Source organism: Kitasatospora sp. NBC_01266, from assembly GCF_036242395.1.
In the GTDB taxonomy this organism is placed as follows: Bacteria; Actinomycetota; Actinomycetes; order Streptomycetales; family Streptomycetaceae; genus Kitasatospora.
In genome coordinates, this window is record NZ_CP108458.1 from 5,833,040 (window position 1) to 6,294,412 (window position 461,373).

Genomic DNA, 461,373 nt, shown 5'->3' on the forward strand with positions numbered 1-461,373 from the left:
GAGCCGCGGACGGGTCGCTCCGCCGGTGGGTCGTTCCGCCGGTGGGCCGCTCCGTCGGCGGGTCACCCCGTCGGCGGGTTCTCCTCGTCCGGGCCGTCCGCCGCGCGCCGGATCGGCCAGTGGCGGCGCAGCGCGTCCAGCGCGGCGGTGATCGCCGGGCGGCGGGAGGCCTGGGTGCGCCAGAGCGTGAAGACCCGGCGGGCCGGCTCCGGCAGCACCGGGCGGGCGACCACTGCGGGAGGCAGCGCACCGCGTCCGAGCCGGGGGACCAGACCGACCCCGAGACCTGCCGCGATCAGCGCGATCTGGGTCTCGAACTCGCCCACCTGGTAGAGCACATCGGGCTCCTCGCCGACCTCGCGCATGGTGCGCACCAGCCAGTCGTGGCAGATGTTGCCCGGTGGCACGCTGGTCCAGCGCTGCCCACGCAGCTCGGCCACCGGGACCACCGGGAGCGCCGCCAGCGGGTGCTCCGCGCGCAGCACCAGGTCGACCGGGTCCAGCCCCAGGTTCAGCCGGGACAGGCCCTCGGGGATCGGCAGCGGGACCGAGGCCCAGTCCTGCACCAGGCCCAGGTCCACCTCGCCGCGCGCCACCAGTTCGGTGGCCAGGTAGGGATCGGTCTCCAGGACCCGGACCTCCAGCTCCGGGCAGGTCTGCCGCAGCTCGGCCAGTACCCCCGGGAGCAGTCCACGGGCACCGGTGGCGAACGCGGCCACCCGCAACCGGCCGACCGCCTGGCCGCGTTGGTGCTCCAGGGTCACCTCGGCCTGCTCGACCAGCGCGAGCAACCGCTGCGCGGTGGCGGCCAGCTCCTGCGCCGCGTCGGTCAGCACCACGCCACGGCCCTGCCGCTCCAGCAGCACCGTGCGGGTCTCCCGCTCCAGTTTGGAGATCTGCTGGGAGATCGCCGAGGAGGTGAAGCCGAGCGAGGCCGCGGCCTTGCCGACCGAGCCGTACACCGCGACCGCGTGCAGCGCGCGCAACCGTCCCAGATCAAGCATGGGTCCGATTATGGGCCACTGGTTAGCAGGGGTGAAGGGTGGGGTTCAGCATTCTTCGCTGGTGCTGAACAGTGCCGGCAGGACATCCTCGGGGCATGTCAGCCGCACCTCGTCCGGCCGGTCTCCCCGGCGCCATGAGTCCTCGTCACATCGCCCTGGCCGTGCTGGTCGCCGCCGTCTGGGGGGTGAACTTCGTGGTGATCGACGTCGGTCTGAAGAACTTCCCGCCGCTGCTCTTCTGCGCGCTGCGGTTCGCCGTGGTGGCGGTGCCGGCGGTCTTCTTCGTCCGGCCGCCCAGGGTGGCCTGGCGCTGGGTGGTGGCGGGCGGCTTCGTGCTCGGAGTGCTGAAGTTCGGCTCGCTCTTCCTCGGCATGCACGCGGGGATGCCGGCCGGACTCTCCTCGCTGGTGCTGCAGAGCCAGGCGGTCTTCACCGCGCTCTTCGCGGCGGTGCTGCTGCGGGAGCGGCTGGGCCCGCAGCGGATCGCCGGGCTGACGCTGGCCGGTGCGGGCATCGCGCTCGTCGCCCTGGACAACGGGCTCGGCGGGCCGGCCAAGGCCTTCGCGCTGGTCATCGCGGCGGCGGTGTTCTGGGGGCTGTCCAATGTGCTGACCCGCAAGGCGGCGCCGCCGGACCTGTTGAGCTGGATGGTCTGGCTCAGCGCGGTGCCGCCACTGCCGCTGCTCGCGCTCTCGCTGCTGGTCGAGGGCCCGCACGCCGATCTGCACGCGCTGGTCTCGATCACCCCGGTAGGCCTGGGCGCGGTCGCCTACGTGGCTCTGCTCTCCACCCTGTTCGGCTTCGGGGCCTGGGGTTTCCTGCTGCGCGAGTACGACGCGGCCGCGGTCGCTCCCTACTCGCTGCTGGTCCCGGTCTTCGGGATGACGTCGGCCTGGCTGCTGCTCGGCGAGGCGATCACCCCACTCGCGGGTGGCGCGGCGCTGCTGGTGATCGCCGGGATCGGCCTCAGTGCGCTGCGGCCGCAGTACCTGGCCCGGGTGCGGCGCGGCCTGGGCCTGGCGCGCCGGCCCGCACCGGCTGGCGGAGCTCCGACGGCTGCCCGTGCGCCGCTTCCGCGGCCCTGAGTACACGGAGCATCACCGCGACGTCCGCCGGGTCGGTGCCACCGAAGTACTCCTCGGCGACCTCCTGGCGGACCAGTGCGAACCGCTCGACCGCGGCCCGGCCGGCCTCGGTCAGCACCAGGCCCACCGAGCGCCGGTCCACCGGATCGGGCACCCGCTCGACCAGGGCGCCCTGCTCCAGTGCGTCCACCACCGTGGTGGCCGAGCGCGGAGCCACGTTCAGCCGGTCGGCCAGCTCGCTCAGCCGCATCGCGCGCCCGGGCGCCCCGCCGTGCTCGGTGTGTGCGAGTACCCGCAGGGCGCGGCCCTGTCCCGGGGTCAGGCCGTAGGGCTCGAGGCGGTCCATGGTGCGGTGCCGGATCCGCTTCATCGCCCGGGTCAGTTCGTCGGCCAGCTCGGCCGCCCCGTCGGACGCGGCGGCGCCGGAGGCGGTGGGTTCGGTGGACGAGCTGGTCATGCGGGGGCTCCTCGGCGCGGCAAGTGGGCCCAGGGTAACGTCCGGCGCCGGTAGCGAGCCAGCCACACGATGAGCCAGGCTCAGTATCTCCGACCGCCATCTCCGGTGGCAGCCGTTCCTCGCGGCCGCGCGTCGTCGTGCGGCAGCCCTCTGGCCAGCGTCCAGAGCACCAGGGCGGACAGGCACCAGCCGGCCAGTACGTCCAGGAACCAGTGGTAGACGCACCAGATCAGGCCGAGCCCGACCCCCAGCCCGAGCAGGACGGTCGAGGCGTGGAGCACGCGGCGGGCCGGCCCGGACAGGGTGCGGCCGAGCAGCAGGGCCCCGACCCCGTAGCTGACGCAGGCCGTGGTGGTGTGCCCGGACGGGTACCAGCCCCAGGCGCCCGGCCCGACCGGTTGGCCGAGCGGGCCGCCGCGCGCGAAGTAGGCCTTGGCCGGCACCACCAGCAGCGGGATCAACAGGGCCGCGCACGGGGCCAGCAGCAGCGGCAGCCACCAGCGTCGCAGCCCCGCGCGGCGGGACCGCCAGGCGGCCAGCGCGCCGGCGCCGAGCAGTACCGGAATCGCCGGCACCGTGCTGCCCAGGTCGGAGAAGAGGTGGCCGAGCCAGTCCAGCAGACCGCTGTGCAGCGTCTCCCGCAGGTCCCCGACCCGGTGGCGCACCCAGCGGTCCAGGCCGAGCAGCGGCCCCGCGACCGCGACCTGCCAGGAGACCAGAGCCAGTACCAGGGCGAGCGGCAGCGGCGTCAGCAGGCTGTCGCGGATGGTCGCCAGCGGATGGGCCAGGGCAGGCAGGAGCCGCCCCGGAGCGGGGGGGAGAGCTCCGGGGCGGCCTGGGTGATCGCCGCTCCGTGCGCCCCGGGGGGTGTGGGCCGGACGGCCGGTCGATCGGTCCTGTGGCGGCGCCGTCGAGGGCGCCTGGTTGTCCTCGCTGATCGGTTGGTTCACCGTTGGTTGAGGCTCGCTGTCCATCTGTCACGACAGTACGTCAAGCGGATTCCCGGCGGGCCCGGCGTGGCCGGGTTCGCACAGCATCTTCACCGGAAGCAGTGCAACCTCCACGGCCGGTGAAGCGTCCTTCGCGGAACCGGCGGTGCGCCCGGTCCAGGAACGGACCGGGCGCACCGTGGGCGGGAGTTGACGCGTGATCAGGTGGCCGGGCGGGTGGCCCGGCGGTGGCTCGGGTGTTGCCCGGCGGCGGTTCAGGCGCCGGCGGTCGTGCCCTGCAGGGCGAAGGCGCCCTCGATGATGTCCAGGCCCTCGGTCAGCAGGTGCTCCGGGATCACCAGCGGCGGCAGGAAGCGCAGCACGTTGCCGTAGGTGCCGGCGGTCAGCACGACCAGGCCCTCGGCGTGGCAGGCCTTCGCCACGGCGGCGGTGACCTCCGGGTTGGGCTCCTTGGAGCCCGGCTTGACCAGCTCGATGGCGATCATGGCGCCGCGGCCGCGGATCTCGCCGATCACGTCGAACTTCTCCGCCATGGCGCGCAGGCGGCCCAGCATGACCTCGCCGATCCGCTGCGCCTTGGCGTTCAGGTCCAGCGTCTTCATGGTCTCGATCGCGCCCAGCGCGGCCGCGCAGGCCACCGGGTTGCCGCCGTAGGTGCCGCCCAGGCCGCCGGCGTGCGCGGCGTCCATGATCTCGGCCCGCCCGGTCACCGCGGCCAGCGGCAGACCGCCGGCGATGCCCTTGGCGGTGGTGATCAGGTCCGGGACGATGCCCTCGTCCTCGCAGGCGAACCACTGGCCGGTGCGGCAGAAGCCGGTCTGGATCTCGTCCGCGACGAAGACGATCCCGTTGGCCTTCGCGTACTCCACGATGGCCGGCAGGAAGCCCTTGGCCGGCTCGATGAAGCCGCCCTCGCCCTGGATCGGCTCGATGATGATCGCCGCGACGTTCTCGGCGCCGATCTGCTTGTTGATCATGTCGATCGCCTGCGCGGCGGCCTCGGCGGCGCAGTTCTCCGCACCCGTCAGCCAGCGGTACGGGTAGGCGACCGGCACCCGGTAGATCTCCGGCGCGAACGGGCCGAAGCCCTGCTTGTACGGCATGTTCTTCGCGGTCAGACCCATGGTCAGGTTGGTCCGGCCGTGGTAGCCGTGGTCGAACACCACGACAGCGGTGCGCTTGGTGTACGCGCGAGCGATCTTGACCGCGTTCTCCACCGCCTCGGCACCCGAGTTGAACAGCGCGGTGCGCTTGTCGTGGTCGCCCGGGGTGAGCTCGTTGAGCTGCTCGGCGACGGCGACGTAGCCCTCGTACGGGGTCACCATGAAGCAGGTGTGGGTGAACGCGGCCAGCTGCTCGCTCGCCTTGGCCACCACGGCCTCGGCGCTGTTGCCGACGTTGACCACGGCGATGCCCGAGCCGAAGTCGATCAGGCTGTTGCCGTCCACGTCCTCCAGCACCCCGCCGCCGGCCCGCGACACGTACACGGGCAGGGTGGTCCCGACGCCCGCCGCCACCGCGCCCAGCTTGCGGGCCTGCAGCTCCTGCGACTTCGGGCCGGGGATCGCGGTGACCAGACGGCGCTCCTGCGGGAGCAGCGGTGCGGCGCTCATAGGGTTTTTCTCCAGTCGGCTCGGCTTGTTCCGGTCGCGCTGACGCGTCGTTCCCGGTGCTGGCAGGCTACGGCCGCCGCCCCGGCCCCGGCATGCGCCAGTGGGGCGCACTGCGCCGTCCGACTTGTCCTGCCCGGCCACCACCACCCACCCGGCGGACGAACAGCGGCCCCGGCCGCCCCCTCCACTACATTGAGCGCGGGGTGTCGCCCACCGGGCGGCATGGGTAACACTCAGCCGGGCAGGTCGGGGCAAGGGAGCGGGGCCGCAATGGGACTGGACGGCGGACAGGGCGGGCGAACGGAGCTGGTGCCGGACCCCCCGGCGGTCGCCGGCCAGATGCCGGCCCAACTGCCGCGCACCACGGGCCCGGGCCCTGGGTTCCCGCTGGCGAACTGGGTCGCCCAGAGTCGGCCGGAGGCGGAGGCGGGGGTGTACCGGCTGGGGTACCGGCCGGTTGATACGACGACCGTGGACGCGACGGTGCCCGCCTGGCCGCTGTTTGTCCGTGCCTTGCTGAATCTGCTCGCGGCTGGTCTGACCTACAGGTACGGCACCGTGCTGGTGCTCTACGCGGTGAAGCTGACCATCTGGCCACCGAACCCGACGGACGCTCAGATCATCTTCGGTGACTATCTGACCCGCGTTGTTGTGGTGGCTTTCTCCATCGCGCTGTTCGGCCGCATGGGCCGTTGGAAGGAGGTCTACCGCCGCTACTTGACGCCCGCTGCGGTGAAGGAACTCGGTGCGCTGCTGCGAGCCCGGGCGATCACAACGGAGGACGGTACGCCGGTTCCGTCGGCCACCGAGGGAGCGGGCGTCCTCGACCCCTGGGCCGAGTTGCGCCAGGCCGGGCTCGGGCAGGCGCTCGCGGCCGTTGAGGAGGACACCCGGGCCGGGCGCGTCAGCGATGTCGACTACGTGCGCATCCACCGGGTCTGGCGGGAGGTGCTCGGCGAGCCCGGGTTGGTCGGGGCGTTCGGGGAGCAGGTGGCGGTGCGGGGGGCGGCGGCGTGTGCGCATCCGTCCGAGGCGCGGGATCTGCCGGGGCGGGTGGCGGAGCACGATCTGCTGCTGGGGCAGGTGCGGTTGGGGACGGCGCAGGAGGTGCCGAAGAACCCGGCGGCGCACCGGGGAGCCGGGTTCGCGCTGGACCGGGAGGTGCTGGCCACCTCGCTGCTGGCGGTGGGGCCGGCGGGGACGGGCAAGTCGGCGCGGCTGGCCCGGCCGGTGGCGGAGGCGCTCTGCCTGCAGGCGCTGGCGCGGTCGGCCTGCGTGGTGGTGGTGGGGGCGGCCGAGGCCGAGTTGGGGGCGGACGCGGGGTACGACGTGGTGATCGCGCCGGGTGATCCGGCCTCGGCGTACGGGCTGGACCTGTACGGGGCGGCGGCCGACCAGGACGCGGCGGCGGCCCGGCTGGCGGACGCGCTGCTGCCGGACGAGCTGTCCTCGAGGGCGCAGAGCGCGCGGATGGCGCTGCAGCAGGTGGTGGGGCCGTTCCACGCGGGCTACGGGCGCTACCCGGGGGTGCGGGAGCTGCGCGCGCTGCTCGGCGGGGACGAGGGGAGCTGGGAGCGGCTGGTCGAGCGGCTGGGTGCCGAGGGGCTGCTGGACCTGCACGAGGCGGACGTGCAGCAGCGGCGCACCCGGCAAGGGCAGGCCGACGATCCGGGGGCGCTGCTGGCCGACCGGCTGGCGCTGCTGGACCGGCCGGCCTTCGCCGGCTGCTTCGAGCCGACGGGGCCCGGCGCCAAGCCGGCCTTCGCGATGCGGGCGCTGGAGCATCCGCTGCGGGTGCGGGTGAAGCTGCCCGAGCGCGGGCACCCGGAGGCGGCCCGGATCCTGTCCCGGCTGGTGGTGGGCCAGTTCCTGCAGGCCGCGGCGGCCCGGGAGGACCGTTCGCTGTTCGCGGGCCTGGTGGTGGACGACGCCTCGGCGGCGCTGGACGCCGGGACCGTGCAGGGGCTGCGCCGGCTGCCGGGGGCGAACGCGGGCGCGGTGCTGCTGCTGCGCAGCCTGGTGGACCTGCCGGAGGCGCTGCGGGTGCCGCTGTTCGGCGCGGTGGGCTGCCGGATGGCCTTCCCGGGGATCGCGCCCTGGGACGGCAAGCTGTTCTCCGAGGCCTGGGGCACGGTGCTGGTGCGCGAGCGGGCGGTGACGCTGGCCCCGGACACCTCGGGCGGCATGCTGCGCAAGACCGGGCGGCTGGCCCGCAAGGCGCTGTCGGGGACCACGGCGCAGACCGAGAGCGTGACCACCCGGGAGGTGGAGCGGCAGCGCTGGTCGCCTTCCGAGCTGGCGCACGCGCTGCCGGCCGGGCACGCGGTGGTCTCGCTGACGGCGGTGGGCGGGGAGCAGGTGCCGCCCCTGCTGGTCGACCTGCGCAGTTGACCTGCCCAGCTGACCGGTCCAGCTGACCGGCTCAGCTGACCGGTCCGGCCGATCGGCGGGGAGCAGACGGCGATCTGACGGACCGTTGGTGTTCGACCGGCTTTCGGTTAGTTACGCGGCGGTGGATTCGGTGTCGCGGCTTGTCCGCAGCGTCCATAATGAGAGGCGAACCCTCACCCCCGCCGCCCGGCCGCAACGAGGCCGTCGGGTCGTCCCACCGAAGGTGCCATGCCCCCCACTCTCGCCTCCGTCGTGCGCAACGCCTCGCTCCACCTCACGGTCCTCGCCGGAGCCGACCACCTGGAGCGCCCGGTCCGCTGGGTGCACACCAGTGAGCTGGACGACCCCACGCCCTTCCTCGAAGGCGGCGAGCTGCTGCTCACCACCGGGATCAAGCTGGGCGCCGGTACCAAGGGCCTGCAGTCCTACGTCCACCGGCTGGCCGACGCCGGCGTGGTGGGCCTGGGGCTGGGGGTCGGCCTGTCGCACACCGAGGTGCCGCAGGCACTGGTGGAAGCCGCCGCCCAGCGCGGCCTGCCGCTGCTGCGGGTGCCCGAGCCGACCCCGTTCATCGCGATCAGCAAGGTCGTCTCGGCCGCGCTGGCGGCCGAGCAGTACGAGGCGGTGACCACCAGCTTCGAGGCGCAGGAGGAGCTGACCCGGGCCGCGCTGGGCCAGAACGGGACGGCGGCCGTGGTGCGCCGACTGGCGGCCCGGCTGGGCGGCTGGGCGGCGCTCTACGACAGCTCGGGCGCGCTCTCGGTGGTGGCCCCGGACTGGGCGGCCCGCCGGGCGGCCCGGCTGGCCGCCGAGGTGGACCGGCTGCGCCGACGTCCGGCCCCGGCCAGCGCCGCGCTCCAGGGCCGGGCGCCCGGGTTCGACACGGCCGACGAGGACTTCGTGGTGGTCCAGTCGCTGGGCGCCGACCGCCGGCCCCGCGGCTTCCTCGCGGTGGGTACCGAGGACCGGATCAGCCCGACCGAGCGCTACGTGCTGAACGCGGCGGTCGCCCTGCTCACCCTCACCCTGGAGCGCTCGCGCGAGCTGCGGCACGCCGAGGAGCGGATGGGTGCCGCGCTGCTGCGCCTGGTGCTGGCCGGGCAGGTGGCGACGGCCCGCCAGGTCGCCACCGGGCTCTTCGGCGGCCTGCCCGAGGGGACCATACGCGTCCTGGTGGCGGGTGCCGCCCCGGGCGGGGAGAAGGCGGAGGGCGAGGCCCCGGTGCACGACCTGACCGAGCTGGCCGAGCGCGCCGAACAGGCCGGCGGTCGGGCCGGCGAGAAGCTGCTGGTCGCCCGCGAGTCGGCCGGCAAGGACGGCAAGGACAGTAAGGACGGCAAGGACGGAGCCGCGCACCCCGAGCGGCTGGTGCTGCTGGCCGTGGACGGCGGCGCGGTGCACCGGGCCTGCCTGGGCGCGGTCGAGGAGCACGAGGGGTTGGCGCTCGGCATCTCGGCGCCGGCCGCGGTCGAGGAGGCCGGTGGCGCCTACGCCCAGGCCGAGCGGGCGCTGGCGGTGGCCCTGCGCGGCGGCCGCCGCTCGGTGGGCCACGAGGAGGTCGGCGCCGGCTCGCTGCTGCCGCTGCTCGGCGAGGACGCGGTGGCGGCCTTCGCCGAGGGGCTGCTGCGCCCGCTGCGCGACCACGACCGCACCGCCCGCGGCGACCTGGTGGCCTCGCTGCGCGCCTGGCTCTCCCGGCATGGCCAGTGGGACGCGGCCGCCGCCGACCTCGGCGTGCACCGGCACACCCTGCGCTATCGGATGCGCCGGGTCGAGGAGCTGCTCGGCCGTTCGCTGGACGACACCGACGTGCGGATGGAGCTCTGGCTGGCCCTGCGCTCGGGCGAGGAGTCGGCCCCGCTGTAGTGGGCCCCGCGGTAGCCGACCCGCCCGTGGCCGGCCACCCGGTAATCGGCCACTTTGTCAGGCGGGACGCGGGCCACCGCGCCACCTTGGCCAACCCCTTTCGTACGGCCGTGCCCCTACCGTTGGTGGGGAACACCACTGCGACGAGAGGGCCGGTACCACCGTGACCACGACCCACGCATTCTGGCTGGCCGGCCGTCAGGAGACCGGCGAGTCCAGCTTCGAGGTCCGCCACCCCTTTGACGACAGCCTGGTCGGCACGGTCAGCGTGCCCACCGACGCCCAGGTGGACGAGGCCGTCGACGCCGCCGTCGCCGCCCTGCCGGTCTTCGCGGCCACCCCCGCGCACGTGCGTGCCGCGGCGCTGGACCACGTGGCCCGCCGGCTGACCGAGCGCGCCGAGGAGATCGCCCGGCTGATCACCGCCGAGAACGGCAAGCCGATCAAGTGGGCCCGCGGCGAGGTCGGCCGCGCCGCCTCGGTCTTCCGCTGGGCGGCCGAGGAGGCCCGCCGGACCAACGGCGAGACGATGCGCCTGGACACCGACCCGGGCGGCGTGGGCCGCTTCGCGGTGGTGCGGCGCTTCCCCCGGGGCGTGGTGCTGGGCATCGCCCCGTTCAACTTCCCGCTCAACCTGGTGGCGCACAAGGTCGCCCCGGCGATCGCGGTCGGTGCCCCGATCATCCTCAAGCCGGCCCCGGCCACCCCGCTCTCCGCCCTGCTGCTGGGCGAGCTGCTGGCCGAGACCGAGCTGCCGGCCGGCGCCTGGAGCGTGCTGCCGGTGGCGAACGCCAAGATGCCCGCGCTGGTCCAGGACGGGCGGCTGCCGGTGATCTCCTTCACCGGTTCGGACAAGGTCGGCTACCAGATCATGGACTCGGTGCCGCGCAAGCACGTCACCCTGGAGCTCGGCGGCAACGCCGCCGCCGTGGTGCTGGCCGACTGGTCCTCGGAGGCCGACCTGGAGTGGGCCGCCACCCGGATCGCGACGTTCGCCAACTACCAGGGCGGCCAGTCCTGCATCTCGGTGCAGCGGGTGATCGCGGACGCCGCGGTGTACGACGCGCTGGCCGAGAAGGTGCTGGCCAAGGTCCAGGCCCAGGTCACCGGCGATCCGGCCGAGGACGCCACCGACGTCGGCCCGCTGGTGGACGAGAACGCCGCCAAGCGGGTCGAGGAGTGGGTGGCGGACGCCGTCGCCAAGGGCGCCAAGGTGCTCACCGGCGGCACCCGGCAGGGCGCCAGCTACGCCCCGACCGTGCTGGCCGAGCTGCCCGCCGACGCGATCCTGGCCACCGCCGAGGCCTTCGGTCCGGTGCTCTCGCTGCACCGGGTCGACTCCGCCGAGGAGGCCTTCGCCGCCGTCAACGACTCCGCGTTCGGCCTGCAGGCCGGCGTCTTCACGCACGATGTGCAGCTCGCCTTCCGGGCGCACCGCGAGCTGCAGGTCGGCGGTGTGATCATCGGCGACGCGCCGTCGTACCGTGCCGACCAGATGCCCTACGGCGGGGTCAAGGACTCCGGCGTGGGCCGTGAGGGCGTCAAGTACGCGATGGACGACTTCACCTACGAGAAGGTCATGGTGCTCACCGGCCTGGACCTCTGAGCCCGCCGCGGTCCGGCCCGGCGGCCCCCGACTCCCCTGCGGAGCCGGGGGCCGCCGCCTTTACCGGCGAGAAGTCCGGATAGCGGTGGGCCCGGTCCCCGCGGCACGCCACAATGGAGCCCATGAACTCGCTCGCCCACCCGCAGCTGCGCTTCACTCCGGTCGTCGACGACCCGTCAGGTCCTCGGGAACTGGTCATCCTCGGCTCGACCGGCTCGATCGGCACCCAGGCCATCGACATCGTGCTCCGCAACCCGGACCGGTTCCGGGTCGTCGCGCTCTCGGCGGGCGGTGGGCAGGTCGAGCTGCTGGCCGAGCAGGCCTTCCGGCTCGGCGTGCACACCGTGGCGGTGGCCCGTGCCGAGGCCGAGGCGCCGCTGCGTGCCGCGCTCGCCGCCCAGGCCGTCGGCCGTCCGCTGCCCACCGTGCTGGCCGGCCCGGACGCCGCCACCGAGCTGGCCCAGCTGCCGTGCCACTCGGTGCTCAACGGCATCACCGGCTCGATCGGCCTGGCCCCGACTCTGGCCGCGCTGCGTGCCGGGCGGGTGCTGGTGCTGGCGAACAAGGAGTCGCTGATCGTCGGCGGCCCGCTGGTGAAGGCGGTGGCCGCGCCGGGGCAGATCGTGCCGGTGGACTCCGAGCACGCCGCGCTCTTCCAGGCGCTGAGCGCCGGCACCGCGCGCGAGGTGCGCCGCCTGGTGGTCACCGCGAGCGGCGGTCCGTTCCGCGGCCGCCGCCGGGACGAGCTGGCCGGCGTCACCCCGAAGGACGCGCTGGCCCACCCGACCTGGGCGATGGGCCCGGTGGTGACGATCAACTCGGCCACCCTGGTCAACAAGGGCCTGGAGGTGATCGAGGCCCACCTGCTCTACGACATCCCGTTCGAGCGGATCGAGGTCGTGGTCCATCCGCAGTCGGTGGTCCACTCGATGGTGGAGTTCACGGACGGTTCGACCCTCGCCCAGGCCAGCCCGCCGGACATGCGGATGCCGATCTCGCTCGGTCTGGGCTGGCCCGACCGGGTGCCGGACGCGGCCCCCGGCTGCGACTGGACCAAGGCCGCCGCTTGGGAGTTCTTCCCGCTGGACGACGAGGCCTTCCCGGCCGTCGCGCTCGCCCGCGAGGTGGGTACGCTCGGCGGCACGGCACCGGCCGTCTTCAACGCGGCCAACGAGGAGTGCGTGGACGCCTTCCTGAACGGGAGCCTGGCCTTCACCGGCATCGTCGACACGGTCGCCAAGGTGGTCGCCGAGCACGGCACCCCGGTACCGGGAACTTCTCTGACCATCGAGGACGTACTGGATGCGGAGGGCTGGGCCCGGGCCCGGGCCCGCGAGCTGGCGGCGGGCTGAGGCCTCGGCGTCACGCGATGCGGCGACCGGGTGTAGGTATGGGGGTACCCCCGGCCGGAGGCCGGGGCCGATGGGGAGCGATATGACGGAGGACCAGCGGTGACTGCAGTGATGACGGTGCTGGGCATCGTGGTCTTTTTCGTCGGGCTGCTGATCTCGATCGCCTGGCACGAACTGGGCCACCTCTCGACCGCCAAGCTCTTCAAGATCCGGGTGCCGCAGTACATGGTCGGCTTCGGCCCGACCATCTGGTCCCGGAAGAAGGGCGAGACCGAGTACGGGTTCAAGGCGATCCCGTTCGGCGGCTACATCCGGATGATCGGGATGTTCCCGCCGGGCGAGGACGGGCGGATCACCAAGCGCAGCAGCTCGCCCTGGCGCTCGATGATCGAGGACGCCCGCGAGGCCTCCTACGAGGAGCTGCAGGCCGGCGACGAGGACCGGCTCTTCTACACCCGCAAGCCCTGGCAGCGGATCATCGTGATGTTCGCCGGGCCGTTCATGAACCTGATCCTGGCCTTCGCGCTCTTCCTGGTCACCATGATGGGCTTCGGGGTGCCCAAGTCGCTGCCGATCGTCAGCTCGGTCTCCCAGTGCGTGGTCCCGGCGACCCAGACGAACGACACCTGCGCCCCGGGCGCGACGCCCTCCCCGGCCGCGGCGGCCGGACTGAAGGCGGGCGACCACATCGTCTCCTTCGACGGCAACGCGATCCGCAACTACCAGCAGCTCTCCAACAACATCCGCGACTCCTACGGCAAGACCGTGCCGATCACGGTCGACCGCAAGGGGCAGCAGCTCACCCTCACCGCGCAGATCACCAAGAACCAGCTGGCCAAGCTGGACAAGTACGGCGACCCGATCCCCGGCGCCGCGCCGGTGACGGCCGGGTTCCTCGGGATCAGCCCGACCACCGGGGTGGTCCAGCTGGGCTTCGGGGAGAGCCTGAGCCAGATGTCCAACATGGCCGACACCGGTGTCCACTCGCTGGTCGCGCTGCCCGGCAAGATCCCGGGCCTGTGGGACTCGGTGGTCAAGGGCGCCCCCCGCCAGGCCGACTCCCCGGTCGGCATGGTCGGCGCGGCCCGGGTCGGCGGCGAGGTCTTCGCGCTGCACATGCCCGCCTCGCAGCGGATCGCCACCATGATCAACCTGCTGGCGGGGATCAACCTCTCGCTCTTCCTCTTCAACATGCTGCCGCTGCTGCCGCTGGACGGCGGACACGTGGCCGGGGCGGTCTGGGAGTCGATCCGGCGGCAGGCCGCCAAGCTCTTCAAGCGTCCCGACCCGGGCCCGTTCGACGTGGCCAAGCTGATGCCGCTGGCCTACGTGGTGGCCAGCATCTTCATCGGCTTCACCCTGCTGGTGCTGGTCGCCGACGTGATCAACCCGGTCAAGATCAGCTAGCCGCTGCTCAGGGGGCGTGCGTGCGCGCCCCCCGGGGTGCCGTACCGTTGGACGCCGGGTGCGCGATCACCGCGCGCCCGGCGTCCGTCACCTCTACTCCGGGGAACCCTGCGCACATGACCGCGATCTCGCTCGGTATTCCGTCCCTGCCGCTGAAGCCGCTGGCCAAGCGGCGCCACTCGCGTCAGATCATGGTCGGCAACGTTCCGGTGGGTGGTGACGCGCCGGTGTCGGTGCAGTCGATGACCACCACGCTGACCTCGGATGTGAACGCGACGCTGCAGCAGATCGCGCAGCTGACCGCTTCGGGGTGTCAGATCGTGCGGGTGGCGGTGCCTTCGCAGGATGACGCGGACGCGTTGCCGATCATCGCGAGGAAGTCGCAGATCCCGGTGATCGCGGACATCCACTTCCAGCCGAAGTACGTGTTCGCGGCGATCGACGCCGGCTGTGCGGCGGTGCGGGTCAACCCGGGCAACATCAAGGCGTTCGACGACAAGGTCGGTGAGATCGCGAAGGCGGCCTCGCAGGCGGGTGTGCCGATCCGGATCGGGGTGAACGCCGGGTCGCTGGACAAGCGGCTGCTGGAGAAGTACGGCAAGGCCACTCCTGAGGCGCTGGTCGAGTCGGCGCTGTGGGAGTGCTCGCTGTTCGAGGAGCACGGTTTCCGGGACATCAAGATCTCGGTCAAGCACAACGACCCGGTCGTGATGATCAACGCCTACCGGCAGCTGGCGGCGGCCTGCGACTATCCGCTGCACCTGGGGGTGACGGAGGCGGGGCCGGCGTTCCAGGGGACGATCAAGTCGGCGGTGGCGTTCGGTGCGCTGCTGGCGGAGGGGATCGGGGACACGATCCGGGTGTCGCTGTCGGCGCCGCCGGTGGAGGAGATCAAGGTCGGGATCCAGATCCTGGAGTCGTTGAACCTGCGTCAGCGCGGGTTGGAGATCGTCTCGTGTCCGTCCTGCGGTCGGGCCCAGGTGGATGTGTACAAGCTGGCGGAGGAGGTCACCGCGGGCCTGGAGGGCATGGAGGTGCCGCTGCGGGTCGCGGTGATGGGTTGTGTGGTGAACGGTCCGGGTGAGGCGCGTGAGGCGGACCTGGGGGTGGCCTCGGGCAACGGCAAGGGGCAGATCTTCGTCAAGGGCGAGGTGATCAAGACCGTCCCCGAGTCGAAGATCGTCGAGACCCTGATCGAAGAGGCCCTCAAGCTGGCCGAGCAGATGCAGTCCGAGGGCGTCGAGTCCGGCACCCCGACCGTGATCGCCGCCGACTGACGGTGGATGAGGCGCTGTGCTCGATCGAGGTGTGATGCTCCCCGGTGCCAAGCAGGCTGCCCGCGTCCATGGGGGTCCCGCCGGCCGGAGGCCGGGGGAGGCGACCCGGGTGCTGGACGGCCCGGATCTCGCCGACACCTTGGCGGTGCTGCACCGGGACCCGGTCGCCAACGCCTTCGTCGCCACCCGGGTCGAGGCGGTCGGCCTCGACCCGTGGCGGCTCGGCGGTGAGATGTGGGGCTGGTTCGACCAGGACGGCCGGCTGGAGTCGCTCTGCTACGCCGGCGCCAACCTGGTGCCGATCAACGCCGGTCCGCAGGCCGTGGTCGCCTTCGCCGAGCGGGCCCGGCGCCAGGGGCGGCGCTGCTCCTCGATCGTCGGCCCCGCCGACTCCACCGCCGCGCTCTGGGCGCTGCTGCAGCGCAGTTGGGGGCCGGCCCGCGAGGTCCGCGGCCACCAGCCGCTGATGGCCGCCACCGAGCCCGCCACCGAGGTGGCCCCCGACCCGCTGGTCCGCCGGGTCCGCCGGGACGAGATCGACCTGCTGATGCCGGCCTGCGTGGCGATGTTCACCGAGGAGGTCGGCATCTCCCCGCTGGCCGGCGACGGCGGACTGCTCTACCAGGCCCGGGTGGCCGAACTGGTGGGTGGCGGCCGGTCGTTCGCCCGGATCTCGGAGCAGGGCGAGGTCGTCTTCAAGGCCGAGATCGGTGCGGTCACCCAGGGCGCCTGCCAGATCCAGGGCGTCTGGGTGGCCCCCGCCCACCGCGGCCGCCGGATCTCCGAGAGCGGGATGGCGGCTGTCCTGGAGATCGCGCTGCGCGAGGTCGCCCCGGTGGTCAGCCTCTACGTGAACGACTACAACCTGCCCGCCCGCGCCGCCTACCACCGGGTCGGCTTCCGCGAGGTGGGCGCCTTCATGTCGGTGCTCTTCTAGGCTTTTCCAGGTCGCTGATTTTCCGGGCGGTGCAGGAGTAACGTCCCGGGCATGGAGCAGCAGTTGACCGAGGTGACCGTCCAGCCGATCGACCTGGCGGCCTGGGCGCCGTACGCGCTGGAGGTGCAGTCGGCGGCCTTCGGGCTCTCGCCCGAGGAGGTCGCGGTACGGCTGCACATCGTGGGGCGGCACGCGCTGCAGCCGGGGGTGATCGCGCTGGGCGCGCTCTGCGCGGGTCGGCTGGTCGGCTTCGGCTACGGCATGCCGAACCAGCGCGAGCACTGGTGGAGCACGGTGATCGAGCCGCATCTGGAGGCGCGCGGGCACGGCGACTGGCTGGACGGCGTGTTCGCCGTCACCGAGTTGCACGTGCTGCCGCAGTTCCAGGGCCGGGGCCTGGGCAGCACCCTGATCCGCACCCTGTGCGAGCGGTCCGGGCTGCCCCGCAGCATCCTCTCCGCGATCGACGCCGAGACCCCGGCCCGCCGCCTCTACCGCTCGCTCGGCTACCGCGACCTGGCCCGCCCGGTGCGCTTCCCGAACACCGACCGCCCCTACGCGGTGATGGGCGCCCGGCTGCCGCTGCTCGACCGTACCGGTGGCGGCTCCTACAGCCGGCCGGCGAACTCCAGGTAGCGCTCGGCGCCGGCCCGGTCGCCGCCGGCCAGGGCCGCCAGTCCGGCCGCCACGCTGCGGAACAGCGTCCAGCCGCGCAGCCGGTCCAGGTCCACCTCCAGGGCCTCGGACAGCTGGTGCAGGCGGCGGCGCACCGCGCCCTCGGGGCCGGCCGCGGCGGCCAGTGTCTCCTTGCGGTCCTGGACCAGCCAGGCCAGGTCGAAGGCGCGCTCGCCGACCAGCGGCTGCGGGTCGATGGCCAGCCACGGTGCGCGGTCGGCGGCCATCACATTGCCGTGGTGGAAGTCGCCGTGCAGCAGGAAGGCCTCCTCGCCGGAGGCCAGCAAGTCCTCGGCGGTGCGCAGCGCGGCGTCCACCAGCGGTCGGGCGTCCAGCCGTTCGGCCGCCGCCGGGTGCTCCCGCAGCCAGTCGGCGCGGACCGCGACGTGCTCGGCCACCGAGCTGAACGCGTGGCCGTCGGCGGGCCTGGTCCACAGCCGCCGCAGCAGGCCGCAGGCCTCCAGCATCGCCTTGGCCTCGACCAGCGAGCGCAGCGGGATGTCCCCGTGCAGGCGCTCCAGCAGCAGGAAGCCCTCGGCGGGGTCGGCGTCCAGCAGCAGCACGGCGCCGCGCCCGGCCCAGTGGCTCAGCGCGGCGTGCTCCTGGGCGGTCTCCGGGGTGACCAGGCCCGCCTTCAGCACGGCGGGGGTGTTGTCCGCCCGCCGCACGTAGCCGATCACGCTGAGTCGGCCGCCCGGCTCGGCGATCCGGTCCAGGGTGAGGTCCCACCGGGTCAGCTGGTGGGCCACCCGGTCCGGCAGCTCGTCCAGCCAGCGGGCGCCGGCCTCGCCCTGGCGGGCCAGCACGTTCTCGCGCAGTCGATCCGGGACGGTGAACTGCCCTGCTGCTGCCGACATGCCGGTCCTCCGTCCGGTGCGCCCCCTGCTGCTTCCCGTCCATTGTCGGCCATCGAGCGCCGGCTGGACGGCAGGCCGCACTGGTCAGGGGCTGGCCGGGGCGCTCGCGGCGGCCGGTGCGGGCATCCCGGGCAGCGCGCCCGGGGCACCGCCCCAGTGGTAGGCCTGCAGCGTGCAGGCCCGCAGCGCGGTGGCGCCGGCCAGCCGCAGCGAGCCGGCGGCGGCTGCCACCAGATCGGCGTAGAGGGCGGTCAGCCGGGTCTCGACGGTGGCGGCCAGCTTGGCGGCCGTGGCGGCGTCCGGCACGGCGAACGGCAGCTGGTAGCCGGGGGCGGCGGCGAGGGGGGTGGCGCCCGCGCCGGCCAGCAGCCGCTGCCAGGTGTCCCGGCGGGCCTGGTGGGCCGCGTAGCAGGCGCGCGCGTCGTCGCGCTTGGGACCGACGGGTATCAGCGCGCCGATCACCCCGAAGGCGTAGACCGCGGCGTGCTCACCGGCCAGCGCCGCCTGCAGCGCGCTGACGGCCTCGGCCGGCAGGCCGCCTGACAGGGTGCCACTCGCGGCGGGGGAGGGGGTGGCTGACGGTGCGTCGGCCTGAGTCGCCGCCAGCGGGGCCTGGTTGCCGAGTTCGAGGGTGTGCAGCGCGCCCGCCGCCGAGACCGAGGCCAGCAGCTTGGCCAACTCGGGGGAGGCGGCGGCCAGGTCGGCGAGCCGGGCCTGCGCGGTGCTCCACTCGGCCGCCGCCAGGGTCGCCGGGCTCGCCGCCGCGCCGGCGGCGGAGTTCGCCGAGGGGCTTGCCGAGGCAGTGGCGCCGGCCGAGGCGGCGGCGCTGGTGCGCGGTGAGGCGGCACCGGCCGGCAGCCCGGTCGCCAGGGCCGCGCGCTGCGTCCGCAGGTCGGCCCGGAGCGCGTCGAGCTGGGCGTTCGGCGCGCCCCCGCCCTGGGCCGTCGCGTACTGGGCGATCAGCGCGTCGGTGGCGGCCACCGCCCGGGTGCGCAGCGGCAGGTCGGGGTCGGCCTTCCTGGCCGCGCCACCGCCCGAACCGCTCCCGGCGTCGGACTTCGCCCCGGAGGAGGTGCAGGCGGCCAGGAGTCCGGCGGCGGCCATCGCTCCGGCGGCCAGGAAGGTCCGCCGGCTGGGGGACTGCATCGACGCGCTCCATGAGGTCGTGCGGAAGCGGCCGAACGGCCCCCCGCTGCTATGGCTGACTGCGGGCCGCACCCCAGTGTTCACGGCATTCACAGAGTGAAAGAGTTGTGCCCGCCCGCTTGGACCGTACCGTCCGTGACCGACGCTGCCACGGGCGGGGCCGGTTCCGCGAAGCGCCCGGTTCGGCAGCCGCCGCCGGGTGGGCGGCGGAGGCGGAATCGGCGGTTCGGGGGTCGACCCGATAGGCTTTGGGTCGAGTTACGACCTTCTGACAACAGCAGACGCGGCCGAGGAGTCACCCGGATGAGCACCACCCCCACCGATCGGTTGCGTGCCCTGTTGGAGCCGCTGGCCGAGCGCGCGGGCCTGGATCTTGAGGATCTCAAGGTGAGCCAGGCCGGCAGCCGCCGCCAGGTGCAGATCGATGTGGACGCGGACGGCGGCGTGGACCTCGACGCGATCGCCGAGTTCAGCCGCGAGGTCGGCCAGGCCCTGGACGCGAGCGACCTGATGGGTGACGTCGCGTATGTCCTGGAGGTCGGCTCCCCGGGCGTGGACCGCCCGCTGACCGAGCCCCGGCACTGGCGCCGCAACGCCGGCCGGCTGGTGAAGGTGCAGCTCACCGAGGGTGGCGAGCTGGTCGCCCGGATCCTGTCCAGCGACGAGGACGGCGCGCTGGTCGAGGTGCAGCCGGTCAAGGGACGCGGCCGGGCCAAGGAGCGCGCCCTGACCTTCGCCGAGGTCGCGAAGGCGCGGATCCAGGTGGAGTTCAACCGCAAGGAGGACGAGCAGCTGCTCGCCGATGACGCGGGGTCCGACGACACGGACGACGCCACCGATGGTGACGACAACGACGAAGCCGCAGACGAGCAGTGAGCAAGAAGAGAAGAGCAGAGGAGGCGTAGCCGTGGACATCGACATGAGTGCCCTGCGTGGGCTGGTGACCGAGAAGAACATCCCGTTCGACCTGCTGGTCGAGTCGATCGAGTCGGCGCTCCTCATCGCGTACCACCGGACCGAGGGCTCGCGCCGTCGGGCCCGCGTCGAGCTGAACCGCAAGACCGGCCATGTGACCGTGTGGGCGCTTGAGGACGCGAGCGAGCTCGAGGAGGGCGTGGAGCCCAAGGAGTTCGACGACACCCCGAGCGGTTTCGGCCGGATCGCCGCCAGCACCGCCAAGCAGGTCATCCTGCAGCGGCTGCGCGACGCCGCCGACGACCAGACCTTCGGCGAGTACGCGGGCAAGGAGGGCGACATCGTCACCGGTGTCGTCCAGCAGGGCAACGACCCGAAGAACGTGCTGGTGGACATCGGCAAGCTGGAGGCCATCCTGCCCCCGCAGGAGCAGGTCCCCGGTGAGGAGTACAAGCACGGCACCCGGCTGCGCAGCTACGTGGTCGCGGTCCGCCGCGGCGTGCGCGGCGCCTCGGTGACGCTCTCGCGCACCCACCCCAACCTGGTGCGCAAGCTCTTCGCGCTGGAGGTCCCGGAGATCGCCGACGGTTCGGTGGAGATCGCCGCGATCGCCCGCGAGGCCGGCCACCGCACCAAGATCGCCGTCTACTCGCGCCGGGCCGGCCTGAACGCCAAGGGCGCCTGCATCGGCCCGATGGGCGGCCGGGTGCGCAACGTGATGGCGGAGCTGCACGGCGAGAAGATCGACATCGTCGACTGGTCGGAGGACCCGGCCGAGATGGTGGCCAGCGCGCTGTCCCCCGCTCGGGTGACGAAGGTCGAGATCGTGGACTACGCCCAGCGCTCCGCCCGGGTGATCGTGCCCGACTACCAGCTGTCGCTGGCGATCGGCAAGGAGGGGCAGAACGCCCGTCTGGCCGCCCGCCTGACCGGGTGGCGGATCGACATCCGCCCGGACACCGAGGCCCCGGAGGGCGGCCCCGACAGGGAATCCCGCGTCGAGTAGTGGTGTTGTCGTCCAGGAGCAGCGGCCCCGGCCTGATCACCGGGGCCGCGGTCAGTCCCTGCGGAGGGGTAGACTTGATGGTGTCCGGCCGGACGCATGTCCGCGCATGCCCTGAACGCACTTGCGTGGGCTGTCGCAAGCGAGCGGCCAAACACGAGCTGTTGCGGGTCACGGCGGTCGAGGGCGTCTGCGTCCCCGATCCTCGCGGCTCGCTGCCTGGCCGGGGCGCGTACCTGCACCCCGAGTCGGCCTGCCTCGACCTGGCGGTCCGTCGCCGGGCGTTTCCGAGGGCCTTCCGGCTCCAGGGCACGCTCGACACGGAGTCACTGCGCCAGCGGGTCGAGGCTTGGGCACAGAGCGCCCCGGCGTCCTGACCCCAGCGGTCTGAGCTGGGTCTCGGGTTCGCCCGCAGGGCACGACCCCCGCCGGTGCGGGGGAGAACCACCGCACAGAGCACGGCGCGCGCACTCCGGTGCGGCACGCCACCAGTCAGGTACCTCGCGAGATGGAAGTAGGTCGAGATTGCGATGAGCACTCGATGAGTACGCGATGAGTACGCCCATGAAGTAGCGACGGTCCGGCGGAGACGACCCCGGACTTATAGACAGGAGCGAAGTGGCTAAGGTCCGGGTATATGAACTCGCCAAGGAGCTTGGCTTGGAGAGCAAGGCCGTGATGGCCAAGCTCACCGAGCTCGGTGAGTTCGTCCGTTCGGCGTCCTCGACGATCGAGGCGCCGGTCGTGCGCAAGTTGACTGATGCTCTGGGAGCGACCCCGCCCGCTGGCGGCGGTGCTGCCAAGCCTGGCCCGCGGAAGCCCGCGGCGCCCACCCCCACCGGCGCTGCCGGTGCTGCCGCACCCAAGCCGGGTGCCCCCACGCCGGGTCCGCGTCCCACCGCGACCCCCGGCCCCCGTCCGACCCCGGCCGCCGCGCCGGCTCCCGCCGCCGCGGCTCCGGCTGCTCCGGCGGCCCCCGCCGCGCCGCGTCCGGCCGGTGCCCCGACCCCGGGCCCGCGCCCGGCGGCGCGTCCCGCGGCTCCGGCCGCTCCGGCCGCCGAGTTCTCCTCCCCGGCCCCGGCCAGTGAGGCTCCGGCTCGTCCGGCCACCCCGGCCCCGGCCCAGGCCCCGGCTTCCGCGCCGCGTCCGGCAGCCGCTCCGGCCGCCGGCAGCGGTGCCCGTCCGGGCCCGCGTCCGGCCGGTCCGCGTCCGGGCAACAACCCCTTCACCTCGGGCAGCGCCACCGGTATGGCCCGCCCCGGCGACCGCCGTTCCGGTGGTCCCGGTGACCGTCCGCAGCGTCCCGCCGGTGGCCCCGGCGAGCGTCCGCGTCCCGGTGGCGACCGTCCGCAGCGTCCCGCCGGTGCGCCGGGTGACCGTCCGCAGCGTCCCGGTGGCCCCGGCGACCGTCCGCAGCGTCCGGGTGCCCCTGGCGACCGTCCGCAGCGTCCCGGTGGTCCCGGCGACCGTCCGCGTCCCGCCGGTGCCCCGGGTGCCGGTGCGCCGCGTCCCGACGGGATGCCCCGTCCGGCCGGCCCGCGTCCCGGTGGGCCGAGCCCGTCCGGCATGCCCCGTCCGAACCCCGGCATGATGCCGCAGCGTCCCGGCCCGGGTACCGGTCCGCGTCCCGGCCCCGGTGGCCGTGGTCCGGGTGGCCCCGGTGGCCGTCCGGGTGGTCCGGGTGCCGGTGGTGGCGCTCGTCCCGGCTTCCAGGGCCGTCCGGCCGGTCCGGGCTCGCGTCCGGCCGGTGGCGGCGGCTTCGGCGGCCCCCGTCCGGGTGGCGGTGCCGGTGGCGGCGGTGGCTTCGGTGGCGGCGGCGCCCGTCCCGGTGGCTTCGGCGGCCGTCCTGGCGGCCCGGGTGCCCGTGGTGGCACGCAGGGTGCCTTCGGTCGTGGCCCGGGCGGTCGCCCGGCCCGTGGCCGCAAGTCGAAGCGTCAGCGTCGCCAGGAGTACGAGGCCATGCAGGCCCCGTCCGTCGGCGGTGTGATGCTGCCTCGCGGCAACGGGCAGACCGTCCGCCTGTCGCGTGGTGCCTCGCTGATGGACTTCGCGGAGAAGATCAACGCCAACCCGGCCGCGCTCGTCTCGGTGATGTTCAACCTCGGTGAGATGGTCACCGCGACCCAGTCGGTCGCCGACGCGACCCTCGAGCTGCTGGCCGGCGAGATGGGCTTCGTGCTCGAGATCGTCAGCCGTGACGACGAGGACCGCGAGCTGCTGGAGTCGTTCGACATCGACTTCGGTGCCGACGAGGGCGACGAGGACGAGCTCATGCCTCGCCCGCCGGTCGTCACCGTCATGGGTCACGTCGACCACGGTAAGACCCGCCTGCTCGACGCGATCCGCAAGAGCAACGTGGTCGCGGGCGAGGCCGGTGGCATCACCCAGCACATCGGTGCCTACCAGGTCACCGCCGAGGTCAACGGCGAGGACCGGAAGATCACCTTCCTCGACACCCCGGGTCACGAGGCGTTCTCCGCCATGCGTGCCCGTGGTGCCAAGTCCACCGACATCGCGATCCTGGTGGTCGCGGCCAACGACGGTGTCATGCCGCAGACGGTCGAGGCGCTCAACCACGCCAAGGCCGCCGGTGTGCCGATCGTGGTCGCGGTCAACAAGATCGACGTCGAGGGTGCGGACCCGGTCAAGGTCCGCGGTCAGCTGACCGAGTTCGGTCTGGTGGCCGAGGAGTACGGCGGCGACACCATGTTCGTCGACATCTCCGCCCGCCAGGGCCTGCACATCGACCAGCTGCTGGAGGCCGTGGTCCTGACCGCGGACGCCTCGCTGGACCTGCGGGCCAACCCGGAGCAGGACGCGCAGGGTATCGCCATCGAGGCGCACCTGGACAAGGGCCGCGGCGCCATGGCGACCGTCCTGGTCCAGCGCGGTACGCTCCGCGTCGGCGACTCGATCGCGGTGGGTGACGCGCACGGCCGCGTCCGCGCCATGCTCGACGAGAACGGCAAGAACGTCGACGAGGCGGGCCCGTCCCGTCCGGTCCTGCTGCTCGGTCTGACCTCGGTGCCGCGCGCCGGCGACAGCTTCATCGTTGTCGACGACGACCGCACCGCGCGCCAGATCGCCGAGAAGCGTTCGGCCCGTGACCGCAACGCCATGTTCGCCAAGCGTCCGATGCGGATCTCGCTGGAGAACCTGGACCAGGCGATCGCGGCCGGCGGCATCCAGCAGCTGAACCTGATCATCAAGGGCGACGTCTCCGGTTCGGTGGAAGCCCTCGAGGACGCGCTGGTCAAGCTGGACGTCGGCGACGAGGTCGAGCTGCGCATCCTGCACCGCGGTGTGGGTGCCATCACCGAGTCCGACGTGGACCTGGCGATGGGCTCGGACGCGATCATCATCGGCTTCAACGTCCGCGCCGAGGGCCGTGCTCGCACGGCGGCCGAGCGCGAGGGCGTCGACGTCCGGTACTACTCGGTCATCTACCAGGCGATCGAGGAGATCGAGGCGGCGCTCAAGGGCCTGCTCAAGCCGGAGTACGAGGAGGTGCGCCTCGGCTCCGCGGAGATCCGCGAGGTCTTCCGCAGCTCCAAGTTCGGCAACATCGCGGGTGTCATCGTCCGCGAGGGCCTGCTGCGCCGCAACGCCAAGGCCCGCCTCATCCGCGACGGCAAGGTCGTGGCGGAGACCCTCACCATCGAGGGCCTGCGTCGCTTCAAGGACGACGCGACCGAGGTCCGCGAGGGCTTCGAGGCCGGTGTCACCCTGGGGTCGTTCAACGACATCAAGGTGGACGACGTCATCGAGACCTTCGAGATGCGCGAGAAGCCGCGCTCGTAGCAGCTCTCTCCACCCGGGGCCGGCCGACGGGAATTTCCCGTCGACCGGCCCCGGTCTCGCTGTGTAAGGTCCTGCGCTACGAGCCCCGTTCGGGGCGCCCTACGAGGCCTTCAGGTCGGCGAGACCTGTCATACATGTTCGTGGGAACACTCACCTTCGACCTGCTGCTGGGCGATGTCCATTCGCTCAAGGAGAAGCGTTCGATCGTGCGGCCCATCGTGGCCGAACTGCAGCGCAAGTACAGCGTCTGTGCTGCGGAAGTCGGAAACCAGGAGCTGCACCGGCGGGCCGAGATCGGCCTGGCGGTGGTCTCCGGTGAGCACCGTTTCGTCACCGAGATCCTGGACAGCTGCGAGCGGTTGGTCGCCGGCCGCCCCGAAGTGCAGCTGCTCTCCGCCCGGCGGCGGTACTACGGCGACGACGATGATTGAGGTCGGGATGTGCGGGCGGCCACCCGGGAACGGGCTGTCGCCACCGTCACACCGACGAGGACCGATAGCGCTCACAAGGCTGAGCGCGGGCCGGTACGTTGGGGCGTGGGCCCCGATGGGCGCTGCGGCGTCCGGCGTACCGTGCCCACTGCACGAGGAGGCAACGTGACCGACACCGCAAGGGCGCGCAAGCTCGCCGATCGAATCCAGGTGATCGTCGCCCAGACCCTGGAACGGCGGATCAAGGACCCGCGCCTGGGCTTCGTGACCATCACCGACACCCGCGTCACCGGCGACCTGCGGGAGGCCACCGTCTTCTACACGGTCTTCGGCGACGACACCGAGCGGGAGGCGACCGCGGCCGCGCTGGAGAGCGCCAAGGGGGTGCTCCGCTCGGAGGTCGGCAAGCAGACCGGGGTGCGCTTCACCCCGTCGCTGACCTTCGTCGCCGACGCGCTGCCGGACACCGCGAAGACCATCGACGACCTGCTCGAGCGGGTCCGGGTCTCGGACGCGGCGGTACGCACCGCGGCGACCGGGGCGCAGTACGCGGGGGAGGCCGACCCCTACAAGGTGCCGGCCGCCGAGCGCGACGACGACGCGGACGAGGACGAGTAGTCATGGCAAGTGAGCCGGCGGCGGCCGGTTCGGCGAGGGCGTCGGTCACCAACTCGGTGACCGACGCCCTCGCGGTGCTTCCGGGGCAGCGCGAGGAGTCACCGGGCGGTTTCGCGGGGGAGCGGGGCGCGCGGGCCGAGGGCTCGTCGGCGCCGGACACGCAGGCCGGGTTCGAGGCGCAGTGGCAGCGGATCGTGGCCGAGATCGGGCGCTGCCCGGCGATCGACCTGATCTGCCACATCGCTCCGGACGGTGACGCGCTCGGCTCGGCGCTGGCGGTCGGGCTGGCGCTGCGCTCGCTCGGGCACCAGGTGCGGGTCTCCTTCGGGGACGACCCGCAGATCGTTCCGGACTCGCTCTCCTTCCTGCCGGGGCAGGAGCTGATCGTGCCCGCCGCCGAGCTGCCGGACCGGCCGGAGCTGGTGATCTGCTTCGACGTCGCCTCCGAGGGGCGGCTCGGCCTGCTGCGGGAGAAGGCCTTCGCGGCGCGGGCGCTGGTGGTGCTGGACCACCACGCCTCCAACCCGGGCTTCGGGACGCACCGGATCATCGACCCGGGCGTGCCGGCCACCGCCGTGCTGGTGGACGAGCTGCTGCGGCGGCTGCGGGTGCCGATCGACCGGGACATCGCCACCTGCCTGTACACCGGGGTGGCGAGCGACACCGGGTCGTTCAAGTACGCCGGCACCACGCCGGCCACCCATGAGCTGGCCGGTCGGCTGCTGGCCACCGGGATCCGGCACGACCTGATCTCCCGTCAGCTCTGGGACACCACCTCCTTCGGCTACCTGAAGGTGCTGGGTGCCGCGCTGGACCGGGCGGTGTACGAGCCCGCGGCGGCGGGTGGCCGGGGGCTGGTGTGGACCTGGGTGCCCTACCAGGACCTGGTGCTGTTCAGCGTGACGATGGAGGAGCTCGAAGGCCTGATCGACGTGCTGCGCAAGCCCGCCGAGGCCGAGGTGGCCCTGGTGCTCAAGCAGGACCCGGACGGCACGCTGCGCGGGTCCTGCCGGTCCAAGGGCGCGGTCGATCTCGCGGTCGTCTGCACGAAGCTGGGCGGGGGCGGGCACACCTTCCAGGCCGGCTTCTCGGCGCGGGAGGACGTGCCGAGCGCGATGGCGCGGTTCCGGGCCGCGCTGGCGGATTGACCGCAGGGCTTGCAACGTCTGCAAGCCCTGTTTCCAAGGTTTGCAAACATTGCAGAGAAAGAACTGATGAAGCGCAAAGGCACTGGCCCTGACGGTCTGGTCATCGTGGACAAGCCCGAGGGCATCACCTCCCACGGCGTGGTCGCCCGGCTGCGGCGGCTGGCCGGGACCAGGAAGGTCGGCCACGCCGGCACCCTGGACCCGATGGCCACCGGGGTCCTGGTGATCGGCGTCGAGCGGGCCACCCGGCTGCTCGGGCACCTGATGCTCACCGCCAAGACCTACGAGGCGACCATCCGGCTCGGCCAGACCACGATCACCGATGACCGGGAGGGCGAGGTCACCGCCTCGACGCCGGCCGACGCGGTGCCGCGGGCGGCGATCGACGAGCAGATCGCGGTGCTGACCGGCGAGATCATGCAGCAGCCCTCCAAGGTCAGCGCGATCAAGATCGACGGCAAGCGCTCCTACCACCGGGTCCGCGAGGGCGAGGACTTCGAGCTGCCGGCCCGGCCGACCACGGTGCACTCCTTCACCGTGCACGAGCTGCGGCAGGCGGTGGCCGAGGACGGCACGCCGGTGATCGACCTGGACGTCACCGTGGAGTGCTCCTCCGGCACCTACATCCGCGCGCTCGCCCGCGACCTGGGCGGCGCACTGGGCGTCGGCGGTCACCTGACGGCGCTGCGCCGGACCAGGGTCGGACCGTACGGGGTGGAATCCGCCTACACCCTGGAGCAGTTGGAGGAGCAGTTGACGGTGCTGCCGATCGGCGAGGCCGCCGCGGCGGCGTTCCCGCGCTGGGACATCGGGGCGGACGACGCGCGACTGCTCTCCACCGGGGCCCGGTTGACGGCACCCGGCCTCGGCGTGGACGGGCCGATCGCGGTCTTCGGGCCCGGCGAGCAGTTCCTCGCGCTGGTGGAGGAGAAGGGCGGCCAGGCGCGACCGGTGGCGGTCTTCGTGGGCTAGCGGCTGCGGCGTTGCCCAGGGGCGGCGCGGAAAGTCGGCTGGGTCGACTTTCCGCGCCGCCTTTTCGGTGGGTGCTGCGGGGTGGGGCGGCTCGGATCCTCACCCGGATGGACGAGCGCGCGAAGTGAAGGCCCGTGGTGAACGGGGCGGTCGGGGTCGCCCGGGGCGTGGCGCGGGCAAGCTCCTCGCGGCAGGCACGGCAGCGGTGACGGGCCCGACGGGTGTCCACCGGGCCGCCGGGGAGGGCAGCACGGATGGCTGGTGACCTGGAGGGCAGCGACCCGGCGGACCCGTACGGGGCGCTGGTCGGGATCAGTACGAGCACCGGGCGCACGCTCGGACACGGCTTCCGGGCCGATGCGGACGGCACGGTGCTCACCGCCGACGAGGTGGTGGCCGAGGCCGCCGAGCGGGGCGACGGACTCCGGGTGCGCGCGGCCGGGGAGTCCCACCCGCTCGCTCCCGGCGCGCTGACCCGCTGCCCCGAACTCGGGCTGGCCTGGCTGACCGTGGACCGGGCGGCGGTCGCCGGCGCACCGCTGCCGGTGGCCGAAGCGGCCCCGCTGCCGGGACAGGACGTGCTGCTGCCCGGCGTGGGCCGCGGCGGCCTGATCGGCGCCGGCACCGCGCTGGCCGGCGGCCTCGGCCAGGCGCGGCTGCTGTCGGGCGTACTGCTGCTCGACCTGCCGCCGGGCACCGAACCGGTGGCTGGACTGCCGGTGCTCGACCCGGCGACCGGCGTGGTGCTCGGCCTGCTGGCCCCCGCCCTGCGCGGGCTGCCGGACGGCCTGACCGGCGCGATCCCGCTGTCCGCCGCCCGGTCGGCGGGCCCGGCGGAACTCGCCGAGCTGCTGGCCCGCAACGCGGTCGCCGCGCCCGCCTACGGGCCGGCGCTCAACCTGGGCGGGGTGCTCCGGCTGGCGGACCGTCAGCTGGCCGCGGCGGGCGCGGGACCGGGACGGATCGCGGGGCTGGCCGCCGATCGGGTGGAGCGGGCGGACGGCCTGTCCGGCGAGGAACCCGGCGTGCCGCTGACCGTTCTGGTCGGCGAGCCGGGCAGCGGGCGGACCACCGAGCTGGCGGCCCTCGCGGTGCGTCGCAGCACCGGTGCCAGGGCGCTGCCGACCCTCTGGCTGCGCGGCGCGGACCTGCGGGCGCCGGACCGCTGCCTGCGCGCGGTGCTGGCCAGGACGCTGGCGCGGCTCGCCGCCGGGGCCGACGAGGCGGCGGTCGCCCAGGTCTGCGCGGCGCGCGACCGGCCGCTGCTGGTGGTGCTGGACGCACCCGAGGAGGCCCCCGGTCTGCTCGGCACCGCCTGGTGGACGGCGACGCTGGCCTGGTTGGCCGCGGCGCGGGTCCGGCTGCTGGTGGCCTGCCGCCCGGAGAGCTGGGAGCAGTACTCAGCCTCGCTCGATCCGGCGCTGCTGCGGCTGCACCGGCTGAGCCCGCTCGGCGGCTCGGCCCTGGAACTGGCCGCCCGGCAGTACGGGGTGACGGCGGGGCAGCAGCAGCTGCGTCCGCTGCTGCTGCGGCTGGCGGGGGAGCTGCGGGCCGCCGGCCTCGATCCGACGGGGGCCGAGGCGGGCGAGCTCTGCCAGGGGTGGCTCGACCTGCGCTGCCTGCGGATCGCCGAACGGCTGGCCAGGGAAGGCCTGCGCCCCGCCTCGCACCGCAAGGGCGGCACGGTCCCGCCGGTGCCCGTGATCGCGCCGGGCCGGGTGCGCCGACTGGCCGTGACGGTGGCCGGCCGGGTGCACGAAGCGGCCCGCCGGATGCTCGGGCCGGGACAGGGCGGGCTGGGGCGGGCGGTGTTCGAGGAGCTGTTCCCGGCCGACGGCGGCTGGGCGGCGGCGGTGCTCGCGGAGGGGCTCTTCGTGCCGGCGGGCGAGGGCTACCGGCTGGCGCACGAGGAGGTCGCGGACTGGCTGCAGGGGCAGCACCTCGACCTGGACGCGACCCTGCGCCTGCTGGTGGAGCAGGACCGCCCCGTCGCCCGGTGCGTGGTGCCCCGGCACCGGGTGGGCGCGGTGGAGGCGGCGCTGCGCTCGCTCGCCCGGGCGCGCGGGGCGGCGGGGCTCGATCCCTGGCTGCACCGGCTCTGGCGACCGCTCGCGGAACGGGACACCGAGCCGGGCGAGGCGGCGGATGAGGCAGCGGGCGAGCCAGCGGACGGGGAGGCCCGCTGGTGGGCGGCCCGGCTGCTGGCCGCGGGGCTGCGGGCCGGCCAGGACCCGCAGGCCCACGGTGACCTGCTGGAGCTGATGGCGGAGCGACTCGCGGCGGCACCCGCCCGCTGCGCATCGGGCACTGGGCCGGTGGCGCGGTTCGGCCCCGGGTTCTGGGCCGAACTCGCGCTGCCCGCCGAGCGCTGCTGGGCCCTGCTGCGGCTGCTGGTCCGGGCGGACGGCCCCGAGCAGGGCTTCCTGGCCCTGGCGGCGGCCCGGCTCACCGCCACCGGGGTGACGGCCTTCCCATCGCTCTGCCGCTGGTTCGAGGACGGCCGGGCGCTGCCCGCCCGCCCCGGCGCGACCGTCGCCGACCTCGCGCACGACCTGCTCTTCGCCCACCGGGCGCTGGGCGTCGACGAACTGACCGAGGCGCTGGTGGACACCGCGCACCCGAGAGCCGACGCGCTGCTGACCGTGCTCGCGGTCGAGGAGCCCTCCGCGCTCTGCCGCGCGGTGGACCGGTGGAGCCACGACGCCCGCCCGGAGCGCCATGTGGCCGCCGCCGTGCACGCGCTGCGCACCGCGCCGTACGCCACCGGCGCCGGGCGCGAGCTGCTGCGCCACACCGCGCTGACGCTGCTCGCCCGGGAGGGCGAACCGGGCCTGCACGGGGCCGCGCTCGCGCTGCTGGTCCGCGATCCGGCCACCCGGGCCCGGCACCTGACCGGCGCGCTGGCGGCGTACGCGGCCGACGACCCGTTCATCGGCCCGGAGGTGCTGGGCCCGGCGCTGACCACCGACACCGGCGCGGTGCTGGCCGCTTTCGAGGCCCGCCTGGCGCGGCCCGGACCCGGCGCCGCCGCCGTGCTGCGGGTGCTCGCGGACGCCCCGGCCGGGACCGGCGGGTCCGGGGCGCCGGGCTCGCTGCCCGATCCGGCCACCCGGCTGGCCGGGCGACTGCTGCGGGACCGTCCGGAGCGGGCCGAGCTGGTCGCCGAGTACCTGAACCGGCGGCTGACCCTCGGCACGGCGGGCCGGGGCGACCTGACCGCCCTGCTCGGGGCACCGCCCGGTGAGCGTGCGGCGCCGGTCCGGCGCGCCTTCGCGCTGGTCCTCGCCTCGCCGCAGGACGACCCGGGGCCGACCCGGGCGCTGCGCCGCGAGTTCCTGGACCGGCTGCTGGCCACCGAACGGGAGCCGGACGTGCTGGCGCCGGCCCTGGAGCGGCTGGCCAACGGCACCGCCCGCCAGGACCCGGGGTGGACCCGCGCGGTGGTGTGCCGGATCGCGCTCGCCTGGGAGCGGGGCGAGGGCGGGCCGGAGCGCTGGGACGCGCTGCTGGTGCGCTGCGCGGGCCGCGCCGCCGACTTCGCGCAGCTGCTCGCCGAGTGGCCCGCCGATGACCGCCCGCCCGCCGGCGGGCCGCTGCTGGCCCGGATGCGCGCGCTGCTGGCGCAGGGCCGGGACCCGCAGTACGCGGCGGCCGAGGCCGAGCGCACGCCGGTGCGGGCGGTCACCGCCGTGCTGCCGCGCGCAGCGGGTGTTCCGGTGCCCGGGCGCGGAGCGGCGCATGGCACGCTATAGGGGATCGAGTTCGAGCATGTGAGCAGTGGCGGAAGAAGAGGAGCGGTCAGGGTGCAGCGCTGGCGTGGCCTGGAGGAGATTCCCGGCGACTGGGGACGCAGCGTCGTCACCATCGGTTCCTTCGACGGTGTGCACCTCGGGCACCAGCTGATCATCAACCGGGCGGTCCTCCGGGCCCGTGAACTGGGCGTCAAGGCCGTGGTGGTGACCTTCGACCCGCACCCGAGCGAGGTGGTCCGCCCCGGCAGCCACCCGCCGCTGCTGGCCCCGCACCCGCGCCGGGCCGAGCTGATGGCGACGCTCGGCGTGGATGCCGTGCTGGTGCTGCCGTTCACCGCCGAGTTCTCCAAGGAGTCGCCGCAGACCTTCGTCCAGCAGGTGCTGGTGGACGCGCTGCACGCGCGGCTGGTGATCGAGGGGCCGAACTTCCGGTTCGGGCACAAGGCGGCGGGCGATGTCGCGCTGCTGGCCGAGCTGGGCCGGGCCGCCGACTTCGAGGTCGAGGTGGTCGACCTCCAGGTGCGCGGCGCGGCGGGTGGCGGCGAGCCGTTCTCCTCCACGCTGGTGCGCCGCCTGGTCGCCACCGGTGACATGGCCGGAGCCGGTGAGGTGCTCGGCCGTCCGCACCGGGTCGAGGGGACGGTGGTGCGCGGTGCGCAGCGCGGTCGCGACCTGGGCTACCCGACCGCGAACGTGGACACCGTGCCGCACAGCGCGGTCCCGGCCGACGGGGTGTACGCGGGGTGGCTGACGGCGAGTGGCGAGCAGATGCCGGCCGCGATCTCGGTCGGCACCAACCCGACCTTCGACGGCACCGCCCGCACCGTGGAGGCCTACGCGATCGACCGGGTCGGCCTGGACCTGTACGGGCTGCACGTGGCGGTCGACTTCCTCGCCTTCCTGCGCGGCATGGAGAAGTTCGACACCATCGAGGCGCTGCTCGACCGGATGGCCGCCGACGTCAAGCAGGCCCGCGAGCTGACCGCGAACGGCTGACGGCCGGACGACTGACGCGGCGCCCGCCCCGAGAAGCATCGGGGCGGGCGCCGCGTCAGTTGCTCAGCTCTGGGCGGGCGGCGGCGGGTAGCCGTAACCGCCGGGCTGCTGCGGGGGCTGCTGCTGCGCGGGGCCCGGCTGCTGCGGCGCGCCGGACGGCGGGTAGCCGTAGCCCGGCGGCGGTGCGGTGGGCTGCTGGCCGGGCTGCGGTGCCCAGGGCTGGGCGGGCTGCGGCGCGCCCCACGGCCGGCCGCCGTCCTGCTGCGGGGGGTAGCCCTGGCCCTCCGGACCCGGCTGTCCCCACGGCTGCTGCGGCTGCGGCTGGCCCGGTCCGGGCTGACCGGGCCACTGCTGCTGCGGCGGCACGCCCGGCTGCGGCTGGGCCTGCTGCTGCCAGCTGTTGCTCTGCGCGGCCTGCTGGGCCCGGACGATGTCCTCGCCGACCAGGGTGGCCAGGTCGAAGTAGGCCTCGCGGACCTTGGGCCGCATCATCTCCAGGTTGACCTCGGCGCCGGCCGCCAGGCTCTCGTCGAACGGCACCACGATGACGCCCCGGCAGCGGGTCTCGAAGTGCGCGACGATGTCCTCGATCCGGATCATCTTGCTGGTCTCGCGCACCCCGGAGACCACCGTGATGCTGCGCTGCACCAGGTCCGCGTAGCCGTGCGCGGAGAGCCAGTCCAGGGTGGTGCTGGCGCTGCTGGCGCCGTCCACGCTCGGGGTGGCGACGATGATCAGCTGGTCGGCCAGGTCGAGCACTCCGCGCATCGCGCTGTAGAGCAGGCCGGTGCCCGAGTCGGTCAGGATGATCGGGTACTGGCGGCCCAGCACGTCGATCACCTGGCGGTAGTCCGAGTCGTTGAAGGTGGTGGAGACCGCCGGGTCGACGTCGTTCGCCAGGATCTCCAGGCCGGAGTTCTGGTCCTGCGAGGTGAACTGGCGGATGTCCATGTAGCTGCGCAGGTGCGGGATGGCCGTCACCAGATCGCGGATGGTCGCGCCGGTCTGGCGCTTGATCCGGCGCCCCAGGGTGCCCGCGTCCGGGTTGGCGTCGATCGCGATCACCTTGTCCTGGCGCTCGCTGGCCAGGGTGGCCCCGAGCGAGGTGGTGGTCGTGGTCTTGCCGACACCGCCCTTGAGGCTGATCACCGCGATCCGGTAGCAGCTCATCACCGGGGTGCGGATGATCGCCAGCTTGCGCTCGCGCTCGGCCTGCGCGGCCTTGCCGCCGAACCTCAGCCGCGGCGCCTGGCGCTGCTGCTTGGGCTGGCTGCGCAGCAGCCGGTCGGAGGAGAGCTCCACGGCGGCGGTGTAGCCGAGCGGGGCGCCGTGCGCGGTCGGCTGCTGGGCGCCCTGCTGCTGGAACGCGGCGGGCGCCTGCGGGACGGCCTGCTGGTGCGGGTAGGCCATCGGTGCCGGGTAGGGCTGCTGCTGCACGGGGCCCGGCTGCTGCGGGGGGAACGGCTCCGGTCGGCCGGTGCCGGGCATCGGCCAGCCACCCTGGCGCGGGTCGACCGGGCCGGGCTGCGGGACGGCTCTCTGCGGCGGGCCCGGCTGGGGGACGGCCGGCGGCTGCGCCCACGGCGTGCCGGGGCCGGGCAGCGGTTGGGTGGGCGCCATCGGGCCGCCCTGCTGCTGGGGCAGCGGGCCGGGCTGCTGCGGTCCGGGCTGCTGCGGGCCGGGTTGCAGCGGGCCGGGTTGCTGCGGGCCGGGCTGGACCTGGGGCGGGTACGCGTCGGCCGGGTAGGCGCTGTTGGGGAAGCCGTAGCCGTAGCCCGGCTGCTGGGGGCCGGGCTGCGGCGCGGCGGCCTGGTAGCCGTACTGCTCGGCACCCGGCCAGCCGGGGGGCGGACCAGGCTGCGCGGGCGGTCCCGGCTGGGCCTGCGGTCCGGGCTGCGCGGGCGGCAGCGGCTGATGAACGGCCGGTGCGGGCTGTACGGCCGGCGTGGGCAGGCCGGTCTGGGCGAACGCGGCCGGCTCGGCGGCGAACGGCGGGTTCGCCGGGTTCGCCGGGTTCGGCAGGCTCGGCGCGAGGGGTGCGGCCGGTGCCGGCTCGGCGGCCGGCGTCGGCGCGGGAACCGGCGGGCTCGGCTGCGGCGCCACGGGCTCGGCCTCGGCCTCGGCGGCGACCGGCTCGGCGGGCGGTGTCACAGCGGCTGGCGCCGGGACGGGCTCCGGAGCGGGCGCGGGTGCGGGCGCGGGCACCGCGGCGGCCACCGGGCCGTCGGCGGGCGCGGCCGGGTCGCCCTGGGTGTACCAGGACGGGGGAGTGTAGTCGGGGGCGTCGGACCAGTCGTCGTCGTCCTCCGCCGCGTTGTCGCCGACGTAGACGCCGTCCCGATCGCTGCTCACCTTGGGCTCCCTCGTGTTCGCTGCCGCTCGTCGCGGTGCGGTCAGGCACAAGACTAGAACCTGTGCCTCGCCGGGTTGAGTGCCCCGTCGGTTCTGGCTCGACCTGACGGTCACTCGGACGACGGCGGACCGGGAGAGTCCGACCTGCCGCGGCTGTCACCCGCACCGGTGACAGCGTCCACGGATCAAGCGTCCACGGATCAGTCGACCCGGCGGGCCGGACCGAGCAACTGGTACTCGGCCCCGCCCGGTTCGGTGCGTACGTACTGCCGGTGGATCCGGGTGGCCCACAGCGTGTGGTCGTCGCCGAGGGTCGGCAGCGCGGCCACCTCCGGCCCGCCCAGTGACAGTACCCGTCCGATCAGCTCCGCCTCCTGCGGCGAGACCCGCTGCACGCCGACCAGGTCGGCCGCGTTCAGCACCCGGGCCGCGTTGGGGCCGAGGAAGGGGAGCAGGGTCAGGGTGGACTGCCACGGGGTGGCCGAGAGCCGGCTGCGCGGCGGGCGCGGGCCGAGGTCGCGCACCACCAGGACCGGGGCCGAGACCGAGGCGCCCTGCGCGCCGAGCCGTCCGATCGGATGGACCGTCACGCACGGCTGGCCGCCGCCCGCGGCCTGCGCCAGCGGCGCCCAGAGCTGCGGGCGGGCGGTCTCCACCGCCACCCGGGCCCCGGTCGCCGCCGCCCGCAGCGCGATCAGCTGCGCCGTCCAGACACCGCCGACCAGCACCACGTCATAGGTGCTGGGCCGGAACAGGCCCAGCACCGCGGTCTGCCGCTGCGCGTCCTCGCCGATCACCACGCCGTCGTCACCGACCGGCACGCACAGCGCGCCCAGCTCCTCGGGGCCGAGCACGTGCTGCTCGCGGCGCGGGCCGCGCAGGCCGAAGCCGGCCCGGATCCGCTCCAGCGGGCCGACCCGCTCGTCGGCGGGCTGCGGTCGGCTGTGACCGGAGTAGGTCTGGTAGGCCATCAGGCACATCCCCCCAGCGGCAGGGTGGCGAGCAGGCCGGGCGCCTGCTCCTGGTCCAGCCGGGACAGGCCCAGGCCCGCGCCCTGCGCGCGCTGCTCCAGCTGCCGGCCGTGCTGGGCCACGTCGGCCTCGCTGCGCGCGACCACCCGCACGTGCCCGGTGATCGCCACCGAGTCGCCGGTGCCGGGGCGGGCGGTCAGGCTGAACGCGCTGGCCAGGGCCGGGGTGCCGGTGACCAGGTTGACCAGCTCGGCGGCCGGCACGCCGGGGCCGGTCGGGCCGGAACGGCTCAGCTGGGGCCACTTGGCGATCCAGTAGGTGCAGTGGAAGCGGTCGTCGATCCGCCAGAACCGGGCGCTCTCCTGGGTCCTGCGGGTGCCGCTGCCGCCGCTGCCGGTGCCCTGCCGGCCGGCCGTGGCCAGCGGGTTGGCGCAGGTGGCGATGGACAGCGCGGCGATCAGCTCCCGCTCGTCGAGCGCGGTGGCGCTGAAGCCGGCCCCGTTGAGCCGCCCGGCGAGCTGGTCGGTGACCCGCTGCAGTGCCTTGCGGGCACCCTCCTCGCCGCCGCCGCGAGCCAGCACGGCGGTGGCCGCGCGCTCCGGGTCGAGTTTGAGGGCGACCCAGGTCAGCCGCAGGGCCGGGGTGCTGGGCCCGTCCCGCAGCTCCTGGTAGGCCCGGGTGGCCAGCGCGTTGTCGGGCAGGTGGGGGGCGGGGGCGGGCTGGGTGTGCTGGACCAGCTGCACGGACTCCAGTGCGATGTCGTCCACCCGCAGGGCCGAGCAGACCAGCTCCAGCGGCAGTGGCAGCGCGGTGCGGGTCGGGCGCAGCGGCTGGTCCTTGGCCTGCACCAGCAGCACCGAGGTGAGGAAGGTGCCGTCCCCGATCATGCCGGTCTCGCGGCGGACCGGGCGGCCGACGCCCAGGTCGGCCTCGGTGGCGTGGGTGCAGGTGCGCAGCGCCGGTTCCAGCTCCAGCGCGGGCGCCAGGCCGGGGTCGGTGCCCGGCGGCGGCGTGCTGCCGGCCGCCTCGCGGCGCCGGCGACGGGCCGCCGAGCGGATCCGCAGCGCCTCGGGCAGGCTGCGCCCGCGCACCGGCACCAGGGCCAGCACCAGCAGCAGCACGGCGGGTACCGCGAACACCGCGGCGACCACGCGGTTGACCGTCCAGCCGACGGCGACCAGCGCCAGCGCCACCTCGACCAGCACCAGTTGCTGCAGGCGCAGCCGTCCGCCGAGCAGTCCGGGGCGCGGGTGGACCTTCACGGGTACGGCCGCCGGGCCGCCGTCCTGGTCCTGGACTCCCTTGGTCCGCAGGGCAGTTGTGCCGTGCGGGTCCGTTCCGCCGCCCGCTGCCGCCCTGCGTCGCCGTTGCGCCCTCTGGCTTGGCATTCCCCCGGGTGGCCCTCTCTGATTGGCTGTCACGGCCCGGCTGGCCGGGTGCCGAACAGTACCCGTACCGTAATCACCGTCTGCCGCATCGTAGAGGGTCGGCAGGGGCCGGAGGCGAGTGGGCGGCCGGGAGAACGGGGAGGGTCAACCAGCATGGCATCACGCAGGGATGAGCTGAACGCCTACACCTTCGCGCGCAAGCGCATGGTGGGCGCCTTCCTGCAGCCGGTCGGTGGCGGCAGTGACGAGGACGCGCCGCGTCCGATCCGCGCGCTGGTGCCCTCGCTGGTGGTGGCCGCGGTGCTGGTGGCCGGGTTCGGTGCCTGGGGGCTGATCAAGCCGACCGCTCCGCAGGGTTGGGACAGCGGCGACAACATCATCCTCGGCAAGGAGTCGACCACCCGCTACGTCGTGCTGACCAGCGCGGACGGCACCAAGATGCTGCACCCGGTGCTCAACATGGCCTCGGCGAAGCTGGTGCTGCCGGTCAACTCCAAGGTGGTGATCGTCGACGACTCGGCGATCGACAGCTACCAGGCGCACGGCCCGACCATCGGTATCCCGTACGCGCCGGACAAGTTGCCGAGCGCCACCGACGCGGGCACGGCGAAGAAGTGGTCGGTCTGCGACCGGCCGGGTTCCGACGCCGACCACCCCGACCAGGCGGTCTTCGTGGCGGCCGGTGCGGACGCGGCCACCCTGGCCCGGCCGGACCGCAGGCTCGGCGACGGGCAGTCGCTCTGGGTGCAGGGCGTGCGGCAGAACGGCGTGCCGGGCGCCCAGTACCTGGTCGACCCGCAGGGCCGCGCGCACCCGATCGGCACGCCCGGGATGTCCGACAACGACCTGACGGCGCTGCGGATCGCGCTCTTCGGCAACGGCGCCCAGCCCGAGCACGTCAGCGACGAGTGGCTGGCCACCCTCGCCCAGGGCAGCCCGATCGGGTTCCCGCAGGTGCCGGGGATGACCGGCGCGCCGACCCGCTCCGACGTCCAGCTCTCCGACCCGAACCAGCGGTTCGTCGGTCGGCTGGTCACCGCCAGCGGCACCTACTACGTGGTCGGCCAGAGCCAGTTGTACAAGGTGACGCCGTTCCAGGCCGAGCTGCTGCGGCAGGCCCCGATCACCGCCAACGCCTACCAGCAGGGCAACCCCGGCTACTCCGAGATCACCCCGGCCGACAACGCCCGCTACTACAACACCGTGACCCCGCTGGCCGATGACGCCGACTGGCCCACCGCCAAGCCCGGCTCCTCGGTCAACGGCGGCGGCCCCGGCCCGAACCCGCCGCGCCAGGTGGTCTGTTCGACCTTCGAGGGGGTGTCGGGCAGCGGCATCACGCAGAGCGTCTGGGCCGGCCCCGACTACCCCGCCGCCTTCCCGCCCGGTTCGGCCAGCGCCTATGTCAGCCCCGGGCACGGACTGTTCTACCGCGCGATGGACAACACGGCGGACGGTTCCGGCAGCGACTACCTGATCACCGAGACCGGGCTGCGCTACTCGGTGCCGGCCAGCAGCGAGGGCGCCGTGGCCGGCGCCTCGCCGAGCCCGTCCGCCGACCCGTCGGCGAGCCCGGCGCCGCCTCAGCAGCAGGTCAACCAGGCCCAGGACAGGCTGGGTTACCAGAGCACCACGCCGGTGCTGGTGCCCAAGGCCTGGTCGGATCTGGTCCCGGCCGGCCCGGAGCTGAACACCAACGCGGCCACCCAGGTGCAGAACTCCTGATCACCGGTCCCTGATCAGTAGTCAACAGCGCTCTCCGCCAAGGCCCGCACCGCCCGTTCGCACCCCCCTCACGGGCGGGTGACCGGACGGCTCCCGGTGTTGGGAGTGTCGGTGCTCGCGACTACAGTGCTGCCCAGGCATCACACCGTGATGTCATCCGGGTGAGCTGGGTGACCATCCGCCCGGAATTCAGTCTGTCTCATGGGGGACGGTGGAACATGGCTGGTCAGTTCACGACGACCGCTGAGGAGATGCGGGCCTTCTCCGGCAAGATGGTCGACGTCAACGGGCAGATCAAGGGTGAGCTGGCCAAGCTCGACTCGCTGGTCGGTTCGATCGCCGGCGGCTGGCAGGGCGCGGCGGCGACGGCGTACCACGAGCTGCAGGCCCGGTGGAACGAGGACGCGGCCGCGCTGAACCAGGTGCTGGACGAGATCCGCCAGGCGATCGACGCCACCACCGCGAAGTACGCCCAGACCGAAGAGGACCAGCGTTCCTCGATCGGCGGAGTGCACGGCGGCTGAGTGCCGGTCCGCAGCCGCGGGGCAGCGGAGACCGCACGGGGCAGTCTCGGACCGGGGTGCCCCGATCCACCCCTTCCTGACGAGGAGCCACCATGTCCGACGGATCCATCAAGGTCACTTTCGCCACCATCCAGGACGCGGGCTCCGAGGTCCGCGCCACCGCCGGCCGCATCCAGCAGCACCTGGACGACCTCAGGGCCGAGGTGCAGCGCATCGCCGCCTCGTGGACCGGTGTGGCGCAGCAGGGCTACCAGGCCCGCCAGGCCGTCTGGGACCAGAAGGCCGCCGACCTGCACAACACGCTGAACCAGATCGCGGCCGCGCTGGACAACGCGCACGAGAGCTACACCACGACCGAGAGCGCCAACGCCGCGATCTGGCACCACTGATCCACCCCGCCGCCCCGTCCAGGGCACCGGGTGAACCGCGTCGGCGGGGCGGGCGCCGTGGGGCGCCCGCCCCGCCGCAGGTCCGGATAGCACAGGCGAGTCGAGAGGTGCCAGGTGGCGTTGGGGCGAAGGCTGAGCCGGATCGCGTCGGTCGGCGCGGTGCTCGGGGTGCTGGCCGCCACGGCCGCCGGGCCCGCGGTGGCGGATCCGCCCGCCGTGCACCGGTCGCCGCTGAGCATCGCCGCGGCCGGCGACTGCCAGTTCCCGGCCAAGGACGTCGCGGCCACCCCGTGGGCGCTGCAGCGGGTACTGCTCGACCAGTTGTGGCAGAACAGCGGCAGGGGCGCCGGGGTGCTGGTCGCGGTGATCGACACCGGGGTGGACGACCAGAACCCGCAGCTGGCCGGCAAGGTGCAGGACGGCGGCACGCTGCTGCTGGATCCGAACACCGGTCAGCCGGTCGGACCCGCCACCCAGGACACGGTCGGCCACGGCACCAAGGTGGCCGGCATCATCGCCGCCTCGCCGCGCGCCGGAGTCGGCTTCGTCGGCCTGGCGCCGAACGCCCGGATCCTGTCGATCCGGCAGAACGACGACGCCGGCAGCGGCAACGTCCTCACCATGGCCCGCGCGGTCGACGACGCGGTCGCCGACGGCGCGAAGGTGATCAACATTTCGCAGGACGTCCGGGGGACGGATCCCGATGGCGGCTTCACCGACAGCGGCACGCTGAAGAGCTCGATCGACAACGCCGAGGCGCACAACGTGGTGGTGGTCGCGGCCTCCGGCAACGACGGCCTGGAGGGCCCCACCTACCCCGCCGCCTACCCCACCGTGCTCGCGGTGGGCGCCTCCGACCGCAACAACGAGCGCGCCGCGTTCTCCGAGTACGGCGACTTCGTCAAGGTCGCCGCCCCCGGTGTCGACATGCTCTCCACCGTCCCCGGTGGCGGCCAGTGCGTGGACAACGGCACCAGCTTCGCCGCACCGTACGTGGCCGCGGTGGCCGCGCTGCTCTGCGGCGAGCACCCGGGCTGGACGGCCCAGCAGATCCGCACCCGGATCGAGCAGACCGCGCAGCGTACCGGGCGCGGCCCCGACGAGTACCTCGGCTGGGGCGTGGTCGACCCGGTCAAGGCGGTCGACGACACCGACCCGCCGGCCGACACCCCGACCCCGGACCCGGCGGTCAAGCTGGCCGGCGTGCCGATCCTGCCGCAGCCGCTCGGCCTCGGCGAGACCCAGGCCGAGCGCGACCGGCGCACCGCCACCTACGTGCTGGGCGCGACGGCGCTGGCGGTCGCGCTGCTCTTCGGCGGGTCCGTGGTGCTGCGCGACCACCGGCGCCGCGAGCCGGGCTGACGGCCCGCCGAGGAGCACCGGGACCGGCTCGGCCCCCTGTAACATCCCGCGCCGACTGCCGCGTCATCACAGTGACAGGGTGGTGTCGATCGGGGGGTAGCGGTGTTCTGGAGCGGAGCGGCACGGGAGGCCCGGGAGGCCGAGTACCTGGAGTTCGCGACCGCGCGGGCCGGCCACCTCTACCGTTCGGCCTGCCTGCTGACCGGCGGGGACACGTACCTCGCCGAGGACCTGGTGCAGGAGACCCTGGGCCGGATGTACCAGCTGTGGCGGCGCGGCTCCTGGTCCGCGGGGGTGGCCAGGATCGACAACCCGGCGGCCTACGCGCACACGGTGCTGGTCCGGGCCTACCTGACCCACCAGCGCAGGCGCAGCAGCACCGAGCGGCCCACCGGCGAGCTGCCGGACATGGCGGCCCGCGAGGGCGACCCGGAGCTGCGGCTGACCCTGCTGGACGCGCTGGCCCGGCTCTCCCCGCGTGATCGCGCGGTGCTCACCCTGCGGTACTGGGAGGACCGCAGTGTCGAGGAGACCGCCGAGGCGATGCGCGCCAGCTCCGCGGCGGTGCGCACGCAGAGCTCCCGGGCGCTGACCCGGTTGCGCGCGCTGCTCGGCGACGGGCTCGCCGAGCACACCCTGTCCTGAACTCATGGCTGAGACCTCGACCGGAGAGACGGTGATCGGGCATGCCCGCAGCTGAGCCGCACGGCGGACTCCCGCACGACGGACCACCCAACGACACGCTGATCGACGCCCTCGGCCTGGTCGGCGAGGTCTTCCACACCGAGCCAGGACCGCTGGTGGCCGGCGGCCTGTCCCGCGGGCGAAGGCTGCGTCGTCGGCGGGCCACCGCGCTGGCCGGCGGCGCGAGTGCGCTGCTGCTGGTCGGGGCGGCCGGGGTCGGCCTCACGCTGGGCGGACCGGCGCACTCGGCCGCCGTGGTCACCACGACGGCGTCCGACTCGCCGGGCCCCTCGGCGAGCACCGGTGCCACGGCCCCGCCGAGCACCTTGGCCCCGCCGGTCACCGGGGACCGGATGGTGGCGCTGCTGAAGTCGCTGCTGCCGCCGGGCCAGGTCGTCTCGACGAACGGCCGGGGTACGGCCGCCGACAGCAGCGGGATCACGGGCTCACCGCTGGCCGACGTGGTCTACGACGACGGCCACGGCAAGGCGCTGGTCACGGTCGCGGTCAGCCGCCCGTACCCCGGGCAGGCCGTCACCGGCTGCCCGGACAAGACCCTGGTGACCTACGACAGCTGCACCACCGGCCGGCAGCCGGACAACTCGGTGCTGACCCTGCTGCAGGGCTACGAGTACCCGGACAAGCGGCTGCCGACCAAGATGTGGAGCGCCTACCTGGTCCGCCCGGACGGCGGCATGGTCGAGGCCGACGAGTGGAACGCGCCCGCCGACAAGGGCAGCGCGGTCAGCCGGCCCAACCCGCCGCTGACCCTGGCCCAGCTGACCGCGATCGTCACCGATGCCGGCGGCTGGGACCCGGTGCTGGCCGCCATCGCCCCGCAGGGCCCCGCGGGCTCGACCTCGCAGCGGCCCCCCACCATGCAGAGCATGACCAAGGACGAGATGCTCGGCACCCTGCTGGCGCTGCTCCCGAACGGGCTGCAGCCGAGCGGCGGCGACGGGCAGCAGGGCTATGTGCACCTGACCCTGAACGACGGCAAGGGCGCGAGCCTGGTCCAGGTCAACGTGCAGCAGTGGAGCCGGGGCATGGAACTGCCCGGCAGCGTCACCACGCTGCCGGACGGCACCGAGCTGGTGCTGGACCCGCACGCGGACGCCGGTGGCACCGGCGTCCTGGAGTGGAGCGCCGACGTGCTGCGTCCGGACGGCACCCGGGTGGTGGTCTCGGCCACCGACAGCTCCCGGCCGTCCGGCGGCGTCGACCGCACCGCTCCGGCGCTCACCATGGACCAGCTCCAGGCGATCGCGCTGAGCCCGCGGTGGCAGCTGCACCCGGTGCAGGAGTAGGGCTGGCTGTCCTGACCCGTGACGCACGAAGCGGCCCGGACACCCCCCCAGCAGGGTGTCCGGGCCGCTTCGCGGGGGCGTTCGGGTCAGAGCTGCTCGTCCTCCGGCAGGGTGATCACCCAGTGCGACTCCTGCCGCGGGCGCAGGTAGCAGAGCCAGTAGAGCGAGGCCGCCACGGTGATCCCGCCGGTCCAGATCAGCGCCTTGGTGTCCAGCTGGGTCAGCGTGTACACCAGCACGAGCACCAGCAGCGCGGGCAGCACCGGCCACAGCGGCTGGCGCCAGGCGGGGGTGTGCTTGTGGGAGCCGCGGCGGGAGAGCAGGGCGGCGACCGCGACCAGCAGGTAGAGGGCGGCGACCGCGACACCGGTGATGTTGCTCAGCGTCTCGCCGGGGACGAAGCAGAGCGCCGCGCCGGGGACGCCGACGGCCAGCGTGGAGACCCACGGGGCGTTGAACCGGTTCAGGGTGCCGAAGGCCTTGTTGACCGGCGCGGGCCAGGCCTTGTCGCGACCGGAGGCGAAGAGCACCCGGGAGTTCTGGATCACCATCACGATGCCGGCGTTGATGATCGCCAGCGCGATGCAGAGGCTGATGAAGGTGCCCAGCGCCGAGTCGCTCCAGCCGGCCACCATGCCGGAGATGTCGCCGCCGGTCAGGGTGGCCAGGTCCGGGGCGCCCAGGGTGATCGCCACCACCGGGACCATGATGACCACCGCGGACAGGCCCAGCGTCCACAGCACGGTGCGGGCCACGTTGCGGCGCGGGTTCTCCAGCTCCTCGGAGAGGTAGATCGCGGTGCTGAAGCCCTGGGTGACGAAGAGCGCGGTGCCCATCGCGGCCATCATCGCGCCCAGGCCCACCGCGCTGGTCGCACCGTGGCCGTCGGCCACCACGCCGTGGAAGAGGCTGCTCGCCCCGCGCTGGCTGTGCGCGAAGCCCAGGACCGAGACCACGCCCGCCGCGATCACCTCCAGGACCAGGAAGATGCCGGTGATCCAGGCGTTGGCGCGCAGGTCGAGCAGACCGGCGACGGTGGCGGCCAGCATCACCGCGGCGCCCGCCACCGGCCCGCTGACGTGCACGATCGGGGCCAGGTAGGCGGCGGTGCCGACGGCGATCACCGAGGGGACGATCATCACGACGATCAGCGACTGGATGAAGACCAGCCAGCCGGCGAACCGGCCGGCCAGGGTGCCGACCATCGCGTACTCGCCGCCGGCGCTGGGGATCAGGGTGCCGAGCTCGGAGTAGCAGAAGGCGACGGCGACGCAGATGACCGCGCCGATGCCGATGGTCAGCGCGGTCGCCGTGCCGAGCGCGTTGAACAGCAGCGGCACGATGACGAAGAGCGAGGAGGCCGGGGTGACGCAGGAGAGCGTGAGCAGCGTTCCGCCCACGACGCCCAGCGAGCGCTGGAGCTTGCGCGGGGCGTCGGCGGTACTGACCGTCACCGTGGGGGAGGTGGCGGGTGGGCGAAGCGTGTCGGTCATGTGCGGGTCCGATCCGGCTCAGCGCTGTGATGCGCGGTGCTGTGCGGTGCTGGGGTGGGGAGCGGTATCGCCTCCGCGAGGGTCGCCTGGGTCCGGTTCTGGTCGTCGCTCCCGGATCGCCATGGTGCGGGGGCGTAAAGCTTGCGTCAATGGCGGTTGACCTTCGGAATCCGTCGCGATACCGGGGCGCAAGCTTCTGATCTGATGATCACTTTGCGTCGCGGGGATTGATGTCCGACTTGTTAACTTTGGCCAACGGGTCATGAATCAAAGGTGAACTAGCTTCTCCTTGCGTGAATCCAAGGCTGATTCGCCCGATGATGACCGCTGCGCCAGGCGGGCCAGGACGCCTCACCGGCCCCGTCCGCCGCACCCGTCGCGCCACGAGAACCGCAGCCCCGTGGCCAAAAAACCTTCATAACTTTCCAGCAGCTGGACGGGTATGCAGCCGAAAGGGCCGGGCGCGACCACCCGCACCCGGCCCTTTCGTCACACAGGGTGACCGCTAACGCTGCGGCAGCCAGCCCGTCTGGACCATCTGCCCGCCGGTGATCCGCCGCGACACGAAGAGCCCGCGGCCCGGCGGGAGCGGCTGCGGCTTGACCGCGCCGAGCAGCACCCCCTCGTCCCTCTTGCCGGAGAGCAGCACGCCCTGCCCGCCCAGCTCGCGCATCCGCTGCATCACCGGCTCGAAGAGCGAGCGCCCCGCGCCACCCGCGCTGCGCGCGATGATCACCCGCAGGCCGATGTCCCGGGCGAACGGCAGGAACTCGGCCAGCGGCGCCATCGGGTTGCCGGAGGAGGTGGCGACCAGCTCGTAGTCGTCCACGATCACGAACATGTCCTTGCCGCTGTACCAGCTGCGGCCGCGCAGCTGCTCGGCCGTCACGTCCGGACCGGGCAGCCGGCGGGCGCAGGCACCGCGCAGCATGTCCACGATCGTGCTCATCGCGGGCTGCGCCGCGGCGTACTCCACCAGGTACTCCGGCGGCACCGCGCCGAGCAGCGCGCGCCGGTAGTCGCCGACCACGATGCCGGCCTGCTCGGAGGTGTACCGCTCGGTGATCTGCTTGACCAGCATCCGCAGCAGCGCCGACTTCCCGGACTCGCTCTCCCCGAAGACGATGAAGAGCGGGTCGGTCTCGAAGTTGACGAAGACCGGCGCCATCTCGGCCTCGTCCACCCCGAAGGCGACCCCGCGCTCGGGCAGCTCGGAGCCCTTGGGCAGCGAGTGGCCGTCCAGCACCGCCGGCAGCATCCGGACCCGCGGTGCGCGCGGGCCGCTCCAGGCGGCGTCGACCGCCTCCACCAGTCCGGCCACCCCCGTCACCAGGTCGTCCACCGCCGAGGAGCCGTCCAGTCGCGGCAGCCCGGCCAGGAAGTGCAGCTTGGCGCCGGTCAGGCCGCGGCCCGCCGCGCCGACCGGCACGTTCTGCGCCGCCCTGCGGTCGACCTCGGACTCCATCACGTCACCCAGGCGCAGCTCGGTGCGGGTCTGCAGTGCGTCCTTCAGCGCCGGGCGGACCTCGGCGTAGCGGGCGGCGGTCAGGACCACGTGCACGCCGTAGCCCAGACCGCGCGCCACGATGTCGGTGACCACCGGTTCCAGCGCCTCGAAATCCTGCCGCAGGGTCAGCCAGCCGTCGATCACCAGGAAGACGTCGCCGAACTGCTCGTCCGGCAGCTGACCGGCGGCCCGGCGGGTGCGGTAGGTGCTGATCGAGTCGATGCCGGTGGCGCGGAACAGCTCCTCGCGCCGGTGCAGCACCCCGTGCACCTCGCTGACCATCCGGCGCACCTTGTCCACGTCCAGGCGCCCGGCGACCCCGCCGACGTGCGGCAGGTCCTGCAGCGACTGGAAGCCGCCGCCGCCGAAGTCCAGCAGGTAGAACTGCGCCTCCACCGGGGTGTGGGTGAGCGCGAAGCCCGCCACCATGGTGCGGATCACCGTCGACTTGCCGGAGCGCGGGCCGCCGACCACCAGGCCGTGGCCCGCCGCGCCCGAGTAGTCCTGGTAGAGCACGTCGCGGCGCTGGTCGCGCGGCCGGTCCACGATGCCGACCGGCACCACCAGGCGGCCCAGCGCCCCGAACTCCGGCGAGGTCAGGCCGCGTTCGGGGGTCGGCTGGAGCGGCGGCATCAGCTGGTCCATGCTCGGCGCCTCGTCCAGCGGCGGCAGCCAGACCTGGTGGGCCGGCGGGCCCTGGCCGACCATCCGCTGCACGATCACGTCCAGCACGGTGTCCACCAGCGCGTCGTCCAGCAGCTCAGGCTCCGGCTCGAGGTCCTGCGCCACCGGCTCGGTGACCGGTACCTCGGCGGCGGTGAACAGCACCGGCCGCACGGTGGAGATCCGGCCGCGGGCGCGCTGCTGGCCCGGCGCCCGGTAGGGCCCCGAGACGTAGGCCGCCTTGAAGCGGTCCATCACCTCGGTGCCGAACTTCAGATAGCCGACCCCGGGCACCGGCGGCAGGTGGTAGGCGTCCGGGACGCCGATCGCGGCCCGCGACTCGGCGGCCGAGAAGGTGCGCAGACCGATCCGGTAGGAGAGGAAGGTGTCCAGGCCGCGCAGCTTGCCCTCCTCGAGCCGCTGCGAGGCGAGCAGCAGGTGCACCCCCAGGGAGCGGCCGATCCGGCCGATCTGGATGAACATGTCGATGAAGTCGGGCTTGGCGGTGAGCAGTTCGGAGAACTCGTCGATGATCAGGACCAGCGAGGGCAGCGGGTCCAGCGCCGCACCGGCGGCCCGGGCGCGCTCGTACTCGTTGAGGTTGGCGTAGTTGCCGGCCGACCGCAGCAGCTCCTGGCGGCGGTTCAGCTCGCCCTCGATCGCGTCGCGCATGCGGTCGACCAGGGTGAGCTCGCCCTCCAGGTTGGTGATCACCGCGGAGGTGTGCGGCAGGTCCGCCATCCCCGCGAAGGTGGCGCCGCCCTTGAAGTCGGCGAGCACGAAGTTGAGCGTCTCCGAGGAGTGCGTCATCGCCAGGCCCAGCACCAGCGTGCGCAGCAGCTCCGACTTGCCCGAACCGGTCGCGCCGACGCACAGGCCGTGCGGGCCCATGCCCTCCAGCGCCGCCTCCTTGATGTCCAGCTGGACCAGCTCGCCGTTGGCCCCGACCCCGATCGGCACCCGCAGCCGCTCGTGCTGGGCCCGCGGACGCCAGGTGCGCGCGACGTCCACCGAGCCGGCGTCGCCCACGCCCATCAGATCGGTGAAGTCCAGATTGGAGAGCAGCGGCTCGTCGTCGCCGCCGGCCGAGATCCGGTACGGCGCCAGCTGGCGGGCCAGCGCCTCGCACTGCCAGGCGGAGAGCTGGTCGGGCCGGCCCGAGTAGGACGCGCCCGAGGGCGACTCCAGCAGCAGCTCGCGCTGCCCGACGGTGACCACCAGGTGCCCGGTCGGCTCGTCCAGGTCACCCGGGACCACCTCGATCACGGTCACCCCGTGCACGCCGTCGGCCGAGGCCAGCAGCGAGTCCTGGGGTACGGCCGCGCCGTCCAGGACCACCACCAGGTGCGGCTGGTCCGGCTGCGGCACGGCCTCGCGGGTGAACCGCTGACGGCCGGCCAGCTCGTCCGCCAGCAGCAGTTCGAGCTCGCCGAGGCCCGAGGCGATCAGCCGGCGCGAGCCGGCGCCGTCGTGCTGCTTGCCGTGCTGGTTGTGCGGGAGCCACTTGACCCACTCCCACTCCTCCAGCGCGCCGGGCGCCGCGGCCACCGCGACCACCAGGTCGTCGGGGGAGTGCAGGGTGGTCAACTGGGCGACCATCGCCCGGACGTTGCCGTACACCGCGTCCGGGTCGCCGCAGACCGTGATGTGGTAGAAGGCGCGCAACGAGACCGCCAGCGGCAGGTCCTGAAGGGTGCCGTGGGACTGCAGGAAGTTGCGCATCGCGTCCGCCGCCAGCGGCTCCAGCTCCTCCATCGGCGCGGTCCGCGGCGCCACCAGGGGTGTGGCCAGCTGCTGCGCGCCGCGCCCGAGGCGGATCTGCGCGAAGTCCGGGTCGCTCGGGCGGCGCTCCCAGAGCCGGCGCCCCTCGGCCACGATCGACCAGAGCTGGTCCGGCTCGGGGTGCAGGTACAGCTGCGCGCCGCGCTGCCGCTCGGCGGTGCGCCGCACCTGACGGCGCATCTGCTGCAGGTACTTCAGATAGTCGCGCCGCTCGTCGGCCAGGCCCGCGCCGCCGCCCCTGCGGGTCCGGACCACCTGCGCCACGCCCATGCCGGCCGTGGAGCACATCATCAGCAGGCCCATGATCTTCATCACCGGCGCGGTGCCCGGCATGAAGAAGAACGCGGCCGAGCCGCCCATGCCGAGCAGCGGCAGCAGGCTCATCATCCAGTCGTCGCCACCGCCGCGGGGCAACTCGGGCGGGGTGACCAGCTCCACCGGCTCGTCCGGCACCACCGGTGGATACGCCCGGGGCGGACGCTTGACCGTCACGACACTCATCTACTAACGCACCAGCCCTCACGCGACTCGTCAGGCCCCGCAGGAGGCACCCCGGTGACTGCCCTGCCCCCGCCGCGGACCGCGGGCGCACCGCGGCGATCCCGCCCGCCCCCGCCACGCCCCCTGCGCCGGGGCCGATCCTACCGAGACCGGTCACCCGGTGTGCAGGGACGGGAACGCACCGGTCCGACGGCCGGGCGATAGGGTGACGCAGCGCCAACTCCGGTGGACGCGGCGCACGGACGGCGCGACGCGTGCCGGCCGGGACGAGCGATCAAGGGGGAGCGCCGGTGGGCTCGAACGCAGCGACCGGATTCTGCCGGGTCACCGTGGTGGCGCCGGACAGCCGCATCGATGTGGCCCTGCCGGAGGACGTGCCACTCGCGGACGTCTACCCCGAGGTACTGCGACTCTCCGGCCAGACCCAGGCCGAGGGCGCCGCCACCGGCTTCCACCTGGTCCGCCGCGACGGCACCGTGCTGGACAGCGGCCTGCCGCTCAATGCCCAACAGGTGCGCGACGGCGACCTGTTGAGCCTGCGTCCGTTCGCCGAGTCGCTGCCCCCGGCCGTCTACGACGACGTCGCCGACGCGATCGCCAGCGCGGTCGGGGCCGACCGCCGGTTCTGGAGCCCGGACCTGATGCGGGCCTTCGGCCTGATCGGCGCGGCCCTGCTGCTCGTGCTGCTCGGCTTCGCGCTCTGGTTCTCCGACCTGCGCCACGACATGCACGGCCTGCCCGGCATGCTCTGCGGCGTCACCGCCGTGCTGCTGGTCGCCTTCGCCGGCGTGCGGGCCCGGGTCTACCGGGACGACACCGCCGCCCTCACCCTGGGCATCGGCGCCCTGCCGCACGCGCTGATCGCGGGCACCGGCATCCTGGCCGTCGCCCACCCGTACGACGGTCCCGGCCGGCTGCAGTTCCTGGTCGGCTGCGCCACCACGCTGGTGGTCTCGGTGCTGCTGGTGGTGCTGCTGCCGACGAGGGACTCGGTCTTCGTGGCCGCCGCCGTGCTCTCGGCCGGCGGCACGCTGGCCACCTTCGCCGCCGTGCTGCTGCCGGGCACCCCGGCCGACCACATCGCCGCGGTGGCCGGGGTCGCCGCGCTCGCCGCGATCGGCTTCCTGCCGGCGCTCTCGGCCCGCTTCGCCCGCCTGCCGGTCGGCTTCAGCGCCCCCGGCCAGGCCCGCACCCGCGGCAGCCGGGCGATCGAGGAGAGCCGCCGGGCCGAGGCCGTGCCGTACCAGCGGATCGCCCACCAGGCCCGCCGCGGCCACGAGGTGCTGGTCGGCCTGGTCGGCGGCTGCGCCGCGGTGATCGTCGGCGCCTGCACCGTGCTCGGCTTCACCGACCGGATGTTCCCGCAGCTGCTCGCGCTGGCGCTGGGCATCTCGACCATGCTGCGGGCCCGGCTGTTCCGCTACACCGCGCAGGTCTTCAGCCTGACCATCGCCGGCCTGCTGGGTCTGGGCCTGCTGATCCTGGGCCTGTCGCTGCACACCCCGGTCTTCATCATCAGGGCCGGCGGCGACAGCACCGCCGTCGACCTGCGCACCCTGTGGCTGGGCGGCTCGATCGCGGTGGGCGCCGCGCTGCTGATCGCGATCGCCCTGGTGGTGCCGCGGCTCGGCGTCTCGCCGTTCTGGGGCCGGATCCTGGACGTGGTGGACAGCCTGCTGCTGATGGCGCTGGTCCCGCTGGCCCTCGCGGTGCTGGACATCTACTCGCTGGTCCGCGGCGTCACCGGCTGAGGCCGGGTCCGGGGGCCGAGCGGCCGACTGGTACCCTGGGGATTCCGAGTCTCAGAAGATCCTGTGCCGCATACCGGGATCGCTCGGTCACCCCAAGAGGAGTTGCAGTGGCTCTCGCCCCTGACGTCAAGAAGCAGATCATCGCCGAGTACGGCCAGAAGGAGGGCGACACCGGCTCCCCCGAGGTGCAGGTGGCCATGCTCTCCCGCCGTATCTCGGACCTGACCGAGCACCTCAAGTTCCACAAGCACGACCACCACAGCCGTCGTGGCCTGCTGATCCTGGTCGGCCAGCGTCGCCGCCTGCTGCAGTACCTGGCCAAGAAGGACATCGAGCGCTTCCGTACGCTCGTCGACCGCCTGGGCATCCGCCGCGGTGCCGCCGGCGGCGCCCGCTAAGACCGCCGCCCGGGGCGGCTCCCCACCAAGGGGAGCCGCCCCTCGCGCGTACCGGCCCCCGGGAGGGGGAATCCGGAAAGAATTCCGAGCTGCAGAATTTACGGTCGGCCTCCCGAGGCGGCCGAGATTCGCACCGTAGGGTTGTGGGCATGCCGGGTGGTGGCGCGAGTTCGCGCTCCACGAGAGCAGCACAACCCCCTGCGGGCCGCAGGCTTCAAACGGAAGCCGCCCGCATCCAGGAGAGCGTCCAGACGCCCGCCGCCGAAAGGCCAGGCCGCCGAGAGGCGCCGGTCCTCGGTAGTGGCCGCCGGGAGTCCCGCGCACGACGCGGGAAGAGCCCGGGGGCTTCGATCGAAGACCGGCCCGGCAGGTCAGGGCCACACCGGCAGGCAAGCGCGGGGGCGCTCTCCGGGAGACGTACGAAAGAGGAGATCTTCCAGGTGGAAGAGAACGTGTTCTACGCCGAGGCCGTGATCGACAACGGTTCCTTCGGCACCCGTACCATCCGCTTCGAGACCGGCCGCCTGGCCCGTCAGGCCGCCGGCTCCGCCGTGGCCTACCTGGACGACGACACCATGGTGCTGTCGGCCACCAGCGCCTCCAAGCAGCCGAAGGAGCACTTCGACTTCTTCCCGCTGACGGTGGACGTCGAGGAGCGGATGTACGCCGCGGGCCGGATCCCCGGCTCGTTCTTCCGTCGTGAGGGCCGCCCCTCCGAGGACGCCATCCTGACCTGCCGCCTGATCGACCGCCCGCTGCGCCCGTCCTTCGTCAAGGGCCTGCGCAACGAGGTCCAGGTCGTCGTCACGGTGATGGCGCTCAACCCCGACCACCTGTACGACGTGGTCGCGATCAACGCCGCCTCCGCCTCCACCCAGCTGGCCGGCCTGCCGTTCTCCGGCCCGATCGGCGGCGTCCGCGTCGCGCTGATCAAGGGTCAGTGGGTGGCCTTCCCGACCCACTCCGAGCTCGAGGACGCCGTCTTCGACATGGTCGTGGCCGGCCGGGTGCTGGCCGACGGCGACGTCGCGATCATGATGGTCGAGGCCGAGGCCACCGACAAGACCATCAAGCTGGTCGCGGGCGGCGCCGAGGCGCCCTCCGAGGAGATCGTGGCCGGCGGTCTGGACGCCGCCAAGCCGTTCATCAAGGTGCTCTGCGAGGCCCAGGCCCGCCTGGCCGCCCAGGCCGCCAAGCCCACCGGCGAGTTCCCGGTCTTCCTGGAGTACCAGGACGACGTGCTGGCCGCGCTGACCACCGCCGTCAAGGACGAGCTGGCCAAGGCGCTCACCATCGCCGGCAAGCAGGAGCGCCAGAACGAGCTGGACCGGGTCAAGGCGGTCGCCGCCGAGAAGCTGCTCCCGGAGTTCGAGGGCCGCGAGAAGGAGATCAGCGCCGCCTACAACGCGCTGACCAAGAAGATCGTGCGCGAGCGCGTCATCAAGGACAAGGTCCGGATCGACGGCCGCGGTGTCACCGACATCCGCACCCTGGCCGCCGAGGTCGAGGCGATCCCGCGGGTGCACGGCTCGGCCCTGTTCGAGCGTGGCGAGACCCAGATCCTGGGCGTCACCACCCTCAACATGCTCCGCATGGAGCAGCAGCTCGACACGCTCTCCCCGGAGACGCGTCGCCGCTACATGCACAACTACAACTTCCCGCCGTACTCGGTCGGCGAGACCGGCCGCGTGGGCTCGCCCAAGCGCCGCGAGATCGGCCACGGCGCGCTGGCCGAGCGGGCGCTGATCCCGGTCCTGCCGACCCGCGAGGAGTTCCCCTACGCGATCCGCCAGGTCTCCGAGGCGCTGGGCTCCAACGGCTCCACCTCGATGGGCTCGGTCTGCGCCTCCACCATGTCGCTGCTGAACGCCGGTGTGCCGCTGAAGGCCGCCGTCGCCGGTATCGCCATGGGCCTGATCTCGCAGGAGATCGACGGTGAGACCCACTACGTCGCGCTGACCGACATCCTGGGTGCCGAGGACGCGTACGGCGACATGGACTTCAAGGTCGCCGGTACCCGCAACTTCATCACCGCCCTGCAGCTGGACACCAAGCTCAACGGCATCCCGGCCTCGGTGCTGGCCGCCGCGCTGAAGCAGGCCAAGGACGCGCGTCTGCACATCCTGGACGTGATGAACGAGGCGATCGACGCGCCCGACGAGATGTCGCCGAACGCGCCGCGCATCATCACCATCAAGATCCCGGTGGACAAGATCGGTGAGGTCATCGGCCCGAAGGGCAAGATGATCAACCAGATCCAGGAGGACACCGGCGCGGACATCACCATCGAGGACGACGGCACCATCTACATCGGTGCGGTCGACGGTCCCTCGGCGGAGGCTGCCCGCACGACGATCAACCAGATCGCCAACCCGACCATGCCGGAGGTCGGCGAGCGCTACCTGGGCACCGTGGTGAAGACCACGACGTTCGGCGCGTTCGTTTCGCTGATGCCGGGCAAGGACGGCCTGCTGCACATCTCGCAGATCCGCAAGCTGGCCGGTGGCAAGCGCGTGGAGAACGTCGAGGACGTGCTGGCCGTCGGCGCCAAGGTGCAGGTCGAGATCGCCGAGATCGACCCGCGCGGCAAGCTCTCGCTGATCCCGGTCGTCGAGGGCGAGGAGGGCGGCGAGACCGCCGCCGCCGAGTGATCACCACTCACTAGCTGGACCCGCGGCCCGTACGCCCTCGCGGCGTACGGGCCGCACCCTGTTGTCTCCTGAGTGAAAGAAGGACGGCCCGTGGCTCAGGCTTCGGCGGCCAAGCAGCGCCCCGGCACCACCCGCACCCTGCTCAAGGGCGTGGACGGCGCCGGAACCGTGCGTCGCACCGTGCTCCCCGGCGGCCTGCGGGTCGTCACCGAGACCCTGCCGACGGTCCGCTCGGCGACCTTCGGGATCTGGGTCGGCGTCGGCTCCCGGGACGAGACGCCGGTGCTGAACGGCGCCACCCACTACCTGGAGCACCTGCTCTTCAAGGGCACCGAGCGGCGCAGCGCGCTGGAGATCTCGGCCGCGCTGGACGCGGTCGGCGGTGAGATGAACGCCTTCACCGCCAAGGAGAACACCTGCTACTACGCGCGGGTGCTGGACACCGACCTGCCGCTGGCCATCGACGTGGTCTGCGACATGCTCACCGGCTCGCTGATCCGCCCCGAGGACGTGGAGGCCGAACGCGGCGTCATCCTCGAGGAGATGGCGATGGCCGAGGACGACCCGGGCGACGTGGTGCACGACCTGTTCGCCAAGGCGATCTACGGCGACGCCCCGCTCGGCCGTCCGATCCTCGGCACCCAGGAGACCGTCAAGGGGCTGACCCGCGACCAGATCGCCGGCTTCTTCAGGCGCCGCTACAAGCCCGAGCACCTGGTGATCGCGGCGGCCGGGAACCTGGACCACAAGGCCGTGGTCAGGCAGGTCGAGCAGGCCTTCGCCGGCCTGCTCGCCAAGTCCGAGGCGGTCCCCGCCGAGGCCCGCCGCGGCCTGCGCGCGGTGCGCACCGCCGGCCGCCTGGAGGTGCTGAACCGCCCCACCGAGCAGGCCCACCTGGTGCTCGGCGTCCCCGGGCTGCCCCGGCACGACGAGCGGCGCTGGGCGCTCGGGGTGCTCAACGCCGCGCTCGGCGGCGGGATGAGCTCGCGGCTCTTCCAGGAGGTGCGGGAGAAGCGCGGCCTGGCCTACTCGGTCTACTCGTACTCCTCCTCCTACGCCGACAGCGGCCTCTTCGGCATCTACGCCGGCTGCCAGCCCAAGCGGGTGGAAGAGGTGCTGCGGATCTGCCGTGAGGAGCTGGAGAAGGTGATCGCCGAGGGCATCACCGAGGAGGAGCTGAGCCGCGCGATCGGCCAGATCTCCGGCTCCACCGTGCTCGGCATGGAGGACACCGGCTCGCTGATGAACCGGATCGGCAAGGCCGAACTCGCCTACGGCCACCACCTCTCGGTGGATGACATGCTGGCGAAGATCGCGAGCGTCACGCTGGAGGACGTCCAGGCGGTGGCCCGCGACGTGCTCGGCGCGCACCGGCCTTCGCTGGCCCTGATCGGGCCGATCACCGACAAGCGGGCGGCCAAGCTCGCGGACCTTATCTGACGACTGCCGCAGCTGGGCTGAAGGGACACCCCATGACTCTCCGAGTGGCCGTCATCGGCGCCACCGGCCGGATCGGCTCCGAGGCCGTCAAGGCCGTCGAAGCCGCCGAGGACCTGGAACTGGTCGCCACCCTCGGCCGGGACTCCGACCTGAAGACCCTGGTCGACTCCGGCACCCAGGTCGCCGTCGAGCTGACCCACCCCGACGCGGTGATGCGCAACCTTGACTTCTGCCTGCACAACGGCATCCACGTGGTCACCGGCACCACCGGCTGGGACGAGGCCAGGCTCGCCGAGGTCGACCACTGGCTGGCCCCCAAGCCGGAGCTCGGCCTGCTGATCGCGCCGAACTTCTCCATCGGCGCGGTGCTCACCATGCGGTTCGCCCAGCAGGCGGCCAGGTACTTCGAGTCGGTCGAGGTGGTCGAGCTGCACCACGACCGCAAGGCCGACGCCCCCTCCGGCACCGCCGCCCGCACCGCCCAGCTGATCGCCGCCGCCCGCGACGCGGCCGGCCGGCCCCGCCAGTCGGACCCCACCACGCACGGCCTGCCGGGCGCGCGCGGCGCCGACGTCGACGGGGTGCCGGTGCACTCGGTGCGGATGCGCGGCCTGCTGGCGCACCAGGAGGTGCTCTTCGGCGACACCGGCGAGACCCTGACGATCCGTCATGACTCGCTGCACCACAGCTGCTTCATGCCGGGCATCCTGCTCGGGGTGCGCCGCGTGGTGGACACGCCGGGGCTGACCTTCGGCCTCGAACACTTCCTCGACCTGTGAGCCGGGTGAGTGCCAGATGACCTCCCGCACCGGCTTCTTCCTCCTCGCCGCAACCCTCTTCTTCGTCGCCCTGGTCTGCATGGGCGAGGGAGTCCAGCTGATCGCCACCGGCAAGCCGTTCGGCATCGGCATCGGGATCTGCGCTTTCATCATCCCGGGCATCGGGGTCTGGTTCCTGCGCCAGACCATCCGCTTCGGCCGCACCACCGAGGCGATGTCCCGCGAGCTGGCGGCCGAGGGCGGGCTGCCGGTGGACGAGCTGCGCCGCACCTCGGGCGGCCGGATCGACCGCGCCTCGGCCGACGAGGTGTTCGCCCGGCGCAAGGCCGAGGCGGAGGCCGCCCCGCAGGACTGGCGGGTCTGGTTCCGGCTGGCCGTCGCCTACGCGGACGCCGGTGACACCCCCAGGGCCCGTACGACCATGCACCATGCGATCAAGTTGAGGAGCAACCCGTGACCGACGAAGCAGCGGCCACCCCCACCTTCCGCAGCGATGTCACTGTGGAGCTGGTCCGCAGCGCCGCCGCCGACTCCGATGTGGTCTGGGCCGCCCGGGTCTCGACCGCCGGCGAGCAGTCGCTGGAGGCGGTCCGGCAGGACCCGGAGAAGTCCAAGGGCCTGATCAACTTCCTGATGCGCGACCGGCACGGCACGCCCTTCGAGCACAACTCGATGACCTTCTTCATCAGCGCGCCGATCTTCGTCTTCCGCGAGTTCCACCGCCACCGCAGCGGCTGGTCCTACAACGAGGAGAGCGGTCGCTACCGCGAGCTGCAGCCGGTCTTCTACGTGCCGGGCCAGGAGCGCAAGCTGGTCCAGCAGGGCCGCCCCGGCAAGTACGAGTTCGTCGAGGGCACGCCCGAGCAGCACAAGCTCACGTCCGAGGCGATGCGATGGTCCTACCAGCAGTCGTACACGGCATACCAGGAGATGCTTGCCGAAGGCGTCGCCCGCGAGGTGGCCCGCGCGGTGCTGCCGGTGGGCCTGTTCTCCTCCATGTACGCGACCTGCAACGCGCGTTCGCTGATGCACTTCCTCTCGCTGCGGACCAAGGACGAGCGGGCCACGGTGCCCAGCTTCCCGCAGCGGGAGATCGAGATGGTGGCCGAGCTGATGGAGGCCCAGTGGGCGCAGCTGATGCCGCTCACCCATGCGGCCTTCAACGCCCACGGCCGGGTCGCGCCCTGACCTGGCGCGATAGGCATATGGACGCATTGGCCCGGCATGTCTGGATTGCGACCGATTCGGGCGCTCCCTAGGCTCAGGGCACGGATTCCGGTGCTGCTTGAACCCCCGAGCAAGCAGCACCGGAATCCTATGGTTTGTCCGGATCCTGGCCGGCCTTCAAGGCCTCCGTTGTCCGAACCATGGACCGGAGTCACGGCCTCCTCATCGGCTACGAGTATTTTTGGACCCATGGCTCCGACCTCCACACCCCGTGCACCCTTCGGCCGGGTCCTCACCGCGATGGTGACCCCGTTCACCGCCGACGGCGGGCTCGACCTCGACGGCGCCCAGCGCCTGGCCGCCCACCTGGTGGACTCCGGCAACGACGGCCTGGTCCTCAACGGCACCACCGGCGAGTCGCCGACCACCAGTGACGCCGAGAAGGCGCAGCTGCTGCGGGCCGTGCTCGAGGCGGTCGGCGAGCGCGCCCAGGTGATCGCGGGCGTCGGCACCAACGACACCGCGCACAGCCTGGAGCTGGCCCGGCAGGCCGAGGCCGCCGGCGCCCACGGGCTGCTGGTGGTCACCCCGTACTACAGCAAGCCCCCGCAGGAGGGCCTCTACCGGCACAACGTCGCCATCGCCGACGCCACCGAGCTGCCGGTGATGCTGTACGACATCCCCGGGCGCAGCGGCGTCGCGCTGAGCCACGAGACGCTGGTCCGCCTGGGCGAGCACCCGCGGATCGTCGCCAACAAGGACGCCAAGGGCGACCTCGGCGCCGCCGCCTGGGCGATCGCCCGCAGCGACCTCGCCTGGTACTCCGGTGACGACATCCTCAACCTGCCGCTGCTCTCGGTCGGAGCCGTCGGTGTGGTGAGCGTGGTCGGCCACGTGGTCGCCGACCGGCTGCGCGCCATGATCGAGGCCTTCGGGGCCGGCCGGGTCGCCGAGGCCACCGGGATCCACCAGGGCCTGCTCCCGGTCTTCAGCGGTATGTTCCGCACCCAGGGCGTGATCCTCACCAAGGCCGCGCTCACCCTGCAGGGCCTGCCCGCAGGCCCGCTGCGGCTGCCGCTGGTCGACGCCACGCCCGAGGAGATCACGCGATTGAAGGAGGATCTCGCCGCCGGCGGGGTACACCTGTAACCAGAAGACGTGCGCGCCTTCCGGATCGCCGGACCCCGATGCCGCACCCGGGGATCCGCCGCTGGACCGGAGACGACAGGCGCGAGGCACAGCAAGCCAGCCGCTCGGTGACGGGCGGACCGACCTGATAGGTACCTAGCGAAAGTCGCGCGCCATATGTCAGCGGGAGAACTCCCGGGCATATGGCGCGCGGCGCGAAGGAGAGTCTTTTGAGCCACCCTCACCCTGACCTCGGCGCGCCCCCGGCGCTCGCGCCGAACGCGATCCGGATCACCCCGCTCGGCGGCCTCGGGGAGATCGGGCGCAACATGACGGTGCTGGAGCATGCCGGGCGGCTGCTCATCATCGACTGCGGCGTCCTGTTCCCCGAGGACGAGCAGCCGGGCATCGACCTGATCCTGCCGGACTTCTCCTCGATCCGGGACCGCCTCGACAAGATCGATGGCATCGTCCTGACCCACGGTCACGAGGACCACATCGGCGCCGTCCCGTACCTGCTGCGGGAGAACCCCGACATCCCGCTGATCGGCTCGAAGCTGACGCTGGCGCTGATCGAGGCCAAGCTCGCCGAGCACCGCATCCGGCCGTACGTGCTGGAGGTCGCCGAGGGGGAGCGCGAGCAGATCGGCCCCTTCAACTGCGAGTTCATCGCGGTGAACCACTCCATCCCGGACGCGCTCGCCGTTGCCGTCCGCACCCCCGCCGGCATGGTCGTCGCCACCGGTGACTTCAAGATGGACCAGCTGCCGCTGGACGGCCGGCTCACCGACCTGCCCGCCTTCGCCAAGCTGGCCGAAGAGGGCATGGACCTGCTGCTGGTGGACTCCACCAACGCCGAGGTCCCCGGCTTCATCCCGCACGAGCGGGACATCTCCGCCGCGCTGCGCAACGTCTTCGCCAACGCGGACAAGCGGATCATCGTCGCCTCCTTCGCCAGCCACGTGCACCGGATCCAGCAGGTGCTGGACGCCGCGCACGAGTACAAGCGCAAGGTCGCCTTCGTCGGCCGCTCGATGGTGCGCAACATGGGCATCGCGCGCGACCTGGGCTACCTCAAGGTGCCGGGCAACCTGATCGTGGACGTGAAGCAGCTGGACGACCTGCCGGACAAGGAGGTCGTGCTGGTCTGCACCGGTTCGCAGGGCGAGCCGATGGCCGCCCTCTCCCGGATGGCCAACCGCGACCACCAGATCCGGATCGTCGAGGGCGACACCGTGATCATGGCCTCCTCGCTGATCCCCGGCAACGAGACCGCGATCTACCGGGTGATCAACGGCCTGACCCGCTGGGGCGCCAACGTGGTGCACAAGGGCAACGCCAAGGTGCACGTCTCGGGCCACGCCTCCTCGGGCGAACTGCTGTACTTCTTCAACATCTGCAAGCCGAAGAACCTGATGCCGGTGCACGGCGAGTGGCGCCACCTGCGCGCCTGCGCCGACCTCGGGATCAAGACCGGTGTCCCGAAGAACCGCACCGTGATCGCCGAGGACGGCGTGGTGGTCGACCTGGTCGACGGCGTCGCCAAGATCGTCGGCAAGGTGCAGGCCGGCTACGTCTACGTCGACGGCAGCTCGGTCGGTGATGTCACCGAGTCCTCGCTGAAGGACCGCCGGATCCTCGGCGAGGAGGGCTTCATCTCGGTCTTCGTGGTGGTGGACTCCAGCAGCGGCAAGATCGTCAGCGGCCCCACCATCCAGGCCCGCGGCTCGGGCATCGACGACGGTGCCTTCAGCCCGGTGGTCCAGAAGCTGGAGGAGGCGCTGCGCAAGTCCGCCGACAACGGCGTGCTGGAGGTGCGCCAGGTCCAGCAGCTGGTGCGCCGCATCATCGGCAAGTGGGTGGCGGACAACTACCGCCGCCGGCCGATGATCCTGCCGGTCGTGGTCGAGGTCTGACGCACCGCGCGGTCGCCACCGGCCCCGGACAGCTCAGCTGTCCGGGGCCGGTTTGACTCTCGGGGCCTGGCTGCGTAATGTTCTCCGAGTTGCCCCGGCCGCAGAGCGGCTCGGAGGCGAAACCCCCCTGGAACACCTGAGCGATGTTTCCGCATGCCCTTTTCGAAGGAAATTGCGAAACAGAAACTCTGATAGAGTCTGGGACAGCGGAAAGCCGAAAGGCCGGAAGCAAAACCGTGGAAAGCGAAGCGGAAAAGGCACTGAGCCGGATCTGATAAGCTGGAAACACGAAAGAACGAAGCGCCCGGAGAGCTTGCGAGAGCGGCTTGAAGGAAGCGTCCGTTCCTTGAGAACTCAACAGCGTGCCAAAAGTCAACGCCAGATATGTTGACATCCCCGGCCTCGATCGTTTGATCGGGGTTGGAGATTCCTTTTGAAGTAAAACACTAGCGAGGACGCAGTGCACGAGGTCACCCTATTCCGGTGGTTGTCGTGCCGCTCAACGCGGGTGTCGACCCGATTACGGGAAAACATTCACGGAGAGTTTGATCCTGGCTCAGGACGAACGCTGGCGGCGTGCTTAACACATGCAAGTCGAACGGTGAAGCCCTTCGGGGTGGATCAGTGGCGAACGGGTGAGTAACACGTGGGCAATCTGCCCTGCACTCTGGGACAAGCCCTGGAAACGGGGTCTAATACCGGATATGACCTTCCTCCGCATGGGGGTTGGTGTAAAGCTCCGGCGGTGCAGGATGAGCCCGCGGCCTATCAGCTTGTTGGTGGGGTAATGGCCTACCAAGGCGACGACGGGTAGCCGGCCTGAGAGGGCGACCGGCCACACTGGGACTGAGACACGGCCCAGACTCCTACGGGAGGCAGCAGTGGGGAATATTGCACAATGGGCGAAAGCCTGATGCAGCGACGCCGCGTGAGGGATGACGGCCTTCGGGTTGTAAACCTCTTTCAGCAGGGAAGAAGCGCAAGTGACGGTACCTGCAGAAGAAGCACCGGCTAACTACGTGCCAGCAGCCGCGGTAATACGTAGGGTGCGAGCGTTGTCCGGAATTATTGGGCGTAAAGAGCTCGTAGGCGGCCTGTCGCGTCGGATGTGAAAGCCCGGGGCTTAACCCCGGGTCTGCATTCGATACGGGCAGGCTAGAGTGTGGTAGGGGAGATCGGAATTCCTGGTGTAGCGGTGAAATGCGCAGATATCAGGAGGAACACCGGTGGCGAAGGCGGATCTCTGGGCCATTACTGACGCTGAGGAGCGAAAGCGTGGGGAGCGAACAGGATTAGATACCCTGGTAGTCCACGCCGTAAACGTTGGGAACTAGGTGTTGGCGACATTCCACGTCGTCGGTGCCGCAGCTAACGCATTAAGTTCCCCGCCTGGGGAGTACGGCCGCAAGGCTAAAACTCAAAGGAATTGACGGGGGCCCGCACAAGCAGCGGAGCATGTGGCTTAATTCGACGCAACGCGAAGAACCTTACCAAGGCTTGACATATACCGGAAACGTTCAGAGATGGGCGCCCCCTTGTGGTCGGTATACAGGTGGTGCATGGTTGTCGTCAGCTCGTGTCGTGAGATGTTGGGTTAAGTCCCGCAACGAGCGCAACCCTTGTTCTGTGTTGCCAGCATGCCTTTCGGGGTGATGGGGACTCACAGGAGACTGCCGGGGTCAACTCGGAGGAAGGTGGGGACGACGTCAAATCATCATGCCCCTTATGTCTTGGGCTGCACACGTGCTACAATGGTCGGTACAAAGGGCTGCGATACCGTGAGGTGGAGCGAATCCCAAAAAGCCGGCCTCAGTTCGGATTGGGGTCTGCAACTCGACCCCATGAAGTTGGAGTTGCTAGTAATCGCAGATCAGCATGCTGCGGTGAATACGTTCCCGGGCCTTGTACACACCGCCCGTCACGTCACGAAAGTCGGTAACACCCGAAGCCGGTGGCCTAACCCTTGGGAGGGAGCCGTCGAAGGTGGGACCAGCGATTGGGACGAAGTCGTAACAAGGTAGCCGTACCGGAAGGTGCGGCTGGATCACCTCCTTTCTAAGGAGCACATGGCCGGTTGCGAGCGAATGTCTCGCACGGTTGCTCATGGGTGGAACGTTGACTATTCGGCACACAGGGTTGGTTGTCTCCTAGTACTGCTTCGGCGTGGAACGGTTTCGGTTGATCTGGTGTGTCGGGCACGTTGTTGGGTCCTGAGGGAACGAGTAATCGTTGTCTCAGTGCCGGTCCCATGCGAGGCATCCTTTGGGGTGTTGAGGGTGGGTGTCTGGTCGTTGTTTGAGAACTGCACAGTGGACGCGAGCATCTGTGGCCAAGTTTTTAAGGGCGCACGGTGGATGCCTTGGCACCAGGAACCGATGAAGGACGTGGGAGGCCGCGATAGGCCCCGGGGAGCTGTCAACCGAGCTTTGATCCGGGGGTGTCCGAATGGGGAAACCCGGCAGTCGTCATGGGCTGTCACCCATACCTGAACACATAGGGTATGTGGAGGGAACGCGGGGAAGTGAAACATCTCAGTACCCGCAGGAAGAGAAAACAACCGTGATTCCGGGAGTAGTGGCGAGCGAAACCGGATGAGGCTAAACCGGAGTGGTGTGAGACCCGGCAGGGGTTGCCATTTCGGGGTCGTGGGAAAGTTCTTCAGTCGTCTGCCGGCGGCTGGGTGAGTCAGAAACCGTTGGTGTAGTCGAAGGACATGCGAAAGGTCCGGCGTAGAGGGTAAGACCCCCGTAGACGAAACATCAGCGGCTCACTTGAGCTTCTCCCAAGTAGCACGGAGCCCGAGAAATTCCGTGTGAATCTGGCGGGACCACCCGCTAAGCCTAAATATTCCCTGGTGACCGATAGCGGATAGTACCGTGAGGGAATGGTGAAAAGTACCGCGGGAGCGGAGTGAAATAGTACCTGAAACCGTGTGCCTACAAGCCGTGGGAGCGTCGTTCGTCAGTTTACTGGCGGGCCGTGACTGCGTGCCTTTTGAAGAATGAGCCTGCGAGTTTGCGGTGTGTAGCGAGGTTAACCCGTGTGGGGTAGCCGTAGCGAAAGCGAGTCCGAATAGGGCGTTTGAGTTGCATGCCCAAGACCCGAAGCGGAGTGATCTAGCCATGGGCAGGTTGAAGCGCGGGTAAGACCGCGTGGAGGACCGAACCCACCAGGGTTGAAAACCTGGGGGATGACCTGTGGTTAGGGGTGAAAGGCCAATCAAACTCCGTGATAGCTGGTTCTCCCCGAAATGCATTTAGGTGCAGCGTCACGTGTTTCTTGCCGGAGGTAGAGCACTGGATAGGCGATGGGCCTCACCGGGTTACTGACCTTAGCCAAACTCCGAATGCCGGTAAGTGAGAGCGTGGCAGTGAGACTGTGGGGGATAAGCTCCATGGTCGAGAGGGAAACAGCCCAGAACACCGACTAAGGTCCCTAAGCGTGTGCTAAGTGGGAAAGGATGTGGAGTCGCAGAGACAACCAGGAGGTTGGCTTAGAAGCAGCCACCCTTGAAAGAGTGCGTAATAGCTCACTGGTCAAGTGATTCCGCGCCGACAATGTAGCGGGGCTCAAGCACACCACCGAAGTCGTGTCATTCACAGAATACGTCCAACGACGCTGTGGATGGGTAGGGGAGCGTCGTGTTCCGGGTGAAGCGGCCGAGGAATCGAGTCGTGGACGGGATACGAGTGAGAATGCAGGCATGAGTAGCGATACAAGAGTGGGAAACTCTTGCGCCGATTGACCAAGGGTTCCTGGGTCAAGCTGATCTGCCCAGGGTAAGTCGGGACCTAAGGCGAGGCCGACAGGCGTAGTCGATGGACAACGGGTTGATATTCCCGTACCCGCTTTGAAGCGCCAACGTCGAACCTCTGAATGCTAAAGCCGTGAAGCCGGCCCGGAGTCTTCGGACAAAGGGACGTGGTGGAGCCGCTGATCCAACAGGGTAGTAGGTGAGCGATGGGGTGACGCAGGAAGGTAGTCCAGCCCGGGCGGTGGTAGTCCCGGGGTAAGGGTGTAGGCCGAGTGATAGGCAAATCCGTCACTCATTAAGGCTGAGACCTGATGCCGAGCCGATTGTGGTGAAGTGGATGATCCTATGCTGTCGAGAAAAGCCTCTAGCGAGTTTCATGGCGGCCCGTACCCCAAACCGACTCAGGTGGTCAGGTAGAGAATACCGAGGCGTTCGGGTGAACTATGGTTAAGGAACTCGGCAAAATGCCCCCGTAACTTCGGGAGAAGGGGGCCATTCCTGGTGATGAGACTTGCTCTCTGAGCTGGGGGTGGCCGCAGAGACCAGCGAGAAGCGACTGTTTACTAAAAACACAGGTCCGTGCGAAGCCGTAAGGCGATGTATACGGACTGACGCCTGCCCGGTGCTGGAACGTTAAGGGGACCGGTTAGCTCTGATTCGTCAGGGCGAAGCTGAGAACTTAAGCGCCAGTAAACGGCGGTGGTAACTATAACCATCCTAAGGTAGCGAAATTCCTTGTCGGGTAAGTTCCGACCTGCACGAATGGCGTAACGACTTCTCGACTGTCTCAACCATAGGCCCGGTGAAATTGCATTACGAGTAAAGATGCTCGTTTCGCGCAGCAGGACGGAAAGACCCCGGGACCTTTACTATAGCTTGATATTGGTGTTCGGTTCGGCTTGTGTAGGATAGGTGGGAGACTTTGAAGCAGCAACGCCAGTTGTTGTGGAGTCGTCGTTGAAATACCACTCTGGTCGTGCTGGATGTCTAACCTGGGTCCGTGATCCGGATCAGGGACAGTGTCTGGTGGGTAGTTTAACTGGGGCGGTTGCCTCCTAAAGAGTAACGGAGGCGCCCAAAGGTTCCCTCAGCCTGGTTGGCAATCAGGTGTTGAGTGTAAGTGCACAAGGGAGCTTGACTGTGAGACCGACGGGTCGAGCAGGTGCGAAAGCAGGGACTAGTGATCCGGCGGTGGCTTGTGGAAGCGCCGTCGCTCAACGGATAAAAGGTACCCCGGGGATAACAGGCTGATCTTCCCCAAGAGTCCATATCGACGGGATGGTTTGGCACCTCGATGTCGGCTCGTCGCATCCTGGGGCTGGAGTAGGTCCCAAGGGTTGGGCTGTTCGCCCATTAAAGCGGTACGCGAGCTGGGTTTAGAACGTCGTGAGACAGTTCGGTCCCTATCCGCTGTGCGCGTAGGAGTGTTGAGAAGGGCTGTCCCTAGTACGAGAGGACCGGGACGGACGAACCTCTGGTGTGCCAGTTGTCCTGCCAAGGGCATGGCTGGTTGGCTACGTTCGGGAGGGATAACCGCTGAAAGCATCTAAGCGGGAAGCCTGCTTCGAGATGAGCACTCCCACCTCCTTGAGAGGGTAAGGCTCCCAGTAGACGACTGGGTTGATAGGCCGGATGTGGAAGCCTCGTAAGGGGTGGAGCTGACCGGTACTAATAGGCCGAGGGCTTGTCCTCAGTTGCTCGCGTCCACTGTGTTGTTCTGAAACAACGACCCCACGCCAGGTCACGGTGTGGTGCGGTTGACAGTTTCATAGTGTTTCGGTGGTCATAGCGTGAGGGAAACGCCCGGTTACATTCCGAACCCGGAAGCTAAGCCTCATAGCGCCGATGGTACTGCAGGGGGGACCCTGTGGGAGAGTAGGACGCCGCCGAACAATTCTTCTAGAAAAGCCCCCCATCCGGGAACGGATGGGGGGCTTTTCTGCGTTTCCGGCCTTTTTCAGAGCTGCCGCTTGAAGCCGATATGCGACCCGGTGAATCCGAGCCGCTCGTAGAAGCGGTGCGCGTCGGTGCGGCTCTGGTCCGAGGTGAGTTGCACCAGGTCCGCGCCGAGTTCGCGGGAGCGGTCGATCGCCCATTCCATCAGCACCGTGCCGAGGCCGTTGCCGCGCTCGTCGGCGTGCACTCGCACGGCCTCCACGATGGCGCGGGTGGTGCCGCTCCTGGAGAGGCCGGGGATCACGCTGAGCTGCAGGGTGCCGACCACCCGGCCCGCGCGGACGGCGACGGTCGGGTGCTGGTTGGGGTCGGCGGCGACGCGTTCCCAAGCGGCGTAGTAAGGGGTCAGGTCGTCCGGGCTCTCCCGGGTGGCGGCTATCGAGTCGGCGGCGAGCATGGCCACGATGGCGGGAATGTCCTCCGGGGTGGCCGGGCGGATCACAAGGTCGTTCATGTCGCTCACCCTAGTGACGCCGGTCGACCCGGCGTCCGGCCGGCTCACGCGTCAGCGGTCGTGCCCTTGATGATCGAGAAGACCGCGCCGTGCGGGTCGGCGAGCTGCGCGAACCGGCCCACGCCGGGTTCGTCCACCGGGGCGCCCCGCACGCTGCCGCCCAGTTCCTGGGCCCGGGCGAGGGTGGCGTCGACGTCGGCCACCTCGAAGTAGGGGAGCCAGTAGGAGACGCCGCCCGCCGCCTTGTCCTCGGGCAGCAGGCGCGCGATGCCACCCTGACTGGCGTCGGTGCCGCCGCCGGTGGGGCTGACCACGGTGTAGGTGAAGTCGCCGAACGGGACGTCCTGCGCCATCCAGTGCAGGACGGTGGTGTAGAAGGCCTTGGCTGCTTTCGGGTCGCTGGTGTGCAGCTCGGTCCAGCAGAGCGTGCCGACCGCCGTCACGGCGTCCAGGCCGACGGTCTCGCCGGGCTGCCAGACGGCGAACCGGGCGCCGGTCGGGTCGGTGAAGCCGGCCATCCGACCGTCGGTGAAGACGTCGAACGGACCGAACCTGACCGCGCCCCCGGCCTGTTGGACGAGTTCGCAGGTCCGGTCGGTGTCCTCGCTCTTGAAGTAGAGCGTCCAGGCCGAGGCGGCGCCCTCCTCGGTGAGCGGGCCCAGCGCGGCGACGGTCCTGCCGTCCAGCTGGAAGAAGCCGTAGCCGCCGGAGTCCGGGCCGGCCGAGCTGAACGTCCAGCCGAACAGCGTGCCGTAGAAGGCCTGGGCGCCATCGGTGTCGGGACTGCCCAGATCGAGCCAGTTCGGCGCGCCGGGTACGTAGGTGGTGGTCAGCATGGTGTCTTCCGCTTCGTTGCGGTCCGGAGTACCGGTAGGCGTCCGGGCATGACGGATGAGTCCTCCTCTGCCATCGTCGGCCTTCCGGCCAGGCGGGACAATCGCGCACCGCGGTGTCGGCCCGGCGCGGTACCGTGCATCACGCATGGTTCAGCGGCGGTGTTGAGGGGGTCCCCGGATGGCCGGGCAGCGGTCCCAGACGGCTCAGGTGCCCGAGCAGCGGCAGCTCGCCGAGGTCGAGGGCGTGCTGGAGCGGATCACCTACGCCAACGAGGAGACCGGCTACACGGTCGCCAGGGTCGACACCGGGCGCGGTGCCAACGACCTGCTGACGGTGGTCGGCGCGCTGCTCGGCGCGCAGGTGGGGGAGTCGCTGCGGCTGCACGGCCGGTGGGGCTCGCACCCGCAGTACGGGCGCCAGTTCACCGTGGAGAACTACACCACGGTGCTGCCGGCCACCGTGCAGGGCATCCAGCGCTACCTGGGTTCGGGCCTGATCAAGGGGATCGGCCCGCGCTTCGCCGAGCGGATCGTCGAGCACTTCGGCGTCGACACGCTGACCGTGATCGAGCAGCAGCCCGGCCGGCTGGTCGAGGTTCCGGGGCTGGGGCCGAAGCGGACCAAGATGATCGCCGCGGCCTGGGAGGAGCAGAAGGCGATCAAGGAGGTGATGGTCTTCCTCCAGGGGGTGGGCGTCTCCACCTCGCTCGCCGTGCGGATCTACAAGAAGTACGGCGACAGCTCGATCGGCGTGGTGAAGAACGAGCCCTACCGGCTGGCCGCCGACGTCTGGGGCATCGGCTTCCTGACCGCCGACCGGATCGCGCAGGCGGTCGGCATCCCGCACGACAGCCCGGAGCGGGTGAAGGCGGGCCTGCAGTACGCGCTCTCGCAGAGCAGCGACCAGGGACACTGCTACCTGCCCGAGGAGCGGTTGATCGCCGATGGGGTGAAGCTCCTCCAGGTGGACGTCGGCCTGGTGATCGAGTCGCTGGCCGAGCTGGTCGCCGAGGAGGGCGTGGTTCGCGAGAGCCTGCCGGGCGACGGTGGTGAGCCGGTCACCGCGGTCTACCTGGTGCCGTTCCACCGCGCCGAGATCTCGCTGTCGAACCAGTTGCTGCGGCTGCTGCGCGCGCCGGACGACCGGATGCCCGGCTTCGCGGACGTGGACTGGCCGAAGGCGCTGGCCTGGCTGGGGCGGCGGACCGGGGCCGAGCTGGCGCCGGAGCAGGAGCAGTCGGTCCGGCTCGCGCTGACCGAGAAGGTCGCGGTGCTGACCGGTGGTCCGGGCTGCGGCAAGTCCTTCACCGTCAAGTCGATCGTCACGCTCGCGCTGGCCAAGCGGGCGAAGGTGCTGCTGGCCGCGCCGACCGGGCGGGCGGCCAAGCGGCTGGCGGAGCTGACGGGACATCAGGCCTCGACCGTGCACCGGCTGCTGGAGCTGCGGCCGGGCGGGGACGCGGCCTACGACCGGGACCGGCCGCTGGACGCCGACCTGGTGGTGGTCGACGAGGCCTCGATGCTGGACCTGATCCTGGCGAACAAGCTGGTCAAGGCGGTGGCGCCGGGTGCGCACCTGCTCTTCGTGGGGGACGTGGACCAGCTGCCCTCGGTCGGGGCCGGCGAGGTGCTGCGCGACCTGCTCGCCGAGGGCGGGCCGATCCCGTCGGTCCGGCTGACCCGGATCTTCCGTCAGGCCCAGCAGTCCGGTGTGGTGGTGAACGCGCACCGGATCAACGAGGGTCAGCCGCCGCTCACCGACGGGCTGCCCGACTTCTTCCTCTTCGTGGAGGACGACACCGAGCGCGCGGCGGGCCTGGTGGTGGACGTGGTGGCCCGCCGGATCCCGCAGCGGTTCCGGCTGGACGCCCGCCGGGACGTCCAGGTGCTGGCCCCGATGCACCGCGGACCGGCCGGCGCCGGCAACCTCAACACGCTGCTCCAGGCAGCGGTCACCCCCGGGCGGGAGGGGCTGGCCGAGAAGCGCTTCGGCGGGCGCACCTTCCGGGTCGGCGACAAGGTGACCCAGATCCGCAACAACTACGAGAAGGGGCAGAACGGCGTCTTCAACGGCACGGTCGGCGTGGTCACCGCACTGAGTGTGGAGGACCAGCGCCTGACCGTACTGACCGACGAGGACGAGGAAGTGCCGTACGACTTCGACGAACTTGACGAGTTGCAGCACGCCTACGCCGTCACCATCCACCGCTCGCAGGGCAGTGAGTACCCGGCGGTGGTGATTCCGGTCACCACCTCGGCCTGGACCATGCTGCAGCGCAATCTGCTCTACACGGCGGTCACCCGGGCGAAGAAGCTGGTGGTGCTGGTCGGCTCCCGCAAGGCGATCGGGCAGGCGGTGCGCACCGTGAGCGCGGGGCGCCGTCATTCAGCTCTCGATCACCGGCTGTCCATTGGATGATCACCCGAGGCCGAATGGGGGCCGGGGCCCCGGCGGGGGTATCTTGACGTGAAGAAATTGATGGACCAGCCTAGTCTTGCTGCGATCTTGTCCGGTTCGTACGGGCTGGAGCGTCGGTTCTTGTAGTGCAAGGCCCTTTTGGGCCACCCCGGGTGCGCGGTCGTCCTCCGGATGGGGGAGGGTGGACGGGCAGGGCACCCTGGAAGCGGATTTTCATTTCGTCGGTGAGGAAGCGCGTGAGCGAGAACAGTCAGGAATCTGTAGTACTGCGGTACCAGGGCGGCGAGTACGAGTACCCCGTCGTCGAGAGCACTGCGGGGAACTCCGGCTTCGACATCTCGAAGCTGCTCCCGCAGACCGGCCTGGTCACCCTGGACAACGGCTTCGGCAACACCGCTGCCTACAAGTCCGCGATCACCTTCGTCGACGGTGACAACGGCATCCTCCGCTACCGCGGTTACCCGATCGAGCAGCTCGCCGAGCAGGCCAGCTTCATCGAGACCGCCTACCTCCTGATCAACGGTGAGCTGCCGACTCCCGACCAGCTGGCGGAGTTCAACAGCGAGATCACCCAGCACACGCTGCTGCACGAGGACGTCAAGCGCTTCTACCAGGGCTTCCCCCGCGACGCGCACCCGATGGCGATGCTCTCCTCGGTGGTCGGCGCGCTGTCGACCTTCTACCAGGACAGCCACAACCCGTTCGACGCGGCCCAGCGCCACCTGTCGACGGTCCGCCTGCTGGCGAAGCTGCCGACCATCGCGGCCTACGCGTACAAGAAGTCGGTCGGCCAGCCGTTCGTCTACCCGCGCAACGACCTGAGCTACGTCGAGAACTTCCTGCGGATGACCTTCGCGGTCCCGGCCCAGGACTACGAGCTCAACCCGGTGATCGTCAACGCGCTGGACAAGCTCTTCATCCTGCACGCCGACCACGAGCAGAACTGCTCCACCTCGACCGTGCGCCTGGTCGGCTCCAGCCACGCCAACCAGTTCGCCTCGATCTCGGCGGGCATCTCGGCGCTCTGGGGCCCGCTGCACGGCGGCGCCAACCAGGCCGTGCTGGAGATGCTGGAGCAGATCCAGGCCGACGGCGGCGACGTCGACGCCTTCATCCGCAAGGTGAAGAACCGCGAGGACGGCGTCAAGCTGATGGGCTTCGGCCACCGCGTGTACAAGGCCTTCGACCCGCGCGCCGCGCTGGTCAAGGGCCTGGCGCACGACGTGCTGGCGCAGCTGGGCAAGTCGGACGAGCTGCTGGAGATCGCGCTCAAGCTGGAGGAGCACGCGCTGAGCGACGACTTCTTCGTCTCGCGCAAGCTCTACCCGAACGTCGACTTCTACACCGGCCTGATCTACCGCGCGATGGGCTTCCCGACCAGCATGTTCACCGTGCTGTTCGCGCTCGGCCGGCTGCCCGGGTGGATCGCCCACTGGCACGAGATGATCAACGACCCGACCAGCCGGATCGGCCGTCCGCGCCAGATCTACACCGGCACCGCGATCCGGGACTTCGTGGCGCTCGACAAGCGCTGACACCCGCTCCGCAACCGCGAAGGCCCCGCAGCTCGTGCTGCGGGGCCTTCGGCGTGTCTGCGGGCGGCCGGCGGTCGAGATGACGTCGCACGGCGGCGGACATGACGTCGCACGGCCGCCGGGAAGCGGACAAGACCGGGAACGGCCGCTCAAAGCGTTCCTGGTCACTCGCTGCCCGGCGCCGTGCGCGCCCGGGGCCCGCCGGAGCCCCGTTGGGCGGCGCGCCGACCACGGGTGCGCGGCCCTGCCCCCAGGGGAGAGGGTGGGGTCGCACGGTGCCGTTCCGCAGTCGTCTGCCGCACTCACCAAGGTAAGACGTATCTGGGCCGGCAAAGTTACGTCGGGGGTGTGTGAGTTGTCTCTCGCTACCGTCCGCGTCCCCGGGTTCACCCGCACATACCACATGACTCCCGGCGCCCGACGTCACCCTCCCCGCAGTGATGGCAACCCAGCGTGATAGGAATCGTGGCATTCCGGTACGGACAGGGCGGGAGAGACACAGATGGCCAGGAACGTCGTCGTCACCGGTGGTGGCACCGGGATCGGCCTGGAGATCGCCCGGCGGTTCGCCGAGGAGGGCGACGCGGTGGTGATCGTGGGCCGCCGGCGCGCGGTGCTGGAGGAGGCCGCCGAGCGGCTCGGTGGTGCCGTCAGCACGCTGGTCTGCGACCTGGCCGACCCCGATGCGGTGGAGGCGGCGCTGGGCGCGCTGCCGGCCCGGATCGACGTCCTGGTCAACAATGCCGGCAGCCGGGAGACCGGCTTCGGGGCCGGGCCGCACGCGCTGCTGGCCCGCTGGCGCGGCGACTTCGAGCGCAACGTGCTCACCGCGGTGCTGCTCACCGAGTCGGTGCGGGACCGGCTCACCCCGGGCGAGGGCCGGGTGATCACGATCAGCTCGATCGCGGCGCTGCGCGGGGCCGGCTCCTACGGGGCCGCCAAGGCCTCGCTGCACGCCTGGAACCACTTCCTGGCCGCCCAGCTGGGCCCCTCCGGGATCACCGCCAACATCGTGGCGCCCGGCACGGTGGCCGGCACCGAGTTCTTCGGCCCCCGGCTGGACGAGGCCGAGGTCTCCCGCCGGGCCGCCCGCACCCTGCTCGGCCGGATCGGTGAGACCGGCGAGGTGGCGGCGGCCGTGCACTTCCTGGCCTCGCCCGGGGCGGGGTTCATCACCGCCGAGATCCTGCACTGCAACGGCGGCGAGCTGCTGGGGCGGTGACGCTGCCCGAGCCGTTGGGGCGGCGACGCCGCAGCAGCCCGCCACCAGTGGGTCAGCGGCCGAAGCGCCGCAGCCGCAGGCTGTTGGTCACCACGAAGACCGAGGAGAAGGCCATGGTGGCCCCCGCGACCGTCGGGTCGAGCAGCCCGGCGGCGGCCAGTGGGATCGCGGCCACGTTGTAGGCGAAGGCCCAGAAGAGGTTGCCCTTGATGGTGGCCAGGGTCCGCCGGGAGAGCCGGATCGCGTCCGCCGCCACCCGCAGGTCGCCGCGGACCAGGGTCAGGTCGCCGGCCTCGATCGCCGCGTCGCTGCCGGTGCCCATGGCCAGCCCCAGATCGGCCTGGGCGAGCGCGGCCGCGTCGTTCACGCCGTCCCCGACCATCGCCACCGAGCGGCCCTCGTCCTGCAGCCGTGCGATGACCGCGACCTTCTCCTCGGGCAGCACCTCGGCGATCACGTCGGCCGGCTCGATCCCGACCTCGGCCGCCACCGCCCGCGCCACCGCGGCGTGGTCGCCGGTCAGCAGCACCGGGCGCAGGCCCAGCGCGCGCAGCTCGCGCACCGCCTGTGCGCTGGTCGGCTTGACGGTGTCGGCGACCACCAGGACCGCGCGGGCCGCACCGTCCCAGCCGACCGCGACGGCGGTGCGCCCGGTGGCCTCGGCGGCGGCCTTCGCGGCGGCCAGCCCGGGGGTGAGCGGCTGCGCCTGGTCGGCCAGCAGCGCCTGTCGCCCGGCGAGCACGGTGCGCCCGTCCACCAGGCCCCGCACGCCGCGCCCCGGCAGGTTCTCGAAGCCCTCGACGGCGGGCAGCGCGCCGAGTCGCTCGCTCGCCGCGGCGGCGATGGCCCGGGCGATCGGGTGCTCAGAGGCGTGCTCCAGCGCGCCGGCCAGCCGCAGCGCCTGCTCCTCGGTGACGCCGTCGGCGGTGTGCACGGCGGTCAGCGCCATCGCGCCGGTGGTCACCGTGCCGGTCTTGTCCAGCACGACGGTGTCCACCCGGCGGGTGGTCTCCAGCACCTCGGGGCCCTTGATCAGGATGCCCAGCTGGGCGCCGCGCCCGGTGCCGACCAGCAGCGCGGTCGGGGTGGCCAGGCCCAGCGCGCAGGGGCAGGCGATGATCAGCACCGCGACGGCGGCGGTGAAGGCCTCGGTGGCGCCACCGCCGGCCAGCAGGTGGCCGGCCAGGGTGGCCAGCGCGATCACGATCACCACCGGGACGAAGACCGCCGAGATCCGGTCGGCCAGCCGCTGGGCGGCGGCCTTGCCGTTCTGCGCCTGCTCGACCAGCTGGGCCATCCGGGCGAGCTGGGTGTCCGCGCCGACCCGGCGGGCCTCCACCACCAGCCGCCCGCCCGCGTTGACGGTGGCGCCGGTGACGCTGTCGCCGACCGCGACCTCGACCGGGACCGACTCACCGGTCAGCATCGAGGCGTCCACGGCCGAGGCGCCCTCGACCACCACGCCGTCGGTGGCGATCTTCTCGCCGGGGCGGACCACGAAGCGGGTACCGACCCGCAGTTCGGCCACCGGGAGCCGGATCTCGCGGCCCTCCCGCAGCACCGCGACCTCCTTGGCGCCGAGATCGAGCAGCGCGTGCAGCGCGGCGCCGGCCCGGCGCTTGGAGCGGGCCTCCAGCCGGCGGCCGAGCAGGATCAGCGTGGTGACGGCGGCCGCGGTCTCCAGGTAGAGGGCTGATCCGGGGTCGGTCCCGCCGACCGACAGGGCGAACTCGTGCTTCATCCCGGGCATCCCCGCGCCGCCCAGGAAGAGTGCCCAGAGCGACCAGCCGAAGGCGGCCAGGGTGCCGAGCGAGACCAGGGTGTCCATGGTGGCCGCGCGGTGCCGCAGATTGGTCCAGGCGGCCCGGTGGAAGGGCAGGCCGCCGTAGGCCACCACCGGCCCGGTGAGCGCGAAGGCGAGCCACTGCCAGAAGGTGAACTGCAGTGCCGGCACCATCGAGAGCAGCACCACCGGGACCGTCAGCACGGCGCTGAGCAGCAGCCGCGTCCACTCCGGGTCGGCCGGGCCGCCGGACGGGGCCGCCGGCTCGGCGGCCGGTGGCGGGGGCAGCTCGGCGGTGTAGCCGGTGCGCTCCACGGTGGCGATCAGGTCGGCCACCGTGACCCCGGGGCCGAAGTCGACCCGGGCCTTCTCGGTGGCGAAGTTCACCGTGGCCGCGACGCCGTCCATCCGGTTCAGCTTCTTCTCGACCCGGGCGGCGCAGGAGGCGCAGGTCATCCCCCCGATCGCCAGCTCGACGCGGTCGTTTATGCCGGAGGGTGCGGTGGTGGCGGTGCTCATCGGGCGGCTCCTTCGCAGGACGCGGTTCGGGTGGGGCGGGGGGCGGCCGCCGGCCGGTCGCCCCCCGGCGCCGGGTTCAGGCGGCCGGGCCGACCAGCTCGTAGCCGGCCTCGTCGACGGCGGCGCGGACGTCGGACAGTGCCAGCGGCTGCTCGGAGGAGACGGTGACGGTACCGGCCTTGGCGTCGGCCGCCACCTCGGTGACGCCGACCAGTGCGGAGAGTTCCGAGCTGACCGACTTCTCGCAGTGGCCGCAGCTCATGCCGGTGACGGTGTAGGTGACGGTGCTGGACATCGGTGTCTCCAAGGGAGGGAAGGGGCGTCGGGGTCGGCGCCGCCGTACTGTCAAGGAACCACGATACCCCCGAGGGGTATTCCGTGGGGAGGGAGGGCCGGGCGGCCGGTGAGATGGTCGTCACGGCTCGCTGACTGACAGTAGTCGCAGCGCCACCACGCGTCCGGCTCCGCCGCTCCCGGTCACCCGTAATGGCGGTGCGTCATCGCGCGGCACGGTTGTCCGGCGGGGTGAGTGTGGATGGGCATCCGGGGTGAATGTCCGTAATGTTCGGCTCGTGTTCAGCTTCCACCGCCCCAGTCGACCCTTGGTCTCCGCCGTCCAGGGCCTGCCCAAGGCGCGGCGGCGGCGGGCACTGGCCGCCGTCGATCTGCGGGACCTGTCGTGGCAGCGCCGGGCCGCGCCGGCCCTGCTGGCGATCCTCGGCGTCTGCGTCGCGGACCTGAGCACCGGCAAGGAGCGGTACCTGGCACCGCTGATGACCGTGGTGCCCTCGATCGCCGCGCTCACGCTCTCCGCGGCCGGCGTGCTGGGTGTCTGCACGATCGGACTGGTGGCGCTGATCGGGTTGAACCGCTACGACCAGGTCACCGCGGTGCAGGACCAGCGCTTCCTGTTCGGATCGATGGTCACCTACCTGGCGCTCACCCTGTTCAGCGCCTACGTCGCGGAGATCCGGATGCGCCGGGCCGCCGCCTTCGCCGCCGTCAGTTCGGTGGCCGAGGCGGCCCAGCGGGCGCTGCTGCGCCGGCCGGGGCCCGAGGTCGGGCCGCTGCGGCTGGCGGTGCGCTACGCCTCGGCGGCCGACGAGGCGCGGATCGGCGGTGACCTCTATTCGGTGCTCGACACCCCGCACGGCACCCGGGTGCTGGTCGGCGACGTGCGGGGCAAGGGGCTGGACGCGGTCCAGACGGCCGCCGTGGTGCTCGGCGCCTTCCGCGAGGCCGCCTACGACGAGCCGGGACTGCGCCAGGTGGCCACCCGGATCGAGGCGAGCGTGGAACGGCACGTCCCGGACGGCGAGTTCACCACCGCGCTGTTCGGCGAGGTGCGCGGCGACGGCATGGTCGAGCTGCTGCAGTACGGGCATGTGCCGCCGCTGCGGGTGGCCCCGGACGGCACCGTGACGGTGCTGGACGCCCCCGACCCCTGGGTCCCGCTGGGCCTGGGGCGGCTGGCGGACGGTCAGCCGCAGAGCTGGCACCAGCCGTTCGGCGCCGGTGACGTGCTGGTCCTGTGCACCGACGGCGTGGTGGAGGCCAGGCGGCGCGGCGGCGGGGAGTTCTATCCGCTGGAGCGGCGGGTGGCCCAGCTGGTGGCGGGCGCCGGTGGCACGGTGGCCGAGCTGGAGGCGGCGGTGGGCCGGCTCTACGCCGACCTGCTCGGCCACACCGGCGGGGACCTCAGCGACGACGCGCTGCTGATGCTGGTCAGCCGGGGCGACTGAGCAGCATCGGCAGCGCGTCGGAGGTCAGCCGCCCGCCACCTCGGCGAGGGCTCGGAAGAGCAGGGCGGTGGAGGTCGCGCCCGGGTCCTGGTGCCCGATGCTGCGCGGGCCCAGGTAGGAGGCGCGGCCCTTGCGGGCCTGCAGCGGGATGGTGGCGCGGGCCCCCGCCTCGGCGGCCTCGGCGGCCAGCGCGCCGGCCTCACGCAGCGTGAAGCCGTCGAAGGCGGCGCGCTCCAGCGCGGCCACGGCCGGTTCGAAGGCGTCGACCATGGTCTTGTCGCCGACCTGGGCGCCGCCCAGCTTCTGCACGGCGCCGAGCCCGGCCCGCAGCGCCGCGGCCAGCGCCGTCAGGTCCGCGCCCGGGGCGGGCAGCGCGGCGCCGGTGGCGCGCAGCGCGCTGCCGTAGAGCGGCCCCGAGGCCCCGCCGACCTTGGAGATCAGCGTGCTGCCGGCCTTGCTGAGCACCGTGCCCGGCGGGGAGTCGGCGGGCAGCGCGTCCAGTGCCACGAGGACGGCGTTGAAGCCGCGCCGCAGGTTGCTGCCGTGGTCGCCGTCGCCGATCGCGGCGTCCAGCGCGGTGAGTTCCTCGTGTCGGCGCTCGACCGCGGCGGCTGCGGCGCGCAGCCAGGCGAGCGCGAGGTCCTGGTCCAGGTCGTAGCGCATGGCGGGGTCCCCAGGGGTCGGTGACGTGTGGTCAGGGGCGGTGCAGGGCCGGGGTGCGGGCCGGGGCGTCCCACAGGTCGAGCAGCTCGGGATCGGCCTTGGTCAGGGTGAGTGAGAAGCCGGCCATGTCCAGGCTGGTCACGTAGTTGCCGACCAGGTTGCGGGCGATGGTGATGCCGCTCTCGGCCAGCCGGGCGGCCACCTCGCCGAAGACGATGTAGAGCTCCAGCAGCGGAGTCCCACCCATGCCGTTGACCAGGGCGATCACCTCGTCGCCCGAGGTCAGGGTGTGGTCGGCGAGGATGGTGCGCACCACCTCGGCGACCAGCTCACGGGCCGGGCGCAGCGGTTCGCGCCGGCGGCCGGGCTCGCCGTGGATGCCGACGCCCACCTCGATCTCGTCCTCGGGTAGGTCGAAGCCCGGGCGCCCGGCGGCGGGCGTGGTGGCGGCGGTGAGGGCCACCGCGAAGGAGCGCGAGGCGGCGACCGTGCGCTCTCCGAGGGCGGCCACCTCGGCGGCCTTGGCGCCGCGCTCGGCCAGCGCGCCGGCCACCTTCTCGACGATCACGGTGGCGCCGGTGCCGCGCCGCCCGGCGGTGTAGGTGGAGTCCTCGACGGCCACGTCGTCGTTGACCAGCACGGTGCGGACCTCGATGCCCTCCTCGGCGGCCAGCTCGGCGGCGAGTTCGAAGTTGAGCACGTCACCGGTGTAGTTCTTGACGATCAGGACCGCGCCCGCGCCGCCGTTGGTGGCCCGCAGGGCGGCGAGCATCTGGTCGGGCACCGGGGAGGTGAACACCTCGCCCGGACAGGCCGCGTCCAGCATGCCGGGGCCGACGAAGCCGCCGTGCAGCGGCTCGTGCCCCGAGCCGCCGCCGGAGATCAGCGCGACCTTGCCGGGGCGGGGCGCGTCCGCGCGGTGGATCACCCGGTTCTCCCGGTCCACCGTCAGTTCCGGATGGGCGGCGGCGATCCCGGCCAGCGCGTCGTCGAGCACGGATTCGGGGGTGTTGATCAGCTTCTTCACGGGGGTCTCCGGTGGGGTGCGGTCGGACCGGCTCGCTGCCGAACCTACGCCACCCGGCGGGGGTTTCTCATCGGTTCGCCGCGACCTGGCGTGGCGTCGCGGCTAGTCTCGGGGGACATGAGGACTTCGGTGGGAATCGTCCTGGTGTCGCACAGCCCGCTGCTGGGCGCCGGGGTACGCGAATTGGTCGAGCAACTGAGCGGCGGCAGCGTGCGGGTGGCGGTCGCGGCCGGGACCGAGGACGGGGAGATCGGGACCAGCTACGAGCTGATCGCCGAGGCGGTGCGCCAGGTGGACGGCGGCGCCGGGGTGGTGCTGCTGCCCGACCTCGGCAGCTCGGTGCTCACCGCGCGGGCGGTGCTGGCGGACCTGGCGCGGGAGGAGGTCGTGCTGGTGGACGCGCCGTTCGTGGAGGGCGCGGTGGCGGCGGTGGTGACCGCCTCCACCGGGGCGGGCCTGGCGGAGGTGGTCCGGGTCGCCGAGGAGGCCTGGCAGTCGAGGAAATTCTGACCCCGGGTGGTTCACCCTGGGTCGTTCACCCTGGGTGGTTCACCCTGGGTCGTTCACCCTGGGTCGTTCACCCTGGGTGGTTCACCCTGGGTCGTTCACCCTGGGTGGTTCACCCTGGGTCGTTCACCCTGGGTGGTTCACCCGCTCACTTGGCGTCCGCGTAGCACTCCACCACGGCCGTGCTCATCGGGAACCGCACCGGGGTGTCGCCGAAGACCAGCCGGCTGGCCTCGTCGGCGGCCGCCGTGATGAGGGCCGCCACCTGATCGGCCGACTCGGCGGGGGCGTGCACCACCACCTCGTCGTGCTGGAAGAAGACCAGGTGCGGGCGGCCCGCGGGCCCGGTGAGCTCGGCCAGCCGGCGGCGCAGCGCGGCCAGCAGGCAGAGCGCCCAGTCGGCGGCGCTGGCCTGGATCACGAAGTTGCGGGTGAACCGGCCGCGGGCCCGGGTGGAGCGCCCGCCCTGCTCGGCGCCCTCGCCGCCGGCCGTCGCGCCCTCGGCGAGGTCCAGCCAGGCGTCCGAGGGCGGCGGGCAGCTGCGGCCGAGCCGGGAGGTGACGATGCCGCCCTCCTCCCCGGTGCGGGCGGCGGCCTCCACATAGCCCATCGCGGCGGGGTAGCGCTGGCGCAGGGTGGCGAGCAGCGGGCCGATGTCCCCGCTGGTCTGCCCGTACATCGCGCCGAGCAGGCCGAGCTTGGCCTTCTCCCGGTCGCCCTGGAAGGCCACCTGGGCCAGTGCCTGGTAGAGGTCGCCGCCGGCCGCGGTGCGGGCCAGCGCGGCGTCCCCGGACAGGGCGGTCAGCACCCGGGGTTCCAGCTGGGCCGCGTCGGCCACCACCAGCCGCCAGCCCGGATCGGCCAGCACCGCGCGGCGCAGGATCCGCGGGATCTGCAGTGCCCCGCCGCCCCGGCTGGCCCAGCGCCCGGAGACCACCCCGCCCACCACGTACTCGGGGTGGAACCGCCCGCCGCGTGCCCAGGCGTCCTGCCAGGCCCAGCCGTGCGCGCTGTGGATCCGCGACAGCTCCTTGTAGCGGATCAGCAACTCGGCTGCCGGATGGTCGAGTTCGCGCAGCTCCCAGACCCGGGTGGAGTTCAGTCGGATGCCCTGCTCGGCGAAGGCGCGCAGCACCTGGGTGTGCGAGTCGGGGTTGAACGGCTTGCCGCCGAGCGCTTCCTGCAGCCGGACGGACACCTCGGCCAGCTTGGCGGGCTGGGCGCCGGGGATGTGCGGGCGCGGGCCGAGCAGCTCGGTGAGCAGCGCGTCGTGCACCTCGGTGCGCCAGGGCAGGCCGTCCTCGGCCATTTCGGCGGCGGCCAGCGCGCCGGCCGACTCGGCGGCCACCAGCAGCCGGAACCGGGCCCGCTGCGGCTCGCCCTCGATGGCCCGCAGCCGGCGCTGCTGGTCGGCGTGCACGGCCAGCACGGCGGCCAGCGGATCGGTGCCGGGCGGCAGTTGCAGGCGGTCGGGGGCGAACAGGGTGTCCTGCGCCTCGGCGGGCCCGGTCTCCGGCAGGTCGGCGGGGACCGGCAGGGAGTGCAGCCGGGCCCAGGCCGCGCCGAGCGAGCGGGGCGCCCCCCACCGGCCCTCGTGCGCCAGCAGCAGCGCCTCGACCAGGCGCAGGTCGTGGCAGCGGCCGAGCCGGTGCGCACCGTGCAGCCGGTCCAGCGCCGGCAGCAGCGGGACGTAGCCGGACTCGGCACTCGCCCAGACCCAGCGCGGCTGCTCGGCGGCCTCCAACTCGGCCACGGTGGCGGCCAGCTCGGCGGTCTTCAGCGGGGCGCCGAGCGGCTCACCGGTCTCGGCGAGGCGGTGCAGTCGGCCACCGCGCCCGTGGGCGTCGGGGACCAGGGCGATCCTGGCGGGCACGGTGGCCTCCATTTCAGCAGGTCGTGGCGGGCGGGTGAGTCGGGTGGTGCTGGGCGGGCGGCTGAGCCGGTTCGTCTGCCCCCGACCGTAGCGCGCGGCTCCGACACCGGCGCGTAGGGTCTGCGGAATGACTGACAATCCCTTGCTGTCGCCCAGCCGGCTCCCTTACCAGCTGCCCCCCTACGCCGAGATCCGCACCGAGCACTACCGGCCGGCCCTCGAAGCGGGCATGGCCGAGCAACTCGCCGAGATCGCGCGGATCACCGCCGATCCGGAGCCCGCGAGCTTCGAGAACACGGTGGTCGCCCTGGAGCGCACCGGGATGCTGCTGCGGCGGGCGCTGGCGGTGTTCGACAACCAGGGCTCCGCGCACACCGACGCGCAGCTGCAGGAGCTGGAGGCCGAGTTCAAGCCGCGGCTGGCGGCGCACGCCGACGCCATCAGCCTGGACCGCGCGCTCTTCGCGCGGCTCGACGCCGTGTACGCCGAGCGCGCCTCGCTGGACCTGGACGCCGAGTCGCTGCGCCTGCTGGAGCGCCACCACGTGCGCTTCGTGCGGGCCGGGGCGCAGCTGCCGCCGGCCGACCAGCAGCGGCTGCGCGAGCTGAACGCCGAGCTGGCCACCGCTTCCGCCGCCTTCGAGCGGAACCTGTTCGCCGCCAACGCCGCCGGCGCCCTGGTGCTGGACCGCGCTGAGCAACTGGCCGGGCTGTCCGAGGCGGAGATCGCCGCCGCCGCCGAGAACGGCCGGGCGCGCGGGCACGACGGCAAGTACGTGCTCAGCCTGCTGAACTTCACCGTGCAGCCGGCCCTGGCCCGGCTGACCGACCGCGCGGTGCGCCGCGAGTTGCTGGCCGCCGCGCTCGACCGGGGCCTGGCCGACAACGGCCCGGTGGCCGCCGGGATGGCCGCGCTGCGGGCGGAGCGGGCCGCGCTCTTCGGCTACCCGAGCCACGCCGCCTACGTGGTGGCCGACGAGACGGCCGGCAGTGTCGAGGCCGTCGGCGCGCTGCTGCACCGGCTGGTGCCGCCCGCGGTGGCCAACGCCGAGCGGGAGCTGGCCAGGCTGCGCGAGGAGGCGGCGGCCGACGGCGTCACCGACTTCGGCCCGCACGACCTCGCCTACTACAGCGAGCGGGTCCGCAAGGCCGAGTACGACCTGGACAGCGCGGTGCTGCGCCCGTACTACGAGCTCGACCGGGTGCTGCACGACGGCGTGTTCCACGCGGCGGGCCTGGCCTACGGGTTGAGCTTCACCGAGCGCGCGGACCTGGTCGGCTACCACCCCGACACCCGGGTCTTCGAGGTCTTCGAGCAGGACGGCCGGCCACTGGGCCTCTTCCTGGCCGACTTCTTCGCCCGCCCGTCCAAGCGCGGCGGGGCCTGGATGGACGAACTCGTCAAGCAGAGCGAGCTGTTCGACCGCAAGCCGGTGGTCGTCAACAACCTGAACATCACCAAGCCCGCGCCCGGGCAGCCGGTGCTGCTCAGCGGCGACGAGGTCCGCACGCTCTTCCACGAGTTCGGCCACGCGCTGCACGGCCTCTTCTCCGACGTGCGCTACCCGCTGCTGGCCGGCACCGATGTGCCGCGCGACTTCGTGGAGTTCCCCTCGCAGGTCAACGAGATGTGGCTGAGCTGGCCGCAGGTGCGGGCCAACTACGCCCGGCACCACCTGACCGGCGAGCCGCTGCCGGACGCGCTGCTGGCGAAGCTGGCGGCGGCCGAGCAGTTCGGCCAGGGCTGCAAGACCGTGGAGTACCTGGCCGCCGCGCTGCTGGACTGGGCCTGGCACACCCGCCCGGCCGGCGAAGAGCTGCCGGACGCGGCCGTGTTCGAGGCCGAGGTGCTCCAGGCGGCCGGCCTGGCGCTGCCCGAGGTGCCGCCGCGCTACCGGACCGCGTACTTCAGCCACCTGTTCGCGAGCGACTACAGCGCCGGCTACTACGCCTACATCTGGTCCGAGGTGCTGGACGCCGACACCGTGGAGTGGTTCAAGGGCAACGGGCGGTCGGTCCGGGAGAGCGGCGAGTTGTTCCGGCGCGAGCTGCTGGCCCGGGGCAACAGCGTGCCGGCGCTGGACGCGTTCGGCGCGGTGGTCGGCCGCGCGCCCGAGGTCGCTCCGCTGCTGGCCCGGCGCGGCCTGGCGTAGCGCGGCGTCAACCGGGCTCGGTCGCAAGGCCGTTGAACTGGTGCGGCCGGTGTGCCACGGAAGTACCGTGGCACACCGGCCGGTTCGCGGGGCCTGCGGTGGGTCAGCCCGGGATGATGGAGAACGCGCCGTTCTGCAGCTGGGTCTCGGTGTACGGGCCGCTGTCCATGGACTGCGGGCCGTAGTTGTCGAAGGCCTGGCCGTTCACCGTGAGGTTGGAGAAGTCCAGCTCGTTGAAGGACGGGTAGCTCTGGGTCGGGGACTCGATGACCGCCTCGGCGCTGACGTCCTGGGCCCGCAGCGACTGCTTGGTGGTCTTGGTCCAGCCCTGGGTCACGTCGGTCAGGGTGAGGGTGTAGCTGCGGCCCGAGGTGTTCACCACGCTGGCGTTGAAGGTGTCACCGGCGCTGACCGGGTTGTTGAAGTAGACCGGGGCGGCCGGGTACATCTCGTACCAGCCGGAGTAGACCGGGGAGCCGCTGGAGCAGTCCGCCTGGACACCGGTCTGCTCAACGGTCTGCGAGCCGTAGCCGTCGATGCCGATCCACGGGGCGAACAGGTCGTTGCTGGTGTTGCACTGGACGTCCGGCATGGTCCAGGAGCCGCTGATGCTCTTGAAGCCGCTGCCCTGGGCGACGTAGCCGCCCCAGTTGCTGTCACCGGAGAACGGGTGACCGCCCCAGCTGTGCTGCTGCGGGCCGAAGAAGTGCGGGGTGGCGGCGCTCGCGGCCGGGGCGGCGAAGGCGGCACCGGAGAGGGCGAGCAGGGCGGCTATCGCGGCGCGGGCGGGCTTGCGCAGGCGCAGGCTGGTCATGGGAGTGCTCCTCGGTGCGTGGGGGTCGATGCGCCTGGCAGCCTTCGGGTGGGGCCGGACGGCTGCCGGGCGATGCGGCTCAGCGTGCGGCCAGGCGACTGCTGTCGGGAAGGTGACGACTGGTGCCGGAATGCGACATGGCGGAAACATGTCAGCTCTCAGAACTCTTGATTTCCGCTCAGGCATGGACCACAGTCGGTCCACAACAAGGCCGGATGCCCAGGTGGGGCCCGGTCGCGGCAGCGGTTGCGGAACCGGGGGCGGCCAGGTGGCGGAGCAGTGGACGGGGCGGTTCGGCGGCCTCGGGCTGGCGGCCGACCAGGAGTTGCTCTATCTGCACCTGCTGGGCAGCCAGGGGCTGACCGCGGCCGGGCTCGCCGCCGCCGTCGGGATGGGCACCGAACGGGCGTCGGCCGCGCTCGGCGCGCTCGCCGATCTCGGACTGGTGGAGCGCCCGGCGCCGGACGGTACCGTGTGGCGCACCACCGCGCCCGATGTGGCGCTGGAAGAGCTGCTGCTGCGCCGCGAGTTGGAGCTGCGCCGGACCCGCGGCCGGATCACCGAGCTGCTGCGGACCTACCGGCGCACCAGCACCGGTGCCGACGGCGACCTGGTCGAGGTGATCACCGGCCGGGAGGCGATCGCCGACCTGTGGCGCAGTCTCCAGCTGGGCGCCCGAGGCGAGTTGCGGGTGCTCGACAAGCCGCCGTACATCCGCCGCTCCGACCCCGAGCTCGAACTGGCCTCGCTGGCCCGGGGGGTGCGGATGCGCGTGGTCTACGAGAGCCAGGTGCTGCGTGATCACGCCCGGCTGGCCGAGATCCACCGGTACACCGAGGCCGGCGAGCAGGCCCGGGTGCTGCCCGAACTCCCGCTCAAGCTGGCGCTGGTGGACGACTGCTGGGCGCTGCTGCCGGTCAGCTCGGGCACCGCGGAGCAGAGCGTGCTGCTGGTCCGCCCGTCCTCGCTGCTGGACGCGCTGACCGGCCTGTTCGAGCTGTACTGGTCACGGGCGATGCGGATGCCCCCACCGGACTCCACCGAGCCGCCGCGTGACCGGCACCACCAGCTGCTCACCTTGCTGGCGGCCGGGTTGACGGACGAGAGCATCGCGCGGCAGATGGGCGTCTCGACCCGGACCGTGCAGCGCTGGGTGCGCGAGCTGATGGACCGGTTCGGCGCGCGCACCCGGTTCCAGGCCGGGATCCAGGCGGCCCGCGCCGACCTGCTCTAGTCGCTCACCGTGAGGGTGACTTCGCTGCCCTGGGGCGTCCGCACGCGGGGATGCCCGGGGCGGTCGCGGTCGATGGTCACCCGGCGGGTTCCGGTGACCGTGATCCGGGCGCCGGGCGGGGCGGCCAGCTCGGTCCAGCCGCCGGTCGCCCGGAAGGTCACCGTGTAGGAACCGGCCGCCCAGGACTCCTGGCTCGGCCGCCCGGCCAGCGCCACCGCGTACGGGCCGAAGGCCGGCCCGTCCCCGGGCGCGGGCTGCCCGTCCGTCCCCAACGCGCAGTAGCCGCCCTGGCCCTGGCACCAGTACCACATGGTCCAGGCGCTCGCGAAGCCCGCCATCGCGGCGACCTGGCGGCGCACCAGCTCGGTGTTGCCCGGGGTGCGGGAGTTCGGCGGTCCCCACTCGCCGACCAGCACCGGCATCCGGTGGGCGCGCGGGTAGGCGGTGATCGCCGCGGTGTAGTTCTCGATGAAGCCGTCGGCCGGGTTCCAGTCGGCGCCGTCCTCCACCGCGGTGTCGTAGAAGTGCGGTGCGTAGCCAAGCCGGGGCCCGCCCTGGCGCGGGTCGGTGAAGCCCGGCAGCTGGGTCGGCACGCCCTCGCCGACCAGCACGGTCGGCTCGACGAAGAGCCAACTGCGCTGGTCCACCGAGCGGATCGCGGCGATCAGCCGCTGGTACATGGCGGCCAGCCGCCCCTGCTCCAGGGCCGCCGAGGAGGCCGCCAGCACCGCCGGGTCGCTCGGGTCGCCGTTCACCGGTCCGAACGGCTCGTTGAACAGGTCGTAGCCCAGCAGCGAGCGGTGGCCGCGCAGTTCGGACGCCAGGTGGGTGTAGAACTCGGCCTGCCAGCGGCGCAGGTCGGCGTCGTCGTAGAGGTGGCGGAAGGCGGCCTGCACGGCCGGCTGGAAGTAGCCGGCGAACCAGTCGTCGGGGTCCGGGACGAACGGCAGCCCGTCGTCGCGGGTCGCCCACGGCGGGATGCCGCGATCGCCGCCGCCGAAGGCCGGGCCGTAGACGTCCTGGTGGAAGTCGATCACGGCGAGCAGCCCGTCCTGGTCGGCCCAGGTCAACAGGCGCTGGAGTTTGGCCAGTTCGGCATCGTCGTAGTGGCCGCGACTGGGCTCCAGGCGGTCCCAGGAGATCGCCACCCGGATCAGCGTGAAGCCGCGGTCGGCGATCGAGCGCAGGTCGGCCTCGGTGGTCTCGTCGTACTTGTCGACGTTGAAGCCGCGGGGTTCCACCACCCGGCCGGCCCGGTCGGTGAAGAGGGTGCGGCCGTCCGGCGTCTGGGTGCTGCCGGTCGGGAAGTCGGCGGCCGGCCGGTCGGGTCTGGCCTGCGCCGCGGGGGAGGCGGTGAGCAGCACGGCGGCGCTCAACAACAGGGCGGCGGCGGTACCAAGGGGGCGCACGGACACCTCGCACGGGGCGGCGGTCGGGCAGAGCGCCGATCGTGGCCCATGCCGTCGCCGGGCGCAAGAGGCCCGGCAGCACCCGCCGGGCGGGCGGGCGGCCGCTACTCGTCCGGCTCGTGGTTGTTCGGGCCGCTCGGCAGCGGTGCGGCGGGCAGCGGCGCGGCGGCGGCCAGCCGGCCCCAGAGCAGGTCGGCCAGCGCCTGCACCATCCGGGCGCGCGGGCAGGGCCTGGTCTCCAGCCACCAGTCCCCGGCGGCCAGCACCATGCCGGTGATCGCCCGCCCCCAGGCCTGGGAGAGCAGCGGGGCGTCCGGGCCGAGGTCGACCTGCGCGGTGACGGCGGTGGTGATCTCGTCGGCGATCTGGCGCAGCGCGGGCGCCAGCGCGTTGCCCACCCCGTCGGGGTCGCCGGCCTCCGGGTGGGTGAGCAGCCGGTAGACCTGCGGGCGGGCCTCGATCCCGGCCAGGTAGGTGTCCAGCACCAGTTCCACCCGTTCCCGGCGCTCCAGCGGTTCGGCCAGCGCGCTGCGCACCGCGGCCAGCAGGCCCGAGGTGTGACGTTCGGTCAGCGCCTGGAAGAGGCCGCTGCGGTCGCCGAAGTGCCGGTACAGGATCGGCTTGGTGATGCCGGCCTCGGCGGCGATCGCGTTCATGCTCGCGCCCGGGCCCTCCCGGCTGACCACCCGGTCGGCGGCGTTGAGCAGTTGCTCCCGGCGCGGTTCCTCCAGCGCGGTCACCCGGCCCTCCGTTCCCTCGTCGCGTCGCGGTGCTGTGCATGGGTGTTGTCCATTGACAGCCGTTACCTATCAGTAGCAGACTCCGTCGATGTTACCCCCGGTAACACCCCGGGCGGCGCGATCTTGATCCTGGAGGACTGCATGAACCCCTTCTCGCTGGCGCTCGGCGAGGACCAGCTCGCCGTGCGCGACTGGCTGCACGGCTTCGCCGCCGACGTGATCCGCCCGGCCGCCGCCGAGTGGGACGAGCGCGAGGAGACCCCCTGGCCGATCATCCAGGAGGCCGCCAAGATCGGGATCTACTCGCCGGACTTCTACGCCCAGCAGTACTTCGACCCCTCGGGCGTGGGGATCCCGGTCGCCATGGAGGAGCTGTTCTGGGGCGACGCCGGCATCGGCCTGTCCATCGTCGGCACCACGCTGGCCGCGGTCGCCCTGCTGGCCAACGGCACCGACGAGCAGATCGGCACCTGGGCCCCGCAGATGTTCGGCACCCCCGAGGACGTCAAGGTGGCCGCGTTCTGCTCCTCCGAGCCGGACGCCGGCTCCGACGTCTCCGCGCTGCGCACCAAGGCCGTCTACGACCAGGCCAAGGACGAGTGGGTGCTGAACGGCACCAAGACCTGGGCCACCAACGGCGGCATCGCGGCCGTACACGTGATCGTCGCGACGGTGGACCCCGAACTCGGCGCGCGCGGGCAGGCCTCGTTCGTGGTGCCGCCCGGCACCCCGGGACTGTCGCAGGGGCAGAAGTTCAAGAAGCACGGCATCCGCGCCTCGCACACCGCCGAGGTGGTGCTGGACGCGGTCCGGGTCCCCGGGCACTGCCTGCTGGGCGGAAAGCAGAAGCTGGACGAGCGGCTGGCCCGGGCCCGCGAGGGCGTGCGCAAGTCGGGCCGCAACGCGGCGATGGCCACCTTCGAGGCCTCCCGGCCGGCGGTCGGCGCGCAGGCGATCGGCATCGCCAGGGCCGCCTACGAGGTGGCCTTGGACTACGCCAAGACCCGGGTGCAGTTCGGCCGTCCGATCATCGACAACCAGGGCGTGGCCTTCACCCTGGCGGACATGCGCACCCGGATCGACGCGGCCCGGCTGCTGGTCTGGCGGGCCTCCTGGATGGCCGCCAACCAGCAGCCGTTCACCGCTGCCGAAGGTTCGATGTCCAAGCTCTACGCGGGCGAGACCGCCAAGTGGGTCACCGCGCAGGCGATGCAGATCCTCGGCGGCAACGGCTTCACCCGGGAGTACCCGGTGGAGCGGATGCACCGGGACAGCGCGATCTACACCATCTTCGAGGGGACCAGCGAGATCCAGCGGCTGGTCATCGCGCGGGCCCTGTCGGGGATGCCGATCCGCTGAGCGGCGGCTACCGCTCGGCCGACCGGCTCTCGATGACGCAGTCGGGGCCGGGGTAGATCAGGCCCTCGTGGCCGTCGGTGAACCTCACCAGGTACGGAGGTTCGCCGTCGGTGCCGCGCACCTCGGTGATCTCGCCCTGGCGGTCCTCCAGGCCGACCGACCGGCTGTGGATGTGGATGTGGTCGCCTACGTGTGCGCGCATGTCCGGAAACTCCTTGCCTCGGGGTGGGACTGCTCCTGAGGGCATCTCACCAGAGAGTGACCGGCGTCACGTCTCACGTTACTCCGTCGGGCCCAGTCGGTCCGGGCCGCAAGCTCCTGGGAACACCGGCTCGCGCCGCTCCAGGAACGCCGCCAGCCCCTCGCGCACGTCGGGCGCCTCGCGGGAGCGGCGCTCCCAGGGCGCGAGCGCGGCGGCGGGGTCGGCGGCGGCCAGCGCCGCCTTGGCCGCGCCGATCGTCTGCGGCGAGCGCCGGGCCAGCAGCCGGGCGAACTCCAGGGCGCGGGCGTCCAGCCGCTCCGCCGGGTGCACCTCGTCCAGCAGGCCGAACCGCTCGGCCCGCTCGGCGTCCACCAACTCGCCGGAGAAGAGCAGGTACTTGGCGCGGGCCGGGCCGACCAGGGTGGCCAACCGCGCGGTGGGGACCGCCGGGTAGACCACACCGAGCTTGGCCGGCGTGATCCCCAGCCGGGCGTCCGCCGCGCCGAACCGCAGGTCGCAGGCGAGGGCGAGCTGGCAGCCGCCGCCCACGCACGACCCGTGCACCACGGCCAGCGTCGGGTGCGGGAAGGCGGCCAGCGCCTGCTCCGCCTCGACGTTGCGCGCGTGGTAGGCGTCCGCACTCGCCGAGTCCCCGTACACCTGGGCGAGTTCGGCGATGTCGGCCCCCGCGCTGAAGGTGCCCTCGGCCCCGCTGACCAGCAGCGCCCGCACCCCGGGCCGGGCCGCCAGCCCGGCCAGCAGCCCTGGCAGCGCCTGCCACATCGCCGCCGTCACGGCGTTGCGGCGCTTGGGCCGGTCCAGGACGAGCACGGCCACGCCGTCGGCCCGGTCGTGGAAGGCGCGCAGGCCAGGCACGGGGGAGGGGAGTTCGGCGCGGCCGGCGGTGAGGGGCGTCTGATCGGTCATGGCCCACACTCTTGCAGGCGGGCTGCTCGGCACCCGCCGGGGGCCGGGGTGACGCCACCCTTCGATCAGCGGCCGATCGCCACCGGGGCTTCGGCGCTCCGGATCAGCACGCGAGATCGAACTCCCGGGCCTGGACACCGCTCAGGAAGCAGTCGAACTCGTGCCGCGTGAACACGTGGATCTGCCCCGCCGGGTCGGCGCTGTCCCGCACGGACACCCCGCCGCCGTCGGCGAACGCGAGCTCGATGCGGTGGCCCGTGTAGTGGCCCGCGCGCAGGCGGGTGAGCCAGCTCGCCCAGACGTCCGCCGGGTAGACCTGGGCGGGCTGCTCGGGGTGCTTGCTGTCGCGCAGCGCCACCGCGCCGTCGAGGAAGGCGACTTCGAAGCAGCCTTGGGCAGTCTCGCTCGCCTTGGCCTTGAACCAGCGGGCGGTGCTCATGTCGGGTCCAGCTGTCATCTCGGACTCACATCTCCTGGCGGACGGTTCGAAGGAATCGAACGGTATCGGCTGGGTCGAGCGCGAGGCCCAGCAAGCGGCCGTACAGCTGACTGAAGCGGCGCGTGTCGTGCGGTTTCTGGAGGTAGAGGTTGCCACCAGGCGTGTCGCAGTAGACGACTTCGGGCTCGTGCGGGTCCGGGAAGTCGATCAGCGTGAAGCCGCCAGCGAGTGATCCGTGGGAGCCCTTGGCGAACGGCAGGACTTGGAGTGTCACGTTCGGCACTTCTTCGGCGAAGTGGATCAGCTGATCGATCTGACCACGGGTCACCTCCGGCCCGCCTGCCGGCCGACGGAGGCTGGCTTCGTCAAGGACTACTTGCAGATCAAGTGGGTCCGGTCGACGCTGCAGGACCTCCTGTCGTGCCAGATGAGCAGCGACCAGCTTGGCGATCTCGTCATCGCCGGCGGTGGGCAGACCGGCGCGAATGATCGCGTGCATCGTGTCGGTGGTCCTGAGCAGGCTGTGGACGATGCTGAGAGCGAATACCCGAAGGGAACGTGCGGCCTGTTCCAGGCCGAGGTAGGTCTCCAGATCCGGCGGGAAGGCGGCCTCATGGGCGGTCCACACCCCACCGTCGGGAGCCTCGCGGGCCAGTGCGGTGAGCATCACCCGCGTCTCGTCCGGTGCGTTGTAGGTGTCCAGCAGCCCGGCCAGTTCCAGCTTGTGGGTCTCGCGCAGGCCGTTCTCGATCCGGCTGATCGTGCTGTCCGAGCGGCCGATCGCGTCGCCCGCCTGCTGGATGGTCAGGCCGGAAGCTTCACGCAGTTCCCGGAGGATGCGGCCGATCCGCCGCCGTTGCTGGACGTGGCTCTTGGGCTGTGTCACCCGTGCCCCTCCCCTCAGTCGACGGGGTAATCCTGCCCCAGGTCGTGGGGTCGGGGAAAGCGAAGTACCCATGAGTCCCTCCCAAGAAGGAAGATCTAGAACTTTCCGCCTGACTTTTCACGAAGAAGTTGCGCCCAGAAGTTTCTGAGCCCCATCCTAAGGCTACAAGTCGTGATGAGGCGATCGCTCCCAGTGATCAACTTTGCGAGCGCCCGTCACTCGTCGCGCTTCGAGAGCTGCCTGATGAACCGTCAGTGCTGCCTCGGGCGGGCGAAGTCAGTTCGGACCGACCACGGAGGCACTGCCATGACGGCACGCTTCGACAGCCACTCCACCCCCTCCGAGCAGCGCGCCATCACCGCCGCCGGCGCGCTGACCGCTGTCCTCACCGAGGCGCAGATCACCATCCCCTCCCTCGGGGTCGACTGGCCCACCATCACCGGCCACTACCTGGTCACCCTCGGGCGGGTCCGCCCCGACGTGGCCGACGAGTTGACCGCCCTGCTCCGCGACGGCCTGAACGCCCGTGCCCAGCAGCAGCGTTGACCCCGCCGAGAGCGGAGCGGCCCGCGAGCAGCGCGAGGCCGCCGAACTCGCCATCGCGGCCCTGGTGGACGCCCTCGCGGTGGCCGGACTGCCGTCGCTGGTGGCGCTGGAGGGTGCTCGCATCACGATCACCCCGGTCGGCGCCCACATCGAGCTCGGTGGCTGCGGCAGCCGCGTTGTCCAGGCGATCGCCGATCACATCGCCGCTCACGCGTGCTGCACGGGCCGTCTCGTCCGGGGTTCGCTCGTGCCCACTGGGCTGGCCGAACTGCCCGCTGTGCGCGGGGAGCTGAGGCAGCTGTGAAGAAGAAGCCGAAGAAGAGCGCGATGACCCTGCGCGTCTACCGGGTCACCCCGACCGGCAAGCGCGTCCATCTCTCCGCCACCAGGATCACGGCGGACAAGCCGGACACCCGCCCCTTCAGTGACCTCTGGCCGCGCTGCGCCTGCCCCCGTTGCGACCCGCGCGATTGACCGAGAAGTGGCCCGTCCCCAGTGGCCGTGCCCAGGGCGCTCCCCCAGGCGGGGAGCGCCGCCAGGGGAGGCGCGCGTGGTTGAATGCGCACGACGGGACCAGCGCGTTGTGCAGACGAGGAGTCGACAAGTGGACCAGGAGCAACTGCTACCCAGGGACGCCTGGCTCGCCTCGCTGCCCCGCTCCTACACCGCCGCCGGCTGCCTGCTCACCGATGAGGCGGGCCGGGTGCTGGTGCTCAAGCCCAACTACCGTCCCGGCTGGCAGTTCGCCGGCGGCGTCATCGACCCGGGTGAGGACGCGCTGCAGTGCGCCAGGCGCGAACTGCTGGAGGAGACCGGCCTGGATCGCGAGGTCGGCCGGCTGCTGGTGGTCGGCTGGACCCATCCGTCCGCGCAACTGGAGCACCCCGCGGTGCACTTCATGTTCGACGCGGGCACGGTGCCGGTGGACACCGTGATCACCCTGCAGGCGAGTGAGCTGGAGGAGTACCGGTGGGTCGAGCCGGAGCAGGCCTACCAGCTGCTCGGCGAGGCGCGGGCGCCCCGGCTGGGCCTGGCGCTGGCGGCGCGGGCCGACGGCGTGGTGCGGATCGCGGCGGGGACGATCTCGGGGATCTGATCCCGCGTCATCAGGGTGGTTGAGGCGGTGGCCTGGGTGGTCCGGGCGGTCCAGTGGGGAGAGGGAGAAGTGGACGGGGTGGAGCAGGGTCAGGTCGAGGTCCGTTGGGTCGCGGTGACCCCGGCCAATGCGGCCGTGGCCGAGGCCGCTGCCGCGGACGGGGTGTTCGACGAGCGTGAGCGGCAGCAGTCCGCCGCGTTCCGGCGGGCCGAGGACCGGGCGCTCTACCAGGTCGCCCATCTGGCGCTGCGGCGGCTGCTGGCCGAGCGGTCGGGCCGCCGGCCCGAGGAGGTGGTGTTCCGCCGGGCCCCCTGTCCGGGCTGCGGCGAGCTGCACGGCCGACCCGAGTTGGCGCAGGCGCCCGGCCTCGAGTTCTCGCTCTCGCACAGCGGGGGCCTGGCGCTGATCGCGCTGGCCGCCGACCCGATCGGCGCTGACGTCGAGTTGGGCGGCGCCTTCGCGCCGGGAGCCGGTGCCGAGGTGGTGACCCAACTGCACCCCGCCGAGCGGGCCGAACTGGCCGAGCTGGCCGAGCGCCGCCCCGATCGCTGGACGGCGGGCGCGCTGCGCTGCTGGGTGCGCAAGGAGGCCTACCTCAAGGGCACCGGGATGGGGCTGGGCCAGGGGGTGGACAAGGACTACGTGGGCCTGGGACCCGGGTTCGACGTGGCGCCGGCGGGTGGCGAACGGCCGCCGGCGGGCTGGGAGCTGCGAGCGGTCGAGGTGCCGGCCGGGTACGACGCGGCGATCGCGTTGCGCCTGCCGCCCGGGTTGGCGGGGGAGTCGGTCCGGGTGCGGTCGGCGGAGCTGTGGGTGGGGGAGCGGTGAGTCGCTGAGCTTCCGTGCCGTTGTCACGGGGTGGGCGCGCGGTGTCGCGTCGCGCGTCGCTCGTCCGAGTGGTCGGTGCGGGGCGGGCGAAACGGCTCGTCAGCGGCCTCGTTCCTCCCCTCAGGAGCTGATGACGCGACGACGACGGGAAGCACGATGGCAGCGCGCAGCGGCAAGGAGTTCCTGGCGGGTCAGGTGGCCAACCGGCCCGACCGGGAGCAACCGGTCCAGCCCTTCGAGGACCCGGGCCCGCTCTTCCCGGACGCGTTCAGCGCCCAGGTGGCCAGGACCCCGGACCAGGTCGCGCTGGTGCACGGCTCACGGACGGTCAGCTATGCCGACCTGGAGGACTACTCCAACCGGCTGGCCCGGCTGCTGATCTCGCGCGGTGCGGGCCCCGGTGAGCTGGTCGCGCTCGCGCTGCCGCGCTCGGCCGACCAGCTGATCGCCATCCTCGCGGTGCTCAAGTCCGGTGCCGGCTACCTGTCGCCGGGCCTGGGTCCGAGCCTGGGTCTGAGTCCGGCCGCGGGCCTGGACCAGGCTGAGGAGCGGCGGCAGTCCGGTCAACTGCCAGGTATCGCCAGGCCGGTGCTGCTGGTGACCCGCAGCACGGTGCCCGGGCTGCCGAGCGTGCCGCCCGCCGTCGCGCTCGACGACCCGCTCACCGTGGCCGAGTTGTTCGGCCTGGACGCCGACCCGGTGACCGACGCCGAGCGGATCCGCCCGCTGACCGCGCGGGACACCGCCTTCGTGATCCGGACGCCTGGCCCCTCGGGCACCCCTGAGCCGATGGTCGTCCCGCACCAGGGCCTGCCCGCGCTGGCCGCCGCCCACATCGAGCGGCTGGGCCTGACCGAACGCAGCCGGGTGCTGCAGCACGCGTCCACCGGTTTTGACGCGGCCGTCCGCGAGTTCACCATGACGCTGCTCAGCGGGGCTGCCCTGGTGCTCACCCCCGACGTGCCCGCCGCGCGCCGGGAGTCGATCCCCGGTACCGGTACTGCCGGCGACGCTCCCGCTCCCACCCACGTGATCCTGTCGTCCGCCGCACTGGCCACGCTGCCCGAGGGCGGGCCGGCGCCCGGCACGGTGCTGGTCACGGTCGGCGGGCCCTGCGCCGCCGAGCTGGTCGAGCGCTACGCCGGCCGCTACACGGTGGTCGACGGCTACGGGCCGACCGGGACCACGGACGCGGCCACCGAGGGGGAGGCCCTGGTGCCGGGCGAAGTCCCGGGTACCCGGCGGCCGTTGCCCGCAGCCAGGGTGGCCCGGGCCGCCCATCCGCTGGACACCCCCGTACTGCTGCGGGCCGGGGATCCGGGGCGTCCCGCGCTCTTCTGCCTGCCCCCGATCAGCGGGATCGCCTGGCCGTACCGTGCGCTGGCCGCCCAACTGGAGCCGGCGCAGCCGCTGATCGGCCTCCAGGCGCGCGGCCTGATCCCCGGTCACCATCCGCTGACCGACCCCGAGGAGCTGGTCGCCGACCTGGTCGCCCAGATCCGCGCCGCCCGGCCGACCGGCCCCTACCACCTGCTCGGCGCCGCCTTCGGTGGCGTGCTGGCCCACCAGGTGGCCGTCCGACTTCAGCAGGCCGGCTGCCAGGTCGGCCTGCTGGTCAGCCTGGACGGCTACCCGCGACCTGCCGCCCCCGAGGGCACTCCGGAGAGCACTCCCGAGGGCGCCTTCGAGTTCAGCCGGCGCGACCTGCTGGACGAGTTGGGCAGACTGACGACGGGTGCGGACGGTGCTTCGGCGCTCGTCGACGAGGCCACCATCGACGCCCTGGTGGCGGTCGGTGCCAACCACCGCCGGCTCGGCGCGTTGCTGCGTCCCGGCGTCTTCCGAGGCGACCTGCTGCTCTTCGTCGCCGCCCGCCCGTCCGGCGCACGTGTGGTCGAGGATCCGGCGGGCAGCTGGCGCCCGTACCTGGACGGCACCGTGTGCGCGCACCGGGTCGACCAGCCGCAGCTGCGGATGCTCGGTGCGGCGGGGATGGCTCAGCTCGGGCCGGTGCTGGCCGGGGCACTCCAGGAGCAGCGCGCGCCGGCGTCGTCCCAGCGGCCGGACTGACCGCCGCCGGCGCCGTACGGAGGCTCGTACCGCCGGGCCCGGGCCCGCTGCCGGGCCCCGCCGCTCAACCTGCCTCCCGCGGGACGCTCAGCAGGAAGTCGTAGAGCTCCTTGCGGAGCCATTCGCCGTTGGTCGAGGCGTCGGGGAGCGTGACGGGGTGGACGAGCAGAGCGGTTGCGGCGAGCACGGCCAGAGCGGCTGACCTGGCGCCGATCGCGGGCTCGAGCCGCTCGTACATCCGGTACAGGTGCTTGGCGCCGCCTGCCACGATGCGGCCCTCGAACTCCAGCTCCGGGTCGTCCTCCCGAAGGTCCTTGAGGACGCCGAGCATGGCCCGCAGATCGGCGGGGCGCCAGGCGTCGGGATGGGTGTTGAGCCAGTTGATGACGACCGACGGTTCAACGCCCGCACCGGGCGCGTTCCAACCGGGTGCGGCGCGCTGCCCGGTGGCTGCCCGGCCGCCGGCGGGCAGTACGGCCCGGATCCGGGGCAGGCTGGCGTCGGTCGGGTTGCGGTCGAGGAGGGCGTAGCAGAGGGTGCGGGTCATGGCGGCCGGTCCGTGGCCCACGACCTCGCTGAACGGCCTGATCTCCCAGCCGGGTTCGGTGGCCGCGCGTTGCGCGTGGGTCTCGAACTGGTTGACGGCGTGCGCGGTCAGGTGGGCGCGCGGGGCGTGCGGACTCTTCCGGTCGGCCTCCGCCGCCGCTTGGGTCGCCCGCCAGACCAGGTTGTAGATCTCCCCGAGCGAGCGGTACTCGGTGACCTTGCGGGCCGCCTCCGCCAGGCGGGCCGCGTGGTTCTCCGCGACCGCCGGCAGCAGGAACTGCTGCAGCCGGTGGGAGAAGTACCGCAGGGCTTCGTCGGCGATGAGTTCCCGGGCCAGCGCCAGCAGTTCGTCCTGGCGGTCGGCCGTCATCCCGGCCGGGTCGAGCGCGGCGGTGAGGGCCGCGTCGAGCTGCTCCACCGCCGCGCCGGGGCCCGCGCCGTAGGGCGCGTAGTACCGTGCCAGGGTGGGATGGCGGCTCCTGGACAAGCGCGGGGTGGCGAGCTTGTCGAGGTCCCCGCCGGCTTTCCGCACGGCGTCCTCGAAGGTGTCCGGAAGCCAGCCGAACGCCGTGGCGGGGGTGGTGGGATGGATCTTCACCAACCCGGCCCGCAGCAACTCGTCGAGCAGCGGGCCCAGCTTGCCCGGAGCGGGGTGCAGCGGCTCCGGCCAGGCCTCGACCTCGCCGACGGGCGAGCCGGAGGGCGCGTACCGCAGCAGCGCCAGGGCAGCGACCAGTTGCCGGACCGAGGCGTCGGGCGGCACGCCGCCCTTCGTGCGTTGGCCCGCCGGGTACCTGGCCTCGACGACCTCCTGCTGGCTCTGCCGCCATCGGGCGCGGGCCTCGTCGACGGCCTGCTGCTGGGGCTGCTCGGCCTGTTGGGCATGTTGGGCCTGCTGGGGCTGTTGGGCATGTTGGGCATGTTGGGCATGTTGGGCCTGCTGGGGCTGTTGGGCCGGGGCCTGCGGCTGGGGCTGTCGGGCCTGGGGCGTGACCTTGGCCGCGTCCCGCCTGGCCTTGCGGGCCGGGTCAACGACCTGCCGCACCGCGGTCAGCAGCGATCCGGTGCACGCCACACAGGCCGGGTCGCGGCCCGCCAGGAGCTGCTGGAACGCGGTGCGGGAGGTCAGACTGAGCGGCCCGGCGCAGCTGGGACACCGCCGCGCGGGCACGACCGCCCGCACCCCGGCCGCGGCGACCGCGTGGAGCTGCCACCCCCACCCGTTGAGGTCGATCTCTCTGGTCTTCTCGCACCACACCGGCGTCCCGAACTCGTCGGCGAACCCGGCCAGCGCCCAGTAGCGCTCGCCGATGGCCACGAGTTCCGGGTCGGCGCCGGCGACCGGCACCACGTCCGGAAGCAGCAGGGACAGGCCGTCGGCAACCGGCCGGGGGTCAGGAAGATCGGTCACGAAACACACTCTAGGTGCGCACTCTGACACGCTGTGCTGCTATGGCCGACCTCGTCCGGTGCCCGATCGGACTCGCTGCCCCGCGCGGCGGCCGAGTTGCCTCGCCGCCGGCGCGCGGCTGGGCCTGGCGGGAGCTGGGTGGGTTCTCGAAGTGCCGGGTACTGGGCTGCTGTTGGCGGTCGCGGCTGGTCGCGTCTGTTCGGGTTGCGGGGCGCGGGTTGCGGGCCATGGCGCGGGTGCGGGTGCCCGCCTCGGGCAGGTGCCTTCTAAGCACTTGGCCGCTCCCCGGAGGGCCCCGGAACGCGGACGAGGCCGGTCGGCGCGCTGCTTGCGCAGCGTCACGGCCGACCGGCCATCGTGCGGGTGCCCCCGGCAGGACTCGAACCTGCGGCCAAGTGCTTAGAAGGCACCTGCTCTATCCGCTGAGCTACGGGGGCGGGGCGGGCGTTGGGCCCGGGGGTGGGTGTCCGGTGCCTAATCCCTGGGTGGGGGTTGGTGGCGCCCTTGCCCTGCCGGGGACAGGATAAGGGGGTAAGGCCGCCTTGCCTGCCTTTCCACCGATGGAGTGGGTGTGTCGGCCTTGCGAGAGCGGTCTGATAATCGCAGGTGGCGGGGCGGGGTGCAGCATTGTGGGGTGCCTTGCCGCCGGACGTTGTGCAGTCGTTACGGCGATGTCTCCTCACCCGTTATGGACCTGCCGCGCTGGTAGCGGGGTGTGCTGGGAACGTAACGGTTGAGGAAGGGTGGGGCGGGCCGGGATTTCGGTTCGTCCGGTCGGATGACGTGGACAGAGCGTCCTTGCGGCCACTCGTTCAGGGGGTGTAGGGCGGATGCCCCCCTCCTTCTTGTCATGCACGCAGAATGTGGTGATTATCAGCCATAGAAATAGTAGCGCCAAATGCGGGCAAAGTTATCCACAGGGGCTGGTTATCCACAGAAATATCCCGCCGGGGGCCGATGCCTGCGAAATGGGACATCCTCGTCATCAGCCGGCGGATTCTCCGGTACGGGAGATATACGAGAAATGCGGAGGGCGTATCGTGAACGAGACCCTGGTGACGATGATCGGAAATGTCGCCTCGGCGGTCAGCTACGGGCAGACGGCGGCGGGGGTGCCGACGGCCAACTTCCGGCTCGCGGCAACTGAGCGTCGCTACGACCGGGCGCGTGCGGAGTGGGTCGACGGCGAGACCAACTGGGTCACCGTGACGGCCTGGCGCTGGTTGGCGACGAATGTGGTCAGTTCGCTCAGCAAGGGTGATCCGGTGATGGTCTGCGGCCGGCTGCGGATCAGGGAATGGGAGGACGAGGGCAAGCGGCGGAGCGTCGTGGACATCGACGCCCGGTCGGTGGGGCACGACCTCGGCCGGGGCACCTCTGCGTTCCGTTGGGCGGTCCGCGGTCGCTCCGAGGTGGAGCCGGCGCAGCCGGTGGGGGAGGCGGTGCCGGAGTGGATCATGCGGGCGATCCGTGAGCACCGCGCCGCGCAGGCTGTGGGATCGGCGCAGGCTGTGGGATCAGCCGGACGTGACGGGTCTGATGATGCGGGTGGTGCGGGCGCGGCGGCGGTGAACGGGCCTGCTGGGGCTGGCGAGTTGGGCGTTCCGGGCGTGCCCGGTGAGGTTCCTGGAGCGCGCGAGGCGGCCCTGGGGTCGCCTCGGCGGCGGCTGGCGATCGAGGCGGGTGGAGCGGACGGCAGCGTGGGCGGCGGTGGAGGTGACGGGGTGGTCGGCGAGCCCGGCTCCCCGGCGGCGCGTGGCACGCGGTCGCCCCGAACGGCGCGCGGCGCGGTGTCGTCGAGGGCGCCGAGGAGTGGGCGCGCGACCGGCGGGGCACCGGCCGGAGCGGAGGGTGAGGTGGTGGCGGTGTGACGGAGCGCGGTATGCGGCTGACGGCGGAACGGAGTGCCTGCCCCGGGCGCCGGCCCCCTCCGACGGGTGCGGCCGGCCAGGCCAGGCGCTCCGGCGGCCCGGATGGTGCCGGGCGACCGCCGGATGGGCGTGGCATGACGGTTGGTCTGGTGGTGGGCCCGGTGGTGGGCCTGGCAGTGGGTTCCGGTGCGCCCGCCCCGATGGGCGCGGAAAATGCGGTGCGGGGGGACGGGGATACGGCAGTAGCGGGACCGGTCAAAGGTGACTCGCCCGTTGAGCGTTAGTTGAGCTTTCAGCGACACTTCTCGTCGCCAAGCGTGCAATGGGAGGCTGACGGTAGGTCGGCGAGTCGATAAAGTGACGAATATCTGGCGCCGTGTCAGGGCGACGCGGAGGCAACCGGCTTGATAACAATTCCGATACAGATCCCACTTCTTTGAACGTGGCGGTTTGCACGCCTGCGGTTGTCAATATGATGCGTCTGGTTCAGACAAGTGCGGCAGCGCCACAAGCGCGGCAATGCGCGGCGGGCCGTCATGGGCGCGGCCCTGCCCGGAGGGGTCATTCATGTTCCACATGCAACGGCGGGGTATCTCCCGCATAGCCTCTGTCATGCTCGCGTCGAGCATGGTGGTCGGCGGCGGGTTCGCGTTGGCGGGTGCGGCCGCCGCGGACAGCGGCAACGGCGGCTCGGGGGCGACTGCCACGCTCCAGGACGGCCTGAAGGCCGGCGGCAAGATCAAGATCGACAACGGTGACTGGATCGCCGGTGGTGGCCTGATCGTCCTCAAGGCGGCCGACGGCACCGAGTTCGACACCTACTGCATCGACATCCACAACGAGACGCAGGAGAACGCGCAGTACCAGGAGAGCGACTGGTCCGGCATCTCGCTCGGGAGCAACCCCGACGCCGGCAAGGTCAACTGGATCCTGCAGAACTCCTACCCGCAGGTGAGCGACCTCACGGCGCTGAGCAAGGACATCGCCGGCGGCGCGACGCTCACGGCGGACCAGGCCGCGGCCGGTACCCAGGCTGCCATCTGGACGTACTCGGACCACATCAAGGCGGTCCCGCTCGACTCCACGGCCGCGGCGCTGGCGACGTACCTCATCGGCCACGCGACCGATGTGCAGCAGCCGACCCCGTCGCTCACCCTGACCCCGGCAACTGTCAGCGGTGCGCCCGGCGCGCTGCTCGGGCCGATCACGGTCGCCAGCACGGGTAGCTCCGTCGACGCCAAGCTCGACTCCGCCTCCAGCGCGGCCGGCGTGGTCATCACGGACGCCAGCGGCAACGTCCTGTCGGACAAGAGCGGCGACCTGACCGCGAAGAACGGCGAGAAGCTCTACGTGAAGGCCCCGGCCGGCGCGAGCGTCACCTCGGCGACCGTCACCGCCAGCACCTCGGCCGAGGTGCAGGTCGGTCGGGCGTTCCGCAGCCTCAACTACACCCCGACCCACCACAGCCAGTCCCTGATCCTGGCCGGCAGCCAGACCGACACGGTCAGCGCCGTCGCCAAGGCCAGCTGGAGCCCGATCACCTCGCCCGCGCCCTCGCCGTCGTCCTCGTCCCCGAGCGCGTCGGGCACTCCCACCACCCCGGTCGGCTCGGCCACCCCGAGCGCCTCGCCGAGCCGTTCCACCGGCGCGGTGGTCCCGACCCCCTCGGCCAGCCCGAGCACGGGTGGCAAGAGCCTGGCGTTCACCGGTGGCGGCGGCTCGACCCCGCTGATCGCGAGCGTCGCCGGTGCCCTGGTGCTGGCCGGTGGTGGCGCGGTGTTCATGATGCGCCGCCGTGGTCGCCACAGCCGTACCGCTGCCTGACCTGCGAGCCTGAGGCTGCTGCGGGGATCCACCGCGGCAGCCGGGACAGCAGCGATACCGAGCAGTAGCCGGAGGTCGGCCCCGAGTCATTGAGGCCGATACCGAGAACCGAAGTGGCCTGGTCCCGACCCCGGGGCCAGGCCACTGGCGTTCGTCCACCGGCGTTCGCCGTCGCGCTGTCCCGCCCCGCGCCTGCCCCCGCAGGTTCGGGATGAGACCCGGGGTGCGGCACAATGGAACGCTGACAGCCTGAAGCACTCCTCGACGACGCCGGAGCGATCTCACGTGGCGGAATACATCTACACCATGCGCAAGGTGCGCAAGGCGCACGGCGACAAGGTCATCCTTGACGACGTGACGCTCAGCTTCCTCCCCGGAGCGAAGATCGGCGTTGTCGGACCCAACGGCGCCGGTAAGTCCACCGTGCTGAAGATGATGGCCGGCCTGGAGCAGCCCTCCAACGGCGACGCGTTCCTGTCGCCCGGGTTCAGCGTCGGCATGCTGCTGCAGGAGCCGCCGCTCGACGAGTCCAAGACGGTCCTGGAGAACGTGCAGGACGGCGTCAAGGAGGTCAAGGGCAAGCTCGACCGGTTCAACGAGATCGCCGAGCTGATGGCGACCGACTACTCGGACGCGCTGCTGGACGAGATGGGCAAGCTCCAGGAGGAGCTGGACCACTCCAACGCGTGGGACCTCGAAGCCCAGCTGGAGCAGGCCATGGACGCGCTGGGCTGCCCGCCCGGCGACTGGCCGGTCACCAGCCTCTCCGGTGGTGAGCGCCGCCGCGTGGCGCTCTGCAAGCTGCTGCTCGAGGCGCCCGACCTGCTGCTGCTCGACGAGCCCACCAACCACCTGGACGCCGAGTCGGTGAACTGGCTGGAGCAGCACCTGGCCAAGTACGCCGGCACCGTCGTCGCGGTCACCCACGACCGGTACTTCCTGGACCACGTCGCCCAGTGGATCCTCGAGCTCGACCGCGGTCGCGCCTACCCCTACGAGGGCAACTACTCCACCTACCTGGAGACCAAGCAGTCGCGTCTCAAGGTCGAGGGCCAGAAGGACGCCAAGCGCGCCAAGCGGCTCAAGGAAGAGCTGGAGTGGGTCCGCTCCAACGCCAAGGGTCGGCAGGCCAAGTCCAAGGCCCGCCTCGCCCGGTACGAGGAGATGGCGGCCGAGGCCGACAAGATGCGGAAGCTGGACTTCGAGGAGATCCAGATCCCGCCGGGCCCGCGTCTGGGCAGCATCGTCGTCGAGGTGGACAAGCTCAACAAGGCCTTCGGCGAGAAGGTGCTGATCGACGACCTCAGCTTCACCCTGCCGCGCAACGGCATCGTCGGCGTGATCGGCCCCAACGGTGCCGGCAAGACCACGCTCTTCAAGATGCTGCAGGGCCTGGAGAACCCGGACTCCGGCAGCGTCAAGGTCGGCGAGACCGTCAAGATCAGCTACGTCGACCAGAGCCGCGCCAACATCGACCCGAAGAAGACCCTGTGGGAGGTCGTCTCCGACGGCCTCGACTGGATCAACGTCGGCCAGGTCGAGATGCCGTCCCGCGCCTATGTCTCGGCGTTCGGCTTCAAGGGTCCGGACCAGCAGAAGCCGGCCGGGGTGCTCTCCGGTGGTGAGCGCAACCGCCTGAACCTGGCGCTCACCCTCAAGCAGGGCGGCAACCTGCTGCTCCTCGACGAGCCCACCAACGACCTCGACGTCGAGACCCTCTCCTCGCTGGAGAACGCGCTGCTGGAGTTCCCGGGCGCCGCTGTGGTCATCTCCCACGACCGCTGGTTCCTGGACCGAGTGGCCACCCACATCCTCGCCTACGAGGGTGACAGCAAGTGGTTCTGGTTCGAGGGCAACTTCGAGTCCTACGAGAAGAACAAGATCGAACGCCTGGGTGCCGATGCGGCCCGCCCGCACCGCGCGACCTACAAGAAGCTGACGCGCGGCTGACGATCAGTCAGCGCCCGCTGGTCCGTCAACACGCGGCCCACGGCTGACCGGGCCCGGTGGCCCAGCGGCCCGGTCGGGTGCCCTCGCGGCATCCGGCCGGGCCGATCGACTGAGTGGAAGAAGGAGAGACGTCCGTGGCGCGCCACATCTACGCCTGCCCCCTGCGGTGGTCCGACATGGACGCCTTCGGCCATGTGAACAACGTGGTCTTCCTGCGCTACCTGGAGGAGGCCCGGATCGACTTCATGTTCACCCAGGCCGCCGAGGCCGGCGCGGGCGAGTTCGCGGGCGGCTCGGTGGTGGCGCGGCACGAGATCGACTACAAGCTGCCGCTGGTGCACCGCCCGGCGCCGGTGACCATCGAGACCTGGGTGACCAGGATCGGCGGGGCTTCGCTCACCGTCCGCTACGAGGTGAAGGACATCGCCGAGGACGGCACCGAGACGGTGTACGTCCGGGCGTCCACCGTCGTCGTCCCGTACGACCTGAAGAACGCCCGCCCGCGCCGGATCAGCCCGGTGGAGCGCGAGTTCCTCGGCCGGTTCATGGACGAGCCGGACGCGGACGGGACGGGCAAGGGCGAAACCGGCGCGGCGAAGCGCGCCGAGAAGGTGCCCGCGGCGGCCTGACCACCTCGGGCTGACCACGACCGAAGACCGACAACTGACAACTGACGACCGAAGACCGAAGACCGAAGACCGAGCGAAGTGTGAGCGCACCGTGATCAGTACCGCCAGGCTGGTGCTGGCCGACCCCCGCGAGGCGGCCGACCTCGGCGCGTTCCTGGTCCGCCTGCTGCGGTTCGACCGCGCGGCGGCGGTCCGGCTCCAGGTGGCCCACGGCGAGGCGGGCGCGGGCGCCGGTGGCGCCGGCGTGCTGGCCGTCTACGGGCGGTTGCCGCTCGGCAGCGCGGGTGTCCTGGCGCTGCGCACCGCGCGACTGGCGGGGTCCGTGGAGTCCGGGGACCAGGCGGCGGCCGCTGACGCGTCCACCGGTCCGGCCGTCGACCTCACCGTCTCGGCGGGCCAGCTGCTGGACGGCGTGGACCAGGAGGACGGCGCGCTCGCCGTACCGCCGCCGGTGACCGGTCCGGCCTGGGCGGGTCTGCTGCCGCCGCGGGCCGGCTGGCGGCTGCTCGGCGCGGTCGGCGCCGACCAGGTGCTCCCGCAACTGCTGGCCGCCGTGGGCGAGTTCAAGGAGCGCACGGCCCAGGTCCCGGAGCACCACCGCACCCGTGCGGTGCTGGACGGCATCGCCGACGAGATCTGGGCCCGCCCGCTCACCGCTCTCCCGGCGCTGCCGCTGCGCGCGGCCCACGCCGCCTACCGGATCGGCTTCCTGCACCCGGGCGCCCCGCTGACGGCGCACCGCGCGGGCGGCTGGCTGCGGCTGACCGCGCCGCACGGCACCGTCGCGCTGCGCGCCGCCGCCGCTCCGGGCGCCGGTCTCGGGCTCACCCCGCTCGGCTGACGCCCGATCGCTGGGGCGGCCGATCGCTGGGGCGGCCGAGCGCTGCGACGTCCGATCGCTGGGGCGGCCGAGCGCTGCGACGTCCGATCGCTGTGACGACCGATCGCTGTGACGACCGACGCCCGCCATACGACCTATGACGATGGCCGGGCCGGGAGATCCGCTCCTCAGCCGGCCTCCCGCTCGTCCGGCCGCACCGCGATGTGGTCGGCGGCCAGCTCGACCGCGACCCGGTGCTCCATCCCCAGCGCCGCCAGGAACTCGCGCGGCAACTGCACCCGGCCGGTGCGGTCCAGCATCACGTACTCCCGCTCGCTGACCGTCTCCTGGCCCTGCTCGTCGGTGAGCGTGTGCCGCAGCACCTCGGAGCTGGTCCGCCCGTCCCGGATCGCCACCGTGCGGCGGACCTCGCCGGCCACCATCGGGTCGTGCGTCACGATCACCACGGTGGCGCCCAGTTCGCGGTTGACGGTGCGGAAGGCCTCGAAGATCCCGGCAGCGGTCTCCGAGTCCAGCTCACCGGTCGGCTCGTCGGCCAGCACCACCGAGGGGTTGTTGGCCATCGCGACGGCGATCGCCACCCGCTGCTGTTCGCCGCCGGAGAGCTGGGCGAGCCGCCGGTCGGCCAACCGCGCGATGCCGAGCGCGTCCAGCAGCTCATGGGCTCGGGCAGCCCGTCGCTTGGCCCGGCCGGCCGCCCAGCGCTCGCCGTTCAACTGCATCGGCAGTGCCACGTTCTGGGCCGCCGTCAGGAACGGCATCAGATTGCGCGCGGTCTGCTGCCAGACGAAGCCGACCACCTCGCGGCGGTAGCGCAGCCGCTCCTTCGCGGTCATGCTCAGCAGGTCGCACCCGGCCACCGCGGCCGAGCCGGCCGACGGGACGTCGAGTCCGGCCAGGATGTTGAGCAGGGTGGACTTGCCGCTGCCGGAGGCACCGACCAGCGCGACCAGGTCGCCCTTCTCCACCAGCAGGTCAAGGCCCTGCAGCGCCTGCACCTCGACCCGGTCCGCGGTGAAGATCCGCACCAGCCGGTCGCAGCTGATCACCGAGTCGTGCCCGTAGACGGGAGCGGCCTTGGCGGTCCGCACCCGCTGCCGCAGCTCCTCGAGGCTCACTTCGCCTTCCGGGCCAACGCCCGGCAAGCCACCCGGCACGCCCTCCGGCCTACCGTCCCGCCCACCGCTCATCGCTGGTCACCCGCTCTCAACTCGGTATTGATCTGCCGCCGCCCGGCGAACAGTGTCTCCGCGACCACCACCGCGCAGGACAGCGCCGCCAGGATCAGTGCCTGCCAGGCCACCGGCAGCGGTGCCGCCAGCAGGCCGCCGGGCACGCTGGTGCCGACCACGGCCGTCAGGTTCACCGCCGTGCCGAGCAGCGGCACGGTCAGGTAGGTCACCCCGGCCCCGGCGAGCGCGGCGAGCAGGGTCTGCGGCAGCGTTTCGATCAGGATCAGTGCCAGGCCCTGGCGCGGTCGCAGGCCCATGGTGCGCAACCGGGCCAGCAGCGCGGCCCGTTCGGGTGCCGCGCGGAGCAGGGTGAGCAGCAGCGCGAGGGCGCTGAACCCGGCGGCGGCGATCACGGCGGTCCAGAACAGCCGCTCGGCCGCGAGCTCCAGCGGACTGTCGCCCAGCCCACCTGCGTAGTCCCGCTCGGTGGCGATGACGAACTGCTGGCTCACCTGGCCGAGTCGACCCGCCTGGCTGTCGCCGCCGGGCCCGCCCGCCGGCAGCTCGCCGGCCAGCAGCCCGCTCAGCTGGGCGCCGGTGATCCCGTCGCCGGTGCCGAACCACTCGTTGGGTGCCGCGATCAGCGTTGCGGCCCTGGGCAGTTGGCGCACCACGGCGGCGCCGGAGACGATCACCACCGGGCGCTCGGCGGGGTCCGGTATCGCGGGGGTGGCGTGGAACACGCCCGCCATCCCGATCCGCAACTGTCCGTAGGCCGCCGGAAGTTGGATCCCGGCACCGCCGCTGCCGACGGCGGCGGCCGCATTGTCGCTGACCAGCGCGGGGACCAAGTCGTCGGAGCCGTCCGACGAGCCGTCCGACGAGCCGTCCGACGAGTTGCTCGACGAGCCGCCCGTGCCCTCCAGCAGGGCGGGATCGAACTGCCCGTACCCGACCCGCTTCGAGAGTGCGGCGTAGCTCTGCGGATCGACCATGACCAGGATCGTCCCGGCCATGTCGACACCGTCGCTGGTGGCGAGCGCCCCGAGCGGGTCGATCACCACCGAGGTGCCGGCCCGCATCCCGGGCAGCTTGGCCGCGGCCGCCGGGAAGCCGGCCGGCAGGGTGGTCCCCTCGGCCGCCGCCACCCGGGCGTCCCCGCCGACCAGCTGACGGACCGCCACCTCCCGCGCCGAGGCGGTGGAGGTCAGCACGGTGACCCCGAAGCCCGCCGTGGTGACCGCGAGCAGCAGCGCCATCAGCGGCAGCACGGTGGGGGAGCGCCGCCGGGAGCCGGACCCGTCCAGGCCCTGGCCGGCGCCGCCGCCCCGGGTGGCCCTGGCCAGGCCGAGGAAGCCGATCGCCCCGCGCCCGCGCGCCGCCAGGCGCGCCCCGGGGGCGAGCAGCAGCGGGAAGAGCCGGGCCAGCAGCACCGTCCCGGCGACCGCCAGCAGCACCGGTGCCGCACTCAGCAGCAGGTCCAGCGAGCTACCGGGCGGGGCGACCCCGCGCCGGCGCACGGCCAGCACCGCGCCGGCGGCCAGCGCCAGCGCGGCCAGCTCCGCGACCAGCCGGCCGGGCCCGCCCAGCGGCCGGGCGAACCGGGAACGCCGGCCGGTCCGCACCGGTGCGGACCGGCGCCCCTTGCCCCGGGGCCCGGTGGCCCGCAGCATCGCCACCGCCCGCACCGGGAACGGCAGCAGCCCCGCCAGCCCCGTCAGGACGCCGAGCAGCACCGCGCTCGTCCACCGGGGCGTGGGCAGCAGCACCAGCGCCAATGCGGTGCCGAGCAGCGCGGCCGGCAGCACCGCCACCGCGGTCTCGGCGAGCAGCCGCCCGCCGATCGCCCGCAGCGAGCCACCGCGGGCCCGGAGCAGGGTCAGCTCGGCCTGCCGGCGGTCCACCGCGAGCCCGGCCGCCAGTAGCAGCACCACCAGGGCTACCGCGCCCGCGCCGAGCGGGCCGATCGCGTAGAGCGGGGCGGCCGCCGCGCGTTCCCGTTGGGCCTGCTGCAGCAGCGTGGGCAGGCTGGACTGGGCCTGGAGGTCGGGGACGCCACTGGTGATCGCCAGCTGCGCGGCCAGCGGGCCGTTCAGGATCGAGCTGATCAGCTGCTGCGCCTGGCCGAGCTGGTAGCCGTGCAGGTGGTGCGGGTCGACCGGGACCTGCCAGAACAGCGCGGCCCCGCCGTCCCAGTCCGGCAGCTGCGCCAGTGCGTCGCCACCGACCAGCGCGTTCACCTGCCAGTAGCGGACGGGCTGCCCGCCCGGGACGCTCATGCTGGCCACGCAGGGCGCGGCCAGGCAGCTGACGGGGGACCAGAACGGCCCGTTCGGGTCGGTCAGCTGGAACACACCGACCACCACGGCCTGGCTCCGGGGGCCCTGGGTGGGCGGCACGGGGCCCGCGAAGGTGGTGCTCGGGCCGGTGTTCAGGACGGTGCCCAGGCCGGCGTGCAGCAGATCGGCGGTCGGCTTGGCCAAGGCGATCTCGAAACGGCGGCCGCCGGTGGGACCGATGTCGTCGGCGGTCGGCAGGCGGCCGGACAGCAGCCGCAGGTGGGCGCCCTGGTCGTGCAGGGTGATCAGGTTCATCGACGGCGGCGCCGGCGGCGGACCGTCGATCTGCGGCAGCCCGGGGTCGGTCAGGTTGCTGGGGACGGTGGTCTGGGCGCCGTAGGTCTCCTCCCCCGGGGCGGCGGCCAGCGGCCCGCTGAGCTCGGCGGGGAGCGTCTTGGCCACGGTGTCCAGGACCTGCTGGCGGTAGCCGGTGAGGCCGCCGGCGCGGCCGATGCCGCCGATGCCGCCACTGCCCTGGTCGTTGGTGACCTGGGCCGTCAGGCTGCGGGCGGTCGGCGAGGCGTCGTCGAGCAGTTTGGCGACCGCGTGGTCGGAGTCCCGGTCCAGGGTGCGGGGCAGCGCCACGGCCAGGAACGTGGTGCCGAGCACCAGGACGGCCAGCAGCAGCGCGGCGGTGCGGCTGGTCCGCAGCCGGGTCCGCACCCAGGGGGCAAGCGGGCGAGCGGCGCTCACATCTCCTCCGAGAGGCGCAGGCGGGCGATGGTTTCGGCCCCCCGGGCCGGCCGCAGTACCCGGTGGACGGTGAGCAGGACGGGCAGCGCGGCGACCGCCGCCAGCAGCACCGCCGCCTGCCCGGTCGGCAGCACCACCAGCACCGGTGGCATCGGGCGCTGCGCGGCCTGGGTGAGCACGGTGTGCGGCACCACCAGGTGGACCAGCACGGTGCCGAGCAGGGCGCCGACCCCGAGGCCGAGCGCGATCAGGATGCCCTGCTCGGCGGCGGCGGTCCTGGCCAGTTGCTGGTGCCGGGCGCCGAGCGCGCGCAGCACGGCGAACTCACCGGCCCGCTCACTGGCGGCGCCCACCTCGGCCGCGGCGAAGCCGATCGCGGCCAGCACGGCCGCCGCGACGGTCAGCGCCAGCAGCGCGCTCTGCGGCGCGGCGCTCAGCGGGTCGGCCCGCATGCCGGCCAACTGCTCGCTGTTCAGCTCGATCTGGGCCGGCACGGTGCCGGCCCGCAGCTTGGCGGCGGCCTGGGCGGGCACCGGGTCGCCCGGCCCGGCGCTGGGCAGCCACCACTCGCTGGGGCCCAGCGGCAGGCCGCCGGCGCCGGCCAGCGCCCGGTCCAGGGTGGGCAGGTCGACCATCAGCGCGGTGGTCGGGCCACCGCTGTCGCTGCCGACGGTGGGCAGTGCGGGGACCACCTCGGTGATCTTGATGTCCACGTTCACCGTGCCGAGCGCCACCGGGACGTGCTGGCCGACCTTGGCGCCGGTGGCGTCGAGGTAGTCCTTGGTCGCGGCGGCGTCGACGGTGGCGGGGAACGAGCCGCCCGGTCCGGCCACGGTCACCTGCTGGGTGTCGGTGACGCTCTGCGGGTAGCTCAGACCGATCAGGTCCTGGCCGTTGGCCGGGGCCAGGGCGGAGGCTTTCTGCGGGGCGCCGGGCGTGATGGGCGTCTGGGTGCCGGGTATGACGGGCACCGGCTGGTTGCCGGTCCCGCTGCTGTCGTCCGTGAGGTGCCAGTCCAGTCCGTCGGGACGCGGCACCGGCACGCCGGGTGCGCCGGACGCGTCCACCGAGCTGAGCCGATGGATCGTCAGCTCCTGCCGCACGTCATAGCCGGAGAAGCTGTTGGTGATCTGGAACCCGGTCAGCGTGAGCGGGTAGGCCGGCCGGCCGGCCGGGGCGGCGAAGAGCGAGCCGAGGTCCGCCGAGATGGTGGCCGAACCCTGGTCGGGCAGGTTGGGGACGATCGCCTCCAGCGCGACCCCGAACCGGTCGCGCAGCTCCACGCGCAGCGTGGGGGCGGCCTCGCGGGGGTCCTCGGGCAGGTTGAAGGCGGTGGGCGGTGATGCGGGCTGGTCGGTCCGCACTGACAGGTCGAGGTCGAGCCGGATCGGTTGGCCCGGCAGCGTGATCCCGCCGGCCGGTCCGGTGGCCGCGCCGGCCGTCCACCCGGGGGACGCCGCACCGGCGGTGGCGGCGGTGGCGGGTCCGGTGGCCGCGCCGCCGGTTGTGCCGCCGGAGGTCAGCGAGTCGAACAGCTGGACCGGCGTCTTCCCACCGGTCAGGTCCGGACGCAGCCGCACCGAGTCGGCCGCGTCCTTGGTGTCGAGCGCCAGCAGCTGCCCGATCCGCCCGCTGCGCAGCGGCAGCGGTTGCCGGGTGACGGGCAGGAACCGGTTGCCGCCGGGCAGGGCCGCCAGCACCCCGCCCTGGCCCGTCGCCGGCACGGCGAGGCCGGTCACCTTGAGGCCGTTGACGGTGGCGAAGTCGGCCTGGTCGCGCTGCGAGACGTTGAGCGAGGCGGCCTGGCCGAGCGCGAGCAGGCCCATCGAGACCGCGAAGACCAGCAGCAGCACCGGGCCCGCGTTGCGCCGCGGCCGGCGGGCGAACTGCCAGCCGGCCAGCGCACCCGGCAGCCCGCGGCGCCGGCTCGCCCAGCGCTCGCCGAGCCGGGCGACCAGCGGCAGCAGGCGCAGCGCCAGCATCGTGCCGGCGCACAGCGCCAGGGTGGGCGCGGCGACCAGGACCGGGTCCAGGCCCAGTCGCCCGCCGGCGTCCGCGCTCAGCGCCCCGCCGCCGGCGGTCGCGGCGCCGGCGGTGGCCGAGACCGTGCCGCCGGCCGCCGAGCCGTAGTGCGTGAGCTGCAGGTAGCCCAGCACGGCCAGCGCCAGCAGCGCGAGGTCGGCGCCGGAGCGGGCCAGCCCCGAGGCGAGCGCCTGGCGCCGCCCGGCCCGCCGCTGCAGCGTCGAGCCGGCCGCTCGCAGCGCGGTGGGCACCAGCACCACCAGGACCGCGCCGGCGGCGACCGCGAACGAGATCAGCCAGCCGCCGGCCGACAGCCCGCCGCCCAGCGTGACCCCGGTGCGGGCGAGCGGGCCGTAGGTGTCGAGCAGGCGCAGCAGGGGCGGTGTGAGCAGCGGGGCGAGCACGGCGGCGGGCAGCGCGAGCACGGCCGCCTGCAGCGCGGTCAGCCGGGCGACCTGGTGCCAGGCGGCCCCGCGCGCGGTGAGCAGTCCGTCCTCGGTGGCCTGCCGCTCGACCAGCAGCCGGGTCACCAGGACCAGCGCGGCGATCGCCAGCACGGCCAGTTGCAGGGCGCCGATCACCAGGGTGGAGGTGGCCGCCAGCAGGTCGTTGTGCAACTGGTCCAGGACGTTCGGCAGTTGACTGGTGGCAGTGAGGCCGGTCTGGTTCTGGAAGAGGGTCAGCCGGCTGCTCGTCCGGTCCCCGAGGGCGTCCAGCCGGCTCGCCTGGGCCTTGGAGAAGTCGGCGGAGATCAGCCAGTTGTCGCCCTCCTGGGCGACCCGGCCGCTGCTGAAGACCGAGGCGGGGACCAGCAACGGGCCGTAGGTGGTGAAGCCGTTGACCTTCAGGCCGCGTCCGGCCAGCGGGTCGAGCTGCCAGTACGGGGAGTTCGGGGTGGCGGCGTGGTAGCTGCCGGTGATCTGGATGTCCAGCGGGGAGCCGTCGAACCGGTCGACCAGCCGCAGGGTGGTCGGCAGGCTCGCCCCGCGCAGGCCGAGCCGGCCGATCGCGGCGTCCGGCACGGCCACCTGGACCGGCGCGCCGGCGGCGGTGGCCTGCGGCAGGTGCCCGGTGCTGACGGTGACCTCGGCCGGGTCGAGGGCGCCGAGCAGGGTCAGGTCGGGGTCGGCCGGCTGGCTGTTCGCGTTGGTGGCGCCGGCGGTGGCGCTGGTGGCGGGCAGTCCGTAGGCGTGGCTGAGGGCCAGCTCGCGCACGGTGCTGGGCATGGGGTCGAAGATGCCCTTGGCCAGCGCCTGGACCTGTTGGTCGGCCGCCCCCCGCTTGCTCGCGTCCAGCGAGTCGGAGCTGACCTGGACGGTGGTCTGCGCCTGGTTCTGGACGTTGAGAGCCCGGCGCACCCCGGCGTCCCCGGCCCCGGCCTCGAAGGCGCTCAGTGCGCAGAGCACCGTGGCCGTGAGCAGTACGGTCAGCGCGGCGGCCGAGGCCAGCGCCCAGCGACTGCGCAGTCTGCGCAGGACAAAGCCCATGGGCGATTCCGCCCTCCCCCCGAAACGACCGGATAACGGGCGATGCTGTCAGACCACGAACCCTGTGGGAAGGGCCATAAGGGCAACAACGCCTGCTACCGGTGAGACGGATGGGACCTCAGTGCGCGTTCACCATCGAGGCGGCGGCGTAGCTCAGGTAGTCCCAGAGCTGCCGCTCGGCGGCCGGTGGCAGGGCCAGTTCGTCGACCGCCACCCGCATGTGCCGCAGCCACGCGTCGTGCGCGGCCCGGTCGACCTTGAACGGGGCGTGCCGCATCCGCAGCCGGGGGTGGCCGCGCTGCTCGCTGTAGGTGCGCGGGCCGCCCCAGTACTGCATCAGGAAGAGCACCAGGCGCTCCTCGGCACCGGCCAGGTCCTCCTCGGGGTACATCGGACGCAGCAACTCGTCCGTGGCCACCCCCTGGTAGAAGCGGTGCACCAGCCGACGGAAGGCGGCCTCGCCGCCCACCGCCTCGAAGAAGCTCTCCTCGCCTGTCCCGTCACGCCCGATCTCAGTCACCTGACCATGGTCGCAGACTGCCACCGGGGCCGGGAACCAGGACTTTCGTCCCAGGTCCCCGGCCCCGGTGGCGGCCAGGACGGTCAGGCCTCTTCCCAGTCGAAGAGCCGCCAGGCGATCAGGCTGAGCACCGCGGCGAACGCCAGCAGGCCGCCCATCTGCGGCAGCACGTCCATCAGCCCGCCGCCGCGGCTGAGCACCGTCTGGGCGGAGGTGACCAGGTAGTGCAGCGGGAAGACCTTGGACAGCTGCTGCAGCCAGTGCGGGGTGCCGTCCAGCGGGAAGAAGGCACCGGACAGGAAGGACATCGGCAGGATGATCACCTGGTTGATGCCGTTGGCCGCCTCCTCGGTCTTCGCGATCGCGCCGGTGACCAGCCCGATCGACATGAAGGCCAGGGTGGCGCAGAGCACCAGCGGGATCACCAGCGGCCAGTTGCCGGTCAGCTTGAGGCCGAAGGCCGGCGTGGTGGCCACCGCCAGGAAGATCGCGGTCTGCACCAGCGCCACCACGCAGGTGACCAGGATCCGCGAGCCGACGATCGCGCCGATGCTGACCGGTGCCAGCCGCAGCCGCCGCAGGATCCGCTTCTTGCGCCAGTTGACCAGGCTCAGCGAGGCGCCGAAGATCGCGCCGGTGGCCACCGCCCAGCCCAGCAGGCCGGGGGTGAGGTACTGGATCGGCTTGAGGCTCTGGTCCTCGACCTGGCTCGCCGCCATGCTGTAGGCGGGCGTGGTCACGTGCGCGGCGGCCAGGTTGGCCTGCTGGATCAGCCCGCTCACATCGCCCTGCAGGGCGCCCGACTTGACCGTGTCGGCGGCGCTGTAGCGGACCACCACCTGTCCGCCGGTGCCCTGTTCGATCAGCGCGTCGTAGTCGCCCTTCCTGACCTTGGCCAACGCGCTCTGCTCGTCCGGGACCTGAGTGATCGTCATCACCTGGTCGAGCTCGGCGCGGGCCGCCCCGGTGGCCGAGTCCAGCACGGCCACCGGCCCGACCTGCGCCACCTTGATGTGCGGCGAGGTGGCCCCCTTGAAGAGGAAGCCGAAGAGCACCAGGAACATCAGCGGCATCGCCAGCGTGAAGAACAGCGCCGTGCGGTCCCGCACGAAGGCCACCAGCATCACCCGGGAGAGGCCGACGAAGGCGCTGGCCCGCTCCTTCTGCGGAACGCTCATGCGCGGTACTCCCGTCCGGTCAGGTGCAGGAAGACGTCCTCCAGGGTGGCGCCGCGGACCTCCAGGCCGCGCAGCGCGTTCTGCTCGGCCAGCACGGAGAGCACGGGGGCCGGCAGCCGGGTGGAGAGCGAGAGCAGCACCCCGTTGTCCTCCAGCGCGGTGATCTCGGCCCCCGCCGCCGCGAACAGTTCGCGGGCCCGCTCGGCGTCGAGCAGCCCGGACTCCACGCTGACCCGGACCGTGTCGTCCAGGTCGCGGACCAGTGCGGCCGGTGCGCCGGTGCGCAGCACCTTGCCGTGGTCCATCACCGCGACCCGGTCGCAGAGGATCTCGGCCTCGTCCAGGTAGTGCGTGGTGAGCACCACGGTGCGGCCCTCGGCGTTGATGTCCCGCAGCAGGTCCCAGAGGTTGCGCCGGGCCTGCGGATCCAGGCCCGTGGTCGGCTCGTCCAGGAAGACCAGCTCCGGATCGTGCACCAGCGCGCAGGCGATCGAGAGCCGCTGGGCCTGACCACCGGACATCTTGTCGGTGCGCACGACGGCGGACTCGGTCAGCCCGACCCGCTCCAGCCAGGTGTCGGCCCGCTTGGGGCCGATGCCGTAGAAGGAGGCGAAGGTGCGGATGGTCTCCCGCGCGGTCAGCTTGTCGAAGAAGGCGGAGGCCTGGAACTGCACCCCGATCCGCGGCAGCAGCTTCGGATTGCGCGGCCAGGGCGCCAGCCCCAGCAGCTCGACATGGCCCTCGTCGGCCTCGCGGATCCCTTCCAGGATCTCCAAGGTGGTGGTCTTGCCGGCGCCGTTGGGCCCGAGCAGACCGAAAAATTCGCCAGTCCCGACGGTGAGCGACACCCCGTCGACGGCCTGGACATCCCCGTACCGCTTCCGGATCCCGTCCGCGGCTATTGCAGTTGTCATGAGGCCAGACACTACGGTCACCGGGAAGGCGGCTACCAGTGGCGGGCCGGGGTTGTGGCACGCCGGTGGTAGTGATCCGGTCCGCCGCTGTCCCACCCGGAGCGTGGGACAGCGGCGGACCGGCCGAGCGCGACTACGCCCGGATCAGCGTGATGGTGGTCCAGGCGCCGATGTGGATCCGGTCGCCCTCGCCCAGCGGGATGGCGGTGTGCGGGGTGATCGGGTCCGCGCCGCCGTTGAGGGTGGTGCCGTTGGTCGAGTCCTGGTCGACCAGCACCCAGCTGCCGTCGGGCTGTTCGGCGAGCAGCGCGTGCTGGTGCGAGGCCCCCGGGTCCTCCGGCGGCACCGACAGGTCGATCTCCGGGACGGTGCCCTTGTGCTGGCTGCGCCGCCCGATCCGCAGCTGGCCGCGACCGGTGATCGGGATCCGGCGCTCGGGGCAGTACGGCGGGAAGAAGAGCCCGGAGGCCTCCGGCCCGCTGCGCGCCATCATGTCGGTGAAGTACTCGCGGTCCGCGGCGACCACGGCCACCCAGGTGGTGCGGGTCTGCTCCATCGGCTGCTGCTGCGCGGGCGGCGTCAGCGCGAACGAGGTCGGGTACTCCATCGGCGGCTGCTGGTGCTGCTGTTGCTGCTGCGGGGGTGCCTGCTGCTCGGGCAGTTGCTGGTAGCCGTGGTCGGGGTAGCCGGTGGCCGGGTACCCGCCGTTCTCCGGGTAGCCGTTGTCCGGGTACCCGTTCTCGGCGTAGCCCCGCTCCGGGTAGCCGTTGTCCGGGTAGCCGTTCCCGGCGGCCGGGTAGGGCTGGTGCGTCGACTGCTCGGCCGGCGGGTAGCCGTAACCCTGCTGCTGGTGCTGCGGCTGGGCGGGCGGCACCGGCCCGCCCACCGGCGGGTAGCCGTAGCCGCCCGGTGCCGGGTGCTGCGGGGGAGCGGTGGCGGCCAGGTCGTAGTCGTAGCCGCACTCCTCGCAGTACCGCCCGGTCTGCGGGGTCTGGCAGATCGGGCAGGTGACCAGGGCCTCGGTGGCCCCCGCCCCCGGGTAGCCCCCGGCCGCGCCCAGCGGCGGGGCGGGCGGCATCGGCGGCATCGGCGGCGCCGCCGAGAAGGCTGCCCCACCGGCCGCCCCCACCGGCACCGAGCCGGAGGCCGGGTTCATCGGGAAGCCACAGAAGTCGCACCAGTCCTCGGCTTGCGACTCATGGCCCCTAGGGCAGATCGGCATCAATTCCCCCACATCTCAGCAGGTCCGGCTCGCGGTGGCACCAGGTCATGTCAGCGCACCACGATACCGATGAGTGGTGAAGCGGTGAACGCCGGATCGAAGCCGTTCATGCCCGGTACGCGCCGGTGCACGCCCGCCGCGCTCACTCCGGGCGCTTCTTGCCGGCCACCCGGACCGTCTTGGTCGAGCGGGTCTCCAGGGTCATCGAGTCGGCCTCGCTGACGTCCTTGCGGAACTTGACCGTGCCCTCCTTGGCGTCCACCACGTCGACCACCTTCTGCAGCAGCTTGAAGGTGCCCTCGTTGCCGGTCTGGTGGGCGAGGCGGACGGCCGCGCCGAGCTTGGCGGTGGCCCGGTCGACGTCGCCGGCCCGGTGCGCCTCCAGGCCCTCCTGGATGGCGTCGGCGAGTTCGGCCTGGCCGGTGTAGTGGGCGACCTGCGGGCTGATCTTGGTGGAGGAGGCCAGGTCGTCCGTCCAGACCGCCTTGACCAGCCCCTGGGAGAGCACCTCGGTGCTGCCGTCGGCCTGCGGCAGCACCAGCGAGATCCGGGCGGCCAGCATCTCGTTGCCGACCGCGGCCGTCGGGACCTGCACGCAGACGTGGTAGTCGCGGCTCTCGTCGCCCCAGGAGCCGGTCGGGTAGTCGCCGGCCCGCGGCCCGGCCTCGACCCGGCGCTCGGTGAGGTCCTCCAGGTTCGGGGCGACCTGCTTGACGAACTTCACCGTCGCGTTGGCCGGGGTCCAGACCCGCAGCGCCACGTCCGCGACCTGCTTGCCCATCGCGGCCTCCATCATCGAGCGGAAGTCGTCGGCCAGGCCCGAGGGCTCGGCGACGATGTCCACCGTGCCGAGCAGCGCGGAGGAGATCCGGCGCAGCTCGGGGATCTCCCAGTCGGTCCCCACCCCGCGGCAGTCGGCGGTGAAGTGGCCGCTCACCCGGTCCAGGGTGCGCTGCAGGTCCTCGGGCTTCTCGTGCTCGTTGCGCCCGTCGGTGAGCAGGATGCCGTGCCGGATCGCGAAGTCACGCCGGGTCAGGAAGAGCTTGTCGGCCAGCGTCAGCCAGGTGCCGATCGCGGTGCCGCCGCCCGCCGTGAGCTTGCGCAGCGACTGCTTGGCCGCCTCCCGGGTGGCCGGCGAGGCGATCGCCAGGCCGCCGTCGCCCGGGTAGACCTCCTTGGCCTCGTGGGTGCCGGCCACCACCGCGAAGGCCACCCCGTCGCGCACGGTGTCGATGGCCACCGCAGTGGCGTCGCGGGCGTTGCGCATCTTGGTGGGCGGGTAGTCCATCGAGCCGGAGCAGTCCACCATCAGCACCACGGCGGCGCTCTGGCCCGAGTCGCCGCCGGCGTCGCTGACGCCGAGCGGACGCCCGCCGGTGGTGCCGCCGCCGGTGGCGGTGACGGTGACGATCGCGTTGACCTCGCGGGCGCCCTCGGCGAGGTACTCGTTCTGGAAGATGTCGGTGGTGAAGCGGGGCAGGTTCGACTTGGCGAGACTGGCCATGGCCGTGGACTCCTGAAGCGTGGAAATGCGGATGTGGATGGCCGGGAAGCGTCGTCAGCGGGGCGGCAGCGGCAGCGGCGGGTGCGGGGGCACCGGGGGCACCGGCGGCACCGTGGGTGCTCCGGCGGGTGCGGTGACGGGTGCTCCGGCGGGTGCGGTGGCCGGCGCGGTGATCACCGGCAGGTCGAGCAGCGTCTCGGTGTAGCCGCCGGCCGGGTCGGGTAGCACGGGCAGCACCGCCACCGTGATGTTGTCGTGGCCGCCCGCCGCGACGGCGAAGGAGACCATCGCCCGGGCGGCCCGCAGCGGGTCCTGCCGGGCGTCGACGCGCACCAGGTCGGCCAGGTCGGTGGCGGCCTCGGCGTAGTTCCACAGCCCGTCGGTGCAGACCACCAGCACCCCGGGCACGTGCGGGGTGAAGGCCACGGTGTGCGGCTCGACCTCCTCGGCGTCCGCGCCCAGCCAGCCGGTGATCGCGTGGGCCCGGGCGTCGGCGTAGGCCTCGGCCTCGTTCATCAGGCCGGCCGCGACCATGCCGGCCGCCCAGGAGTCGTCCTCGGTCAGCCGGTAGGGCTCGGCGCCCTCGCGGTCGTCCGGGATCCAGTAGGCCCGGCTGTCGCCGACCCAGCCCACGGTGACCACCCCGGCCGCCGCGATCGCCCCGACGAAGGTGCAGGCGGGCGAGTTGCGCCCGGCCTCCCGGTCGCCGCTGCGGCCCAGTTCGGCGACCGCCTCGGCGGCGGTCAGGATCGCCCGGCGCATCGCCGACTCCGGTTCCACGCCGTGCTCGAGCGCGGTGAGCAGCGCCTCACCGGCCGTGTCGGCGGCGGTCTGGGAGGCCTCGTCGGGCCGCGTGGCGGAGGAGACCCCGTCGCAGACCACGGCGACCTGCGCGCTCTCGCCGCCGGGCAGCGAGGTGGCGGCCACCGCGAAGGCGTCCTCGTTGCGGTGGTGGCGCACGCCGCGGTCGCTCACCGCGGCGACCCCGGACAGCTCGCGCTCCTGGTGGTCGCGCGGGCGCGGCTGGGCCGTCCCGCAGGCTTCGCAGTAGCCGTCCTGGCTGAGCGCGAGCGAGCCGCACTGGACGCAGCCGTTGGGCGCCGGCAGCTCGAAGTCGCCCTCCTCCTCGGCCGGTTGCTGATCCTCGCCGCGCTCGGCCGCGGACGCCAGGTGGCGCCCGCAGGCCTCGCAGAAGATGTCCTGCGGGTCGAGCGGTTCGGCGCAGAACGGACAGACCCGCTGAAACTCCATCACCCTCACACCCAGGTCCTCGGGCGGGTCCGGTTGGCCCGCTCGACCAGCTCGATCCGGTCCTCGGCACGCTCGGCCAGCCGAGCCAGCACCCGGTAGGAGCGCTCCAGGGCGAAGCGCAGCTCGCGCTCCCGCGCCGGGTGCCCGAGCACCTGGACGTCGCCCTCGCCGACCGGCAGCGGCCGGCTCGCGGTGGGCGTGGGCCGGCCGGCCAGCACCCAGCCGAGCGCGGCGTCCAGCACCTCCACCGAGAGCTGCTCGCGCCGCCGGTCGTCCAGGCCGAGCGAGCTCAGCTGGGTCGACCCGGCCACCAGGTCGGGGCCGAGCGGCTCCTGGCCCGGGCGCTCGCGCAGCCGGGCCCGGATGCTGGCGATCCGGGCGGCGGTGTAGTGGCTGGAGGTCTCCGGCACGGACTCCAGGGTGGCCACCGCGCCCGCCCGGTCGCCGGCGGTCAGGCAGACCCGGGCCAGGCCGAAGGCGGCGCTGACATAGGCGTGGTCGGTGCTCCAGACCAGGCGGTAGAACTCGGCCGCGTCCTCGGCGTTGCCGAGCAGTTCGGCGCAGATGCCCAGCGCCAGCTTGGGCGCGGACTCGCCGGGGAAGGCGTCGTAGATCGCGTCGAAGGCCTCGGCGGCGGCCTCGGCCAGCGCCCGGGACTGGGCAGTGCCCCCGTCCGCGGCGGCTTGACCGGCGGCGGCCAGCTGGGACAGGCCGCGGTACCAGACCACCCGCCAGTCGTCCGCGTTGCCGGACTGCAACTCGGCCAGCGCCGCGGCGGCGTCGGTGTGCCGGCCCAGCTCGATCAGCGCCCGCAGCTCGCGCAGCCGGCGCTCCACCGAGTTGATCGGCGCGCCCTGCAGGGCGCTGAGCACGTCGGCGGCCCGGGTGGCCATCAGCGCGGCCAGGAAGCCCGCGTTGGGGTCGCTCGGGTCCACCCGGGGGACCGGCAGGGCCAGCGCGGCAGCCGCCGCGTCCAGCGGCCGAAGCCGCGGCAGGCCGGGCGCGGGCGGTTCGCCGTCGGTCACCAACTCGGTGTCCACCACCCGCAGTTCCGGGCCGAACAGGGTGGAGAGCGCCGGGCGCGGGGTGCTGTCCTTGAGCGCCAGGATCTCCCGGAGCACGCCGGTCAACTGGTCGGCCATCTCCTCGGCGGAGGAGAACCGGCGGCTCGGGTCGGGGTCGGTGGCGCGCACCAGCAGGCGGTAGAAGGACTCGTACTCGGCGAAGACCGGCACCTGCTCGGGGCCGGGCAACTCGTCCACCCAGGTGGTGCTGTAGCCCTGGAAGTCGAAGCTGAGCACGGCCAGGGTGCGGGCCACCGTGTACAGGTCGGAGGCCGGGGACGGACCGTCGGTGGCGATCTCGGGCGCCTGGTAGCCGACGGTGCCGTAGATCGGGCCCTCGTCGTCGAAGCGGCGCACCGCGCCCATGTCGATGACCTTGAGCGTGTCCTCGCTCTGGATCACGTTGTCGATCTTGAAGTCGCAGTAGACCAGGCCCCGGCTGTGCAGGTAGCCGAGCGCCGGCAGCGCCTCCAGCCCGTAGGCGATGGCCTGCTCCACCGGCAGCGGCTCGCGCTTGCCGTCCGGGCCGCGCCGCTCGTTGGCGATGTCCTTGAGCGACTTGCCGCCGACGTACTCCATCACGATATAGCCGTCGGTGGAGCCGGTGCGCAGGTCCGGGTGCTCGACGAAGTTGATGATCCGGACGATGTTCGGGTGGTCCACCTCGGCCAGGAACCGCCGCTCGGCGATCGCCGCCGCCAGCGCGTCCTCGTCACCGCTGTCCAGCAGGCCCTTGAGCACCACCCAGCGGTCCGAGACCCGGCGGTCCACCGCCAGGTAGATCCAGCCCAGGCCGCCGTGCGCCAGGCAGCCCAGCACCTCGTACTGCCCGCCGACCAGGTCGCCGCGGCGCAGCTTGGGGGTGAAGGAGTACGCCGTGCCGCAGTTGCTGCAGAAGCCGTCCGGCCGGCCCGGGCGGCCGTTCTTCTCCCGGCCGACCGGGCGCTCGCACTTGCTGCAGAACCGTTTGCGCTCGGGGACCTCGGGGTTCTCCAGCACGGCCAGCGAGGGGTCCGCGCTCGGCACGCTGGGGACCGTCACCAGGCCGGCGCCCAGCCGCGGCCGGCCGGCGGTGGTGCCGGTGGACTTGCTGCTGCGCACCGAGACGGAGCCGCGGGTGCCGGTGCGGGTGGAGCGGTGCGAGCGCGACCGGCCCGACATCGAACGGGCCGAGCCGGTACGGCTGGAGGGCATGGAACGCACCGAGCCCGAGTCCGGCGACTGCCGGGCGGCGGGCAGCACGGCGGCGGTGCCGCCCTCGGGGGCCAGGCCGCACTCGTCGCAGAAGCCGTCCGCGTCGATGGTGCCCGAGCAGCCCGCCCGCGCGCAGCGCCCGCCGGGTCCCGCCGTCGCCACCGCCACCGGCGCGCCGGTCCGACCGGTCGCCGCCACCAGCGGGGCCAGCCCGCACTCGGTGCAGTAGCCGTCCTCGTCGATCACACCGCCGGAGCAGTCCGGCCGCACACAGGCTTCGCCCATGGCTCTCAATCCCCCTGTCCTTCGTACCGCCGCGCGTCCTGCGGCGCCGCCGCCGGACGGAGCGCCTGCTGGAACCTCGCCACCGCCGCCGCTGCCGCGCGCAGATCGCACGGGGCGCTCCACAGCAGCCAGCGGGCCTTCTCGTAACGCTCGATCACTTCCGGGTCCTCGGCCACCCCGAGGCGGGCCGCCATCGCCTTGTAGGCGTCCAGCCGGCCGCGCAGCTCGGCCCGCACGGCCAGCGGCGCGGTCACCTCGGTCAGCGACTGCCGGGCCCGGGTCAACTCCTGGGCGGCCTGCTCCTCCAGGGCGTCGAGCAGCGGCGCCAGCCGGTGCCACTGCCCGCTCTGGCGCAGCTCGGCGGCCTGGTGCACCCCGTCGCGCAGCGCGGCCAGCGGCCCCGGCACGGCCGGCACCTCGGTCGCCGCGATCTTGGCGAGCACCTCGCCGCGCGCCTGCCGGGCCTCGCCCAGCGTGGCGTCCGCGCGCCGCAGCAGGTCGCCGACCTGGTGCAGCCGCTCGTCCGCCTCGTCCCGCAGCCGCAGCAGCTGCTCCAGCTCGACCCGGACGTTGTCCAGCGCCCGGCCGGTCTGGTCGAACCGCTCGGTGTCCACCGCGCCGGCCGCGGCGGCGTGGGCGGCGGCCGCGTCGCCGGCGGTCTCCCGGCCGCGCTGGGCCGGCACCCGGGCCGGGCGCCACAGCGCCAGCGGGTCGGCCACCACCTGGGCCCGAAGTGCCGTCAGCTCCCGCTCCAGCCGCACCAGCTCGTCGCCGAGCGGGTGCGCCCCGGCCCGCACGCCCACCGAGGCGGCCAGCATGGCCACCCGGCGCAGCTCGGCGAGCAGCAGGTCGATCCGGGCCGGCAGCGCGGACCAGACCGCGTCGGCCGCGCTGACCACCTCCAGCACGGTGGCGTACCAGGAGTTCATCCGGTCCATCAGCTCGCGCAGGCTGATCTGCTCCACCAGCCGGGCCGGACCGGTCAGTTGCATCGCCGCGTTGGGCAGCCGGCCACCGGAGACGGTGACCGCCGGGCCGCGCAGCAGCTCGTTCAGCTCGGCGAGCTCGGGCGCGGTCGGGCGCACCCGGCGCGAGCGCACCGCGCGGGCGGCGGCCAGCGCCTCGGAGTAGCGGTCGAAGAAGGCCCAGAGCAGGTCAAGACCCTGGCCGGCCACCGACCACCGCTCCTCGGTGCGCCCGGACAGGGCCGCGCCCTCCAGCAGGCGCCGGCCGGGGTGGTCCTGGAGCGCGAGCAGCGCCGCCTCGACGGCCTCGCGCTCGGCGCTCAGCCGCGACAGCTCGCGGTCCACCTCCTCCCGGCTCAGCACCGGGCCAGCGGATCCTGTCAACGCCACGCCCTTCTCTCCTCAGTCCTCGGTCAGTTCGGTTCTCACGGCAGGTAGTTCGCCGGCGGAGGGCCGTCGGAGGGGCCGAGGTACGGCGCCAGCCACTTGTCGTAGCTGGCCATCCAACCACCATCGGATCGGTAGTCGGCCAGCACCTGGTTCACCCGGGCCACCAGGTCCGGCGAGTTCTTGGAGATCGCCACGCCGTACGGCTCGTCGGTGATCGAGGGGCCGATCACCTGCAGCGTCGGGTCCTGGGCGGCCAGGCCGACGGCGATCCCGTTGTCGGTCAACGTCACGTCCACCTGCCCGAGCTGCATCCGCACCAGGCAGTCGAGGTCGTTGCCCACCACCGTGATCGCCTTCACCCCGCGCGGATCCTGCTTCAGCTGGTCCTGCGCGGTGGAGGCGTCCGACACGCACACCGTCTTCCCCTTCAGCGCGTCGTCGACGCTCGTCGCGTGGGCCGCCTTCGGCGCCAGTACCTGCTGCCCGGCCTGGAAGTACACCGTGGAGAAGTCCACGTCGTTCAGCCGGTCGCAGGTGATCGTCATGGTACGCGCGATCACGTCCACCTGGCCGCTCTTGATGGCTTCAATACGCTGGGCGGTAGGCACCATCTTGAACACGACCTTGCTCGGATCGCCCAGGACGGCCTGCGCGATCGCGTGCACGATGTCGATGTCGAAGCCCTCCACCTGACCGGTGGTGGGGTCCCGGAAGCCCCAGTGGTAGTCGTTCTGGTCGACGCCGGCGATCAGGTAGCCGCGCTTCTTGATCGCGCTCACCGCCGGACCGCTGTCGCTGGAGCTCGGCGGCAGGCTCTTGGTCGGGTCGCAGGCCGGGGCACTGGTCAGCGCCGCCGCCTTGGTGGAACTCGCGGTCACCGCCGGCCGGCCGGCCGCTCCCGAGGCCGAGCCGGCCAGCGTGAGCGGTGCCAGCAGCGCGGCCGTCGCCAGTGCGGTCCGCAGGCGTCGAGTCATCCGTCCCCCCGTCATCGGTACTCCGCCAGCCGGTGGCCGATCCCGCGCAGCACGCCCGCCGCGCCCAGCAGGGTGAGCAGGGCGGTGGCGTAGACGACGGTGCCGGTGGCGTCCCGTCCGTTCTTTGCCGCGCTCAGGAAGTCGGCCTGTTCGACCTTCACCGCGTTCGCCAGGTCCTGGTCCAGCGCCAGGTAGGCCGGCTGCGCGCTGTCCGCGCCGCTGCCCACGGTGCCGTCCAGGGCGCCCTGGTAGTCGCCGGCGTTGTTCTTGGCGTCGGCGGCGGTGTGCCGCTGGGTCCACAGCGCGAACTGGTCGCGGGCCGCCTTGATGTCGTCGGCCGCGGCTCCGGGTGCCAGCAGCTGGGCGGCGGCCAGCGCGCCGGAGTCGGCCGCCGAGACCTTGGTCCACTGGTCGGCGTACTGGGTGGTGGAGCCGCGGGAGACCAGGTTGAGGTTCTCCGCGGTGCGCGCCTGCAGCGAGTCCACCCGGGCCTGGTTGAGCGCCCGCAGCGGCGTCTCGCCGTGCTTGAGGCTGTCCGAGAGCGCCGAGTCGGCGGCCGCCACCCCGGCGGTCAGCCAGAGCAGGGTGGCCAGCAGCGCGCCGGTGGTGCCCAGCAGCCCGAGGTTGAACACCCGGTTGGTGCGCCGGAACAGCCGGGCCTGGACCCGGAGCAGACCGGCCAGCAGCAGCACCCCGAGCACGTAGGCGGCCCACGGGGTGGCCCGCGCGTCGGCGTAGTCCTGGTTCAGCCGGGCCAGTTCGGCGTCCGACAGGTGCTGGGCGAGCGGCAGCAGCTGGGTCTGCATCTGGTTGGAGGCGTAGCTGAGGTAGGCCGCGCCGAGCGGCAGGCCCTGTCGGTCGTTGGTCCGGGCGGTCTCCACCAGGCCCGAGTAGACCGACAGCTGCTGGTTGAGCTGGTCGATCCAGCTCTGCGCCTGGCCCGCGCCCGAGCTCTGCGCGGCGGCCTCGGTGAGCAGTTGGGCGGCGTTCGCCAGATCGCCCTGGTAGCGCTGGCGCACCTCGGTCGGCGCGTTGCCGGCCAGCAGGAAGCCGGAGGCCGCCGTGGTGTCGGCGTCCGCCAGCGAGCGGTAGATCTCGGTCGCGTTCTGGCTCAGCGGCTGGCTGCGGGTCACCACCTGGTCGGCCGCCGCGCTGCGGTCGGCCACCTGCCACCCCGTCAGGGCGCCGAAGCCGAGCACCAGGATGACCAGGGTGATCCCGGTCAGCCGCAGCTGCCCGGGCGCGGTGCGGGCCGCCGCCCGCCACCGGTCTCGCCGGCGCGGGCGCGCGGGCGTCGGTGGGAGCTGCGGATACGGGGGTGGCGAGCCGCCACCCTGTCCCGGCGGCCGTGCCGCCTTCTGCGCTGGTGTCGCCACCCGCCCACCCTCCCCGAGGCCACCCGACGGTCGGGACCGGCCGCTGCCAGCAGTATGGCCACCGGTTCCGACAACCACACGTGACTTGCGCCAAGACGTGACTGCACCCTAGTGCGGTTCCGGCAGCGGGTGCGGGGCGGGTGGGGGCGGGTGGGGCGAAGCCCGGCGTGGTGCCGGTGCCCCGCTGCCGGTGATCGACTGGGTGTCGGCCATGATGGCTGAGGAACCCGCCGCACCGGGCGGAGCATGGAGCGCGAAACGATGCAGAGCACAGCAGTCCTGGCCGAAGCCGCCGGTTACCACGGCCCGCCGCCCTGGCAGTGGGCCGACCTGGCCACCTCATGGACCGCCGAGCCGGTGGTGCTGGCGCTGTGCGCGCTGCTCGGCGGCGGCTACCTGTTCGGTCTGCGCAGGCTCGCCCGGGCCGGGCAGCGCTGGCAGCCGACCCGCACGCTGAACTTCTTCGCCGGGCTGCTGCTCTGGATCTGGCTCACCTGCTCGGGCGTCGGCGTCTACGAGCGGATCCTGTTCACCGACCGGGCGGTGCAGATCGTCCTGCTGCTGATGCTGGTCCCGCTGCTGATCGCGATGGGCGCGCCGGTCTCGCTGCTGGTCGAGGCCTCGCCGCCGGCCCGCCGGGAGCGGATCCTGCGGGCGCTGCGCAGCCGGCCGTCCAAGCTGCTGATGTTCCCCGCGATCTCCACCGCGCTGCTGCTGGCACCGCCGTGGCTGCTCTTCTTCACCCCCTGGTACGAGAAGAGCCTCACCAGCGGTGCCTGGAACATCGGGCTGCACGTCTCGCTGGTGCTGCTCGGGCTGGCCTACTTCTGGCCCCGGCTGCAGCTCGACCCGGTCGGTCACCGCTACCCGCACCTGGTCGGCCTCTTCATCACCTTCATCGAGGTGATGTTCGACGCGGCGCTCGGCATCGTGCTGATCTACGGCGGCCACATCGTCGCCGAGCACTACTACGTCACCCTGGGCCGCCCCTGGGGCCCGAGCCTGGCGCAGGACCAGACCTGGGGCGGTACCTCGCTCTGGGTGCTGGGCGACCTGGTCGGCCTGCCGTTCCTCTGCGCGCTGATCCGCCGCATGATCGTGGAGGGGCGCGAGGAGACGGTGGCGGTGGACGCGGCACTGGACGCGCAGTACGAGGCGGCGGCGGTGGCCGCCGTGGCCGCCGTGGCCGAGGGCGGCGACGTGGCGGAGGCCGCCGAGGCCGGACAGCGCCCGTGGTGGCTGGACGATCCCAACCTGAAGCACCGGTTCGGCGCCGAGGGCTGAGGCCGCCACCTGGTGCCGCCAGGTTCGGTGGCGCCCGGCGCGGTGCCGCCCGGCCTCAGTACGATCGGCGGCATGCAGCTGATCGGAGACCTCGCCCCCCACCGTCCGCTCCTCGTGATCGCCGTGCCGGAGGAGGCCGCCCACCTGGGGGCGGAGCTGCCGGTGCTGATCACCGGGATCGGCAAGGTCAACGCCGCCGCCGCGCTGGCCACCGTGCTGGCGAGCGGCCCGGCGCCGGCCGAGGTGGTCAACCTCGGGACCGCCGGCGCCCTGCGGCCCGGCCTGGACGGGCGGATCCACACGGTCGGCACGGTGCTCCAGCACGACCTGAACAGCGCGGTGCTGCACCAGCTCACCGGCCGCGGCTACGGCGAGCCGCTGACGCTGGCCGCCGACGGCCCCACCCTCGCCACCGGCGACCTCTTCGTCTCCGACCCCGCCGCCCGCGACCGGCTGGCCGCCGAGGCCGAGCTGGTCGACATGGAGGGCTACGCCGTCGCCATGGTCGCCCAGCGCGCCGGGGTCCCGGTCCGGCTGGTCAAGTACGTCAGCGACGAGGCCGGCGAGGGCGCGGCGCGGGCCTGGCGGGACTCGGTGGACGAGTGCGCCCGGCACCTGGCGGCCTGGGTGCGCGAGCACCTGGGCGCCCGGTGAGCGCCGACGGCTTCCCGGCCCGGCAGATCCGCGCGGCCTTCACCGAGCACACCGTGACGGTCTACCAGGCCTACCCGCCGCAGATCGGCGAGCACGCGGCCCGGCACGGCGAGTTCCCGGAGAGCTGGAGCCGCAGCCGGATGACCTGGGTCAAGCCGAGCTTCCGCTGGATGATGTACCGCAGCGGCTACGGCACCAAGCCGGGCCAGGAGGTGGTGCTGGCCCTGGAGATCAGCCGGGCCGGCTTCGAGTCCGCGCTCGCCCAGGCCGTGCTGTCGCACTACCACCCCGAGGCGCACCTCGACCAGGCCGACTGGGCGCGGCGGTTGAAGCAGAGCGCGGTACGGGTGCAGTGGGACCCGGAGCGCGACCTCGATCTCAACCCACTCACCCACCGCTCGCTCCAGCTGGGCCTGACCGGCCGGGCCACCCGCGACTACGCCGACCACTGGCTGTGCGCGGTGCGCGATGTCACGCCGCTCGCCCACCGGGTGCGGGAGTTGGTGCGGGCCGGGGACCAGGTGGCCGCCGCCGCGCTGCTGCCCGCCGAGGCGCCGTATCCGCCGGTCGCCGCCGAGGTGGCCCGGGAGCTGCGGATGTCGCCGCAGCAGAGCTGACGAGGCGTCAGTCCGCGGTCGGCCGCAGCACGCCGGGCAGCAAGACTGACGCACCGTCAGAACTGGCTCGAAGCAAGGGCCCTGGCGACCCACCGGTTGACGTCCGGGGCCCGTGACGGTTTCCTCATGGCGTTCGGCGGGCCAGCGGCCGCGGGGGCGGCCATCTCGGGAGGGGAACCATGTTCGGACTCGGTCGAGCCAAAGTCCTGACCATCGTGGGCGTTTGCGCGGTGACCGCCTTACCGGCGGTCACCGGCGCGGCGCCTGCCGTCGCGGCGGCGCCGGGCACCGCGCGCCAGGTCTGCCTGGCGCCCGGCGGCGCGCAGCCGGACCAGGCCTCCCAGCCGGTGGCGATCAGCGCCGACGGCCACTACGCGCTGGTCGACTCGCTCGCCGACAACCTGCTGCCGCAGGGCAACAACGGCAACGGCGGCGTCTTCGTCTGCGACCTGCGTGACGGGCGGCTGCGGCGGGCGGATCTGGGGCCGGCGGGCGTCCAGCCCGACGGCTACAGCTACGGCGGCGGGATCAGCGCCGACGGCCGCTACGTCGTCTTCACCTCCGCGGCCGGCAGCCTGGTGCCGGGGACCACCAAGGGCGTCGACAACATCTACCTGCGCGACCTGCGCACCGGCCGCACCGAGTTGGTCAGCGTCGGCGGCCGCCGACTGCCGCAGGTCGGCGACAGCGGCCAGCCGGGCATCAGCCCGGACGGCCGCTACGTCGTCTTCCAGTCGAACCGGGCCGACCTGGTGCCCGGTGACACCAACAGCGCCGGCGACATCTTCGTCCTCGACCGCCGCACCGGCCGCACCGTGCGGGCCTCGGTCGGCGGCGACGGCGGCCAGGCCACCGCGAGCTCGGTGTCGCCCGCGATCAGCGCGGACGGCTCCCGGGTGGTGTTCATCTCCAAGGACACCGACCTGGCGGCCGCCGCGCCGGCCTCGCCCGGTCGCCGACTCGCGCCGCAGCGGGCCCGGTTCTACCCGCTCTTCCTGCACGACCTGCGCACCGGGCGGACCGCCGTGGCGAGCGTGGAGCCCGACGGCAGCACCGCGGCGGTGACCGCCGGGGTGCTCAGCGCCGACGGCCGCTACGCGGCGTTCACCTCGCTCGACGACGACTTCCTGGCGCCGAGCCAGGTGATGGTGCGCGACCTGGACCGCGGCACCACCACCGTGGTCAGCACGGCGCCCGACGGGACGCAGGGCGACCAGTCCTCGTACCTGATCGGGATCAGCGCGGACGACCGCTGGGTCTACTTCAGCTCCAACGCGGACAACCTGCTGCCCGGCGGCGCGGCCCAGGACTTCGGCTACTACCGGCGCGACCTGCGCACCGGCCGCACCGAGCGGCTGCTGCGGATCCCCGGCGCGCAGAACACCCTGGCCCAGAACCTGGGCGCGGCCGTCGACGCCCGGGGGACCACCCTGCTGTTCGGCGCGGACGGCAGCGGGCTGCTGCCGGGCGACACCGACACGACGCCGCAGGCCTTCACCCTGCGACCGGGCAGCTGACCTACCGGTGCCGCCCCCGGGCGGCCCGGAGCACGTACCGCATCGCGGGCACGGCGGTCATCGGCCGCTCGCGGCCTGGGCCGCGAGCAGGCCGAGCACGCCCGCGACGGCTTCCTCGTACGGCTGCGTCGACCCGGCCGCCCGGGCCAGCACGTAGCCGCCCTGGATCACCGCGACCAGGGTGGAGGCGGTGGCGACCGGGTCGAGCGCCGCACCGAACTCGCCGTTCGCGCGTCCCTCGGTGAGCAGCTCGGCCAGCCGGGCGCGCAGCCGGCCGAAGGTCTCCTCGACCGGCCGGCGCAGCACCGGATCCGCCATCACCTCCGGGTCCTGGGTGAGCCGTCCCGCCGGGCAGCCCTTCAGTACGGCCCGCTCCCGGGAGAGGAAGGCGGTGATCCGCTCCAGCGCGGTGCCGGGGCCGGTGAACTCCGCCTCGGCGTTGGCCAGGATCTCCTGGGTGGCGCGGGTGATCGCGGCCAGCGCCAGGTCGGGCTTGCCGTCGAAGTGGTGGTACATGCTGCCCTGGCCCACCCCGGACCGCTGCTGGATCGCCTTGGGGCTGGTGCCGACGTACCCGCGCTCCCAGAGCAGCTCGCGGGTGCTCTCGATCAGGCGCTCGGCGGCGCTCGGGCCGGCGGTACCGGCCGCAGCGGTGCCGGCCGCAGCGGTGCCGGCCGCACCGGGGTTGGGCGCAGCGGTGTTCGGCGCGGAAGCGTTCATGCGCCCGAGCGTACATACCAGTAGGTACAGCGGGCAAGGCGGTGAACGGGCGCTACCCGACCACCGCCGCCGTCGCCGCGCTGCCGTACGCCGCGCGCAGCCGCCGCTGCGCCGCCCCGTCGCCGCCCAGGCCCGCGGCGGCCAGCCGGTCCAGGCCGAGCAGGGCGGCGCCGAGCACCGGGGGAGCGGTGACGATCCGGGGCAGCGCCCGCGGGGCGAGGGCGAGCAGGCGGGCGGTCAGGTTGTCCAGCAGCAGCGGGTGCTCGGCGGCCAGCACCCCGCCGCCCAGCACCAGCGGGGTGGCGGTGTCCAGCAGGCCGAGCCGGGTGAGTGCGACCCGGGCCATCCGGGCGATCTCGTCGGCCTGGCGGTCGATCAGTTCCAGTGCCGCCGGATCGCCGCGCTCCGCGCAGTCGAAGATCAGCGGGACCACCTCGTAGAGCCGCTCCTGGCCGAGCTCGCGCAGGTGCAGCGCCTCCGCGACGGCGGTGGCGCCGGGCAGCGCGAAGTACGCGGCGATCGCGGGGGCCAGCGCGGTCGCCGGGCCGCGCCCGTCCTCGGCCCGGGTGGCGTGCCACATCGCCTCCGCGGCCAGCCCGCCGCCGCCACCCCAGTCACCGGTCAGCTGGCCGAGCGCCGGGAACCGCGCGGTGCGGCCGTCGGGCAGCAGGCCCACGCAGTTGATCCCGGCCCCGCAGACCACGGCCACCCCGCACGGGGTGTCGGTGCCGGCCCGCAGCAGCCCGAAGGTGTCGTTGCTGACGGCCACCGTGCGGCCCCAGCCGTGCGCGGCCAGCGCCCGCTCCAACTGCTGCTCCTCGATCGGCAGGTCGGCGTTGGCCAGGCAGGCCTGGACGTGCTGGGCGAGCGGTCCGGCGGCGGGGCTCAGCCCGGCCTGCCCGGCCGCCGCCGCGACCAGCGGCGCGAGCGCGGCGACGGCCACCTCGGGGCCGTCCAGCTGCGGCGCGAAGCCGCCGCCGCGCGCGGTGCCGAGCAGTTGCCCGTCGGCACCGACCAGCGCGATATCGGTCTTGCTGTTGCCCGCGTCGATGGCGATCACGCCGGGCAGGTGCGTGTCCAACTGGTGTTTCATCGGGTCCCCGGGCTCGTCCGTGAGGCCCCGGCCGGTCCGGCCGGGGCTCGGTGCATGACTGATCGTCAGAGCCAGCTCAGGTACTGGCGGTTGTGCGCGAGCAGCCGGTCCGTCAGCTGGTCGGCGAGGGCGATCTGGCCGACCAGCGGATGGGCGAGCAGCGCCTCGAAGACCCGGTCCCGGCCGCCCTTCAGCGCTGCCTCCAGGGCCAGTTGCTCGTAGCCGGTGACGTTCGCGATCAGCCCCCGGTAGAGCGGCTCGACCGGGCGCTGCGGCAGCGCGGTCACGCCGTGCGCGCCCACCTCGGCCGGGACCTCGATCACCGCGTCGTCCGGCAGGAACGGCAGCACCCCGTTGTTGCGGGTGTTGACCACCTGCACGGCGTACTGCGGGCCACCGGTCCCGAGCAGCCCGGCGAGCAGCTGCACGGCCGCCTCCGAGTAGAAGGCACCGCCGCGCTTGCCCAGCAGTTCGGGCTTGGTGTCCAGCGTCGGGTCCGCGTACAGGTCCAGCAGCTCGCGCTCGATCGCGGCCACCTCGGCGGCCCGCGAGCCCTTCTGGCGCAGTTCCTCGACCACCTCGTCGTGCTGGTAGAAGTACCGCAGGTAGTAGGAGGGCACCGCGCCGAGCTGCCGGAGCAGCGGCAGCGGCAGCCGCAGGTCCGCGGCGATCTCGGGCCCGAAGTCGGCCAGCAGCTCGGGCAGCACCTCGCGCCCGCTCGCCGCGTCGGGCGTCGGCAGCACGCTGACCCCCCGCTCCCAGGTCAGGTGGTTCAGCCCGACGTGGTCGAGGCGGACCAACTCCGGTGCCACGCCGAGGTGTGCGGCGAACTTGCGCTGCAGGCCGATCGCCACGTTGCACAGGCCCACCGCCTTGTGCCCCGCCTCCAGCAGCGCCCGGGTGACGATGCCCACCGGGTTGGTGAAGTCGATGATCCAGGCCGCCGGGTTGGCCCGGCGGACCTGCTCGGCGATCGAGAGCACCACCGGCACGGTCCGCAGCGCCTTGGCCAACCCGCCCGCGCCGGTGGTCTCCTGGCCCACGCAGCCGCACTCCAGCGGCCAGCTCTCGTCCTCGTTGCGGGCGCCCTGGCCGCCGATCCGCAGCTGCAGCAGCACGGCGTCCGCGTCCGCCACGCCGGCGGCCAGGTCGCCGGTGGTGCTGACCTCGGCCGGGTGGCCCTGCTTGGCGAAGATCCGCCGGGCCAGGCCGCCGATCAACTCCAGCCGCTCGGCGGCCGGGTCGATCAGCACCAGCTCGGCGATCGGCAGCCGGTCGCTCAACCGGGCGAAGCCGTCGATCAGTTCGGGTGTGTAGGTGGAGCCGCCGCCGACGATCGCGAGTTTCAGAGACATCAGCCCTTGACTCCTGTCAGGGTCACGCCTTCGATGAAGGCCTTCTGTGCGAAGAAGAAGAGAACGATGACCGGCGCCATCACCAGCAGCGTCGCCGCCATGGTGAGGTTCCAGTTGGTGTGGTGCGCGCCCTTGAACGACTCCAGGCCGTAACTGAGCGTCCAGGCGCCCTGGTTCTCGCTGGCGTAGATCTGCGGCCCGAAGTAGTCGTTCCAGCAGTAGAAGAACTGGAACAGCGCCACCGCCGCGATCGCCGGCCGGGCCATCGGCAGGATCACCCGCAGCAGGGTGCGCAGCTCCCCGCAGCCGTCCACCCGGGCCGCCTCGGTGTACTCCTTGGGGATGGTGAGCAGGAACTGCCGCAGCAGGAAGATCGAGAAGGCGTCGCCGAAGGCCATCGGGATGATCAGCGGCCAGAGCGTCCCGGTCAGGTGCATCTGCTTGGCCCAGAACAGGTACATCGGGATCACGGTCACCTGCGGCGGCAGCATCATCATCGAGATCACCGCCATCAGCGCCAGGTTGCGCCCGCGGAACCGGAACCTGGCCAGCGCGTAGGCGACCGGCAGGCTGGAGGCGATGGTCAGCGCGGTGCCCGCCCCGGCGTAGACCAGGGTGTTGCGCCACCAGCTCAGGAAGCCGGGGGTCTGCCAGACCTTGGCGTAGTTGCTCCACTGCCAGTGCTGCGGCCAGAAGTCCGAGGTCAGCGCCTGACGGTCGGTCATCACCGAGGTGAGGAAGACGAAGACGAACGGCAGCAGGAAGAAGAGCGCCGCCGCCAGCGCCATGGAGTGCACGGCCACCCAGTGCAGCGCGGCCCGGCGCCGGGCGGCGCGCACCGCGTCACCGTGCCTGGTGGAGCCGACCGGCTTGGCGAGCGCGGGGGTCGAAGTCAGCGTCATGGTCAGTCCTCGCTCGTCACGAAGCCGGCCCGGCGGCGCAGCAGCAGGCTGGTGAAGGCCATCGAGAGGGCGAACAGGATCAGCGCCACCACGCAGGCCGAGCCGGTGTCGAAGCGCTGGAAGCCCAGGTTGTAGACCATCTGCGGCAGGGTCCAGGTGGAGCCGTGCGGGTAGCCGGGCTCGAACTGCTCGCCGGAGCCGCCGATCACGCCGCTGGCCACCTTCCCGGCCACGATCGCCTGGGTGTAGTACTGCATGGTCTGGATCACGCCGGTGACCACCGCGAACATGACGATCGGCGAGATGTTCGGCAGGGTCACGTAGCGGAACCGCTGCAGCGGCCCGGCACCGTCCAACTCGGCCGCCTCGTACTGCTCCTGCGGCACGTCGAGCAGCGCGGCCATGAAGATCACCATCAGGTCGCCGATGCCCCACACGGCCAGCAGGGTCAGGGCCGGCTTGGACCAGGTCGGGTCGTTGAACCAGCCGGGCTGCGGCAGGTGGAGCGCGCCGAGCAGGTGGTTGACCGGCCCGGTGCCGGGGTTGAGCAGGAACGCGAAGGCGATCGTGGCGGCCACCGGCGGGGCCAGGTAGGGCAGGTAGAAGGCGGTGCGGAAGAAGCCCGCGCCGCTCTTCACCTTGGTGATCAGCAGCCCGATCCCCAGCCCGAAGACCACCCGCAGCGACACCATCACCAGCACCAGCCAGAGCGTGTTGCCCAGGCCCTGCCAGAAGAACGGGTAGTGGTTGAAGACGTAGTCCCAGTTCTTCAGGCCGGTGAAGACGGGGGCGGTGAAGCCGTCGTACTTCATGAAGGAGAAGTAGACGGTGGAGATCAGCGGGTAGGCGAAGAAGAAGCCGAAGCCGATCAGCCAGGGTGAGAGGAAGGCCAGGGTGCGGGCGGTCTCCCGGCGGCGCTTGCGGCGCAGCGCCGCGGGCACCGGCGGGCGGGCGGAGCTGCTCGGGGCGGAGCTGCCCGCGGCGGAGGTGGTCAGGGCCATCGCGCGGTCACTTCGCCTGGGCGATCGCGGCGTCGATCTCCTGGTCGGTGGCCTTGAGGCCGGCTGCCAGATCGGTCTTCTTGCCGCTCTCCACGTCATAGGCGAAGTTCTGCAGACTCACCTGGTACGCACCGCCGTTGATGCTGGCCGGGGTGGTCGAGGAGTACTGGTTGCGGGCGATGTCCAGGAACGTCTTGAAGTTCGGATCGGCGGTCAGGTTCGGCGAGTTGAGCGCGGCGATGGTGCTCGGCACGTTGTGGATCGCGTTGGCGAAGCTCACCACCGCGTCCGTGTCGGTGGTCAGGTACTTCACCAACTGCCAGGCGGCGGCCTGCTTCGTGCTGGTCCGGGCGATGCCGATGATGGTGCCGGTCTGGTAGCCGCGCCCGTAGGTGCTGGCCAGCGCGTCCGGCACCGGGAAGGGCGCGGTGCCGTAGTCCACCGTGGAGTTGTCGTCGGAGATCGACTGGGTCCGCCACTCGCCGTCGATCGCCATCGCCACCTGGCCGGTCTCGAACGGGTTCTTCGCGCTGAACTCGTCGCCGAAGGCGGTCCGGAACTTCTCCAGCTTGTCGAAGCCGCCGAGTTGGTTCACCAGGTTCTTCTGCCAGCTGAGCATCTGGCTGACCGTCGGGTCGTTCGCCAGGTTCGAGTTGCCGCTGGCGTCGAAGTACCCGGTGCCCCACTGGGCGAGGTAGTGCGCGGGCGCGGACTCGTAGCCGTGGTAATCCGGCATGAAGCCGAGCTGCTGGTAGCCGTCGCCGCTCGGGATGGTCAACTTCGCCGCGTCGGCGTCGAATTCGCTCAGCGTCTTGGGCGGTGCGGTGATCCCGGCGGCGGCGAAGGCCTTCTTGTTGTAGTAGAGCCCGTAGGCGTCGCCGAGCAGCGGCAGCGAGCACTGGTCGCCCTGGAAGCCGCTGTACTGGAGCATCGGCGCCGGGAAGGTGGCCTTCGGGTCGATGTTGTCCTGCTTGAGGAACGGCGTGAGGTCGACCCAGATCTTGTCGCTGCAGAACTTGCCCACGTTGTCGGTGGTGAACGAGGAGACCACGTCGGGGGCGTCCGGCCCGCCGGCCCGCAGCGCCTGCTCGCTCTTGTCGTCCGAGATGTTGGCAACCACCTTGACGTGGATGTTCGGGTGCAGCTTCTCGAAGTTGGCGATGTTGGCGTTGATCGCCTTGGTCTCGTTGTCCTGGCTCCAGCCGTGCCAGAAGGTGATGGTCACGTCCTTGCCGCTGGCCGAGCCGTCGGCGCCGGAGTCGCTCGAGTCGGTTCCGGTGCAGGCGGTGGCCAGCAGGGCGATGCTCGCGCTCAGCGCGATCGCGGCGGAGAGCCGGTGGGTACGGGTGTGGGACACGCGTCCTCCAGGGAGTACGGGGGCGGGCGGCATTGCCCGTCGCCCCGGTGGGGGAAGGGGGGAGGCAGTGCTGGTGGGCGCAGGGAGTTCATGATGATCGGGCAGCGGGTCAGGCGGTGGTGAAGGCCCTTTCCCGTGCGGCGGTCAGGGCGTGGTGCAGGGCGCCGTGCAGCACGGGAGAGCCCGGTACGGTGCTGCTGAGCAGCTTGGGGCGGGGCACCGCCAGGCCGGTGAGCTGCTCCTGGACCAGCTCGCGCAGCCGCTCGCCGCCGGCGGTCGGGATCCCGCCGGCCAGCACGACGAGTTCCGGGTCGATCACCGCGACGATCGCGGCGAGGCCGGTGGCCAGCCGGTCGGCCAGCTCGCCGAGGAACGCGTCCCCGGTCTGCGGGGTCGCCAGCGCGCGCTCGATCGCCGTCTGGGCCGACCGGGCGGACAGCCGGTGCTGCTTGGCCAGCGCCAGCACGGCGTTGGCACCGGCCAGTTGCTGGAAGCCGCCGGCGTTCTCCCGGCGGACGTTGCGGACCACCGGTGCCCCGGGCACCGGCATGTAGCCGACCTCGCCGGCGCCACCGGTGAAGCCCCGGTGCAGCCGGCCGCCGATCACGATCGCCGCACCGATGCCCTCCTCGGCCCAGAGCAGCACGAAGTCCTCGCAGCCGCGCGCCACGCCGAGCGCCCGCTCGGCGACGGCGGCCAGGTTGACGTCGTTCTCGATCGACACCGGCGTGCCCAGTGCCGCCCGCAACTCGTCGAGCAGCTGCGGGTCGTGCCAGCCGGGCAGGTGCGGGGCGTAGCGCAGCTTGCCGGTGGCCGGGTCGAGCGCGCCGGGGGTGCCGATGGTGACCTCGCTCAGGCAGTCCGGCGCCAGGCCGGCCTGCCGCAGTGTCTCGGCCAGCCCGTCGGTGACCCGCGCCACGGTGCCGGCCGCCTGCCGCCCAGGGGTGGGCAGCAGGTGCTCGGCCACCGTGCGGCCGGTGATGTCGGCGACCGCGAACCGGATCTGACCGGTCGTCACATCCAGGCCGGCGACGTACCCGGCGGCCGGGTTCACCTGGTACAGCTGCGCGTTCGGCCCCGGGCCGCCCGCGGTGGTGCCCACCGGCAGTACCAGTCCGGCCGCCTCCAGGCGGGCCAGCAGCTGGGAGGCGGTGGGCTTGGACAGGCCGGTCAGGGCGCCGATCCGGGTACGGGAGAGCGGGCCGTGCTCGAGCAGCAGGTCGAGTGCGGCCCGGTCGTTGATCGCCCGCAGTCGGCTGGGGGTGCCGGGGCGGGGGGTGCTGGTGGTGTCGGTCACGAGCTTGATCCTCCTCCATCGGCGGTGGTGCTGCGGGGGTGGTGGCGGCCCCGCGATGATTGGAAACTTTACTAACAGTTCCTGGGGTGTCAATGGCTTCGACGCCCACTTCGAGATCACGGTGCGGAAACGACGGAGCCCCGCGACCCGGGGAACGGGTCGCGGGGCTCGCGGGGCTGGTGGGTGATCAGGCCTACGGCAGCTTGCCGAAGGCCTGCACCTCCTCCGGCGTGGGCGCCGGTATCGGCCGGGTGGCCAGCGAACGGGCCGAGGCCGGGTCGGAGAGCGCGGAGGGTGGCAGCGCGTCCGCCGGGGCGGGGATCACGGCGGCGGTCGCGGTAGCGCCGGCGACCTCCTCCTTCAGCTTGATCCCGGCATCGTCGAAGGCGGTCTTCAGCCGCTGCCGCAGCCCCCGGGTGACCAGCGTCGCCTTGCCCGGCATGGTCCTGGCCTGCACCCGCAGCACCACGGTGTCGGCGGCCACCGACTCCACGCCCAGCACCTCCACCGGCTCCCAGAGCAGCTCGTCCCAGGGTGCTTCCTGGGCGAAGTCCTCGGCCGTGCGCAGGATCAGCTCGGTGACCCGCTCCAGCTTCTCCCGGTAGCCGACCTGGACGTCCACCGTCGCGGTCGACCAGCCCTGGCTCATGTTGGCGATCCGCTTCACCTCGCCGTTGCGGATGTACCAGATCTCGCCGTTCGCGCCGCGCAGCTTGGTCACCCGCAGGCCGACCTCGAGCACCGTGCCGCTGGCCACCCCGGTGTCGATCTCGTCCCCGACGCCGTACTGGTCCTCCATGATCATGAAGACCCCGGAGAGGAAGTCCGTCACCAGGTTGCGCGCGCCGAAGCCGATCGCCACTCCGGCCACCCCGGCGCTGGCCAGCAGCGGTGCCAGGTCCATCCCGAGCGCCGAGAGCACCATCAGCGCGGCGGTGCCCAGGATGGTGAAGGAGGCGACGCTGCTGAGCACCGAGCCGATCGCCGCGGACCGCTGCTGGCGCCGCTCGGTGTTGACCAGCAGTCCGCCCAGCCGGCTGACCGTCTCGGTGTCCGTCTCCGGCTCGCGGGTCATCCGCTGTATGAACTGCGCGATCAGCTTGCGCACCACCGCGCGCAGCAGCAGCGCCAGCACCACGATGATCACGATCCGCAGCGCGCCCTCGACCCAGCTCGCCCAGTTGGCGTCCAGCCAGGACGCGGTCTGCTTGGCGCTGGTGGTCACGTCGTCCGCGCTGGTGGGCAGCCGCAGCGACGGCGGCTCGGGAACGGTGGCCGGCGGGCTGGCGGCGGCCAGGGGGAGAAGGGCCGGGGGACCGGGCCAGCTCACGGTGGAACCTTCCTGCAGAGGGGCACGCGGACGGCCCGTGCGGACACGCCGCCCGCGCGGACCGTGCACCTCAGCCTAGCGCCCGTCCACGCCCCCGTTTCCCCGCCGTTTCCTGGACGGGGGATCTTGGACCGGTCCTGATCTCCCATCGGAGTGATCTTCCTGAGCCGCTCAGCGGCGTCATGGCGGCCGTTCGAGTGCGACATGGTGTGTCGCTGGGCATAGAGATCAGTGCGACCGCTGGCAGCCGAAGCCTCTTCGGCCTGTTACCCGGTAGTGGTGGCGCCGTACAAAGTCGTAAGGCGACACTGGGGGTGATCGCGCAGCGATGCGCGGTCATCCGCTCGTCCCGGCGCGAGCCACGCGCCGCAGGCGTCCAAGGAGGCATCCGTGCCGCATGTCCTGGTCCTCAACGCGTCCTACGAGCCACTCGGTGTCGTATCGATGCGCCGCGCCCTCATCCTCGTCCTCAACCACAAGGCGGTCAGCCTGGAGGACTCGGGTGTCACTCTGCACAGCGCCACCAGCGCCGTTACGGCGCCCTCCGTGGTCCGGCTCACCCGGTTCGTCCGGGTGCCGTTCTGCGGGCCAGTACCGCTCACCCGCCGCGCCCTGTTCGCCCGTGACCACGGGCGCTGCGTCTACTGCGGGGCCGCCGCTACCAGCGTCGACCACGTGATCCCGCGCAGTCGCGGCGGGCAGCACCGCTGGGACAACGTGGTGGCGGCCTGCCGCCGCTGCAACCACATGAAGGCCGACCGCCACCTGACCGAGCTCGGGTGGCGGATGAAGCGACCTCCGGCCCCGCCCAGCGGGCTCGCCTGGCGCATCATCGGCACCGGGATCAGGGACCCGCGCTGGCGGCCCTACCTGGAGCCCTACGGCGGCACGGACCAGTTCCGTGACTTCGAACACCACGACCATACCGACCACGCGGGAGCACCGGTTCCGCTGGGCCGGTCCCGTCCCGTCCACCGCGATGAGCAGCCGGAGGCTCTCACCGCCTGACCAGCGAGGGCCGAACGGAGCCTCATGGGCCGGCGGTGCGCTCGGGTGAGCGCACCGCCGGCCCACCGCTATGGTCGGGCGCCATCACTGACGACCGAGCCCTGACCGAGGGGACGCCGGCTCAGTTCGCCCGGCGCAGCGGGGCCAGCGCCAGGGCGTAGAGCGCGGCGCCGACCGGCATCAGGTCGAGCGAGGCGGCCATCGCCACGGTGCCGGCCAGCACCAGTAGCGGGCTGCGGACGGGCAGCCGGCGGCGGGCCGCGAGGACGGTCAGCAGGGCGAGCAGGCCGACGTAGAAGAAGAGCGGGCCGATCTGGTAGACCGCCGGGAGGACCCCGGGGTGGGCCTGGATCTGCGCGAACAGGTGGTTCTGCTGCGCCTTGGTGGAGGTCCGCAGGCCCACGTAGAGGTCGATCGAGGTCTGGGCCAGCGAGGCGGCCAGACCCACCAGGGACAGGCTCAGGCCCAGGGGGGCGGCGATCCGGCCGCGCTCGGCGGTGAGCCGGTAGAGCCGGTGCAGCAGCAGACCGAAGAGCAGCAGCCCGGCGAGCAGCGCGCTGTGCCCGCTGGTCCAGCCGATCCCGGGGCGCTTGGCGCCGGGGATCAGCCGGATCAGCCCGTACCCGGCGAGCAGGGCGGGGGCGGTGAGCCAGGTGGTGCGGTGGAGCCGGTGCGGGCCCGCGGTGCTGCCGGGGGTGGAGGTGCCTGCGGGGGTTGCGACCAGGGGGCTGGCGGCGGCGGTCATCGGGGGGTCCTTCCGGGTCTGCCGGGCTGCTACCGGCCGTTGCTGACAGGGAAGATCCTGCCGAGCACCCGGGTCATCGCGGATCGCCGCCGAAGGTGAGAACGCGGCCTCCCCCGCACGGGGGAGGCCGCGTCCGCCGGCCCGGTGACCGGCTGCCCTCAGTGGGTCGAGGTCGGCGTCGCCCCGGGACCGGGTGAGGCGTCGGCGCCCCGGCCGTCGGCCGGCGTGCCGGTCGGCCCCGGCGTCGGTGCGTCGCCCGGGCTGGGCGTCGGTATCGGCGTGGGCACCCCGCCCGGGCTGGGCGTCGGCACCGGGGTGGGCACGGGCGTGGGCACCGGCACCGCGGGCGTCGGGCTGCTGCCGGGCGCCGTGCCCGGCACCCCGCCGGCGGTCGGGGTCGGCAGGGTGCCGGGCACGGCGCCCGGTGGCTGGGCGGGCGGCGGCACGCTGCCGGCGGGGCCGGTGACCGCGTACAGCTCGATCCCGTACAGCGAGTAGCCGTACTTGGTGGCCCGGCTGACCCCCTGCATCCGCAGGTAGCGCGCGTCGGGCGCGTCGAACCGCACCGTCTCGGTGCCACCGTGCCCGTTGGCGACCGTGGCCACCGTGGTCCAGGTCTTCCCGTCCACCGAGGTCTGCAGCTGGTAGGCGCTGGCGTAGGCGTCCTGCCAGTGCAGCACCGCCTCGCCCAGGTGGGCGGCCTGCGGCAGCTGCAACTGCACCCAGGCGTTGTCCACCGGCGGTGAGGACCAGCGGGTGGTCGGGTCGCCGTCGTTCACCGCCGAGGCGGGGAACCTGGGCGTCTCGTCGCCCGAGGAGCTGGCCGTCGCGCCCGGCGCCAGATCGGGCCCGCCGGTCGGCGGCACCACGTGCACCTGAAGCGTCTGCTGGAGCGCCACCGAGCCGGAGGTGAAGCTCACCGGCACCTGGTAGGTCCCGGACGGGGTGCTCGCCGCCGCGCTGACCTGCACCGGCGTGCCGGCCCGCCCGCCGCGCGGCACGCTGACCGGCGAGCCCGGCCGGCCCGGGGCGGTGGCAGAGGCGACGGTGATCCCCTGGACCCCGGCCGGCGCGGCGGCCTGCAGCTCGCCCGTCGCGCCGTCGGGGCGCAGCGCGTCCACCACGGCCTGGGTCTGGGCCGGCGCCGGGGCACCGGCGATCACGTCCAGCTCCGGGTCGGCCAGGGTCAGCCGGGCCACCGGGGTGTCCGCGTACCAGGGCACGATCTGGTTGACCACCGGCGCGTCGCCGCCCGGCTGCCAGGTCAGCCGCACCGCGTCGGTGGGTTGGCCGCCGGCCGGCAGCTCGTTGTAGCCGGGGTTCAGGGTGCCGATGTCGCTCCAGCTGCCGTCCGGCTTGCGCACCGACACGGTGGCGGTGGCGTGCACGGTCGGGTCGGTGAGCACGGTGAGCCGGTCCAGCGGCCGGGTCGCGCCCAGGTCGATGGTGAGCGGGGCGTCGGTGGCGGTCGGCGCGGCGGCGGCCCGGTAGGCGGTGTCGGGGTCGCCGTCCAGCACCGCGTCGACCGAGGAGCCGGGTGCGGCGGCCGGTCCGCCGGAGACGGTCAGGTGGGCGCTGTCCGGCGCGGTGACGCTGAACTCGCGCACCGCGACGGCCGTCTGCTGGGTCTTGGTGGCCCGCAGCCGGATCGCCTTGACCAGCACGCCGTCCGGCAACCGCGCGGTGACCGTCTTCTGCTGGTGCACCGTCATCAGCTGGTGCCAGACGCCGTCGGCGCCGACGTACTCCAGCACGCCGTCCTGCAGGTAGTCGTCGGTGGCGGCGGCCGCGTCGGTGCCGGGATCCGCCGCGCCGTCGGTCGAGCCCATCCGCACCGTCACCGAGGCCACCGGACGCCCGTCGCCCAGCGCGACGCCGAACGAGTCACCGGGCTGCGGCGGGGCCGAGCTCCAGTAGAAGGTGTCCGGCGCGGAGTCGGTCATCAGGGCCGACGGGTGGCCGTTCGCGCTGCCCATGCTGGTGGTCGGGCTGAGCTGGCCCGCGCTCACCCCCGACCAGTTGTCGGCCGCCTGGGTGGCCCGGTCCAGGAACGGGTCGAGCACCCCGGCGCCGACGGTCACCGGCCCCTGCGCGGCGAGCTGGTCGCGCAGTGCGCGCAACTGCACCCGGGCCTGCCAGGCGGTGGCGCCGTCGCCGCGGTGCTGGGCCAGCAGCATGTCCAGGGCCGCCTGCCCGGCCTTGCCGTAGAGACTCAGCCGGTCCAGCCAGGGGCCGGCCTCCTCGGCCAGCGGGCCGGAGCCGGTCGGTGAGCTGGAGCCGGTCGTCGAGCCGGAGCCGGTTGGCGAGCTGGAGCCGGTCGGTGACCCGGAGCCGGTGCTCGGGCTGGAGCCGGTCGTCGAGCCGGCGCCGCGCAGCGCGTCCGGGGCGCCGGCCATGGTGCCGAAGGCGGCCCGCAGCGGGTCGGCGGCCTGCTGCAGCCTGCCGAGGTCCACGGTGCCGCCGTCGGTGGGCTGCAGCGCGGACCAGAAGGCGTCCAGCAGCGGGGTCAGGTAGCCCGACTCCTGGGCCGAGAGCGGCGAGGAGGAGCTGTTGCCCGCCAGCGCGCTGATCGCGGCCAGCGCGGCACCGGTGTCGGTGGCGGCGGCCGGCGCGCCCGGGGCGGCGGGCGTCACCTCGGCGGCCAGTGCCCGCAGCGCGTACTGCCAGGAGGCGTCGGGCTGGTAACCGGCCGGGTTCCAGGCGTAGTCGGCGGCGGTGGACAGCGGGATCTGCGAGGCGGTGGCCTGCTGCATGCCCGCTGTCAGCAGCATCGCCGAGCGGCTCGCCACCTCGGGGTCGCGCCCGGTGTAGGGGCCCAGGAAGAGCCGGTCCGGGGTGGAGTCGTTGACCGGGTAGTTGTCCATGGTGACCAGCGGGTGGTCGAAGAGCCGCCCGGTGTCGGCGGTCTGACCGGCGGTGATCTTCCCGGGGATCACCCCGACCCCGCTCCAGGCGATCTGCACCGCCTTCGGCAGCCCGGCGGCCAGTGCGGTGCGGTACGGGCTGGCGCCCTGCTGGTGGAACTCGGTGGGCACCACCGAGAGCGAGGCGAGCGCCGGGTCCGGATCGATCAGCCGTTGCTGGACGGCGGCTGCCAGCTTCGCCTGGGCCTTGGCGGCGGCGGCCGGGCCGGTGCCGAAGGCGTGCTTGTCGGCGGAGCAGTGCCACTCGTCGTAGCTGACGTCGTCGAACTGCAGCTGGAAGGCGCCGAAGCCGAGGTCGCGCATCGCCGAGAGCTTGGCGATCAGCGCGTCCAGGTCCTTGCCCGAGCTGTAGCAGAAGCTCTGGCTGGGGGAGACGGCATAGCCCAGCGTGACGTGGTCGGCCTTGGCCCGCGCGGCCAGCGCCGTCAGGTCCTGCGCCTGGGCCGGCGGGTAGGGCTCGCGCCACTGGTTCTGGCGGTACGGGTCGTCACCGGGGGAGTAGAGGAAGAAGTTCTGCTTGGTCCGGCCCAGGAAGTCGATCGTCTCGAGCCGCTGGGCGGTGGTCCATGGGGTGCCGTAGAAGGACTCGGCGGTCCCGCGCAGCGGCGCCCCGGTGGGCCAGTCGCGGATGGTCAGGCCGGGGAAGCCGTAGCCGCCCGCGTTCTGGCCCTGCCCGGCGGGCACGGCGGTGAGCAGCTGACGCAGGCTCTGCGCGGCGTAGAAGGTGCCGGTGGCGTCCACCCCGGAGAGCACCACCGCGCCGTAGGAGCCGCCCGCGGTCGGCAGCTGACCGGTCGCCAGCACGTAGCCGCCGGCCGGCAGGCCGGTCGGGTCGCTCGCGCCGAGCGCCTGCAGGGCCTGGGCGGTGGCCGGGTCGGGCTGCTCGGTGGGGCCGCCGAGGTAGACCACCAGCGAGCCGGCCACCGGCGGCGGGAGCGGCGCGCCCGGCACCAGCGAGGAGGGGACCACCACGCTGGTGGCACCCGCTTCGCCGAGCACCTCGCGGACCGCCGCCAGCGCGCCCGGATCGGCCTGGTCGCCGGGCACCAGGGTCACCTGGGCGGGCACCGTCACCGGCCGGCCGGCCGGGGTCAGCTGCTGCGGGCGCGGGAAGACCTGAGGACTGGTCAGGCTGCCGAGCGGGGTGCGCACCGGAGCGCTGACCGTGTACGAGGCCGAGGCCCCGGCCACCGCACCGGCCGGCGCGGCGGCGGCCAGTCCGCTGATCACGGCGGCGGCCGACAGGGTGGCGGCGATCCGCAGGGTGGCCCGTCGGTAGTCCCCCAGCCTTCGGCCGGAAGGTGCCCCCAGCGTCTCGGGATGCGCGGTACCGGTGCCGGTGACGGTCTCTCCGTTCGGCTGCCGCTGTCCGCGCACCGCGGCGAGCAGCGGCTCGGTGCCCTTGAAGTCGGCGATCAGCCGGTCCGCCGCGCGCGGGGCGACCAGGCGGGCGGTGCGGGCGGTGGCCCGCCGGGTGACGTGGACGGCGGGATGGTGCAGGACCTCACGCAGGACCGGGCTGGTTTCGAGCTGTTGCCGCAGCCGCTGACCTGCGGCGACGGACACACGGGTCGGCACGGGGTCCTCCTCGCGGCCGGGGGCGGACGGCCGAACGGGGTGATCGACGGGCGTGCGACGACGGCTTCCCCGGCCCCCTACCGAACCCGCTGACCTCGCGGCCCCAGCCCACCAGTTGGCTGCTCCCACTGTCAACGTGAGCCGGTCCGATGACCGTTCCATCCCACTTTGTCCGGCAGTGAGGCTCATCGGGCGGCGAGGCCCATCCGGCGTGCGCGGACCCGACGAACGTGCGCGGAACCCGACGAAATCGATCGCTCCGACGCCTGCGGCGCGCCGTCGCGGGTGCTGGGCGGATCGGCCGGGTAGGAGTGGAGCTGACCGAGCATCTGCCGCCGCGCCAGTCCCACCACACCCTCGCCATAGTTCCCGAGCCCTCCAGGAGACCGTGTTGGCCGCCTATCTCCACCGCTCCGACGAGCAGCCTGACGAGGTGTCAGGCCCCGCCGCCGATGCCACCTCGGACCTGCCCACGCCCGCGCTGGCCGCCCTGGCCCACGCGCACGGCGTGGACAGCAGCTACGACCCGGGCGACGGTGCGCCGGTCCAGGTCGGCGCGGGCACGCTGATCGCCGTGCTGGCCGCGCTCGGCGTGGACGCGAGCACCCCGCAGGCCGTCGAGCTGGCGCTGGCCGAGCACCGCGCCGTCGCCGCCGCCCGGCTGCTGCCGCCCTGCCTGGTGGTGCGGGCCGGGCGCCGCACCGCGCTCGACGTGCCCGCCGCCGCCCGGCTGAGCATCGAACTGGAGGACGGCGGCAGCTGGCAGCTGGCCCCGGCCCGCTCGCACTGGCTGCCCGCCGACCTGCCGCTGGGCCGGCACACCCTGCACCTGACCCTGGCCGACCGCTCCGACTCCGCCACCCTGATCGTGGCCCCCGAGACGCTGGCCCCGCTGCGGGGCCGGGGCTGGGGCTTCCTGACCCAGCTCTACTCGGTGCTCTCCGAGCGCTCCTGGGGCATGGGCGACCTCGGCGACCTGGCCGAACTCGCCCAGTGGTCGGCCGGCGCGCTCGGCGCCGACTTCCTGCAGCTCAACCCGCTGCACGCGGCGCTGCCCGGGGTGCCCTCCGACCCCTCGCCCTACCGCCCCTCCTCGCGCCGCTTCGCCGACCCGGTCCACCTGCGGGTCGAGGCGGTCCCCGAGTACGCCTACACCAGCGCCGCGGACCGGGCCCGGCTCGACGAGCTGGCACTGCAGGGCGCCCGGCTGCGCGCCGAGGTGCTGGAGCACGACGGCCTGATCGACCGGGACGCCGTCCGGGCGGTCAAGCACGAGGCGCTGCGGCTGCTGCACGCCGTCCCGCGCGGGCCCGGCCGGGAGGCCGCCTACCAGGCCTTCGTCCGCCGGGAGGGCGACTGCCTGGAGCAGTACGCGACCTGGAACGCGCTGGCCGAGGTGCACGGCGACGACTGGCGGCACTGGCCCAAGGGGCTGCGCCACCCCGGCACCCCGCAGCTGGCCGCGGCCCAGGCCGAGCTGGCCGAGGCGGTGGAGTTCCACCGCTGGCTGGCCTGGCTGGTGGACGAGCAGCTCGGCGGCGCGCAGCAGGCCGCCGAGCAGGCGGGCATGGCGGTGGGCCTGATCCACGACCTGGCCGTCGGCTGCCACCCGGACGGCGCGGACGCCTGGGCGCTGCAGGACTACCTGGCGGCCGGCATCTCGGTCGGCGCCCCGCCGGACGCCTTCAACGCGCACGGCCAGGACTGGGGCCTGCCGCCCTGGCGCCCCGACGCGCTGGCCGCCGCCGGCTACGCCCCGTACGCCAAGCTGCTGCGGGCCGCCGCCCGGCACGCGGGCGCGATCCGGATCGACCACGTGATGGGCATGTTCCGGCTCTGGTGGGTGCCGGCGGGCCGCCCGGCCACCGAGGGCGCCTACGTCCGCTACGACGCCGAGGCGATGCTGGGCGTGCTCGCCCTGGAGGCGCACCGGGCCGGCACCGCCGTGATCGGTGAGGACCTGGGCACGGTCGAGCCCGGCGTGCGCGAGGAACTGACGGCGCGCGGGGTGCTCGGCACCTCGGTGCTCTGGTTCGAGCGGGACTGGACCGGCAAGGAGGGCGCCAAGGGCGCGCCGCTGGCCCCCGAGCGCTGGCGGCCCGGCTGCCTGGCCACGCTGACCACCCACGACCTGCCCAGCACCGCGGCCCGGCTCACCGGCGAGCACGTCCAGCTGCGCCACCAGCTGGGCCTGCTGGCCCGCCCGCTGGCCGAGGAGCAGCAGGCCGCCGCCGATGAACTGTCCGACTGGAAGCAGGAGTTGGCCAAGCTGGGGCTGCTCGCCGACGGTGCCGCGCTGGACCAGGCCGCGCTCTACCGGTTCCTGCTGGCCACCCCGGCCGAGCTGGTCGGCGTCTGGCTGCCCGACACGGTCGGCGACCCGCGCCCGCAGAACCTGCCCGGCACCTGGGACCAGTACCCCAACTGGCGGCTGCCGATCGCCGACGCCGCCGGCCGCCCGGTCACCCTGGAGCGGCTCGCCCGGGCCCCGGGCGCGGCCGAGCTGGGCACGCTGCTCAGCGCGGGCCTGCGCAGCGCGGGTCCGGTCCGACCCGGAAGGCCGACCCCGCCGAGCGACGCCCAATAAAGGGCGGGTACGTTGAAAAACGTGGACAAGAGGAATGCTTTGCGCGCCGGTGCGGTCTCCGCGGCGGCCACGCTGATGATGCTGCTGTCGTCGCCCGCTTTCGCCCAGGCCAAGGACGCCACGACGGAGCAGGCCAGTGGCCTGAGCGTCGGGGAGTCGATCGGCCTGTACGTGGTGACCCCGATCGCGCTCTTCGCGATCATCGCCGGCCTGGTGATGCTGGGTACCTCGAACAGCAGCAAGGCCAAGAAGAAGTAACCGGTCCGATCCGGCCGCCCTATCGCCCCACCGCCAGGTGGCGCGGCGGGGCGGCCGGATCGGTCAGGCCCCCGCCGCCCCCAGCAGCACGCCCGCCAGGTAGGTGACGGCCATCGCGAGGCCGCCGCCCAGCACGTTGCGCGCCACCGAGGGCCGCACCGGCGCCTCGCCCAGCCGGGCGCCCACATAGCCGGTGAGCAGCAGTGCGCAGAGCACCGCCGCCACCGTGACCGGCACCCGCAGCCCGGCCGGCGGCAGCACGATCGCCAGCAGCGGCAGCAGCGCGCCGACCGTGAAGGCCAGGAAGCTGGCCCAGGCCGCGTGCCAGGGGTTGACGATCTGCTCCGGGTCGATGCCCAGCTCGACCCGGGCGTGCGCGGTCAGCGCGTCCCGTGCGGTGAGCTGCTCGGCGACCTCCCTGGCCACCTCGGGAGTCAGCCCGCGCTCCTCGAACAGCCCTGTCAGCTCGGCCAGTTCCTCGTCCGGCTGCTCGGCCAGCTCGCGCTGCTCGACCGCGAGCGCGGCCCGCTCGGAGTCCCGCTGGGCGCTCACCGAGACGTACTCGCCGGAGGCCATCGAGAGCGAGCCGGCCAGCAGCCCGGCCAGCCCCGCGGTCAGCAGGGTGTCCGCCGACGAGGTCGCGCCGGCCACCCCGACCACCAGGCCCGCGGTCGACACGATCCCGTCGTTGGCCCCGAGCACCCCGGCCCGCAGCCAGTTCAGCCTGCTGCTCAGGCTCCCGCCCGGGCGGTCACCCGGGTGCTCGCTCTCGTCCATTGCCCCAGTCTTGCCCCAGCCGCCGCCGTGAAACACGCGGCTCGCCGCCACGCACATGGTCCCCCGCCACGCACGCGGCCCCCGTCCGGCAGTCGCCGGACGGGGGCCGAGGATGTGCGACGGATCGTCAGCCGCGCGCGGCGGCCGCCCGGTCCACCTCCTGTGCCTTCAGCGCGCGCTCGACCCCGGCCCGCGACTCCACCACCAGCCGCGCCAGCGCCGGCGCCGGCTCGGCGCTGGCGAGCCAGGCGTCGGTGGCCTCCAGGGTGGCGGGCTCGACCTGGTAGCTCGGGTAGAGGCCCACGATCAGCTGCTGGGCGATCTCGTGGCTGCGGGTCTCCCAGACGCCCTTGAGCGCGTCGAAGTACCGGCCCACGTAGGGCTTCAGCAGCTCGCGGTGGTCCGGCAGGTTGAAGCCGGCGATCACCGCGTCCTGGACGTAGTTGGTCAGCGCGTCGGAGTCGATCACCGAGGCCCAGGCCTGCGCCTTGGCCTCGGCGGTGGGCCGGGCCGCGCGGCAGGTGGCGGCCTTCTCCTGGCCGGCCGCGGTGTTGTCGCGGACCAGTTCGGCGTCGATCGCGCCGTCGTCGGCGCGGCCGGCGGCGACCAGGCTGGTCAGCAGGGCCCAACGCAGGTCGGTGTCGACGGCCAGGCCGTCCAGCTCCACCGAGCCGTCCAGCAGGTTCGCCAGCAGGGCGAACTGCTCGTCGGTGTGGGCGACCGAGGCCAGCGCGCGGGCCCAGGCGAGCTGGTGGTCGCTGCCGGGGGCGGCGGCCCGCAGCTGCTCCTCGGCGCCGGCGGCCCAGCGGGCCAGGCCCTGCTCGCGCCAGGCGGGGTCGGCGTAGAGCTGCAGGGCGGTGTTGACCTGGCGGTGCACCGACTGGACCACGCCGATGTCGGACTCCTTCGGCAGGCCGGCCAGGGCGAGCGCGAGGTAGTCGCGGGTGGCCATCTCGCCGTCGCGGGTCATGTCCCAGGCGGCGGCCCAGACCAGCGCCCGCGGCAGCGGCTCGGTGAAGTCGCCCAGGTGCGCGGTGACCGCGGCGAGCGAGTCGGCGTCCAACCGCAGCTTGGCGTAGGAGAGGTCGTCGTCGTTGAGCAGCACGACGGTCGGGCGCTGACGGCCCACCAGCTCCGGCACGGCGGTGAGTTCGCCGTCCACGTCCAGCTCGATCCGGTCGGTGCGCACCAACTGGCCCTCGACCAGCGAGTAGCAGCCGATGGCGATCCGGTGCGGGCGCAGCGCGGCGGCGCCCTTGGCACCCTCGGGCAGCGCGGGCGCCTCCTGGCGGACCGCGAAGGAGGTGATCACCCCGGCCTCGTCCACCGCGAGCTCGGGGCGCAGGACGTTGATCCCGGCGGTCTGCAGCCAGGCCTTGGACCAGGCCTTCAGGTCGCGGCCGCTGGCCTCCTCCAGCGCGCCGAGCAGGTCGGCCAGGGTGGTGTTGCCCCAGGCGTGCCGCTTGAAGTAGGCCTGCACGCCCTGGAAGAAGGCGTCCTGGCCGACGTAGGCCACCAGCTGCTTGAGCACCGAGGCGCCCTTGGCGTAGGTGATGCCGTCGAAGTTGACCTGGACGTCCTCCAGGTCGTTGATCTCGGCCATGATCGGGTGGGTGGAGGGCAGCTGGTCCTGCCGGTAGGCCCAGGTCTTCATCTGGTTGGCGAAACTGGTCCAGCCGTTGGGCCACTTGGTGCCGGCCGGCTCGACCAGGGCGACCATCTCCGCGTAGGTGGCGAAGGACTCGTTGAGCCAGAGGTCGTTCCACCACTCCATGGTGACCAGGTTGCCGAACCACATGTGGGCCAGCTCGTGCAGGATCGTGGTGGCCCGCATCTCGTAGGACGCGTCGGTCACCTTGGAGCGGAAGACGTACTGGTCGCGGAAGGTGACGGCGCCCGCGTTCTCCATCGCGCCGGCGTTGAACTCCGGGACGAAGAGCTGGTCGTACTTCTCGAACGGGTAGGCGAAGTCGAACTTCTCCTGGAAGTACGTGAAGCCCTGCTTGGTGACGTCGAAGATCTCCTCGGCGTCCAGGAACTCCTTCAGCGAGGGGCGGCAGTAGATGCCCAGCGGCACCCGCTGCGCGCCGTCGGTGAACTCGTCGAAGACGCCGACGTACGGGCCGGCGATGATCGCGGTGATGTAGCTGGAGATCCGCCCGGTGGGCGCGAAGGTCCAGGTCTGCGTCTCGCCGTCGCCGACCGGTTCGGGGGTGGGGGAGTTGGAGACGACCACCCAGCCGCGCGGCGCCGTGACGGTGAAGCCGAAGGCCGCCTTCAGGTCGGGCTGCTCGAAGGAGGCGAACACCCGGCGGGCGTCCGGTACCTCGAACTGGCTGTAGAGGTAGGTCTCACCGTCCACCGGGTCGACGAAGCGGTGCAGGCCCTCGCCGCTGTTGGTGAAGGCGCAGTCGGCGACCACCCGCAGCTCGTTCTCGGCGGCCAGGCCGCTCAGCGCGATCCGGCTGTCGGCGAAGGCGCTCAGGTCCAGTTGCTCGCCGTTGAGCACGATCTCGTGCACGGTCGGTGCGACCAGATCGATGAACGTGGCGGCGCCGGGCTGCCTGGCGGTGAACCGGACCACGGTGGTGGACCGGAAGGTGCCGCCGTCGCGGGCCGAGCTCAGGTCGAGCTCGATGTCGTACGCATCCACGTGGAGGAGCTCGGCCCGGGTGCGGGCCTCCTCACGGGTCAAGTTGGTGCCAGGCACTCGCAGGACTCCTTCGTCAGGCTTGTTGGCCCGATCCTCCCATGGAGCCCGGCGGTGACCCGAGTGGATTGTGCCGGGGCGCTCCGGAGCCCGCCGCGGTGGTGGCGGCGGGCTCCGGAACCGAACCGGGGTGTCGCCGGGTCAGCCCTTCGCGTACAGCGTGGCGGCGGCGCTGATCGGCAGCGACGGGATGGACAGCACCTGGCCGTTGTCGGAGTACAGCACCTGCGAGTCCTGGAACGAGAGGATCGAGTCGTCGGTGCTCTTGGTGCTGAACGACTCGACCGGGGTCAGGCTGCCGTCGGTCGGGCTGAGGGTGACCACCCGGGCGCCCTTGTCGAAGCCGTCCATGGCGATCGCGGTCAGCGTGTTGGTGGAGGTCTTGTCCACCAGCCGCAGGCCGTTCTCGGCGCCGCCGTCGACGTTCCACAGGGTCTTGCCGCTGGCCAGGTCGATCGCCTCGATCGAGGTCTTGCCGCTGTTGTCCACCTCGACGTAGAGGGTGTTGCCGATCACCAGGTCCTTGTTCAGCGGGTCGGAGTACGCGGAGAGCTGCAGCCGGTCCGCGCCGGCGACCTTCAGCGGCACCTTGGCCTCGGCGTTGCCGGAGGAGTCGATGCCGACCAGGTAGTCGTTGTCGTAGCCGTTGGAGATCTGCAGCACCAGCGGCTTGGCCCAGACGATGTTGGTCAGCCGCTCGTTCTGGCCGAGGTTGAAGGTCTGGCTGCTCTTGCCCGTGTTGGCGTCCAGCACCGTCAGCTCCTGCTGCTGGGTCTGGTCGGAGCAGAAGTCGCTGACCACCACGACGGCTCCGGCGGCGTCGGCGTTGTCCATGCAGAACTGGCCGCGGTCCTTGTAGGACCAGACCTGCGAGCCGTCGGTCAGGTTGAAGCCCGCCAGCAGCCCGCTGCTGGCGGCGGCCAGCGTGGTGTCGGTGACGGTGACCTGGGTGCCGAAGCTCTTGTTGGTCCCCTGCGAGCCGACCCGGTAGATCAGCTTGCCGGTGTCGGCGTCGATCGCACCGACCGAGGAGCAGTCGTTGTCGCCGAGGTTGAAGCTGACGCCGCCGATGTTGTTCGAGTTGACGCTCTTGGACATGCTGCAGAAGGACTTGGTGCCGTCCGGCGCCTTCAGCGTCCAGACCGACTTGCCGGTGTTCAGGTCGTAGCCGGTCAGCGCGGTGCCGTCGCCGCGGACCAGCAGCTTGTCGGTGACCCAGTCGCCCAGCGTGTGCGGGTCGGAGGAGTCGCTGTCGGTCTTGGGCACGTTCCAGCTGACGGTCAGCTTTCCGGCGTCGCCGCCACCGCCACCGCCGCCGGTGCTGCCGCCGGTCGTGCCGGGGTGCGTGGGCGAGCTGCCGTTGAACAGCACCACCAGGCCGACCACGATGGCGACGGCCAGCACGCTGCCGATGACCGCGCCGAAGACCAGCACGGGGTTGCGCTGCTTGGTCGGCTGCGGGTTGACCGGTCCGGGGTAGCCGTAGGCCGGGCCGGGCTGCTGGCCGAACTGCGGGGCCTGGTAACCGCCCTGCAGGGGGGCGGGCGGCGGGTAACCACCCTGCTGGGCGCCGAAGGCGGGCGGCGGTGGCGTCTGCGGGTAGCCGTAGGAGGCCTGCGGCTGCGGGTCGTACGGGCCGACCGGCGCGCCGGGCGCCGGCGGAGCACCGTGCGCGGGGAAGGCGTGGGCGGTCGGCTGGTAGCTCAGGTCCGGCGCACCACCCGGTACACCCGGCGCCCCGAGGCCGGCGGGCGCCCCCGGGGCGGCACCCGCGCCCGGCGGCTGGGCCGGTGCGGGGATCGCCGCTCCGTCGAGCTGCGTCAGCTGGTCCGCGACCGCCGCCGGGTCGACGCCCGGCCGTGGCGGTACGCCGCCCTGGCCACCTGCCGGATCCTGCGGCCCGTAGCCCGCACTGGGCTGATCCCCTGCCATGTGATTCCCCGTCATTGTCCGTCCGAGTGCCGCCCGTCCGGCCCGGTGAGACGTGGGTGAGTGGAGGGGCGGCTGAGAATTAAGGGACATCGTAGAGGTGCACCGATTTCGGGCCGCCCCAGGTCCGGTGCGGGCGCGCCCCGGCGGCCCCGGCGAGCGGTGGGTGAACAGGGTCCGACGGCTCGGCTGAGCCGCCGTTGAGGTTCGCGGCGGTCCGGTTTGCCGTCGTGACGAGGTCGGGGGTGCTTCGCTCGGCATAGAGTTCAGAAGTTGAAGGTGAATTTTCCGCAACGGCGCGGTTGGGCGGGGGACCGTCGGGTGCCCGCGTCCGAAGGAGGTCATTCATGTCCATGGACACGCCGGGGTCGCAGTCCTCGCTGCACCGCGCCAACCTCGAACGGGTGCTGCGCGCCGTGCGGATGGCGGGCTCGCTCACCCAGGCCGAGATCGCCCGGGCCACCGGGCTGTCGGCGGCGACGGTGTCCAACATCGTCCGGGAGCTCAAGGAGGGCGGCACCGTGGTGGTCGCCGACACCTCCTCCGGGGGCCGCCGGGCCCGCAGTGTCTCGCTCAGCGGGGATGCCGGGATCGTGGTCGGCGTCGACTTCGGCCACTCGCACCTGAGGGTGGCGGTCGGCAACCTGGCGCACCGGGTGCTCGCCGAGGAGAGCGAGCCGATGAACGTGGACGTCTCCGCCGAGCAGGGCTTCGCGCGGGCCGAGGCGCTGGTCGCGCGGCTGCTGGTGCAGGCCGGCTTCCGGGCCGACAAGGTGATCGGGGTGGGCCTGGGCGTGCCGGGGCCGATCGACGTGGAGACCGGGGCGCTCGGCTCCACCGCGATCCTGCCCGGCTGGACCGGCATCGCACCCGGCCGTGAGTTGGCCCAGCGGCTGGGCATGGCGGTGTACGTCGACAACGACGCCAACCTGGGCGCGCTGGGCGAGCTGGTCTGGGGCGCGGGGCGCGGGCTGGGCGACCTGGCGTACATCAAGGTGGCCAGCGGGGTGGGCGCCGGGCTGGTGATCAACGGTCAGATCTACCGGGGTCCGGGCGGCACCGCCGGGGAGATCGGGCACATCACGCTGGACGAGTCGGGTCCGGTCTGCCGCTGCGGAAACCGGGGCTGCCTGGAGACCTTCGTCGGCTCCCGCTACCTGCTCAACCTCTTGAACGCGAGTCACGAGCGCGAGCTGACGCTGTCCGAGGTGGTCCGGCTGGCCCAGCAGGGCGACCTGGGCTGCCGCCGGGTGATCGCGGATGCCGGCCGGCAGATCGGGACCGGGGTGGCGACCCTGTGCAACCTGCTCAACCCGCGCCGGGTGATCCTCGGTGGCGACCTCGCCGAGGCCGGTGAGCTGGTACTTTCCCCGATCCGGGACTCGGTGGCGCGGTACGCGATCCCCTCGGCGGCCCGTCAGCTGTCGATCGTCCCGGGCACCCTGGGCGGCCGCGCCGAAGTGCTGGGCGCGCTGGCCCTGGTGATGAGCGAGATGGGCGAAACCGGCGCAATCGGACACGGCATGGCCGCGGTGGGCGCGCGCGGCTGACGGTTCCCCGCCCTCCGCCCAAGGAGGGAGGAAACGGACATGGTCGGACAGTTTGGTCTCGGCTCAGCCTTCAGGAAGATAACGAAAGGGTTTGGATCGCCGGAGCATTGGCTTTACTTGTTGACGACAGCGCGAGGTGGCGGGTTGACTCCCTTCCACCTCGCCGCAACGTTGCGGCTCTGTCAGGGAGGCACCCCCCACATGAACGCAATGATGCGTCGCGTCGTCGTCGGTACCGCCGCGGTCTCGATGGCCCTCACCTTGGCCGCCTGTGGCAAGGCCGGTAGCAGCAGCTCCAACTCCGCGAGCTCGGGCGACAACAAGACCATCGGCCTGCTCCTGCCGGAGAACTCCTCCTCGATCCGCTACGAGTCCTTCGACAAGCCGCTGATCGAGGCCAAGGTCAAGGACCTGTGCCCTGACTGCACGGTCAAGTACAACAACGCCAACGGCGACGCGGCGACCCAGAAGCAGCAGTTCGACACCCTGGTCTCGCAGGGTGTGAAGGTGATCCTGCTGGACGCCGTGGACGCCACCGGCACCGCTTCCTGGGTGACCGACGCGCAGAAGAAGGGCGTCAAGGTCATCGCGTACGACCGCCTGGCCTCCGGTCCGGTCGCCGCGTACATCTCCTTCGACAACGAGAAGGTCGGCGAGCTGCAGGGCCAGGCCCTGATCGACGCGATCAACGCGAGCGGCGGCAACGCCAAGACCGCCAACATCGTGATGATCAACGGCAGCGAGACCGACCCGAACGCGGGTCAGTTCAAGGCCGGCGCGCACAAGATCCTGGACAGCGGCGTGGGCAAGGTCGTCTACGAGCAGTCCGGTGAGTGGCAGCCCACCATCGCCAGCCAGAAGATCGGCGCCGCGATCACCGCCCTCGGCAAGAACGGCTTCCAGGCCGTCTACTCCGCCAACGACGGCATGGCCGCCGCCATCATCACCGCGCTGAAGACCGCCGGCATCAACGGCATGCCGGTCGGCGGCCAGGACGCCGCGCCCGACGCGATCCAGCGGATCCTGACCGGCGACCAGGCCTACACCATCTACAAGGCCTACAAGCCGGAGGCCGAGGGCGCCGCCACCATCGCGGTCGACCTGCTGCACGGTGTGGACGTCACCGGCACCGCCACCGCCACGACCAACAGCGGCGGCCAGAGCATCCCCTCGCTGCTGCTCACCCCGGTCGTGGTGACCAAGAAGAACATCGAGCAGACCGTGATCGCCGACGGCCTCTACAAGGTCTCGGACATCTGCACCGCCCAGTACGCCGACGCCTGCAAGGCCGCGGGCATCCAGTAGCGGACGCGCCTTCAGCAGCGACGCAGTCGGCCGGGCCTGAGCAGCAGGTCCGGCCGGCCCGTCGGCACTTCGGCGTGCTGGCCAGCTGAGCCATGTGCGCCCCTTGATCCCCGAAGGAGCCACCGATGGTTCAGTCAGACATACCCGTCCTCGCCCTGCGCGGCGTCTCCAAGCGGTTCGGTGCCGTCCAGGTGCTCACCGGCGTCGACCTGGAGGTGTCCGCGGGCCAGGTGGTCGCGCTGGTCGGCGACAACGGCGCCGGCAAGTCCACCCTGGTCAAGACGATCGCCGGGGTGCACCCGATCGACGAGGGCAGCATCGAGTGGGCCGGCAAGCCGGTCCACCTGACCCGCCCGCAGGACGCCCAGGCGCTGGGCATCGCGACGGTGTACCAGGACCTCGCGCTCTGCGACAACCTCGACGTGGTCGCCAACCTCTTCCTCGGCCGCGAGCTGGTCCGTGGCGGCCGGCTGGACGAGGTGGCGATGGAGAAGCGTGCCAAGGAGCTGCTGGACACCCTCTCGATCCGGATCCCCAGCGTGCGGATCCCGGTGGCCGCGCTCTCCGGCGGTCAGCGCCAGGTGGTCGCGATCGCCCGCGCGCTGATCGGCGACCCGAAGATCGTGATCCTGGACGAGCCGACCGCCGCGCTCGGCGTCGAGCAGACCGCCCAGGTGCTCGACCTGGTCGAGCGGCTGCGCGACCGGGGCCTGGGCGTGATCCTGATCAGCCACAACATGGCCGACGTGCGCGCGGTGGCCGACCAGGTCGCGGTGCTGCGGCTGGGCCGCAACAACGGCGTCTTCCCGGTCGCCACCACCAGCCACGAAACGATCATCTCGGCCATCACCGGTGCCACCGACAACGCGGTGACCCGTCGTCAGGCCCGCGTCGCGGACGCGACCGACAAGGCGAGCGCGGACGCGACCGTCACGGCGAGCGCGGAGATGACCAAGTGAGCAAGCACGCCACCCCCGAGAAGGCTTCCACCGTGACCCAGACCACTGACAACGCGGCAGGTGCGGCGCCCGCCCCCGCCGTGGACCCCCGACTGCTGGTGCGCGAGCAGGGGATCGCCGGCTACGTCGAGGAGTTCAAGCGCAAGGTGCGCTCGGGCGACCTCGGTTCGATACCGGTGGTGCTCGGCCTGATCCTGATCGCCGGCATCTTCCAGGCGATCACCGGCAATTTCCTCACCGCCGGCAACCTCTCCAACATCACCCTCTACATCGCGGGCCCCGGCCTGATCTCGGTCGGCATCGTCTTCGTGCTGCTGCTCGGCGAGATCGACCTCTCGCTCGGCTCGGTGGCCGGCGTCTCCGCCGCGGTCTCCGCCGTGCTCTCCATCCAGCACGGCGTCAACGAGTACCTGGCGGCGATCCTCGCCGTGGTGGCCGCGCTGGCCATCGGCGCGCTGCACGGCTTCTTCTTCGCCAAGATCGGCGTGCCCGCCTTCGTCGTGACGCTGGCCGGCCTGCTCGCCTGGAGCGGCCTGCAGGGCTACGTGATGGGCAACACCGGGACGCTCAACAACATCCCGAACGGCTTCATCGCCAACCTGGACAACTACTTCTTCAGCGACGTCGCCGCCGCCTACGGCCTGGCCGCGGTCGGCGTGGCCGGCTACCTGGTCGCCGCGTTGCTGGGCGCCAAGAGCCGCCGCGAGGCCGGCCTGCCGGCCAGGCCGGTCAGCGAGATCGGGCTGCGCGCCGCGGTGCTCGCGGTGCTGGCCTTCGCCGCCGCCTACATGCTCAACCAGGACCGCGGCCTGCCGCTGGCGCTGGTGGTCTTCCTCGGTGTGGTCGTCATCACCGACTTCGTGCTGCGCCGCACCGCCTACGGCCGCAAGGTCTTCGCGGTCGGCGGCGGCGTGGAGGCGGCCCGCCGGGCCGGTATCAACGTGGCCCGGGTGCGGATCTCGGTCTTCATGATCTCGGCGGGTCTGGCGGCGGTCGGCGGTCTGTTCATCGCCTCGCAGGCCGGCTTCGCGGACAAGCAGCTGGGCAGCGGCAACGTGCTGATGAACTCGATCGCGGCGGCCGTGATCGGCGGCACCAGCCTGTTCGGCGGCCGGGGCAAGACCTGGTCGGCGCTGCTGGGCATGCTGGTGATCCAGTCCATCGTCACCGGCCTGGACCTGCAGGGCATCAGCCAGTCCATCCAGTACATGATCACCGGTGCGGTGCTGCTGGCCGCGGTGGTGCTGGACTCGGTCTCCCGCCGGACCCAGAAGTCCGCCGGCCGCGGCTGACCCACCACCCGCACAGTTGTCAGGCCCGGGACACGCCCGCAGCAAGGGGCGTGTCCCGGGCCTTCGCATGGCTGGTGGGAGCGGTGAAGGCGCCCCGCGCCGCAAACCGTCCGACGGGCGGACATTAGACTCGACCAGCTGGGTAGTCCAACAGCCTGCCCGCGACACGTATCCGATAGAGGAGGAACGGGTGCCCCTGCTGACCCGCATTCGGGGACCGCGCGATCTCGACCGGCTCACTCCGGGGCAGCTGGCTGCCCTCGCCGAGGAGATCCGGGGCTTCCTGATCGAGGAGGTCGCCAAGACCGGCGGACACCTGGGCCCGAACCTCGGTGTGGTGGAGCTGACCATCGCGCTGCACCGGGTCTTCGACTCCCCGCGCGAGCGGATCCTCTTCGACACCGGGCACCAGTCCTACGTGCACAAGCTGCTGACCGGCCGCCAGGACTTCAGCCGGCTGAAGATGAAGGGCGGCCTGTCCGGCTACCCGTCCCGGGCCGAGTCCGAGCACGACGTGATCGAGAACTCGCACGCCTCCACCGTGCTCGGCTACGCCGACGGCATCGCCAAGGCCAACCAGCTGCGCGGCCTGACGGACTGCCCGGTGGTCGCGGTCACCGGCGACGGCGCGCTCACCGGCGGGATGGCCTGGGAGGCGCTGAACAACATCGCCGACGGCAGGGACCGCCCGGTGGTGATCGTGGTCAACGACAACGAGCGCTCCTACTCGCCGACCATCGGCGGCCTGGCCAACCACCTCTCCACGCTGCGCACCACCCAGGGCTACGAGCGCTTCCTCACCTGGGGCCGCGACACCCTGCAGCGCACCCCCGTGGTCGGCCAGCCGCTGGCCGGCGCGCTGCACGGCGCCAAGAAGGGCCTGAAGGACTTCATCGCGCCGCAGGGCATGTTCGAGGACCTGGGCCTGAAGTACCTCGGCCCGATCGACGGCCACGACATCACCGCCGTGGAGTCCGCGCTGCGCAAGGCGCGCGGTTTCGGCGGCCCGGTGATCGTGCACGTCATCACCGAGAAGGGCCGCGGCTACCACGCCGCGCTGCAGAACGAGGAGGACCGCTTCCACGCGGTCGGCGTCATCCACCCGGACACCGGTCTGCCGGTGAAGTCCTCGGGCAAGGACTGGACCTCGGTCTTCAGCGAGGAGATGGTCGAACTCGGCCGCGAGCGCGAGGACATCGTGGCGATCACCGCCGCGATGCTGCACCCGGTGGGCCTGGCCGACTTCGCCAAGGCCTTCCCGGCGCGCACCTTCGACGTCGGCATCGCCGAGCAGCACGCGGCCGTCTCGGCGGCGGGCCTGGCCACCGCCGGTCTGCACCCGGTGGTCGCGGTCTACGCGACCTTCCTGAACCGGGCCTTCGACCAGGTGCTGATGGACGTGGCGCTGCACCGGCTCGGCGTCACCTTCGTGCTGGACCGGGCCGGGGTCACCGGCACTGACGGCGCCTCGCACAACGGCATGTGGGACATGTCGATCCTCCAGGTGGTCCCCGGCCTGCGGCTGGCCGCGCCGCGCGACGCCGACCAGGTGCGCGCCCTGCTGCGCGAGGCGGTCCAGGTCGAGGACGCGCCGACGGTGGTGCGCTACTCCAAGGGCGCGGTCGGCCCGGCAGTCGCCTCGCTCGGCCGGATCGGCGGGATGGACGTGCTGCACGGCGACGTCGAGCCGCTGGCCCCGGAGCGTGCCGCCGAGGGCGAGCGGCGGGCGGACGTGCTGATCGTCTCGGTCGGCGCGCTGGCCCCGCTCTGCCTGGAGCTGGCCGCGCTGCTGGACGCCCAGGGGATCACCGCCACCGTGGTCGACCCGCGCTGGGTCAAGCCGGTGGACGCCGCGCTGCCGGGGCTGGCCGCCGAGCACCGGGTGGTGGTCACGGTCGAGGACAACGGGCGGGTCGGCGGGGTCGGCTCGGCGATCGCCCAGGCGCTGCGGGACGCGGAGCTGGACCTGCCGCTGCGCGACTTCGGCATCCCCCAGGAGTTCCTGGACCACGCCAAGCGCGAGGAGATCCTGGCCGAGATCGGGCTCACCGCGCCCGACATCGCCCGCCAGGTCACGGCGCTGGTCTCGCGGCTCGACCAGTCCGCAGCGGTCGAGGCCTGACCGGGGTCGATCGCGCTCGAGCGATCGTCCAGCGATCTTCCAGTAAACCTAGTGACAATATGACATTCATATCTGAATGCGGGACCGGCGGCGCTTCCGCCGGTCCCGCCCGGTAGGTTGTCCCTCGTGCCTGCCGAGACCTCGACCCTCACGCGCCCTGCCGAACTCGCCTCGCGAGTGCGCGAGCGCGTCCGCACGGGGTACTGGACCCAGCTGGTCCCGGTGCTGGCCGTGCTGGCGACACTGACCCACATCCCGTCCTTCCTGCGGCCGGTCTGGAGCCCCGACGAGGGCTACCTGGCCACCCAGGCCCGGATGCTGGCCGACGGCGGCGTGCTCTACGACACCGTGGTGGACCGCAAGCCACCGCTGCTGCCCTGGCTCTACGAGGCCTGCTTCTCGGTCTTCGGCTCGCTCTCGCTCTGGCCGCTGCGCACCCTGGCGATCGTGGCGCACCTGGTCACCGCCGTGCTGCTGGCCTCGCTCGCGCGCGGCCGCTGGGGCAACCGGGCGGGCGCCGCGGCCGGTGTGCTCTACCTGATGCTCTCCATCGGCCTCTCGCCGGAGGACACCCAGGCGGCGACCTTCGAGGTCTTCATGCTGCCCGCGATGGTGGCCGCCTTCCGCTACGCCGAGCGGCGGCGCTGGCTGGCCGCCGGCATCGCGGTGGCGGTCTGCTCGCTGACCAAGCAGACCGGCGGCGCCGTGCTGCTGCCGGTGCTCTGGATGCTCTTCCAGGACGCCCGGCTGCGCGCCGTGCCGTGGAAGAGCGCGCTGCTCAAGGTCGGCTTCGGCTTCGCGCTGCCGATAACCCTGGTCGCGGTGATCCTGACCAAGCCCAAGGGCTTCCTGTTCTGGGTGGTGACCGGCAGCGGCGACTACGCCTCGCTGAACGGCGACTGGCTGCAGATGTTCGGCCGGGCGCTGGGCAACTCGGCGATCCTGCTGGCGGCCGGGCTGGGCTTCCTCTTCCCGCTCGGCCACCGGGTGTGGATCCGCTACCGGACCGGGCGCCCGCTGCCGACCCGGGGCGAGTCCCACGGCGCGCCCAGCGACCTGTGGGTCTGGCTCTTCTCCTCGGTGGTCGCGGTGACCACCGGCTTCCACTTCTTCGGCCACTACTACCTGCAGCTGATGCCGCCGCTGGTGCTGCTCGGGGTCGGCGCGGTCTCGGTCTCGGCGCTGCGCTGGAAGCCGGTGCTGGTCTACAGCTCGGTGGCCTGCACGGTGTTCTGGGCGCTCGCGGTGGCCTGGCCGGGCGAGCAGATGAGCCAGAACAACCAGGTGGCCACCGCGGTCGCCGAGCGCAGCACGCCCAAGGACACGGTGCTGGTCTGGGGCATGCACCCCGAGCTGTACTGGCTCTCCGACCGCAAGCCGGCCACCCGCTACCTGACCGCGGGGTTCCTGACCAACTTCAGCGGCGGCAAGGGCAGCGCGGACGTCGGTGAGCAGTACAGCGTGCCGGACGCCTGGCAGACCTTCGACAAGGAGCTGAGCACCAACGGCCTGCCCGCCGTCGTGGTGGACGACTCCGGCAGCGCGCCCTACCAGCCGTCCCAGGTGCCCGCGATCGAGAACCTGCTGGACACCCACTACCAGGTGGTCGGCGCCTACGGCGACGCGATGGTCTACCGCCTCAAGAACTGACCGGAACTGACCCGCCCGCAGAAGTGACCCGCCCGCAGAGTGGGCCGCCGACTCCAGCGGAGTCGGCGGCTGCGGATATGACGGTCAGCGTCGCCGGTTGCCCAGCACCATGCCGGCCGCGGTGAAGGCGAGCAGGCAGGTCAGACCACCGATCACCACCTGGTTCCAGATCATGCCCCGGGTCGCCGTGTGCCCCACGGTCACCACCCAGGGGGAGATGATCAGGAACACGCCGATCGCGCCCATCGCCCAGGTCAGCCCGAACATCCGGGCCGGCGCGATGGTGAGGCAGAGCCCGAGTGCGGCGATCGCGATCCCGAGGATCAGATTGCAGATCACCAGCTCATGGCTGGCGGCACTGAAGTGCACCACATAGGGCGAGATGGCCAGCCACAGGCCGGCGAGCACGATCAGCCCGTCGACGGCCACACCCTGCGGTCCGTCCATCATGCGCGCGTACCGGGTCCGCATCTCCGCGATGTCCGGATGGGTGGAGATGTCCTCGGTTCGATGTGAGACGTCGGCCATACGACTCGCCTCCTTCGGTGTGCAAGTCCGATCCGCCCCCAGCCGTCGGCTGGGCGGTGCCCCCATGGCCTAACGGTATTATGCGCTTTGTCCTCATTTGATGTATAGCGGTGGGGTTCGGGCATGCGAAAGGGCGGCCCGCTCGGATCGAGCGGGCCGCCCTTCAGGCGTTCAGACGCTGTCGCGCGCGCGGTCTCAGACCGGCACGCTGGCCAGGCCGGGGGCCAGGAACTTCTTGCCGTTCACCCGCTCGGCGACACCCTCGCGGTCCAGGTACGGGGTGATCCCGCCCAGGTGGAAGGGCCAGCCGGCGCCGGTGATCATGCACAGGTCGATGTCCTGCGCCTCGCCGACCACGCCCTCGTCCAGCATCAGGCCGATCTCCTGGGCCACGGCGTCCAGCGCCCGGGCCCGGACCTGCTCCTCGGTGAGCGCGCTGTCGCCGAAGGAGAGCAGCTCCAGCACCTCGGGGTCGAGGACCTGCTTGCCGTCCTGCCAGATGTAGAAGCCGCGCTTGCCGGCCTTGACCACCTTGGCAAGGTTCTCGGAGACGGTGAACCGCTCCGGGAAGGCGCCGTGCAGGGTCTCCGAGACGTGCAGCGCGATGGCCGGGCCGACCAGCTCGAGCAGCGCGATCGGGGACATCGGCAGACCGAGCGGCTGGACGGCCGCCTCGACGGTCTCGAACGAGGTGCCCTCGTCGATGATGTTCTGGATCTCGCCCATGAAGCGGGTCAGGATCCGGTTCACCACGAACGCCGGGGCGTCCTTGGTGAGCACGGCCGTCTTCTTCAGCTTCTTGGCGACCGCGAAGGCGGTGGCCAGCGAGGCGTCGTCGGTCTTCTCGGCCCGGACGATCTCCAGCAGCGGGAGGATCGCGACCGGGTTGAAGAAGTGGAAGCCGACCACGCGCTCCGGGTGCTCCAGCTTGGAGGCCATCTCGGAGACCGAGAGCGAGGAGGTGTTGGTGGCCAGGATGGTGGTCGGCGAGACCACGGCCTCCAGCTCCGCGAGGACGTTCTGCTTGACGCCCATCTCCTCGAACACGGCCTCGATCACGAAGTCCGCGTCGCCGAACGCCGTCGCCTTGTCCAGGTGACCGCTGACCAGGCCCTTGAGCTTGTTGGCCTTGTCCTGGTTGACCCGGCCCTTGGCCAGCAGCTTGTCGACCTCGGCGTGCACGTAGCCCACGCCCTTGTCGATCCGCGCCTGGTCGATGTCGGTGAGCACCACCGGCACCTCCAGGCGGCGCGCGAAGAGCAGCGCCAGCTGGGAGGCCATCAGGCCGGCGCCGACCACGCCGACCTTGCTGACCGGGCGGGCCAGCGACTTGTCCGGCGCGCCGAACGGCTTCTTGGCCCGGCGCTGCACCAGGTTGAAGGCGTAGATGCCGGCCCGCAGCTCGCCGCCCATGATCAGGTCGGCCAGCGCGGCGTCCTCGGCGTCGAAGCCCTTCTGCAAGTCGCCGTCCTTGGCGGCGGCCATGATGTCCAGCGCCCGGTAGGCGGCCGGAGCGGCGCCGTGCACCTTGGCGTCGGCGACCGCGCGGCCCCAGGCGATGCACTGGTCCCAGTTCTCGCCGCGGTCGATCTCCGGGCGCTCGACCACGGTCTCGCCCTTGAGGACCTTGGCGGCCCACAGGATCGACTGCTCCAGGAAGTCGGCCGGCTCGAAGATCGCGTCCGCGATGCCGAGCTCGAACACCTCCTTGCCCTTGAGCTGCTTGTTCTGGCTCATCGAGTTCTCGATGATGACCTTGACCGCGTTGGCGGGGCCGACCAGGTTCGGCAGGATGGTGCAGCCGCCCCAGCCGGGGACCAGGCCGAGGAAGACCTCGGGCAGCGAGAAGGCCGGCGTGCCGGAGCTGATGGTGCGGTAGGTGCAGTGCAGACCGATCTCCACACCGCCGCCCATCGCGGCGCCGTTGTAGAAGGTGAAGCTCGGCACCGGCAGCGCGGCGATCCGCTTGAAGACCTCGTGGCCGCCCTTGCCGATGGCCAGCGCGTCGCCGTGCTCCTTGAGCAGCTCGACGCCCTTGAGGTCGGCGCCGACCGCGAAGATGAACGGCTTGCCGGTGATCGCCACAGCGACGATCTTGCCCTCGGCGGCCTCCGCCTCGACCTGGTCCAGCGCCGCGGACAGCTTGAGCAGCGAGCCCGGGCCGAAGGTGGTCGGCTTGGTGTGGTCGAAGCCGTTGTCCAGGGTGATCAGCGCCAGCTTGCCGGCCTGCAGCGGCAGGTCGAGGTGGCGCACGTGCGCGGTGGTGACGACCTCGCCGGGGAACAGCTCGGCGCCGCGGGTGAGGAGTTCAGTGGTGCTCATGATCACTTACCACCCTCGAACTCGGTCGACTCTGTCGCTCCGCTCCAATGCGGGTTCTCCCAGATGACGGTCGCGCCCATGCCGAAGCCGACGCACATGGTGGTCAGGCCGTAGCGGATGTCCGGGCGCTGCTCGAAGCGGTGGGCCAGCTGGTTCATCAGGCGCACGCCCGAGGAGGCCAGCGGGTGGCCGTAGGCGATCGCGCCGCCGAACGGGTTGACCCGCTCGTCGTCGTCGGCGATGCCGTAGTGGTCCAGGAAGGCCAGCACCTGCACGGCGAAGGCCTCGTTGACCTCGAACGCGCCGATGTCCTCGATCGTCAGACCGGCCTTGGCCAGCGCCTTCTCGGTGGCCGGCACCGGACCGATGCCCATCACCTCGGGCTCGACGCCGGCGAAGGCGAAGTCGACCAGGCGCATCTTGATCGGCAGGCCGAGCTCCTCGGCGACCTCCTCGGCGGCCAGCAGCGAGGCGGTGGCGCCGTCGTTGAGACCGGCCGAGTTGCCCGCGGTGATGTTGCCGTGCGGGCGGAACGGGGTCTTCAGGTTCGCCAGCGACTCCATCGTGGTGCCCGGGCGCATCGGCTCGTCCGTGGTCGCCAGGCCCCAGCCGGTCTCGCCGACCTCGGGGTTGGTGTTGCGGATCGCGATCGGCACCAGGTCCGGCTGGATGTCGCCGTTGGCGTAGGCCTTGGCGGCCTTCTCCTGGGAGCGCACCGCGTAGGCGTCGCAGCGCTCCTTGGTGATGTGCGGGAACCGGTCGTGCAGGTTCTCGGCGGTCATGCCCATGAAGAGGGCGGACTCGTCGACCAGCTTCTCGGAGACGAAGCGGGGGTTCGGGTCGACGCCCTCACCCATCGGGTGGCGGCCCATGTGCTCGACGCCGCCGGCGACCACGATGTCGTACGCGCCGAAGGCGATGCCGCCCGCGGTGGTGGTGACGGCGGTCAGCGCGCCGGCGCACATCCGGTCGATGGAGTAGCCGGGCACGGACTTGGGCAGGCCGGCCAGCATCGCGGCGGTGCGGCCGATGGTCAGACCCTGGTCGCCGATCTGCGTGGTGGCCGCGACGGCGACCTCGTCGATCCGCTCGACGGGCAGGTTCGGGTTGCGGCGCACGAGCTCCCGGATGCACTTGACGACCAGGTCGTCGGCGCGGGTCTCGTGGTAGATGCCCTTCGGGCCGGCCTTGCCGAACGGGGTGCGGACGCCGTCAACGAAGACGACGTCCCTCGCGGTACGAGGCACGGGGGCTCTCCTCCCAGGGGACATGGCATGGTGCGCAGAGACGCGCTCGCGGGCGAGCAGCGCTGCTTCACCGTCATGCTACTGGTCGGTAACCAACTTGCCCAGGGCCGGTCCCCGGTAGCCGGGTGTGTCCCCCGCCACGTGCCGTGATCTGCCCGTCAGGCCGCCGACTGCGCCGCCGCCAGGAAGGCCTCGGCGACCACGGGGGCCACCAGCTCGACCTGCCAGCGCCGCGCGCCCAGCGCCCGCAGCGCGCCGGCCACGGCGGGCGCGGTCGCCTCGGTGGGCGGCTCCCAGGAGACCCGGCGGATCAGGTCGGGGGTGATCAGGTTCTCGGCCGGCAGGTGGTGCTGCTCGGCCAGCTCGGTCACCGCGGCCCGTGCTCCGGCGAGCCGGGCGGCGGCCACCGGGTCCTTCTCGGCCCAGGCCCGCGGCGGCGGCGGACCCTCGTGCGGGGCGGCGGCCGGGGGCAGCTGAGCCTCCGGGATCGCCCGGGCCCGGTCCAGCGCGGCCAGCCAGTGCTCCAGCTGCCGCCGGTGCACTCGGGGGCCGAAGCCCTGCAGGTTCTGCAGCGTCTGCACGGTGGTCGGCATGGCCAGGGCGGCCGAGACGATCGCCGCGTCGGAGAGCACCCGCCCGGGGGAGACGTCCCGCTCCTGCGCCTGCTTGTCCCGGGCCTGCCACAGCTCGCGGACGGCCGCCAGCTGCCGGCGCCGGCGCACCTTGTGCAGTCCCGAGGTGCGCCGCCAGGGGTCCACCCGGGGCGCGGGGCGCGGGGCGGCGGCGATCGCGGCGAACTCCTCCAGCGCCCAGCCGAGCTTGCCCTGGGCGTCCAGTTCCCGCTCGAGCGCGTCGCGCAGCTCGACCAGCACCTCGACGTCCAGAGCCGCGTAGCGCAGCCAGGGCTCGGGCAGCGGGCGGGTGGACCAGTCCACCGCCGAGTGCTCCTTGGCCAGCGTGTAGCCGAGCACGCTCTCGGTCATCGGCCCGAGGCCGACCCGGGCGAACCCGGCGATCCGGCCCGCGAGTTCGGTGTCGAAGAGGCGCTGCGGGCGCATGCCGACCTCGGCCAGGCAGGGCAGGTCCTGGGTCGCCGCGTGCACCACCCACTCGGCGTCCGCCAGTACGGTGCCCAGGCCGCTCAGGTCGGGGCAGGCGATCGGGTCGATCAGCGCGGTGCCCGCGCCGGCCCGGCGCAGCTGGATCAGATAGGCGCGCTGCCCGTAGCGGTAGCCGGAGGCCCGTTCGGCATCGACGGCGACCGGTCCGGTCCCGCCGGCGAAAGCCTCGACCACGGCCGCCAGCGCGGTTTCGTCCGCCACTACGGGTGGCAGGCCTTCCCGCGGCTCCAGCAGCGGCACCGGGGCGGTCTCTAGGGCGATGGCTTCAGCGGCGTCGGTCACTCCCCAAGGGTACGACGCCCCCCGTCAGGGGGACCCTGCTCGGCGGTCGTCGAGCTGCCCGAAAGCGGGCGGCGGCCCGGAGGAAACGTTCCTCCGGGCCGCCACGCGGCCACTCAGTGGATGATGCCGGTCCGCAGCGCGACGGCTACCATGCCGGCCCGGTCGCCGGTGCCCAGCTTGCGGGCGATCCGGGCCAGGTGGCTCTTCACGGTCAGCGCGGACAGGCCCATCGCCACGCCGATCGCCTTGTTCGACTGTCCTTCGGCGACCAGCCGCAGCACCTCGACCTCACGGCCCGACAGCTCGCGGTAGGCGGCGGGCGCGGCACCCGGAGCCCCGGGCGCACCGCCGGCCCCGGGTGCGCCGAGGTGTCCGGGGGTGCCGGGCATCCCCGGGCGGCGCATCCGGCCGGCCAGCCCGGCGGCGCCCAGCGGCAGGCCCGGGCGGCCCGGCATCGCCACGTTGGTCCGGGTGCCGGTGACCACGTAGCCCTTGACGCCGCCGGCCAGCGCGCTGCGCACCGCGCCGATGTCGTCGGCGGCGGACAGCGCCAGGCCGTTGGGCCAGCCCGCCGCCCGGGTCTCGGCCAGGATGGTCAGGCCCGACCCGTCCGGCAGGTGGACGTCGGCCACGCAGATGTCGCGCGGGGTGGAGACCCGGGGGCGGGCCTCCGCGATCGAGGAGACCTCGATGACGTCGCGTACGCCGAGCGCCCACAGATGGCGGGTGACGGTGTTGCGGACCCGGGGGTCGGCGATCACCACCATGGCCGTGGGCTTGGTCGGGCGGTAGGCGACCACGTTCGCGGGGTGCTCTAGCAGGACCGACACCGTTGCCTCCTGAGGGGAGTGGCGGACGGAACCCCGATGGGCGAAGGAGTCGGAGTGTTCCGTGTGTGGAAAGGGTCACAGACTGCTTCGGCATCATCCGTGCGCGGCTTTAGCGAATGATCACGATCTGGTGAGCCACAATACGGACAAATTGCGCAGACAAAGGGTGCGACATGCCCATGGGTCGTCAGAAGTCGATCAGAAATGGGACGAAACGATCAGCCGTAGCTGGGTAGTTGACGCCCGATCACAGCCGGTGATGCCCTGTGAGCAGCCCGGCGACCCGCCCGTGGGCGGTGTGCGGCCCTCGACGGGTCGTCAGCCTTCAGTGTGAGCGCGGCCGACGTCTGGCGGGCATCGGGACCACTCCGCCGAGTGACGGCGCGTCGGCTGCGGCCAGGGGCGCGGGAGTGCTCGGGGGCAGCCCGGCGCAGACGCAGAGCAGGTCGGTCCAGGCCGTCAGGTGCCGCTCGAACCGGCCGTCGGAGGGGGTCCAGGAGGCCCGCAGCTCGATCTCGGTGGACGACGGCCGTTCGGCCAGCGCGCCGAAGTACTGCGAGGCGCACCTGCTCACCGTGCCGCCCGGCGCGGCGAAGCCGGCACCCTGGGTCTGCAGCGCGTCCATCAGCCAGGCCCAGCCGACCTCGGTCAGCAGCGGGTCGCCGGCGATCTCCGGCTCCAGCTCGGCCCGGGTCATGGTGACCACCCGGAACTCGCCCTGCCAGGCCTCGGGCCCGGCCGGATCGTGCAGCAGGACGAAACGCCCGTCGGCCAGCTCCTCGCCGTCCAGCTCCACCTCGGCGGTCACCGCCCAGCTGAACGGGGCCAGTCGGCGCGGCGCCGGCGCGGTGGACAGCCGCACCTCGGGGCGCGGGCGCACCGCCGTCAGCGCCTCGACCGCACTGCGGAAGGCGTCGACGTGCGGCTCCGCCGCGGGGATCGACGCCGACTCCTTGCTCGTCCCGCCCTGTTGTGCGGGGTTCCCGCCGACCGCTGCCATGAGCTGAAGACTAGGCCCTGTCCTTGGATTACCGGCGGAGCGGCACGCCACCCCGGACCCCGGTGGCGTGCGGGGTGGCGCGCATCCCGGGCGGATCGGCGGATATCGCCCCGGGCGGCGCCCGAGCAGCCCCCCGGACGGCACCGGACAGTTCCTGGACAGGTCCTGGACGACCCCTGGACGGCCCTTGGACGATCCCACGAGTGGGCCGCGGCGGGGTTCGCGAAAGCGCGTGGGAGGATGACCGGGTGAGTGAGACGACCGCAGCCCAGCCCGCCGTGCCGACCCCCGCAGTTCCGCCCGCCGCGCGCGGTCGGGCCTATGACTCGGCCTTCCTGCGGGCCTGCCGGCACGAGCCGGTGCCCCACACCCCGGTCTGGTTCATGCGTCAGGCGGGCCGCTCGCTGCCCGAGTACCTCAAGGTGCGCGAGGGCATCCCGATGCTCGAGTCCTGCATGCGGCCCGAGCTGGTCAAGGAGATCACCCTGCAGCCGGTGCGCCGGCACAAGGTGGACGCGGCGATCTTCTTCAGCGACATCGTGGTGCCGCTCAAGGCGGTCGGCATCGACGTCGACATCAAGCCCGGCGTCGGCCCGGTGATCGCCGACCCGATCCGCACCGCCGCCGACCTGCAGCGGCTGCGCCCGCTGGAGCCGGACGACGTCCGCTACGTCACCGAGGCGATCGGCCTGCTGGTCGACGAGCTGGGCGAGACCCCGCTGATCGGCTTCGCCGGTGCCCCGTACACGCTGGCCAGCTACCTGGTCGAGGGCGGTCCGTCGAAGAACCACGAGCGCACCAAGGCCATGATGTACGGCCAGCCCGAGCTGTGGGCGCAGCTGGTCGACCGGCTGGCCGAGATCACCGCCGCCTTCCTCAAGGTGCAGATCGCGGCCGGCGTCTCGGCCGTCCAGCTCTTCGACTCCTGGGTGGGCTCGCTGGCGCCGGACGACTACCGACGCTCCGTCATGCCCGCCAGCACCAAGGTCTTCGACGCGGTCGCCGACCTCGGCGTGCCCCGGATCCACTTCGGTGTCGGCACCGGCGAGCTGCTCGGCCTGATGGGCGAGGCCGGCGCCGACGTGGTCGGCGTCGACTGGCGGGTGCCGCTCAACGAGGCGGCCCGCCGGGTCGGCCCCGGCAAGGCGCTGCAGGGCAACCTCGACCCGGCGGTGCTCTTCGCGCCGACCCCGGTGGTGGAGACCAAGGCCCGCGAGGTGCTGCACGCGGCCTCGGCGCTGGGCGGCAGCGGCCACATCTTCAACCTGGGCCACGGCGTGCTGCCGAGCATGGACCCGGACGCGCTCAGCCGCCTGGTCGCCTTCGTGCACGAGGCCAGCGCGCGCTGATGGCACTCCCCGAGGTCGCGGTGATCGGCGGCGGCATCGCCGGGCTGGCGGCCGCCGCCCGACTCGGCGGCGCGGTCGGCGGGCCGGCCCGCGCGCGGGTCACCCTGCTGGAGGCCGGCGACCACCTGGGCGGCAAGCTGCGCACCGGCGAGGTGGGCGGGGTCCAGGTCGACCTCGGCGCCGAGTCGATGCTGGCCCGCCGCCCTGAGGCCGTCGAGCTGGCCCGGGAGGTCGGCCTGGCCGACGCCCTGGAACCGCCCGGCACCGCCAAGGCCGCCGTCTGGACCAGGGGCGCGCTGCGCCCGCTGCCGGCCGGCCAGTTGATGGGCGTGCCCGGCGACCTCGAGGCGCTCGCCGCCGCCGAGGTGCTCAGCCCCGAGGGCCTGGCCCGGGCGCGGGCCGAACGCCCGGCCGCGATCGGCGCCGTGGGCGAGGACATCGCGATCGGCGCCTACGTGGCCGAGCGGCTCGGCCAGGAAGTGGTGGACCGGCTGGTCGAGCCGCTGCTGGGCGGTGTCTACGCGGGCCGCGCCGCGGAGATCTCGCTGCGCGCCGCCGTCCCGCAGCTGCTGGCGATCGCCCAGGGCGGCGGCTCGCTGGTCGAGGGCGTGCACGGGCTGCTGGACCGCCCGCAGGCCGGCGGCCCGGTCTTCCAGGGCCTGCGCGGCGGGATCGGCACCCTGCCGGGTGCCGTCGCCGCCGCCTGCGAGCGGGCCGGCGTCGAGCTGCGGCTGCGTACGCCCGTCACCGGGCTGCGCCGCACCCCCGAGGGCTGGCTGGTCAACGGCCAGGCGTTCGACGCCGTGGTGCTCACCGCCCCCGCGCCGGTCGCCGCCGGGCTGCTGGCCGCCGACGTGCCGGGCGCCGCCGCCGAGCTGGCCGGGATCGAGTACGCCGGGATGGCGCTGGTCACCCTCGCCTTCCACCGCGCCGACCTGCCCGAACCGCCGCCCGGCAGCGGGTTCCTGGTGCCTGCGGTGGACGGGCGCTCGATCAAGGCCGCCACCTTCTCCAGTCAGAAGTGGGGCTGGCTGGCCAAGGCCGCCCCCGACACCTTCGTACTGCGCACCTCGCTGGGCCGCTACCGCGAGGAGGCGGCCCTCGACCTGGACGACGCCGAGCTGATCGACCGCTCGCTGGCCGACCTGCGCGCGGCGGTGGGCCTGAGTGCCCGCCCGTACGCCGGCGCGGTCAACCGCTGGCGGGCCGGACTGCCGCAGTACCCGGTGGGCCACCTGGAGCGGGTCGCCCGGATCCGGGCCGCCGTGCGGGGGGTGGGCGGGCTCGCGCTGGCGGGCGCGGCCTACGACGGGGTGGGCATCCCGGCCTGCGTGGCGAGCGCCCGGCGGGCCGTCGACGAGGTGCTGACCCCGCCGCCGGGGCAGCGTGCGTGAAAGGGAGAATGAGGGCATGACCGATACCGCTGAGCAGACGCCGCAGAAGAAGAAGGCCCGGGACCTGAACCAGGTCATCCGCTACACCATGTGGTCGGTGTTCCAGCTGAAGGACGCGCTCCCCGAGGACCGCGCCGCGCTGGCCGCCGAGGTCGACGAGCTGTTCGAGCAGCTCGCCGCCAAGGACGTGACGGTGCGCGGCAGTTACGACGTCTCGGGCCTGCGTGCCGACGCCGATCTGATGATCTGGTGGCACGCCGCCGACTCCGACGACCTGCAGGAGGCGTACAACCGCTTCCGCCGCACCGCGCTCGGCCGCCTGCTGAAGCCGGTCTGGTCGAACATGGCGCTGCACCGCCCCGCCGAGTTCAACAAGTCGCACATCCCGGCCTTCCTCGCCGACGAGCACGCTCGCGAGTACGTCTGCGTCTACCCGTTCGTCCGCTCCTACGAGTGGTACCTGCTGCCGGACGAGGAGCGTCGGGCGATGCTCGCCGAGCACGGCCAGATGGCCCGTGGCTACCCGGACGTGCGGGCCAACACGGTGGCCTCGTTCGCGCTCGGCGACTACGAGTGGCTGCTCGCCTTCGAGGCGGACGAGCTGCACCGGATCGTGGACCTGATGCGCGACCTGCGCCCGTCCCGCGCGCGGCTGCACGTGCGCGAGGAGGTCCCGTTCTTCACCGGTCGCCGCAAGCCGATCGCCGAGCTGCTGAACGGCCTGGTCTGACCGTTCTCGAGGCAGCGGCTAGCCCCGCAGTGCCATCCGCAGCCGGGCGTCCGGGTGGGCGTCGGCGCCGTCGATCGCCACCGCGGTGAGCAGTCGGCGCTCGGCGTCGCTCGCGCCCGCGCCGCTCGACCGGCGCGGGCGGCGGCGCAGCTCGCGCAGCACCTCGTCACCGGCCGGGGCGGCCCAGCGGGTGTAGGGGTGCACGTCCACCCGGGCCATCAGCAGGGTGCCGGTGGTGAGGATCAGCGGCAGCGAGAACCAGGCCAGGGTGGCGGCGCCCTGCTGGTGCCCCGGCTCGGTCAGCGTCATGGCCGCGACCAGCAGCACCGCCGAGAGCAGCAGCGCCTGGCGGACCTGACGCACCGCCAGCAGCGTGCTCTCCCGGATCGCCGCCGGGGTGGCCAGCCCGGCCAGCGAGAGCCGGGCGCCGATCTCGGCCACCGTCGGGTGCTCGCTCAGGGCCTCGCGCAGTTCGGTGGTCCGGCACTGCCCTTCGGGCCCGATCTCGCTGATCAGCGCCCGCTCCAGGCGGCTGCGGCCGTGCGGGTCGACCACCGTGGTCCAGCCGGTGTGCGCCAGGTGCAGTCGGCCGCGGCTGTTCATCAGCACCAGCGCCAGGTCCACCACCCGCTCCGGGCCACCGGCCAGATAGGCCGTCTCGTAGAGCCCGATCGCCACCTGCTCCGCCTCCTCCTCCACCAGCCCCGCCAGCGCGTCCGCCGAGGCGGCGGCCCGGACCAGGCGCAGACAGGCGAGCACCGCGACGACACAGGCCGGGACCAGGAAGAGCAACCACATGAGCCCTGTTCTAGACCTCCTGGGCACGAGCTGGGAACAAACCTGGGGCACGATATCGAATCGTGATCGGCCCGGCCGGTGGGTGGGGCTCCGGGGCGGGTCGTGGGTGGGCGTTCAACCGGCTTGGGCGGCCTGCGGGTTGAGGCCGTCGATCAACGGGCTGGGCCGGCGCGGACCGGGGTGCGGCCGGGGAAGCGACCCCGGTCAGCCGAACAGCACCGCCCGCTCCGCGCCGAGGTGTCCGCGCAGCACGGTGAGCGCGCGCATGCTCTGCGACTTCACCACCGAGGTGCTCAACCCGAGGATCTCGGCGGTCTGCTCCACGCTCTGGTCCTCCCAGTAGCGCAGCAGCACGATCGCCCGCTCCCGCTTGGGCAGCAGCGCCAGCGCGTTCAGCAGGGTGAGCCGGTCGGCCGTCGGGTCGCCCTGGTGCGGCCGGTCCGGCAGCTGATCCACCGCCAACTCGCTGCTGCTGCGCAGCCGCTTGTGGTCGAGCAGCGTGTTGAGCAGCACCTTGCGGGCGTAGCCGAACGGGTCGCTGCCGTGCCGGGCCAGCCGGTTCCAGGCCACGTACATCTTGGTCAGCGTGCTCTGGGTCAGGTCCTGGGCCAGGTGCCAGTCCCGGCACATCAGATAGGCGATCTGCCGCAGGCGGGTGACGTTCGCCTCGGCGAATGCGGTGAAGTCGGCTTCGTTGCGCACCATCGGTCTCCCGGTCTCGGTGGGGTGGAAATGGGGGGAGCCGCGGCCCCACCAGGGGGCCGCGGCGGTGATGGTGCCGCTACTTGGTGATCGGCAGGTTGGGGTACTTGGCGTTGGCGGCCTGGACGAACGAGGCCGGCATCTGGTAGCTGATCGCCGGATTGTCGGCCAGGGCGACGGCCTGCTCCTGGGTCAGCGGCGGGTTGTTCGGGCTGGTGACGCCCGCCGTGTCGCAGTTGGGCTGCCAGACCGCGACGTCGACGCCGTCGTGGCGCCGTACCACGATGATGGAGTGCTGCCAGCAGGCGGCCGGGTTGGAGACCACCTCGAACTGCTCGCCGCTGGGCGTGGTCGAGCAGTGGTAGCTGTAGCTCGCCGGCCAGTCGCCCGGCTGGCAGAACGAGTACTGCGACTTGTACGCCGCGACGCTCAGCGCGGAGGTGCCCTGCGCCGTCTTCACGTTGAGGGAGACGGAGGGGTTGGGGGTCGCCGGGTCGCCCTGCTTGGCCGAGTAGTGGTCCGTGCTCAGGCCGGCCGGCAGGGCGTGCAGCACTGCGTCCAGCAGGGCGGCCGGGCTGTCCGCGACCAGTGAGCCGGTGGGCGCCGACGAAGCGTCCCCCGACGCGGCCGGGGCCGCCGCGGGGGAGTCGGACGGTGAGGCGGTGACCGCCGCGGCGGCGCCCAGCTGGGTCGGCTGCGCCGAGCCGTTGCCCAGCACCCCGACCAGCAGGCTGGCCGCGACCGCAACGGCGGTCACCGAACCGGTGACCGCGCCCACGGCACGCCACCGCCGCTGCCGGCGACCACGCTGGGCGGCGACGCCCACGACGTCGCCCAGCGCGGGCGCGCCGAGTGCGGCCAGCTCGGTGTCCAGCGAGTGGTGGAACTCCTCGGGTCGGAACCCGCTGTCTTCGTTCTCGAACATCTCGGTTGCTTCCCTCTTGGTGTCAACCGCACGCCGGCCATGCGGACCCGCTCCTGCGCGGGGCTCTGCTCACCAGGACGGGTCGGCGCGGTGGTTCGGTCGCACCTGAGGGAGAAGCAATCGAATCGATGTTCCTGCCGGGGCTCGGGCAGGCCCTACTCGGCCGGCCGCAGGGTCAGCGAGATGCTGTTGATGCAGTACCGCTGGTCGGTCGGCGTCGGGTAGCCCTCGCCTTCGAAGACGTGGCCCAGGTGGCCGCCGCAGCGCGCGCAGCGGACCTCGACCCGGCGCATGCCCATCGCGGTGTCCTCGATGTACTGGACCCGGTCCTCGGCCAGCGGCGCGTAGTAGGAGGGCCAGCCGCAGTGGCTGTCGAACTTCGTCTCCGAGCTGAACAGTTCACTGCCACAGGCCCGGCAGCTGTACACGCCCACCGTCTTGGTGTCGGTGTACTCACCCACGAAGGGGCGCTCGGTGCCGGCCTCGCGCAGCACCTGGTACTCCTGCGGGCTGAGCTGGGCGCGCCACTCGGCCTCGGTCTTCTCGATCTCGTAGCTCATCTCCGACCTCCTCAGACCGCATCAGCAGTGAGACGCTCCAGGCCATTCCCGATCTCGTCCAGGATGGCCGGACCGAGGTTGGTGACGTCACCGGCACCCATGGTCAGCACCAGGTCGCCGGGCGCGGCCAGCTTCGCCAGCACCGCGGCGGCGGCCGTGAACTCGTGCTCGGCCGCCACCTCGGCGCCCGCGCGGCGGGCCGCGTCGATGATCAGCTCGCTGGTCACGCCCGGGATCGGGTCCTCGCGCGCCGGGTAGATGTCGAGCACCACCGAGGCGTCGGCCAGCGCGAGGGCCTGGCCCATCTCCTCGGCCAGCTGCTGGGTGCGGCTGAACAGGTGCGGCTGGAAGACCACCAGCACCCGGCCCGTGGTGGCCTCCCGGATCGCCTCCAGGTCGGCGGTCATCTCGGTGGGGTGGTGCGCGTAGGAGTCGATCACCTGCACGCCGCGCGCCTCGCCCTTGAGCTGCAGGCGCCGACGCACGCCGGTGTACGAGCCGAGTGCCTTGGCCAGCTCCTCGGCCGGCACGCCCAGCGCGACGCCGGCGGCCAGCGCCGCGACCGCGTTGTGCGCGTAGTGGCGCCCGGGCACCGAGACGGTGAAGGTCAGCTCGCTGCCGTCGAGCACCACGGTGACCTCGCTGGTCATGCCGCGCGCGGTCACCGAGACCACCCGTACGGTGGCGTCCTCGGCCGCCCCGACGGTGACCACCCGCAGGCCCTCGCGGCCGGCCACCCGGGCGGTCAGCTCGCGGGCGCCCGCGTGGTCGGCGGAGACCACCAGCGTGCCGCCGGGCTGGATCCGCCCGACGAAGGTCTCGAAGGAGTCGTAGATCTCCTCCATCGAGGCGTAGTTGGCGTGGTGGTCGAGCTCCACGTTGAGGATGATCGCCACCTCGGGCGCGTACTTGTGGAAGCTGCGGTCGCTCTCGTCCGCCTCGGCCACGAAGATCTCGCCGGTGCCGTGGTGCGCGTTGCTGCCGGGGGCGTCCAGGTCGCCGCCGATCGCGTAGGACGGGTCGACGCCCAGGGCGCCGAGCGCCACGGCCAGCATGCTGGTGGTGGTCGTCTTGCCGTGCGTGCCGGCCACCGCCAGCGCGCGCCGCCCGCCCATCAGCGCGGCCAGCGCGTCCGAGCGGTGCACCACCGGGATGCCGCGCTCGCGGGCGGCCACCAGCTCGGGGTTGTCGGTCCGGATCGCGCTGGAGACCACGATGCTGCTGGCGCCGTCCGGCACGTGCTCGGCGGCGTGGCCGACCCGCACGGCGGCGCCCAGCTCGCGCAGCGCGAGCACGGTCTCGGACTCCTTCGCGTCACTGCCGGAGACCTTGGCGCCGCGCACCGCGAGGATCTTCGCAAGACCCGACATGCCGGCCCCGCCGATTCCGATGAAGTGCGGGGCGTGCAGGTCGTGGGCGGCGTCGTTCAAGGCAGTCTCCAGAGCTGAAGAGGCGAGCTGAAAAGGCGAATCGTCCTCGCGGGTCATCCCGCAAGGACGATTCTGCACCACCGGGTCACCAAGCCCCGTGTTCGGCCGACCGGCCCGCGACGCAGCGGAGGGTGGGGGCCGCCGACCCGGGGGCCGGTCAGGCCTCGCTGGCGAAGAGCTTGAGCACCGGGACGCCGACCTTGTGCCGGGCCTTGGAGGCCCAGTCGCGATGGAAGAACTCCTCCACGAAGTGCGGTGCGGTCAGCACCAGGACCTCGTCCGCCGAGGTCTCCTCGACCACCTTGCGCAGGTTGTCCAGCGGGTCGGCCTCGACCACCTGGCCGACCGCCTCGGCGCCGGCCTGGCGCAGGTGGCGCAGGCTGTGCTCCAGTGACTCGGCGGCCACGGCCGGTCCGTTGGCCGTCTCGTGCTCGTGCACCGCCTTGTCGAGATGTCCGAGCGCCACGTCGTCGAGGGAGCGCAGCAGCTCGTCCTGCTTGCCGCGGGGTTGCATCAGGACGACGAACGAGACCTTCTCCTCGCCGTGCAGTGTGGTGACCAGCTCCACATCGGCGTCGGAGAGTGCCTTTTCGATCATCAGTACGGTCTTGAACACTAGAGTCCCTTCCGTGTTGCAGGCCCCCGGGGTCCGGTGTCCCCTCCCATAGTGCCCGGAGGAAGCTTTCCTCACGCGGCACATGTGGCACACAGGCCACCTGGAAAGTGGGCGGCTACTCAGGGGTACGGCAGTAGCGGGTGAAGAGGAAACCTTTCTGCTCGATCAATGAGACCAGCCGCATCCGCTGTGCGTCAGCCATTTCGGCACCGTGCATGATCCGTGGCGCGTCGCCGGCGGTGACCAGCGGGGCGAGCGAGAGGCACAGCTCGTCCAGCAGGCCCTCGGCGGCCAGCTGGGCCAGCAGACGGGGGCCGCCCTCGGTGAGCTGGCGGGTCCAGCCGCGCGCGGTCAGCTCGGCCAGGGCGGCGGTCAGGTCGACCCCGCCGTCGCCGACCGTGATCAGGTCGGCCACCTCGGCCACCGCGGCGCGGGCGGCGGCCGGCGCGTCCGCCGGCGCGATCACCACGGTGCGCACCAGCGGCTCGGTGAACAGCGGGGCGGTCAGGTCCAGCCGCAGACTGCGGCTGACGACCGCGATGACGGGTGCCGGCGCCTGCCCGGCCGCCGCCCGCGCCGCCGCGAAGTCGGCTCGCGCCCGGGCCGGGCGGTAGCCCTCGGCCCGCACCGTCTCGGCGCCCACCAGCACCACGTCGGCCAGCGCCCGCAGCACGCCGAAGATCCGCTTGTCGGCATCGCCGGAGAGCCCCTCGGAGAGGCCGGACAGCTTCGCGGCCCCGTCCAGCGAGCCGACCATGTTGGCCCGCAGCCAGGGCTGTCCCGCGGCCACCCGCTCCGGATAGGCGTAGGTCTCGGCCAGCGCCTCCAGCGAGTTCGGGTCGGCGTGGGCGGGGGAGTGTGACGTACGGATCAGCTGGCGCATGTCTGGCAGTCTTCCACGGCGCGTACCCTTTACTATCGTGCCCGCAGCCTCCCACCCCGAAGCCATAGCCGGTACCGTCACCGGTTCCCCGCTCGCACTGACCGAGCGCCGCCCGGTGGTCCCGGCGGAGCGCCTGGTCGCGGAGATGGTCCCGCCGCCCCGGTTCGCCGGCGTCAGCTTCGGCTCCTACCTGCCGGACCGCACCCAGCCCAGCCAGACCGAAGCGGTCACGGTGCTGGAGGAGTTCGCGGCCGGCCTGAACGCGGCCCAGGCCCCCAAGCGCGGCTGGTTCCGCAAGCCGGCGGTGCCATGGGGGTCCCCCCGGCCGAAGGCTGGGGGAGGCCCGGCCGGGGTCTACCTGGACGGCGGCTACGGCGTCGGCAAGACCCACCTGCTGGCCTCGCTCTGGCACGCGGCGCCGGGCCCCAAGGCCTTCGGCACCTTCGTGGAGCTGACCAACCTGGTCGGCGCGCTGGGCTTCCAGCAGGCGGTGCACACGCTCTCCGGCCACAAGCTGCTCTGCATCGACGAGTTCGAGCTGGACGACCCGGGCGACACGGTGCTGGTCTCCACCCTGCTGTCGCGCCTGGTGGCGGCCGGGGTCAAGCTGGCGGCCACCTCCAACACGCTGCCGGAGAAGCTCGGCGAGGGCCGGTTCGCGGCCACCGACTTCCTGCGCGAGATCCAGGGACTCTCGGCGCACTTCCGCCCGCTGCGGATCGACGGCCAGGACTACCGCCACCGCGGCCTGCCCGCCGCCCCGGCGCCGTACTCCGACGCCGAGGTGAACGACCGCGCCGTCGGCACCCCGGGCGCCGCGCTGGACGACTTCGGCGCCCTGCTGGCCCACCTCTCGGTGGTGCACCCCAGCAGGTACGGCGCGCTGCTCGACGATGTGCAGGCGGTGTTCCTGCGCGGGGTGCGGCCGGTGGAGGACCAGTCCACGGCGCTGCGCCTGGTGGTGCTGGCCGACCGGATGTACGACCGCGAGCTGCCGATCACCGCCTCCGGGATCCCGTTCGACCAGGTGTTCTCCGAGGAGATGCTGAAGGGCGGCTACCGCAAGAAGTACCTGCGCGCGATCTCCCGCCTGGTCGCCCTCGCCCGGGACAGCGCCAAGTAACCTCCGCTCTGTCGGTGCCGGGTCGTACGGTGGGACCGTGCGACCCATCACGAGCATTGAGCGGACCACGACGCCCTTCGAGGTCGTCAGCCCCTACCAGCCGAACGGCGACCAGCCGGCGGCCATCGCCGAGCTGGAGCGCCGCGTCCGCGCGGGCGAGCCGGACGTCGTGCTGCTCGGCGCCACCGGCACCGGCAAGTCGGCCACCACCGCCTGGATGATCGAGAAACTCCAGCGGCCGACCCTGGTGATGGCGCCGAACAAGACGCTGGCGGCCCAGCTGGCCAACGAGTTCCGCGAGCTGCTGCCGAACAACGCGGTCGAGTACTTCGTCTCGTACTACGACTACTACCAGCCCGAGGCGTACGTCCCGCAGACCGATACCTACATCGAGAAGGACTCCTCGATCAACGAGGAGGTCGAGCGGCTGCGCCACTCGGCCACCAACTCGCTGCTCACCCGCCGGGACGTGGTGGTGGTCGCCTCGGTCTCCTGCATCTACGGCCTCGGCACCCCGCAGGAGTACGTGGACCGGATGGTCCAGCTGCGGGTCGGCGAGGAGATCGACCGGGACGCGCTGCTGCGCCGCTTCGTCGACATCCAGTACACCCGCAACGACCTCGCCTTCAGCCGCGGCACCTTCCGGGTGCGCGGCGACACCGTGGAGATCTTCCCGGTGTACGAGGAGCTGGCGGTGCGGATCGAGATGTTCGGCGACGAGATCGAGTCGCTCTACACCCTGCACCCGCTGACCGGGGAGATCATCAAGCAGCACGACGCCATGCACGTCTTCCCCGCCACCCACTACGTGGCCGGCCCCGAGCGGATGGAGCGCGCGGTCAACGGCATCGAGCGCGAGCTGGCGGAGCGGCTGGCCGTCCTGGAGAAGCAGGGCAAGCTGCTGGAGGCCCAGCGGCTGCGCATGCGCACCACCTACGACCTCGAGATGCTCCGCCAGATCGGCAGCTGCTCCGGCGTCGAGAACTACTCGATGCACTTCGACGGTCGCGAGCCGGGCACCGCGCCCAACACGCTGCTCGACTACTTCCCGGAGGACTTCCTCCTGGTGATCGACGAGTCCCATGTGACGGTCCCGCAGATCGGCGCGATGTACGAGGGCGACGCCTCGCGCAAGCGCACCCTGGTCGAGCACGGCTTCCGGCTGCCCTCCGCGCTGGACAACCGCCCGCTGAAGTGGGAGGAGTTCCTGGAGCGGGTCGGCCAGACCGTCTACCTCTCGGCCACCCCCGGCCCGTACGAGCTGTCCCGCGGCGACGGCCAGGTCGAGCAGATCATCCGTCCGACCGGCCTGATCGACCCCGAGGTGATCGTCAAGCCGACCGAGGGCCAGATCGACGACCTGGTGCACGAGATCCGGCTGCGGGTCGAGCGGGACGAGCGGGTGCTGGTCACCACGCTCACCAAGAAGATGTCCGAGGACCTCACCGACTACCTGCTCGGCCTGGACATCCGGGTCCGCTACCTGCACAGCGACATCGACACGCTGCGCCGGGTGGAGCTGCTGCGCGAGCTGCGGGCCGGCAAGTACGACGTGCTGGTCGGCATCAACCTGCTCCGTGAGGGCCTGGACCTGCCCGAGGTCTCGCTGGTGGCGATCCTGGACGCCGACAAGGAGGGCTTCCTGCGCTCCGGCACCTCGCTGATCCAGACCATCGGTCGCGCCGCCCGTAACGTCTCGGGCCAGGTCCACATGTACGCCGACAAGATCACCCCGGCGATGGCGAAGGCGATCGACGAGACCAACCGTCGCCGGGCCGTCCAGCAGGCCTACAACGAGAAGCACGGCATCGACCCGCAGCCGCTGCGCAAGAAGATCGGCGACATCCTGGACACCCTGGCCCGCGAGGAGGTGGACACCGAGGAGCTGCTCAGCACCGGCTACCGGGACAACGCCAAGGCCAAGGGCAAGGCCCCGGTGCCCGCGCTGGGCGCCGACCGGTCAGCCGATCGGGCGAAGGGCGGCAGCCTGCCGGCGGTCGAGCTGGCCGGGAGCATCCAGGAGATGACCGAGCGGATGCACGCGGCCGCCGCCGCGCTCCAGTTCGAGGTGGCCGCCAGGTTGCGGGACGAGGTCAAGGAACTGAAGAAGGAGCTGCGCCGCTTGAAGGAGGCCGGAATCGCCTAGAGAGCCTCTTGACGTGAGGGGGTCGCCCCTGGTGGGGGCGTCCCCCAGGGCCTAGGGTTGGCACGCGACGTACCAGGCGGACAGCACAGCCATGGGGGCCTCAGCCGGGGGACGGCAGCGGGGTGTTCCGACGCTGGCCGGCGTGCGTGACCAATGCGCGCGGGCCGAGAGAGGGGATAACACCGTGTCGGTGAATCTGACCAAAGGGCAGCAGGTGAGCCTGCGCAAGCCCGGCGGCGAGTCGTTGAGCGTGGTCCGGATGGGCCTGGGCTGGCGGGCGGCGCCCAAGCGCGGGCTCTTCGGCAGCCGCACCCGGCAGATCGACCTGGACGCCTCGGCCCTGCTCTACGCCGAGCACACCCCCGCCGACGTGGTCTTCTTCCAGCAGCTGGTGAGCAAGGACGGCTCGGTGCGGCACACCGGGGACAACCTGGTCGGCGGCGTCGGGGCGGGCGGCGACGACGAGTCGATCGTGGTGGACCTGTCCCGGATCCCCGCGCAGATCACCCAGGTGGTCTTCACCGTCAGCTCGTACACCGGGCAGACCTTCGCCGAGGTCCGGCACGCGCACTGCCGGCTGATCGACGAGCTCAACGGCCAGGAGCTGGCCCGCTACGAGCTGACCGGCGGCGGCGCGCACACCGGGCAGATCATGGCCAAGGTCTACCGCGACCCGGCCGGCGGCTGGGGCATGCAGGCGATCGGTGCTCCGGCCAAGGCCCGCACCTTCCAGGACCTGCTGCCGGCCATCGAGCCGTTCCTGTAGCGGGTTCTCCCGCGGAAGGTCCTTTACCTTCTCTTGGGATTTGCTGTTACGCTTTTCGGAACGGAGGGGAGTATTCCCCCTACGGTGTTCCCGTCATCACGGCGGCCGCGTACCGGCCCGCCCGGGAGCATCGGCCCGCGTCGCAACGGCGCGGGCGGAAGAGACCTCCGGCAGAGGACACATGCCGGAGGAGCAGCTTCATGGACGTCTCGCTCGCCCTGTGGGCGACCACCATCGGGGTGCTGATCGCCCTGATCGCCGCCGACTTCTTCATCGGCGGCCGCAAGCCGCACGAGGTCTCGATCAAGGAGGCCGGCACCTGGACGGTGGTCTGGGTGGTGCTGGCGATCCTCTTCGGCTGCTTCCTGTGGTGGTACGGCGGCGGGCAGCCGGCCGGCGAGTTCTTCGCCGGGTACCTCACCGAGAAGTCGCTGAGTGTCGACAACCTCTTCGTCTTCGTGCTGATCATGGCCAAGTTCGCGGTGCCGCGCGACCAGCAGCAGCGGGTGCTGATGGTCGGGGTGCTGATCGCGCTGGTGCTGCGCGCGGTCTTCATCGCCTGCGGGGCGGCGCTGATCGCGAGCTTCTCCTGGGTCTTCTACATCTTCGGCGCGTTCCTGATCTGGACCGCCTGGAAGCTGATCAAGGAGGCCAGGGCCGGCCACCAGGACGAGGAGTTCCAGGAGAACCGGATGCTGACGGCGATCCGCCGCCGCTTCCCGTCGATCTCCACGCTGACCGTGGTGATGCTGGCCATCGGCCTCACCGACGTGCTCTTCGCGCTGGACTCGATCCCGGCGATCTTCGGCCTCACCCAGGACGCGTACATCGTCTTCACCGCCAACGCCTTCGCGCTGATGGGCCTGCGCCAGCTGTACTTCCTGATCGGCGGACTGCTGAAGCGCCTGGTCCACCTCTCCTACGGGCTCTCGGTGATCCTCGGCTTCATCGGCGTCAAGCTGGTGCTGCACGCGATGCACGAGAGCGGGCTGCACGTGCCGGAGATCGGCATCCCGTTCTCGCTCGGCTTCATCGTGCTGGTGCTGGGCGTCACCACGGTCACCAGCCTGCGCGCCACCCGGCGGGCCGAGCTCGGCTGACCGTGGCCGCCCCCGGGAGGCGCGTCGGCGGCTCCCGGGGGCGCCGCGTTCACCAGCCGCGCTCGCGCCACTGCGCCAGCTGCGGGCGCTCGGCGCCGAGCGTGGTGTCCTTGCCGTGGCCCGGGTAGACCCAGGACTCGTCGGGCAGCACGTCGAACAGCTTCGTGGTGACGTCGTGGTAGAGGCTCTCGAAGGCGGCCTTGTCGTTCCAGGTGTTGCCCACCCCGCCTGGGAAGAGGCAGTCGCCGGTGAAGACGTGCGGGTGCCCCTCCGGATCGTCGTAGATCAGCACGATCGCGCCGGGGGTGTGGCCGACCAGGTGGCGCACGGTCAGCTCGACCTCGCCGACCCGGACGGTGTCGCCGTCCAGCAGCAGCTGGTCGGTGGGTACCTCGATGCCCTCCGCGTCGAAGCGGCCGGCCGCGGTGCGGGCGCCGGTGGCGGCCACCACCTCGGCCAGTGCGTTCCAGTGGTCGTGGTGGCGGTGCGTGGTGACCACGGTGGCCAGCTGCTCGCCGACGGTCTCCAGCAGCGCCGGGGCGTCGGCCGCCGCGTCGATCAGCAGCTGCTCGTCGGTGGCCCGGCAGCGCAGCAGGTAGGCGTTGTTGTCGAAGGGGCCGACCGCGACCTTGGTGATGATCAGGTGGGCGAGTTCCCGCACGTCCGGCGGGCCGCCGACCTTGACGGCTCCGTGGTAGCTCAAGGGGTGCTCCTCTGGCGGTTTCTGGCCGGTCCGGTTCTGGGCCGGTCCGGCCGACGGTTACTCGGACATGATCCCTCGTCAGCCCAGCGGCGGGAGCGCGGGCAGTGCCGCGCGCGGGTCGGCCAGCGGCCCGCCGTCGCGGTGCACCTGCAGGCCGTCGCCGTCCGAGCGGCCGGACAGCCAGGCGGTCAGCGCCCGGACCGGCCCCTCGACCCGCAGCTCGACCGCGCCCGGTCCGCCCAGCCGGGCCTTGGCCCCGGTGTCCTCGGCCAGCAGTTCGAGCGCCGGCGGGCCGTCCAGCTCGGCGAACCTGGCGGTCAGCTTGCCGAACTCGACGGCGGCGAAGTCCTCGGGCCAGTGCGCCGGGGTGTAGCCGCCGGCCAGGTCGACGTGGTGGTACTCCAGCTCGCCCAGCCGCTTCCGGGGCAGCTCGGCGGCGGGGAAGGTGTAGCCGTGCCGGTGCTTGAGAGTGGCGCCCCAGGCGGCCGCGGGCAGCGCGGCGGCGGTCTCGGCCAGCCGGGCGGCGCTGGCCCGCAGGTCGGCGAGCTGCTCGTCCAGCGGGCGCCCGGCGCCCTGCTCGATGCCCTCGTCGCGGGCGGCCTCGCTGGCGTACTGCGGGATGTCCTGGCCGGTGCGGGCCGACTCCAGCAGGTTGACCAGCGAGTCGGCGTTGCGCGCCAGGTGGGCCAGGACGTGGCCGCGGCTCCAGCCGGGCAGCGCGGAGGGCTCGGCGAGCGCGCCCGGGTCCAGTGCGGCGACGGTGTGCAGCAGGCGCTCGGTGCTCTCGGCGACCCGGACCAGGTCGGTGTGCGGGTCGAGGTCCGGGTGGGCGGGCGGGGCGAGCTCGGTCATCGGGTGGCCTCCCGTCGGTGCGTGACGTGGCAGGGCCCGGACTCGTTGGGCCGTGCAGGGCGAAGGCTATCGCCGGGCGGAGCGCTGAGCAGGGGGTTTCTCGGGATCCGGTCGATTGTCAGTGCGATGCGCTTCACTCGTCCGGGTGGCTCTGCCTGGACAGCACCATGGTCAGGTCGATAATCGAACGCCTGATCTATAGGCTGATCGGTGAGACTGGAATCAGTGTCTGTCGTCAGGTGTTGCCGCACCGACGTGTCCGTCCCCGGAGAAAGGCGCCAGTAGCAGTGGCCGACCGCCTCATCGTCCGCGGTGCTCGCGAGCACAACCTCAAGAACGTCTCGCTGGACCTGCCCCGGGACTCCCTGATCGTCTTCACGGGGCTCTCCGGGTCCGGCAAGTCCTCGCTGGCCTTCGACACCATCTTCGCCGAGGGGCAGCGGCGCTACGTCGAGTCGCTCTCCTCCTACGCGCGCCAGTTCCTGGGCCAGATGGACAAGCCCGACGTCGACTTCATCGAGGGCCTCTCCCCGGCCGTCTCGATCGACCAGAAGTCCACCAACCGCAACCCGCGCTCCACCGTCGGCACCATCACCGAGGTGTACGACTACCTGCGGCTGCTCTTCGCCCGGGTCGGCAAGCCGCACTGCCCGCACTGCGGGCGCCCGATCGCCAAGCAGTCCCCGCAGGCGATCGTGGACAAGGTGCTGGAGCTGGCCGAGGGCACCCGCTTCCAGGTGCTCAGCCCGATCGTGCGCGAGCGCAAGGGCGAGTTCGTCGACCTCTTCGCCGACCTGCAGTCCAAGGGCTACGCCCGGGCCCGGGTGGACGGCGAGACGATCCAGCTGACCGAGCCGCCCAAGCTCAAGAAGCAGGAGAAGCACACCATCGAGGTGGTGATCGACCGGCTCACCGTCAAGGAGAGCGCCAAGCGCCGGCTCACCGACTCGGTGGAGACGGCGCTCAAGCTCTCCGGCGGCATGGTGGTGCTCGACTTCGTCGACCTCGACGCCGAGGACCCCGAGCGTGAGCGGATGTACTCCGAGCACCTCTACTGCCCCTACGACGACGTGTCGTTCGAGGAGCTGGAGCCGCGCTCCTTCTCCTTCAACTCCCCGTTCGGCGCCTGCCCGGAGTGCAGCGGCCTGGGCAGCCGGCTCGAGGTGGACCCCGAACTGGTGGTCCCCGACGAGGAGAAGTCGCTGGACGAGGGTGCGATCCACCCCTGGTCGGGCGGGCACGCGCGGGAGTACTACGGCCACCTGATCGACGCGCTGGCCACCGAGATCGGCTTCCGCACCGACATCCCGTGGGCCGGGCTGCCGCAGCGGGCCAAGAAGGCGCTGCTGCACGGCCACAAGGCCAAGGTCGAGGTGCGCTACAACAACCGGTTCGGCAAGTCCCGCTCCTGGGTCACCGGGTACGAGGGCGTGATCCCGTTCGTCCGGCGCAAGCACGCCGAAGCGGAGACCGACACCGGGCGCGAGCGCTTCGAGGGCTACATGCGCGAGGTGGCCTGCCCGGCCTGCCAGGGCACCCGGCTCAAGCCGGTGGTGCTCGCGGTGACCGTGCAGGGCAAGTCGATCGCCGAGGTCTCGGCGATGTCGATCAGCGACTGCGCCGAGTTCCTCAGCGCGATGAAGCTGACCGCCCGGGACAAGAAGATCGCCGAGCGGGTGCTGAAGGAGGTCAACGAGCGGCTGCGCTTCCTAGTCGACGTGGGCCTGGACTACCTCTCGCTGAACCGCGCGGCCGGCACGCTGTCCGGCGGCGAGGCGCAGCGGATCCGGCTCGCCACCCAGATCGGCTCCGGCCTGGTCGGCGTGCTCTACGTGCTGGACGAGCCCTCGATCGGCCTGCACCAGCGCGACAACCACCGGTTGATCGAGACCCTGGTCCGGCTGCGGGACATCGGCAACACGCTGATCGTGGTCGAGCACGACGAGGACACCATCAAGACCGCGGACTGGGTGGTGGACATCGGCCCGGGCGCCGGCGAGCACGGCGGCAAGGTGGTGCACTCCGGCGCGCTCAAGGAACTGCTCACCAACAAGGAGTCGCTGACCGGCCAGTACCTCTCCGGCAAGCGCTCGATCCCGATCCCGACCGAGCGCCGCCCGCGCGACAAGAAGCGCCAACTGGTGGTCCAGGGCGCCCGCGAGAACAACCTGAAGGACCTGACGGTCAGCTTCCCGCTCGGCACCTTCACCGCGATCACCGGCGTCTCCGGGTCCGGCAAGTCCACCCTGGTCAACGACATCCTCTACAGCCACCTGGCCCGCGAGCTGAACGGCGCGCGCAGCGTGCCCGGCCGGCACACCCGGATCACCGGCACCGAGCTGGTGGACAAGGTGGTGCACGTCGACCAGTCGCCGATCGGCCGCACCCCGCGCTCCAACCCGGCCACCTACACCGGCGTCTTCGACCACGTCCGCAAGCTCTTCGCGGAGACCTCCGAGGCGAAGGTGCGCGGCTACCTGCAGGGCCGGTTCTCCTTCAACGTCAAGGGCGGTCGCTGCGAGACCTGTTCGGGCGATGGCACGATCAAGATCGAGATGAACTTCCTGCCGGACGTCTACGTCCCGTGCGAGGTCTGCCACGGCGCCCGGTACAACCGGGAGACGCTGGAGGTGCACTACAAGGGCAAGTCCATCGCCGAGGTGCTGGACATGCCGATCGAGGAGGCGCTGCACTTCTTCGAGGCGGTCCCGGCGATCGCCCGCCACCTGCGCACCCTCAACGACGTGGGCCTGGGCTACGTGCGGCTCGGCCAGAGCGCGCCGACCCTCTCCGGTGGCGAGGCGCAGCGCGTCAAGCTCGCCTCGGAGCTGCAGAAGCGCTCCACCGGTCGGACCGTCTACGTGCTGGACGAGCCCACCACCGGCCTGCACTTCGAGGACATCAGCAAGCTGATCAAGGTGCTCTCCGGTCTGGTCGAGAAGGGCAACACGGTGATCGTCATCGAGCACAACCTCGATGTGATCAAGACCGCCGACTGGCTGGTGGACATGGGTCCCGAGGGCGGCAACGGTGGTGGCATGGTGGTCGCCGAGGGCACGCCGGAGCAGGTCGCCGCCGTGACGGCCAGCCACACCGGCAAGTTCCTGCGCGACATCCTCGGCGACCGGGTGAGCGACGAGGCGCCGGTGCCCGCCCCGCGCTCGGCCCGCAAGCGCGCGGCGGCCAAGAAGTAGCCGCCGAGACGAGGCGATCAGGGCCCCGGCGGGCGCCGGGGCCCTGATCGAAGCGCGGCTAGACTGCGCCCCGTCCGCAGCCGCCGTCCCACAGGGAGCAGCACCCATGTCCGAGATGTCCGCGCCGATCACCGGCTCGACCGGGCCGATGCCCGGGGCCGAGCAGCCCACCACCACCCGCCGTTCCCTGCTCTGCTGCGGCGCGGCCGTGCTGGCCGGCGGCTCCGCGCTGGCGGTGGCCGGCTGCGGGCCGACCAACAGCATCGCCAAGGGCGACGCCAAGGCCGCCAGCGCGGGCCCGGTGGACCTGGGCCCGGCCTCGGCGGTCCCGGTGGGCGGCGGCAAGGTCTTCGCCGACCAGCGGATCGTGGTCACCCAGCCGAGCGCCGGCCAGTACAAGGCGTTCAGCGCCCGCTGCACGCACGCCGGCTGCCTGGTCGACCAGGTGACCAGCACGGTGATCCAGTGCCCGTGCCACGGCAGCCAGTTCCACCTGGCCGACGGTACGGTGGCGAACGGCCCGGCCGCCTCACCGCTGCCCGCCTACCAGGTCAGCGTCTCGGGCGGGAACCTCACCGTCACCACGAGCTAGGGTTTTCTCAGTCACAGTTGTACGAGGGGGATCACGATGGCCGACCCGTCCACCTACCGTCCGGCCCCGGGAGCGATTCCGCTCTCGCCAGGGGTCTACCGGTTCCGGGACGAGCACGGCCGGGTGATCTACGTGGGCAAGGCCAAGAGCCTGCGCCCGCGGCTCTCCTCCTACTTCCAGGACCTGGCGAACCTGCACCCGCGCACCGCCACCATGGTCACCACCGCCGCCTCGGTGGAGTGGACGGTGGTCGGCACCGAGGTCGAGGCGCTGCAGCTGGAGTACTCCTGGATCAAGGAGTTCGACCCCCGGTTCAACGTCAAGTACCGCGACGACAAGAGCTACCCCGAACTCGCGGTCACGCTGAACGAGCAGTTCCCCCGCGTGCAGGTGATGCGCGGGGCGCACAAGAAGGGCGTGCGCTACTTCGGCCCGTACGGGCACGCCTGGGCGATCCGCGAGACGGTCGACCTGATGCTGCGCGTCTTCCCGGTGCGCACCTGCTCCAACGGCGTCTTCAAGCGCGCCCAGCAGGTCGGTCGCCCCTGCCTGCTCGGCTACATCGGCAAGTGCGCCGCGCCCTGCGTCGGCAAGATCGACGAAGCCGGCCACCGCGCGCTGGCCGAGGAGTTCTGCGACTTCATGGCCGGGCGCACCGGCAACTACCTGCGCCGCCTGGAGGACGAGATGCGCGCGGCGGCGGCCGAGCTGGAGTACGAGAAGGCGGGCCGGCTGCGCGACGACATCGAGGCGCTCAAGCGCGCGATGGAGAAGAACGCGGTGGTGCTCGCGGACGGCACCGACGCCGATCTGCTCGCGCTGGCCGAGGACGAGTTGGAGGCCGCCGTCCAGATCTTCCACGTCCGCGGCGGCCGGGTGCGCGGTCAGCGCGGCTGGGTCACCGACAAGGTCGAGGACGTGGACACCGCGGCCCTGGTCGAGCACGCGCTGCAGCAGCTCTACGGCGGGGGCAGCGAGACGGTGCCGCGCGAGGTGCTGGTGCCCGCGCTGCCGGAGCCGGCCGAGCCGGTCCAGGAGTGGCTGGCCGGCCTGCGCGGTTCCGGCGTCGACCTGCGGGTGCCGCAGCGCGGCGACAAGAAGGACCTGATGGCCACCGTCGCGCGCAACGCCCAGCAGGCGCTGGCGCTGCACAAGACCAAGCGCGCCGGCGACCTGACCACCCGCAGCCGGGCCCTGCAGGAGATCGCCGACGCGCTGGAGCTGGACTCGGTCCCGCTGCGGATCGAGTGCTTCGACATCTCGCACCTGCAGGGTGACGACGTGGTCGCCTCGATGGTGGTCTTCGAGGACGGCCTGGCCCGCAAGAGTGAGTACCGCCGGTTCCAGATCAAGGGTTTCGAGGGCCAGGACGACGTCCGCTCGATGCACGAGGTGATCGGCCGCCGGTTCCGCCGCTACCTCCAGGAGCGCGAGCAGACCGGTGAGTGGGCGGTGGTCGAGGAGGAGGACGAGACGGCCTCGCCCACCGCCGAGGACGGCCGCCCCAAGCGGTTCGCCTATCCGCCGCAGCTGCTGGTGGTCGACGGCGGCCAGCCCCAGGTCGCCGCCGCCCGGCGGGCGTTGGACGAGCTGGGGATCGACGATGTGGCGCTCTGCGGCCTGGCCAAGCGGCTGGAGGAGGTCTGGCTGCCCGGCCAGGACGACCCCGTGGTGCTGCCGCGCAGCAGCGAGGGCCTCTACCTGCTCCAGCGGGTGCGCGACGAGGCGCACCGCTTCGCCATCACCTACCAGCGTGCCAAGCGCGCCAAGCGACTGACCAGCAGCGGCCTGGACGCCGTGCCGGGCCTCGGCGAGAGCCGCCGCACCGCGCTGCTCAAGCACTTCGGTTCGGTGAAGCGGATCCGCGGCGCAACCGTCGAGGAGATCTGCGCCGTCCCCGGTATCGGCCGCCGGACCGCCGAGACTGTTGTCCAGGCGTTGTCCTCCCGGCCACCCGTGGCATTCGCGGTGAACACGGCCACAGGCGAGATCATGGGGGACGACGCGCAACAGAACGTTGCCAGCACCGAAAGCGGGGAACCGAAGTGACAGTGTCCGACGTGGGGGAGACCGCCCCAGAGCTGGTGATCATCTCCGGCATGTCCGGCGCGGGCCGCAGCACCGCCGCCAAGTGCCTGGAGGACCTCGGCTGGTTCGTGGTCGACAACCTGCCGCCGGCCCTGATCCCGACCATGGTCGACCTCGGCGCCCGCTCGCAGGGCGCGGTGGCCCGGATCGGCGTGGTGGTCGACGTCCGCGGCCGGCAGTTCTTCGACGACCTGCGGGCCTCGCTGGAGGAGTTGGACAAGCGCGGTATCCGGCTGCGGGTGGTCTACCTGGAGTCCAACGACGACGCGCTGGTGCGCCGCTTCGAGAGCGTGCGCCGTCCGCACCCGCTGCAGGGCGAGGGCCGGATCGTGGACGGCATCGCCCAGGAGCGCGACCTGCTGCGCGAGCTGCGCGGCGAGGCCGACCTGGTGATCGACACCTCCGACCTCAACGTGCACCAGCTGCGGGCCAAGCTGGACGCCCAGTTCGCCGACCACGACGAGCCCGAACTGCGCTGTACCGTGATGTCCTTCGGCTTCAAGTACGGGCTGCCGGTCGACGCCGACCTGGTGGTGGACTGCCGGTTCCTGCCCAACCCGCACTGGGTGCCGGAGCTGCGGGCACGAACCGGTACGGATGTGGACGTCGCGGACTACGTCTTCCGGCAGCCGGGGGCCAAGGAGTTCCTGGACGGATACGCCGAGCTCCTGCGCATCGTCACCGAGGGTTATCGCAGGGAGGGTAAGCGGTACATGACGCTTGCCGTAGGCTGCACCGGTGGCAAGCATCGCAGCGTGGCCATGTCGGAGCGGCTGACGAAGCGTCTGATCGCCGACGGCGTGGAAACGGTGCTGGTGCACCGCGACATGGGACGGGAGTGACGGCGGTCCCACAGCACCGCCGACAGCACAGAAACGTGGGGTAGGTGTGACGGGATACTCGCCAGGGCGGCAATACCAGAACAAGGCCGCCGAGCGGGGCTCCCCGGGCGCACAGCGCAGATCACTCACCGCGGCGAAGGCGCCCGCGGGCAAGGCCGGTGCCCCGCGGATCACCGCGCTGGGCGGCGGCCAGGGCCTGTCCGCCTCGCTCTCCGCGCTGCGCCGGCTCACCTCTGACCTGACCGCCGTGGTCACCGTGGCCGACGACGGCGGCTCCAGCGGCCGGCTGCGCGCCGAGCTGGGCGTGCTGCCGCCCGGTGACCTGCGCAAGGCGCTGGCCGCGCTCTGCGGCGACGACGACTGGGGCGGTACCTGGTCCGAGGTGCTCCAGCACCGCTTCACCGGCACCGGCGAGCTGGGCGGCCACGCGGTCGGCAACCTGCTGATCGTGGCGCTCTGGGAGAAGCTCGGCGACCCGGTGGCCGCGCTGGAGTGGGTCGGCCGCCTGCTCAACGTGCAGGGCCGGGTGCTGCCGATGTCCGCCGTCCCGCTGGACATCGAGGCCCAGGTGCGCGGCCATGACCCGCGGCACCCGGAGCAGGTCTCGGCGGTGCGCGGCCAGGCCAGCGTGGCGAGCACGCCGGGCACCGTGCAGTCGGTGCGGCTGCTGCCCGAGGAGCCGCCGGCGGTGCCCGAGGCGGTGGCCGCGGTGCTGGAGGCCGACTGGGTGGTCCTCGGTCCCGGCTCCTGGTTCACCAGCGTGCTGCCGCACCTGCTGGTCCCCGAGCTGGCCAAGGCGCTGATCGGCACCAAGGCCCGCCGCCTGCTGACCCTGAACCTGGCCCCGCAGCCCGGCGAGACCGAGGGCTTCACCCCGCAGCGTCACCTGGAGGTGATCGCCGACCACGCCCCGGACCTCGGCGTGGATGCGATCCTGGTGGACGAGCGCGCGGTCACCGGCGGAGCCTTCGGGCAGGCCGACCTGGCCGGACTGCAGAAGGCCGCCGAGCGGATGGGCGCCGCGCTGGTGCTGGACAAGGTGGCCTCGGCCGACGGCACCCCGCGACACGACCCGGAGCTTCTGGCGGCCGCGTACGACCGGATTTTCCGGACACATGGAAGGATCGGCCCATGGCGATGACGGCAGCGGTGAAGGACGAAATCAGCCGGCTCCCCGTCACCCGGGCCTGCTGTCGCAAGGCTGAGGTGTCGGCGATCCTGCGATTCGCGGGCGGACTGCACATTGTGAGCGGTCGGATCGTGATCGAGGCGGAGCTGGACACCGGCATTGCGGCCCGACGGCTGCGCAAGGACCTGCTGGAGATCTTCGGCCACGCCTCCGAACTGGTGGTGATGGCCCCCAGCGGCCTGCGGCGCGGCAGCCGGTACGTGGTCCGGGTGATCAAGGACGGTGAGTTGCTGGCCCGGCAGACCGGGCTGGTGGACGGCCGGGGTCGGCCGATCCGGGGGCTGCCCCCGGCGGTGGTCTCCGGCGCGACCTGTGACGCCGAGGCGGCCTGGCGCGGTGCCTTCCTGGCGCACGGATCGCTCACCGAGCCCGGCCGGTCCTCCTCGCTGGAGATCACCTGCCCCGGTTCGGAGGCCGCCCTGGCGCTGGTCGGCGCGGCCCGCCGGCTCGGCATCCCGGCCAAGGCGCGCGAGGTGCGCGGCGCGGACCGGGTGGTGATCCGCGACGGCGACGCGATCGGCGCGCTGCTCACCCGGCTCGGCGCGCACGAGTCGGTGCTGGCCTGGGAGGAGCGCCGGCTGCGCCGCGAGGTGCGGGCCACCGCCAACCGGCTGGCCAACTTCGACGACGCCAACCTGCGTCGCTCGGCCCGCGCGGCGGTGGCGGCCGGCGCCCGGGTGCAGCGGGCCCTGGAGATCCTCGGCGACGAGGTCCCCGAGCACCTCGCGGCGGCCGGCCAGCTGCGGATGCAGCACAAGCAGGCCTCGCTCGAGGAGCTCGGCGCGCTCGCCGATCCGCCGCTCACCAAGGACGCGGTGGCCGGTCGGATCCGCCGTCTGCTGGCGATGGCCGACAAGCGGGCGCTGGAGCTCGGGCTGCCGAGCACCGAGGCCAACCTGACGGAGGAGATGGCGCTCTCCTGAACCGCGCGTGAACGCATCGCACCGCCGCCCCGGGAGTCCGCGAACTCCCGGGGCGGCGGTGCTTCTTCGCTCGCGCGCCGGTGGATTCGGGCGCCACGCCATAGGGCTTGACGTCGAGGGGATGTGCTCGTGCAACCCCGTGCGAGGTAGGGTCAGTGGTGGTCGGGGACATCCCAATTTCCACGCCGCCGGCACTGCCGGCGCACTCCAGAGGAGATCGGTTCGTGACGATCCGGGTAGGCATCAACGGATTCGGCCGCATCGGCCGCAACTTCTTCCGCGCGGTCAAGTCCCAGGGCGCGGACATCGAGATCGTCGGTGTCAATGACCTGACCGACACCAAGACCCTGGCTCACCTGCTCAAGTACGACTCCATCCTGGGCACGCTGCAGGCCGAGATCAGCCACACCGCTGACAGCATCACGGTCGACGGCCACACCTTCAAGGTGCTTGCCCAGCGCGACCCGGCCGCCCTTCCGTGGGGCGAGCTGGGCGTGGACATCGTGATCGAGTCCACCGGCATCTTCACCAAGGCCGACCAGGCCAAGAAGCACGTCGAGGCCGGCGCCAAGAAGGTCATCATCTCGGCGCCCGCCACCGACGAGGACGTCACGATCGTCATGGGCGTCAACGACGAGAAGTACGACGCCGCGAAGCACACCGTCATCTCCAACGCCTCCTGCACCACCAACTGCGTGGCGCCGCTGGCCAAGGTGCTGAACGAGAACTTCGGCATCGTCAAGGGCCTGATGACCACGGTGCACGCCTACACCAACGACCAGGTCACCCTTGACTTCCCGCACAAGGACCTGCGTCGCGCCCGCGCCGCCGCCCTGAACATCATCCCGACCTCCACCGGTGCCGCCAAGGCCACCGCGCTGGTGCTGCCGGAGCTCAAGGGCAAGCTGGACGGCACCTCGCTGCGCGTCCCGGTCCCGACCGGCTCGATCACCGACCTGGTCGTCACCCTGGAGCGCGAGGTCACCGTCGAGGAGGTCAACGCGGCCTTCCAGAAGGCCTCCGAGGGCTCCCTCAAGGGCATCCTGCAGTACACCGAGGACCCGATCGTCTCCTCCGACATCGTGAACTCGCCGTTCTCCACTATCTTCGACTCGCTGATGACCATGGTCCAGGGCAACCAGGTCAAGGTCTTCGGCTGGTACGACAACGAGTGGGGCTACTCGAACCGCCTGGTCAACCTGACCTCCCTCGTCGGTGGCCAGCTCTGACGCAGCGGAAGCTGACGTGATGTGAGGAGCAGGGCCCGGAACGCGGACACCGCGTCCGGGCCCTGCTCCTGCCCACCCTCACCTTCCCCGGCGGCCCGGCGCTGTGCCGCCCCCCAGCGCCACCCCCCTCTCCCAGGAGAAAAGAAGACCGTGAAGACCATCGAAGACCTCGATGTGGCCGGCCAGCGGGTGTTCGTCCGTGCCGACCTCAACGTGCCGCTGTCCGGCGACACCATCACCGACGACGGCCGGATCCGGGCCGTCGCGCCGACCATCGCCAAGCTGCTGGCGCGTGGCGCCAAGGTGATCGTCGCCTCCCACCTCGGCCGTCCCAAGGGCGAGCCGGACCCGAAGTTCTCGCTCGCCCCGGTCGCTGTGCGGCTCGGCGAGGTCCTCGGCAAGCCGGTCGCCTTCGCGACCGACACCGTGGGGGACAGCGCGAAGGCCACCGTCGCCGCCCTCGGCGACGGCGAGGTCACGCTGCTGGAGAACCTGCGCTTCAACGCCGGCGAGACCAGCAAGGACGACGCCGAGCGCGGCGCCTTCGCCGACCAGCTCGCGGCGCTGGCCGACCTCTACGTCGGCGACGGCTTCGGCGCGGTGCACCGCAAGCACGCCTCGGTCTACGACCTGCCGGCCAGGCTGCCGCACGCGGTGGGCGACCTGATCGCCGCCGAGCTCGGGGTGCTCAAGAAGCTCACCGAGGACGTGGCGCGCCCGTACGTGGTGGTGCTCGGCGGTGCCAAGGTCTCCGACAAGCTCGGGGTGATCGACAACCTGCTGGAGAAGGCCGACCGGATCCTGATCGGCGGCGGCATGGCGTACACCTTCCTCAAGGCCAAGGGCCACGAGGTGGGCATCTCGCTGCTGCAGGAGGACCAGATCCCGGTCTGCCTGGAGTACCTGGCCCGGGCCGAGAAGCGGGGCGTGGAGTTCGTCCTGCCGGTGGACGTCCTGGTCTCCGCGGACTTCCCCGACCTCAAGACGAAGGCGCCGGCCGACTTCCAGGTCGTCGACGCGGACCAGATCCCCGCCGACCAGGAGGGCCTGGACATCGGCCCGAAGACGCGGGAGCTGTTCGTCTCGAAGCTGGTGGACGCGGGCACGGTCTTCTGGAACGGCCCGATGGGTGTCTTCGAGCACCCGGACTACGCCAACGGCACCAAGGCCGTTGCCCAGGGGCTGCTCGACAGCTCCGGGTTCACCGTGGTCGGTGGCGGCGACTCGGCGGCAGCCGTGCGCATCCTCGGCTTCGACGAGAACGCGTTCGGACACATCTCGACCGGCGGTGGCGCGAGCCTCGAATACCTGGAGGGCAAGACCCTCCCCGGTATCGCCGCCTTGGAAGGCTGATACATGAGTGAGCGCCTCCCGCTGATGGCGGGCAACTGGAAGATGAACCTCAACCACCTCGAGGCCATCCAGCACACCCAGAAGCTGGCCTTCGCGCTGGCCGACAAGGACTACGAGGCCGTCGAGGTCGCGGTCCTGGTCCCGTTCACCGACCTGCGCTCGGTGCAGACGCTGGTCGACGGCGACAAGCTGAAGATCAAGTACGGCTCGCAGGACGTCTCGGCGCACGACGCCGGCGCCTACACCGGCGAGGTCTCCGCGCCGATGCTGGCCAAGCTGAAGTGCGGCTACGCGGTGATCGGCCACTCGGAGCGCCGCCAGTACCACGGCGAGAACGAGGAGATCGTCAACGCCAAGGTGCAGGCCGCCTACCGCAACGGGATCACCCCGATCCTGTGCGTCGGCGAGCCGCTGGAGGTCCGCAAGGCCGGCACCCACGTCGCGCACACGCTGGCCCAGCTGGACGGCGCGCTGCAGGGCCTGTCGGCCGTGCACGCCGAGAGCATCGTGGTGGCCTACGAGCCGGTCTGGGCGATCGGCACCGGCGAGGTGGCCACCCCCGAGGACGCGCAGGAGGTCTGCGCGGCGATCCGGGGCCGGCTGGCCGAGCTGTACGACGCGGAGCTGGCTGAGAAGGTCCGGATCCTGTACGGCGGTTCGGTGAAGTCCTCCAGTGCGGCGGGCCTGATGGCCAAGCCGGACGTGGACGGCGCGCTGGTCGGCGGTGCCTCGCTGGACGCCGACGAGTTCGTCAAGATCGTGCGTTACCGGGAGCAGGCAGTAGGCTAACGCCCCCGCAGCAACGTAGTCTTTGGGCCGGACCACCTTCCGCGGTGGTCCGGCCCTTCGCCAATGAACGAGAGAGTTGGTCCCGCCGTGGTTCTCGGGTTCTCGATTGCCCTGATCATCTTCAGCCTGCTGATGATCCTCCTGGTGCTGCTGCACAAGGGGAAGGGCGGCGGCCTGTCCGACATGTTCGGCGGCGGTTCGATGTCGGCCGGTGGCGGTTCGGCGGTCGCGGAGCGGAACCTGGACCGGATCACCATCCTCGTCGCCCTCTGCTGGTTCGCCTGCATTGTCGTACTGGGTTTGCTGATCAAGGTCAAGAGCTGATCAGGCCTCAGTTCTGAAGGCGGTGCGGACAGATCCTTATCCGCTCCGTACACTAGGACAACTTGCCACTGTCCGCAGCGGGCGGAAGGTCGGCAGAGCCTGGGCAGACCCAGGCGGTTAAGGGCACGCAGGGAGTCAGACCGTGGCAAGTGGCAACGCCATCCGTGGCAGCAGGGTCGGGGCAGGCCCGATGGGTGAAGCGGAGCGCGGCGAGTCCGCCCCCCGCAATCGGATCTCCTTCTGGTGCGCCAACAAGCACGAGACGCGCCCCAGCTTCGCCGCCGAGGCCGTCATCCCGGACACCTGGGACTGCCCGCGCTGCGGGTTCCCGGCCGGGCAGGACGAGCACAACCCGCCGGCGCCGTCGCGCAACGAGCCGTACAAGACGCACCTCGCCTATGTCCGCGAGCGCCGCACCGACGCCGACGGCGAGGCGATCCTAGCGGAGGCGCTGGCCAAGCTGCGCGGCGAGATCTGAGCCGATTCGTTGTCGAACGCGGGTGATGGACCGTCAGGTCCGCCACCCGCGTTCGGCGTTCCGGGACCTCTCGTTCTGGGGACTAGCGGGGGAGGGGAGCGCGATGACCGCGCGAAGTGAGTGGCTGGAACTGATTCCGCTCGAGGTGGCGCACGCCGAGGAGATGGCCGAGGTGCTCGGCGACCCGGCGCTGCACGCCTTCATCGGCGGTGAGCCGCTGGCCGTCGGGCAGCTGCGGGAGCGCTACGCCCGGCTGGCGGCGGGTTCGCCCGATCCGGCGGAGCGGTGGCTGAACTGGGTGCTGCGGCTGGTCGCCGAGGACCGCCTGGTGGGCACCGTGCAGGCCACCGTGCGGGGCACCGAGGCCGAGATCGCCTGGATCGTCGGCACTCCCTGGCAGGGGCGGGGCTACGCCCGTGAGGCGGTCCGGGTGATGGTCGAGGCGCTGGCCGGGCAGGGCGTGCGGACGCTGGTCGCGCACGTCCACCCGGAGCACCACGCCTCCGCCGCGGTGGCCGCTGCCGCCGGCCTGGCGGTCACCGAGCGGTGGTACGACGGTGAGCGGCGCTGGGAGCTGCGGCGGTAGCTCTTTCGAGGGATTCGGGCCGGCCCTGGTCATGACGAAGGGGCGGTGCGCTCGACGAGCGCACCGCCCCTTCGCCGTTGACGCTCCGTCAGGCGGAGGCCGGAGGATAGAGCTGCGGCGGCAGCTCGGCCGCCGCGGCCCGGTCGAGCAGCCAGAGCGTGCGGCTGGTGCCGTACGCGCCGCAGGCCGGGGCCTGCAGCTCGCCCGGGTTGGACAGGGCCAGCGCCACCGCGTCCGCCTTGTCCTCGCCGGCCGCCAGCAGCCAGACCTCGCGGGCCGCCCGGATGGCCGGCAGGGTCAGCGAGATCCGGGTCGGCGGCGGCTTCGGGGCCCCGCGCACCCCGACCACCGTGCGCGCGGTCTCCCGCACGCCCGGGTGCTCGGGGAAGAGCGAGGCCACGTGGGTGTCCGGGCCGACGCCGAGCAGCAGCACGTCGAAGGCGGGCACCAGGGCGCGGTCCTCGGGACCCGCGGCCTTGGCCAGCTCCTCGGCGTACCGCTCGGCGGCGGCCTCCACGTCGGCGCCGTCCACGCCGTCCGAGGCGGGCATGTAGTGCACCCGCGCCGGGTCGACCGGGACGTGGGCGAGCAGCTCGTCGGTGGCCTGCACCGCGTTGCGCTCCGGGTCGTCCGAGCGCACGAAGCGCTCGTCGCCCCACCACAGGTCGATCCGGGACCAGTCCACCGCGTCCCGGGCCGGCGAGGCGGCGATCGCGGCGAGCAGCGCGTTGCCGTTGCGCCCGCCGGTGAGCACCACGGAGGCCAGGCCCCGGGCGGACTGCGCGTCGACGATCTTGGTGATCAGTCGGGCGGCGGCCGCCTGGGCCATCAGCTCCTTGTCGCGGTGCACCACCAGCTGCGGCACGGGACTCATGCGCCGCTCCGCTTGCCGGCCTTCTTGGCGCCGCTCTTCTTCTCGGCGGCCTTCTTGGTGACCTGCTCGGCGGCCTTCGGGGCGGCCTTCTTGGCGACCTGCTCGGCGGCCTTCCTGGTGCCCGCGGCCTGCTTGGCCGCCGGCGCCTTCCTGGCCGGCGCGGCCGGCGCCTCGGCCACCGGGACCTTGGCGGTCACCCGGGGGGTGGCCACCGCGGCCTCGACCACGGCCGCGGCGGTCGCCTCGGCCACCGCCTCCTCGGTCGCGCCCGTCTCGGGGCCGACCTCCTTGAGACGGTCCACGCCGGTGCGCACGGCGGCGGCGTAGATGGTGTCCTCGTCGAGCCGGCGCAGCTCCTCGGCGATCAGGTCGGCCGTCTCGCGCCGCTTGAGCGCCACCAGCCGGTCCGGTGCGCCGGGGATGGAGAGGGTGCCCATCAGCCCGTCGGGCCGGTCGAGCACGATCTGGCCGTCCTTGCTGTTCAGCCGCACCGCGGTGATGCCCGGACCGTCGGTGACCACCCGCTCGACCGGCGCCCGCAGCCGGTCGTGCAGCCACAGGCCGAGCAGCTCGACGCTGGGGTTGTACGACTCGCCCTCGACCACCGCGGAGGTGATCGTGCAGGGCCGCTGGTCCAGCGCGGCGGCCAGCATCGAGCGCCAGTTGGTGATCCGGGTCCAGGCCAGGTCGGTGTCACCGGGGGTGTAGCTGTCGGCCCGCACGGCCAGCTGGTCGACCGGGGACTCGGCGGTCACCGCGTCGGTGATCCGGCGCTGGGCGATCGCGCCGAGCGGGTCCTGGGCCGGGTGCAGCGGGGCGTTCTCCGGCCACCAGATCACCACGGGGGCGTCCGGCAGCAGCAGCGGCAGCACCACCGACTGGGCGTGCGAGGTCAGTTCGCCGTGCATCCGGAGGATCACGGTCTCCCCGGACCCGGCATCCGAGCCGACCAGGATCTCGGCGTCCAGTCGGGCGCCGGCCCGGGCCCGCGGCGAGCGGCCCTCGCGCCTGATCACCGCGAGGATCCGCGACGGGTGTTCGCGCGAGGCGTCGTTCGCGGACTTGAGGGCGTCGTACGCGCTGCCCTCGTCGGTCACGATCACCAGCGTCAGGACCATGCCGGCCGCGGTCGAACCGCTGGCCCGGCGGGTGTCCATCAACGCGTTGTTGATCTTGCTGGACGTGGTGTCCGTCAGGTCGATCTTCATGGCCGGCGCCAGCTCCTGCCGTCTCGTGCGAGCATCTCGTCCGCCTCGGCCGGTCCCCAGGTGCCGGCCGGGTACTGCGCGGGCTTCCCGTGCTCGTCCCAGTACTTCTCGATCGGGTCGAGGATCTCCCAGGAGAGCTCGACCTCCTGGTGCCGGGGGAAGAGGTTGGCGTCGCCGAGCAGTACATCCAGGATGAGCCGCTCGTACGCCTCCGGGCTCGACTCGGTGAAGGACTCGCCGTAGGCGAAGTCCATCGTGACGTCCCGGACCTCCATCGAGGTGCCCGGCACCTTGGAGCCGAACCGCACCGTGACGCCCTCGTCCGGCTGCACCCGGATCACCAGGGCGTTCTGCCCCAGCTCCTCGGTCGCGTAGGAGTCGAACGGCAGGTACGGGGCGCGCTGGAAGACCACCGCGATCTCGGTCACCCGGCGGCCCAGGCGCTTGCCGGTCCGCAGGTAGAACGGGACCCCGGCCCAGCGCCGGTTGTTGATCTCCAGCTTGATCGCCGCGTAGGTGTCGGTCTTGGACTCGGGGTTGATGCCGTCCTCGTCCAGGTACCCGACCACCTCCTCGCCGCCCTGCCAGCCGGCCGCGTACTGGCCGCGCACGGTGTGCTTGCCGAGGTCCTTGGGCAGCTCCACGGCGCTGAGCACCTTGAGCTTCTCGGCGACCAGGGCCTTGGGGTGGAAGGAGGCCGGCTCCTCGATGGCGGTCAGCGCCATCAGCTGGAGCAGGTGGTTCTGGATCACGTCACGGGCCGAGCCGATGCCGTCGTAGTACCCGGCCCGGCCACCGATGCCGATGTCCTCGGCCATGGTGATCTGCACGTGGTCCACGTAGGACCGGTTCCAGATCGGCTCGAACATCGTGTTGGCGAACCGCAGCGCCAGGATGTTCTGGACCGTCTCCTTGCCCAGGTAGTGGTCGATCCGGAAGACCTCGTCCCGGGGGAAGACCTCGTGGACGACCTTGTTCAACTCCTGGGCGCTGGCCAGGTCGTGGCCGAACGGCTTCTCGATCACCGCACGGCGCCAGGAGCCGGGCGGCGGGTCGGCCAGCCCGTGCTTCTTCAGCTGCTGGACCACGTTGGGGAAGAACTTCGGCGGCACCGAGAGGTAGAACGCGAAGTTGCCGCTGGTGCCCTGCGCCTTGTCGAGGTCCTCGATGGTCTGGCGCAGCGTCTCGAAGGCCTCGTCGTCGTCGAAGGTGCCCTGGACGAACCGCATGCCCTTGGCCAGTTGCTGCCACACCTCCTCGCGGAAGGGGGTGCGCGCGTGGTCCTTGACGGCGTCGTGCACCTCCTGCGCGAAGTCCTCGTGCTCCCACTCGCGGCGGGCGAAGCCCACCAGCGAGAAGCCCGGCGGCAACAGGCCGCGGTTGGCCAGGTCGTAGATCGCCGGCATCAGTTTCTTGCGCGACAGGTCGCCGGTGACGCCGAAGATCACCAGGCCGGACGGTCCGGCGATCCGCGGCAGCCGGCGGTCCGCCGGATCACGCAGCGGGTTCACGGGCAGCTGTGGAATAGCTCCTTGCGTCACCTCGGCCCCCTCCAGGTCGGGAAATGCTCCTGCATTGCTCACTGCTGGGCTCCGCTTTCAGTGCGTCGTGCTGGCGGCGGGTGTCAGTTGCTCTCGGCGGCGAAGGACGCCAGCGAGGCGGTGACGGTGTCCAGCAGCTCCTGCCAGGACGCCTCGAACTTCTGCACGCCCTCGTCCTCCAGCACCTGCACCACGTCGTCGTAGTCGACGCCGGCCGCGGCCAGCGCGTCCAGCACCGCCCGGGCGTCCTCGTAGTTACCGGTGATGGTGTCGCCGTTGACCGGGCCGTGGTCGCCGGTGGCGTCCAGGGTGGCCTCCGGCATGGTGTTCACGGTGCCGGGCGCGACCAGCTCGGTGACGTACAGGGTGTCCGGCAGCGCCGGGTCCTTGACACCGGTGGAGGCCCAGAGCGGGCGCTGCGCGTTGGCGCCGGCCGCCTGCAGGGCCGTCCAGCGCTCGCCGGCCGGCTTCTTGCCGTCCACCGAGCCGAAGACCGCCTCGTACGCCTGGTAGGCCAAGCGGGCGTTGGCCAGCGCGGCCTTGGAGCGCAGCTTGACGGCGTCGCCGCCGATCGCGTCCAGTCGCTTGTCGATCTCGGTGTCCACCCGGGAGACGAAGAACGAGGCGACGGACTGGATCCCGGACAGGTCGATGCCCTTGGCCTTGGCCTGCTCCAGGCCGGTCAGGTAGGCGTCGATCACGGCCTTGTAGCGGTCCAGCGAGAAGATCAGCGTGACGTTGACGCTGATGCCCCGGGAGATCACCTCGGTGATCGCGGGCAGGCCGGCCTTGGTGGCGGGGATCTTGATCAGCACGTTGGGGCGGTCCACCAGCCACGCCAGCTGCTTGGCCTCGGCCACCGTCGGCGCCGTCTGGTGCGCCAGGCGCGGGTCGACCTCGATCGAGACCCGGCCGTCGCGGCCGTTGCTGGCGTCGTAGACCGGGCGCAGCACGTCGGCCGCGTCCCGCACGTCCGCGGTGGTGATCATGCGGACGGCCTCGTCCGTGGTCACCTTGCGGACCGCGAGGTCGCGCAGCTGGGCGTCGTACGAGGAGTCGCCGCTGCCCGCGATGGCCTTCTGGAAGATGGTCGGGTTGGTGGTGACACCCACGACGTGCATGTTCTGGACCAGCTCGGCCAGGTTGCCGGTGTTCAGCCGGGTGCGGCTGAGGTCGTCCAGCCAGATCGCCACGCCTTCGTCGCTGAGGCGCTTCAGTGCGTCAGTCATACTGCTCAGTCCTTAGATCTGTCGGTCAATCAGGAAGCGGGAGAGGCCGCGCGCCCGAGGCACCGTCGCCGGCCGGCTCGGGCGCGCGGCCGGCAGGCCTAGCGGTTGACGGCTTCCAGCGAACGCAGCGACTTGTGCGCGGCGTGCGCCACGGCCTCGGCGGTGATGCCGAACTCCTGGTACAGCACCTGGTAGTCGGCCGAGGCACCGAAGTGCTCCAGGCTGACGATCCGGCCGTGGTCGCCGACCAGCTCGCGCCAGCCCTGTGCGATGCCGGCCTCGACCGAGACCCGGGCCTTGACGGTGGGCGGCAGCACCTGGTCGCGGTAGGCCTGGTCCTGCTCGTTGAACCACTCGACGCACGGCATCGAGACCACCCGGGTCGGGATGCCCTCGGCCTCCAGCGCCTCGCGGGCGGTGACCGCCAGCTGCACCTCGGAGCCGGTGCCGATCAGGATCACCTGCGGCGCGTTGTCCGAGGCCTCGGCCAGCACGTAGCCGCCCTTGGCCGCGCCCTCGGCGGAGCCGAAGACCTCGCGGTCCCAGGTCGGCACGCCCTGACGGGTCAGCGCCAGGCCCACCGGGCCGGGGTGGCTGGAGTAGCGCTCCAGCACGGTGCGCCAGACCACGGCCGTCTCGTTGGCGTCGGCCGGGCGGGCCACCGAGAGGCCCGGGATGGCGCGCAGCGCGGCCAGGTGCTCGACCGGCTGGTGGGTCGGGCCGTCCTCGCCCAGGCCGATCGAGTCGTGCGTCCAGACGTAGGTGACCGGCAGCTTCATCAGCGCGGCCAGTCGGACCGCCGGGCGCATGTAGTCCGAGAAGACCAGGAAGGTCCCGCCGTACACCCGGGTCTTGCCGTGCAGCGCGATGCCGTTCATGGTCGAGCCCATGGCGTGCTCGCGGATGCCGAAGTGGATCGTCCGGCCGTAGGGGTTGGCCCCCTTCAGCGGGTTGCCGGTGGGCAGGAAGGACGAACCCTCGTCGATCGTGGTGAGGTTGGACTCCGCGAGGTCGGCCGAGCCGCCCCACAGCTCCGGGATCACCGCGCCGAGCGCCTTGAGGGTGTCGCCGCTGGCCTTGCGGGTGGCGACGTCCTTGCCGGCCGGGAAGCTGGGCAGCTCCTTCTTCCAGCCGTTCGGCAGCTCGCCGGCCTGGATCCGGTCGAACTCGGTGGCCCGCTGCGGGTTGGCGGCGCGCCACTCGGCGAAGCCCAGCTCCCACTCGGCCCGGGTGGCCTTGCCGCGCTGGATCACGTGGCGGGCGTGGCTGAGCACCGCGTCGCTGACCTCGAAGGTGCGCTCCGGGTCGAAGCCCAGCACCTTCTTGGTGGCGGCGATCTCGGCGTTGCCGAGCGCGGAGCCGTGCGCCTTGGCGGTGTTCTGCGCGTCCGGGGCGGGCCAGGCGATGATCGTGCGCATGCCGATGATCGACGGGCGCGAGGTCTCGGCCTTGGCGGCGGCCAGCGCGGCGGCCAGCACCTGCACGTCGATGTCGCCGTTCGCCTTCGGGGCGACCCGCTGGACGTGCCAGCCGTACGCCTCGTAGCGCGCCAGCACGTCCTCGGAGAAGGCGGTGTGGGTGTCGCCCTCGATCGAGATGTGGTTGTCGTCGTAGATCGCGACCAGGTTGCCCAGCCGCTGGTGGCCGGCCAGCGAGGAGGCCTCGCCCGAGATGCCCTCCTCCAGGTCGCCGTCGGAGACGATCGCCCAGATGGTGTGGTCGAACGGCGAGTTGCCCGCCTCGGCCTCGGGGTCGAACAGGCCGCGCTCGTAGCGGGAGGCCATCGCCATGCCCACGGCGTTGGCGATGCCCTGGCCGAGCGGACCGGTGGTGGTCTCCACGCCGGCCGTGTGGCCGTGCTCGGGGTGGCCGGGGGTGCGGCTGCCGTGCACCCGGAAGGACTTCAGGTCGTCCAGCTCCAGGCCGTAGCCGGAGAGGAAGAGCTGGGTGTAGAGCGTCATGCTGGTGTGGCCGGGGGACAGCACAAAGCGGTCACGACCCACCCAGTTCGGGTCGGTCGGGTCGTGTCGCAGGAAGCGCTGGAAGATGAGGTAGGCCGCGGGGGCGAGGGCCATCGCCGTCCCGGGGTGGCCGTTCCCGACCTTCTGCACCGCGTCCATGGCCAGTACCCGGGCGGTGTCGACAGTCCGCTCATCCAGCTCGGACCACTCGATTGCGTTCGTCGGCATCGTGCTCACCCTTCTCAGGGCTCCTTCCGTATTGAGGTATGACCCCGTGAAGGGACCGGTCAGCCACGACACTGTGGGCCTGACGCTGTTTCGTTAGTGCCGGTCACGGAGGGTTGATCCCGCTGCTGCGGCCGAGCCTACCGTCCGGGCCGTGGCCCGCCTTCCGTACCGCGACAACCGGGAGTTTCGGGTGGCGATTCCCGTTCGTACTGAGTGCAATACGTCGTTACCGCCCGTACCACCTTGGACCGTTTTGTCCGGTCATGTCCCTCGATGGCCCCGGCTCCTCGCCCGCTCACCCGCGGGAGTGCGGCCCGGCCCCGTCAGCGGACCCCGGGGCGGATCGGGAGATATGCACCGTCTAAGGTGGCGTGGTACGCGCAGCGTGAACGGATTCACGAGCAATCGAGCCGGGGACGCCTGCGAAGATTCATCTTCAGTTGGGGTGTTCGTGACCGCCGTTGAATCCCGCCCCGCCGGGGTCCTCGGGACGACCCCCGCGCACCGGCCGCTGGGGGCCCGTGTCGGGGCATTCGTCGCACTGACCAAGCCTCGCATCATCGAGCTGCTCCTGATGAGCACCGTTCCGGTGATGTTCCTGGCGCAGCGCGGGGTGCCAAACCTCCTGCTCGTGCTGGAGGTCGTCGTCGGGGGGTACCTCTCCGCCGGCGGCGCCAACGCGCTGAACATGTACATCGACCGCGACATCGACGCGGTGATGAGCCGCACCGAGCGCCGGCCGCTGGTGACCGGGATGGTCTCGCCGCGTGAGGCGATGGTCTTCGGCATCAGCCTGGGTGTGGTCTCCACGTTGTGGCTGGGCTACTTCGTCAACTGGCTGGCCTCCGGGCTGGCGCTGGCGGGGTTCCTCTTCTACGTGTTCGTCTACACGCTCGGCCTCAAGCGGCGCACCGCGCAGAACATCGTCTGGGGCGGCATCGCCGGCTGCATGCCGGTGCTGGTCGGCTGGGCGGCGGTGACCGGGTCGCTGAGCTGGGCGCCGTTCGTGCTCTTCCTGGTGATCTTCTTCTGGACGCCGCCGCACTACTGGCCGCTCTCCATGAAGGTCCGCGACGACTACGCCAAGGCCGGCGTGCCGATGCTGCCGGTGACGGCGGGCAACCTGGCGGTGGCCCGACAGATCGTCATCTACTCCTGGGTCATGGTGGCCGTCTCGCTGGCCCTGTGGCCGCTGGCGCACACCAGTTGGCTCTACCCGGTGTCGGCCGTGGTGCTGGGGGCGCTCTGGCTCAAGGAGGCGCACGGCCTGCACGCCCGCGCCAAGTCCGGTGTGGTCGGGGCCAAGCTCAAGGAGATGCGGCTGTTCCACTGGTCCATCACCTACTTGACGCTGCTGATGGTCGTGATCGCGATCGACCCGTTCGTCAGGTAGTCGGTTTCGTCAGCTGGTCGGCTTCGTCGGGTAGTCGGACCCGGAACGGCCCTGGTGTGTCGCGGACACGCCGGGGTCGTTCGCTTTTTCCCCGTGCTGTGGCAGGCGGCACATGGGCGCACCGTCGCGAGTTCCGCTACTCGTGGGTAGCATGCCGGACATGAGCAGCGCAGAGACCCCCGCCCCCGCCGCCGTGGACGCCCGTGCCGAGCGCCGGGCCAAGCGCATCGCCAAGAACCTGACCGCGTTCACCGCGCAGCACGGCGGCACCGCCGACGGCGTGGTGGAGTACGTGGGCCGGGACGCCACCCGGATCGTGCTGGTCGGCCAGGACGGCGCTTGGGGCGACCAGGTGGCGCCCAGCTACGCGGTGGGCCGCCGGGCCGCCGAGCTGGCCGGGGTCACGCTGCACGACTCCTTCGAGGGTGAACTCGCCCTGAAGGTACGCACCGGCCCGTACGAGTGGAAGCGGATGGCGGGTATCCAGATCGGCGGCTGACGCTGCCGAGCCGGATCCGCCGGCCGGTACGGACGGTACGGACAAGGCCCTGACCCCCCGGTGCGGTGGGAGTCAGGGCCTTGCCGTGTGTCGGTGTCCTGCTGTGTGCCAGTGCTTCGCGGGGTTCAGACCGCGGCCTGGGCCTCCTGCGCGGCCTGGGCCGGCAGCGTGTCGGCCGGCTCGGCTGCGGCGCCCTCCCGGACCCGCAGCGCCAGCGGGACGCGCAGCACGGCGATCCAGGTCAGCGTGGCGCCGAGCATGTGCAGGCCGACCAGCAGCTCCGGCGCGTCGGTGAAGTACTGCACGAAGCCCAGCACGCCCTGCGCCATCAGCACCACGAACAGCTCCCGGGCCCGGGCCCGGGCGGCCGGCGGGGCCTTGACGGCGGCCAGTACGAAGATCACCGCGAGCGACAACCCGACCGTCACGCAGGCGAAGTCGGTGTGCAGCTGGGCCAGCCGGTCGTAGCTGATCGGGATCCGCGGCACGTCGCTGGAGTCGCCCGGGTGGTGCCCCGCGCCGGTGACCAGCGTGCCGGCCACCACCAGCGCACCCGTGGCGGCCACCAGCACGTGGCTCAGCTGCCTGACCGGCCCGCCGACCAACGCCCGGGGCGGCCCGTCACCCTCCTTGGCCCGCTCCCAGGTCACCAGCGCCACCCAGACCAGCGCCAGCGCCGAGAGCATGTGGCAGGCCACCACGTACGGGTTGAGCTTGACCAGCACGGTGATCCCGCCGAGCACGGCGTTGCTCATCACCACCCAGAACTGCCACCACCCCAGCCGGGTCAGCGACCGCCGCCACTCGGTCGAGCAGCGCGCCGCCAGGATGGCCCAGCCGATCGCCGCGCAGAGCACGTAGGTGAGCATCCGGTTGGTGAACTCGATGATCCCGTGGAAGCCCATCGCCGGCGTGGGCGTGATGCTGTCCCCGGTGCAGGTCGGCCAGGTCTTGCAGCCGAGCCCGGAACCGGTCAGCCGGACCGCGCCGCCGGTGACCACGATGACGACGCTCATCACCAGCGCGGCGAGGGCGGCCCGCCGCACCATGGAGGCGGACGGGTGCCAGCGCTCGGCCAGCAGGGAGAAGGGGGTACGCACCGGTTCATCCTAGGTTGCGCGCTTGCCGATCTTGCGGCGGGGGGAACGTCGGGGGTCGGCGGGTCGGCGCGGCGGTCGGGGATGCCGAAGCTGTCAGGTGCGGCCCACGATTTCCACGTCGGTAGCCGGATGTGCACTGCGCAGCAGGGCGAGGAGTTGTGTGCCAAAACCCGGTCCATCGCTGTGGACAGTCACCAGCACCGTCCCCTCGACGCGCGCGAACGACGAGTTGCCCGACTGGATCGCGTGCCAGATCCCGTTCCCAAGGCTCCTGCACTCTCCGCCTCCTCCCGAGGACATGAGGACGGCGCACGGCGTCCCTGCCGCAGGGCGTGCCTCGAGATAGGCGACCGGGCCGTCGTTCCAGGATCCGTCGTCTGCCAGAAACCCGACAGAGACGGCTCCGTTCGAATATTCGTAGTCATCGGCGTCGTATCCACTGAGGCTCGCCTGGAGAAGCAGATCGCGTGGTGGATGGCCAATTCGGGCCAGGGCAGCCGCAGTCTCGCGTGCGACGATGACCGGCCTGACCACGGGCCAGGACAGGACCAGCAGGCTGGCTGCCGCTGCGCCCGGAACCAGGTAGCGCGGCCAGACCAGAGCTGTGCAGACGGCGACGGCAAAGGCGAGGCCCAGGCCGATCCTGGTCAGGGACACCTCGTCGATCGTCTCGCCCGGGGGCAGGAACCAGTCGTCCGGAAGAAGCCAGGGGGTCGAAGCAAGGGTGACCGCCGCGCCGAGGAACGCGGGGTTTCCTCGATGGGATCCCACTGGAGATCTGACTGCCGCGTAGGCCCTGACCGCCAGTGCCACGGCTATCCCCGTGCGCACGACTGCCCAGCAGAGGTCCTGGATCTCCACGGCACCTTCGACGGCAGCCTTCACGGACATCAGGAGCGGTCCGGTAAGAAAGACTGACAATAGAACCCTGGTGGCAACGGCGCGTGTTGACAGCTTCATTCTCGACTCTCCGTTTTCAACGCGGCACCCCACGCATCGCCCGCGCCTGCCGGGCCGAGCGGACCTGGAGAGCCCCAGCGGTGTCGCGGAGACGACGGCGGCGCTGACGCCGAACACGTAGCGCCAGCTCGGCCCCCGGCCACGGGATGGTCGGTCTGGCCGTGCGTGTTCCTGGGTCGGAGCACATGATCAGGCGAAGGTCGCTCCCTTGAAGACCAAGTCAGAGTCCGCGAATGAGGGCCACGGACAAGGCGATGTCGAGCACGATCAGCAGGATCATTCCAACGCCCGCGATCCGGCCCCGGCGCTCGAGTTCGCGGTACTGCGGGTGGCGGCGCCGGGCGGCAGGATCTTTCGCAGACGGCAGGTCTGCTGGAAGTTTTCCCATCCAGAGCAGTGGAATGGCTGCCAGGGTGAAGATCGAGGCGCCGAACCACAAGGAGCCCTTTGAGCTGTGCCCGATGGCCACCCAGCCCGTGAAAAGTATTGCCGAGAAAGCGATGGATCGTCCTCCCGATCCCCTCCGGACCTGCGGTGGAAGAATTCTGAGCAGGACTGCGGAAAACGCTATAAATCCCGTTGCCGCTAGGGTCCATAGAGCCCAGAGGGGGAACGAGTTCAGATCGATCCGGGAATCAGCAAGAAGCATGACATCGTACTATACGCCGCAATCCAGGCTGTGGCCAGCATCGAGCGTCCATGAAGTGGGCCGTCTCGGTCGCCTGGCCGTGGAGCCGAAAGGTTACCGTTGCCTGCAAAGGTCTCTGGGTCCGCAGCAATGGTGATTGTCAGGGCTCATGTTCCTGCTGATCCTGCCCTTGGACACCGTGATGTGACCAGTGGAGCGTGGCCCCGCTGCTCGGCGGATAGCAGATTTGTGTCGGGCGGGCGCTGCGGGTGTGAGCTGTCAGCTCATCGCTCAGAGTTTTCCCGGTGGCTCCTCGGGGGAATCGGGGAGTGCCGGCCAGGGGCTCGTGCCGATGGCGGCCTGGGTGGATGCGTCTGGCGGGCTCCGGGCCTGTCCGAATGAGAGGAACGGGGTAGACCCGGAGCCTGACGCTCTACATCAGCCTGCCCAGTTGAAGCCGGTGGTCAGACTCAATGGATTCCAGGACTTTTCACCGATATTCGTAGCCTCCCCTTCGGCTGCGCCGATTCCGTTGACCACTTGGTCGAAGGTGTTGGCATATCCGGCCGCCAGGCTCGCTATAGTAGACGCCTTTGCGGCTTCCGGAAGTGCAGCCCTGGCAGCAAGCCCGCTCGCTCTCAGTGATGGATTTCCAGAGTTCTTCAGCTTGGCTATCGCTGTGAGTGCTTGCGTGTCGCGGACGGCAGATGTGGCGGCCCTTGCTCGCAGGATGGAACGTACGGACGTTCCGAAGCCAGCCGCGCCCAGCAGCGTGCCGCCGAGATCGGCATAGGTTTGCCATTTATCGAACGCGCCCGTTCCGTCATTGGTCAAGTCTGTGACGACATTCCAGGCGCTCCCGGCCGTGGCTAGTCCGTCCACGGTGAGAGAGAATCCAGCGGTGATGACGTCGAGGCCAGGGACCTCGGCCGTGGCGATCGCAAGGACGGTCGCGGCCGGTGCGATGCTCCCGGCGACATTGAGCGCCCCATGCAAATCATGGCCAAGACAGCCAAGGAAACCCTTGCACCTGGGCTTCTTGGCAGGTTGCGGCGCACGGTGCGATGGACTGCGATACGACGCATCCGTCGGAGTGGCGGCCGGAACGGATTCTGGGACCGGATCGTGGTAACCCGGCTCGGAGCGGATTTCGTTGACGTTCTGCTGCAGCTGTGCGGAGTTGCCGCCCTGTGCGCCGGTATCGGGGTCGTACAACCTTTGACCCGTCGGGTCGGCACCGGTCACAGGATCATTGCCGGCATAGTCATAGCCGTTGATCTGGGTGGGGTCGCCGATTTCGAACAGAGGGTCACTGCTCAGGAATCGCCCCGAGAGCGGGTCGTAGACGCGGGCGCCGAGGGTTTCGAGGCCGGTGGCGGTGTCGTTGTGGCCGTTGACGTAGCCGTTGTCGTCGGGCCAGTTGGTGGGTGTGGTGCCGCGGGCCTGGCCGAAGGGGAGGTACTGGCGGCGGGTGACGGCCTGGGTGGTGGAGTTGATGGCGAGTTGGTCGGTGCCCTGGCGGTCGGGGGCCAGGTAGTCGACGGTGCCGCTGCTGGTGCGGGCCGCGATCGTCTTGCCGCCGACGGTGTAGGTGCGGGTGCCGCTGACGGTCTGGGTGGTGGTGTTCAGGACGAGTTGGGCGTCGCCGGCGTAGAGGGTGGTGCTGCCGGGGTCGCGTCGGATGAGTTGGTTGCCGTCGGCGTCGTAGACGAAGGTGCTGGTGCCGGCTGTGCTGGTGTCGGTGGCGAGCTTGCCCTGGTCGGTCCAGGTGAGGCTCTGGTTGCCGAGGGTGCCGCCGGTGATGCCCGTGGTGTTGCCTGCGGCGTCGTAGGTGTAGGAGGTGGTGTCGGCAGTGGAGTTCGGGCCGGTGGCCGTGGTACCGGTGAGGGTGTGGGGCTGGTCGCTGCTCGAAGCGGCGGTGGGGTAGGCGTAGTTGGTGGTCGTGTCGTTGCTGGTGTTGCCGGTGGTGTCGTGGTCGGTCTGGGCGAGCCGGTTGCCGGCCGCGTCGTAGGACCAGGACTGCCAGTAGGGGGCGACGGGCCCGCCGACGGTGCTGCTGCTGCCCGGTGAGGGGGTGGCGGCGCAGGCGTCGGTGGCGGTCCAGGCCTGCTGGATGCGGGTGGCGTAGTCGTACTGGAAGCACTGGGTGTCGACGGTGGTGTCGGCGTTCTGCTTGTCCGTGGTGGAGGTGAGCAGGTCCGCGCCCTTGGAGACGGTGGAGTTACCGAAGCCGTAGCTCAGGTCGTCGACGACGCCGGAGGCGGTGGAGGCGTTGGTCTGGATGTCGGTGATGTTCCGGGTCTGCGGGTCGTAGGTGTAGGTGGACCAGACCTGGCTGGTGCTGGGGCCGAAGGTGTACTGGAGGGGCTGGCCGTACTCGCTGTAGCCGACAGCGCTGACGTAGTTCCAGGAGGCGCCACCGGAGGAGCTGAGTGTGGTGGGTTCGCCGAACTGGTCGTAGCCGTAGGTGAGGTTCTCGGCGGGGAGGCCGCCTTCGGCGGGGTCGTTCTGGTTGGTGAGGTTGCCGGTCAGGCTGTAGCCGTAGGTGGTGGTGAAACCGGCGGCGGGGACCAGGGCGGTGCCTTCGCCGGTGAGGGTCATCCGGGTGGCGGCGGGCTTGCCGAGGTTGTTGTAGCCCAGGACGGAGCTGGTGTAGGTGTCGCCGGCGGAGTACGAGGTGGTGGCCGTCGGCAGGCCCTTCTTCACCGTGTCGTAGGTCCAGGCGGCGAGCTTGTTGCTCGTGGAGAGGGTCTGGGTGGTGGTGGTGTCGTAGGCCGCGGTCCTGCGGCCGTCGAGGTCGTACGTGAAGGTGGTCTGCTTGCCGCGGGCGTCGGTGGAGCTGGTCTCCTGGCCGGCGGCGTCGAAGCTGGTCTGGCCGTGGCCGGTGTCGGGGTCGTAGGCGTCGGTCTGCTGGCCGAGCAGGTTGTAGTTCCAGGACCAGCTGTTGCCGGCCGGGTCGGTCTCGGTGGCCTGTTGGTCGGCCGGGGTGTAGGCGTACTTGGTGTCGGTGTAGTCGGAGGCGGGGTCGTTGACGTAGTCCGCCGGGACACCCGACTTGTACTGGATCAGGTCGGTCTTGCGCCCGCGGGCGTCGGTGACGGTGGTGGTGGCGGTTCCGCCGGCCGGCGGGACGGTGGTGGTGAAGTTACCGCCGTAGGTCGTGGTGGTCTGCCAGGTCTGGGTGCCCAGCGCGTAGGCGATGCCGGCGGTCTGGCGGCCGGCGCTGTCGTAGCTGTAGCCGGTCTCGGACGGGACTTGGCCGACCTGCGCCTGGACGTAGCTGGTGGAGACCGCGGACGAGTTGTAGTACGGGTCGGTGGTCTCGGACTGCCAGCCGTCCGTGTTGTAGATCGTGTCGGTGATGGTGCGTCCGCCGTCGACGGTCTGGGTCTGGGCCTCGCGTGCGCGGAGCAGTGCGTCGTAGAGGACCTCGGTCTGCCGGTAGCTGGAGTCGTCGTTGAGCGCGTAGGTGTCGACGATCGACGGACCGCTGTTGGAGACGGTGTACGTGTACTTGAGGTTGGGCGGGTTCGGCGCGGCCTCGCCGGGCTCGTAGACGGCGGTGAGGCGGCCGAGTGCGTCGTACTGCTCGGTGGTCACGTACGCGGCCGGGTCGGTGGCGACCAGTGGCAGGTCGCGCAGCGGGTCGTAGCTGGTCGTGGTGGTGTGGCTCATCGGGTCGGTGACCGCGACGCTGGTGGGCTCGGCGCCGGTGGCCGGGGTGTAGGCCGTGCTGGTCTTGCGGTTCAGCGCGTCCGACACGGCGGTCGGGCGGCCGTACTGGTCGACCGTGGTGGTCTGGGTGGTGGTGTAGACGGGGGTGCTGCCGTTGTAGGAGGAGGCCTTCTGCGTCATCGTCTCGTCGCCGACACTCGGCGCGGCGCCGAGGGTGGTCGAGGAGTCGTAGAAGGTCAGATCGTCGCTGACGATGTTGGCCGGAACGCTCGGTGTGGTGGCGCAGTTGACCGAGACGGTCTTGGTCTCGGCGGGCTTGTCGAGGATCCAGGCCGAGGTGTTGTCGGCGTAGCTGACGGTGGTGCACAGGTCGTCGGCCGTAGTGGAGGTGTCGCCCTGGTCGTTGGTGGCGGTGACCCGGCCGTAGGCGTCGTGGGTGTAGTCGGTCTCGGTGTTGCGGGTGCCGCCGGCGGCCAGCGTGGTGTAGACCTTGGTGTCCGCGGTGCCGGTGAGGAACGCCTGCTGCGAGGGTAGTCCCCCGCTGAGGGCGTGGGTGGCGGTGGCCGACGAGGACCACGGGTCGGTGACCGTGTCGGTGACGGTCGCGCTGCCGTTGAAGACCTGCGTCTCGTAGGTCAGGCCGGCGAACTGGTCGGAGTCGGTGACGGCCGGGTCGCCGCGGGAGTCGGTGACGGTGGCGCTGCGGGTGCCCGAGTTGGGCAGCGTGTCGCCGTTCATGCCGCGGAAGTAGGTGTACTGGGTCTTGGTGACCGGGTCCGGGGCGGTGCCGGTGGAGACGATCATGCCCTGGTAGCCGCGCCACTGGTCCCAGGTGCGCTGGGCGGCTGAGGTGAGCGGGTTGTCGTTGTAGTGCCAGGCGGGTGTGCCGACCGGGGTGTAGCTGGTGACGATGGTGTCGTTGGCCGAGCCGCCGGTGGGGTCCTGCTCGGTCACGTTGGTGACGACGAACTTGTTGAACCAGTCGAGCATCGGGGACGTCTGGCCGGTGGGGGTCCAGTAGTCGGGGAAGCAGAGCGAGGTGTTCTGCGACGGGTCGGACGGCGTGCCGCTCGCACAGCCCGGGGACGAGTAGTTGACCGTGATCGTCTCGCCGGTCTCGGTGGTGATGCCGGTCAGGCGCTGGCGGGTGAGCGGGGTGTATCCGTTGGTCAGGTTGACCCGGTTGGCGAGCGGTCGGCCGGTGAAGGTGACCGGCGGCATCGGGATGGCACTGCTCGAGCCGCCGGCGCTGGTGTCCTGGCCGGTGTGGGTGATGGAGCTCAGCCACAGTGACGGGGTGGTGGAGTCACCGGTCGGGGGGAAGGAGTAGGTCAGCGCCCAGGAGTCGACCGGGGTCTCGGTGGTGCCGACCAGCGCGTCGGTCTGGATGCCCGTCAGCTCGTACTCGGTCCAGAAGGACGGGCTCTGCATCTGGCAGGCGGCTCCGGCGGCGCAGTTGAGGTCGTAGGGGATGTCCGGCCAGCTCGTGGCCGTCGAACTGTTCAGGGTGGACAGGGCGCAGCCGGTGGGGGAGGTGCTGCAGCGCCCGTTGACGCTGAAGGAGACCTGCCCGGCGGGCTGGGTGGAGTAGACCTGGCCGGCCCGCTGACCGTACTGGATCGTGGAGAGGTAGCCGCCGCGAGTGTAGGTGGCGGTGGCGGTGCTGCCGTTGTCGGCGGCGTAGGAGTTCTGCTCGGTGGTGTAGAAGTACGAGACGGCGTCCTGGTGGGTGTCCACCACGTAGTCGAGGTTCCACCGGTAGGCCTGCTGGCACCAGGAGTTGGCGAACGTCGCGTTGTAGCACGGCTGTCCGGCCGCGGTGGCGTAGACGGGCTCGGTCCACACGGAGTTGGTGGTGGTGTTGCCCGAGGTCCAGCCGGGCAGTTGGTTCAACCCGAAGTAGTACTGCGTGCCGTCAGTCGTGGTGACCCGGAAGTACTCGCCGTTCTGGGCGCCGTTGGTCGCACCGGTGAGGTACTCGACGCGTTCGTTCGAGTCGTCCTGTGCGACGTACGTGCCGGTGGCGTCGTCCTTGACCAGGGTGGTGGAGGAGCCGTTGAGCGAGAGCGTCAGGGAGTTGTTGTTCGACCAGCAGTTGTCCCCGGTCTGCGTCGGGCCGGCCGGGTTCTGGCTGCAGGAGGAGTAGGACCGCTCGATGAACGACTCGGGCAGCTGCCACCCGTCACCTACCAACGACGCCTGGTTGTTGGTCGAGGAGGTCAGCCCGTCCACGGACTGGGAGTCGTAGGACAGGTCCAGCTTCGGCTGGAGTCCGCCCGGTACGGCCGGTGCGGAGAACGGATAGCTCCAGGTGAAGGCATCCGAGGAGCCGCCCGCCTGCCAGGCGCCGGACGCCTTGAGGCTGGTCGCGGTGAAGTCCCCGCCACCGCTGCCCGCGCTGGATGAGGTGGTCGCGGCTGCGGCCAGCACCATCGGCTGGGCTGCGGCTGTGGCTGCGAACTGCGCCGAGTCCGCCGACAGCGCCCCGACATGGGCTGTCCCGGAGGCGTGCGGTGCGGCGGGCGGGATGCTGAGGTCCGCCTCCAGGGTCTGGCTCTTGACGTCGTTGTGGAAGACCACTGGAGTCTCGGTGCGGCAGCTCGCCAGCTGAGGAGTGGTCAGGGAGCAGGCCGGCAGCTGGACCAGGGCCAGCCGCTGCCCCCAGTCGCCGCCGAAGGCGTCCTGGAACTGGCGGTACGACAGCGACAGATGGGCGGGGCCGGCGGCGGTGCCCGAGTCGCTGCGCTGTAGGGACAGCAGGGCGCCCTTCACTCCGGCTGCCGCGGCGGCGGCTTGGGGCGCCACGGTCACGTGCACGCTGGAGGGGGCCGACTGCGCGGCGGTCGCGGCGGCTGCCGCAAGCGGGGCCGCCGGCGGGTGGGCGGCAGCACTCAGCTGTACGGGCAAGGCCGCCGCCTGCGCCGTGCCCGTGACGGGTGCGTTGACTCCGCTCAACTGCACGTCAGCGGAGCCCGAGGGCCAGTCGGCCTTGGGTGCCTGCCACTGCGGCATCGCCGGCGGCTTCTGATAGTGGCTCTTGACCGGCGTCACGGGGATCGACTTGTCGTGGCGGACGGCGGGCGCCTTCTGCGGGCCCGCCTCGGCTGCCATCGCAACCGGAGCAACCACTTGTCCGGCTATCACCACGAACCCGGTGGCCATACCCAGGAAGAGCCCGCGTTTGGGGCGCCTCCTGGTTGGTCGTATCTCCCCGTTACCTCTGCTGCGACCTATCCCCAGCGACACAATACCCCTCCGTCGTCAAATCGACCATAAGTTTCCTACGGTCGGCCCGGGACGCTATCAGAGGGAAACCATCCGGGGATATGGCGCGTCTTGTAGGTATAGCCGGTGGCGTTCGCGAGCGGGCTTTAAGTGTGCTAACCAGCACCGGACATGACGAATGATCATAGTTGTTCGAGATGCTTACGATCGGTATCTTTCCGCCTCTCATCAGGGCAGATCAGACGATATCGACCGGCCTTGCCGGGCGGGCCTGCGGAAACGTATCGTCACGGTTTGCAAACTCGTCCGAGGTTGCTTCCGGGCAATTCCCTAAAGGGTGGGGTAAAAGATATCAATGGACGGTAAAAAAAGAAATGCTCCGGGGAGTCTGATTATTCGAAGGCAGGCGGTCGTAGCGGCGACGATGGCTGTTGTCGCCTCGGCCGCCCTCGGTACCGCGCCGGTCGCGCTGGCGTCACCGGCAAGCCCCGTGGTGGGCTCGGGTGCGCCGATCGGGCATCCGGTTCCGGTGCCGCAGCCGCCCGCCGCGGCACAGCCGAAGAACCTGGCGCCGATGGAGGATGGTCAGGGGCCGACAGCCGCGCAGCAGGCGGCGATGACGGCCGCGGTGGCGCAGGCGCACAGCACGGGCAAGCCGGTGGTGGTGGATGCGTTGACCACCGAGACGCAGGAGACCGTGGCGCAGCCCAAGGGCGGGTTCGCGCTGACCAGCAACCCCAAGCCGGTGCGGACGAAGAAGGACGGCGCCTGGACCGCGGTCGACACCACGTTGCGCAAGGGGGCTGACGGCACGCTGGCGCCCGCCGCGACGGCCTACGGTGAGGTGCGGTTCTCCGGGGGTGGCAAGGGTCCGCTGGCGGTGACCACCTCCGGTGGCACCAGCTACACCGTCAACTGGCCTGCCGCGCTGCCCGTTCCGACGGTCAGTGGCAGCACCGCGACCTATCCGGAGGTGCTGCCGGGCGTCGACCTGGTGCTGTCGGCCACCGACGGCGGCGGATTCAGCGATGTCCTGGTCGTCAAGAACGCGCAGGCCGCCAAGAACCCGGCGCTGGCATCCCTCAAGCTCGCCACCTCGGTCAGCGGCGGAAAGCTTGTCAACTCCAAGGCACAGGACGGGATATCCATTGCCGGTGCCGATGGTGCGACGCTGGACTCGGCCACGCCGCTGATGTGGGACTCCAACACCGCGCTGCCCGCCGCTTCGCCGGCCAAGGGCGGGGCGGTGAGCGCCATGACGCAGAGTCAGGCGGCGGCGGCGAAGGTCGCTCCTGACGCGTCGGACGTGGCGCATCCGGGTGCGGCCGCCCACATCTCGCTGGTGCGGACCAAGGCGAGCGCCGATTCGCTCACCCTGGTGCCGGACGCCAAGCTGCTGGGTGATCCGGGAACGGTGTTCCCGGCCTACCTCGACCCGACGTTCAACTGGCACCCGACCTCGACCGGCAACCCCGCCTTCGACGAGGTCAAGCAGGGTTCGCCGTGCAACGGCAGCTCGCTGTTCGACAACACCGGCTCCGCGGGCGACGGCGGACAGCTGGGCGTGGGCGTCAACGGCTGGAGCACCTGCCGGGGCGCCATGCGTACCTACTACCAGTGGCAGTTGCCAACTGTCATGTGGGGTGCGGACGTCCAGTCCGGGACGGTCAACGCCACCAAGGTCTACTCCGCGTCCTGTAGTGAGAACCCCACGGTCGACCTGCACTGGGCCGGCGGCATCGGTTCCGGCACCAGCTGGAACAACCAGCCCGGCTACGGCGGCGTCGTCTCCAGCACCTCGTTCGGCCCCTCCTACAACGCCTCCTACTGCCCCGGCAACGGCTCGGTCACCCACGGCCTGGACGTCACCGGGGCGATGCAGCAGTCCGCCGCCGGCCACTGGGGGCAGTTCACGGGCGTACTCACCGAGGACGGTTACGAGTCCTCCAACAACGACCTGGGTTTCTCCCGGTTCTCGGACAACCCGACCCTGCAGATCGAGTACAACCAGCACCCCAACACCCCTGGTGCGAGCGACCTGTCCGCGGTGACCGGCGCGGACAACGCCGGCTGTGCGTTGAACACGCCCTACCCGCTGATCGGCAAGACCATCGCCTCCAACACCCCGGTGCTGCGCTCGGTGGTCTCCGACCCGGACGGCGACTCGCTGCAGGCCACCTTCAAGTACTGGGTCGACGGCTCCTCCACCAGCGCCACCGGGCTGTCGGGGGACAACCTCGGCTCGGGCAGCACGGCGATGTACTCGCTGCCGTCCTCGTTCGTCTCCTCGCTCACCGACGGCCAGACCGTCGACTGGCAGTCCGAGGTGACCGACGGTGAGGCCTGGTCCAGCTGGTCACCGGTCTGCCACTTCACCGCGTACCCCACCGGACCCGACAACCCCACGGTCGCCGCCAACAGCACCTTCCCGAACACCGACAACGGCGGCTTGAAGGGCGCGGCGGCGGGCACCACGACCACGTTCGCGATCAACAGCTCCATTGACGGCGGTGCCCCCACCACCAAGGTCATCTACGGCCTGGACCAGCAGCCGGCCACCAGCAACACCCCGGCCAACGAGACCGCCACTGTCGCCAGTTCCGCGGCGGCGACGCCGGCCGGGCGGTGGCTGATGAACGACAACACCGGCAACACCGGCAATGACTCGGCTGGGGGTCATCCGGTCACCTTCCAGGCCGGCAGCAGCTGGAGCGGGGACAGTACTCGCGGGACTGTTGTCAGCTTCAACGGGAGCAATGGCTACGGTGCCACCAGTGGACCGGTGCTGAATACCAGTCAGAGCTTCAGTGTCGCCGCCTGGGTCAAGCTCAACAGCTTGAGCAGCGGCACCGCCATCGTCTCCCAGTCGGGCACGAACGCCTCCAACTTCTTCCTCTACTACTCGCCTTGGGCCCACTCGTGGGCCTTCGCCATCAACTCGGCCGACGCCACCACCAACAGCATGACCGCCATCTACGGCCCCAATTCGGGCTCCAGCAGCCCGCAAACGGGTGTCTGGGCGCAGGTCGCGGGCGTCTACAACGCCGGCACCCAGCAGATGCAGCTCTATGTCAACGGCACCCTGGCCGCCAGCGGCGCCTACACCGGTACGACCTGGAACGCTGCCGGCGCTCTGCAGGTCGGGCGTGACATGTCTTCGGGCAGCTACACCAACTACGCCAACGGCTCCATCAGTGATCTGCAGGTCTACCAGCGCGCTCTGACCGCCGACGAGGCGGCCACCATCAACTCCTCCGCCAGTGTGTCGATCACCCCGCTCTCGGCCGGCCCCCACACCCTGTGGGCCGCAGCCACCGACGCCGCCGGTGACCTGTCCGGCATGACCGCCTACCGTTTCCTGGCCGCCGGCGACCCCAGCAAGCAGTGCGCCTCCTTCGCGGCCTGCCTCAACAACACCGCGATCAGCCCCGACGGCAACACCGGCCTGGGGGCTGCCGACGGCATGTGGGGTCATAGCTTCTCGGCCAACGACCTGGCCAACGCGGGCTGGAACTCCGGCCAGCACGTCACGGTCAACGGGGCCACCTTCACCCTGCCCGCCTACGGTGCCGGCCAGGCCGACAACATCCTGGCCGCGAACCAGACCATCCCGCTCGGCCAGGCCACTGCGGACAGCGCCGGCAGTGCCCTGGTCTTCCTGGCCACCAGTACCATCGCGAACCTCTCTGCACCCGGTGCCGTGCCCAACGCCGCCGCGCCGTACGTGCCGGCCGGCACCGCGGTCTCGGGCGAGTACTGCTTCGACTCCACCCGACCCTCCGCTTACTGCCCGGCCACCGGCACCGTCACGTACTCGGACGGCAGCACCCAGTCCTACGCCCTCGTGGTGCCGGACTGGATCGGTGGTCCCAGTGCGCTGGCCGCGGTCACCCTGCCGCACTGGAACACATCGTCGGGCCAGACCACTCCGACCAACGGCCCCAAGCTGTACCCGTTCTCCGTCCCGCTGACCCCGGGCAAGACACCGGTCTCGGTCACCCTGCCCGACGTCGGCACCCAGGCCAGCGGCTCGGCCCTGCACGTCTTCGGCCTGGCCACCCGCAACACCACCACGGGCACCGCCGAGGTCAACGGCACCACCGTCGCCGCGCCCGCCAACCAGTCCTGGACGGCCACCTGGGGATCGCCCACAGTAGGGGACTACGGCTGGGGCGGCAGCGGGTTCTCGAACCAGACGGTCCGGGTGAACGTCAAGCCGTCCGTCTCCGGGAACACCGTGCGGATCAAGCTCGACGACGCAGTCTGCAACAACCCGATGGTCATCACCCACGCGACGGTGGCTGTCGCCGGGAGCGAGTACGCGACCGCACCGACCGGTGCCACAACGAATCTGACGTTCGCGGGCTCCGCCGGGGTCACCGTCCCGGGCGGTGGCATGGTCTACAGTGACCCCCTGCCCTACCCGGTCAACGCCAACCAGTACCTGCAGGTCTCGTTCAGCTTCAGCAACTCGATCGGGTACGTCCCGATGAATCCGTGGGCCAACACGGCCTGGACCTACATGTCGGCGCCAGGCAGCGGTGACAAGACCACGGACACCACCGGGACCCCCTTCACCGGTACCGGCACCATCACGAGCTCGATCACCTCGCTGCTCACCGACGTCGACGTGACGACGGCGAACGTCCCGGCCGAGGCGGTGATGGGCGACGGCCTGGTCGACCCCGGGACACCCGGCACCAACGGGGTGATCTCCACCACGGCGGTCCACCTCGCAGGTGACCTCGCGGCCGCCGCACCCACGTCCCCCACGCCGTTCAGCACCATCGACGAAGGTGTGGTCGGCAACATGCTCACCCAGGACTTCCCGCCGAACAGCAGCTACGGCGGACCGTCCGCACTGTCCCGCATCGACCGCGACATCCTCGACCAACCCGGCCTGAACACGGTGGTCCTGGACGAGGGCCTGATGGACGTCCTGCACGGCCAGACCGCCAACAGCCTGACCACCGGTGCGCTCACCCAACTCCTGACGTACCTGCAGTCCAGCGGGATCAACGTCACGGCTGTCGGGCTGACCCCGTGCGACGGGTACGCGGGTGACGGGGTGAGCGGGGCCAACGACCCGTGCACGAGCACTGTTGACGGCTACCGCACCACCGTGAATCGCTGGCTCAGCGGCGGATACCCGCTTGGCATGGGTCCCTGGAGCACCCCAGCACTCAACTACATCGATCCGGACGAAGCGATCGGCTGGATCGACAGCACCAACGGCGAGATCGAGGTGAGTCCGAACGCCACGGTCCAGAAGGACAACGTCGGTGACGCCGTCGACAACGTCAACCTCACCTCGGCCGGCTACGGCGGGCTCGCCAACGCCATCCTCGGCTCGCAGGACACCTGGTTGATGCACGACGCCGCAGGCAGCGTCGCGGCGGACACGGCCTCCAGCACGGGCAACGCCTACCTGGCGAACAACCCGGCGGTGGGCCAGAACCCGATTACCCTGTCGGGTGGCTACTCCTGGACCACCGGGGCGAACGCGGACTGGGCCAACGCGGTCAAATTCGACGGGACCACCGGCTACGGAGCGACAGCGGGTCCGGTGATCAACACGGGCGCGAGCTTCACGCTGTCCGCCGGCGTCGTCAACTTCCAGGGATCGGCCACCGACGTGACGCTCGTCGCAGTGAACGGTGTCCATGGTCCGCTCGCGGCCTTGAAGTACAGCCACGCCACCAACACCTGGTGCTTCGACTTCGCGCCGTCCGACGGTGCACCACTCGCCAACAACGGGACGTGCACGGCAAACGGTTCCGGGGACATCCTGGCGGTGGGGACCTACGACGCAACCAGTCACACCGCGTCGCTCTACCTCGGCGACACCTTCGCCGGTTCGCAGACCGGGATCAGTCCGTGGGTGGCCGGCGGCAGCCTCACCGTCGGTGCGGACCTGGTCAACGGGCAGCCCGCCGATTTCCTTCCGGGGCCGGTCACCCAGGTGCAGGCCTGGAACTACGCCCTGACCGGCGGTCAGGCGCAGGCTCTCGGCGACGGACTCGGGGTGATCCGCTCGCTGAACTGAACCGAGAGCGGCCCGCCCCCGAGGCACCTACTCGGGGGCGGGCCGCAACTGCTCGCGCGACTCCCGTCCGCCCCAGCGATGATCGCTGGGGCAAAATCGCGGGTTGGCGAAGATGCACACTCGGCGACTGAACCGCCAGTTCAGTTCCAGTCGTTCTGTTTGGGGGATGCGGCGCACCAAGTGGCTGTAGAGTCCCCGACACGAGTTGTAGCCGGTCGCTCACGATCATTCAATGTCCGTGCTGCACAACCTCATTGGGAAGGATCTTGGTTATGCAACGACTGGGGCGGATATCTGGCCGCACCCTCGCCGGAGCGGTGGCGCTCGCGGCGGCCGGCGTCGTCACGTTCGCGGGGGCGGCCTCGGCACACGGGAACAACGACCACACCACCTGCAGCTCACTCGTGGTGGACCTGGAGAACTACAACGAAAAGGTGACCAACACCGTCACCGTGATCGTGGGCGGAGTGACCGAGGTCAACAACCAGACCTTCGGCAGCTCGTTCCAGAAGACCATCACGGTTGCGACTGACCACCAGGCTCCGATCGCCTACGAGATCAAGGTGCAGGCGGGCGACGACGCGACCGGCAAGAACGGCTGGACGTTCACCACGAACGACGTCATTCCGGTCTGCCCGCCGCCGACCAGCCCGCCGCCGACCACCCCCGCGCCGCCGACGAGCCCGTCGCCGTCGCCGAGCTCCTCCACGGCCTCGCCGACCCCCACCTCGACTCCCACGTCGAGCCCCACCCCCACCGCCTCGGTCAAGCCCACCAGCGCGGCCCCCGTGGTCAAGCCGACCACCCCGGCGCCGAAGCCGACCAGCAGCTCGCCGTCGCTCGCCTTCACCGGTGGCGGCAGTGACTCCGGCGTGATCGCCGGTGTCGGTGCGGCCGTGGTGGTCCTCGGTGGCGGTCTGGTCTTCATGACCCGTCGTCGCAAGGCCGCTCGTCACTGATCAGCTGATCGTCACTGATCAACGCTGAACGCCGAAGGGGTGGGGACCGCAACCGGTCCCCACCCCTTCAGTTCAGTACGCCGGGAGCGCGCCGCAGCGCCCTACTCCCAGCGGAAGAACCGCGCCGCCGCAGCCAGCCCCAGCACCGCCCAGACCGCCAGGATGCCGAGGTCCGACCAGGGCACCCCGGCGCCGGTCTGCAGTACGGCGCGCAGCCCGTCGGAGAGCGCGCTGATCGGCAGCAGGTCGAGCACCGAGCGCACCGCCGACGGGAACTTGGTCAGGGGCACGATCACGCCGCCCGCCAGCAGCAGCAGGATGAAGACCAGGTTGGCCGCCGCCAGGGTGGCCTCCGCCTTCAGGGTGCCGGCCATCAGCAGGCCGAGCCCGGAGAAGGCGGCGGTGCCCAGGACCAGCAGCGCCAGCACCGAGAACGGGTCGCCGTGCGGCGACCAGCCCAGCGCCAGCGCGATCACCGAGAGCAGTGCGACCTGCAGTGCCTCGGTCACCAGCACGCAGCCGGTCTTCGCGCTGAGCAGCGCCCAGCGCGGCAGCGGGCTGGCGCCCAGCCGCTTGAGCACGCCGTAGCGCCGTTCGAAGCCGGTGGCGATGGCCTGCCCGGTGAAGGCGGTGGACATCACGGCGAGCGCCAGCAGGCCTGGGGCCAGGAAGTCGACCCGCTTGCCGGGGCCGGTCACCGACACCACGTCCACCGCGCTGAACAGCACCAGCAGCACGGTCGGGATCACCACGGTGAGCAGCAGCTGCTCGCCGTTGCGCAGCAGCATCTTGGTCTCGAAGGCGGTCTGCGCGAGCAGCATCCGGCCGACGGGCGCGGCGCCGGGCCGCGGTGCATAGGTACTCACGAGCGCAGGTCCCGTCCGGTCAGTTCGAGGAAGACGTCTTCGAGGCCGCGCCGCTGCACGGTCAGCCGCTCGGGGAGCACGCCGGCGTCGGCGCACCAGGCGGTCACGGTGGCGACCAGCCGGGGGTCCATCGGCGCCTCGACGCGGTAGTTCCCGGGCGCCAGCTCGACGGCGGAGGCGCCGTCCGGCAGCACCTTGGTGAGCGCGCCGAGGTCCAGCCCGGCCGGGCCGTCGAAGTGCAGGCTGCTCTCGGCGCCGCCCCGGCAGAGCTCCTCGGGGCTGCCGCTCGCGATCACCCGGCCGCCGTCGACGATGTGGACGGCGTCGGCGAGCTGCTCGGCCTCGTCCATGTAGTGGGTGGTCACCACCACCGTGACGCCGTCCCGGCGCAGGTCGCGGACCAGCTCCCAGGTGGCGCGGCGGGCCTGCGGGTCCAGGCCCGCCGTCGGCTCGTCCAGGAAGACCAGCTCGGGGCGGCCGACCACGGCCATCGCCAGTGCCAGCCGCTGCTGCTGCCCGCCGGAGAGCCGGCGGTAGCTGGTGCGGCCGCAGGAGCCCAGGCCCAGGCGCTCGACCAGGGCGGGCACGTCCAGCGGGTGGGCGTGCAGCTTGGCGGTGTGCGTCAGCATCTCGACGGCGCGGGCGCCGGCGTACACGCCACCCGACTGGAGCATCACGCCGATCCGGGGTCGCAGCTCGGCGGCCTGGCGGACCGGGTCGAGCCCGAGCACCCGGACCGTGCCCGCGTCCGGGCGGCGGTAGCCCTCGCAGGTCTCGATGGTGGTGGTCTTGCCGGCGCCGTTCGGGCCGAGCACGGCGGTGACGGTGCCGCGCTCGATGCGCAGGTCCAGGCCGTCCACGGCGGCCTTCTCGCCGTACCGCTTGACCAGCCCGGCGATCTCGACGGCGGGTGAGTTCTGCATACCGGCGAGTGTAGGTGGGCCGGGAAAGCGCCTGGGACAGTGCCCCGGACGGCGCCCTGGACCGCGGCTCGGGAAGATCGTTTTCGCGGGTCAGGTAAGGCTAGCCTGCGTGATCGATCCCACCGCTGAGGCGTGCGTCACGGCTTGTCCGGTCGGAAGTAATTACGCAACAATGGTGTTGTGAAAAACATGCGCGAGCACCCGCGGGAGCAGGAGGCCGAGTCGGCCCCCGGCTTTCCGGTGCCCGCGACCTCGGCGGAAGTGCTGCTGGACGGCCATCGGGCGACCCGGGATCGGGTCGCTCGCTCGATCCTGGACCACGGTCCGTCCTCGGCGGCCGACCTGGCCAGCCGGCTCGGGCTGACCGCCGCGGCCGTCCGCCGCCACCTGGACGGGCTAGCCGCCGCCGGCCTGGTCGAGTCCCGCGAGCAGCGGGTCTACGGCAGCCGGGGCCGGGGCCGTCCCGCCAAGGTGTTCGCCCTGACCGAGTGCGGCCGGGACGCCTTCTACCAGGCCTACGACCAGCTCGCCGCCGACGCGCTGCGCTGGATCGCCGAGGCGGTCGGCGGCGGCAAGGCCGGCGAGGAGGCGGTCGCCGCCTTCGCCCGGGCCCGGTTCGGCAAGCAGGGCCAGAAGTACCTGAGCGCGCTGGAGCGGGCGGCTGCCGACCAGCGGACCGAGGCGCTCGCCGAGGCGCTGAGTGCCGACGGGTACGCTGCCACGGTGCGGCGCGTGCCGTCCGCCGCCTCGGCCGCCAAGGCCCCGGCCGGCGCCCAGCTCTGCCAGCACCACTGCCCGGTCGCGCACATCGCCGAGCAGTTCCCCCAGCTCTGCGAGGCGGAGACCGAGGTCTTCTCCCAGCTGCTGGGCACCCATGTGCAACGGCTGGCCACCATCGCCCACGGCGACGGGGTCTGCACCACCTATGTGCCGGCACCCGGTGCCGCACCGTCGCCCGCGCCGGGCACCGGTGCAGCGCCGACTGCCGGTACGACCACCGAAACACCGACTGCGCCTGCGCGGAGGAACCCCGCATGACTGACACCGTTTCCCACCCGGAGCTCGAAGGTCTGGGCACCTACGAGTACGGCTGGTCGGACCCCGACGCGGCCGGCTCGGTGGCCAAGCGCGGCCTGAGCGAAGAGGTCGTCCGCGACATCTCGGCGAAGAAGTCCGAGCCGGAGTGGATGCTCAAGCTGCGCCTCAAGGGCCTGAAGCTGTTCGCGAAGAAGCCCATGCCGACCTGGGGCTCCGACCTCTCGGGCATCGACTTCGACAACATCAAGTACTTCGTGCGCTCCACCGAGAAGCAGGCCGAGTCCTGGGAGGACCTGCCCGCCGACATCAAGGCGACCTACGACAAGCTCGGCATCCCGGAGGCCGAGAAGCAGCGTCTGGTCGCCGGTGTCGCCGCGCAGTACGAGTCCGAGGTCGTCTACCACCAGATCCGCGAGGACCTGGAGGAGCAGGGCGTGATCTTCCTCGACACGGACACCGCGCTGAAGCAGCACCCGGAGCTCTTCCAGGAGTACTTCGGCACCGTGATCCCGGTCGGCGACAACAAGTTCGCCTCGCTGAACACGGCGGTCTGGTCCGGCGGCTCGTTCATCTACGTGCCGAAGGGCGTGCGCGTGGACATCCCGCTGCAGGCCTACTTCCGGATCAACACCGAGAACATGGGCCAGTTCGAGCGGACGCTGATCATCGTCGACGAGGACGCCTACGTCCACTACGTCGAGGGCTGCACCGCGCCGATCTACTCCTCGGACTCGCTGCACAGCGCCGTGGTCGAGATCATCGTCAAGAAGGGCGGCCGCTGCCGCTACACGACCATCCAGAACTGGTCGAACAACGTCTACAACCTGGTCACCAAGCGCGCCGTGGCGTACGAGGGCGCGACCATGGAGTGGGTCGACGGCAACATCGGCTCCAAGGTCACCATGAAGTACCCGGCCGTCTACCTGATGGGCGAGCACGCCAAGGGCGAGACCCTGTCGATCGCCTTCGCGGGCGAGGGCCAGCACCAGGACGCCGGCGCCAAGATGGTGCACATGGCGCCGAACACCTCCTCCAACATCGTCTCCAAGTCGGTGGCGCGTGGCGGCGGTCGCACCTCCTACCGCGGTCTGATCGAGATCGGCGAGGGCTCCAAGGGCGCCAAGTCCAACGTGCTGTGCGACGCGCTGCTGGTGGACACCGTCTCGCGTTCGGACACCTACCCGTACGTCGACGTCCGCGAGGACGACGTCTCGATGGGCCACGAGGCGACCGTCTCCAAGGTCAGCGAGGACCAGCTCTTCTACCTGATGAGCCGTGGCATGACCGAGTTCGAGGCGATGGCGATGATCGTGCGCGGCTTCGTCGAGCCGATCGCGCGTGAGCTGCCGATGGAGTACGCGCTCGAGCTCAACCGGCTGATCGAGCTGCAGATGGAGGGTTCCGTCGGCTGACGTCCTGTCTTTCGAGGCAAGGCAGTAGCCGTCCGGTCCCGCCCACACTTTGAGGAAGAGAGCAACACGAACAGCCATGGCTGACACGCCCAAGAACACCGCCGGCTCCACCACCGCCGGGTCGATCGAGGTTGGTACCGCCGGCGCCGGCGCGCAGCTGGCCGGCCCCGGCACCGGCCGGGCCGCCGTGCAGCAGCCGATCGACGCCCGCGTCGCGGTCAAGCCCTCGTACGACGTGAACGACTTCCCGGTGCCCACCGGCCGCGAGGAGGACTGGCGGTTCACCCCGCTGCACCGCCTGGCCGGTCTGCACGACGGCACCGCGGCCGCCGCGGCCGCCGGTGAGGACAAGGTCGAGTTCTCGCTGCCCGAGGGCGTCACCGCCGACCTGGTCGGCCGTGACGACGAGCGGCTCGGCAAGGCCGGCAAGCCGGTCGACCGGGTCGCCGCGCAGGCGTTCAGCGCGTTCGAGCAGGCGCTGGTGGTCACCGTCCCCAAGGACGCGGTGCTCACCGAGCCGGTGAAGATCGACGTGCACGGCGAGGGCGGCGTCAGGTTCGCGCACGTGGTCATCGACGTCAAGCCGTTCGCCGAGGCCGTCGTGGTGCTGAACCACACCGGCACCGGCGTCCGGGCCGCGAACGTCGAGCTGCTGGTCGGCGACGGCGCCAAGCTCACCTTCGTCTCGGTCCAGGACTGGGACCGCGACGCGGTGCACGCCACCCAGCAGAGCGCGCTGGTCGGTCGCGACGCCTCGTTCAAGTCCGTGGTGGTCACCTTCGGCGGCGACCTGGTGCGGATCCACCCCCGGGTCACCTACGCGGCCCCCGGTGGCGAGGCCGAGCTCTTCGGCCTCTACTTCGCGGACGCCGGCCAGCACCTGGAGCACCGCCTGCAGATCGACCACGACACCCCGCACTGCCGGTCCAACGTGGTCTACAAGGGCGCCCTGCAGGGCCAGGACGCGCACGCGGTCTGGGTCGGCGACGTGCTGATCCGCGCCGCCGCCGAGGGCACCGACACCTACGAGCACAACCGCAACCTGGTGCTCACCGACGGCGCCCGGGTCGACTCGATCCCGAACCTGGAGATCGAGACCGGCGAGATCGTCGGTGCCGGCCACGCCTCGGCCACCGGCCGCTTCGACGACGAGCAGCTCTTCTACCTGCAGTCCCGCGGCATCCCGCAGGAGGAGGCCCGCCGCCTGGTGGTGCGCGGCTTCTTCGCGGAGCTGGTGCAGCAGATCGGGGTCGCCGAGATCCACGACCAGCTGATGGAGAAGATCGAGGCCGAGCTGGCAGGCGTGGCATGAGCGAGCGCAGCGAGCGAGCTACCAACGCTGTATATGTGCGTGTCTGTTCGCTGAACGAGCTGGGCGAGGACTCGCCCAAGCGCGTCGAGCTCGGCGGCGGTCTGGCGATCTCGATCGTGCGCACCGAGGGGGAGGTGTTCGCGATCAACGACATCTGCTCGCACGCGAACGTCTCGCTCTCCGAGGGCGAGGTCGAGGACTGCCGGATCGAGTGCTGGCTGCACGGCTCCACGTTCGACCTGCGCACCGGCAAGCCCTCGGGACTGCCCGCCACCCGGCCGGTCCCCGTTTACCCCGTAAAGATCGAAGGGGACGATGTGCTCGTCTCCGTCACCCAGGAGTCCTGAGCATGGCAACCCTTGAAATCCGTGACCTGCACGTCTCCGTCGAAACCGAGAGCGGCCCCCGCGAGATCCTGCGCGGCGTCGACCTGACGGTGAAGCAGGGCGAGACCCACGCCATCATGGGCCCCAACGGCTCCGGCAAGTCCACCCTGGCCTACACCCTGGCCGGGCACCCGAAGTACACCGTCACCGGTGGCGAGGTGCTGCTGGACGGCGAGGACGTGCTCGCCATGTCGGTGGACGAGCGCGCCCGGGCCGGCGTCTTCCTGGCCATGCAGTACCCGGTCGAGGTCCCCGGCGTCTCGGTCTCCAACTTCCTGCGCACCGCCGCCACCGCGATCCGCGGCGAGGCGCCGAAGCTGCGCCTGTGGGTGAAGGAGGTCAAGGAGGCCATGGCCGCGCTCCAGATGGACCCGGCCTTCGCCGAGCGCAACGTCAACGAGGGCTTCTCCGGCGGCGAGAAGAAGCGCCACGAGATCCTCCAGCTCGAGCTGCTCAAGCCGAAGATCGCGATCCTCGACGAGACCGACTCCGGTCTGGACGTCGACGCGCTGCGCCAGGTCTCCGAGGGCATCAACCGGGTCGCCTCCTCCGGTGAGGTCGGCACCCTGCTGGTCACCCACTACACCCGCATCCTGCGGTACATCAAGCCCGACTACGTCCACGTCTTCTCGGCCGGGCGGATCGTCGAGTCCGGCGGCGCCGAGCTCGCCGACAAGCTGGAGAACGAGGGCTACGAGGCTTACGTGAAGGGTGGCGCTTCCGAGTGACGATCATTCATCCCGGCTCGACGCTGACGGGTCTGCTCGACACCGACGCGATCCGCAAGGACTTCCCGATCCTGCAGCGCGTGCTGCACGACGGCAAGCCCCTGGTCTACCTGGACAACGCGGCCACCTCGCAGAAGCCGCGCCAGGTGCTGGACGCGCTCTCGGCGTACTACGAGCAGCACAACGCCAACGTCCACCGCGGTGTGCACGTGCTGGCCGAAGAGGCCACCGCGCTGTACGAGGGCGCCCGGGACAAGGTCGCGGCGTTCATCAACGCGCCCAGCCGGGACGAGGTGATCTTCACCAAGAACGCCTCGGAGTCGCTCAACCTGGTCGCCAACATGCTCGGTTGGGCCGACGAGCCGTACCGCGTGGACGCGGACGCGGAGATCGTCATCACCGAGATGGAGCACCACTCCAACATCGTGCCGTGGCAGCTGCTCTCGCAGCGCACCGGCGCGAAGCTGAAGTGGTTCGGGCTGACCGACGAGGGCCGGCTCGACCTGTCCGACATCGAGCAGCTGATCACCGAGAAGACGAAGATCGTCTCCTTCACGCTGGTCTCGAACCTGCTGGGCACGGTCAACCCGGTCGAGGCGATCGTCCGCCGCGCCCAGGACGTCGGCGCGCTGGTGCTGATCGACGCCTCGCAGGCGGCGCCGCACATGGTGCTGGACGTGCAGGCGCTGGAGGCCGACTTCGTCGCCTTCACCGGCCACAAGATGCTGGCGCCCACCGGCATCGGCGTGCTGTGGGGCCGTCAGGAACTCCTCGAGGACCTGCCGCCGTTCCTCGGCGGCGGCGAGATGATCGAGACCGTCACCATGGGCTCGTCCACCTACGCCCCGGCGCCGCACAAGTTCGAGGCCGGCACTCCGCCGATCGCCCAGGCGGTCGGGCTCGGCGCGGCCATCGACTACCTGTCCAACGTGGGCATGGAGAAGATCGCCGCCCACGAGCACGCGATCACCGAGTACGCGGTCGCCCGCCTGCAGGAGGTGCCGGACCTGCGGATCATCGGCCCGCGCACGGCCGTGGACCGCGGTGCGGCGATCTCCTTCGTGCTCGGCGACATCCACCCGCACGACGTGGGCCAGGTGCTGGACGAGCAGGGCATCGCGGTGCGCGTCGGCCACCACTGCGCCCGCCCGGTCTGCCTGCGGTACGGGGTTCCGGCCACCACCCGGGCGTCGTTCTACCTGTACTCGACGCCGGGCGAGGTCGATCTGCTGATCGACGGCCTGCACCACGTCCGCAACTTCTTCGGCTGAGGGTGTGACGCTGCCATGAAGCTCGACTCCATGTACCAGGAGATCATCCTGGACCACTACCGCAACCCCCACGGCAAGGGCCTGCGGGACGGCGACGCCGAGGTCCACCACGTCAACCCCACCTGCGGTGACGAGATCACCCTGCGGGTGCGGCTGGACGGCCCGGTGGTCGCGGACGTCTCCTACGAGTCGCAGGGCTGCTCGATCAGCCAGGCCAGCGCTTCGGTGCTGAACGACCTGGTGGTCGGAAAGCCGGTCGGCGAGGCCCAGGCGATCCAGGAGGCGTTCCTGGAACTGATGCAGAGCAAGGGCCAGGCCGAGGGCGACGAGGAGGTGCTGGAGGACGCGGTCGCGTTCGCCGGTGTCTCCAAGTACCCCGCCCGGGTCAAGTGCGCGCTGCTGAGCTGGATGGCCTGGAAGGACGCCACCGCGAAGGCGCTCGCCGAGCAGCCGGCCATCAACAACTGACTCCGAGCACGACGAGGACCGATTGAGCATGAGTGACACCGAGGCCGGCACCCCGGCCCCCCAGTCGGACGCCCAGTCCGACGCCCAGCCCGAGGGCCCGACCGTCATCGTCGGCACCACCGCCGGCACCGTCTCCGTCGAGGACCTCACCGAGGCCCTGATGGACGTGGTCGACCCCGAGCTCGGCATCGACGTGGTCAACCTGGGCCTGATCTACGGCATCCACATCGACGAGTCCGATGTGGCGACCATCGACATGACCCTCACCTCGGCGGCCTGCCCGCTGACCGACGTCATCGAGGACCAGGCCAAGACCGCGACCGACGGTCTGGTTCAGGACCTGCGGATCAACTGGGTCTGGATGCCGCCGTGGGGCCCGGACAAGATCACCGACGACGGGCGCGAGCAGCTGCGGGCGTTGGGCTTCAACGTCTGAGGCACTCGACCGAGCCGCGTCAACGCCGCTGCCGCGTGGGTCGCCCCTTCGGGGGAATGATCCACGCGGCAGTGGTGTATCCGCCTACCCTGGGCAATGCTGAGCCCGCGACCGTGGAGGGAGTGCCGAGGTGTCCGTAGCTGCGATCGCGCATTACATGCTGCCCGATTCCCCGTATGCGTTGTGGGTGCGGGGCGAGCTGGCCGATCATCTGCACCTGTCGAAGGACGGCACGCGGGTGGAGGTGATCGGAGGGGAGATGTTCGTGTCACCTGCGCCTGCCTTCGCGCACGCCGGGATCATCGCGACCATCCAGCGGGTGGTCGACGGTCGGGGATTTGTCGACCCTCAGTTCCCCTGGCGGAGCATGCAGATGCTCGGCCTCGACATGGTTGAGTTGGGCGACGGATACATCCCCGACCTTCTCGTCTTTCACGTCGACACCGAGACCAGGGCCTGGTCGGAGGACGCCAGGTTCCTCACCCCCCACCAGGTTGAGCTGGTCGTCGAAGTGACGTCGAAGTCGAACGCCCACAATGACCGCGAGCCGGTGGTCGGCCGTCGGGCTCGCGGTACCAGGTGGAGCGGCTACGCCCGCGCGGGGATCGCGCACTACCTGTTGATCGACCGCGATCCGAAGCAGCCGCAGATCACTCTCCACGGCAACCCGGATCGGTTCGCCGGGCGCTACGAGGAGCTGCTGACCTGGAAGTTCGGCGAGCTGGTGCAGCTGCCCGAGCCCTTGGGCTTCGAGTTCCGCACCGACCTCTGGCGTCCCTGGGAGGACTGATCAGGAGGTCGGATCCAGGTGCCGCCAGCGCACCGGGTCGAAGCCGGTGGCCGGTTGGGCAGTCGGGCGGGGTGGTGCGCGGTGGTCGGTGCAGTCCAGGACGAGGGCCTCGTTGCCGCCGGGCTGGAACTCGTAGTCGACCCGTCGCAGTCGGGTCGGGATGCCGTGGTCGGCCAGTTCCGCGCGCAGGTGGTCGAGGGCGGGGTAGCGCTGGTCGGTGGTGTGCAGTAGGAGTGGGAAGAGCCGCACCTGGTGGCGGGCCACCCGGGCCAGTTCGAGCAGGGCGGTCAGGTGGAAGGCCTCGTCGAGGCGGGCGCCGTAGGAGAACAGCAGGTGTGAGCTGAGCACCAGGTCGAAGGAGCGGTCGGCGAAGGGCAGTCGGGGCAGCGAGCCGGCGAGGTAGCGGTGCGGGTGCGCGGTGAGATCGGCGGCGAAGGTGCGCGCGGCCCGGGTGCGCAGCTCGGTGTAGCGGTCGACGTCGCCGAACCAACTCCAGACGAAGCTCGACGCGTTCGCCGCGACGAACGCGTGTTTGTGTTCGATCTCGCGCAGCACCAGCTCCCCCAACTGCGCCCGGCCGGAGCCGTACTGGGGGTCGACGGCGACGGCGTCGGTACCGCGGGCCCCGGCCAGGGCGACGAAGCTCGCCGCCCCGCCCGGGCAGTCCAGCACGCGCAGGGTGAGGTCGTGGTCCGAGAGCGCGAACATCGCGCGGTACTCGTCGAAGGAGCGGGCACTGACCAGCATCCGATCAGCCCCTTCCGATGAACGGCATCGTGGTCGGCAGCACGGTGAGGAACTGGACGTTGGTGTCCAGCGGCATCGACGCCATCAGCAGCAGGGCTTCGGTGAAGCGCGCGACCGGGATCGTCGCCTCCACGGCCATGCTCCCGTCGGCCTGCATCGCGGCCGGCTGCGGGCTCCCGTCCACCGGGGCCACGTTCCCGACGTCGATCTGCCCGCAGGCGATGCCGTACTGGCGGCCGTCCAGGGACAGCGCGCGGGTCAGGCCGAGCACGGCGTGCTTGGCGGTGGTGTAGGCGACGGAGTTCGGCCGTGGCGAATGTGCCGACGGGGCACCGTTGTTGATGATCCGGCCACCCATCGGCGACTGCCCGCGCATGGTGCGGAAGGCCTCCTGCGCGCAGAGGAAGGTGCCGGTGACCGTGGTGTCCATCACCCGGCTCCAGTCCTCGAACGGCACCTCGGCGACCGGTCGGCGCGCGGTGGCCGCGCCGGCGTTGTTGAACAGCAGGTCCACCCGGCCGAAGTGTTCGCGGACCGCGCCGAACAGAGCGGCGACCTGGTCCGGGTACCTGATGTCGGTCGGGAAGGCGGCGATCCGGCTCGGCTCGGCCGCCGCGAGGGCGAGGGTCTCCTTGAGCGCCTCCGCGCGCCGACCGGCCACGGCGACCGACCAGCCGGCGTCGAGCAGGGCGAGCGCGCTGGCCCGGCCGAGCCCGCTGCCGCCGCCGGTGACCAGGGCGATCCCGCCGTCGGGTCGAGCGTCGGTGCTCACCGGACCTCCGTGTTCATCCAGACCCGCAGCACCCGGCGGGCCTGCCGGCCCGGTTCGTCCTCGTAGGGCGAACGTCCGTGCAGGACCCGGCTGTTGCGGATGATCAGCAGGTCGCCTGCGGCCAGCCGCAGGCCGAAGGCGATCTCCGGCCGGTAGAGCACCTCGTCCAGGACGCCGAGGGCCTCCCACTGGCGCTCGCTCAGCGGCGGGCCGCCGCGCTCGGGGGAGGACCGCACGGTGCGGGTCTGGTAGTAGCAGCCCACGGTGCCGTCCGGCTGGGTGAAGAGGATCGGCGAGACGACGAGTTGCTGTCCGGCCCGGCCGCTGCGGTCGAAGGTCCACTCCTCGCCGAGGGTGGCCAGCACGTCCGGCCGTTCACGCGCGATGATGTCGCGCACGTTGCGCGCGCTCGCCAGCTTGGTGTTCCCGCCGCCGCGTACGGCCGGTTGCAGGCAGAGCAGGACGAGCAGGTCGCAGGTGTCGCAGTGGAACCCGAGCTCGGTGGCCCCGTCACCGTCGCGGTCGCGCAGCACCTGGGTCAGGTCGCCCTGGGCGTTCTGCGGCACGATCCGGCCGAACTCCCGCAGCACGAACGAGAGTCCCGCCACCAACCGGTCGTCCGGGGCGGCCGGGTCCATCAGGTTGCCCACGTGCGCGAAGCCCACCGACCGGGTGCCGGCGAGGACGAAGGCGCCCAGTGCCTTGCGCACCTGGTCGGCCCGGTCCCACCGCTCGGCCTGCGCGTCCGTCCACAGGAGGCGCCGGTCGGCGTCGCTGAGCGCCATCGACCAGAGTTCTCGTCGGGACGTCAGATCCTCGCTGCCCCAACCGATTTCGGTCACCGCTTCATCGGTCATGTCGCTGATCGCTCCTTCCGCTTCCATCCTCGGGGCCGGCCCCTCAGGCGCTCGCCACGGCCACGGCCACGGCCTTCGACCAGAGCGTCAGCGCCTCGTCGATCTGCTCGGCGGTGACCACCAGGGCCGGGATCATCCGGACCACGTTCAGGTGTGTTCCGCAGGTCAGCAGCAGCAGGCCGAGGTCGGCGGCGGCCTGCTGGGCGCGCCTGGCGGTGTCCGGGTCGGGGGAGCCGTCGGGCCGGCAGAACTCGTTGCCCAGCATGAGCCCCAGGCCGCGCACGTCGGCGACGGCCGGGACCTCGGCCGCGACCCGGCGCAGCCCCTCGGCCAGCCGCCGCCCCTGCTCGGCGGCGTTGTGCACGAGGTGCTCGTCGCGGATGACGTCCAGGGTGGCGAGCGCGGCGGCGCAGGCCACCGCGTTCCCGCCGTAGGTCCCGCCCTGGGATCCCGGCCGGGCCTTGCGCATCAGCGCGGTCGGCGCCGCGATCGCGGACAGCGGGAAGCCGCTGGCCAGCCCCTTGGCCGTGACCAGGACGTCCGGCACGATCGGGTCCTGCTGCTGGTGGGCCCAGAAGGTGCCGGTCCGGCCGAACCCGGTCTGGATCTCGTCGAGCACCAGCAGGATCCCGTGCCGGTCCGCGCGCTCGCGCAGACCGGCCAGGAAGCCGGGCGGGGCCGGGACGTAGCCGCCCTCGCCGAGCACCGGTTCGACGAACAGCGCGGCGGTCTCCTCGGGCGCGCTGACGGTGGCCAGCACGTGGTCCAGCCCGCGCAGGGCGTGCTCGACGGCCTGCTCCTCGGTCATCCCGAGCCGGAACGCGTAGGGGAACGGCGCCACCGCCACGCCCGGGATCAGCGGGCCGACGCCGGCGCGGAACCGGCTGCCCGCCGTGCTGAGGGCCGCCGCCCCCATGGTGCGCCCGTGGAACGAACCGTCGAAGACGATCACGTTCTGGCGGCCGGTGGCCTGCCGGGCGAGCCGCAGCGCGGCTTCCACCGCCTCGCTGCCGGAGCTGACGTAGAAGAGCGAGTCCAGGCCGGCCGGCAGCACCTCACCGAGCCGCTCGGTGAGGGTGAGCAGCGGTTCGTGCAGCACGGTCGTGTACTGGCCGTGGATCAGCCGGCCGGCCTGCCGCCGCACCGCCTCGACCACCCGGGGGTGGCAGTGGCCGGTGCTGGTCACCCCCACGCCGGAGGTGAAGTCGAGGTAGCGCCGGTCGTCGGCGTCGAAGAGGTGGACCCCCTCGCCACGGGTGGCGACGACGGGCGTGGCTTGCTTGAGCACCGGGGACAGTTGGGACACGGGCCTGCCTTCTGTTGGGCGGAACAAGCGGGTTGGTGCACCGCGCGCGGCCGGTGGCCTCGGGTGTCGGGCCGCGGCCTGGGCCCTCAGCCGGTCCGGCCGCAGACCACGGGCGCGGGCAGGAAGCCGGATTCGGTGGCCCAGGACAGGGCGGTGGACCACCATGCCGAGGTCGGCGCGGCGAAGCGCACCCCGAGGCGGTCGAGCACGGCGGTCGTGTACGAGCTGTCGGTGACGATGTTGCGGTCCGCCAACTGGGACCACGCCAGCGCCAGCCGGGCCTCGGTCGGATGGGCCGGTTCGGCGCGGGCCAGGGCGCGGGCGAACGTGTCGTCGTCGGTCAGCTCGATCGGGTAGCCGTGGTCGACGAGCCAGCCGACGAACTCGTCGTGCGGCACCTGGTACGGGGTCTCGACGTGGTAGACGCCGGGCGCGGCGTACGCAGCGGTGGCGATCGCGGCGATCCCCGCGGCCACGGTGTCGACGTGGGAGAACGCGAAGGTGGTGGTCGGCCGGCGCGGCGCCGCGCCGGCCAGCACGTAGCCGCGGACCAGCTGGTAGATCCGGTTGTCCCCGATGTTGCGCTGGAACGCGCCGGTCCGGCTGTGCGCCGCGATGTGGCCACTGCGGTGGATGTAGCTCTCCCGGCCGGTGGCCGCCCAGCGCCGGACGGCCTCCTCGGCGTTGAACTTCGCCCGCTCGTAGGGGGTGCGGAAGCTCTGGCCGATCCGCAGGTCGGCCTCGCTGAACCGGCGGGCCGGCCCCTCGACGCCGCCCGCCACCGCGAGGGTCGAGATGTGGTGGAAGCGGGCCCCGGGGGCCTGCGTGTCGATCCAGTCCAGCAGCCGCCGGACCGCGGCGTGGTTGGTCCGCTCCAACTCGGCGGGCGGGCCCACCAGGCGGACGTCCGCGGCGGCGTGGACGACGACCTGCGCGTCGCGGGCGCGGTCGAGCCCGGTCCGCGACAGCCCCAGGCCCGGCCGGTCGATGTCACCGGCGACCACCTCGACCCGGCCGGGTCCGGCGCCGAGCCGGCGGGCGGCGTCGGCGTCCTGCTCGGCGCGGACCAGGCAGGTGACCCGTGCGCCGCGCCCGAGGAACTCGGTGAGCAGCTGCCGGCCCAGGTAGCCGGTCGCGCCGGTGAGCAACACCCGGGCGGGTTCGGTCACTTCGCAGCGTTCGGGGCGGGTTCCGGGGCCGGGGTGCAGCAGCTGCCCGGAGGTCGAGGCCGGCATCCTGGTGGGCCGGTCGGCGGAGCTGCCGGCCGCGTTGCCGGCGGCGGTCGCCACCTGGCGGGCGAAGGCGGCGGTGATCCGGTCCGCGCGGTCGTGGGACAGCGTCGGCCAGGCGTACACCAGATCGGTCACCAGCCGGTCGCCGACGATGCGGGCGGTCAGGCGCAGCCGGTAGAGCGGGTCCCCGCCGGCGCACCGGGCGGTGCCGGCCTGCTCGGGCGCGACCGACCAGTCGAGCGACGGTTCGTCGGGCAGCCGGAAGGCCCCGAGGAAGTTGAACCCGATGTCGGGGCGCGGGCCTGCCGTGTCCATCGGCAGTTCGGGGGACTCCCGGACGCGGCGCCCGACCTCGCGCACCCGCTCGGCCGGCGCTGCCCGACCGGTGCCGTCGGTCGGGCCGGCCGGGTCGAGGTCCACCCACTTCACGGCCGTGAACCAGCCGACGGTGTCCAGGTACGCGCCGTCCTCGCCCGCGACCCCGCGGCCGTGGGTCTCGACCTCCACCCGCGGACCGGGCTCGCCGCCGCCGGCCGACCCGCCGCCGGCTGACACGGCGTCGGCCGATCCGCCGCCGGCTGACGCGGCATCGGCTGACACGGCGTCGGCGAAAGCCGACAGCAGGAACGCCTCGAGTCCCTGCCCCTGCCCGTACTGCCGCACCAGCCGGGCGGTCGCGCCCTCGCCGAGCGCCCAACCGAGGGCCACCGGCTCGGTGTTGCCGGCCGCGCCGGTCACCGGCGGGCGCGGCGCGAGCGGCCCGGCGCCCTCGTCCGTCGGGGGCAGCGCGGCGGCCCACCGGTAGAAGTCGTCGGTCGGGGGCAGCTCGGCCGGTCGGCCGGCCAGCGCCGCGCGGTACGCGAGGGCGAGGTCGTCCAGCAGGATCCGCCAGGAGAGGCCGTCGATCGCCAGGTGGTGCACGATCAGCGCCAGCCGGTCGTCGACGCCCTGCGGGCCGGTGAAGAGGTGGACCCGGATCATGCGGCCCGCCGCCGGGTCGAGGCTGCGGTGCAGTTCGGTGCAGACGCCGTCGACGGCCGCCGCCAGCGGGCCCGCCGACCGGGGGACGGCGGAGAAGGTCAGCACGTCCTGGTCGCCGACCGGGCGGGGCTCGCCGGGACCGTCCGGGTGGACGGGCTGCCGCAGGGCCGGGTGCCGCCGGAGCACGTCCTCGAGGGCCGCCGACAGCGCCGTGGCGTCGACGGCCACCCGGCAGCGCAGGACGAGCGACTGGTTCCAGTGCCGCGGGTCGTCGACCGGCTGGCGCAGCAGCCAGCGCTGGGCCGGCGCGAGCCGCCGGTGGCGGTGGCCGGTCGGGGCGGCGGTGGCCGGCTGGTCGGCCGCCAGCGGAACGGCTACGGAGGCCAGCAGGGTCGGTGTGGGGTGCTGGTAGAAGTCCTCGAAGGCGACCCGGAACCCGGCCCGGCGCAGCAGCGCGATGGTGCGCATGGCGAGGATCGAGTCCCCGCCGAGGCTCAGCACGTCGGCGTGCGGCCCGACCGAGGGCAGGCCGAGCGCACCGGCCCAGAGTTCCGCGATGGAGCGGACCAGCGACGGGTCGCCCCGGTCCGGGGTGGCGGCCGGTCCGCTGCGCACCGGTCGGGCCCGGTCCTCGATGATCCGGCCCACCAGGGCGGTGAGCCGCTCGCGGTCCAGCTTCCCGTTCGGGCCGATCGGGAAGCCGGGCAGCGCGAGGATCGGTTGCGGGACCGAGTACCCGGGTAACCGCTCGTGCAGCCGGGCCCGCAGCGCGCCGACCGCCTCGCTCTCGTCGCTCCCGCCCGACAGCCTGATCGCGGCCAGGAGTTGGTTGCCCGCCGGGGTCTCGCGGACGATCGCCGCGGCCTGGCCGATGCCGGGGAACTCCTCGATCGCCCGCTCGACCTCGGCGAGATCGACCCGGAAGCCCCGGATCTTGACCTGGCGGTCGGACCGGCCGAGGAAGACCAGGGTCCCGTCCGGCCGGCGGCGGCACACATCGCCCGTCCGGTACATCCGCTCCCCGTCGTGCCGCACGAAGCGGCGCGCGGTCTCCTCGGGCCGGCCGAAGTAGCCGGCGCTCACGCCCCGGCCGCCGATCAGCAGTTCACCCGGCGCCCCGTCGGGGACCGGCCGTCCGGCGCCGTCCAGCAGCCTGAGGTCCACCTCGCCGATCGCGGTCCCGATCGGCACCGTCGGCTCGTCCGCCGGCAGTTCGTCGGCCGTCGTGGCGAGGAAGCAGGTGGCGCCGACGGTCGTCTCGGTCGGGCCGTAGTGGTTGGCCAGCCGGTGCGTGACGCCGTCCGCCAGCAGCCCGGCGGCGAACGGCCGGGGCAGCGCCTCGCCGCCGAGCAGCACGGTGTGCAGGGCGGGGCTGTCGGCCGGGCGGCCGTCGAGCAGCGCCCGCAGGTGCGAGGGCGTGGTCTTCAGCACCGACACCGCGTTGCCGCGCAGCACGGCCCAGAACGCCGCCGGGTCGCGCACCTGGTGGTCCGGCACCACGTGCACCGAGCCCGCGGTCGCGAGCGCGAGCAGCCAGGCGGTGTGGCCGAGGTCGGCGGCCAGGGTGGTGACGTGCGCGATGCGCGGGGCCTGGGCGTCGGTGAACCCGAGCCGGTCGCGCAGCGATCGCGCGTAGTGCACCGCGTTGGCGTGGGTGACGGCCACGGCCTTCGGCTCGCCGCCCGACCCGGAGGTGAAGGAGAGGTACGCCGGATCCGTCTCCGCGCCCGGGGCGCTGCCGGGCAGTTCGGGAAGCGCGCTCGCCGCCCACGCGTCGATGTCCAGGACCTCGGTGCGGTGGGGCTGCGGTGCCCGGAACGACGGGTCCGTGCTGAGCGCGTGGCGGACCTCGACGGCGTCCAGGCGTCGGCGCAGGTCGGGGCCGGACCAGTCGGGGTCGGCCAGCACGGCGGCGGCGCCGGAGCGCAGCACCCCGTGCAGCAGGACGCAGCTGCGGGCGTCCCGGGGCCCGAGCAGGGCCACCCGGTCGCCGCGGCCGATGCCCAGGGCGCGCAGCCGGTCCGCGACGTGCTGCGCCAGCAGGTCCAGGGTGCGGTAGTCGAAGGAGCGGGTCCCGTCGGACAGCGCGGGCCGGTGCGGGTGGAGCTGGGCGTTGCGCGCCAGCAGATCGGTCAGCGACAGCGTGGACCGGATCGCAGCCGTCACGCTCGCTCCTCTCCGTGGGCCACGGGCGGTGTGGTGCCGGTCGGGCGGGTCTGCGGGGTGCCCGCGAGGTACGCGTCCAGCCGCGCCTCCTCGGGCAGCCGGTGGGACAGTTCCCAGGCGAGGGTGCGGTGCAGGCCGTCGAGGTGGATCAGGCCGTTCCTGACCCGCAGGTCGGCGTAGTGGTCGTGCGGCACCGGGCTGGTGCTGAGGTACACCGCGGTGAGCGGCGCCTGCCTCAGCAGTTCGAGCTTCGCCGCGCAGCACGGGTTCGCCTCGGTCCACCGCGCTCCGCCGTCCCGCACCCGGGCGGCGGCCTCGGCCACCGTCAGGCCGGTCCGCGGTACGAGTTCGAGCCGGCCGCCCTCGCTGAGGTGCCAGGGCAGCGTGATGCCGAGGACGTCCGCCCGCGAGAGCCGCACGTGCCACCAGCAGCCGAGCGACTTCTCGGCCCGTTCGAGGTTCTCCGCCCCGTCCCGGTTGGTGTTCGCCTCGTGCGCCCGTTCGACCGGGTGATCGCGCAGGTAGGTCTCCATGACCTCGGAGTACGTGACCGAGCTGACAATGTCCACGCTGATGCCTCTCACGCAGTTCCGATGTACTCGGTGAAGTGCCGCTCCGCGAACAGCTCCGGCCACTGGCCGTGGTCCAGGCGCAGCTCCCGGGCCCGGGCGAGCATCTGCCGCCAGAACGGCTTGACCGGCCGCCAGCGTGCTCCCACCTGGCAGTACGACGCGTCCACGAAGTAGCGCGGGCGCCCCGGCCCGTCCGGCGCGGGCCTGCGGGCGTGGAACAGCGCCGAGTTGAGCAGCACGGTGGAGCCCGCCGGCAGCCGGTCGATGACGACCTCGCCCGGCAGCTCGGCGGTGCCGAGGTGGGCGAGCGCGGTCTTGCCGGCGGGCTCGCGGTGCGAGCCGGGCAGGACCGCGAGGCTGCCGACCGTTTCGTCGAGGCCACCGAGGTAGTGCAGCACGTGGATCATCAGCAGCGACGGATCCGCGCGGTCGTTGGGCTCGTAGTCGTGGTGCCAGGCTTTGCCCGCGACGTCGGGGCCCTGGCGGTCGCTGTGCAGGTGGTGGAAGACGAAGGAGGGGCCCAGCAGCTCCGCGACCACCCGCAGCAGCGGGCGGTGGGTGAGCAGCGCGCCGTGCCCCGGCAGCTCCAGTTCCAGCACCGGGGGCAGGCCGTGGGTGGCCGGGTCGGTGCAGGAGGCTATCGAACGGGTCCGCAGGCCCTCGTCCACCCAGCGGTCCACCTCGGACACCAGCCGGGTCCGCAGCGGCTCCGGCAGGAGACCGGGAAGGACCAGGAATCCCGACTCCGCGAACCGGTCGCGTTGTGCGCTGCCGAGAGCCTGCTGCCCGCCAAGAAAAAGTGACACTGAACGACTCATCTCCTCACGCCGGGGGACGAGGACGCGTCAGCCGTCGCAGACTTCAGGTGATCCGATCATTCCGATCACCGGGGAAGGATGCGGAATGATCACGTCCAGTCGGATTCCGCTCGCTGGAGTCTGTGATATCGGCACCAGGCCTCACAAGACCCAGATCATGAGCGAGGCCATGTTCAGGCCAACTGGTGGTTCGGCCTCGTTCATTCGCCGGGGTGCCGATGCCGTTGCCGGATCCTCCGCTCGCCCCGCTGGTGTGTCCGCAGGCCGCAGGGGTCGGCTCGGGCGGCACCGGTGCGCCCGATTCCCCGTGCATGGCGGGATTGCTGAGCAGTCGCGAAACCGGAGGGACGTGAGGGGTCGGCAGTTCCCGGCCGAGATTCGCGGGCTGGCCCGGACTGCGCACTGCGCAAGGGAATTTCCTGAAACTGCGGAGGAATACTTTTCCCGGCCGGACCCGCCGGAACACGAACTGCCCGGACACCTGGCGGCGTCCGGGCAGTTCGTGTTCCAAGCGCTCGAGGCGCGGTGCGGACGGGCCCTACTCCCGCCGCAGTACCGCCCCCGCGAGCCCCAGGCACGCCGCCGCCGCGATCACCGCGAAGCCGCTGACCGCCGGGAGCAGGCCGTAGTGCTGGGACAGGGCGCCGACGGCGACGATGGGCAGCGAGCTGCCGAGGTAGACGATCACCCACAGGGCGCTCATCTCGCTGGCGCGCCGGGCCGGGTCCATCGCGGCGACCGCCGTGGTGAACAGCGAGCGGAAGGCGATGCCCTGGCAGGCGCCGCCCAGCACGCTGCCGCCGAAGAGCAGGGCCGGCTGGTGGGCGTACTCGGCGGTGACCACCAGCGCGAGGCCGAGGGCCAGGCCGGCCATGCCCAGCGCGATCACCCGGCGGTCGCGGGTGGGCGGGACGAGCAACTGCGCCAGCGCCGAGGAGCCCAGCAGCAGGGCGGCGACCACGGCGCCGACCATCCGGGAGTGGGTGTGCAGCAGGCCGGCCGAGAAAGCGGGGGCCAGGCTCAGGTAGACCCCGAAGACGGCGTACGAGACGAAGCCCGCGCCCGCCGCCAGCAGGAAGGTGCGCCGGCCCTGGGCGGGCAGCGCCAGCCGGCGCGGGCGCAGGTGCACCGGGGTGGTGACCCGCGGCGGCGCGTCCACCGGGCGGCGGGCGCCCGGCATCCGCGGGTGCACCAGGGCGAGCGGCACGCAGAGCACCAGCAGCGCGACGGCGTGCACCAGGAACGGGGTGAGCAGCGGGTGCGCGCCGCCGGCCAGCGAGGCGCCGACCACCGGGCCGAGCGCGACGCCGCCGGCCGAGCAGGCCAGGGTGAGCTTGGCCGCCAGCGTCGGGTGGTCCGGCAGCAGGTCGCCGAGGGCCGCGCCGGCCGCGCCGGTGGCCAGCGCCACCGCGATGCCCTGCACGGCCCGTCCGGCGGCCAGCTGGCCGAAGGAGTTGGCGGTGGCGAAGAGCGCGTCCCCGCTGGCGGCCAGGCAGACGGCGGGCAGGATCAGCGCGCGGCGCCCGAGCAGGTCGGACCAGTGGCCGACCGCGGCCAGCACCGGGACCAGCGCGAAGACGTAGACGGTGAAGAGCAGCGTGGTGTCGAAGGCGGTCAGGCCCAGGCGCTGCTGCAGCAGGGGGTAGACCGGGGTGGCCAGGTTGGCCCCGATCAGGAGCAGGAGCAGGGCGGCGGCGCAGAGGCCGACGCGCACGCCGCGCAGCGCGTTCCAGCGGCTGACTGCGGCCAGCTGGAGCTGGGTCCGTGGTGCGAGCTCCAGGGGGAGCAGGGCCTCCGAGAGCCGGTTGCCGGTGAGCTGCGCGGTGGGCAGGCCGGAACCGGCGGGGGAGAGGTCCGCCATGGCAGGGATCTCCTGTGGCCGGGCGCCACCGCGGGTCGGCGTGGCATGCCGACGCGCCCGTCCGGTGGCGCTGTGGTGGTGGCCGTGGGTGCGGGAGGACCGTGGTGGAGCGGGGTGAGCTGAACAGAACCGGGCATCGTTGCCCGGGCGTGACCGCGCGCGGGGTGTGCACGGGGTCAAATGAAGGATACGGGGTGGTGCGACAAGGGCGTGCACAGGTGGCACGCGCCCCCCGCAGGACGGGCGCCGCCGAGCCAACGGCCGATACGCTGATCACAGTGTGCTGATCCGTACCTTCGCTAGGAGCTCGCGCCTGATGGCCGGACGACGTCGTAAGAACCCTGACCACCCGTCGGTGACCGGGCCGGACGCGCTGCCCGGCAACGAGGGTCTGCTGCCGGCCGACTTCGAGCTCGCCGACCTCTACGGCGCGCACGGATCGGATGCGGAGGAGGACCTGGACGACCTCTCGGTCATGGTCCCGCCGGTGCGGCTGCTGCCCGAGGCGGAGCTGGCGGTGGCGGCGCTGGCCGTGCCGCTGATCGAGCGCGCGGTGCGGCTGGCCAGGTGGAGCGCGCCGACCCGTCCGGTGGACGAGCTGGGCGACCTGCTGGACGAGGACCGCGAGACGGCCGCCCGGTTCCTCGGCCTGGCCCCGGCCGAGGGCGAGGTCTCCGAGGAGGCGGTGCTGGAGGCGATGCGGGTCTGGTCGCTGGCCAGCGACCTGGAGCTGGTGCTGGTCGCCCACGACGAGGCGGGCCACCGCGCGGCGGGCCCGAGCAGCGAGCTGGCCCCGGTGGAGGCCGGCGACCCGGAGGCGGTGCTGGAGCTGTGGCTGGCCGCCGCCGACCTGATCGCCGAGCTTGCGGTGGAGATCGAGCCGCTGGACGCCGAGCCGGACGCCGGCGAGCGGGCCGACGACGAGCGGGCCGAGGAGCTGCTGGCCCAGTACGAGGAGGTCCAGGAGGAGGCCGCCGAGCTGCTGGACGAGGCGCTCCAGGTGCTCTACGAGGCCACCGCGTTCGCCGAGCCGGGCCAGGAGACGGTGCCGCTGGGCGTGCTGGCCGCGCTGCTGGTGGTCCCCGAGGGCGAGGAGCCCGACGAGGAGATGCTCGGCGACATCACCGATGTGATGGTCGCCCTGGACCCGATGCTGGCCGACCTGGCCGAGATCGGGCTGCTGGAGTACCAGCCGATCGACCCCGAGCTCTTCGACGAGGAGGAGGCCGGCGGCGAGCAGGCGGCGGCGCAGGACCCCGAGCGGGTCCTGGACGAGGCCGAGGCCGCCCGGTTCGGCCTGGTCAAGCTGACCCCGCTGGGCCAGTACGGGATCCGCCAGTGGCTGCTGGACGAGGGCTACGAGGCGCCGCTGATCGGCGAGCTGGCCACCGGCGACGCCGCCGAGCTGCTGCAGGGCATCGCCGAGGCTGCCAACGTGCTGCCCGAGCAGGAGATCCGGGTCTGGCTGGCGGACCGCGAGCCGCTCACCGCCGCCCGCGAGCTGCTGGACGCCGCACGCGGTGAGGACCGCACCGCGCCGCTGCGCCGGATGCTCGCCCAGCTGGCGCTGGCCGAGCTGGGAGAGGCGGCCGAACCGGCCGCCCGCGAGGTGCTGGAGGACGCGGAGCTGGGCGGCGGCGCGCGGGCCTGGCTGGTCTCGCGCGGGGCCACCGATGTGCCCGCGCCGAACCGCTCGATGGTGCTGTGGACCACCGTGGACACCTTCGCCGCCCAGCTGCTGGACAGCGAGGGCGACGCGGAGGTGCTGCGCGAGCTGATCTCCGGGATGCCGGTGACCGACAACCCGGCGAGCTTCTTCGGCGAGCTGTGGCGGGTCGAGCACCCCTACACCGCGCAGGTGCTGGAGGCGGTCGGCGAGCTGCACCTGGACCGCCAGGTGGCCAAGGAGGCCCGCAAGGCGGCGTTCAAGGCGCGGTCACGGCAGTAGTCGTCCGTCGCGGTCGCGGGCCGGGGTCGCCGCTGGCGCCCCGGCCGCGCCAGCCGGCCCAGCCGCTCCCGCCGCCCCGGCGGCTTCGGCGGCCAGGTGGCGGCGCAGGCCGCGTTGGCCCGCGCGCATCATCAGCGCGTGGTTGGCCAGGAAGAACGGCCGCCCGGGCAGCGCGAGGAGCCGCATCAGCGCGCTGCCGCCCCGCACCTCCTCCTCGAAGGCGGCCAGGCAGGCCCCCGGGCCGTCCGGCGTGACGGTCCACCGGGACCAGCCGACCAGGTCCCCGGCCAGCTCGGCCTCCAGCACCCCGCCCTGCCCGCCGGGCGCCGGCTGCTGCCGGCGCTCCCTGGCGGTCAGCACCAGCGTGTACGGCAGCACCGAGCGGATCCGCAGCCGCCCGCTGTCCGGGTCCAGCGGCTGGACCTCGCGCACCTGCGGCCACCAGCACGGATAGCGCGGGACGTCGCGCAGCGCCCGGTAGACCGCGTCGGGCGGCGCGGGCAGTCGCCAACGGCTGGTCAGGCGGTAGTGGTTGGACTCCATGCCGGTGCCATCCCCGCTGCCGTGCCGGTTCTCACCTCGGTCGGCAGGTCGGTTGTCACCTCGGTCGGCAGGCCCGTCGGCGCGGCGGGTCGGGCGCCGTCACGGCAGCTCGAGCTGCCCGGTCTCGGTGAACGTGAAGGACGGGTTGTGCGCCAGCTCCCACAAGTGGCCGTCCGGGTCCTCGAAGTAGCCGCCGTAGCCGCCCCAGGAGGTGGGCTTCGGCGGCTTGACCACCGAGGCGCCGGCCGCCACCGCGACCTCCATCGCCGCGTCCACCGCCTGCGGCGACTCCAGGTTGACCGCCAGCGTCACGCCCCGGAAGGCCGGTTCGCCGCCCGGGGGAATGCCCGCGTCGGCGGCCAACTCCTCGGCCGGGAAGAGGCCGAGCACCGAGTCGGCGGTGCGGAACCAGGAGATCTGCGGATTGGAGGCGGTGGACCGCTGCCAGCCCAGCGCCGTGTAGAACTCGACGCTGCGGTCCAGGTCGCTCACGCCGAGGGTGATGATGCTGATCCGGGCGGGCACTGGCCGCGCGTCCGCGTTACTGGTCGTCATGCGGCCCAGCGTAGGCAGTGGCACCGACAACATAGGGCCCGATCGGCGCGTGGCGGGCCCGGAGCGGGTATCTGCCAACCGTACGAGGGAAGCTGATGGCCCAGTGGGTCGTGCGCACGTATCGTGGGCGAACGCGGCCGGCCGGGCGGGCGACCCCGCCCGCGGCCGGCCGCGGACCGAACGACGGCGAACCCCGGGGGTGCGGCGAAGGTGACCATCAGCAGCGGAAGCTGGGCCGCGGAACCGGGTGACACAGCCATGCCACTGCAGGCCGTGGCGGGCCCCGGACCGGGTGAGTGCCTGGCGGACGAGGAGTACTACGCGCAGCAGGAGCACCATGTCCGGCAGGTCTTCGCGGAGTTGGACTTCCCGGTCTACGGCGTGGACCGGGCCGGGCACGGCGCCCGCGGCATCGCCCCCGCGCCCGGCGCGCACACCGACAGCGACGCGATGAGCGGCTACGAGACGCAGAACGGCGAGATCACCTGGATCGAGCTGCGCTCCGGCGACTGGACCTCGCTGGAGGGCCCGTACCTCACTGTGCGCACCTACCAGCCCGGGGTGGAGCGTTACGCCCCGCTGCCCGAGCTGGAGGAGCTGGTCGAGCGCGAGCGCGACCGGATCTACGAGCAGCTCGGCATCGACGAGGGCGACTGCCCCGGGCGGGTGCGCGCGCTGCGTGAGTGGATCAGCGTGGCGGGTGAGCCGGTGGCCGTGCAGATCCATGAGGAGAGCGGGGCCGGCAACGGCCCGGCCGCCCGGGCCCGCACGGTCTGGGCCGCCCGGCTGCTGGTCTACGGCTCGGTGGTGCTGATCTGCGGCCGCGGCATCGCGCCCGCCGACATCGAGCTGGACCAGCTGGCGGAGCCCGACCACGAGCGCTTCACGGTCGGCCGCACCGAGTTGCTGCGCGGCGTGGCCGCGCGCCGCCGCCGGCGCCTGGCCCAGCTCCAGCGCAGCCACCTGGCGCTCAGCGGCCTGGACCCGCACCGGGCGCTGCTGGAGTTCAGCGTCGAGCGCGCGCTGGCCCACCGGGCGCACCGGCTCGCCCGGGGCCGCACCCGGATGCCGCGCCGGCTGCGGGTCGCCGAGCCGCCCGAGCTGTGGGAGGCCGCGGTCCGCCAGCAGATGCACTTCGCCTCCGAGAGCCGCCCGGAGGCCTGCGCGGCGATCGGCTCGATGGTCGGTCACCTGCTGCTGCTCGCCGAGCGGACCGACTGGCTGGTGGGCAGCGCGCAGGGGCGGGCCGCGCTGGAGGAGGTGATCCGCTACGCCGCCTTCGCCAGCCAGGTGCCGAGCCTGCCCGCGCAGCGGGCCTGGGAGGAGTTGAGCCGGCAGCGGACGGCCGGCGCCGAGGGGCTGGAGGTCGCCGAGCAGGCCTGGCTGGCGGCCTGGGAGCAGTGGCGCCGGGAGCGGAACCGCTGACCGGGCCGGCCCGGCTTGGTTGACGCCCCGTCACGTCCGGTGTTTCTCAGTGCTCCTGGTCGGACGGCAGCCGCAGCTGGAGCATTGCCAGCAGCCGCTGCTGCGGCTGGGCCAGGTCGATCCCGGTCAGCTGCTCGGCCCGGCGCACCCGGTAGCGCAGCGTGTTGGGGTGGATGTGCAGCGCCTGCGCCGCCACCCGCACCTCGCCCAGCGCGTCCAGCCAGGCCAGCACCGACTCGGCCAGCCGGGTGCCGTGCCGCGCGTCGTACTCGGTGAGCGCCACCAGCCGCGGATCGCGCAGCGCGGGCCGCTCCTGGAGCAGCGCGAGCACCTCGCTGAGCAGCACCTCCGCCTGCACGTCGATCAGCGCGGCCACCTCGGGCACCACGCCGCCGCGCCCCATCGCGTCCAGGATCCGGTCCGCCTGCGCGCGGGAGGCGGGCACCGCCGCCAGGCCGTGCTCGGTGCTGCCGATCGCGGCCCGCAGCGAGATGCCCAGGTGGTCGCGGGCCGCGTCCACCACCTCCTGGGCCCAGTCCCGCACGGTGGTCATCGGCAGGTTGACCGGCAGTTCGGGCAGCAGCACATAGACCCGGCTGTCGATCGGGGCGAGCAGCGCGCTGCGGTGCCGGGCGGCGGTGTGCACCGAGATCAGGCCGGTCACCTCGGTGCGGCTCAGGTCGGCGCCGACCGCCGCGTAGGCGAGCACGGTGGCCGGGCGGTGCTGGTGCAGGCCCAGGTGGGTGGCCAGCGACTGCGGGCCGGTGCTGCCCTCGAGCAGGCCGGTGAGCAGGGTCTGGGTCAGCCGGACGTCCGCCGACAGCTCGCGCCGCCGGCGCACCAGTTGGGCCGCCGCCACCCGGGCCGCGCCGACCAGGGCCTGCTCGGCCTGCGGGGCCAGCGGCTGCGAGCCCTCCTGCACCCAGATGGTGCCCAGCGGCTGGGCGCCGGCCCGGATCCCGATCGCCAGCCGGCGGCGCAGGCCCAGCTCGGGGTGCGGTTCGACCGCGATCACGCTGTCCGAGCTGCGCAGGTGCTGGAAGATGCCCCACTCGCGGAGCTTGGACAGGTACGGCTCGGGTCCCTGCCAGCCCAGGATGGACAGCCGCCGCAGGTCGTCCACCTCGTCGGAGTCGGCCGAGCGGGAGTAGGCCAGCACCCGGCTGGAGGTGTCCTCGATGGAGACGATGCCGCCGGTCAGCACGGCGGTGGTCTGGGCCAGCGAGAAGAGGTCCCCGGCGTTGTGATCGGCCGTCTCGGGGGTGTCCGGGCCGTTGATCACCGCGCGGGCCAGCGCGTCCAGGTGCTCCCAGCGGGTCTCGCTGCGCACCGAGAGCAGCGCCACGCCCGCCTCGGTGGCCGCCTCGCGCAGCGCGTCGGCCTGCCCCGGCGCGTCCAGCTTGACGGCGACGGCGGCGGCCCTGGCCCGGCCGGCGGCGCGCAGCGCGGGCAGCGCGGCCCGGCCGCGGGCGCCGATGGCGAGGACCAGTTCACCGGGGTTGGCGGTGGCCGGGTCCTCGGGGTCCAGGATCGCCACCTCGCGCACCGGCACGTCCAGACCGGCGGGCGCGGCCTGGAGTTCGACCAGCGGCTCGCCCAGCGACATCAGCAGTTGGCGGAGCGGGAGGCCGGGGGCGGTCATCGGGGGCCTCCTCAGGGTGCGCAGTGGGGCAGGTGGTGCGTCGTACTACGGGATGTTCATCCACTCGGACAATGCCGTACGGATGACTTTAGCCGCCTGGCCAACCATGCGGGCCGGGACCGAGCCTTAACGTTCCTTCATGGCCCGCGTGTGACCCCCGCACTGGCCACCCCCACGACTCGAAGGAGAGCGCGCGCTCATGGATGCTGTGACCCAGGTCCCCGCGCCGGTGAACGAGCCGGTCCACAGCTACGCCCCCGGCAGCCCGGAACGGGCTCGCCTGGAGGCGAAGCTGAAGGAGCTGGGGGGCCAGGAGCCCGTCCAGCTGACCATGACGATCAACGGTGAGCGCCGGATGGGCGCGGGCACCGAGATCCACGTCGTCCAGCCGCACAACCACGCGGCTCGGCTCGGTACCCTGCGCAACGCCACCCAGGCCGACGCGCAGGACGCCATTGACGCTGCGCTGGCGGCCGCTCCCGCCTGGCAGGCGCTCTCCTTCGACTCGCGGGCGGCGATCTTCCTCAAGGCCGCCGACCTGCTGGCCGGCCCCTGGCGCGAGACGCTGGCCGCCGCCACGATGCTCGGCCAGTCCAAGACCGCCCAGCAGGCCGAGATCGACTCCTCCTGCGAGCTGATCGACTTCCTGCGCTTCAACGTGCACTTCGCCCGGCAGATCATCGCCGAGCAGCCGGTCTCCTCGGACGGCGTGTGGAACCGCAGCGACCACCGCCCGCTGGAGGGCTTCGTCTACGCGATCACCCCGTTCAACTTCACCGCCATCGCGGGCAACCTGCCCACCGCCCCGGCGCTGATGGGCAACGTGGTGCTCTGGAAGCCGTCCCCCACCCAGCAGTTCTCCGCGCACCTGCTGATGGAGCTGCTGGAGGAGGCGGGCCTGCCCAAGGGCGTCATCAACATGGTGACCGGCGATGGCCTGGCCGTCTCCGAGGTCGCGCTGAAGCACCCCGCGCTGGCCGCCATCCACTTCACCGGCTCCACCGCGACCTTCCAGCACCTGTGGCGCGAGGTCGGCAACAACATCGCCGGCTACCGCACCTACCCGCGGATCGTCGGCGAGACCGGCGGCAAGGACTTCCTGGTCGCCCACCCGTCGGCCGACCCCAAGGTGCTGAAGACCGCGATGACCCGCGGCGCCTTCGAGTTCCAGGGCCAGAAGTGCTCGGCGCTCTCCCGCGCCTACGTCCCCGCCTCGCTCTGGGCGGGCCTGAAGGACGAGTTCCGGGCCGAGGTCGAGGGTCTGACCATGGGCGACGTCACCGACCTGGCGAACTTCATGAGCGCCGTGATCGACGACCGCTCGTTCGCCAAGAACAAGGCCGCCATCGACCGCGCCCAGGCCGACCCCTCGGTCGAGGTGCTGGCCGGCGGCAGCTACGACGACTCGGTGGGCTACTTCGTCCGCCCGACCGTGCTGGTCTGCACCGACCCGGCGAGCGAGTACTTCCGCGACGAGTACTTCGGCCCGATCCTGGCCGTGTACGTGTACGAGGATGAGAAGTACGACGAGATGCTCGCGCAGATGGAGTCGGTCTCGCCCTACGGCCTGACCGGTGCGATCATCGCCCAGGACCGCGCCGCCGCCCAGGACGCGATGCACAAGCTGCGCTTCGCGGCCGGCAACTTCTACATCAACGACAAGCCGACCGGCGCGGTCGTCGGCCAGCAGCCCTTCGGTGGCGGCCGGGCCTCCGGGACCAACGACAAGGCCGGCGCCAAGCAGAACCTGGCGCGCTGGACCTCGACCCGGTCGATCAAGGAGACGTTCGTCCCGCCGACGGACTACCGCTACCCGCACATGGGCTGACCAGGTCCACTCTCCCGGGGCGGCGGCCCACCCTCAGCCGCCGCCCCACCCTTTTTCGCTCCCCCGTCTCGTCCCCCACACCCTGTGATCCAGGAGTACCGATGCTCCGTTCCGCCCTCCTCGCCGCCTCCCGCTCGCCGCAGGTGCGCACCCTCGTGGAGAAGTTCCCGCCGACCCACGCGATAGTCGAGCGCTTCGTCGCCGGCGAGCTGCTCGACCAGGGCATCACCGCCACCGACGAGCTGGTCGCCACCGGTCGCAAGGTCACCCTCGACCACCTCGGCGAGGACACCAAGGACGCCACCCAGGCCGCCGGCACCGCCGAGGCCTACGAGCTGCTGCTGGCCGCCCTCAAGGAGACCGGCCTCGCGGCCAACGCCGAGGTCTCGGTCAAGCTCTCCGCGGTCGGCCAGTTCCTCCCGGTGGACGGCGAGAAGATCGCGCTGGAGAACGCCCGCCGGATCTGCGAGGCGGCCGCCGCCGCGGGCACCACGGTCACCCTGGACATGGAGGACCACACCACCACGGACTCGACGCTGGGCATCGCCCGCGAGCTGCGCGCCGACTTCCCGTGGCTGGGCGTCGTGCTGCAGGCCTACCTGCGCCGCACCGAGGAGGACTGCAAGGAGTTCGCGGCCGCCGGTTCCCGGGTCCGCCTCTGCAAGGGCGCCTACAAGGAGCCGGAGTCGGTCGCCTTCCAGGGCAAGCACGACGTCGACCTGGCCTACGTCCGCGCGCTCAAGGTCCTGATGGCGGGCGAGGGTTACCCGATGATCGCCTCGCACGACCCCAACATGATCAAGATCGCCGGCCAGCTCGCCGAGTGGAACGGCCGCACCCGCGACAGCTTCGAGTACCAGATGCTCTACGGCATCCGCCCCGAGGAGCAGCTGCGCCTGGCCGAGGCCGGCAACACCATGCGGGTCTACCTGCCCTACGGCCAGGAGTGGTACGGCTACTTCATGCGCCGCCTGGCCGAGCGCCCGGCCAACCTGACCTTCTTCCTGCGCGCGATGGCGACGCGCGGCTGAGTGGTCGCCGCGTTTTACGGCGTTTTACGGCTGAGGCCCGCATCCCGGTGATTTCGGGTGCGGGCCTTCGTGCTCGGCCGGGCTAGAGGAACGGGGCGGTGTCCAGCTCGAAGTCGAAGGGGGCGGGGAGCGGGAGCGGTTTGCCGAAGGGGGCGAGGTGGGAGGCGGTGTACTCCTCGCCCTCGGGGGCGCTGAAGACGGTCGCCTTGGACTCCTCGCGGTCGATGAGGAGGTAGAGCGGGATGCCGCCGCGGGCGTAGCAGTGGCGCTTGGCGATCCGGTCCTGGACGGGCTTGCCGGACGTCACCTCGACCACCATGGCCACGCCGTCGGGGGGCATCCAGGGCGGTGCGCCCAGGAAGAGCCGACGATCCTCGGGCGCGAAGGTGAGGTCCGGGATGGCGTGGTTCTTGGGGCAGCGCCCGCCACGGGTGAGGAGCAGGCCCTTGTGGCCGGAGACGTCCATCTCCACGGCCGAGTTCTTGATGATCTGGCGGACCACCTTGCTCAGGTAGTGCTCGTGCTCCCCGTCGGTCGGTGGTGACACGCTGATCTCTCCCTCGATGAGCTCGGCTCGGAAGCCCTCGGGGGTGGCCAGGCTGAGGAAGTCCTCCAGCAGGATCTCCTCCTGCGTCGGTGTCGCCTCGACCGGATGCTCATGCGTCATGGCACTCATGATGCCCCCTTCTGCGGATGATCCGGAGGCTGTTCGGGCCGGTCGGCGAGCGAGGTGGCAATGGCGCTGCATTCACCCCAACGGGCCAACTAGTGCCGCGTCAGGCAACCTTCGCCCCGTCGCGACGCCCGGCACGCACTCTCGCCGCACCGGCCGAAAGCCCAAGTACGTCCAGTACGAGGTCTTCCGGCCGGCACGCCGATAGCACGCACCGGACGCCGCTCCTTGACGGGCAAAAGTTGCCTGACGCGGCACTAGTGTGATGCGCCGCAAATCACGAGGTAAGTTGATACCCTTTTAGAGTGGCGCATCCTGGACCTTCTGCCGTGGCGATCACGCTGTCTGGTGACGAGCGTGCCGAGTTGGTGCGTCGGGCCGGGTCGTGGGACCGGAGAGCGGCCGAGCGGGCCCGGATCATTCTGGCGTGCGCTGACGGTAAGTCGAATGCCGCTGCCGCGGAGCAAGTTGGCGTCCAGGCAAAGACGGTGTCCAAGTGGCGGCGCAAGTTCGCGGCCGAGGGGCTGGCCGGCTTGCAGGATGCGGGCCGTATCGGTCGACCGAAGGCCGACCTGGTCCTGAGTGAGGCCGAGCGGGACCAGTTGGTGCGCTGGGCGAGACGGGCGAAGACCGCGCAGTTTCTCGCGCTGCGGGCCAGGATCGTGCTGCGCTGCGCGGAGGGCGGGACGAACCGGCAGGCGGCGATGGACCTGGGCGTCGACGATTCGACTGTGGAGCGCTGGCGGGCCCGGTTCATCGACAAGCGGCTGGACGGCTTGCAGGATGAGCCGCGTCCAGGCAGGCCGCCCTCGATCCTGCTCGATCAGGTCGAAGACGTCATCGTCGCCACTCTGGAGTCCGCCCCGGGTCAGGACACGCACTGGTCGCGGGCCTCGATGGCCACCCGCACGGGGCTGTCGAAGTCGACCATCGGGCGGATCTGGAAGAGGTTCGACCTCAAGCCCCACCTTCAGGACAGCTTCAAGCTCTCCACCGACCCGCAGTTCGTGGACAAGGTGGTGGACGTCGTCGGGCTCTACCACAACCCGCCCGAGAAGGCCGTCGTACTCTGCGTCGACGAGAAGTCCCAGATCCAGGCGCTGGACCGGTCCCAGCCAGTGCTGCCGATGATGCCAGGCATGCCCGAACGCCGCACCCACGACTACCTGCGGCACGGCATCACCAGCCTGTTCGCGGCCTTCAACATCGCCGACGGAACCGTCATCAGCGAACTCCACCGCCGCCACCGGGCCCTGGAGTTCAAGAAATTCCTGATCACCATAGACAAGGCCGTCCCCGCCCAGCTCGACGTGCACTTGGTGTGTGACAACTACAGCACTCACAACACCGCCGAGATCAGAACCTGGCTCAGCCGGCACCCACGCTTCCACGTCCACTTCACCCCAACCGGCTCATCCTGGATCAACCAAGTCGAGCGCTGGTTCGGCCTGTTGACCGACAAGCTCATCCGCCGCGGCGTCCACACCTCCGTCAAAGCCCTCGAAGACGACATCAAGGCCTGGATCGACACCTGGAACCAGGATCCGAGACCGTTCACCTGGACCAAGACCGCCGATGAAATCCTCAAGTCCCTCGCCGACTACCTCGCCAAGATCAACCCTCCTCGCCAGCAACCATCACAGCAATAGTTACCCTCGTGATTTGCGGCGCATCACACTAGTGTGATGCGCCGCAAATCACGAGGTAAGTTGATACCCTTTTAGAGTGGCGCATCCTGGACCTTCTGCCGTGGCGATCACGCTGTCTGGTGACGAGCGTGCCGAGTTGGTGCGTCGGGCCGGGTCGTGGGACCGGAGAGCGGCCGAGCGGGCCCGGATCATTCTGGCGTGCGCTGACGGTAAGTCGAATGCCGCTGCCGCGGAGCAAGTTGGCGTCCAGGCAAAGACGGTGTCCAAGTGGCGGCGCAAGTTCGCGGCCGAGGGGCTGGCCGGCTTGCAGGATGCGGGCCGTATCGGTCGACCGAAGGCCGACCTGGTCCTGAGTGAGGCCGAGCGGGACCAGTTGGTGCGCTGGGCGAGACGGGCGAAGACCGCGCAGTTTCTCGCGCTGCGGGCCAGGATCGTGCTGCGCTGCGCGGAGGGCGGGACGAACCGGCAGGCGGCGATGGACCTGGGCGTCGACGAGTCGACTGTGGAGCGCTGGCGGGCCCGGTTCATCGACAAGCGGCTGGACGGCTTGCAGGATGAGCCGCGTCCAGGCAGGCCGCCCTCGATCCTGCTCGATCAGGTCGAAGACGTCATCGTCGCCACTCTGGAGTCCGCCCCGGGTCAGGACACGCACTGGTCGCGGGCCTCGATGGCCACCCGCACGGGGCTGTCGAAGTCGACCATCGGGCGGATCTGGAAGAGGTTCGACCTCAAGCCCCACCTTCAGGACAGCTTCAAGCTCTCCACCGACCCGCAGTTCGTGGACAAGGTGGTGGACGTCGTCGGGCTCTACCACAACCCGCCCGAGAAGGCCGTCGTACTCTGCGTCGACGAGAAGTCCCAGATCCAGGCGCTGGACCGGTCCCAGCCAGTGCTGCCGATGATGCCAGGCATGCCCGAACGCCGCACCCACGACTACCTGCGGCACGGCATCACCAGCCTGTTCGCGGCCTTCAACATCGCCGACGGAACCGTCATCAGCGAACTCCACCGCCGCCACCGGGCCCTGGAGTTCAAGAAATTCCTGATCACCATAGACAAGGCCGTCCCCGCCCAGCTCGACGTGCACTTGGTGTGTGACAACTACAGCACTCACAACACCGCCGAGATCAGAACCTGGCTCAGCCGGCACCCACGCTTCCACGTCCACTTCACCCCAACCGGCTCATCCTGGATCAACCAAGTCGAGCGCTGGTTCGGCCTGTTGACCGACAAGCTCATCCGCCGCGGCGTCCACACCTCCGTCAAAGCCCTCGAAGACGACATCAAGGCCTGGATCGACACCTGGAACCAGGATCCGAGACCGTTCACCTGGACCAAGACCGCCGATGAAATCCTCAAGTCCCTCGCCGACTACCTCGCCAAGATCAACCCTCCTCGCCAGCAACCATCACAGCAATAGTTACCCTCGTGATTTGCGGCGCATCACACTAGTGTGATGCGCCGCAAATCACGAGGTAAGTTGATACCCTTTTAGAGTGGCGCATCCTGGACCTTCTGCCGTGGCGATCACGCTGTCTGGTGACGAGCGTGCCGAGTTGGTGCGTCGGGCCGGGTCGTGGGACCGGAGAGCGGCCGAGCGGGCCCGGATCATTCTGGCGTGCGCTGACGGTAAGTCGAATGCCGCTGCCGCGGAGCAAGTTGGCGTCCAGGCAAAGACGGTGTCCAAGTGGCGGCGCAAGTTCGCGGCCGAGGGGCTGGCCGGCTTGCAGGATGCGGGCCGTATCGGTCGACCGAAGGCCGACCTGGTCCTGAGTGAGGCCGAGCGGGACCAGTTGGTGCGCTGGGCGAGACGGGCGAAGACCGCGCAGTTTCTCGCGCTGCGGGCCAGGATCGTGCTGCGCTGCGCGGAGGGCGGGACGAACCGGCAGGCGGCGATGGACCTGGGCGTCGACGAGTCGACCGTGGAGCGCTGGCGGGCCCGGTTCATCGACAAGCGGCTGGACGGCTTGCAGGATGAGCCGCGTCCAGGCAGGCCGCCCTCGATCCTGCTCGATCAGGTCGAAGACGTCATCGTCGCCACTCTGGAGTCCGCCCCGGGTCAGGACACGCACTGGTCGCGGGCCTCGATGGCCACCCGCACGGGGCTGTCGAAGTCGACCATCGGGCGGATCTGGAAGAGGTTCGACCTCAAGCCCCACCTTCAGGACAGCTTCAAGCTCTCCACCGACCCGCAGTTCGTGGACAAGGTGGTGGACGTCGTCGGGCTCTACCACAACCCGCCCGAGAAGGCCGTCGTACTCTGCGTCGACGAGAAGTCCCAGATCCAGGCGCTGGACCGGTCCCAGCCAGTGCTGCCGATGATGCCAGGCATGCCCGAACGCCGCACCCACGACTACCTGCGGCACGGCATCACCAGCCTGTTCGCGGCCTTCAACATCGCCGACGGAACCGTCATCAGCGAACTCCACCGCCGCCACCGGGCCCTGGAGTTCAAGAAATTCCTGATCACCATAGACAAGGCCGTCCCCGCCCAGCTCGACGTGCACTTGGTGTGTGACAACTACAGCACTCACAACACCGCCGAGATCAGAACCTGGCTCAGCCGGCACCCACGCTTCCACGTCCACTTCACCCCAACCGGCTCATCCTGGATCAACCAAGTCGAGCGCTGGTTCGGCCTGTTGACCGACAAGCTCATCCGCCGCGGCGTCCACACCTCCGTCAAAGCCCTCGAAGACGACATCAAGGCCTGGATCGACACCTGGAACCAGGATCCGAGACCGTTCACCTGGACCAAGACCGCCGATGAAATCCTCAAGTCCCTCGCCGACTACCTCGCCAAGATCAACCCTCCTCGCCAGCAACCATCACAGCAATAGTTACCCTCGTGATTTGCGGCGCATCACACTAGCTGTGCCGGGGCGGGCGGGGGAGGAAGGCCCAGCCGATCGGGGCGTCGGCCAGCAGGACGGGCCCTGGAGCGGCTGGACGGGCCGACCACGCTGGAGGCGTTCGCCCGGCGCCCCTGGCGGGCCGGCGAACTCGGGCGGCTGCTGGGTGAGATGCACGAACGGCTGCACGCGCTGCCGGCGCCCGGCTGGCTGCCCGAGCGGTTCGGTGGGGCTGCCGATGCTCGGGTGCTGCACCTGGATCTGCACCCGGGCAACGTCATGCTGACCGCGCGGGGACCGGTGGTGATCGACTGGGGCAACGCGGCAGCCGGTGATCCGGCTGATGACCTGGCGATGACCGTCGTCACCGTGGCCAGTGCCGAAGTCCCGGGCGCCGGGCTGCGTTGGGGACGGGCCGCGATGATCAGTCGCCCGCGACCAAGGCCCGCAACTCGGCGAGCGACTCCCGGAGCACGTCCGCCACTTCCCGCTCCTCGCCGCGCTGCTCGATCCAGCGTTCGAACGCGACCCGGAAGACGGCGATCCCCGCCTCGGCGGCCAGGCTCGCGGCCGGTTCGGGGACCCCGCGTCCGCGCAGTGCCTCGGCCATCGCCGAGGCCAGGGTGGCGAGCTTGATCAGCTCGCGTTCCCGCAGCTCCGGGTTGGCGGAGACGATGGACTGACGGCGCCGGGAGCCCTCGAGGCGCCCCTGGAACATGGTGCCGGCCGCGTCCAGTGCCGCGCCGATCGCGTCGATCGGGCGAGCGGAAGCGGGCGCCTCGGCGATCGCGCTCACCATGAGGTCCTGCAGTTCGCCCGCGCCCCAGAACAGCACCTCGCGCTTGTCGGCGAAGTGCCGGAAGAACGTTCGCTCGGTCAGCCCTGCCCGCTTGGCGATCTCGGCCACCGTGGTCTGGCTGTACCCGTGCTCGACATAGAGCTCCATCGCAGCCTGCATCAGCCTGCCGCGCGCGTTCGGCTCCCATCGCCCCATGGCCCTGATTCTATGCGATGGCAGTGGATGACATCACCTGGCATCGGAGCTAAGCTGATGACAGCGCCTGACATCGAGCAGTGCCGAGCAGTGCCGAGCGGTACCGCGTGCCGTCGAGCGGCCGCCACTGCCATGCCCTGCCATCAACTCTCCTGCCGCCGAAGGGCATCAGCGGGAGCGGCAAGCAGTGGCGGACAGCGACCGGCCTCGACCGGCTTCTACCTGCCTCGACCGGCCTCGACTGTCCGGGCGCAGGACCTGTCGCGAGAACAGCCCATCATCTGGAGGTCTCTCATGCGTGTGTTTGTCACCGGCGCGTCCGGCTGGATCGGATCCGCCGTTGTTCCCGAGCTCATCGACGCAGGTCACGAGGTGGTCGGGCTGGCCCGCTCGGACGCCGGGGCCGCCGCCCTCGCCAAGGCCGGGGCCGAGGTGCTGCGCGGCACGCTGGACGATCTCGACGGCCTGCGCGGCGCGGCCGCCGCGTCGGACGGCGTGATCCACCTCGCGTTCCAGCACGACCGAGCCTTCTCGGGGGACTTCGAGGGCGCCGCCTCGACGGACCGCCGCGTCATCGAGACGTTCGCCGAGGCCCTCGCGGGCTCCGACCGGCCGTTCGTGATCGCCGGCGGCGCGCTCGGGCTCGCCTCGGGGCGGGTGGCCACCGAGGCGGACGGGCGCGACCCGGCGGACCTGGCTCACCTGGGCGGCGGCCCGCAGGCCCGGCTGGCGAACGCGCAGTTCACCCTCGGGCTGGCCGCGCGCGGCATTCGCTCCTCCGTGGTGCGCCTCGCCCCGTCGGTGCACGGCGACGGAGACAACGGGTTCATCCCGAACGTCGTCAACATCGCCCGGGAGAAGGGCGTTTCGGCCTACATCGGCGACGGCGCCAACCGCTGGCCGGCCGTGCACCGGCTCGATGCCGCCCGGCTCTTCCGGCTGGCGGTGGAGAAGGCCCCGGCGGGATCGGCGCTGCACGGCGTCGGCGAGGAGGGTGTGCCGCTGCGCGCCATCGCCGAGGTGATCGGGGAGCAACTGGACGTCCCGGTGGTCTCCTTGACTCCCGAGGAGGCGGCCGGGCACTTCACCTGGCTGGCCGGCTTCCTCGCCGTCGACGGTCCGGCCTCGAACACGCTGACCCGCGAGCTGCTGGGGTGGCAGCCGACGGGGCCCGGTCTGCTGGAGGACATCGCCGCCCACTACTGCAAGCAGCCGGCTGCCTGACTGGGTGACGGTACGTCAACACGCTTCCTCGGGGCCTGGGTTCATTCCCCGGCCCCGTCGGCGGTTCGGTCGTCGGTGGCGTACCCGTCGAGCCGGCGAGCCAGCGCGCGCACCCGATCGCGCAGGGCGGCGGGGTGTTCGATGACGAACGGGCGGTCCAGGGCGGCGAGCACCGGGGGAATCCAGTCCAGCCGTTCGGCCCGAATCCGGACGTGCACCCATGCGTCGGCTTCGTTGGCTTTGTCGCCTTCGTCGGCCGCATCGGCCCGGCTGGTGTCGTCGCGTGCGGCCGTCGCCGGGATCGCGGTCAAGGTGGCGATTCCGGCCGGGAGTTGGCTGCGGATGTGCTGGACGCTGCCCTGGATCCGCAGCGACACCTCGTGGGTCCAGGGCGCATCCGCGAGGCTGTCCAGCACCGTGCTCACCGGGTCGAATCCGGCCGGGACGACGAACGAGCCCGATCCCATGGTCAAGGCGGTGATCCGGTCCAGCCGGAAGGTGCGTACCTGCTGGCCGGCCGGGTCGGCGCCGGTGAGGTACCACCGTCCCGAATGCGCCACGAGACCGTAGGGCAGGACGGTGCGGTCGCTGCTGCGGCCCTTGCGGTCGGTGTAGTTGATCGCCACCGGCCGCTGCCGACGTGCGGCCTCGGCGAGTTCGAGCAGCAGAGCCGCCTCCGGGGCGGTGCCGCGCCGGGGTCGCGCGGTGAACTCGGCCGTCGCCAGCAGGGCGTGCAGTCGTTGCCCCAGGGATTTGGGCAGTACCCGCAGCAGTTTCGCCGTGGCGCTCTCGTTCGCCGCCGCAGACGTGCTGCGGTGCTCGGCCCCGCGGTCGGCCAGCAGACCGAGCAGCACGGCCAGGGCTTCTTCGTCGGTCAGCATCAGCGGGGGCATCCGGTAGCCGGGGGCGAGCCGGTAGCCGCCGTAGCGGCCGCGCACCGAGTCGACGGGCACACCGAGATCCAGCAGGTGGCCGACGTAGCGACGCACGGTGCGTTCGTCGACGTCAAGGCGAGCGGCCAGGTCGGGGACGGTGCGCAGGCCGCCGCCCTGGAGGATCTCCAGCAGCGCGAGCACCCGGGCGGTCGATGAGGTCACTCCATAAGTCTGGCGCCGATACCGGGCGGTTTCTGCCCGGTATCGGTCCTAGCGTTCGGAGTGCCCCTTCATCCGGGTGCCTTCACCCGGTGCCGTCCCCGACAGTGACAGGAAGCCGCTCGTGTACTTCGCCTCGATCCGCGTGATCACCCATGACGTCGCCCGCCTGGTCGAGTTCTACGAACAGGCCACCGGCGTTTCGGCGCGGTGGTCGACCCCTGACTTCGCCGAACTCCTGATGCCCTCGTGCACGCTGGCGGTCGCGAGCAGCCGCACCGTGGCGCTGTTCGGTGCCGACTCCGCTCAACCGGCTGCCAACCGCACGGTGATCACCGAATTCCACGTCGCCGACGTCGACGCCGAGTACCAGCGGCTGACGTCCCTCGGTTGCGAGTTCGTCCAGCGGCCGACGACGATGCCGTGGGGCAACCGCTCCCTGCTCTTCCGTGACCCCGACGGGAATCTGATCAACTTCTTCACACCCGTCACCCCCGACGCCGTGCGGCGGCAGAGCCACCAGGTGCTGGAGTAGGGCGGGGTAGCCGGCTGGCCGAGGCGAGAGGATGGCAGCGTGGAATACGGTCCAGGGAAGACCAGGACGGTCGAGGTGGTCGACTACGACCCGCGGTGGCCCGAGCAGTTCGCCGTCGAGCGGGCGCTGCTGGCCCGACTGCTGCCCGACGCGCTGGCCATCGAGCACGTCGGTTCCACCAGCGTGCCCGGCCTGTGCGCCAAGCCGACCATCGACGTACTGGTGGTCGTCACGGACGTCGGCGCGGTGCTGGAACGGAGCGCCGCCCTCGGCCGGTTGGGCTACGAGTACCGGCCCGGCTCGTTCGCCGGGGACGCGCGGCACGTCTTCTTCCGCAAGGTGGCAGCCGGCCGGCGGACCCACCACCTGCACGTCCTGGCCGCCGATTCGCCGATCCCGGACGACTACCGGCTGTTCCGCGACTGCCTCAGGTCCGACCACGACGCGGCCCGCCGGTACGCCGGCGTCAAGCAGGCCCTGGCCGTCCGGTACGCCGCGGAGCGTGGCCGCTACGTCGCCGAGAAGTCCGAGCTGGTCGCCGAGTTGATGGCCCGGGCGCGACTCTGGCGGGCAACCGGCGAGCCGTAGCGCCGCTGTCGGTTGCTGTCGGCCGCTGCTGGCCGCTGTCGCCGCTGTCGCAGCTATCGGTCGCTTCCTGACGGTGACGGACCGGGCCGACCTGACGGGGTGTGCGAAAACCACTGGACATTCGGGGAGTTGATCTCCTTATCCTGCCCGGATGACAGACTTCGCCCTCCTCGCGGCCCCCTCCGACTGGCAGCCCGGCTTCCGGCAGCGCCTCATCGACGCCTACCGGGCAACCGGCCTGCCGGAGCCGGCCGTGGCCGAGTTCGCCACCTCGGTCATGGAGTTGAGCGGCGGCGACTGGACGGCGGCAGCGATCCTCGACGAGGACGGCCGCCGGGTCGGGCAGGTCGTCGTCGGCGTCGCCGAACGGGACGGCGACCTCGTCGGCCGGATCGGCGACCTGTGGACCGACCCCGCCCTCGACCCGGACCAGGACGGGCAGGCCACCCACCGCCGCGCGGCCCACGCCTGGGCGCGCCGCTGGTGCCAGGAGCAGGGGGCGACGAAGGTGTGGGTGCGGCTGGCCGCGCCGGACGAGGAGTTCGCCGACTACCCGGTCCGCGCCCAGACCCGGATCAAGGTCATCACCACCCCGGCCGAGCCGCCCGCCGGGGTGACCCACCGGCCCATCACGGAGGCCGAGTTCCCGGCCTGGCAGGCCGCCGGGCAGCAGCGCTACGCCGCCGACATGGTGCGGGCCGGCTCCCGTACCCCGGAGGAAGCCCAGGAGCAGGCCGAGAAGGACTACCACCGGCTGCTCCCCGAGGGCCTGGCCACGCCCGACACCACCCTGCTGGTGCTGGAAGCCGACGGCCAGGTGATCGGCAACGGCTGGCTGCGGCACCGCCACCTCCCCGGCGTCACCTACGGCTACTCGCTGGTGGTCCACCCCGAGTTCCGCGGCCGGGGCCACGGCCGCACGGCCATGGCGGTCGGCGAGCAGGCCACCCGGGCCGCCGGCGACCAGGTCCTGATGTTCAACGTCTTCGGCGGCAACGAGGTCGCGATGTCGCTTTACACCGCGGTCGGCTACCGCGTCCTGGAGGAGGCCCGGTCCCTTGACCTGACGCCGAGCGCTGACAACTGAGGCCGGGGCGGCGGCATCTGCGCGGCGGCCGGTCGCTCCGAAACGGCTTCTGGGTCCAGCACCTGCTTCAGTGGTGCGAGGATGACTCGCGCTTGAGCCCCTGAACCTGCTGCTGGACCACTGCGGCTGCTTGATCCGCCGTCACCAGGGTGATGTTGGCGGGAGCGGTCGCGAGCGCCGAGTCCACAGCGGTGAACCGAGTCGCCGGGGAAGCCTCGGCGAGTTGGCGGATGGCCTGGGCGAAGGTCGGACCTACGGTGACGATCAAGTCGCAGCGCTGGCTGATCAGGCCGGCGAGGTAGGGCTGTGCCTGCGCGGAGGTCGTGGCTGGTTCGATCAACTGCTGGACATTCTTCGAAGTGCCTGGTCCGGCTGCCTGCATGGCATTCCAGATCCTGGTCACCTCAGCGCTTTTCGTGGCTGTGGCAGTGTCGGTGGCGAGGCAGGCGGTGGCTCGGCCGGAGACGTCCGCGACGTCGACTCTTGGCTGATGTGGTGCTGCGTTGTGATGTTCGGGCCATAGCAGCGTCGTCGTAGCGACTGTCGCTGCGACGGTGGCGGCCAGGGCGGCGAGTCCAAGTGCGGTGGGCCTGCGGCGGCGGAAGAGGTAGTGGACGGCCATCTACGGTCCTTGAAGGGTTGGGGGTGGTCAGCGGGGGCCGCTGGCGGAGTGGGACTTGCCACGAGCCGCCTTGGCCAGCCGCCTGACGGGCCGTGTGGAAGATGAGCTTCGGTCACTTTTCTTCGCGGCCAGGGAGTTGGCGGCATCATTTCCGCGGCTGGCCTTCATCACAGCTGCCCGCTTCCGGCGAAGGCCGACCACCGCTGCCAAGGCCATGAGCGCTACTCCAAGCGTGACGATGGCTATCGTGATCGTGGAGCTGTGGTTCTCGGCCGGAGGTGTGACGCGACTCAGGTTGATCAGTGGGTTGTCGGGGCTGCCGGGCGCTGCGGTGGATGTCAGCGCGGCGAGCGGGTCGAGCTCACCCATTCCAACATGGGCGTCTGGATAATCGTGGTGATCCGCAGTGGTGGTGATGAGACGACGGATTACCTGACCCGCAGTCAAACTCGTTTCTTGGGAACGCACAAGGGCTGCAGCTGCGGATACATAGGCTGCGGCGTAGCTGGTGCCGTCCGCGTTGACGTACTGGCCTTGGTTGTTGGTCGAATAGATGTTGGTGGCAGGAGCGGCAAGGCTGATTCCTGGTCCGAACTCGCTCTCCTTCCACGGTTTTCCGTCTTCGTCGGTTCCCGCGACGGAGAGCACGCCGTTGAACGATGCGGGGTACATCGGCGGGTCGCCGTCGGTGCCGCTGTTTCCTGCTGAAGCCACGATCACGGCGTCCTTCCGCTGGGCATAGAGCACTGCCTGCCGGAGTACCGGGTCGGGGCGAGGGGACCCGATGGAGACGTTGATGACGGAGGCGCCGTGGTCGACTGCCCAGATGATTCCCTGCGCGAGGTTTCCGGGGTCGACTTGCTGGCCTGCCGAGACCCTGACGGGCAGGATCTTGGCTTCCGGCGCCAGGCCCGTCATGCCTTGTCCGTCCAGGGACTTACCGGTGCCGGCGATGATGCCGGCGATCGCGGTGCCGTGGGAGTCGGCGGATGTGTCGATCTGCCCGTTGTCCGTGGGGTCGCCGAGCTCGCCGGTGCCAGGGAGGACTTGGCCGGTGAGGTCGGGGTGGGTGGCGTCGACACCACTGTCGATGACCGCGACGGTGATCCCGCTGCCTTTGGTGATCTGCCAGAGGCGATCAGCGTTGAAGTGCTGGCCGTCAAGCGGCCACTCATTCGAGCGGATCGCGCTTGCGGATGCGAGCGGAGCTCCTTGGATCGCCAGCGCGAGTGCAGCGAGGAGGCAGGCTGCCATCCTGACAGAAATGTGCAATGCCAGGGGGTACTGCGGGAGGGACTTTGTCACCTCGAGCTTCTCCGTCCATGTCGGTTGCCCGACCAGGGGACGTCGGGAGTCTGCGCCTCGACCCTACTTCCCCCTTCGGACATTGCAAGAGAGGGGGATGGGCTGCCATACGGCATGTATTGATGCGACGTCAAGGAAAGCCTTGATTAAGCATCATCTAAGGAATTATAAATCTTCCCCGTGGGAGAATATGGACGTACGGGGACCGATGAGGCGGAATCGCCTCTTCTGCTTACGGATTTGGCTTGCCGAACTGATTGTTCGTCAACTAGAACGTCTCTGACATCCCCAAACTGGGGTTCTTTCCGTGCTTGGGGGTTGGCCTTGCGCCGCTCGTCGTCGCGTCATGCCCTGTTCTCGGCCGTACGCTCCGTCAGCTCATGGCTGGTCGGCCAGTGTCGCCGAAGTGGCCGACGCTGGGTGGTGCTTCTGGCTTGCATGTCGATCGTGGCCAGCCTGTCCACGCAGGCGGCATGGGCGGTCACGGCAAAGCAGGCGACAGCTGCCATCTCCCTGAAGCTGCCCCAGCAGCGTTCTGATGCTGCGGCGGGGCGTTCGCACACTGTCTCCAGCGCGGCCACGCAACGCGGTCAAGGGCCGGAGGACTCCGCGCACACGCCCGCTCCGGGAGAGCTGCCCCCAGCGGGACACCCCGTGGTGAAGGGCACCGGCCCGCAGCCGTCCGGTCAGCCGGGCAAGGCGGTGCCTGTGCAGAAGGTCGACCCGCCGGCGAAGTCGACGCAGGCCGACCAGGTCGCTCAGCAGAAGAGGGCCAGTGCGGCGTTCGGCTCGACGGCCGCCAGCGTGCCGGCGGGCTCCTCGTCGGCGACGACTGTGCAGGCTCCGGCTCCGGCCGCAGTTGAGGTTACGGCTGCCCGCACCGCGACGACCTCGACGTACCAGAACCCCGACGGCACCAAGACCATGCGGGTGTTCCCGCGGCCGGTTCACTATCAGAAGGCTGATGGGACCTGGGCGGACATCGACACCGGGCTCACCCAGCGCGCTGATGGCCGGTGGACCGAGAAGGCCAACAGCCAGCAGTTGACGTTCGGGCCGACGGCGAACTCCTCGGCACTCGTGGACTTCCCGATCGACGCGAGCCACGACGTCTCCTACGGTCTGCAGGGCGCTCTGCCAGTGACCGCGACGGCGAGCGGCGACACACTGACCTACGCCGGCGCCCAGACGTCCACCGATGTCCAGTACAACGCCCTTGCGACCGGTGCCAAGGAGTCGCTGATCCTGCACGACGCGTCAGCCCCGACCGTCTGGACCTTCCCGCTGCAGCTGACCGGCGTCAGCGTCGCGCTCGACGCGACGGGGAACGCCGTCTTCACCGACAGTTCGGGGCAGGTGCGGCTGACGATTCCGCGCGGGTTCATGGAGGACTCGGCCATTGATCCGAAGTCGGATCAGGGCGCTATGTCCGACGGCGTGACGTACCAGCTGACCACGGTCAACGGTGCGCCTGCGCTGCAGATGACCCTGGACAGTACGTGGCTGCACGACGCGCACCGGGTCTTCCCGATCCACGTCGACCCCACCACTACCGCGAACGTCAACGTCGGGCAGTCCACCTATGTGATGTCGCCGTTCACGGCGAACTACTCGAGCGACAGCGTGCTCAAGGTGGGCACGTACGACGGCGGCGGGCATGTGGCGAACAGCTACCTGTACTTCCCCGGTGTTGCGACCGCGGTGCGTGGGAACTACGTCGAGAGTGTCGGCCTGGCCCTGGACGACCTGTGGTCATACGACTGCGGGCAGCACGAGGTGGACGTCTCGGCCATCAGCTCCAGTTGGAGCCCGTCCTCGATCAACACCTACCCGGGCGTCAGCATCGGAGGACAGCTCGGAAAGGCAAGCTTCGGTGCCGGAACGAGCTGCTCCAACGGCACCCAGTGGGAGGGCATCCCTCTGGCCAACAGCCACTCCGATGCCGGTTCGCAGCTGGTGAGTTCCTGGACGGTACCCGGGGCCAACAACTTCGGCCTTGCGGTGACGTCCAGCGGTACGGACAGCAATGCCTGGAAGCAGTTCGCCAGCGTCAACTCCAGCTACCCACCCTATCTGTACGTCACCTATGCGGACTGGGCAGCGAGTTCCACGGTCGCGAGCAGTTACACGCAGCCGACGTACAACACTCCCGGTTCGGCCCAGGTCACGATGACGAACCTGGCGTCGAACTGGTGGAACTCCACCTCCATGCAGCTGAAGGCGCGGGTCTTCGACAGCAACGGCAACGAGCAGTCGGTGAACGCGCCGCTGGTGGGTGTGTCGGGTCTGGTGCAGACGGGGCAGTCGGTCACGGTCAATGCGGTCATTCCGGTTCTACCGAAGCTCGGTACGCAGTACTCGGTCTGCTTCGACGGGTACGTCGGTGGCACGGTGTCGCTGCACGACTCTTACGGAATACCTTGGCAGGGCGGCTGCATCGGGGTGGTCGGTCAGGACACGGCGCCGCAGATCGACACGGTCACGCCGCTGAACGGCACGGTGTCGGGGAGTCTGACGCCGCAGTTGTCGGCGGTGGGGCATGATCCCGACAACTACCCCGGGACGGGGGTGTATTACGAGTTCCAGGTGTACTCGGCGGATGGCAGTACGAAGCTGGCCGATTCGGGTTACCAGTTGGGGCAGTCCTGGTCGGTGCCGCCGGGTGTGCTGGCGTGGAACAGCAGCTACTGGTGGACGGTAGCGGCCTGTGACCAGATCGCGACGGGTGCGTGGACGAGTTGGTCGTCGATCTCGACGCAGGTGCAGCAGCCGCCGATCACCTCGCATCTGGGCGGTGCGGCCAGCGACGGTCACGGGCACTCGTTCGATCCGCAGGTCGGGAACTACACGACGGCGGTGACGGACGCGTCGGTGAAGGTGGTCGGGCCGGCGCTGTCCGTGGTGCGGTCGTACAACTCGCTGGATCCGCGGACGACCACGCTGTTCGGGGCTGGTTGGACGACGGCGCTGGACATGCGGGTGCAGCCGGACAACGACGGGACCGGCGCGGTGGTGCTGACCGACGCGTCGGGGCGGGCCGAGCGGTTGGGGCCGGATCCGAAGAACGCCTCGCAGTACGTCCCGGCGCCGGGTGAGTACGAGACGCTGACGAGTAGCGCGTCGGGTGGGTTCGTGCTGCTGCTGAAGAACCGCACGCAGTACACCTTCCAGACGCAGGCCAGTGGAGGTTCCTGGTACGAGCTGACCTCGGTGTCGGACGGCGAGGGTCATGCGCAGAACCTGCACTACACCAACAACCTGCTCGACACCGTGACGGACGCGGCCTCGGGCCGCGCACTGCACCTGAGTTGGACGTCCGACAGTCGGCATGTGGCGAAGGTGACCACCGATCCGGTCACCGGCACCGACCCGAGCACCGCGCTGACCTGGACCTACGCCTACAATCCGTCGAACGCGGATGAGCTGGACCAGGTGTGCGCGCCGCCGACGGGCGGGAACACGGCGCCTTCGTGCACGACGTACTCGTACGCGTCGGGCTCGCATCTGCGCTCGGCGACGCTGGACGCGAATCCGGCGTCGTACTGGCGGCTGGGTGAGTCCTCAGGGACGACCGCGGCCAGTGAGGTGATCGCGAACCAGGGCAACGACGTCGCGCAGTACGTGGGTGGCGTGACGTTGGGAGCGCAGGGTCCGGCGACGGGCTCTTCCGCGACGGCGGCCTCGTTCAACGGGTCCTCGTCGGCCGTGGCGCTCCCCAACGGGCTGCTGGCCAACAGCTATGTGTCGCTGGGGCTGTGGTTCAAGACCACGGCGCCGGGTGTGCTGGCGGAGTACCAGAACGGCCCGTTGTCGCAGGCGCCCTCGCACGCGAGTCCGCTGCTGTACGTGGGCACGGACGGGTATCTTCGCGGTGAGCTGTACGGCCCGGCCGTCGGCTTCGCCCCGATGACATCGTCGGGGGCGAAGGGGATTGTGACCGACGGCGGCTGGCACTACGCGCTGCTGACCGGATCGGGCGCCAGCCAGACCCTGTATCTGGACGGCACCGCGGTCGCCGGGTCGCCGCTGTCCGGGGTCATCAACCCGCTCGACCAGACGACGACCTACATCGGGGCCGGCTTCACGCGGGGCAGCCCGTGGCCCTCGGTCCCGGCAGCGGGCGGGGACGGGAACTCACACTTCCAGGGCCAGATCGCCGACGTCGCGATGTACCAGCACACTCTGGGTGCGCCGACGGTGACCGCGATCTACCAGGCCGGCATCAACGCCTCGACCGAGCTGACCGGTGTGCAACTGCCGAGCGGCAAGCCGGGAACGGCGGTGCAGTACGACGCGGTCAAGGACCGGGCGAAGCAGGTCACGGATGCCAATGGCGGCAGTTGGACGATCAATCCGCCGTCGGTGAGCGGTTCGGCGCAGGAGTACCGCGGTCAGGTGATGGGCTCGACCCCGTCGGGCTACTGGCGGCTGTCGGACCAGGCGGGTACCCAGGCCGCCAACGAGATCTACAGTCCGCGTCCGACGCCGGACAACGGCGCCTACGCGAATGTGACGCTGGGTGCGGCGGGGCCGATGGCGGGCTCGGCCGGGTCGGCTACGTTCGACGGCGCGACCTCGTCGGTGCAGCTGCCGTCGTCGATGATCCCCACGCAGGGTCCGGCGGCTGTCGCGGTGTGGTTCAAGACCACGACCGCCGGCACGATCCTGGGCTACCAGGACGCCCCGATCGGCAGTAGCAGCGCGCAGTCCTGGAACCCGACCCTGTACGTCGGCGCCGACGGCAAGCTCAACGGCAAGTTCTGGGCGGGCTCGGGCATCCCGCTGTCCTCGACGCAGGCGGTGAACGACGGCAAGTGGCACTTCGCGGTGCTCTCCGGTGACACCCCGACCAGCCAGACCCTCTACGTGGACGGCCAGTTGAGTGCGGGTCCGCTGACCGGCACGATCAGCTCCAACGGCATCCACTACCTGTACCTGGGCGCCGGCAACTCCACCGGCTGGCCCGATGCGGGCAGCGCGCCGTCCGGGCACTTCAACGGGCAGCTCGCCGACGCCGCGATCTTCCCGCACGGCCTGACCGCCGGCTCCGTCTCCTCCCTCTACACCCAGGCGACCACCCAGAGCGCGGCCCAGGGCGCGAGCCCCAGCGGCCCGTCCGGCTACGACGCCGCGATCATCTCCAACCAGCCCTCGGGCTACTGGCGCCTGGACGACGCGAGCGGCAACCAGGCCACCGAACTCCTCTCCTCCGCCGCCCTGGCACAGAACCGCGGCACCTACAACAGCACCACCCAGGGCACGGCCGGCCCCTGGGCCTCGGGCACCTCCGCCGCCACCACGTTCAACGGCACCACCTCCTACCTCCAGCTGCCGCCCAGCGCCATGCCCCAATCGGGCGCCAACTCCACCATCGCCCTGTGGTTCAAGACCACCGCGCCCGGCGTCCTCTACAGCTTCCAGAACTACCCGCTCGGCAACACCGGCGGCGGCCAGAGCGGGGTCACCAACGCCTGGAACCCGGCCCTGTACGTGGGTACCGACCACAAACTCCACGGCGAACTGTGGACCGGCAACCCTAACAACGCGGTCTCCGGCACCAACGTCGATGACGGGAACTGGCACTACGCCGTTCTGACCGCCAGTGGCACCACCCAGCAGCTCTACCTGGACGGATACGCCAGCGGCCAGCCCATTACCGGCACCGTCTCCTACAACGGCAACGGCTACGCCTACCTGGGCGCCGGCAACACGCAGGGCGGCTGGCCCAGCGCGCCCGCCGACACCAGCGGCCACTTCAACGGCTCGCTGGCCGACTTCGCCCTCTACTCCTACGCACTGGCTCCCGCCGCGATCACGACGTTCTACCAGAAGGCGACCACCGCCGTGGACGCCAGCGGCCTGGACGCCGCCAGCGCCTTCCGCACCGCCACGATCCAGGACGGCCCCTACGGTTACTGGCGCCTCAACGACCCGTCAGGATCGTGGTACGCGCAGGACGAACTCGGCACCGCGCTGCCCGACCCCAGCTCGGGCACCTACACCAGCACCACGCTGGGTTCGGGCGGCCCCTCCGGCGACCCGGCGGAGCTGTCGGCGACGTTCAACGGCACCAACTCCGTGCTGCAGTTGCCCTCCAACGCGGCCCCCACCCAGGGCGCGGCCTCGGTGGAGCTGTGGTTCAAGACCACCAGCTCCGGGGTGCTGTACGACTACCAGAACGGGCCGATCGGCGGTGGCGGCGGCGCGCAGGTCTGGAACCCGGCCCTGTACGTCGGCTCCGACGGCAAGCTCTACGGCAAGTTCTGGGCCGGCCCGGGCAGCATCATGTCCACCAGCCAGACGGTGACCGACGGCCACTGGCACCAGGCGGTGCTGACCGCCGACAGCACCGGCCAGTCCATCTACCTGGACGGCAACCAGGCGGCCTCCCTCTCGGGTACCGGCGCGGTGTCCTACAACGGGAACTCGTACGTCTACGTCGGCGCGGGGGACGTGCAGGGCTGGCCCAACGCCGGGTCCGCGTACTTCAACGGGCAGATCTCCGAGGTCTCCTACTACCCCTCGCGGCTGACCGCCGCCCAGGCCTCCGGCCACTACCACGCCATGAGCATCGCGGGCGGCCCGGTCCCGGTGACCACCGCCACCGTCACCGACCCCACCGGCAACACCCTCACCTACAAGTACGACACCCACACCGCCAAGCTCACCTCCTACGCGGACGCCTACGGCAACACCACCCGCTACACGTACGACACCAACGGGTTCCTGTACACGGTGACCGACCCTGACGGGCACACCGTCACCACCGGCCACGACGCGCGCGGCAACACCGTCTCCACCACCACCTGCCAGAACCCGTCCAGCTGCCAGACCAGTTACGCGACGTACTACCTGGACACCACCAACGAGTTCGACCCGCTCAACGACAAGATGCTGAGCTCCAGCGACGCGCGCTCCAGCGGCCCCACCGACACCACCTACACCACCACCTATGCCTACAACACCTACTACGGCACCCTGATCAACACGACCCCGCCGGCCACCGCCGACTACCCCAAGGGCCGCGTCAGTTACGTCATCACCGACGGCGGCTCCCCGGCCACCGACGGGGGCACGACACCAGCGGGCGCTCCCGCTTTCGTGACCAACCTGGTCGACGCGGGCGCCTACCCGACCCCCGCCAGCGTCCCGGCCAACCAGGAGACCAGCTACCGCTACAACTCCAAGGGCGACCTCACCCAGAGCACCAGCCCGAGCGGCCTGATCACCACCTACACCTACGACAACCTCGGCCGCCTCGCCACCAAGACCGAGGCCTGCACCGACTGCGGCCAGGGCCAGACCGCGACCACGACCACGACCTCCTACACCTGGGACGGCCAGGGCAACCCGCTCACCGAGACCGACCCGGCCACCACCGACGCGGTCACCGGCACCGTCCACACCCCCCAGACCAGCTACACCTACGACGCGGACGGCGACAAGACCAGCCAGATCACCGCCGACACCACCGGCGGCGACAAGCCCCGCACCACCAGCTGGGCGTACAACAGCACCAACGACCTGCTGTGGCAGGTCACCGACCCCGCGGGTGCCAAGACCACCTACACCTACGACGCCTACGGCAACACCGCCACCAAGACGGACGCGGCCGGCACCAACTACCAGTACTCCTACAGCCCGCAGGGCTGGCTCCAGCAGACCGCCATCGCCAACTACACCGGCAACCCCGACAGCCCCGTTGCCGCGCACTGGCAGGTCACCGACTCGCGCGCCTACGACCCGGCCGGGCGCCTGGCCACCGACACCGACGCGATGGGTCGCACCACCCACACCTACTACAACGACGACAACACCGTCGCCGAAGTCGACCTCGACGCCTTCCACAACTTCAACCCCACCACCGGCCAGTTCGACGGCACCACCCGCAACGTCGTGCTCCAGACCAACACTTACGACGCCGCCGACGAACTGGTCCAGCGTGTGACCGGCGGCGGCAAGACCACCGTCGTCAACACCTACGACGCCGCCGCCCGCCCCACCAGCACCACCCTCGACCCCGGCGGCCTCAACCGCATCACCACCCAGACCTACGACGCCGCCAACGACGTCACGAGCACCAAGCTCACCGACGGCACCACCACCCGCGAGACCGACAACACCTACGACACCGCCGGCGACCTCCTCACCGCCACCGTCGACAACACCCCCAAGAACTCCGTCACCACCCACACCTACGACCAGCGCGGCCTGCCACTCACCACGGTCAGCCCCGACGGCAACACCACCACAGCGGTGTACGACGCGCTGGGTCAGCTGACCAGCACGGCCGCACCGGTCGTCACCAGTCACCAGTTCAGCTCGACCAGCGGGGCCGATGCCGCGCTGCAGGTCGCACCGATATCGAAGACCGGCTACGACACCTTCGGTGACGCGACGTCAACTGAAGACCCGGACGGCAACATCACCACCGTCACCTACGATGCCGACGGCCGCCAGGTGGCCCTCGCGAGCCCGACCTACACCGCCCCCGGCACCACCGGCGCCGTCACGGCCAGCACCGTCACGCAGTACGACGCGCTCGGCCGCCCGACCAGCAGCACCGTGGACCCCAGCGGCCTCAACCGCACCAGCACCTTCACCTACGACCAGCTCAGTGACCTGGTCAAGCTGACCGAGCCAGCTGTCAACGGCACCACCCCCACCCAGACCTTCAGCTACGACCTGGACAAGGAACAGCTCTCCAGCGTCGACCCCACCGGCGCCACCGTCCAGCACACCTACGACGACCTGGGCCGGGACATCACCTCGACGCAGCTCGTCCGCCAGCCCACCGCTGCCGCGTACACCGCCACCTACGCCCACGACGACGCCGGCAACCTGACCTCCGCGACCACCGCGCAGCAGGAGTCCGAGAGCGCCACCTTCGACGCGGCCGGCGAGCGCCTGACGCTGACCGACCCGCTGAAGAACACCACCAGCTACACCTACAACCTCGCCGGCCAGGTCACCAGCACCACACTGGCCGACCACACCTCGACCCGTACCACCTACGACCAGGCCGGCCGGCCCACCGCCAGCACCCCGTACGACCACAACGGCAACCCGCTGCCCGGCAGCCAGACCAGCTACGACGCTGACGGCAACCCGGTCACCACGACCGACGCCGACGGCCACCCCACCAACTACACCTACGACGCGCTCGACCAGCTCATCGGGCAGACTCAACCCATCGGCTCCGGCCAGAACATCACCACCGGCTTCGGCTACGACCCGGCGGGCAACCGGACCCTCTACACCGACGGTAATGGCCACCCCACCTCGTACACGTTCAACACTTTGGGCCTGCCCGAGTCCACCGTCGAGCCCGCCACCACGGCCGACTCCGTCGTCGCCGACCGCACCTACACCAGCGGCTACGACACCGCTGGTGAGCGGGTCAGCTACAGCGAGCCCGGTGGCGTCACCCTCGCCACCACCTACGACGCGGACGGCAATCAGCTGACCCAGGCCGCCTCCGGCGCCGAAGCCGCCACGGCGACCCGCACCTTCAGCTACGACGCGGACCACCGCCTGCTCACCGCGTCCGCCCCCAACGGCACCGAGGCTTACAGCTACGAAGACCGCGGCCTGCTGCTCTCCACCAGCGGACCCACCGGCACCGCGAGCTACGGATACAACGCCGACGGCAAGCTCACCACCCGCAACGACACCGCAGGCACCACCGCCTTCGGCTACGACGCGGCCGGGCGCCTGACCACCGCCGCCGACCCGCTCACCGGCACCGCCGTCACCTACCAGCACGACACGGTCGGAGACCTGCAGAGCATCGGCTACGGCACCAACGGCGCCACCCGTACCTACAGCTACGACGACGAACACCGACGTACCAGCGACACCCTGAAGACTGCGGGTGGAGCGGTCGAAGCCTCCATCAACTACACCTACGACCCGGCCGGTTACCTCACCGGCCAGGCCACCAACGGCGTCGCCGGATCCGCCAGCCACACCTACTCCTACGACTGGGCCGGGCGCCTGACCTCCTGGAACAACGGCACCAGCGCCACCAACTACGGGTACGACAACAACGGCAACCGCACCCAGTCCGGCAGCACCAGCGCCACGTACGACCAGCGCAACCGAGTGCTGACCTCCGGTACCACCAGCTACACCTACACCGCCCGCGGCACCGTTGCCTCCAGCACCACCAACGGCACCACCACCAACTCCACCTACGACGGCTTCGACCAGCTCGCCACCTCCGGTGCCCAGACCTACACCCACGACGCCCTGGGCCGCCTGACCACCGCCGGCAGCCACACCTTCAGCTACGACGGCACCAGCGACAACGTCACCTCCGACGGCACCGAGACCTACGACCACACCCCCGACGGTTCCCTGCTCTCCCTGAGCAGCAGCGCCGGTGGCGCGGTCCTGCCCTACACCAACGACCACAACGACCTCGTCGGCACCTTCACCGCAGCCGGCACCGCGCTGGCCAGCTCCACCAGCTACGACCCCTGGGGACAGGTCACCGCCACCAGCGGTCCCGCCCACAACCTCGGCTACCAGAGCGGCTGGACCGACAACACCACCGGCCAGGTCGCCACCGCCAGCCGCTGGTACAACCCCACCACCGGCACCTTCACCAGCCGCGACACCGCCAACCTCCCACCCACCGACGCCACCGCCGGCAATCACTACGCCTACGCCGACGACAACCCCCTCACCAACGAGGACCCCTCTGGCCACGACAGCTGCGAAGACCCCGGGCCCGAAGATGACGACACCCCACCCGTTCACCCTGGCGGGGGAGGCGGTGGCGGCGGTGGTGGCGCGGGCGGCCAGCAAGCGGCGGTCAACCCCGCGGGCTACTACTCCGCCAACGACGGGGAGGATGCCACAGCCCAGTCCAACTTCGACTATGACTACAACCAGTCTGTCCAGACCACCAATACCCGAGGCTACGAACTCGACCTCCAAGCCCTGCAGCAGTGGGAGGACAGCCAGCCTGTCCAAATGTGGGACGGCAACGGGAACACCTTCACCTGGACATACGGTCAGTATGCAGCCCGTGGCGGCGCCGAAGGCGAGATCAACCTTGAACCCGAACTCACCGAGGAACAGCAAGAACTAGAGCTCGAATTCGAAAGTGCCGGCTATTCCAGCCACAACATCGACCCGAACGAACTCCTCGGGCTCGCATCAATCCTGCCCGGCGGCTCGTCCAGCTGCGGCGGAGGCCAGGTTGCCCCTCCCAGCGGACCGACCGCCAAGGACGGACTCAACCAAGCCCCAGGCAACGCCAAGCCCGAAGGTAACGGCACACCGCCAGCTTCGGAGAACAACACTCCGGGTCAGCCGACCGGCTCCGGAACTCCTGAGCAGCCGGGCGACAGCCCTGAAAACCCGATCCAGCTCACCGCAAAGCCGAACCCCGCTGCAACTGCCGCCCCGGCGGCTCCTACGGCCGACGTGCCAGAGCCAGCGGCCCTCCCCACCAACGACACTCCGGCAATGACAACCGAGGAGCCGCCGGAGGAAGGGACCTGCAGCTTCACACCTGACACCCCCGTCCTTATGGCTGACCGCACCACCAAGCCAATCGGCACCATCAAGGTCGGCGACAAGGTCCAGTCGGCAGACCAGACCACGGGCACTGACCAAGGTGGCCGGAGCGTCCTCGCGACTCTCGTCCACCACGACGAGGACCTGATAGACGTCACCGTCCGCCAGGCCGACGGCTCAACTGCAACGCTGCACACCACGACGCTCCACCCATTCTGGGACGACACCACGCACACGTGGACACCTGCGGGCAGACTCGTGGCGGGACACCACCTGAAGACCAGCGATGGGGCGGCTGTCGAAATCCTGGGCACTCATGTGGTGGCTGGGTCCGAAACCATGTACAACCTGACGGTTGACCAGCTCCACACGTACTATGTGCTGGCAGGCAGCACGCCGGTCCTGGTGCACAACACCTGCCCGAACCACCTCGCAGATGTGACGGTCTACGATTCAAAGGGAGTTGCGCGTGGAGCAAATCCTGGCGAAGAGGGTCCGGCCACCTACTACGCGGGCCGAGGGATACCAACAGAGAAGGCGCAGGGCCCGTGGAAGGGCGGCATGGCAACCCACACGGAGGCGCGTGCAACTCGCGTCGCTGGATCTCCTTGGCCGTACTGGAAGACGGGTGATGATCCGCTGTTGGGTCGCGCTCCGGCCGCCGAAGGCGATACCTATTACGTTGAGGGACAATTGCCCCCGTGTAGCTGGTGCCAAGTCGCTATGGAAGAGGCAGCTGGCAACACCGGGACGAACTGGGTCTATACCTGGCTTGACGACAGCGGAGCTCGACAATTCTGGTGGCGTGGACCAAATGGCTTTTAGGAGAGTTAAGTGATCTCGATCGTTGCCCGAGCGGCCGGTGTCGAGGAGCATCAACCCCTGCTCCTGGTGGGGTTCGCGGAGTCGGAGGACGGAGGCGGACGAGCCTTTCACTTCCAGTGTGATCTCCGTAGGAACGATTACGAAGAAGGCAGCAACTGGCCCGAGGGTGAAAGCTACTGCGTGTCGAACGAGGGCGGTTTTACTCGATTCGGTTGCGTCAGCGAGATTGAGTCGAAGGGCAACACAATTAGGGTTGTTTTCACGGAAGGGGCTGTTCGCGACCTTCGCTTGGGGGACTCTGAGTACGAGTTCCAGATTGTGAGCAAAGACGTCGAGATGGCGGAGATTCTGGGCGAGCTTCGTCGGATTCTCACTTGCGGGCGACCCGAGTATCACCCTCGCTTTCTGGGGATGTAGCCCGGGAATCTCGAAAATCTGCAAACCCTTTGGTTGGGATTGTCTGTCACGGCCGCATGCGGTTGGACATTCAGTACTTGCCTAACCTCGATCTTGCATGACGGCTCGTCAGCATGGCTGGCGGGCCGTTTTCGCTTGTCCGGGCCGGGGTTTCTGTCCTGTGGGCATGGTGAGGGCCCGGCTGTCGCGTCGGGTGAGCGCCGGGTTCCACAGCTCCGGAAGGCAGTGAGTGCTCGTCGGGATGGGGCGATGTCACTGGTCAGCCGGGCGCCGGCAGGATGTGTAGGCGGGCGAACGCGCTGGTGATCACGTCGGTCCAGGGCCAGTGACGGGCCAGACGGAGGTAGCTGCGGCGGCCGGTGGTGACGAGCTGGGCGGCGGCGGAGAACAGCCTCAGCCGCATGCGTTTGGGCTCCCAGCGACGGGCGGGCCCGGTCAGCGCAAGCATGGGCATCCAGGCGAGCAGATCGAGCGCGAGCTGGATGATCTCCAGCCAGACCTGGTTCTGGGCGGCATCGTGGAGCGGCAGGTTGCGCAGTCCGGTGTCGCGGGCGGCGCGGACGCGGTCCTCGGCGCGGGCCCGCCGGCGGTGCCGCAACTCCAGAGCGGCGATGGGCGTGTGCTTGGTGTTGGTGGCGAAGCAGGTCAGCCGCATGCCGTCGGCGTCGGTGAAGCGCAACTGGGCGCCTGGGTGCGGCCGTTCCTTGCGGACGATCAGCCGCATTCCCGTCGGCCAGCCGGTGAGGACATCGCCGGCGAGTTCGGCGACCCAGGCGCCCTCGCGGATCTCGCCGTCGGGTTCGACGGCCGCGGTCCAGGCCGGGGCCGGGACCTTCAGCACGGCGGCGTGGATGGCGTCGGTGATGGTCATCCCCACCGAATAGGACAGCCATCGGCCGCGTGCGGTGAGCCAGTTGAGGAAGTCGTGGGTACCGCCGGCGGAGTCGGTGCGGATCAGGGTCCGGCGTCCACGCCGGTACTTCTTCGGCAGCTGGGCCAGGGCCACGCGGGCGGCCTCGATGTGGTCGGCGGCCGTGTTGCTGCCCGCGTTCCCCGGCCGCAGCAGGCCCGCGACCGGTTCTCCGGACCCGTCACCGCCGTGGTCGACGAACGCGAACAGCGGGTGATGCCCGAACGTCTTCTTCCAGGTCTTGGCAGCGTGCTCCTTCTCGGAGTGCGCGAGGACCAACACTCCGTCGATGTCCACGATCACGTCCCCGTCTGCGTCCGGAGCCGCATCGCCGGCCAACCTCCAGACCCGACAGCGGACGTCGGCTCGTGCCCGCCGGATGGCCTCAAGGGCGCGGGGCCCGGCCGCGGCGAGGGCGTCCACCAGGCGTGAGACCGTCGGGTCAGAGGCCACCGGCCCGAACACAGCAGGCTCGGCCCGCAACATCGCGACATCGGCCAGACAGTCCCCGCCCAAGGCGACCGCCAGGGCCATGTCCAGCAGGATCTTGCCCGGATCGTGCACCGCACGCGGCTTGCGCCAGCGCTGGAGAGCCGCTGACAACGTCGTATCCAGCCCGCTTCTGCGGACCGTCTCCACCAGCAGAACCGAGCCGGCCTGTGAGACGACACCTCGACCGTTGCCCTCGACACGGACACGCGGGTACGACCCGGTAGTGTTCACTTGAGAAGTGCTTCTTTCCACGCAGCTGACTGGACCCTAGACAAGTCCCATCGTTGCAGGTCAGGAGCACTTTTCTCTTTTCTGATCATCCATCGGACAGCAGCCGCCATGAAAGCCCGAGGCTAACCTCGATCTTGCATGACGGCTCGTCAGCTCGACTGACGGGCCGTTTCTGCTTGTCTGGGCTGGAGTTGCTGCCTGTAGAAACGCCGAGGGCCCGACTGCCGCGTCGGGTGGGCACCGGGTTCCACGACTCCGGAAGTGGTCCACTGCTCGTCGGGATGGGGCGATGTCGCTGGTCAGCCGGGGTCCGGCAGGGCGTGTAGGCGTGCGAACGCGCCGGTGATCACATCGGTCCAGGGCCAGTGGCGGGCCAGGCGGAGGTAGCTGCGGCGGCCGGTGGTGACGAGCTGGGCGGCGGCGGAGAACAGCCGCAGCCGCATGCGCTTGGGCTCCCACCGGCGGGCGGGCCCGGTCAGCGCGAGCATAGGCATCCAGGCGAGCAGGTCGAGCGCGAGCTGGACGATCTCCAACCAGACCTGGTTCTGGGCGGCGTCGTGCAGGGGCAGGTTGCGCAGGCCGGTGTCGCGGGCGGCGCGGATGCGGTCCTCGGCGCGGGCGCGCTGGCGGTGCCGCAGCTCCAGGTGCGCGATCGGGGTGCCGGTGGTGCTGGTGGCGAAGCAGGTCAGCCGCATGCCGTCGGCGTCGGTGAACCGCAACTGCGCTCCGGGGTGCGGCCGTTCCTTGCGGACGACGAGCCGCATCCCCTTCGGCCAGCCCGTGAGGACATCACCGGCGAGTTCGGCCACCCAGGCACCGTCGCGGATCTCGCCGCCGGGTTCGACGGCCGGGGTCCAGGCCGAGGCCGGGATCCTCAGCACGGCCTGGTGGATGGCGTCGGTGATGGTCATCCCGACCGAGTAGGACAGCCATCGGCCGCGTGCGGTGAGCCAGTTGAGGAAGTCGTGGGTTCCGCCGGCGGAGTCGGTGCGGATCAAGGTGCGGCGTCCGCGCCGGTACTTCTTCGGCAGCTGGGCCAGGGCCAGGCGGGCGGCCTCGATGTGGTCGGCGGCGGTGTTGGAGCCCGCGTTCCCCGGCCGCAGCAGCCCGGCGACGGGTTCGCCGGACCCGCCTGGGCCGTGGTCGACGAACGCGAACAGCGGGTGGTGCCCGAACGTCTTCTTCCAGGTCTTGGCTGCATGCTCCTTCTCGGAGTGCGCGAGGACCAGCACTCCGTCGATGTCCACGATCACGTCCCCGTCTGCGTCCGGAGCCGCATCGCCGGCCAACCTCCAGACCCGACAGCGGACGTCGGCTCGTGCCCGCCGGATGGCCTCAAGGGCGCGGGGCCCGGCCGCGGCGAGGGCGTCCACCAGGCGTGAGACCGTCGGGTCAGAGGCCACCGGCCCGAACACAGCAGGCTCGGCCCGCAACATCGCGACATCGGCCAGACAGTCCCCGCCCAAGGCGACCGCCAGGGCCATGTCCAGCAGGATCTTGCCCGGATCGTGCACCGCACGCGGCTTGCGCCAGCGCTGGAGAGCCGCTGACAACGTCGTATCCAGCCCGCTTCTGCGGACCGTTTCCACCAGCAGAACCGAGCCGGCCTGTGAGACGACACCTCGACCGTTGCCCTCGACACGGACACGCGGGTACGACCCGGTAGTGTTCACCTGAGAAGTGCTTCTTTCCACGCAGCTGACTGGACCCTAGACAAGTCCCATCGTTGCAGGTCAGGAGCACTTTTCTCTTTTCTGATCATCCATCGGACAGCAGCCTCCGTGAAAGCCCGAGGCTAACACCGGGAGGCCCCACCGGATCGCTTCCGGTGGGGCCTCTTGATCGTTTGACGTCACCAGTTGACGTCAGTTGATGGGCAGCAAGATCCCATCTTCTGGCGGGTCGTTGTCCTCGTTGCTGTTGCTGTTGCTGTTGCTGTTGCTGTTGCTGTTGCTGTTGCTGTTGCTGTTGCTGTTGCTGTTGCTGTTGCTGTTGCCGTTGCCGTTGCCGTTGCCGGAGGCGGAGTGCGGAGCGCGTGGCCGAGGAGGTCGATGGCGTCGCGTTGGATGTGGAGCCGGACGTGCGTAGACGGAGGCGGTGACGCTGATATGGGCGTGGCCGAGGAGTTCCTTGATGACGACGAGTTCGACGCCCTGGTCCAGGAGGAGGGTGGCGGTGGAGTGTCGGAGGTCGTGGGTGCGCCGTGAGGCGCTGTGGTTCGAGTGGAGGTGAGAGACCTTCGCCGCTGACCCTGTCTCAGCAGGGCGGTGGAGCTGGGGGCAGCCTGATCCGGGTGGCGCCGGGGAGGGTGGGAGCAGCCCTGACAAGCCGGGACGGGCCGGTACTGCCAGACGGTCCGGGTTCGGCGAGCGGGACGGAGAGGAGTATGTGAGGAACCGGCGTGTGACACCCCCTTGATGCGGCACCAGCTCGAACCTGGTGGATCTGGGCTGGGGGCGGCGCGCACCCGTCGTGATGGGCGGCGGGGAACTCCCGAGGTGGTGGGCATGAGCTGCCAGGGAGGCTGCGAGGAAGGTCTGTGGCGTACTCGCAGCGATGCCGCAGGGGGCATAGTCGGGCTCCTACTTCGTTGAGCGAACCACAGTGAACACGGGAACTGTCCTGGGTCTTGCCCTGAGCGTCGCGTCCAGCGGCGAGGGTGGGGCTGGGCGCGTCGACCGCCGATCGGTCCGGGACGGGGCGGAGCCGCCGTAGTACTCCGAGGTCGGGAAAGCCGGCCGCATGGGGAAGGGCGGCAGCGGTTTCGAGAAGGGAAGGACGCTGCAATGCCGGAAGGCGCGTCGCCGAATGGCGGTGCTCCTCGTTCTGGTCCGGCCGGGCCGGGGGCGAGGGTATCGGAGATGCAGGCCAAGCTTCACCGTTGGGCGGTGGCCGATCCCGGCCGTCGGTTCGATGACTTGTTCAACTTCGTGTGTGACCCGGCGACGCTGATCGTGGCGTTCGACTGGGTCGCGGGGAACCAGGGCGCGTGCACGCCGGGTATCGACGGCCTTACGGTCGCCGACGTCGCGGAGCAGGTGGGCGTGCCCGGGTTCCTGGATGACCTGCGGGCCGCTCTCAAGGACGGCTCGTTCCGACCGCTGCCGGTGCGGGAACGCAAGATTATCTGCCAATCAATGGGAGATGGAAATGACCTCGCCTTGTGAAGAAAATCGGAACGCCGCTGCTATCTGGCTCTCGGAAATCGACTGGTACGCGGACAAGGACGGCACGGTCGACGGCCACCTTCTCCGGCGCCCGCAGGACGTCAGCAAGGCGTTGGCCTGACAGGTCACCCCCGTCGGCCAGGTCCGACCTTGGTCAGGCCGACTGTGCCACGACGAGGCAGGCGAACTCCGTGCGAACGGCCATACGATGACGGTGAGCGGGCGGTGACGGCGCTCGGCGGGGATGGGGGCTGCGATGGGTGAAATACCGGGTGCACGCGCGGAGTTGGATCGGCTGGGGCGAGGTCTGCGTGCGCGGATGGTGGAGCTGATCACTGACCTGACGCCTGGCGGCGACCTTCGCCTGCTGTTCCTCGACGAGCCGGGGGTTGCCGACTGGCACGAGCCGCTCCGCTACCGCTACTCGGCGCTGTTCCGCGGGGACCGGCCAGCAAGCGTCCGCGCCTCGGACCTCGCGTCCCGGGCGGCCCGCCTGCTCGGCTTGGCGGGTTGGGAAGTCGCGGTGGGGGAGGAGCGGGACGGCGGGAAGCGGTGGAGTGTGCTCACCGGGCGCCATGACGGCAGTAGCGTCGAGATCCGGGTGGGTCACCACACGTCCGCGGTGATGTTCAGCGGGCGGACGGCGGCGATGCCGCTGCACACGCTGGAGGCGTTTCAGTGGCCGGAGCCGGTGTGCACGGCCGAGAGTGTCACGCCCGGGTACGTGCTCTGCTACGAGTGCGATGGGCTGGGCGCGTGTCCCGGGTGTGGTGGGCGAGGCTGGGTGCCCGAGCCGACGCACGGACGGACCAAATGCCGCGAATGCCACGGGGCGCGCTTCTGCCTGATCTGCCGGGGCGGGGGTGAGCTCGCCATCTCCCAGTTGAGCGAGTACCAGCGGGGCAATTACCCCGAATTGGGCTAGGGCACGTACTGGTGGGGATCCATCCCGAGTGGTTGGGTGGTCCGGGCGCCCGGACGACCCAACCGTGTCAGCCTGACCAGCGGCCGGTCATTACTTCACGTTGCCGGTCGGGGTGGGGGTGGGGAAGGCGCCGGCCGGGCCAGGGGTCGGGATGCCGCCGGTCGGAGTAGAGGTAGGGATGCCGCCGACCGGGCCAGAGGTCGGGGAGGCGCTGGCCGGGCCGGGGGTCGGGAAGGCGCCGGTGGGAGTAGAAGTCGGGTAGACACCGGCAGGGCCAGAGGTCGGGTAGCCGCTCGCCGGGCCGGGGCTCGGGGAGGCGCTGGCCGGGGCCGGGGCCGGGGTGCCGCCGGTCGGGGTGGGCGTGGGAGTGGGCGCGGGAGCCGGGAAGGCGCTGGCCGGGGCCGGGGCGGGGGTCGGGCTACCGCCGGTCGGAGCCGAGGCCGGGGCGGGCGTGGGGGCGGGGGAGCCCGTGGCCATGGCGATGCTGGTGCCTCCGAGGATCGCCATCAGGGTGAGGGCGGCGCCTCCCACGACGCGGCGCCGCGTCCTGCGTGCCCGGCCGGCGGCGATCACGTCGTCGGGGTCCGTCGATCCAAACTGGACCTGGTCCATGTGTTCCTCCAGTGCAGATTTCAACCAGTGTTCGTCGTGCTCGTACATGACGGTTCAGACTCCCCTCATGTCGAATTCGCGCAGCATGAGCTGACCCCGGAGCTTCGCCAGCGCCTTCGAACTCTGGCTGCGCACGGTACCCACCGAGCACCCCATCGTTGCCGCCACCTCCGCTTCGGGTAGATCGACCCAGTACCTCAGCACCACGGCGGTGCGTTGGCGTCTGGGGAGTGCCATCAGGGCCCGCATGACGTCGACACGCGTCGTGTCGGCGCCGGCGGGCGGGGTCACGTAGGCCCCTTGCGTCTCGACCGCCATGTCGGTGAGGAGTTCGCGCACGCGTCGCTTGCGCAGCCGCGAGATGTTGGCGTTGACCAGGATCCTGCGCACGTACGCGTCCGCGTTCTCGCTGCTGCTGACCCGCCGCCAGGACACGTACGCCTTGGCCAGAGCTGTCTGGACCAGGTCCTGTGCCAGGTGCGGGTCACCGACCAGCAGGTAGGCCTCCCGCTCGAGGATCCCGCGCCGGCTGACGACGTAGTCGCGGAAGTCACGCTCGCTTGCTTCGTCCAAGTCTCACTTCCTCTCCAATACCTAAGACGCCGGTCGGTACCCGCTGCTATGCCCGAGGTCGGAAAAATGTCGAAGATCCACCCGATCCGGTGCGGCCGGGGCGTAACGGGCCGCCAGCGCGTGGGCTGTCTCGGTGAGGCGGGCCCGCAGTTGCGGTGGGGCGAGGACCTCGACGTCCGTGCCGAGGCCGAGGAACATCGCGTGGGCGTGGTCGAGTGACTCGATGGGGAGCACCGCGCGGGTCCAGCCGTCCGGTTCGGGGGTTCCGGTGGCGGCCAGGGCTCGGGCGAGGGGGCCGGTGAGGCGGGGGGCGGCGTGCGGGGAGAGGCGGACCAGCGCCTCGCCCGTGTAGAGGCGGGCGTGGAAGTCGGCCTGTTGGCGCTGCCAGTGGGCGGCCAGGTCGAAGTCCTTCGGGGGGACGAAATCATCGTCGCGGAGGGTGAGTTCGAGGATCTGGTCGACCCGGTAGGTGCGGAGCGAGGTGGACGGGCCCGGGTGGTGTGCGGCGATCAGGTACCAGCGGCCGGCCTTGAGGACGAGGCCGTACGGCTCCAGGCGCCGGTCCACGTCGGTGGGTTCCTTCCAGCGCCGGTACCGGACGTCGAGCACCCGGCTGCGCCACACCGCCTCCGCGACCTGCGACAGGTGTGGAACGTCGTCGTCCTCCGCGTACCAGCCGGGGGCGTCGAGGTGGAACCGGGACCGCATCCGGTCCGCCTGGGCGCGCAGTTCGGGCGGGAGCGCCGCGCGCAGTTTGAGCTGGGCGCCCGCGAGGGCCGCGCCGAGGCCGAGTTCGGCGGCGGGGCCCGGGATGCCGGAGAGGAAGAGCGCCTGGGCCTCGCCGGCGCTCAGGCCGGTCAGTCGGGTGCGGTAGCCGTCGAACAGCTGGTAGCCGCCGCAGTGCCCGGCGTCCGCGTAGAGCGGTACGCCCGCCGCGTGCAGTGACTCGATGTCGCGGTAGACGGTCCGGACCGACACCTCAAGCTCCTCGGCGAGTTGAGCGGCGGTCATCCGGCCCCTGGTCTGGAGCATCAGCAGGATCGACAGCAAGCGGCTCGACTTCACTGACACAAGATGTCAGTGGAGCCGCCCTACGGTCCAACCATGGCTTTCACGGAGAAACTGCTGCGGGTGCTGTCGCCGATCGAGGTGGGCGGTCGCTGGATCAAGCGCTACCACGTCGCCGGGGACCCGGTCGGCATCGACCCGGTCGGCATCGAACCGGCAGTCGAGCAGGCGGCGTACGCGATCCTGCCCGAGCTGCTGCCCGAGCCGGACGGCACGCCGGCGGCCTCCTTCGTCGTCCTCCACAGGGGAGGGGACGACGGCGCCTATCTGAACGCCTACAGCTGGGTGTGGGACAACGTCCTGCACTTCGGCGGGGCGGCGGCGGGCCAGCCGGTGCTGGGGTGCCCGGACAACGACCCGACGCACTTCGTCCGGCTGGACCGCTCAATGATCGGCTGCGTCTGGGAGTTGCCGCCGATCCTGCACGAACGCGACGCCTGGGTACGCCACATGCTCGCGCCGGACCACGCCGATCTCGACGCGTACCTCGCCGACTCCCTCGCCGAGGGCAGCACGGGCGACCGCACGTGAACGACTTCGACTTCTTCGTCGGCACCTGGGACGTCGCCAATCGACGCCTGACGGACTACCTCGACGAGACGAGACGAGCGGGTGGGAGGAGCTCCCGGGTGTCAGCCACGCCTCCCGGCACTTCGAAGGCGGGGCGAGCTCTGCGGGAACGACACCTACGACGGCAGGGACATCAAGGCGCGCCTTGAGCTTCCAGTGACTGGAGACAGCAGAGTGGGGGACATGGACGTTACGACCCTCTACTCGATCGGGGAGCTTTCCCGGCGGACCGGCTTGTCCGTGAGGACCATCCGGTTCTACTCCGATTCGGGGGTGGTAGCGCCGACCACCCGAAGTCCCGCCGGTTATCGGCTCTACGACCTCGACGCACTGCTCCGTTTGGAACTCCTCCGCACACTGCGCGAGCTGGGCATGGACCTGGCCACGATCCAACGGGTACTGGACCGCGAGCTCTCGGTGACGGAAGTCGCCGCGGCGCAGGCCGACGCCCTGGACGTCCAGATCCGGGTGCTGCAACTGCGCCGGAGCGTTCTGCGAGTCGTGGCCAGCCGCGGGTCCAGTCCCGAGGAGACCAAACTCATGCACAGGCTGACGCAGTTGACCGGCGAGGAACGCCGACGTCTGATCGACGACTTCCTGGACGGCACCTTCGGCACGGTGGATGCCGACCCGGCCGCAGTGGCCATGGTTCGCGCTGCCACTCCCGACCTCCCCGATGATCCGTCCAGCGAGCAGGTCGCCGCGTGGGTGGAACTCGCCGAGCTGGTCGGCGACGAGGACTTCCGGGCCCGGATGCGCCGAACAGCCACGCGCCAGGCCGCCGGGCGCACACTCGACATCGAGAGCGAGGCCGGCGAGGAACTGATGGAATTCACCCGTCAGAAGGTCGCCGAGGCCAGGGAGTCGGGCATCGACCCGCTCAACGACAGGGCCGCACCCGTCATCGACGACCTCGTGCACCGCTTCGCCGAGGTATTCGCGCGCACCCCGGACGCGGAATTCCGGGACTGGCTGGCCCAGCAGTTCGAAGAGGCGCACGATCCCCGGGTGGACCGGTACTGGCGGCTGGTGTGGATCATCAATGGCTGGCAGGTCCTACCGAACCTGCTCCCGGTGTACCCCTGGCTCGTCCAGGCCCTGCGAAACGACCGCGACACTCCCTAGTCACCACCCCTTGGACTCATTCATCCAGGGGATGTCAGGTCGTGGACGTTCCATCAATAACGGCCGTTACAGTAATCGACCCGTAAAGATCCGCCGCTCCCGCGTACGGAGAACGTCAGGATCGCGGACGACGGAGGCCGACCGACCGGCCCGGCCAATAGCCTCGCGACGATCACTGAGCCGTCGTCAGACACCGTTCGCCGACTTGCCCGGTCGGCCCACGGGTCGCGGCGCTGTCGACGGACGGCGTCCCGTGGGCCGCATCGTCCGGGACCGCGTCCCGACCGGGCATCACATGGCCCGCTCCGATGTGAGCAGTCGTGGATCCGACGACGACGTTCTGTGTACCGGACAGTCGGCATGAGTAAGGAATCATCAGGTGAGGAAACCCGCACGACTCTTCAGTGCCCTCGGGCTCTGCGCCGCGTTGCTCCTCGGAGCGACGGTCGGTTCGGCCACGCCCGCGGCCGCCGATACCTCGCCCTGGGCATCGGCGTGCTCCAATGACGAGGGGAACCTCTCCTGGACGGCGGGTCCCGCCGAGCGGTTCGGGGCAGCCGCGGTGTGCATCGCGGCGCTGATCGACGAGGCCAAGCGGGACAATGCGGCCCGCAACGTCTTCGTGCAGGGCGCGACCCAGCACCTGAACACCATCTTCGCCGGCAAGTACAACTTCATGCTCTTCAACACCGGCGGCAGCTCCGGCGACTACCCCGGCGTGACCTACACCCAGAACCTGAGTGGCGTCGTGGCCAAGATCCCGATCGTGTTCCAGGGCAACGGCGACGCGGGCTACACGCTGTGGATCTTCAGCGGCGGCGGCACGCTCACGAACACGGGCGACGGCGGCTGGCTGAACTGGGGGTACGGCGGCGCCTACACGACGTCGACCCACGCCCGTTCATGGTGGTGCGGACGGATGCTGTGCCACCACGACGACGTCACGGTGTCCTTCTCCGCGCGCCCGCAGACTCCGGGACAGGTGATCAAGAGCGGCGTGAACGCGAACGAGTGCATCGACAACTGGGGTTCCGCCTCGGGCAACGGCAACCCGATCGACCTGTACCCGTGCAACGGCGGCTACCAGTCCCAGCAGTGGATGTTCATGTCGGCCGGCATGCTCGAGTCGGGCGACAGCCCCAACGACCCGTCGGGGCTGCTCACCATCAACGGTAAGTGCCTGGACGTTCCGGGAAGCAGCACGTCGGTCGGTACGCAGGTGCAACTGTGGGACTGCGCCTCCACCCGGTGGATCCTCCCCATGACGAACGACGGCCAATTGTGGCGGTACAACGCCGGCACGGGGACCTGGCAGAACGTGCACAGCGGCCTGTGTCTGGACCTGGTCGGCCGGAACACGGCCCCGGCCACGCGTCTGAACCTGCAGCCGTGCAGCGGTAGCTACAGCCAGAAGTGGCGCTGGGCCTCCGCCTGAGGGCGGGTCCGAACTCGGCCCAGGCGGTGGCACCAGTGCCACCGCCTGCGCACCCACCTCGCAGGCGGCGATGCGGATGGTGTCGTCGACGGCGGCCTTGTGCAGCAGCTTGGCGAAGCCGGTCCGGTCGAGGCGGTGCCCAGCGGTGTCCGCAGCCCATCCTGGGGGGAGAAATGGGGGGCGTAATTGTGGACCGGATCCGATTGGATCGGCACAGCGCTCCGCTGGTCGGGGTCGCGTGCCGATTGGATCGGCCATAGGGGGCGGAATCGACTGATTCCGCCCCCGGCGACCGATTCGGCCTGGACCCTCAGATGCGGCCGATTACGGGCTTCCAGGGGCTACGGTCGGGTCACGATCGGGGGGCGGTGAAGGCGAGCTGACGGGGCGTCGGATGACGATGGGGGGATGAGAGCTTCGGGGATGGTCAGCGGGGTTGCCGTGCTGGTGGTGGCGGTTGCGGTGGTGGGGTGTGGGAGTGAGCGGGTGACCGGTGGGGGGAGACCGGTGGTGAGTGTGGAGACACCGGCGGTGAGTGCGGGGACGCCGGCGGTGGAGGGGTACTGCCCGCCGGTGGAGGCGCAGGGGAGTGGGACGCCGGGGCCGTGTGTGAGTGAGAGCGAGCAGCAGCGGTTCGCGGAGAATCACGCGTACGCGAGTCAGTTTCCTGCCACCGCCGGGCAGCAACAGGCAGCGCAGGCGCAGGTGCGGGCGTTGGAGGCGGGGTTGCAGGGGTTGGCGGGGAAGTCGTTCGACGAGGGGCAGTTGATGGCGGCGACAACGGCGGCGACCGGGGGGAATCCCGGGATGGTGGCCGTGACGGCGTTCATACCGGGGGACCCGGCGGGGGCGGCACTGGTGGTGGAGGGGCCGATGGGTAGCTGTATCCACGGTGAGATCGACGGGACGCAGGTCACCGCTCGGGTCACCGGCCCGATTGCCGACGGCGGTTGTGTACCGGCTGTCGGGCACTGAGGGGAGCGGTGTGGGGCGCGCGGGTGGGCGCGCCCCACGGGTTCAGCGGGTGGTGGTGGCGAGGGTGAGGAAGGCGGTCCAGCTGGAGGCGGGGAAGGAGAGGGCCGGGCCGGTCTTGTCCTTGGAGTCGCGGACGTGGATGGTGGCGGGGGTGGTGGCGACCTCGATGCAGTTCCCGCCCTCGCCACTGCTGTAGCTGCTCTTCGCCCAGGCGACCTCGATGCATTCGCCGCCTTCGTTGTTGCTGTAGCTGCTCTTGACCCAGGCGACCTCGATGCAGTTGCCGCCCTCGTTACTGCTGTAGCTGCTCTTGAACCAGGTGAGTTGTGCGGTGCTCATAGTTCTCCCAGCATCTTCTCGATCAGTGCCAGGGACTCGGGCGGCGTGAGCGCCTGGGCCCTGAGGCTGCCGTACTGTGCGGCCAGGATACGGACTTCCTCCGGGTCTGTGATCAGATGACTGAGGTTCTGGATCTCGATGTAGCCGAGCCGGGGTTTGCCCTTCGGGGTGAGGAGGACGAATGGGCCGCCCATTCCCGAATGTTCGGGGCGGTCCAAGGGCATCACCTGGAGTTCGATGTTGCGCTTCCGGCCTACAGCGAGCAGCTTCGCCAGTTGCCCGGCGTGTACGGCTCGGCCGCCGATCGGTCGGCGCAGTACGGCTTCCTCGATGATCCAGCTGAGTTCCGGCGCCGGCCAGCGGTCGAGAAGGTCTTGGCGGGCGATGCGGGCCATGACCCGATCCTCGATGGTCTGTTCGGCGAGGAGCGGCTTGCGCATTGCGTACAGTGCCCGGGCGTGCTCCTCGGTTTGGAGGAGGCCCGGGATGTGGTGGTTGCTGTACTCGTGCAGCTCGACGGCCAGGGGTTCGAGCCGCACATAGCCTCGAAAGAACGCCGGATGCCGCCGCACCTTCGCCTTCGCCTTGGCCTGCTCCACGTCGTCCTGAATGACCGTCAGCATCCCGCCCGCGTCCAGCTTCACGTCCGCCGAGGTCAGGAACTCCTTCTGCACCACCCGTCGCCCGCGCTCCAGCGAGGAGATCAGGTCCTCGCTGTACCCGAGCAGGACCCCCGTCTGATTCTGTGTCAGGCCCGCCCGCTCGCGCAGCAGCTTGAGCTGCTTCCCGATCGCTCGGAAGAAGTCCGTACTGTCGTCCGTGTCTTCGAGCTCCTCGGGGCGCTGTTCGTCGTCCTGGTTCGCTGCTGCCGTCACTGCGACCACCTCGCACCTGGTTACTGCCGTGATTCGGTACTGGTACGGAGCGTCTTCGTGCCATGCACGCTCTGTACCGACTGACCCACTGGTCAGCGTACGCGGATCCCGCCACGCTCGGTGGCATGAAGTCCGAAATCACCCTTGCCCAGCAGACCGACACCGCACTCTGCGCCGGTTGGCAGTTCCCCTCGACGAGACGCGGCGCGAGGCGCGCGCGGCAGACGGCGGCCCGGCAGTTGATCTGCTGGGGCTGGACGCCGGAGGACGAGGTGTTCCAGAGCGCCGAGTTGATCGTCGCGGAGCTGGCCGCGAACGCCATGACGCATGGTCATGTACCCGGTCGAGACTTCCAGGTGCGGTTGCGGCTCGGGCCGTGCCCGGGGCTGGCGACGTTGTTGCGGATCGAGGTGTCGGACTCGCGCGGGGAGCGGCTGCCGCAGCTGCCGGAGGAGTCGACGCTGGGCGTGGAGTCGGGGCGCGGGCTGCTGCTGGTGGACGCGTTGGCCGATCGGTGGGGGACGGTGGCGCGGCCGCCCTCGGGTAAAACGCTCTGGTGTGAGCTGGATCTGACGGGAAGTCAGCAGATGTGATCAGTTGCGGACAGTGGTCGGATGGGCACGAAGTGTGGTGTACGGTGGCCGCGAAAGCGCGGTAGCCCAGCGAGAAATGGGCGAGCCCGGCAGGTGTTAGCAGCACCAGCGCCGGGCTCTTCACCACCTAGTGGATAAGAGCCACCAGAGATGCTTAGGCATGTTAGCGCGCCCGTGCGCGACTTCACCAAGGTTCGCAACTCCCAGATCTGGGATGACGACATCTCGGACTCCGCCTTCCGGTTGATGCTCAGGGGGCAGTCGCTGCCCCCGGCAAGGGCAGCGGCCACCACGGTCACCGAGTTGGCCGACGGCCTGACCGGTGGACGGATCACGGCCGCCCGGGCGCGCGGGCACCTCACGCGCGCCGGTCTGCTGCACACCACGCGCTGGCGCTTCCGCAGCGGGCGGGTGCGCAGCGAATCGCTGCTCTGCGACGTGCCGATCAGTGCCGAGGAGGCGGAGCGGCTGTTCGCCGCGCACTTCGAGAAGTTGGACGGGGAACCACGGCAGGTAGATAGCGACCGGGAGCCGGATGCCGGGGAACGAGAGGGCGGTGAACCCGAGGCTCCGTCACCCGGCGTCGACCAACCCCCTGTTCAGAGACTTCGGGGGGCTGAGACTTCCCCCCTCCCGGTCCCGCCGCCCGTCGACCCGGGCGAGGCCGACCCCTGTCAGGGCGACCCGTACCGGCCCGGTGCGGAACGGGTGCTGCTCACGCTGAGCCGCACCGAACCGCGCCTGGTGCTCGGCGGCCGTGACGTACGGCGGTTGGCGCAGCTGGCGGCGGAGTGGCTGGCCAGGGGCGTCAGTTCGGAGTCGCTGCGGCATGCGCTGACGGCGGGGCTGCCGGCGGACATGAAGAGCCCGTACGGGGTGCTGCGCTACCGGCTGGTGCACAACATCCCGGATCTGCCGGAGGTTTCCGTGGTGGCGCCGCTGGTGGACTGCGCGGAGTGCGAGCGGCCGTTCCGCCCGGTCACGGGGGAGGCGAGGTGCGGCGAGTGCCGACAGCTGGCGGCTGCAGCGCCCAGCGGCGGCCCCGGGCCCGTTCACGTGGCATGGCGCGAACGGGTCTCCGGGACCACTGCCGTCGCAGCTGGCTGACGGATCGTCAGACAGCCGTCGCCGTTGCCACGATGACCGTGGCGTCCAGCTCCTCGTCCGTGCGGATCTCCACGCTCAGCCCGGCCGCGCGCACGGCGGCCACCGCATGTGCCACCTGGCGTTCGCTGGTCTCGAAGAGCAGGTGCCCGCCCGGGGCCAGCCAGCTCGGCGCGGCGGCGGCGACCCGGCGCAGCACGTCCAGGCCGTCCGCGCCGCCGTCCAGGGCGACGCGGGCCTCGTGGACGCGGGCCTCGGTGGGCAGCAGCGCGATGTCCTCGGTCGGGACGTAGGGGACGTTGGCGAGCAGGGTGGCGACCCGGCCGCGCAGGCGGGTGGGCAGCGGGTCGAAGAGGTCGCCAGCGTAGGCGTGGGCCCCGGCGGGGAGGTTGCGGCGGGCGCAGGCGACGGCGGCGGGGTCGACGTCGGCGGCGTGCAGGTCGATGCCGCCGTCCACGGCGGCGGCCAGCGCGGCGCCCAGGGCGCCGGAGCCGCAGCAGAGGTCGATGACCAGGGCGCCGGGGGCGGTGAGTTCGGCGGCGCAGTCGACCAGGAACTCGGTGCGGCGGCGGGGCACGAAGACGCCGGGGTCGAGGGTGATCCGCAGGCCGTGGAAGTCGGCCCAGCCGAGCACGTGTTCAAGCGGGAACCCGGCGACGCGCTGCTCGATCATGGCGGCGAGCTGCTCGGGGGTGTCGGCGGTGGCGAGGATCAGGTCCGCCTCGTCCTCGGCGAAGACGCAGCCGGCGGCGCGGAGCTGGGAGACGATGTACGGGAGGAGCGACATGAGAGCGGTGAAGGCCTTTCGGGGTGACCGAAGGTGCTCTCGCGGTCGTCCGCTAGGCCCGGTGGCGGGCGGCGGGACCGCTCGGGTAGAGCACCCGAACTGCGACAGCGGTAATGGGTCTCACCTCCCGGGTCGTGGTCCTGCTCGGCCGGGGTCCCGGCCTGAGGGCGCAAGAGTAACAGAGGGACCGGCGCCCTCAGGCCCGGCTCAGAGCAGCGCCGCCGAGGGGCTGACCATGCCGCGAGCGGTCTTGGCGTCCACGTACTCGCCCAGGGCCGTCATCACCCACTCGCCCGAGTACTGGCGGACCAGCTTGCACATCACCACGCCCGTGTGGGGTTCGGCGTTGGTCAGGTCGAAGCGGACCAGTTCGTCGCCGGTGGCCAGGTCGAGCAGCCGGCAGTACGCGTCCTTGACCTCGGTGAAGCGTTGGCCGGAGAAGGAGTTGACCACGAAGGCCAGGCCGCAGACCTCCGGCGGGAGGCCCTCCAGGTGGACGTCGATCGCCTCGTCGTCGCCGTCGCCCCCGCCGGTGAGGTTGTCGCCGGTGTGCTGGATGGCGCCGTTGAAGACGTTGAGCTTCATGAACCAGACGGTCTCCAGGCGTTCGCGCTGGGCGTCGAAGGCGATGCAGGAGGCGTCCAGGTCGACGTTGCGACCGCGCTTGGCGGGCTCCCAGCCGAGTGCCATCCGGACCGAAGTCAGCAGCGGGCGGCCGCCCTTGACCAGGGAGACCGAGCCGCCCTTGACCAGCGAGACCCGGCCCTTGTCCAGGGTGACCCGGGGGGCGGCCGACGCGGCGGTGGGCGGTGCGGCGGGCGGTGCGGTGGGCCTCGGGGGGACGGCGGGGGGCGTCGGCGCGGCGGTGGTGGGCGCGTAGTCGGGCATCGGGGGCATGGTGTCGTGGCCCGGCTCGTCGATCGAGACGCCGAAGTCGGTGGCGATTCCGGCCAGTCCGTTGGCGTAGCCCTGTCCGACCGCGCGGACCTTCCACTCCGCGCCGCGCCGGTAGATCTCGACCACCACCACGGCCGTCTCCCGGGTCAGCCGGGGCGGGGTGAAGGTGTAGAGCGGCTGGCCGCTGTCGGCGTCGCGGACCGTGGTGGTGGGCTCGGCGCCCGCGAATCCGCTGCCCTGGGCGGCGTGTTGGTCATCCAGGCCGGCCACGATCACGATGGTGGCGACGTCGGCCGGGACCGCCCAGGTGTCCACCGTGATCGCGTCCGGGGCGGCGCCGCTCGCCGGGCGGTGGACGACGCCGGGGCCGCGCGGGGCGTTGAAGAAGACCAGGTCGGCGTCGGAGCGGACCTTGCCGGCCTTGGTGAGCAGGATGCCCGAGACGTCCACCGGCTGACGACAGGTCACCTCCACGCTCACCCGGACAGCTGACAGCGGCGCGTTGGCGCCCTGGGTCAGGGGCGTGGTCACGTGTTCCTCCTCGGCTGGGCGGGCACGGTGGGGCGAACCGGCGTGCGGTACGAGGCCAGCCTAGCCAAGGGCGGGTGCGGGCGGGGTCAGGTGTTCGGGAGCAGCTGCCTGGGGGCGGTGGGGAAGGGGGTAGCGGTGGTGGGCGTGGTGCTGAAGCCGCCGAGCGCGGCGACCGCTTGCGGGTCGAGCAGCGCGAAGCCGGAGGCCGTCCAGCCGCTGATGGTGTCCCGGATCCCGGGGTCGGCGGGGCGGGTGCCCTGCACGGTGAAGGTGTAGGTGCCCGGCGCGACGTCCTCGCCGGGGGCCGGGGCGAAGCGGTAGACGACCGCCGCGCCGCGCTGATGGAGCGTCACCCGGGCGCCGGGGAGGGTGCTCCAGGTCATCACGCCGGCGGCGGTGTCGGTCCGGTCCAGGCGCAGCTCGACCTCGACGGCGGTCAGCGGCTCGGTGACGGTAAGGGTCACGGTGTGGCGGCCGCCGAGCCCGGTGGGGTCGCCGATGGTGCCCTGGCCGCTGAGAATCGGGGCGGCCGGGGCGGGGGCGGAGGTGGCAGGGGTGGCGCCGTCGCCGCCGATCGGGTCGGGCGAGGGGCGCGGGGCCGGGATCAGCGGCGTCGCCGGGGAGGTGGGCGTCAGCGGGGTGGGAGCGGGCGGCGCCGTGTCCGGGGTGCGGGCCGGCGGGACGGTGACGGGGGGTACCGGCTGGTCGCTCGCGTCGGCGGAGCTGGAGCCGGCGCTGGGGGTCGAGCCGGGGATGGCCAGGTCGGGTGCCCGGCCGGCGCCCGTCACCGGGTGCGTGGTCGGCATCGCGGTGTCGGCGCTGTCGGCGGTGGCCGGGGCGCCGGGGGTGCTGAGCGCGTCGGACGCGGCCGGTGTGGTGGTCGCGGCCGGTGACGTGGTCGCGGCCGGTGAGGTCGGCTCCGGCGCCGAGAGCGAGCCGGGTGGCGGCACCGCGGGGGCGGGGCTGACGGAAGCACCCACGGGGCGGTAGCCCGGCTGGGAGAGCGCGGACGGCGGCGAGTACGCCGGGCGCGCGGGCCCACCGGCGACGGCAGCGGGGCTACCGGGCGCCGGGTTGACGGTGGTGGAGACGCCCGGGGCGGACCCGGCGGGTGTCGCGGCGGCGGACCCGGTGCCGACCGGTCCGGTGCTGATCGTGGCGCCCGCGACCGGCGCGGGCACGGTGGGCCCGGCGGTGCCGCCGTTCGACGGCGCGCCGGCGGAGCCGGTCCCCGGGTCGGTGGGCGTGGCCCCGACGCTGGTCATCCGCACGCCGTAGCCGATCCGCTGCTGGGAGCTGACCAGCCAGGTGGTCGCGATGCTGATGCCGACGACGGTGGACATCGCCATCGCCGCGCCGGAGACCCTGATCGCGGGCAGTCGGAACTGTCCGCCGAGCGGCTTGGGCCGGCTGTGCCGACCTTGCGGCAGCGGATGCTGCGCCGCCGCGGGGGTGCCTTCCCGGTGAGCCACCGGACTCCTCTCCTCCCCAGCCGACCTCCCCGGTCGGCTGCCGCTGCCCGCTCGAATGCCCACTCGACGTTCCAGGTGTTCCATCTGCGACCCGGAGTTGAACCGCCCGCCCGCGGCGGGCCGTTACCCCGGTGGGCCCACCCGTGTCGACAGAGTGACGAGAGTACCAGCGCGGCGGCTCTGCGTAACCGGCCGGGTGAGCGGAGAGTGGCAGCGAGGGCTGCCGGGCAACCGCGCGGACTGGCCGTCCGGCAGGAAAAGTTGACGTACCGTCGGGGAGGCGGACCGAACGGGAGAGCGCGGCACCGGGCTGATGTGCGAGCCGGGGCAGGAGGTTCCCGGGGCCGTTGCAACCCCCCTGCAACCTTTGCGGCGTTCGGCGGCGGGGAGCACGCTGGCTCGGTCCCGTCTCGCCCCGGAGAATCAGCCATGCCGCGCGATCACTTGTCCGCCGCCACCGGCGGAGTTCCGTACCGTGCCACGCAGGGGGCCCGGCCGCAGTCGCCGTGCCGTCCGGCCCTGCCGGTCGAGGACGTCCTGACCCTGCGTATCGCCCTGGGGCGGGACCGGGTGGGTACTGTGCCCACCCGGTTCCGCTACCAGCCCGAGCGCCCCTACGAGGTCCTGGTCACCTTCCACCTGGGCCGCCCCGACGAGGTCGACTGGGTCTTCTCCCGCGACCTGCTGCGCGATGGACTGCGCGGCCTGACCGGCCAGGGCGACGTGCGCCTGTGGCCCGCCCACTGCCCCTGCCATGGCGCGACGCTGCACCTGGCCCTCGAATCCCCGTACGGCAGCGCGCTGCTGGAGGCCTCCGCGCCAGGTGTACGGGATTGGCTGGATCGCACCTACGCCGAGGTGCCGGAGGGCACCGAGCCGGACTGTGCGCCGACCGACGAGCAGTTGTCGGCGTTCCTGTTCGGCGACGCCTGAGACGCCCGAGACGCCCGAGACGCCTGAGACGCCTGAGACGCCTGAGACACCCGGAGGTTCGTCGGGCGCCTCGGGCGCCTCAGGCGTCGCCCCGTCTGGGACTCGGCACCTGTCTGTCCGTCAGCGCTCTGCCGGCCAGCCCCGGCAGTTGCTCTGCCGCTGCCGCCGAGATGCGGCAGCCCGGCAGCAGCATCGCGCCGTCGTCGAGCAGCGTGCGCAGCCGGCGGATGCCGGGGGCGGAGGAGGCCGGCAGCAGCTGGGTCGGATCGGCCGGGCGGACCACCTCGACCTGGACGGTCTCCGCGAAGCGGTACGGGCGGTGCTCCAGCAGGCCGCCCAGGTAGCGGCGCAGGCGGGAGAGTTCGGCGCGGACGGTCACCGCGCGGGACGGGTCGCCGAACAGGCCATCGGCCAACTCGGCCGCCGTCCGCCCGGCTTGGTGGGCCGCCAGCAGCAGGAGCAGCTCGGCATGGCGCGGGCTGAGCGCGTGCGACCAGCTGCCGACACCGCCGCGGACCGAGACCTCGGGACGGTCGGTGCGGCTCAGGTCGAGCACCAGCCGGGCGCCCACGGCCTGTTCGGAGACGGCCTGCGGCGAACCGGTGAGCGGGCGGACCAGCCAGCCGTCGGCGAGCGGCTCGACGGCGCACTCGCCGAGCGAGGGCAGCCAGTGCACCGGGGCGGAGCCCCAGCCGTCGGTGGGCAGTCGCAGCCGGCTGATCGGCGGCAGACCGGCGGTGGCGGCCGTCCAGCCGTCCCGGTCGACCACCAGGGCCGGTCCTGAGGCCTGGGCCAGCACCGGCTCGGCGACGGTGCGCAGCCGGTGCAGCGACTCCAGTTGGGCGGCGCGCAGTTCGGTCTCGGCCAGCCGGGCGGCGGTGACGGCCAGGGCCAGCAGCTGCGGGTGCACGCCGCGGGCCGGACCGCTGAGGTCGACCACGCCCGCCACCCGCCCGGTGCGCGGGTCGCGGACCGGTGCGCCGACGCAGGTCCAGGCGTGCTGGTTGCGCACGTAGTGCTCGCTGGAGTGCACCCGCAGCGGGCGCCCAGTGCGGGCCACGGTGCCGATGCCGTTGGTGCCGACCGCCTCCTCGCCCCAGCGGCCGCCCGTCATGAAGCCGATCAGGTCGGCGCTGCGGCGCAGTTGGCGCGGGCCCTCGTGCCAGAGCACGGTGCCCTGCGAGTCGGCGACGGCCAGGATCAGCGGCAGGTCGGCGACCGGGTCGAACAGGGTGTCGCGCAGCGTGGGCATCACGGCGTCCAGGCCGCTGGCCCGGCGGCGGTGCTCGATCTCGGCGGTGCCGAGGTGCTCCGGCTCCCGGCCGCGCTCCGGGTCCAGGCCCAGGCGGCGCAACCGCTCCCAGGAGTCGCCGATCTCGGGGCGCGGTGCCTGGCGGGGGATCTCACCGGCGACGACCTGCTCGTGGCTCCTGGCGGTCTCGGCCGTGGACCGTAAACCGGCCTCGTCGCTCCGCCCCAGGTGTCCCGGCTGCGCGGTCTCCCGCATGGTGGCTCCCCTCGCCGCGTTTTCCGGTCCCGCTCGGCCGGGGCAGGGCCCGGCAAGCCCTGTCGCCCACAGCGTACGGGTGCCGCGGTGCGGACGGTCCAGGGATGCCACGCATGAGGGGTGCGGGTTGACAGCCTCGCGGTGGAGGGGGGACGCCCTCAGTGTTCGCCGGCCGCCGACTGCGCGCTCTCCACGGTCTGGTGCAGCTCGCGGGTGGCGGCGACGGTGGCGGCGGTGCTGACGGTCAGGCAGGCGGCCAGCGCCAGCGCGGTGACCAGCCGCATGGGCTTCCCGCCGGCCGAAGGCCGGGCGAGGGCGCCGGTGCGCGGGTGCGGGCTGAGCAGGGCGGCCACCCGGCGCGGCACCGGGCCGGCCGCGACCGCCGGGGCCAGCAGCGGGCGGGCCGGGCGCGGGGTGCGGGCGGCGGCCAGCGCGGCGCGTCCGACGGCGCGCGCGGTCACGACGCGGTCCCCGACGGCACTGGCGGCGCACTCGTCGGCCCAGCGCTCCAGGTGGAAGCCGAGTGGCGCGCGCAGCCGGCGGAGCGCCGGGTGGAGCACGGCGGCGTATTCGGCGGTGGCCAGGAAGAGGTGGTGACGGGCGGTCAGGTGGGCGCGCTCGTGGGCGAGCAGCGCGGCCCGCTCGGGAGCGGGCAGCGCGCGCAGCATGCCGGCGGTGACCACGATCCGTCCGGGGCGGCCCGGCAGCGCGTAGGCGTCGGCGCGGTCGTCGTCCAGCACGGCGAGCGGGTGGCCGTCCTCGGTGCTGTGCCGCGCGTGCGGGCCGAGGGCGGCGTGCGCCCGGCGCAGGTCGGTGTAGTGCTGGTGCGCGGCGCGCAGGGTGAAGACGCCGGCCACCACCAGGGCGGTGGCGGCCAGCGCGGCCAGCTCCATCGAGGTGGGGGACGCCTGGGCGAACCAGGGCAGCGACATGTGGCCGAGCGCGGCGATCGCCGGGATCCGCAGCAGCCCGGCCAGCGCCAGCAAGCCGAGCGAGGCGGCGCTGGCGCCGGCCAGCACCACGCCGGTGGCGCCGAGCACCCAGGCGGCGAGGCGCGGCGGGAGCGCGTCGGCCAGTCGGCGGGCGGCCGGGACGGCGAGGAAGGGGATCAGGAACGGGGCCCAGACGAGGAGGATCACGGGCGGTCGCCGGCGGTCTCGTCGGTGCTGTTGGTGCTGTTGGTGCTGTTGGTGCCGCCGGTGCTGTTGGTGCCGTCGGTGGCGCCGGGGCCGCTGGTGCCGCCGTCGCCGAGCAGCTCGCGCAGCAGCCGTTCGTCGTCGTCGGACAGGTCGGAGATGAAGCGCGCCAGCACGGTGGACCGGTCCTGCTCGCGGTCGAGCTCGGTGCGCATCCGGCGGGCGGCGAGCCCGGCCGGGTCCTGCACGGTCGGGGTGTAGGCGTAGGCGCGGCCGGCCCGGGTGCGCTCGACGGTTCCCTTGTCGTGCAGCCGGGCCAGGATCGTGGCGATCGTGGTGCGGGCCAGCTCGCCGCCGAGGGCCGACTGCACGTCCTGCGGGGTGAGCGGCTGGTGGGCGGCCCAGAGGGCGGCGAGCACCTGCGCTTCGAGTTCGCCCGAGGGGCGGCGCGCGGCGGGCACTTCGGGCATGTCGCCGTGACCTCCAGTCGTCGTCTACAGTCATGTAGACCGTCTACGTCACTGTAGACGGTCGAGGCGCGTTCCGCGGGACCGCCTCCCTCAGTATGAGAGGTCCGCCCACCGTGCCCTTCGCCTCCTCCCTGTTCGCCGGCTCCGAGCTCGCAGGCCACGCGCTCGCGGTGAACCTGCTGGACGCCTCGTCGCTGCTGGCCGCGTTCGGCGCGCTCGGCATCGCCGTGGTGCTCTTCGCCGAGACCGGTCTGCTGGTCGGGTTCTTCCTGCCCGGCGACTCGCTGCTCTTCACCGCCGGGCTGCTCTGCGTCTCCGGCCAGCACAGCGGGCCGCACCTGGTGCTCTGGCAGGTGCTGCTGGCCGCGGTCGCCGGCGCGCTGATCGGGGCCCAGGCCGGCTACCTGATCGGGGCGCGCGGCGGGCGGGCGCTGCTGGCGCGCAGCAAGCGCAAGTCGCTGGTCAAGGGCGTGGAGCGGGCCGAGGAGCTGCTGGCGAAGTACGGCCACCGGAAGGCGATCGTGCTGGCCCGGTTCATCCCGGTGGTGCGCACCGTGCTCAACCCGATGGCCGGGGTGCTGGAGGTGCCGGCGCGCACCTTCGCGCTGTGGCAGGTGATCGGCGGCACGGCGTGGACGGTCGGCCTGGTGCTGGCCGGGTACGTGCTGGGATCCGCCGTTCCCGATATCGACCGGTACCTGTTGCCCATTGTTGGTCTGGTAGTAGTTGTCTCTGTGATTCCCATTGCTCTCGAATTGCTCCGCGCCCGCCGTGCGGCGGGCCGCTCCGGCTCCGACCAGCAGGGCGGGGGTGCGGCCTGATGACCCAGACCCTGCTCGCCTTTGACGGCAGCGGTATCGACGGCGGCCTCTACACGACCGTGACGGGCTGGGCGACGGACAGCCCGCACTGGCTCGACCAGCTGATCAGGACCTGGTCCGACTTCGGCCTCGGCGTCTTCGCGGTCTTCATGCTCTGGGGCTGGTGGCAGGCGCGCCGGGCGGACTCGGTGGTGATGGCCCGGGTGCTCGCGTCGCCGCTGATCGTGATCGCGGTCTACGTGGTCAACTCGGTGATCAAGAGCCTGGTGGCGGAGGTGCGGCCGTGCCAGCAGCTGCCCGCCACGGTGACGGTGGAGCCCTGCCCCGGGGTCGGGGACTGGTCGTTCCCGAGCAACCACTCGGTGATCGCCTTCGCGGCGGCGGTCGCGCTCTGCGTGGCCTACCGCAGGCTGGGCGCGGTCGCACTGGTCGCCGCCGCGCTGATGGCGGCCTCGCGGGTGTGGATCGGCGTGCACTACCCGCACGACGTGGTGGTCGGTGCGCTGATCGGCATCCTGGTCGCGCTGCCGCTGGCGCTGCTCGCGGGCCGGGCGGCGCCGCTGGTGGACCGGTTGCGCGGCGGGGCGCTGGGGGCGGCGCTGGGCGGCGGGTGACGTCGGTCGTCCGATGATCGGAGCCGGGTCCCGGACGGGGCCCGGCTCCGCGTTTTCCGGGGGTACCGGCCGGTCGGGCGAAGCGTGCCGGGCGGCGTGGCACGGCCTGGCTATCTTGGGGTTCCGATCACGTTCGATACCCGATCCGGTGCTCAGCGTGACGCCCCCGCGGTGCCGACGCCGGACAGAACCGAAGGAGCCCTCCGTGTCCGACGCATACGTCCTCGTCAACGGTGACAAGGCGGAGGTCGGCTTCCCCGCCGGCGCTGAGGTCGCCGTCAGGGTGAAGACCAACTCGCGTCGAACCCAGATCATCAGGGTCACCAGTGCGGACGGCTCGGTGGATCAGGTGTTCAGCGGCTCCGGGGAGAGGGGGCTCGCCGGAGAGGCGACCATCACCGGGGCGGTCCGGCTCTCCGCCACGTTCGAGTACCACCGCACGGCCGGTCGCGGCGCCATGCCGAGCGCGCTCAACAGCGGCGGTCCCTACCGGGTCGGCCAGTACAACCTGATGGTCGTCGTCGCCGAGAACGGCGACGACGTCGACTACGACGACGCCGTGCTCGAGTTCAGCTGGTACACCCCCAGGTAGCCGGATCCCCGGCTGGCCGGATCCCGCGCCGGGGCCGGGTCCCGCGCTGGACCGGATTTCGTCGGGTGGCGCCACCCCTGGCTGTTGGAGCGGCTGATCCTCGGCCCCTTGTGCGCCCGCGTCCGGCGGGGGCAGCATGAGACCCCGGGTCGACGCCCACCAGGCCGGCCCGGTCCGCCCCGCACGGCCTGCGGGGCCACCGAAGCCGCAGGTCAGCGGTGCCGTTATCGGCCGCCGCCGGGACCGCGGTCCGACATGGTCGGTCGAAGGGACGCATATGCCGTACCGGCTCGACATCACCCAGGGCGACTGGCCCGCCGAGGAACTCCGCAAGGGCGTGGAAGGCCTGCTGGCCGAATCCATGGTGCTGACCCTCGCCACGGCGGGCCCGGACCATGGGCCGCACGCCAACCTCGTCTTCTACGCGTTCGACGAGGAGTTGGTGCTCTACTTCGTCAGCGAACGCTCGACCCGGCACAGCCTGCACCTCTCGGAGCAGGCCAGGGCCGCCGCCACCATCTTCGTGCCGCCACCGGTCTTCGGCGAGCAGCTGCGCGGGCTTCAGCTGAGCGGGCGGGCCGGAGAGGCCTGGGGCCAGCACGCGCAGGCGGCGCTGACGGCCTACCAGGAGCGCTACCGGACCTTCTCCGAGGACCCGGAGGTGCGCGCGCAGTACCTGAACGGCGGCGGGGCGGCCGCGCTCTACCGGTTCCAGGTGGAGGAGTTGACCGCGGTGGACGAGCCGCACTTCGGGCGGCGCAACTACCTGCGGGCGCGGGTGGTGCGGGAGTAGGGGGAGCTTGTGATGGGGTGAGTTGGCTGAACAACTACTCGCCGGTTGTCTGTACAACTTGACGATTGTTGGCTCCTGCGTCGCTGGTCGGACACCTCCAGGCCACCTGGATCACGCAGCCTGGTAGCCACCGGCAGCAGTGCAGACAACGTTAAGGACACCCCGCGATGAGCAGCGAGAACCCCACCGACAAGATCACCCTGGTCGTGCTCGACATGGCCGGCACCACGGTGGCCGACGACGGCCTGGTCGAGCAGGCCTTCCAGGCCGCCGCCGGTGAGCTCGGCGTGGTGGCCGGCAGCGAGCAGCACCAGGAGATGCTCGCGCACGTCCGGGCCACCATGGGCGAGTCCAAGATCTCCGTCTTCCGCCACCTGTTCGGCGACGAGGAGAAGGCCCAGCAGGCCAACCTCGCCTTCGAGCGCGCCTACCACGACCTGGTCGACGCCGGGCACTGCGCCGCGCTGCCCGGCGCCGCCGAGGCGATCGCCGAACTGCGCGCCCAGGGCCGCAAGGTGGTCCTCACCACCGGCTTCTCCCGGGCCACCCAGGACCGGATCCTGGCCGCGCTCGGCTGGCAGGAGATCGCCGACCTGACCCTCTGCCCGGCCGACGCGGGCCGTGGCCGCCCCTACCCCGACCTGGCGCTGACCGCCCTGCTGCGCACCGCGACCGACTCGGTCCGCCAGATCGCGGTGGTCGGCGACACCGGCTACGACATGCTCACCGGCACCCGCGCCGGCGCCTCGATGGTGGCCGGCGTGCTCACCGGCGCGCACGACGCCGAGCGGCTGACGGCGGACGGGGCGACCCACGTGCTGAAGTCGATCGCGGAGCTGCCGGCGCTGCTGGCCGACCGCTGACCGACCGCTGACGGAGCGCCGTTTTGGCCTGCCGAGTAAGGCGCCGGGCTCCGTGGTGAGCAGGGCTGCTCTCTGCTCACCACGGAGCCCTCAGGTGTAACGTCGTGGTATGGCTCCCACATCTGCTCAGCCTGTCGAGGCGGACACCACCGTCGGGCAGCGCGGACGCATCATCCTCCCCGTGGCCGTCCAGCAGGCGGCCGACCTCACTCCGGGCGACAGGGTCCACATCCGCGTCCTGGAGACCGGCGCCATCGTCATCGAGACGACCAAGAGCATCCTGAACCGCATCTGCGTCCCCAACCCCGACGGCAACACCCGGGGTACCGACATGGTCCGCGAAGAACGGCGCCGCCAGGCCGAGTCGGAAGGCGAACGGCCGTGAGCCACGTCCTCGACACCAGTGCCGTCATCGCCCTCCTGCGTGGCGAACCCGGCGCTGCCGTGGTCGAGGGCCTGCTGGCCGGCTCGCGAATCACCCAGATCAACCTGTCCGAGATCCTCCGCACCGCAGACCGCCTGGAGCTGCCCGTCCTCGGCGCGGAACTCGCCTCCGACCTGGCCGCCCTCACCGGCCCGTTCGAGTCCGCTGCCACCGTGGACGCCGTCCGGGCCGCTGAGTTGATCACGCTCTCGTACACCGAGCGTCCTGACGGAAGGACCAACGGCGTCCTGTCCTACGGCGACGCCTGGTGCATTGCCACGGCTGAACGCCTCGGGCTTCCGGTCCTCACCGCGGAGCGAGCCTGGGCCGATCTGCAGGGCCACCTCACCACGAAGATCGCGCTGATTCGCTGATTCGCTGATTCGCGCTGCTGAATCCTGGACTGACGTCGACCTCACGACCGCCCGGCGGGCGAGGCTCCGTCGGTCACCCCGTGATACCGGCCACGGCGAGTCGCCAGGTGGGCCCGTTGCTTCCCCTCGGCCAGAGCCACTGTTCATCTTTTGTGACGGACAGTCGGTAGTCCTCCCGAGCGGGTCGCCCGAAGACCTCGAAGTCGGCAAGAGCCTGCTCTGCCAGGTCGAGCAGTCGGCGCGGGCCCGACTCGCGGGCGATTCCGCCGCGCAGTTCGGCCCACGAGCCGTCCTCGTGCCAGAGGTGGGCGGTGTCGATGCCGCCGTCCGTGGTGTGCGTGAATCGCTGCATCGCGCCCGACAGCGTGAGCGTCAGTAGGAAGTGGAACCGCTCGTCCATGAACACGGCGGGGTCCAGGGCGCAGGGGCGGGAACCGTAGCTGTCCGGGAGGGGTGGTGGGGCCTTGGGATCCATGCTCGTAGCGAGGCTCCGGGCAGGCATGAAGTACGCGGCATCCGGGAGGAAGGTGCCCGAGGCGGTTCCGTTCTCCTCGACGCGCAAGCGGGCGATTCCACCGCCAAGAGGGGTCACGATGAGGCCTCCGGGCCTCACCTGGTCCAGCCAGGCCGACGGGACGTGCGACATTCCGCAGGTCGCGATCAGCCGGTCGTAGCGGCCCCCGCCGGGGTGGCCCGCTCGCCCGTCCCCGGCCACCACGGTCGGCGTGAATCCGGCGGCCCGCAACCGGCTTTGGGCGGAGCCGGCGAGGTCGGGGTCCACTTCGATCGTGACGACGTTGCGACTGCCGAGTCGGTGACTGAGCAGCGCGGCGTTGTACCCGGTGCCGGTGGCGACTTCGAGCACCCGGTTGCCGGGCTGCACGTCCAGGGCCTCGAGCATCAGGGCCATGAGCGTGGGCAGGGTGGACGAGCTCGTCGGTACGCCGTTCCCATCGAACTGGGTCAGCAGCGAGTCGTCGCTGTAGACCATGTCGAGCCAGTCGGGCGTATCGGGGTCGAGCCGTACGGGTCCGCCCGGGCGGCCGACCGCGAACGCCTGGACGAACGCCTCACGCGGGACAGTGGCGAACGCCTGGTGCCAGGCGGCCGACGTGATCGCCCCGGACGCGCGGAGGCGGTCCGCCAGCGCTCGGCGCAGCTCCGCCGCGCGGGAGTTGGTGGTCATGAGGAGACTCCTTGGAGCAGGTCGGCCAGGGCCCGGGTGATGGGCGCGCGCAGTTCCAGGACGAACCCGAACTGCCCGTTGGGGTTCAAGTCCACGAAGTGCCAGCGCTCATGGGGATCAACGAGGAAGTCCAGCGCGGCGAATCGAAGTCCGAACATGTCCAGCAGTGCACGCACGCCCCGGGCCACCTCGGTCGGTACCTCGCACGGCTGGTACGTGAGGCTGGGGTAGTCCTGCCGGAAGTCGATACGCGCCGCGTTGCTGCCCGCGTGGATCTCGGCAGCGGACATCTGGTTGCCGACGACGGTCAGCCGCACTTCGTACGCCTTGGTGATCCATTCCTGGAACAGGTGCGCGGTGTACGAGACCGCTGTCGTGACGGGGGTCTGCTGGGCGGTCCCGCCCGCCGGCGAAGGGGAGCCTGGGCGGACGGGACCGAGGTCCCGCGCGGTTGTCGTCTCTTCCCCGGACGACCGCGCGGGGGTCTGTGGTCAGGCCGCGTGGGCCGGGCGCGGTGCGGCGGTGCGGCGGGAGGAGACGGCTGCCAGGCTTCGGCGCAGGTTCGCCTCGATCCGGTGGTGCACGGCGCGCATCGCGGCGAGGGTCGCGTCCAACTCGGCGGCGCTGGTGCCGATTCCGGTCGTCACCTGGCGGTCGAGCTGCTTCCCGAGGGCGCGCAGCTCATTCAGCGCGGCGTCGTGGTCGAACGGGCGGCGGGGGGTGTCATCGGTCATCCGAGCTGCTCCAACTGGGCGGCCGGGAGCACCGGTTGGATCTCGCTGGCGGGGGTCTCCCATTCGCAGCCACCGTTGGGTGGACGCAGGTAGACGGTGGGGTACTTGCCGTAGCCGGGGCCCATGTAGAGGCCGGTCAGGCCATGCTTCGTATCGCGCACCAGCTCGCCTGGGCGGGGGGTGTAGATGGCGTGGGGGGTTGGTTTCTGCGAGGGCATCATCGCTCCTCTCTGTAGTGCTTTGACTACCGGCGCGACCAACTGTCCCTTACAGTCAGAGATATCTTCAACCTGTCATGGTGGAAGGAAGACTAGATCTTGAACCGTCGTGAGTTGGATCCTCAGTCATCACCAGTTGCCCGGTTCGGCGCTCATCTCCGCAGCTCGCGGGAGGCTCGGGGCTGGATCCAGGATGACCTCGCCGCACGGATGGGGTACTCGGGTACGCACATCTCCGCCGTGGAAACTACTCGCAAGTCCCCAACGCTTCGCTTTGCGAAGAGGGCTGATGCCGTATTCGGCGGAAATCAGTTCGAGGACATGTGGCGATCTCTCAGGAGCACGTCACTCCTGGAAGGGTTCCCTGAGTACCTGTGCGAGGAGGAGGCGGCGAAGGAGGTTCGCATGTTCGAGCTGGGGGTGGTCCCCGGCCCACTGCAGACCTCCGCATACGCAACCGCCCTTGCGGTTTCCGATGTTCAACGTGGCCTGATCACCAGTGAACAAGCGAAGGAGCGGGTCTCCTTCCTGGAGACGCGCCAACGCCGCCTACTTGAAGGGCCCGAAGCTCCACTCGTCTATGCGGTGATGGATGAGAGTTGCCTGCGCCGGGTGGTCGGCGGTCCGGAGGTGATGCTGGGCCAGTTCGATCACTTGGAGAAGTTGGCCGCTCATCCCAAGGTCCTCATTCAGACGGTCCCGTTCAGCATGGGCGAACTCCGCCCCCTCCTCCTGCCCGTGGTGCTGCTGACCATGGGCGACCGATCACTGGTGGGCTACACCGAATCGGCCAGCCGGGGCTACCTTGAGCGGGACGAGGACCTCATAAGGGCGTGGGAAAGGGCCTACGATCAGCTGCAGGCAGGCGCGCTGCATCCGGCGGCCTCCCTAGACCTGATCAGGGCCATTCGGAAGGAACTACAGCCATGACTGACGTCGACCTCTCGATCGCCCGGTGGGTGAAGTCTTCTTACAGCCAGCAGGGCGGCAACTGCGTCGAGGTGGCCCCCGACTTCCCCGGCCTCGTGCCCGTCCGCGACTCGAAGGACCCCGCTGGACCCGCGCTGTCCTTCTCGCGGGATGCCTGGGCGGCCTTCGCTCGAGGTGTGGCCGCCGGGGACCTCGGGGACATGTGACGACGGCGCCCCCGGTCATCGACCGGGGGCACCGTCGTCCCTGCTGACTCGACGAACCGTCAGCCCCGGTGCGCCCAGCCCGCGTACCGCTGCGCGAAGCGGGTCCCCGTTCCCGCAGTGACCGTGACGTCGTAGCGGCCCAGGGCGTCCAGCGGCCAGTCGAGCTTCGCGGTGCGGCCGGCGTCCACCCACACCGTCTGCGGGCTGCCCGCGAAGTCGTTGCCGGTGGCGGTGAAACTCACCTGTCCTGCACCGTCGTTGGCCACCTCGAAGCGGATCGACTTCGGGTCGCGCAGGTCGGCGCTGACGATCGGGACCGCGACGTCCTCCTGTTCCAGGCGGGTCACCGTGCCGGAGAAGCGGGTGAGGAAGCCGTCCGCGCCGTGCACGGTGAAGTCGTAGCGGCCGTCGGTGGTCGAGGCGTCCCAGACGTAGGTCTTGCTCGCGCCCGGATCGACGGTGAACGGGGTTCCGGCGAACGGAAGTTCAACATTCGGGTAGACGGTGAAGCTGTAGCCCACCGAGCCGTAGTTGGTCATCGTGCAGGTGACCTTGCCGCTCTCGCGGTCCACGTCGATGTCCGCCCAGGGGCGGTAGGGCAGCGGGCGGTGCGGGCGGTCGCCGCGTTCGGTGGCCGGCATCGACTGGGTGCCGGAGGCGGGCAGCGCGACCGGCGGGAGTGAGGAGTTGGCGTCGGCCTTGGCCATCAGCGCGGTGGTGTCGGGGAGTTTGGGGAGCGAGAAGTCGGGCTTCTTGAAGTCGAAGCAGCTGGTCAGGTCGCCGCAGACGGTGCGGCGCCACTGCGAGATGTTCGGCTCCTGGACACCGGTCACCTCCTCCAGGAAGCGCAGTACCGAAGTGTGGTCGAAGACCTGCGAGTTGACCCAGCCGCCGCGCGACCAGGGCGAGGCCACCCAGAGCGGCACCCGGTTGCCCAGGCCGATCGGCCGGCCCTGGGTGAACTCCTCGGGCGTGCCGGCCTCCGGGGTGGGCGGCACCTGGTGGTCGAAGTAGCCGTCGTTCTCGTCGTACATCACCAGGAAGACGGTGTGCTCCCAGACGTCCGGGTTGGACATCAGCGACTGCAGCGCCTGGTCGACCCAGTGCGCGCCGTAGTCCGGGCTGGCGTTGGGGTGTTCGCAGAACAGGTAGGGCGCGACCAGCCAGGAGACGGTGGGCAGCGTGCCGTCCTTGCAGTGCTGGTCGAAGGCGGTGGGGTCGAACTTGGTCATCGCGTTGATGTAACGCGGGTCGGTGGTCGGGAAGTTGTGGAACTGCTTGAAGTACGACAGCGCGTTGTCGTCGTAGTCGCCGGTGCGGTCGTCCTCGCTCGGGTTGTGGTAGACCCGCCAGCTGACCCCGGCGGCCTCCAGGCGCTCGGCGTAGGTGGTCCAGTCGGCCACCGGATTCTGGGTGACCGGGGTGTTGTCGATCCAGGGACCGGTGGTGCCGTCCTTGCCCGGACCGCTGGTGCCGGTCCACAGGTAGAGGCGGTTGGGGTCGGTCGGCCCGGCCAGCGAGCAGAAGTAGGCGTCGCAGAGGGTGAACGCGTCGGCCAGCGCGTACTGGTAGGGGATGTCCTCGCGGGTGAAGTAGCCCATGGTGCGCTCGCCCTTGGCGGCCACCCACTTGTTCATCGCGCCGTCGTTGATCGCCTGGTGGCTGGTCGCCCAGTCGTGGGCGAGGCCGGCCGCGTTCTGCGCGTTGTACTTGGTGGTGTCCATCCGGTACGGCAGCATCACGCCGCCGTCGCTGCGGCCCGCGTCCGGCTGGCGGAAGACGGAGTCGCCGTTCGGGAAGGTCAGCGCCTGCTTGTCGGCGAAGCCCCGGACGCCGTTCAGGGTGCCGAAGTAGTGGTCGAAGCTGCGGTTCTCCTGCATCAGGATCACCACGTGCTTGACGTCGGTGATGTCACCCCGGTGCTTGCCCCGGCTGTCGGCCTGTGCGGTGCTGGGCAGGCCGACCACGGTGGCGGCGGCCGTCGCGGCGGCGGCGCCCAGGACGGTGCGGCGGTTCAACTCGGTCATGGTGGCGGCCCTTTCAGAGGGTGAAGGTCGAGACGGCGGCGGCGGTGTCCGAAGGCCAGCCGTTGCCGGCTGCGTTGGGCTCGGCGGCGGGCCAGCCGGTGGCGATCACGTGCGCCTCGCTCATCTCGATCCGGCCGCTGTCGGCGTAGAGCACGTAGTCGATCCGGTCCTGCGGCTCGGGCTTGCTGCCACGCTGCTTGCGGGTGGGCGACCAGGTGTCGCCGGGGAACGCGGCGGGGTCCGGGTGCTCCTCGCGGAAGCTGTCGGTCAGGCCGGCGGCCTGCAGGGCCTCGGTGACCGGCCAGTCGAACTGGGCGCCGTGGGTGGCGGCGGTCCAGTCCAGGTGGGAGGGGGAGGAGAGTTCGGCGGCCACGATCAGCGGGCCGTCGGCCGCCGCGCTGTCCGCCGCTATCGCGGCGACCAGGGCCTGCGCCTGCTGGTAGCGCGGCGAGGCCGTCTCGGTGGCGAGCACCTGGGCCGGGGTCTGGCCGTCCTGGATCGCGTACGGGCCATAGGAGTTCTCGTCCAGGTGTGCCGTCCACAGGCGCGCCGAACGGCCGCCCGGCAGCTGCACGGTGACCCCGGCGGCGGGCAGCGCGGCGGTCACCGGCGTGACGTCGGCCAGCGGGTAGCGGCTCAACACGCCGACGCTGGCCGGGCTCTGGTAGGCGTACCAGCCGAGCGCGTCGGCCAGCTGCTTGGCGTTGGTCCCGGCGGTCTCCTGCAGCCCGACCACGTCCCAGCCCTGGGTGAGGATCACCCGCAGCTGCTTCTCGAAGCCGTCGGTGCTGTGGCTGCCCGCGTCCCAGAGGTTCCAGGTGGCCACCTTGAGCTGCTGCTTGCCCTTGGCCTCCCGCACCGGGACCTGCACGGTGACGGTGTCGGTGGCGCCCGTGCTGTCCTTGACGCCGACGACGATGATCGCCGGGTGGGCGCTCGCCTTGCCGGGGGCGGTCCCGGTGACGGTGCCGTCGGCGCTGACCGAGAGCCAGGAGTCGCCGCCGGCCTTGCGGAAGGTGGGGGTTCCCGCCGCGTTGCCGGCCGGGCGCACCCAGAGGCCCTGCAACTTGACCTGAACCTGGCCGCCCGGCTGCACCGGCGTCGCGGTGAGCGCGTCGACCGCGCTGTGCGGCGCGATGATGGCGGGCTTCGGGTTGAAGCTGAACGGCGCGCTCTGCGCGAGGATCCCGTACCCGTCCTTGGCCAGCAGGTACGCGGTGTACGGCCCGCCGGTCAGCGCGGAGGTGTCCAGGGTGAGGTCGCCGCTGGTGCCCGGGGTGTACTGCCACAGGAGCGAGGAGCCGGTGCCGGGCTGCCGGGTGCCGTCGTAGATGCCGACCCAGTTCTTGGCGTCGGGGGCATCGGTCGTCCAGTGGAAGGTGAGCTTGTCGCCTTCGGTCGGGCTGGGCGGCGTGCTGAGCGTGAGGGAGCTGCCTGTGGCCACGGGGATCCTGTCCATCGAGTGAGGGGGCGCAGAGTTGGCTGCACAACTCTGCTCACATTCAGGTGATCCACGAGGGCTGTTGCATGAACGACGTGTGACGGGAAGTCGGGAATCCGCCTAATTCGGCGACTTGACCGTCCGGTAGCGATTACGGGGCGGAGCGGCCGGCCCCGGCGCCGCGCCGGAGCCGTCGGCTCAACGCGCCGGTCCGAACCAGGTGCTGAGCGCCTCGCGCAGCCCGTGCTCGTCCGGTGCGGCGTCCTGGGTTGCCCAGGCGAGGTAGCCGTCCGGGCGGACCAGCAGCGCGGTGAGCTTCGTGCCGCTCGGTACTGCCGTGGCGATCGGCCGCACGCGGTCGGCCCAGTCGTGGGCGGTGGCCCGCAGGACCGCGCCCTCGGTGAAGTCGAGCAGCAGCGGCCGGCCGTCGGCCAGCAGGTCGAGTGCCGAGCACTCGCCGGCTTCCTCGGTGCTGACCCGCAGGTCGGGCAGGAAGGTGCCGGTGAGCGGGTGGTCCTCGTCGCGACGCTGGTAGCGCACGGAGACGCCGCTGAGCAGTTCCGCCAGCAGGCGGTTGACCGGCTCCAACTCCATCAGATCGGCGAAGAGTTCGCGCAGCGGCGTGACGCCGGCACTCGGGTTCATCAGCGCGACCTGGGCCCGGGTGTTGTGCAGCACCCGGGCCGCGACCGGTTGCCGCTCCTGCTGGTAGCTGTCCAGCAGGCCCTCCGGCGCCCGGCCGGCCACGGCCGCCGCCAGCTTCCAGCCGAGGTTCATCGCGTCCTGCAGCCCGAGGTTGAGGCCCTGCCCGCCGAACGGCGAGTGCACGTGCGCCGCGTCGCCCGCCAGCAGCACCCGGCCGAGGCGGTAGTGCTCGGCGAGCCGGGAGTTGTCGGTGAACCGGGTCAGCCAGGTCGGCTCGGTGGCGAGTTCGATCCGGCGGCCGGTGATCCGCTCCAGGGAGTCGGTGAACTCCTCGACCGTCACCGGGAGTTCACGGTCGACCTGCGGCCGGTCGAACTCGACCGAGAGGATCCGGCCGGGCAGCACCTGCAGCACGCCGCCCGGGAGCCGGTGCCAGCCGGGGCCGGGGTCGGCCAGCAGTTCGGGCACCAGCGTCTCGCAGAGCCGGCCGGTGATGGTCGGGTCGCTGCCGGGGAAGGCGAAGCCGGTCAGCTTGCGCACGGCGCTGCGGCCGCCGTCGCAGCCCACCAGGTACCTGGCGCGGACCTCGAGGGGCCCGGTCGCGGCCTCGGCGGTGACGGTCACGCCGTCCGAGTCCTGCGTCACGGCGGTGACCTGCTGGCCGCGCCGCAGCCGCACGCCCAACTCGGCTGCCCAGTCGGCCAGTACCGCCTCGGCGCCGCTCTGCGCGACGCCGAGCAGGCCGGGGCTGCTGGTCTCCATCCGGTCCAGTCGCAGGGTGCGGATCCCGGCGAAGTGGATGAGCGGGACGAGGTCGTTCTTGATGCCGTCGGGCAGTACCGCGCCGAACATCCGGGTCGGCTGCTCGGCGGCGCGCTCCAGCCGGCCGAGCAGGCCGCGCAGCCGCAGCGACTCGGTGCTGCGCGCGTGCAGGCCGAAGGCCCGGGAGTGCGGGGAGGGCGCGTCGAGCTGCTCCAGCACGATCACTTCCGTTCCCCGCAGGCGCAGTTCGGCGGCGAGCAGCAGGCCCACCGGACCGGCTCCGGCGATCACCACATCGGTGCGGACAGTCTCCATCGAGATCTCCTTAACGCGTTAAGCTGGCGATGTCGCCCAGCTTCCACTTAACGCGTTAAGCTGTCAAGCGAACCCAGTGAACGAGGCGAGGGAGCGGGAAGCGGATGCCGATCGACCGGGACCACGCGGTGCGGGTGGCACTGCGGATGCTTGACGAGGACGGCCTGGAGAAGCTCTCGCTGCGCCGGATCGCCGCCGAACTCGACGTCAAGGCACCGGCGTTGTACTGGCACTTCGCCAACAAGCGGGCCCTGCTGGACCATATGACCGACCTGATGCTCGCCCCGCTGCTGCCGCGCCTGGCCGGCCCCGACCCGGTCGACGCCTGGCCGCAGTGGCTGGAGCGGATGGCCCTGCTGGTCCGCGAGACGCTGCTCGCCCACCGCGACGGCGCCCAGGTCGCGTTGGGCGCCGGCCTCGGCCGTGCCACCGCCCTCGGCACGGTGATCGAGCGCTCGGTCGAAGTACTGCACGCCGCCGGCTTCGAACTGGGCGAAGCCAGCCGGATCGCGGGTGCCTTCAACGCCTTCCTGCTCGGCCGCGCCGCCGAGGAGCAGTCGATGCCGGCGCCCGGACAGGTCGACCTGGCGGCATTCGCGGCGGCCTACCCCATGCTCGCGACCGGCATGGCCAAGCGCGCGGCGGACGGCGACACGCCGGAGACGGCGTTCCGCTACGCGGTGGGCATCATGCTGGCGGGGATCAGGGCGCTGCACGCGGAGCGGCTCGGCGGCTGACTCCGCCGACAGCGGCATCCGGACCCGGCGCAGCCCCGCGGCATCCGGACCCGGTGCAGCCCCGCGGCATCCGGACCCGGCGCAGCCCCGGGCGGGGGGACACCCGGGGCCGGCGGCCGGCCGGTCCGGCGGGGGGATGGCGGACCGGCACACCCCGTCTCACCCGTGAACGGGGCGGCAAACCCGTGCCGACGGAAAATCAGTGGGCGAGACCATCGGCGACGGCCGTGGCGTCACCCGCCGGCGCACCTCGGCAGCCGGTCGGCCGCGCGGGCCCGCACCGGGGACAGGGCGATCCGCCCTGCGCCACCCGGTTCCAGGGCGCTGAAACCATCGTGAAACCGCGCTGAATGCGCCCCGCCGCAAGCTCTGCGGCATGACGACAACGACACCGCACTCACTCGCCATCGCGGCCAGGGGACTGCACAAGGCCTACGGGGACAAGACGGTCCTCGACGGAATCGACCTGGCGGTGCCGGCCGGCAGCATCTTTTCGCTGCTCGGTCCGAACGGCGCCGGCAAGACCACCGCCGTCAAGATCCTCTCCACGCTGATCACCGCCGACGCCGGCGAACTGCGGGTTGGCGGGCACGACCTGGCCGCCGACCCGCAGGCCGTGCGGGCCGCGATCGGCGTCACCGGGCAGTTCTCCGCCGTCGACGGCCTGATCACCGGCGAGGAGAACATGCTCCTGATGGCGGACCTGCACCACCTGTCCAAGCGCGAGGGCCGCCGCACCGCCGCCGAACTGCTGGCGCGCTTCGACCTGGTGGAGGCCGCGAAGAAGCCCGCGTCGACCTACTCCGGCGGCATGAAGCGCCGCCTCGACATCGCCATGACCCTGGTCGGCGACCCGCGGATCATCTTCCTCGACGAGCCGACCACCGGTCTCGACCCGCGCAGCCGCCACACCATGTGGGGGATCATCCGCGAGCTGGTCTCCGGGGGCGTCACCGTCTTCCTCACCACCCAGTACCTCGAGGAGGCCGACGAACTCGCCGACCGCATCGCGGTGCTGAGCGAGGGCCGGATCGCCGCCGAGGGGAGCGCGGCCGAGCTGAAGCGGCTCATCCCGGGCGGGCACGTGCGGCTGCGGTTCGCCGACCCGGCCGCCTACCGGTCCGCCGCCTCCGCCCTGCGCGAGGTGGCCGGGGACGACGAGGCGCTGTCGCTGCAGATCCCCAGCGACGGCAGCCAGCGCGAACTGCGCGCCATCCTCGACCGGCTGGACTCGGCGGGGATCGAGGCGGACGAGCTGACCGTGCACACCCCCGACCTCGACGACGTGTTCTTCGCCCTGACCGGCGGCACCGACGTGACCAACCAGCCCAAGGAGACCGTCCGATGAGCAGCCTGACCCTCGCCGTCCGCGACTCGAACACGATGCTGCGCCGCAACCTGCTGCACGCCCGGCGCTACCCGTCCCTCACGCTGAACCTGCTGCTCACCCCGATGATGATGCTGCTGCTCTTCGTCTACATCTTCGGCAACGCGATGAGTGCGAGCATCGGCGGCGGGGGTCGCTCCCAGTACGTCGCCTACATCGTCCCGGGCCTGCTGCTGATGACCATCGGCAGCACCGTGGTCGGGGCCGCGGTGTCCGTCGCCACCGACATGACCGAGGGCGTCATCGCCCGCTTCCGGACGATGGCGATCCACCGCGGTTCGGTGATCATCGGGCATGTCGTCGGCAGCGTGCTGCAGTCGCTCGCCAGTGTGGTGCTGGTCGGCGCCGTCGGCGTGGCCATCGGCTTCAGGTCCACGCACGCCACGGTCCTGGACTGGCTGGCCGCGTTCGGGCTGCTCGCGCTGTTCGCCCTGGCGCTCACCTGGATCGCGGTCGGGATGGGACTGGCCAGCCCGAACGCCGAGGCGGCCAGCAACAGTGCGATGCCGCTGATCCTCCTCCCGCTCATCTCCAGCGCCTTCGTCCCGGTCCACTCGATGCCCGGCTGGTTCCAGCCGATCGCCGAGTACCAGCCGTTCACGCCGGCCATCGAGACCCTGCGCGGCCTGCTGCTCGGCACCGCGATCGGCGACAACTGGTGGATCGCGATCCTCTGGTGCCTGGGCCTGACCGCGCTCGGCTACCGCTGGTCGACCGCGTTGTTCAACCGCGACCCGAAGTGAGTGCGCGGGCTGCCTCCCGCAGCTCGTCCCGCTCCAGGGCGGCGTACCCGGACACCGCGTCCGCGTACGCCGCCCGGTCGGCGTTCTCGGCCGCCTGCCGGGCGCGGGCCGCTGACATCGTCGGCTGGAACTCCCGCAGCGCCCGCAGCCGTTCGGCCAGCGCGATCATCCGTACGGCACCGGCACCGGCACCGGCACCGGCACCGGCACCGGCACCGGCAGCGGCACCGGCACCGGCACCGGCGTCGCCGGACGTCAGCCCCGCCATCCCGAGGGCGTGCAACACCGTTCCGAGCACCGGGAGTTCCATGGGCGAGCCGGACGGGGCGGCGACCAGCGTGCGCAGCCGTTCCCGCAACCGGTCGACCAGCCCCGCGACGAGTTCGAGCCGGCCGGCGTGCGCGTGGGCCGTCACCGCCGCCGACTGGATCTCCAGCGCCCACGGATCGAGCCAGGGGTCGCCGGCGTGTATCGAGCGGTCCGCGAGCATGCGCTCCACGGCGTCGCGCCACAGGCCGAGCCCGAGCTCGGTCAGTCCGCGGGCCAGCGCGAGCTCGGCCCGCCCGCCGGGGTCGCTGCTGTAGAAGGAGAAGGCGTCCTGCTGCGGGGTGTTGGCGCTCTCCGCCAGCCGCAGCCAGTACTCGGCCTCGTCGGGGTTCTGGCACTGCAGGCAGGCGAGGGCGAGAGCCGAGTGCACGCCGATGTAGTCGTGCCCGTCGCCGAGCCGCGGCAGCGCCGCGAGCGCCGCCTTCAAGTGCTGGTACGCCGCCTCGCCCTGCCCCATCCGCAAGCACAGCTCGCCGAGTCGGGAATGGCGCATCAGTTGCACGGACGGGTTGTCGATCGGAGCCAGCGCGGTGATCATCCGGTGAGCCGAGACGAGCGCGCGGTCGATGTCGTGCTCGTACTCCCAGACGTAGGTGGCGACGCACTCGGCGATGCCGGCGACCAGCGGCTGCTCGCGGTGGCTGTCGCTGTCGCAGAGCCGTTGCAGCACTTCGTAGTTGGGCGGCCGCATCTCGGGGATGGCGCTGAGCACCACCGCGGTGGCGCGCAGCAGGGTGTCCGGCGGGGCTGGGGGCAGCCGCCGGAGGGTGACCAACTGGCGTACGGCGCGCGGGCCGTAGCCCATGAGCAGGCTGGTCGTGCACACCGCCGCGGCGGCGCGGGCGACTTCGACGTACTCGGGGTCGGGGTGGTAGTGCGACAGCGCCGGGCCGGTGTCCGCGGCGAGGGCGACGAGGCGGGGGAAGTTGGAGTCGGTGGACCACAGCGCGGCGAGGACGGCGGTGATGGCGGCGATGGTCGGACCGTCGGTACGGGCCAGCGCGTGCCGCAGCGCCAGCGCGAGGTTGTCCTGCTCGGGCCTGATCCGCTCCCAGGCCGGCCGTGGTTCGGGCCAGAAGACGAAATCGTGCTGAGCGACCCCGAAGTCCCGTGCCCAGGCGAGGAACCGGTCGACGGCCGCGTCCTCCTCGCCGGCCTCGGCGCGCCGGGCCGCGCTGAACTCCCTGACCGTCTCCAGCATCCGGAACCGCGCGCCGGCCGGGGTGTCGGCGACGGTGAGCAGCGACTGGTCCGCCAACTGCTCCAGGAGCAGGAGCGCGTCCTCGCCCAGTACCTGCTCCGCCGCTTCACCCGAGAAGCCGCCGGGGAAGACGGAGAGCGTGCGCAGCGCCGCCCTGGCGTCCTCGGCGAGCAGGTTCCAGCTCCACTCCACGACCGCGTGCAGCGTGCGGTGGCGCTCCGGCAGGTCCCGCGCCCCGCCCCGCAGCAGCGCGAACCGGTCGCCGAGGCGGCGGGCGATCTCCGGCACCGACAGCACCCGCACCCGTGCCGCGGCCAGCTCCACGGCGAGCGGCAGCCCGTCGAGCTGGCGGCAGAGCTGGGCCACCGCGTCCGGCGGCAGCTCGACGGCGGGCCGGGCGGCCCGGGCCCGCTGGGTGAACAGGTCGACCGAGACGTCGAGACCGAGCTCCGGCAGCGCGTACACCGCCTCTGAGCTGAGACCCAGCGGGGACCGGCTGGTGGCGAGCACCCGCAGGTCCTTCGAGGAGGAGACCAGCGCCCGGACGAGGCCGGCGGCGCCCCGGATGACCTGCTCGCAGTTGTCCAGCACCAGCAGAGCCGGTCCGGAGCCGAGCACCCCGAGGATGCCGGACACCGGGTCGGCCGAGGCGGGGCCGCTCACGGCGCCGGGCCGGCCCTCGCCCGCGCCGAGCGCGGCGGCCACCTGCGCGGCCACGTCCTCGTCCGCGGTGACGCCGGCGAGCGGCACGAAGTACACCACGCGCTGCTCGGCCCGGCGGCTGACGGCGTGCGCGAGCCGGGTCTTGCCGAGGCCGCCGGGCCCGACGACGGTGACGGCGCGGGAGTCGCGCAGCAGCCGCTCCACCGCCGCGAGGTCCTCGTCCCGTCCGAGCAGCGGGTTCGGCTCGTGCGGCACGCCGTGCCTGACCACGGGCGGCCCGCCGCGCAGCAGCTCCTGCTGGACGGCCTTGAGCCCGGCGCCCGGATCCGTGCCGAGCCCGTCGCGCAGCTCACGGCGGTACGCCTCGTACCGGGTCAGCGCGGCTGACGGACCCGCCGTGACCGCCTCGCCGCGCAACAGCTCGGCGAGCACCTCCTCGTCGCGCGGATGCGCCGCGGCGGCCACGGCCAGCGGCCCGGCCGCCTCCGCGTGCCGCCCCAGCCGGGCGAGCGCGAGCGCCCGCGCGCGGACCAGCGTGTCGCGGACGGGGGCGCGCTCGGCGCGCAGCGCGGCCACCGGGTCGTCGGCGTCGCCGCCCCCGTCCGCGACGCCCTCCCACAGCGCCAGCCCGGCCTCGGCCGCGGCCAGCGACCCCGCGTGGTCCCCGGCCCGGGCCCGGTCCGCGCTCGCGGCGGCGTGCAGCAGCAGGGCGGAGCTGTCGACCTGGTCCTCGACCAGGGTGAGCCGGTATCCGCTCGGCGTGCTCGCGAGGACGTCGGCGCCCAACTGCGCCCGCGCCCTGGAGACGAGGACCTGCAGCGCCTTGCCCGGCCGCTCCGGCAACTCCTGTGGCCACAGCCCGGCCACCAGCCGCTCGGTGCTGCAGCCCGTGCGCAACTCGCCCGCGAGCAGCGCGAGGAGGGCGCGCAGCCGGGGCGCGGTGACCTCCTGTCCGCGATGGGCGACACGCGGCAGCAGGGTCAGGTCGGTGGTCACCCGTGCAGAATAGCCAAGGCCCGGCCGCCGGAACGCCCGCCGTGGGCCGAACTCCCGCCGCGCGGGCGGCTGCAGTGCGACGACCGGCGGCGCCGCGGTGGTCGCGCCGCCGGCCCCCGAACGGCAGGAGGGGGTGCCCGCCGGCCGGCGGGCACCCCCTCTGCACGGGTCTACCTCAGTGCGTGGCCCGCAGGTTGAGCAGCACCACGCCCACGATGATCAGCGCGATCCCCGCCAGCTGCGGCTTGCCCAGGTGCTCGCCGAAGGCGACCACGCCGATCGCCGCCACGGCCGCCGTGCCGGCGCCCGACCAGATCGCGTAGGCGACCGAGACCGGTATGTGCTTCAGGGCCTGGCCCAGCAGCAGGAAGGAGAGGACGTAGCCGATGCCCACCCCCACGCTCGGCCAGAGCTTGCTGAAGCCGTCGGTCAGCTTGAGGCAGCTGGTGGCACAGACCTCGCTCATGATGGCGAAGGCGAGCAGCAGGAAGGAGGGCATGGGCCTATTCTCGCGGGCCGGTCAGGGCGGCCAGCATCGGGAGGTCAGCTTCGGTCAGGCTGCCCAGCATGGTGATGCCGGGGGCCTGCGGAATGGGGGCCGTGGAGGACGGGACGGCGAGCACCGCGCAGCCGGCCGCGTGGGCGGAGGCGACGCCGGTCGGGGTGTCCTCGACGGCGACGCAGTCGGCCGGGTCGAGGCCGAGCTGGGCGGCGGCGGCCAGGTAGGGGGCCGGGTCGGGCTTGGTGCGCGGGGTGTCCTCGGCGGCCAGCGTGATGGTGAACCAGTCCCGGCCGAGGTGGGTGAGGACCAGGTCGACCACCTGCCGCGGCGAGGCGGAGACCAGCGCGGTCGGCACCGCCGCGTCGCGCAGCTCGGCCAGCAGGGCGAGCGCGCCGGGGCGGGGCACCACCTGGGCGGCGACCCGCTGGGTGAAGGCGAGGTTGAGCCGGGCGGCCAGCACGCCGACGCCGGGGGAGGTGGCCACCACCCGGTCCAGGTGGGCCGCGGTGTGCTCGACCGCGTGGCCGAGCACCTCGGGCTGGTCCACCTCGGAGAGCGGGTAGCCGAGCTCGGCGGCGATCTCCTCGGTCGCCTCCCACCAGAGGTGTTCGGTGTCGACCAGGGTGCCGTCCATGTCGAAGAGGACGGCGCAGGGGAGCGAAGAGGTCATGGTGGTGATCACTGCCCCGCGCCGGAACGGACGTCGACCAGGACCGGGCGGTCCGGCAGCGTCACGTCGGCACCACCGCCGATCGGCAGCTGGGCGGCCTCCTCGGTGGGCAGGTCGGCCTTGACCGTGGTGCCGTCCGCCAGCCGGACGGTCAGCCGGGTGACCGCGCCCAGGAAGCTCGCGCCGACCACCACCGCGGGGCCGTCCGCCATCGGGGTCAGGCCGACGTTCTCCGGGCGCACCAGCACCTCCAACTCGCCGGCGGCGGGCAGCTGCCCGTCCACCGCGTGGCGGCGGCCGAAGACCTCGACGCCCTCGCCCGCGCGCTGCGCCGGGATCCGGCTCATGGTGCCGACGAACTCCGCGACGAAGGCGGTGGCCGGGCGCGCGTAGAGCTCGCCCGGGGTGGCGCACTGCTCCAGGCGGCCGGAGCGCAGCACCGCGACCCGGTCGGCCATCGACAGCGCCTCCTCCTGGTCGTGGGTGACGAAGAGCGTGGTGATGCCCAGCTCCTGCTGCAGGCGGCGGATCTCCTCGCGCAGGTTGAGCCGGACCTTGGCGTCCAGCGCGGAGAGCGGCTCGTCGAGCAGCAGCACCCGCGGCTGCAGGGCGAGCGCGCGGGCCAGCGCGATGCGCTGCTGCTGGCCGCCGGACATCTGGTGCGGGAAGTGGGCGGCGCGCTGCGGCAGACCGACCAGCTCCAGCAGCTCCATCGCCCGCTTGCGCCGCTCGTCCTTGCCGACGCCGCGCATCTTCAGACCGAAGGAGACGTTGTCCAGCGCGGTCAGGTGCGGGAAGAGGCTGTAGGACTGGAACACCATGCCCGCGTCACGCTTGTGCGCGGGGATCCTGGTGACGTCCTCGCCGTCGACCAGCACCTCGCCCGAGTCGTGCGTCTCGAAGCCGGCCAGGATCCGCAGCGCGGTGGTCTTGCCGCAGCCCGAGGGGCCGAGCAGCGCGAGCAACTCGCCGGGGTGCACGGTCAGGTCGAGGCCGTCGAGCGCGACGGTGCTGCCGAACGCGCGCCGCAGCGAGCGGAACTCGACGGTGGCGCTGCCGGGCGCGAGGGGCACTCCGGTGGGGACGGTGGCGGCCGTGGTCATGAGGGGAACTCCTGGAGGAAAGTGCGTGGGGGATCGTACGCGATCAGAGCCGCACGTGCGATCGAAGAGGCGACTCAGGCCCGCGCGGCCTTGCGGCTCAGGCTCGTGCGGCCTTGCGGCCGCGGTTTCCGAGGACGGACATCAGCAGCAGCACGACCCAGACGACCAGCAGGCTGATCATCGAGACCGCGACCGACATCTGGCCGTCGGTCTTGCCGTACGAGTTGATCCACACCGAGAAGGGCTGGAAGCCGAGGATCGAGGCGGTGGTGAACTCGCCGAGCACCAGGGCGACGGTGAGCACCGAGGCGCTCAGCAGCGCGCTGCGCAGGTTGGGCAGCACCACCGAGAAGACCGCGCGCGGGTAGCTCGCGCCGCAGTTTCGGGCCGCCTCGACCAGCGTCGCGACGTCCACGCCGCGCAGTCCGCCGTCCAGCGCGCGGTACGCGAAGGGCAGCGCCATCAGCACGTACGCGACCAGCAGCACCACCGGGAAGTCGGGGTTCTGGATCGCCACGAAGGTCTGGAAGAACGGCGAGTTCGCGAAGTACTCCGGGCCCCAGCGCAGCACGCCGACGATGCCGGTGGTGAGCGCGACCACGGGGACGACCAGCGGCAGCGAGCACATCACCTCGATCACCGGGCGCAGCCTGGGCGAACCGAGCCGGGCCGCGAGCAGCGCCGGAACCAGGATCAGCAGCAGCACCACCACGGTGGCCGCGGCCAGCTCCAGGCTGAGGTAGAGCGCGTCCAGGAAGCCGGGCGCCCCGAGCAGCGAGGTGTAGGCGTGGAAGGTGATGCCGCCGTGGTAGTCGTCGATGCTGAACCAGATCGACGCGCCCATCGGGACGAAGAAGTACACCGCGGCCAGCAGCAGGATGCCCGCGCGGCCGGGGCGGAAGCCACCCAGTGCGGTCTTGGAAGTCAGCTGAGCCACTTGGCACTCCGGCGCTGGAGGGGCAGGTAGATCGCCATCACCAGGCAGGCGACCACGATCATGTCGAGACCGAGCGCGAGGGCCAGGTTGCCCTGGCCGACCAGCACGTTGCCGGAGAGCGCGTCGCCGATCTGCATCGAGATCAGCGGGATCGAGCTGCCGACCATCGCCTCGGCGGTGGCGTACGCGGCGAACGAGGCGCCGAACAGCAGCACGTAGCCGCCGAGCAGCGAGGGCAGCAGCACCGGCAGCGCGACATATCGCCAGTACTGCAGGTTGGTGGCGCCGTTGTTCGCCGCCGCCTCGCGCCACTGCACCCGCAGGCCCTCCAGGGCCGGGGTGATGGTGAGGATCATCAGCGGGATCAGGAAGTAGAGGTAGACGACCGCCAGGCCGTCGAAGGTGTACAGGCTCCAGCCGTACTTCTTCAGCCCCAGGCTGGTGGTGACCTCACCGGCGTTGCCGAGGGTGGCGACGAACATGAAGGCCAGCGGCACACCGCCGAAGTTGGCCAGCACGCCCGAACCGGACTGCACCGCCTCGCGCACGAAGCGCCAGCGGGAGGTGGCCACCGCCTGCGCGAGCGGCAGGCCGATCACGGTGCCGATCAGCGCGGTGAGCGCGGACAGCTTGACGCTGCCGAGCAGGGCCGTCAGGTAACCGCCCTGGAGGGAGGCGGTCAGGTTGGACATGGTGAACGTTCCGCCGCCGCCGGGGGCGTCGGTGGAGGTGGTGAAGGCACCGATCACGATGGCGATCGCGGGCAGGCCGAAGCCGACGGCGAAGAACACCATCAGCGGCAGCGCGCCGAGCCAGGAGCGGTTGGCGCCGGCACGACGGCGTCGGGGCCGGGTGTTGGCCGTGGGGGCGGCCGGGGAAGCGGAGCTTGCGGTACCGGGGGTCCCGCCGCCGCCGCTGGTGTCAGCGGCGGCGGCGGTCGGCACCGGGGTGGGAGCCGTAGTCATGGTGTTGGTCAGCCCCCGATGGCCTTGGTCCAGTTGGACGTGATGGCGGCCTTGGCCGCGTCCTGCTGCGCCTGGGTCGGGAAGGTGGTGAACGGCTTGGCGATGGCCGGCAGCTTGGCGACGGCGGTCGCGTCCAGGGTGCCCGCGGTCTTCATCGAGTCGAACAGGGCCGGGGTGGCGTAGCCGCCCAGGAAGCCGTTCTGGCCGTCGGCGCTGTAGAGGTACTCCTCCCACAGGCGAGCGGCGGCCGGGTGCGGCGCATACTTGCTGATGGCCTGGTTGTAGAACTGGGCGAAGCTGCCGTCCGAGGGGATCGACACCTGCCAGTCGATGCCCTTGCTGGCGTACTGGCTGGTGTAGCCGGTGTTCAGGTACGACCAGTCGATGGTGATCGGGGTCTCACCGTTCTGCACGGTGGCGGAGGTGGCCTCGACCGGGTTGAAGTTGCCGACCGACTTCAGCTTCGCGAAGAAGTCGATGCCGGGCTGGATGTTGTCCAGCGAACCGCCGTTGGCGAGCGCCGCGGCCCAGACCGCGGAGAGCGCGGCGTTGGCCTTGGTCGGGTTGCCGTTCAGCGCGACCATGCCCTTGTAGGCCGGGTTCAGCAGGTCGGCGAAGGTCTTGGGGCAGGGGTTGACCTTCTTGGCGTCGCAGCCGATCGAGACGTAGCCGCCGTAGTCGTTGTAGCTGGTGGCGTCGGCGGCCTTCATCGAGGCCGGGATCTGGTCGTACGAGGCGACCTTGTACGGGGCGAACAGGCCCTGCTGGGCGCCGGAGATGGCGAACGCGCTGCCCACGTCGACCACGTCGGGGCCGCGGTCCTGGCCCTCGCGGGAGGTGATCGCGTTGATCTCGTCCTGGCTGGAGCCGTCGGGGTTCTCGTCCTCGATCTTGATGCCGTACTTCTTGGTGAAGCCGTCCATCAGGACGCCGTAGTTGGCCCAGTCCCGGGGAAGGGTGATGACGTGGAGGTTGCCCTCCTTCTTGGCGGCCGCGACCAGCGCGTCCATCCCCCCGAAGTCGGCGGCCGAGGTGGCGGTCTTGGCCTTGCCGTCGCCGCTGCTCGAGGAAGAGGTCGAGGCGGAACCACAGGCGGTCAGAGAGAGCGCTGCGCAGGTCAGCACCGCCGCGACGGCGGCGGTACGGGCACGGTGCACGGTCACGGGAGGATCTCCATGGATCGGGGTGCGGCAAGGTCGCGAGGACGCCGCAGGCAGGAGTTCGGGGCTGCTACTGCGACGGGAGGGGAGTCGGGTTCAAGTTGGTCAGCCAACTTCGTCCGACGAGGGACAGTACGCCGGAACTGGATGACCAGGAGGTGAACGGGCGCCCCAGAACAGGGGTCGGCTGCGGGAACGGTGAAGTGCGGTCGGGCGATACCGGTCCGTCTGTCGTGCGAACGGCCAGCTCGGAGCCGATAAGGTCGAACCGTCCTGAGCCGCTGGTGCGCGGGACACTGAGGTAAGAGGGGGACCAGTGGGAGGCACGGTGACTTCGGGCGCTACGCAACTCGACGACCAGGAGGGCCAGGACGGCCCGACCGGCGGTGCGCTCTACCGCCAGGTCGCCGCGGATCTGCGGGAGGCGATCACCACCGGCGCGTACGGCGAGGCGGGCCGGCTGCCCGCCGAGGGTGCGCTGGCCGAGCGGTACGGCGTCTCGCGCGGCACGGTGCGCCAGGCGCTGGCGGTGCTGCGGGCCGACGGGCTGGTGACCTCGCGCCGGGGCACCCGCCGGGTGGTGCTGGGCAACGCCCGGGTGCAGAGCTTCTCGGAGCTGCTCAGCTTCACGCACTGGGCGCGCGCGATGGGCGAGGAGCCGGGGGGCCGCCTCGAATCGCTGGTCCGCCGGCCGGCCGATGCCGCCGAGCGCGAGCAACTGCGCCTGGAGCCGGGCGTCGAGGTCTACGTGACGCTGCGGCTGCGCACCCTGTCCGGCACCGCCGTGATGGTCGAGCGCACCGTCTACCCGCCCCATGTCGGCGTGCTGGTCGCCAAGTTGCCGCCGGACGTGGTCTCGCACACCGAGCACCTGCGCGAGCACGGCATCCTGTTCACCGACGCCGACCACACCATCGACGTGGTGGCCGCCAACGCCGAGGACGCCAAGCTGCTCGGCTGCCGGCGCGGCGCCCCGCTGCTGCGGGAGCGCCGCCGCACCACCGACCCCACCGGCCGCCCGGTGGAGTGGTCGCAGGACCGCTACCTGCCGGGCACGGTCGCCTTCAGCGTGCACAACTCGATGGTGACGTCCGCGCTCTCCCGGCACGCGCGCACGTCCGACGACTAGGCTCCGTCGGCTTCAGCGGGCCATCAGGCCGGCCAGCAGTTCGCGGAACCGCGTGAAGCCCGGCGTCGAGGCGTCCGCGACCTTGGCCTGGTCGTCCCACCGCCGCACCGCCACCGCGTCCGCGGCGCCCGGCAGTTCGGCGAAGGCGGCGGCCTGCTCGGCGCTCATCGGGCCGCCCTGCACCCGCAGCGTGTACTCGGAGGCCTCGGAGAGCTGGGCCCGGTAGGCGGGTTCGACCGCGCAGAGGTAGCGCTTGGCGGCCACGTGCAGCCGGATCGGCTCGGTGACCTCGGGGCCGAACCACTGGGCCAGCCAGTCGGCGCCGGTGTCGCTGTGCCGGTTGTCCTGACCCAACATCAGCTGACGACCCGTCACCACACCCTTGAAGTGGCCGACATCGTGCAGCAGTGCGGCGGCCACCAGATGGTCGGCGGCACCGGCCCGCTGGGCCAGCGCGGCGGCCTGCAGCATGTGCTCGGCCTGGGTGACCGCCTCGCCCAGGTACTCGCCGGCGCCCTCGACCTCGAAGAGCGACTGCAGCTCGTCCAGCGCGGCCGTGCGCCGGTCCAGCACCGCGAGGGTGGCGGAGAGCGAGTCCAGGTCGGCGTAGCAGCCCTGCAGGTGGCGCCGGCCGCCCCCGGCCCCCTCGGGCTCGAAGGCGGTGCGGGCGTGCAGCAGCCGGGTGTTGTCGAAGATCAGGCAGTCGCCGGGGCCGAGCCGGAAGTCCAGGCGCAGCGCGGGCCGCAGGGTGATCTCGGCGAACTTCCGGTAGGCGGTGTAGAAGGCGGTCAACTCCTCGGTGGGCAACTGGAGTCGACCGATCGAGCGATTGTTGAGCCGCACCTCGCGGATCCGCCCGAGCGGGTCCACGTCGATCAGCGGCCGGTCGGCGCGCAGTTCGGTGTGCCGGTCGCGGAAGGTGAACGGGACCAGCGTGCGGGTCAGCACGGCGAAGTCCCCGGGCGCCTCGGCGCGCAGCAGCGCGGCGGCCGCGAAGCCGTCGACCAGGCCGGAGTCGCCGCCGACCGCCGCGTTCTCCAGGCAGTGCAGCAACTGCAGGGTGGGCACCGGGTCGCGGTACGGGTTGTCGGTGTGCGGGGCGATCTCCGCGTTGGTGAAGGCCAGGTTGTTGGGGTCGGGTTCGACCCGGACGTCGAACAGCTCGCCGTAGTTGGTGGTCCGCACGTAGCCGAAGGTGCCCGCCACCGCCAGCACTTGCCGGTCCACGGTGGGGACTTCGCGCAGCACGGCGAAGCCGAGCCGCTGCACGGCGCGCAGCACGGCGGCCCGCTCGGCGCAGTCGGCCAGGTAGTCGGCCCACGGCGCCTCGGGGATCCCGGCGGCCAGGTCGGCGGCCTGCCAGAGCCGCTTGCCCGCCTCGGTGCGGCGGTCGTCCTCGACCTCGGCGGTGAACCAGTCGAGCGGGTAGCGCGAGCGGTGGCCGTCGTTCCAGAGCACCTCCAGGCGGCCGTTCAGCTCGGTGGCCGCCGAGATGGACAACTCCTCGGGCAGGTCGGTGATCTGGAAGTACTTCTGACCGTTGCGCGGGTCGCGGCACTCGGGGCAGCCGCAGTTGTCGCGCAGCCAGTAGGGGGAGAGGGAGGCGGTGGCGTCGGACATGGCGGGCGCTCCGGGAAGACGGTGTCCAGCAGGGCAGGGAGGCGGCCAAGTTGTATAGCCAACTTGGCTCGATCTGGACCCTTCCGGGCGTCGATGAGCAGGGTGTGAACGGCGGGTGGCCGAGGGAGGAACAGCTGCGGGCCGGAGCAGCGCCTCGAGGGGAGCGGTGCCGGGCACGGCCGGGGTCGTAGAGTGCGGGCATGACGGAAGGCGCGGTACTGCACATCAAGGGCCGGATCCTGGTCGGCCCCGACGAGGTCCGGGACGAACTCTGGGTGCTGGACGGCCGGGTGAGCTACCAGCGGCCCGCCGCCGCCCGCGACGTGCGCACGGTCACCGGCTGGGTGCTGCCCGGTCTGGTCGACGCCCACTGCCACGTCGGGCTGGACGAGCACGGCGCGGTCGACGCGGCCACCAGCGAGAAGCAGGCGCTCACCGACCGCGAGGCCGGCACCCTGCTGATCCGCGACGCCGGCTCGGCCGCCGACACCCGGTGGATCGACGACCGGGAGGACCTCCCGAAGATCATCCGGGCCGGCCGGCACATCGCCCGCACCCGCCGCTACATCCGCAACTACGCGCACGAGATCGAGCCCGGCGACCTGGCCGCCTACGTGGTGCGCGAGGCCCGGCGCGGCGACGGCTGGGTCAAGCTGGTCGGCGACTGGATCGACCGCGAGAGCGGCGACCTGGCCGCCTGCTGGCCCGGCGACGCGCTGGCCGAGGCGATCGCGGCGGCGCACGCCGAGGGCGCCCGGGTCACCGCGCACTGCTTCGCGGCCGAGTCGCTGCCCGACCTGCTGGCGGCCGGCATCGACTGCGTGGAGCACGCCACCGGGCTGACCGAGGAGCTGATCCCGGTCTTCGCCGAGCGCGGGGTGGCGATCGTGCCGACGCTGGTCAACATCGCGACCTTCCCGAGCCTGGCGGCCGGCGGCGAGGCGAAGTTCCCCGCCTGGGCCGCGCACATGCGCCGGCTGCACGAGCGGCGCTACGACACGGTCGGCGCCGCGCACGAGGCGGGCGTGCCGATCTACGTCGGCACGGACGCCGGCGGCTCGCTCGCGCACGGCCTGGTCGCGGCCGAGGTGGCCGAGCTGGTCAAGGCCGGCCTGAGCGCCACCGAGGCGCTCTCGGCGGCCAGTTGGGGCGTGCGCTCGTGGCTCGGCCGCCCGGCGCTGGAGGAGGGGGCGCCGGCCGACCTGGTGGTGTACGCGGCGGACCCGCGCGCGGACGTCCGGGTGCTGGCGGATCCGGAGCTGGTGGTGCTGCGCGGGCGGATCACGGGCTGAGCGGTCCGGTCCGGACTGATTCGGCACTGCTCGGCCCAACTCGTCACTGCTCGGCACCACTCGGCCCGAATTGGGCTGCCCTGCCCTGACCTGGGCCGACCTGCCCGATCCGGCCCGGGTCCCGGGGTGACGCCGCGCCAGGGGCGTTTTGCCGTTGCTTGACCTGGCGCACCGTCAGTAACGGCCGATCAAACATCACGATTTTGTGATCTTCATCAAAAAGTCACGGCGTGTTCGGCGGCGAAAGGGCCTCCCATCTGCGGTTGTCCGGCTATCGGACAACGAGCCCCGCTCGGCGCAATCCTTTGTGCGTGTAAGCCCCTTGTCGCGGCGGGCCGCGGCGCGATGAAATGCGTGAGCTTGTCGGGACGGGCGTTCCAGAGGCACACGTGCGTCCGACCCCGGCATGCGCGATCTGGCCGCGCCCCCTGACGTCTTATCAGACGAAGGGATGTTCATGATCGGCTGGCGTAAGTCGCAGCTCGCAGCCGTCACGCTCACCGCCGCATCCGTGGTCCTCGCTTTTGGGACCAACGCCTCCGGCGCCCCGGCCACTCCCACTCCGACCGCCCAGGCGGCTTCGGAGAGCGGTGCACCGGCTCCCGTGATCGTGATTTTGAAGGACCAGCTCTCCAGCACGCCGGCGGACGCCGCGCACCTGGACGCGCGCAAGAAGCAGGCCGGGACCGACCAGGCACCGCTGCTGGCCAAGGTGAAGGCCGCGGGCGGCACGAACGTCAAGAGCTTCGTGGTCGGCAACGCCTTCTCGGCGACCGTCAGCCCCGCCCTGCGGGCGCAGCTGGCCGCCGACCCCTCGGTCGCCTCGGTCATCGACGACCAGACCGTCAAGGTCACGCCGCCGACCGCGCCGGCCGACGCGGACACCACCGCGGGTGCCAAGGCGGACAGCAAGGCGGACAGCAAGGTCGCCGCGGCCCCCGCCACGGGCAACACCTACGACCCGAACGCGATCTGCCCCAAGGACCCGAGCCAGCCGCTGCTGGAGCCCGAGGCGCTCTACTCCACCCATACGGAGAGCACGCCCGGCCAGCCGGGTGCGCACGAGATCGCCGACGGCAAGGGCGTCAAGGTCGCCTACATCGCCGGCGGGATCGACCCGAACAACCCGGACTTCATCCGTCCCGACGGCACCCACGCCGTGGTGGACTACAAGGACTTCTCGGGTCAGGGCTACTTCACCCAGTCCGGTGGTGGCGAGGGCTTCGGTGACGCCTCGGCGATGGTCGCCCAGGGCCGCACGAGCTACGACCTGTCGAAGTTCGTCAACCCGAGCCACCCGCTGCCGGCCGGCTGCAACATCCGGATCGAGGGCATCTCGCCCGGCGCCTCGCTGGTCGCGCTCCAGGCCGGCGGCGAGATGATGCCGAACTCCGCGATCCTGCAGTCGATCGACTACGCGGTCTCGGTCGCCCACGTGGACGTGCTGAACGAGTCGTTCGGCAGCAACATCACCCCGGACAGCGGCGCGCACGACACCATCTCGCTCTTCAACGACATGGCCGTGGCCGCGGGCGTCACCGTGACCGTCTCCTCCGGTGACGCCGGTATCAACGGCACCGTCGGCACCCCGGCGACCGACCCGAACGTCATCTCGGCCGGCGCCTCGACGGACAACCAGAACTACGCCCAGACCGGTTACGCGGCCTTCCAGTTCTCCAACGGGACCTGGGCCGACAACCGGATCTCGGCGCTCTCCTCCGGCGGTGTCACCCAGGCCGGACGGACCGTCGACCTGGTCGCCCCGGGCGAGTCGGACTGGGCGCTCTGCTCGACCAACCTCGCGCTCTACAGCGACTGCACCGACTTCAACGGCAACCCCAGCGCCATCCAGCCGTTCGGTGGCACCAGCCAGGCCGCCCCGCTGACCGCCGGCGCCGCCGCCGACGTCATCCAGGCCTACCGGGACAGCCACAAGGGCGCCTCCCCGTCGCCCGCCCTGGTGAAGCAGTTCCTCACCGGCACCGCCTCGGACCTCGGCCTGCCGGCCGAGGAGCAGGGCGCCGGTCTGCTGGACGTGCGGGCCGCCGTCGAGGCCGCCGCCGGCTACCAGAGCCCGGCCGGCGCCAAGGACAGCAGCACCGTCGCGGTCACCAGCGGCCAGGTCACCGTGACCGGCCAGGCCGGCTCGAACCACACCACCGACGTCACCGTGGTGAACACGAGCTCCAAGCCGCAGACGGTCAGCGCCTCCACCCGGGTCTTCACGCCGCAGAGCGACGCGAAGCAGACGGTGCAGATCAACTCCTCGACCGACCCGCAGTTCCCCTACGCCACCAACGGCGCTCCGTGGGTCTCGCACAAGGTCACCTTCAACGTCCCGGCCGGCGCCGACCGCCTGGGCGCCTCGATAGCCTGGCAGGGTGCCGCGCAGCCGTCCGGCAGCAACACGGTGACCCCCGTGGTCCGGCTCACGCTGCTCGACCCGTCGGGCCGCTTCGAGACCAACACCCGTCCGCAGGGCGGCGCCACCTCGCCGAACTTCGGCTTCGTGGACGTCCCGCACCCGACCGCAGGCACCTGGACCGGCATCCTCTACACCCCGGCCGGCACCAACGGCTTCACCGGCCCGGTCCAGCTGGACACCTCCACCCAGCGCGCGGTCCCGGCCGGCGCGGTCAGCCCGCAGGTCACCGACCTCAAGCCCGGTGAGACCAAGAAGCTGCACGTCCAGGTGACCACCCCGGCCACCGGCGGCGACACGACTGAGAACATCGTGGTCGCCAGCTCCAACGGCACCACCACCAGCGTTCCGGTCGTGCTGCGCAGCCTGATCCCGGTCAGCAACAACACCGGCACCTTCACCGGCACCATCACCGGTGGCAACGCCCGTGACTACTCGCCGGCGCAGTCCAACTCCTGGGCCTTCGACGTCCCGGCGGGCAAGAAGGACCTGCGGGTCGGCGTGACCGTCGCCAAGGACCCGAACCTGGTCATGCAGGGCGTGCTGATCAGCCCCAACGGCACCCCGATCGACGCCGAGAGCAACGCGGTCTTCGACGGCTCGGGCAACATCACCACGACCACGAACGGCGTTTCGGCGACCACCGTCAACCCGGCCGCGGGCCGCTGGCGCTTCGTGCTCAACGTGCTCAACCCGGTCAGCGGCGCCGAGCTCGGCCAGGCCTTCACCGGCACCGTCGCCTTCGACCAGGACCAGGCCACCGCGCCCGGCCTGCCGAACAGCGCCGGCACCAAGCTGCCGGCCGGCAAGCCGGTCACCCTCACCGTGCAGTACACCAACAACACCGCCGCCGTGCAGAGCCTGCAGGCCGACGGCCGGCTGAACAACCGGGTGGACCTGCCGCTGCAGCCGATCGGTGCCTCGGCCACGATCACCCTGCCGCAGACCACCAGCACCACCACGCCCACCTTCATGGTGCCCCCGGGCACCGACAAGGTGACCGCGGTGGCGGCCTCCACCACCCCCGCGCAGCTGGAGTTCAGCGGCCCGACCTCGTCGCCCGACCTGTTCGGCGACCTGAAGAAGGCCCAGAACGGCTCGACCATCTCCACGGTCACCGACAGCGGCAGCTCCGCGCAGCCGATCGTGCCCGGCCTGTGGGGCACCTACGCCCAGCAGATCGGCCCGTTCCCGGACAGCGGTGCCCCGGCGGGCAGCACCACGCTGACCGCCTCGGCGCACACCCTGGCGTTCGACCCGGCGCTGACCTCCAGCACCGGTGACCCGTTCGCCGCCGCCTACAACGCCACCGCGCCGGCCGTCACCCCGGTCGTCCTGAAGCCCGGTGCCACCGGCAGCCTGCAGATCACCCTGACGCCCCAGGGCGCCAAGGGCAGCCAGGTGCACGGCGTGCTCTACCTGGTGACCGCGCCGGTCGGCACCCCGGTCGCCAACAGCGCGCTCAGCACCACCGGGTCGGTCCTGGCCCAGATCCCGTACAGCTACACCGTCAACTGACGCACCGCGTCAACTGGCGTACGGCGTCCGCTGACGCACGGCGTCGGCTGACGCCCCGTCGGTGAACACCGAGGCCGTCCCCGCGCACGCGGGGGCGGCCTCGGCCGTTCAAGATCGCCCGCCGGCACCCTGGCTCCCGCCGCCCGCCGGAAAGGAATTAGGGTGAGGCCATGGCACCGCGTCCCTTGCACGAGATCGTCGAACCCGGCTGGGCCCAGGCCCTGGAGCCGGTGGCCGGGCGGGTGGCCGCCATGGGGGAGTTCCTGCGCGGCGAGCTCGCCGCCGGACGCACCTACCTGCCGGCCGGGCCGGACGTGCTGCGCGCGTTCCAGCAGCCGTTCGCGGACGTGCGGGTGCTGATCGTCGGTCAGGACCCTTACCCCACACCCGGGCACGCGGTGGGGCTCAGCTTCTCGGTCGCTCCGCAGGTGCGGCCGATCCCCGGCAGCCTGATCAACATCTACCGCGAGTACGGCCAGGACCTGGGCTTCCCGCCGCCCGGCAACGGCGACCTCACTCCGTGGACCCAGCAGGGCGTGCTGCTGCTCAACCGGGCGCTGACCACCGCGCCCGGCAGGCCCGCCGCCCACCGCGGCAAGGGCTGGGAGGAGGTCACCGAGCAGGCGATCCGCGCGCTGGTGGCGCGCGGCGGCCCGCTGGTGGCGATCCTCTGGGGGCGGGACGCGCGCAATCTGCGACCGCTGCTGGGGTCGGTGCCGGCCGTCGAGTCGGCGCATCCGAGCCCGATGTCGGCGGACCGGGGCTTCTTCGGGTCGCGCCCGTTCAGCCGGGCCAACGAGCTGCTGGCAGGTCAGGGCGCGCAGCCGGTGGACTGGCGGCTGCCGTAGCGGTTTGCTGGTTCCGCCGCCCACGCTTTCCGGACCCTGGAGACCAGATGGCCACTTCCGCCGAGCCCGCCACTCCCACCGTGCAGCCCGCGACCTCCGCCGTGCAGCCCGCCATCTCCGCCGCGCGGAGCGGGCCCGCCGCCGTCCTGGCGGTCGCGGCCTTCGCGCTGCTGATGCTGTTCCTGGGGGTGATCGCCTGGGACGGGGACCGTGCCCTGCCCAACCTGACCCAGACCGTCGCCGGCCTGGTCGCCGCCCTGCTCGGGGTGGTCATCAACCCCGATCACACGGTGACCCGCCGCAGCTGGAACGCCCTGGGTGGCTGCGCCCTGCTGGCCGCGGTGTCGGCCGCCGTGGCCGTGCTGGTCTTCCCCGGGCACACCGATGCCGTCCCGGCGCTGACCTCCGCGGTCGCCGCGTTCGCCGGACTCTACGTCAACAGCAGCAAAATCACGCACAGCAGCAGTAGTTGAGCCTGGTTCACCCCAACGGGTGAACCGGGCACGAGAGTTGCCCCCGGGGTCCGGGTGCCCGCCCATGATGGCGCGATCCGGAGCGCAGCAGGCGCTCCGGCATCACCGTTCACTCGTGGGGGTTCCTCCGTGCTGTCCGCCTTCCGTCCTGTCCACCGCACCGCCGTTCTGCTGGCCGTCACCGCGCTCACGGCGCTGCCGATGGCGGCGCCGGCTCGGGCCGACGCCGCCCCGACCGGGCAGGCCGATGCCGTCACCGCCGAACTCAAGCTGGACGTCAGCCTGTTGAACAACGCGGTGGACGTCCCGGTGGACATCGCACTGAACAAGGTGGAGTCGCCGGGGGCCGCGCAGCACGGTGCGCTGCTGAGCGCGACCGTCGCCGGGGTGGCCCAGCCGGGTCCGATCACCCTGCTCAAGGCCGACATCGGCAGCTCAGTGACCCATCTGGACGCTCAAGGTGCCTCCGCCGCCGTCCAGTTGCTCAACGCCGACGTGCACGCGCCGGGCCTGCCCGGCAGCACGCTGCTCGGCCTGCAGGCGCTCAGCAGCTCGGTCAGCTGCCCGGTGGACGGTCAGCCGACCGCCACCGTGAACATGCCCGCCCAACTCTCGGTGCTCGGGCACCAGGTGAACCTGCGGGTGGACGGGTCGACGCAGGTGGACGTCCCGGCGATCGGCTCGGTGGACATCGAGTTCGCGCAGCACAGCACCACCTCCACCACGGCGGCGGCCGCCGCGCTCTCGGTCCATGTCGTGTTGAACCCGCTGAACCTCAATGTGGCCAAGGTGGACGGGACCATCACGGTGGCCTCGGTGAGCTGCGTGAAGCCCGGCGCGGCTGCTTCGCCCTCGAGCGCATCGTCCGCGTCCTCGTCCTCGTCTCCGTCCGCGTCCTCGTCCTCGTCCGCCACCGGATCCCCGGCGTCCTCCGGCAGCGGCTCCGCGGCCTCGCCCGGTTCGGCCGCCGCCGCGACGACCCCGGCCGCCGCCGAGGTGGCCGACGCCGGCTCCCCGGCCGTCCCCGCCACCGCTCAGACCCCTGCCGCCACGCCCACCACACGCCCCACAACCGCCGCACTGGCGTTCACCGGTGCCACCGGCATCGTCCCGCTCCTCATCGCCGCCGCGGCCCTGATCGCTCTCGGTGCCGCCGCGGTCTTCGTCGCCCGCCGCCGGGGTGCCGCGCACCGGCGCTGACCTGCCCGGATGTCGGCCGAGCCGGGCCGAGGGGCGCCGCGCCGTGATCGGAGAGTGAGAGGGCGACTTCGCATAGTCGGTTCACATGTTGGTTACATGAGAGGAACAGCGGGGAAATGGCGGCTTGCAACGCTACGCACGCACCCACCGAGACATTGCGAGGTAACCGCCGTGGCTATCAAGGCCGAGTACATCTGGATCGACGGCACCAAGCCGACCGCCAAGCTCCGTTCCAAGACTCGGATCCTGGCCAACGCCGACACGCTGCCGACCTGGGGCTTCGACGGTTCCTCGACCAACCAGGCCGAGGGCCACGCCTCGGACCGGGTGCTCGTGCCGGTCGCCTCCTTCCCGGACCCGATCCGCGGCGGGGACAACATCCTGGTGCTGTGCGAGGTCAACGAGATCGACGGCACCCCGCACCCCTCCAACACCCGTGCGCTGCTGCGCCCGATCGCCGAGCGCTTCGCCGCGCAGGAGGCGATCTTCGGGATCGAGCAGGAGTACACCTTCTTCAAGGGCTCGCGTCCGCTGGGCTTCCCCGAGGGCGGCTTCCCGGCCCCGCAGGGCGGCTACTACTGCGGTATCGGTGCCGAGGAGGTCTTCGGTCGCGAGATCGTCGAGCTGCACCTGGACCGCTGCCTGATCGCGGGCCTGGCGATCTGCGGCATCAACGCCGAGGTCATGCCCGGCCAGTGGGAGTTCCAGATCGGCCCGGTCGACGCGCTGACCGTCTCCGACCACCTGTGGGTGGCCCGCTACCTGCTCTACCGCACCGCCGAGGAGTTCGGCATCGACGCCACCCTGGACGCCAAGCCGGTGCGCGGCGACTGGAACGGCGCGGGCGCCCACACCAACTTCTCCACCAAGGCGATGCGCGAGAACTACGACGCCATCATCACCGCCTGCGAGTCGCTCGGCGCCAGCCAGGAGATCGTGCTGGAGCACGTCAACCAGTACGGTGACGACATCCAGGCCCGCCTGACCGGCAAGCACGAGACCGCCCCGTGGAACGTCTACTCCTACGGCGTCTCCGACCGCGGCGCCTCGGTGCGTATCCCGTGGCAGGTCGAGGTCGACAAGAAGGGCTACATCGAGGACCGGCGTCCCAACGCCAACATCGACCCGTACGTGGTCACCCGCCTGCTGGTGAACACCTGCTGCTCCGCGCTGGAGAAGGCCGACCTGGTCTGATCGCCTGCTGAGCCCTCGCTGCCCGTCCACCCTCGCAGGGTGGGCGGGCAGCGGTCTGTCAGGCGGTCTCCTCGAGAGCGGCGTGCTCCAGGGCCTCGACGAACGCGTCCGTCGTCGCCCGGTCCCGCACCGCCAGCCGCAGCCAGTCGGTGCCCAGCCCGGGGAAGGTGTCGCCACGGCGCACCGCGAAGCCAGCCGCGCGCAGCCGGGCCCGCACCCGGTCGGCGCCGGCCAGTTCGATCAGCACGAAGGAGGCGGCCGGCTCGCCGTGCACCCGCACCCCGGGGAGCCGGGCCAGCCGCGCCAGCAAGTGCGCGCGGTCCTCGGCGAGTTGCCGGGCCGCCGCCTCGGCCTCGGCCAACGCGGGCCCGGCGCTGCACAGTTCGGCGGCGGTCAGGCCCAAGGAGGAGACCGGCCAGAGTGGTTGGGCCCGGGTCAGCGCGGCGACCAGCGCGGCCGGAGCCAGCAGGTAGCCGATCCGCAGGCCGGCCAGCCCCCAGGTCTTCGTCAGGCTGCGCAACACCACCACCTGGCCCGGGAGTCCGGACAGCCCGGCGAGTGACTCGGGCTCGCCGGGGACGGTGTCCATGAACGCCTCGTCGACCACCAGGGTGCGCCCGGGGCGGGCCAGCGCGGTCAGCGCGGCGGCGGGGTGCAGGATCGAGGTCGGGTTGGTCGGGTTGCCGATCACCACCAGGTCCGCCTCCTCGGGGACCGCCCCGGCGGTCAGCCGGAAGCCGTCGGCGGCGCTGAGCAGCACCCGGTGCACCGCGACCCCGGCATCGCTCAGCGCGGCCTCGGGCTCGGTGAACTGCGGGTGCACCACCACCGCGTGGCGCGGGCGCAGGGTGCGGGCCAGCAGCACGAAGGCCTCGGCCGCCCCGGCGGTCAGCAGCACCTCGGCCACCGGCCGGCCGTGCCGGGCGGCGACGGCGGTGCGGGCGGCGCTCTGCTCGGGGTAGGCGGCCAACTCGCCGAGGGCGGTGGCCAGTGCCTCGCGCAGCCAGTCGGGCGGGGTGCCGGTGCGCACGTTCACCGCGAGGTCGACCAGGCCGGCGGCCCGGACCTCCGCGTCGCCGTGGTGCCGCAGGTCCGGCTCGGCGGCGGGCAGGGTGGCGACCGCCACCGTCGACCGGGCCGACTTCCGCTTCCCGACCAGGAGTTCACCGCCGCCGAGCAGCGCGGCGGCCTCCGCCACGCTCGCCGTCCCGGTGGCCGCCAGGACCACCTGTGAGGGCTCCGGCACGGCTACCGAGGCCAACTCGCCCGCCGGATGGCCGATCAGCGGCACCCCCAACGCCCGCGCCGCCCCGAGCAGTCCGGGCTCGGTGGCGCGCTGCTCCACGGTGGCCAGCCGGCGCACGGCCGCCGTCGCCAGCCCGGCCTCGGCCAGCGCGGCGCCGATCAGGTCGAGCACCTCGCCCTCGGTCACCCCAGCGCTCGCCCCGACGCCGACCAGCACGCCGTCCTCAGTCCCGCTCACCTGTGCGTTTCTCCTTTTGCGCCCCGGATTTCGCGCGCCGGATTTCGCGCCCCGGAATCATGTCACGGGCAGTGCGGCAGCCACCCGCGCCATCCGCTACGGCCGGGGCAGGGCGGCCAGCAGCTTGGCCAGCAGCCGGGCCAGCTCGGCCTGTTCCGGGCCGTCCAGGGCCGCGTCGACCAGGCCCTGCTCGTGCCGCAGCAGGTCGCCCACCGCCGCCTCGACCGCCGCATGCCCGGCCCCGGTCAGCTCCACCGCGACCGCCCGGCTGCCCGGCTCGGCGGGCAGCCGGCGGACCTGGCCGGCCCGTTCGGCCCGGTCCACCCGCTGGGTGACGGCGCCCGCGGTGATCAGCGAGCGGGCGGCCAGCTCGCGCGTGGTGAGGCGGTAGGGCGCACCGGCCCGGCGCAGCGTGCTGAGCAGGTCGAGGGTGGCGTCGTCCATCGCCACCCGGGTCAGGGTGCGCCGCCGGTCGTCGGTGAGCAGCTTGGCGGCCTGCCGGATCCGGGTCAGGACCGGGATCGAACCGACCGGCAGGTCCGGCTGCTCACGCTGCCAGGCCCGCGCGATCGCGGCGGCGAGGTCGTCCTCGGGATCGGTCATGGTGCTAGTGTGCCAGCAACGTTTAGGTCTAAACGAGGGGGCATCGCATGATGCGACAGATCGTCGTCAGCGGGGGCGGGACCGGGATCGGGCGGGCGGTCGCCGCCGCCTTCGCCGAGCAGGGCGAGCAGGTGGTGATCACCGGGCGCCGCAAGGACGTGCTGGAGCGGACCGCCGCGGAGCTCGGGCCCGCCGTGCGCCCGGTCGCCTTCGACGCCGCCGACCCGGCGCAGGTCACCGCCGCGCTGGCCGAACTCCCGGACCAGGTCCACGTCCTGGTCAACAACGCCGGCGGCAACACCGACCTCGGCGCCGCGCCGGCCGAGGTCGCCGAGAACGCCGAGGCCGCTGGGGCCGCTGAGGCCGCTGAGGACACCGAGGACCCGGCCGGCCTGGCCGCGCTGGCCGCCGCCTGGCAGGCCAACCTCAACGCCAACCTGCTCTCCGCCGTGCTGCTCACCAGCGCGCTGCGCGAGCGGCTGCGCCCCGGCGGCACCGTGATCAACCTCAGCTCGATCGCCGCCCACCGCGGCGGCTCCGGCTCCTACGGCGCCGCCAAGGCCGCCGTCGAGGCCTGGAACCTCACGCTGGCCCAGCAGCTCGGCCCCGAGGGGATCACCGCCAACGTGATCGCCCCCGGGTACATCGAGGACACCGAGTTCTTCGGTGCGGGCATCTCGCCCGAGCGTCGCGCCTGGAACATCGCGAACGCCCTCAACCGCCGCGCCGGTACCCCCGCCGACATCGCCGGCACGGCGCTCTACCTGGCCTCGCCCGCCGCCGGGCACCTGACCGGCCAGACGCTGCACCTCAACGGGGGTACCCTCAGCGGGCGTTGACGGCTACGGCAGTGCCCAGCGCTGCGCGGCGGTCCCGTTGCAGGACCAGAGCTGCAGGCGGGTGCCGTCCGTTGCGCTGGATGACGGATCGTCAAGGCAGAGCCCCGACTGCCCGCTCACCAGCGCGCCGCCCGAACTCGCCGTCCACTGCTGGTTCGCGCCGCCGTTGCAGGGCCACAGCTCGACCAGGGTGCCCGGGCTGGTGGCCGCGCCGGTGACGTCCAGGCACTGGCCGTTGATCCGCAGCGTGCCGTCGGTGGCCGGGCGCCACTGCTGGGCGGCGCTGCCGTTGCAGCTGTACAGGTCGACCGCCGCGCCGTTGGCGCTCGAGTCGCCGTAGTCGTCCAGGCACTTGCTCGCGATGCCCGAACTCACCTGCCCGGTCTGCCAGATGCCCGGGTTGCGGTCGATCAGGCCGGCGATCACCGCCCACCCGGGGAAGTCCATCCGCAGCAGGCCGGTCTTCCCCGGGCCGGCCGCGTTCAGGTAGTCGAGCAGGTGCTGGTTCTCGCCCTCGCCACCGAGGTAGCCGCCCGCCATGTCGGCCGGATCCGCGCCGAACGGAGCGCAGTTGGACGAGGTGTAGGTGACGTACAGGGCGCCGGACTGGTCGGCGGCGGCGTTCGCCAGGTTGCCCTGCGCCTCGCTCCACTTCTTGCCGAGGTCGCACTGGGTCCAGTCGTTCTCCACCGTGCTGCCGGTGTTGCCACTGGTCAGCTGGGTCAGCCCGAAGCCCGGGTAGATCTCGCCGTCGGGGCCGGTGAAGTCGGTCAGCACGATGTGACCGCGCACCTGGCCGAGCGTCGGTACGGCGGCGGTGCTGCCGCCGGTGACCGTGGGCGCGTAGAACAGCCCCGGGTAGCGGGCCAGGTAGCCGTCGAAGATGTTGATCCGGTCGGCCTCAGTGGTGTTCGACGGGTCGTCGGCGCAGTGGCCGATCGAGGTCGTGCCGCTGCCGCCCTCGGTGGTGTCCGCGTCGCACTCGCCGTGCAGGTCCATCATGATCGTCTCGCTGGGGTGCGCGCTCAGGAAGGCCTGGGCGTGCGTCAGCACATCGTCGAAGTTGGCGTTCTGGTACACGTCGGTGTGGTGGATGGCGAACGCGCCGCTGATCACCCGCACCCGGATGTCGATGGCGCGGATCCCCGCGTCCAACTGCGCGGTGAGGGTGGCGGCGCTGTCGCCGTGGTCCTCCTGCGCCTCGTAGGCCCAGGGCGCGAGCCCGCCGTGGATGGCCAGGGTGTCATGGGTGCCGGGGATGGACATGGCGCCCAGACCGGTGCCGTCCGGCACCTGGGCCATCCAGTCCGGGTGGCTCTGCCCGGTCAGGCTGTTGAAGGCGTCCGAGGACGAGGTCGGCTGCGCGGAGGCGGGCACGGGCGCCGCCAGCAGCGCGCCGGTCGCGGCGGCCAACGTGGCGGCGACGGCAACGGCGGCCCTGGCGGCGCGCGGCGGGAGTAAGACGGGGAAGCGCACGGGGGTCCTCCTGGGTGGGGGAGCGGGGACGATCGCACGGCCGATGGCGGACGGTCGTGCGATTCTCCGCCCTGCGCCCCGCAGGCGGAAGGCCGCCTTCAGTCGGCGTAGGGTGTCAGGCCGGCCAGGTCCAGCTCGAAGCCGAACGGCTCCGGGATCCGGATGCGGTCGCCGAACTTCCGGTCGCTGCGGGTGTGGTACTCGTCGTGGTCGGGCTCGGAGAAGAGCGTCACCGTCTGCTGGCGCGGGTCGATGATGAGATACAGCGGGATGCGCATCAGCGCGTAGTCCCGCGGCTTGTCCATCCAGTCGTTTCCCGGGTTCGATTTCGAGACGACTTCGACCGCGATGATCGCTTCGTCGGCCGGCACGCTGTTGCCCTCCCGTGCGAGCACGATGACCGGGAGGTACGTCAGGTCCGGGGTCCGCTCCATACTCATGTCCGGGCCGGCGAGCGCGCTGTTGTTGCTGAACAGGTAGCCCGCCGGTGCGTGCTGTTCGAACTGGCGCTGGACGAGTCCGATGTTCAGCTGGTGGATGCTGGACGGCGCGGCCTGCACGATCAGGGCGTCGCCGGACCACTCGATCCGGACGCCTTCGGGGGCGGTTCGCCGCAGTTCCTCGACGAACTCGCGGTGCTGCTCGTAGAAGCTCACGGTGTCCTCCAAGGGGTGCCCTGCCACCGTACGGCAGTCGGCCGTCAGCGCCCGGCCGCCGCCTCGGTGAACCGCTGCGCCAAACCCGGCGCCCCCGCCCAGTGCAGGTGCAGGTAGCTCGCGTGCACGTTGCCCGTCACGAAGCCCTCGGTGTGCGCGGCGCCGGTCGGGGTGCGCCAGCCCCAGGCGGGGGTGGGGGCGGCGGCCGGGTCGCAGTTGGTGCGGTGGAACTCGTGGCCGCGCACCCGGGTGCCGGTCGCCGCCAGCGGGCTGTCGTGCAGCGCGACGGCCTCGCGGTAGCCCAGGGTGAGGCGTTCGGTCATCCGGGCGGTGGTGTCGAGCACCCCGCACATCGGGCGGCCGTCCAACTCGCGCCCCAGGTAGAGCAGTCCGGCGCACTCGGCGGCGATCGGGGCGCCGGTGGCGGCGAGTTCGGCGATCGCGGCGCGCAGCGGGGCGTTCTCGCTCAGCTCGGCGCCGTAGACCTCCGGAAAGCCGCCGCCGATCACCAGGCCTGACGCACCATCAGGAAGAGAGCTGTCGTGCAGCGGGTCGAACGGGAGGACCTCGGCGCCGGCGGCGGTGAGCAGTTCGGCGTTCTCGGCGTACGAGAAGGAGAACGCGGCGCCGGCGGCCAGCGCGATCCGGGGGCGGGAGGGCACGGCGGCGACCTCGGCGGCCGGATCCCAGGGCGCGGCCGTCAGCGGCGGGGCCGAGCGGGCCAGCGCCAGCACCGCGTCCAGGTCCACCGAGGCGGCGATCAGCTCGCCCATGTCGGCGACCGCCCGCACGGCCTGCGCCGAACGCTCCACCACCGGCACCAGGCCCAGGTGGCGCGAGGGCGTGGCGACCGAGGCGGTGCGCCGCACCGCGCCCAGCACCGGCACGCCCGCGCCCTCCTCCAGCGCCTCGCGCAGCAGCTGCTCGTGCCGGTCGGAGGCGACCCGGTTGAGGATCACCCCGGCCAGGCGCACCTGCGGATCCCAGGAGGCGAAGCCGTGCACCAGCGCGGCCACCGAGCGCGACTGCGAGGAGCCGTCCACCACCAGCACCACCGGCGCGCGCAGCAGCTTGGCCACATGCGCGGTGGAGGCCAGCTCGCCCCGCCCGGAGGCCCCGTCGAACATCCCCATCACACCCTCGACCACCGCCAGGTCGGCTCCGGCGGCGCCGTGCCGCAGCAGCGGCTCGATCCGCTCGGGTCCGCACATGAAGGCGTCCAGGTTGCGTCCGGGCCGGCCGGTGGCCAGGCCGTGGTAGCCCGGGTCGATGTAGTCCGGGCCGACCTTGTGCGGGGATACCTTCAGGCCGCGCGCGGTGAGCGCGGCCATCAGGCCGGTGGCGACGGTGGTCTTGCCCGCGCCCGAGGAGGGCGCGGCGATCACCAGGCGGGGCAGCTGCATGAGTTCAGGCGCCTACCACTCGATCCCGCGCTGGCCCTTGCGGCCGGCGTCCATGGGGTGCTTCACCTTGGTCATCTCGGTGACCAGATCGGCGAGTTCGAGCAGCGGCTCGGGCGCGTACCGGCCGGTGATCACCACGTGCTGCGAGCCGGGACGCTCCCGCAGCACCTCGACCACCTCGGCGACGTCCACCCAGCCCCAGTGCATGGGGTAGGTGAACTCGTCCAGCACGTACAGCCGGTAGGTCTCGGCGGCCAGGTCGCGCTTGACCTGCTGCCAACCCTCCTTGGCGGCCTCCTCGCTGGACTCCAGATCCCGCTGCACCCAGGACCAGCCCTCGCCCATCTTGTGCCAGGTGACGCTGCCACCCTCGCCGGAGGCGCCCAGCACCTTGAGCGCGTTCTCCTCGCCCACCTTCCACTTGGCGGACTTGACGAACTGGAACACCCCGATCGGCCAACCCTGGTTCCAGGCCCGCAGCGCCAGCCCGAAGGCGGCCGTGGACTTGCCCTTGCCGGGGCCGGTGTGCACGGCGGTGATCGGCTGGGTGCGGCGCTGACGGGTCGTCAGACCGTCGTCGGGGACGGACTCGGGCTTACCCTGCGGCATCGGGTCACGCTGCCTTTCGCGTAGCGGTGGAACGGTGGGCGTGCACCAGGGCGGCCACGCCCTCGGCGCGGAGTTCGTCCAGGGTGACGGTGGTGGCGCGCAGTTGGGCGGCCAGGGTGCGGGCCAGGCCGAGCCGCACCGGGCCCGACTCGCAGTCCAGCACCACGGCGGCGGTGCCCTGCGCGGCCAGCAGCGCGGCGGCCTGCCCGGCCTCGGCCAGCGCGCCGCGCCCGCCGGTGGCCCGCCCGTCGGTGACCAGCACCAGCAGCGGGCGGCGCAGCGGGTCGCGCAGCCGCTCCAGGCGCAGCACCTCGTGCGCCCGCAGCAGGCCCGCCGCCAGCGGCGTGCGGCCACCGGTGGGCAACTGCTCCAGGCGGGCCGCGCCGACCTCGACCGAGGAGGTGGGCGGCAGCGCCAGCTCGGCGCCCGCGCCCCGGAAGGTGATCATGCCGATCTTGTCCCGGCGCTGGTAGGCGTCCATCAGCAGCGACAGCACCGCGCCCTTGACGGCGGTCATCCGCTGCCGGGCCGCCATCGAGCCGGAGGCGTCGACCACGAAGAGCACCAGGTTGGACTCCCGGCCCCGGCGCACCTGCTCGCGGAAGTCGTCGGTGCGCAGCTGCAGCGCCCGCCCGCTGCGGCCCCGGGCCAGCTGGTGCGGAGCGGCGGCCTGCAGGGTGGCGGACAGGTGCAGCCGGCTCAGCCGGCCCTGCGGGCGGCGCGACCTGATGGTGTGTCCGCCGTCGGTCTCGGCGGGGGAGCGGCGGCCCTGGGTGCCCTGACCGGTGCCGGGCACCTTGAAGAGCCGGGTCCGGTAGGGCTCCCCGGCCGCCACGGGGGCGGACTCGCGGGCGGGCGCACCGCCGGGCCGGGGCAGCTGCGGCGGGGCGCTGTCGGCAGGGGAGGCCTCAGCGGGCGCGTCCCCGGCGGGCGCGTCCTGGCCGGCGCCGGAGCCGGCGGGCTCGGCCGGGTCGGACGGCTCAGGAGCGCCGCCACCGCCGCCACCGCCACCGCCGTCACCGTCCGGGTCGTCCTGCGGGCCGCCGTCGCCGCCACCGTCCGGACCCTCGTCCTCGGGCTGCTCGGCGTGCTCGCTCAGCGTCCGCTCCAGCTGCTCCTCGTCCAGCCCCGGCGCGTCGAACGGGTTGCGCCGCCGCCGGTGCGGCAGCGCCAGGCGCGCGGCCTGCCGCACGTCCTCCTCGCCCACCGCGGTGCGCCCGTCCCAGGCGGCCAGCGCGACCGCCGTACGCGCCATCACGATGTCCGCGCGCAGCCCGTCCACCTCGAAGGCCGCGCAGACGGCGGTGATCTGACGCAGCGCCGCATCCCCCAGCAGCACCGACGGCAGCAGCGCCCGCGCGGTGGTGATCCGCTCGGCCAGCGCCCGCTCGTCGGCCTGGTACGCCGTCGCGAAGCCGGCCGGGTCCGCGTCGTAGGCCAGCCGCCGCCGCACCACCTCGGCCCGCTCCGCCGGGTCCCGGGTGGCCGCGATCTCCACCGTCAGCCCGAACCGGTCCAGCAGCTGCGGCCGCAGCTCGCCCTCCTCCGGGTTCATCGTCCCGACCAGCAGGAAGCGCGCCGCGTGCCGCACCGACACACCCTCGCGCTCCACGTAGGAGCGCCCCATCGCCGCCGCGTCCAGCAGCAGGTCGACCACGTGGTCCTGGAGCAGGTTGACCTCGTCGATGTAGAGCACGCCCCGGTGCGCCTGGGCCAGCAGGCCGGGCTCGTAGGCCTTGACGCCCTCGGCCAGCGCCCGCTCCAGGTCCAGCGAACCGACGATCCGGTCCTCGGTCACCCCGACCGGCAGCTCGACCAGGCGCGCCGCCCGGTCCACCGAGGGAACACCGGCTTGCGGCCCGGCAGCCTGCGACCCGGCGGTGTGGGACCCGGCGGTGTGCGGCCCATCCGGGCACTGCGGATCCGGCGCGCCCGGGTCGCAGGCGAACCGGCACCCCTCGACCACCGTGATCGAGGGCAGCAGCCCGGCCAGCGCGCGCACCATGGTCGACTTCGCGGTGCCCTTCTCGCCGCGCACCAGCACCCCGCCGACGGCCGGCGAGACCGCGTTGAGCAGCAGACCGAGCCGCAGGTCCGCCATCCCGACGATCGCGGTGAACGGGTATCGGACGTCACTCACAGGCTCTCCTCCATAGCGCGCGCCGCAGGCGCTCCCGGCGGCACGAACGGCAGCCCGCCGTCCACCCCGCCCTCGATCAGCCGCCACAGCGCGTCCGTGTCGGCGTGCTCCTCGATCAGGTCCCCGAGCCGGTCCAGCCGCTCCTCGCGGGCGGCGGCGAACGAGGTGTCGGGCGCCGGGACGAAGGCCCGCCCCGCCACCGCCGCCACCTCGCGCAGGAACGCCCGGCGGAAGCCGTCGTTCTCCAGCGCCCCGTGCCAGGTGGTGCCCCAGACCGCGCCCTCGCGGCAGCCGTCGAGGAAGGCATTGCCGCCCTCCACGGCCACCACCCCGTGGTGGATCTCGTAGCCCACGACCCGCTCGCCGTAGGCCTCGCCGACCGGTCGGCCGAGCACCTTCTCGCGCCCGAACTCCACCGAGGTGGGCAGCAGCCCGAGCCCGGCCACCGCGCCCGCGCCGGACTCGACGGCGTCCACGATCCGCCGCCCCAGCATCTGGTAGCCGCCGCAGATCCCGAGCACCGGGCGCCCGGCCGCCGCCCGCTCGCGCAGCGGCTGCTCCAGACCGCGCTCGCGCAGCCAGGCCAGGTCGGCGACGGTCGCCCGGGTGCCGGGCAGCACCACCAGGTCGGCGTCGGCCAGCTCCTCGGGCCGGGTGGCCCAGCGGACCAGCACCCCGGGCTCCTGGGCCAGCGCGTCCAGGTCGGTGAAGTTGGAGAGCCGGGGCAGCCGCAGCACGGCCACCCGCAGCACGTCGGCGCCGAACGGCCCCGCCGAGCAGCGGTCCACCACCGCACCCAGGTCCAGCGAGTCCTCGGCGTCCAGCCACAGGCCGGGCAGCATCGGCAGGGTGCCGAGCACCGGACGCCCGGTCAGCTCGTGCAGCATGTCCAGGCCGGGCCCGAGCAGCCGCGCGTCGCCCCGGAACTTGTTCACCAGCCAGCCCGCCACCAGCCGCTGGTCCTCGGGCGAGAGCAGGGCCAGGGTGCCGAACATCGCGGCGAAGACCCCGCCGCGGTCGATGTCGCCGACCACCACCACCGGCAGCTCGGCGGCCCGCGCCAGGCCCATGTTGGCGATGTCGCGATCACGCAGGTTGATCTCGGCGGGCGAGCCGGCCCCCTCGCAGATCACCACGTCGAACCGGCGGCGCAGGTCGGCCAGGCACTCCAGCGAGCGCTCCAGCAGGTAGGGCTTGCGCTCGCGGTAGTCCAGCGCGCCGACCTCCGCGACCGCCCGGCCCAGCAGCACCACCTGGCTGCGGCCGTCCGCACCGGGCTTGAGCAGCACCGGGTTCATCGCGGCCTCCGGCTCCACCCGGGCCGCCTGCGCCTGCATCACCTGGGCCCGGCCGATCTCCGCGCCGTCCAGGGTGACCATCGAGTTGAGCGACATGTTCTGCGCCTTGAACGGGGCCACCTTGACGCCCCGGCGGACCAGCCAGCGGCAGATCCCGGCGGTCACCACGCTCTTCCCGGCGTCCGAGGTGGTGCCCGCCACCAGCAGCGCGTTGCTCATATCCGTCCCCTCCGCAGTACCGCGGCGCGCAGTGCCACCGTGGTCCCCAACGCCAGCAGCCCGACCCGGCGCGACAGCCGGCAGGCCCGTTCGATGTCCGCCGCCGCCACCGGGCGCAGCTCGGCGCCCAGCACCGGGCGGTGCTCTTCGCGGGTGCCGTAGCGCAGCGTCCCGCCCAGCCGCACGCCGAGCGCGCCCGCGAAGGCCGACTCGGCCTGCCCGGCGTTCGGGCTCGGGTGCGCGCCGCCGTCGCGCCGCCAGACGCGCCAGGCGGTGCTCGGCCGCTCGGCCGCCGCCACCGTGAGCAGCGCGGTCAGCCGGGCGCCGGGCCAGCCGGCCACGTCGTCCAGGCGGGCCGCCGCCCAGCCGAACCGGCGGTACTTCGGCGACTTGTGGCCGACCATCGCGTCCAGCGTGTTGACGGCGCGAAAGCCGAGCAGGCCCGGCGCGCCCGCGAGCGCGCCCCAGACCAGGGCGTTGACCACGGCGTCGGCGGTGTTCTCGGCCACCGACTCGACCACGGCGCGGGCGATCTGCTGCTCGTCCAGCGCGCTCGGGTCGCGACCGCACAGGTGCGGCAGGCGCCGCCGGGCGGCGGCCAGGTCACCGGCCGTCAGCGCGGCGCCGATGGTGCGCGCCTCGCGGGTGAGCGAGCTGCCGCCGAGCACGGTCCAGGTGGCGGCGGCGGTGAGCGCCGCGCCGTCCCGGCGGTCCGGGTGCAGCGCCCGGCCCAGCACCGCCGCGCCGCCCGCCACCGCACCCACGCACAGGGCGGTGTGCAGCGCCCCGGCGCCCCGGTGGTCGCGCCAGAGCGCGCGTTCGAGCAAGGTGGCCGCGCGGCCGAAGGCGGCCACCGGGTGGCCGCGCCGAGGGTCGCCGAACCGGGCGTCGGCCGCGTAGCCGGCCACGGCGCCCAGGGCGTACGGAAGCGCGCGGTGGAAAACCCCCGCCATGTGTCGTGTGTCCTCACTCAGGGTCCGCGCCCTGGATCGACGTACCGGCGGCGAGAGTCTCCTGGCTCCCGGGTGGCTGACACACACCCGGGCCTTCCAACAACCCTGTGGCGGGCCGCCGTGACCGTACGTCGGGCGTGCTCCCCGGTGACAGTGGCGGGACCGCGCCGGATTCGCACCGGCTTCCTCTCCTTGCCTCCGTTTGGCCCGAGGATCCCATCACGCCTGTCAAGGGGGAGTCAACCAGGTGGATCGCCAACGGCCCTCGGCGGCCCACCACCCGACTTCGTGCGTTCGGCGGCTGCGGCCGCGCCCGTCCCGCCCCTAGCGTCGGCGCATGCGAAGAAGCCGGCCACCGGCCCCCACCCCGGTCCCGTTCTCCCCGCAGGCCGCTCGCGCGCACCGCGAGGCCCTCGGCCTGACCGCCGAGCAGGTGACCAAGGCGCTGGCCGCGCACGGCGTGCGCCTGCTGCCCACCCATGTGACCGGCTGGGAGAGCGGCGAACTGCGCCCCGACGAGACGGAACTGATCGCGCTGGCCCGGGTGCTGTGGTGTCCGGCGGACCAGCTGATGGGCGCGGCGCCCGGCACGCTGCGCGACTTCCGGGTGGCCCGCGAGCTGTCCCGGGAGCAGGCCGCGAACCGGATCGGGGTGGGCCTGCGCAGCTACACCGACGCCGAGTCGACCGGGCGCTGGAGCTGGGACGAGGAGTGCAGCGCCGCGCTGGCCGAGGTGCTCGGGCTGACCCTGCGCGACCTGGTCCGGGTCCGGGGCGCCGGCCCCGAGCTGGAGCAGCGGCTGCGCCAGTGCGTGGACGGGCGCTGGCGGGCCCAGCTGGCGGCGATCGGCGCGCTGGTCCCGGTGCCCCGGCAGACCCTGGGCACGGTGCTGGCGGGGCTGTGCGGCGAGTACCAGGTGCCCTCGCACTGGGGCGCGGGCAGCTGGGGTGCCGCGCCCGCGGCCGAGCCGGGACCGCGCCCACCGGAGCCCGAGCAGGCGCCGGTCGACCGGTTCTGGAGCCTGCTGGCCGGCCGGGACACCGGCGGCCTGCCGGTCTGAGCAGCCCGGCCCGGTCGGCTCCCCTGCCGGTCTGAGCAGCCCGGCCCGGTCGGCTCCCCTGCCGCTTCCGCCGAGCCCGGACGGCGGCGTTGCGGTGGCCGCGCCGCACGGCTCGCGGTGGACTGGAAAGGCCGTGTCAGCGCCGCCACCACTCCAGGGAGAGCCATGCGTTGGGGAACCGCCGTCGCCGCAGCCACCGCCGTCGCCGCCGGAGCGGGCCTGGCCGCCCTGCTGATCGGGCGCCGGGTCTCCGACCTGAGCCTGCGCCCCGACCCCGCCGAGGACGGTGAGCTCAGGGGCGAGCCCGTGCTGCGGGTGCACGAGGTCGACACCCGGGAGGTCACCCTGACCCGGACCGTGGCCGCCGCCCGGCGCGGCCGCTACGCGCTGGACTGGCCCGGCGGCCACGCGGTGGTCGGCGAGGTCCTGCGCACCGGCCAGCAGACCGTCACCCGCCGCCTGGAGCTGACCGCCGGCGGCCCGCTGACGGCGGGCACCGAGGTCGAGCTGAGCCCCCGGGTGCTGCGCGGCGACCCGGGCTCGGCCTGCGGCCTGGACTACATGGACGTGCTGGTCGACGGCGAACTCGGCGCGCTGCCCGCCTGGTACGTCCCGGCGGTGCGCGGCACCTGGGTGATCGCGGTGCACGGGCGGCTGGCCGACCGCCGCCAGGCGCTGCCGGCGCTCCCGGTGCTGCGCCGGCTCAACCTGCCCGCGCTGGTGGTCAGCTACCGGGGCGACCAGGGCGCGCCGCCCTCGCCGGACGGGATCGGGCACTTCGGCGAGACCGAGTGGCACGACGTCGAGGCGGCGATCCGGTTCGCCAAGGAGGCCGGCGCCGGGCGGATCGTGCTCTACGGCTGGTCGGTCGGCGCCGCCACCGTGCTGCGCACCGCCGCCGAGTCGCACTACCGCGACCAGTTGGCCGGGCTGATCCTGGACTCGCCGGTGCTCGACTGGTCGGCCTCGGTGCGCGGGGTCGCGGCGCGGGCCGGGCTGCCGGGCGCGCTGGCCGGGCGGCTGGGCTCGCTGGCCGCCGAGGGCCGCACCGGCGTGGACCCGGCCGACTTCGCCCGGCTCGCGGACGGCGCCGAGCTGGACGTCCCGACCCTGCTGCTGCACAGCCCCCAGGACACGGTGGCCCCGTTCGCCGCCGCCCGCCGGCTGGCCGACCTCCGCCCGGACCTGGTGAGCCTGCGCGGCATCCCCGACGCCGGGCACGCGGCGCTGTGGAACGCCGACCCGCGCGGCTACGAGGAGGCGCTGCGCCGCTTCCTCACCCCGCTGCTCTGAACCCGCCCCGGTAGGGCGCTTTCGGTCACCTCTTGACCACGGTCCGTGGCCCCCACTAATGTCGTGCACAGGTCACCGGGCCTCCGCTGGGCCCGGTTTGGCCGTTCTTGCCCCGAGTCGGTCACCTTGGCCACCCCAATTCGCCGAAGACGCGCCGAACTCGATGTGACAGAAGCCCCGTACACGGGGAAGACTGCACGGCGTGACGTCTCGGAATCCGCGCGACCGTGATGCCCCGCTCCCGCCGACCACGGGTACCGGCGCGACGGTGACCCGTCTACCCGGTACGACCCGCCGCGCCGACGCCGCGCAGCCGGGCCGCCCCGCCCCCGCCCGTCGACGCACCCCCAAGCCGGCCCCGGGACGCGGTCGCGTCCCGCTGCCCGACGGCTTCCCCGGACCCGCCCAGCTGGCCCCGCCGGCCCGCCGGATGCTCGCCGACGCGGTCCGCATCGCGCGCTGGGCCGGCGAGCTGGCGGCCGTCGACAAGCGCGGCGAACTCCTCCCCGAGGACGCCCGCGCGGCCGGCCGCGCACTCGCCATGACGGTCGGCGCCGCCGCCAAGGCCTGGGGCCAGGCGCTGCTGGTCGGCCTGGTCGAGCCCCGCGACGGCGGCGCGGCCCCAGGCTGGCGGCTGCACGCCTGGGAGCACGACGACGAGGCCGTGCTGCGCGGCTGGTCCGCGCTCTTCGACGCCTGGACGCTGCTCGCCCCCGTGCCGCCCGCAGCCCTGCGCGGGGTCTTCGCGGTGCTGGCCGGCCAGGCCGTCGACCAGGCGCCGCAGCTGCTCTCCTTCCTGCACCTGGTGGACGGCCCGGTCGCCGAGAGCGAGCTGATGGAACTGCTCCGCCGCGGCCTGGACGAGCGCCGGCACGGCTCCGGTACGGGCTTCGCGACCCTGTCGCCGGTCCCGCACGCGGCCTCCGCCGTCTCGGCCGTGCGCGGGACCTGCCGCGAGCCGCAGATCGACACCCCGCCCGCGCCCTCGGACATCGCCGCCGTGCTGGACTGGATGCTCGACGGCCTGGCCGCCGTCGGAGCCGTGGTCCGCGCGGACGCCGCCGCCGAGCTCTCGCCGCTCGGCCACTGGGCGGTGCGCGCCAAGCTGGAGGACATCTGCACGGTCGCGCAGACCGAGGCAGGGCACATCGAGCAGAGCGCCCTCGAACTGCTCGACGCCTGCGCCAACTACTCGCCCGGCCCGGCCCGCGCCGAGTACCGGGCCTGGGTCGCCGCCCGCCCGGTCGACCGCGCGGTCGCCGAACTCCTGGAGGCCGCACAGGGCGAGGACGCGCTGCTGCGCGGGCTCGCCTTCGAGGCGCTGCGGGTGGCCGGCGGCACCGCCGAGCAAGCGGTGCGGGCGGCCGTCGACAACCCGGTGCTGCGCCCCTACGCCCTGCTCTGGCTGGCCGAGCAGTCGGACGAGGGCGGCGTGGTCCCGTCCGACGTGCTGAGCGCCGAGGACGCCGCCTGGCTCTGGGTGGACACCGCCGCCGCCGTGCTGGACCACGGCGAGACCGAACTGCTGGTCGGCCACGTCGAGGGCGCCTGCGCCGGCGACCCGGTCCGCCTCTTCGCCCGCGCCCGCCAGTCCGGCCACGCCCGCGCCGCCTCCGTGCTCACCGCGGTGGCCGGCGTGCACCCCGACCCGGCGGTCGCGCGGGCGGCCCGCCGCTCGGCGTTCAGCGTGCACACCGGCGGGGCCTGACGGGCCCCCAACAGCCGCCAGAACGCCGGTGGCCCCCAGATCCTGGGATCTGGGGGCCACCGGCGTTCTGCGGTCGAGCCGTTGCTCAGCAGCCGCGCGACTCCGCGCGGCGGGCACGGACGTCGCCGACCTTCTCGCCGACCTTGCGGCGGATGACCAGCAGCGGGGCCATGGCGGCCAGCGCGATCTGGGCGACGGCGCCGATGTGCATCAGGACGTCACCGCCGGGCAGGCCGGCCGCCCAGGCGGCGAGGCAGCCGATGGAGACGACGATCCAGCCGAGGGTGGCGGTGGCCAGCAGGCCCTGCGGCTTGGGGTACTCGACCCGGCTGACCATCAGGTAGGCGACGCCGAAGATGGCCAGCAGGCCGACCAGGAACGGCGGGTCGAGCAGCACGATGGCGATCACCGTCATCGCGCCCATCGGGCAGGGCATGCCCTGGAAGACCCCGGGTCGCATCTTGACGGCGGAGAACCGGGCGAGCCGCAGCACCACCGCCAGCAGCACGGTGAGCGCGATGAAGGCGGAGAGCCCCTGGCTGGTGCCCGGGCCGCCGACGATGCCCCAGACGGCGACGAAGTAGGCGGGCGCGATGCCGAAGCTGATCAGGTCGGCCAGGTTGTCCAGCTCCGCGCCCAGCGCCGAGGAGCGCAGCTTGCGGGCCACCAGGCCGTCGAAGAGGTCGCACATCGAGCCGAGCAGCAGCAGGGTCACCGCGGTGGCCGCGCCGTGCCGGATCATGCCGCCGGTGCCGTCACCGCTGCCGCTGATGTGCGGGATGAGCATGTTGGTGGTGATCGAGTAGATCGCCAGAAAGCCGCAGACGGCGTTGCCCAGGGTCAGGAAGTCCGCCGTGGACAGGGTCTGCGGTGAACGCGGCGCGCGTAGTTCGCGGTCGCGGGCCCATCGGCGTCGGCGCAACTCGGTCTCCTCCGAGTCGCCGAGGCCCACCAGGGTCTCGGGATCAGTCACGGTCAAGGCGTGTCACCCCCGCGGTCGTCTTCTGGCCGACCTCGACGCCGACCTCGACGCCGGGCGGCAGGTAGGTGTCGACGCGGGAGCCGAACCGGATCAGGCCGATCCGCTCGCCCTGCTCGACCTTGGTGCCGGCGGGCACGTACGGCACGATGCGGCGCGCGACGGCGCCGGCGATCTGCACCATCTCGATGTCGCCGAGCTCGGTGTCGAAGTGCCAGACGACGCGCTCGTTGCGGTCGCTGTCCTTGTTGAAGGCGGGCACGAAGCCGCCGGCGATGTGCTCGACGGAGGTGACGGTGCCCGGCAGCGGAGCCCGGTTGACGTGCACATTGAGCGGGCTCATGAAGATCGCGACGCGGGTCCGGCCGTCCGGCCAGGCGTCGATGCTCTGCACCACGCCGTCGGCCGGCGAGATCACTCTGCCGGCGCCGATCTCACGCTCGGGGTCGCGGAAGAACCACAGCATGCCCGCGCTGAGCGCGCAGGCCGGTACCGCCGCCAGAGCCCACTTGCCGTTCCGCTTGGTGAGAGCGGTGGTCAGGGCCGCGGTGGCCAGGGTCGGGACGAACCAGGGGGTGGCTCCGCGCGCGATGGTCACGCGGGGTCGCCGGCCGGCCGTCTCGGGAGCGAGGGCATCGCGCTCCGTGACGGAGGTGTGAGGGGACGGGCTGATGGGCATCGAAGACCTTTGTCGCGGGGGATCTTGGCCTGCACGGGGGCCAACCGCGGGGATCGGGTGATAAAGGGGACAGCTGCTGTCCCGGTGGATGCTATCGGGAGCAGGCGGTAGGTGGGCAACCCGCCTGCTCGTTCAACTGTCTCCAACCGTGCCGGAGCGCACGCGCTATGTGTACGACCGTAGCGGGCGCATCTCCGGTTCCCAAGGGCCTGGTCAAGATCCGTGAGTCATCTCTCAGCCCGGTGGGTGGGCCCGGAAACGCTCACCGGCCCCACCCTCGCGCTCCCGTCGCGCGCGCCACCTCCGGTCACGGTGGGCGGCTATTCGGCGATCTTGTACTCCTCCAGCAACCGCCGTCCGACGATCATCTTCTGGATCTCCGCAGTGCCTTCACCGATGAGCAGCATCGGGGCCTCCCGGTAGAGGCGCTCGATCTCGTACTCCTTGGAGAAGCCGTAGCCGCCGTGGATCCGGAACGCGTCCTCGACGACCTCCTTGCAGTACTCGGAGGCGAGGTACTTGGCCATCCCGGCCTCCAGGTCGTTGCGCTCGCCGCTGTCCTTCTTGCGGGCGGCCATCACCATCATCTGGTGCGCGGCCTCGACCTTGGTGGCCATCTCGGCCAGCTTGAACTGGATCGCCTGGTGCTCGGAGATCTTCTTGCCGAAGGTCGAGCGCTGCTGGGCGTAGGAGATGCCGAGCTCGAAGGCGCGACGGGCCACTCCGCAGCCGCGCGCGGCCACGTTGACCCGGCCGACCTCGACGCCGTCCATCATCTGGTAGAAGCCCTTGCCGGGCACACCGCCGAGGATCCGGTTCGCCGGGATCCGGACGTCCTGGAGCACCAGTTCGGTGGTGTCGACGCCCTTGTAGCCCATCTTCTCGATCTTGCCGGGCACGGTCAGGCCGGGCACGGTCGGGTTCGGGCCGAAGCCCGGGGTCTTCTCGATCAGGAAGGTGGTCATGTTGCGGTACGGGGTGCTCGCACCCTCGTCGGTCTTGCAGAGCACCGCGACCAGGGTGGAGGTGCCGCCGTTGGTCAGCCACATCTTCTGGCCGTTGACGACGTAGCAGTCCCCGTCCGGAACGCCCTTGGTGGTGATCGCCGACACGTCCGAGCCCAGCCCCGGCTCGGACATCGAGAAGGCGCCGCGGATCTCGCCGGCCGCCATCCTGGGCAGGAAGTAGTCCTTCTGCTCCTGGGTGCCGTGCGCGTTGATCATGTGCGCCACGATGAAGTGGGTGTTGACGATGCCGGAGACCGACATCCAGCCGCGGGCGATCTCCTCGACCACCAGGGCGTAGGTGAGCAGCGACTCGCCGAGGCCGCCGTACTCCTCGGGGATGGTCAGGCCGAAGAGGCCGAGCTGCTTCATGCCCTCGACGATCGCGGTCGGGTACTCGTCCCGGTGCTCCAGCTCGGTGGCGACCGGGATGATCTCCTTGTCGACAAAGTCCCGCACGGTGGCGAGGATGTCCCGCTGGATCTCGGTGAGGCCGTCGGTCTGTGCGAGGCGTCCCATCGTGCGGCTCCGTATCTGTACAAGCAGTGCGCTGAGGGTGGGGGGTCCGGGACCCCGCGGAGCGTGACATCCGCGGGGCCCCGGGGCCGGAGAGCGGCCGATGACGGCGGTCGCTCTCCGGGGGTATCGGGGGACGGGCTATCGGGGGACGGGGGGATCAGGAGAGCGGCGTGGGGCGGCCGGGCTGCTCTCCGCCGCGCTCCTTGATGTACGTCGCGGTCGGCACCATCACCTTGCGGCGGAAGATGCAGACGACCGTGCCGTCCTGCTTGTAGCCCTTGGTCTCGACGTGGACGATGCCGCGGTCGTCCTTGGACTTGGACGGCCACTTGTCGAGCACCGTGGTCTCGCCGTAGAGCGTGTCGCCGTGGAAGGTCGGCGCGATGTGCCGCAGCGACTCGATCTCCAGGTTGGCGATCGCCTTGCCGGAGACGTCCGGGACGGACATGCCGAGCAGCAGCGAGTAGATGTAGTTGCCGACCACGACGTTCTTGCCGAAGTCCGTCGTCTTCTCCGCATAGTTGGTGTCCATGTGGAGCGGGTGGTGGTTCATGGTCAGCAGGCAGAAGAGGTGGTCGTCGTACTCGGTGACGGTCTTCCCCGGCCAGTGCTTGTAGACCGCGCCGACCTCGAACTCCTCGTAGGTGCGTCCGAACTGCATGTCAGTACTCTCCTCAGCCCTGCGGGGGTTCGAACTTCGAGGTGCGCTGCATACCCGCCGCCCGGCCCTTGCCGGAGATGACCAGCGCCATCTTGCGGCTGGCCTCGTCGATCATCTCGTCGCCGAGCATCGCCGAGCCCTTGAAGCCGCCGGCCTCCGAGGTGCACCAGGTGTAGGCGTCCAGGATCAGCTCGGAGTGGTCGTAGTCCTCCTGCGAGGGCGAGTAGATCTCGTTCGCGGCGGCGACCTGGTCCGGGTGCAGCACCCACTTGCCGTCGAAGCCCAGCGCGGCGGACCGGCCGGCCACCTCGCGGTAGCCCTCCTGGTTGCGGATCTGAAGGTAGGGGCCGTCGATCGCCTGCAGATCGTTGGCGCGGGCCGCCATCAGGATGCGCATCAGGATGTAGTGGTAGGCGTCGGCCGGGTAGCCGCTCGGCTGCTCGCCGACCACCAGGGACTTCATGTTGATCGAGGCCATGAAGTCGGCCGGGCCGAAGATGATGGTCTCCAGGCGCGGCGAGGCGGTGGCGATCGCGTCGACGTTGATCAGGCCCTTGGCGTTCTCGATCTGCGCCTCGATGCCGATCCGGCCGACCTCGAAGCCCATCGTCTTCTCGATCTGGGTGAGCAGCAGGTCCAGCGCCCGCACCTGCTCGGCGTCCTGCACCTTGGGCAGCATGATGCAGTCCAGGTTCTGGCCGGCGCCCTCGACCACCGTGATCACGTCACGGTAGGTCCAGTGCGTGGTCCAGTCGTTGACCCGGACCACCTTGGTCTTGCTGCCCCAGTCGCCGTTGTTCAGGGCGTCGACGACGGTGTGCCGCGCGCTCTCCTTGACCAGCGGGGCGCAGGCGTCCTCCAGGTCGAGGAAGACCTGGTCGGCCGGCAGGCCCTGGGCCTTCTCCAGGAACCGCGGGTTGCTGCCGGGTACGGCCAGGCAGGAGCGCCGCGGGCGCAGCCGGCTGTGCTCGATGGGGTTGGCAGTCATCAGGCGAGAGTCTCTTCCTTGGTCGGGCCGTCGATCGGATCCAGGGCCGGGGCGAGGATCGGGTCCAGCCGGTTGGCCAGCCGGATCTCGTCCACGATCCGGCCGATGATGGTGGTGATGCCGAAGTCCTTCGGGGTGAACACGGCAGCGACGCCGGCGGCCTTGAGAGCCTCGCCGTCCGCTGCCGGGATGATGCCACCCACGATCACGGGCACATCCTCCACCCCGGCCCGCCGCAGCCGCCGCAGCACGTCCGGGACCAGCTCGGGGTGCGCACCGGAGAGGATCGACAGACCCACGCAGTGCACGTCCTCGGCGACCGCCGCCGCGACGATCTGCTCCGGCGTCAGCCGGATACCCTGGTAGACCACTTCGAAGCCGGCGTCCCGCGCGCGCACCGCGATCTGCTCGGCGCCGTTGGAGTGCCCGTCCAGCCCCGGCTTGCCGACCAGCAGCCGCAGCTTGCCCACGCCCAGCTCGGCGGCCGTGGCCGCCGCCGCCGCGCGCACCGCGGCCAGCTCGCCGCCCGGCTCGGCCGCCACCGCCACCGGCGCGCCGCCGACCCCGGTCGGGGCCCGGTACTCGCCGAACACCTCGCGCAGCGCGAAGGCCCACTCGCCGGTGGTCACCCCGGCCCGCACGCAGGCCGCGGTGGCGGCCATCAGGTTGGCCTCGGTGGTGGCGACGGCCTTGAGCTCGGCCAGCGCGGCCCGCGCCGCCGACTCGTCGCGCTGCGCCTTCCAGGCCGCCAGGCCGTCGAGCACGGCCTGCTCGGCGGCCGGGTCGACCACCATGATCGCGGCGTCCAGGTCGGCGGTGAGCGGGCTCGGCTCGGTGGTGTCGAAGCAGTTCACCCCGACGATCTTGTCCTCGCCGGCCTCGATCCGGGCCCGCCGCTCGGCGTGCGAGGCGACCAGCGCGGACTTGAGGTAGCCGGACTCGACGGCCGGGATCACCCCGCCCATCCCCAGCACCTTGGCGATCTCCGCCTCGGCGCCGGCCAGCAGCTCGGCGGTCTTCGCCTCGACCACGTGCGAGCCGTCGAACAGGTCGCCGTACTCCAACAGGTCCGACTCGTAGGCGAGCACCTGCTGGATGCGCAGCGACCACTGCTGGTCCCAGGGCCGGGGCAGGCCCAGCGCCTCGTTCCAGGCGGGCAGTTGGACCGCCCGCGCGCGGGCGTCCTTGGAGAGCGTGACGGCGAGCATCTCCAGCACGATCCGCTGGACGTTGTTCTCCGGCTGCGCCTCGGTCAGGCCCAGCGAGTTGACCTGCACGCCGTAGCGGAACCGGCGCTGCTTGGCGTCCTCGATGCCGTAGCGCTCCAGGGTGATCTTCTCCCAGAGCCGCCCGAAGGCGCGCAGCTTGCACATCTCCTCGATGAACCGGACACCCGCGTTGACGAAGAAGGAGATCCGCCCGACCACCTCGCCCATCCGCTCGGCCGGCACCTGGCCGGAGTCGCGCACCGCGTCGAGCACGGCGATCGCGGTGCACATCGCGAACGCGATCTCCTGCACCGGCGTGGCCCCGGCCTCCTGCAGGTGGTAGCTGCAGATGTTGATCGGGTTCCACTTGGGGATGTTGGAGACCGTGTAGGCGATCATGTCGGTGATCAGCCGGACGGACGGGCCGGGCGGGAAGACGTGCGTCCCGCGCGACAGGTACTCCTTGACGATGTCGTTCTGGGTGGTGCCGGTGAGCTTGGTGATGTCGGCGCCCTGCTCCTCGGCGACCACCTGGTACATGGCCAGCAGCCACATCGCGGTGGCGTTGATGGTCATCGAGGTGTTGGTGCGCTCCAGCGGGATGCCCTCGAACAGGGTCCGCATGTCGCCCAGGTGCCCGACCGGCACGCCGACCCGGCCGACCTCGCCGCGGGCCAGGATGTGGTCCGCGTCGTAGCCGGTCTGGGTGGGCAGGTCGAAGGCGACCGAGAGGCCGGTCTGGCCCTTGGCGCGGTTGCGCCGGTAGAGGGCGTTGGAGTCGCTCGCGGTGGAGTGGCCGGCGTACGTCCGCATCAGCCACGGACGGTCCTTGCGGCGCTCGCCCCCGGCTGTCCCACGGCCCTCGGGTGCCTGACGGCTGTCAGGCGTCTGCCGGTCGGTCATCAGATGTCCCGGAAGCGGTTGATCGCGTCGAGGTGCTTGGCGCGGAACTCCGCGTTCCGCACGCCCAGACCCTCCTCGGGGGCCAGGCAGAGCACGCCGACCTTGCCCTGGTGCTTGTTGTGGTGCACGTCGAGGGCGGCCTGGCCGGTCTGGTCCAGCGAGTAGACCTTGGAGACGGTCGGGTGGATCTTGCCCTTGGCGATCAGGCGGTTGGCCTCCCAGGCCTCGCGGTAGTTGGCGAAGTGCGAGCCGACGATCCGCTTGAGCGACATCCACAGGTAGCGGTTGTCGTACTGGTGCATGTAGCCGGAGGTGGAGGCGCAGGTGACGATGGTGCCGCCCTTGCGGGTGACGTAGACGCTGGCGCCGAAGGTCTCGCGGCCCGGGTGCTCGAAGACGATGTCCACGTCCTCGCCGCCGGTCAGCTCGCGGATCTTCCCGCCCAGGCGCTTCCACTCGCGCGGGTCCTGGTTCTGCTCGTCCTTCCAGAACTTGTAGCCTTCGGCGCTGCGGTCGATGATCGCCTCGGCGCCCATCTTCCGGCAGATCTCGGCCTTCTGGTCGCTGGAGACCACGCAGATCGGGGTGGCGCCGCCGGCCAGCGCGTACTGGGTCGCGTAGGAGCCCAGGCCCCCGCTGGCGCCCCAGATCAGCACGTTGTCGCCCTGCTTCATGCCCGCGCCGTTCTGGCTGACCAGTTGGCGGTAGGCGGTGGAGTTGACCAGGCCGGGGGAGGCGGCCTCCTCCCAGGTCAGGTGGGCGGGCTTGGGCATCAGCTGATTGGTCTTCACCAGGGCCAGCTGGGCCAGGCCGCCGAAGTTGGTCTCGAAGCCCCAGATCCGCTGCTCCGGGTCCATCATCGTGTCGTTGTGGCCGTCCGAGCTCTCCAGCTCCACCGACAGGCAGTGTGCGACGACCTCGTCGCCCGGCTTCCAGGCGTTGACGCCGACGCCGGTGCGCAGCACCACGCCCGCCAGGTCGGAGCCGACCACGTGGTAGGGCAGGTCGTGCCGCTTGGTCAGCGGCGACAGTCGGCCGTAGCGCTCCAGGAAGCCGAAGGTGGAGACCGGCTCGAAGATCGAGGACCAGACGGTGTTGTAGTTGACGGCGCTGGCCATCACGGCCACCAGGGCTTCGCCCGGGCCGAGTTCGGGCAGTGCCACGTCCTCGAGGTGGAGTGACTGGCGGGGGTCCTTGTCGCGGCTGTCGAGGCCGGCGAACATCTGCTCCTCGTCCTTGTGGAGCGTGACCGCTCGGTAGGACTCCGGCAGCTTCAGGGCGGCGAAGTCCGCCGTGGTGCTGTCGGCGCTGAGGATGGCGTCGAGGATTTCCTTCATGGCTGCCTCCGAAGGCGTACCTGTGTGAGGGCGCACAGGGCGTCTGGGGGAGCCGGGAGCGGACACCGGCTTCGCAGGGTCTTTGGGTGGATTGACGTGGGTCGCCCCCTGGGTGTGGGGACGCCGGACGACGGCGCGCCGAGGTGGGGAGCCGCGGCGCCGCGACTGGTGAGTAACAAGCTACTGGCACCCTGTGCCACTCGTAAAGACACTGGGTGCCATGATTTTCGGCCCACTCCGGGGCGCCTTCAGGGGGCCGGGAACGGCAGCCGAAAACGGCCGAAGGCCCACCCCTTGATGGTCGGGATGGGCCTTCTGGCCTGCGATTTCAAGGCGCCTCAGCGGCTGAGTGCAGCCCTGATGCTGTCGAGTACCAGGTCCAGGGGGGCGTCGGTGCGGGCCACTGTGATGAGCACCTCACCGCCCGGCGTGGCACTCAGTGCACTCGTTGCTGACAGCTCCATCGGTGCCGCCAGGTCATCTGTGGCACCCGGTGTCACGACCGTGCCACGGCGTCTCACCCCGCGCGGCGGGGTGGCCCAGAAGGTGCCGCGGATGACCTCGAAGGAGTGGTCGAGCTGCGCCTCCACGTCCCCGTGGCCGCCGGCCCGCAGCCAGCGCCGCAGCACGTGGTTGTGCGCCGCGACCACCGCCGCCGCCGAGACCTCGGCGAGCATCGAGTCGTCGTCCCCGCCGTGCTGCCAGCCCGCCGGGATGGCGGCACCCGGCGTCCCGGTGTCGACCGCCGCGTCGAACCGGCCGAGCAGGTAGCGGGTGAAGAGGCGCTCGTAGCGGGCCACCACCGCGATCTCCCGCTCGCGCAGCGCCGGGACCTGACGGATCAGCTGGTAGCGGGCCACCGAGACGCCGGGGGTGGAGGCGTACATGTGCAGCACCTCCTTGATCCCCCGGCAGACCACGTCCAGCGGATGCTCGTCCGGCTCGGCGCTGGCCAGCAGGTCGGCCACCCGGACCAGGGTGTCGTCGTGGTCCGGGAAGATCGCCTCCTCCTTGGAGCGGAAGTAGCGGAAGAAGGTCCGCCGGGCCACGCCGGCGGCGGCGGCGATCTGATCGACCGTCGTCTCCTCGTACCCCTGGGTGGCGAACAGCTCCATCGCGGCTGCCGCCAGGTCCTGGCGCATCTGCAACCGCTGTGCCGCGGCCCGGCGGCTGCCGGGCCCCTGCTCCGCGACCGTACGCACGTCCTGTTCGGCGGATGACTGTTCCCGATCCATGGCTGGAACGCTACACGCCCGGGTGAGCTGCCCCGGTGCCGTTCGCGGCAACGGGCGGCGAACCGCAGGCGCCTGCGGGCTGACCGCCGGGCGCGGCCAGCGGGCCGAGACCTCGCCGTCGCCCCAGACCGGGCGCAGCGCGGGCTGCCGACCGCCGGACTGCTGGCCGCCGGTGGCTGGGCCGCCGGGCGGCTGGCCGGCGGTCATCGGCGCGCGTGGTCGCGGAAGCCGCGGCCGGTCTTGCGGCCCAGGCAGCCGGCCGCCACCAGGTGCTCCAGCAGCGGTGCGGCGGCCAGACCCGGCTCGCGGAACTCCTGGTGCAGCACCCGCTCGATGGTCAGCGAGACGTCCAGGCCCACCACGTCGAGCAGTTCGAAGGGGCCCATCGGGTAGCCGCAGCCCAGCTTCATCGCGGTGTCGATGTCGTCCACCGTCGCGTAGTGCTCCTCCAGCATCCGCACGGCGTCGTTCAAGTACGGGAAGAGCAGCGCGTTGACGATGAACCCGGCCCGGTCGCCGCACTCCACCGGGTGCTTGCGCACCTTGGCGCAGACCTCCAGGACGGTCGCGGTGACCTCGGGGTCGGTCAGCACCGTGGAGACCACCTCGACCAGCTTCATCGCGGGCGCCGGGTTGAAGAAGTGCATCCCGATCACGTCGCGCGGCCGGCCGGTGGCCGTCGCGCAGCTGATCACCGGCAGCGAGGAGGTGGTGGTGGCCAGCACCGCGCCCGGCTTGCAGATCTTGTCCAGTGCGGCGAACAGCTCGCGCTTGACCGCCAGGTCCTCGGCCACCGCCTCCAGCACCAGGTCGACGCCGGCCAGCTCGCTCTGCTGCCCGCTCGGGGTGACCAGGGCGAGGGTCGCGTCCCGCTGCTCGGCGGTGAGCCGGCCCTTCTCCACCGAGCGGTTCAGCGAGCGGGTGAGCTGCGCCTTGGCCTGCTCCGCCTTCTCCTGGCTGCGGGCGACCAGCGTCACCGGGTAGCCGGCCTTGGCGAAGACCTCGGCGATACCGGTGGCCATGGTGCCCGAGCCGCAGACACCGACGCTGCCGATCGGACGGCCCGCCGCCCGCGCGCCGGCGGTGGCGCCGGTCTCGGCCACCACCTTGGAGGAGCCGGGCGCCTCGTAGGTGTAGAAGCCGCGACCGGTCTTGCGGCCGAGCAGCCCGGCGGCGACCAGCTGGCCGAGGATCGGGGCGGGGGCGTGCAGCCGGTCCCTGGACTGCTCGTACATCGCCTCCAGGACGGTGCGCGCGGTATCCACGCCGATCAGGTCGAGCAGCGCCAGCGGGCCCATCGGCAGGCCGCAGCCCAGCCGCATCGCGGCGTCGATGTCCTCCCGGGTGGCGTACCTGGACTCGAACATCGCCGCGGCCTGGTTGAGGTAGGCGAAGAGCAGGCCGTTGACCACGAAGCCGGCCCGGTCGCCGGCCGCCACCGGCTCCTTGCCCAGCGAGCGGGCGAACTCGGCGGCCTGGTCGGCGACCTGAGGGGTCGTCAGGACGGTGCGGACCACCTCGACCAGCTTCATCGCGTGCACCGGGTTGAAGAAGTGCAGGCCGAGCACCCGTTCCGGGCGGGCGGTGGCGGCGGCGATCCGGGTCACCGAGAGCGAGGTGGTGCCGGTGGCCAGCACCGTGGCGGGCGGGCAGATCCGGTCCAGCTCGGCGAAGATCTCCCGCTTGAGTTCGAGCTGCTCGGGGACCTCCTCGATCACCAGGTCGGCCGTGGCGGCGGCGTCCAGCCGCTCGCCGACACTGATCAGCGCGAGCAGCGCGGTGCGCTCCTGGGTGGTGAGCCGCTCGCGCTCGACGGCGTGCGCGGTGGCCTCCTCGATCCGGGCCAGCGCCCGGGCGGCGGACGAGCCGTCGGCCTCGATGCCGATCACCCGGCGCCCGCTGCGGGCGATCGCGACGGCAATGCCCGCGCCCATGGTGCCGAGGCCCACCACGGCGACGGTGGGGAAGGGGTGCGGCGACGTGGCGGCGGTGGTGGTGCTGTCGGGAGCCTGCATCGTTGCTGGTCCTTTCGGGAGGCCCGACCGGGCTGCCGAGGCGCGGCCGGGGGAGGGGTGGGGCGGCCCATGGGTGGGGCTGCCGCGCGGCGCTGGGTACGGGGCCGGGTGCGGGCACGCGTACGGATGCGCGGGGCGGCAGCGCTGGGCGTCAGGCGAGGGGGCTGTCAGACACTGATGTCAGTCACTGGTGCCGGGCGGGGGTGCCGGCCGGTGGCGTCAGCTGGTGGTGGTCGCGGCTCTCGTGGCCGGGCCGGTCCGCTCCGGGCCGTGCCGCGAGATGTCCGCGCCAGGGACAGGTGTCCCCGAACCAGGTGAAAAGCCAGGTGAAGTGAAGGAAGCGGCACCCCGGCCGCACGTGTGACGCGCGGCGCCTCGCCGGTGCGGCTCCCGATGCCCGGCGGTGGTGCGTGCGGTCACTGTAGCGAAGTTACCGCCAGGTAGGAAGGGGGTGGGCGAGGGCAGAACATGGCATCCGACGGACCGTCAGCTTCCGGGTGTCCGAACCACTCGTCCGGGTAATACCGGGCCGATCACCTGCGCGGGAGCATGGGTCGTATGAGTACCACCATGGCTGATCAGGACGGATCGCCGGTCGGTTTCCCGGTCGGTTCGCCGAGCGGATCACCGGCCGGGTCGCCGGGCGAGCCGCTCGGCGACGAACCGCTCTGCGCCGAGCTGCGGGCCGAGCGCGCCTCCCGGGCCCGGGTGGTGGCCGCCCGGCTCGCCGCCGAGGGCGTCGAGGGCGTGATCCTCAGCTGGGTGGACAACGCCGGGGTCGCCCGGGTGAAGACCGTCCCGGTCCGCCGCCTGGAGCAGGCGGCTGCCTGGGGCGTCGGCGCCGCCCCCTGCTTCGACGTCTTCCTGGTCGACGACTCGGTCACCACCAGCCGCCACATCGGCGGCCCGGTCGGCGACCTGCGACTGATCCCCGACCTGGGTCGGCTCACCCGGCTGTCCGCCCAGCCCGGTTGGGCCTGGGCCCCGGCCGACCGCTACGCCCAGGACGGTTCGGTGCACCCCGGCTGCCAGCGCCGGTTCGCCCGCCGGCTGACCGACGCGGCCGCGCTGCGCGGCATCGAGCTGCGGGCCGGGATCGAGATCGAGTGGGTGGTGGCGCTGGCCGGCGCCCCGAGTGAGCCGCCCGTCTATCCCACCCACGGCCCCGCCTACGGCCTGCACCGCCTGGTCGACCTCTCCGACTACCTGCGCGACCTGCTGCACGCGTTGGACGAGCAGGGCCTGGCCGTCCTCCAGCTCCACCCCGAGTACGCCCCCGGTCAGTTCGAGGTCTCGCTGGCCCCCGAGAGCCCGCTCGGCGCCGCCGACACCACCGTGCTGGCCCGCCAGACCATCCGCGCGGTCGGTGCCCGGCACGGCCTGCGCACCTCCTACGCCCCCGCGATCGAGCCCGGCAGCGTCGGCAACGGCGGCCATCTGCACCTCTCGCTCTGGCGCGGCGGGCGCAACCTCGGCCAGGGCGGTCCCGGGCGCTACGGCCTGACCGGCGAGGCCGAGTCCTTCCTGGCCGGTGTGCTGGCCGAACTGCCCGCCCTGCTCGCCCTCGGCGCGCCCAGCCCCGCGAGCTATCTGCGCCTGGTCCCGCAGCAGTGGGCCGGCGCCTACCAGTGCTGGGGCCTGGAGAACCGCGAGGCCGCGCTGCGCCTGATCCCCGGTCCGCCCGGTGAGGGCCCGGCCAGCGCCAACGCCGAGCTCAAGTGCTTCGACGCCGCCGCCAACCCCTACCTCCTGGTCGGCGGCGTGCTCGCGGCCGGCCTCGCCGGTCTGGACGCCCACCGCTCGCTGCCCGCCGAGGTCCCCGGCGATCCGGCCGCGCTGCCCGAGGGCGAGATCCCCCGGCTGCCGAGCAGCCTGGCGCAGGCGGTCGCCGAGTACCGCACCTCCGGCGTGCTGCGTGAGGCGCTCGGCGACCCGCTCTACGAGGCGGTGCTGGCGGTGCGGCTGGGTGAGCTGGCGCTCTTCGAGGGGCGGTCGCCCGAGGAGCTGGCGGCGGCGACCCGCTGGCGGTACTGAGGGCCGGATCGATGGCCACCCGGTTCCCGCACCGCTCCTGAACCATGATCAGTTGCCCGGCCGTCCAACTCATGGAGGGGCCTCCCCGAGTTGCCGTGCCTCGACCCGCCGAGTTGGGCCGGCCCGGGAGATCCTCTAGTTTTGGATCAAGATTCTCAAGGGCGCGACTCTCATGGAGCGCTGCTTCCCAATGCAAGGGGACTGTGATAGTGCGTAAGATCGTCGGCCGCCGGATCGCCGGGGCCGCCCTGGTCGTCGGCCTGCTCGGGGCCAGTGCCCCCGTCCTCGCGGCTCCCGCCTTCGCGGACTCGTCCACCGGCACCACCCAGGTCCAGGACGGCCAGGGCATACCCTCGTTCAGCGACCTGCTGCGCGGCGTCGAGGTCAACTGGGCCGAGAGCCACTGGAGCTGGACCGCCTGGAACGACAGCACCCCGGTCACCGACGGCTCCGACCAGCCGAACTACCAGTGCGCCGAGTACGTCGCTCGCGCGCTGGCGGCGGCCGGCCTGGTCCCCGGCCTCGGCCCGGACGACCCGCAGGACTCCTACTTCAACTACACGGCGCCCAACGGCAAGACCTACGACCTGCTGCTGATCAGTGACCTGCCGCAGTACCACAACCTGTACGACTACCTGATGGACAGCGGCCTGGGCACCGACATCGGCGACCACCCCGAGGACGCCCGCCCCGGCGACGTCGTGGTCACCTACGCCGGCCCCGGCGTGACCAAGAGCCACACCGGCCTGGTGGTCACCGCCGCCGACGGCTCGAACGAGCCGACCGTCGACGCCCACAACCGGGCGCGCTCGCACTACGGCTACCACTTCTACGCGCCCTCGCACCTGGTGCGGATCGAGCCGCTGGGCCTGCTGACCGGCTTCCTGCCGAGCGACACGCAGCTCACCGCGCCGAAGAGCGCCATGCAGAAGCTGGCCGTCACCCCGCGCACGGCCACCCCGCAGGCCCCGGCCACCACGGCGCCCTCGACCGTGGGACGCCAGGACCCGGCCGGCCCGCAGGTCTGACCCGCTGAGCGGGGTACCGCCGCCGCGACCAACGCGGTGGCGCTACCCCGCTCGTGCTGTTTCGCCGACGGTGTCAGCGGGTCTCGATCACGACCGACTCGATGACCACGTCGTTGACCGGCCGGTCGTTGCGCCCCGTCTCCGCCGCCGCGATGGCGTCGACCACCTTCTGGCCGGCCTCGTTCGTCACCTCGCCGAAGATGGTGTGCTTGCCGGTCAGCCAGGCGGTCGGCGCCACCGTGATGAAGAACTGCGAACCGTTGGTGCCCGGACCGGCGTTGGCCATCGCGAGCAGGTAGGGCTTGGTGAACGCCAGGTCGGGGTGGAACTCGTCGGCGAACTTGTAGCCGGGGCCGCCGGTGCCGTTGCCCAGCGGGTCGCCGCCCTGGATCATGAAGTCCTCGATCACCCGGTGGAAGACGGTCCCGTCGTAGAGCGGATCCGTCGACTTCCTACCGGTCTCCGGGTTGACCCACTCCCGCTCGCCCTTGGCGAGTTCCACGAAGTTCCGGACCGTCTTCGGCGCGTGGTTCGGGAACAGCCGGATCTCGATGTCGCCCTGGTTGGTCTTCAGCGTCGCGTACAGCTGCTCGGCCATGGGTGCCTGCACCTCTCATTCGTCGTCATACGGGCACTCGACGCTACCCCGGACGACCCGAGCGGGTAACGCGCCACGCACTGGCGCTCTTCCGGCCCATGAGCTGTGGCCACCTCACCGGCACAGCGCCGCGTCCACGGCATCCTCCACGTGCTGAGAGGGCGCGCCGGTCGGCAGGGTGGTCACCGCGATCGCGGCGGCGCGGCCGTCCTCGGTGACCCCGCCACGGGTCCGGTAGCCCGGCGTGGTGCCGCCATGCCCCCAGTACACGCCGCCGCACGACAGCGGCGTGCTGGTCAGGCCCAGTCCGTAGCGGACGCCGGGGCCGAGCATGTCGGCGGGAACGGTGGTACGCATCTGGGCCAACTGCGCCGGGGGCAGCAGGCGTCCGGCCAGCAGCGCCGCGAAGAACTGGTTGAGATCGGAGTTGGTGGAGACCATCGCGCCCGCCGCCCAGGCCATGGACGAGTCCATGTCCGTGAAGTCGTGCGGGCCCTGGCCGGCCGGGGCCGTGGAGTAGCCATGGGGATGGGGGCCGGGGATGGTCAGGTCCCCGGCGGCGGGGAAGGAGGTGTGGCGCAGCCCGATGCGGTTGATGACGCGCTGGGTGATCTCCTCGCCGACGGGCCGTCCGGTGACCTGCTGGATGATCAGCCCGGCGACCACGTAGTTGGTGTTGCTGTACTCGAACTGCGCGCCCGGGGCGAAGTGCGCCTTCTGCGTCAGGGCCTGGTCGAGCAGGTCGCGGGGCTCGAAGTACCGGTCCTGGACGGTGGCCAGGTTCGCGAACTCCGGGGCGTCCAGGTAGTCGGGCAGGCCGCTGGTGTGCTGGAGCAACTCGTGGACGGTGATCCGGCGTCCGTCGATGCCGTCCCCGCGCAGCAGGCCCGGCAGGTAGGTGTCGACGGGCGCTTCCAGGTCGACCTTTCCCTCGCCGACCAGTTGCAGCATGACCACGGCGGTGAAGGTCTTGGTGTTGCTGCCGATCCGTACCTCCCCGTCGGTGGGCACCTTCGCCTTGGTGGTCAGGTCGGCGACGCCGGCGGTGTAGCTGCGGGTGTGGCCGTCGCGGTCCTTGACGGTGGCGAGGGCGGCCGGCATCCCGTCGTCGCGCACCAGCGCGTCCAGGCGCAGTTGGACGCTGTCGGGTCGGGCGGCGGCGAAGGCCGGCAGCGGGGCGGCGGTGCCGATCAGCAGCGCGCCGGCGGCCACGGCGACCGCGGCCGCGATGGCTCCGGGTCGACCGTCGCGCTGCCGCCGGGGGAACCGCGACCGGTGGGAGGCCTGCTCGTGCACGGGACAACTCCTGTGGTGGGTAAGGCGCCGGGCGACTCCCGGGCCGGCCCCAAGACGATCACGCGCGGCTGCGGCGGCGCGTCCGCGCCGGGGACGAGGGCAAGGCCAGGAGCCTGCTCCCGGAGTGCAGTTGGACCGGGGACCGGGCTCCTGGTGCACGGGCCCTACCCGGGCCACGGCTGGATCGGCGCCGCTGGTTTGCCGATTCGAGCCGCCCCGGCCGAGTGACGCCCCTACGCTTGCCCGATGACCTCCGATGTGCCGCAGACGGCAGTCAATGACGTGCTCGGCGGGGATCCGGCTGAACGGCCCGGCGGCAGCGCACCCGAAGAATTCGACTTCGCAGCGCATGCCGCCCGGGCCAAAGCACAGTACGAGTCCCAGCTGCCGCTCTACGAGGAGTTCTCGGACTCCGTCAAGAAGATACTGAGCACCTGTCTCGCCGACTCCGAGATAGCGGTCCACTCGATCACCAGCCGCGCCAAGGCCCCCGAGGGCTTCGCGAAGAAGGCGGCGAAAGCCTCGTCCGAAGATCCCGCGCTGCCGCGCTATACGGATCCGCTGAGGCAGATCAAGGACCTGGCCGGAGTCCGGGTGATCACCTATTTTCTGACCACCATCAAGGACGTCGAGCAGGTCGTGGAACGCGAGTTCGAGATCACCGAAAGGGTGGACAAATCTCAGCTGCTCGAGCGTGAGCGACGCCTGGGCTATCAGAGCGTCCACTATCTCGTCCAGTTGCGGAAGAACCGCTGCGAGCTCCCCGAGTACGCCAAGTACGCGGGGCTGACGGCCGAGATCCAGGTGCGGACCATCCTCCAGCACGCCTGGGCGGAGATAGAGCACGACATCCAGTACAAGGCGATCTACGAGATCCCGACGCAGACCCGGCGCCGGTTCATGGCGCTGGCCGGCCTCCTGGAGATCGCCGACCGGGAGTTCCAGGCGATCGAGAAGGAGGACCGGCGGCTGCGGGAGACGAACCTCGCTTCAGTCGCGCAGAACAAGCTGGTCGGCGTCGAGCTGACGGCTGACACGCTGAGGGCTTATCTGGACAAGCGGCTGGGCGAGGACAAGCGCATGTCCTCCTACTCCTACTCCTGGACGGTCGGCCTGCTCAAGGACCTGGGATTCGACCAGCTCGACACGCTGGACGAGTTTCTTTCCGGGTTCGATTCCTATGAGATCAGTCGCGCCGTGCACGGAACCAGCAAGGGGCAGCTCACGCGGCTGGAGGATGTGATCATGGTGGCGGTCGGCACGGAATACGCGAACCGCCATCCGTGGGCCGACACGTACGGCAGCGGCTGGTTCCGGGACCGAGTCGACCAGTTGCTGGAAAGGGCGCGCGGCAACGGTATCGAGGTGGGTGGCAAATCCCTGCCGCCCCGGATCGAGGACGACGCGACCGGGTGATCCCGCAACAGCCCGGGATCGTAGATCAGTTGGCAGGGGTTGTAGAGAGGCTCATGCTGCATCTCCCGCACCACATCGGTCAGATCGTCCGTGGGCGCGCGCCCGCTCAGCCGACGTGGTTGAAGTCGATCGGTGGAACCGAGCCGGAGTCGCTGATCGGCAGCAGGCTCGGCCACCACGGGGGATGGCCGAGCGGGCAGCGCTGCGGGAGGTAGTAGCCGTCCTTCGGGGCGACGTTCCCCGCCAGGTCCGCGCCGAACAGGGCGCCGAGGAGCAGCACCCCGGCCAGCACGCCGACGGCGGTCCGCACCCAGCGGCCGCGGCCGCGCAGTAGCCGCCAGGCGACGGCGAAGCCGACCGGGAGGCAGGCGGCGTACAGCAGGATGAACACGTACAGGACCAGGCCGAACCGCCAGTCGTCCGGAGCCTCCATCCTGGCGGGATACCAGTCCTGGTTCGTGCAGTAGCCCCAGGCCTCGGAGATGACGCGTTCAGACTCCCCGTCGGCGACCACTCCGACAACCGCACCCACGACGACCGTCAGGCACCCCAGCGCGCAGCCACCCGACTCCGCGCTCGGCGACTCCGCGTTCGGTGATTGCGCCATTGCCCCCACTCTCCGGTCTCCGGAAGACCGGACGGCCGCGCCGACCCGCCCGGTTCCCGACCTTCGTCGGCGCCCCGACCTCTTCCAGCGCCATCGCACCGAACACGCCGCATAACGCGACCGGGCAGGGCCAAAGGCCCTGCCCGGTCGAGCTGCCCGGTCGTCTCAGACCGCGCTGGCGTCCTGCTCGGCAGTGTCGGCAGCAGCAGTGCCCTGCTCGACAGGCCCAGCAGCAGCATCAGAGTCAGCAGCCCCGGTACCAGCAACCTCGGTGTCAGCCGCAGTCGCAGCCGCAGCAAGGACAGCCGGCGCCACCACCCGTCCCTTCCGGTTCAGCATCGCGAACCAGACCAGCCCGGCCAGCGCCACCAGCGAGGCGATGTAGAAGTTCAGCCGGAGCCCGAAGATGTACTGCGAGTAGTCGACCCGCAGCGACTCCTCGAAGATCCGGAACGCCGAGTACCCGGCCACGTAGAGCGCGAACAGGCTGCCCGGCTTGACCTTGCCGCGCCGGCCGAGCCAGATCAGGAAGCCGGCCAGCGCCAGGTCCCAGATGAGCTCGTAGAGGAAGGTGGGGTGGAAGGTGGCGTCCTGCAGGTAGCCCGGGGGACGGAAGGCGGGAGCGATCTCCAGGCCCCAGGGCAGCTTGGTCGGGCCGCCGAAGAGCTCCTGGTTGAAGTAGTTGCCGATCCGCCCGATCGCCTGCGCCACCAGCAGGCAGGGCGCCAGCGCGTCCATCATGCCGGTGACGCTGGCGCCGGCCTTGCGCAGCCGCCAGACGCAGACCAGTGTGGCCAGCGCCACACCGCCCCAGATCCCGAGGCCGCCGTCCCAGACCGCCAGCGGGCCCCACCAGTGGTGCGGCATGCCGGCCGGGGTGGTGATGTCGAAGTAGAGCCGCCCGCCGAGGATGCCGAACGGCACGCCCCAGGTGGCCATGTCGTCCACCAGTTCCGGGTTGCCGCCCTTGGCCGCCCAGCGGCGGCGGCCGATGATCACGGCGAGCGTGATGCCCACGATGTACATCAAGGCGTAGAAGTGGATGAACAGCGGGCCCAGGTGGAAGCCGTTCACCGATGGTGAGGGGATGGCGGCAAGCAGCATGCTGTGAGGGTACGCGAGCTGGGCGAACAGTTGGGTGTCGGGATATCGGATGCACCGATCCGAGGCCGTCCCCTACGGTGGCGCGATGACCACGCAGCTGATCATTCTCAACGGTGGCTCCAGCTCCGGTAAGTCCGTCCTGGCTCGCTGCCTGCAGGCGGTGCTGCCGCGGCCGTGGCTGACGTTCGGGACCGACACCTTCGTCGAGGGGCTCCCCGCGAGCCTGCGTTCCCCCAGTTCCCCCAGCCCCTCGTCCGCCAGCCCCTCATCCTCCAGCCCCTCATCCTCCAGCCCCTCGGACAGTCCCTCGGACGCGGGGATCGAGTTCGCCGACGACGGCACGGTGACGGTCGGACCGGTGTTCCGGGAGCTGGAGGCCGCCTGGATCACCGGGATCACCGCGATGGCGCGCGCCGGTTCGCCGGTGATCGTGGACGAGGTGTTCCTCGGTGGCGCGCAGTCGCAGCAGCGGTGGGAGCGGGCGGCCGAGGGGCTGGGGGTGCTCTGGGTCGGCGTGCGCTGCGCGGCGGCGGTGGCGGCGGAGCGCGAGGTGGCCCGTGGGGACCGGGCCGTCGGGATGGCGGCGGCGCAGGCCGAGCTGGTGCATCGCGGGGTGCGGTACGACCTGGAGGTGGACACCGCGCACGCCGAGTCGATGGCGTGCGCGCGGCTGATCGCGGCCAGGGTGTCCTGAGCGCTACTTCCCGTGCAGGTCCGGCACCTGCTGCAGCCAGGCGGGCCGCCCGGCCGCCGTGCGCTTGGCCCGAGCGGCCTCGGTGGCTGCCAGCTCCGCCTCGGTCGCGAAAGTGCGCGGCAGCCAGCGCTCGGAGACGGCGGCCCGCGCGGCCAGCTGCCGGACGTAGGCCTCGCGCAGCTCGGCCACGTCGGCGAAGCCCTCCTCGATCTCCAGCCACTGGTCCGGCACCAGGGCCAGCACCTCGCGCAGCAGCTCCTCGGTCACCTGCGGGGCCAGCTCGGCGTCGGCCGCCGCGACGTCGGGGTGGTAGTCGCCCAGTGCGTGGCCGCTCAGGTCGTAGGCGCGGTCCACGGCCGAGGCCGCGCCGGACCAGCGGTGGTGGAAGACCAGGGCGGCGCCGTTGTCGATCAGCCAGAGGCGGTGGTGCCAGACCATCAGGTTGGGGTTGGCCCGGGTGCGGTCGACGTTGGCGGTCAACGCGTCCAGCCAGACCAGCCGCCCGGCCTCCAGCGGACCGACGGCGAGCGCGTCGGCCGCGCCGGCGGTGCCGGGCTTGGCCATGCCGGGCTTGGCCGCGCCGGGCTTGAAGTCGTGCGCCCCCGGCAGGTAGTCCATCCCGAGGTTGAGGCCGGCGCTGGCCCGCAGCAGGTCCTGGATCTCGGCGTCGGGCTCGTGCTCGGCCACCGCCGGGTCGAAGTCGACCAGCACCAGCTCGGGCACACGCAGGCCCAGCCGCCGGGCCAGCTCGCCCACGATCACCTCGGCCACCAGCGCCTTGCGGCCCTGCGCGGCGCCGGTGAACTTGACCACGTAGGTGCCCAGGTCGTCGGTCTCGACGATGGCGGGCACCGAACCGCCGGCCCGCAGCGGGGCGAGGTAGTGCAGGGCGGTCACCCGGGGCAGGTCAGCAGACACCCGCTCAGCCTAGACCGGCCGCCGCGCGGCCCGGCCCGAATTTCCCGCCCGGGTCTCCGGCGGTGGCCGAGGTCCGCGCCGAGCCCACCGGCCGCGTGTGGTTGGCTGTCCCGCGACGAATCGCCCACGCCCCCAAACCCCCGAAGGAGCCCCGCCATGGCCGAGGTCCACGCCCACACTGAGCGGACCTACCCCGCCACCCCCGAGCAGGTGTACGAGGCGATCGCCGACTACAGCACGGTCCGGCCCACGTTGCTGCCCGCGCAGTACAGCGAGTACGAGGTCCGCGCGGGCGGCGTCGGCGCCGGTACCCAGGTGCACTGGCGGCTGCAGGCCACCGAGAAGCGGGTCCGCGACTGCCTCTTCACCGTCTCCGCGCCGTCCGCCGGGAAGCTGGTGGAGAAGGACGCCAACTCCTCGATGGCGATCACCTGGACGGTCTCCTCGGCGGGCGCCGGTCAGACCACCGTGGCGATCGACACCACCTGGCAGGGCGCCGGCGGCATCGGCGGCTTCTTCGAGCGCACCTTCGCTCCCAAGGGCCTGAACCGGATCCACGACGAGGTGCTGAACCGGCTCGCCGACCACCTGAAGTAGCCACCTGAAGCAGCCGCCTGAAGCAGCCTCGTCGGCCACCTGGAGCAGCACCCCCGGCTCAGCTGGGACCAGCGGGCCGGACATCCGTACGACTTACAGCTCGTACGGGTGGACCGCGCCCCCGGGGGAGTGATGCTGCGCGAACCGGCGTGCCGCGCCACCCTAGGCTCGCGGCCGTGAATCTGACGATCCTTCACGTTTCCCAGCCGGTGGACGGCGGGGTGGCCCAGGTGGTCACCGATCTGGTCCGGGGTCAGCGCGTGGCCGGCCACCGGGTGCTGGTCGCCTGCCCGCCCGGCGGCCGGCTCGGGCCCCGGGCCGCCGCCGCCGGGGCCGAGCTGCTGGAGTGGCCGGCCCGCCGTTCGCCCGGGGCGAGCGTGCCGGGCGAGGCCGCCCGGCTGCGCCGGCTGGTGCACACGGCGGCGCCCGACCTGGTCCACCTGCACAGCGCCAAGGCCGGCCTGGCCGGCCGTCTCGCCCTGCGCGGCCGGCTGCCGACCGTCTTCCAGCCGCACGCCTGGTCCTTCGCCGCCGCCACCGGCGCGCTCGCCACCGCCAGTACCCGCTGGGAGCGGTACGCCACCCGCTGGGCGGCGGCCGTGCTCTGCGTCAGCGAGCAGGAGCGGCTGGACGGCGAGGCGGCCGGGATCAGCGCCCCGTTCACCGTGGTCCCCAACGGGGTCGACCTGGAGCACCACACACCCGCCGAGCGCCGGGCCGCGCGGCTCTCGCTGGGGCTGGACCTGTCCGAGCCGCTGGCGGTCTGCGTCGGGCGACTGTGCCGGCAGAAGGGCCAGGACCTGCTGCTCGCCAGCTGGCCGGCAGTGCTGCGCCGGGTGCCGGGCGCGCGGCTGGCGCTGGTCGGCGGCGGGCCGGACGCGCAGGCGCTGGCCGCGCAGGCCCGAGCACTGCCGGAGCCGTACCGGGTGCGGCTGGCGGGCGAGGTGGCGGATCCGCGCCCGTGGCTGGCGGCAGCCGACCTGGTGGTGCTGCCCTCGCGCTGGGAGGGGATGGCGCTGGCGCCGCTGGAGGCGATGGCGATGGCCCGCCCGGTCATCCTGACCGACGTCCCAGGGGCCCGCGAGCAGCTGCCGCCGGAGCAGCGGGAGGTCTCGCTGCTGCCGGCCGAGGACCCGGCGGCGCTGACGAACGCGTTGGCCGAAGCGCTGGCGGATCCGCTGGAGTGCGCCCGGCGCGGGATGGCGGCGCGCGCTTGGGTGGCGGGCCGGCATGACGTGCGCACCATGATCACCCGGGTGTCGGAGCTGTATCAGAAGTCGATCACCGAGGGCCAGCCGACTCCCCGTGTCTCCGCGCGGATCTGATCGTTTCTCAGGCAGTGACGTGCAGGTTGTTCGGTAGGGGCGACGTGGTCGATCACTCGTTCGGGCCGTGCCCAGCGGCCAAGTCGGAAATTCCGATTAATGGGCGGGTGGAATGAACCGGCGAGTCAACTCCCCATCAACTTCCGGGAATTTAGCCGTCGCTCGGTAATGTCTGATTTTGCCCACTTCGTTCCAAAAGTACGAGAACTTCCATCGAGTTCCTGTGCGAGTTGTGCGAATTCGGGCGACTGAGGACGAACGGTACCGCGAAATCCGCCACCAAGGGCACACTGCAGGGGAGTTCGTGCGCGATGACCATTGACCACGAGAGTGTGCCGCGGCCTGGGCGACCCGCGGTCGGCGGTCGGCGGCTCGCGACCGAACTGCTCGACCGGCCCGCCCGGCGACCGCCGCAGGCTCGCAGTGCCGGTCAGCTCGGCCGGCACCGGCGGGGCCTGCGCTCGGCCGGGCTGCTCCCCGTGGCGCTGGGCGTGGTCGACCTGCTGGCCCTGTGCGCGAGTTCGATCGGCTGCGCCTCCGCGCGGGCCCACCCGCTGGGCGCCGCCGCCGCGCTGCTGCCGATCCTGCTGCCGCTGTACCTGGCCGGCGGGCTCTACCGCACCCGGATGAGCCCCTCCGCACTCGACGAGCTGCCCGCGCTGATCGGCCGGGCCGCCGTGGCGCTCGCCTTCGCGATCACCCTCTGCGACTGCCTGGGCGCCGGCTGGCCGTCCGGCGGCCCGGCCTGCTGGGCCCGGCTGCTGGCCCTGCTCACCGCCCTGGTGACGCTGGCCGCACTTGGCCGGGCGGTGGTCTACGGACTGCTGCGCCGACTGCGCCGCCGCCGCCCGGTGCCGGTCCTGGTGCTCGGCGCCGGACCGCTCGGTCAGCGGATCGCGAGCACCCTGCGCGAGCACCCCGAGTACGGGATGCGCCCGGTCGGCTACCTGGACCAGGACCCGGTGCTGCTGCCCGGCGACTCCCCGCTGCCCGTCCTCGGCGGCCCCGAGGCGCTGGAGCGCGAGCTGCGCCGGCACGGGGTGGTGCGGCTGATCGCCACCGCCGGCGCCGCCGACGAGCAGGAGACGGCCGGCGCGATGCGCGAGGCGGTCCGGCTCGGCTGCCAGGTCTGGCTGGTCCCCGGCCTGCGCGAGCACGGCGGATTCGGTGCGGCGGGCCGGCCGGCCGACCACCTCTGGGGCTACCCCTGCCTGCGGCTGTCCCGGACACCGCCGCGCCGCCCCGGCTGGCTGCTCAAGCGGGCGGTGGACATCGCCGCCGCCGCCCTCGGACTGCTCGCCATCTCCCCGCTGCTGGCCCTGTGCGCGCTCGCGGTGCGCCTGGACACCGGCCCCGGCGTGCTCTTCCGCCAGCAGCGCACCGGGCTGGACGGCCGGGTCTTCACCCTGCTCAAGTTCCGCACCCTGCGCCCGAGCAACGAGCACGAGTCGGCCACCCACTGGAACATCGCCCAGGACCACCGGATGAGCCCGGTCGGCCGGCTGCTGCGCCGCAGCTCGCTGGACGAGCTGCCGCAGCTGTGGAACGTGCTGCGCGGCGACATGACCCTGGTCGGCCCGCGCCCCGAACGCCCTTACTTCGTCATGCGGTTCAGCCAGGCCTACCCGGAGTACGCCGACCGGCACCGGGTCCCGGTCGGGCTGACCGGCCTGGCCCAGGTGAACGGGCTGCGCGGGGACACCTCGATCGAGGACCGGGCCCGCTTCGACAACCACTACATCGAGAGCTGGAGCCTCTGGCAGGACGTCAAGATCCTGCTGCGCACCGCCGCGCTGATGCTCCGTCCGGACGGGAGCTGACCCACCGTGGCCCTGACCCTGCCGAGCGGACCCGCGTTACGCCTGGATCGGCCCTGGCCCGAGCTGCTGCGCGCCCTGGTCACCGCGCCGCTGCGCCGCCCTAGCCTGCTGGCCGCCGCGACCGTCCTGCTGGTCTGCGTGCCGACCGGCGAGGAGAACGTGACGGCGGCCGTCCACATCACCCCCGCCGACCTCGCCTCGCTGGCCCTGGTCGCGCTGCTCGCCCTCGACCTGCTGCGCGGCCGCGAGCTGGGCCTGAGCAGGCCGGCCTGCCTGGTCTTCGCCGGGGTGGTCTGCGCCGCTGCCGCCGCCACCGTGACCTCGATCGACCCGTCCGCCAGCCTGACCGGCTTCGTCCGGCTGGTGCAGATCTTCGTCCTGGTGCCGGCCGCCGTGCTGGCCGCGCTGCGCGACCGCACCGATCTGCACCTGGTGCTCGGCGCCTTCGTGCTGGCCGCGCTGATCGAGGGCGGGGTCGGGGCGGAGCAGTACCTCACCAAGACCGGCGCCTCCTACACCGGGGAGCCGATCCGGGCGGTCGGCACCTTCGGCGCGCTCGACATCATGGCGATGTCCGGGGTGGTCAGCTTCGGCCTGCTGGCGGCCCTGGCCCTCGGACTGACGATGCGTCAGGGCAGCTTGGCACGGCGCTGTCTGCTCGCCTCGACGGCCTTCCTGGTGTTCCCGCTCGCGGTCTCGTTCAGCCGGGGCAGCTGGATCGCCACGGCGGTCGCGGTCACCGTGCTGCTGCTCAAGGCCGATGCCCGGCTCGCGCTGCGCTGGGCGGTGCTGGGCCTGGCGGCGGCGATCGTGGCGGTCGGCGGGCTCGGCGTGGGCGGCGGCGGGGTGACCGAGCGGCTGGACAGCATCGGCACGGTCTCCGGCGGCAACGAGGACCACTCGGTCAGCGACCGCTACGACCTGTGGGCCACCGCCCGCTCGATCTGGGCCGACCACCCGGTCACCGGCGCCGGCCCGAAGAGCTTCCCGCAGCTGCGCGACTCGCACGCCCCGCTGCGGCTCTCCTCCGGCAGCGACGCGGCCGACTCCACCATCGGCTTCGAGCGCGAACCGCTGCTCTCGCCGCACAACATGTACTTCCTGGTGCTCTGCGAGCAGGGCCTGGTCGGCATCATCGCCTACGGCGGGCTCTTCCTCGCCCTGCTGCTCGGCTGCCTGCGCCGCCGGGGCGGCGCCGGCCCGGCGGCGCTCGGCCTGCTCTGCTGGGTGCTGGTCGACTTCCTCTATGCCGACATCGGCGGCACCACCACCGTGCTGACCTCGGTGATCCTGGGCGTGGCGGCCTGGTGGGCGCTGCCGGCCGAGCGAGAGCAGCAGGTATGACACTCAGTCAGGAAGTGCGCCCCGCGCCGCCGGTGGCACCGGCGCCGGTGGAGCGCGGCCCGTCCTTCGTCGCCAAGGCCTTCGGCATCACCGCGCTGCTCAGCGCGGCCGGCTCGGCGCTCGGACTGCTGCGCGATCTGCTGCTGGCCCGCTACTTCGGGGCGGACGAGGGCACGGACGCCTTCCTGGTCTCCTGGACCGTGCCCGAGACGGCCGCGCCGCTGCTGATCGAGGACGCGATGGCGTTCCTGATGGTCCCGGCCTTCAGTCTGGCCCTGGTGCTGCGCGAGGAGCGGCCCGACGGGCCGGACCCGGTAAGGCAGTTGACCGTCGACACGCTGCCCTGGCTGCTCGCCGGGCTGTGCGCGCTCTCCGGGGCCACCATGCTCTGGGCGCCCGAGGTGGTGCACACGCTGGCCCCCGGCCTGGCCGACCCGGCGCTCGCGATCACCTGCACCCGGATCACCGCCGTGACCATCCTGCCGTTCGGCGTGGCCGGCTACCTGGGCGCCGCACTGCGCGCGCACCACCGGTTCACCGCCCCGGCGGCCATCTACGTGGCCTACAACCTGGGCATCCTCGCCGTGCTGACCACCTGCCACCTGCTGCTCGGCGTGCGGGCGGCGGCGCTCGGGGTGGCCTTCGGCAGCCTGCTGCTGGCCGGGGTGCTGGTCGGTCCGTTCGTCCGCGCCCTGCGCCGCGGCCCCGGCGGCCGGGGGCGGGCCGCCGCCGGCGGACGCGGACTGCTGCTCAACCCGCTCGCGCTGCTGCCGGTGGCCGCCTTCACGCTGACCCGGCAGTCCCAGGTCTTCATCGAGCGCTACCTCGGCTCGACCCTGCCGGCCGGGACCATCTCGCACCTCAACTACGCGGCCAAGGTCTCCCAGTTGGCGATGACCACCGCGATCCTGATCTGCACGGTCACCTTCCCGCTGGTCGCCCGGGCGCTGGCGGCCGGCGACCTGCCGGCCGCCCGGGACCGGGTGGAGAAGGACCTCGGCCAGGCGGCGGCGGTGGTGCTGGCCGGCACCGCCTTCCTGATCGCCTGCGCGCCCGCCGTGGTCTCGCTGCTCTTCCAGCGCGGCGCCTTCGGCGCGGCCGACGCCGCCGCCACCGCACAGGTGATCCAGGTCTACAGCTTCGGGCTGCTCGCCCAGGCGCTGATCGGGGTCATGGTGCGGCCGTTCTTCTCGATGCGGCCGGCCGTCCGCCGGGCCGACGACCGGCGCACGGCCACGGCCGCGGGGCGGTGGCTGCTCGACTGGTACCCGGTCGCCGCGATGACGGTCGGGCTGCTGGTCACCACCCTGGTCGGGCTGCTGACGATCCATCACTTCGGCGAACTGGGGCTGGCGGCCGGCAACGCGGCGGGCATCACCACCACCGCCGTGCTGCTGCTGCGCGGACTCGCGCTGCGCGGCATCGCGCTGCGGATGCCGCAAGTGCTTGGCGGCCAGGCCAGGTTGCTGCTGGCCGCGGCGGGCGCGGCGCTGACCGGCGGCTGCGTGGCCCGCGCGGTGCACCCGGCGGCGCTGTCGCTGATCGCGGGGGGCGCGAGCGTGCTCGCGGTCTACCTGGCGCTCGGCACGCTGCTCGGCGCCCGTGAGCTGAGCGGCCCGGTCCGCCGGTCGGCGGCCGCACTCCGGGGGACGAGCACGCCGATCAGCGGTTCGGCGGTGGGGGATGACCCGTTGGAGGAAGGAACCTTGCCCGATGGTCGTTGAACTCACTCGCCGTCCCCATCCGCCTCGGCAGGCGACCGCTCCCGGCCGCCGGTCCGGTCGGCCGTGGATCCTGATGTACCACTCGGTGGCCGAGGAGGAGGAGGATCCGTACCTGCTCACGGTCAGCCCCGACCGGTTCGCCGCCCAGATGCGCTGGCTGGCCGCCCGGGGCTGGCGCGGCGTCAGCATGCGCGAACTGCTGGCCGCGCGGGCCGCCGGCCGGCGGGACCGGCTGGTCGGCCTGACCTTCGACGACGGCTACGCCGACTTCGCCCGCCACGTGGTCCCGGTGCTGCGCGGCTACGGGTTCACCGCGACCGCCTACGTGGTGGCCGACCGCCTGGGTGGCGACAACTTCTGGGACGTCAAGGGCCCGCGCAAGGCGCTGCTCACCGTCGAGCAGGTGCGCGAACTCGCCGACACCGGATGGGAGATCGGCTCGCACGGGATGAGCCACCTGGCGCTGCCGGGGCTGCCCGCCGAGCTGCTGGCCGCCGAGGTCCGGAACAGCCGGCAGGCGCTGGCCGAGCTGCTCGGCGGTCCGGTCGACGGCTTCTGCTACCCGTACGGGGCGGTGGACGAGCGCGCCACCCGGGCCGTCCGGGAGGCCGGCTACGACTACGCGGTGGCGATCGGCCACAGCGCGCTGGCCGGCCGCTTCGCGCTGCCCCGCTGCTACGTCGGCGACCGTGACGGCGCCTGGCGGTTGCGCGCCAAACGCGGCCGGCACGGCCTGCGGGACCTGGTCACCGAGCTGCGGCGCCGGGGGACGGCGCGATGAGGGTGCTGCACGTGATCACCGGCCTGGCCGCGGGCGGCGCCGAACAGCAGCTGCTGCTGACGATCCGTCACCTGCCGTCGTCCGTCGACTGCGAGGTGGCGACCCTGACCAACCCGGGCAGCGTGGCGGCGGCGCTGCGCGCGGACGGCGTCACGGTGCACGACCTGGCGATGCGCGGCAACCGGGACCTGGCGGTACTGCCCCGGCTGGTGCGGCTGATCCGGCGCGGGCGCTACGACGTGGTGCACACCCATCTCTACCGGGCCGGCCTCTACGGGCGGTTGGCGGCCCGGCTGGCCGGGGTGCGCGCGGTGCTGGCCACCGAGCACTCGCTGCACGCCGGGACGATCGAGGGACGCCCGGTCGGCGCCGGCGTCAAGTCCCTCTACCTGGCGGCCGAACGGCTGGGGGTCACCACGGTGGCGGTCTCCGGCCGGGTGGCCGGGACGCTGGCCGCCTGGGGTGTGCCGGGGCAGCGGGTGGCGGTGCTGCCGAACGGCATCGAGGCGGCCGGGTTCGCCGTGCCCTGGGAGCAACGCGTCGAGATCCGGCGGAAGTTGGGGCTCTCGGCGGAGGCCTTCGTGGTCGGCGCGGTGGGCCGCCTGGTACCCGGGAAGCGGTTCGACGTGCTGGTCTCGGCGCTGACCGTGCTGCCGGGCGCGGTGCTGCTGCTGGTGGGCGAGGGGCCCGAGCGGGCGGCGCTGACCGAGCTGGCCCGCACCCTCGGGATCGGCTCGCGGGTCCTGCTGATCGGCGAACGGACCGACGTGCCGGAGCTGTTGAGCGCGATGGACGTGCTGGCCGCACCCTCCGTCGAGGAGACCTTCGGCCTGGCGGTGCTGGAAGGCCTGGCAGCGGGACTGCCGGTGCTGCACAGCGGCTGCCCGGCGCTGGAGGAGCTGCCCGCCGAAGCCGCCCCCGGCGCCCGCAAGCTGCCCTCCACGGTGGCCGCCTACCAGGAGGCGCTGCTGGCCCTCGGCCCGGCACCGCTCGCCGTCCCGCTGCCCAGGCCACCCGCCGTGGCGCACTACGACATTGTCCGAACAGCCGGCCAACTGGGCGAGCTGTACGAGCGGTTGGGACGGGCCGCGGGGCCGGTCCCGGCCGGGATGGAGTCCTGAGAATGAACGGCACGGAACGAGGAACCGACCGAGGCGGCAACCCGGGTACCGATCGCGCGCCCGGCCTGCGCACGCTGGCCCGCCGCTGGTGGCCGCTGGCCGCCGCCGTCCCGCTGGGCGCGATCGCCGGGGCCGGCTACGCGCTGGTCGCACCGGCGGTCTACACGGCCAACTCCTATGTGGTGGTGGTCCCGGACAGCACCGCCGAGGCCGGGCTCGCGGTCAACTTCGCCCAGGCGTACGGCCGGCTGGCGGCCCAGCCCCAGGTCCTGGAGCTGGCCGCCCCCGACGCGGGCCGCAGCAGCGCCGAACTCGCCGGCCTGGTCGCCGGGACCACCTCGCCGGACGCCCCGGTGATCGAGATCGCCGGAAACGGCGGACGCCCGGGTGACGCGGTGAAGGCGGCCGACGCGGTGGCCAAGGCCCTGATCTCGTTCGCGAACACCAGCAGCAAGGAGACCGGGGTGAAGCTGGTCCCGCTGGCCGCCGCCGCGGAGCCGGACAAGCCGACCACCCCGAGCCGCCGACTCGACGTCGCGGTCGGTGGCGCGGCGGGCGTGCTGGTGGGGGCGCTGGCGATGATGCCGCGCCGCAGGACGGGCGGGGCGGCATCATCGTCAGCGCCCGTCGCGACCGTGCCCGCGCCGGCGTCCGCCACGGACGGCACCGGCGCGGGTGCCGTGCAGCAGGCCGAGCCCGCCGGGAGTGCCAAGTGACGTCGCCGCAACCGATCCGGGAACCGACCTCATCCCCGGAGCCCCCGGAGTCCCCGGAGCCTTCGGCAGCCGGGCCGGCCGGCCCCCCGGCGCCGCGGACCCCGGCCGAGCCGGGCGAGGCGCGCTCGCCCGCCCCGCGCTGGACCACCGAGCTGCACCGCGCGGACGACACCCTGACCCGTGTCGCCGGGGAGTGGGACGCGCTCGCCGCCCGCTGCCGCACCGCCACCCCGTTCCAGGCCGCCGCCTGGCAGGCGTCCTGGTGGCGTGCCTACGGCCACCCCGGTCGGCTGCGCGTGCTGCTGGTCCGCCGGGACGGCGAGCTGGTGGCCGCCGCCGCGTTCGCCGCCGGCCGCACCGGCAGCCTCACCGCGCTCGGCGGTCGGCTGATCGACTTCACCGACGTCCTGCTGGACGACTCCTGTGCCGCCCAGGCCGCCGCCGAGCTGGCCCGCGCGCTGCCGCTGCGCCGCCCCTGGCAGGCCCTGGAGCTGCGGGAGGTGCGGCCCGGCTCGGCGGCGCACCAGGTCTACGCGCACTGGGACGGGCGGCGCCACCAGCTGCTCGACTCGGTCTGCCAGCACCTGCCCGCCGTCCCGATGGACCAGCTGCTCGGCCGGCTGCCGGGCCGCACCGCGCAGCGCAGCCGGGCCAAGCAGCGCAAGCTGCTGGAGGCCGGGGTGGTGGCCCGGCGGGTGCCGGTCGACCAGGTCGGGGCCGCGATGGGCGACCTGCTGCGGCTGCACGCCCTGCAGTGGGAGAGCCGCACGGTCACCGCCGAGCACGTCAGCGAACGCTTCGCGGCCCACCTGTGCGAGTCCACCGCGGGGCTCGCCCGGCTCGGGCAGGCGGTGGTCTACCGCTACTACCTGGACGACGAGCTGATGGCGGTCGACCTGCTGCTGCTCTGCCCCTCCTTCGCCGGTCTCTATCTCTACGGCGCGCACCCGGGGCTGCGGGAGCGGATCGACATCGCGGGCCTGCTCTTCGGCACCTCGCTGGAGGAGGCGGTCCGCGCGGGCATCCCGGAGCTGAGCCTGATGCGCGGCGAGGAGCCGTACAAGGAGCGCTGGCGCCCGGAGCGCGAACGCAACCACCGCCTGCTGCTCGGGCCCGCCCACCTCGCCGGCGCGCTGAGCCTGCGGCTGGCCCTGGTCCGGGCCCGCGCGGCGGCCGTCCCGCACCTGCGCGGACCGGTCACCCGGCTGCGCGCGCTGCTCGGCCGCCGCTGACCGAGGCCGAGGCCGAAGCGGACGCCGACGCCGACGTTGAGGCCGACGCCGACCCGCTCGCGGACGGCGCCGGGGACACCGACGGTGACGGGGCCGCCGAAGCGGAGTCGGAGTCGGCGGCCGACGGGGAAGGGAGGGCCGCCGCCTCGGACGCGGTCCCCGGGGCGCTCGCCGGGTCGCTCGCCTGATCGGTCGCCGACGGAGCCATCCTCAGCCCCTGGCAGAAGTGCGGCAGCAGCGGCGGGCGCAGGCCTGGCAGGTTGCCGAACAGCCCCGGCGGCAGCTGGAAGCACGGCGCCTCGGTCGGGGCCGGCGTCGGAGTGGGCGTCGCCGCGCTCTGGGATCCGCTCATCAGCTGCCGGTAGACGGAACTCGAGCGCGGGTTGCTGCGGCACTCCCAGAAGCCGTGCGGACAGTAGTCGGTGACGGTCTGGTACAGCGTGTCGTGGGTGCGCATCCACTCGACCATCCGGCGCACGAACTCCGGGTTGTCCCCGTTCCGGAACAGCCCCCACTCCGGGTACGAGACCGGCTTGCCGCGCTTGGCGGCGAACTCCACCTGATCCTCGAGGCCGTAGGGCTCGTGCACGTACTGGTCGAAGGTCGCGCCGGCCGGCTGGTCGTAGCTGTCGGTGCCGATCACGTCCACCACGTCGTCACCGGGGTAGCACTTGGTCCAGGCGATCGCGTCCCGCCCCCGGTTGGGGGTGAAGTCGAACCGGAACCGCTGCCCGGGCACCGAGCGCATCACGTCGACGATCCGCCGCCAGTACGCCTTCCACGCGGTCGGGTCGGGCTTGCAGCGGCTGGTGTAGGTGATGCCGTTCATCTCCCAGCCGAGCACGATCACCGTGTCGCCGCCGCCGAGCGCCACCAGCTTCCGGGCGAGCTTGTGGAAGTGCTGGTCGTAGGCGCCCTGTGCGCCCTGGTCGAGCAGTTGGGCGACCTGGTCGTCGGGCAGGTCGCCCTCGTTGGGGACCAGCATCGGCACGTTGAGCACCAGGGTCCGGCCGTGCTGGGCGAGCCGCCACTGCGACCAGAAGGCCAGCATCTTGGTGTCGCCCTCGATGTCGCTCCAGCTGTTTCCGGCCAGATAGGTGTGGCCGACCTGGAGGTTGGCGCCGTTCAGCCAGGCGGAGAACCTGGCGATCTGCGGAATGTACTCGTCCCAGGAGCCGACGAAGGCGCCGAACGGCACTTCGTGGTCGGCCCGCCGGGTGTTCGGCCTGGGTGCGGCGGCGCGCGGTCGCATCGCGGACGCGTCAGCACCGTCGACGGCGGCGGGGCCGCGGTCGGCCGTGCTCAGCGGGGTGCCGCCGGAGGTGAGTCCGGCCGTGGTGAGCAGCAGCAGCGCGGCGGCGGCCAGCGCCGGACGGCCGATTCGCATGGTCTCTCCTCCAGCACGGAACTGGTCCAGCGGGACGCCGGACTCGGATGCGTGTCGCACGCATCCGCCTACCGACAGTAAGCTGATCTGCCGTCAGAAAAGCCGAATGTCACCCCAAAGTGGACACTTATCGCGAGCCTGGCCGATCTCGACTGGCTCCGGTTGCCGTCCTGACCGATTGTCAGCCGGTTCTGCCGCGTCGATGGCCCCCGCCGCCCGGCCCGCCTCGGCCCACCGCGACCGGCCGCGACCCGCGGTGACCTGCGCCGGGCCCACCCGAATGACCCCCGCCGAGTGTCCGGTAATCCGCCCGCGGACCCGTCGGGCGGCACCACCATGCTGACGGCCGAGCGCCCACCAGGTACCCTCCCGAGGTGTCCTGGAAGCCGTTTCGTACTCTGACCCCCCGGTCGGCCCTGCCCGCCATGGCCGTGCTGCTGGTGCTCGGCGTCGGCGCCGCCGCGCACGCCAACCGCCCGGTTCCGTTCGGCGACCAGGTCTCGGCGCCCGGCAACGCCCAGGCCAGCCCGGTGGGCGCGCAGTCCGCCGCTCCGGCCGTCCCGGACTTCCGGGTGGGCCCGGGGCTGGAGGCGTACGACCCGTCCAGCGGCGCGCTGCTCTGGTCCTACCGCCGCGACGGTGCCACCGCCCTGCACGTCACGCTGCTGGACCAGAGCGCCGTGGTGGTCTGGGACGACGGCATGGTCACCTCGGTGGAGATCGACGACCACCAGGTCCGCTGGCACCGCTCGGTGCCGGGCCTGTCCGACTGGCTGCAGGGCAACGGCGAGCCCGGCGCCGACCAGCGCACCGAGGCCCAGCGCAAGCAGCTCGAACTGCAGCGCGCCGCCGCGGCGGTGCAGGTCGCCAGCGAGCCCGAGCCCTGGGTCCAGGTGCTCACCCCGAGCCTGACCATGGGCTTCCGCGACCGTGACGGAGATCTCAGGTTCAACGCCCAGCCGCAGAGCGGCTGCGTCTACGACCCGCTGCGCGCGGTGGACACCGACATCGCGGTGCTGGTCCCGCGCGCCTGCACCGGCACCACCGGCTCGGGTCACCCGCTGCCCGGCTCGATCACCGGCTTCCGGCTGGACGGCCACGGCTACGTGCTCAACGCCGGCCCGAAGGTGAAGATCACCAGGCTGGACGCCAAGCGGGTGCTGATCGACGACGGACCGCTGGTCGGCAGCCGGGTCTTCGACACCGAGCAGGGCGCCTCGGCGATCCCGTGCGACAGCCCCGAGGCACCGTTCGCCGCGGTCCAGCCGCAGGACGGCTGCCCGGTGGCGGTGCCGGCCCCCGCCGACCACTGACGGGTCGGGCCCATCGGCCCTGACCGGTCGGGCGCCCGCGGATATTTCGCCGAGCATGCTCGGGGCGCCCGGTAGACTGGCGCCCATGGCTGTTCTCCTCGGGCATTAGCGGCGGCAGCCGGTGAGGCTCCCGGCCCGCGCCAGCATGTGCGGTCGGCTGCCGCGCCGGACCGTCCAGCACGCCCTGACCCCCGCCGCACCCCCGTGCCCGGCCGCGCCGCGCTCCGCGCGCCACGGGCCGCCCAGCTTCAGGAGTACTTCCAGCCATGATTTCCGCCAACGCCCTCGAACTGCGCGCCGGCGCCCGGGTTCTGATCGAGTCCGCCAGCTTCCGGGTCGCCCCCGGTGACCGGATCGGCCTGGTCGGCCGCAACGGTGCCGGCAAGACCACGCTGACCAAGGTGCTGGCCGGTGAGGGCATCCCGGCCGGTGGCACCGTCACCCGCTCCGGCGAGGTCGGCTACCTGCCGCAGGACCCGCGCACCGGCGACTTGGACGTGCTCGCCCGCGACCGGATCCTCTCCGCCCGCGGCCTCGACAGCGTGCTGAAGAAGATGCGCGAGAACGAGGAGCGGATGGCCAACGGCAAGGGCGCCACCCGCGACAACGCGATGAAGAAGTACGCCCGCCTGGAGACCGAGTTCCTCACCAAGGGCGGTTACGCTGCCGAGGCCGAGGCCGCCACCATCGCCGCCGCGCTCGGTCTGCCCGACCGGATCCTCGGCCAGGAGCTGCACACCCTCTCCGGTGGTCAGCGCCGCCGGGTCGAGCTGGCCCGGATCCTCTTCTCGGACTCCGACATCCTGCTGCTCGACGAGCCGACCAACCACCTGGACGCCGACTCGATCGCCTGGCTGCGCGACTTCCTGAAGACCTACAAGGGCGGCTTCATCGTCATCTCGCACGATGTCGAGCTGGTCGAGACGGTCGTCAACAAGGTCTTCTACCTGGACGCCAACCGCTCCGCCATCGACATCTACAACATGGGCTGGCGGCAGTACCAGCAGCAGCGCGAGGACGACGAGAAGCGCCGCAAGCGCGAGCGGGCGAACGCCGAGAAGAAGGCCGCGACCCTCAACGCGCAGGCCGACAAGATGCGCGCCAAGGCCACCAAGACGGTCGCCGCGCAGAACATGGCCCGCCGCGCCGAGAAGCTGCTCTCCGGTCTGGAGCAGGTCCGGATGTCGGACAAGGTCGCCAAGCTGCGCTTCCCGGACCCGGCCCCGTGCGGCAAGACCCCGCTGACGGCCAGCGACCTCTCCAAGTCCTACGGCTCGTTGGAGATCTTCGCGGGCGTGGACCTGGCGATCGACCGCGGCTCGCGGGTCGTGGTGCTCGGCCTCAACGGCGCGGGCAAGACCACCCTGCTGCGGATGCTCGCGGGCGTGGAGAAGCCGGACACCGGCGAGGTGATCCCCGGCCACGGCCTGAAGATCGGCTACTACGCCCAGGAGCACGAGACGCTCGACCCCGAGCGCACCGTGCTGGAGAACATGCGCTCCGCCGCACCGGACACCGATCTGGTGCAGATCCGCAAGATCCTGGGTTCGTTCCTCTTCTCCGGCGACGATGTCGACAAGCCGGCCGGGGTGCTCTCCGGCGGGGAGAAGACCCGGCTCGCGCTGGCCTCCCTGGTGGTCTCCAGCGCCAACGTGCTGCTGCTCGACGAGCCCACCAACAACCTCGACCCGGCCAGCCGCGAGGAGATCCTGGGCGCGCTGCACTCCTTCAGCGGCGCGGTGGTGCTGGTCACCCACGATGAGGGCGCGGTCGAGGCGCTGCAGCCGGAGCGGATCATCCTGCTGCCGGACGGCGTCGAGGACCTGTGGAGCCCGGCCTACCACGACCTGGTCTCGCTGGCCTGAGCCGGCTTGCCGCGCTGATTCGGCTCACGGCCCTGATCCGGGCTGATCGGGCCCCTTTCTTCCGCAGCCCGCGATCGGTTCGCCGATCGCGGGCTGTGCGGTTTGAGTAGACGCGCGCTGATGCATCCGGCCGATGCCATCTCATCAAGCGGACCCAAACGGGAATGTCGGCAGGAGAGATTCCGTTTTATCCGGATCCGCTCGCGGCATCGCTCCGCCAACCCTGCTGATCAGCTCTTTCGCCCACCAGGCCGGATTTCGCCGGGGGCGCGCACACCCAGGGTGAGCGCCCTGACGCGATCAGATCACTCCGGGGCGCCGTCCTTTTCGCTGGACAGACCTTGTCGAATGGGTGGCCAGGACGCTGGGGATGGGTGATCATGGGAATCTGACCGAGCACAGCTACGAGGAGGCACGGGTGGCCGAGACTCTGAAAAAGGGCAGCCGGGTGACTGGTGCCGCGCGTGAGAAGCTCGCGGCCGAACTGAAGAAGAAGTACGACTCCGGGGCGAGCATTCGTGCGCTGGCCGAGGAGACCGGCCGCTCGTACGGCTTCGTGCACCGGATGCTGAGCGAGTCCGGAGTGAACCTTCGGGGTCGCGGTGGCGCCACGCGTGGAAAGGCCAAGGCTGCTGCGGCAGCCGGTTCCTGACAGGTCATCAGATCGGGGTGTTGATCCGCCCCGTGGATCGGCCGGTGACCGGGCGACACCGGGTTCCGACAGTCCGTCAGCACGTCCCGACGTATCGGCGACCGCGACAAGTACTCGTCCGGCCGCCGATCGTCATGTCCGGACGCAGGACGAACGCCCCTTGAGCACCGGGCGGTACCCAAGGCCCGGACAATAAGTTACTCTCCGGTAGACCTAGTGGGCAGTGCGCTGGAGCCTTGCCCCGATCCTCGCCGGAGGTGCCCATGACCGCGCCCGTCCCCACCCCTGCCGACTCGACCGCGTGGCAGGAGGCCGGCGTCCGACTCGACGTCGAGGGCGAGTTCGCGACGGTCACGCTCTGCCACCCCAAGCGCCGCAACGCGCAGACGCCCGCGATGTGGCGCGCGCTGGCCGCCATCGGCCGCGAGCTGCCCGCGACGGTCCGGGTGGTGGTCCTGCGGGCCGAGGGCGTCTCCTTCTCGGCCGGGCTGGACCGGGCCATGTTCACCCCTGAGGGGATCCCCGGGGAGCCGAACTTCCTGGCGCTGGCCGCCGGTTCGGACCAGGAGCTGGACGCGCAGATCGCCGGCTTCCAGGAGGCGTTCAGCTGGTGGCGGCGTCCGGACCTGGTCAGCATCGCGTTGGTGCAGGGCCACGCGGTCGGCGCCGGGTTCCAGCTGGCGCTCTCCTGCGACCTGCGGATCTGCGCCGAGGACGTCCAGTTCTCGATGCGCGAGACCTCGCTCGGCCTGGTCCCCGACCTGACCGGCACCAAGCCGCTGACCGACCTGGTCGGCTACGCCCGCGCGCTGGAGATCTGCGCCACCGGCCGCTGGGTGCACGCGGCGGAGGCGGCCGCGACCGGGCTGGCCAACCTGGTGGTGCCGAGCGCCGAGCAGTTGGAGGAGGCGGGCCGCGACCTGGCCGCCGCACTGCTCGCCGCGCCGCGCGCCGCGGTGATCGAGACCAAGGCGCTGCTGCTCGGCGCCGGTGGCCGTTCCTACGAGGAGCAGCGGGCCGCCGAGCGGGCCGCGCAGGCACGCCGGCTGCGGGACCTGGCGGGCATCGGGGACTGACACCGCGTCGGCAGCACGGTACTGGGCGGGGCCCGGCTCTCGGAGGGGGAGAGCCGGACCCCGCCCTTTTCCATGCCCTGTTCGCAGGGGGACTCCAGGGGCGAGTTCCGTGGCGGAATGTCACAGTTAGGGCAGATTGCGGTATAGCTGGAGACGTCCTTCAGGAGGCACCCCCCATGCCCGAGACCCCCAAGCCGTCCGACCTGACCAAGCCCGGCCTGCCGCATGGTGCCCCGCACGGCGCCGCGCACGGCGGTTCGCCCGCCGAGGAGCGCGGGCGCACCGTGCTGGCCGACGGCGTGGTGGAGAAGATCGCCGGGATGGCGGCCCGCGAGGTCCCCGGCATCTACGCGCTCGGTTCCGGACTGGCCAGGACCTTCGGCGCGATGCGCGACCGGGTGCCCGGCGGCCGGGCCAGCGTCTCGCGCGGGATCAAGGCCGAGGTGGGGGAGCGGCAGACCGCGATCGACATCGCGCTGGTGGTCGAGTACGGGGTGGTGATCCCGGAGCTGGCGGCGGCGGTGCGGCGCAACATCATCGTCTCGGTCGAGCGGATGACCGGCCTGGAGGTGGTCGAGGTGAACATCGCGGTCAACGACGTGCACCTGCCGGACGAACTGGACGAGGACGAGGAGCCGCCGCCCTCGGACCGGCGCACCCGGGTCCAGTAGTCCCCGCCCGGTCGACACCGTAGTTCGCATCGCATCGCAGCCCGCATCGCACTCCGCCTGGAGCTACTCGGCTTGGGAGCCCAACGATGAATCTCGCCCTGATCGGCACGGTGGTCGGCATGGCCCTGGGCTTCGCCGGCTACTTCGGCGGATTCGCGGCCTTCCTGCTGGTCGCCGCGCTCGGCGCGGTCGGCTTCGTGGTCGGCCGGATCCTGGAGGGCGATATCGACCTGGGGGACCTCGGCGACCTGCTGCGCGGCCGCGACCGGCGCCGGTGACGGGCGCCGGCGCGGCCCGAGGGTTCGCGATGGAGCCCGGCTGGGGGCGTGACACCGGGCGCGGCACCCCGCCCGCGCAGCGCGGGCAGTTGCGGATCGCCGATCGGGTGCTGAGTCGGATCGCCGAGCTGGCGGCGCGCGACGCGCTGGGCCCCGACCGGGTCGGCGATCCGCCCCGGGTGACGGTGGCCGTCGCCGAAGGGGTCGCGCGGGTGCGGGTCGGGGTGGAGCTGCCGTTCCCGGCCGACCTCGGCCGGTGGGCGGCGGCGGTGCGGGCGGAGGTGGCCGAGCGGGTTGGCACGCTGACCGGGATCCCGACGCGCGAGGTGGTCGTGGTGGTGGAGCGGCTGCACCCGGTGGGGAGCAGCGGCCGGTCCTCGTCGGATGGAGCCGCCGATGGCTGAGGCCGGACCGGCGGGCGCCGGCGGACCCGGCTTCCGGGTGCCGCGCTCGCCGCGGACCCGGGCGGCGGCGCTGGTCGCGATCGCGCTGCTGGCCGGGGCGGGGCTGCTGCTCTATGACGCCGCCTCGCGCTGGGCCGGGCACCGGACCGGTAGTTGGCGCCGCTGGCTGGCCGGTCAGCTCGACTCGCGGCAGCTGGACTCCGGCTGGGTGCTGCTCGGGGCGGTGCTGGTGGGGCTGCTCGGGTGCTGGTTGTGCTGGCTGGCCTTCGCCTCGGGCGGCCGGCGCTGGCTGGTGCTCCGGCAGGCCCCGGGAGTGGTGATTGACCGGCTCGGGGTGGCCGCGCTGCTGGAGACCCGGGCGCTGGAGCTGCCGATGGTGGCGTCCGCCCGGGTGCGAGTGCGGCGGCGGCGGGTGCGGGTGACCATCCACGGCAGCGCGGATCTGGAGCGGGCCGAGGTGGTGCTGCGGCACGAGCTGTCCCGGCTGGGACTGCTGCCGGAACCGGCGCTGCGGCTGCGCGGGCGGCCGGCGAAGCACCGGCCTGCGATGCACTGACCGGCGGGGCACCGACCGACCGATGAACCAGCGACCGATGAACCACCGACCGACGAACTACTGGACCGAGGCTGAGAGGACGTGGTGCAGCGGTGAGTCGAGCCACCGTCAACCGGCTGCTGCTCGGGGTGATCGGGGTGCTGCTGGTGCTGGGCGCGCTGCTGGTGCTGGCCGGCGGGCTCAGCCTGTACCGGCATCTGGGCGTCACACCGCCGAGCTGGTGGCCACTGACCCGGCCCGGCCGGCCCGTGCTGAGCACTGCTGAGCGCACCCGGTGGCGGGATCGGGGCTGGTGGTGGCCGGCGGTCGTCGCCGGGCTGGTGGCGCTGGCGCTGCTCGCGCTCTGGTGGCTGCTCGCCCAGCTGCGCCGGCCGACCCCGGCGGAGCTGGAGCTGCCCACGGCCGGCGTGCCGGGCCTGCGGTTGCGGCTGCGCGCGGAGGCGCTGGCCGAGGCCGTGCAGGGTGCCTCGCTGGAGCTGGCCCAGGTCACGGCGGCCCGGGTGGCGCCGGTCGGCCGGGGTCGGCGGCTGCGGCTGCGGGTGATCCTGCTGCTGGAGCCGGGTGCGGGGGTGCCGGCCGTGGTCGACGCCTTCCGGGCCGGCCCGGCCGCGCACGCGGCGGCGGCCCTGGGTCGTACCGGCGAGCTGCCGCTGGACCTGCGGATCCAGGTTGCCCCGACACCCGCGCCGCCGCACCCCCGGAAGCGCCGCCGTGGCCGCCGCGAGGCCCGGGTCAGCTGACCCGGGCCTCGCGATGCGCGGTCAGAAGGTGTGCAGCGCGCCGCCGTCGACCGGGATCATCAGGCCGGTGAGGTAGGAGGCGGCCGGTGAGAGGGCGAAGGCGGCGACCCTGCCGAACTCCTCGGGGGTGCCGTAGCGCCCCAGCGGGATCCCGGCACTGGCGGCCTTCCGGGCGGCGTCGGGGTCAGCGGCGAGCGCGTCGAGTTCGCGGACCCGGTCGGTGTCGATCCGGGCGGGCAGCAGGCCCAGCACCCGGATGCCGCGCGGGCCGAGTTCGCCGGCCAGGGCCTTGGCGGCCATCGCGAGGCCGGGCCGCAGGCCGTTGGAGACGCCCAGGTTGGGGAGCGGCTCGCGCACCGAGCTGGAGAGCACGAAGGCGATCGCCCCGCCCTCGCCGAGCGCTGCGGCCGCCGCGCGGGCCAGCCGCAGCGCGCCGAGGAAGACCGTCTCGAAGGAGTCGCGCCAGGTCTGGTCGGCCGTGTCGAGCACCGAGCCGGCGGGCGGGCCGCCGACGCTGATCAGGATGCCGTCCAGCCGGCCGAAGCGCGCCAGCGCGGTGGCGACGATCCGTTCGGCGGCCGCGGGGTCGGCATTGTCGCTGACCAGGCCGGCGGCGGTGGGCTCACCGCCGAGGGAGTCGACGGCGGCGTCCAGGGCCTGCTGCTGACGGCCGGTCAGCAGCACCTTGGCGCCGTCGGCGGCCAGCTCACGGGCGGCGGCGAAGCCGAGTCCGCGGCTGGCACCGGTGACCACGTACACCTTGTCGTGCAATCCGAGATCCATGGGGCCATCCTGCCGCAGCGGCGGGCGGGGCGGCTCAGCTGCCCGGGTGCGCTGCCACATCGGCGAGCAGCTGCAGGAACGCGTCCTCGCCCATCGTCGGGGTGCCCAGTTCGCGGGCCTTGCGGGCCTTGCCGCTCCAGCTGCCCGGCTCGTTGGTGACCAGCAGGCTGGTGAGCCGGCTCACCGAGGTCGCGATGTGCAGGCCGGCCGCGATCGCGCGGTCCTCCAGCAGCTCGCGGTCGGTGGCGGTGTCGCCGGTGATCGCCACCCGCATGCCCTGGATCAGCGGGCCGTCCTGCTGCCAGCGCCCGGGGTTCGGGTACGGGCAGGCCGGGCGCTTGCGGGCGGGCCGGTAAGAGGTGGCGCCCCAGGAGCCGCGAGCCGGCGAGGCACTCGCGGTCTGGCTGTCCTCGCCGAGGTCGGTGACGGCCACGCAGGTGGTCAGCGGGAGCGGCACGCCGCCGCTGCGGGCCAGGTGCAGGCTGGGGCGGAACGCCTCGGCGAGCACCCGGGCGTCGTCCAGCGCGTTGTGCGCGTGGCGCTGCTGGACGCCGAAGTAGTCGGCCAGGGTGGAGAGCTTGCCGTTGGCCAGCGGCAGGCCCAGGTCGCGGGAGAGGACCATGGTGCAGAGCCGCTGCTGCACCGGTGCGCGCAGCCCGGCCCGGGAGAACTCACGGGAGATCATGTTCCAGTCGAAGAGCGCGTTGTGGGCCACCATCACCCGGTCGCGCAGCCACTCGGACAGCTCCTCGGCGATCTGCGGGAAGGTCGGCGCGTCGGCCAGCATCGCGTTGGTCAGGCCGTGGATCCAGACGGGGCCCGGATCGCGCTCGGGGTTGACCAGGGTGTACCAGTGGTCGACCACCTCGCCCTCGGCGTCGAGCCGGTAGACGCCTGCCGAGATCACCCGGTCGGTGCGGCCCAGGCCCGTGGTCTCCACGTCGACCACCGCGTAGCCCGCGGGGCCTTCGGATGCACCGGTGCGCTGCGTGGGGATCGGGCTAGCCGTGGGCTGGAGCGCATGCATGGTGCACCAGCTTAAGGGGCGGCGCCCTCGACGGATGACGGAACTCCTCGGCACGCCGGGCGATGCGGCGTGGATCACGTTGGCGGGGGACTGCGGAATAGAGTGGCAGGTGGGGCGGGTCGTACTGCTGGACGAATTTCATTCAGGTACCCGAAGGGCATCACCATGCGCGCCACCGTGATTCACGGCCCCAATGACATCCGCATCGAAGAGGTCCCCGACCCGGTGATCCAGCAGCCGACCGATGCCGTGGTGCGGGTGGTGAACGCCTGCATCTGCGGCAGCGACCTGTGGGCCTACCGGGGCGTGGCGGACCGGGTGGCCGGCCAGCGGATCGGACACGAGTTCCTCGGCATCGTCGAGGAGGTGGGCGCGGCGGTCGACGGCTTCCGGGTTGGCGACTTCGTGGTGGCCCCGTTCGTCTGGTCGGACGGCACCTGCGACTACTGCCGGGACGGCCTGCAGACCTCCTGCCCGCACGGCGGCTTCTGGGGCAGCGTCGGCTCGGACGGCGGGCAGGGCGAGGCGGTCCGGGTGCCGTTCGCCGACGGCACGCTGGTCAAGCTGCCCAAGGAGGCGGCCACCGACGAGGCGCTGCTGCCCAGCCTGCTCGCGCTCTCCGACGTGATGGCCACCGGGCACCACGCGGCCGTCGCCGCCCGGGTCCGGCCCGGCTCGACGGTCGCCGTGGTCGGTGACGGCGCGGTCGGGCTCTGCGGGGTGCTGGCCGCCCACCGGCTGGGCGCCGGCCGGATCATCGCGCTGGGGCGGCACGAGGCGCGCACCGAGATCGCCCGGAAGTTCGGTGCCACCGACGTGGTGCCCGCACGCGGCGAGGCGGCGATCGAGGCGGTGCGTGAGCTGACCGGCGGTCAGGGCGCACACGCGGTGCTGGAGGCGGTGGGCACCGAGGAGTCGATGCGCACCGCGATCTCGATCGCCCGGGACGGCGGCGCGGTCGGCTACGTCGGCGTGCCGCACGGCGGCAGCGCGGGCGTGGACATCGGCCAGATGTTCGGCCGCAACGTGCAGCTCGGCGGCGGCGTGGCGCCGGCTCGCGCGTACATCCCGGAGCTGCTGGCCGATGTGCTGGCCGGCGACATCAACCCGGGGCTGGTCTTCGACCGCACGGTGGGCCTGGACGGCGTGCCGGACGGCTACCAGGCGATGAACGACCGCACCGCGCTCAAGGTGCGGATCGCCTTCTAGAACAAGCCTCAGGCCTGTCCGGCGAGCACGAACCCCACCAGGACATGATCTTGGTGGGGTTCGTGGCCAAGCTAAGCTGGCGCTCGGTCCGCCTGTGCTGGGTCGGGCGCCGGTTCGCGACAGGAAAGAGGTGGGCACCGTGCTGCTGGACGGCTTCGGCCGACAGGCCGTCGATCTGCGGGTCTCGCTCACCGACCGGTGCAATCTGCGCTGCACCTACTGCATGCCCGAGCAGGGCCTGCAGTGGCTGGCCAAGCCCGAACTGCTGACCGACGAGGAGATCGTGCGCCTGGTCGCCCTGGCGGTGCGCGACCTGGGCGTGCGCGAGGTGCGGTTCACCGGCGGCGAGCCGCTGCTGCGCCCGGGCCTGGTGTCGATCGTCGCGGCCTGCGCCGAGCTGGCACCGCGCCCCGAGCTCTCGCTCACCACCAACGGTGTGGGGCTGGCGCGCACCGCGCGGGCGCTGCGCGAGGCGGGTCTGGACCGGGTCAACGTGTCGCTGGACACCTTGGACGAGCAGACCTTCCACACCCTGACCCGCCGCCGGCGCCACCAGGACGTGCTCGACGGGCTGGCCGCCGCCGAGCGGGCGGGGCTGACCCCGGTGAAGCTCAACGCGGTGCTGATGCGCGGCGTCAACGACCACGAGGCGCCCGAGCTGCTCGCCTGGTGCCTGGAGCGCGGCTACCAGCTGCGGTTCATCGAGCAGATGCCGTTGGACGCCCAGCACGGCTGGGACCGTTCGCGGATGATCACCGCCGAGGAGATCCTGGAGCTGCTCGCGGCCCGCTTCACCCTCACGCCCGAGCCCGCCGCCGTGCGCGGGGCGGCTCCCGCCGAGCGCTGGCTGGTGGACGGCGGTCCCGCGACGGTCGGGGTGATCGCCTCGGTCACCCGGCCGTTCTGCCGCGCCTGCGACCGCACCCGGCTGACCGCCGACGGCCAGGTCCGCAACTGCCTCTTCGCGACCGGCGAGACCGATCTGCGCACCGCCCTGCGCTCCGGTGCCTCGGATGCCGAGCTGGGCGCGCTGTGGCGGGTGGCGATGTGGGGCAAGAAGGCGGGCGCGGGGATAGACGGTCCGCAGTTCAACCAGCCCGACCGCCCGATGTCCGCGATCGGCGGCTGACGGACCCTCAGGCGCCGTCCGACTCCTGCTGCCGCGTCCAGTCGGCCAGTGTCACCGTCTCGCGCAGGAAGCCGCGCACGCTCAGGAACTGGCTCAGCTGCTCGCGGTGCTCGGTGCAGGCCAGCCAGGTCTTGCGGCGGTCCGGGGTGTGCAGCTTCGGGTTGTTCCAGACCAGCACCCAGTCGGCGGCCGCCTTGCAGCCCTTGGCCGAGCACTTGGGGGGGCCGGCGGGGCCCTGCGGGGTGTTGCCTGCCGCGCCGAAGAAGTCGATGCTCATGATCGACAGTTTCTCACCCGGGGCGGTTTCTTCCGGCGGCTGGCGGAGCAGGATCCGTACCGGGGGCCCGACCTGATGCGGACATGGCGACGCCGGGCAGCCACGGGGGGAGCCGCCCGGCGTCGGTCCGTCGCTCCGACGGGGGATGCGGAGCGCGTACGCAGTATGTCACGGACAGATGGCCTCTTGGCTAGAGCTTCCAAGATTTATTTGAGCTTCTCCTGAGGTTTAGGGGTGGCATAGGGTGCGAAAAGCGGGCAATCCGGTCACAGCTGATCGGGAACCTCAGCTGTCGCCCGGACTTGCCCGTGTACGGAGAGTCAGATTTTTTCCGATGCTTCCGGCGTCTCCGGCGTCCCGGGGGTCGCCCCGCCCCGGCCGCCGCCGCCCGTGCCGCCGGGGCCGAGCATCAGCGGGGTGTCGGCCGGCACGTCGAAGGAGCTCGGCAGACCCGGGGCCTTCTCCCGGCCGGCGTTGGCGATGATCACCGCGAAGTACGGCAGCAGCACGCCGCCGGCCAGCGCGCCGATGGCGACATAGCGCTGGACGTGCCACAGCGCCACCGCCAAGAGCACGCAGGCCGTGCGGATCAGCATCGAGACCACGTAGCGGCGCTGCCGCCCGCGAACGTCCTCGGAGAGGCCGGTCCGGGCTCCGGTGATGCGGAAGACCCGACCGTCGTCCGACTTCCTGCCCATCTGCATCGCCGCCTTAGCTCCCACCCGTGCGACACCGATTCCGCCCGGTTTGCTCCACCGTACGCTCCCCCGGTCGCCACCTGGAGAGTGGGGGAGCGACGTGTCAGGCGGCGGTGTGCCGGGTGAGGTAGCCGGGCGGCACGGTGTCGGTGAGCCAGACGCCGTTGTCGCTGACCCGGAACGCGTGGCCGGTCGCGGCCAGAGCCGCCGCGTCCACCCGCAGTACCACCGGGCGGCCGTGCCGGGCGCCGACCTTGAGCGCCGTCGCGACCTCGGCCGACAAGTGCACGTCCTGGCGGCTCATCGGGCGCAGGCCTTCGGCGAGGATGGCCGGCAGGGTGCGCTCGGCGGTGCCGTGGAAGAGCGCGGCGGGTGGCTCGGCGGCGGCCAGGCCGAGGTCGACCGCCACCGTGTGGCCCTGGCTGGCCCGGATCCGCTCGCCGTCCGCCGAGTAGGCGAAGCGCTGCTTGTCGTTGGTCGCCACCACCTGGTCCAGCTCCGCGCGGCTGAGCGAACTCCCTTGCTCGGCGAAGGCGTTGAGCAGGGCGCCGACCGGGACCCAGCCGGCCTCGTCGAGGGTCAGGCCGAAGGCGCCCGGGTCGTGCCGCAGTATGCGGGAGAGGCGTTTGGAGGTCTTGACCATGCGTTTTTCGTCCAATGAGGTTCCTTCCTAGGATGCTTGGCTGACCGAGCTCATGTTGAAGTCCGCGACCCGCACCGGCGGCATCGCGGCGCGGCTGAACCAGTCGCTCCACTCGCGCGGCAGGCAGCGCTCGGTGCGGCCGGCCTCGGTGATCCGGCCGAGCAGGTCGACCGGCGACTCGTTGAAGCGGAAGTTGTTGACCTCGCCGACCACCTGGCCGTCCTCGACCAGGTAGACGCCGTCCCGGGTGAGGCCGGTGAGCAGCAGGGTGGCCGGGTCCACCTCGCGGATGTACCAGAGGCAGGTGAGCAGCAGCCCGCGCTCGGTGCGGGCGACCATCTCGGCCAGGCTCGGCGCCGCGCTCTGGTCGGCCAGCTCCAGCACCAGGTTGTCGCCGGCCGGGCGGACCGGCAGCCCGGTGAGGGCGGCGCTGTGCCGGGTGGTCTGCAGTTCGGCCAGCTCGCCGTTCCTGATCCACTCGGTGGCCCCCACCGGCAGGCCGTTGTCGAAGACCGAGTGCTCGTCGGTGGAGGAGCGGGCCAGCACGAACGGCGCGCTCTGCAGGCCCGGGGCGGCCGGATCCGAACGGAGCGTCAGCGGCAGCCGCGCCAGCCGTTCGCCCAGCCGGGTGCCGCCGCCGGGCCGGCTGAAGACGGTGCGGCCCTCGACGGCGTCCCGGGCGTTCATCGACCAGCTCAGCGAGATCATCAGGTCGGCCAGCGCGCTGGGCGGCAGCAGCGTCTCGTAGCGGCCGGCCGGCAGGTCGATCCGGCGCTTGCCCCAGCCGAGCCGCTCGTCGAGGGCGGACTGCAGCCCGGCCACGTCCACGTCGGCGAAGTCGCGGGTGGCGGCGCCGGTCCAGGCCGAGGCGGCGCCCGCCTTGGCGTTCAACTCCACGGTGCCGGTGGGCTGGTCGTGGCGCAGCCGCAGGCCGGTGGAGCTGCCGAGGTAGCTGCTGGTCAGCTCGTGCCGGGCGAAGCCGTAGAGCGCCTGGCCCGCTGCCCGGGCCCGGGCGAAGGCGGTGCCGAGCTGCGGGGCGAAGTCGGTGAAGACGTCGATCGAGGTCTCGGCGGGCGGCTCGGTGAAGCCGGTGGCGGCGGCGGGCGCCGCCTCGGGGCCGAGCAGCGGCCCGGCGTCCTCGGCCGGGCCGGCCGCGCGGGCGGCGGCCTCGGCGGCCCGCACCAGGTCCGCCAGGTCGGCGGTGGTGACCGCCTCGCGGGCCAGCACGCCGCAGGCGGTGCCCTCGGCGCCGTGCACGGTGGAGATCACCGTCAGCCGGCGGCCCCGGGTGACGCCGTTGGTGGTCAGGGCGCTGCCCGGCCTGCCGTCGGCGGCGGCCCAGCGCAGGTTGGCGGTGGTCTCCTCGTCGACCAGGACCACGCAGCCGTCGGCCCGGGAGAGCTCCAGGGCCCGCTCGACCAGCTCGTGCGGGGAGTTCTGCTGACCGGCCATCAGTGCGCCGCCTCCTGCTGCGTGTTGAGGATCCTGACCTGCTCGAAGAGGGCGGACGGGCAGCCGTGGCTGACCGCCGCGACCTGGCCCGGCTGGGCCTTGCCGCAGTTGAAGGCGCCGGCCAGCAGGTAGGTCTGCGGGCCGCCCACCGCCGTCATCGACCCCCAGAACTCGGTGGTGCTGGCCTGGTAGGCGAAGTCCTTGACCTGGCCCGCCAGTTGGCCGTTCTTGATGGCGTAGGCGCGCTGCGCGGTGAACTGGAAGTTGTACCGCTGCATGTCGATCGACCAGGACCGGTCGCCGACCAGGTAGAGGCCGTTCTCGACGCCCGCCCAGAGCCCGGCCGTGTCCGGCCCGTCGGCGGCGGGCCGCAGCGAGACGTTGGCCATCCGCTGCACCGGGACGTGCCCGGGGGAGTCCGCGAAGGCGCACCCGTTGGACCGGCCGAGGTCCTTCGACTTCGCCATCCGGCGGTCGAGTTGGTAGCCGGTCAGGACGCCGTCGCGGATCAGGTCCCAGGACTGGGTGGCCACCCCCTCGTCGTCGTAGCCGATGGTGGCCAGGCCGTGTTCGGCGGTGCGGTCGCCGGTGACCTGCAGCAGCGGCGAGCCGTAGCGCAGCGTGCCGAGCTGGTCGAAGGTGGCGAACGAGGTGCCGGCGTAGGCGGCTTCGTAGCCGAGCGCGCGGTCCAGCTCGGTGGCGTGCCCGATCGACTCGTGGATGGTGAGCCAGAGATTGGTGGGGTCGATCACCAGGTCGTACAGGCCCGGCTGGACGCTGGGCGCCTTGACCTTCTCGGCCAGGTACTCGGGGAGCCGCGCCAGCTCGGCGGCCCAGTCCCACCCGGTGCCGTTCAGGTACTCCCAGCCGCGCCCGGCCGGCGGGGCCAGGGTGCGCATCGACTCGAAGGTGCCGGTGCGGTCGTCCACCGCGACGGCCTCCAGCGAGGGGTGCAGGCGGATCCGCTGCTGGGTGGTCATGGTGCCGGCGGTGTCGGCGTAGAACTTGTTCTCCTGCACGGTCAGCAGGTCGGCGTCCACGTGCGAGACGCCGTCGGCGGCCAGCAGGCGGCTGCTCCAGTCGGCCAGCAGGCCGGTCTTCTCCGCGTCCGGCACGTCGAAGGGGTTGATCTCGTAGGCGGAGATCCAGGTGGCGTCCTGGTGCACCGGCTCGTCGGCCAGCTCCACCCGGTCACCGCCGCCGGCCGCCCGGCTGATCCGGGCGGAGAGCCTGGCCACCGCCACGGCCTGCTCGGCCACCTGGGCGGCGGCCTGCTCGGTCAGGTCCACGCCGGCCGCGAAGCCCCAGGCGCCGTCCAGTAGCACCCGCACCGCGAAGCCCAGCTGGAGGGTGTCGGAGCTGCCCGCCGGTTTGGCGTCGCGCAGCCGCCAGGACGCGCTGCGCACCCGCTCCAGGCGGAAGTCGGCGTGCTCGACGCCGAGTTGGCGGGCCCGGTCGAGCGCCGCCGCGGCCAGCCGGCGCAGCGGCAGGGCGAGGAAGAGCGGGTCGATGTGACGGCCGGCTGGGCTGCTGGCGGTCGGCGGCATCGGACTCCCTGGTGGTGACAGGCCGGCGGGCGGCGAGCGGTGCGGGGCCGCCCGGTTCACGAGGGGTCCCGCACCGCATCATGGCCTGTCAACGCCCCTGGGGCCAGGAGATTACGGCTCGCCGGGCTGACTGTCCGTCAGATCCGGTCGGAGTCAGGCCAGATCGGCCCACCAGGGATCCAGCTCCGGCGGGTCGGACACCTCCACCCGCTCGCCCGGGCGCGGCACCGCGACCGGCACGCCCTGCGCCTTGGCCTCGGAGAGCAGCCGTTCGACCGGCTCGGACCACGGGTGCAGGCCCAGGTTGAAGGTGCACCAGTGCACCGGGATCAGCAGCCCGCCGTCCAGCTCCCGGTGGGCCAGCACCGCGTCCTCCGGGCTCAGGTGGATGTCCGCCCAGTACCGGTCGTAGGCGCCGATCTGCACCAGCGCGGCGTCGAACGGGCCGTGCGCGGCGCCGATCGCCGCGTAGCCCTCGAAGTAGCCCGAGTCGCCGGTGTAGAAGACCTTGCGGCTCTGCCCGGCGATCACCCAGGAGCCCCAGAGCGTGGTGTTGCGGGTCAGCGCGCGGCCGGAGAAGTGGTGCGCGGCGGTCAGGGTGACGGTCAGCTCGCCGAGCGTGCAGGTCTCGTCCCAGTCGAGTTCGATGATCCGGTGCTCCGGCACGCCCCAGCGGCGCAGGTGGCCGCCGATGCCCAGCGGCACCGCGAAGGGCGCGGACTGGCTGCGCAGCAGGCGCTTGACGGTGGGCATGTCCAGGTGGTCGTAGTGATCGTGCGAGATCAGCACCACGTCCACCGCGGGCAGCTCCTCCAGCTCCACCGGCACCGGGTGCAGCCGCTTGGGGCCGACGTGCGCGGAGGGCGAGCAGCGCTCGCTCCAGATCGGGTCCAGCAGCACCCGGGCGCCCTCGATCTCCACCAGCGCGGAGGCGTGCCCGTACCAGGTGATCGCCACGCCCTCGGCGGCCGGGCGGTCGGCGGGGGCCGGCTCGCGGACCAGCGGGACCGGGCGGCGCGGGGCGCCCCCGCCGCGCTCGGTCAGGAAGCGCCGCAGCACGGCCGGGTCGGTCGGGGCGAAGCGCTGCGGGGTGCGGGCCACCGTGGAGGGCGCGTTGTGGAAGGTGCCGCCCTCGTACTGGGGGGAGTTGCGGATCCGGTCACCCGGCTCGGCGTCGGGGGCGCGCCCGAAGGCGGCGGGGACCTCGCGCAAGGCCCAGGCCGCGGCGCCGAGCCCGACGGCCGCGGTGGTCAGGGTGAGCAGTCGGCCCCGGCGCCTGCCGCCCTGGGGGTTTGCCTCGCTCATCGGGATGCCGCCCTTTACTGGTGTGTTCTCGGCAGTCGTCGGGGCACAGGCTACGACTCGACCCGCCCGCACCGACAGGGCAACGGGTGTCGGCCGTTCGGCGTTCCCGACAGTCGGGGCCGGTCCGGGTGCGGCGCGCATTGTCGGAATGCGACAGTTCCGGCCCGGATCACCTGTTGAGCCCTGATTCGTCGCGGTGCTGAACCAACCGATAGCGTCACACTGCGTACGTCGCCCGTGCGTCGCGCACCAACGAACGTCGCGCACCAACGAACGTCGCGCACCAACGAACGTCGCGCACCAACGAAAGGGAGAGGTGGATCGTTGAGCCGCTCGGTTCTCGTCACCGGAGGTAACCGGGGCATCGGCCTCGCCATCGCCCAGGCCTTCGCCGAGGCGGGCGACAAGGTCGCCATCACCAGCCGTTCCGGCGAGCTGCCCGAGCAGCTGGCCAAGCTCGGCGTCCTCGCGGTGCGCTGCGACATCAACGACGCCGCGCAGGTGGACGCCGCCTTCACCGAGGTGGAGGAGAAGAACGGCACCGTCGAGGTGCTGGTGGCCAACGCCGGCGTCACCAAGGACGTGCTGATGCTGCGGATGACCGAGGAGGACTTCACCTCGGTGATCGAGACCAACCTCACCGGCACCTTCCGTGTGGTCAAGCGCGCCTCGGCCAAGATGCTGCGGGCCCGCAGGGGCCGGATCGTGCTGGTCTCCTCGGTGGTGGGCCTGCTGGGCTCGCCGGGCCAGGCCAACTACGCGGCCTCCAAGGCCGGCCTGATCGGCTTCGCCCGCTCGCTGGCCCGCGAGTACGGCCCGCGCAGCATCACCGTCAACGTGGTCTCCCCGGGCTTCGTGGACACCGACATGACCGCGGTGCTCAGTGACGAGCGCCGCAAGGAGATCGTCTCGGGGGTGCCGCTGGGTCGGTACGCCGCACCCGCCGAGATCGCCTCCACCGTGCGGTTCCTCGCCTCCGACGAGGCCGCGTACATCACCGGAGCCGTCATTCCCGTGGACGGCGGATTGGGCATGGGTCACTGAGGACATGAGCGGAATTCTCGACGGCAAGCGGATCTTGATCACCGGTGTGCTGATGGAGTCGTCCATCGCCTTCCACACCGCGAAGCTGGCCCAGGAGCAGGGTGCCGAGATCATCCTGACCGCCTTCCCGCGGCCCAGCCTGACCGAGCGGATCGCCAAGAAGCTGCCTCGGCCCGAGAACGTCAAGGTGCTGGAGCTGGACGTCACCAACACCGAGCACCTGGACCGGCTGGCGGACCAGGTGCGCGAGCAGCTGGGCAGCCTGGACGGCGTGGTGCACTCGATCGGCTTCGCGCCGCAGGACGCGCTGGGCGGCAACTTCCTGAACACGCCGTGGGAGTCGGTGGCCACCGCGATGCACGTCTCGGCGTACTCGCTGAAGTCGCTGACCATGGCCTGCCTGCCGCTGATGGCCGAGGGCGGCGCGGTGGTCGGCCTGACCTTCGACGCCCAGCTCGCCTGGCCGCAGTACGACTGGATGGGTCCGGCCAAGGCGGCACTGGAGGCCACCTCCCGCTACCTGGCCCGCGACCTGGGCAAGCAGGGCGTGCGCTGCAACCTGGTCTCGGCGGGGCCGATCAAGTCGATGGCCGCCAAGTCGATCCCGGGCTTCGACCAGCTGGCCGACACCTGGAACCTGCGGTCGCCGCTGAGCTGGGACGTCACCGACCCGGAGCCGGCCGGTCGCGGTGTGGTGGCGCTGCTCTCGGACTGGTTCCCGAAGACCACGGGCGAGATCATCCACGTCGACGGCGGACTGCACGCGATCGGCGCCTGAACATCGCACTGTGACAGCGACCCCCGTCGCGGCCGGTTGACCGGCCGCGACGGGGGTCGCCGCAGGTACGGGGGTGCTACGCCCCGGTGTCCACCCGGGAGCAGGCCCCGATCACGGCCGAGGACTCCGTCGCGGCCGCCGCCGGGTCGCCGCCGGCGATCGCGGTGAGGATCCGGTCGTGACCCACGTAGCGCTCGGGGGAGAGCACCGGGCCGATGTCGTGGCGCAGATGGGCCCGGGTCACCTCGCCGAGGTCGGCGTAGAGCTCGGCGAGTGCGTCGTTGTGCGCGGCGGCCACCACCGCCTGGTGGAAGGCCGCGTCGGCCTGCACGAAGACCTCCGGGTCGCCGCCGAACCAGGCCTCCTCGCGCCGGGCCAGCGCGCCGCGCAGCAGCGTCAGGTCGCGATCGGTGCGCCGGGTGGCGGCCAGCCCCGCCGCGCCCGCCTCCAGCACCGAACGCAGCTCGGCGATCTGCTGCTGCTCGGCGTCGGCGAACCGCCGGTGCATCACCCCGGCCAGCTCGCTGGTGGCCAGCACATAGGTGCCCGAGCCCTGACGGATGTCCAGCAGGCCGTTGTGCGCGAGTGCGCGGACCGCCTCGCGCACGGTGTTGCGGGCCACGCCCAGTTGCTCGACCAGCGCGGTCTCGGTCGGGATCCGTGAGCCGACCGGCCACTCGCCCGAGGTGATCTGGGCCCGCAGCTGGGCGATCACCTGATCGGCCAGTGGGGTACGCCTGGGCGAGGACAGCGTCATGGTGCTCCTTGGGAAGCTCGGCTGGGACCATCTTCTCTCGACGATGGCTCGCTAATTCATCCCATCATTCTATGATGGCGCCCATGCTCTCCGCGTCCTCCGCGTCTTCCACATCCGACTCCGCCGCTACAGCCGACACCGCAGCCGTCACTGACACCGCCATCGACACCGGCACCGCCGCCCGAACGCCCCCGGGGCCGTCCGCCGCCCGGCTGGGCTGGCTGCTGACCGCCGCCGTCGCGCTGGCCGCCGTCAACCTGCGGCCGGTGGTGACCAGCCTGGGCCCGCTGCTCCACCAGGTCCGCGACGACCTGGGGATGAGCGCCACGGTGGCCGGGCTGCTGACCGCCGTGCCGTCCTTCTGCTTCGCGGTCTTCGGCTTCGCCGCCCCGGCGCTGGCCCGCCGGTTCGGGCCCACCGTGGTGGTGACCGCGGGGCTGGGCGCGATCACGGCCGGGGTCGCCGCCCGTTCGTTCGCCGGCGGCACCGCCGTCTTCCTGCTGCTCACCGCGCTCGCGCTGGCCGGGGTGGCGGTGGCCAACGTGCTGATCCCGGTGGTCATCAAGCGCTACTTCCCGGACCGGGTCGGCCCGATGATCGGCGTGTACTCGATGGCGCTGTCGGCCGGCACCGCGCTGGCCGCCGCCGTCACCGTGCCGCTGACCAGCGCGCTGGGCGGCAGCTGGCGGCAGGGCCTGGGCATCTGGGCGGTGCTCGGCGGGCTCGGGCTGCTGGTCTGGCTGGTCACCCTGGCGGTGCGCCGCGACGGACGGCCGGCCAAGGACGCGGCCGGCGGCGGCGGAAGGCTGGCGATCACCCGCAGCCGCACCGCCTGGGCGCTGGCGGTCTTCTTCGGCTGCCAGGCCACCGGCGCGTACGCCGTGATGGGCTGGCTCTCGCAGATCTTCCAGGACGCGGGCGTCAGCGCCGGCACCTCGGGCGTGCTGCTGGCGCTCACCATGGCGATCGGCGTGCCGGTCTCCTTCGTGCTGCCCAACTTGGCGGCCCGCCGTGGGGACCAGCGGATCTTCGTGGTGGCGCTGGCCGGCTGCGGGTTCGCCGCCTACCTCGGGCTGGTGCTCGCCCCGGCCGGCGGGCAGTGGCTCTGGGCCGTGCTGCTCGGTCTGTCCAACTGCGCCTTCCCGCTCACCCTGACGATGATCGGACTGCGCGCCAGGACCAGCGGCGGGGTGGCCCAGCTGTCCGCCTTCGCCCAGGGGGTCGGCTACCTGATCTCGATCCCGGGCCCGATCCTGGTCGGCGTCCTCTACCAGCGCACCGGCGGCTGGGACCTGCCGCTCGGCTTCATGGCGGCGCTGCTCGTCCCGCAGCTGCTGATCGGGCTGCGCGCGGCCCGGGCCCGGCACATCGAGGACGAGGTGGCGGTGACCCCGGCTGCCGGCTGATCGGGAACGGATGCGAGACTCTGGCCCATGCCCGTTCTCGAACCCAATCCGCCGGACAGCCGCAAGAAGCTGCTGCTGGTCTTCGCGGCGATCATCGGAATCATCGTGCTGATCTCGATCGTGGCGACCATCGCCGAGTCGATGGGCTGAGCCCGTTGTCGATGGCCGAGCCCCGCGTTGCGATGGGTTGCGCCCCGCGTTGACGGGCGGGGCTCGGTGTCGATCGGTCGAGCCCTGAAGCCAGCCGGGTTTTCTGCGAAGCTTTTCCAATGAGCGTCAACGCATCCCGCAGGATCATCGTGCTCCGACACGCCAAGGCCGACTGGCCGGAGGTGACCGATCACGAGCGCCCGCTCGCCGACCGCGGCCGGCATCAGGCGCCGGCCGCCGGCCAGTGGCTGGCCGACTCGGGGGTCGACCCCGACTACGTGCTCTGCTCCACCTCCCTGCGCACCCGGGAGACCTGGAAGCTGGCCGCGCACGAGCTGCCCAAGCGGGCCCGGAAGACGGTCTTCGACGACCGGATCTACGACGCCACCGCCGGCGAGCTCATCGAGGCGCTCCAGGAGACCCCGGACGAGTACGTCGATGTGCTGCTGGTGGGGCACAACCCCGGGGTGCAGAACCTGACCGAGGTGCTGGCCGGGGACGAGAGCATGGGCGACGAGCTGGCCCGGCTGCGCCAGGGCGGTTTCCCGACGGCCGGGATCGTGGTGCTCACCTTCGAGGGGTCCTGGAAGAACGTCGAGCCGGGCGTGGCCAGGCTGGTCTCGTACTTCGCGCCGCCGCAGGACTGACACGGTAGGCGCCCCGGCACAGGCAGCGGGCCCGGTACGCGGTGTGCGTACCGGGCCCGCTTCCTGTGCCTGTGCCGGCTACAGCTCGTACTCCGGCGGCGTCCCGTGCAGCTCGTCGGCCGCCTCCACCTCGTCGCGGGTGATCCCCAGCAGGTAGAGCACGGTGTCCAGGAACGGCACGTTGACCGCCGTGTCGGCGGCCTCGCGGACCACCGGCTTGGCGTTGAAGGCCACCCCGAGCCCGGCCGCGTTCAGCATGTCCAGGTCGTTGGCGCCGTCGCCGATCGCCACCGTCTGCTCCAGCGGCACCTTGGCCTGCTCGGCGAAGCGGCCCAGCCAGTGGGCCTTGCCGGCCCGGTCGACGATCTCCCCGGTGACCCGCCCGGTGAACCGGCCGTCCTCGACCTCCAGGGTGTTGGCCGCCGCGAAGTCCAGCCCGAGCAACTCCACCAGGTAGTCGGTGACCTGGGTGAACCCGCCGGAGACGATGCCGACCTGGTAGCCCAGGCGCTGCAGCGTGCGGATCAGGGTGCGCGCCCCCGGTGTGAGCCGGACCTCGGTGCGGACCTTCTCCACCACCCCCGCGTCCAGCCCGGCCAGCAGCTTCACCCGGGCCCGCAGCGACTCGGCGAAGTCCAGCTCGCCGCGCATCGCCGCCGCCGTCACCTCGGCGACCTCGGACTCGCAGCCCGCGTGGGCCGCGAACAGCTCGATCACCTCGTCCTGGATCAGCGTGGAGTCCACGTCCATCACCACCAGGCGCTTGGCCCGCCGCTCCAGACCCGCCGAGACCACCGCGATGTCCACCCGCTGCGCGGCCGCCTCCAGCGCGAGAGTGGCCCGCAGCCGCTCGGTGGCCACCCCGGAGACGGCCAGCTCGACGGCCGTCACCGGGTACTTGGCCAGCCGGAAGACCCGGTCGATGTTGCCGCCCTCGGCGGTCACCTGCCGGGTCAGCGCCGACACGGCGGCCGCGGTGAGCGGATGGCCGAGCACCGTGACGTGCGAACGGCCCTCGGCGCGCGGCCGGTTGTCACCGGTGCCGGAGATGATCTCGGCCTGGAGTCTCAGGTCCTCGGCCCAGCGGTGCACGGTGGAGCGCAGCGCGCCCTCGGCCCCCAGCGCCCCGTCGGCCGGCGGGGTGACCAGAGCACAGAGCGTTATCCGGCCACGGGTGACCACCTGCTCGATGTCGATCACGTCGACGTCGAAGGCGGCCAGCGTGGCGAAGAGTCCGGTGGTGATGCCCGGGCGGTCCTTGCCGAACACCTTGACCAGCAGCGTGCGCTCGTCGTTCACGGACCGGGGCTGCGAGGGAGTGCTGTTCATGGTGCTGCCCACGCTACCTGGCCCGACCTGGCGCATTCGGTCGCGTCCGTCCTCTGGACGTCCGCTGTTCATCGCCGGTTCGCCACTCGAAACGCCGTCGAAACACCGCTGGAACCGCCGCGCCGGCCGCCGTCCGAGCCGCCGCCCGATCGGGCCGGGCGCGGCCGCTGTCACGGTGGCGGCGTGGGATGGTTGCCGCCAGGTCACAGTCGGAGGGGTTGGCTTTTCGCCATCATGGCCGAGCTGGAATGATTACCCCCCGTCAGACGCGATATTCCTCACTCCCCGTCTGCGGGGAAGCCATCGGGGGACCGAGAGAGCGGGGCAGGCGGAACAGTGCCGCAACTCGTACTAGAGATCAACGGCCAGCAGCGGACCCTGGAACCGGGGCAGGCTTACACCATCGGGCGCGACCCGCAGTCGGACTTCCCGTTCGACGACGCCAGGGTCTCCTGGCGGCACGCCACCATCTCGTTCAACGGCGCTGCCTGGCAGTTGGAGGACCACGGCAGCACCAACGGCACCTACCTCGGTGGTGGCCGCACCCTGCACGCGCAGCTTCTGCCCGGCACGGTGCTGAACCTGGGCAACGCCGAGAACGGGCCGCGCCTGGTCTTCTCGGCGCCGGCCGCCGCGCCGGTCACCGTGCCCGCGCAGGCCGCACCGGTGCAGGCCGCGCCGGTCGCCGCCATGCAGCCCGGCCCGGCGGTGGCCTGGCACGAGGCCGAGACCAACCGGCACGCGCCCGCGCCGCAGGCGCCGTTCCAGCAGCAGACGCCGTTTCAGCAGCAGGCCCCGTACCAGCCGCAGCCCGTCTATCCGCAGCAGGTTCAGCAGCCGTTCCCGCAGCAGCAGGGCCAGCCCTACCCGCCGCAGCCGTTCCCGCAGCAGATGCAGCCGCAGCAGGCTCAGCAGCCCTACCCCCAGCAGGGCGCGGTACCGCAGCAGACGCCCCATCAGTCGGCACCCGCCCCGCAGCCGTTCGCACCGCAGCAGGGCCAGGGCACCGGCGAGCGCAACCCCACGATGATCCGCAACCTCACCGCGGGTATGCGCACCATCCGGATCGGCCGCGCGCTCGACAACGACATCGTCGTCTCCGACCTCCAGGTCTCGCGCCACCACGCGGAGCTGCGCCAGCTGCCCGACGGCCGCTACGAGATCGTCGACCTCGGTTCGCACAACGGGATCTTCGTCAACGGCATCCCGGCGCAGCGTCAGCTGCTCGGCCCGCAGGACCGCCTGACGGTCGGCCACTCCTCCTTCCAGCTGGTCGGCGACCAGCTGCAGGAGTTCATCGACAACGGCCCGGTCTCCTTCTCCGCCCACCACCTGACCGTCGAGGTCGAGCACAAGGGCGCCAAGAAGGTGCTGCTCAACGACGTCAGCTTCGGCGTGCCGGAGAAGTCGCTGATCGCGGTGATCGGCCCGTCCGGCTCCGGCAAGTCCACCCTGCTGCGCGCGCTCACCGGCTACCGTCCGGCCGACCGCGGCGAGGTGCTCTACGACGGCCGCAACCTCTACAAGCAGTTCGCCGAGCTGCGCCAGCGCATCGGCCTGGTGCCGCAGTCGGAGATCCTGCACAAGGAACTGACCGTCCGCACCGGCCTGAAGTACGCGGCCCGGCTGCGCTTCCCCGGCGACACCGAGGCCGCCGAGCGCGACCGCCGGATCGACGAGGTGCTCTACGAGCTGCGGCTGGACAAGCGCGCCGACAACCGGATCACCGCGCTCTCCGGCGGTCAGCAGAAGCGGGTGTCGGTCGCCCTCGAACTGCTCACCAAGCCCTCGCTGATCTTCCTGGACGAGCCCACCTCGGGCCTGGACCCGGGCATGGACCGCGAGGTCATGCAGATGCTGCGGGGCCTGGCCGACGACGGCCGGACCATCCTGGTGGTCACCCACTCGGTGGCCGAACTCGCGCTCTGCGACCGGCTGCTGGTGATGGCCCCCGGTGGTTCGGTGGCGTACTTCGGCCCGCCGGACGAGGCGCTGCACTTCTTCGGCTACGAGACCTGGGCGGACGTCTTCCAGGCCTTCGAGAACTACCCCGACCACGACTGGGCCGGCCGCTACCGCGGATCGGTGCACTTCCAGCAGTACTCGGCCGACGTGGCCGCGGTCTCGGTGCAGCAGGCTCCGGTCAACCACACGCCGATCCAGCCGACCAAGCAGCAGAGTTGGGGCTCCCAGCTGTGGACGCTGATCCGCCGCTACCTGTCGGTGATCGCCTCCGACCGCGGCTTCCTGGCGCTGTCGGTGCTGCTGCCCGCGGTGCTCGGGGTGGTCTCCATCGTGGTCCCGGCCACCCACGGCCTGCAACCCAACCCCGCGGGCGGTTCCAACAACGCGGCCGGCACCATCATGCTGGTGCTCGCGATCGGTGCCTGCTTCTCCGGGGCGGCCAACTCGGTCCGTGAGTTGATCAAGGAACGGGCGATCTACGAACGAGAACGCGCCACCGGCCTGTCCCGGTCCGCGTACCTGATGTCGAAGATCATCGTGCTCGGCATCTTCAGCGTGCTGCAGGGCGCGATCATCGCGGGCGTCGGCTTCTCCACCCGCGCGCTGCCCGCGCACGGCCTGATCTTCAGCAACGCGCCGGCGGTCGAGATGGCGATCGGCATCATCCTGCTGAGCTTCGCCTCGATGATGTTCGGCCTGGTCATCTCGGCCCTGGTGAAGACCGCCGAGAAGACCATGCCGCTGCTGGTGATGTTCGCCATCGTCCAGGTGGTCTTCACCGGCTGCCTCTTCCAGCTCTTCGACAAGGCCGGTCTCGCCCAGTTCGCCTGGCTGATGCCGGCCCGCTGGGGCGTCGCGGTGGTCGGCACCACGCTGGACCTCGGTCACCTGATGGTGCTCGACCCCACGCACATGAACGAGCACGACGGCCTGTGGAAGCACAGCGCGCTGCAGTGGTCGATCGACTCGATCATGCTGGTGCTGATCTCCACCGCGCTGGCCTTCCTGGTGCTGCGGCTGCTGCGCCGGCACGAGCCGGAGGTCATGCAGAAGGGCTGACGGTTCTTCATCGCCGGTCCACCTCCGGTCCATCGCAGGTCAGGCGGGCGGTTCCCCCGATTGGGGGAGCCGCCCGTTTGCATATCTCATCCATGAGATATCGTCTCGGCCATGGCAGATGACTACCTCTCGCGCATCGGCAAGCTCATCCGTGACGCCCGCAAGCACCGTGGCTGGACGCAGGCAGAGCTGGGGACGGCTCTCGGCACCAGCCAGAGCGCGGTCAACCGGATCGAGAACGGCGGACAGAACATCAGCCTTGAGATGATCGCCCGGATCAGCGAGGCGCTGGACAGCGAGATCGTCTCTCTCGGCTACGCCGGCCCGATGCACCTGCGGGTGGTCGGCGGGCGCCGCCTGTCGGGCAGCATCGACGTCAAGACCAGCAAGAACGCCTGCGTCGCGCTGCTCTGCGCCTCGCTGCTCACCACCGGCCGCACCACGCTGCGCCGGGTGGCCCGGATCGAGGAGGTCTACCGCCTGCTCGAGGTGCTGAACAGCATCGGCGTCCGGACCCGCTGGATCAACGACGGCGCCGACCTGGAGATCACCCCGCCGGCCGCGCTGGACCTGGCCGCGATGGACCAGGCCGCCGCCCGCCGCACCCGTTCGATCATCATGTTCCTCGGCCCGCTGATGCACCGGGTGGACCGCTTCAAGCTGCCCTACGCCGGCGGCTGCGACCTCGGCACCCGCACCGTCGAGCCGCACATGGCCGCGCTGCGCCGGTTCGGCCTGGAGGTCACCGCCACCACCGGCATCTACCACGCCGAGGTCGACCGCTCGGTCAGCCCCGACCGCCCGATCGTGCTGACCGAGCGCGGCGACACGGTGACCGAGAACGCGCTGCTGGCCGCCGCCCGGCACGACGGCGTCTCGGTGATCCGCAACGCCAGCCCCAACTACATGGTCCAGGACCTCTGCTTCTTCCTGGAGCGGCTCGGCGTCCGGATCGAGGGCATCGGCACCACCACCCTCACCGTGCACGGCAAGCCCGTCATCGACTGCGACGTCGACTACGCGCCGTCCGAGGACCCGGTGGAGGCGATGAGCCTGCTGGCCGCCGCCGTGGTCACCGAGTCCGAGCTGACGGTCCGCCGGGCGCCGGTGGAGTTCCTGGAGATCGAGCTCGCGGTGCTGGAGGAGATGGGTCTGGACTACGACCGCAGCCCCGAGTACTTCGCCGACAACGGCCGCACCCGGCTGGTCGACCTGACGGTCCGCCCGTCCAAGCTGCACGCGCCGATCGACAAGATCCACCCGATGCCGTTCCCCGGCATCAACATCGACAACGTCCCGTTCTTCGCGGCCATCGCCGCCACCGCGCAGGGCTCCACGCTGATCCACGACTGGGTCTACGACAACCGGGCCATCTACCTGACCGAGCTGACCCGGCTGGGCGCCAACGTCCAGCTGATGGACCCGCACCGGGTGCTGGTCGAGGGCCCCACCCGCTGGCGCGCCGCCGAGATGATGTGCCCGCCCGCGCTGCGTCCGGCGGTGGTGGTGCTGCTGGCGATGCTGGCGGCCGAGGGCACCTCGGTGCTGCGCAACGTGTACGTGATCAACCGGGGTTACGAGGACCTGGCGGACCGGCTGAACTCGATCGGGGCGCAGATCGAGACGTTCCGCGACATCTGACCGGCGCTGCCGGTGGGCGGGTGGCCCGGACGAACGCCGCTGGCGATCGTCCGGGCCACTGCCGTTGGCGCGCGGAAAATCGCGCGGCGGCGCAGGCCAGAGGCCCTACGCTTGCCCAGCATGGCGGCCAGGGCAGCCGGATCCCGCCCCGCGCCCGCCGGCTGACGCTCCCGCCCGCAGTCCACCCCCCTCGAGAAGGTCACTGCTCATGCGCTGGTCCCAGATGCACATCCCCACCCTCCGCGAGACCCCCGCCGACGCCGACGCGCCGAGCCACCGCCTGCTGCTGCGCGCCGGGTACGTCAAGCAGCTGATGGCGGGTCACTACTCGCTGCTGCCGCTCGCGGTGCGGGTGCGGGCCAAGGTGATCCGGATCATCCGCGAGGAGATGGACGCGATCGGCGCGCAGGAGTTCCTGCTGCCGACCATGCACCCGGCGGAGGTCTGGCAGCGCAGCGGGCGCTGGGCGACCATGGGCGAGGAGATGTTCCGCCTGAAGGACCGCAAGGGCGCCGACCTGGCCCTCGGCATGACGCACGAGGAGATCTTCTCCACGCTCGCCGCCGACCTCAGCTCCTACCGCCAACTGCCCCAGATCTGGTACCAGTTCCAGACCAAGTTCCGCGACGAGCCGCGCCCCAAGGCCGGCCTGATGCGGACCCGCGAGTTCACCATGAAGGACGCCTACTCCTTCGACCTCGCGAGTCAGGGCCTGGACACCGCCTTCGACCGCCAACGTGCCGCCTACCTGCGGATCTTCGCCCGACTCGGCATCCCCGCGATCCCGGTCGAGGCCTCCAGCGGCACCATGGGCGGATCGACCTCGACGGAGTTCATGTGCCCGGCGGAGGTGGGCGAGGACTTCGTCGTCCACTGTCCCGAATGCGGGTACGCGGCGAACGTCGAGAAGGCGACTTCTCGACTGTCGGTGGTGGCGGACGGCTCGGGCGCGGCGGAGCCCGAGCGCTTCGACACCCCTGGCGTGCGGACCATCGAGGACCTGGCGACGGGTTTCGGTGCGGCGGCGGAGCGCCAGGTCAAGACGCTGGTGTACCTGCTGGACGAGCGGCTCACGCTGGTGCTGCTGCGCGGCGACCACGCGCTGGCCGAGCAGAAGCTGATCGACGCGACCGGCGCGAACGCGGTGCGGCCGGCGCGGGCGGAGGAGATCCAGGCGGCGCTCGGCGCGCTGCCCGGGAGCCTCGGCGCTGTGGGTCTCTCCTCCTCGCTGCCGGTGCTCGCCGACGAGGCGCTGCGCGGGCGGCGGGCGATGTTCACGGGTGCGAACGTCGACGGTGTGCACCTGCGGGGCGTGGAGGTCGAGCGGGACATCGCGGTCGGGCAGTGGGCCGACCTGCGCGAGGTGGCTGCCGGCGAACCCTGTGTCTCGTGCGGTTCGGCCTTGCAGGTGCAGAAGGCGATCGAGATCGGCCACATCTTCAAGCTCGGCTACAAGTACAGCGAGGCGTTCGGCCTGACCGTCCAGGACGCGGCCGGCGCCCCCGTCAACCTCATCATGGGCAGCTACGGCATCGGCGTGGAGCGCGCGATGGCCGCCGCGATCGAGTGCCACCACGACGAGAAGGGCATCGTCTGGCCGCTCTCGATCGCCCCGTTCGCGGTGGCGGTGGTGATCGCCCAGCCCAAGGACGAGCAGACGGCCAAGGCGGGCGAGGAGATCTACCGGGAACTGCTCGCCGCCGGCGTCGAGGTGATCGTGGACGACCGCGACGAGCGGCTCGGCGTGAAGTTCGCCGACGTCGAGCTGGTCGGCATCCCGCTGCGGGTGACGGTCGGCAAGCGCGGACTCGCCGAGGGCGTCGTGGAGTTGACCTCCCGGGCGACGGGGGAGACGGAGCGGGTGCCGCTGGACGAGATCGCGGAGCGGGTGCGGAAGGCGATGGCAGCTGGCAGCGACGGGAGTTGACGGCCCCCGGCCGCGGCTGCGGCCCGAGGCGTTCGAGGAACTCGCCCGGGCCGCGTGCCGCGTGGCCCGATCAGGCTGTGCGGGCCTGCGGAGTCGGTGCCGCCGCGGTCACCGCACCAGGGGGAGGAAGATCGTGTCGATGATCTCTTCGAGGACGTGGTCGGGCGCGGCGGCGAAGGTCGTGAGGAATTCGTGGCGCAGCAGGTCGAAGGGGAGGGACTTGATGCGTTCGGTGAGGAGTTCCGGTCTGATCTCGCCGCGGTCGACGGCGCGGTCGAAGAGCACGTCGACCGCTTTCTTGCGCCCCGTCGCGAGGGGGTCGAACAGTTCGCCAGGGTGGGTTCCGGTCTCCTGGTAGTAGCCCGCCAGCTGCACGCTCATGACGGTGACCAGTTGGAGCCGGGTGGCGTTGATCTCCCGCATGAGGGTGAGGACGTCCGACCGCAGGCTTCCCGTGTCGGGGATGTCCAGGATGGACTCTTTCAGGATGTGGACGACGGCCGCCCGGACGAGTTCGTCGCGGTCGGACCAGCGGCGGTAGAGGACGGGAGGGCTGGTGCCCGCGCGCTTGACGACGGCGTCCATGGTGAACCGGGCGTAGCCGTTGTCCGCGAGTTCTCCCCAGGCCGCGTCGAGGAGCGCCTTCTCCAGTGCCGCTCCGCGGCGTCGCTCGGACATCCACACCCCTTAGATAGACTTGCCTATCTTATTTTAGCGCACTACTCTGGCGCTCGTAAGATAGAACTCTGTATCTTAGGGATGCGTTCATGCACGCCAACGGTGCTCAGTCACCATCCGCCGCCGCAGACCCCGACCGCATCGACCCGCCCCTGCGGCGCCTGACCTTCACCTTGATCATCGGTGCGCTCGCCGTCATCTTCGACACCACGATCATGAGCGTCGCCATCGACAGCCTCGCCGGGCAGCTGCACACCTCGGCCGAAGTCTGAAACGCCCCAGAGGGTTTCGCGCAGCCGGTGCCGCACCTCCGCCGCTTACCGTGACCATGAATCCCGGCGCCCCCGGCAAGCAGGACCGACCAACGAACCGTCAACAGAGAGAGGAAGAGCGGATGTCCACCAACACCACGCCGACCACCGGCACCAGCCGTACGGACTACGACGTGCTCGTGGCAGGCGCCGGGCCGGTTGGCCTGATGCTCGCCACCGAACTGAAGCTGGCGGGGGTCCGGGTGCTGGTCGTCGAAGAGCGGACGGAGCTCGACACCGCCCCCAAGGCGGGAGCGATCAACACCGCCTCCGCCGAAGCGTTCGAGCGGCGCGGTCTGCTCCCCGCGGTGGAGGCGGTGCGGGGGCACCAACCGTTCCAGGGCGAGCAGCGGCGGCCGCCCTTCGTCGGGCACTTCGGTGGGATCCAGGTCCCGGCGGACTGCGTCGACGAGCAGGATCCCAGCCTGCGCGGCCGTGGCCCGGCCTGGTACGTGCAGGTCCCGCAGGTCGAGGTGGAGCGAATCCTCGCTCAGCGCGCGGCGCGGCTGGGCGTCGAGGTCCGGCGCGGAGTCGCGGTGAGCGGATTCGACGAGGACGAGGCCGGTGTCACCGTTCACCTGCGCGGCGGGGACGACGTGCGCGCGACCTGGCTCGTCGGCTGCGACGGAGGTCGCAGTCAGGTCCGCCGCCAAGCGGGCTTCGAGTTCCCCGGCACGGACCCGGAGATCACGGTCCGGCACACGGCGGGCACGGTGGTGGGGGCGGAGCACCTGGGGCAGGGCTGGCAGCACACCCCCACCGGCGTCTACGTCTACGGGCCCAAGCCGGGCCAGGTGCGCACCGTGGAGTTGGACGGTCCCCCGGCGGACCGGGAGGCACCGGTCACCGCGGCCGAGATGGAGGCCAGTCTGCGGCGCGTCAGCGGCGCCGACGTCCGCGTCCCCGAGGTCACCTTCGGCACCCGCTTCACGGACAACGCCCGGCAGGCGACGACCTACCGGCGCGGTCGGGTACTGCTGTGCGGCGACGCCGCCCACGTGCACTCGCCCTTCAGCGGCCAGGGCCTGAACCTGGGCATCGGCGACGCCGTCAACCTGGGCTGGAAGCTCGCTGCCACCGTCCAGGGGTGGGCGCCCGAAGGCCTGCTCGACACCTACACCAGCGAACGCCACCCGATCGGCGCCTGGGTGCTCGACTGGACCCGCGCGCAGGTGGCCGTGATGCGCGGCGATGCCAACAGCAGCGCCCTCAGGAGTGTGGTCACCGACTTCCTCGGCACCCGGGACGGGGCGACCTACTACGTGAAGCGGATCTCCGGCCTGTGGCAGCAGTACGACCTGGGGAACGGCCACCCGCTGGTCGGCGCGACCATGCCCGACCTCCGGCTCGACGACGGCACCCGGCTCGCCGACCACACCCACCACGGCCGGGCCCTGCTCGTCGACCTCGCCGGCGACGACCAGCTGGCAGCCCTGGCCAAGTCGTACCCCGGGCGTCTGGAGCTGCTCCGGGGCAGCGCGGACGGCGCCGGGGTGAGCGGCCTGCTGGTACGTCCCGACGGCTTCGTGGCCTGGGCCTCGGCCGACGGTGCCGGCGACCCCGCCGGCCTGGAAGCCGCGCTGGCCCGCTGGTTGGGGGACGCCACGAGTCGCTTCAACTAGGCCAGGTCTCGGTGGCCCAGGCGATCCTTGGCGGTCGCCTGGGCCGCTGTGTGCTCGGGCGCCGCGTCAGAGGCGGGTGGCGAGGTCCAGGAAGGCGGCCCAGCTCTGGGGGGTGACGGTGAGCTGGGGGCCGGTCTTGTCCTTGGAGTCGCGGATGTGGATCGTGCTGGGGGTGGTGGCGACCTCGATGCACTCGCCGCCTTCGCTACCGCTGTAGCTGCTCTTCTGCCAGGCGATGGCCACCTCGATGCATTCGCCGCCCTGGGGACCGCTGTAGCTGCTCTTGAACCAGGCGAGTTCGGACGCTTCGCTCTTCATAGTTCTCCCAGCATCTTCTCGATCAGGGCCTGTGATTCCCGAGGTGTGAGCGCCTGCGATCGCATCGTCCCATAAATCGCCGAGAGAAGACGGACCTCTTCGTAGCCGGTGACCAGGCGCCCGACTTGCTGGGCCTCCGTGTAGGCAACTTGGGGCCCACCCTTGGGAGTCAGCAGGGTGAAGGGACCGTCGAGGCCAGCGTGCTCCTGACAGCCTGTCGGCATCACCTGTAGCTCGCCGTTGCGCAACTTGCTGAACGCCAGCAAGCTCTCCAGTTGCCCTTTCTGGACAGAGCTCCCGCCGATCGGCCGTCGTACGACTGACTCCTCGACGATGCAACTGACCATTGGCGGCGGCCACTTCTTGGTGAGGATCTCCTGGCGCGACAGTCGGGCCGCCAACCGCTGCTCGACAGCGGCCTCGTCGAGCAACGGCCTACCAGCGGAGAACACATGGCGGGCGTACTCAGGCGTCTGCAACAGGCCCGGGACAGCCATGGTGCTGTAGTAGCTCAGCTCCACCGCCGTCGGCTCCAAGAGCGTGAAGTCCCGGAAGAACGCCGGGTGTTTCACCCGCTCCTTGGCCATCGCCTTGGCCTTCTTCACGTCCTCGACGGCCGCCTTCAGCAACCCGCCCGCGTTCAGCAGTTTGTCCGCCGCCTCCAGCAACTCCGGCTGCACGTTGCGCCGCCCACGCTCCACCGAGGAGATCAGGTCCTCGCTGTACCCGAGCTGGTCGGCCAGCTCCTTCTGGGTCAGCCCCGCCCTCTCCCGCAGCAGCTTCAACTGCTTGCCGAGGGTGGTGAAGAACTGCTGGATCTCGTCCGGCCCCTCCTCCTCCGGCTGCATCGGCTGTTCGGGGATCGGCGGAACGGCGCCCGTCCCCGTCTCGTCCCCTTGGCCTGTCATCGTCACCGCGACCACCGCCCGCCTGCGTAAACGTCCGCTTACGCTCCGTGCCTCTCCGAGTACTGATCAGGGTATGCACGGCATCCCGGGATTGCGATGGAATGCCATAATCCGCCCTGATCTGACGAACCGTCAGTACGGGAAAGTCGACCCGGCCGACCTGACCACGCCGGGCGGACCCGAAGCCCGGTGGCCCACAGACCTACGCCTCCCGTCCTACCCCCGCCCCGTCCCCGGCCCCAGGCTCACGGCAGGCCACGGCGGTAGCGTGGGCGGCATGGGGACTTCGCACCACCCGCCCACCGAAGACGGCCTGACCAGCACCGGCTCGCTCGACGACGGCTGCCTCGACGGCCTCGAAGCCGTCAGCGAAGCCGTCATCGCGATGAGCGCCCACCTCGAGGTGCGCGAGGTGCTGCGCCGCATCACCGCCTCCGCCCGCTCGCTGCTGGGCGCGGAGTACGCCGCCCTCGGGGTCCCCGACGACCACGGCGGGTTCGCCCAGTTCGTGGTGGACGGGGTGAGCGACGAGCAGTGGCAGGCGATCGGGCCGCTGCCGCGCCAGCACGGCGTGCTCGCCACGATGCTGCACGACGCGGCGCCCACCCGGCTCGCCGACGTCCGCAAGGCACCCGCCTTCGAGGGCTGGCCCGAGGCGCACCCCGAGCTGACCGACTTCCTCGGGATGCCGATCATCGACAACGACGAGATCCTCGGCGCGATCTTCCTGGCCAACAAGGCCGGTGGCTTCACCGACCACGACGAGCGGCTGCTGCGGATCCTGGCCGCGCACGCCTCGATCGCGCTGGCCAACGCCCGCCTCTACGAGCGCAGCCGCGAGCTGACCCTGGCCGGTGAGCGGGCCCGGATCGCGCACGACCTGCACGACGCCGTCTCGCAGAAGCTGTTCAGCCTGCGGCTGACCGCCAAGGCCGCCGCCAAACTGCTGGACCGCGATCCGGCCCGGGCCCGCACCGAACTCGCCGAAGTCGCCCGGCTCGCGGCCGAGGCGGCCGACGAACTGCGCGCCGTGGTCGTCGAGCTGCGGCCGGCGGCGCTGGACGAGGACGGGCTGGTGGCCACCCTGGCCTCGCAGGTGCAGGTGCTGGACCGGGCGCACAGCGCCGCCGTCGCCTTCGAGTCCGACGGCGGCGTGCGCACCCTGCCGCCCGCCCAGGAGGCCGCCGTGCTGCGGATCGCCCAGGAGGCGCTGCACAACGCGCTGCGGCACGCCGAGCCGACCAGCGTCCGGGTGTCGCTGTGCGGCACCGACACCCGCGGCGCCCGGCTCACCGTCACCGACGACGGCCGCGGCTTCGACCCGGACGCGGTCCGCGAGGCCGGGCGCCACCTCGGCCTGGTCTCGATGCGCGACCGCGCGCAGAGCGTCGGCGGCCGACTCACCCTGACCTCGTCCGCAGGGCGCGGCACGGTCATCGAACTGGAGGTCCCCGGTGCCTGAGAGCCACTCCACACCCATCCGCGTCCTGCTGGTCGACGACCACCAGGTGGTCCGCCGCGGCCTGCGCACCTTCCTGGAGGTCCAGGACGACATCGAGGTGGTCGGGGAGGCCGCCGACGGCGCCGAGGGCGTGGCGAAGGCTCAGGAACTCGCCCCGCACGTGGTCCTGATGGACCTCAAGATGCCCGGCGTGGACGGCCTGGAGGCGCTCAAGCGGCTCAAGGCCGAGGGCAATCCGGCCCGGGTGCTGATCGTCACCAGCTTCACCGAGCACCGCACCGTGGTCCCGGCGCTGCGCGCGGGCGCCGCCGGGTACGTCTACAAGGACGTCGACCCGGAGGCGCTGGCCGGCGCGATCCGCTCGGTGCACGCCGGCCACGTCCTGCTCCAGCCCGAGTTGGCCGGGGCGCTGCTCGCCGACGACGCCCCGCGTGCTCCGCAGGGCCGGGGCGGGAGCCTGACGGAGCGCGAGCGCGAGGTGCTCGGCCACATCGCCGACGGCCGCTCCAACCGGGAGATCGCCCGCAGCCTCAACCTCTCCGAGAAGACGGTCAAGACACATGTCTCCAACATCCTGATGAAACTTGACCTGGCCGACCGGACCCAGGCCGCCCTGTGGGCGGTCCGGCACGGCGACCTGGCATAGCGCTGCGATCCGGCTAAGCGCGGCGATCCGGCGCAGCGCGGTCAGCCGCGCTCGTCCACCAGCGCGTTGTACGCCGCCACCTGCGCCCGCCGCGCCATCCGCCGCAGCGGCGTCAGCACCGTCGCCCGGGCCGCCATCTCCCCGGCGCTCACCGCCGCGCCGTGGCTCCCGGCGGCGATCGCCAGCAGCGCCGACACCTGCCGCGCCGACTCCAGCACCCGTACCGCGCGCGGCGGGTAGCCGGGGGCCAGCAGCTTGCTGTGCCCGCGGGCGCGGTACTGCTCCAGGGCCCGCAAGGCCTCCGGACCGGCCCCGGCCACGTCCAGCCGGGCGAGCAGCACGGTCGCCTCGCGCAGCCCGTCCGCCAGCTCGCGCTCGGCCTCGTGCAGCGAGGGGACGTCGGCCGGTGGCGCCTCGCGCACCTCGTGGCAGCGCCACAGCACGATGGCCGACTGGTCGCCGGGCGGCCCGTACACCTCGATCTCGGGGACGAAGCCGATCGGCACCCCGACCGCCAGCACCGCCTCGCCCACCGCCAGCGCCGCGCCGTTGAACGCGGCCGGGCCGGTCAGCCCCAGCAGGTGCCCCTCGGACGGCAGCGCCAGCCGCAGCCCCTTGACGCCGAGTACCCGCAGCCGCCCGAGCGCCCAGGTCAGCCCGTGCTGCTCGCCCTCGGCGTCCCCGGGCAGCCCGACCACCCGGTGTCTCTCGTCCTCGCCGACCACCTCCTCCACCACGTGGTCGGGCGGCGCGAAACCGGCCAGCATCGAGTTGCCCCAGGCGGTCAGCCGCGCGGATCGCGGCTCGGCGAAGGGATCGACGGACGGATTCTGGGCAGGAGTCAGCGGCATCCCGCCAGCCTACGGACAACGCGGCCACCCGCGTGGCGTAGGTTTGGCCTGTGCTGCGAGCAGCCGCACTCCCTCCCTGCCCACCCGGCCGGCGGAGTAGGCTGCCCGCCGGCACCGACTTGTCGACATGAGTGGACCGCACCCCGAGGTCTCCTACGCGCAGGACCCCGCTGCGCAGGGCCCCGGACGGCCGAAGAATCAGTAATGGGGAAGGCGTTAGGCATGAGCGACGTGCTGGAGCTGGTTGACGTTTCCGTGGTCCGTGATGGCCGGGCGCTGATCAGCCAGGTCTCCTGGTCCATCGCCGAGGGCGAGCGCTGGGTGATCCTCGGGCCCAACGGTGCCGGCAAGACCACGCTGCTCCAGGTCGTCGCCAGCTACCTGCACCCCACCAGCGGCACGGTCGCGGTGCTCGGCGAGAAGCTCGGCGCGGTCGACGTCTTCGAGCTGCGCCAGCGGATCGGCCTGGCCGGCGCCTCGATGCTGGAGCGCATCCCGCGCCAGCAGACGGTGCTGCAGACCGTGCTGACCGCCGCCTACGGCATGACCGCCACCTGGCAGGAGACCTACGAGACCACCGACACCTCGCGGGCCCTGCTGCTGCTCGACCGGCTCGGCATGGGCGGCTACGAGAACCGCAGCTTCGGCACCCTCTCCGAGGGCGAGCGCAAGCGCACCCTGATCGCCCGCGCCCTGATGATCGACCCCGAGCTGCTGCTGCTCGACGAGCCCGCCGCGGGCCTGGACCTCGGCGGCCGCGAGGACCTGGTGCGCCGGCTCGGCGCGCTGGCCCAGGACGCCTACGCGCCCGCGATGGCGATGGTCACCCACCACGTCGAGGAGATCGCGCCCGGCTTCACCCACGTCCTGATGATCCGTCAGGGCAAGGTGCTGGCGGCCGGCCCGATCGACACCGAGCTGACGGCGCGCAACCTCTCGCTCTGCTTCGGCCTGCCGCTCACCCTGGAGCGCCACGGTGACCGCTGGTCGGCCCAGGGCCTGCCGCTCGGCTGAGCCCGCGCGCGACGGCTCGTGCGACCGCGTGGCCGACTGCTGGGAACCGGTCAGAACGCCTGACCGGTTTCCGCCCGTCCACCTGCGGGAACCCACCCTCCTGACCTCGTTTCCTCCCTAGGATGGGCCTGTGGACAGCTGGGTGTGGTGGCTGCTGGTCGCCGTCGTTCTGGGCATACCGCTGGTGATCACGGTGCTGCCGGAGTTCGGGCTGTTCGCGCTCGGCGCCGTCGGCGCCGCGATCGCCGCCGGCGTCGGGGCGGGTGTGGTCTGGCAGTTCGTCACTTTCCTGATCGTCTCGGTCGCCATGCTGGTGGCGGTCCGACCGATCGTCTATCGCAAGCTCGACCGGGGGCCGCGGGTCCGGATGGGGATCGAGGCACTGCAGGGGGCTCGGGCGACCGTGCAGGAGCGGGTGGACCACGAAGGCGGGCGGATCAAGCTCAACGGCGAGATCTGGTCGGCCCGGGCACTGCACCCGGACCGCGTCTACGAGCCCGGCCAGCAGGTGGATGTCGTCGAAATCCAGGGCGCGACCGCCCTGGTCGACTAGCCGGCCGTCCCGGCCCGCCAGTCGTCCGAGTCATGCAGGTTGTCCAGGGGAGACACTGTGGAACCCGTCCTCATCGTGCTGATCGTTCTGGTTGTGGTGGCGTTCATCGCGCTGATCCGGACGATCCAGGTGATCCCGCAGGCGAGTGCGGCGATCGTGGAGCGGTTCGGCCGATACACCCGCACGCTCAACGCGGGCCTCAACATCGTGGTGCCGTTCATCGACACCATCCGCAACCGGATCGACCTGCGCGAGCAGGTCGTCCCGTTCCCGCCGCAGCCGGTGATCACCCAGGACAACCTGGTGGTGAACATCGACACCGTCATCTACTACCAGGTGACCGACGCCCGGGCGGCCACCTACGAGGTGGCCAGCTTCATCCAGGCCATCGAGCAGCTCACCGTCACCACGCTGCGCAACATCATCGGTTCGATGGACCTGGAGTCCACCCTGACCTCCCGTGAGGTGATCAACGCCGGGCTGCGCGGGGTGCTGGACGAGGCGACCGGCAAGTGGGGGATCCGGGTCAACCGGGTCGAGCTGAAGGCGATCGAGCCGCCGACCTCCATCCAGGACTCGATGGAGAAGCAGATGCGCGCCGAGCGGGACAAGCGCGCGGCCGTGCTCACCGCCGAGGGCCAGCGGCAGGCGGCGATCCTGCGCGCCGAGGGTGAGAAGCAGGCCGCGGTGCTCAGCGCCGAAGGTGAGGCGCAGGCCGCGGTGCTCAAGGCCGACGGTGAGGCGGCGGCGATCCGCACCGTCTTCGAGGCGATCCACGACGGTGACGCGGACCAGAAGCTGCTCGCCTACCAGTACCTGCAGACGCTGCCGCAGCTCGCCCAGGGCGACTCCAACAAGCTCTGGATCATCCCGAGCGAGGTGGGCGACGCGCTCAAGGGCCTCGGCGGCGCCTTCGGCGGGATGGCCGGGCAGGGCGGCGGGCAGGGTGCGGGGCCGAGCGTCGGCCCGAGCCTGACCAAGCAGCCGGTGGCGGACGGCAACGGCAGCCGCCCGGTGGGTCCGGCCAACGGGCCGCGCCCGGTGGACACCGACCAGACCGGTGCGGCCCGCCCCCGGGTCAACCCGACCCGGGAGTACCCGCAGATCGATCCGGAGTGACGTGCCTCGGGTGACCGGCCCCGGCCCCGGTCACCGGGTCGTCTCAGGTCCCGTCTCTCATCATGGAACTTGCTAGGCGCTCGGCCCACCGTCCGGCATGATCGCGAACGCCGCCACCCTCATGGGGGCGGACACGCGAGAGTAGGGACGAGTCAATGACTCCATGGGAAGGGCTGGCGGTCTTCGCCGCCGGCATGGGTGCGGGCACCATCAATGTCATCGTGGGATCGGGAACGCTGATCACGTTCCCGGTCCTGCTGGCGATCGGGCTGCCCCCGGTCACCGCGAACGTCTCCAACACGCTGGGCCTGGTGCCCGGTTCGGTCAGCGGCGCGATCGGCTACCGGCGCGAACTCACCGACCAGAAGGGCCGGCTGATCCGGCTCGGCGTCGCCGCGCTGCTCGGCGGCCTGCTCGGCGCCTTCCTGCTCACCAAGCTGCCCAGCAAGGCCTTCGACGCCATCGTGCCGGTGCTGATCCTGCTGGCCCTGGTCCTGGTGGTGATCCAACCCCGGGTGGCCCGCGCGGTGGCCGCGCGCGGCGGCAAGCCCACGCACCCGGACGGCAGCCCGCTGCTGGTCGCCGGGATCTTCTGCTCCGCCGTCTACGGCGGCTACTTCGGCGCCGCGCAGGGTGTGCTGATGCTCGCGCTGATGGGCATGCTGCTCCGCGACGAGCTGCAGCGGATGAACGCGGTCAAGAACGTGCTCGCACTGATCGTCAACGGCGTCGCCGCGATCTTCTTCATGTTCACCGCCTCGATGGACTGGCTGGCGGCCCTGCTGATCGCGGTCGGCTCGGCGCTCGGCGGCCTGATCGGCGCCAAGGTCGGCCGCAGGCTGCCACCGACCGCGCTGCGCGGGCTGATCGTGGTGGTCGGCCTGGCCGCCGTGACCAAGCTGCTGCTGACCTGACGCCTGGTCAGTCGCTAGCATCGGTTGCTCCGGGGGGATCCACCTGACCTGGAGCGACGCGATGAGCAGCAGCCCCCTCCTCACCGAGGACCAGATCACCGCCGGACTGGCCCGACTGACCGGCTGGCGCCGGCAGGGCGAGGCGATCACCCGGACCGCCGAGGCCACCGACTTCCCGGCCGCGATCCGCGTGGTCGTGGCGGTCGCCGAGGCGGCCGAGGCGATGAACCACCACCCCGACATCGACATCCGCTGGCGCACCCTGACCTTCACGCTCGCCACCCACAGCGCGGGCGGCGTGACCGACCTGGACCTCCAACTGGCGGCCAGGATCGACCAGGCGCTCGACCAGCAGGGGTGACGGTTCGGTCAACGAACCTGACGGTCCGTCGACCGAACCGACCGAACCGACCGAACCGACCGTGCCGACCGAACCGACCGTGCCGACCGCCGAACCGCGTGCCCGGGGCCGCCCGGGCACGCGGGGGCGGCGTGAGATGCTGTCCGTTCGGTGTACGCAGTCGGGACGGACGGAACGCATGGCTCAGGACTATCCCCCAGCCTCCGACCAGGGGTACCCCCGGGAGGGCGGCGGGCCGGATCCCGCCGGGTACGACTACCAGCAGACCTGGTACCCGACCGAGCAGCAGCCCTATGGCGAGCCGCCGCAGCAGCCGCCGCACTCGCCGGCCTATCCGCAGCAGCAGGCGTACCCGGGCGAGCAGGCCTACCCCGCTGACCAGGCCTACCCCGCCGACCCGGCGTACCCCGGCGAGCAGCAGCCCTGGCAGTGGCCGGACCAGCCGCAGTACCAGGCGACGGCCGAGTTCGGCTACCAGACCGACGCCACGGGGGCCTATCCGACGGCGCCCGAGCAGCCGCCCTACGCCGACCCGTACGGCACGGCCACCATGCCGGCCGTGCCGGCCCAGGCGCCCGGCGACGAGGCCGATGCCGCCGCCGCTGAAGACTCGTCAGCCGACCCTGACGCCGCGGCGTCCGAGAGCGACGCCGACGCCGACCCGGCCGTCGACCCCGCCGCCGAGGCCGAGCCGGCCGCCACCCCCCGCTCCCGGCGCGGCTCCAGCGCCAGCTCAGCCCCCGCCGGGTCCGGCGCCGCCGGCTCGCTGCTGGACCGTGCCCGCACCGCCGCCCAGGGCGCGCTCGGCGCGGTGCTCGCCACCGAAGGCGCCCCTGGTGGCCGGACCCTGCTGATCCGGGTGGCCGCCGGCGTCGCGGCCCTCGGCGTCCTGGTCACCGCCGGGGTGGTCGCCACCAGCGGCAGCGACAGCCACCACGCGGCCCCCGCGGCCCCCGTCGCCGACCCCGGTTTCGCGGTCGCCCACAACAAGATCTGGGCCGCCCAGCCCGCCGCCGCCCCGGCGGCCGGCACCGATGACACCCTGGTCGGCAGCTGGCTGCTCCCCACCGCCGTGGTCCGCGCCGACGGCAGCGGCGTGCACGCCTACGACCTGGCGACCGGCAAGCCCACCTGGAACCTCGACGCCCCGACCGCCGGCGTCACCCCCTGCGACCTGTCGCCCACCGTCAACTCCGCCGGCATCGGCGGCGTGCTCTTCCACACCCAGGCCGACCCGAAGAGCCCCTGCGCGCTGCTCGCCGCCGTCGACACCAAGGCCGGCAAGGTCGCCTGGACCAAGCCGCTCTCCACCGCCAACCCGTACGCGGCCCAGGTCGCCGTCACCGAGGACAAGGTGATCGCGGTCGGTGACGACAAGGTGAGCGCCTGGTCGGCCGCCAACGGCCAGGACGCGTGGCAGTACGCCGGGCAGGGCAAGTACTGCACGCTCTCCGGCAGCGCCTCGGGCGCCACCGTGCTGGTGCACAGCGCCTGTGTCGACAGCAGCCCCGGCGACCAGGCCGTCGCCCTGGGCGCGGCCGACGGCAAGGTGCTCTGGGCCAAGGGCCTGCCGACCCAGCCGAAGACCACCACCGTGCTCTCCACCGAGCCGGCCGTGATGCTCACCACCGGTGACCAGCCGACCGACGACAAGGTGCTCGCCTGGGGCCAGAACGGTGACCCGGCCGTCGTCATCCCGGTCACCGACCCGAGCGGTGGCGGTCGGCTGGACGTCGACCAGGGCAGCTTCGACCCGTTGCCGGGCGTCTTCTTCCAGGACCACACCATGGTCACCACGATGGCCGCGCCCGGCGGCCCGACCTCGGTGGTCGCCTACGACCTGAGCAGCGGGAAGCAGCTCTGGCACACCGCCGTCAGCGAGAAGGGCGCGGTGGCGGCGATCGGTCTGGACGGCGGCTCCCTGGTGCTGGCCGCCGAGGAGCGCCTCGACCAGCCCGCCCACCTGAGCCGCTTCGCCCTGACGATCGGCCAGGAGAGCGTCGGCGGCGGCTTCCCGCACAGCACCGGCTCGCTGCTCACCTCGGGCCGGGTGCTGATCGGCAACGACCGGGTGATCGCCGTGCCCGGCCACTCGGCCATCTTCGGCACCGCGAGCGCCTACCAGGCCAAGGGCTGACCCGAGGCGCACCGCCGCTCTTGTGTCGCCTCGGCGCACCGGCGGCACCGCGCCCGGCTCAGGCCACGGCAACCGCCCCGCCCGCGGCCGCGCGCCCGGTGCTGCCCGCCGGGTTGCCGGCCGACGGTGCCGCGCGCGGCAGCCAGGCGGCCAACTCGCCCGCCTCCCCGGCCCGCAGACCCAGCGCCAGCATCAGCGAGGCCTCCGGCGTCGGCTCGAAGGGCCGACGCAGCAGGGCCATCCCGGCCTGCTCGGGCGTCCGGTCGGCCTTGCGCTGGTTGTCCTCGGCGCACGCGGCCACCGTGTTCAGCCAGCTGTCGGCGCCGCCGCGCGACCTCGGGACCAGGTGGTCCACCGTGGTCGCCCGCCGCCCGCAGTAGGCGCACACGTGCTGGTCCCGGACCAGCACCCCCCGCCGCGACCACGGCGCCCGTTGTCGGAACGGCACCCGTACGTACCGCTGGAGTCTGATCACCCGGGGCACCGGTACCGACATGCCGGTGGCCCGCATCACGCGCAGCGGATGGGCCTGCTCCACCACGGCCTTGTCCTGGAGTACCAGCACCACGGCACGCTGCAGCGACACCGTCGACAGGGGCTCGTAGCTCGCGTTCAGCACCAGCGTGTTGCGCATACCGGACACCTTCCAGGCCATCGCCGCCGCCGTGGCGGACCCGACCACTCTGACCGCCAAGACCCTTGCCCGACAACGGAATTTCCCCCGCTCAGCGGCCACCTCCACCCGCGTACGGGGCGCTGCCCGGACCCGGGCTACGCTCGGCCCCGTGCCTACCGACGCGCCCACCGACCTGCCCGACGACCCGTCCAGCGAGCCGGTCGTGCCGCTGCCGCGCCCGTTCTTCGACCGGCCCGCCACCGAGGTGGCCCCCGACCTGCTCGGTCGTCGGCTGCGCTGCGCCCTGCCCACCGGCACCGTCGAACTGCGGCTGACCGAGGTCGAGGCCTACATGGGCCCGGACGACCCCGCCTCGCACGCCTTCCGCGGGCCCACCGCACGCAACGCCGTGATGTTCGGCCCGCCCGGCCACGCGTACGTCTACTTCACCTACGGCATGCACTACTGCCTGAACCTGGTCTGCGGTCCCGCGCTGCACCCCGGCGGAGTCCTGCTCCGGGCCGGCGAGGTGACCGGGGGAGTGGAGCAGGCCCGCAGGCGCCGCCCCACCAGCCGCCGCGACCACGATCTCGCCCGGGGCCCGGCCCGCCTGGCCATGGCACTCGGCGTGGACCGGAGCCAGGACGGCGAGGACGTGGTCGACGGACCCGTCTTCCGCCTGCTGCCCGGGGCCCCGCCGGCGGCCGAGCTGATCCGCAGCGGCCCGCGGACCGGGGTCTCCACCGCCGCCGACACTCCCTGGCGGTTCTGGATCGACGGCGAGCCGTCCGTCAGCCCGTACCGGGCACACACCCCGCGCCGCCGGTCGTTGGGTAAAACCGCCTAGCGCGAACCGCGTACTCTCAGACACGCTGGAGCCTGACGAAACCTGATCGCCGGATCTGCCACCAGCGGCGACCCGGCCCGACCGAGGAGAAGCGTGACCGTGACGGACATCGTCGACGAGCTGCGGTGGCGTGGGCTGATCGCCCTGTCCACCGACGAGGACGCATTGCGCAAGGCGTTCGCGGACGGCCCGGTCACCTTCTATTGCGGTTTCGACCCGACCGCGCCGAGCCTGCACCTCGGCAACCTGGTGCAGCTGCTCACCATGCGCCGGATCCAGAACGCCGGGAACTTCCCGCTCGGTCTGGTCGGCGGCGCGACGGGCCTGATCGGCGACCCCAAGCCGACCGCCGAGCGGGTGCTCAACGCCCCCGAGACGGTGGCCGGCTGGGTGGACCGGGTGCGCGGCCAGGTCGAGCGCTACCTCGACTTCGAGGGTGACTTCGCCGCCCGCATCGTCAACAACCTGGACTGGACCTCCGAGCTGTCCGCGATCAGCCTGCTGCGCGACATCGGCAAGTACTTCCGGGTCAACAGCATGATCGCCAAGGAGGCTGTCGCCCGGCGGCTCAACTCCGAGGCGGGCATCAGCTACACCGAGTTCAGCTACCAGATCCTGCAGGGCAACGACTTCCTGGAGCTCAACCGCCGCTACGGCTGCACCCTGCAGACCGGCGGCAGCGACCAGTGGGGCAACCTGACGGCCGGCAGCGAGCTGATCCGCAAGGCCGACGGCAAGTCCGTGCACGCGCTGGCCACCCCGCTGATCGTCAAGGCGGACGGCACCAAGTTCGGCAAGACGGAGAGCGGCACGATCTGGCTCGACCCCGAGCTCACCACGCCGTACGCCTTCTACCAGTTCTGGCTGAACGCGGACGACCGTGACGTCTCCAACTTCCTGAGGATCTTCAGCTTCCGCTCGAAGCAGGAGATCGAGGAACTGGAGCTGGCGACCACCGAGCGCCCGCAGGCCCGGCTCGCCCAGCGCGCGTTGGCCGAGGAGCTCACCACCCTGGTCCACGGCGCCGAGCAGCTCTCCCGGGTGGTCGCCGCCTCCAAGGCCCTGTTCGGCCAGGGCGACCTCGCCGACCTGGAGCCGGAGACGCTGGCCTCCGCCCTGAGCGAGGTGCCCAAGGCAACGGTGACGGAGCTGGCACCGATCGCCGACCTGCTGGTCGCGGTCGGCCTGGCCCCCAGCCGCTCGGCCGCCCGCCGCACGCTCAAGGAGGGCGGGGCGTACCTCAACAACACCAAGGTGGCCGACGAGGACGCCGTGCCGACGGTGGCCGATGTGCTGCACGGTCGCTGGCTGGTGCTCCGCCGCGGGAAGCGGAATCTCGCCGCCGTTGAGCTCGAAAGCTGATCCTCCGTCACCTGAGGAGGTGCTGGAAGCAGATCAGGTGGCTTGAAACGCACGCTACTTGAGCTGCGAGAACCGTCATGAGGGGCCAGATCCAGTCAGATCTGGCCCCTCAGTGTTTGACGCGACCGCCTGACTGGCCTAATGTAGACCGAGTCGCCTGAACCGGACGGACGCAAGGGGCAGCCGAAAGGCCGGCCCGAACCCGTTCGGAGCGACCATCACATTTACTGATTTACAGCCTCGCTTAATCCTCTCGGAATTTGTGTGGTCCGGACCATGTCCGGAAATACGGTAGAGTGGCGGTCGCCGCAGAAAAGGCGGACCTGGCCAGCCAGGAAGTCGGAAAAGGCACTGAGCCGGATCTGATAAGCTGGAAACACGAAAGAACGAAGCGCCCGGAGAGCTTGCGAGAGCGGCTTGAAGGAAGCGTCCGTTCCTTGAGAACTCAACAGCGTGCCAAAAGTCAACGCCAGATATGTTGACATCCCCGGCCTCGATCGTTTGATCGGGGTTGGAGATTCCTTTTGAAGTAAAACACTAGCGAGGACGCAGTGCACGAGGTCACCCTATTCCGGTGGTTGTCGTGCCGCTCAACGCGGGTGTCGACCCGATTACGGGAAAACATTCACGGAGAGTTTGATCCTGGCTCAGGACGAACGCTGGCGGCGTGCTTAACACATGCAAGTCGAACGGTGAAGCCCTTCGGGGTGGATCAGTGGCGAACGGGTGAGTAACACGTGGGCAATCTGCCCTGCACTCTGGGACAAGCCCTGGAAACGGGGTCTAATACCGGATATGACCTTCCTCCGCATGGGGGTTGGTGTAAAGCTCCGGCGGTGCAGGATGAGCCCGCGGCCTATCAGCTTGTTGGTGGGGTAATGGCCTACCAAGGCGACGACGGGTAGCCGGCCTGAGAGGGCGACCGGCCACACTGGGACTGAGACACGGCCCAGACTCCTACGGGAGGCAGCAGTGGGGAATATTGCACAATGGGCGAAAGCCTGATGCAGCGACGCCGCGTGAGGGATGACGGCCTTCGGGTTGTAAACCTCTTTCAGCAGGGAAGAAGCGCAAGTGACGGTACCTGCAGAAGAAGCACCGGCTAACTACGTGCCAGCAGCCGCGGTAATACGTAGGGTGCGAGCGTTGTCCGGAATTATTGGGCGTAAAGAGCTCGTAGGCGGCCTGTCGCGTCGGATGTGAAAGCCCGGGGCTTAACCCCGGGTCTGCATTCGATACGGGCAGGCTAGAGTGTGGTAGGGGAGATCGGAATTCCTGGTGTAGCGGTGAAATGCGCAGATATCAGGAGGAACACCGGTGGCGAAGGCGGATCTCTGGGCCATTACTGACGCTGAGGAGCGAAAGCGTGGGGAGCGAACAGGATTAGATACCCTGGTAGTCCACGCCGTAAACGTTGGGAACTAGGTGTTGGCGACATTCCACGTCGTCGGTGCCGCAGCTAACGCATTAAGTTCCCCGCCTGGGGAGTACGGCCGCAAGGCTAAAACTCAAAGGAATTGACGGGGGCCCGCACAAGCAGCGGAGCATGTGGCTTAATTCGACGCAACGCGAAGAACCTTACCAAGGCTTGACATATACCGGAAACGTTCAGAGATGGGCGCCCCCTTGTGGTCGGTATACAGGTGGTGCATGGTTGTCGTCAGCTCGTGTCGTGAGATGTTGGGTTAAGTCCCGCAACGAGCGCAACCCTTGTTCTGTGTTGCCAGCATGCCTTTCGGGGTGATGGGGACTCACAGGAGACTGCCGGGGTCAACTCGGAGGAAGGTGGGGACGACGTCAAATCATCATGCCCCTTATGTCTTGGGCTGCACACGTGCTACAATGGTCGGTACAAAGGGCTGCGATACCGTGAGGTGGAGCGAATCCCAAAAAGCCGGCCTCAGTTCGGATTGGGGTCTGCAACTCGACCCCATGAAGTTGGAGTTGCTAGTAATCGCAGATCAGCATGCTGCGGTGAATACGTTCCCGGGCCTTGTACACACCGCCCGTCACGTCACGAAAGTCGGTAACACCCGAAGCCGGTGGCCTAACCCTTGGGAGGGAGCCGTCGAAGGTGGGACCAGCGATTGGGACGAAGTCGTAACAAGGTAGCCGTACCGGAAGGTGCGGCTGGATCACCTCCTTTCTAAGGAGCACATGGCCGGTTGCGAGCGAATGTCTCGCACGGTTGCTCATGGGTGGAACGTTGACTATTCGGCACACAGGGTTGGTTGTCTCCTAGTACTGCTTCGGCGTGGAACGGTTTCGGTTGATCTGGTGTGTCGGGCACGTTGTTGGGTCCTGAGGGAACGAGTAATCGTTGTCTCAGTGCCGGTCCCATGCGAGGCGCCCTGTTGGGGTGTTGAGGGTGGGTGTCTGGTCGTTGTTTGAGAACTGCACAGTGGACGCGAGCATCTGTGGCCAAGTTTTTAAGGGCGCACGGTGGATGCCTTGGCACCAGGAACCGATGAAGGACGTGGGAGGCCGCGATAGGCCCCGGGGAGCTGTCAACCGAGCTTTGATCCGGGGGTGTCCGAATGGGGAAACCCGGCAGTCGTCATGGGCTGTCACCCATACCTGAACACATAGGGTATGTGGAGGGAACGCGGGGAAGTGAAACATCTCAGTACCCGCAGGAAGAGAAAACAACCGTGATTCCGGGAGTAGTGGCGAGCGAAACCGGATGAGGCTAAACCGGAGTGGTGTGAGACCCGGCAGGGGTTGCCATTTCGGGGTCGTGGGAAAGTTCTTCAGTCGTCTGCCGGCGGCTGGGTGAGTCAGAAACCGTTGGTGTAGTCGAAGGACATGCGAAAGGTCCGGCGTAGAGGGTAAGACCCCCGTAGACGAAACATTAGCGGCTCACTTGAGCTTCTCCCAAGTAGCACGGAGCCCGAGAAATTCCGTGTGAATCTGGCGGGACCACCCGCTAAGCCTAAATATTCCCTGGTGACCGATAGCGGATAGTACCGTGAGGGAATGGTGAAAAGTACCGCGGGAGCGGAGTGAAATAGTACCTGAAACCGTGTGCCTACAAGCCGTGGGAGCGTCGTTCGTCAGCTTGCTGGCGGGCCGTGACTGCGTGCCTTTTGAAGAATGAGCCTGCGAGTTTGCGGTGTGTAGCGAGGTTAACCCGTGTGGGGTAGCCGTAGCGAAAGCGAGTCCGAATAGGGCGTTTGAGTTGCATGCCCAAGACCCGAAGCGGAGTGATCTAGCCATGGGCAGGTTGAAGCGCGGGTAAGACCGCGTGGAGGACCGAACCCACCAGGGTTGAAAACCTGGGGGATGACCTGTGGTTAGGGGTGAAAGGCCAATCAAACTCCGTGATAGCTGGTTCTCCCCGAAATGCATTTAGGTGCAGCGTCACGTGTTTCTTGCCGGAGGTAGAGCACTGGATAGGCGATGGGCCTCACCGGGTTACTGACCTTAGCCAAACTCCGAATGCCGGTAAGTGAGAGCGTGGCAGTGAGACTGTGGGGGATAAGCTCCATGGTCGAGAGGGAAACAGCCCAGAACACCGACTAAGGTCCCTAAGCGTGTGCTAAGTGGGAAAGGATGTGGAGTCGCAGAGACAACCAGGAGGTTGGCTTAGAAGCAGCCACCCTTGAAAGAGTGCGTAATAGCTCACTGGTCAAGTGATTCCGCGCCGACAATGTAGCGGGGCTCAAGCACACCACCGAAGTCGTGTCATTCACAGAATACGTCCAACGACGCTGTGGATGGGTAGGGGAGCGTCGTGTTCCGGGTGAAGCGGCCGAGGAATCGAGTCGTGGACGGGATACGAGTGAGAATGCAGGCATGAGTAGCGATACAAGAGTGGGAAACTCTTGCGCCGATTGACCAAGGGTTCCTGGGTCAAGCTGATCTGCCCAGGGTAAGTCGGGACCTAAGGCGAGGCCGACAGGCGTAGTCGATGGACAACGGGTTGATATTCCCGTACCCGCTTTGAAGCGCCAACGTCGAACCTCTGAATGCTAAAGCCGTGAAGCCGGCCCGGAGTCTTCGGACAAAGGGACGTGGTGGAGCCGCTGATCCAACAGGGTAGTAGGTGAGCGATGGGGTGACGCAGGAAGGTAGTCCAGCCCGGGCGGTGGTAGTCCCGGGGTAAGGGTGTAGGCCGAGTGATAGGCAAATCCGTCACTCATTAAGGCTGAGACCTGATGCCGAGCCGATTGTGGTGAAGTGGATGATCCTATGCTGTCGAGAAAAGCCTCTAGCGAGTTTCATGGCGGCCCGTACCCCAAACCGACTCAGGTGGTCAGGTAGAGAATACCGAGGCGTTCGGGTGAACTATGGTTAAGGAACTCGGCAAAATGCCCCCGTAACTTCGGGAGAAGGGGGCCATTCCTGGTGATGAGACTTGCTCTCTGAGCTGGGGGTGGCCGCAGAGACCAGCGAGAAGCGACTGTTTACTAAAAACACAGGTCCGTGCGAAGCCGTAAGGCGATGTATACGGACTGACGCCTGCCCGGTGCTGGAACGTTAAGGGGACCGGTTAGCTCTGATTCGTCAGGGCGAAGCTGAGAACTTAAGCGCCAGTAAACGGCGGTGGTAACTATAACCATCCTAAGGTAGCGAAATTCCTTGTCGGGTAAGTTCCGACCTGCACGAATGGCGTAACGACTTCTCGACTGTCTCAACCATAGGCCCGGTGAAATTGCATTACGAGTAAAGATGCTCGTTTCGCGCAGCAGGACGGAAAGACCCCGGGACCTTTACTATAGCTTGATATTGGTGTTCGGTTCGGCTTGTGTAGGATAGGTGGGAGACTTTGAAGCAGCAACGCCAGTTGTTGTGGAGTCGTCGTTGAAATACCACTCTGGTCGTGCTGGATGTCTAACCTGGGTCCGTGATCCGGATCAGGGACAGTGTCTGGTGGGTAGTTTAACTGGGGCGGTTGCCTCCTAAAGAGTAACGGAGGCGCCCAAAGGTTCCCTCAGCCTGGTTGGCAATCAGGTGTTGAGTGTAAGTGCACAAGGGAGCTTGACTGTGAGACCGACGGGTCGAGCAGGTGCGAAAGCAGGGACTAGTGATCCGGCGGTGGCTTGTGGAAGCGCCGTCGCTCAACGGATAAAAGGTACCCCGGGGATAACAGGCTGATCTTCCCCAAGAGTCCATATCGACGGGATGGTTTGGCACCTCGATGTCGGCTCGTCGCATCCTGGGGCTGGAGTAGGTCCCAAGGGTTGGGCTGTTCGCCCATTAAAGCGGTACGCGAGCTGGGTTTAGAACGTCGTGAGACAGTTCGGTCCCTATCCGCTGTGCGCGTAGGAGTGTTGAGAAGGGCTGTCCCTAGTACGAGAGGACCGGGACGGACGAACCTCTGGTGTGCCAGTTGTCCTGCCAAGGGCATGGCTGGTTGGCTACGTTCGGGAGGGATAACCGCTGAAAGCATCTAAGCGGGAAGCCTGCTTCGAGATGAGCACTCCCACCTCCTTGAGAGGGTAAGGCTCCCAGTAGACGACTGGGTTGATAGGCCGGATGTGGAAGCCTCGTAAGGGGTGGAGCTGACCGGTACTAATAGGCCGAGGGCTTGTCCTCAGACGCTCGCGTTCACTGTGTGGTTCCCGGGTAGCGAACAGCTATCGCCGGCGAACACTGAGTCGATTTTTTCGGCTCCACCAAAAAAGAAACACTTATCAACTGAAAAGTGTGTTCGCTGAATACCCGATAGGGTTTCGGTGGTCATAGCGTGAGGGAAACGCCCGGTTACATTCCGAACCCGGAAGCTAAGCCTCATAGCGCCGATGGTACTGCAGGGGGGACCCTGTGGGAGAGTAGGACGCCGCCGAACAATTCTTCAAGGCCGTGGCCCCAGCGATGAGCTGGGGCCACGGCCTTTTTTGTTTTCCGCGAACGACGAAGCTCCGCCCGCCCAGCTCTCTTCTGCTGCCCCAAGCGCGGGTCGGGTGCTGATGCTTGACAATGAAGATGGTGCCTGGCCTACGGCCGGCACTCTGCCGCAGCGGGTGTACGCGATGCCCGACCCGCGGCGCAGCTGATGATGTAGACAGGAGTCACCGCGATGTCGAACCCGCCCCAGGACCGCCCCGATCGTCGATCGGACGATGGTCGAGGCCATGAGCCCCGCTCGCGCGGCGGTTGGTCGAACGACCGTGGCCCGCGCCGGGATGACCGCGGTGACCGTCCGTCCTACGGCGACCGTGACCGTGGCGGCGACCGTGGTGGCCGTCCCTCGTACGGCGACCGCGACCGTCCGTCCGGTGGCGACCGCGGTGGGTACCGCGGTGGCGACCGCCCGTCGTACGGCGACCGTCCGTCCGGTGGTGACCGTGGTGGCCGTCCCTCGTACGGTGACCGTCCGTCCGGTGGTGACCGTGGTGGTCGTCCGTCCTACGGTGACCGCCCCTCGGGTGGTGACCGTGGTGGTCGTCCGTCCTACGGTGACCGCCCCTCGGGTGGCGACCGTGGTGGCTTCCGCCGTGACGACCGTCCATCCTATGGCGACCGTCCGTCCGGTGGTGACCGTGGTGGCCGTCCCTCGTATGGTGACCGTCCGTCCGGTGGTGACCGTGGTGGTCGTCCCTCGTACGGTGACCGCCCCTCGGGTGGTGACCGTGGTGGTCGTCCGTCCTACGGTGACCGCCCCTCGGGTGGCGACCGTGGTGGCTTCCGCCGCGACGACCGTCCCTCGTACGGTGACCGTCCCTCCGGCGGCGACCGTGGCGGCCGTCCCTCGTACGGCGACCGTCCTTCCGGTGGCGACCGTGGCGGCTTCCGTCGCGACGACCGTCCCTCGTACGGTGACCGTCCCTCCGGCGGCGACCGTGGCGGCCGTCCGTCCTACGGTGACCGCCCCTCGGGTGGCGACCGTGGTGGCTTCCGCCGCGACGACCGTCCGTCCGGTGGTGACCGTGGCGGTCGTCCCTCGTACGGTGACCGCCCCTCCTACGGTGACCGTGATCGTGGTGGCGACCGTGGCGGGTTCCGCCGCGACGACCGTCCGTCGTACGGTGACCGTCCGTCCGGTGGTGACCGTGGTGGTCGTCCGTCGTACGGTGACCGTCCCTCGGGTGGTGACCGTGGCGGGTTCCGTCGCGACGACCGCCCCTCCTACGGCGACCGTGACCGTGGTGGTGACCGTGGTGGCCGTCCGTCCTACGGTGACCGTCCCTCCGGCGGCGACCGCCCCTCCGGCGGCTTCCGCCGTGACGAGCGCCCCTCGTACGGTGACCGTGACCGTCCGTCCGGTGGCGACCGTGGCGGGTTCCGCCGTGACGACCGTCCGTCGTACGGTGACCGTCCGTCCGGTGGTGACCGTGGTGGTCGTCCCTCGTACGGTGACCGTCCTTCGGGTGGTGACCGTGGCGGGTTCCGTCGCGACGACCGCCCCTCCTACGGCGACCGTGACCGTGGTGGCGACCGTGGCGGCCGTCCGTCCTACGGCGACCGTCCCTCCGGCGGCGACCGTGGCGGGTTCCGCCGTGACGGTGGCCGGCCGTCCGGTGGCGGCGACCGGGGTGGCCGCTACGAGGGCCGTCGGGACGACCGCGACCGCGGTGGCTACGACGACCGTCGCGGCACCCAGGAGCCGGTGCACCGGCTGGCGATCCCCGAGGACGTCACCGGGAACGAGATCGACGCGGATGTGCGCCAGGAGCTGAAGAGCCTGCCGAAGACGCTGGCCGATGACGTGGCGCGCAACCTGGTGATGGTCGCCCGGCTGCTCGACACCGAGCCGGAGGAGGCCTACAAGTACTCGCGGGTCGCGCTGCGGCTGGCCTCCCGGGTCGCGTCGGTCCGCGAGGCGGCGGGCTTCGCCTCCTACATGACCCAGCGGTACTCCGAGGCACTGACCGAGTTCCGCGCCTCGCGCCGGATGACCGGCCGGGCCGACCTGTGGCCGGTGATGGCCGACTGCGAGCGCGGTCTGGGCCGTCCGGAGCGGGCGCTGGCGATGGCCGGTGAGCCCGAGGTGAAGCAGCTGGACAAGGCGGGCCAGGTCGAGATGCGTCTGGTCGCGGCCGGTGCCCGTGCCGACCTGGGTCAGTTCGACGCCGCCGTGGTCACCCTGCAGAGCCCGGAGCTGGCCTCCAACGCCGTCCACCCGTGGACCGCCCGCCTGCGCTACGCGTACGCCGAGGCGCTGATCGCGGCCGACCGGGCAGACGAGGCGCGTGACTGGTTCGCCAAGTCCGCCGATGCCGACCCGGAGGGCACCACCAACGCCTCCGAGCGGCTCGCCGAGATCGACGGGCTGGAGTTCGTCGACGCGCTCGACCCGGAGGTCGACGAGGAGGACGAGCGCGAGCGCGAGCTCGCCGAGGACGAGGCTGAGGACGAGGCGGCGTTCGAGGACGAGGCCGAGTTCGAGGACGAGGAGAAGCGTCCGGCGCGCCACGGCTCCCGCCTGGCCCAGGACGAGGGCGAGACCCAGGTCATCTTCGAGGACGACGAGGACGTCGCGGAGTACTACGACGAGGACGACCTGGAGATGGAAGAGGCCGATGAGGCCGAGATCGCCTGCGCGATGCGCGAGCGGGACGAGCGCGACTGACCCAGTCGCCAGGCGCGACCACTGAACGAGGGAGGAGGCTCCCGCCCACCAGGGCGGGAGCCTCCTCCCTCGTCTGCGTTCAGCCCAGTTCCAGGCTCCGCAGCACCAGGCCGCTGGCCGGCTTGGGACCGAAGGAGGTGGACTTGCGCGGCATGGTGACCCCCTGCTCGGCGAGCCGGCGGACCACGCCCTCGTCGACCGGGTGCAGCAGCACGGCGGTGCCGCCGCTGCGAGCGGCCTCGCGCTCGGCGGCCACGGCCGCGTGCAGGTAGCCGATGTCGTCGGGGCCGTCGGGGACCTGCCAGACGTGCTCCAGCAGGGTGGTGTGCAGCACCGTGGCGTCCAGGTGCCGCCACTCCTCGGGCTTGTCCTTGGCCACCGTGGTGTTGAGCAGCGCCTCGTCGGGCCCGGTGAGCAGGTGGTAGACCGAGTCGCCGCCGGTCAGCACGAAGGCGTTGTCTCCCCGCTGCTTGGCCGCCGCGAGCGCGGTCAGCGCGTCGTCGAGGTCGCCGCTGAGTTCGCTGAGCTGCCAGCCGTCCTCGGCGCCGCTGCGGAGCGCGTCGAGGGCCTGGCACGGCGGGAGGCGGTAGAGCACCCGGTGGATGGCCCGCACCCGCAGCGGGTAGCGCGCGGTGTCGACCAGCAGCACCATGCCGCGGTCCCACGGGCTGAGCGGCAGATGACGGTGCTCGCGCTGCAGCCGCAGGTACATCTCCCAGCGGTGGTGGCCGTCGGCGATCAGCGCCCGGCAGGTGGCCAGGTCGCGGGAGACCTCGCCCAGTTCGGCGGGGTCGGTGACGGCCCACAGGCGGTGCCGGGTGCCGTCCGAGGTGGTGGTGGTGAGCAGCGGCTCGCCCGTCACGGTCCGTTCGATCACGGCGGCGGCCGGGCCCTTGCCCCGGTAGGTGAGCAGCAGCGGTTCGAGGTTGGCCCGGGTGGTGCGCATCAGGCCGACCCGGTCGGCGACCGGGCGCGGCATCACGTCCTCGTGCGGCAGCACCACCGCGCCTTCTCTGCCGCTGACCGCGAGCGCGCCGATCAGGCCGCGCTGCAGCAGCTCGCCGCTCGGGCTGTCGGCGGCGGTGCGCTGCTCGTAGACGTAGAGCGCGGGCTGCGGATCGGGGGCCAGCACGCCCTCGCGCAGCCAGCTGTCCAGCAGCCGGGCGGCGTGGCGGTAGCGGGTGTCCCGGTCGGCGCGCTCGCCGGTGTCCTCCGGCTCGGGGCGCGGCAGGATCAGCCGGACCACGTTGTGCGGGTCGGCGGTCTCCAGGCTGAGCCGGCGATGCGGGTCCACCACGTCGTAGGGCGGGGAGGTGACGGCGGCGAGGGTGCCGACCCGTTCGGGGACGTACCGCAAGCCGCGGAAGGGCGACAGGGCCAGCCCGGCCGTGGCGACGTGCCCGGGGTCGCCGGGGCCGCTCGGCGGAGGCGTCGCGCCGCTTCCCGCGCTGGGTGCACTCATCAGATCTCTCCCGTCGGGCTCCGGACCGGGTAGGCCGGAGAGGAATGGGTCGTCGGATCATCGGACCGGGACATGGAGCGTGGGGCGTTGGACAGCAGGTCGTGCGGGGGTGGTGCACGCCGTGCTCGGCGCCTTGGGAGTTGACAGCTTAGTTTCCGTGGCCCGGCCAGCGGGTGGCCCGAGGGTTGCCGGGAGCGGAAAGAGGTGTTGCGCTCCGTACTTCGGTCTCTTCGCCAAGCGGTGGTGGAGATCAAACCTGGGAAAGGTATCGGGGACCGAGATTGTTCCGATATCTCGCGGGCGCCGTGCGGTCGGCGCGGCCCGTGACAAGGCGATCAGACGATCACAGGCGATGAGGCACGGACGAGCGAAGCGAGGTTCGGGCATGAGTGGTGGACAGGGGCCGGCTGCCGGCGGGGCGGGCGAGGGCCCGGCGACCGGCGGCGGTGACGGGGCGCCGCTGGGCGACGTGTACGAGTGGTTCCGGCGCGGGGAGCGGCTGCTGGCCGATGGGCATCCGGCGGCGGCCGAGCAGTTGCTGGCCTGGGCGGCGGTGGCCGAGCCGGACTCCAAGAGCATCCGGGAGATGCTGGCCAGAGCGCAGTTCGACGCCGGCTCCTACGCGGCGGCGGTGCAGAACTTCCGGGCGGTGGCGCAGGCCGATCCGTCCGACGACTACGCTCAGTTCGGCTGGGGGATCGCGGCTGCCCGGCTCGGCGACTTCGAGACCTCGGCCGAGCACCTGGCGCTCGCGGTGGCGATGCGGCCGCAGGCCGAGCACTACCGGGCGGCACTGCGCCAGACCCGGGCCACCCTGGCGGCTCGGGCGGGCAAGTGGGGGCCGCCGCTGCCGGGCGCGCCCGGTTACCGGCCGCCGCTGCAGCGCACCGACGAGCAGCGGACCGACGAGTCGAACGATGGGGAAGATCAGGCATGACGGACACGCAGCTCCCGGGTCACAGCGACCAGCCGCTGACGGCGGCGTACGACACCGCACTGCTCGACCTCGACGGTGTGGTCTACGCCGGCCCGGGTGCCATCGCGCACGCGGTGGAGTCGCTGGACGCGGCCCGCGAGGCCGGGATGCGGCTCGCGTACGTCACCAACAACGCCTCCCGGCCGCCCCGGGCGGTCGCCGCGCACCTCACCGAGCTGGGGGTGCCGGCCGAGCCGACCGACGTGATCAACTCCGCGCAGGCAGCCGCCCGGCTGCTCGCGGACCAGCTGCCGGAAGGCTCGAAGGTGCTGGTCATCGGCGGGGCCGGGCTGGTCGAGGCACTGGCCGAGCGCGGGCTGGTGGCGGTGGACGCACTGGCCGACGGGCCGGCGGCGGTGGTGCAGGGCTTCGACCCCTCGGTGGGCTGGGAGCGGCTGGCCGAGGCCTCCTACGCGGTGGCGAGCGGGCTGCCCTGGGTCGCGTCCAATACCGATATGTCGATTCCGACCGCACGCGGGGTCGCCCCGGGCAACGGGACGCTGGTGGCCGCCGTCCGGGCCGCGACCGGGGCCGAGCCGCAGGTGGCGGGCAAGCCGCAGCCGCCGATGCACCGCGAGACGGTGCTGCGGACGGGGGCGAAGCGACCGCTGGTGGTCGGCGACCGGCTGGACACCGACATCGAGGGCGCCCACAACGGCGGGGTGGACAGCCTGCTGGTCTTCACCGGCGTGGCCACCCCCGCCCAGTTGCTCGCCGCGCCGCTCCAGCACCGCCCGACCTACCTGGCGGCCGACCTGCGCGGGCTGCTGGAGCCGCACCCGGCGGTGAACCCTCGAGCGGACGGTGGCTTCGAGTGCCGTGGCCGGTGGGCCGCCGTGCTGGACGGCGAGCTGCGGGTCGGTGGCGCGGGTGATGCCCAGGGGGACGGCTACGACGGTCTGCGGGCGCTGTGCGCGCTGGCCTGGGCGGAGCTGGACCGCAGCGGGGAGCCGGTGGACGGGCGCAAGGCGCTGGCCGAACTCGGCTTCTGAGCCTGGGTGCGCCGGCCGGGTCAGAGCCGGGTCAGAGCAGGGTGCGCAGCCGGAGCAGGTCGCGGAAGCCCGCCTCCAGCCTGACCCGGCCGCCGGCCCAGGCACTGGCGAAGTTCAGCCGGCCGCCCACCAGGGCGACCAGGTCGTCACTGGCCATGGTGAGCCGGATCGCGGCCTTCTCGGCCGGCGCCCCGGGCGTGTGCTCGAGGTCCTCGATCCGGCCGCCGCGCAGGGTGCCGGTGAAGGTCAGGTCCAGATCGGTCAGCCAGCAGCTGAGCGAGCGGTCCACCGAGGCCGCCTCGCGGACGTTCCCGTTCGCCTGTGCCAGGTTCCGGCTGAGCCGCTCCAGCGCGGTGCGGCACTCCTCGGTGTCGGCCATGTCCTCGCCCTCCGGGGTCAGGGGGTGTTCGGGCCACGGTACCGGGTATGCCCGCTGCGCCGGACGCCCATGCTGCCGTGCACCGGTGGGTGGACGCGGTAGCGTCTTTTCCGGGCAGTGGACGGCGTGGAGGAGGCACCGGGAGATGCGGCAGTTGCTTCGGGGATACGTGGAGTTGGCCGCCGGGATCGCGGAGATGGCCGGTAAACGGGTGCTGGGCACGGCGGCGGAGCTGCTGGAACGGGCCGGGGTGGACCTGGCGGCGGCCGAGCGCACGGTGACGGGACAGCTCCCGTCCGCCGTGCAGCAGCTGGAGACCCTAGTCCAGGAGGCCGTGACGGTCGGCCGTGGCGGCGTGGACCTGGCGGTCGGCCTGGCCAGGGCGGAGGCCGAGAAGGCGGTCGAACGGGTCGGCAAGCTCGGGGACCAGGTGGTGAAGGTCGGCGTGGTGCTCGCCTACCTGGAGGGCAAGCTGCGCGACGTCGAGGGCGGCGAGCCGGCCGGGTTCGATGAGCCGCACCAGAAGTCGGGCGGGTCGGCGTCCAGCGGCGGATCGGCGTCCGCCGGCGGCCGGGCCGAGGGGCTGTTCGCTGCCGACTGGGAGCCGGCGCAGGACTGGCCCGCACCGCAGGAGGGCGCGGGCTGGGCGACCGACCCGCAGGACGCGCCGCCGGTGGTGAAGCGGGCTGCCGCGCCGCGGAAGGCGGCGGCGAAGAAGGCGGCCGCCGAGTCGACCGAGGCGACGACCCCGGCGAAGAAGTCGGCGGCGCGGAAGACGGCGGCGAAGAAGACGGTCACCGCGAAGAAGTCGGCCACCGCCAAGCAACCCGCCACCGCGAAGCAACCCGCCACCGCGAAGAAGCCGGCTGCCACGAAGCCGGCCGCCACGAAGAAGCCGGCCGCCGCCAAGAAGCCGGTCACTGCGAAGAAGGCACCGGCGAAGAAGGCCGCGACGAAGCGGACGGCCCCGGCCCCCGAGACCCGGGCGGGCGACGCCGATGAGTGAGGCCCCCGCCGAGGAGACCGCGGAGCCCGCACTCGCGCGCCTGTGGGAGCCCGAACCCGAGCCGCTCGGCGTGCTGTTCGATCCCACCGGCCACCCCGAGGTGGACGCCGCCCTGGAGCGGCTGGCCGAGCTCGACGGGGTGCCCGTCACGGCGCACGCGGCCGTGTACGAAAATGTTCAGCAGACCCTCAGCAGCACCCTCACCACCCTCGATGACAGCTAGGAGCTGAACCACCCGTGGCAGTGGCACGACGCCGACTCGACGCAGAGCTGGTCCGCCGCAATCTGGCCCGTTCACGCGAGCACGCCAGCGAGCTGATCGCGGCCGGTCGGGTGAGCGTCGGCGGCGCCACCGCGACCAAGCCCGCCACCCAGGTGGAGACCTCCGCGGCCGTGGTGGTCGCCAAGGACGAGAACGACCCCGACTACGTCTCGCGCGGCGGCCACAAGCTGGCCGGCGCGTTCGCCGCCTTCGTGCCGCAGGGCCTGGTGGTCGAGGGCCGCCGGGCGCTGGACGCGGGCGCGTCCACCGGCGGCTTCACCGACGTGCTGCTGCGGTCCGGCGCCGCCCACGTGCTGGCCGTCGACGTCGGCTACGGCCAGCTCGCCTGGTCGCTGCAGAGCGACGAGCGGGTGACCGTGATGGACCGCACCAACGTGCGCGAGCTGACCCCGGAGCTGATCGGCGGCGAGCGGGTCGACCTGGTGGTCGGCGACCTCTCCTTCATCTCGCTCGGCCTGGTGCTGCCGGCGCTGGCCTCCTGTGCGGCGCCGGACGCCGACCTGGTGCTGATGGTCAAGCCGCAGTTCGAGATCGGCAAGGAGCGCCTGGGCAGCGGCGGCGTGGTCCGCAGCCCGCAGCTGCGGGTCGAGATGGTCCGTCAGGTGGCCGGACAGGCTTGGGAGTTGGGCCTGGGTGTGCGTGCGGTGACGGCCAGCCCGCTGCCCGGGCCGTCCGGTAATGTTGAGTACTTCTTGTGGCTGCGGCGTGACGCACCGCAGCTCGATCCGGCCGAGGCGGACCGGGCCGTCGCGGAGGGGCCCCGCTAGGCTGCCGGGACAGGTGCGTCGGGGCCGGCGCCGCGGCAGCGGGGGGAACCGCGCAGGGGCGCCCATCGCCGGATCCGTCGACGTGACGTAGGGAGAGGGAATTGAACGACGTACGTACGGTCTTCCTGATCGCGCACACCGGTCGGGAGGCCGCGCTGCGCAGCGTCGAGCAGTTGGTCGAGGGCCTGCTGAAGGCGGGGATCAGGATCAGACTGCTGGCCGCCGAGGCGGTCGACCTCGACCTGCCCGACGGAGTGGAGACCGTGCAGGCGGGCCACGGCGCGGCGGACGGCTGCGAGCTGATCCTGGTGGCGGGCGGCGACGGCACGCTGCTGCGCGGCGCCGAGCTGTCCAGGGACACCGGGCTGCCGATGCTGGGCATCAACCTGGGCCGGGTCGGCTTCCTGGCCGAGGCCGAGCGCGACGACCTGGCCGTGGTGGTCGAGCGGGTGGTGGACGGCGCGTACGAGGTCGAGGAGCGGATGACCCTCGACGTGCTGGTCCGCACCAACGGCGATGTGGTGCACGAGGACTGGGCGCTGAACGAGGCCTCGGTGGAGAAGGCGTCCCGGGAGCGGATGCTGGAGGTGGTCACCGAGGTGGACGGCCGCCCGGTCTCCAACTTCGGCTGCGACGGGGTGGTGCTCTCCACCCCGACCGGTTCCACCGCCTACGCCTTCTCCGGCGGCGGCCCGGTGGTCTGGCCGGAGGTGGAGGCGCTGCTGATGGTGCCGATCAGCGCGCACGCGCTGTTCGCCCGTCCGCTGGTGACCTCGCCGAACTCGGTGCTCGCGGTGGAGGTGCAGCCCAAGACGCCGCACGGGGTGCTCTGGTGCGACGGGCGGCGCTCCTTCGAGCTGCCGGCCGGCGCCCGGGTGGAGGTCCGGCGCGGGCAGGTCCCGGTCCGGCTCGCCCGGCTGCACCAGGCGCCGTTCACCGACCGCCTGGTGGCCAAGTTCGCACTCCCGGTGACGGGTTGGCGGGGCCGCTCGAACTGCTGACGGCTCGTCAGACGGTCGGCGTCTCCACCGGCGGGGCGCCGTGCCACTCCCGCCCGGCCGCCTCGACCGCCGCCGCCAACCGCTGGGCGGTCTCGGCGGCGGCCGTGGCGGGGCCGGTCAGCGGGAGCCGGACGAAGGCCTCGAAGGCGCCGTCCACGCCGAACCGGGAACCCGGCGCGATCCGCAGCCCGACCTGCTCGCCGGCCCGGGAGAGTGCCGCGCCGGACAGGCCCGCGGTGTCGATCCAGAGCGTCATGCCGCCGATCGGCTCGGCGAACCGCCACTGCGGCAGCCGCTCGCGCAGCGCCGGTAGCAGCGCCGCCGCGCTCTCGCGCAGCTGGGCCAGCCGGTGGTCGCGGACTTCGGCGCAGCGCTCGCCGATCAGGGCCGCGCAGATCAGCTGGTCCAGCACCGGGGTGCCGGAGTCGGCGTGGATCCGGTTGGCGGCCAGCTGCCGGACCAGCGCGGGCGCGGCCCGGATCCAGCCGACCCGCAGGCCGCCCCAGATCAGCTTGCTGGCCGAGCCCACGGTGACCACCTGCGCCGCCCGGTCCAGCGCGGCCATCGGCCGGGGCAGCCGGTCGGTGCCCCAGGCCAGCTCCGCCATCGTCTCGTCGGCCAGCACCGTCGTCCCGGCGGTGCGCGCGGCGGCCAGCAGCTCGCGGCGCTGCTCCTCGTCGATCAGCGCGCCGGTCGGATTGTGGAAGTCGGGGATCAGGTAGGCCAGTCGCGGGTTCGCCCCGCGCAGCACCTGGCGCCAGTCGTCCAGGTCCCAGCACGGCAGCTGCTCGGGCCCCTCGGGCCGGTGCTGCGGGACCGGCACCAGCCGGGTCTCGCCCTGCCGCAGCGCCCGCAGCACGTGCGGGTAGCTCGGCGACTCGACGGCCACCCGGTCGCCGCGCCGCAGCAGCTCGCGCCGCAGCAGGTCCAGCGCGCTCATCGCGCCGGTGGTGATCAGGATCTGGTCGGGGGTGGTGGGCAGGCCGCGCTCGGTGAACCGCTGGGCCAGCACCTCGCGCAGCACCGGGACACCGGTCGGATAGCTGCCGTGGCCGGCGGTGTAGGCGGGCAGCTGCTCCACCGCGCGGGCCGCGGCCTCGACGAGCAGCGGCTGCGGGGCGGCCGGTGAGGCGGCGCCCAGGTCGATCACCTGTCCGTGGGAGTCGGGCGGCAGCGGGAAGAGCGCGTCGGCGGGCGGCGCGCTGCCGGCCGGCAGCGCCGTCCAGCTGCCCGAGCCGCGCCGGCTGTGCAGGTAGCCCTCGGCGCGCAGGGTCTCGTAGGCGGTGGCGATGGTGGTCCGGCTCAACTCCAGGGTGGTGGCCAGCTCACGTTCGGCGGGCAGCCGGGTGCCGACCGGCAGCCGACCCTCGCTGATCAGCCGGCGGACCTGGTCGGCCAGCACCCGGTAGGCGGGTCGGCGCCGGTCGGCGGCCTGCGGCGCGCGGGTGGCACGCAGCAACCGGGCCAGCGCGGGCGGGGTGATGGTGCTCTGCCAGTCATGCACGCGGATCAGTCCACCTGAGTCGAATTGGACCTGCACAGCAGGCAAGTGGACTTCTCATCATGGCAGAGCGGCCTGCTCCACGGCAGTGGCCGGCGCGCCACCAGGTGCGGCGTACCACCAGCCGCGACGTACCACCAGCAAGGAGTCCTCGATGGCGATCCTCGTCCTGCCCCGCGACACCGCAGCCCTCGGCCGGCGGCTGCCCCAGCTCCTGGGCGGCCTGCTGCTCTACGGCATCAGCATGGGCCTGGCCTACCGGGCCGGGCTCGGCCAGTCGCCGTGGGGCGTCTTCCACCAGGGGGTGGCCGCCCGGCTGGGGCTGAGCATCGGCACCGTCGTCAACCTGACGGGCCTGGCCGTGCTGCTGCTCTGGATCCCGCTGCGCCAGCGCCCGGGCCTGGGCACCATCGGCAACGTGCTGGTGCTGGGCGTCGCGATGGACGGCACCGACGCCCTGCTGCCCGCCCAGCACGGCCTGCCGTCGCAGCTCGCGCTGCTGGTCGCCGGCATCCTGCTCAACGGACTGGCCACCGGCCTCTACATCGGCGCCCGGCTCGGCCCGGGGCCCCGCGACGGCCTGATGACCGGCCTGCACCAGCGCACCGGCCGCTCGGTGCGCCTGCTGCGCACCGGGCTGGAGCTGACGGTGCTGCTGGTCGGCGTGCTGCTCGGCGGCCGGGCGGGGGTGGGGACGGTCGCCTACGCACTGGCGATCGGCCCGCTCACGCAGTTCTTCCTGCGCTGGTGCACGGTCGCTCCCGGCCCGGCGGCGCCCACCCCTTCGCCCGGTCGTACCCCAGTCGCTCCGGGAGGCCCGGAAGGAATGAACTTCGGGCCCGGGGGCCCTGGCTCGTCGCGCGCCGGGGCCGGGGTCTCGTAAGGTCGTCTCCGTGTTGGACGAGATGCGGATACGGGATCTTGGTGTCATCGACGACGCGGTGGTGGAGCTGGCACCCGGCTTCACCGTCGTGACCGGTGAGACCGGCGCGGGCAAGACCATGGTGGTGACCAGCCTCGGCCTGCTGCTCGGCGGGCGGGCCGATCCCGCGCTGGTCCGCGGCGGCGCGGAGCGGGCCGTGGTGGAGGGCCGCCTCGACCTGCCCGCCGGCTCCCCGGCGGCGGTCCGCGCGCTGGAGGCGGGTGCCGAACTGGACGACGGCGCGCTGCTGATCAGCCGCACCGTCTCGGCCGAGGGCCGCTCGCGCGCGCACGTCGGCGGCCGGTCGGTCCCGGTGGGGCTGCTCGCCGAGCTGGGCGAGGACCTGATCGCGGTGCACGGCCAGAGCGACCAGCAGCGCCTGCTGCGTCCGGCCCGCCAGCGCGGCGCGCTGGACCGCTACGCGGGCGAGGCGCTGGCCGAACCGCTGGCCCGCTACCGGGCCTGCTACCGGCGGCTGCGCGAGGTCTGCGGCACGCTCGCCGAACTGACCACCCAGGCCAGGGAGCGGGCGCAGGAGGCCGACCTGCTGCGCTTCGGCCTGGAGGAGGTGGCCGCCGCCGAACCGGTGGCCGGCGAGGAGACCGAGCTGGCCGCCGAGGCCGAGCGGCTCGGTCACGCCGACGCGCTCTCCTCGGCCGCCGTGCTCGCGCACGCGGCGCTGGCCGGTGACCCGGCCGACCCGGACTCGCTGGACGCGGGCACCCTGCTCGGTCAGGCCCGCCGGGCGCTGGACGGCGTGCGCGGCCACGACGAGCGCCTGGCCACCCTGGCCGACCGCCTCGCCGAGGTCGGCTACCTGTTCGCCGACGTGGCCGGTGACCTCGCGATGTACGCCGACGACCTGGACGCCGACCCGGTGCGGCTGGCCGCGGTCGAGGAGCGCCGGGCGGTGCTGGCCCAGCTGCTGCGCAAGTACGGCAGTGCCGAGGGCGGCACCGCCGAGGTGATCGCCTGGGCCGAGCAGGGCGCGCTGCGGCTGGCCGAACTCGACGGCGACGACGAGCGGATCGAGGAGCTGGCCGCCGAGGAGGCCGAGCTGCGCGGCGAACTCGCCGAGCTGGCCGCCGAGGTCTCGGCCGCCCGGCAGGCCGCCGCCGGCCGCTTCGCCGAGGCGGTCTCGGCCGAGCTGACGGAGCTCGCCATGCCGCACGCCAGGGTCACCTTCGAGCTGACCCGGATCGACGACCCGGACGGCCTGGAGCTGGACGGCCGCACCGTCGGCTACGGCTCGCACGGCGTGGACGAGGTCGAGGTGCTGCTCGCCCCGCACCCGGGCGCCGCACCGCGCCCGATCGCCAAGGGCGCCTCCGGCGGTGAACTCTCCCGGGTGATGCTCGCCGTCGAGGTGGTCTTCGCCGCCTCCGACCCGGTGCCCACCTATCTCTTCGACGAGGTGGACGCGGGTGTCGGCGGCAAGGCGGCCGTCGAGATCGGCCGTCGGCTGGCCAAACTGGCCCGCAGTGCCCAGGTCGTGGTGGTCACCCACCTGCCGCAGGTCGCGGCCTTCGCCGACCGGCACCTGGTGGTCGAGAAGACCAACGACGGTACGGTCACCCGCAGTGGCGTCAAGACCCTCAGTGACGAGGAGCGGGTGCGCGAACTGTCCCGGATGCTGGCCGGACTGGAGGATTCCGAACTGGGCCGGGCGCACGCCGAGGAGTTGCTCGCCGCCGCCCGCGGGGCCGACCGGGCCTGAGCCCCGCCGTGGTGCCGACTGTCCAAGAGCCCTGGCGACCTGGCATGGTGGCGAAGGACCTTGGTTTTTCTAGGTGAGAGCGATACGACGTGGACCATTCCCCGGACCCGGGCCAGCTGCGCGTGGTGCTGGTGCTGTCCGCCGGCAGCGGCGGGATCGGCGCCCATGTGCGCTCGCTGGCCCAGGGCTTGACCGCGCACGGCGTCAAGGTGACGCTGTGCGCCCCCGCCGAGTCGGACGCGCTCTTCGGGTTCTCCCGCACCGGCGCGGTCTTCCACCCGGTGGAGATCGCCGCGACCTCGGGCGCCCGTAGCGACGCCACCGCGATCGGCGAGCTGCGCCGCGCCTTCACCGGCGCCGACCTGGTGCACGCGCACGGCCTGCGGGCCGGGCTGCTCGCCGACCTGGCGCTGCGCACCGCCGGGCGGCTGCCGGGGCTGCGCCCCGAGACGCCGCTGGTGGTGACCTCCCATCACGCCCTGCTGGCCACCGGCCTGGAGCGCCGGCTGCAGCGGCTGATGGAGCGCCGGGTGGCCCGCTCCGCCGACCTGGTGCTCGGCGCCTCCTCGGACCTGGTGGCCCGGGCCCGCGAGCTGGGCGCCACCGACGCCCGGCTCGGCCCGGTGGCCGCGCCGCCGCGCCCGCCGGCCGGCCTCGACCGGGCGGCGGCCCGCGCCGCGCTGCTCGGCCCGGACGAGCTGGACCGCCCGCTGCTGCTGGCGGTGGGCCGGCTGGTGCCGCACAAGGGTTTCGCCCAGCTGTTCGACGCCGCCCGGGAGTTCGACGACGCGCTGGTGCTGGTCGCCGGGGACGGCCCGCTCCACCAGGAGCTGGCCGAACGGGTGGCCGCCGAGCAGCTGCCGGTGCGACTGCTGGGGCACCGCACCGACGTGCCCGAGCTGCTGGCCGCCGCCGACCTGGTGGTGATCCCCAGCCGCTGGGAGGCCCGCTCGCCGGTCGCCCAGGAGGCGCTGCGGGCCGGCGTGCCGCTGGTGGCGACCGCGGTCGGCGGGATCCCCGAGCTGGTCGGCGACGCCGCCGTGCTGGTTCCCGGCGGCGACCCGGCAGGGCTGGCGGCGGCGGTGCGCGCGCTGCTGGCCGACCCCGAGCGCAGATCGGCGCTCGCCAAGGCGGGCCCCGTCCAGGCCGAGACCTGGCCGGACGAGGCCGCCACCGTGGCGCAGGTGCTCAGCACCTACGACGAGCTGGTCCAGCGCCGCTGAACCAGCGCCGGCGCGGTGGCACCCGGCTCAGGACCGGACGGGCTGCCGCCCCGGCTGCCGGGCGCCCTGCTCGGCGGCGGGCGGCTGCGGGGCGAGGTAGGCGGCGCCGCAGGTGGTCAGCCGCAGCGCGGTGTCGATCAGCGGCACGTGGCTGAAGGCCTGCGGGAAGTTGCCGACCTGGCGCTTGAGCCGCGGGTCCCACTCCTCGGCCAGCAGCCCGACGTCGTTGCGCAGCGCCAGCAGCTTCTCGAACAGCTCGCGCGCCTCGGCCACCCGCCCGATCATCGCCAGGTCGTCGGCCAGCCAGAACGAGCAGGCCAGGAACGCGCCCTCGTGGCCGGAGAGCCCGTCCACGTTCTCGCCGGACTCGTCGTGGGTCGGGTAGCGCAGCACGAAGCCGTCCTCGGTGGACAGTTCGCGCTGGATCGCCTCGATGGTGCCGATCACCCGCTTGTCGTCCGGCGGCAGGAAGCCGACCTGCGGGATCAGCAGCAGCGAGGCGTCCAGCTCGGTGCCGCCGTAGTACTGGGTGAAGGTGTTGCGCTCGGGGTCGTAGCCCTTCTCGCAGACGTCCGCGTGGATCTCGTCGCGCAGCGCGCGCCAGCGGTCCAGCGGGCCCTCGGTCTCGGTCTGCTCGATCAGCTTGATGGTGCGGTCCACCGCGACCCAGGCCATCACCTTGGAGTGGACGAAGTGCCGGCGCGGCCCGCGCACCTCCCAGATCCCCTCGTCGGGGGCCTTCCAGTGCTCCTCCAGGTAGCTGATCAGGCGCAGCTGGAGCAGGTGGGCGTGGTCGTTGCGGGAGAGCCCGGTCATCTGGGCCAGGTAGAGCGCCTCGACCACCTCGCCGTAGACGTCCAGTTGGAGCTGGCCGGCCGCGCCGTTGCCGATCCGCACCGGCGCTGAACCCTCGTAGCCGGGCAGCCAGTCCAGGTGGCTCTCGTTCAGCTCGCGGCGGCCGGTGATGGTGTACATGATCTGCAGGTTCTCCGGGTCGCCGGCCACCGCCCGCAGCAGCCACTCGCGCCAGGCCCTGGCCTCCTCGCGGTAGCCGGTGCGCAGCAGCGAGGAGAGGGTGATCGCGGCGTCCCGCAGCCAGGTGTAGCGGTAGTCCCAGTTGCGCTCGCCGCCGATGTCCTCGGGCAGCGAGGTGGTGGGGGCGGCGACGATGCCGCCGGTGGGGGCGTAGGTGAGCGCCTTGAGGGTGATCAGCGAGCGGACCACGGCGTCCCGGTAGGGGCCCTGGTAGGTGCACTGGTTCACCCAGTCCACCCAGAACTCCTCGGTCAGCTCCAGCGAGCCCTCCGGGTCCGGGACGTCCGGCGGGGCCAGGTGGGAGCGCTGCCAGGTGAGCGCGAAGGTCACCCGCTCGCCGGCCGAGATGGTGAAGTCGGCGTAGGTGGTCAGGTCCCGTCCGTAGGTCTCGGCCTCGCCGTCCAGCCAGACCGAGTCCGGGCCGGCCACGGCGACCGTGCGGTGGCCGCCGCCGGCCTGCTCGACCCGGTGCACCCAGGGGACGATCTTGCCGTAGCTGAACCGCATCCGGAGCGCCGAGCGCATCCGGACCTGGCCGGTCAGGCCCTCCACGATCCGGATCATCTGCGGCACCGGCTGCTGGTCGCCCAGGTGCCGCGGCGGCATGAAGTCGATCACCCGCACGCTGCCGCGCGGGGTGTCCCACTCCTGCTCCAGGATCAGCGAGTCGCCCCGGTAGCTGCGCCGGTCGGCGGGTACCGCGGGTGCGGCGGCACTGCTCGGCACCACCTTCAGATCACCCGTATCGGTGAACGGGGCCCGCGGGGCCGGAGCAGTGGACAACGGTGCCGGCCGGCCCTGCTGTCCGTGCGGGTCGGCCGGGGCGGCCGGGCCGGTCGGCTCGGCCTCGGCGGGGCCGATCCGCCAGAAGCCGTGTTCATCGGTGCCCAGCAGGCCGGCGAAGACGGCAGGGGAGTCGAACCGGGGCAGGCAGAGCCAGTCCACCGCGCCATCTCTGCTGACCAGGGCCGCGGTCTGCATGTCCCCGATAAGTGCGTAGTCCTCGATACGGCCGGCCACGTGCTTCTCCAGTTCCGGTAGTGCTCGGCGGTCGCCGACGGGGGCGAGAGCGGATCCTGCGGGGCCGGGGGGTGACACGGTGCCAAGACCGGGCGCCGCTTCGGCCCGCTGGTGGCGGGGGCCGAACACGGGCCGCGCGGAACCACGGATGCGGGTTCCTGGCACTGGCGCTGGAATGAACTGGTGGAGCGGGGGAGTCCGGTCGCGCATCGGGGACGGAGAGGTGTCGTCCGGACCCCTCGTCCCTCGTTTGCTCTGCTGTCGGCGATGCGTCCGTGCAGGATACGACGCCGGGAGGGGGCTGGGCACCCGGAAACGATCAGGTACCGCCGTCTGCTGACGCTCAGCGCGTGAAAGTAGCCCGGCTGGGTGAGAACGGCAGTTGAACGGGGGATCCGGGGGTGATCATTCCGGGTCATCCCGCCCTGATCACCTCGATGGGGGAGCCGCCCGGCCGATCACCCGGGCGGGTCAGCGGCCGGGCTTGCGACCGCGTGCCACCCCGCTCGCTGATACCCTGGTATCCCGTGGACTGGTGGATCAACCGCCCCGGACCCGCTGACTGACGACCTCTGATTCCTGACGCGTCGTCACCCCCAGCGACCGCAATCCACCAGCGTCATCCTCGACCGCGACCCACGGGAGCCCCCTCTTGGCACAGCCCCATTCCGGCAAGACGGCGAACAGCCGTGCCGTGACGACCAAGCACCTCTTCGTCACCGGGGGTGTCGCCTCTTCACTCGGCAAGGGGCTCACCGCCTCCAGCCTCGGTGCCCTGCTCAAGGCCCGCGGCCTGCGGGTGACGATGCAGAAGCTCGACCCGTACCTGAACGTGGACCCGGGCACCATGAACCCGTTCCAGCACGGTGAGGTCTTCGTCACCGACGACGGTGCCGAGACCGACCTGGACATCGGCCACTACGAGCGGTTCCTGGACACCAACCTGCACGGCTCGGCCAACGTCACCACCGGCCAGGTCTACTCCACGGTGATCGCCAAGGAGCGCCGCGGCGAGTACCTGGGCGACACCGTCCAGGTGATCCCGCACATCACCAACGAGATCAAGTCCCGGATCCGCCGGATGGCGACCGAGGACGTCGACGTGGTGATCACCGAGGTCGGCGGCACCGTCGGCGACATCGAGTCGCTGCCGTTCCTGGAGGCCGTGCGCCAGGTGCGCCACGAGGTCGGCCGGGACAACGTCTTCTTCGTGCACGTCTCGCTGCTGCCCTACATCGGCCCCTCCGGCGAGCTGAAGACCAAGCCCACCCAGCACTCGGTGGCCGCGCTGCGCAACATCGGCATCCAGCCGGACGCCATCGTGCTGCGCGCCGACCGCGAGGTCCCGCAGGCCATCAAGCGCAAGATCTCGCTGATGTGCGACGTGGACGAGGAGGCCGTGGTCGCGGCCATCGACGCCAAGTCGATCTACGACATCCCCAAGGTGCTGCACGGTGAGGGCCTGGACGCCTACGTGGTGCGCCGGCTCGACCTGCCGTTCCGCGACGTGGACTGGACCACCTGGGACGACCTGCTGCGCCGGGTCCACGAGCCCCAGCACATCGTCAAGGTCGCGCTGGTCGGCAAGTACATCGACCTGCCCGACGCCTACCTCTCGGTCACCGAGGCGCTGCGGGCCGGCGGTTTCGCCAACAACGCCCGGGTCGAGATCAAGTGGGTCACCTCCGACGACTGCGAGACGCCCGAGGGCGCCCGTGAGCAGCTCGGCGACGTGGACGCGATCTGCATCCCCGGCGGTTTCGGCGACCGCGGCGTCACCGGCAAGGTGGCCGCGATCACCTACGCCCGGGAGAACAAGATCCCGCTGCTCGGCCTCTGCCTGGGCCTGCAGTGCGTGGTGATCGAGGCGGCCCGCAACCTGGCCGGCCTGCCCGACGCCAACTCCACCGAGTTCGAGCCGGCCGCCCAGCACCCGGTGATCTCCACCATGGCCGAGCAGTTGGCGATCGTCGGCGGCCAGGGCGACCTGGGCGGCACCATGCGGCTGGGCCTCTACCCGGCCAAGCTGGCCGAGGGCTCGATCGTCCGCGAGGTCTACGGCGGCGAGCAGTACGTCGACGAGCGCCACCGCCACCGCTACGAGGTCAACAACGCCTACCGGGCCGACCTGGAGAAGACCGGCCTGGTCTTCTCGGGCCTGTCCCCCAAGGGCGACCTGGTGGAGTATGTCGAGTACCCGCGCGAGGTGCACCCCTACCTGGTGGCCACCCAGGCGCACCCGGAGCTGAAGTCCCGCCCGACCCGCCCGCACCCGCTCTTCGCGGGCCTGGTGGCGGCGGCGATCAAGATCAAGACCGGCGCCGAGTAGCACCTGCCCCGGTTGCCGGTCGCTCCGGGACCGAGTCAACGCGCTGTTCTCCTGACGGCGGCCCCGCGGATCTCGCGGGGCCGCCGTTCGGCGTTAGATTGTGTCGTACTGACGAGAAGGGGAGATCGCTGATGATCGAGCAGAGCGGGGCCGAGCGGATTCGCGACGAGGCGGAGCAGTGGGAGGTGCGGTCCAGCGTGACGCCCTTCCAGGGGCGGGTCACCGGGGTGCGCACCGACGAGGTGCTGATGCCGGACGGCGGCTACCAGCGGCGCGACTACCAGACCCACCCGGGTTCGGTCGCGGTGCTCGCGCTGGACGACCGGCAGCGGGTGCTGCTGGTGCGCCAGTACCGGCACCCGGTGCGCCAGCGGCTCTGGGAGCTGCCGGCCGGACTGCTGGACGTGCCGGGTGAGAACCCGCTGCACGCCGCGCAGCGCGAGCTGTACGAGGAGGCGTACTGCAAGGCGGAGACCTGGCGGGTGCTGGTCGACTTCTACACCTCGCCCGGCGGCACCGACGAGGCGCTGCGGCTCTTCCTGGCCACCGACCTGGCCGAGGCCCAGGGGGAGAAGTTCGAGGCGCACGGCGAGGAGCTGGAGATCCAGACCGCCCGGGTGCCGCTGGCCGAACTGGTCGAGCTGGTGCTGGCGGGCGAACTGCACAACCCCACGCTGGTCACCGGCACCCTCGCGCTGCACGCCGCGCTGACCGGCGCCGGCCCGGCGGCCCTGCGCCCGGCCGACTCGCCGTGGCCGGCCCGCCCGTTCAAGGAGTAGCCGGGCGGCGGCCCCAGGCCGGTCGCCCGGAGCAGCCGACTGAACAGAGTGGGCGACCAACAGGGTGATTTGCCACTTGGTCATACCGATGTTCCCTCGGTCGGCCGCCCTGGGCGAACTACGCTTCGCTGACGGGAAGCTGGGCGACTGGGTCGGGAGTGGCGCAGGTGGCGAGGAAGACGGCGACGATGGACGCACGCCCGGCCCCCGAAGGGCCGGTGGCCGGTCTGCCGTCGGGCCCCGAGCCGTTCGCCGGCCGGGCCGCCGAACTGGCCGCGCTGCGCGCCGAGGCCCGTCGCTCGCCCGGCGACAGCTGCCGGGTGCTGGTGGTCACCGGCCGGCCGGGCGCCGGGCGCACCGTGCTGGCCCGGCGGTTCGCCCGTTCGCTGGCCGGTGAGTACCAGGTGCTGGCCGACCGGCTGACCGGGCCGGACGGGACGGCCGAGGCGCCCGGTGCGGTCGCCCGGCGGCTGCTCGCGGCCCTCGACCTGCCCTGTGACACGCTGCCCCCGGCGGCGCCCGAGGAGGCGGACCCGGCCTGCGCGCGGCTGCGCGAGGCGCTGACCGGCCGGGCCACCCTGCTGCTGCTCGACGATGTCGCGGACGCCGCCCAGCTGCGCCCGCTGCTGCCGGACGAGCCGCGCTGCCTGGTGGTGGCCGCCACCACCGGGCCGCTCACCGCGCTGGCCGACCGGTTCCGGGTCGACCCGGTGATCCTGCGCGGCCTGGACGAGGCCGCCGCCGTGGAACTGCTCACCGCGCTGGTCGGCGGCACCCGGATCAGCTGCGACCCGGTCGGCGCGGCCGCGCTCGCCGAGGCCTGCGCCGGGCGTCCGGCCCCGCTGCGGCTGATGGCGCACTGGCTGCGGGCACACCCGAAGGCCGCGGTTCCGGCCGCTGCCGCCGCGCTGCGCGAGGCCGGTGGCGAGGTGCTGTCGGCTGCCTTCGCGCTGCGTTACCGGGCGCTGCCGGTCGCCCAGGCACGGCTGCTGCGGATGCTCACCCTGGCCCCCGCCGGCCGGGCCGACCCGCGCACCGCCTCCGCGCTGGCGGGCTGCCCGGCGCCGGAGGCCGCCGCCGGGCTGCGCGCGCTGGCGGAGGGGGAGCTGATCGAGGAGCACGCGCCAGGGCTCGACGGCACGCCGCGCTACCAGGTGCCGGGCCGTTTCTACGGCGAGCTGGTCGCGCTGCGCGACCGGCTGGACCGGCCCGGCGAGGTGCAGCTGGCCCGGGCCCGGCTGCTGGAGCGGCTGGTCCGCCTGGTCGACTCGGCCCGCGCGCTGCTCGAACCCGGCCGGTCGGCGCCCGACCCGCTGCCCGGACCGCTGCGGCTGCGCACCGCCGGGCACGCTCGTGGCTGGCTGCTCGGTGAGCGCGAGCTGCTGCTGTCGGCGGGCGAGCAGGCGGTCGCCCAGGGAGACCTGGACGGCTCGGCCGCCCGGCTGGTCGGCGCGCTGCTGCGGACGCTGCCGTCGGCCGGCCCGCTGCGGCCCGCCGACGCCTACCGGCTGCACCGGCTGGTGCTGACCTGTGCCGAGCGGCAGGGTGCGCCCCGGCGGGCCGCCGCCGCGCTGCTCAACCTGGCCGAGCTGCGGGCCGCGGCCGGCCAGTGGCGGGCGGCGGCCGAGCACTACCGCGCCGCCCATGTGCACAGCCGGGCCCCGCTGGACGAGGCGGTCGCCGCACGGGCGCTGGAGGGCGTGGCCGAGTGCCACCGGGCGCTCGGTGACGCGGTGCGCGCCGCTGACAGCTACGGCCGGGCGTTGGCGCTGCGCCGGGGCCTGGACGAGCCCGCCGCCCAGGCCCGGCTGCTGGCCCGGATCGGCGAGGCACACGCGGCCCAGCGCCGTTTCGCCGAGGCGGAGCGCGAGTACCGGGCGGCTCTGGCGCTGCTGCGCAGGCTCGGGGACGAGCGCGGCACGGCGGCGGTGGCGGCGACGCTGGAGCGGCTCGCGGCGGGTGGTTGAGCGGTTCGGGGGCGGTTCGGAGGCGCTTCGGGGGTGCTTCGGGGCGGCTCGGCGAGGTGAACGTCCGATGGCCGACCGGTGGTGTTGCGGTAGCCCTTGTGTGGGATGGGAAGTTTGCCGGTAGTGAGGTGGTTTGCCAGGAAAGATCCAGAGCAAGCCTACGAATCTGCCAATGTCCCGGCATTATTTAGTCACTTTGGAAGGCTGGCGGATTCGCTGGGCTTCATTACACTCGACTTAGTCGCGCAGTGCAGCGTGCCCCGGCCGGGCCGGAGGTCTGTCTGCGCGGGCACCCGCCGGTCTTCCCCCGGTTGGGACTCCCATGGCAAGAGGGACGTGTTTAACCGTGACCAAGGTCGGCATCCCCCGCGAGGTCAAGAACCACGAGTACCGCGTGGCCATCACGCCCGCCGGCGTGCATGAGCTGGTCCGCAACGGACACGAGGTCTTCATCGAGGATGGCGCCGGTGTCGGCTCGTCCATCCCGAACGAGGAGTACGTGGCCGCCGGCGCGACCATCCTCCCCACCGCCGACGAGGTGTGGGCCACCGCTGACCTGCTGCTGAAGGTCAAGGAGCCGATC

At 71.9% G+C, this 461,373-nt stretch carries 365 protein-coding genes, 1 tRNA gene, 6 rRNA genes, 5 pseudogenes and 1 riboswitch (1 of these 378 running past the window's edge); of the genes and pseudogenes, 209 read left to right on the top strand and 168 right to left on the bottom strand.

Going from position 1 to position 461,373, the window contains the following annotated elements; translation table 11 throughout:
• Positions 1 to 62: 62 nt before the first annotated feature.
• The gene (locus tag OG403_RS25435) at positions 63 to 1,004 is read right to left on the bottom strand and encodes a LysR family transcriptional regulator (RefSeq protein WP_329568171.1); all 942 of its coding nucleotides are present in this window, start codon (positions 1,002 to 1,004) and stop codon (positions 63 to 65) included.
• Positions 1,005 to 1,138: 134 nt separating this feature from the next.
• Between OG403_RS25435 and OG403_RS25440 the strand changes: the two genes are divergently transcribed.
• Positions 1,139 to 2,089, top strand: a complete 951-nt coding sequence (locus OG403_RS25440; protein WP_329568174.1) for an EamA family transporter — start codon at positions 1,139 to 1,141, stop codon at positions 2,087 to 2,089.
• Here OG403_RS25440 and OG403_RS25445 read toward each other — a convergent pair.
• The 3 genes from OG403_RS25445 to gabT form a co-directional block, all read right to left on the bottom strand.
• Positions 1,971 to 2,546: a MarR family winged helix-turn-helix transcriptional regulator gene (locus tag OG403_RS25445; protein ID WP_329568176.1), complete on the bottom strand. Its 576-nt coding sequence runs from the start codon at positions 2,544 to 2,546 to the stop codon at positions 1,971 to 1,973. The two genes, OG403_RS25440 and OG403_RS25445, sit on opposite strands and share 119 nt — an antisense overlap.
• An 80-nt stretch (positions 2,547 to 2,626) precedes the next feature.
• Positions 2,627 to 3,520 (bottom strand): phosphatase PAP2 family protein, encoded by an 894-nt coding sequence (locus tag OG403_RS25450; RefSeq protein ID WP_329568178.1) that lies wholly within the window; start codon positions 3,518 to 3,520, stop codon positions 2,627 to 2,629.
• Between the two features lie 230 nt (positions 3,521 to 3,750).
• Complete coding sequence (gabT, locus tag OG403_RS25455) at positions 3,751 to 5,109, bottom strand: 4-aminobutyrate--2-oxoglutarate transaminase (RefSeq protein WP_329568180.1); 1,359 nt, start codon at positions 5,107 to 5,109, stop codon at positions 3,751 to 3,753.
• 270 nt (positions 5,110 to 5,379) lie between these two features.
• Between gabT and OG403_RS25460 the strand changes: the two genes are divergently transcribed.
• From OG403_RS25460 to OG403_RS25495, 8 genes are all read left to right on the top strand, one after another.
• A complete protein-coding gene (locus tag OG403_RS25460) occupies positions 5,380 to 7,500 on the top strand; it encodes an ATP-binding protein (RefSeq protein ID WP_329568182.1) in 2,121 nt (706 codons plus the stop codon).
• Positions 7,501 to 7,728: 228 nt separating this feature from the next.
• A complete protein-coding gene (locus OG403_RS25465; RefSeq protein WP_329568184.1) occupies positions 7,729 to 9,366 on the top strand; it encodes a PucR family transcriptional regulator in 1,638 nt (545 codons plus the stop codon).
• Positions 9,367 to 9,529: 163 nt separating this feature from the next.
• Positions 9,530 to 10,972, top strand: a complete 1,443-nt coding sequence (locus tag OG403_RS25470) for an aldehyde dehydrogenase family protein (protein ID WP_329568186.1) — start codon at positions 9,530 to 9,532, stop codon at positions 10,970 to 10,972.
• 122 nt (positions 10,973 to 11,094) lie between these two features.
• Positions 11,095 to 12,324, top strand: a complete 1,230-nt coding sequence (gene dxr / locus OG403_RS25475) for a 1-deoxy-D-xylulose-5-phosphate reductoisomerase (RefSeq protein ID WP_329568188.1) — start codon at positions 11,095 to 11,097, stop codon at positions 12,322 to 12,324.
• A gap of 99 nt (positions 12,325 to 12,423) precedes the next feature.
• Positions 12,424 to 13,731 (top strand): M50 family metallopeptidase, encoded by a 1,308-nt coding sequence (locus OG403_RS25480; protein WP_329568190.1) that lies wholly within the window; start codon positions 12,424 to 12,426, stop codon positions 13,729 to 13,731.
• A 116-nt stretch (positions 13,732 to 13,847) separates the two neighbouring features.
• A complete protein-coding gene (ispG, locus tag OG403_RS25485; RefSeq protein WP_329568192.1) occupies positions 13,848 to 15,008 on the top strand; it encodes a flavodoxin-dependent (E)-4-hydroxy-3-methylbut-2-enyl-diphosphate synthase in 1,161 nt (386 codons plus the stop codon).
• 16 nt (positions 15,009 to 15,024) lie between these two features.
• On the top strand, positions 15,025 to 15,945 hold the full coding sequence (locus OG403_RS25490; protein WP_329568195.1) for a GNAT family N-acetyltransferase: 921 nt from the start codon (positions 15,025 to 15,027) through the stop codon (positions 15,943 to 15,945).
• A gap of 51 nt (positions 15,946 to 15,996) precedes the next feature.
• Positions 15,997 to 16,581 (top strand): GNAT family N-acetyltransferase, encoded by a 585-nt coding sequence (locus tag OG403_RS25495; protein ID WP_329568197.1) that lies wholly within the window; start codon positions 15,997 to 15,999, stop codon positions 16,579 to 16,581.
• On the opposite strand, the gene OG403_RS25500 is transcribed toward OG403_RS25495, so the two are convergent.
• Together OG403_RS25500 and OG403_RS25505 are read right to left on the bottom strand one after the other, a co-directional pair.
• Positions 16,554 to 17,477, bottom strand: a complete 924-nt coding sequence (locus OG403_RS25500) for an aminoglycoside phosphotransferase family protein (protein WP_329568199.1) — start codon at positions 17,475 to 17,477, stop codon at positions 16,554 to 16,556. The genes OG403_RS25495 and OG403_RS25500 overlap by 28 nt on opposite strands.
• 84 nt (positions 17,478 to 17,561) lie before the next feature.
• Complete coding sequence (locus OG403_RS25505) at positions 17,562 to 18,623, bottom strand: ferritin-like domain-containing protein (RefSeq protein WP_329568200.1); 1,062 nt, start codon at positions 18,621 to 18,623, stop codon at positions 17,562 to 17,564.
• Positions 18,624 to 18,926: 303 nt separating this feature from the next.
• On the opposite strand from OG403_RS25505, the gene rimP reads away from it, so the two are divergent.
• From rimP to OG403_RS25555, 10 genes are all read left to right on the top strand, one after another.
• Complete coding sequence (gene rimP, locus OG403_RS25510; RefSeq protein WP_329568202.1) at positions 18,927 to 19,499, top strand: ribosome maturation factor RimP; 573 nt, start codon at positions 18,927 to 18,929, stop codon at positions 19,497 to 19,499.
• Positions 19,500 to 19,530: 31 nt separating this feature from the next.
• Positions 19,531 to 20,544 carry a transcription termination factor NusA gene (nusA, locus tag OG403_RS25515; protein ID WP_329568204.1) on the top strand — a complete coding sequence of 338 codons (1,014 nt, stop codon included), beginning with the start codon at positions 19,531 to 19,533 and terminating at the stop codon, positions 20,542 to 20,544.
• Positions 20,545 to 20,624: 80 nt separating this feature from the next.
• The gene (locus tag OG403_RS25520) at positions 20,625 to 20,918 is read left to right on the top strand and encodes a YlxR family protein (RefSeq protein ID WP_329572553.1); all 294 of its coding nucleotides are present in this window, start codon (positions 20,625 to 20,627) and stop codon (positions 20,916 to 20,918) included.
• Between the two features lie 241 nt (positions 20,919 to 21,159).
• Positions 21,160 to 24,342, top strand: a complete 3,183-nt coding sequence (infB, locus tag OG403_RS25525) for a translation initiation factor IF-2 (protein ID WP_329568206.1) — start codon at positions 21,160 to 21,162, stop codon at positions 24,340 to 24,342.
• Positions 24,343 to 24,476: 134 nt separating this feature from the next.
• Positions 24,477 to 24,773 (top strand): DUF503 domain-containing protein, encoded by a 297-nt coding sequence (locus tag OG403_RS25530; protein ID WP_329568208.1) that lies wholly within the window; start codon positions 24,477 to 24,479, stop codon positions 24,771 to 24,773.
• A gap of 165 nt (positions 24,774 to 24,938) precedes the next feature.
• Positions 24,939 to 25,391, top strand: a complete 453-nt coding sequence (rbfA, locus tag OG403_RS25535) for a 30S ribosome-binding factor RbfA (protein ID WP_329568210.1) — start codon at positions 24,939 to 24,941, stop codon at positions 25,389 to 25,391.
• Positions 25,392 to 25,393: 2 nt separating this feature from the next.
• Positions 25,394 to 26,539, top strand: a complete 1,146-nt coding sequence (locus OG403_RS25540; protein ID WP_329568212.1) for a DHH family phosphoesterase — start codon at positions 25,394 to 25,396, stop codon at positions 26,537 to 26,539.
• A gap of 66 nt (positions 26,540 to 26,605) precedes the next feature.
• Positions 26,606 to 27,511, top strand: coding sequence for a tRNA pseudouridine(55) synthase TruB (gene truB / locus OG403_RS25545; RefSeq protein WP_329568214.1), 906 nt, complete (start codon positions 26,606 to 26,608; stop codon positions 27,509 to 27,511).
• Positions 27,512 to 27,765: 254 nt separating this feature from the next.
• Complete coding sequence (locus OG403_RS25550) at positions 27,766 to 31,263, top strand: serine protease (RefSeq protein WP_329568216.1); 3,498 nt, start codon at positions 27,766 to 27,768, stop codon at positions 31,261 to 31,263.
• Positions 31,264 to 31,314: 51 nt separating this feature from the next.
• Entirely contained in the window at positions 31,315 to 32,259 is a 945-nt protein-coding gene (locus OG403_RS25555) for a bifunctional riboflavin kinase/FAD synthetase (RefSeq protein WP_329568219.1), read from the top strand.
• A 63-nt stretch (positions 32,260 to 32,322) separates the two neighbouring features.
• Here the strand turns inward: OG403_RS25555 and OG403_RS25560 are convergent, their stop codons facing one another.
• The 3 genes from OG403_RS25560 to eccE all read right to left on the bottom strand — a co-directional run bounded on the left by OG403_RS25560 (position 32,323) and on the right by eccE (position 36,844).
• A complete protein-coding gene (locus OG403_RS25560) occupies positions 32,323 to 34,611 on the bottom strand; it encodes a MinD/ParA family protein (protein ID WP_329568221.1) in 2,289 nt (762 codons plus the stop codon).
• 200 nt (positions 34,612 to 34,811) lie between these two features.
• A complete protein-coding gene (locus OG403_RS25565; protein WP_329568223.1) occupies positions 34,812 to 35,582 on the bottom strand; it encodes a hypothetical protein in 771 nt (256 codons plus the stop codon).
• A complete protein-coding gene (eccE, locus tag OG403_RS25570) occupies positions 35,582 to 36,844 on the bottom strand; it encodes a type VII secretion protein EccE (protein ID WP_329568225.1) in 1,263 nt (420 codons plus the stop codon). Before eccE ends, OG403_RS25565 begins: the two co-directional genes overlap by 1 nt.
• 279 nt (positions 36,845 to 37,123) lie before the next feature.
• On the opposite strand from eccE, the gene eccB reads away from it, so the two are divergent.
• From eccB to OG403_RS25600, 6 genes are all read left to right on the top strand, one after another.
• Entirely contained in the window at positions 37,124 to 38,695 is a 1,572-nt protein-coding gene (eccB, locus tag OG403_RS25575) for a type VII secretion protein EccB (RefSeq protein ID WP_329568227.1), read from the top strand.
• A gap of 218 nt (positions 38,696 to 38,913) precedes the next feature.
• A complete protein-coding gene (locus tag OG403_RS25580; RefSeq protein WP_329568229.1) occupies positions 38,914 to 39,219 on the top strand; it encodes a WXG100 family type VII secretion target in 306 nt (101 codons plus the stop codon).
• Positions 39,220 to 39,311: 92 nt separating this feature from the next.
• On the top strand, positions 39,312 to 39,608 hold the full coding sequence (locus OG403_RS25585) for a WXG100 family type VII secretion target (RefSeq protein WP_329568231.1): 297 nt from the start codon (positions 39,312 to 39,314) through the stop codon (positions 39,606 to 39,608).
• A 120-nt stretch (positions 39,609 to 39,728) separates the two neighbouring features.
• Entirely contained in the window at positions 39,729 to 40,970 is a 1,242-nt protein-coding gene (gene mycP / locus OG403_RS25590; protein ID WP_329568233.1) for a type VII secretion-associated serine protease mycosin, read from the top strand.
• 102 nt (positions 40,971 to 41,072) lie between these two features.
• On the top strand, positions 41,073 to 41,615 hold the full coding sequence (locus OG403_RS25595) for a SigE family RNA polymerase sigma factor (RefSeq protein ID WP_329568234.1): 543 nt from the start codon (positions 41,073 to 41,075) through the stop codon (positions 41,613 to 41,615).
• Between the two features lie 41 nt (positions 41,616 to 41,656).
• Positions 41,657 to 42,961, top strand: a complete 1,305-nt coding sequence (locus OG403_RS25600) for a hypothetical protein (RefSeq protein ID WP_329568236.1) — start codon at positions 41,657 to 41,659, stop codon at positions 42,959 to 42,961.
• A gap of 86 nt (positions 42,962 to 43,047) precedes the next feature.
• Here OG403_RS25600 and OG403_RS25605 read toward each other — a convergent pair whose 3' ends face one another.
• A complete protein-coding gene (locus OG403_RS25605) occupies positions 43,048 to 44,454 on the bottom strand; it encodes an APC family permease (RefSeq protein ID WP_329568238.1) in 1,407 nt (468 codons plus the stop codon).
• A gap of 505 nt (positions 44,455 to 44,959) precedes the next feature.
• Positions 44,960 to 48,907, bottom strand: coding sequence for a type VII secretion protein EccCa (eccCa, locus tag OG403_RS25610; protein WP_329568240.1), 3,948 nt, complete (start codon positions 48,905 to 48,907; stop codon positions 44,960 to 44,962).
• Between the two features lie 290 nt (positions 48,908 to 49,197).
• Between eccCa and eccD the strand changes: the two genes are divergently transcribed.
• The 12 genes from eccD to rrf (OG403_RS25670) all read left to right on the top strand — a co-directional run bounded on the left by eccD (position 49,198) and on the right by rrf (OG403_RS25670) (position 65,783).
• Positions 49,198 to 50,658, top strand: coding sequence for a type VII secretion integral membrane protein EccD (gene eccD, locus OG403_RS25615; protein ID WP_329568242.1), 1,461 nt, complete (start codon positions 49,198 to 49,200; stop codon positions 50,656 to 50,658).
• Between the two features lie 107 nt (positions 50,659 to 50,765).
• Positions 50,766 to 51,056, top strand: coding sequence for a 30S ribosomal protein S15 (rpsO, locus tag OG403_RS25620; RefSeq protein WP_329568245.1), 291 nt, complete (start codon positions 50,766 to 50,768; stop codon positions 51,054 to 51,056).
• Between the two features lie 440 nt (positions 51,057 to 51,496).
• The gene (locus tag OG403_RS25625) at positions 51,497 to 53,707 is read left to right on the top strand and encodes a polyribonucleotide nucleotidyltransferase (RefSeq protein ID WP_329568247.1); all 2,211 of its coding nucleotides are present in this window, start codon (positions 51,497 to 51,499) and stop codon (positions 53,705 to 53,707) included.
• 90 nt (positions 53,708 to 53,797) lie between these two features.
• Positions 53,798 to 55,147: a M16 family metallopeptidase gene (locus OG403_RS25630; protein ID WP_329568249.1), complete on the top strand. Its 1,350-nt coding sequence runs from the start codon at positions 53,798 to 53,800 to the stop codon at positions 55,145 to 55,147.
• 32 nt (positions 55,148 to 55,179) lie between these two features.
• Positions 55,180 to 55,926, top strand: a complete 747-nt coding sequence (dapB, locus tag OG403_RS25635) for a 4-hydroxy-tetrahydrodipicolinate reductase (RefSeq protein WP_329568251.1) — start codon at positions 55,180 to 55,182, stop codon at positions 55,924 to 55,926.
• A 16-nt stretch (positions 55,927 to 55,942) separates the two neighbouring features.
• The gene (locus tag OG403_RS25640) at positions 55,943 to 56,383 is read left to right on the top strand and encodes a hypothetical protein (protein WP_329568253.1); all 441 of its coding nucleotides are present in this window, start codon (positions 55,943 to 55,945) and stop codon (positions 56,381 to 56,383) included.
• Positions 56,380 to 57,114, top strand: a complete 735-nt coding sequence (gene thyX, locus OG403_RS25645) for an FAD-dependent thymidylate synthase (RefSeq protein WP_329568255.1) — start codon at positions 56,380 to 56,382, stop codon at positions 57,112 to 57,114. The genes OG403_RS25640 and thyX overlap by 4 nt, the downstream gene beginning before the upstream one ends.
• A gap of 228 nt (positions 57,115 to 57,342) precedes the next feature.
• Complete coding sequence (gene dapA / locus OG403_RS25650) at positions 57,343 to 58,242, top strand: 4-hydroxy-tetrahydrodipicolinate synthase (protein ID WP_329568257.1); 900 nt, start codon at positions 57,343 to 57,345, stop codon at positions 58,240 to 58,242.
• Between the two features lie 209 nt (positions 58,243 to 58,451).
• A complete protein-coding gene (locus OG403_RS25655; protein WP_329568260.1) occupies positions 58,452 to 60,137 on the top strand; it encodes a ribonuclease J in 1,686 nt (561 codons plus the stop codon).
• A 533-nt stretch (positions 60,138 to 60,670) separates the two neighbouring features.
• A 16S ribosomal RNA gene (locus OG403_RS25660) occupies positions 60,671 to 62,192 on the top strand.
• Between the two features lie 272 nt (positions 62,193 to 62,464).
• A 23S ribosomal RNA gene (locus tag OG403_RS25665) occupies positions 62,465 to 65,583 on the top strand.
• 83 nt (positions 65,584 to 65,666) lie between these two features.
• Positions 65,667 to 65,783, top strand: a 5S ribosomal RNA gene (gene rrf / locus OG403_RS25670).
• The 16S, 23S and 5S rRNA genes sit together here, the layout of an rRNA operon.
• A 65-nt stretch (positions 65,784 to 65,848) precedes the next feature.
• Here the strand turns inward: rrf (OG403_RS25670) and OG403_RS25675 are convergent.
• Complete coding sequence (locus tag OG403_RS25675; RefSeq protein ID WP_329568262.1) at positions 65,849 to 66,301, bottom strand: GNAT family N-acetyltransferase; 453 nt, start codon at positions 66,299 to 66,301, stop codon at positions 65,849 to 65,851.
• 44 nt (positions 66,302 to 66,345) lie between these two features.
• The gene (locus OG403_RS25680) at positions 66,346 to 67,137 is read right to left on the bottom strand and encodes a VOC family protein (protein WP_329568264.1); all 792 of its coding nucleotides are present in this window, start codon (positions 67,135 to 67,137) and stop codon (positions 66,346 to 66,348) included.
• 178 nt (positions 67,138 to 67,315) lie between these two features.
• On the opposite strand from OG403_RS25680, the gene recD2 reads away from it, so the two are divergent.
• From recD2 to OG403_RS25695, 3 genes are all read left to right on the top strand, one after another.
• Positions 67,316 to 69,556 carry an SF1B family DNA helicase RecD2 gene (gene recD2, locus OG403_RS25685; protein WP_329568266.1) on the top strand — a complete coding sequence of 747 codons (2,241 nt, stop codon included), beginning with the start codon at positions 67,316 to 67,318 and terminating at the stop codon, positions 69,554 to 69,556.
• A gap of 224 nt (positions 69,557 to 69,780) precedes the next feature.
• The gene (locus tag OG403_RS25690) at positions 69,781 to 71,091 is read left to right on the top strand and encodes a citrate synthase (RefSeq protein ID WP_442910982.1); all 1,311 of its coding nucleotides are present in this window, start codon (positions 69,781 to 69,783) and stop codon (positions 71,089 to 71,091) included.
• Between the two features lie 502 nt (positions 71,092 to 71,593).
• A complete protein-coding gene (locus tag OG403_RS25695) occupies positions 71,594 to 72,313 on the top strand; it encodes an SDR family NAD(P)-dependent oxidoreductase (protein WP_329568271.1) in 720 nt (239 codons plus the stop codon).
• A gap of 52 nt (positions 72,314 to 72,365) precedes the next feature.
• Here OG403_RS25695 and OG403_RS25700 read toward each other — a convergent pair whose 3' ends face one another.
• Together OG403_RS25700 and OG403_RS25705 are read right to left on the bottom strand one after the other, a co-directional pair.
• Positions 72,366 to 74,615, bottom strand: coding sequence for a heavy metal translocating P-type ATPase (locus OG403_RS25700; protein ID WP_329568273.1), 2,250 nt, complete (start codon positions 74,613 to 74,615; stop codon positions 72,366 to 72,368).
• Between the two features lie 76 nt (positions 74,616 to 74,691).
• Positions 74,692 to 74,910 carry a heavy-metal-associated domain-containing protein gene (locus OG403_RS25705; protein ID WP_329568275.1) on the bottom strand — a complete coding sequence of 73 codons (219 nt, stop codon included), beginning with the start codon at positions 74,908 to 74,910 and terminating at the stop codon, positions 74,692 to 74,694.
• A 277-nt stretch (positions 74,911 to 75,187) separates the two neighbouring features.
• On the opposite strand from OG403_RS25705, the gene OG403_RS25710 reads away from it, so the two are divergent.
• On the top strand, positions 75,188 to 76,357 hold the full coding sequence (locus tag OG403_RS25710; RefSeq protein WP_329568278.1) for a PP2C family protein-serine/threonine phosphatase: 1,170 nt from the start codon (positions 75,188 to 75,190) through the stop codon (positions 76,355 to 76,357).
• Positions 76,358 to 76,381: 24 nt separating this feature from the next.
• Here OG403_RS25710 and dhaL read toward each other — a convergent pair whose 3' ends face one another.
• Both dhaL and dhaK read right to left on the bottom strand, forming a co-directional pair.
• Positions 76,382 to 77,020, bottom strand: coding sequence for a dihydroxyacetone kinase subunit DhaL (gene dhaL / locus OG403_RS25715; protein WP_329568280.1), 639 nt, complete (start codon positions 77,018 to 77,020; stop codon positions 76,382 to 76,384).
• Between the two features lie 31 nt (positions 77,021 to 77,051).
• Positions 77,052 to 78,047, bottom strand: coding sequence for a dihydroxyacetone kinase subunit DhaK (dhaK, locus tag OG403_RS25720; protein ID WP_329568282.1), 996 nt, complete (start codon positions 78,045 to 78,047; stop codon positions 77,052 to 77,054).
• 117 nt (positions 78,048 to 78,164) lie between these two features.
• Here dhaK and dhaM point away from each other — a divergent pair, with 117 nt between their 5' ends.
• A complete protein-coding gene (gene dhaM, locus OG403_RS25725) occupies positions 78,165 to 78,557 on the top strand; it encodes a dihydroxyacetone kinase phosphoryl donor subunit DhaM (RefSeq protein WP_329568284.1) in 393 nt (130 codons plus the stop codon).
• Positions 78,558 to 78,702: 145 nt separating this feature from the next.
• On the opposite strand, the gene OG403_RS25730 is transcribed toward dhaM, so the two are convergent.
• Positions 78,703 to 80,439 carry a bifunctional 3'-5' exonuclease/DNA polymerase gene (locus OG403_RS25730; protein ID WP_442910983.1) on the bottom strand — a complete coding sequence of 579 codons (1,737 nt, stop codon included), beginning with the start codon at positions 80,437 to 80,439 and terminating at the stop codon, positions 78,703 to 78,705.
• A gap of 115 nt (positions 80,440 to 80,554) precedes the next feature.
• Between OG403_RS25730 and OG403_RS25735 the strand changes: the two genes are divergently transcribed.
• On the top strand, positions 80,555 to 82,579 hold the full coding sequence (locus tag OG403_RS25735; protein ID WP_329568288.1) for a M3 family metallopeptidase: 2,025 nt from the start codon (positions 80,555 to 80,557) through the stop codon (positions 82,577 to 82,579).
• A gap of 103 nt (positions 82,580 to 82,682) precedes the next feature.
• Here the strand turns inward: OG403_RS25735 and OG403_RS25740 are convergent, their stop codons facing one another.
• Positions 82,683 to 83,393: a G1 family glutamic endopeptidase gene (locus OG403_RS25740; RefSeq protein WP_329568290.1), complete on the bottom strand. Its 711-nt coding sequence runs from the start codon at positions 83,391 to 83,393 to the stop codon at positions 82,683 to 82,685.
• 268 nt (positions 83,394 to 83,661) lie between these two features.
• On the opposite strand from OG403_RS25740, the gene OG403_RS25745 reads away from it, so the two are divergent.
• Positions 83,662 to 84,627, top strand: a complete 966-nt coding sequence (locus OG403_RS25745) for a LuxR C-terminal-related transcriptional regulator (RefSeq protein ID WP_329568292.1) — start codon at positions 83,662 to 83,664, stop codon at positions 84,625 to 84,627.
• Here OG403_RS25745 and OG403_RS25750 read toward each other — a convergent pair.
• Together OG403_RS25750 and OG403_RS25755 are read right to left on the bottom strand one after the other, a co-directional pair.
• Positions 84,624 to 86,036: a glycoside hydrolase family 5 protein gene (locus tag OG403_RS25750; RefSeq protein ID WP_329568294.1), complete on the bottom strand. Its 1,413-nt coding sequence runs from the start codon at positions 86,034 to 86,036 to the stop codon at positions 84,624 to 84,626. The genes OG403_RS25745 and OG403_RS25750 overlap by 4 nt on opposite strands.
• 104 nt (positions 86,037 to 86,140) lie before the next feature.
• Entirely contained in the window at positions 86,141 to 86,776 is a 636-nt protein-coding gene (locus tag OG403_RS25755; protein WP_329568296.1) for a TetR/AcrR family transcriptional regulator, read from the bottom strand.
• 141 nt (positions 86,777 to 86,917) lie between these two features.
• On the opposite strand from OG403_RS25755, the gene OG403_RS25760 reads away from it, so the two are divergent.
• Positions 86,918 to 88,135: an acyl-CoA dehydrogenase family protein gene (locus OG403_RS25760; RefSeq protein ID WP_329568298.1), complete on the top strand. Its 1,218-nt coding sequence runs from the start codon at positions 86,918 to 86,920 to the stop codon at positions 88,133 to 88,135.
• A gap of 7 nt (positions 88,136 to 88,142) precedes the next feature.
• Here the strand turns inward: OG403_RS25760 and OG403_RS25765 are convergent, their stop codons facing one another.
• The 4 genes from OG403_RS25765 to OG403_RS25780 form a co-directional block, all read right to left on the bottom strand.
• On the bottom strand, positions 88,143 to 88,337 hold the full coding sequence (locus OG403_RS25765; RefSeq protein ID WP_329568299.1) for a DUF1918 domain-containing protein: 195 nt from the start codon (positions 88,335 to 88,337) through the stop codon (positions 88,143 to 88,145).
• Positions 88,338 to 88,415: 78 nt separating this feature from the next.
• Entirely contained in the window at positions 88,416 to 89,264 is an 849-nt protein-coding gene (locus OG403_RS25770) for an enoyl-CoA hydratase/isomerase family protein (protein WP_329568301.1), read from the bottom strand.
• A 103-nt stretch (positions 89,265 to 89,367) separates the two neighbouring features.
• Positions 89,368 to 89,721, bottom strand: coding sequence for a DUF397 domain-containing protein (locus OG403_RS25775; RefSeq protein ID WP_329568303.1), 354 nt, complete (start codon positions 89,719 to 89,721; stop codon positions 89,368 to 89,370).
• Between the two features lie 7 nt (positions 89,722 to 89,728).
• Positions 89,729 to 90,589, bottom strand: coding sequence for a helix-turn-helix domain-containing protein (locus tag OG403_RS25780; protein WP_329568305.1), 861 nt, complete (start codon positions 90,587 to 90,589; stop codon positions 89,729 to 89,731).
• A gap of 306 nt (positions 90,590 to 90,895) precedes the next feature.
• Between OG403_RS25780 and OG403_RS25785 the strand changes: the two genes are divergently transcribed.
• The 6 genes from OG403_RS25785 to OG403_RS25810 all read left to right on the top strand — a co-directional run bounded on the left by OG403_RS25785 (position 90,896) and on the right by OG403_RS25810 (position 95,129).
• Entirely contained in the window at positions 90,896 to 91,135 is a 240-nt protein-coding gene (locus OG403_RS25785) for a hypothetical protein (RefSeq protein WP_329568307.1), read from the top strand.
• Positions 91,116 to 91,439, top strand: a complete 324-nt coding sequence (locus tag OG403_RS25790) for a hypothetical protein (RefSeq protein WP_329568309.1) — start codon at positions 91,116 to 91,118, stop codon at positions 91,437 to 91,439. The genes OG403_RS25785 and OG403_RS25790 overlap by 20 nt, the downstream gene beginning before the upstream one ends.
• Positions 91,436 to 91,609 carry a hypothetical protein gene (locus OG403_RS25795; RefSeq protein WP_329568311.1) on the top strand — a complete coding sequence of 58 codons (174 nt, stop codon included), beginning with the start codon at positions 91,436 to 91,438 and terminating at the stop codon, positions 91,607 to 91,609. The genes OG403_RS25790 and OG403_RS25795 overlap by 4 nt, the downstream gene beginning before the upstream one ends.
• 130 nt (positions 91,610 to 91,739) lie before the next feature.
• Positions 91,740 to 92,231, top strand: coding sequence for an NUDIX hydrolase (locus OG403_RS25800; RefSeq protein ID WP_329568313.1), 492 nt, complete (start codon positions 91,740 to 91,742; stop codon positions 92,229 to 92,231).
• Between the two features lie 78 nt (positions 92,232 to 92,309).
• The gene (locus tag OG403_RS25805; RefSeq protein ID WP_329568315.1) at positions 92,310 to 93,059 is read left to right on the top strand and encodes a 4'-phosphopantetheinyl transferase family protein; all 750 of its coding nucleotides are present in this window, start codon (positions 92,310 to 92,312) and stop codon (positions 93,057 to 93,059) included.
• Positions 93,060 to 93,215: 156 nt separating this feature from the next.
• Positions 93,216 to 95,129 carry an AMP-binding protein gene (locus OG403_RS25810; protein ID WP_329568318.1) on the top strand — a complete coding sequence of 638 codons (1,914 nt, stop codon included), beginning with the start codon at positions 93,216 to 93,218 and terminating at the stop codon, positions 95,127 to 95,129.
• 64 nt (positions 95,130 to 95,193) lie between these two features.
• Here OG403_RS25810 and OG403_RS25815 read toward each other — a convergent pair whose 3' ends face one another.
• The gene (locus OG403_RS25815; RefSeq protein WP_329568320.1) at positions 95,194 to 97,086 is read right to left on the bottom strand and encodes a hypothetical protein; all 1,893 of its coding nucleotides are present in this window, start codon (positions 97,084 to 97,086) and stop codon (positions 95,194 to 95,196) included.
• A gap of 364 nt (positions 97,087 to 97,450) precedes the next feature.
• A tRNA-Arg gene (locus tag OG403_RS25820) sits at positions 97,451 to 97,523 on the bottom strand.
• A 393-nt stretch (positions 97,524 to 97,916) separates the two neighbouring features.
• Between OG403_RS25820 and OG403_RS25825 the strand changes: the two genes are divergently transcribed.
• The 5 genes from OG403_RS25825 to OG403_RS25845 all read left to right on the top strand — a co-directional run bounded on the left by OG403_RS25825 (position 97,917) and on the right by OG403_RS25845 (position 104,201).
• Complete coding sequence (locus OG403_RS25825; RefSeq protein WP_329568321.1) at positions 97,917 to 98,957, top strand: single-stranded DNA-binding protein; 1,041 nt, start codon at positions 97,917 to 97,919, stop codon at positions 98,955 to 98,957.
• A gap of 612 nt (positions 98,958 to 99,569) precedes the next feature.
• Positions 99,570 to 100,781: a thioester domain-containing protein gene (locus tag OG403_RS25830; RefSeq protein ID WP_329568324.1), complete on the top strand. Its 1,212-nt coding sequence runs from the start codon at positions 99,570 to 99,572 to the stop codon at positions 100,779 to 100,781.
• 285 nt (positions 100,782 to 101,066) lie between these two features.
• Positions 101,067 to 102,731, top strand: coding sequence for an energy-dependent translational throttle protein EttA (gene ettA, locus OG403_RS25835; protein ID WP_329568326.1), 1,665 nt, complete (start codon positions 101,067 to 101,069; stop codon positions 102,729 to 102,731).
• A 134-nt stretch (positions 102,732 to 102,865) separates the two neighbouring features.
• A complete protein-coding gene (locus OG403_RS25840; RefSeq protein ID WP_329568329.1) occupies positions 102,866 to 103,360 on the top strand; it encodes an acyl-CoA thioesterase in 495 nt (164 codons plus the stop codon).
• 91 nt (positions 103,361 to 103,451) lie between these two features.
• Complete coding sequence (locus tag OG403_RS25845) at positions 103,452 to 104,201, top strand: hypothetical protein (protein WP_329568330.1); 750 nt, start codon at positions 103,452 to 103,454, stop codon at positions 104,199 to 104,201.
• Positions 104,202 to 104,368: 167 nt separating this feature from the next.
• Here OG403_RS25845 and OG403_RS25850 read toward each other — a convergent pair whose 3' ends face one another.
• The 13 genes from OG403_RS25850 to OG403_RS25910 form a co-directional block, all read right to left on the bottom strand.
• Entirely contained in the window at positions 104,369 to 105,391 is a 1,023-nt protein-coding gene (locus tag OG403_RS25850) for an ABC transporter ATP-binding protein (protein ID WP_442910984.1), read from the bottom strand.
• The gene (locus tag OG403_RS25855) at positions 105,388 to 108,405 is read right to left on the bottom strand and encodes a hypothetical protein (protein ID WP_329568334.1); all 3,018 of its coding nucleotides are present in this window, start codon (positions 108,403 to 108,405) and stop codon (positions 105,388 to 105,390) included. Before OG403_RS25855 ends, OG403_RS25850 begins: the two co-directional genes overlap by 4 nt.
• Positions 108,402 to 111,914, bottom strand: a complete 3,513-nt coding sequence (locus OG403_RS25860; RefSeq protein ID WP_329568336.1) for an FtsX-like permease family protein — start codon at positions 111,912 to 111,914, stop codon at positions 108,402 to 108,404. The genes OG403_RS25855 and OG403_RS25860 overlap by 4 nt, the downstream gene beginning before the upstream one ends.
• Before the next feature lie 118 nt (positions 111,915 to 112,032).
• Positions 112,033 to 112,434, bottom strand: coding sequence for a globin (locus tag OG403_RS25865; RefSeq protein ID WP_329568338.1), 402 nt, complete (start codon positions 112,432 to 112,434; stop codon positions 112,033 to 112,035).
• A gap of 83 nt (positions 112,435 to 112,517) precedes the next feature.
• Entirely contained in the window at positions 112,518 to 113,612 is a 1,095-nt protein-coding gene (locus OG403_RS25870; RefSeq protein ID WP_329568340.1) for an ABC transporter permease, read from the bottom strand.
• Positions 113,609 to 114,526, bottom strand: a complete 918-nt coding sequence (locus OG403_RS25875; RefSeq protein WP_329568342.1) for an ABC transporter ATP-binding protein — start codon at positions 114,524 to 114,526, stop codon at positions 113,609 to 113,611. The genes OG403_RS25870 and OG403_RS25875 overlap by 4 nt, the downstream gene beginning before the upstream one ends.
• A gap of 133 nt (positions 114,527 to 114,659) precedes the next feature.
• Positions 114,660 to 115,682: an FHA domain-containing protein gene (locus OG403_RS25880; protein WP_329568344.1), complete on the bottom strand. Its 1,023-nt coding sequence runs from the start codon at positions 115,680 to 115,682 to the stop codon at positions 114,660 to 114,662.
• A gap of 208 nt (positions 115,683 to 115,890) precedes the next feature.
• Complete coding sequence (locus OG403_RS25885) at positions 115,891 to 117,252, bottom strand: VWA domain-containing protein (RefSeq protein ID WP_329568346.1); 1,362 nt, start codon at positions 117,250 to 117,252, stop codon at positions 115,891 to 115,893.
• A gap of 54 nt (positions 117,253 to 117,306) precedes the next feature.
• Complete coding sequence (locus OG403_RS25890) at positions 117,307 to 118,503, bottom strand: PP2C family serine/threonine-protein phosphatase (protein WP_329568348.1); 1,197 nt, start codon at positions 118,501 to 118,503, stop codon at positions 117,307 to 117,309.
• Between the two features lie 5 nt (positions 118,504 to 118,508).
• Positions 118,509 to 121,046, bottom strand: coding sequence for a serine/threonine-protein kinase (locus OG403_RS25895; RefSeq protein WP_329568350.1), 2,538 nt, complete (start codon positions 121,044 to 121,046; stop codon positions 118,509 to 118,511).
• Between the two features lie 5 nt (positions 121,047 to 121,051).
• Entirely contained in the window at positions 121,052 to 122,401 is a 1,350-nt protein-coding gene (locus tag OG403_RS25900; RefSeq protein ID WP_329568352.1) for a hypothetical protein, read from the bottom strand.
• 35 nt (positions 122,402 to 122,436) lie between these two features.
• Positions 122,437 to 123,375 (bottom strand): glutamate ABC transporter substrate-binding protein, encoded by a 939-nt coding sequence (locus OG403_RS25905; RefSeq protein WP_329568354.1) that lies wholly within the window; start codon positions 123,373 to 123,375, stop codon positions 122,437 to 122,439.
• 11 nt (positions 123,376 to 123,386) lie between these two features.
• On the bottom strand, positions 123,387 to 124,751 hold the full coding sequence (locus OG403_RS25910; protein WP_329568356.1) for a hypothetical protein: 1,365 nt from the start codon (positions 124,749 to 124,751) through the stop codon (positions 123,387 to 123,389).
• A gap of 261 nt (positions 124,752 to 125,012) precedes the next feature.
• Here OG403_RS25910 and OG403_RS25915 point away from each other — a divergent pair, with 261 nt between their 5' ends.
• The 4 genes from OG403_RS25915 (at position 125,013) to OG403_RS25930 (ending at position 128,823) form a co-directional block, all read left to right on the top strand.
• Positions 125,013 to 126,035 carry a cytochrome c oxidase assembly protein gene (locus tag OG403_RS25915; RefSeq protein ID WP_329568358.1) on the top strand — a complete coding sequence of 341 codons (1,023 nt, stop codon included), beginning with the start codon at positions 125,013 to 125,015 and terminating at the stop codon, positions 126,033 to 126,035.
• Positions 126,036 to 126,107: 72 nt separating this feature from the next.
• Positions 126,108 to 126,689, top strand: a complete 582-nt coding sequence (locus OG403_RS25920; RefSeq protein WP_329568360.1) for a nucleosidase — start codon at positions 126,108 to 126,110, stop codon at positions 126,687 to 126,689.
• Positions 126,686 to 127,306, top strand: coding sequence for a DUF4291 domain-containing protein (locus OG403_RS25925; RefSeq protein WP_329568362.1), 621 nt, complete (start codon positions 126,686 to 126,688; stop codon positions 127,304 to 127,306). The genes OG403_RS25920 and OG403_RS25925 overlap by 4 nt, the downstream gene beginning before the upstream one ends.
• A 230-nt stretch (positions 127,307 to 127,536) precedes the next feature.
• Positions 127,537 to 128,823 (top strand): TolB family protein, encoded by a 1,287-nt coding sequence (locus OG403_RS25930; RefSeq protein WP_329568364.1) that lies wholly within the window; start codon positions 127,537 to 127,539, stop codon positions 128,821 to 128,823.
• 57 nt (positions 128,824 to 128,880) lie between these two features.
• On the opposite strand, the gene OG403_RS25935 is transcribed toward OG403_RS25930, so the two are convergent.
• From OG403_RS25935 to OG403_RS25970, 8 genes are all read right to left on the bottom strand, one after another.
• Complete coding sequence (locus OG403_RS25935) at positions 128,881 to 129,543, bottom strand: TetR/AcrR family transcriptional regulator (RefSeq protein WP_329568366.1); 663 nt, start codon at positions 129,541 to 129,543, stop codon at positions 128,881 to 128,883.
• Positions 129,544 to 129,595: 52 nt separating this feature from the next.
• The gene (locus OG403_RS25940; protein WP_329568368.1) at positions 129,596 to 130,636 is read right to left on the bottom strand and encodes an N-acetylglucosamine kinase; all 1,041 of its coding nucleotides are present in this window, start codon (positions 130,634 to 130,636) and stop codon (positions 129,596 to 129,598) included.
• A gap of 65 nt (positions 130,637 to 130,701) precedes the next feature.
• Positions 130,702 to 131,985, bottom strand: coding sequence for a family 4 glycosyl hydrolase (locus OG403_RS25945; RefSeq protein ID WP_329572555.1), 1,284 nt, complete (start codon positions 131,983 to 131,985; stop codon positions 130,702 to 130,704).
• Between the two features lie 5 nt (positions 131,986 to 131,990).
• Entirely contained in the window at positions 131,991 to 132,893 is a 903-nt protein-coding gene (locus OG403_RS25950) for a carbohydrate ABC transporter permease (protein ID WP_329568370.1), read from the bottom strand.
• Between the two features lie 2 nt (positions 132,894 to 132,895).
• Positions 132,896 to 133,894 carry a carbohydrate ABC transporter permease gene (locus OG403_RS25955; protein WP_329568372.1) on the bottom strand — a complete coding sequence of 333 codons (999 nt, stop codon included), beginning with the start codon at positions 133,892 to 133,894 and terminating at the stop codon, positions 132,896 to 132,898.
• A 7-nt stretch (positions 133,895 to 133,901) separates the two neighbouring features.
• Entirely contained in the window at positions 133,902 to 135,284 is a 1,383-nt protein-coding gene (locus OG403_RS25960; protein WP_442910985.1) for an extracellular solute-binding protein, read from the bottom strand.
• 76 nt (positions 135,285 to 135,360) lie between these two features.
• Positions 135,361 to 136,548 carry an ROK family transcriptional regulator gene (locus tag OG403_RS25965; protein ID WP_329568376.1) on the bottom strand — a complete coding sequence of 396 codons (1,188 nt, stop codon included), beginning with the start codon at positions 136,546 to 136,548 and terminating at the stop codon, positions 135,361 to 135,363.
• A gap of 193 nt (positions 136,549 to 136,741) precedes the next feature.
• Positions 136,742 to 137,878, bottom strand: coding sequence for a mechanosensitive ion channel family protein (locus tag OG403_RS25970; protein WP_442910986.1), 1,137 nt, complete (start codon positions 137,876 to 137,878; stop codon positions 136,742 to 136,744).
• Between the two features lie 390 nt (positions 137,879 to 138,268).
• Between OG403_RS25970 and OG403_RS25975 the strand changes: the two genes are divergently transcribed.
• Complete coding sequence (locus tag OG403_RS25975; protein WP_280688765.1) at positions 138,269 to 138,886, top strand: HNH endonuclease; 618 nt, start codon at positions 138,269 to 138,271, stop codon at positions 138,884 to 138,886.
• A gap of 121 nt (positions 138,887 to 139,007) precedes the next feature.
• Here the strand turns inward: OG403_RS25975 and OG403_RS25980 are convergent, their stop codons facing one another.
• The gene (locus OG403_RS25980; protein ID WP_329568380.1) at positions 139,008 to 139,631 is read right to left on the bottom strand and encodes a hypothetical protein; all 624 of its coding nucleotides are present in this window, start codon (positions 139,629 to 139,631) and stop codon (positions 139,008 to 139,010) included.
• A gap of 158 nt (positions 139,632 to 139,789) precedes the next feature.
• Entirely contained in the window at positions 139,790 to 144,133 is a 4,344-nt protein-coding gene (locus OG403_RS25985) for a beta-N-acetylglucosaminidase domain-containing protein (protein ID WP_329568382.1), read from the bottom strand.
• Positions 144,134 to 144,566: 433 nt separating this feature from the next.
• Between OG403_RS25985 and malQ the strand changes: the two genes are divergently transcribed.
• A complete protein-coding gene (malQ, locus tag OG403_RS25990) occupies positions 144,567 to 146,720 on the top strand; it encodes a 4-alpha-glucanotransferase (RefSeq protein WP_329572560.1) in 2,154 nt (717 codons plus the stop codon).
• A gap of 21 nt (positions 146,721 to 146,741) precedes the next feature.
• On the top strand, positions 146,742 to 146,978 hold the full coding sequence (locus OG403_RS25995; RefSeq protein WP_329568384.1) for a hypothetical protein: 237 nt from the start codon (positions 146,742 to 146,744) through the stop codon (positions 146,976 to 146,978).
• A gap of 63 nt (positions 146,979 to 147,041) precedes the next feature.
• Here the strand turns inward: OG403_RS25995 and OG403_RS26000 are convergent, their stop codons facing one another.
• The 3 genes from OG403_RS26000 to OG403_RS26010 form a co-directional block, all read right to left on the bottom strand.
• On the bottom strand, positions 147,042 to 147,755 hold the full coding sequence (locus tag OG403_RS26000; protein ID WP_329568386.1) for a VIT1/CCC1 transporter family protein: 714 nt from the start codon (positions 147,753 to 147,755) through the stop codon (positions 147,042 to 147,044).
• A gap of 127 nt (positions 147,756 to 147,882) precedes the next feature.
• On the bottom strand, positions 147,883 to 150,465 hold the full coding sequence (pepN, locus tag OG403_RS26005) for an aminopeptidase N (RefSeq protein WP_329568388.1): 2,583 nt from the start codon (positions 150,463 to 150,465) through the stop codon (positions 147,883 to 147,885).
• 141 nt (positions 150,466 to 150,606) lie between these two features.
• On the bottom strand, positions 150,607 to 152,397 hold the full coding sequence (locus OG403_RS26010; RefSeq protein ID WP_329568390.1) for an outer membrane protein assembly factor BamB family protein: 1,791 nt from the start codon (positions 152,395 to 152,397) through the stop codon (positions 150,607 to 150,609).
• Between the two features lie 350 nt (positions 152,398 to 152,747).
• Between OG403_RS26010 and OG403_RS26015 the strand changes: the two genes are divergently transcribed.
• From OG403_RS26015 to OG403_RS26040, 6 genes are all read left to right on the top strand, one after another.
• Complete coding sequence (locus OG403_RS26015; protein ID WP_329572561.1) at positions 152,748 to 153,944, top strand: ROK family transcriptional regulator; 1,197 nt, start codon at positions 152,748 to 152,750, stop codon at positions 153,942 to 153,944.
• Positions 153,945 to 154,145: 201 nt separating this feature from the next.
• Entirely contained in the window at positions 154,146 to 155,249 is a 1,104-nt protein-coding gene (locus OG403_RS26020; protein WP_329568392.1) for a sugar ABC transporter substrate-binding protein, read from the top strand.
• A gap of 125 nt (positions 155,250 to 155,374) precedes the next feature.
• Positions 155,375 to 156,208 carry an ATP-binding cassette domain-containing protein gene (locus OG403_RS26025; RefSeq protein ID WP_329568394.1) on the top strand — a complete coding sequence of 278 codons (834 nt, stop codon included), beginning with the start codon at positions 155,375 to 155,377 and terminating at the stop codon, positions 156,206 to 156,208.
• A gap of 32 nt (positions 156,209 to 156,240) precedes the next feature.
• Positions 156,241 to 157,500 carry a sugar ABC transporter permease gene (locus OG403_RS26030; protein WP_329568395.1) on the top strand — a complete coding sequence of 420 codons (1,260 nt, stop codon included), beginning with the start codon at positions 156,241 to 156,243 and terminating at the stop codon, positions 157,498 to 157,500.
• Positions 157,501 to 157,690: 190 nt separating this feature from the next.
• On the top strand, positions 157,691 to 159,622 hold the full coding sequence (dxs, locus tag OG403_RS26035; RefSeq protein ID WP_329568397.1) for a 1-deoxy-D-xylulose-5-phosphate synthase: 1,932 nt from the start codon (positions 157,691 to 157,693) through the stop codon (positions 159,620 to 159,622).
• Positions 159,623 to 159,748: 126 nt separating this feature from the next.
• Entirely contained in the window at positions 159,749 to 161,272 is a 1,524-nt protein-coding gene (locus tag OG403_RS26040; RefSeq protein WP_329568399.1) for an ArnT family glycosyltransferase, read from the top strand.
• A gap of 84 nt (positions 161,273 to 161,356) precedes the next feature.
• Here the strand turns inward: OG403_RS26040 and OG403_RS26045 are convergent, their stop codons facing one another.
• From OG403_RS26045 to OG403_RS26070, 6 genes are all read right to left on the bottom strand, one after another.
• Entirely contained in the window at positions 161,357 to 161,800 is a 444-nt protein-coding gene (locus tag OG403_RS26045) for an SPW repeat protein (RefSeq protein WP_329568401.1), read from the bottom strand.
• Between the two features lie 195 nt (positions 161,801 to 161,995).
• Positions 161,996 to 164,122, bottom strand: a complete 2,127-nt coding sequence (locus OG403_RS26050) for a 3-hydroxyacyl-CoA dehydrogenase NAD-binding domain-containing protein (protein ID WP_329568403.1) — start codon at positions 164,120 to 164,122, stop codon at positions 161,996 to 161,998.
• Positions 164,123 to 164,124: 2 nt separating this feature from the next.
• Positions 164,125 to 165,369 (bottom strand): thiolase family protein, encoded by a 1,245-nt coding sequence (locus tag OG403_RS26055; RefSeq protein ID WP_329568406.1) that lies wholly within the window; start codon positions 165,367 to 165,369, stop codon positions 164,125 to 164,127.
• 158 nt (positions 165,370 to 165,527) lie between these two features.
• On the bottom strand, positions 165,528 to 166,772 hold the full coding sequence (locus OG403_RS26060) for an HRDC domain-containing protein (RefSeq protein WP_329568408.1): 1,245 nt from the start codon (positions 166,770 to 166,772) through the stop codon (positions 165,528 to 165,530).
• 113 nt (positions 166,773 to 166,885) lie between these two features.
• Positions 166,886 to 167,602 (bottom strand): response regulator transcription factor, encoded by a 717-nt coding sequence (locus OG403_RS26065; protein WP_329568410.1) that lies wholly within the window; start codon positions 167,600 to 167,602, stop codon positions 166,886 to 166,888.
• Positions 167,603 to 167,927: 325 nt separating this feature from the next.
• On the bottom strand, positions 167,928 to 168,602 hold the full coding sequence (locus tag OG403_RS26070) for a DUF3000 domain-containing protein (protein ID WP_329568412.1): 675 nt from the start codon (positions 168,600 to 168,602) through the stop codon (positions 167,928 to 167,930).
• 278 nt (positions 168,603 to 168,880) lie between these two features.
• Here OG403_RS26070 and hemE point away from each other — a divergent pair, with 278 nt between their 5' ends.
• From hemE to hemQ, 3 genes are read left to right on the top strand one after another with little or no spacing between them, the layout of a single operon-like run.
• On the top strand, positions 168,881 to 169,951 hold the full coding sequence (gene hemE, locus OG403_RS26075) for a uroporphyrinogen decarboxylase (RefSeq protein WP_329572563.1): 1,071 nt from the start codon (positions 168,881 to 168,883) through the stop codon (positions 169,949 to 169,951).
• A complete protein-coding gene (gene hemG / locus OG403_RS26080) occupies positions 169,951 to 171,345 on the top strand; it encodes a protoporphyrinogen oxidase (protein ID WP_329568414.1) in 1,395 nt (464 codons plus the stop codon). The genes hemE and hemG overlap by 1 nt, the downstream gene beginning before the upstream one ends.
• A 16-nt stretch (positions 171,346 to 171,361) precedes the next feature.
• Positions 171,362 to 172,075, top strand: coding sequence for a hydrogen peroxide-dependent heme synthase (gene hemQ, locus OG403_RS26085; protein WP_329568416.1), 714 nt, complete (start codon positions 171,362 to 171,364; stop codon positions 172,073 to 172,075).
• Positions 172,076 to 172,093: 18 nt separating this feature from the next.
• On the opposite strand, the gene OG403_RS26090 is transcribed toward hemQ, so the two are convergent.
• The 7 genes from OG403_RS26090 to OG403_RS26120 form a co-directional block, all read right to left on the bottom strand.
• On the bottom strand, positions 172,094 to 172,873 hold the full coding sequence (locus OG403_RS26090; protein ID WP_329568418.1) for a TIGR04222 domain-containing membrane protein: 780 nt from the start codon (positions 172,871 to 172,873) through the stop codon (positions 172,094 to 172,096).
• 204 nt (positions 172,874 to 173,077) lie between these two features.
• The gene (locus OG403_RS26095) at positions 173,078 to 173,578 is read right to left on the bottom strand and encodes a SigE family RNA polymerase sigma factor (protein ID WP_329568420.1); all 501 of its coding nucleotides are present in this window, start codon (positions 173,576 to 173,578) and stop codon (positions 173,078 to 173,080) included.
• 76 nt (positions 173,579 to 173,654) lie between these two features.
• The gene (locus OG403_RS26100; protein WP_329568421.1) at positions 173,655 to 174,500 is read right to left on the bottom strand and encodes a hypothetical protein; all 846 of its coding nucleotides are present in this window, start codon (positions 174,498 to 174,500) and stop codon (positions 173,655 to 173,657) included.
• Between the two features lie 155 nt (positions 174,501 to 174,655).
• The gene (gene msrB / locus OG403_RS26105; protein WP_329568423.1) at positions 174,656 to 175,060 is read right to left on the bottom strand and encodes a peptide-methionine (R)-S-oxide reductase MsrB; all 405 of its coding nucleotides are present in this window, start codon (positions 175,058 to 175,060) and stop codon (positions 174,656 to 174,658) included.
• 11 nt (positions 175,061 to 175,071) lie between these two features.
• Positions 175,072 to 176,490 carry a UDP-N-acetylmuramate--L-alanine ligase gene (gene murC / locus OG403_RS26110; protein ID WP_329568425.1) on the bottom strand — a complete coding sequence of 473 codons (1,419 nt, stop codon included), beginning with the start codon at positions 176,488 to 176,490 and terminating at the stop codon, positions 175,072 to 175,074.
• 157 nt (positions 176,491 to 176,647) lie between these two features.
• Entirely contained in the window at positions 176,648 to 177,106 is a 459-nt protein-coding gene (locus OG403_RS26115; protein ID WP_329568427.1) for an indole-3-glycerol phosphate synthase, read from the bottom strand.
• A 115-nt stretch (positions 177,107 to 177,221) separates the two neighbouring features.
• Positions 177,222 to 177,989 (bottom strand): dihydrofolate reductase family protein, encoded by a 768-nt coding sequence (locus OG403_RS26120; RefSeq protein ID WP_329568429.1) that lies wholly within the window; start codon positions 177,987 to 177,989, stop codon positions 177,222 to 177,224.
• Positions 177,990 to 178,134: 145 nt separating this feature from the next.
• Between OG403_RS26120 and zapE the strand changes: the two genes are divergently transcribed.
• The 4 genes from zapE (at position 178,135) to OG403_RS26140 (ending at position 183,124) form a co-directional block, all read left to right on the top strand.
• Positions 178,135 to 179,112 (top strand): cell division protein ZapE, encoded by a 978-nt coding sequence (gene zapE / locus OG403_RS26125; RefSeq protein ID WP_442911089.1) that lies wholly within the window; start codon positions 178,135 to 178,137, stop codon positions 179,110 to 179,112.
• A gap of 37 nt (positions 179,113 to 179,149) precedes the next feature.
• The gene (uvrB, locus tag OG403_RS26130; protein ID WP_329568433.1) at positions 179,150 to 181,258 is read left to right on the top strand and encodes an excinuclease ABC subunit UvrB; all 2,109 of its coding nucleotides are present in this window, start codon (positions 179,150 to 179,152) and stop codon (positions 181,256 to 181,258) included.
• Positions 181,259 to 181,442: 184 nt separating this feature from the next.
• Positions 181,443 to 182,024 (top strand): TerD family protein, encoded by a 582-nt coding sequence (locus OG403_RS26135; RefSeq protein ID WP_329568436.1) that lies wholly within the window; start codon positions 181,443 to 181,445, stop codon positions 182,022 to 182,024.
• A gap of 200 nt (positions 182,025 to 182,224) precedes the next feature.
• Positions 182,225 to 183,124 carry a TerC family protein gene (locus OG403_RS26140; RefSeq protein ID WP_329568438.1) on the top strand — a complete coding sequence of 300 codons (900 nt, stop codon included), beginning with the start codon at positions 182,225 to 182,227 and terminating at the stop codon, positions 183,122 to 183,124.
• 49 nt (positions 183,125 to 183,173) lie between these two features.
• Here the strand turns inward: OG403_RS26140 and OG403_RS26145 are convergent, their stop codons facing one another.
• Entirely contained in the window at positions 183,174 to 183,827 is a 654-nt protein-coding gene (locus OG403_RS26145) for an MBL fold metallo-hydrolase (RefSeq protein ID WP_329568440.1), read from the bottom strand.
• A gap of 78 nt (positions 183,828 to 183,905) precedes the next feature.
• A complete protein-coding gene (locus OG403_RS26150) occupies positions 183,906 to 184,679 on the bottom strand; it encodes a maleylpyruvate isomerase family mycothiol-dependent enzyme (protein ID WP_329568442.1) in 774 nt (257 codons plus the stop codon).
• 287 nt (positions 184,680 to 184,966) lie between these two features.
• On the opposite strand from OG403_RS26150, the gene uvrA reads away from it, so the two are divergent.
• The 12 genes from uvrA to OG403_RS26210 all read left to right on the top strand — a co-directional run bounded on the left by uvrA (position 184,967) and on the right by OG403_RS26210 (position 198,266).
• Positions 184,967 to 187,873: an excinuclease ABC subunit UvrA gene (gene uvrA / locus OG403_RS26155; protein WP_329568444.1), complete on the top strand. Its 2,907-nt coding sequence runs from the start codon at positions 184,967 to 184,969 to the stop codon at positions 187,871 to 187,873.
• 106 nt (positions 187,874 to 187,979) lie between these two features.
• The gene (locus OG403_RS26160) at positions 187,980 to 188,465 is read left to right on the top strand and encodes a Rieske (2Fe-2S) protein (RefSeq protein WP_329568446.1); all 486 of its coding nucleotides are present in this window, start codon (positions 187,980 to 187,982) and stop codon (positions 188,463 to 188,465) included.
• A 36-nt stretch (positions 188,466 to 188,501) separates the two neighbouring features.
• Positions 188,502 to 190,514 (top strand): excinuclease ABC subunit UvrC, encoded by a 2,013-nt coding sequence (uvrC, locus tag OG403_RS26165; protein ID WP_329568448.1) that lies wholly within the window; start codon positions 188,502 to 188,504, stop codon positions 190,512 to 190,514.
• Between the two features lie 2 nt (positions 190,515 to 190,516).
• A complete protein-coding gene (gene rapZ / locus OG403_RS26170; protein ID WP_329572565.1) occupies positions 190,517 to 191,395 on the top strand; it encodes an RNase adapter RapZ in 879 nt (292 codons plus the stop codon).
• A gap of 46 nt (positions 191,396 to 191,441) precedes the next feature.
• Complete coding sequence (locus OG403_RS26175) at positions 191,442 to 192,536, top strand: gluconeogenesis factor YvcK family protein (RefSeq protein ID WP_442910987.1); 1,095 nt, start codon at positions 191,442 to 191,444, stop codon at positions 192,534 to 192,536.
• Positions 192,527 to 193,507, top strand: coding sequence for a DNA-binding protein WhiA (whiA, locus tag OG403_RS26180; protein ID WP_280688808.1), 981 nt, complete (start codon positions 192,527 to 192,529; stop codon positions 193,505 to 193,507). Before OG403_RS26175 ends, whiA begins: the two co-directional genes overlap by 10 nt.
• 224 nt (positions 193,508 to 193,731) lie before the next feature.
• A complete protein-coding gene (gene gap, locus OG403_RS26185) occupies positions 193,732 to 194,736 on the top strand; it encodes a type I glyceraldehyde-3-phosphate dehydrogenase (protein WP_329568451.1) in 1,005 nt (334 codons plus the stop codon).
• Between the two features lie 150 nt (positions 194,737 to 194,886).
• Positions 194,887 to 196,089 (top strand): phosphoglycerate kinase, encoded by a 1,203-nt coding sequence (locus tag OG403_RS26190; protein WP_329568452.1) that lies wholly within the window; start codon positions 194,887 to 194,889, stop codon positions 196,087 to 196,089.
• Between the two features lie 3 nt (positions 196,090 to 196,092).
• Entirely contained in the window at positions 196,093 to 196,878 is a 786-nt protein-coding gene (gene tpiA / locus OG403_RS26195) for a triose-phosphate isomerase (protein WP_329568454.1), read from the top strand.
• A gap of 87 nt (positions 196,879 to 196,965) precedes the next feature.
• Positions 196,966 to 197,202: a preprotein translocase subunit SecG gene (gene secG, locus OG403_RS26200; protein ID WP_329568456.1), complete on the top strand. Its 237-nt coding sequence runs from the start codon at positions 196,966 to 196,968 to the stop codon at positions 197,200 to 197,202.
• A gap of 142 nt (positions 197,203 to 197,344) precedes the next feature.
• Positions 197,345 to 197,680 (top strand): RNA polymerase-binding protein RbpA, encoded by a 336-nt coding sequence (locus tag OG403_RS26205; protein ID WP_035841977.1) that lies wholly within the window; start codon positions 197,345 to 197,347, stop codon positions 197,678 to 197,680.
• 103 nt (positions 197,681 to 197,783) lie between these two features.
• The gene (locus tag OG403_RS26210) at positions 197,784 to 198,266 is read left to right on the top strand and encodes a GNAT family N-acetyltransferase (protein ID WP_329568457.1); all 483 of its coding nucleotides are present in this window, start codon (positions 197,784 to 197,786) and stop codon (positions 198,264 to 198,266) included.
• Between the two features lie 88 nt (positions 198,267 to 198,354).
• Here OG403_RS26210 and pgl read toward each other — a convergent pair whose 3' ends face one another.
• From pgl to tkt, 5 genes are all read right to left on the bottom strand, one after another.
• Positions 198,355 to 199,140 (bottom strand): 6-phosphogluconolactonase, encoded by a 786-nt coding sequence (gene pgl, locus OG403_RS26215; RefSeq protein ID WP_329568458.1) that lies wholly within the window; start codon positions 199,138 to 199,140, stop codon positions 198,355 to 198,357.
• Positions 199,137 to 200,348: a glucose-6-phosphate dehydrogenase assembly protein OpcA gene (gene opcA, locus OG403_RS26220; protein WP_329568460.1), complete on the bottom strand. Its 1,212-nt coding sequence runs from the start codon at positions 200,346 to 200,348 to the stop codon at positions 199,137 to 199,139. The genes pgl and opcA overlap by 4 nt, the downstream gene beginning before the upstream one ends.
• The gene (gene zwf / locus OG403_RS26225) at positions 200,345 to 201,874 is read right to left on the bottom strand and encodes a glucose-6-phosphate dehydrogenase (RefSeq protein WP_329572569.1); all 1,530 of its coding nucleotides are present in this window, start codon (positions 201,872 to 201,874) and stop codon (positions 200,345 to 200,347) included. The genes opcA and zwf overlap by 4 nt, the downstream gene beginning before the upstream one ends.
• Before the next feature lie 98 nt (positions 201,875 to 201,972).
• On the bottom strand, positions 201,973 to 203,118 hold the full coding sequence (gene tal, locus OG403_RS26230; protein ID WP_329568463.1) for a transaldolase: 1,146 nt from the start codon (positions 203,116 to 203,118) through the stop codon (positions 201,973 to 201,975).
• Between the two features lie 98 nt (positions 203,119 to 203,216).
• Positions 203,217 to 205,316 carry a transketolase gene (tkt, locus tag OG403_RS26235; protein WP_329568465.1) on the bottom strand — a complete coding sequence of 700 codons (2,100 nt, stop codon included), beginning with the start codon at positions 205,314 to 205,316 and terminating at the stop codon, positions 203,217 to 203,219.
• 442 nt (positions 205,317 to 205,758) lie between these two features.
• On the opposite strand from tkt, the gene OG403_RS26240 reads away from it, so the two are divergent.
• Together OG403_RS26240 and OG403_RS26245 are read left to right on the top strand one after the other, a co-directional pair.
• A complete protein-coding gene (locus tag OG403_RS26240; RefSeq protein WP_329568467.1) occupies positions 205,759 to 206,700 on the top strand; it encodes a heme o synthase in 942 nt (313 codons plus the stop codon).
• Between the two features lie 160 nt (positions 206,701 to 206,860).
• The gene (locus OG403_RS26245; protein ID WP_329568469.1) at positions 206,861 to 207,199 is read left to right on the top strand and encodes a hypothetical protein; all 339 of its coding nucleotides are present in this window, start codon (positions 206,861 to 206,863) and stop codon (positions 207,197 to 207,199) included.
• A 125-nt stretch (positions 207,200 to 207,324) separates the two neighbouring features.
• Here the strand turns inward: OG403_RS26245 and OG403_RS26250 are convergent, their stop codons facing one another.
• The 4 genes from OG403_RS26250 to OG403_RS26265 all read right to left on the bottom strand — a co-directional run bounded on the left by OG403_RS26250 (position 207,325) and on the right by OG403_RS26265 (position 216,673).
• Entirely contained in the window at positions 207,325 to 208,248 is a 924-nt protein-coding gene (locus OG403_RS26250) for a COX15/CtaA family protein (RefSeq protein WP_329572570.1), read from the bottom strand.
• A 144-nt stretch (positions 208,249 to 208,392) separates the two neighbouring features.
• Positions 208,393 to 209,160, bottom strand: coding sequence for a hypothetical protein (locus OG403_RS26255; RefSeq protein ID WP_329568471.1), 768 nt, complete (start codon positions 209,158 to 209,160; stop codon positions 208,393 to 208,395).
• A 319-nt stretch (positions 209,161 to 209,479) separates the two neighbouring features.
• Entirely contained in the window at positions 209,480 to 209,728 is a 249-nt protein-coding gene (locus OG403_RS26260) for a hypothetical protein (protein WP_329568472.1), read from the bottom strand.
• A gap of 597 nt (positions 209,729 to 210,325) precedes the next feature.
• A complete protein-coding gene (locus OG403_RS26265; protein ID WP_329568474.1) occupies positions 210,326 to 216,673 on the bottom strand; it encodes an RHS repeat domain-containing protein in 6,348 nt (2,115 codons plus the stop codon).
• A 538-nt stretch (positions 216,674 to 217,211) separates the two neighbouring features.
• Between OG403_RS26265 and OG403_RS26270 the strand changes: the two genes are divergently transcribed.
• Together OG403_RS26270 and OG403_RS26275 are read left to right on the top strand one after the other, a co-directional pair.
• On the top strand, positions 217,212 to 222,833 hold the full coding sequence (locus tag OG403_RS26270; protein WP_329568476.1) for a LamG-like jellyroll fold domain-containing protein: 5,622 nt from the start codon (positions 217,212 to 217,214) through the stop codon (positions 222,831 to 222,833).
• Positions 222,834 to 223,105: 272 nt separating this feature from the next.
• Positions 223,106 to 223,792: an LAETG motif-containing sortase-dependent surface protein gene (locus OG403_RS26275; protein WP_329568478.1), complete on the top strand. Its 687-nt coding sequence runs from the start codon at positions 223,106 to 223,108 to the stop codon at positions 223,790 to 223,792.
• Between the two features lie 101 nt (positions 223,793 to 223,893).
• Here OG403_RS26275 and OG403_RS26280 read toward each other — a convergent pair whose 3' ends face one another.
• On the bottom strand, positions 223,894 to 224,613 hold the full coding sequence (locus tag OG403_RS26280; protein WP_329572572.1) for an ABC transporter permease: 720 nt from the start codon (positions 224,611 to 224,613) through the stop codon (positions 223,894 to 223,896).
• Between the two features lie 41 nt (positions 224,614 to 224,654).
• Positions 224,655 to 225,581, bottom strand: coding sequence for an ABC transporter ATP-binding protein (locus OG403_RS26285; RefSeq protein ID WP_329568480.1), 927 nt, complete (start codon positions 225,579 to 225,581; stop codon positions 224,655 to 224,657).
• Positions 225,582 to 225,761: 180 nt separating this feature from the next.
• On the opposite strand from OG403_RS26285, the gene OG403_RS26290 reads away from it, so the two are divergent.
• The 9 genes from OG403_RS26290 (at position 225,762) to OG403_RS26330 (ending at position 233,422) form a co-directional block, all read left to right on the top strand.
• On the top strand, positions 225,762 to 226,619 hold the full coding sequence (locus tag OG403_RS26290; RefSeq protein WP_442910988.1) for a helix-turn-helix transcriptional regulator: 858 nt from the start codon (positions 225,762 to 225,764) through the stop codon (positions 226,617 to 226,619).
• A complete protein-coding gene (gene sufB / locus OG403_RS26295) occupies positions 226,616 to 228,031 on the top strand; it encodes a Fe-S cluster assembly protein SufB (RefSeq protein WP_329568483.1) in 1,416 nt (471 codons plus the stop codon). Before OG403_RS26290 ends, sufB begins: the two co-directional genes overlap by 4 nt.
• Positions 228,032 to 228,107: 76 nt before the next feature.
• Positions 228,108 to 229,343 (top strand): Fe-S cluster assembly protein SufD, encoded by a 1,236-nt coding sequence (sufD, locus tag OG403_RS26300; protein ID WP_329568485.1) that lies wholly within the window; start codon positions 228,108 to 228,110, stop codon positions 229,341 to 229,343.
• Positions 229,340 to 229,690 (top strand): non-heme iron oxygenase ferredoxin subunit, encoded by a 351-nt coding sequence (locus tag OG403_RS26305; RefSeq protein ID WP_329568487.1) that lies wholly within the window; start codon positions 229,340 to 229,342, stop codon positions 229,688 to 229,690. Before sufD ends, OG403_RS26305 begins: the two co-directional genes overlap by 4 nt.
• Positions 229,691 to 229,692: 2 nt before the next feature.
• Positions 229,693 to 230,457 (top strand): Fe-S cluster assembly ATPase SufC, encoded by a 765-nt coding sequence (gene sufC, locus OG403_RS26310; protein ID WP_329568489.1) that lies wholly within the window; start codon positions 229,693 to 229,695, stop codon positions 230,455 to 230,457.
• Positions 230,458 to 230,480: 23 nt separating this feature from the next.
• A complete protein-coding gene (locus OG403_RS26315) occupies positions 230,481 to 231,728 on the top strand; it encodes a cysteine desulfurase (protein ID WP_442911090.1) in 1,248 nt (415 codons plus the stop codon).
• Positions 231,729 to 231,743: 15 nt separating this feature from the next.
• Positions 231,744 to 232,196 carry a Fe-S cluster assembly sulfur transfer protein SufU gene (sufU, locus tag OG403_RS26320; protein ID WP_329568493.1) on the top strand — a complete coding sequence of 151 codons (453 nt, stop codon included), beginning with the start codon at positions 231,744 to 231,746 and terminating at the stop codon, positions 232,194 to 232,196.
• Between the two features lie 28 nt (positions 232,197 to 232,224).
• Complete coding sequence (locus tag OG403_RS26325) at positions 232,225 to 232,632, top strand: metal-sulfur cluster assembly factor (protein WP_329568495.1); 408 nt, start codon at positions 232,225 to 232,227, stop codon at positions 232,630 to 232,632.
• A gap of 130 nt (positions 232,633 to 232,762) precedes the next feature.
• Positions 232,763 to 233,422 (top strand): Uma2 family endonuclease, encoded by a 660-nt coding sequence (locus tag OG403_RS26330; protein ID WP_329568497.1) that lies wholly within the window; start codon positions 232,763 to 232,765, stop codon positions 233,420 to 233,422.
• On the opposite strand, the gene OG403_RS26335 is transcribed toward OG403_RS26330, so the two are convergent.
• The 8 genes from OG403_RS26335 to OG403_RS26370 form a co-directional block, all read right to left on the bottom strand.
• Entirely contained in the window at positions 233,423 to 234,169 is a 747-nt protein-coding gene (locus OG403_RS26335; RefSeq protein ID WP_329568498.1) for a methyltransferase domain-containing protein, read from the bottom strand. It abuts the gene before it with no gap.
• Between the two features lie 4 nt (positions 234,170 to 234,173).
• On the bottom strand, positions 234,174 to 234,941 hold the full coding sequence (locus OG403_RS26340) for an SDR family oxidoreductase (protein WP_329568500.1): 768 nt from the start codon (positions 234,939 to 234,941) through the stop codon (positions 234,174 to 234,176).
• Positions 234,938 to 235,798, bottom strand: a complete 861-nt coding sequence (locus OG403_RS26345; RefSeq protein ID WP_329568501.1) for a TauD/TfdA family dioxygenase — start codon at positions 235,796 to 235,798, stop codon at positions 234,938 to 234,940. The genes OG403_RS26340 and OG403_RS26345 overlap by 4 nt, the downstream gene beginning before the upstream one ends.
• A 43-nt stretch (positions 235,799 to 235,841) precedes the next feature.
• On the bottom strand, positions 235,842 to 237,104 hold the full coding sequence (locus OG403_RS26350; protein ID WP_329568503.1) for an aspartate aminotransferase family protein: 1,263 nt from the start codon (positions 237,102 to 237,104) through the stop codon (positions 235,842 to 235,844).
• 86 nt (positions 237,105 to 237,190) lie between these two features.
• The gene (locus tag OG403_RS26355; protein ID WP_329568506.1) at positions 237,191 to 241,483 is read right to left on the bottom strand and encodes an amino acid adenylation domain-containing protein; all 4,293 of its coding nucleotides are present in this window, start codon (positions 241,481 to 241,483) and stop codon (positions 237,191 to 237,193) included.
• Entirely contained in the window at positions 241,480 to 242,052 is a 573-nt protein-coding gene (locus OG403_RS26360) for a DUF6309 family protein (protein WP_329568508.1), read from the bottom strand. Before OG403_RS26360 ends, OG403_RS26355 begins: the two co-directional genes overlap by 4 nt.
• Before the next feature lie 11 nt (positions 242,053 to 242,063).
• Positions 242,064 to 242,861, bottom strand: a complete 798-nt coding sequence (locus OG403_RS26365; RefSeq protein WP_329568510.1) for a phytanoyl-CoA dioxygenase family protein — start codon at positions 242,859 to 242,861, stop codon at positions 242,064 to 242,066.
• A 550-nt stretch (positions 242,862 to 243,411) separates the two neighbouring features.
• The gene (locus tag OG403_RS26370; RefSeq protein ID WP_329568512.1) at positions 243,412 to 244,734 is read right to left on the bottom strand and encodes an MFS transporter; all 1,323 of its coding nucleotides are present in this window, start codon (positions 244,732 to 244,734) and stop codon (positions 243,412 to 243,414) included.
• Positions 244,735 to 245,050: 316 nt separating this feature from the next.
• Between OG403_RS26370 and OG403_RS26375 the strand changes: the two genes are divergently transcribed.
• Complete coding sequence (locus OG403_RS26375; RefSeq protein ID WP_329568514.1) at positions 245,051 to 246,682, top strand: hypothetical protein; 1,632 nt, start codon at positions 245,051 to 245,053, stop codon at positions 246,680 to 246,682.
• Here the strand turns inward: OG403_RS26375 and OG403_RS26380 are convergent.
• Together OG403_RS26380 and OG403_RS26385 are read right to left on the bottom strand one after the other, a co-directional pair.
• Positions 246,671 to 247,225: an SRPBCC family protein gene (locus OG403_RS26380; RefSeq protein WP_329568518.1), complete on the bottom strand. Its 555-nt coding sequence runs from the start codon at positions 247,223 to 247,225 to the stop codon at positions 246,671 to 246,673. The two genes, OG403_RS26375 and OG403_RS26380, sit on opposite strands and share 12 nt — an antisense overlap.
• A gap of 99 nt (positions 247,226 to 247,324) precedes the next feature.
• Positions 247,325 to 247,780, bottom strand: a complete 456-nt coding sequence (locus OG403_RS26385) for a VOC family protein (protein ID WP_329568520.1) — start codon at positions 247,778 to 247,780, stop codon at positions 247,325 to 247,327.
• Positions 247,781 to 248,038: 258 nt separating this feature from the next.
• Here OG403_RS26385 and OG403_RS26390 point away from each other — a divergent pair, with 258 nt between their 5' ends.
• Positions 248,039 to 249,205, top strand: a complete 1,167-nt coding sequence (locus OG403_RS26390) for a hypothetical protein (RefSeq protein WP_329568523.1) — start codon at positions 248,039 to 248,041, stop codon at positions 249,203 to 249,205.
• Between the two features lie 46 nt (positions 249,206 to 249,251).
• Here OG403_RS26390 and OG403_RS26395 read toward each other — a convergent pair whose 3' ends face one another.
• Positions 249,252 to 250,847 (bottom strand): PucR family transcriptional regulator, encoded by a 1,596-nt coding sequence (locus tag OG403_RS26395; RefSeq protein ID WP_329568525.1) that lies wholly within the window; start codon positions 250,845 to 250,847, stop codon positions 249,252 to 249,254.
• Positions 250,848 to 251,046: 199 nt separating this feature from the next.
• Between OG403_RS26395 and pruA the strand changes: the two genes are divergently transcribed.
• Together pruA and OG403_RS26405 are read left to right on the top strand one after the other, a co-directional pair.
• Complete coding sequence (gene pruA / locus OG403_RS26400; RefSeq protein ID WP_329568527.1) at positions 251,047 to 252,675, top strand: L-glutamate gamma-semialdehyde dehydrogenase; 1,629 nt, start codon at positions 251,047 to 251,049, stop codon at positions 252,673 to 252,675.
• 101 nt (positions 252,676 to 252,776) lie between these two features.
• Positions 252,777 to 253,706: a proline dehydrogenase family protein gene (locus OG403_RS26405; protein WP_329568529.1), complete on the top strand. Its 930-nt coding sequence runs from the start codon at positions 252,777 to 252,779 to the stop codon at positions 253,704 to 253,706.
• An 82-nt stretch (positions 253,707 to 253,788) separates the two neighbouring features.
• On the opposite strand, the gene OG403_RS26410 is transcribed toward OG403_RS26405, so the two are convergent.
• The gene (locus tag OG403_RS26410) at positions 253,789 to 254,382 is read right to left on the bottom strand and encodes a Uma2 family endonuclease (RefSeq protein ID WP_442910989.1); all 594 of its coding nucleotides are present in this window, start codon (positions 254,380 to 254,382) and stop codon (positions 253,789 to 253,791) included.
• Between the two features lie 326 nt (positions 254,383 to 254,708).
• Between OG403_RS26410 and OG403_RS26415 the strand changes: the two genes are divergently transcribed.
• The 4 genes and pseudogenes from OG403_RS26415 to OG403_RS26430 all read left to right on the top strand — a co-directional run.
• Positions 254,709 to 256,028, top strand: a complete 1,320-nt coding sequence (locus tag OG403_RS26415) for an IS630 family transposase (RefSeq protein ID WP_329561723.1) — start codon at positions 254,709 to 254,711, stop codon at positions 256,026 to 256,028.
• Positions 256,029 to 256,128: 100 nt separating this feature from the next.
• Positions 256,129 to 257,448, top strand: coding sequence for an IS630 family transposase (locus tag OG403_RS26420; protein WP_329560820.1), 1,320 nt, complete (start codon positions 256,129 to 256,131; stop codon positions 257,446 to 257,448).
• 100 nt (positions 257,449 to 257,548) lie between these two features.
• Positions 257,549 to 258,868 carry an IS630 family transposase gene (locus OG403_RS26425; protein WP_329560820.1) on the top strand — a complete coding sequence of 440 codons (1,320 nt, stop codon included), beginning with the start codon at positions 257,549 to 257,551 and terminating at the stop codon, positions 258,866 to 258,868.
• A 123-nt stretch (positions 258,869 to 258,991) separates the two neighbouring features.
• Positions 258,992 to 259,288 (top strand): annotated as a pseudogene (locus tag OG403_RS26430) (phosphotransferase family protein); the annotation flags it as partial.
• A 16-nt stretch (positions 259,289 to 259,304) separates the two neighbouring features.
• Here the strand turns inward: OG403_RS26430 and OG403_RS26435 are convergent.
• The gene (locus tag OG403_RS26435) at positions 259,305 to 259,874 is read right to left on the bottom strand and encodes a TetR/AcrR family transcriptional regulator (RefSeq protein WP_329568532.1); all 570 of its coding nucleotides are present in this window, start codon (positions 259,872 to 259,874) and stop codon (positions 259,305 to 259,307) included.
• A 294-nt stretch (positions 259,875 to 260,168) separates the two neighbouring features.
• Here OG403_RS26435 and OG403_RS26440 point away from each other — a divergent pair, with 294 nt between their 5' ends.
• Positions 260,169 to 261,098 (top strand): SDR family oxidoreductase, encoded by a 930-nt coding sequence (locus OG403_RS26440; RefSeq protein ID WP_329568534.1) that lies wholly within the window; start codon positions 260,169 to 260,171, stop codon positions 261,096 to 261,098.
• A gap of 41 nt (positions 261,099 to 261,139) precedes the next feature.
• Here the strand turns inward: OG403_RS26440 and OG403_RS26445 are convergent, their stop codons facing one another.
• Positions 261,140 to 262,195 carry a helix-turn-helix transcriptional regulator gene (locus OG403_RS26445; RefSeq protein ID WP_329568536.1) on the bottom strand — a complete coding sequence of 352 codons (1,056 nt, stop codon included), beginning with the start codon at positions 262,193 to 262,195 and terminating at the stop codon, positions 261,140 to 261,142.
• 121 nt (positions 262,196 to 262,316) lie between these two features.
• Between OG403_RS26445 and OG403_RS26450 the strand changes: the two genes are divergently transcribed.
• From OG403_RS26450 to OG403_RS26460, 3 genes are all read left to right on the top strand, one after another.
• A complete protein-coding gene (locus OG403_RS26450) occupies positions 262,317 to 262,727 on the top strand; it encodes a VOC family protein (protein ID WP_329568537.1) in 411 nt (136 codons plus the stop codon).
• A 39-nt stretch (positions 262,728 to 262,766) separates the two neighbouring features.
• Positions 262,767 to 263,315: a GrpB family protein gene (locus OG403_RS26455; RefSeq protein ID WP_329568540.1), complete on the top strand. Its 549-nt coding sequence runs from the start codon at positions 262,767 to 262,769 to the stop codon at positions 263,313 to 263,315.
• 151 nt (positions 263,316 to 263,466) lie between these two features.
• Complete coding sequence (locus OG403_RS26460; RefSeq protein WP_329568542.1) at positions 263,467 to 264,402, top strand: GNAT family N-acetyltransferase; 936 nt, start codon at positions 263,467 to 263,469, stop codon at positions 264,400 to 264,402.
• Positions 264,403 to 264,469: 67 nt separating this feature from the next.
• Here OG403_RS26460 and OG403_RS26465 read toward each other — a convergent pair whose 3' ends face one another.
• Positions 264,470 to 265,024: a hypothetical protein gene (locus tag OG403_RS26465; RefSeq protein WP_329568544.1), complete on the bottom strand. Its 555-nt coding sequence runs from the start codon at positions 265,022 to 265,024 to the stop codon at positions 264,470 to 264,472.
• 27 nt (positions 265,025 to 265,051) lie between these two features.
• Complete coding sequence (mycP, locus tag OG403_RS26470) at positions 265,052 to 266,329, bottom strand: type VII secretion-associated serine protease mycosin (RefSeq protein ID WP_329568547.1); 1,278 nt, start codon at positions 266,327 to 266,329, stop codon at positions 265,052 to 265,054.
• 654 nt (positions 266,330 to 266,983) lie between these two features.
• Between mycP (OG403_RS26470) and OG403_RS26475 the strand changes: the two genes are divergently transcribed.
• Both OG403_RS26475 and OG403_RS26480 read left to right on the top strand, forming a co-directional pair.
• Positions 266,984 to 278,683 carry a LamG-like jellyroll fold domain-containing protein gene (locus tag OG403_RS26475; RefSeq protein ID WP_329568549.1) on the top strand — a complete coding sequence of 3,900 codons (11,700 nt, stop codon included), beginning with the start codon at positions 266,984 to 266,986 and terminating at the stop codon, positions 278,681 to 278,683.
• A gap of 9 nt (positions 278,684 to 278,692) precedes the next feature.
• On the top strand, positions 278,693 to 279,100 hold the full coding sequence (locus tag OG403_RS26480) for a hypothetical protein (RefSeq protein ID WP_329568551.1): 408 nt from the start codon (positions 278,693 to 278,695) through the stop codon (positions 279,098 to 279,100).
• Between the two features lie 259 nt (positions 279,101 to 279,359).
• On the opposite strand, the gene OG403_RS26485 is transcribed toward OG403_RS26480, so the two are convergent.
• The 3 genes and pseudogenes from OG403_RS26485 to OG403_RS36755 form a co-directional block, all read right to left on the bottom strand.
• The gene (locus tag OG403_RS26485; protein ID WP_329568553.1) at positions 279,360 to 280,733 is read right to left on the bottom strand and encodes an IS1380 family transposase; all 1,374 of its coding nucleotides are present in this window, start codon (positions 280,731 to 280,733) and stop codon (positions 279,360 to 279,362) included.
• Between the two features lie 299 nt (positions 280,734 to 281,032).
• Positions 281,033 to 282,406, bottom strand: a complete 1,374-nt coding sequence (locus OG403_RS26490) for an IS1380 family transposase (protein WP_329568555.1) — start codon at positions 282,404 to 282,406, stop codon at positions 281,033 to 281,035.
• A 347-nt stretch (positions 282,407 to 282,753) separates the two neighbouring features.
• Positions 282,754 to 282,934: pseudogene (locus OG403_RS36755) on the bottom strand (tyrosine-type recombinase/integrase); the annotation flags it as partial.
• A 660-nt stretch (positions 282,935 to 283,594) separates the two neighbouring features.
• Between OG403_RS36755 and OG403_RS26500 the strand changes: the two are divergent.
• Both OG403_RS26500 and OG403_RS26505 read left to right on the top strand, forming a co-directional pair.
• Positions 283,595 to 283,900 (top strand): hypothetical protein, encoded by a 306-nt coding sequence (locus OG403_RS26500; RefSeq protein ID WP_329568556.1) that lies wholly within the window; start codon positions 283,595 to 283,597, stop codon positions 283,898 to 283,900.
• A 319-nt stretch (positions 283,901 to 284,219) separates the two neighbouring features.
• Positions 284,220 to 284,825: a hypothetical protein gene (locus OG403_RS26505; RefSeq protein WP_329568558.1), complete on the top strand. Its 606-nt coding sequence runs from the start codon at positions 284,220 to 284,222 to the stop codon at positions 284,823 to 284,825.
• 90 nt (positions 284,826 to 284,915) lie between these two features.
• Here OG403_RS26505 and OG403_RS26510 read toward each other — a convergent pair whose 3' ends face one another.
• The 3 genes from OG403_RS26510 to OG403_RS26520 are packed head-to-tail and all read right to left on the bottom strand — an operon-like array spanning position 284,916 to position 287,075.
• Positions 284,916 to 285,437, bottom strand: coding sequence for a hypothetical protein (locus OG403_RS26510; RefSeq protein WP_329568560.1), 522 nt, complete (start codon positions 285,435 to 285,437; stop codon positions 284,916 to 284,918).
• Positions 285,438 to 285,491: 54 nt separating this feature from the next.
• Positions 285,492 to 286,010: a SigE family RNA polymerase sigma factor gene (locus OG403_RS26515; RefSeq protein WP_329568562.1), complete on the bottom strand. Its 519-nt coding sequence runs from the start codon at positions 286,008 to 286,010 to the stop codon at positions 285,492 to 285,494.
• A 21-nt stretch (positions 286,011 to 286,031) separates the two neighbouring features.
• Complete coding sequence (locus tag OG403_RS26520) at positions 286,032 to 287,075, bottom strand: helix-turn-helix transcriptional regulator (RefSeq protein ID WP_329568564.1); 1,044 nt, start codon at positions 287,073 to 287,075, stop codon at positions 286,032 to 286,034.
• Between the two features lie 39 nt (positions 287,076 to 287,114).
• Between OG403_RS26520 and OG403_RS26525 the strand changes: the two genes are divergently transcribed.
• The 4 genes from OG403_RS26525 (at position 287,115) to OG403_RS26540 (ending at position 291,183) form a co-directional block, all read left to right on the top strand.
• Complete coding sequence (locus OG403_RS26525; RefSeq protein WP_329568565.1) at positions 287,115 to 287,609, top strand: hypothetical protein; 495 nt, start codon at positions 287,115 to 287,117, stop codon at positions 287,607 to 287,609.
• Between the two features lie 222 nt (positions 287,610 to 287,831).
• Positions 287,832 to 288,773, top strand: coding sequence for a helix-turn-helix domain-containing protein (locus OG403_RS26530; protein WP_329568567.1), 942 nt, complete (start codon positions 287,832 to 287,834; stop codon positions 288,771 to 288,773).
• Between the two features lie 379 nt (positions 288,774 to 289,152).
• Positions 289,153 to 290,208 (top strand): RICIN domain-containing protein, encoded by a 1,056-nt coding sequence (locus OG403_RS26535; protein WP_329568569.1) that lies wholly within the window; start codon positions 289,153 to 289,155, stop codon positions 290,206 to 290,208.
• A 609-nt stretch (positions 290,209 to 290,817) separates the two neighbouring features.
• A complete protein-coding gene (locus tag OG403_RS26540; protein WP_329568573.1) occupies positions 290,818 to 291,183 on the top strand; it encodes a hypothetical protein in 366 nt (121 codons plus the stop codon).
• Between the two features lie 42 nt (positions 291,184 to 291,225).
• On the opposite strand, the gene OG403_RS26545 is transcribed toward OG403_RS26540, so the two are convergent.
• Both OG403_RS26545 and OG403_RS26550 read right to left on the bottom strand, forming a co-directional pair.
• Positions 291,226 to 291,522, bottom strand: coding sequence for a DUF397 domain-containing protein (locus OG403_RS26545; protein WP_329568575.1), 297 nt, complete (start codon positions 291,520 to 291,522; stop codon positions 291,226 to 291,228).
• The gene (locus tag OG403_RS26550) at positions 291,519 to 292,397 is read right to left on the bottom strand and encodes a helix-turn-helix domain-containing protein (RefSeq protein ID WP_329568577.1); all 879 of its coding nucleotides are present in this window, start codon (positions 292,395 to 292,397) and stop codon (positions 291,519 to 291,521) included. Before OG403_RS26550 ends, OG403_RS26545 begins: the two co-directional genes overlap by 4 nt.
• A 125-nt stretch (positions 292,398 to 292,522) precedes the next feature.
• On the opposite strand from OG403_RS26550, the gene OG403_RS26555 reads away from it, so the two are divergent.
• Positions 292,523 to 292,990: an ATP-binding protein gene (locus OG403_RS26555; protein ID WP_329568579.1), complete on the top strand. Its 468-nt coding sequence runs from the start codon at positions 292,523 to 292,525 to the stop codon at positions 292,988 to 292,990.
• Positions 292,991 to 293,140: 150 nt separating this feature from the next.
• A complete protein-coding gene (locus OG403_RS26560; RefSeq protein WP_329568581.1) occupies positions 293,141 to 294,097 on the top strand; it encodes a hypothetical protein in 957 nt (318 codons plus the stop codon).
• Between the two features lie 7 nt (positions 294,098 to 294,104).
• Here the strand turns inward: OG403_RS26560 and OG403_RS26565 are convergent, their stop codons facing one another.
• The 3 genes from OG403_RS26565 to OG403_RS26575 all read right to left on the bottom strand — a co-directional run bounded on the left by OG403_RS26565 (position 294,105) and on the right by OG403_RS26575 (position 297,781).
• Positions 294,105 to 294,881, bottom strand: coding sequence for a putative protein N(5)-glutamine methyltransferase (locus OG403_RS26565; protein ID WP_329568583.1), 777 nt, complete (start codon positions 294,879 to 294,881; stop codon positions 294,105 to 294,107).
• Positions 294,882 to 295,088: 207 nt separating this feature from the next.
• Entirely contained in the window at positions 295,089 to 296,297 is a 1,209-nt protein-coding gene (locus tag OG403_RS26570) for a TerD family protein (RefSeq protein WP_329572574.1), read from the bottom strand.
• A 98-nt stretch (positions 296,298 to 296,395) separates the two neighbouring features.
• Positions 296,396 to 297,781, bottom strand: a complete 1,386-nt coding sequence (locus tag OG403_RS26575) for a hypothetical protein (protein ID WP_329568585.1) — start codon at positions 297,779 to 297,781, stop codon at positions 296,396 to 296,398.
• A gap of 429 nt (positions 297,782 to 298,210) precedes the next feature.
• On the opposite strand from OG403_RS26575, the gene OG403_RS26580 reads away from it, so the two are divergent.
• On the top strand, positions 298,211 to 298,714 hold the full coding sequence (locus OG403_RS26580; RefSeq protein ID WP_329568586.1) for an SsgA family sporulation/cell division regulator: 504 nt from the start codon (positions 298,211 to 298,213) through the stop codon (positions 298,712 to 298,714).
• Positions 298,715 to 298,793: 79 nt separating this feature from the next.
• Here OG403_RS26580 and OG403_RS26585 read toward each other — a convergent pair whose 3' ends face one another.
• The 3 genes from OG403_RS26585 to OG403_RS26595 all read right to left on the bottom strand — a co-directional run bounded on the left by OG403_RS26585 (position 298,794) and on the right by OG403_RS26595 (position 301,827).
• Positions 298,794 to 300,221 carry a GAF domain-containing protein gene (locus OG403_RS26585; RefSeq protein WP_329568588.1) on the bottom strand — a complete coding sequence of 476 codons (1,428 nt, stop codon included), beginning with the start codon at positions 300,219 to 300,221 and terminating at the stop codon, positions 298,794 to 298,796.
• Positions 300,222 to 300,379: 158 nt separating this feature from the next.
• Entirely contained in the window at positions 300,380 to 301,360 is a 981-nt protein-coding gene (locus OG403_RS26590) for a M56 family metallopeptidase (RefSeq protein ID WP_329568590.1), read from the bottom strand.
• Positions 301,357 to 301,827, bottom strand: a complete 471-nt coding sequence (locus OG403_RS26595) for a BlaI/MecI/CopY family transcriptional regulator (protein WP_329568593.1) — start codon at positions 301,825 to 301,827, stop codon at positions 301,357 to 301,359. The genes OG403_RS26590 and OG403_RS26595 overlap by 4 nt, the downstream gene beginning before the upstream one ends.
• Before the next feature lie 95 nt (positions 301,828 to 301,922).
• Between OG403_RS26595 and OG403_RS26600 the strand changes: the two genes are divergently transcribed.
• The 7 genes from OG403_RS26600 (at position 301,923) to OG403_RS26630 (ending at position 306,308) form a co-directional block, all read left to right on the top strand.
• Positions 301,923 to 302,648, top strand: coding sequence for a DedA family protein (locus tag OG403_RS26600; RefSeq protein ID WP_442910990.1), 726 nt, complete (start codon positions 301,923 to 301,925; stop codon positions 302,646 to 302,648).
• Positions 302,648 to 303,262, top strand: a complete 615-nt coding sequence (locus tag OG403_RS26605; protein ID WP_329568596.1) for a phosphatase PAP2 family protein — start codon at positions 302,648 to 302,650, stop codon at positions 303,260 to 303,262. Before OG403_RS26600 ends, OG403_RS26605 begins: the two co-directional genes overlap by 1 nt.
• A gap of 205 nt (positions 303,263 to 303,467) precedes the next feature.
• Positions 303,468 to 303,854, top strand: a complete 387-nt coding sequence (locus OG403_RS26610) for a fucose-binding lectin II (RefSeq protein ID WP_329568598.1) — start codon at positions 303,468 to 303,470, stop codon at positions 303,852 to 303,854.
• Positions 303,855 to 304,131: 277 nt separating this feature from the next.
• Positions 304,132 to 304,647, top strand: coding sequence for a pyridoxamine 5'-phosphate oxidase family protein (locus OG403_RS26615; RefSeq protein ID WP_329568600.1), 516 nt, complete (start codon positions 304,132 to 304,134; stop codon positions 304,645 to 304,647).
• Positions 304,648 to 304,814: 167 nt separating this feature from the next.
• On the top strand, positions 304,815 to 305,510 hold the full coding sequence (locus tag OG403_RS26620; RefSeq protein ID WP_329568602.1) for a phosphonatase-like hydrolase: 696 nt from the start codon (positions 304,815 to 304,817) through the stop codon (positions 305,508 to 305,510).
• A gap of 109 nt (positions 305,511 to 305,619) precedes the next feature.
• Complete coding sequence (locus tag OG403_RS26625) at positions 305,620 to 305,895, top strand: AbrB/MazE/SpoVT family DNA-binding domain-containing protein (RefSeq protein ID WP_329568603.1); 276 nt, start codon at positions 305,620 to 305,622, stop codon at positions 305,893 to 305,895.
• Positions 305,892 to 306,308 carry a PIN domain-containing protein gene (locus tag OG403_RS26630; RefSeq protein WP_329568605.1) on the top strand — a complete coding sequence of 139 codons (417 nt, stop codon included), beginning with the start codon at positions 305,892 to 305,894 and terminating at the stop codon, positions 306,306 to 306,308. The genes OG403_RS26625 and OG403_RS26630 overlap by 4 nt, the downstream gene beginning before the upstream one ends.
• Positions 306,309 to 306,381: 73 nt before the next feature.
• Here OG403_RS26630 and OG403_RS26635 read toward each other — a convergent pair whose 3' ends face one another.
• The 4 genes from OG403_RS26635 to OG403_RS26650 form a co-directional block, all read right to left on the bottom strand.
• Positions 306,382 to 307,494 (bottom strand): methyltransferase domain-containing protein, encoded by a 1,113-nt coding sequence (locus tag OG403_RS26635; protein ID WP_329568607.1) that lies wholly within the window; start codon positions 307,492 to 307,494, stop codon positions 306,382 to 306,384.
• Entirely contained in the window at positions 307,491 to 307,811 is a 321-nt protein-coding gene (locus OG403_RS26640; protein ID WP_329568609.1) for a hypothetical protein, read from the bottom strand. Before OG403_RS26640 ends, OG403_RS26635 begins: the two co-directional genes overlap by 4 nt.
• 174 nt (positions 307,812 to 307,985) lie before the next feature.
• Positions 307,986 to 308,228, bottom strand: coding sequence for a hypothetical protein (locus OG403_RS26645; RefSeq protein WP_329568610.1), 243 nt, complete (start codon positions 308,226 to 308,228; stop codon positions 307,986 to 307,988).
• Positions 308,225 to 308,389, bottom strand: a complete 165-nt coding sequence (locus OG403_RS26650) for a hypothetical protein (protein ID WP_329568612.1) — start codon at positions 308,387 to 308,389, stop codon at positions 308,225 to 308,227. The genes OG403_RS26645 and OG403_RS26650 overlap by 4 nt, the downstream gene beginning before the upstream one ends.
• A 171-nt stretch (positions 308,390 to 308,560) precedes the next feature.
• Here OG403_RS26650 and OG403_RS26655 point away from each other — a divergent pair, with 171 nt between their 5' ends.
• Both OG403_RS26655 and OG403_RS26660 read left to right on the top strand, forming a co-directional pair.
• Complete coding sequence (locus OG403_RS26655) at positions 308,561 to 309,376, top strand: helix-turn-helix domain-containing protein (RefSeq protein ID WP_329572576.1); 816 nt, start codon at positions 308,561 to 308,563, stop codon at positions 309,374 to 309,376.
• Entirely contained in the window at positions 309,373 to 309,582 is a 210-nt protein-coding gene (locus tag OG403_RS26660) for a DUF397 domain-containing protein (RefSeq protein WP_329568614.1), read from the top strand. Before OG403_RS26655 ends, OG403_RS26660 begins: the two co-directional genes overlap by 4 nt.
• 59 nt (positions 309,583 to 309,641) lie before the next feature.
• Here OG403_RS26660 and OG403_RS26665 read toward each other — a convergent pair whose 3' ends face one another.
• The 3 genes from OG403_RS26665 to OG403_RS26675 form a co-directional block, all read right to left on the bottom strand.
• Positions 309,642 to 311,609: a phosphocholine-specific phospholipase C gene (locus tag OG403_RS26665; protein ID WP_329568616.1), complete on the bottom strand. Its 1,968-nt coding sequence runs from the start codon at positions 311,607 to 311,609 to the stop codon at positions 309,642 to 309,644.
• 13 nt (positions 311,610 to 311,622) lie between these two features.
• The gene (locus OG403_RS26670) at positions 311,623 to 313,053 is read right to left on the bottom strand and encodes an endonuclease/exonuclease/phosphatase family protein (RefSeq protein ID WP_329568618.1); all 1,431 of its coding nucleotides are present in this window, start codon (positions 313,051 to 313,053) and stop codon (positions 311,623 to 311,625) included.
• A gap of 195 nt (positions 313,054 to 313,248) precedes the next feature.
• Positions 313,249 to 314,772, bottom strand: coding sequence for an FAD-dependent monooxygenase (locus tag OG403_RS26675; protein WP_329568620.1), 1,524 nt, complete (start codon positions 314,770 to 314,772; stop codon positions 313,249 to 313,251).
• A gap of 104 nt (positions 314,773 to 314,876) precedes the next feature.
• Here OG403_RS26675 and OG403_RS26680 point away from each other — a divergent pair, with 104 nt between their 5' ends.
• The 3 genes from OG403_RS26680 to OG403_RS26690 all read left to right on the top strand — a co-directional run bounded on the left by OG403_RS26680 (position 314,877) and on the right by OG403_RS26690 (position 317,639).
• Positions 314,877 to 315,509 carry a TetR/AcrR family transcriptional regulator C-terminal domain-containing protein gene (locus tag OG403_RS26680; RefSeq protein ID WP_329568622.1) on the top strand — a complete coding sequence of 211 codons (633 nt, stop codon included), beginning with the start codon at positions 314,877 to 314,879 and terminating at the stop codon, positions 315,507 to 315,509.
• Positions 315,510 to 315,885: 376 nt separating this feature from the next.
• Positions 315,886 to 316,857 (top strand): ATP-binding cassette domain-containing protein, encoded by a 972-nt coding sequence (locus tag OG403_RS26685; RefSeq protein WP_329568624.1) that lies wholly within the window; start codon positions 315,886 to 315,888, stop codon positions 316,855 to 316,857.
• Positions 316,854 to 317,639: an ABC transporter permease gene (locus OG403_RS26690; protein ID WP_329568626.1), complete on the top strand. Its 786-nt coding sequence runs from the start codon at positions 316,854 to 316,856 to the stop codon at positions 317,637 to 317,639. The genes OG403_RS26685 and OG403_RS26690 overlap by 4 nt, the downstream gene beginning before the upstream one ends.
• Here the strand turns inward: OG403_RS26690 and OG403_RS26695 are convergent.
• The 7 genes from OG403_RS26695 to OG403_RS26725 form a co-directional block, all read right to left on the bottom strand.
• Entirely contained in the window at positions 317,620 to 320,826 is a 3,207-nt protein-coding gene (locus OG403_RS26695; RefSeq protein WP_329568628.1) for an ATP-binding protein, read from the bottom strand. The genes OG403_RS26690 and OG403_RS26695 overlap by 20 nt on opposite strands.
• 175 nt (positions 320,827 to 321,001) lie before the next feature.
• Positions 321,002 to 321,325 carry a DMT family transporter gene (locus tag OG403_RS26700; RefSeq protein ID WP_329568630.1) on the bottom strand — a complete coding sequence of 108 codons (324 nt, stop codon included), beginning with the start codon at positions 321,323 to 321,325 and terminating at the stop codon, positions 321,002 to 321,004.
• A gap of 4 nt (positions 321,326 to 321,329) precedes the next feature.
• Complete coding sequence (locus OG403_RS26705; protein ID WP_329568632.1) at positions 321,330 to 321,998, bottom strand: HAD family hydrolase; 669 nt, start codon at positions 321,996 to 321,998, stop codon at positions 321,330 to 321,332.
• A gap of 8 nt (positions 321,999 to 322,006) precedes the next feature.
• Positions 322,007 to 323,101: an ABC transporter ATP-binding protein gene (locus OG403_RS26710; RefSeq protein ID WP_329568634.1), complete on the bottom strand. Its 1,095-nt coding sequence runs from the start codon at positions 323,099 to 323,101 to the stop codon at positions 322,007 to 322,009.
• Between the two features lie 97 nt (positions 323,102 to 323,198).
• Positions 323,199 to 324,038, bottom strand: coding sequence for an ABC transporter permease (locus OG403_RS26715; RefSeq protein ID WP_442910991.1), 840 nt, complete (start codon positions 324,036 to 324,038; stop codon positions 323,199 to 323,201).
• Positions 324,026 to 325,003, bottom strand: a complete 978-nt coding sequence (locus OG403_RS26720) for an ABC transporter permease (protein ID WP_329568636.1) — start codon at positions 325,001 to 325,003, stop codon at positions 324,026 to 324,028. The genes OG403_RS26715 and OG403_RS26720 overlap by 13 nt, the downstream gene beginning before the upstream one ends.
• An 8-nt stretch (positions 325,004 to 325,011) precedes the next feature.
• Complete coding sequence (locus OG403_RS26725; RefSeq protein ID WP_329568638.1) at positions 325,012 to 326,166, bottom strand: ABC transporter substrate-binding protein; 1,155 nt, start codon at positions 326,164 to 326,166, stop codon at positions 325,012 to 325,014.
• A 325-nt stretch (positions 326,167 to 326,491) separates the two neighbouring features.
• Between OG403_RS26725 and OG403_RS26730 the strand changes: the two genes are divergently transcribed.
• Positions 326,492 to 327,292 (top strand): GntR family transcriptional regulator, encoded by an 801-nt coding sequence (locus OG403_RS26730; protein ID WP_329568640.1) that lies wholly within the window; start codon positions 326,492 to 326,494, stop codon positions 327,290 to 327,292.
• A 12-nt stretch (positions 327,293 to 327,304) separates the two neighbouring features.
• On the opposite strand, the gene tmpA is transcribed toward OG403_RS26730, so the two are convergent.
• A complete protein-coding gene (gene tmpA / locus OG403_RS26735) occupies positions 327,305 to 328,912 on the bottom strand; it encodes a 2-trimethylaminoethylphosphonate dioxygenase (RefSeq protein ID WP_329568641.1) in 1,608 nt (535 codons plus the stop codon).
• Between the two features lie 200 nt (positions 328,913 to 329,112).
• On the opposite strand from tmpA, the gene OG403_RS26740 reads away from it, so the two are divergent.
• From OG403_RS26740 to glnII, 6 genes are all read left to right on the top strand, one after another.
• Positions 329,113 to 330,204 carry an amidohydrolase family protein gene (locus OG403_RS26740; RefSeq protein WP_329568643.1) on the top strand — a complete coding sequence of 364 codons (1,092 nt, stop codon included), beginning with the start codon at positions 329,113 to 329,115 and terminating at the stop codon, positions 330,202 to 330,204.
• Between the two features lie 457 nt (positions 330,205 to 330,661).
• A complete protein-coding gene (locus OG403_RS26745; protein WP_329568645.1) occupies positions 330,662 to 334,144 on the top strand; it encodes a peptidase in 3,483 nt (1,160 codons plus the stop codon).
• Between the two features lie 170 nt (positions 334,145 to 334,314).
• On the top strand, positions 334,315 to 334,992 hold the full coding sequence (locus OG403_RS26750; protein WP_329568646.1) for a uracil-DNA glycosylase: 678 nt from the start codon (positions 334,315 to 334,317) through the stop codon (positions 334,990 to 334,992).
• Positions 334,993 to 335,039: 47 nt separating this feature from the next.
• Positions 335,040 to 335,465: a hypothetical protein gene (locus OG403_RS26755; RefSeq protein ID WP_329568648.1), complete on the top strand. Its 426-nt coding sequence runs from the start codon at positions 335,040 to 335,042 to the stop codon at positions 335,463 to 335,465.
• Between the two features lie 129 nt (positions 335,466 to 335,594).
• Positions 335,595 to 336,665: a hypothetical protein gene (locus OG403_RS26760; RefSeq protein ID WP_329568650.1), complete on the top strand. Its 1,071-nt coding sequence runs from the start codon at positions 335,595 to 335,597 to the stop codon at positions 336,663 to 336,665.
• 171 nt (positions 336,666 to 336,836) lie between these two features.
• Complete coding sequence (gene glnII, locus OG403_RS26765) at positions 336,837 to 337,859, top strand: glutamine synthetase (RefSeq protein ID WP_329568652.1); 1,023 nt, start codon at positions 336,837 to 336,839, stop codon at positions 337,857 to 337,859.
• Positions 337,860 to 337,917: 58 nt separating this feature from the next.
• On the opposite strand, the gene cobC is transcribed toward glnII, so the two are convergent.
• Together cobC and OG403_RS26775 are read right to left on the bottom strand one after the other, a co-directional pair.
• Positions 337,918 to 339,342, bottom strand: coding sequence for an Rv2231c family pyridoxal phosphate-dependent protein CobC (cobC, locus tag OG403_RS26770; protein ID WP_329568654.1), 1,425 nt, complete (start codon positions 339,340 to 339,342; stop codon positions 337,918 to 337,920).
• A 96-nt stretch (positions 339,343 to 339,438) separates the two neighbouring features.
• Complete coding sequence (locus OG403_RS26775; protein ID WP_329568656.1) at positions 339,439 to 339,945, bottom strand: MarR family winged helix-turn-helix transcriptional regulator; 507 nt, start codon at positions 339,943 to 339,945, stop codon at positions 339,439 to 339,441.
• 47 nt (positions 339,946 to 339,992) lie between these two features.
• Here OG403_RS26775 and OG403_RS26780 point away from each other — a divergent pair, with 47 nt between their 5' ends.
• Positions 339,993 to 340,784 (top strand): SDR family NAD(P)-dependent oxidoreductase, encoded by a 792-nt coding sequence (locus tag OG403_RS26780; protein WP_329568658.1) that lies wholly within the window; start codon positions 339,993 to 339,995, stop codon positions 340,782 to 340,784.
• A 3-nt stretch (positions 340,785 to 340,787) separates the two neighbouring features.
• On the opposite strand, the gene OG403_RS26785 is transcribed toward OG403_RS26780, so the two are convergent.
• From OG403_RS26785 to OG403_RS26815, 7 genes are all read right to left on the bottom strand, one after another.
• Positions 340,788 to 342,260: a phosphatidylinositol-specific phospholipase C domain-containing protein gene (locus OG403_RS26785; RefSeq protein ID WP_329568660.1), complete on the bottom strand. Its 1,473-nt coding sequence runs from the start codon at positions 342,258 to 342,260 to the stop codon at positions 340,788 to 340,790.
• A 98-nt stretch (positions 342,261 to 342,358) separates the two neighbouring features.
• Positions 342,359 to 342,916, bottom strand: coding sequence for a Uma2 family endonuclease (locus OG403_RS26790; protein ID WP_329568662.1), 558 nt, complete (start codon positions 342,914 to 342,916; stop codon positions 342,359 to 342,361).
• Between the two features lie 44 nt (positions 342,917 to 342,960).
• Complete coding sequence (locus OG403_RS26795) at positions 342,961 to 344,319, bottom strand: cobyrinate a,c-diamide synthase (protein ID WP_329568664.1); 1,359 nt, start codon at positions 344,317 to 344,319, stop codon at positions 342,961 to 342,963.
• A 12-nt stretch (positions 344,320 to 344,331) separates the two neighbouring features.
• On the bottom strand, positions 344,332 to 344,928 hold the full coding sequence (gene cobO / locus OG403_RS26800; protein ID WP_329568666.1) for a cob(I)yrinic acid a,c-diamide adenosyltransferase: 597 nt from the start codon (positions 344,926 to 344,928) through the stop codon (positions 344,332 to 344,334).
• A gap of 4 nt (positions 344,929 to 344,932) precedes the next feature.
• The gene (locus OG403_RS26805; protein WP_329572580.1) at positions 344,933 to 347,029 is read right to left on the bottom strand and encodes a putative cobaltochelatase; all 2,097 of its coding nucleotides are present in this window, start codon (positions 347,027 to 347,029) and stop codon (positions 344,933 to 344,935) included.
• A gap of 35 nt (positions 347,030 to 347,064) precedes the next feature.
• The gene (locus tag OG403_RS26810) at positions 347,065 to 348,585 is read right to left on the bottom strand and encodes a cobyric acid synthase (RefSeq protein WP_329568668.1); all 1,521 of its coding nucleotides are present in this window, start codon (positions 348,583 to 348,585) and stop codon (positions 347,065 to 347,067) included.
• Positions 348,582 to 349,538 carry a cobalamin biosynthesis protein gene (locus OG403_RS26815; protein WP_329568670.1) on the bottom strand — a complete coding sequence of 319 codons (957 nt, stop codon included), beginning with the start codon at positions 349,536 to 349,538 and terminating at the stop codon, positions 348,582 to 348,584. Before OG403_RS26815 ends, OG403_RS26810 begins: the two co-directional genes overlap by 4 nt.
• A gap of 54 nt (positions 349,539 to 349,592) precedes the next feature.
• Positions 349,593 to 349,727, bottom strand: a riboswitch (cobalamin riboswitch).
• A 148-nt stretch (positions 349,728 to 349,875) separates the two neighbouring features.
• Here OG403_RS26815 and OG403_RS26820 point away from each other — a divergent pair.
• From OG403_RS26820 to OG403_RS26830, 3 genes are all read left to right on the top strand, one after another.
• Positions 349,876 to 350,598, top strand: a complete 723-nt coding sequence (locus OG403_RS26820; protein WP_329568672.1) for a helix-turn-helix domain-containing protein — start codon at positions 349,876 to 349,878, stop codon at positions 350,596 to 350,598.
• 165 nt (positions 350,599 to 350,763) lie between these two features.
• Positions 350,764 to 351,891: an alpha/beta hydrolase gene (locus OG403_RS26825; RefSeq protein WP_329568674.1), complete on the top strand. Its 1,128-nt coding sequence runs from the start codon at positions 350,764 to 350,766 to the stop codon at positions 351,889 to 351,891.
• Positions 351,892 to 352,093: 202 nt separating this feature from the next.
• The gene (locus OG403_RS26830; protein WP_442910992.1) at positions 352,094 to 353,599 is read left to right on the top strand and encodes a hypothetical protein; all 1,506 of its coding nucleotides are present in this window, start codon (positions 352,094 to 352,096) and stop codon (positions 353,597 to 353,599) included.
• A gap of 85 nt (positions 353,600 to 353,684) precedes the next feature.
• Here OG403_RS26830 and OG403_RS26835 read toward each other — a convergent pair whose 3' ends face one another.
• From OG403_RS26835 to OG403_RS26875, 9 genes are all read right to left on the bottom strand, one after another.
• Entirely contained in the window at positions 353,685 to 354,578 is an 894-nt protein-coding gene (locus tag OG403_RS26835) for a CDP-alcohol phosphatidyltransferase family protein (protein WP_442910993.1), read from the bottom strand.
• A complete protein-coding gene (locus tag OG403_RS26840; RefSeq protein ID WP_329568677.1) occupies positions 354,565 to 355,257 on the bottom strand; it encodes a phosphatidylserine decarboxylase in 693 nt (230 codons plus the stop codon). Before OG403_RS26840 ends, OG403_RS26835 begins: the two co-directional genes overlap by 14 nt.
• A gap of 320 nt (positions 355,258 to 355,577) precedes the next feature.
• Entirely contained in the window at positions 355,578 to 356,780 is a 1,203-nt protein-coding gene (locus tag OG403_RS26845; protein ID WP_329568678.1) for an acyl-CoA dehydrogenase family protein, read from the bottom strand.
• Between the two features lie 157 nt (positions 356,781 to 356,937).
• Positions 356,938 to 357,441: a MaoC family dehydratase gene (locus tag OG403_RS26850; protein ID WP_329568680.1), complete on the bottom strand. Its 504-nt coding sequence runs from the start codon at positions 357,439 to 357,441 to the stop codon at positions 356,938 to 356,940.
• Positions 357,442 to 357,454: 13 nt separating this feature from the next.
• Positions 357,455 to 358,429: an HpcH/HpaI aldolase/citrate lyase family protein gene (locus OG403_RS26855; protein WP_329568682.1), complete on the bottom strand. Its 975-nt coding sequence runs from the start codon at positions 358,427 to 358,429 to the stop codon at positions 357,455 to 357,457.
• Positions 358,429 to 360,540: a protein meaA gene (locus OG403_RS26860; RefSeq protein WP_329568684.1), complete on the bottom strand. Its 2,112-nt coding sequence runs from the start codon at positions 360,538 to 360,540 to the stop codon at positions 358,429 to 358,431. The genes OG403_RS26855 and OG403_RS26860 overlap by 1 nt, the downstream gene beginning before the upstream one ends.
• Positions 360,540 to 361,877: a crotonyl-CoA carboxylase/reductase gene (gene ccrA / locus OG403_RS26865; RefSeq protein WP_329568686.1), complete on the bottom strand. Its 1,338-nt coding sequence runs from the start codon at positions 361,875 to 361,877 to the stop codon at positions 360,540 to 360,542. Before ccrA ends, OG403_RS26860 begins: the two co-directional genes overlap by 1 nt.
• 338 nt (positions 361,878 to 362,215) lie before the next feature.
• Positions 362,216 to 363,112 carry a TetR family transcriptional regulator gene (locus tag OG403_RS26870; protein ID WP_329568688.1) on the bottom strand — a complete coding sequence of 299 codons (897 nt, stop codon included), beginning with the start codon at positions 363,110 to 363,112 and terminating at the stop codon, positions 362,216 to 362,218.
• Positions 363,113 to 363,315: 203 nt separating this feature from the next.
• The gene (locus tag OG403_RS26875) at positions 363,316 to 365,127 is read right to left on the bottom strand and encodes a 3-hydroxyacyl-CoA dehydrogenase family protein (protein WP_329568689.1); all 1,812 of its coding nucleotides are present in this window, start codon (positions 365,125 to 365,127) and stop codon (positions 363,316 to 363,318) included.
• Positions 365,128 to 365,685: 558 nt separating this feature from the next.
• On the opposite strand from OG403_RS26875, the gene OG403_RS26880 reads away from it, so the two are divergent.
• Both OG403_RS26880 and OG403_RS26885 read left to right on the top strand, forming a co-directional pair.
• Positions 365,686 to 367,161 (top strand): glutamine synthetase family protein, encoded by a 1,476-nt coding sequence (locus OG403_RS26880; RefSeq protein ID WP_329568691.1) that lies wholly within the window; start codon positions 365,686 to 365,688, stop codon positions 367,159 to 367,161.
• 209 nt (positions 367,162 to 367,370) lie between these two features.
• Positions 367,371 to 368,189 (top strand): hypothetical protein, encoded by an 819-nt coding sequence (locus OG403_RS26885; protein WP_329568693.1) that lies wholly within the window; start codon positions 367,371 to 367,373, stop codon positions 368,187 to 368,189.
• A 73-nt stretch (positions 368,190 to 368,262) separates the two neighbouring features.
• Here the strand turns inward: OG403_RS26885 and OG403_RS26890 are convergent, their stop codons facing one another.
• Positions 368,263 to 368,787, bottom strand: a complete 525-nt coding sequence (locus OG403_RS26890) for a peptidylprolyl isomerase (RefSeq protein WP_329568695.1) — start codon at positions 368,785 to 368,787, stop codon at positions 368,263 to 368,265.
• A gap of 114 nt (positions 368,788 to 368,901) precedes the next feature.
• A complete protein-coding gene (locus tag OG403_RS26895; protein WP_329572584.1) occupies positions 368,902 to 370,017 on the bottom strand; it encodes a serine hydrolase domain-containing protein in 1,116 nt (371 codons plus the stop codon).
• Between the two features lie 312 nt (positions 370,018 to 370,329).
• Here OG403_RS26895 and OG403_RS26900 point away from each other — a divergent pair, with 312 nt between their 5' ends.
• On the top strand, positions 370,330 to 371,499 hold the full coding sequence (locus OG403_RS26900) for a GTP pyrophosphokinase (RefSeq protein WP_329568697.1): 1,170 nt from the start codon (positions 370,330 to 370,332) through the stop codon (positions 371,497 to 371,499).
• 106 nt (positions 371,500 to 371,605) lie between these two features.
• On the opposite strand, the gene OG403_RS26905 is transcribed toward OG403_RS26900, so the two are convergent.
• Both OG403_RS26905 and lgt read right to left on the bottom strand, forming a co-directional pair.
• Positions 371,606 to 372,106, bottom strand: coding sequence for a hypothetical protein (locus tag OG403_RS26905; RefSeq protein ID WP_329568699.1), 501 nt, complete (start codon positions 372,104 to 372,106; stop codon positions 371,606 to 371,608).
• 165 nt (positions 372,107 to 372,271) lie between these two features.
• Positions 372,272 to 373,210: a prolipoprotein diacylglyceryl transferase gene (gene lgt, locus OG403_RS26910; RefSeq protein ID WP_329568701.1), complete on the bottom strand. Its 939-nt coding sequence runs from the start codon at positions 373,208 to 373,210 to the stop codon at positions 372,272 to 372,274.
• A gap of 85 nt (positions 373,211 to 373,295) precedes the next feature.
• Here lgt and OG403_RS26915 point away from each other — a divergent pair, with 85 nt between their 5' ends.
• Entirely contained in the window at positions 373,296 to 373,904 is a 609-nt protein-coding gene (locus tag OG403_RS26915; RefSeq protein WP_329568703.1) for a chloramphenicol phosphotransferase CPT family protein, read from the top strand.
• Positions 373,905 to 373,907: 3 nt separating this feature from the next.
• On the opposite strand, the gene OG403_RS26920 is transcribed toward OG403_RS26915, so the two are convergent.
• A complete protein-coding gene (locus OG403_RS26920; protein WP_329568704.1) occupies positions 373,908 to 374,822 on the bottom strand; it encodes a HipA family kinase in 915 nt (304 codons plus the stop codon).
• 156 nt (positions 374,823 to 374,978) lie between these two features.
• Here OG403_RS26920 and OG403_RS26925 point away from each other — a divergent pair, with 156 nt between their 5' ends.
• From OG403_RS26925 to OG403_RS26965, 9 genes are all read left to right on the top strand, one after another.
• A complete protein-coding gene (locus tag OG403_RS26925) occupies positions 374,979 to 375,419 on the top strand; it encodes an SRPBCC family protein (RefSeq protein WP_329568706.1) in 441 nt (146 codons plus the stop codon).
• Between the two features lie 176 nt (positions 375,420 to 375,595).
• Entirely contained in the window at positions 375,596 to 376,744 is a 1,149-nt protein-coding gene (locus tag OG403_RS26930; protein ID WP_442910994.1) for a glycosyltransferase family 4 protein, read from the top strand.
• Between the two features lie 311 nt (positions 376,745 to 377,055).
• The gene (locus tag OG403_RS26935) at positions 377,056 to 378,564 is read left to right on the top strand and encodes a sugar transferase (RefSeq protein ID WP_329568708.1); all 1,509 of its coding nucleotides are present in this window, start codon (positions 377,056 to 377,058) and stop codon (positions 378,562 to 378,564) included.
• 6 nt (positions 378,565 to 378,570) lie between these two features.
• Positions 378,571 to 379,908 carry an O-antigen ligase family protein gene (locus tag OG403_RS26940; protein ID WP_329568710.1) on the top strand — a complete coding sequence of 446 codons (1,338 nt, stop codon included), beginning with the start codon at positions 378,571 to 378,573 and terminating at the stop codon, positions 379,906 to 379,908.
• Positions 379,905 to 381,632: a lipid II flippase MurJ gene (locus OG403_RS26945; RefSeq protein WP_329568712.1), complete on the top strand. Its 1,728-nt coding sequence runs from the start codon at positions 379,905 to 379,907 to the stop codon at positions 381,630 to 381,632. Before OG403_RS26940 ends, OG403_RS26945 begins: the two co-directional genes overlap by 4 nt.
• 73 nt (positions 381,633 to 381,705) lie before the next feature.
• Positions 381,706 to 382,413, top strand: coding sequence for a polysaccharide deacetylase family protein (locus OG403_RS26950; protein ID WP_329568714.1), 708 nt, complete (start codon positions 381,706 to 381,708; stop codon positions 382,411 to 382,413).
• Complete coding sequence (locus OG403_RS26955) at positions 382,410 to 383,534, top strand: glycosyltransferase (protein WP_329568716.1); 1,125 nt, start codon at positions 382,410 to 382,412, stop codon at positions 383,532 to 383,534. Before OG403_RS26950 ends, OG403_RS26955 begins: the two co-directional genes overlap by 4 nt.
• A 2-nt stretch (positions 383,535 to 383,536) precedes the next feature.
• The gene (locus tag OG403_RS26960; RefSeq protein WP_329568718.1) at positions 383,537 to 384,250 is read left to right on the top strand and encodes a Wzz/FepE/Etk N-terminal domain-containing protein; all 714 of its coding nucleotides are present in this window, start codon (positions 383,537 to 383,539) and stop codon (positions 384,248 to 384,250) included.
• The gene (locus tag OG403_RS26965; protein ID WP_329568720.1) at positions 384,247 to 385,482 is read left to right on the top strand and encodes a GNAT family N-acetyltransferase; all 1,236 of its coding nucleotides are present in this window, start codon (positions 384,247 to 384,249) and stop codon (positions 385,480 to 385,482) included. Before OG403_RS26960 ends, OG403_RS26965 begins: the two co-directional genes overlap by 4 nt.
• Here the strand turns inward: OG403_RS26965 and OG403_RS26970 are convergent.
• Positions 385,448 to 386,869, bottom strand: coding sequence for a glycoside hydrolase family 26 protein (locus OG403_RS26970; RefSeq protein ID WP_442910995.1), 1,422 nt, complete (start codon positions 386,867 to 386,869; stop codon positions 385,448 to 385,450). The two genes, OG403_RS26965 and OG403_RS26970, sit on opposite strands and share 35 nt — an antisense overlap.
• A gap of 374 nt (positions 386,870 to 387,243) precedes the next feature.
• Between OG403_RS26970 and OG403_RS26975 the strand changes: the two genes are divergently transcribed.
• The 9 genes from OG403_RS26975 to OG403_RS27015 all read left to right on the top strand — a co-directional run bounded on the left by OG403_RS26975 (position 387,244) and on the right by OG403_RS27015 (position 394,424).
• On the top strand, positions 387,244 to 388,182 hold the full coding sequence (locus OG403_RS26975; protein WP_329568722.1) for a hypothetical protein: 939 nt from the start codon (positions 387,244 to 387,246) through the stop codon (positions 388,180 to 388,182).
• A 266-nt stretch (positions 388,183 to 388,448) separates the two neighbouring features.
• Positions 388,449 to 390,047 (top strand): ABC-F family ATP-binding cassette domain-containing protein, encoded by a 1,599-nt coding sequence (locus OG403_RS26980; RefSeq protein ID WP_329568724.1) that lies wholly within the window; start codon positions 388,449 to 388,451, stop codon positions 390,045 to 390,047.
• A gap of 418 nt (positions 390,048 to 390,465) precedes the next feature.
• Positions 390,466 to 390,699, top strand: coding sequence for a helix-turn-helix domain-containing protein (locus tag OG403_RS26985; RefSeq protein ID WP_035843861.1), 234 nt, complete (start codon positions 390,466 to 390,468; stop codon positions 390,697 to 390,699).
• 263 nt (positions 390,700 to 390,962) lie between these two features.
• Entirely contained in the window at positions 390,963 to 391,775 is an 813-nt protein-coding gene (locus OG403_RS26990; RefSeq protein ID WP_329568730.1) for an enoyl-CoA hydratase/isomerase family protein, read from the top strand.
• Between the two features lie 176 nt (positions 391,776 to 391,951).
• Positions 391,952 to 392,446, top strand: coding sequence for an Asp23/Gls24 family envelope stress response protein (locus OG403_RS26995; RefSeq protein ID WP_329568732.1), 495 nt, complete (start codon positions 391,952 to 391,954; stop codon positions 392,444 to 392,446).
• 86 nt (positions 392,447 to 392,532) lie between these two features.
• On the top strand, positions 392,533 to 392,724 hold the full coding sequence (locus tag OG403_RS27000; protein WP_329568734.1) for a hypothetical protein: 192 nt from the start codon (positions 392,533 to 392,535) through the stop codon (positions 392,722 to 392,724).
• Positions 392,725 to 392,753: 29 nt separating this feature from the next.
• The gene (locus OG403_RS27005; protein WP_329568736.1) at positions 392,754 to 393,128 is read left to right on the top strand and encodes a hypothetical protein; all 375 of its coding nucleotides are present in this window, start codon (positions 392,754 to 392,756) and stop codon (positions 393,126 to 393,128) included.
• Complete coding sequence (locus OG403_RS27010; RefSeq protein WP_329568738.1) at positions 393,121 to 393,684, top strand: DUF6286 domain-containing protein; 564 nt, start codon at positions 393,121 to 393,123, stop codon at positions 393,682 to 393,684. The genes OG403_RS27005 and OG403_RS27010 overlap by 8 nt, the downstream gene beginning before the upstream one ends.
• Before the next feature lie 92 nt (positions 393,685 to 393,776).
• The gene (locus tag OG403_RS27015; protein WP_329568740.1) at positions 393,777 to 394,424 is read left to right on the top strand and encodes an alkaline shock response membrane anchor protein AmaP; all 648 of its coding nucleotides are present in this window, start codon (positions 393,777 to 393,779) and stop codon (positions 394,422 to 394,424) included.
• A 21-nt stretch (positions 394,425 to 394,445) separates the two neighbouring features.
• Here OG403_RS27015 and OG403_RS27020 read toward each other — a convergent pair whose 3' ends face one another.
• Both OG403_RS27020 and OG403_RS27025 read right to left on the bottom strand, forming a co-directional pair.
• On the bottom strand, positions 394,446 to 395,207 hold the full coding sequence (locus OG403_RS27020; protein WP_329568742.1) for an SDR family oxidoreductase: 762 nt from the start codon (positions 395,205 to 395,207) through the stop codon (positions 394,446 to 394,448).
• A 34-nt stretch (positions 395,208 to 395,241) separates the two neighbouring features.
• On the bottom strand, positions 395,242 to 396,234 hold the full coding sequence (locus tag OG403_RS27025) for a DEDDh family exonuclease (protein WP_329568744.1): 993 nt from the start codon (positions 396,232 to 396,234) through the stop codon (positions 395,242 to 395,244).
• Between the two features lie 165 nt (positions 396,235 to 396,399).
• Between OG403_RS27025 and OG403_RS27030 the strand changes: the two genes are divergently transcribed.
• Entirely contained in the window at positions 396,400 to 397,443 is a 1,044-nt protein-coding gene (locus OG403_RS27030; protein ID WP_329568746.1) for a zinc-dependent alcohol dehydrogenase family protein, read from the top strand.
• A gap of 139 nt (positions 397,444 to 397,582) precedes the next feature.
• Positions 397,583 to 398,572, top strand: a complete 990-nt coding sequence (gene moaA, locus OG403_RS27035; protein ID WP_329572590.1) for a GTP 3',8-cyclase MoaA — start codon at positions 397,583 to 397,585, stop codon at positions 398,570 to 398,572.
• Between the two features lie 7 nt (positions 398,573 to 398,579).
• Here the strand turns inward: moaA and OG403_RS27040 are convergent, their stop codons facing one another.
• From OG403_RS27040 to OG403_RS27065, 6 genes are all read right to left on the bottom strand, one after another.
• Positions 398,580 to 398,849: a hypothetical protein gene (locus tag OG403_RS27040; RefSeq protein WP_329568748.1), complete on the bottom strand. Its 270-nt coding sequence runs from the start codon at positions 398,847 to 398,849 to the stop codon at positions 398,580 to 398,582.
• A 320-nt stretch (positions 398,850 to 399,169) separates the two neighbouring features.
• A complete protein-coding gene (locus tag OG403_RS27045; RefSeq protein WP_329568750.1) occupies positions 399,170 to 399,547 on the bottom strand; it encodes a DUF3099 domain-containing protein in 378 nt (125 codons plus the stop codon).
• Positions 399,548 to 399,650: 103 nt separating this feature from the next.
• Positions 399,651 to 400,205, bottom strand: coding sequence for an RNA 2'-phosphotransferase (locus OG403_RS27050; RefSeq protein ID WP_329568752.1), 555 nt, complete (start codon positions 400,203 to 400,205; stop codon positions 399,651 to 399,653).
• Positions 400,206 to 400,217: 12 nt separating this feature from the next.
• Positions 400,218 to 401,642 carry a metallopeptidase TldD-related protein gene (locus tag OG403_RS27055; protein ID WP_329568754.1) on the bottom strand — a complete coding sequence of 475 codons (1,425 nt, stop codon included), beginning with the start codon at positions 401,640 to 401,642 and terminating at the stop codon, positions 400,218 to 400,220.
• Entirely contained in the window at positions 401,642 to 403,189 is a 1,548-nt protein-coding gene (locus OG403_RS27060) for a TldD/PmbA family protein (RefSeq protein WP_329568757.1), read from the bottom strand. The genes OG403_RS27055 and OG403_RS27060 overlap by 1 nt, the downstream gene beginning before the upstream one ends.
• A 153-nt stretch (positions 403,190 to 403,342) precedes the next feature.
• Positions 403,343 to 404,494, bottom strand: coding sequence for an MBL fold metallo-hydrolase (locus tag OG403_RS27065; protein ID WP_329568759.1), 1,152 nt, complete (start codon positions 404,492 to 404,494; stop codon positions 403,343 to 403,345).
• A gap of 324 nt (positions 404,495 to 404,818) precedes the next feature.
• Here OG403_RS27065 and fabG point away from each other — a divergent pair, with 324 nt between their 5' ends.
• Positions 404,819 to 405,538: a 3-oxoacyl-[acyl-carrier-protein] reductase gene (fabG, locus tag OG403_RS27070; RefSeq protein WP_329568761.1), complete on the top strand. Its 720-nt coding sequence runs from the start codon at positions 404,819 to 404,821 to the stop codon at positions 405,536 to 405,538.
• Between the two features lie 4 nt (positions 405,539 to 405,542).
• Positions 405,543 to 406,316: an enoyl-ACP reductase FabI gene (gene fabI, locus OG403_RS27075; RefSeq protein WP_329568763.1), complete on the top strand. Its 774-nt coding sequence runs from the start codon at positions 405,543 to 405,545 to the stop codon at positions 406,314 to 406,316.
• Positions 406,317 to 406,392: 76 nt separating this feature from the next.
• Here fabI and OG403_RS27080 read toward each other — a convergent pair whose 3' ends face one another.
• The gene (locus tag OG403_RS27080; RefSeq protein ID WP_329568765.1) at positions 406,393 to 407,073 is read right to left on the bottom strand and encodes a FadR/GntR family transcriptional regulator; all 681 of its coding nucleotides are present in this window, start codon (positions 407,071 to 407,073) and stop codon (positions 406,393 to 406,395) included.
• A gap of 83 nt (positions 407,074 to 407,156) precedes the next feature.
• On the opposite strand from OG403_RS27080, the gene OG403_RS27085 reads away from it, so the two are divergent.
• The 3 genes from OG403_RS27085 (at position 407,157) to OG403_RS27095 (ending at position 409,276) form a co-directional block, all read left to right on the top strand.
• Positions 407,157 to 408,479, top strand: coding sequence for a CynX/NimT family MFS transporter (locus tag OG403_RS27085; protein WP_329568767.1), 1,323 nt, complete (start codon positions 407,157 to 407,159; stop codon positions 408,477 to 408,479).
• Between the two features lie 27 nt (positions 408,480 to 408,506).
• Positions 408,507 to 408,629, top strand: a complete 123-nt coding sequence (locus OG403_RS27090; RefSeq protein ID WP_329568769.1) for an SGM_5486 family transporter-associated protein — start codon at positions 408,507 to 408,509, stop codon at positions 408,627 to 408,629.
• 119 nt (positions 408,630 to 408,748) lie between these two features.
• Complete coding sequence (locus OG403_RS27095) at positions 408,749 to 409,276, top strand: SixA phosphatase family protein (RefSeq protein WP_329568771.1); 528 nt, start codon at positions 408,749 to 408,751, stop codon at positions 409,274 to 409,276.
• A gap of 78 nt (positions 409,277 to 409,354) precedes the next feature.
• On the opposite strand, the gene serB is transcribed toward OG403_RS27095, so the two are convergent.
• Positions 409,355 to 410,605, bottom strand: coding sequence for a phosphoserine phosphatase SerB (gene serB, locus OG403_RS27100; RefSeq protein ID WP_329568773.1), 1,251 nt, complete (start codon positions 410,603 to 410,605; stop codon positions 409,355 to 409,357).
• Between the two features lie 336 nt (positions 410,606 to 410,941).
• On the opposite strand from serB, the gene OG403_RS27105 reads away from it, so the two are divergent.
• From OG403_RS27105 to OG403_RS27115, 3 genes are all read left to right on the top strand, one after another.
• Entirely contained in the window at positions 410,942 to 413,629 is a 2,688-nt protein-coding gene (locus tag OG403_RS27105; RefSeq protein ID WP_329568775.1) for an FHA domain-containing protein, read from the top strand.
• A gap of 111 nt (positions 413,630 to 413,740) precedes the next feature.
• Entirely contained in the window at positions 413,741 to 415,270 is a 1,530-nt protein-coding gene (locus tag OG403_RS27110) for a helix-turn-helix domain-containing protein (RefSeq protein WP_329568777.1), read from the top strand.
• Between the two features lie 208 nt (positions 415,271 to 415,478).
• The gene (locus OG403_RS27115; RefSeq protein WP_329568780.1) at positions 415,479 to 417,197 is read left to right on the top strand and encodes a proline--tRNA ligase; all 1,719 of its coding nucleotides are present in this window, start codon (positions 415,479 to 415,481) and stop codon (positions 417,195 to 417,197) included.
• Between the two features lie 108 nt (positions 417,198 to 417,305).
• On the opposite strand, the gene OG403_RS27120 is transcribed toward OG403_RS27115, so the two are convergent.
• Positions 417,306 to 417,875 (bottom strand): TetR/AcrR family transcriptional regulator, encoded by a 570-nt coding sequence (locus tag OG403_RS27120; protein WP_329568782.1) that lies wholly within the window; start codon positions 417,873 to 417,875, stop codon positions 417,306 to 417,308.
• An 89-nt stretch (positions 417,876 to 417,964) separates the two neighbouring features.
• On the opposite strand from OG403_RS27120, the gene OG403_RS27125 reads away from it, so the two are divergent.
• The gene (locus OG403_RS27125) at positions 417,965 to 418,147 is read left to right on the top strand and encodes a hypothetical protein (RefSeq protein ID WP_329568784.1); all 183 of its coding nucleotides are present in this window, start codon (positions 417,965 to 417,967) and stop codon (positions 418,145 to 418,147) included.
• A gap of 122 nt (positions 418,148 to 418,269) precedes the next feature.
• Positions 418,270 to 419,808: an FAD-dependent monooxygenase gene (locus tag OG403_RS27130; RefSeq protein ID WP_329568785.1), complete on the top strand. Its 1,539-nt coding sequence runs from the start codon at positions 418,270 to 418,272 to the stop codon at positions 419,806 to 419,808.
• A 66-nt stretch (positions 419,809 to 419,874) separates the two neighbouring features.
• Here OG403_RS27130 and OG403_RS27135 read toward each other — a convergent pair whose 3' ends face one another.
• Together OG403_RS27135 and OG403_RS27140 are read right to left on the bottom strand one after the other, a co-directional pair.
• Positions 419,875 to 420,126, bottom strand: coding sequence for a DUF397 domain-containing protein (locus OG403_RS27135; RefSeq protein ID WP_329568787.1), 252 nt, complete (start codon positions 420,124 to 420,126; stop codon positions 419,875 to 419,877).
• Complete coding sequence (locus tag OG403_RS27140; RefSeq protein ID WP_442911091.1) at positions 420,123 to 421,034, bottom strand: helix-turn-helix domain-containing protein; 912 nt, start codon at positions 421,032 to 421,034, stop codon at positions 420,123 to 420,125. The genes OG403_RS27135 and OG403_RS27140 overlap by 4 nt, the downstream gene beginning before the upstream one ends.
• A 385-nt stretch (positions 421,035 to 421,419) precedes the next feature.
• Here OG403_RS27140 and OG403_RS27145 point away from each other — a divergent pair, with 385 nt between their 5' ends.
• Positions 421,420 to 422,496 (top strand): GAF domain-containing sensor histidine kinase, encoded by a 1,077-nt coding sequence (locus OG403_RS27145; protein ID WP_329572592.1) that lies wholly within the window; start codon positions 421,420 to 421,422, stop codon positions 422,494 to 422,496.
• On the top strand, positions 422,489 to 423,142 hold the full coding sequence (locus OG403_RS27150; RefSeq protein ID WP_329568791.1) for a response regulator transcription factor: 654 nt from the start codon (positions 422,489 to 422,491) through the stop codon (positions 423,140 to 423,142). The genes OG403_RS27145 and OG403_RS27150 overlap by 8 nt, the downstream gene beginning before the upstream one ends.
• 41 nt (positions 423,143 to 423,183) lie before the next feature.
• On the opposite strand, the gene OG403_RS27155 is transcribed toward OG403_RS27150, so the two are convergent.
• Positions 423,184 to 423,993 carry a hypothetical protein gene (locus OG403_RS27155; RefSeq protein ID WP_329568793.1) on the bottom strand — a complete coding sequence of 270 codons (810 nt, stop codon included), beginning with the start codon at positions 423,991 to 423,993 and terminating at the stop codon, positions 423,184 to 423,186.
• A gap of 222 nt (positions 423,994 to 424,215) precedes the next feature.
• On the opposite strand from OG403_RS27155, the gene OG403_RS27160 reads away from it, so the two are divergent.
• The 6 genes from OG403_RS27160 (at position 424,216) to OG403_RS27185 (ending at position 430,091) form a co-directional block, all read left to right on the top strand.
• On the top strand, positions 424,216 to 425,007 hold the full coding sequence (locus tag OG403_RS27160) for an ABC transporter ATP-binding protein (RefSeq protein WP_329568795.1): 792 nt from the start codon (positions 424,216 to 424,218) through the stop codon (positions 425,005 to 425,007).
• A gap of 130 nt (positions 425,008 to 425,137) precedes the next feature.
• The gene (locus tag OG403_RS27165) at positions 425,138 to 425,560 is read left to right on the top strand and encodes an NfeD family protein (RefSeq protein WP_329568797.1); all 423 of its coding nucleotides are present in this window, start codon (positions 425,138 to 425,140) and stop codon (positions 425,558 to 425,560) included.
• A 57-nt stretch (positions 425,561 to 425,617) separates the two neighbouring features.
• The gene (locus tag OG403_RS27170) at positions 425,618 to 426,679 is read left to right on the top strand and encodes an SPFH domain-containing protein (protein WP_329568798.1); all 1,062 of its coding nucleotides are present in this window, start codon (positions 425,618 to 425,620) and stop codon (positions 426,677 to 426,679) included.
• Between the two features lie 155 nt (positions 426,680 to 426,834).
• Entirely contained in the window at positions 426,835 to 427,593 is a 759-nt protein-coding gene (locus tag OG403_RS27175) for a sulfite exporter TauE/SafE family protein (protein WP_329568800.1), read from the top strand.
• A 61-nt stretch (positions 427,594 to 427,654) separates the two neighbouring features.
• On the top strand, positions 427,655 to 427,954 hold the full coding sequence (locus tag OG403_RS27180) for a 4a-hydroxytetrahydrobiopterin dehydratase (RefSeq protein WP_329568803.1): 300 nt from the start codon (positions 427,655 to 427,657) through the stop codon (positions 427,952 to 427,954).
• 178 nt (positions 427,955 to 428,132) lie between these two features.
• Positions 428,133 to 430,091, top strand: a complete 1,959-nt coding sequence (locus OG403_RS27185; protein ID WP_329568805.1) for an outer membrane protein assembly factor BamB family protein — start codon at positions 428,133 to 428,135, stop codon at positions 430,089 to 430,091.
• A 58-nt stretch (positions 430,092 to 430,149) separates the two neighbouring features.
• Here the strand turns inward: OG403_RS27185 and OG403_RS27190 are convergent, their stop codons facing one another.
• Positions 430,150 to 430,725, bottom strand: a complete 576-nt coding sequence (locus OG403_RS27190) for an HNH endonuclease (protein ID WP_329568807.1) — start codon at positions 430,723 to 430,725, stop codon at positions 430,150 to 430,152.
• Positions 430,726 to 430,876: 151 nt separating this feature from the next.
• On the opposite strand from OG403_RS27190, the gene OG403_RS27195 reads away from it, so the two are divergent.
• The 7 genes and pseudogenes from OG403_RS27195 (at position 430,877) to OG403_RS27225 (ending at position 441,431) form a co-directional block, all read left to right on the top strand.
• Complete coding sequence (locus tag OG403_RS27195) at positions 430,877 to 431,554, top strand: DNA-3-methyladenine glycosylase (RefSeq protein ID WP_329568809.1); 678 nt, start codon at positions 430,877 to 430,879, stop codon at positions 431,552 to 431,554.
• A 99-nt stretch (positions 431,555 to 431,653) separates the two neighbouring features.
• Complete coding sequence (gene tyrS / locus OG403_RS27200; RefSeq protein ID WP_329572594.1) at positions 431,654 to 432,916, top strand: tyrosine--tRNA ligase; 1,263 nt, start codon at positions 431,654 to 431,656, stop codon at positions 432,914 to 432,916.
• A gap of 624 nt (positions 432,917 to 433,540) precedes the next feature.
• Positions 433,541 to 435,062: ribosomal RNA gene (locus OG403_RS27205) — 16S ribosomal RNA — on the top strand.
• A 273-nt stretch (positions 435,063 to 435,335) separates the two neighbouring features.
• Positions 435,336 to 438,454 (top strand): 23S ribosomal RNA (locus OG403_RS27210).
• A gap of 136 nt (positions 438,455 to 438,590) precedes the next feature.
• Positions 438,591 to 438,707: ribosomal RNA gene (rrf, locus tag OG403_RS27215) — 5S ribosomal RNA — on the top strand.
• A gap of 231 nt (positions 438,708 to 438,938) precedes the next feature.
• A pseudogene (locus OG403_RS36760) lies at positions 438,939 to 440,432 on the top strand (hypothetical protein); the annotation flags it as partial.
• A 36-nt stretch (positions 440,433 to 440,468) separates the two neighbouring features.
• Positions 440,469 to 441,431 carry a hypothetical protein gene (locus tag OG403_RS27225; RefSeq protein WP_329572596.1) on the top strand — a complete coding sequence of 321 codons (963 nt, stop codon included), beginning with the start codon at positions 440,469 to 440,471 and terminating at the stop codon, positions 441,429 to 441,431.
• A 79-nt stretch (positions 441,432 to 441,510) separates the two neighbouring features.
• On the opposite strand, the gene OG403_RS27230 is transcribed toward OG403_RS27225, so the two are convergent.
• Complete coding sequence (locus OG403_RS27230; protein WP_329568811.1) at positions 441,511 to 442,893, bottom strand: DUF1015 domain-containing protein; 1,383 nt, start codon at positions 442,891 to 442,893, stop codon at positions 441,511 to 441,513.
• 385 nt (positions 442,894 to 443,278) lie between these two features.
• On the opposite strand from OG403_RS27230, the gene OG403_RS27235 reads away from it, so the two are divergent.
• Together OG403_RS27235 and OG403_RS27240 are read left to right on the top strand one after the other, a co-directional pair.
• Positions 443,279 to 443,830 carry a tetratricopeptide repeat protein gene (locus OG403_RS27235; protein ID WP_329568813.1) on the top strand — a complete coding sequence of 184 codons (552 nt, stop codon included), beginning with the start codon at positions 443,279 to 443,281 and terminating at the stop codon, positions 443,828 to 443,830.
• Positions 443,827 to 444,861, top strand: a complete 1,035-nt coding sequence (locus tag OG403_RS27240) for an HAD-IIA family hydrolase (protein ID WP_329568815.1) — start codon at positions 443,827 to 443,829, stop codon at positions 444,859 to 444,861. The genes OG403_RS27235 and OG403_RS27240 overlap by 4 nt, the downstream gene beginning before the upstream one ends.
• 31 nt (positions 444,862 to 444,892) lie before the next feature.
• On the opposite strand, the gene OG403_RS27245 is transcribed toward OG403_RS27240, so the two are convergent.
• Positions 444,893 to 445,240, bottom strand: coding sequence for a sterol-binding protein (locus tag OG403_RS27245; protein ID WP_329568817.1), 348 nt, complete (start codon positions 445,238 to 445,240; stop codon positions 444,893 to 444,895).
• A 145-nt stretch (positions 445,241 to 445,385) separates the two neighbouring features.
• On the opposite strand from OG403_RS27245, the gene OG403_RS27250 reads away from it, so the two are divergent.
• The 4 genes from OG403_RS27250 to OG403_RS27265 all read left to right on the top strand — a co-directional run bounded on the left by OG403_RS27250 (position 445,386) and on the right by OG403_RS27265 (position 448,297).
• Entirely contained in the window at positions 445,386 to 446,246 is an 861-nt protein-coding gene (locus OG403_RS27250; protein WP_329568819.1) for a hypothetical protein, read from the top strand.
• Positions 446,239 to 446,469 (top strand): hypothetical protein, encoded by a 231-nt coding sequence (locus OG403_RS27255; protein ID WP_329568821.1) that lies wholly within the window; start codon positions 446,239 to 446,241, stop codon positions 446,467 to 446,469. The genes OG403_RS27250 and OG403_RS27255 overlap by 8 nt, the downstream gene beginning before the upstream one ends.
• A gap of 20 nt (positions 446,470 to 446,489) precedes the next feature.
• Complete coding sequence (locus OG403_RS27260) at positions 446,490 to 447,296, top strand: TlyA family RNA methyltransferase (RefSeq protein ID WP_329572598.1); 807 nt, start codon at positions 446,490 to 446,492, stop codon at positions 447,294 to 447,296.
• A gap of 101 nt (positions 447,297 to 447,397) precedes the next feature.
• On the top strand, positions 447,398 to 448,297 hold the full coding sequence (locus OG403_RS27265; protein WP_329568823.1) for an NAD kinase: 900 nt from the start codon (positions 447,398 to 447,400) through the stop codon (positions 448,295 to 448,297).
• A 7-nt stretch (positions 448,298 to 448,304) separates the two neighbouring features.
• Here OG403_RS27265 and yczR read toward each other — a convergent pair whose 3' ends face one another.
• Entirely contained in the window at positions 448,305 to 449,801 is a 1,497-nt protein-coding gene (yczR, locus tag OG403_RS27270) for a MocR-like transcription factor YczR (RefSeq protein WP_329568825.1), read from the bottom strand.
• A gap of 151 nt (positions 449,802 to 449,952) precedes the next feature.
• Between yczR and yczE the strand changes: the two genes are divergently transcribed.
• The 3 genes from yczE to OG403_RS27285 all read left to right on the top strand — a co-directional run bounded on the left by yczE (position 449,953) and on the right by OG403_RS27285 (position 453,660).
• Positions 449,953 to 450,681 carry a membrane protein YczE gene (gene yczE / locus OG403_RS27275; protein ID WP_329568827.1) on the top strand — a complete coding sequence of 243 codons (729 nt, stop codon included), beginning with the start codon at positions 449,953 to 449,955 and terminating at the stop codon, positions 450,679 to 450,681.
• 22 nt (positions 450,682 to 450,703) lie between these two features.
• Positions 450,704 to 452,437, top strand: a complete 1,734-nt coding sequence (gene recN, locus OG403_RS27280; protein ID WP_329572600.1) for a DNA repair protein RecN — start codon at positions 450,704 to 450,706, stop codon at positions 452,435 to 452,437.
• 89 nt (positions 452,438 to 452,526) lie between these two features.
• A complete protein-coding gene (locus tag OG403_RS27285) occupies positions 452,527 to 453,660 on the top strand; it encodes a glycosyltransferase family 4 protein (protein ID WP_329568829.1) in 1,134 nt (377 codons plus the stop codon).
• 27 nt (positions 453,661 to 453,687) lie between these two features.
• Here the strand turns inward: OG403_RS27285 and OG403_RS27290 are convergent.
• Positions 453,688 to 455,388: pseudogene (locus OG403_RS27290) on the bottom strand (glycoside hydrolase family 15 protein); the annotation flags it as partial.
• 129 nt (positions 455,389 to 455,517) lie between these two features.
• Positions 455,518 to 455,715, bottom strand: a pseudogene (locus OG403_RS27295) (trehalase-like domain-containing protein); the annotation flags it as partial.
• Positions 455,716 to 456,409: 694 nt separating this feature from the next.
• Between OG403_RS27295 and OG403_RS27300 the strand changes: the two are divergent.
• From OG403_RS27300 to ald, 4 genes are all read left to right on the top strand, one after another.
• Complete coding sequence (locus OG403_RS27300; RefSeq protein ID WP_329568831.1) at positions 456,410 to 458,044, top strand: CTP synthase; 1,635 nt, start codon at positions 456,410 to 456,412, stop codon at positions 458,042 to 458,044.
• 131 nt (positions 458,045 to 458,175) lie between these two features.
• Complete coding sequence (locus OG403_RS27305; RefSeq protein ID WP_329568833.1) at positions 458,176 to 458,823, top strand: NUDIX hydrolase; 648 nt, start codon at positions 458,176 to 458,178, stop codon at positions 458,821 to 458,823.
• 188 nt (positions 458,824 to 459,011) lie between these two features.
• On the top strand, positions 459,012 to 460,790 hold the full coding sequence (locus tag OG403_RS27310) for an AAA family ATPase (RefSeq protein ID WP_329568835.1): 1,779 nt from the start codon (positions 459,012 to 459,014) through the stop codon (positions 460,788 to 460,790).
• Between the two features lie 346 nt (positions 460,791 to 461,136).
• Positions 461,137 to 461,373: the start of an alanine dehydrogenase gene (gene ald / locus OG403_RS27315; RefSeq protein WP_442910996.1), read on the top strand. It continues 882 nt past the right edge of the window; 237 of the gene's 1,119 nt are visible here — the first part of the coding sequence; the start codon lies at positions 461,137 to 461,139; its stop codon lies beyond the right edge, outside the window.

Bases quoted from the DNA above. Each gene is read 5' to 3' on its own strand.
- OG403_RS25435 (WP_329568171.1), bottom strand. From the start codon at position 1,004: ATGCTTGATCTGGGACGGTTGCGCGCGCTGCACGCGGTCGCGGTGTAC.
- OG403_RS25440 (WP_329568174.1), top strand. From the start codon at position 1,139: ATGAGTCCTCGTCACATCGCCCTGGCCGTGCTGGTCGCCGCCGTCTGG.
- OG403_RS25445 (WP_329568176.1), bottom strand. From the start codon at position 2,546: ATGACCAGCTCGTCCACCGAACCCACCGCCTCCGGCGCCGCCGCGTCC.
- OG403_RS25450 (WP_329568178.1), bottom strand. From the start codon at position 3,520: ATGGACAGCGAGCCTCAACCAACGGTGAACCAACCGATCAGCGAGGAC.
- gabT (WP_329568180.1), bottom strand. From the start codon at position 5,109: ATGAGCGCCGCACCGCTGCTCCCGCAGGAGCGCCGTCTGGTCACCGCG.
- OG403_RS25460 (WP_329568182.1), top strand. From the start codon at position 5,380: ATGGGACTGGACGGCGGACAGGGCGGGCGAACGGAGCTGGTGCCGGAC.
- OG403_RS25465 (WP_329568184.1), top strand. From the start codon at position 7,729: ATGCCCCCCACTCTCGCCTCCGTCGTGCGCAACGCCTCGCTCCACCTC.
- dxr (WP_329568188.1), top strand. From the start codon at position 11,095: ATGAACTCGCTCGCCCACCCGCAGCTGCGCTTCACTCCGGTCGTCGAC.
- ispG (WP_329568192.1), top strand. From the start codon at position 13,848: ATGACCGCGATCTCGCTCGGTATTCCGTCCCTGCCGCTGAAGCCGCTG.
- OG403_RS25495 (WP_329568197.1), top strand. From the start codon at position 15,997: ATGGAGCAGCAGTTGACCGAGGTGACCGTCCAGCCGATCGACCTGGCG.
- OG403_RS25500 (WP_329568199.1), bottom strand. From the start codon at position 17,477: ATGTCGGCAGCAGCAGGGCAGTTCACCGTCCCGGATCGACTGCGCGAG.
- OG403_RS25505 (WP_329568200.1), bottom strand. From the start codon at position 18,623: ATGCAGTCCCCCAGCCGGCGGACCTTCCTGGCCGCCGGAGCGATGGCC.
- rimP (WP_329568202.1), top strand. From the start codon at position 18,927: ATGAGCACCACCCCCACCGATCGGTTGCGTGCCCTGTTGGAGCCGCTG.
- OG403_RS25530 (WP_329568208.1), top strand. From the start codon at position 24,477: ATGTTCGTGGGAACACTCACCTTCGACCTGCTGCTGGGCGATGTCCAT.
- OG403_RS25540 (WP_329568212.1), top strand. From the start codon at position 25,394: ATGGCAAGTGAGCCGGCGGCGGCCGGTTCGGCGAGGGCGTCGGTCACC.
- truB (WP_329568214.1), top strand. From the start codon at position 26,606: ATGAAGCGCAAAGGCACTGGCCCTGACGGTCTGGTCATCGTGGACAAG.
- OG403_RS25550 (WP_329568216.1), top strand. From the start codon at position 27,766: ATGGCTGGTGACCTGGAGGGCAGCGACCCGGCGGACCCGTACGGGGCG.
- OG403_RS25565 (WP_329568223.1), bottom strand. From the start codon at position 35,582: ATGGCCTACCAGACCTACTCCGGTCACAGCCGACCGCAGCCCGCCGAC.
- eccB (WP_329568227.1), top strand. From the start codon at position 37,124: ATGGCATCACGCAGGGATGAGCTGAACGCCTACACCTTCGCGCGCAAG.
- OG403_RS25580 (WP_329568229.1), top strand. From the start codon at position 38,914: ATGGCTGGTCAGTTCACGACGACCGCTGAGGAGATGCGGGCCTTCTCC.
- OG403_RS25585 (WP_329568231.1), top strand. From the start codon at position 39,312: ATGTCCGACGGATCCATCAAGGTCACTTTCGCCACCATCCAGGACGCG.
- OG403_RS25600 (WP_329568236.1), top strand. From the start codon at position 41,657: ATGCCCGCAGCTGAGCCGCACGGCGGACTCCCGCACGACGGACCACCC.
- OG403_RS25605 (WP_329568238.1), bottom strand. From the start codon at position 44,454: ATGACCGACACGCTTCGCCCACCCGCCACCTCCCCCACGGTGACGGTC.
- eccCa (WP_329568240.1), bottom strand. From the start codon at position 48,907: ATGAGTGTCGTGACGGTCAAGCGTCCGCCCCGGGCGTATCCACCGGTG.
- dapB (WP_329568251.1), top strand. From the start codon at position 55,180: ATGACTCTCCGAGTGGCCGTCATCGGCGCCACCGGCCGGATCGGCTCC.
- OG403_RS25640 (WP_329568253.1), top strand. From the start codon at position 55,943: ATGACCTCCCGCACCGGCTTCTTCCTCCTCGCCGCAACCCTCTTCTTC.
- dapA (WP_329568257.1), top strand. From the start codon at position 57,343: ATGGCTCCGACCTCCACACCCCGTGCACCCTTCGGCCGGGTCCTCACC.
- OG403_RS25675 (WP_329568262.1), bottom strand. From the start codon at position 66,301: ATGAACGACCTTGTGATCCGCCCGGCCACCCCGGAGGACATTCCCGCC.
- OG403_RS25680 (WP_329568264.1), bottom strand. From the start codon at position 67,137: ATGCTGACCACCACCTACGTACCCGGCGCGCCGAACTGGCTCGATCTG.
- recD2 (WP_329568266.1), top strand. From the start codon at position 67,316: ATGGCCGGGCAGCGGTCCCAGACGGCTCAGGTGCCCGAGCAGCGGCAG.
- OG403_RS25695 (WP_329568271.1), top strand. From the start codon at position 71,594: ATGGCCAGGAACGTCGTCGTCACCGGTGGTGGCACCGGGATCGGCCTG.
- OG403_RS25700 (WP_329568273.1), bottom strand. From the start codon at position 74,615: ATGAGCACCGCCACCACCGCACCCTCCGGCATAAACGACCGCGTCGAG.
- OG403_RS25705 (WP_329568275.1), bottom strand. From the start codon at position 74,910: ATGTCCAGCACCGTCACCTACACCGTCACCGGCATGAGCTGCGGCCAC.
- dhaL (WP_329568280.1), bottom strand. From the start codon at position 77,020: ATGCGCTACGACCTGGACCAGGACCTCGCGCTCGCCTGGCTGCGCGCC.
- dhaM (WP_329568284.1), top strand. From the start codon at position 78,165: ATGAGGACTTCGGTGGGAATCGTCCTGGTGTCGCACAGCCCGCTGCTG.
- OG403_RS25730 (WP_442910983.1), bottom strand. From the start codon at position 80,439: ATGGAGGCCACCGTGCCCGCCAGGATCGCCCTGGTCCCCGACGCCCAC.
- OG403_RS25735 (WP_329568288.1), top strand. From the start codon at position 80,555: ATGACTGACAATCCCTTGCTGTCGCCCAGCCGGCTCCCTTACCAGCTG.
- OG403_RS25740 (WP_329568290.1), bottom strand. From the start codon at position 83,393: ATGACCAGCCTGCGCCTGCGCAAGCCCGCCCGCGCCGCGATAGCCGCC.
- OG403_RS25760 (WP_329568298.1), top strand. From the start codon at position 86,918: ATGAACCCCTTCTCGCTGGCGCTCGGCGAGGACCAGCTCGCCGTGCGC.
- OG403_RS25765 (WP_329568299.1), bottom strand. From the start codon at position 88,337: ATGCGCGCACACGTAGGCGACCACATCCACATCCACAGCCGGTCGGTC.
- OG403_RS25770 (WP_329568301.1), bottom strand. From the start codon at position 89,264: ATGACCGATCAGACGCCCCTCACCGCCGGCCGCGCCGAACTCCCCTCC.
- OG403_RS25775 (WP_329568303.1), bottom strand. From the start codon at position 89,721: ATGACAGCTGGACCCGACATGAGCACCGCCCGCTGGTTCAAGGCCAAG.
- OG403_RS25785 (WP_329568307.1), top strand. From the start codon at position 90,896: ATGACGGCACGCTTCGACAGCCACTCCACCCCCTCCGAGCAGCGCGCC.
- OG403_RS25810 (WP_329568318.1), top strand. From the start codon at position 93,216: ATGGCAGCGCGCAGCGGCAAGGAGTTCCTGGCGGGTCAGGTGGCCAAC.
- OG403_RS25825 (WP_329568321.1), top strand. From the start codon at position 97,917: ATGCCCCCCTCCTTCTTGTCATGCACGCAGAATGTGGTGATTATCAGC.
- OG403_RS25830 (WP_329568324.1), top strand. From the start codon at position 99,570: ATGCTCGCGTCGAGCATGGTGGTCGGCGGCGGGTTCGCGTTGGCGGGT.
- OG403_RS25850 (WP_442910984.1), bottom strand. From the start codon at position 105,391: ATGAGCGGTGGGCGGGACGGTAGGCCGGAGGGCGTGCCGGGTGGCTTG.
- OG403_RS25860 (WP_329568336.1), bottom strand. From the start codon at position 111,914: ATGGGCTTTGTCCTGCGCAGACTGCGCAGTCGCTGGGCGCTGGCCTCG.
- OG403_RS25870 (WP_329568340.1), bottom strand. From the start codon at position 113,612: ATGAGCGTTCCGCAGAAGGAGCGGGCCAGCGCCTTCGTCGGCCTCTCC.
- OG403_RS25875 (WP_329568342.1), bottom strand. From the start codon at position 114,526: ATGACAACTGCAATAGCCGCGGACGGGATCCGGAAGCGGTACGGGGAT.
- OG403_RS25880 (WP_329568344.1), bottom strand. From the start codon at position 115,682: ATGAACCCGGCCTCCGGCTCGGTGCCGGTGGGGGCGGCCGGTGGGGCA.
- OG403_RS25885 (WP_329568346.1), bottom strand. From the start codon at position 117,252: ATGGCCAGTCTCGCCAAGTCGAACCTGCCCCGCTTCACCACCGACATC.
- OG403_RS25890 (WP_329568348.1), bottom strand. From the start codon at position 118,503: ATGGAGTTTCAGCGGGTCTGTCCGTTCTGCGCCGAACCGCTCGACCCG.
- OG403_RS25895 (WP_329568350.1), bottom strand. From the start codon at position 121,046: ATGGGCGAAGCCTGTGTGCGGCCGGACTGCTCCGGCGGTGTGATCGAC.
- OG403_RS25905 (WP_329568354.1), bottom strand. From the start codon at position 123,375: ATGACTCGACGCCTGCGGACCGCACTGGCGACGGCCGCGCTGCTGGCA.
- OG403_RS25915 (WP_329568358.1), top strand. From the start codon at position 125,013: ATGCAGAGCACAGCAGTCCTGGCCGAAGCCGCCGGTTACCACGGCCCG.
- OG403_RS25920 (WP_329568360.1), top strand. From the start codon at position 126,108: ATGCAGCTGATCGGAGACCTCGCCCCCCACCGTCCGCTCCTCGTGATC.
- OG403_RS25935 (WP_329568366.1), bottom strand. From the start codon at position 129,543: ATGAACGCTTCCGCGCCGAACACCGCTGCGCCCAACCCCGGTGCGGCC.
- OG403_RS25940 (WP_329568368.1), bottom strand. From the start codon at position 130,636: ATGAAACACCAGTTGGACACGCACCTGCCCGGCGTGATCGCCATCGAC.
- OG403_RS25950 (WP_329568370.1), bottom strand. From the start codon at position 132,893: ATGACGCTGACTTCGACCCCCGCGCTCGCCAAGCCGGTCGGCTCCACC.
- OG403_RS25955 (WP_329568372.1), bottom strand. From the start codon at position 133,894: ATGGCCCTGACCACCTCCGCCGCGGGCAGCTCCGCCCCGAGCAGCTCC.
- OG403_RS25960 (WP_442910985.1), bottom strand. From the start codon at position 135,284: ATGCCGCCCGCCCCCGTACTCCCTGGAGGACGCGTGTCCCACACCCGT.
- OG403_RS25980 (WP_329568380.1), bottom strand. From the start codon at position 139,631: ATGACCGCCGCCGCCAGCCCCCTGGTCGCAACCCCCGCAGGCACCTCC.
- OG403_RS26000 (WP_329568386.1), bottom strand. From the start codon at position 147,755: ATGGACGAGAGCGAGCACCCGGGTGACCGCCCGGGCGGGAGCCTGAGC.
- OG403_RS26010 (WP_329568390.1), bottom strand. From the start codon at position 152,397: ATGGCAGGGGATCAGCCCAGTGCGGGCTACGGGCCGCAGGATCCGGCA.
- OG403_RS26015 (WP_329572561.1), top strand. From the start codon at position 152,748: ATGGACACGCCGGGGTCGCAGTCCTCGCTGCACCGCGCCAACCTCGAA.
- OG403_RS26020 (WP_329568392.1), top strand. From the start codon at position 154,146: ATGAACGCAATGATGCGTCGCGTCGTCGTCGGTACCGCCGCGGTCTCG.
- OG403_RS26025 (WP_329568394.1), top strand. From the start codon at position 155,375: ATGGTTCAGTCAGACATACCCGTCCTCGCCCTGCGCGGCGTCTCCAAG.
- OG403_RS26045 (WP_329568401.1), bottom strand. From the start codon at position 161,800: ATGGCCGACGTCTCACATCGAACCGAGGACATCTCCACCCATCCGGAC.
- OG403_RS26050 (WP_329568403.1), bottom strand. From the start codon at position 164,122: ATGAGCACCACTGAACTCCTCACCCGCGGCGCCGAGCTGTTCCCCGGC.
- OG403_RS26070 (WP_329568412.1), bottom strand. From the start codon at position 168,602: ATGGCAGCGGTCGGCGGGAACCCCGCACAACAGGGCGGGACGAGCAAG.
- hemG (WP_329568414.1), top strand. From the start codon at position 169,951: ATGGCACTCCCCGAGGTCGCGGTGATCGGCGGCGGCATCGCCGGGCTG.
- hemQ (WP_329568416.1), top strand. From the start codon at position 171,362: ATGACCGATACCGCTGAGCAGACGCCGCAGAAGAAGAAGGCCCGGGAC.
- OG403_RS26090 (WP_329568418.1), bottom strand. From the start codon at position 172,873: ATGTGGTTGCTCTTCCTGGTCCCGGCCTGTGTCGTCGCGGTGCTCGCC.
- OG403_RS26095 (WP_329568420.1), bottom strand. From the start codon at position 173,578: ATGGTGCGCAACGAAGCCGACTTCACCGCATTCGCCGAGGCGAACGTC.
- OG403_RS26100 (WP_329568421.1), bottom strand. From the start codon at position 174,500: ATGTTCGAGAACGAAGACAGCGGGTTCCGACCCGAGGAGTTCCACCAC.
- msrB (WP_329568423.1), bottom strand. From the start codon at position 175,060: ATGAGCTACGAGATCGAGAAGACCGAGGCCGAGTGGCGCGCCCAGCTC.
- OG403_RS26120 (WP_329568429.1), bottom strand. From the start codon at position 177,989: ATGCGCCAGCTGATCCGTACGTCACACTCCCCCGCCCACGCCGACCCG.
- zapE (WP_442911089.1), top strand. From the start codon at position 178,135: ATGGTCCCGCCGCCCCGGTTCGCCGGCGTCAGCTTCGGCTCCTACCTG.
- OG403_RS26140 (WP_329568438.1), top strand. From the start codon at position 182,225: ATGGACGTCTCGCTCGCCCTGTGGGCGACCACCATCGGGGTGCTGATC.
- OG403_RS26150 (WP_329568442.1), bottom strand. From the start codon at position 184,679: ATGACCGAGCTCGCCCCGCCCGCCCACCCGGACCTCGACCCGCACACC.
- OG403_RS26160 (WP_329568446.1), top strand. From the start codon at position 187,980: ATGTCCGAGATGTCCGCGCCGATCACCGGCTCGACCGGGCCGATGCCC.
- uvrC (WP_329568448.1), top strand. From the start codon at position 188,502: ATGGCCGACCCGTCCACCTACCGTCCGGCCCCGGGAGCGATTCCGCTC.
- whiA (WP_280688808.1), top strand. From the start codon at position 192,527: ATGGCGATGACGGCAGCGGTGAAGGACGAAATCAGCCGGCTCCCCGTC.
- tpiA (WP_329568454.1), top strand. From the start codon at position 196,093: ATGAGTGAGCGCCTCCCGCTGATGGCGGGCAACTGGAAGATGAACCTC.
- OG403_RS26210 (WP_329568457.1), top strand. From the start codon at position 197,784: ATGACCGCGCGAAGTGAGTGGCTGGAACTGATTCCGCTCGAGGTGGCG.
- pgl (WP_329568458.1), bottom strand. From the start codon at position 199,140: ATGAGTCCCGTGCCGCAGCTGGTGGTGCACCGCGACAAGGAGCTGATG.
- opcA (WP_329568460.1), bottom strand. From the start codon at position 200,348: ATGAAGATCGACCTGACGGACACCACGTCCAGCAAGATCAACAACGCG.
- tal (WP_329568463.1), bottom strand. From the start codon at position 203,118: ATGACTGACGCACTGAAGCGCCTCAGCGACGAAGGCGTGGCGATCTGG.
- OG403_RS26245 (WP_329568469.1), top strand. From the start codon at position 206,861: ATGAGCAGCGCAGAGACCCCCGCCCCCGCCGCCGTGGACGCCCGTGCC.
- OG403_RS26250 (WP_329572570.1), bottom strand. From the start codon at position 208,248: ATGGTGCGGCGGGCCGCCCTCGCCGCGCTGGTGATGAGCGTCGTCATC.
- OG403_RS26265 (WP_329568474.1), bottom strand. From the start codon at position 216,673: ATGGCAGCCGAGGCGGGCCCGCAGAAGGCGCCCGCCGTCCGCCACGAC.
- OG403_RS26270 (WP_329568476.1), top strand. From the start codon at position 217,212: ATGGCTGTTGTCGCCTCGGCCGCCCTCGGTACCGCGCCGGTCGCGCTG.
- OG403_RS26275 (WP_329568478.1), top strand. From the start codon at position 223,106: ATGCAACGACTGGGGCGGATATCTGGCCGCACCCTCGCCGGAGCGGTG.
- OG403_RS26280 (WP_329572572.1), bottom strand. From the start codon at position 224,613: ATGCTGCTCGCGCAGACCGCCTTCGAGACCAAGATGCTGCTGCGCAAC.
- OG403_RS26285 (WP_329568480.1), bottom strand. From the start codon at position 225,581: ATGCAGAACTCACCCGCCGTCGAGATCGCCGGGCTGGTCAAGCGGTAC.
- sufB (WP_329568483.1), top strand. From the start codon at position 226,616: ATGACTGACACCGTTTCCCACCCGGAGCTCGAAGGTCTGGGCACCTAC.
- sufD (WP_329568485.1), top strand. From the start codon at position 228,108: ATGGCTGACACGCCCAAGAACACCGCCGGCTCCACCACCGCCGGGTCG.
- OG403_RS26305 (WP_329568487.1), top strand. From the start codon at position 229,340: ATGAGCGAGCGCAGCGAGCGAGCTACCAACGCTGTATATGTGCGTGTC.
- sufC (WP_329568489.1), top strand. From the start codon at position 229,693: ATGGCAACCCTTGAAATCCGTGACCTGCACGTCTCCGTCGAAACCGAG.
- sufU (WP_329568493.1), top strand. From the start codon at position 231,744: ATGAAGCTCGACTCCATGTACCAGGAGATCATCCTGGACCACTACCGC.
- OG403_RS26325 (WP_329568495.1), top strand. From the start codon at position 232,225: ATGAGTGACACCGAGGCCGGCACCCCGGCCCCCCAGTCGGACGCCCAG.
- OG403_RS26335 (WP_329568498.1), bottom strand. From the start codon at position 234,169: ATGCTGGTCAGTGCCCGCTCCTTCGACGAGTACCGCGCGATGTTCGCG.
- OG403_RS26345 (WP_329568501.1), bottom strand. From the start codon at position 235,798: ATGACCGATGAAGCGGTGACCGAAATCGGTTGGGGCAGCGAGGATCTG.
- OG403_RS26370 (WP_329568512.1), bottom strand. From the start codon at position 244,734: ATGGCGGACCTCTCCCCCGCCGGTTCCGGCCTGCCCACCGCGCAGCTC.
- OG403_RS26375 (WP_329568514.1), top strand. From the start codon at position 245,051: ATGGCCGGACGACGTCGTAAGAACCCTGACCACCCGTCGGTGACCGGG.
- OG403_RS26380 (WP_329568518.1), bottom strand. From the start codon at position 247,225: ATGGAGTCCAACCACTACCGCCTGACCAGCCGTTGGCGACTGCCCGCG.
- OG403_RS26385 (WP_329568520.1), bottom strand. From the start codon at position 247,780: ATGACGACCAGTAACGCGGACGCGCGGCCAGTGCCCGCCCGGATCAGC.
- OG403_RS26390 (WP_329568523.1), top strand. From the start codon at position 248,039: ATGCCACTGCAGGCCGTGGCGGGCCCCGGACCGGGTGAGTGCCTGGCG.
- OG403_RS26395 (WP_329568525.1), bottom strand. From the start codon at position 250,847: ATGACCGCCCCCGGCCTCCCGCTCCGCCAACTGCTGATGTCGCTGGGC.
- pruA (WP_329568527.1), top strand. From the start codon at position 251,047: ATGGATGCTGTGACCCAGGTCCCCGCGCCGGTGAACGAGCCGGTCCAC.
- OG403_RS26405 (WP_329568529.1), top strand. From the start codon at position 252,777: ATGCTCCGTTCCGCCCTCCTCGCCGCCTCCCGCTCGCCGCAGGTGCGC.
- OG403_RS26410 (WP_442910989.1), bottom strand. From the start codon at position 254,382: ATGAGTGCCATGACGCATGAGCATCCGGTCGAGGCGACACCGACGCAG.
- OG403_RS26435 (WP_329568532.1), bottom strand. From the start codon at position 259,874: ATGGGGCGATGGGAGCCGAACGCGCGCGGCAGGCTGATGCAGGCTGCG.
- OG403_RS26440 (WP_329568534.1), top strand. From the start codon at position 260,169: ATGCGTGTGTTTGTCACCGGCGCGTCCGGCTGGATCGGATCCGCCGTT.
- OG403_RS26460 (WP_329568542.1), top strand. From the start codon at position 263,467: ATGACAGACTTCGCCCTCCTCGCGGCCCCCTCCGACTGGCAGCCCGGC.
- OG403_RS26465 (WP_329568544.1), bottom strand. From the start codon at position 265,024: ATGGCCGTCCACTACCTCTTCCGCCGCCGCAGGCCCACCGCACTTGGA.
- OG403_RS26500 (WP_329568556.1), top strand. From the start codon at position 283,595: ATGCAGGCCAAGCTTCACCGTTGGGCGGTGGCCGATCCCGGCCGTCGG.
- OG403_RS26505 (WP_329568558.1), top strand. From the start codon at position 284,220: ATGGTGGAGCTGATCACTGACCTGACGCCTGGCGGCGACCTTCGCCTG.
- OG403_RS26510 (WP_329568560.1), bottom strand. From the start codon at position 285,437: ATGGACCAGGTCCAGTTTGGATCGACGGACCCCGACGACGTGATCGCC.
- OG403_RS26525 (WP_329568565.1), top strand. From the start codon at position 287,115: ATGGCTTTCACGGAGAAACTGCTGCGGGTGCTGTCGCCGATCGAGGTG.
- OG403_RS26530 (WP_329568567.1), top strand. From the start codon at position 287,832: ATGGACGTTACGACCCTCTACTCGATCGGGGAGCTTTCCCGGCGGACC.
- OG403_RS26545 (WP_329568575.1), bottom strand. From the start codon at position 291,522: ATGAGCACCGCACAACTCACCTGGTTCAAGAGCAGCTACAGCAGTAAC.
- OG403_RS26555 (WP_329568579.1), top strand. From the start codon at position 292,523: ATGAAGTCCGAAATCACCCTTGCCCAGCAGACCGACACCGCACTCTGC.
- OG403_RS26560 (WP_329568581.1), top strand. From the start codon at position 293,141: ATGCTTAGGCATGTTAGCGCGCCCGTGCGCGACTTCACCAAGGTTCGC.
- OG403_RS26565 (WP_329568583.1), bottom strand. From the start codon at position 294,881: ATGTCGCTCCTCCCGTACATCGTCTCCCAGCTCCGCGCCGCCGGCTGC.
- OG403_RS26580 (WP_329568586.1), top strand. From the start codon at position 298,211: ATGCCGCGCGATCACTTGTCCGCCGCCACCGGCGGAGTTCCGTACCGT.
- OG403_RS26585 (WP_329568588.1), bottom strand. From the start codon at position 300,221: ATGCGGGAGACCGCGCAGCCGGGACACCTGGGGCGGAGCGACGAGGCC.
- OG403_RS26595 (WP_329568593.1), bottom strand. From the start codon at position 301,827: ATGCCCGAAGTGCCCGCCGCGCGCCGCCCCTCGGGCGAACTCGAAGCG.
- OG403_RS26600 (WP_442910990.1), top strand. From the start codon at position 301,923: ATGAGAGGTCCGCCCACCGTGCCCTTCGCCTCCTCCCTGTTCGCCGGC.
- OG403_RS26605 (WP_329568596.1), top strand. From the start codon at position 302,648: ATGACCCAGACCCTGCTCGCCTTTGACGGCAGCGGTATCGACGGCGGC.
- OG403_RS26615 (WP_329568600.1), top strand. From the start codon at position 304,132: ATGCCGTACCGGCTCGACATCACCCAGGGCGACTGGCCCGCCGAGGAA.
- OG403_RS26620 (WP_329568602.1), top strand. From the start codon at position 304,815: ATGAGCAGCGAGAACCCCACCGACAAGATCACCCTGGTCGTGCTCGAC.
- OG403_RS26625 (WP_329568603.1), top strand. From the start codon at position 305,620: ATGGCTCCCACATCTGCTCAGCCTGTCGAGGCGGACACCACCGTCGGG.
- OG403_RS26635 (WP_329568607.1), bottom strand. From the start codon at position 307,494: ATGACCACCAACTCCCGCGCGGCGGAGCTGCGCCGAGCGCTGGCGGAC.
- OG403_RS26645 (WP_329568610.1), bottom strand. From the start codon at position 308,228: ATGACCGATGACACCCCCCGCCGCCCGTTCGACCACGACGCCGCGCTG.
- OG403_RS26660 (WP_329568614.1), top strand. From the start codon at position 309,373: ATGACTGACGTCGACCTCTCGATCGCCCGGTGGGTGAAGTCTTCTTAC.
- OG403_RS26665 (WP_329568616.1), bottom strand. From the start codon at position 311,609: ATGACCGAGTTGAACCGCCGCACCGTCCTGGGCGCCGCCGCCGCGACG.
- OG403_RS26675 (WP_329568620.1), bottom strand. From the start codon at position 314,772: ATGGAGACTGTCCGCACCGATGTGGTGATCGCCGGAGCCGGTCCGGTG.
- OG403_RS26680 (WP_329568622.1), top strand. From the start codon at position 314,877: ATGCCGATCGACCGGGACCACGCGGTGCGGGTGGCACTGCGGATGCTT.
- OG403_RS26685 (WP_329568624.1), top strand. From the start codon at position 315,886: ATGACGACAACGACACCGCACTCACTCGCCATCGCGGCCAGGGGACTG.
- OG403_RS26690 (WP_329568626.1), top strand. From the start codon at position 316,854: ATGAGCAGCCTGACCCTCGCCGTCCGCGACTCGAACACGATGCTGCGC.
- OG403_RS26700 (WP_329568630.1), bottom strand. From the start codon at position 321,325: ATGCCCTCCTTCCTGCTGCTCGCCTTCGCCATCATGAGCGAGGTCTGT.
- OG403_RS26705 (WP_329568632.1), bottom strand. From the start codon at position 321,998: ATGACCTCTTCGCTCCCCTGCGCCGTCCTCTTCGACATGGACGGCACC.
- OG403_RS26710 (WP_329568634.1), bottom strand. From the start codon at position 323,101: ATGACCACGGCCGCCACCGTCCCCACCGGAGTGCCCCTCGCGCCCGGC.
- OG403_RS26720 (WP_329568636.1), bottom strand. From the start codon at position 325,003: ATGACTACGGCTCCCACCCCGGTGCCGACCGCCGCCGCCGCTGACACC.
- tmpA (WP_329568641.1), bottom strand. From the start codon at position 328,912: ATGTCCGACGCCACCGCCTCCCTCTCCCCCTACTGGCTGCGCGACAAC.
- OG403_RS26740 (WP_329568643.1), top strand. From the start codon at position 329,113: ATGACGGAAGGCGCGGTACTGCACATCAAGGGCCGGATCCTGGTCGGC.
- OG403_RS26745 (WP_329568645.1), top strand. From the start codon at position 330,662: ATGATCGGCTGGCGTAAGTCGCAGCTCGCAGCCGTCACGCTCACCGCC.
- OG403_RS26750 (WP_329568646.1), top strand. From the start codon at position 334,315: ATGGCACCGCGTCCCTTGCACGAGATCGTCGAACCCGGCTGGGCCCAG.
- OG403_RS26755 (WP_329568648.1), top strand. From the start codon at position 335,040: ATGGCCACTTCCGCCGAGCCCGCCACTCCCACCGTGCAGCCCGCGACC.
- OG403_RS26775 (WP_329568656.1), bottom strand. From the start codon at position 339,945: ATGACCGATCCCGAGGACGACCTCGCCGCCGCGATCGCGCGGGCCTGG.
- OG403_RS26780 (WP_329568658.1), top strand. From the start codon at position 339,993: ATGATGCGACAGATCGTCGTCAGCGGGGGCGGGACCGGGATCGGGCGG.
- OG403_RS26795 (WP_329568664.1), bottom strand. From the start codon at position 344,319: ATGCAGCTGCCCCGCCTGGTGATCGCCGCGCCCTCCTCGGGCGCGGGC.
- cobO (WP_329568666.1), bottom strand. From the start codon at position 344,928: ATGCCGCAGGGTAAGCCCGAGTCCGTCCCCGACGACGGTCTGACGACC.
- OG403_RS26805 (WP_329572580.1), bottom strand. From the start codon at position 347,029: ATGGCGGACCTGCGGCTCGGTCTGCTGCTCAACGCGGTCTCGCCGGCC.
- OG403_RS26810 (WP_329568668.1), bottom strand. From the start codon at position 348,585: ATGAGCAACGCGCTGCTGGTGGCGGGCACCACCTCGGACGCCGGGAAG.
- OG403_RS26815 (WP_329568670.1), bottom strand. From the start codon at position 349,538: ATGGCGGGGGTTTTCCACCGCGCGCTTCCGTACGCCCTGGGCGCCGTG.
- OG403_RS26820 (WP_329568672.1), top strand. From the start codon at position 349,876: ATGCGAAGAAGCCGGCCACCGGCCCCCACCCCGGTCCCGTTCTCCCCG.
- OG403_RS26825 (WP_329568674.1), top strand. From the start codon at position 350,764: ATGCGTTGGGGAACCGCCGTCGCCGCAGCCACCGCCGTCGCCGCCGGA.
- OG403_RS26840 (WP_329568677.1), bottom strand. From the start codon at position 355,257: ATGCCCATCAGCCCGTCCCCTCACACCTCCGTCACGGAGCGCGATGCC.
- OG403_RS26845 (WP_329568678.1), bottom strand. From the start codon at position 356,780: ATGGGACGCCTCGCACAGACCGACGGCCTCACCGAGATCCAGCGGGAC.
- OG403_RS26850 (WP_329568680.1), bottom strand. From the start codon at position 357,441: ATGCAGTTCGGACGCACCTACGAGGAGTTCGAGGTCGGCGCGGTCTAC.
- OG403_RS26855 (WP_329568682.1), bottom strand. From the start codon at position 358,429: ATGACTGCCAACCCCATCGAGCACAGCCGGCTGCGCCCGCGGCGCTCC.
- OG403_RS26860 (WP_329568684.1), bottom strand. From the start codon at position 360,540: ATGACCGACCGGCAGACGCCTGACAGCCGTCAGGCACCCGAGGGCCGT.
- ccrA (WP_329568686.1), bottom strand. From the start codon at position 361,877: ATGAAGGAAATCCTCGACGCCATCCTCAGCGCCGACAGCACCACGGCG.
- OG403_RS26870 (WP_329568688.1), bottom strand. From the start codon at position 363,112: ATGGATCGGGAACAGTCATCCGCCGAACAGGACGTGCGTACGGTCGCG.
- OG403_RS26875 (WP_329568689.1), bottom strand. From the start codon at position 365,127: ATGCAGGCTCCCGACAGCACCACCACCGCCGCCACGTCGCCGCACCCC.
- OG403_RS26880 (WP_329568691.1), top strand. From the start codon at position 365,686: ATGAGTACCACCATGGCTGATCAGGACGGATCGCCGGTCGGTTTCCCG.
- OG403_RS26890 (WP_329568695.1), bottom strand. From the start codon at position 368,787: ATGGCCGAGCAGCTGTACGCGACGCTGAAGACCAACCAGGGCGACATC.
- OG403_RS26900 (WP_329568697.1), top strand. From the start codon at position 370,330: ATGACCTCCGATGTGCCGCAGACGGCAGTCAATGACGTGCTCGGCGGG.
- OG403_RS26905 (WP_329568699.1), bottom strand. From the start codon at position 372,106: ATGGCGCAATCACCGAACGCGGAGTCGCCGAGCGCGGAGTCGGGTGGC.
- lgt (WP_329568701.1), bottom strand. From the start codon at position 373,210: ATGCTGCTTGCCGCCATCCCCTCACCATCGGTGAACGGCTTCCACCTG.
- OG403_RS26915 (WP_329568703.1), top strand. From the start codon at position 373,296: ATGACCACGCAGCTGATCATTCTCAACGGTGGCTCCAGCTCCGGTAAG.
- OG403_RS26925 (WP_329568706.1), top strand. From the start codon at position 374,979: ATGGCCGAGGTCCACGCCCACACTGAGCGGACCTACCCCGCCACCCCC.
- OG403_RS26935 (WP_329568708.1), top strand. From the start codon at position 377,056: ATGACCATTGACCACGAGAGTGTGCCGCGGCCTGGGCGACCCGCGGTC.
- OG403_RS26945 (WP_329568712.1), top strand. From the start codon at position 379,905: ATGACACTCAGTCAGGAAGTGCGCCCCGCGCCGCCGGTGGCACCGGCG.
- OG403_RS26950 (WP_329568714.1), top strand. From the start codon at position 381,706: ATGTACCACTCGGTGGCCGAGGAGGAGGAGGATCCGTACCTGCTCACG.
- OG403_RS26955 (WP_329568716.1), top strand. From the start codon at position 382,410: ATGAGGGTGCTGCACGTGATCACCGGCCTGGCCGCGGGCGGCGCCGAA.
- OG403_RS26960 (WP_329568718.1), top strand. From the start codon at position 383,537: ATGAACGGCACGGAACGAGGAACCGACCGAGGCGGCAACCCGGGTACC.
- OG403_RS26970 (WP_442910995.1), bottom strand. From the start codon at position 386,869: ATGCGAATCGGCCGTCCGGCGCTGGCCGCCGCCGCGCTGCTGCTGCTC.
- OG403_RS26980 (WP_329568724.1), top strand. From the start codon at position 388,449: ATGATTTCCGCCAACGCCCTCGAACTGCGCGCCGGCGCCCGGGTTCTG.
- OG403_RS26990 (WP_329568730.1), top strand. From the start codon at position 390,963: ATGACCGCGCCCGTCCCCACCCCTGCCGACTCGACCGCGTGGCAGGAG.
- OG403_RS26995 (WP_329568732.1), top strand. From the start codon at position 391,952: ATGCCCGAGACCCCCAAGCCGTCCGACCTGACCAAGCCCGGCCTGCCG.
- OG403_RS27000 (WP_329568734.1), top strand. From the start codon at position 392,533: ATGAATCTCGCCCTGATCGGCACGGTGGTCGGCATGGCCCTGGGCTTC.
- OG403_RS27005 (WP_329568736.1), top strand. From the start codon at position 392,754: ATGGAGCCCGGCTGGGGGCGTGACACCGGGCGCGGCACCCCGCCCGCG.
- OG403_RS27010 (WP_329568738.1), top strand. From the start codon at position 393,121: ATGGCTGAGGCCGGACCGGCGGGCGCCGGCGGACCCGGCTTCCGGGTG.
- OG403_RS27020 (WP_329568742.1), bottom strand. From the start codon at position 395,207: ATGGATCTCGGATTGCACGACAAGGTGTACGTGGTCACCGGTGCCAGC.
- OG403_RS27025 (WP_329568744.1), bottom strand. From the start codon at position 396,234: ATGCATGCGCTCCAGCCCACGGCTAGCCCGATCCCCACGCAGCGCACC.
- OG403_RS27030 (WP_329568746.1), top strand. From the start codon at position 396,400: ATGCGCGCCACCGTGATTCACGGCCCCAATGACATCCGCATCGAAGAG.
- OG403_RS27040 (WP_329568748.1), bottom strand. From the start codon at position 398,849: ATGAGCATCGACTTCTTCGGCGCGGCAGGCAACACCCCGCAGGGCCCC.
- OG403_RS27045 (WP_329568750.1), bottom strand. From the start codon at position 399,547: ATGGGCAGGAAGTCGGACGACGGTCGGGTCTTCCGCATCACCGGAGCC.
- OG403_RS27055 (WP_329568754.1), bottom strand. From the start codon at position 401,642: ATGGCCGGTCAGCAGAACTCCCCGCACGAGCTGGTCGAGCGGGCCCTG.
- OG403_RS27060 (WP_329568757.1), bottom strand. From the start codon at position 403,189: ATGCCGCCGACCGCCAGCAGCCCAGCCGGCCGTCACATCGACCCGCTC.
- OG403_RS27065 (WP_329568759.1), bottom strand. From the start codon at position 404,494: ATGAGCGAGGCAAACCCCCAGGGCGGCAGGCGCCGGGGCCGACTGCTC.
- fabI (WP_329568763.1), top strand. From the start codon at position 405,543: ATGAGCGGAATTCTCGACGGCAAGCGGATCTTGATCACCGGTGTGCTG.
- OG403_RS27080 (WP_329568765.1), bottom strand. From the start codon at position 407,073: ATGACGCTGTCCTCGCCCAGGCGTACCCCACTGGCCGATCAGGTGATC.
- OG403_RS27085 (WP_329568767.1), top strand. From the start codon at position 407,157: ATGCTCTCCGCGTCCTCCGCGTCTTCCACATCCGACTCCGCCGCTACA.
- OG403_RS27090 (WP_329568769.1), top strand. From the start codon at position 408,507: ATGCCCGTTCTCGAACCCAATCCGCCGGACAGCCGCAAGAAGCTGCTG.
- OG403_RS27095 (WP_329568771.1), top strand. From the start codon at position 408,749: ATGAGCGTCAACGCATCCCGCAGGATCATCGTGCTCCGACACGCCAAG.
- serB (WP_329568773.1), bottom strand. From the start codon at position 410,605: ATGAACAGCACTCCCTCGCAGCCCCGGTCCGTGAACGACGAGCGCACG.
- OG403_RS27110 (WP_329568777.1), top strand. From the start codon at position 413,741: ATGGCAGATGACTACCTCTCGCGCATCGGCAAGCTCATCCGTGACGCC.
- OG403_RS27115 (WP_329568780.1), top strand. From the start codon at position 415,479: ATGCGCTGGTCCCAGATGCACATCCCCACCCTCCGCGAGACCCCCGCC.
- OG403_RS27120 (WP_329568782.1), bottom strand. From the start codon at position 417,875: ATGTCCGAGCGACGCCGCGGAGCGGCACTGGAGAAGGCGCTCCTCGAC.
- OG403_RS27125 (WP_329568784.1), top strand. From the start codon at position 417,965: ATGCACGCCAACGGTGCTCAGTCACCATCCGCCGCCGCAGACCCCGAC.
- OG403_RS27130 (WP_329568785.1), top strand. From the start codon at position 418,270: ATGTCCACCAACACCACGCCGACCACCGGCACCAGCCGTACGGACTAC.
- OG403_RS27135 (WP_329568787.1), bottom strand. From the start codon at position 420,126: ATGAAGAGCGAAGCGTCCGAACTCGCCTGGTTCAAGAGCAGCTACAGC.
- OG403_RS27140 (WP_442911091.1), bottom strand. From the start codon at position 421,034: ATGACAGGCCAAGGGGACGAGACGGGGACGGGCGCCGTTCCGCCGATC.
- OG403_RS27145 (WP_329572592.1), top strand. From the start codon at position 421,420: ATGAGCGCCCACCTCGAGGTGCGCGAGGTGCTGCGCCGCATCACCGCC.
- OG403_RS27155 (WP_329568793.1), bottom strand. From the start codon at position 423,993: ATGCCGCTGACTCCTGCCCAGAATCCGTCCGTCGATCCCTTCGCCGAG.
- OG403_RS27160 (WP_329568795.1), top strand. From the start codon at position 424,216: ATGAGCGACGTGCTGGAGCTGGTTGACGTTTCCGTGGTCCGTGATGGC.
- OG403_RS27175 (WP_329568800.1), top strand. From the start codon at position 426,835: ATGACTCCATGGGAAGGGCTGGCGGTCTTCGCCGCCGGCATGGGTGCG.
- OG403_RS27180 (WP_329568803.1), top strand. From the start codon at position 427,655: ATGAGCAGCAGCCCCCTCCTCACCGAGGACCAGATCACCGCCGGACTG.
- OG403_RS27185 (WP_329568805.1), top strand. From the start codon at position 428,133: ATGGCTCAGGACTATCCCCCAGCCTCCGACCAGGGGTACCCCCGGGAG.
- OG403_RS27190 (WP_329568807.1), bottom strand. From the start codon at position 430,725: ATGCGCAACACGCTGGTGCTGAACGCGAGCTACGAGCCCCTGTCGACG.
- OG403_RS27230 (WP_329568811.1), bottom strand. From the start codon at position 442,893: ATGAGTGCACCCAGCGCGGGAAGCGGCGCGACGCCTCCGCCGAGCGGC.
- OG403_RS27235 (WP_329568813.1), top strand. From the start codon at position 443,279: ATGAGTGGTGGACAGGGGCCGGCTGCCGGCGGGGCGGGCGAGGGCCCG.
- OG403_RS27240 (WP_329568815.1), top strand. From the start codon at position 443,827: ATGACGGACACGCAGCTCCCGGGTCACAGCGACCAGCCGCTGACGGCG.
- OG403_RS27245 (WP_329568817.1), bottom strand. From the start codon at position 445,240: ATGGCCGACACCGAGGAGTGCCGCACCGCGCTGGAGCGGCTCAGCCGG.
- OG403_RS27250 (WP_329568819.1), top strand. From the start codon at position 445,386: ATGCGGCAGTTGCTTCGGGGATACGTGGAGTTGGCCGCCGGGATCGCG.
- OG403_RS27255 (WP_329568821.1), top strand. From the start codon at position 446,239: ATGAGTGAGGCCCCCGCCGAGGAGACCGCGGAGCCCGCACTCGCGCGC.
- yczE (WP_329568827.1), top strand. From the start codon at position 449,953: ATGGCGATCCTCGTCCTGCCCCGCGACACCGCAGCCCTCGGCCGGCGG.
- recN (WP_329572600.1), top strand. From the start codon at position 450,704: ATGCGGATACGGGATCTTGGTGTCATCGACGACGCGGTGGTGGAGCTG.
- OG403_RS27305 (WP_329568833.1), top strand. From the start codon at position 458,176: ATGATCGAGCAGAGCGGGGCCGAGCGGATTCGCGACGAGGCGGAGCAG.
- OG403_RS27310 (WP_329568835.1), top strand. From the start codon at position 459,012: ATGGACGCACGCCCGGCCCCCGAAGGGCCGGTGGCCGGTCTGCCGTCG.